Origin of the sequence: Paenibacillus sp. FSL R5-0341 (assembly GCF_037975235.1) — a bacterium.
Lineage (GTDB): Bacteria > Bacillota > Bacilli > Paenibacillales > Paenibacillaceae > Paenibacillus > Paenibacillus amylolyticus_A.
On sequence record NZ_CP150241.1, the window covers coordinates 3,919,066 to 4,380,438 of the forward strand.

417 protein-coding genes, 1 pseudogene, 1 riboswitch and 2 other annotated features (2 of these 421 cut by a window edge) are annotated in these 461,373 nt (G+C 46.1%); of the genes and pseudogenes, 66 read left to right on the forward strand and 352 right to left on the reverse strand.

Annotated features, from left to right (window positions below; genetic code table 11):
- Positions 1 to 101, reverse strand: the 5' end (the start) of a protein-coding gene (locus tag MKX75_RS17520; protein ID WP_339166213.1) for a glucoamylase family protein. It extends 1,183 nt beyond the left edge of the window; the window shows 101 of its 1,284 coding nt (coding positions 1-101); it begins with the start codon at positions 99 to 101; the stop codon falls past the left edge of the window.
- Positions 102 to 117: 16 nt separating this feature from the next.
- Positions 118 to 861 carry an ankyrin repeat domain-containing protein gene (locus tag MKX75_RS17525; RefSeq protein ID WP_339166214.1) on the reverse strand — a complete coding sequence of 248 codons (744 nt, stop codon included), beginning with the start codon at positions 859 to 861 and terminating at the stop codon, positions 118 to 120.
- Positions 862 to 1,254: 393 nt separating this feature from the next.
- Here MKX75_RS17525 and MKX75_RS17530 point away from each other — a divergent pair, with 393 nt between their 5' ends.
- On the forward strand, positions 1,255 to 2,235 hold the full coding sequence (locus tag MKX75_RS17530) for a serine hydrolase (protein WP_339166215.1): 981 nt from the start codon (positions 1,255 to 1,257) through the stop codon (positions 2,233 to 2,235).
- 85 nt (positions 2,236 to 2,320) lie between these two features.
- On the opposite strand, the gene MKX75_RS17535 is transcribed toward MKX75_RS17530, so the two are convergent.
- Positions 2,321 to 3,343 carry a serine hydrolase gene (locus MKX75_RS17535; RefSeq protein WP_339166216.1) on the reverse strand — a complete coding sequence of 341 codons (1,023 nt, stop codon included), beginning with the start codon at positions 3,341 to 3,343 and terminating at the stop codon, positions 2,321 to 2,323.
- Positions 3,344 to 3,486: 143 nt separating this feature from the next.
- On the reverse strand, positions 3,487 to 4,080 hold the full coding sequence (locus MKX75_RS17540; protein ID WP_339166217.1) for a TetR/AcrR family transcriptional regulator: 594 nt from the start codon (positions 4,078 to 4,080) through the stop codon (positions 3,487 to 3,489).
- A 184-nt stretch (positions 4,081 to 4,264) separates the two neighbouring features.
- On the opposite strand from MKX75_RS17540, the gene MKX75_RS17545 reads away from it, so the two are divergent.
- Complete coding sequence (locus MKX75_RS17545; RefSeq protein WP_339166218.1) at positions 4,265 to 5,203, forward strand: alpha/beta hydrolase; 939 nt, start codon at positions 4,265 to 4,267, stop codon at positions 5,201 to 5,203.
- 142 nt (positions 5,204 to 5,345) lie between these two features.
- Here the strand turns inward: MKX75_RS17545 and MKX75_RS17550 are convergent, their stop codons facing one another.
- Positions 5,346 to 6,074: a DUF1361 domain-containing protein gene (locus tag MKX75_RS17550; protein ID WP_339166220.1), complete on the reverse strand. Its 729-nt coding sequence runs from the start codon at positions 6,072 to 6,074 to the stop codon at positions 5,346 to 5,348.
- A gap of 29 nt (positions 6,075 to 6,103) precedes the next feature.
- On the reverse strand, positions 6,104 to 6,640 hold the full coding sequence (locus MKX75_RS17555; protein ID WP_339166221.1) for a hypothetical protein: 537 nt from the start codon (positions 6,638 to 6,640) through the stop codon (positions 6,104 to 6,106).
- A 423-nt stretch (positions 6,641 to 7,063) separates the two neighbouring features.
- Between MKX75_RS17555 and MKX75_RS17560 the strand changes: the two genes are divergently transcribed.
- Positions 7,064 to 7,645: a spore coat protein gene (locus MKX75_RS17560; RefSeq protein WP_254847870.1), complete on the forward strand. Its 582-nt coding sequence runs from the start codon at positions 7,064 to 7,066 to the stop codon at positions 7,643 to 7,645.
- Between the two features lie 242 nt (positions 7,646 to 7,887).
- On the forward strand, positions 7,888 to 8,841 hold the full coding sequence (locus MKX75_RS17565) for a hypothetical protein (protein WP_339166222.1): 954 nt from the start codon (positions 7,888 to 7,890) through the stop codon (positions 8,839 to 8,841).
- Between the two features lie 99 nt (positions 8,842 to 8,940).
- Here MKX75_RS17565 and MKX75_RS17570 read toward each other — a convergent pair whose 3' ends face one another.
- On the reverse strand, positions 8,941 to 9,876 hold the full coding sequence (locus MKX75_RS17570; protein WP_339166224.1) for a sigma-70 family RNA polymerase sigma factor: 936 nt from the start codon (positions 9,874 to 9,876) through the stop codon (positions 8,941 to 8,943).
- A gap of 34 nt (positions 9,877 to 9,910) precedes the next feature.
- Entirely contained in the window at positions 9,911 to 10,357 is a 447-nt protein-coding gene (locus MKX75_RS17575; protein ID WP_076331481.1) for a carboxymuconolactone decarboxylase family protein, read from the reverse strand.
- Between the two features lie 285 nt (positions 10,358 to 10,642).
- On the opposite strand from MKX75_RS17575, the gene MKX75_RS17580 reads away from it, so the two are divergent.
- Entirely contained in the window at positions 10,643 to 11,689 is a 1,047-nt protein-coding gene (locus MKX75_RS17580; RefSeq protein ID WP_339166226.1) for an aromatic ring-hydroxylating dioxygenase subunit alpha, read from the forward strand.
- Positions 11,690 to 12,064: 375 nt separating this feature from the next.
- Here MKX75_RS17580 and MKX75_RS17585 read toward each other — a convergent pair.
- Positions 12,065 to 12,580: pseudogene (locus MKX75_RS17585) on the reverse strand (cupin domain-containing protein); the annotation flags it as partial.
- A 167-nt stretch (positions 12,581 to 12,747) separates the two neighbouring features.
- The gene (locus MKX75_RS17590; protein WP_339166227.1) at positions 12,748 to 13,797 is read right to left on the reverse strand and encodes a leucine-rich repeat domain-containing protein; all 1,050 of its coding nucleotides are present in this window, start codon (positions 13,795 to 13,797) and stop codon (positions 12,748 to 12,750) included.
- Positions 13,798 to 13,905: 108 nt separating this feature from the next.
- Here MKX75_RS17590 and MKX75_RS17595 point away from each other — a divergent pair, with 108 nt between their 5' ends.
- Entirely contained in the window at positions 13,906 to 14,232 is a 327-nt protein-coding gene (locus MKX75_RS17595) for a hypothetical protein (RefSeq protein WP_175623704.1), read from the forward strand.
- Between the two features lie 91 nt (positions 14,233 to 14,323).
- Here the strand turns inward: MKX75_RS17595 and MKX75_RS17600 are convergent, their stop codons facing one another.
- The 7 genes from MKX75_RS17600 to MKX75_RS17630 are packed head-to-tail and all read right to left on the reverse strand — an operon-like array spanning position 14,324 to position 19,369.
- Positions 14,324 to 14,899 carry an SMI1/KNR4 family protein gene (locus MKX75_RS17600; protein ID WP_339166229.1) on the reverse strand — a complete coding sequence of 192 codons (576 nt, stop codon included), beginning with the start codon at positions 14,897 to 14,899 and terminating at the stop codon, positions 14,324 to 14,326.
- A 50-nt stretch (positions 14,900 to 14,949) separates the two neighbouring features.
- Complete coding sequence (locus MKX75_RS17605; RefSeq protein ID WP_339166230.1) at positions 14,950 to 15,372, reverse strand: hypothetical protein; 423 nt, start codon at positions 15,370 to 15,372, stop codon at positions 14,950 to 14,952.
- Between the two features lie 34 nt (positions 15,373 to 15,406).
- Entirely contained in the window at positions 15,407 to 16,708 is a 1,302-nt protein-coding gene (locus tag MKX75_RS17610; RefSeq protein ID WP_339166231.1) for a hypothetical protein, read from the reverse strand.
- Between the two features lie 21 nt (positions 16,709 to 16,729).
- Positions 16,730 to 17,464 carry an SMI1/KNR4 family protein gene (locus MKX75_RS17615; protein ID WP_339166232.1) on the reverse strand — a complete coding sequence of 245 codons (735 nt, stop codon included), beginning with the start codon at positions 17,462 to 17,464 and terminating at the stop codon, positions 16,730 to 16,732.
- 46 nt (positions 17,465 to 17,510) lie between these two features.
- A complete protein-coding gene (locus MKX75_RS17620; protein ID WP_076331474.1) occupies positions 17,511 to 18,068 on the reverse strand; it encodes a hypothetical protein in 558 nt (185 codons plus the stop codon).
- The gene (locus MKX75_RS17625; protein ID WP_076331473.1) at positions 18,065 to 18,721 is read right to left on the reverse strand and encodes a hypothetical protein; all 657 of its coding nucleotides are present in this window, start codon (positions 18,719 to 18,721) and stop codon (positions 18,065 to 18,067) included. The genes MKX75_RS17620 and MKX75_RS17625 overlap by 4 nt, the downstream gene beginning before the upstream one ends.
- A 39-nt stretch (positions 18,722 to 18,760) precedes the next feature.
- Positions 18,761 to 19,369, reverse strand: coding sequence for a hypothetical protein (locus tag MKX75_RS17630; protein WP_076331472.1), 609 nt, complete (start codon positions 19,367 to 19,369; stop codon positions 18,761 to 18,763).
- A gap of 291 nt (positions 19,370 to 19,660) precedes the next feature.
- Here MKX75_RS17630 and MKX75_RS17635 point away from each other — a divergent pair, with 291 nt between their 5' ends.
- The 3 genes from MKX75_RS17635 (at position 19,661) to MKX75_RS17645 (ending at position 22,000) form a co-directional block, all read left to right on the forward strand.
- Positions 19,661 to 20,641, forward strand: coding sequence for a multicopper oxidase domain-containing protein (locus tag MKX75_RS17635; protein ID WP_339166234.1), 981 nt, complete (start codon positions 19,661 to 19,663; stop codon positions 20,639 to 20,641).
- Positions 20,642 to 20,697: 56 nt separating this feature from the next.
- Complete coding sequence (locus tag MKX75_RS17640) at positions 20,698 to 21,384, forward strand: Crp/Fnr family transcriptional regulator (protein ID WP_339166235.1); 687 nt, start codon at positions 20,698 to 20,700, stop codon at positions 21,382 to 21,384.
- 190 nt (positions 21,385 to 21,574) lie between these two features.
- Positions 21,575 to 22,000 (forward strand): YlbF family regulator, encoded by a 426-nt coding sequence (locus MKX75_RS17645; protein WP_062835088.1) that lies wholly within the window; start codon positions 21,575 to 21,577, stop codon positions 21,998 to 22,000.
- A gap of 134 nt (positions 22,001 to 22,134) precedes the next feature.
- On the opposite strand, the gene MKX75_RS17650 is transcribed toward MKX75_RS17645, so the two are convergent.
- Both MKX75_RS17650 and MKX75_RS17655 read right to left on the reverse strand, forming a co-directional pair.
- A complete protein-coding gene (locus MKX75_RS17650; RefSeq protein ID WP_339166237.1) occupies positions 22,135 to 22,857 on the reverse strand; it encodes a ZIP family metal transporter in 723 nt (240 codons plus the stop codon).
- 137 nt (positions 22,858 to 22,994) lie between these two features.
- Positions 22,995 to 23,723, reverse strand: coding sequence for a YwiC-like family protein (locus MKX75_RS17655; protein WP_339166238.1), 729 nt, complete (start codon positions 23,721 to 23,723; stop codon positions 22,995 to 22,997).
- Positions 23,724 to 23,794: 71 nt separating this feature from the next.
- Between MKX75_RS17655 and MKX75_RS17660 the strand changes: the two genes are divergently transcribed.
- Positions 23,795 to 24,496, forward strand: coding sequence for a Crp/Fnr family transcriptional regulator (locus MKX75_RS17660; protein ID WP_339166240.1), 702 nt, complete (start codon positions 23,795 to 23,797; stop codon positions 24,494 to 24,496).
- Positions 24,497 to 24,621: 125 nt separating this feature from the next.
- Here MKX75_RS17660 and MKX75_RS17665 read toward each other — a convergent pair whose 3' ends face one another.
- Genes MKX75_RS17665 through moaA form a run of 6 tightly spaced genes read right to left on the reverse strand, consistent with a single transcriptional unit; the run spans position 24,622 to position 33,803 of the window.
- Positions 24,622 to 26,133, reverse strand: a complete 1,512-nt coding sequence (locus MKX75_RS17665; RefSeq protein ID WP_339166241.1) for an MFS transporter — start codon at positions 26,131 to 26,133, stop codon at positions 24,622 to 24,624.
- The gene (gene narI, locus MKX75_RS17670; RefSeq protein ID WP_076331466.1) at positions 26,134 to 26,859 is read right to left on the reverse strand and encodes a respiratory nitrate reductase subunit gamma; all 726 of its coding nucleotides are present in this window, start codon (positions 26,857 to 26,859) and stop codon (positions 26,134 to 26,136) included.
- On the reverse strand, positions 26,856 to 27,548 hold the full coding sequence (gene narJ / locus MKX75_RS17675; RefSeq protein WP_339166243.1) for a nitrate reductase molybdenum cofactor assembly chaperone: 693 nt from the start codon (positions 27,546 to 27,548) through the stop codon (positions 26,856 to 26,858). Before narJ ends, narI begins: the two co-directional genes overlap by 4 nt.
- Entirely contained in the window at positions 27,533 to 29,002 is a 1,470-nt protein-coding gene (gene narH / locus MKX75_RS17680) for a nitrate reductase subunit beta (RefSeq protein WP_339166245.1), read from the reverse strand. Before narH ends, narJ begins: the two co-directional genes overlap by 16 nt.
- Positions 28,992 to 32,744 carry a nitrate reductase subunit alpha gene (locus MKX75_RS17685; protein ID WP_339166247.1) on the reverse strand — a complete coding sequence of 1,251 codons (3,753 nt, stop codon included), beginning with the start codon at positions 32,742 to 32,744 and terminating at the stop codon, positions 28,992 to 28,994. Before MKX75_RS17685 ends, narH begins: the two co-directional genes overlap by 11 nt.
- Before the next feature lie 57 nt (positions 32,745 to 32,801).
- Positions 32,802 to 33,803, reverse strand: coding sequence for a GTP 3',8-cyclase MoaA (gene moaA / locus MKX75_RS17690; protein ID WP_076331462.1), 1,002 nt, complete (start codon positions 33,801 to 33,803; stop codon positions 32,802 to 32,804).
- A gap of 319 nt (positions 33,804 to 34,122) precedes the next feature.
- On the opposite strand from moaA, the gene MKX75_RS17695 reads away from it, so the two are divergent.
- From MKX75_RS17695 to MKX75_RS17715, 5 genes are read left to right on the forward strand one after another with little or no spacing between them, the layout of a single operon-like run.
- The gene (locus MKX75_RS17695; RefSeq protein WP_036613358.1) at positions 34,123 to 34,356 is read left to right on the forward strand and encodes a DUF2249 domain-containing protein; all 234 of its coding nucleotides are present in this window, start codon (positions 34,123 to 34,125) and stop codon (positions 34,354 to 34,356) included.
- Positions 34,357 to 34,373: 17 nt separating this feature from the next.
- Positions 34,374 to 34,748 carry a hypothetical protein gene (locus MKX75_RS17700; protein ID WP_076331461.1) on the forward strand — a complete coding sequence of 125 codons (375 nt, stop codon included), beginning with the start codon at positions 34,374 to 34,376 and terminating at the stop codon, positions 34,746 to 34,748.
- A complete protein-coding gene (locus MKX75_RS17705; protein WP_076331460.1) occupies positions 34,735 to 35,340 on the forward strand; it encodes a DUF2249 domain-containing protein in 606 nt (201 codons plus the stop codon). Before MKX75_RS17700 ends, MKX75_RS17705 begins: the two co-directional genes overlap by 14 nt.
- 13 nt (positions 35,341 to 35,353) lie before the next feature.
- Positions 35,354 to 36,586 (forward strand): hypothetical protein, encoded by a 1,233-nt coding sequence (locus MKX75_RS17710; RefSeq protein ID WP_339166249.1) that lies wholly within the window; start codon positions 35,354 to 35,356, stop codon positions 36,584 to 36,586.
- A gap of 31 nt (positions 36,587 to 36,617) precedes the next feature.
- Positions 36,618 to 36,917 carry a metal-sulfur cluster assembly factor gene (locus tag MKX75_RS17715; protein ID WP_036613395.1) on the forward strand — a complete coding sequence of 100 codons (300 nt, stop codon included), beginning with the start codon at positions 36,618 to 36,620 and terminating at the stop codon, positions 36,915 to 36,917.
- A 265-nt stretch (positions 36,918 to 37,182) separates the two neighbouring features.
- On the opposite strand, the gene MKX75_RS17720 is transcribed toward MKX75_RS17715, so the two are convergent.
- From MKX75_RS17720 to MKX75_RS17760, 9 genes are all read right to left on the reverse strand, one after another.
- Positions 37,183 to 37,527: a cupin domain-containing protein gene (locus MKX75_RS17720; RefSeq protein WP_339166251.1), complete on the reverse strand. Its 345-nt coding sequence runs from the start codon at positions 37,525 to 37,527 to the stop codon at positions 37,183 to 37,185.
- Between the two features lie 141 nt (positions 37,528 to 37,668).
- Positions 37,669 to 39,630 (reverse strand): ABC transporter permease, encoded by a 1,962-nt coding sequence (locus MKX75_RS17725; protein WP_076331457.1) that lies wholly within the window; start codon positions 39,628 to 39,630, stop codon positions 37,669 to 37,671.
- Positions 39,605 to 40,375 carry an ABC transporter ATP-binding protein gene (locus MKX75_RS17730; RefSeq protein ID WP_339166253.1) on the reverse strand — a complete coding sequence of 257 codons (771 nt, stop codon included), beginning with the start codon at positions 40,373 to 40,375 and terminating at the stop codon, positions 39,605 to 39,607. The genes MKX75_RS17725 and MKX75_RS17730 overlap by 26 nt, the downstream gene beginning before the upstream one ends.
- Positions 40,376 to 40,565: 190 nt before the next feature.
- Positions 40,566 to 41,564, reverse strand: coding sequence for a sensor histidine kinase (locus MKX75_RS17735; protein ID WP_339166254.1), 999 nt, complete (start codon positions 41,562 to 41,564; stop codon positions 40,566 to 40,568).
- The gene (locus MKX75_RS17740; protein ID WP_339166255.1) at positions 41,561 to 42,274 is read right to left on the reverse strand and encodes a response regulator transcription factor; all 714 of its coding nucleotides are present in this window, start codon (positions 42,272 to 42,274) and stop codon (positions 41,561 to 41,563) included. The genes MKX75_RS17735 and MKX75_RS17740 overlap by 4 nt, the downstream gene beginning before the upstream one ends.
- Positions 42,275 to 42,357: 83 nt before the next feature.
- Entirely contained in the window at positions 42,358 to 43,332 is a 975-nt protein-coding gene (locus MKX75_RS17745; RefSeq protein WP_339170508.1) for a sugar kinase, read from the reverse strand.
- Positions 43,333 to 43,403: 71 nt separating this feature from the next.
- Entirely contained in the window at positions 43,404 to 44,447 is a 1,044-nt protein-coding gene (locus tag MKX75_RS17750; RefSeq protein ID WP_062835104.1) for an SPFH domain-containing protein, read from the reverse strand.
- 457 nt (positions 44,448 to 44,904) lie between these two features.
- Positions 44,905 to 49,251, reverse strand: coding sequence for a glycosyl hydrolase 53 family protein (locus MKX75_RS17755; RefSeq protein WP_339166257.1), 4,347 nt, complete (start codon positions 49,249 to 49,251; stop codon positions 44,905 to 44,907).
- A gap of 258 nt (positions 49,252 to 49,509) precedes the next feature.
- Positions 49,510 to 50,226 carry a YceI family protein gene (locus MKX75_RS17760; RefSeq protein WP_076331452.1) on the reverse strand — a complete coding sequence of 239 codons (717 nt, stop codon included), beginning with the start codon at positions 50,224 to 50,226 and terminating at the stop codon, positions 49,510 to 49,512.
- Between the two features lie 192 nt (positions 50,227 to 50,418).
- Here MKX75_RS17760 and MKX75_RS17765 point away from each other — a divergent pair, with 192 nt between their 5' ends.
- Positions 50,419 to 51,105, forward strand: coding sequence for a response regulator transcription factor (locus tag MKX75_RS17765; protein ID WP_076331451.1), 687 nt, complete (start codon positions 50,419 to 50,421; stop codon positions 51,103 to 51,105).
- The gene (locus MKX75_RS17770; protein ID WP_076331450.1) at positions 51,090 to 52,556 is read left to right on the forward strand and encodes a HAMP domain-containing sensor histidine kinase; all 1,467 of its coding nucleotides are present in this window, start codon (positions 51,090 to 51,092) and stop codon (positions 52,554 to 52,556) included. The genes MKX75_RS17765 and MKX75_RS17770 overlap by 16 nt, the downstream gene beginning before the upstream one ends.
- 93 nt (positions 52,557 to 52,649) lie before the next feature.
- Here MKX75_RS17770 and MKX75_RS17775 read toward each other — a convergent pair whose 3' ends face one another.
- Positions 52,650 to 53,462 (reverse strand): ATP-binding protein, encoded by an 813-nt coding sequence (locus MKX75_RS17775; RefSeq protein WP_076331449.1) that lies wholly within the window; start codon positions 53,460 to 53,462, stop codon positions 52,650 to 52,652.
- 307 nt (positions 53,463 to 53,769) lie between these two features.
- On the opposite strand from MKX75_RS17775, the gene MKX75_RS17780 reads away from it, so the two are divergent.
- Complete coding sequence (locus MKX75_RS17780; protein WP_076331448.1) at positions 53,770 to 53,925, forward strand: DUF1540 domain-containing protein; 156 nt, start codon at positions 53,770 to 53,772, stop codon at positions 53,923 to 53,925.
- A gap of 202 nt (positions 53,926 to 54,127) precedes the next feature.
- Positions 54,128 to 55,585 (forward strand): 4-hydroxyphenylacetate 3-hydroxylase N-terminal domain-containing protein, encoded by a 1,458-nt coding sequence (locus tag MKX75_RS17785; protein WP_339166259.1) that lies wholly within the window; start codon positions 54,128 to 54,130, stop codon positions 55,583 to 55,585.
- A 20-nt stretch (positions 55,586 to 55,605) separates the two neighbouring features.
- Here the strand turns inward: MKX75_RS17785 and MKX75_RS17790 are convergent, their stop codons facing one another.
- The 3 genes from MKX75_RS17790 to MKX75_RS17800 are packed head-to-tail and all read right to left on the reverse strand — an operon-like array spanning position 55,606 to position 57,488.
- Positions 55,606 to 56,172, reverse strand: coding sequence for a nitroreductase family protein (locus MKX75_RS17790; RefSeq protein WP_339166260.1), 567 nt, complete (start codon positions 56,170 to 56,172; stop codon positions 55,606 to 55,608).
- A gap of 51 nt (positions 56,173 to 56,223) precedes the next feature.
- Entirely contained in the window at positions 56,224 to 57,030 is an 807-nt protein-coding gene (locus MKX75_RS17795; protein ID WP_339166262.1) for a hypothetical protein, read from the reverse strand.
- A gap of 5 nt (positions 57,031 to 57,035) precedes the next feature.
- Positions 57,036 to 57,488, reverse strand: coding sequence for a flavodoxin (locus MKX75_RS17800; RefSeq protein ID WP_062835113.1), 453 nt, complete (start codon positions 57,486 to 57,488; stop codon positions 57,036 to 57,038).
- 293 nt (positions 57,489 to 57,781) lie between these two features.
- On the opposite strand from MKX75_RS17800, the gene MKX75_RS17805 reads away from it, so the two are divergent.
- The 3 genes from MKX75_RS17805 (at position 57,782) to MKX75_RS17815 (ending at position 60,022) form a co-directional block, all read left to right on the forward strand.
- On the forward strand, positions 57,782 to 58,645 hold the full coding sequence (locus MKX75_RS17805) for a class I SAM-dependent methyltransferase (RefSeq protein WP_062835114.1): 864 nt from the start codon (positions 57,782 to 57,784) through the stop codon (positions 58,643 to 58,645).
- A 2-nt stretch (positions 58,646 to 58,647) separates the two neighbouring features.
- On the forward strand, positions 58,648 to 59,379 hold the full coding sequence (locus MKX75_RS17810) for an RNA pseudouridine synthase (RefSeq protein ID WP_076331444.1): 732 nt from the start codon (positions 58,648 to 58,650) through the stop codon (positions 59,377 to 59,379).
- Positions 59,380 to 59,677: 298 nt separating this feature from the next.
- A complete protein-coding gene (locus tag MKX75_RS17815; protein WP_339166263.1) occupies positions 59,678 to 60,022 on the forward strand; it encodes an MGMT family protein in 345 nt (114 codons plus the stop codon).
- 106 nt (positions 60,023 to 60,128) lie between these two features.
- On the opposite strand, the gene MKX75_RS17820 is transcribed toward MKX75_RS17815, so the two are convergent.
- The 23 genes from MKX75_RS17820 to MKX75_RS17930 all read right to left on the reverse strand — a co-directional run bounded on the left by MKX75_RS17820 (position 60,129) and on the right by MKX75_RS17930 (position 93,432).
- Positions 60,129 to 61,640, reverse strand: a complete 1,512-nt coding sequence (locus MKX75_RS17820) for a DHA2 family efflux MFS transporter permease subunit (protein WP_339166264.1) — start codon at positions 61,638 to 61,640, stop codon at positions 60,129 to 60,131.
- On the reverse strand, positions 61,637 to 62,083 hold the full coding sequence (locus tag MKX75_RS17825; protein WP_062835118.1) for a MarR family transcriptional regulator: 447 nt from the start codon (positions 62,081 to 62,083) through the stop codon (positions 61,637 to 61,639). Before MKX75_RS17825 ends, MKX75_RS17820 begins: the two co-directional genes overlap by 4 nt.
- Positions 62,084 to 62,362: 279 nt before the next feature.
- On the reverse strand, positions 62,363 to 62,803 hold the full coding sequence (locus MKX75_RS17830) for a MarR family winged helix-turn-helix transcriptional regulator (RefSeq protein WP_062835119.1): 441 nt from the start codon (positions 62,801 to 62,803) through the stop codon (positions 62,363 to 62,365).
- 227 nt (positions 62,804 to 63,030) lie between these two features.
- The gene (gene gyrA / locus MKX75_RS17835) at positions 63,031 to 65,493 is read right to left on the reverse strand and encodes a DNA gyrase subunit A (RefSeq protein ID WP_339166266.1); all 2,463 of its coding nucleotides are present in this window, start codon (positions 65,491 to 65,493) and stop codon (positions 63,031 to 63,033) included.
- Between the two features lie 12 nt (positions 65,494 to 65,505).
- On the reverse strand, positions 65,506 to 67,485 hold the full coding sequence (parE, locus tag MKX75_RS17840; RefSeq protein WP_062835121.1) for a DNA topoisomerase IV subunit B: 1,980 nt from the start codon (positions 67,483 to 67,485) through the stop codon (positions 65,506 to 65,508).
- Between the two features lie 76 nt (positions 67,486 to 67,561).
- Positions 67,562 to 68,551: an ABC transporter permease gene (locus MKX75_RS17845; RefSeq protein WP_145148733.1), complete on the reverse strand. Its 990-nt coding sequence runs from the start codon at positions 68,549 to 68,551 to the stop codon at positions 67,562 to 67,564.
- On the reverse strand, positions 68,544 to 69,509 hold the full coding sequence (locus MKX75_RS17850) for an ABC transporter ATP-binding protein (RefSeq protein ID WP_076331440.1): 966 nt from the start codon (positions 69,507 to 69,509) through the stop codon (positions 68,544 to 68,546). The genes MKX75_RS17845 and MKX75_RS17850 overlap by 8 nt, the downstream gene beginning before the upstream one ends.
- A complete protein-coding gene (locus MKX75_RS17855) occupies positions 69,510 to 70,397 on the reverse strand; it encodes a GDSL-type esterase/lipase family protein (protein WP_339166268.1) in 888 nt (295 codons plus the stop codon).
- 276 nt (positions 70,398 to 70,673) lie between these two features.
- The gene (locus MKX75_RS17860) at positions 70,674 to 71,459 is read right to left on the reverse strand and encodes a CAP domain-containing protein (RefSeq protein ID WP_339166269.1); all 786 of its coding nucleotides are present in this window, start codon (positions 71,457 to 71,459) and stop codon (positions 70,674 to 70,676) included.
- Positions 71,460 to 71,772: 313 nt separating this feature from the next.
- Complete coding sequence (locus MKX75_RS17865) at positions 71,773 to 72,231, reverse strand: GNAT family N-acetyltransferase (protein WP_062835126.1); 459 nt, start codon at positions 72,229 to 72,231, stop codon at positions 71,773 to 71,775.
- Positions 72,221 to 73,408: a formate-dependent phosphoribosylglycinamide formyltransferase gene (purT, locus tag MKX75_RS17870; RefSeq protein ID WP_076331437.1), complete on the reverse strand. Its 1,188-nt coding sequence runs from the start codon at positions 73,406 to 73,408 to the stop codon at positions 72,221 to 72,223. The genes MKX75_RS17865 and purT overlap by 11 nt, the downstream gene beginning before the upstream one ends.
- A gap of 252 nt (positions 73,409 to 73,660) precedes the next feature.
- A complete protein-coding gene (locus MKX75_RS17875; protein WP_339166271.1) occupies positions 73,661 to 74,683 on the reverse strand; it encodes an NAD(P)/FAD-dependent oxidoreductase in 1,023 nt (340 codons plus the stop codon).
- Positions 74,684 to 74,744: 61 nt separating this feature from the next.
- On the reverse strand, positions 74,745 to 75,734 hold the full coding sequence (locus MKX75_RS17880; protein ID WP_339166272.1) for an ABC transporter substrate-binding protein: 990 nt from the start codon (positions 75,732 to 75,734) through the stop codon (positions 74,745 to 74,747).
- A 131-nt stretch (positions 75,735 to 75,865) separates the two neighbouring features.
- Positions 75,866 to 77,506 carry an AraC family transcriptional regulator gene (locus MKX75_RS17885; RefSeq protein ID WP_339166273.1) on the reverse strand — a complete coding sequence of 547 codons (1,641 nt, stop codon included), beginning with the start codon at positions 77,504 to 77,506 and terminating at the stop codon, positions 75,866 to 75,868.
- A 210-nt stretch (positions 77,507 to 77,716) separates the two neighbouring features.
- Positions 77,717 to 79,567 carry an ABC transporter ATP-binding protein gene (locus MKX75_RS17890; protein WP_076331433.1) on the reverse strand — a complete coding sequence of 617 codons (1,851 nt, stop codon included), beginning with the start codon at positions 79,565 to 79,567 and terminating at the stop codon, positions 77,717 to 77,719.
- Entirely contained in the window at positions 79,564 to 81,336 is a 1,773-nt protein-coding gene (locus tag MKX75_RS17895; protein ID WP_076331432.1) for an ABC transporter ATP-binding protein, read from the reverse strand. Before MKX75_RS17895 ends, MKX75_RS17890 begins: the two co-directional genes overlap by 4 nt.
- Positions 81,337 to 81,660: 324 nt before the next feature.
- The gene (locus tag MKX75_RS17900) at positions 81,661 to 85,347 is read right to left on the reverse strand and encodes a dynamin family protein (RefSeq protein ID WP_339166274.1); all 3,687 of its coding nucleotides are present in this window, start codon (positions 85,345 to 85,347) and stop codon (positions 81,661 to 81,663) included.
- 310 nt (positions 85,348 to 85,657) lie between these two features.
- A complete protein-coding gene (locus MKX75_RS17905; RefSeq protein WP_017687779.1) occupies positions 85,658 to 85,930 on the reverse strand; it encodes a hypothetical protein in 273 nt (90 codons plus the stop codon).
- Between the two features lie 23 nt (positions 85,931 to 85,953).
- The gene (gene nth, locus MKX75_RS17910) at positions 85,954 to 86,649 is read right to left on the reverse strand and encodes an endonuclease III (protein WP_062835134.1); all 696 of its coding nucleotides are present in this window, start codon (positions 86,647 to 86,649) and stop codon (positions 85,954 to 85,956) included.
- A 163-nt stretch (positions 86,650 to 86,812) separates the two neighbouring features.
- On the reverse strand, positions 86,813 to 89,551 hold the full coding sequence (locus tag MKX75_RS17915) for an S-layer homology domain-containing protein (protein ID WP_339166276.1): 2,739 nt from the start codon (positions 89,549 to 89,551) through the stop codon (positions 86,813 to 86,815).
- A gap of 93 nt (positions 89,552 to 89,644) precedes the next feature.
- A complete protein-coding gene (locus tag MKX75_RS17920) occupies positions 89,645 to 90,322 on the reverse strand; it encodes a GerMN domain-containing protein (protein WP_339166278.1) in 678 nt (225 codons plus the stop codon).
- A gap of 35 nt (positions 90,323 to 90,357) precedes the next feature.
- Positions 90,358 to 91,767, reverse strand: a complete 1,410-nt coding sequence (locus MKX75_RS17925; RefSeq protein ID WP_062835137.1) for an N-acetylmuramoyl-L-alanine amidase family protein — start codon at positions 91,765 to 91,767, stop codon at positions 90,358 to 90,360.
- 258 nt (positions 91,768 to 92,025) lie between these two features.
- Positions 92,026 to 93,432 carry an N-acetylmuramoyl-L-alanine amidase family protein gene (locus tag MKX75_RS17930; RefSeq protein WP_339166279.1) on the reverse strand — a complete coding sequence of 469 codons (1,407 nt, stop codon included), beginning with the start codon at positions 93,430 to 93,432 and terminating at the stop codon, positions 92,026 to 92,028.
- A 349-nt stretch (positions 93,433 to 93,781) separates the two neighbouring features.
- Here MKX75_RS17930 and MKX75_RS17935 point away from each other — a divergent pair, with 349 nt between their 5' ends.
- Complete coding sequence (locus tag MKX75_RS17935; RefSeq protein ID WP_339166280.1) at positions 93,782 to 94,351, forward strand: hypothetical protein; 570 nt, start codon at positions 93,782 to 93,784, stop codon at positions 94,349 to 94,351.
- Between the two features lie 115 nt (positions 94,352 to 94,466).
- On the opposite strand, the gene leuD is transcribed toward MKX75_RS17935, so the two are convergent.
- The 5 genes from leuD to MKX75_RS17960 form a co-directional block, all read right to left on the reverse strand.
- Positions 94,467 to 95,069, reverse strand: a complete 603-nt coding sequence (leuD, locus tag MKX75_RS17940) for a 3-isopropylmalate dehydratase small subunit (RefSeq protein WP_062835139.1) — start codon at positions 95,067 to 95,069, stop codon at positions 94,467 to 94,469.
- Between the two features lie 31 nt (positions 95,070 to 95,100).
- Positions 95,101 to 96,522: a 3-isopropylmalate dehydratase large subunit gene (gene leuC / locus MKX75_RS17945; RefSeq protein WP_062835140.1), complete on the reverse strand. Its 1,422-nt coding sequence runs from the start codon at positions 96,520 to 96,522 to the stop codon at positions 95,101 to 95,103.
- Positions 96,523 to 96,862: 340 nt separating this feature from the next.
- Positions 96,863 to 98,320: a glycoside hydrolase family 1 protein gene (locus tag MKX75_RS17950; protein ID WP_339166281.1), complete on the reverse strand. Its 1,458-nt coding sequence runs from the start codon at positions 98,318 to 98,320 to the stop codon at positions 96,863 to 96,865.
- 45 nt (positions 98,321 to 98,365) lie between these two features.
- Positions 98,366 to 99,205, reverse strand: a complete 840-nt coding sequence (locus MKX75_RS17955) for a PRD domain-containing protein (RefSeq protein WP_339166282.1) — start codon at positions 99,203 to 99,205, stop codon at positions 98,366 to 98,368.
- A gap of 37 nt (positions 99,206 to 99,242) precedes the next feature.
- The gene (locus MKX75_RS17960) at positions 99,243 to 101,156 is read right to left on the reverse strand and encodes a beta-glucoside-specific PTS transporter subunit IIABC (RefSeq protein ID WP_339166283.1); all 1,914 of its coding nucleotides are present in this window, start codon (positions 101,154 to 101,156) and stop codon (positions 99,243 to 99,245) included.
- A 366-nt stretch (positions 101,157 to 101,522) separates the two neighbouring features.
- Here MKX75_RS17960 and MKX75_RS17965 point away from each other — a divergent pair, with 366 nt between their 5' ends.
- Positions 101,523 to 102,443 (forward strand): LysR family transcriptional regulator, encoded by a 921-nt coding sequence (locus tag MKX75_RS17965; protein ID WP_145148766.1) that lies wholly within the window; start codon positions 101,523 to 101,525, stop codon positions 102,441 to 102,443.
- A gap of 234 nt (positions 102,444 to 102,677) precedes the next feature.
- Here the strand turns inward: MKX75_RS17965 and MKX75_RS17970 are convergent, their stop codons facing one another.
- From MKX75_RS17970 to MKX75_RS17985, 4 genes are all read right to left on the reverse strand, one after another.
- Positions 102,678 to 102,863 carry a hypothetical protein gene (locus MKX75_RS17970; RefSeq protein ID WP_017687767.1) on the reverse strand — a complete coding sequence of 62 codons (186 nt, stop codon included), beginning with the start codon at positions 102,861 to 102,863 and terminating at the stop codon, positions 102,678 to 102,680.
- 91 nt (positions 102,864 to 102,954) lie between these two features.
- On the reverse strand, positions 102,955 to 103,776 hold the full coding sequence (locus MKX75_RS17975; protein ID WP_339166286.1) for a carbon-nitrogen family hydrolase: 822 nt from the start codon (positions 103,774 to 103,776) through the stop codon (positions 102,955 to 102,957).
- A 73-nt stretch (positions 103,777 to 103,849) separates the two neighbouring features.
- A complete protein-coding gene (locus MKX75_RS17980) occupies positions 103,850 to 105,472 on the reverse strand; it encodes an AraC family transcriptional regulator (protein ID WP_339166288.1) in 1,623 nt (540 codons plus the stop codon).
- Between the two features lie 201 nt (positions 105,473 to 105,673).
- Complete coding sequence (locus MKX75_RS17985; protein WP_062835146.1) at positions 105,674 to 106,669, reverse strand: ABC transporter substrate-binding protein; 996 nt, start codon at positions 106,667 to 106,669, stop codon at positions 105,674 to 105,676.
- Positions 106,670 to 106,929: 260 nt separating this feature from the next.
- On the opposite strand from MKX75_RS17985, the gene MKX75_RS17990 reads away from it, so the two are divergent.
- The 7 genes from MKX75_RS17990 to MKX75_RS18020 all read left to right on the forward strand — a co-directional run bounded on the left by MKX75_RS17990 (position 106,930) and on the right by MKX75_RS18020 (position 114,583).
- On the forward strand, positions 106,930 to 108,138 hold the full coding sequence (locus tag MKX75_RS17990; RefSeq protein WP_339166289.1) for a pyridoxal phosphate-dependent aminotransferase: 1,209 nt from the start codon (positions 106,930 to 106,932) through the stop codon (positions 108,136 to 108,138).
- Positions 108,139 to 108,202: 64 nt separating this feature from the next.
- Positions 108,203 to 108,417, forward strand: a binding site (T-box leader).
- An 82-nt stretch (positions 108,418 to 108,499) separates the two neighbouring features.
- A complete protein-coding gene (gene proB, locus MKX75_RS17995) occupies positions 108,500 to 109,603 on the forward strand; it encodes a glutamate 5-kinase (RefSeq protein ID WP_074095610.1) in 1,104 nt (367 codons plus the stop codon).
- Between the two features lie 285 nt (positions 109,604 to 109,888).
- Entirely contained in the window at positions 109,889 to 111,136 is a 1,248-nt protein-coding gene (locus MKX75_RS18000) for a glutamate-5-semialdehyde dehydrogenase (protein WP_339166290.1), read from the forward strand.
- A 36-nt stretch (positions 111,137 to 111,172) separates the two neighbouring features.
- The gene (gene proC, locus MKX75_RS18005; RefSeq protein WP_339166291.1) at positions 111,173 to 112,033 is read left to right on the forward strand and encodes a pyrroline-5-carboxylate reductase; all 861 of its coding nucleotides are present in this window, start codon (positions 111,173 to 111,175) and stop codon (positions 112,031 to 112,033) included.
- Positions 112,030 to 113,253, forward strand: coding sequence for a 2,3-diketo-5-methylthiopentyl-1-phosphate enolase (locus MKX75_RS18010; RefSeq protein WP_186333644.1), 1,224 nt, complete (start codon positions 112,030 to 112,032; stop codon positions 113,251 to 113,253). Before proC ends, MKX75_RS18010 begins: the two co-directional genes overlap by 4 nt.
- Positions 113,250 to 113,927 (forward strand): 2-hydroxy-3-keto-5-methylthiopentenyl-1-phosphate phosphatase, encoded by a 678-nt coding sequence (locus MKX75_RS18015; protein ID WP_062835151.1) that lies wholly within the window; start codon positions 113,250 to 113,252, stop codon positions 113,925 to 113,927. The genes MKX75_RS18010 and MKX75_RS18015 overlap by 4 nt, the downstream gene beginning before the upstream one ends.
- A gap of 2 nt (positions 113,928 to 113,929) precedes the next feature.
- The gene (locus tag MKX75_RS18020) at positions 113,930 to 114,583 is read left to right on the forward strand and encodes a methylthioribulose 1-phosphate dehydratase (protein ID WP_339166292.1); all 654 of its coding nucleotides are present in this window, start codon (positions 113,930 to 113,932) and stop codon (positions 114,581 to 114,583) included.
- 90 nt (positions 114,584 to 114,673) lie between these two features.
- Here the strand turns inward: MKX75_RS18020 and MKX75_RS18025 are convergent, their stop codons facing one another.
- From MKX75_RS18025 to MKX75_RS18155, 27 genes are all read right to left on the reverse strand, one after another.
- Positions 114,674 to 115,558 (reverse strand): IS3 family transposase, encoded by an 885-nt coding sequence (locus MKX75_RS18025; RefSeq protein ID WP_339166293.1) that lies wholly within the window; start codon positions 115,556 to 115,558, stop codon positions 114,674 to 114,676.
- Positions 115,507 to 115,824, reverse strand: coding sequence for a transposase (locus tag MKX75_RS18030; protein WP_339166294.1), 318 nt, complete (start codon positions 115,822 to 115,824; stop codon positions 115,507 to 115,509). The genes MKX75_RS18025 and MKX75_RS18030 overlap by 52 nt, the downstream gene beginning before the upstream one ends.
- Positions 115,825 to 116,061: 237 nt before the next feature.
- Positions 116,062 to 117,366, reverse strand: coding sequence for a multi-tm2 domain protein (locus MKX75_RS18035; RefSeq protein ID WP_339166295.1), 1,305 nt, complete (start codon positions 117,364 to 117,366; stop codon positions 116,062 to 116,064).
- A gap of 28 nt (positions 117,367 to 117,394) precedes the next feature.
- Positions 117,395 to 117,847: a hypothetical protein gene (locus MKX75_RS18040; RefSeq protein WP_339166296.1), complete on the reverse strand. Its 453-nt coding sequence runs from the start codon at positions 117,845 to 117,847 to the stop codon at positions 117,395 to 117,397.
- On the reverse strand, positions 117,840 to 118,466 hold the full coding sequence (locus MKX75_RS18045; protein ID WP_339166297.1) for an RNA polymerase sigma factor: 627 nt from the start codon (positions 118,464 to 118,466) through the stop codon (positions 117,840 to 117,842). The genes MKX75_RS18040 and MKX75_RS18045 overlap by 8 nt, the downstream gene beginning before the upstream one ends.
- Before the next feature lie 120 nt (positions 118,467 to 118,586).
- Positions 118,587 to 119,291, reverse strand: coding sequence for a DnaD domain-containing protein (locus tag MKX75_RS18050; RefSeq protein ID WP_339166298.1), 705 nt, complete (start codon positions 119,289 to 119,291; stop codon positions 118,587 to 118,589).
- Positions 119,292 to 119,311: 20 nt separating this feature from the next.
- Positions 119,312 to 120,607 (reverse strand): asparagine--tRNA ligase, encoded by a 1,296-nt coding sequence (gene asnS, locus MKX75_RS18055; protein WP_062835156.1) that lies wholly within the window; start codon positions 120,605 to 120,607, stop codon positions 119,312 to 119,314.
- Between the two features lie 100 nt (positions 120,608 to 120,707).
- Entirely contained in the window at positions 120,708 to 121,913 is a 1,206-nt protein-coding gene (locus MKX75_RS18060) for an acetate kinase (protein WP_062835157.1), read from the reverse strand.
- On the reverse strand, positions 121,910 to 122,782 hold the full coding sequence (locus tag MKX75_RS18065) for a 3-hydroxyacyl-CoA dehydrogenase NAD-binding domain-containing protein (protein ID WP_062835158.1): 873 nt from the start codon (positions 122,780 to 122,782) through the stop codon (positions 121,910 to 121,912). Before MKX75_RS18065 ends, MKX75_RS18060 begins: the two co-directional genes overlap by 4 nt.
- Positions 122,783 to 122,915: 133 nt before the next feature.
- Positions 122,916 to 124,418: an AAA family ATPase gene (locus MKX75_RS18070; RefSeq protein WP_264927401.1), complete on the reverse strand. Its 1,503-nt coding sequence runs from the start codon at positions 124,416 to 124,418 to the stop codon at positions 122,916 to 122,918.
- Positions 124,411 to 124,938 (reverse strand): hypothetical protein, encoded by a 528-nt coding sequence (locus tag MKX75_RS18075; protein WP_339166301.1) that lies wholly within the window; start codon positions 124,936 to 124,938, stop codon positions 124,411 to 124,413. The genes MKX75_RS18070 and MKX75_RS18075 overlap by 8 nt, the downstream gene beginning before the upstream one ends.
- Positions 124,939 to 125,239: 301 nt before the next feature.
- The gene (locus MKX75_RS18080; RefSeq protein WP_339166302.1) at positions 125,240 to 125,770 is read right to left on the reverse strand and encodes a DUF5590 domain-containing protein; all 531 of its coding nucleotides are present in this window, start codon (positions 125,768 to 125,770) and stop codon (positions 125,240 to 125,242) included.
- A 39-nt stretch (positions 125,771 to 125,809) separates the two neighbouring features.
- Positions 125,810 to 127,117 carry an amidohydrolase gene (locus MKX75_RS18085; RefSeq protein WP_339166303.1) on the reverse strand — a complete coding sequence of 436 codons (1,308 nt, stop codon included), beginning with the start codon at positions 127,115 to 127,117 and terminating at the stop codon, positions 125,810 to 125,812.
- Positions 127,104 to 127,757, reverse strand: a complete 654-nt coding sequence (locus tag MKX75_RS18090; protein ID WP_062835163.1) for a redox-sensing transcriptional repressor Rex — start codon at positions 127,755 to 127,757, stop codon at positions 127,104 to 127,106. The genes MKX75_RS18085 and MKX75_RS18090 overlap by 14 nt, the downstream gene beginning before the upstream one ends.
- A 218-nt stretch (positions 127,758 to 127,975) precedes the next feature.
- A complete protein-coding gene (gene dinG / locus MKX75_RS18095) occupies positions 127,976 to 130,837 on the reverse strand; it encodes an ATP-dependent DNA helicase DinG (RefSeq protein ID WP_076331408.1) in 2,862 nt (953 codons plus the stop codon).
- 141 nt (positions 130,838 to 130,978) lie between these two features.
- The gene (locus MKX75_RS18100; protein ID WP_339166304.1) at positions 130,979 to 131,602 is read right to left on the reverse strand and encodes a tetratricopeptide repeat protein; all 624 of its coding nucleotides are present in this window, start codon (positions 131,600 to 131,602) and stop codon (positions 130,979 to 130,981) included.
- Between the two features lie 117 nt (positions 131,603 to 131,719).
- Positions 131,720 to 132,103 (reverse strand): aspartate 1-decarboxylase, encoded by a 384-nt coding sequence (panD, locus tag MKX75_RS18105; protein WP_017687742.1) that lies wholly within the window; start codon positions 132,101 to 132,103, stop codon positions 131,720 to 131,722.
- Positions 132,096 to 132,992, reverse strand: coding sequence for a pantoate--beta-alanine ligase (gene panC / locus MKX75_RS18110; RefSeq protein WP_076331406.1), 897 nt, complete (start codon positions 132,990 to 132,992; stop codon positions 132,096 to 132,098). Before panC ends, panD begins: the two co-directional genes overlap by 8 nt.
- Positions 132,989 to 133,867: a 3-methyl-2-oxobutanoate hydroxymethyltransferase gene (gene panB / locus MKX75_RS18115; RefSeq protein ID WP_062835166.1), complete on the reverse strand. Its 879-nt coding sequence runs from the start codon at positions 133,865 to 133,867 to the stop codon at positions 132,989 to 132,991. Before panB ends, panC begins: the two co-directional genes overlap by 4 nt.
- Before the next feature lie 345 nt (positions 133,868 to 134,212).
- On the reverse strand, positions 134,213 to 135,190 hold the full coding sequence (locus tag MKX75_RS18120) for a biotin--[acetyl-CoA-carboxylase] ligase (protein WP_076331405.1): 978 nt from the start codon (positions 135,188 to 135,190) through the stop codon (positions 134,213 to 134,215).
- Positions 135,177 to 136,475 (reverse strand): CCA tRNA nucleotidyltransferase, encoded by a 1,299-nt coding sequence (locus tag MKX75_RS18125; protein WP_339166305.1) that lies wholly within the window; start codon positions 136,473 to 136,475, stop codon positions 135,177 to 135,179. Before MKX75_RS18125 ends, MKX75_RS18120 begins: the two co-directional genes overlap by 14 nt.
- 63 nt (positions 136,476 to 136,538) lie before the next feature.
- Positions 136,539 to 137,699, reverse strand: coding sequence for an N-acetyl-alpha-D-glucosaminyl L-malate synthase BshA (bshA, locus tag MKX75_RS18130; protein WP_062836099.1), 1,161 nt, complete (start codon positions 137,697 to 137,699; stop codon positions 136,539 to 136,541).
- Positions 137,700 to 137,799: 100 nt separating this feature from the next.
- Complete coding sequence (gene bshB1, locus MKX75_RS18135; protein WP_062835168.1) at positions 137,800 to 138,498, reverse strand: bacillithiol biosynthesis deacetylase BshB1; 699 nt, start codon at positions 138,496 to 138,498, stop codon at positions 137,800 to 137,802.
- The gene (mgsA, locus tag MKX75_RS18140) at positions 138,495 to 138,935 is read right to left on the reverse strand and encodes a methylglyoxal synthase (protein ID WP_017687735.1); all 441 of its coding nucleotides are present in this window, start codon (positions 138,933 to 138,935) and stop codon (positions 138,495 to 138,497) included. The genes bshB1 and mgsA overlap by 4 nt, the downstream gene beginning before the upstream one ends.
- An 11-nt stretch (positions 138,936 to 138,946) precedes the next feature.
- Complete coding sequence (gene dapB, locus MKX75_RS18145) at positions 138,947 to 139,750, reverse strand: 4-hydroxy-tetrahydrodipicolinate reductase (protein WP_339166306.1); 804 nt, start codon at positions 139,748 to 139,750, stop codon at positions 138,947 to 138,949.
- 82 nt (positions 139,751 to 139,832) lie between these two features.
- Positions 139,833 to 140,357 (reverse strand): tetratricopeptide repeat protein, encoded by a 525-nt coding sequence (locus tag MKX75_RS18150; protein WP_339166308.1) that lies wholly within the window; start codon positions 140,355 to 140,357, stop codon positions 139,833 to 139,835.
- 50 nt (positions 140,358 to 140,407) lie between these two features.
- A complete protein-coding gene (locus MKX75_RS18155; RefSeq protein ID WP_017687732.1) occupies positions 140,408 to 140,737 on the reverse strand; it encodes a nucleotide pyrophosphohydrolase in 330 nt (109 codons plus the stop codon).
- A 172-nt stretch (positions 140,738 to 140,909) separates the two neighbouring features.
- Here MKX75_RS18155 and MKX75_RS18160 point away from each other — a divergent pair, with 172 nt between their 5' ends.
- Complete coding sequence (locus tag MKX75_RS18160; RefSeq protein ID WP_062835170.1) at positions 140,910 to 141,779, forward strand: YitT family protein; 870 nt, start codon at positions 140,910 to 140,912, stop codon at positions 141,777 to 141,779.
- A 110-nt stretch (positions 141,780 to 141,889) separates the two neighbouring features.
- Here MKX75_RS18160 and MKX75_RS18165 read toward each other — a convergent pair whose 3' ends face one another.
- The 32 genes from MKX75_RS18165 to mtrB form a co-directional block, all read right to left on the reverse strand.
- Positions 141,890 to 142,759: a sporulation protein YpjB gene (locus tag MKX75_RS18165; RefSeq protein ID WP_339166310.1), complete on the reverse strand. Its 870-nt coding sequence runs from the start codon at positions 142,757 to 142,759 to the stop codon at positions 141,890 to 141,892.
- Positions 142,760 to 142,825: 66 nt separating this feature from the next.
- Positions 142,826 to 143,452, reverse strand: coding sequence for a DUF1405 domain-containing protein (locus MKX75_RS18170; RefSeq protein WP_339166312.1), 627 nt, complete (start codon positions 143,450 to 143,452; stop codon positions 142,826 to 142,828).
- 110 nt (positions 143,453 to 143,562) lie between these two features.
- Positions 143,563 to 144,447, reverse strand: a complete 885-nt coding sequence (locus MKX75_RS18175; RefSeq protein ID WP_062835173.1) for a menaquinol-cytochrome c reductase cytochrome b/c subunit — start codon at positions 144,445 to 144,447, stop codon at positions 143,563 to 143,565.
- Positions 144,448 to 144,468: 21 nt separating this feature from the next.
- Entirely contained in the window at positions 144,469 to 145,140 is a 672-nt protein-coding gene (locus MKX75_RS18180) for a cytochrome b6 (RefSeq protein ID WP_017687726.1), read from the reverse strand.
- Positions 145,141 to 145,155: 15 nt separating this feature from the next.
- On the reverse strand, positions 145,156 to 145,698 hold the full coding sequence (locus MKX75_RS18185) for a ubiquinol-cytochrome c reductase iron-sulfur subunit (RefSeq protein ID WP_062835174.1): 543 nt from the start codon (positions 145,696 to 145,698) through the stop codon (positions 145,156 to 145,158).
- Positions 145,699 to 145,891: 193 nt separating this feature from the next.
- On the reverse strand, positions 145,892 to 146,314 hold the full coding sequence (locus MKX75_RS18190) for a DUF2487 family protein (protein WP_076331401.1): 423 nt from the start codon (positions 146,312 to 146,314) through the stop codon (positions 145,892 to 145,894).
- 152 nt (positions 146,315 to 146,466) lie between these two features.
- Positions 146,467 to 146,646 carry an IDEAL domain-containing protein gene (locus tag MKX75_RS18195; RefSeq protein ID WP_017687723.1) on the reverse strand — a complete coding sequence of 60 codons (180 nt, stop codon included), beginning with the start codon at positions 146,644 to 146,646 and terminating at the stop codon, positions 146,467 to 146,469.
- Positions 146,647 to 146,669: 23 nt separating this feature from the next.
- On the reverse strand, positions 146,670 to 147,176 hold the full coding sequence (locus MKX75_RS18200; protein WP_339166315.1) for a gamma carbonic anhydrase family protein: 507 nt from the start codon (positions 147,174 to 147,176) through the stop codon (positions 146,670 to 146,672).
- Between the two features lie 44 nt (positions 147,177 to 147,220).
- Entirely contained in the window at positions 147,221 to 148,339 is a 1,119-nt protein-coding gene (locus tag MKX75_RS18205) for a hypothetical protein (RefSeq protein WP_076331399.1), read from the reverse strand.
- Positions 148,340 to 148,617: 278 nt separating this feature from the next.
- Positions 148,618 to 149,217, reverse strand: a complete 600-nt coding sequence (locus tag MKX75_RS18210; RefSeq protein ID WP_339170512.1) for a histidine phosphatase family protein — start codon at positions 149,215 to 149,217, stop codon at positions 148,618 to 148,620.
- A gap of 43 nt (positions 149,218 to 149,260) precedes the next feature.
- The gene (locus MKX75_RS18215; protein WP_062835179.1) at positions 149,261 to 149,899 is read right to left on the reverse strand and encodes a zf-HC2 domain-containing protein; all 639 of its coding nucleotides are present in this window, start codon (positions 149,897 to 149,899) and stop codon (positions 149,261 to 149,263) included.
- Complete coding sequence (locus MKX75_RS18220; protein WP_062835180.1) at positions 149,896 to 150,489, reverse strand: sigma-70 family RNA polymerase sigma factor; 594 nt, start codon at positions 150,487 to 150,489, stop codon at positions 149,896 to 149,898. The genes MKX75_RS18215 and MKX75_RS18220 overlap by 4 nt, the downstream gene beginning before the upstream one ends.
- Before the next feature lie 710 nt (positions 150,490 to 151,199).
- Entirely contained in the window at positions 151,200 to 152,294 is a 1,095-nt protein-coding gene (locus MKX75_RS18225) for a prephenate dehydrogenase (RefSeq protein ID WP_339166317.1), read from the reverse strand.
- Positions 152,295 to 152,320: 26 nt separating this feature from the next.
- Positions 152,321 to 153,421 (reverse strand): histidinol-phosphate transaminase, encoded by a 1,101-nt coding sequence (gene hisC, locus MKX75_RS18230; protein WP_145148808.1) that lies wholly within the window; start codon positions 153,419 to 153,421, stop codon positions 152,321 to 152,323.
- An 86-nt stretch (positions 153,422 to 153,507) separates the two neighbouring features.
- Positions 153,508 to 154,314, reverse strand: coding sequence for a tryptophan synthase subunit alpha (trpA, locus tag MKX75_RS18235; protein ID WP_264927469.1), 807 nt, complete (start codon positions 154,312 to 154,314; stop codon positions 153,508 to 153,510).
- On the reverse strand, positions 154,311 to 155,510 hold the full coding sequence (gene trpB, locus MKX75_RS18240; protein WP_017687714.1) for a tryptophan synthase subunit beta: 1,200 nt from the start codon (positions 155,508 to 155,510) through the stop codon (positions 154,311 to 154,313). Before trpB ends, trpA begins: the two co-directional genes overlap by 4 nt.
- The gene (locus tag MKX75_RS18245; RefSeq protein ID WP_339166319.1) at positions 155,507 to 156,208 is read right to left on the reverse strand and encodes a phosphoribosylanthranilate isomerase; all 702 of its coding nucleotides are present in this window, start codon (positions 156,206 to 156,208) and stop codon (positions 155,507 to 155,509) included. The genes trpB and MKX75_RS18245 overlap by 4 nt, the downstream gene beginning before the upstream one ends.
- 35 nt (positions 156,209 to 156,243) lie before the next feature.
- Positions 156,244 to 157,032 carry an indole-3-glycerol phosphate synthase TrpC gene (gene trpC / locus MKX75_RS18250; RefSeq protein WP_339166321.1) on the reverse strand — a complete coding sequence of 263 codons (789 nt, stop codon included), beginning with the start codon at positions 157,030 to 157,032 and terminating at the stop codon, positions 156,244 to 156,246.
- Positions 157,022 to 158,062, reverse strand: a complete 1,041-nt coding sequence (gene trpD, locus MKX75_RS18255) for an anthranilate phosphoribosyltransferase (RefSeq protein ID WP_139331884.1) — start codon at positions 158,060 to 158,062, stop codon at positions 157,022 to 157,024. Before trpD ends, trpC begins: the two co-directional genes overlap by 11 nt.
- A gap of 68 nt (positions 158,063 to 158,130) precedes the next feature.
- Entirely contained in the window at positions 158,131 to 159,699 is a 1,569-nt protein-coding gene (gene trpE, locus MKX75_RS18260) for an anthranilate synthase component I (RefSeq protein ID WP_339166322.1), read from the reverse strand.
- A 503-nt stretch (positions 159,700 to 160,202) separates the two neighbouring features.
- The gene (gene aroH / locus MKX75_RS18265) at positions 160,203 to 160,580 is read right to left on the reverse strand and encodes a chorismate mutase (protein WP_047843558.1); all 378 of its coding nucleotides are present in this window, start codon (positions 160,578 to 160,580) and stop codon (positions 160,203 to 160,205) included.
- A 5-nt stretch (positions 160,581 to 160,585) separates the two neighbouring features.
- The gene (gene aroB / locus MKX75_RS18270; RefSeq protein WP_076331392.1) at positions 160,586 to 161,680 is read right to left on the reverse strand and encodes a 3-dehydroquinate synthase; all 1,095 of its coding nucleotides are present in this window, start codon (positions 161,678 to 161,680) and stop codon (positions 160,586 to 160,588) included.
- A 1-nt stretch (position 161,681) separates the two neighbouring features.
- The gene (aroC, locus tag MKX75_RS18275; RefSeq protein ID WP_076331391.1) at positions 161,682 to 162,851 is read right to left on the reverse strand and encodes a chorismate synthase; all 1,170 of its coding nucleotides are present in this window, start codon (positions 162,849 to 162,851) and stop codon (positions 161,682 to 161,684) included.
- A 178-nt stretch (positions 162,852 to 163,029) separates the two neighbouring features.
- Positions 163,030 to 163,824 (reverse strand): protein-glutamate O-methyltransferase CheR, encoded by a 795-nt coding sequence (locus MKX75_RS18280; RefSeq protein WP_062835189.1) that lies wholly within the window; start codon positions 163,822 to 163,824, stop codon positions 163,030 to 163,032.
- A gap of 25 nt (positions 163,825 to 163,849) precedes the next feature.
- Positions 163,850 to 164,293 (reverse strand): nucleoside-diphosphate kinase, encoded by a 444-nt coding sequence (ndk, locus tag MKX75_RS18285; protein WP_017687704.1) that lies wholly within the window; start codon positions 164,291 to 164,293, stop codon positions 163,850 to 163,852.
- Positions 164,294 to 164,486: 193 nt separating this feature from the next.
- Positions 164,487 to 165,461 carry a polyprenyl synthetase family protein gene (locus tag MKX75_RS18290; RefSeq protein ID WP_339166325.1) on the reverse strand — a complete coding sequence of 325 codons (975 nt, stop codon included), beginning with the start codon at positions 165,459 to 165,461 and terminating at the stop codon, positions 164,487 to 164,489.
- A 290-nt stretch (positions 165,462 to 165,751) separates the two neighbouring features.
- The gene (locus MKX75_RS18295) at positions 165,752 to 166,372 is read right to left on the reverse strand and encodes a flavin prenyltransferase UbiX (RefSeq protein ID WP_076331389.1); all 621 of its coding nucleotides are present in this window, start codon (positions 166,370 to 166,372) and stop codon (positions 165,752 to 165,754) included.
- Positions 166,373 to 167,239, reverse strand: a complete 867-nt coding sequence (locus tag MKX75_RS18300; RefSeq protein ID WP_062835193.1) for a UbiA-like polyprenyltransferase — start codon at positions 167,237 to 167,239, stop codon at positions 166,373 to 166,375.
- Positions 167,232 to 167,960 (reverse strand): demethylmenaquinone methyltransferase, encoded by a 729-nt coding sequence (locus MKX75_RS18305; protein WP_076331388.1) that lies wholly within the window; start codon positions 167,958 to 167,960, stop codon positions 167,232 to 167,234. Before MKX75_RS18305 ends, MKX75_RS18300 begins: the two co-directional genes overlap by 8 nt.
- Positions 167,961 to 167,975: 15 nt before the next feature.
- Entirely contained in the window at positions 167,976 to 168,839 is an 864-nt protein-coding gene (locus tag MKX75_RS18310) for a heptaprenyl diphosphate synthase component 1 (protein WP_062835195.1), read from the reverse strand.
- 101 nt (positions 168,840 to 168,940) lie between these two features.
- Entirely contained in the window at positions 168,941 to 169,492 is a 552-nt protein-coding gene (locus tag MKX75_RS18315; RefSeq protein WP_145148822.1) for a hypothetical protein, read from the reverse strand.
- Between the two features lie 121 nt (positions 169,493 to 169,613).
- On the reverse strand, positions 169,614 to 169,835 hold the full coding sequence (mtrB, locus tag MKX75_RS18320) for a trp RNA-binding attenuation protein MtrB (protein ID WP_017687697.1): 222 nt from the start codon (positions 169,833 to 169,835) through the stop codon (positions 169,614 to 169,616).
- Positions 169,836 to 169,982: 147 nt separating this feature from the next.
- On the opposite strand from mtrB, the gene MKX75_RS18325 reads away from it, so the two are divergent.
- Positions 169,983 to 170,144: a hypothetical protein gene (locus tag MKX75_RS18325; protein WP_167350886.1), complete on the forward strand. Its 162-nt coding sequence runs from the start codon at positions 169,983 to 169,985 to the stop codon at positions 170,142 to 170,144.
- A gap of 66 nt (positions 170,145 to 170,210) precedes the next feature.
- On the opposite strand, the gene MKX75_RS18330 is transcribed toward MKX75_RS18325, so the two are convergent.
- The 23 genes from MKX75_RS18330 to MKX75_RS18440 form a co-directional block, all read right to left on the reverse strand.
- Complete coding sequence (locus MKX75_RS18330) at positions 170,211 to 170,483, reverse strand: HU family DNA-binding protein (protein ID WP_024630670.1); 273 nt, start codon at positions 170,481 to 170,483, stop codon at positions 170,211 to 170,213.
- A 217-nt stretch (positions 170,484 to 170,700) separates the two neighbouring features.
- A complete protein-coding gene (locus MKX75_RS18335) occupies positions 170,701 to 171,687 on the reverse strand; it encodes an ABC transporter permease (protein ID WP_062835197.1) in 987 nt (328 codons plus the stop codon).
- Positions 171,684 to 173,201, reverse strand: a complete 1,518-nt coding sequence (locus tag MKX75_RS18340; RefSeq protein WP_076331386.1) for a sugar ABC transporter ATP-binding protein — start codon at positions 173,199 to 173,201, stop codon at positions 171,684 to 171,686. The genes MKX75_RS18335 and MKX75_RS18340 overlap by 4 nt, the downstream gene beginning before the upstream one ends.
- Before the next feature lie 113 nt (positions 173,202 to 173,314).
- Positions 173,315 to 174,412 (reverse strand): sugar ABC transporter substrate-binding protein, encoded by a 1,098-nt coding sequence (locus tag MKX75_RS18345; protein ID WP_076331385.1) that lies wholly within the window; start codon positions 174,410 to 174,412, stop codon positions 173,315 to 173,317.
- Between the two features lie 219 nt (positions 174,413 to 174,631).
- Positions 174,632 to 176,110, reverse strand: coding sequence for a stage IV sporulation protein A (gene spoIVA, locus MKX75_RS18350; RefSeq protein WP_076331384.1), 1,479 nt, complete (start codon positions 176,108 to 176,110; stop codon positions 174,632 to 174,634).
- Between the two features lie 456 nt (positions 176,111 to 176,566).
- The gene (locus tag MKX75_RS18355) at positions 176,567 to 177,346 is read right to left on the reverse strand and encodes a hypothetical protein (protein WP_339166328.1); all 780 of its coding nucleotides are present in this window, start codon (positions 177,344 to 177,346) and stop codon (positions 176,567 to 176,569) included.
- Positions 177,347 to 177,392: 46 nt separating this feature from the next.
- Positions 177,393 to 177,743: a 2Fe-2S iron-sulfur cluster-binding protein gene (locus tag MKX75_RS18360; protein ID WP_339166329.1), complete on the reverse strand. Its 351-nt coding sequence runs from the start codon at positions 177,741 to 177,743 to the stop codon at positions 177,393 to 177,395.
- A 17-nt stretch (positions 177,744 to 177,760) separates the two neighbouring features.
- Positions 177,761 to 178,378 carry a hypothetical protein gene (locus tag MKX75_RS18365; RefSeq protein ID WP_339166330.1) on the reverse strand — a complete coding sequence of 206 codons (618 nt, stop codon included), beginning with the start codon at positions 178,376 to 178,378 and terminating at the stop codon, positions 177,761 to 177,763.
- An 83-nt stretch (positions 178,379 to 178,461) separates the two neighbouring features.
- A complete protein-coding gene (locus tag MKX75_RS18370; protein WP_339166331.1) occupies positions 178,462 to 178,641 on the reverse strand; it encodes a DUF2768 family protein in 180 nt (59 codons plus the stop codon).
- Between the two features lie 173 nt (positions 178,642 to 178,814).
- Complete coding sequence (locus tag MKX75_RS18375) at positions 178,815 to 179,090, reverse strand: stage VI sporulation protein F (protein ID WP_017687687.1); 276 nt, start codon at positions 179,088 to 179,090, stop codon at positions 178,815 to 178,817.
- Positions 179,091 to 179,193: 103 nt separating this feature from the next.
- Positions 179,194 to 180,234, reverse strand: coding sequence for an NAD(P)H-dependent glycerol-3-phosphate dehydrogenase (locus MKX75_RS18380; protein ID WP_339166332.1), 1,041 nt, complete (start codon positions 180,232 to 180,234; stop codon positions 179,194 to 179,196).
- The gene (gene plsY / locus MKX75_RS18385) at positions 180,227 to 180,850 is read right to left on the reverse strand and encodes a glycerol-3-phosphate 1-O-acyltransferase PlsY (RefSeq protein ID WP_062835203.1); all 624 of its coding nucleotides are present in this window, start codon (positions 180,848 to 180,850) and stop codon (positions 180,227 to 180,229) included. Before plsY ends, MKX75_RS18380 begins: the two co-directional genes overlap by 8 nt.
- Before the next feature lie 11 nt (positions 180,851 to 180,861).
- Positions 180,862 to 182,184: a ribosome biogenesis GTPase Der gene (gene der / locus MKX75_RS18390; RefSeq protein ID WP_062835204.1), complete on the reverse strand. Its 1,323-nt coding sequence runs from the start codon at positions 182,182 to 182,184 to the stop codon at positions 180,862 to 180,864.
- Between the two features lie 185 nt (positions 182,185 to 182,369).
- A complete protein-coding gene (gene rpsA, locus MKX75_RS18395) occupies positions 182,370 to 183,584 on the reverse strand; it encodes a 30S ribosomal protein S1 (protein ID WP_062835205.1) in 1,215 nt (404 codons plus the stop codon).
- A 141-nt stretch (positions 183,585 to 183,725) separates the two neighbouring features.
- Entirely contained in the window at positions 183,726 to 184,313 is a 588-nt protein-coding gene (locus MKX75_RS18400) for a lysophospholipid acyltransferase family protein (protein ID WP_062835206.1), read from the reverse strand.
- Positions 184,310 to 185,014, reverse strand: a complete 705-nt coding sequence (cmk, locus tag MKX75_RS18405; protein ID WP_062835207.1) for a (d)CMP kinase — start codon at positions 185,012 to 185,014, stop codon at positions 184,310 to 184,312. The genes MKX75_RS18400 and cmk overlap by 4 nt, the downstream gene beginning before the upstream one ends.
- Before the next feature lie 103 nt (positions 185,015 to 185,117).
- Positions 185,118 to 185,342 carry a hypothetical protein gene (locus tag MKX75_RS18410; RefSeq protein WP_339166334.1) on the reverse strand — a complete coding sequence of 75 codons (225 nt, stop codon included), beginning with the start codon at positions 185,340 to 185,342 and terminating at the stop codon, positions 185,118 to 185,120.
- 63 nt (positions 185,343 to 185,405) lie between these two features.
- Entirely contained in the window at positions 185,406 to 186,059 is a 654-nt protein-coding gene (locus tag MKX75_RS18415; protein WP_062835209.1) for a flagellar brake domain-containing protein, read from the reverse strand.
- Between the two features lie 149 nt (positions 186,060 to 186,208).
- Entirely contained in the window at positions 186,209 to 187,555 is a 1,347-nt protein-coding gene (gene ypeB, locus MKX75_RS18420) for a germination protein YpeB (RefSeq protein ID WP_062835210.1), read from the reverse strand.
- Between the two features lie 121 nt (positions 187,556 to 187,676).
- Positions 187,677 to 187,847, reverse strand: coding sequence for a hypothetical protein (locus tag MKX75_RS18425; RefSeq protein WP_167350887.1), 171 nt, complete (start codon positions 187,845 to 187,847; stop codon positions 187,677 to 187,679).
- A gap of 113 nt (positions 187,848 to 187,960) precedes the next feature.
- Complete coding sequence (prsW, locus tag MKX75_RS18430; RefSeq protein ID WP_062835211.1) at positions 187,961 to 188,656, reverse strand: glutamic-type intramembrane protease PrsW; 696 nt, start codon at positions 188,654 to 188,656, stop codon at positions 187,961 to 187,963.
- Positions 188,657 to 188,699: 43 nt separating this feature from the next.
- The gene (locus MKX75_RS18435; protein WP_062835212.1) at positions 188,700 to 189,314 is read right to left on the reverse strand and encodes a genetic competence negative regulator; all 615 of its coding nucleotides are present in this window, start codon (positions 189,312 to 189,314) and stop codon (positions 188,700 to 188,702) included.
- Positions 189,315 to 189,501: 187 nt separating this feature from the next.
- Positions 189,502 to 189,855 carry a hypothetical protein gene (locus MKX75_RS18440; protein WP_339166335.1) on the reverse strand — a complete coding sequence of 118 codons (354 nt, stop codon included), beginning with the start codon at positions 189,853 to 189,855 and terminating at the stop codon, positions 189,502 to 189,504.
- A 94-nt stretch (positions 189,856 to 189,949) separates the two neighbouring features.
- On the opposite strand from MKX75_RS18440, the gene MKX75_RS18445 reads away from it, so the two are divergent.
- Entirely contained in the window at positions 189,950 to 190,846 is an 897-nt protein-coding gene (locus tag MKX75_RS18445) for a polysaccharide deacetylase family protein (protein ID WP_339166337.1), read from the forward strand.
- 45 nt (positions 190,847 to 190,891) lie between these two features.
- On the opposite strand, the gene MKX75_RS18450 is transcribed toward MKX75_RS18445, so the two are convergent.
- Genes MKX75_RS18450 through MKX75_RS18460 form a run of 3 tightly spaced genes read right to left on the reverse strand, consistent with a single transcriptional unit; the run spans position 190,892 to position 192,761 of the window.
- Positions 190,892 to 191,689 (reverse strand): metallophosphoesterase, encoded by a 798-nt coding sequence (locus tag MKX75_RS18450; protein ID WP_339170515.1) that lies wholly within the window; start codon positions 191,687 to 191,689, stop codon positions 190,892 to 190,894.
- A 29-nt stretch (positions 191,690 to 191,718) separates the two neighbouring features.
- Complete coding sequence (locus MKX75_RS18455; RefSeq protein WP_339166339.1) at positions 191,719 to 192,171, reverse strand: hypothetical protein; 453 nt, start codon at positions 192,169 to 192,171, stop codon at positions 191,719 to 191,721.
- Positions 192,168 to 192,761, reverse strand: a complete 594-nt coding sequence (locus MKX75_RS18460) for a type II CAAX endopeptidase family protein (RefSeq protein ID WP_062835217.1) — start codon at positions 192,759 to 192,761, stop codon at positions 192,168 to 192,170. Before MKX75_RS18460 ends, MKX75_RS18455 begins: the two co-directional genes overlap by 4 nt.
- Positions 192,762 to 193,096: 335 nt before the next feature.
- Positions 193,097 to 193,327, forward strand: a binding site (T-box leader).
- Positions 193,328 to 193,526: 199 nt separating this feature from the next.
- On the opposite strand from MKX75_RS18460, the gene serA reads away from it, so the two are divergent.
- Positions 193,527 to 195,122 (forward strand): phosphoglycerate dehydrogenase, encoded by a 1,596-nt coding sequence (gene serA / locus MKX75_RS18465; RefSeq protein WP_062835218.1) that lies wholly within the window; start codon positions 193,527 to 193,529, stop codon positions 195,120 to 195,122.
- Between the two features lie 64 nt (positions 195,123 to 195,186).
- On the opposite strand, the gene MKX75_RS18470 is transcribed toward serA, so the two are convergent.
- From MKX75_RS18470 to MKX75_RS18690, 45 genes are all read right to left on the reverse strand, one after another.
- Positions 195,187 to 200,838 (reverse strand): collagen-like repeat preface domain-containing protein, encoded by a 5,652-nt coding sequence (locus MKX75_RS18470; RefSeq protein WP_339166340.1) that lies wholly within the window; start codon positions 200,836 to 200,838, stop codon positions 195,187 to 195,189.
- A 197-nt stretch (positions 200,839 to 201,035) separates the two neighbouring features.
- Entirely contained in the window at positions 201,036 to 202,433 is a 1,398-nt protein-coding gene (locus MKX75_RS18475; protein WP_254847852.1) for an ATP-binding protein, read from the reverse strand.
- Between the two features lie 55 nt (positions 202,434 to 202,488).
- Positions 202,489 to 203,205: a response regulator transcription factor gene (locus MKX75_RS18480; RefSeq protein WP_017687664.1), complete on the reverse strand. Its 717-nt coding sequence runs from the start codon at positions 203,203 to 203,205 to the stop codon at positions 202,489 to 202,491.
- A 137-nt stretch (positions 203,206 to 203,342) separates the two neighbouring features.
- Positions 203,343 to 204,605, reverse strand: coding sequence for a cytochrome c biogenesis protein CcsA (ccsA, locus tag MKX75_RS18485; protein WP_062835220.1), 1,263 nt, complete (start codon positions 204,603 to 204,605; stop codon positions 203,343 to 203,345).
- The gene (locus tag MKX75_RS18490; RefSeq protein WP_076331373.1) at positions 204,602 to 206,275 is read right to left on the reverse strand and encodes a cytochrome c biogenesis protein ResB; all 1,674 of its coding nucleotides are present in this window, start codon (positions 206,273 to 206,275) and stop codon (positions 204,602 to 204,604) included. Before MKX75_RS18490 ends, ccsA begins: the two co-directional genes overlap by 4 nt.
- Before the next feature lie 14 nt (positions 206,276 to 206,289).
- Positions 206,290 to 206,817 carry a redoxin family protein gene (locus tag MKX75_RS18495; protein ID WP_017687661.1) on the reverse strand — a complete coding sequence of 176 codons (528 nt, stop codon included), beginning with the start codon at positions 206,815 to 206,817 and terminating at the stop codon, positions 206,290 to 206,292.
- Positions 206,818 to 207,073: 256 nt separating this feature from the next.
- Positions 207,074 to 207,823 (reverse strand): pseudouridine synthase, encoded by a 750-nt coding sequence (locus MKX75_RS18500; protein WP_062835222.1) that lies wholly within the window; start codon positions 207,821 to 207,823, stop codon positions 207,074 to 207,076.
- A 198-nt stretch (positions 207,824 to 208,021) separates the two neighbouring features.
- Positions 208,022 to 208,840, reverse strand: coding sequence for a serine protease (locus MKX75_RS18505; RefSeq protein ID WP_339166342.1), 819 nt, complete (start codon positions 208,838 to 208,840; stop codon positions 208,022 to 208,024).
- 63 nt (positions 208,841 to 208,903) lie between these two features.
- A complete protein-coding gene (locus MKX75_RS18510; RefSeq protein WP_062835224.1) occupies positions 208,904 to 209,437 on the reverse strand; it encodes a spore maturation protein in 534 nt (177 codons plus the stop codon).
- Between the two features lie 6 nt (positions 209,438 to 209,443).
- On the reverse strand, positions 209,444 to 210,070 hold the full coding sequence (locus tag MKX75_RS18515) for a nucleoside recognition domain-containing protein (protein WP_062835225.1): 627 nt from the start codon (positions 210,068 to 210,070) through the stop codon (positions 209,444 to 209,446).
- 31 nt (positions 210,071 to 210,101) lie between these two features.
- On the reverse strand, positions 210,102 to 211,289 hold the full coding sequence (locus MKX75_RS18520; protein WP_339166344.1) for a D-alanyl-D-alanine carboxypeptidase family protein: 1,188 nt from the start codon (positions 211,287 to 211,289) through the stop codon (positions 210,102 to 210,104).
- 161 nt (positions 211,290 to 211,450) lie between these two features.
- Positions 211,451 to 212,254: a sigma-70 family RNA polymerase sigma factor gene (locus MKX75_RS18525; RefSeq protein ID WP_076331369.1), complete on the reverse strand. Its 804-nt coding sequence runs from the start codon at positions 212,252 to 212,254 to the stop codon at positions 211,451 to 211,453.
- 66 nt (positions 212,255 to 212,320) lie between these two features.
- On the reverse strand, positions 212,321 to 213,037 hold the full coding sequence (locus tag MKX75_RS18530; protein ID WP_339166346.1) for a transglycosylase SLT domain-containing protein: 717 nt from the start codon (positions 213,035 to 213,037) through the stop codon (positions 212,321 to 212,323).
- A gap of 63 nt (positions 213,038 to 213,100) precedes the next feature.
- Positions 213,101 to 213,316: a hypothetical protein gene (locus MKX75_RS18535; protein WP_076331367.1), complete on the reverse strand. Its 216-nt coding sequence runs from the start codon at positions 213,314 to 213,316 to the stop codon at positions 213,101 to 213,103.
- Positions 213,313 to 213,687: a hypothetical protein gene (locus MKX75_RS18540; RefSeq protein ID WP_139331870.1), complete on the reverse strand. Its 375-nt coding sequence runs from the start codon at positions 213,685 to 213,687 to the stop codon at positions 213,313 to 213,315. The genes MKX75_RS18535 and MKX75_RS18540 overlap by 4 nt, the downstream gene beginning before the upstream one ends.
- 79 nt (positions 213,688 to 213,766) lie before the next feature.
- Positions 213,767 to 214,156 (reverse strand): hypothetical protein, encoded by a 390-nt coding sequence (locus MKX75_RS18545; RefSeq protein ID WP_339166347.1) that lies wholly within the window; start codon positions 214,154 to 214,156, stop codon positions 213,767 to 213,769.
- 137 nt (positions 214,157 to 214,293) lie between these two features.
- Positions 214,294 to 214,860, reverse strand: coding sequence for a sigma-70 family RNA polymerase sigma factor (locus MKX75_RS18550; protein WP_083679489.1), 567 nt, complete (start codon positions 214,858 to 214,860; stop codon positions 214,294 to 214,296).
- Positions 214,861 to 215,457: 597 nt separating this feature from the next.
- Positions 215,458 to 215,874 (reverse strand): Na-translocating system protein MpsC family protein, encoded by a 417-nt coding sequence (locus MKX75_RS18555; protein ID WP_076331364.1) that lies wholly within the window; start codon positions 215,872 to 215,874, stop codon positions 215,458 to 215,460.
- A 239-nt stretch (positions 215,875 to 216,113) separates the two neighbouring features.
- Positions 216,114 to 216,311: a hypothetical protein gene (locus tag MKX75_RS18560; RefSeq protein ID WP_076331363.1), complete on the reverse strand. Its 198-nt coding sequence runs from the start codon at positions 216,309 to 216,311 to the stop codon at positions 216,114 to 216,116.
- A complete protein-coding gene (locus MKX75_RS18565) occupies positions 216,280 to 216,603 on the reverse strand; it encodes a hypothetical protein (RefSeq protein WP_076331362.1) in 324 nt (107 codons plus the stop codon). The genes MKX75_RS18560 and MKX75_RS18565 overlap by 32 nt, the downstream gene beginning before the upstream one ends.
- Before the next feature lie 172 nt (positions 216,604 to 216,775).
- A complete protein-coding gene (locus MKX75_RS18570) occupies positions 216,776 to 217,693 on the reverse strand; it encodes a hypothetical protein (RefSeq protein ID WP_339166349.1) in 918 nt (305 codons plus the stop codon).
- A 15-nt stretch (positions 217,694 to 217,708) separates the two neighbouring features.
- Complete coding sequence (locus MKX75_RS18575) at positions 217,709 to 218,104, reverse strand: hypothetical protein (protein WP_036672279.1); 396 nt, start codon at positions 218,102 to 218,104, stop codon at positions 217,709 to 217,711.
- Positions 218,101 to 218,661: a hypothetical protein gene (locus MKX75_RS18580; RefSeq protein WP_339166350.1), complete on the reverse strand. Its 561-nt coding sequence runs from the start codon at positions 218,659 to 218,661 to the stop codon at positions 218,101 to 218,103. The genes MKX75_RS18575 and MKX75_RS18580 overlap by 4 nt, the downstream gene beginning before the upstream one ends.
- A gap of 13 nt (positions 218,662 to 218,674) precedes the next feature.
- On the reverse strand, positions 218,675 to 219,466 hold the full coding sequence (locus MKX75_RS18585; protein WP_076331358.1) for a hypothetical protein: 792 nt from the start codon (positions 219,464 to 219,466) through the stop codon (positions 218,675 to 218,677).
- A 16-nt stretch (positions 219,467 to 219,482) separates the two neighbouring features.
- A complete protein-coding gene (locus MKX75_RS18590) occupies positions 219,483 to 220,436 on the reverse strand; it encodes a hypothetical protein (RefSeq protein WP_339166351.1) in 954 nt (317 codons plus the stop codon).
- A gap of 3 nt (positions 220,437 to 220,439) precedes the next feature.
- Complete coding sequence (locus tag MKX75_RS18595) at positions 220,440 to 221,504, reverse strand: hypothetical protein (RefSeq protein ID WP_339166352.1); 1,065 nt, start codon at positions 221,502 to 221,504, stop codon at positions 220,440 to 220,442.
- 13 nt (positions 221,505 to 221,517) lie between these two features.
- Positions 221,518 to 221,868, reverse strand: coding sequence for a hypothetical protein (locus tag MKX75_RS18600; RefSeq protein WP_339166353.1), 351 nt, complete (start codon positions 221,866 to 221,868; stop codon positions 221,518 to 221,520).
- A gap of 1 nt (position 221,869) precedes the next feature.
- A complete protein-coding gene (locus MKX75_RS18605; protein WP_339166354.1) occupies positions 221,870 to 223,636 on the reverse strand; it encodes a hypothetical protein in 1,767 nt (588 codons plus the stop codon).
- A gap of 59 nt (positions 223,637 to 223,695) precedes the next feature.
- The gene (locus MKX75_RS18610; protein WP_339166355.1) at positions 223,696 to 224,829 is read right to left on the reverse strand and encodes a hypothetical protein; all 1,134 of its coding nucleotides are present in this window, start codon (positions 224,827 to 224,829) and stop codon (positions 223,696 to 223,698) included.
- Between the two features lie 16 nt (positions 224,830 to 224,845).
- On the reverse strand, positions 224,846 to 229,492 hold the full coding sequence (locus MKX75_RS18615; RefSeq protein WP_339166356.1) for a hypothetical protein: 4,647 nt from the start codon (positions 229,490 to 229,492) through the stop codon (positions 224,846 to 224,848).
- Between the two features lie 45 nt (positions 229,493 to 229,537).
- Positions 229,538 to 235,240: a hypothetical protein gene (locus MKX75_RS18620; protein ID WP_339166357.1), complete on the reverse strand. Its 5,703-nt coding sequence runs from the start codon at positions 235,238 to 235,240 to the stop codon at positions 229,538 to 229,540.
- A 101-nt stretch (positions 235,241 to 235,341) separates the two neighbouring features.
- Entirely contained in the window at positions 235,342 to 236,478 is a 1,137-nt protein-coding gene (locus MKX75_RS18625) for a hypothetical protein (protein WP_036607790.1), read from the reverse strand.
- Positions 236,479 to 236,491: 13 nt separating this feature from the next.
- Positions 236,492 to 238,447 (reverse strand): hypothetical protein, encoded by a 1,956-nt coding sequence (locus MKX75_RS18630; protein WP_339166358.1) that lies wholly within the window; start codon positions 238,445 to 238,447, stop codon positions 236,492 to 236,494.
- An 11-nt stretch (positions 238,448 to 238,458) separates the two neighbouring features.
- Positions 238,459 to 238,869 (reverse strand): hypothetical protein, encoded by a 411-nt coding sequence (locus tag MKX75_RS18635; protein WP_076331348.1) that lies wholly within the window; start codon positions 238,867 to 238,869, stop codon positions 238,459 to 238,461.
- A gap of 18 nt (positions 238,870 to 238,887) precedes the next feature.
- The gene (locus MKX75_RS18640) at positions 238,888 to 239,304 is read right to left on the reverse strand and encodes a hypothetical protein (protein WP_076251164.1); all 417 of its coding nucleotides are present in this window, start codon (positions 239,302 to 239,304) and stop codon (positions 238,888 to 238,890) included.
- Positions 239,304 to 242,444: a M23 family metallopeptidase gene (locus MKX75_RS18645; RefSeq protein WP_339166359.1), complete on the reverse strand. Its 3,141-nt coding sequence runs from the start codon at positions 242,442 to 242,444 to the stop codon at positions 239,304 to 239,306. Before MKX75_RS18645 ends, MKX75_RS18640 begins: the two co-directional genes overlap by 1 nt.
- A 15-nt stretch (positions 242,445 to 242,459) precedes the next feature.
- On the reverse strand, positions 242,460 to 243,872 hold the full coding sequence (locus MKX75_RS18650) for a hypothetical protein (protein WP_339166360.1): 1,413 nt from the start codon (positions 243,870 to 243,872) through the stop codon (positions 242,460 to 242,462).
- Between the two features lie 40 nt (positions 243,873 to 243,912).
- Positions 243,913 to 244,563, reverse strand: a complete 651-nt coding sequence (locus MKX75_RS18655) for an S-layer homology domain-containing protein (RefSeq protein ID WP_076331344.1) — start codon at positions 244,561 to 244,563, stop codon at positions 243,913 to 243,915.
- 14 nt (positions 244,564 to 244,577) lie between these two features.
- Entirely contained in the window at positions 244,578 to 248,411 is a 3,834-nt protein-coding gene (locus tag MKX75_RS18660) for a hypothetical protein (RefSeq protein ID WP_339166361.1), read from the reverse strand.
- A gap of 67 nt (positions 248,412 to 248,478) precedes the next feature.
- Positions 248,479 to 248,811, reverse strand: a complete 333-nt coding sequence (locus tag MKX75_RS18665; protein ID WP_211175732.1) for a hypothetical protein — start codon at positions 248,809 to 248,811, stop codon at positions 248,479 to 248,481.
- A 20-nt stretch (positions 248,812 to 248,831) separates the two neighbouring features.
- Positions 248,832 to 249,311 (reverse strand): hypothetical protein, encoded by a 480-nt coding sequence (locus MKX75_RS18670; RefSeq protein ID WP_076331342.1) that lies wholly within the window; start codon positions 249,309 to 249,311, stop codon positions 248,832 to 248,834.
- Positions 249,312 to 249,439: 128 nt separating this feature from the next.
- Positions 249,440 to 250,261 (reverse strand): hypothetical protein, encoded by an 822-nt coding sequence (locus MKX75_RS18675; RefSeq protein WP_076331341.1) that lies wholly within the window; start codon positions 250,259 to 250,261, stop codon positions 249,440 to 249,442.
- A gap of 252 nt (positions 250,262 to 250,513) precedes the next feature.
- On the reverse strand, positions 250,514 to 251,152 hold the full coding sequence (locus MKX75_RS18680) for a hypothetical protein (RefSeq protein WP_339166363.1): 639 nt from the start codon (positions 251,150 to 251,152) through the stop codon (positions 250,514 to 250,516).
- Complete coding sequence (locus tag MKX75_RS18685) at positions 251,136 to 252,167, reverse strand: glycosyltransferase (RefSeq protein ID WP_339166364.1); 1,032 nt, start codon at positions 252,165 to 252,167, stop codon at positions 251,136 to 251,138. Before MKX75_RS18685 ends, MKX75_RS18680 begins: the two co-directional genes overlap by 17 nt.
- 37 nt (positions 252,168 to 252,204) lie before the next feature.
- Positions 252,205 to 252,837, reverse strand: a complete 633-nt coding sequence (locus tag MKX75_RS18690; RefSeq protein ID WP_339166366.1) for a hypothetical protein — start codon at positions 252,835 to 252,837, stop codon at positions 252,205 to 252,207.
- Between the two features lie 217 nt (positions 252,838 to 253,054).
- Here MKX75_RS18690 and MKX75_RS18695 point away from each other — a divergent pair, with 217 nt between their 5' ends.
- The 3 genes from MKX75_RS18695 to MKX75_RS18705 all read left to right on the forward strand — a co-directional run bounded on the left by MKX75_RS18695 (position 253,055) and on the right by MKX75_RS18705 (position 254,651).
- Positions 253,055 to 253,795, forward strand: a complete 741-nt coding sequence (locus MKX75_RS18695) for a GT-D fold domain-containing glycosyltransferase (RefSeq protein WP_339166367.1) — start codon at positions 253,055 to 253,057, stop codon at positions 253,793 to 253,795.
- Between the two features lie 183 nt (positions 253,796 to 253,978).
- The gene (locus MKX75_RS18700; RefSeq protein WP_339166368.1) at positions 253,979 to 254,248 is read left to right on the forward strand and encodes a hypothetical protein; all 270 of its coding nucleotides are present in this window, start codon (positions 253,979 to 253,981) and stop codon (positions 254,246 to 254,248) included.
- A gap of 175 nt (positions 254,249 to 254,423) precedes the next feature.
- Positions 254,424 to 254,651: a hypothetical protein gene (locus MKX75_RS18705; RefSeq protein WP_339166369.1), complete on the forward strand. Its 228-nt coding sequence runs from the start codon at positions 254,424 to 254,426 to the stop codon at positions 254,649 to 254,651.
- A gap of 390 nt (positions 254,652 to 255,041) precedes the next feature.
- Here MKX75_RS18705 and MKX75_RS18710 read toward each other — a convergent pair whose 3' ends face one another.
- The 17 genes from MKX75_RS18710 to MKX75_RS18790 form a co-directional block, all read right to left on the reverse strand.
- A complete protein-coding gene (locus MKX75_RS18710) occupies positions 255,042 to 255,815 on the reverse strand; it encodes an N-acetylmuramoyl-L-alanine amidase (protein WP_339166370.1) in 774 nt (257 codons plus the stop codon).
- Positions 255,815 to 256,237: a phage holin family protein gene (locus MKX75_RS18715; RefSeq protein WP_339166371.1), complete on the reverse strand. Its 423-nt coding sequence runs from the start codon at positions 256,235 to 256,237 to the stop codon at positions 255,815 to 255,817. Before MKX75_RS18715 ends, MKX75_RS18710 begins: the two co-directional genes overlap by 1 nt.
- Before the next feature lie 161 nt (positions 256,238 to 256,398).
- Complete coding sequence (gene ytfJ, locus MKX75_RS18720; RefSeq protein ID WP_339166372.1) at positions 256,399 to 256,881, reverse strand: GerW family sporulation protein; 483 nt, start codon at positions 256,879 to 256,881, stop codon at positions 256,399 to 256,401.
- Between the two features lie 145 nt (positions 256,882 to 257,026).
- Positions 257,027 to 257,758, reverse strand: coding sequence for a DUF2953 domain-containing protein (locus MKX75_RS18725; protein ID WP_339166373.1), 732 nt, complete (start codon positions 257,756 to 257,758; stop codon positions 257,027 to 257,029).
- A gap of 187 nt (positions 257,759 to 257,945) precedes the next feature.
- Complete coding sequence (gene scpB / locus MKX75_RS18730) at positions 257,946 to 258,602, reverse strand: SMC-Scp complex subunit ScpB (RefSeq protein WP_339166374.1); 657 nt, start codon at positions 258,600 to 258,602, stop codon at positions 257,946 to 257,948.
- Positions 258,571 to 259,371: a segregation/condensation protein A gene (locus MKX75_RS18735; RefSeq protein ID WP_017687652.1), complete on the reverse strand. Its 801-nt coding sequence runs from the start codon at positions 259,369 to 259,371 to the stop codon at positions 258,571 to 258,573. Before MKX75_RS18735 ends, scpB begins: the two co-directional genes overlap by 32 nt.
- Before the next feature lie 104 nt (positions 259,372 to 259,475).
- Positions 259,476 to 259,943, reverse strand: a complete 468-nt coding sequence (gene ribE, locus MKX75_RS18740; RefSeq protein WP_017687651.1) for a 6,7-dimethyl-8-ribityllumazine synthase — start codon at positions 259,941 to 259,943, stop codon at positions 259,476 to 259,478.
- Between the two features lie 102 nt (positions 259,944 to 260,045).
- Complete coding sequence (locus MKX75_RS18745; RefSeq protein WP_339166377.1) at positions 260,046 to 261,278, reverse strand: bifunctional 3,4-dihydroxy-2-butanone-4-phosphate synthase/GTP cyclohydrolase II; 1,233 nt, start codon at positions 261,276 to 261,278, stop codon at positions 260,046 to 260,048.
- Between the two features lie 32 nt (positions 261,279 to 261,310).
- The gene (gene ribE / locus MKX75_RS18750) at positions 261,311 to 261,979 is read right to left on the reverse strand and encodes a riboflavin synthase (protein ID WP_339166378.1); all 669 of its coding nucleotides are present in this window, start codon (positions 261,977 to 261,979) and stop codon (positions 261,311 to 261,313) included.
- 61 nt (positions 261,980 to 262,040) lie between these two features.
- Complete coding sequence (gene ribD / locus MKX75_RS18755) at positions 262,041 to 263,144, reverse strand: bifunctional diaminohydroxyphosphoribosylaminopyrimidine deaminase/5-amino-6-(5-phosphoribosylamino)uracil reductase RibD (protein WP_176872572.1); 1,104 nt, start codon at positions 263,142 to 263,144, stop codon at positions 262,041 to 262,043.
- Positions 263,145 to 263,473: 329 nt separating this feature from the next.
- A riboswitch (FMN riboswitch) is annotated at positions 263,474 to 263,640 on the reverse strand.
- A gap of 173 nt (positions 263,641 to 263,813) precedes the next feature.
- The gene (locus MKX75_RS18760; RefSeq protein WP_339170518.1) at positions 263,814 to 265,121 is read right to left on the reverse strand and encodes a hypothetical protein; all 1,308 of its coding nucleotides are present in this window, start codon (positions 265,119 to 265,121) and stop codon (positions 263,814 to 263,816) included.
- Positions 265,122 to 265,239: 118 nt separating this feature from the next.
- Entirely contained in the window at positions 265,240 to 265,671 is a 432-nt protein-coding gene (locus MKX75_RS18765) for a peptidylprolyl isomerase (protein ID WP_017687646.1), read from the reverse strand.
- A 252-nt stretch (positions 265,672 to 265,923) separates the two neighbouring features.
- A complete protein-coding gene (lysA, locus tag MKX75_RS18770) occupies positions 265,924 to 267,255 on the reverse strand; it encodes a diaminopimelate decarboxylase (RefSeq protein ID WP_339166379.1) in 1,332 nt (443 codons plus the stop codon).
- 103 nt (positions 267,256 to 267,358) lie between these two features.
- The gene (locus tag MKX75_RS18775) at positions 267,359 to 269,026 is read right to left on the reverse strand and encodes a spore germination protein (protein ID WP_339166381.1); all 1,668 of its coding nucleotides are present in this window, start codon (positions 269,024 to 269,026) and stop codon (positions 267,359 to 267,361) included.
- Positions 269,027 to 269,050: 24 nt separating this feature from the next.
- Complete coding sequence (locus MKX75_RS18780) at positions 269,051 to 269,479, reverse strand: stage V sporulation protein AB (RefSeq protein ID WP_211083510.1); 429 nt, start codon at positions 269,477 to 269,479, stop codon at positions 269,051 to 269,053.
- Complete coding sequence (locus MKX75_RS18785) at positions 269,460 to 270,116, reverse strand: stage V sporulation protein AA (protein ID WP_076331326.1); 657 nt, start codon at positions 270,114 to 270,116, stop codon at positions 269,460 to 269,462. The genes MKX75_RS18780 and MKX75_RS18785 overlap by 20 nt, the downstream gene beginning before the upstream one ends.
- A gap of 867 nt (positions 270,117 to 270,983) precedes the next feature.
- A complete protein-coding gene (locus MKX75_RS18790; protein WP_339166384.1) occupies positions 270,984 to 271,892 on the reverse strand; it encodes an AraC family transcriptional regulator in 909 nt (302 codons plus the stop codon).
- 108 nt (positions 271,893 to 272,000) lie between these two features.
- On the opposite strand from MKX75_RS18790, the gene MKX75_RS18795 reads away from it, so the two are divergent.
- The gene (locus tag MKX75_RS18795; protein WP_339166385.1) at positions 272,001 to 272,930 is read left to right on the forward strand and encodes an EamA family transporter; all 930 of its coding nucleotides are present in this window, start codon (positions 272,001 to 272,003) and stop codon (positions 272,928 to 272,930) included.
- Positions 272,931 to 273,015: 85 nt separating this feature from the next.
- On the opposite strand, the gene sigF is transcribed toward MKX75_RS18795, so the two are convergent.
- From sigF to MKX75_RS18850, 11 genes are all read right to left on the reverse strand, one after another.
- Positions 273,016 to 273,771: an RNA polymerase sporulation sigma factor SigF gene (gene sigF, locus MKX75_RS18800; protein WP_036607856.1), complete on the reverse strand. Its 756-nt coding sequence runs from the start codon at positions 273,769 to 273,771 to the stop codon at positions 273,016 to 273,018.
- 14 nt (positions 273,772 to 273,785) lie between these two features.
- The gene (gene spoIIAB, locus MKX75_RS18805; RefSeq protein ID WP_036672324.1) at positions 273,786 to 274,241 is read right to left on the reverse strand and encodes an anti-sigma F factor; all 456 of its coding nucleotides are present in this window, start codon (positions 274,239 to 274,241) and stop codon (positions 273,786 to 273,788) included.
- Positions 274,238 to 274,591: an anti-sigma F factor antagonist gene (gene spoIIAA, locus MKX75_RS18810; RefSeq protein ID WP_017687636.1), complete on the reverse strand. Its 354-nt coding sequence runs from the start codon at positions 274,589 to 274,591 to the stop codon at positions 274,238 to 274,240. The genes spoIIAB and spoIIAA overlap by 4 nt, the downstream gene beginning before the upstream one ends.
- A gap of 143 nt (positions 274,592 to 274,734) precedes the next feature.
- Positions 274,735 to 275,910 (reverse strand): D-alanyl-D-alanine carboxypeptidase family protein, encoded by a 1,176-nt coding sequence (locus MKX75_RS18815; protein ID WP_339166386.1) that lies wholly within the window; start codon positions 275,908 to 275,910, stop codon positions 274,735 to 274,737.
- A gap of 250 nt (positions 275,911 to 276,160) precedes the next feature.
- Positions 276,161 to 276,985: a purine-nucleoside phosphorylase gene (locus MKX75_RS18820; protein ID WP_339166388.1), complete on the reverse strand. Its 825-nt coding sequence runs from the start codon at positions 276,983 to 276,985 to the stop codon at positions 276,161 to 276,163.
- Between the two features lie 129 nt (positions 276,986 to 277,114).
- Entirely contained in the window at positions 277,115 to 278,005 is an 891-nt protein-coding gene (locus tag MKX75_RS18825; RefSeq protein ID WP_339166389.1) for a tyrosine recombinase, read from the reverse strand.
- Positions 278,006 to 278,080: 75 nt separating this feature from the next.
- A complete protein-coding gene (locus tag MKX75_RS18830; RefSeq protein WP_017687632.1) occupies positions 278,081 to 278,323 on the reverse strand; it encodes a DUF4227 family protein in 243 nt (80 codons plus the stop codon).
- Between the two features lie 158 nt (positions 278,324 to 278,481).
- Positions 278,482 to 278,949, reverse strand: a complete 468-nt coding sequence (locus MKX75_RS18835) for a Fur family transcriptional regulator (RefSeq protein ID WP_062835240.1) — start codon at positions 278,947 to 278,949, stop codon at positions 278,482 to 278,484.
- 107 nt (positions 278,950 to 279,056) lie between these two features.
- Positions 279,057 to 279,686: a stage II sporulation protein M gene (gene spoIIM / locus MKX75_RS18840; RefSeq protein ID WP_017687629.1), complete on the reverse strand. Its 630-nt coding sequence runs from the start codon at positions 279,684 to 279,686 to the stop codon at positions 279,057 to 279,059.
- Positions 279,687 to 279,905: 219 nt separating this feature from the next.
- Complete coding sequence (locus tag MKX75_RS18845; protein WP_339166391.1) at positions 279,906 to 281,126, reverse strand: endonuclease Q family protein; 1,221 nt, start codon at positions 281,124 to 281,126, stop codon at positions 279,906 to 279,908.
- Between the two features lie 2 nt (positions 281,127 to 281,128).
- Positions 281,129 to 281,722 (reverse strand): NUDIX hydrolase, encoded by a 594-nt coding sequence (locus tag MKX75_RS18850; RefSeq protein WP_339166392.1) that lies wholly within the window; start codon positions 281,720 to 281,722, stop codon positions 281,129 to 281,131.
- 122 nt (positions 281,723 to 281,844) lie between these two features.
- On the opposite strand from MKX75_RS18850, the gene MKX75_RS18855 reads away from it, so the two are divergent.
- The gene (locus tag MKX75_RS18855; protein WP_100527202.1) at positions 281,845 to 281,979 is read left to right on the forward strand and encodes a Z-ring formation inhibitor MciZ; all 135 of its coding nucleotides are present in this window, start codon (positions 281,845 to 281,847) and stop codon (positions 281,977 to 281,979) included.
- 151 nt (positions 281,980 to 282,130) lie between these two features.
- Here MKX75_RS18855 and MKX75_RS18860 read toward each other — a convergent pair whose 3' ends face one another.
- The gene (locus MKX75_RS18860) at positions 282,131 to 283,264 is read right to left on the reverse strand and encodes a M20/M25/M40 family metallo-hydrolase (protein WP_339166393.1); all 1,134 of its coding nucleotides are present in this window, start codon (positions 283,262 to 283,264) and stop codon (positions 282,131 to 282,133) included.
- 82 nt (positions 283,265 to 283,346) lie between these two features.
- On the opposite strand from MKX75_RS18860, the gene prli42 reads away from it, so the two are divergent.
- Positions 283,347 to 283,448, forward strand: coding sequence for a stressosome-associated protein Prli42 (prli42, locus tag MKX75_RS18865; protein ID WP_017687624.1), 102 nt, complete (start codon positions 283,347 to 283,349; stop codon positions 283,446 to 283,448).
- A 26-nt stretch (positions 283,449 to 283,474) separates the two neighbouring features.
- Here the strand turns inward: prli42 and lipB are convergent, their stop codons facing one another.
- The 5 genes from lipB to lpdA all read right to left on the reverse strand — a co-directional run bounded on the left by lipB (position 283,475) and on the right by lpdA (position 289,368).
- Entirely contained in the window at positions 283,475 to 284,182 is a 708-nt protein-coding gene (gene lipB, locus MKX75_RS18870) for a lipoyl(octanoyl) transferase LipB (RefSeq protein WP_074095681.1), read from the reverse strand.
- A gap of 111 nt (positions 284,183 to 284,293) precedes the next feature.
- On the reverse strand, positions 284,294 to 285,739 hold the full coding sequence (locus MKX75_RS18875; protein WP_339166394.1) for a dihydrolipoamide acetyltransferase family protein: 1,446 nt from the start codon (positions 285,737 to 285,739) through the stop codon (positions 284,294 to 284,296).
- Between the two features lie 47 nt (positions 285,740 to 285,786).
- Positions 285,787 to 286,773 (reverse strand): alpha-ketoacid dehydrogenase subunit beta, encoded by a 987-nt coding sequence (locus tag MKX75_RS18880; RefSeq protein ID WP_062835245.1) that lies wholly within the window; start codon positions 286,771 to 286,773, stop codon positions 285,787 to 285,789.
- 2 nt (positions 286,774 to 286,775) lie between these two features.
- Complete coding sequence (locus MKX75_RS18885; RefSeq protein ID WP_339166397.1) at positions 286,776 to 287,804, reverse strand: thiamine pyrophosphate-dependent dehydrogenase E1 component subunit alpha; 1,029 nt, start codon at positions 287,802 to 287,804, stop codon at positions 286,776 to 286,778.
- Between the two features lie 139 nt (positions 287,805 to 287,943).
- On the reverse strand, positions 287,944 to 289,368 hold the full coding sequence (gene lpdA, locus MKX75_RS18890; RefSeq protein WP_339166399.1) for a dihydrolipoyl dehydrogenase: 1,425 nt from the start codon (positions 289,366 to 289,368) through the stop codon (positions 287,944 to 287,946).
- Between the two features lie 233 nt (positions 289,369 to 289,601).
- Here lpdA and MKX75_RS18895 point away from each other — a divergent pair, with 233 nt between their 5' ends.
- A complete protein-coding gene (locus MKX75_RS18895) occupies positions 289,602 to 289,919 on the forward strand; it encodes a DUF2627 domain-containing protein (protein ID WP_062835248.1) in 318 nt (105 codons plus the stop codon).
- Positions 289,920 to 289,984: 65 nt separating this feature from the next.
- Positions 289,985 to 290,332, forward strand: a complete 348-nt coding sequence (locus tag MKX75_RS18900) for a potassium channel family protein (protein ID WP_062835249.1) — start codon at positions 289,985 to 289,987, stop codon at positions 290,330 to 290,332.
- An 8-nt stretch (positions 290,333 to 290,340) separates the two neighbouring features.
- Here the strand turns inward: MKX75_RS18900 and MKX75_RS18905 are convergent, their stop codons facing one another.
- Positions 290,341 to 290,553 (reverse strand): hypothetical protein, encoded by a 213-nt coding sequence (locus MKX75_RS18905; RefSeq protein ID WP_339166402.1) that lies wholly within the window; start codon positions 290,551 to 290,553, stop codon positions 290,341 to 290,343.
- A gap of 176 nt (positions 290,554 to 290,729) precedes the next feature.
- On the opposite strand from MKX75_RS18905, the gene MKX75_RS18910 reads away from it, so the two are divergent.
- Positions 290,730 to 291,329, forward strand: coding sequence for a thymidine kinase (locus tag MKX75_RS18910; RefSeq protein WP_062835251.1), 600 nt, complete (start codon positions 290,730 to 290,732; stop codon positions 291,327 to 291,329).
- A gap of 127 nt (positions 291,330 to 291,456) precedes the next feature.
- Here the strand turns inward: MKX75_RS18910 and MKX75_RS18915 are convergent, their stop codons facing one another.
- The 5 genes from MKX75_RS18915 to MKX75_RS18935 form a co-directional block, all read right to left on the reverse strand.
- The gene (locus tag MKX75_RS18915) at positions 291,457 to 291,933 is read right to left on the reverse strand and encodes a hypothetical protein (protein WP_017687614.1); all 477 of its coding nucleotides are present in this window, start codon (positions 291,931 to 291,933) and stop codon (positions 291,457 to 291,459) included.
- A gap of 534 nt (positions 291,934 to 292,467) precedes the next feature.
- Positions 292,468 to 293,118, reverse strand: a complete 651-nt coding sequence (locus MKX75_RS18920; protein ID WP_062835252.1) for a hypothetical protein — start codon at positions 293,116 to 293,118, stop codon at positions 292,468 to 292,470.
- Positions 293,119 to 293,321: 203 nt separating this feature from the next.
- Positions 293,322 to 294,359 (reverse strand): NAD(P)/FAD-dependent oxidoreductase, encoded by a 1,038-nt coding sequence (locus MKX75_RS18925; protein ID WP_062835253.1) that lies wholly within the window; start codon positions 294,357 to 294,359, stop codon positions 293,322 to 293,324.
- A 159-nt stretch (positions 294,360 to 294,518) separates the two neighbouring features.
- A complete protein-coding gene (locus MKX75_RS18930) occupies positions 294,519 to 296,492 on the reverse strand; it encodes an AraC family transcriptional regulator (RefSeq protein WP_076333248.1) in 1,974 nt (657 codons plus the stop codon).
- A gap of 188 nt (positions 296,493 to 296,680) precedes the next feature.
- Positions 296,681 to 297,172, reverse strand: coding sequence for an ABC transporter substrate-binding protein (locus MKX75_RS18935; RefSeq protein ID WP_254847950.1), 492 nt, complete (start codon positions 297,170 to 297,172; stop codon positions 296,681 to 296,683).
- A 294-nt stretch (positions 297,173 to 297,466) separates the two neighbouring features.
- Here MKX75_RS18935 and MKX75_RS18940 point away from each other — a divergent pair, with 294 nt between their 5' ends.
- A complete protein-coding gene (locus MKX75_RS18940; protein ID WP_076333250.1) occupies positions 297,467 to 298,279 on the forward strand; it encodes a FlxA-like family protein in 813 nt (270 codons plus the stop codon).
- A 290-nt stretch (positions 298,280 to 298,569) separates the two neighbouring features.
- Here the strand turns inward: MKX75_RS18940 and MKX75_RS18945 are convergent, their stop codons facing one another.
- The 26 genes from MKX75_RS18945 to spoIIIAA form a co-directional block, all read right to left on the reverse strand.
- Entirely contained in the window at positions 298,570 to 299,526 is a 957-nt protein-coding gene (locus tag MKX75_RS18945) for a GGDEF domain-containing protein (protein WP_339166404.1), read from the reverse strand.
- A gap of 379 nt (positions 299,527 to 299,905) precedes the next feature.
- Positions 299,906 to 300,712, reverse strand: a complete 807-nt coding sequence (spo0A, locus tag MKX75_RS18950; RefSeq protein ID WP_062835258.1) for a sporulation transcription factor Spo0A — start codon at positions 300,710 to 300,712, stop codon at positions 299,906 to 299,908.
- A 195-nt stretch (positions 300,713 to 300,907) separates the two neighbouring features.
- Positions 300,908 to 302,236: a SpoIVB peptidase gene (spoIVB, locus tag MKX75_RS18955; protein ID WP_076333251.1), complete on the reverse strand. Its 1,329-nt coding sequence runs from the start codon at positions 302,234 to 302,236 to the stop codon at positions 300,908 to 300,910.
- A gap of 120 nt (positions 302,237 to 302,356) precedes the next feature.
- Entirely contained in the window at positions 302,357 to 304,075 is a 1,719-nt protein-coding gene (gene recN / locus MKX75_RS18960; RefSeq protein WP_062835260.1) for a DNA repair protein RecN, read from the reverse strand.
- Between the two features lie 55 nt (positions 304,076 to 304,130).
- The gene (gene argR / locus MKX75_RS18965; RefSeq protein ID WP_062835261.1) at positions 304,131 to 304,580 is read right to left on the reverse strand and encodes a transcriptional regulator ArgR; all 450 of its coding nucleotides are present in this window, start codon (positions 304,578 to 304,580) and stop codon (positions 304,131 to 304,133) included.
- A gap of 84 nt (positions 304,581 to 304,664) precedes the next feature.
- Entirely contained in the window at positions 304,665 to 305,150 is a 486-nt protein-coding gene (locus MKX75_RS18970) for a hypothetical protein (protein WP_062835262.1), read from the reverse strand.
- Between the two features lie 84 nt (positions 305,151 to 305,234).
- Entirely contained in the window at positions 305,235 to 306,080 is an 846-nt protein-coding gene (locus tag MKX75_RS18975) for a TlyA family RNA methyltransferase (protein WP_062835263.1), read from the reverse strand.
- A gap of 22 nt (positions 306,081 to 306,102) precedes the next feature.
- On the reverse strand, positions 306,103 to 308,010 hold the full coding sequence (gene dxs, locus MKX75_RS18980) for a 1-deoxy-D-xylulose-5-phosphate synthase (protein ID WP_076333252.1): 1,908 nt from the start codon (positions 308,008 to 308,010) through the stop codon (positions 306,103 to 306,105).
- A 281-nt stretch (positions 308,011 to 308,291) separates the two neighbouring features.
- On the reverse strand, positions 308,292 to 309,215 hold the full coding sequence (locus tag MKX75_RS18985) for a polyprenyl synthetase family protein (RefSeq protein ID WP_082762803.1): 924 nt from the start codon (positions 309,213 to 309,215) through the stop codon (positions 308,292 to 308,294).
- On the reverse strand, positions 309,190 to 309,447 hold the full coding sequence (gene xseB, locus MKX75_RS18990) for an exodeoxyribonuclease VII small subunit (protein ID WP_017687599.1): 258 nt from the start codon (positions 309,445 to 309,447) through the stop codon (positions 309,190 to 309,192). Before xseB ends, MKX75_RS18985 begins: the two co-directional genes overlap by 26 nt.
- Positions 309,437 to 310,801 carry an exodeoxyribonuclease VII large subunit gene (xseA, locus tag MKX75_RS18995; protein ID WP_076333253.1) on the reverse strand — a complete coding sequence of 455 codons (1,365 nt, stop codon included), beginning with the start codon at positions 310,799 to 310,801 and terminating at the stop codon, positions 309,437 to 309,439. The genes xseB and xseA overlap by 11 nt, the downstream gene beginning before the upstream one ends.
- Before the next feature lie 10 nt (positions 310,802 to 310,811).
- Positions 310,812 to 311,669 carry a bifunctional methylenetetrahydrofolate dehydrogenase/methenyltetrahydrofolate cyclohydrolase FolD gene (gene folD / locus MKX75_RS19000; RefSeq protein WP_076333254.1) on the reverse strand — a complete coding sequence of 286 codons (858 nt, stop codon included), beginning with the start codon at positions 311,667 to 311,669 and terminating at the stop codon, positions 310,812 to 310,814.
- A 117-nt stretch (positions 311,670 to 311,786) separates the two neighbouring features.
- On the reverse strand, positions 311,787 to 312,239 hold the full coding sequence (nusB, locus tag MKX75_RS19005) for a transcription antitermination factor NusB (RefSeq protein ID WP_076333255.1): 453 nt from the start codon (positions 312,237 to 312,239) through the stop codon (positions 311,787 to 311,789).
- A 221-nt stretch (positions 312,240 to 312,460) separates the two neighbouring features.
- On the reverse strand, positions 312,461 to 312,694 hold the full coding sequence (locus MKX75_RS19010; RefSeq protein WP_017687595.1) for a DUF2273 domain-containing protein: 234 nt from the start codon (positions 312,692 to 312,694) through the stop codon (positions 312,461 to 312,463).
- Between the two features lie 14 nt (positions 312,695 to 312,708).
- Entirely contained in the window at positions 312,709 to 313,248 is a 540-nt protein-coding gene (gene amaP, locus MKX75_RS19015) for an alkaline shock response membrane anchor protein AmaP (protein WP_017687594.1), read from the reverse strand.
- A 145-nt stretch (positions 313,249 to 313,393) separates the two neighbouring features.
- Positions 313,394 to 313,804: an Asp23/Gls24 family envelope stress response protein gene (locus MKX75_RS19020; RefSeq protein ID WP_017687593.1), complete on the reverse strand. Its 411-nt coding sequence runs from the start codon at positions 313,802 to 313,804 to the stop codon at positions 313,394 to 313,396.
- A 217-nt stretch (positions 313,805 to 314,021) separates the two neighbouring features.
- A complete protein-coding gene (gene accC, locus MKX75_RS19025) occupies positions 314,022 to 315,365 on the reverse strand; it encodes an acetyl-CoA carboxylase biotin carboxylase subunit (protein WP_062835268.1) in 1,344 nt (447 codons plus the stop codon).
- A gap of 55 nt (positions 315,366 to 315,420) precedes the next feature.
- Positions 315,421 to 315,885, reverse strand: a complete 465-nt coding sequence (gene accB, locus MKX75_RS19030; RefSeq protein ID WP_036614903.1) for an acetyl-CoA carboxylase biotin carboxyl carrier protein — start codon at positions 315,883 to 315,885, stop codon at positions 315,421 to 315,423.
- A 139-nt stretch (positions 315,886 to 316,024) separates the two neighbouring features.
- Positions 316,025 to 316,855 carry a SpoIIIAH-like family protein gene (locus tag MKX75_RS19035; RefSeq protein WP_076333257.1) on the reverse strand — a complete coding sequence of 277 codons (831 nt, stop codon included), beginning with the start codon at positions 316,853 to 316,855 and terminating at the stop codon, positions 316,025 to 316,027.
- 66 nt (positions 316,856 to 316,921) lie between these two features.
- Complete coding sequence (spoIIIAG, locus tag MKX75_RS19040) at positions 316,922 to 317,560, reverse strand: stage III sporulation protein AG (protein WP_062835270.1); 639 nt, start codon at positions 317,558 to 317,560, stop codon at positions 316,922 to 316,924.
- A gap of 15 nt (positions 317,561 to 317,575) precedes the next feature.
- Entirely contained in the window at positions 317,576 to 318,406 is an 831-nt protein-coding gene (gene spoIIIAF, locus MKX75_RS19045) for a stage III sporulation protein AF (RefSeq protein WP_339166407.1), read from the reverse strand.
- A gap of 32 nt (positions 318,407 to 318,438) precedes the next feature.
- Positions 318,439 to 319,629, reverse strand: coding sequence for a stage III sporulation protein AE (spoIIIAE, locus tag MKX75_RS19050; protein WP_339166408.1), 1,191 nt, complete (start codon positions 319,627 to 319,629; stop codon positions 318,439 to 318,441).
- A gap of 20 nt (positions 319,630 to 319,649) precedes the next feature.
- Positions 319,650 to 320,039, reverse strand: coding sequence for a stage III sporulation protein AD (gene spoIIIAD / locus MKX75_RS19055; protein ID WP_017687586.1), 390 nt, complete (start codon positions 320,037 to 320,039; stop codon positions 319,650 to 319,652).
- Between the two features lie 31 nt (positions 320,040 to 320,070).
- Positions 320,071 to 320,274 (reverse strand): stage III sporulation protein AC, encoded by a 204-nt coding sequence (spoIIIAC, locus tag MKX75_RS19060; protein WP_017687585.1) that lies wholly within the window; start codon positions 320,272 to 320,274, stop codon positions 320,071 to 320,073.
- A 29-nt stretch (positions 320,275 to 320,303) separates the two neighbouring features.
- Complete coding sequence (gene spoIIIAB, locus MKX75_RS19065) at positions 320,304 to 320,822, reverse strand: stage III sporulation protein SpoIIIAB (RefSeq protein ID WP_062835273.1); 519 nt, start codon at positions 320,820 to 320,822, stop codon at positions 320,304 to 320,306.
- Positions 320,815 to 321,819: a stage III sporulation protein AA gene (gene spoIIIAA, locus MKX75_RS19070; RefSeq protein ID WP_076333260.1), complete on the reverse strand. Its 1,005-nt coding sequence runs from the start codon at positions 321,817 to 321,819 to the stop codon at positions 320,815 to 320,817. The genes spoIIIAB and spoIIIAA overlap by 8 nt, the downstream gene beginning before the upstream one ends.
- 262 nt (positions 321,820 to 322,081) lie before the next feature.
- Between spoIIIAA and MKX75_RS19075 the strand changes: the two genes are divergently transcribed.
- Positions 322,082 to 322,831: a 2-phosphosulfolactate phosphatase gene (locus MKX75_RS19075; protein ID WP_076333261.1), complete on the forward strand. Its 750-nt coding sequence runs from the start codon at positions 322,082 to 322,084 to the stop codon at positions 322,829 to 322,831.
- 86 nt (positions 322,832 to 322,917) lie between these two features.
- Here the strand turns inward: MKX75_RS19075 and MKX75_RS19080 are convergent, their stop codons facing one another.
- The 5 genes from MKX75_RS19080 to MKX75_RS19100 form a co-directional block, all read right to left on the reverse strand.
- Positions 322,918 to 324,171, reverse strand: a complete 1,254-nt coding sequence (locus tag MKX75_RS19080) for an aspartate kinase (protein WP_145148911.1) — start codon at positions 324,169 to 324,171, stop codon at positions 322,918 to 322,920.
- A gap of 189 nt (positions 324,172 to 324,360) precedes the next feature.
- Positions 324,361 to 324,918, reverse strand: coding sequence for an elongation factor P (efp, locus tag MKX75_RS19085; protein WP_339166411.1), 558 nt, complete (start codon positions 324,916 to 324,918; stop codon positions 324,361 to 324,363).
- Positions 324,919 to 325,231: 313 nt separating this feature from the next.
- Complete coding sequence (locus MKX75_RS19090) at positions 325,232 to 326,305, reverse strand: Xaa-Pro peptidase family protein (protein WP_062835277.1); 1,074 nt, start codon at positions 326,303 to 326,305, stop codon at positions 325,232 to 325,234.
- Positions 326,306 to 326,344: 39 nt separating this feature from the next.
- Entirely contained in the window at positions 326,345 to 326,788 is a 444-nt protein-coding gene (gene aroQ / locus MKX75_RS19095) for a type II 3-dehydroquinate dehydratase (protein ID WP_339166413.1), read from the reverse strand.
- Positions 326,789 to 326,864: 76 nt separating this feature from the next.
- Positions 326,865 to 327,443 (reverse strand): YqhR family membrane protein, encoded by a 579-nt coding sequence (locus MKX75_RS19100; RefSeq protein WP_062835279.1) that lies wholly within the window; start codon positions 327,441 to 327,443, stop codon positions 326,865 to 326,867.
- A gap of 213 nt (positions 327,444 to 327,656) precedes the next feature.
- Between MKX75_RS19100 and MKX75_RS19105 the strand changes: the two genes are divergently transcribed.
- On the forward strand, positions 327,657 to 328,649 hold the full coding sequence (locus tag MKX75_RS19105) for a DUF1385 domain-containing protein (RefSeq protein WP_062835280.1): 993 nt from the start codon (positions 327,657 to 327,659) through the stop codon (positions 328,647 to 328,649).
- Between the two features lie 5 nt (positions 328,650 to 328,654).
- Positions 328,655 to 328,987, forward strand: coding sequence for a hypothetical protein (locus tag MKX75_RS19110; RefSeq protein ID WP_062835281.1), 333 nt, complete (start codon positions 328,655 to 328,657; stop codon positions 328,985 to 328,987).
- Between the two features lie 61 nt (positions 328,988 to 329,048).
- On the opposite strand, the gene MKX75_RS19115 is transcribed toward MKX75_RS19110, so the two are convergent.
- The 3 genes from MKX75_RS19115 to mntR all read right to left on the reverse strand — a co-directional run bounded on the left by MKX75_RS19115 (position 329,049) and on the right by mntR (position 332,387).
- Entirely contained in the window at positions 329,049 to 330,050 is a 1,002-nt protein-coding gene (locus tag MKX75_RS19115) for a patatin-like phospholipase family protein (protein ID WP_076333263.1), read from the reverse strand.
- An 89-nt stretch (positions 330,051 to 330,139) separates the two neighbouring features.
- Positions 330,140 to 331,750: a family 10 glycosylhydrolase gene (locus MKX75_RS19120; protein ID WP_339166415.1), complete on the reverse strand. Its 1,611-nt coding sequence runs from the start codon at positions 331,748 to 331,750 to the stop codon at positions 330,140 to 330,142.
- Positions 331,751 to 331,958: 208 nt separating this feature from the next.
- Complete coding sequence (mntR, locus tag MKX75_RS19125) at positions 331,959 to 332,387, reverse strand: transcriptional regulator MntR (RefSeq protein WP_062835284.1); 429 nt, start codon at positions 332,385 to 332,387, stop codon at positions 331,959 to 331,961.
- Positions 332,388 to 332,579: 192 nt separating this feature from the next.
- On the opposite strand from mntR, the gene splB reads away from it, so the two are divergent.
- Positions 332,580 to 333,650: a spore photoproduct lyase gene (gene splB / locus MKX75_RS19130; protein ID WP_339166417.1), complete on the forward strand. Its 1,071-nt coding sequence runs from the start codon at positions 332,580 to 332,582 to the stop codon at positions 333,648 to 333,650.
- Between the two features lie 148 nt (positions 333,651 to 333,798).
- On the opposite strand, the gene MKX75_RS19135 is transcribed toward splB, so the two are convergent.
- From MKX75_RS19135 to adhE, 17 genes are all read right to left on the reverse strand, one after another.
- Entirely contained in the window at positions 333,799 to 334,512 is a 714-nt protein-coding gene (locus MKX75_RS19135) for a cytochrome c biogenesis protein CcdA (protein WP_253438843.1), read from the reverse strand.
- A gap of 49 nt (positions 334,513 to 334,561) precedes the next feature.
- Positions 334,562 to 335,365 (reverse strand): metal ABC transporter permease, encoded by an 804-nt coding sequence (locus MKX75_RS19140; RefSeq protein WP_062835287.1) that lies wholly within the window; start codon positions 335,363 to 335,365, stop codon positions 334,562 to 334,564.
- 52 nt (positions 335,366 to 335,417) lie between these two features.
- On the reverse strand, positions 335,418 to 336,194 hold the full coding sequence (locus tag MKX75_RS19145; RefSeq protein WP_235599442.1) for a metal ABC transporter ATP-binding protein: 777 nt from the start codon (positions 336,192 to 336,194) through the stop codon (positions 335,418 to 335,420).
- 81 nt (positions 336,195 to 336,275) lie between these two features.
- Positions 336,276 to 337,265, reverse strand: a complete 990-nt coding sequence (locus MKX75_RS19150; protein ID WP_339170521.1) for a zinc ABC transporter substrate-binding protein — start codon at positions 337,263 to 337,265, stop codon at positions 336,276 to 336,278.
- A gap of 344 nt (positions 337,266 to 337,609) precedes the next feature.
- The gene (gene metG / locus MKX75_RS19155; protein ID WP_339166420.1) at positions 337,610 to 339,670 is read right to left on the reverse strand and encodes a methionine--tRNA ligase; all 2,061 of its coding nucleotides are present in this window, start codon (positions 339,668 to 339,670) and stop codon (positions 337,610 to 337,612) included.
- Between the two features lie 418 nt (positions 339,671 to 340,088).
- The gene (gene yidD, locus MKX75_RS19160; RefSeq protein WP_062835289.1) at positions 340,089 to 340,340 is read right to left on the reverse strand and encodes a membrane protein insertion efficiency factor YidD; all 252 of its coding nucleotides are present in this window, start codon (positions 340,338 to 340,340) and stop codon (positions 340,089 to 340,091) included.
- Positions 340,341 to 340,342: 2 nt separating this feature from the next.
- Complete coding sequence (locus MKX75_RS19165; RefSeq protein ID WP_062835290.1) at positions 340,343 to 340,807, reverse strand: Fur family transcriptional regulator; 465 nt, start codon at positions 340,805 to 340,807, stop codon at positions 340,343 to 340,345.
- Positions 340,808 to 341,145: 338 nt separating this feature from the next.
- Entirely contained in the window at positions 341,146 to 343,398 is a 2,253-nt protein-coding gene (locus tag MKX75_RS19170) for a stalk domain-containing protein (RefSeq protein ID WP_339166422.1), read from the reverse strand.
- Between the two features lie 276 nt (positions 343,399 to 343,674).
- The gene (gene nagZ / locus MKX75_RS19175; RefSeq protein ID WP_339166424.1) at positions 343,675 to 345,294 is read right to left on the reverse strand and encodes a beta-N-acetylhexosaminidase; all 1,620 of its coding nucleotides are present in this window, start codon (positions 345,292 to 345,294) and stop codon (positions 343,675 to 343,677) included.
- Positions 345,295 to 345,321: 27 nt separating this feature from the next.
- The gene (locus tag MKX75_RS19180; RefSeq protein WP_339166425.1) at positions 345,322 to 346,953 is read right to left on the reverse strand and encodes a response regulator; all 1,632 of its coding nucleotides are present in this window, start codon (positions 346,951 to 346,953) and stop codon (positions 345,322 to 345,324) included.
- Positions 346,950 to 348,785: a sensor histidine kinase gene (locus MKX75_RS19185; RefSeq protein WP_339166427.1), complete on the reverse strand. Its 1,836-nt coding sequence runs from the start codon at positions 348,783 to 348,785 to the stop codon at positions 346,950 to 346,952. Before MKX75_RS19185 ends, MKX75_RS19180 begins: the two co-directional genes overlap by 4 nt.
- A 32-nt stretch (positions 348,786 to 348,817) precedes the next feature.
- Complete coding sequence (locus tag MKX75_RS19190; RefSeq protein ID WP_062835295.1) at positions 348,818 to 349,648, reverse strand: carbohydrate ABC transporter permease; 831 nt, start codon at positions 349,646 to 349,648, stop codon at positions 348,818 to 348,820.
- A complete protein-coding gene (locus tag MKX75_RS19195) occupies positions 349,648 to 350,532 on the reverse strand; it encodes a sugar ABC transporter permease (protein WP_339166429.1) in 885 nt (294 codons plus the stop codon). The genes MKX75_RS19190 and MKX75_RS19195 overlap by 1 nt, the downstream gene beginning before the upstream one ends.
- A 51-nt stretch (positions 350,533 to 350,583) precedes the next feature.
- A complete protein-coding gene (locus MKX75_RS19200; RefSeq protein ID WP_076333272.1) occupies positions 350,584 to 351,951 on the reverse strand; it encodes an extracellular solute-binding protein in 1,368 nt (455 codons plus the stop codon).
- A gap of 414 nt (positions 351,952 to 352,365) precedes the next feature.
- On the reverse strand, positions 352,366 to 353,118 hold the full coding sequence (gene pflA / locus MKX75_RS19205) for a pyruvate formate-lyase-activating protein (protein WP_076333273.1): 753 nt from the start codon (positions 353,116 to 353,118) through the stop codon (positions 352,366 to 352,368).
- A gap of 89 nt (positions 353,119 to 353,207) precedes the next feature.
- Positions 353,208 to 355,466 carry a formate C-acetyltransferase gene (pflB, locus tag MKX75_RS19210; RefSeq protein ID WP_339166431.1) on the reverse strand — a complete coding sequence of 753 codons (2,259 nt, stop codon included), beginning with the start codon at positions 355,464 to 355,466 and terminating at the stop codon, positions 353,208 to 353,210.
- Between the two features lie 944 nt (positions 355,467 to 356,410).
- Positions 356,411 to 359,023, reverse strand: coding sequence for a bifunctional acetaldehyde-CoA/alcohol dehydrogenase (gene adhE / locus MKX75_RS19215; RefSeq protein WP_076333275.1), 2,613 nt, complete (start codon positions 359,021 to 359,023; stop codon positions 356,411 to 356,413).
- 432 nt (positions 359,024 to 359,455) lie between these two features.
- Between adhE and MKX75_RS19220 the strand changes: the two genes are divergently transcribed.
- Positions 359,456 to 360,172 (forward strand): Crp/Fnr family transcriptional regulator, encoded by a 717-nt coding sequence (locus MKX75_RS19220; RefSeq protein WP_145322690.1) that lies wholly within the window; start codon positions 359,456 to 359,458, stop codon positions 360,170 to 360,172.
- 94 nt (positions 360,173 to 360,266) lie between these two features.
- Here the strand turns inward: MKX75_RS19220 and MKX75_RS19225 are convergent, their stop codons facing one another.
- The 6 genes from MKX75_RS19225 to MKX75_RS19250 all read right to left on the reverse strand — a co-directional run bounded on the left by MKX75_RS19225 (position 360,267) and on the right by MKX75_RS19250 (position 365,777).
- On the reverse strand, positions 360,267 to 360,980 hold the full coding sequence (locus tag MKX75_RS19225) for a hypothetical protein (protein ID WP_139331953.1): 714 nt from the start codon (positions 360,978 to 360,980) through the stop codon (positions 360,267 to 360,269).
- A 196-nt stretch (positions 360,981 to 361,176) separates the two neighbouring features.
- A complete protein-coding gene (locus MKX75_RS19230) occupies positions 361,177 to 361,908 on the reverse strand; it encodes a hypothetical protein (RefSeq protein WP_076333277.1) in 732 nt (243 codons plus the stop codon).
- Positions 361,909 to 362,101: 193 nt separating this feature from the next.
- Positions 362,102 to 362,398, reverse strand: coding sequence for a helix-turn-helix domain-containing protein (locus MKX75_RS19235; RefSeq protein ID WP_076333333.1), 297 nt, complete (start codon positions 362,396 to 362,398; stop codon positions 362,102 to 362,104).
- Positions 362,399 to 362,740: 342 nt separating this feature from the next.
- Positions 362,741 to 363,469, reverse strand: a complete 729-nt coding sequence (locus tag MKX75_RS19240) for a trehalose utilization protein ThuA (protein WP_017687549.1) — start codon at positions 363,467 to 363,469, stop codon at positions 362,741 to 362,743.
- Positions 363,470 to 363,493: 24 nt separating this feature from the next.
- The gene (locus MKX75_RS19245) at positions 363,494 to 364,462 is read right to left on the reverse strand and encodes a sugar phosphate isomerase/epimerase (RefSeq protein ID WP_062835305.1); all 969 of its coding nucleotides are present in this window, start codon (positions 364,460 to 364,462) and stop codon (positions 363,494 to 363,496) included.
- Positions 364,463 to 364,664: 202 nt separating this feature from the next.
- Entirely contained in the window at positions 364,665 to 365,777 is a 1,113-nt protein-coding gene (locus MKX75_RS19250; protein WP_339166433.1) for a Gfo/Idh/MocA family oxidoreductase, read from the reverse strand.
- A 190-nt stretch (positions 365,778 to 365,967) separates the two neighbouring features.
- Here MKX75_RS19250 and MKX75_RS19255 point away from each other — a divergent pair, with 190 nt between their 5' ends.
- A complete protein-coding gene (locus tag MKX75_RS19255) occupies positions 365,968 to 366,786 on the forward strand; it encodes an AraC family transcriptional regulator (protein ID WP_062835307.1) in 819 nt (272 codons plus the stop codon).
- Positions 366,787 to 366,811: 25 nt separating this feature from the next.
- Here the strand turns inward: MKX75_RS19255 and MKX75_RS19260 are convergent, their stop codons facing one another.
- Positions 366,812 to 367,126, reverse strand: coding sequence for a hypothetical protein (locus MKX75_RS19260; protein WP_062835308.1), 315 nt, complete (start codon positions 367,124 to 367,126; stop codon positions 366,812 to 366,814).
- Positions 367,127 to 367,158: 32 nt separating this feature from the next.
- Positions 367,159 to 368,097 carry a Gfo/Idh/MocA family oxidoreductase gene (locus MKX75_RS19265; protein ID WP_339166435.1) on the reverse strand — a complete coding sequence of 313 codons (939 nt, stop codon included), beginning with the start codon at positions 368,095 to 368,097 and terminating at the stop codon, positions 367,159 to 367,161.
- Positions 368,098 to 368,218: 121 nt separating this feature from the next.
- On the opposite strand from MKX75_RS19265, the gene MKX75_RS19270 reads away from it, so the two are divergent.
- Both MKX75_RS19270 and msrA read left to right on the forward strand, forming a co-directional pair.
- Positions 368,219 to 368,908 (forward strand): VTT domain-containing protein, encoded by a 690-nt coding sequence (locus MKX75_RS19270; protein ID WP_133385438.1) that lies wholly within the window; start codon positions 368,219 to 368,221, stop codon positions 368,906 to 368,908.
- A 180-nt stretch (positions 368,909 to 369,088) separates the two neighbouring features.
- Positions 369,089 to 370,051: a peptide-methionine (S)-S-oxide reductase MsrA gene (msrA, locus tag MKX75_RS19275; protein ID WP_091028748.1), complete on the forward strand. Its 963-nt coding sequence runs from the start codon at positions 369,089 to 369,091 to the stop codon at positions 370,049 to 370,051.
- A 110-nt stretch (positions 370,052 to 370,161) separates the two neighbouring features.
- On the opposite strand, the gene MKX75_RS19280 is transcribed toward msrA, so the two are convergent.
- The 3 genes from MKX75_RS19280 to MKX75_RS19290 all read right to left on the reverse strand — a co-directional run bounded on the left by MKX75_RS19280 (position 370,162) and on the right by MKX75_RS19290 (position 373,015).
- Positions 370,162 to 371,391 carry an MFS transporter gene (locus MKX75_RS19280; protein ID WP_339166436.1) on the reverse strand — a complete coding sequence of 410 codons (1,230 nt, stop codon included), beginning with the start codon at positions 371,389 to 371,391 and terminating at the stop codon, positions 370,162 to 370,164.
- A gap of 81 nt (positions 371,392 to 371,472) precedes the next feature.
- A complete protein-coding gene (locus MKX75_RS19285) occupies positions 371,473 to 372,081 on the reverse strand; it encodes a TetR family transcriptional regulator C-terminal domain-containing protein (RefSeq protein WP_339166437.1) in 609 nt (202 codons plus the stop codon).
- A gap of 133 nt (positions 372,082 to 372,214) precedes the next feature.
- Positions 372,215 to 373,015 (reverse strand): lipid II flippase Amj family protein, encoded by an 801-nt coding sequence (locus MKX75_RS19290; protein ID WP_264927808.1) that lies wholly within the window; start codon positions 373,013 to 373,015, stop codon positions 372,215 to 372,217.
- 390 nt (positions 373,016 to 373,405) lie between these two features.
- Between MKX75_RS19290 and MKX75_RS19295 the strand changes: the two genes are divergently transcribed.
- Positions 373,406 to 373,876 (forward strand): DUF2188 domain-containing protein, encoded by a 471-nt coding sequence (locus MKX75_RS19295; protein ID WP_339166438.1) that lies wholly within the window; start codon positions 373,406 to 373,408, stop codon positions 373,874 to 373,876.
- A gap of 116 nt (positions 373,877 to 373,992) precedes the next feature.
- Here the strand turns inward: MKX75_RS19295 and MKX75_RS19300 are convergent, their stop codons facing one another.
- Complete coding sequence (locus MKX75_RS19300; protein WP_062835314.1) at positions 373,993 to 374,727, reverse strand: YitT family protein; 735 nt, start codon at positions 374,725 to 374,727, stop codon at positions 373,993 to 373,995.
- 949 nt (positions 374,728 to 375,676) lie between these two features.
- Between MKX75_RS19300 and MKX75_RS19305 the strand changes: the two genes are divergently transcribed.
- From MKX75_RS19305 to cysK, 4 genes are all read left to right on the forward strand, one after another.
- Positions 375,677 to 376,714: a nucleotide-binding protein gene (locus tag MKX75_RS19305; RefSeq protein WP_339166439.1), complete on the forward strand. Its 1,038-nt coding sequence runs from the start codon at positions 375,677 to 375,679 to the stop codon at positions 376,712 to 376,714.
- A complete protein-coding gene (locus MKX75_RS19310) occupies positions 376,711 to 376,944 on the forward strand; it encodes a hypothetical protein (RefSeq protein WP_017687536.1) in 234 nt (77 codons plus the stop codon). Before MKX75_RS19305 ends, MKX75_RS19310 begins: the two co-directional genes overlap by 4 nt.
- Positions 376,945 to 377,413: 469 nt before the next feature.
- Positions 377,414 to 377,797: a hypothetical protein gene (locus MKX75_RS19315; RefSeq protein ID WP_062835316.1), complete on the forward strand. Its 384-nt coding sequence runs from the start codon at positions 377,414 to 377,416 to the stop codon at positions 377,795 to 377,797.
- 213 nt (positions 377,798 to 378,010) lie between these two features.
- Positions 378,011 to 378,952, forward strand: coding sequence for a cysteine synthase A (gene cysK, locus MKX75_RS19320; protein ID WP_339166440.1), 942 nt, complete (start codon positions 378,011 to 378,013; stop codon positions 378,950 to 378,952).
- Between the two features lie 507 nt (positions 378,953 to 379,459).
- Here the strand turns inward: cysK and MKX75_RS19325 are convergent.
- On the reverse strand, positions 379,460 to 381,424 hold the full coding sequence (locus MKX75_RS19325; protein ID WP_235599443.1) for an ATP-dependent DNA helicase: 1,965 nt from the start codon (positions 381,422 to 381,424) through the stop codon (positions 379,460 to 379,462).
- Positions 381,425 to 382,157: 733 nt separating this feature from the next.
- Between MKX75_RS19325 and MKX75_RS19330 the strand changes: the two genes are divergently transcribed.
- On the forward strand, positions 382,158 to 383,519 hold the full coding sequence (locus MKX75_RS19330) for a right-handed parallel beta-helix repeat-containing protein (protein WP_339166444.1): 1,362 nt from the start codon (positions 382,158 to 382,160) through the stop codon (positions 383,517 to 383,519).
- Between the two features lie 171 nt (positions 383,520 to 383,690).
- Here MKX75_RS19330 and MKX75_RS19335 read toward each other — a convergent pair whose 3' ends face one another.
- The 4 genes from MKX75_RS19335 to MKX75_RS19350 form a co-directional block, all read right to left on the reverse strand.
- Entirely contained in the window at positions 383,691 to 383,972 is a 282-nt protein-coding gene (locus tag MKX75_RS19335) for a DUF6809 family protein (RefSeq protein WP_339166445.1), read from the reverse strand.
- A gap of 233 nt (positions 383,973 to 384,205) precedes the next feature.
- Positions 384,206 to 384,958 (reverse strand): peroxide stress protein YaaA, encoded by a 753-nt coding sequence (gene yaaA / locus MKX75_RS19340; protein WP_339166447.1) that lies wholly within the window; start codon positions 384,956 to 384,958, stop codon positions 384,206 to 384,208.
- A gap of 214 nt (positions 384,959 to 385,172) precedes the next feature.
- Positions 385,173 to 386,051: an SPFH domain-containing protein gene (locus MKX75_RS19345; RefSeq protein WP_339166449.1), complete on the reverse strand. Its 879-nt coding sequence runs from the start codon at positions 386,049 to 386,051 to the stop codon at positions 385,173 to 385,175.
- A 782-nt stretch (positions 386,052 to 386,833) separates the two neighbouring features.
- On the reverse strand, positions 386,834 to 387,196 hold the full coding sequence (locus MKX75_RS19350) for a hypothetical protein (RefSeq protein WP_076333298.1): 363 nt from the start codon (positions 387,194 to 387,196) through the stop codon (positions 386,834 to 386,836).
- A 94-nt stretch (positions 387,197 to 387,290) separates the two neighbouring features.
- Here MKX75_RS19350 and MKX75_RS19355 point away from each other — a divergent pair, with 94 nt between their 5' ends.
- Complete coding sequence (locus tag MKX75_RS19355; protein WP_076333299.1) at positions 387,291 to 388,013, forward strand: hypothetical protein; 723 nt, start codon at positions 387,291 to 387,293, stop codon at positions 388,011 to 388,013.
- 277 nt (positions 388,014 to 388,290) lie between these two features.
- Here MKX75_RS19355 and MKX75_RS19360 read toward each other — a convergent pair whose 3' ends face one another.
- From MKX75_RS19360 to MKX75_RS19385, 6 genes are all read right to left on the reverse strand, one after another.
- Entirely contained in the window at positions 388,291 to 389,334 is a 1,044-nt protein-coding gene (locus MKX75_RS19360) for a cell wall hydrolase (protein ID WP_339166451.1), read from the reverse strand.
- A 278-nt stretch (positions 389,335 to 389,612) separates the two neighbouring features.
- Positions 389,613 to 390,830, reverse strand: coding sequence for an MFS transporter (locus MKX75_RS19365; RefSeq protein WP_036614537.1), 1,218 nt, complete (start codon positions 390,828 to 390,830; stop codon positions 389,613 to 389,615).
- Positions 390,831 to 390,943: 113 nt separating this feature from the next.
- The gene (locus MKX75_RS19370; RefSeq protein WP_036674932.1) at positions 390,944 to 391,759 is read right to left on the reverse strand and encodes a carbohydrate ABC transporter permease; all 816 of its coding nucleotides are present in this window, start codon (positions 391,757 to 391,759) and stop codon (positions 390,944 to 390,946) included.
- A gap of 49 nt (positions 391,760 to 391,808) precedes the next feature.
- Entirely contained in the window at positions 391,809 to 392,681 is an 873-nt protein-coding gene (locus tag MKX75_RS19375) for a sugar ABC transporter permease (protein ID WP_127545502.1), read from the reverse strand.
- 3 nt (positions 392,682 to 392,684) lie between these two features.
- Complete coding sequence (locus MKX75_RS19380; protein ID WP_339166452.1) at positions 392,685 to 393,959, reverse strand: extracellular solute-binding protein; 1,275 nt, start codon at positions 393,957 to 393,959, stop codon at positions 392,685 to 392,687.
- Positions 393,960 to 394,187: 228 nt separating this feature from the next.
- Entirely contained in the window at positions 394,188 to 395,372 is a 1,185-nt protein-coding gene (locus MKX75_RS19385; RefSeq protein WP_339170523.1) for an LLM class flavin-dependent oxidoreductase, read from the reverse strand.
- A 512-nt stretch (positions 395,373 to 395,884) separates the two neighbouring features.
- On the opposite strand from MKX75_RS19385, the gene MKX75_RS19390 reads away from it, so the two are divergent.
- Positions 395,885 to 396,757, forward strand: a complete 873-nt coding sequence (locus MKX75_RS19390) for an AraC family transcriptional regulator (protein WP_339166453.1) — start codon at positions 395,885 to 395,887, stop codon at positions 396,755 to 396,757.
- Between the two features lie 254 nt (positions 396,758 to 397,011).
- Here MKX75_RS19390 and MKX75_RS19395 read toward each other — a convergent pair whose 3' ends face one another.
- The 6 genes from MKX75_RS19395 to MKX75_RS19420 all read right to left on the reverse strand — a co-directional run bounded on the left by MKX75_RS19395 (position 397,012) and on the right by MKX75_RS19420 (position 405,430).
- Entirely contained in the window at positions 397,012 to 397,935 is a 924-nt protein-coding gene (locus MKX75_RS19395) for a hypothetical protein (RefSeq protein ID WP_339166454.1), read from the reverse strand.
- Between the two features lie 8 nt (positions 397,936 to 397,943).
- Positions 397,944 to 399,311, reverse strand: coding sequence for a nucleotide sugar dehydrogenase (locus MKX75_RS19400; RefSeq protein ID WP_091028694.1), 1,368 nt, complete (start codon positions 399,309 to 399,311; stop codon positions 397,944 to 397,946).
- Between the two features lie 155 nt (positions 399,312 to 399,466).
- Positions 399,467 to 400,270 carry a response regulator gene (locus MKX75_RS19405; protein WP_036674925.1) on the reverse strand — a complete coding sequence of 268 codons (804 nt, stop codon included), beginning with the start codon at positions 400,268 to 400,270 and terminating at the stop codon, positions 399,467 to 399,469.
- 276 nt (positions 400,271 to 400,546) lie between these two features.
- Complete coding sequence (locus MKX75_RS19410; protein WP_175623795.1) at positions 400,547 to 401,947, reverse strand: glycosyltransferase; 1,401 nt, start codon at positions 401,945 to 401,947, stop codon at positions 400,547 to 400,549.
- A gap of 22 nt (positions 401,948 to 401,969) precedes the next feature.
- Positions 401,970 to 403,178 carry a HEAT repeat domain-containing protein gene (locus tag MKX75_RS19415; protein WP_062835339.1) on the reverse strand — a complete coding sequence of 403 codons (1,209 nt, stop codon included), beginning with the start codon at positions 403,176 to 403,178 and terminating at the stop codon, positions 401,970 to 401,972.
- A gap of 26 nt (positions 403,179 to 403,204) precedes the next feature.
- Entirely contained in the window at positions 403,205 to 405,430 is a 2,226-nt protein-coding gene (locus MKX75_RS19420; protein ID WP_339166455.1) for a hypothetical protein, read from the reverse strand.
- 856 nt (positions 405,431 to 406,286) lie between these two features.
- Between MKX75_RS19420 and MKX75_RS19425 the strand changes: the two genes are divergently transcribed.
- Together MKX75_RS19425 and MKX75_RS19430 are read left to right on the forward strand one after the other, a co-directional pair.
- Entirely contained in the window at positions 406,287 to 407,531 is a 1,245-nt protein-coding gene (locus MKX75_RS19425; RefSeq protein WP_062835341.1) for a DNA polymerase IV, read from the forward strand.
- Positions 407,528 to 407,869, forward strand: a complete 342-nt coding sequence (locus MKX75_RS19430; RefSeq protein WP_339166456.1) for a YolD-like family protein — start codon at positions 407,528 to 407,530, stop codon at positions 407,867 to 407,869. Before MKX75_RS19425 ends, MKX75_RS19430 begins: the two co-directional genes overlap by 4 nt.
- Before the next feature lie 229 nt (positions 407,870 to 408,098).
- Here the strand turns inward: MKX75_RS19430 and glsA are convergent, their stop codons facing one another.
- The 13 genes from glsA to MKX75_RS19495 form a co-directional block, all read right to left on the reverse strand.
- Positions 408,099 to 409,040 carry a glutaminase A gene (gene glsA, locus MKX75_RS19435; RefSeq protein WP_339166458.1) on the reverse strand — a complete coding sequence of 314 codons (942 nt, stop codon included), beginning with the start codon at positions 409,038 to 409,040 and terminating at the stop codon, positions 408,099 to 408,101.
- 133 nt (positions 409,041 to 409,173) lie between these two features.
- Positions 409,174 to 409,656 (reverse strand): GNAT family N-acetyltransferase, encoded by a 483-nt coding sequence (locus tag MKX75_RS19440; RefSeq protein ID WP_062835345.1) that lies wholly within the window; start codon positions 409,654 to 409,656, stop codon positions 409,174 to 409,176.
- 277 nt (positions 409,657 to 409,933) lie between these two features.
- Positions 409,934 to 419,257, reverse strand: coding sequence for a hypothetical protein (locus MKX75_RS19445; protein WP_339166460.1), 9,324 nt, complete (start codon positions 419,255 to 419,257; stop codon positions 409,934 to 409,936).
- Between the two features lie 25 nt (positions 419,258 to 419,282).
- Entirely contained in the window at positions 419,283 to 420,113 is an 831-nt protein-coding gene (locus MKX75_RS19450; RefSeq protein ID WP_339166461.1) for a DUF1629 domain-containing protein, read from the reverse strand.
- Positions 420,114 to 420,130: 17 nt separating this feature from the next.
- Positions 420,131 to 425,539, reverse strand: coding sequence for a DVUA0089 family protein (locus MKX75_RS19455; protein ID WP_339166462.1), 5,409 nt, complete (start codon positions 425,537 to 425,539; stop codon positions 420,131 to 420,133).
- Positions 425,540 to 425,781: 242 nt separating this feature from the next.
- Positions 425,782 to 427,017 (reverse strand): OFA family MFS transporter, encoded by a 1,236-nt coding sequence (locus MKX75_RS19460; protein WP_339170524.1) that lies wholly within the window; start codon positions 427,015 to 427,017, stop codon positions 425,782 to 425,784.
- 180 nt (positions 427,018 to 427,197) lie between these two features.
- Positions 427,198 to 427,998 (reverse strand): LytTR family DNA-binding domain-containing protein, encoded by an 801-nt coding sequence (locus MKX75_RS19465; protein WP_076333307.1) that lies wholly within the window; start codon positions 427,996 to 427,998, stop codon positions 427,198 to 427,200.
- 10 nt (positions 427,999 to 428,008) lie between these two features.
- The gene (locus MKX75_RS19470) at positions 428,009 to 429,661 is read right to left on the reverse strand and encodes a sensor histidine kinase (RefSeq protein ID WP_145151332.1); all 1,653 of its coding nucleotides are present in this window, start codon (positions 429,659 to 429,661) and stop codon (positions 428,009 to 428,011) included.
- A 1,002-nt stretch (positions 429,662 to 430,663) separates the two neighbouring features.
- Positions 430,664 to 430,951 carry a stage VI sporulation protein F gene (locus tag MKX75_RS19475; RefSeq protein ID WP_062835347.1) on the reverse strand — a complete coding sequence of 96 codons (288 nt, stop codon included), beginning with the start codon at positions 430,949 to 430,951 and terminating at the stop codon, positions 430,664 to 430,666.
- A gap of 114 nt (positions 430,952 to 431,065) precedes the next feature.
- A complete protein-coding gene (gene recG / locus MKX75_RS19480) occupies positions 431,066 to 433,111 on the reverse strand; it encodes an ATP-dependent DNA helicase RecG (RefSeq protein WP_062835348.1) in 2,046 nt (681 codons plus the stop codon).
- A gap of 10 nt (positions 433,112 to 433,121) precedes the next feature.
- Positions 433,122 to 433,985, reverse strand: coding sequence for a DegV family protein (locus tag MKX75_RS19485; RefSeq protein WP_076333309.1), 864 nt, complete (start codon positions 433,983 to 433,985; stop codon positions 433,122 to 433,124).
- Positions 433,986 to 434,200: 215 nt separating this feature from the next.
- A complete protein-coding gene (locus MKX75_RS19490) occupies positions 434,201 to 436,012 on the reverse strand; it encodes a DAK2 domain-containing protein (protein WP_339166464.1) in 1,812 nt (603 codons plus the stop codon).
- 62 nt (positions 436,013 to 436,074) lie between these two features.
- Positions 436,075 to 436,248, reverse strand: a complete 174-nt coding sequence (locus MKX75_RS19495; protein WP_175623796.1) for a hypothetical protein — start codon at positions 436,246 to 436,248, stop codon at positions 436,075 to 436,077.
- A 400-nt stretch (positions 436,249 to 436,648) separates the two neighbouring features.
- On the opposite strand from MKX75_RS19495, the gene rpmB reads away from it, so the two are divergent.
- Positions 436,649 to 436,837 (forward strand): 50S ribosomal protein L28, encoded by a 189-nt coding sequence (gene rpmB, locus MKX75_RS19500; protein ID WP_017687459.1) that lies wholly within the window; start codon positions 436,649 to 436,651, stop codon positions 436,835 to 436,837.
- Positions 436,838 to 437,031: 194 nt separating this feature from the next.
- Here rpmB and spoVM read toward each other — a convergent pair whose 3' ends face one another.
- The 19 genes from spoVM to MKX75_RS19595 form a co-directional block, all read right to left on the reverse strand.
- Positions 437,032 to 437,112: a stage V sporulation protein SpoVM gene (spoVM, locus tag MKX75_RS19505; protein ID WP_019424875.1), complete on the reverse strand. Its 81-nt coding sequence runs from the start codon at positions 437,110 to 437,112 to the stop codon at positions 437,032 to 437,034.
- A gap of 167 nt (positions 437,113 to 437,279) precedes the next feature.
- Complete coding sequence (locus MKX75_RS19510; protein ID WP_076333311.1) at positions 437,280 to 437,531, reverse strand: hypothetical protein; 252 nt, start codon at positions 437,529 to 437,531, stop codon at positions 437,280 to 437,282.
- 3 nt (positions 437,532 to 437,534) lie between these two features.
- Entirely contained in the window at positions 437,535 to 438,194 is a 660-nt protein-coding gene (gene rpe / locus MKX75_RS19515; protein ID WP_017687456.1) for a ribulose-phosphate 3-epimerase, read from the reverse strand.
- A gap of 1 nt (position 438,195) precedes the next feature.
- Positions 438,196 to 439,104 (reverse strand): ribosome small subunit-dependent GTPase A, encoded by a 909-nt coding sequence (gene rsgA, locus MKX75_RS19520; protein ID WP_062835353.1) that lies wholly within the window; start codon positions 439,102 to 439,104, stop codon positions 438,196 to 438,198.
- 61 nt (positions 439,105 to 439,165) lie between these two features.
- Positions 439,166 to 441,376: a Stk1 family PASTA domain-containing Ser/Thr kinase gene (pknB, locus tag MKX75_RS19525; RefSeq protein WP_339166466.1), complete on the reverse strand. Its 2,211-nt coding sequence runs from the start codon at positions 441,374 to 441,376 to the stop codon at positions 439,166 to 439,168.
- Positions 441,373 to 442,149, reverse strand: a complete 777-nt coding sequence (locus MKX75_RS19530; protein ID WP_076333313.1) for a Stp1/IreP family PP2C-type Ser/Thr phosphatase — start codon at positions 442,147 to 442,149, stop codon at positions 441,373 to 441,375. Before MKX75_RS19530 ends, pknB begins: the two co-directional genes overlap by 4 nt.
- Before the next feature lie 7 nt (positions 442,150 to 442,156).
- Positions 442,157 to 443,197 carry a 23S rRNA (adenine(2503)-C(2))-methyltransferase RlmN gene (rlmN, locus tag MKX75_RS19535; RefSeq protein ID WP_062836114.1) on the reverse strand — a complete coding sequence of 347 codons (1,041 nt, stop codon included), beginning with the start codon at positions 443,195 to 443,197 and terminating at the stop codon, positions 442,157 to 442,159.
- A 257-nt stretch (positions 443,198 to 443,454) separates the two neighbouring features.
- The gene (gene rsmB, locus MKX75_RS19540; protein ID WP_339166469.1) at positions 443,455 to 444,969 is read right to left on the reverse strand and encodes a 16S rRNA (cytosine(967)-C(5))-methyltransferase RsmB; all 1,515 of its coding nucleotides are present in this window, start codon (positions 444,967 to 444,969) and stop codon (positions 443,455 to 443,457) included.
- Positions 444,966 to 445,919 carry a methionyl-tRNA formyltransferase gene (gene fmt, locus MKX75_RS19545; RefSeq protein WP_339166470.1) on the reverse strand — a complete coding sequence of 318 codons (954 nt, stop codon included), beginning with the start codon at positions 445,917 to 445,919 and terminating at the stop codon, positions 444,966 to 444,968. The genes rsmB and fmt overlap by 4 nt, the downstream gene beginning before the upstream one ends.
- Positions 445,920 to 445,931: 12 nt before the next feature.
- A complete protein-coding gene (gene def, locus MKX75_RS19550; protein WP_062835357.1) occupies positions 445,932 to 446,420 on the reverse strand; it encodes a peptide deformylase in 489 nt (162 codons plus the stop codon).
- A gap of 118 nt (positions 446,421 to 446,538) precedes the next feature.
- Positions 446,539 to 449,088 carry a primosomal protein N' gene (gene priA / locus MKX75_RS19555; RefSeq protein ID WP_339166472.1) on the reverse strand — a complete coding sequence of 850 codons (2,550 nt, stop codon included), beginning with the start codon at positions 449,086 to 449,088 and terminating at the stop codon, positions 446,539 to 446,541.
- Positions 449,089 to 449,091: 3 nt separating this feature from the next.
- Positions 449,092 to 450,327, reverse strand: coding sequence for a bifunctional phosphopantothenoylcysteine decarboxylase/phosphopantothenate--cysteine ligase CoaBC (gene coaBC, locus MKX75_RS19560; protein WP_339166473.1), 1,236 nt, complete (start codon positions 450,325 to 450,327; stop codon positions 449,092 to 449,094).
- 138 nt (positions 450,328 to 450,465) lie between these two features.
- Complete coding sequence (rpoZ, locus tag MKX75_RS19565) at positions 450,466 to 450,678, reverse strand: DNA-directed RNA polymerase subunit omega (protein ID WP_036614619.1); 213 nt, start codon at positions 450,676 to 450,678, stop codon at positions 450,466 to 450,468.
- A gap of 157 nt (positions 450,679 to 450,835) precedes the next feature.
- On the reverse strand, positions 450,836 to 451,408 hold the full coding sequence (gene gmk, locus MKX75_RS19570) for a guanylate kinase (RefSeq protein ID WP_017687445.1): 573 nt from the start codon (positions 451,406 to 451,408) through the stop codon (positions 450,836 to 450,838).
- A 13-nt stretch (positions 451,409 to 451,421) separates the two neighbouring features.
- Positions 451,422 to 451,682 carry a DUF370 domain-containing protein gene (locus MKX75_RS19575; protein ID WP_006209218.1) on the reverse strand — a complete coding sequence of 87 codons (261 nt, stop codon included), beginning with the start codon at positions 451,680 to 451,682 and terminating at the stop codon, positions 451,422 to 451,424.
- Positions 451,683 to 451,733: 51 nt separating this feature from the next.
- Complete coding sequence (locus tag MKX75_RS19580; RefSeq protein ID WP_076333317.1) at positions 451,734 to 452,633, reverse strand: YicC/YloC family endoribonuclease; 900 nt, start codon at positions 452,631 to 452,633, stop codon at positions 451,734 to 451,736.
- A 19-nt stretch (positions 452,634 to 452,652) separates the two neighbouring features.
- A complete protein-coding gene (locus MKX75_RS19585; protein ID WP_076333318.1) occupies positions 452,653 to 454,542 on the reverse strand; it encodes a bifunctional homocysteine S-methyltransferase/methylenetetrahydrofolate reductase in 1,890 nt (629 codons plus the stop codon).
- Between the two features lie 213 nt (positions 454,543 to 454,755).
- On the reverse strand, positions 454,756 to 455,589 hold the full coding sequence (gene dapF / locus MKX75_RS19590) for a diaminopimelate epimerase (RefSeq protein WP_339170528.1): 834 nt from the start codon (positions 455,587 to 455,589) through the stop codon (positions 454,756 to 454,758).
- 184 nt (positions 455,590 to 455,773) lie between these two features.
- Positions 455,774 to 458,632, reverse strand: a complete 2,859-nt coding sequence (locus MKX75_RS19595; protein ID WP_339166475.1) for a calcium-translocating P-type ATPase, SERCA-type — start codon at positions 458,630 to 458,632, stop codon at positions 455,774 to 455,776.
- Positions 458,633 to 458,992: 360 nt separating this feature from the next.
- Here MKX75_RS19595 and MKX75_RS19600 point away from each other — a divergent pair, with 360 nt between their 5' ends.
- On the forward strand, positions 458,993 to 460,765 hold the full coding sequence (locus MKX75_RS19600; protein WP_339166476.1) for an NFACT RNA binding domain-containing protein: 1,773 nt from the start codon (positions 458,993 to 458,995) through the stop codon (positions 460,763 to 460,765).
- 286 nt (positions 460,766 to 461,051) lie between these two features.
- Positions 461,052 to 461,373: the 5' portion of a GNAT family N-acetyltransferase gene (locus tag MKX75_RS19605; RefSeq protein ID WP_339166477.1), read on the forward strand. Its footprint extends 125 nt past the window's final position; only the first 322 of its 447 coding nucleotides appear in the window; the start codon lies at positions 461,052 to 461,054; its stop codon lies beyond the right edge, outside the window.

A 461,373-nucleotide genomic window follows, 5' to 3' on the forward strand; every position in this document is an offset into this window, starting at 1 on the left:
TGATCCGTATAATCCTCAAAAAACGTATAGGTCTTATATGCAATCGCTTTCAATTCTGCTCGAAATCCAGTTAAATTGCTTGAGTCACCTGCTGAAGCCATAGGAGTTAAAGCTAGATTAGCTAACAGACAAAATTAGATCATGAAATTCTTGAGGTTCAAGCCCCTTTAGGTATTCGGCCATTTCTTCATTTTTCTGACTCACTGCAATCGTATACGCCCGCTCTCCATCCTTCTCCTGAATAGTCACATCTGCTCCTTGGTCTACCAGATATCGAACCATCTTCATGTTATGAAGTCGTGCAGCTACCGTGAGAGGCGTGGCCTTGTACGGATATACCATATCCGGTTCATTGTAATTGACGTCTACCCCTTCATCCAGCAAATACTTAATAGTCTTCATATCGTGATCAGCTACCGCTTTGCGTAACGTTTTGCCCCCATATTTTCGAATATCCAACCCGAGTTCATTCAGCACTCTTATATTCTTTTTGTTACCATAGTAGGCTTCATCATATGCACTAGATTTGACCCGATTAAGTCCATTTAACTTGGCACCTTGCTGGTACAGGTATCGCACCGTTTCTTCTCCACAATATCTAACCGCCTTCAGGATCGCCGGATTATTTTTGACATTCAGATTAACTCCATGCTTTACCAACAACTTAACCACTTCCGGTTGATTACAGATTAAGGCAAGGTCGAGTGGCGTTAAGGCTATGTATTTACTGAGCGTAATCTCTTCTTCGAGATCCATGCCCTGTTTAATGAATTGTTCTACAGCAACGGTATCTCCCTCATATATTGCCCTGGCATGATCAGGAAGCGTTTCAAACGATCCTTGATTTCCGATTTTGAACAAGAAAGATCCCCCCTATCCCTTTTAATACACCTCTTCTATATAACCACAACTTGTGAAAAATCAAAATATTAGCTTGAGTATCCACTCTCGATCATAATCAACATCCCAATTTTGAAACTGCTCGCGAAAGCCTCTTTTAAATGTATAGAGTGAACTTGATCCATCATGTTTGGTACTCTTCTCATGACAATTATATAAGATTGACAGACAATACTGGGGATTTATGCGATATTCGCATGGGTTTCTTATCGCTTACATCGAAAATTACATCTTACATGCTTGGTGTAACATAATAATGTAGCGCTTGTTGAGCCCTACCTCGGGAGTATGCTACGATATGGACACCTATTTCCACAAAATCCTATAACAAATCAACCGTACAGAAAGGACACTATGAATCCTTCATCACTGTCATCCAAGTTACAACAGATCATTCCACTGCTGGATCTGCGAAGCTGCCTCGTCGGCGTACGCGGTGAGATTATGTACGAACACTACCGCAACCACGAGGCTGCGACCGATATTGCAAAAATCAATTCATGTACCAAGAGTGTGTTGTCCGCACTCATCTGTATAGCGATGGATAAAGGTTTGTTGCCAGAGGCATCAACCCCAATCTCTACCTTTTTCCCAAAATTGACATCCGATCCTGACCCGCGCAAACCAGCGATCACACTGGAACAACTGCTCACCATGACAGCCGGATTCAACTGGGATGAATTCGGCGGGCAAAATTCATTTCCTCGCATGACCCGCACCGATCATTGGGTGGATTTTGCGTTGGAACAACGGTTAAGTCATGAACCGGGTACATATATGGAGTACAACTCAGGAGTCTCGCAGATCCTATCCGCCATCCTGATGCAAAATGCAGGTATGAACGTAGCCGAGTTCGCAGAACGTTTTCTTTTTGACCCGCTGGGAATTAAGGATTATGAATGGGAAAGCGACCCTCAGGGTGTACATACCGGCGGATTCGGTCTTAAGATGTTACCCGTAGATCTGCTAAAATTCGGTCAGCTCTTTCTACAACAAGGGATGTGGAAAGGGCAGTCTCTCATTTCAAGTGATCTCGTATCCCGTTCGACGCAGCCTTTCATTACAGTCACTCCACCGAATCACGGTAGTTATGCTTGGCATTGGTGGGTGGATGTCTATCCCAACGAAAGGTCACACTCCGAAGATATTGATGCTGAAAACGACAGACCCAATCTCCATTATTACTACGCACGAGGGTTTGGTGGTCAGTATGTATACATTGTCCCAGAGCTGGAACTTGTTACGGTGTTAACCAATGACAAACGAAAGAAAGAGAAACCTCCGTTGGACGTTTTCCCTCGGTTAATCGCCCCTGAGCTATGGAAAATGTTATAAACGCAGGCTGTCCTTCTATCCTGTTCGACCAATGAACCCCCAACCTTATGTAGGCATAACCAGCCCATAGGCTGGGGTTTATTCGTCATGCCAAAGCTTCTTCGATGGCAATCGTTATTGGATACGGACCAGACTCTTGATTAGAGATCACAACCAGTTGCAGATCATAGTCCGGATAAATGGAAGACATGAACGACACCCCTGGATCAAACCCCATGACATGAAATTTAAAAATCTCTTCCTCCTTGCGGTCAATCCAGACCCCCTGCCCATAGTACTCTTCTTCCTCTTGATGAGCATGTGGAGTTAATAACTGCTGTGTCGTCTCTTCTTTCAACAATTGCTGACCCAGCAAAGCCTCCCAGAATCGAATCATATCCGGTGCCGTAACATAGGCTCCACCATCTGATCCACCTTTGACAGGAATAGAGAACATATTAGTATTCCAAGAGCCGTCTTCATGATCGATATAGCCTAAAGCTGTGTTGCGCGGAAGCTGATCTGTTACGAAATAACCGGAGTCCTTCATGCCACAACTTTTGAAAATGTGCTCTTCCACATAATCTGTAAACGACCTTTCTGAATGCTGTTCTACGATAAGCCCCAGCACAATGAAACCCGCATTGTTGTAGTGAAAACGTTCACCCGGAGCAGACTTCATTGGCATATCCTGAAACATGGGCAGAAAGTCACTTAATCGCCTCATCGCGTAAACGGGTCTCTCTTTCCACAATGCTGAAAAGTCTTCCATCACATCTTCATCAAAATAATCTGGAATGCCCGACGTGTGTGTTAACAACTGCTGGATGGTAATTCCTTCGTCCCATAGTGGAAACTCCACATCCAACACATCGTTCAGCTTGGAATCAGCAGATAACTTGCCCGCTTCTATGAGTTGACATATACTCACTGCCGTGAAGATTTTACATCCTGATGCAATTCCGAAGCGTGTATCCACCTGATTGGCAAGCTCTTCACTGCGATTCGCATAACCACGTTTCATATTCAAAAGGGTTTTCCCGGCCTGCTGGAGTAATACAACACCCGAAAAATTCACACGTTCCATGGCTTCTTCTACTTTTGTTGTCAGCTCTAATACATTCAACATTTTAATATTCACCTACTTGTCTATGTATTCTTAATACTCTCATTTTTAATTCTTCGTCATATCCTGCATACCTGCCATATTTTCATAAAAAGAAGGATTACTCCCTTATAAAAGGAAATAACCCTTCTTCATACAACGTAAGATTAAGTTTGACAAAGCATGCTAAAGTGCTGTTCAATCACTTGTTCCACTCGTTTTACCGTAAGTCTATCTGGCTGCATTAACATATGTATTGCGAGCCCATCCACCAGAGCATATAACTTCTCTATCTCCATCTCGGCATCCAGTTCAGGATGTGTCATCCCCCGCTTGTGCAACTCCTGTATTACCCATTGAACCGATCGATACATCCCTTGATGCATCTGATCACTTAACTTTTTTAATTCGGGGTACACCAATAATTTGGCTGTAAACGAAAACCAGACCTCCATTTCCATCATTCTGTCTTCGTCCAACGGTAGAAATTGCAAGAGCAGATTTTTCATATCCAGCAGTACAGATCCACTCATCTGTAATGCCTCCACCCTTTTCTGTACCCGTTCTGCAAAAAGATTCATGCAAAAGGTGAACAATTCGGCCTGTGTGGCAAAATAATGACGCATGGAACCTACAGATAGTCCCGCTTCCTTTGCTATATTCCGAACGGTAGCATGCTCAAGTCCATGCTCTTGAATGACCCGGATGGCTGCATCAGCAACGATTTTCCTTTGAGATTCATGATCTACGATTTTTGGCATGACAACATTATACAACAAACCTCTCTTTTTGTAATACACTGTGCTATAATCTTTTTAATACATCGTACTAAAATATAAAAACAGCTGTAGGAGAGGAATTCATAAGATCATGCATACAACTACCCCAGCCTCAACACGCAAGAATTTCAGAGTTTTCACCTTCATAGTAAGGTTATTCTGCACAATGCTACTACTGATAGGTGCCGCATTCCTTTATGAGTGGTTTGCTTCCTCGCAGGCCAAAAAGGACTTTCCACCTCCAGGTACGTTAGTTCAAGTCGGCGGTTACCAACTACACATTCATAAACAAGGCAATGGTTCACCGACCATACTTATGGAGGCTGGAAGTGGTGAAACCAGTTTGTCGTGGAGAGACATTCCTGTGGAACTAGCCCAACATGCAACGGTGGTCACGTATGATCGCGCAGGATATGCCTGGAGTGAATCTGCACCTACAGAACGTACAGGTGCAAATATCGTCAAAGATTTACATGCTGCTCTGGAGAAGGAGAACATACGCGGCCCTTACGTTATGGTAGGTCATTCTCTTGGGGGTATGTATGCTAGACTCTTTGCACAGACCTATTCAAATGAGGTTCAGAGCCTTGTCCTCATTGATGCGCGACCTGAGGATGATGAACGGAACACAAAGGCTTTGTTGGAACAGGCTCAGTTTCAGGGAAACCCGCCTGCCTCCTTTTTATCTTTACTGAAGGTATCTGGCGCTTTCAGATTATTTCCAGACTTTATGCTTGATGGTCTGGTTGCCAAGCAAGATCGGGATACTTTTGTTAATGTGATTGCTACCCCTTCCTATTTTTATGCCAAAGAAGAAGAAGCCCTCCACGCCCATTCAACAGAAGATGCCATTCGTGGCCAAAGTCTTGGATCAATCCCTGTACGTATCATTGCACGCGGACGTCCTCAAGACTATGCTAGTGCAGGGATTCCGGTTGACATTGGGCAGAAGCTCGAATCGATATGGCAATCGGGGCAACGGAACATGTTGAATATATCGAAGGATAGTCAGCTAATTGTGGCCACCCGCAGTGGGCATATGATTATTCACGATGAACCTGAACTGCTTGTGAAAACAATCCTTGAGTTAATCTCTGATAAGTAGAGGTATTTTTATTCAGAACATCCTCCGCTGGATCCAATGTTAAAGGGCTGTTCCAATAGCCATGGGTATGACTTGGAACAGCCCTTTAAGTAATATACATTAAGATTAGATCTAATGAGTTCGGCCTTAAGAAAAACATTTGTTAGCGTAACGCTTGCAGGTCTGATTCGGGACTTCCTGCACTCTTCTTCGTTTCACGGGGAGCCCTCGTATTGATCAGATAATACAATGTGGCATAGATTGTAGTAATAAACGTGCCAAAAAACAGGCAAAACGCCAGAGACGGACGGCTTACACTTTCGTGCATCAGTTCAATCAGCGTCTCGCGATTCGTCAGTGCATCCCAGCTATTCAGTCGATATACACGTCCAAGCAATACCCCGTAACTTCCCAAAGCACTGCCAACCAGTACAAAGATCCAGGATGCCCAGCGTCCAATTCGGTGATAGATCACTTCCTGAAGCTGATACATCGACAGGAATCCAAGCAGAAGTCCAGTCCAGACAAACATTAATAGAACACTTAAATCGTACCAATACGTGTAGTCCACCCCGTTCCCACCATAATACCGGGAACTTCTCGCTGTCAGATGAACCAGATCCGTAACAATATAAGAAGAGTTCGGGAAAAATAACAACCATAACAGACCACTTGCAACTGCAAGCCATGCGGCACCTTTCCATTTCACATCACTTAGAAGATAGGCTGCATAAGAGAACACAAAAGGAATCCAGCCCAAAAACAGATTCCAGATCAGGAAGCGGAAGTAACGCTGATCCAGCCAGTCTGCAGCTACATAGTACAAGCCGAGCGTTACTATAGTGACCACACTAAGGAAAATAAATATGCGAATATAATTCAGTTTTCTCAATGATTCTGACCTCACTTGATAAAATTCAATTAATTTCGAAAATATCGGATGATTTCTTCCTTATTTTTTTCCACACGCAAATTCAATCCACGTTTATCCTTTAATCCATACTGCTGTAATTCATGGCCTGGATCAAGAACCAACGGTTTAGTCGCCACATCAACCAGCAAGTCCATCGTCAATTGATAGGTTTCCCGTAACTTGTCCATCGGCAGAGAGGATTCATATCGTTTAATCAGCTCAATCAGTCGTTCAGCATACGCAAGACGAACCATACTGTCCGCACTCTTCAATTGTCTCGAAGCAAATGCTGTAATTGCCGTAATAATACTGGGTTCTGTCCGATGTTTGGCAATCAACGCAAGTTCGTCCAACGCATCCCAATTCATAATAGACAGCTCGGAACTTAATTGTTGAATCCGCTCCCCTATCCATTGTTCCTCTAACTCTTGGGGTACGTCCCATCGCTTATAGTCCGAATACACGCCTTCTCGATGCATCTGTATAGCGCTCCCGTAATGTTTGACGAACAAATCCTTTGCTACACCCCAATCAGTCTCTTCCATCTTTAACCACCACCATGCCTATACCTATTTGTGCATATACTCCTAACCATATTACATAATTTTACTACTCTCCAAGCATACTATAGAAGTTGAACTATACATTTGCACGGGAACGCAGAGGACAGAAACAAACTGCAGAAGCGAAGCGTTCGCTAAAAGCTTTCTACAAGAAAGCTACTTCGGAAGCATAAGCTTATCACCGGATTTTCACCTTTGTAAAATGGAATTAAAAATCTGGGGATAACAGCTATCGGAAGGTTGTTCTGTCATCGGAGTGGCAAGTGTAAATATTCTTTCGTTCAACTTATATAGAATCATACCATTTACCAAAGGAGAATCAAATTTACAATGAATCCAAATTCCATGAACCCTCAGAATGTAGTACAACCCACATTGAACACCAATCCAAATGTCACCCCTAACATGAATCATGGCGGCCATGAGATGTTCGACGTACACGAGATTCTGTCCTCCACCATCAACGTGCTGGATCAATACATGATCTTTCGTACATTTGTACAGAGCCAGGAACTGATTGGCATTCTGGACCGGCAATACAACTTCATATTATCCCAGTACAATCTGACAGCAGAGTGTTTTGCATCCGGACAGAAGCCTCATCAAGAAACGGCAACTTATATGATTCCCAACATCGTACCACCGGTATATGGTCTTAAGCCCTCGGCACCAAAGAAACCGAACCAGAGCTTGGCTGATGTAAAGGATGCCGGGATTAGCGGTCATATGCTGGGACTGATCAAGTCACATGCGAGTCTGCTCGGCATGTCCTGTAGCGAGATCACCAATGGAACGGTTCGTCGGGTTATCACTTCGCAGATCCAGCATTTTATCGAGATGGCCTATGAAATTTTCATGTTCCAGAATAAAAACGCCTATTATCAAGTACCTCAACTCACTCCAAGTGATACACAACAGATGCTTCAGGCATACATTCCAGCAACCGGAGCACCTCAGATGCCTATTAGCAATAAACCACTTCATTAATTAGAAAATAAAGTGCGATTCCCCAAAACAGTCTCTTCAACCCACTAGGGTTATAAGGGGCTGTTTATTTGATTATTTGCAATCATTTTCCTACTGATGACACTTGTTTCGGTTACCAGAAACTGGTTTAATCAAAGACAAACCCGTACATAGTCAGCGTATGGATCATACCTATAAAATACGGTGAAATGCGGTTACGAGGATCAAAATGGCTTTTTCTTCATTAATGGGGAGGTATACAAATGAGATGGAAGCAACCTGTTAAACTTGGTTTACTGGCCATCGCTCTTGGCTGTACTGCCATTGGCTCAACACTGACGACCTCAACAACACTGGCTGCACCTGTCCCCGCCTCCAAAGCGGTGTATCATCAATTCCAAACTTATCGAACAGAAGCAGTGAAGTCCACAGAAAGTCTGGTTAAAGCACGTAAATACCTGATGAATCATATCGATAAAGTCGGCCCCTGGCAGGCCACACTCATGACGCTGCAACTGGAGAACATGCAGAATGTGAAGTTGGCTGCTGTGGATTACCAAATGTATACGGAACAATTTCAGCAGGCCATATCTCAAGCCCATGAAGAACTTGGTTACGAACAAAAGGTTACATATAGTCGTCTGCTGAAAGAAATTAAAGATCCGGCAGCGAAGAAGCTTCTGCAGGAAGCATCTGATCTCGGGTTCAAACTGGAAACCAGTGAAGGCTTGTATTACCCCATCATCAATTATGAGATCTACCAAAAGTTCAAGCCCTTCGTCCAGGCAGACATTGCTGCCTACATTAGTATAATGGCTACCGAGTCCAACCAAATGACAACTTCAGATGGTGGCATTATCATCCCTTGGAACGAATTAATCCAGCGTACATTGGAGAAAGAAGCCTTTTTGAACAACTTCCCGAATTCCAATCGCACATCAGCAGTGAAACAAGGGTTATTTGTGGATTATCTGTTTTACGGAAGTGACAACACGCCTGCTTATGATTGGTACACGGATGAAGAAATCCGCACCATGGACCCCGAAGTGAAAAAGGCTTACGAGAAAGCTTTGGCTAAGCGGGAGCCCAATAAGGAGAGTATTCTTCTGGATACCATGGAAAAGATTTTACTGGTTCTCAATCAGAACAATGATGAGCTTACACCTGAAATCAGAGCAATCATCGAAACTGTTCAACAACAATTTGCCCGTGAATAATTGGATGCTCAATAGCAAAATGTGAATACCAAAAAAGCGGCAGTCCTCGTGACAGAGGTTGCCGCTTTTAAATTTACTTAGCAATTCCTTACGTTTGGATCAAAGAGTTGAAGTGTCTATTGATGTAAGTTTGTTCGGATTAACGACGAGATAAACGCCCTCAATCCGCTCTCTAGAAGCGTCCAACTCCAAACAGAGTACCTCGGACAATTGCCCATCTTTCATTAACGCGAGTTGAAGCTCGCCATTGATCCACATGGGTACCCACTCTCTTTCACGCAATCGCGTAAGGACTCGTCGTGAAGTCAGGAGGGCAAGCACGCCTTTATGAATGTTCATCGTTCTCATAACCGTGTGCACAATGCCACCGCCATCTGCTGTAAATACAGGCTGATCCGCCAGTAACTCGAGCATGGCAGAGACATCATAACGAAGGAAAGCCGTTGTAAAACGGCTCAGCAAGTCGCCTTTGGCTATCATATCCGCATCACTCTGCTCGATCGGCGGAAGTCTTTCAGGCAAGTTCCGTCTGGCGCGGCTAAAGATTTGACGGCAGTTGCTCTCCGATTTGCCCAGCCAATCCGCTATTTCGGAATAATCATATCGGAACGCTTCACGAAGTACAAAAACAGCGCGTTCCATGGGCGTTAGACGCTCCAACATGACCAGATAGGCGTAGGAGATCAGCTCTTTTTTCTCCATCGTTTCCTCTGGCATGTTCGCCTCTTCACTGTCACCCATCGGCTCTGGCAACCACTCACCAACATAACTTTCCCGCTGATTACGGGCGGAATTTAGCAGATTCAAGCTTCGGTTCACAACCAATCTGGCGATGTAGGACTTGGGATTACGAATATCCTGAACAGACGTGCTCTGAATCCCCGCAAAACAATCCTGCACAATATCTTCAGCTTCTACCACACTGCCCAGCATGCGGTAAGCTATTGAAAATGCATATTTTTTATAAAGAATATACAGATCACCAACATCCAGAGAAGACACTTCTGGCTCATTGGCGTGGAGATTGGAATTCATGAGAATGGCCTCCTCTGGCATGGTGCATGTAGTTTTAGTTAAAGCAGCCCGGATACATCCCTGTTGTAATCGCAATCCGGTTCCAGTTGTTAATCGTGTTAATGGCCAGGATCAGATCCACCAGTTCGGATTCACTGAAATGTTCACGAACCTTATCGTACAACGTAAGGGGTACACCGTGTTCCGAGATTCGAGTCACCGCTTCAGCCAGCTCCAGCATAACACGTTCTTGATCCGTGAAGAAAGGCACTTCACGCCACACACTTAGCAAAAGAATATGATCCGCGTAATCTCCCAGTTTCATCAGATCTTTGGCATGCATATCGAGACAAAAGGCACAGCCATTGATCTGGGACACACGGATTTTCAACAACTCGTATAACACTTTATCCTCAAATTGCCCGGATATATATTGCTCCATCGCCATCATCGCTTTAAATGCACCTGGACTCACTTCTCTGTAGTTCGTTCTTAAATTCATTTCTCATTCGCCTCCGTCATTTGGTCTACATACTGAAGACAAACGACCGCAGGGATCTGTGACATTCTTTGCGAAAATTTTTCAGTATTAACATCTGACGTAAGAAAAATCCGGGTTTTTCCGTATCCATGTACGGTTTTAACTGAGCTGTTTGTGATTTTAACCAAAAGTAGGTTGGATATATTGATATATCGACCAAAAAAGGTGTAACATACGGCTAATCAAGTTAACTTTTCTAACATTAAAAAGAAAATCGTTTATTCATATCAGCAAGGAGTGTTTCATATGATAACTTCCAACGCAAACCGTAATGTGACATCCGAATTACCTAGAGGCTGTACGTTCACCGCTGAAGACTGGCATGTATTATCCCAATATTGGTACCCGGTAGCCCAAGCAACTGAAGTAACCGACAAACCACTGGCTGCTCAATTGCTCGATGTGAAGCTGGTTCTTTATCGAAGTAATGATCAGGTTGTGGTAGCTAAGGATCTTTGTTTTCACCGCGGGGCTCCACTTAGCAAAGGTTGGGTAGAAAATGGCGAGATTGTCTGTCCTTATCACGGTTTCCGTTACAATTGTGAAGGAAAATGTACCGCAGTACCTGCGCACCCAAGCTCCAAAATCTCACCTAAGCTCAAACTCATTGTGTGCCCGGCAGTCGAACGTTATGGCTTAATATGGACTTCACTGGCGGGAACGGAAGAACAGATTCCATCCTTCCCTGGATGGGATGATCCGGATTATATCAATATTTTAATACCCAACTTTGATATTGCTGGTTCCTCTGGACGACAAATGGAGGGATTTCTGGATGTATCCCATTTTGCCTATGTGCATACCGAAACGTTTGGTGACCGAAACAACACAGAAGTCCCTCAATACAAAGTGAAACGCGAGGGGAATGAGTTGCTAGCTGAGTATTGGAGTACGGTGAGCAACTACGGCAAAGGGCAAGATCTCGTTGCACCTGAAGGTTTCCAATGGTTGCGCGAGTTTCGGGTGTTCCCACCCTTTGCGGCTTCTCTGACGGTACATTTCCCTGGAGACGACAAGCTAAATATTCTGAATTGTGCTTCGCCGATCTCTGCACGTTATACACGTCTATTCTGTCCAATCACACGAAACTTTGACAAAGATGCTCCGATTGAAGATACGATCAAGTTCAACTTGCAGGTATTCGAAGAAGATCGCGAGATGGTTGAGTCACAAAAACCGGAGGATCTGCCCCTTGATCTGCATGCCGAGGCCCATATTCCTGCTGACCGTACTTCAATTGCCTATCGTCAATTATTAACGGAGATTGGTTTGGGACGAAACTACACATCGTAAATGAATAAAAAAGAAGCGTTCCACTTGCGGCCGCTTCTTTTTCTATACCTAATTCAACTGAAATACCTAGCGTGTATTAGAAAGACCTTGCCACTAGACCTTCATTCGTCATTTTTCCTCTTGATTAATCGTATTCACAGGAAGCTCTCTATAATACGGGCAACCCGGTTCGTGGATAATACGCGGATCAACCCAAGTGCCCCAGTACGGAAGACGGTTCACGTAAGGTTGCATGTTTGGTTGATTATTTGCCTGTGTGTTGGGCTGTGTGTTGGGCTGCATGTTTGGTTGTACATTGGGTTGTACATTAGGCATTACGTAAGGCTGATGATTAACATCCGGAGCACTATTAGAGGCAGGAGCAGTTGAAGGCTGGCAATCTGCCGGTGGGCCAATAATCACTGTTTTTTGAATGGGAGCCAGCGCTTCTTGAACTTTTTTCTCGTCCAGACAGTACGTATAAGCCAGAAGTTTTGCAGGTGTAAGACGTAATGTGTCTGAGCCAAATATCGCTTCAGGAACAGGAGCATCGAAGATCGCGAGTAAGTGCGTATGATCCACAGTAGCCACTTCATAGTGCCACCAGCCTTGAGGAACGTTGGCCACCTGCCCCGGAGTAATCGGGAAATGAAGCAGCTCGTTTGTGAACGGATTAATGAGGGAAACAACTGCCGAACCGCTGATGCAGTATACCAACTCGGTAGCATTCTGATGCGTATGTGGTTCAACCACATTGCCAGTGTTGAGGAAAATATCCAGTAAAGAAGTATTGCCTAGTGTGTTTAACTGGTTAATGGAAAGCGAGTTAATATAGTTGCTCTCATCTTTCTTAAATAACGGGTTATTGCTCAAATCGTAAGTAAATTCGGTGGTTGGTAAAGTGTAATCCATGGTTGAGGTTGCCAAAATAAAACGCCTGCCCTTCGCTCTCGGTTTAGGTCATAACCTATATGCCCAGCTTATGCCCAGTGCCCAGATGCGTGAGCCCATTTCCACTATGTTTGCGGCGCATGACAAATATCCCTGACTCGGACATCCCGAGCAGGGCTCATTTGATATTAAGATTCTTCCTCGCTCAAGATGTGCTCCAAACTAATTCCCAATGGAGTACTGTTCAGATTCACACCCAGAAGCCAATTCATTCGCTTCACCATATCCGGCGTTTCCTCGATTAAACCATTAGTTACACTCAAATAACGCAGCTTCTTCAGTTGCTCCAGTTCAGGCGGAAGTTCACGAATGCCCGAGTATCCTATATCCAGAGTCACCAGTTCGCTCAATTCACCAATCTCGGCAGGAATATGCTTCAGACCAAGGTCCGACTTTTCCTTCGGCTTCCACCCGGTTGGAACATGATATGAACTGCCGCAATAAATTCTCAGCTCTCGAAGTTGTTCCAATTTCCCAATGTCTTGGTGAATACCTTCCAAATCGGCCGTCATGATCTCCAATTCTTCCAATGTTGTCAGTTCAAAAAGAGCTGGAGGAAGCGTATAAACATCCTGCTCAAAAATCGTCAAACGTTTCAAGTGCTTCAATTCCCGAATCCGTTCAGGAATCTCTTTCAAGTAATGTGAACTAATATTCAGCACATCGGTCTGATGTCTAATCGCATCGTCCAGTAAGCAATGAATGTCCTGATGCCGATCTAATCTAAAAAATAACCCAGTGATTCGCTCCATTAGCTCAATTGCTTCTTCTTGTGTAATATGCATCCCATACATATTCTCATGAGAAACAGTATAGAAATAGTCACTCCCGTCCTCTTCCAGAAAACAAAGATCATCCGGCAATGACGGATAACACCAGTCATGAAAGCGATTGGCTTCCTCCTTAAGGACCTGCCCTGATTCCGGCGTGCAACGGTATATGTAGTAGATCCCTTCTGAGTACATAGCACCACTTTGCATCATCATTTCTTCCATCGTACTGTTTTCAATCAGATACGGCTCGAGTCTCTGTAACACTTTTGCAACTCTTTCAGGTGTAGCTTCTTCAGCATACTTCCTGTCAACTAGCATAAAACGATCTGTCTTTTCGATCAATTCGTCAATCAACAGTTCATAGGCAGTTCCTCTTGGATCGGTGTGAAAAGCTACGGCTACCATAGGTTCCCCCTCATTACTCTGTATTCATTAATCTTCAATCTGCTGTATCACCTGAAACCACTGTGGCATAGGCTGATATCATCAATCCAGTCATTGGAGGCTTGTTACATGGCATACGGCCCTGGTTCAGTGTCATCCCCGCAACCTGCGGGTTATCCTTACCCTTATTATCCACCACCCCCACCGTACCCTTACCCTTATCCCTATCCATACCCACCCATTGTTCCTTTTCCACTGCCATTTCCGATCGGTGGTCCTTGGTGGCATGGTGGCTATCCAGGAGGCGGTTATCCCGGTGGGCACCATGGTCCTTTCCCTGGAGGTGGCTATCCCGGCGGACCTCACGGCGGTGGACCTGGCGGTCCGGGTGGTCCCGGTGGACACGGAGGACCTCCAGGTGGAGGATTTCACGGACATCGTTTCTTCCAGTGGTAATCATTAGACTCATTCAAAGTACTTGTTCAGATAAAGAAGTTGCTTCGGCAGCTTCTTTATTATTGAAGGAATTGTCTAATCGTGCAGGATTTTAATATGTAATCTCATCCATCATCTTCAGATTACGGTTCGACATGCTGAGCATATCTGTGAAGGTAGGTGTTAGGTAATAAACAAAGTCCGGATCGTGTACGTACATGATAATCTGACCATACTTGCCTTCCGCCGTTGGATCGAAATCGAGCATCAGATACAGTGAACCTCCCGCGATTGTTGCAAAAGGGATCCATGATTTATGAAACAGGTATGGTTTGATCTCCGGGTCCAGCTGGCTGATCTCTTCGGCAGAATAATACTCTTCGAGCTTCTCATCCACTTCACAGAAGTATTGTTTGGTCTCTCGAATCTCTTCCAATGACATCAGATAAAATGGCGTACATCGACCGTTCTCGGCATCACTCGGGTACAGCACATGCAACCCGTAGCCACTGCCGTCTTTGCCTTGGTAAAAGGTACGAAAATCGCCAGGCAGCCGGACGCCATACTCTTTTTCAAATACATCGAGACTTTCCTGGGATGCACCTTCCCGTTGTTGATATTCTTCGAACAATTGCCGAATCTCTTGATCCTGTATTCTCTCATCTAACAAGCGACTCAGCTCGTCCATTAGCACGTTTATTGATAGATTCGGCTCCAATCTCACTCCACCTGCCTATCTCAGTTCTTCTCTTCTTGTAGATATTGATGATATTCCCAAAACGCTTCTTCCTCTCCGCCGCCTTCAATCAGAATCATGACTGCATAAGATAACAAATTAAGCCATTGTTCCATCAACGCCACCTGTTCGTCCGAGATGAGGTTGTTGCTGCGAAGCATACCATCAGGTTCAATAGCCCAGGCGCGTGCCATATGAGTAATTCCCCATAGACATGCCATAACTTCCCGATCCAGTGAAGGCCGTGCAAGTTCGGATGCCAGAACACGAAGTATCCCCATCAACTCATGAAAATTCTCCTCAATCAATTGTCCACGGAAGGGCCGCAGACTGCCAATAAAACCGTTCTCCATCTTGGGATGACTCAGATCATCATAGGAAAAAGCATGACATTTTAATAACGCTAGAGCCTCTTCACGTTCCATTCCTTCACCCCCCTATACAGGTTATCCTGCTGCCTCACCAGCGCAGAGGCTCTTCTCCACGCCACAACACATATCGCTCCAGCTCACGAAGAGTGCCTGTACCGATCCCGTACTCGTCCATTTCTTTGGAACGAAGGTTGAACATGTGCAACATGCCGCCATAGGTACCTACTGCTAGCTTGGACTGCTCAGGGGATACAGCGAGAGAATAGATCGTACTGCCTACAAAATGACGCCATTCTTCCTCACCCTCGCCATTCACACAATACAGATAACCATATGCATCCCCAAGCACCATTCCCGCCTCTATTTCCACCGCTGCATACACTCGTGATTTCTCATCCATGATCGGCCAATCTTCCTTCGTTTCGTTACCTGCGATTGATTCCAGCGGAACCTGTATCGTTACCCCGTTGTAGAAATGACATGCGTTAAACCAGACGGTCTGGTTATCACTGGTGAATGCTGCATAATGAGGATAGCTCGATTCCGGATATAGGGAGTATGTCTTGCTCAAATGACGGTCCATCACCATATGATTGCTCCCTTGGCTGCCATAGGCAATCCATCGACCATCCCGTGATACAGCTGCATGTCCCATATCTATCTGTGTATCCTCTAGCTCATATTCTTCGATCTCTGCCAGATCGGGATGAAGCAAGGTCACCTCAGCTTGCGTTACCAGATATATCCCGTATCGTGAAAGTATAAGTAGTGCTCTGCCTTCGTCCATAGGTATAAGTCCTTCAAGTGTCCGTTCGGGATGCTCACAGTCCGCAAGTGATTCAATCCGAGGTAAGGAAGACTGTATCCGGGATTGAATATCCTCCCAACGATATGTCGCTATCTCCTGTCCTTCCAGCTTGCGATCAGGCTGACGGATAACACGAATACCTTCCGGTCCTGCAAGCGCATAGTCCAATCCATCTGATGAGCAACCTGCAAAAGTATACGAAGAAATCAACTGCCATCCGTGCTGATCCATCGTATATATCTGACCATTCTCCGTGAAGATACCCGTATTACATACACACGTCTCTTCGTTCAGATACCCTACAACTTTGACCGCCTGCATGGAAGCCTGAAACGCCTCGCTCAATGGCCACGTCGATGCTGGCAGCTCACGTCGGAGCATCTCCAAGTCACCTTGGAGATTGGCCTGTCTCACCATATGTAAAACCTTAGTACTCATACCACTTCTGGAGTCTCCCTCCAGCTCGGATTCATCTGGTTGCTCTCCCTGCATGCCTCTCCGTACAAATGCATTGACATCCCTTGCATAACGCTTGCCCTCATTGCGCCATTGTTCCGCGATGTCTTCCTTTAACCAACTCATATGTTGTCCTCCACTCTGCCCCTATTCATATGTCGTACAATGATGTGCTTGCAAAAACAGACTGATTTCGTTATCCATCGCCTCCTCCGCACCATTCTTTTCTTCATAGAACAGGGCAACTTCTCTCCCAGTTGCATAGTTAAATCGTAAATATCCTCCCATCGATGCCATAAACAGCTTGCACATGTACTCATTCTCCAACACAGCGTCCCACTTAAATTCCGTCTTGCACGTATCCGCGAGTTCCTTCATGGAGCTTCCCTGTTCCGTCCCCGTAAAGTGATAAAACGTATGCTTCCGTAGCTCATTCCACGGTTCGTAGTATAATGGTGTTATCGGTTTATCCTGATGGTAATATCCGCAATAGATCCGATCCAGCGTTACACCAAATTCAGTCTCCGTGCATGTCCATAAGGTGATATTTTCATCATGACGTGGTAGCCACAATAGCCCCTCAACTTCTGGATGAACAGCAAGGAAATCTCCATCCACAGAACTGCCAATCGTGATGCACTGCTCAAGTTGATGCTGACTTATGGGCGAATCGTCCGTATGTATCCAAAAATCATATTCAACAAAAGGCTTCAGCACTTCCGGGTCTGGTCTTTGCACATTCATCCAGCCCGTGTATGTACCCTCTCCGTATTGTTCAATCCAGGCACGATATGACGAAGGTAGCGAGATGGCGTGCTGTTGTTCAAAGTGATCCAGTTCCTCTGCTGGAACTGGCTTAAGTCCACGGGATACCATATACATTTGTCGACATCTCCCATCTCTCAGTTTAGTTCATTCGTATTCAGATCTACGCCAATTCTTCCTGTACAATGTCAGTCCATACCCCTTTGCGATTCAGAATGCGAATGGCAAAGGCATCATATCCATCACGTTTGACCTGATCAAAATGCATACGTTCTCCCGTGATCAGTTCATACGTACCACGCTCATCTACTTCTTCGCCAAACTCATCATCCCAAGGCACATTATAGTAGGCCGTCAACTCTACCTCAAAGATATCCTCTCCTTCAACATCCAGATAAGGACGAAGGGGTCTGTCATGTAGTGCTTCTTTCGAATAGGTCTCACATAACATGGCATCATATCCATGCTTGGCAGCATCAATAAGTAGATAACGCTCGCCCGTGACGGTATGCTCTGCATATACAAGAAGCGGTGTCGAATCATGCCAAGTAATCAGATCATCTTCCGTCAAGTCACCATAATAAAAAATATGGAACTTATCATGTCCATCACTCGTTTGAAGTTTGCCTTTCCACTCCACTTCATCGGACGTTATGTCCTCTTCCTTCCTAGTTAATCCTTCCAGATAAGCAGGTCCTTGTTGTACACCATACTCATTCATCGTCTCGCCTCCGATTTATTCATTCGAATGGTAACCACTTTGTGTTCCTCATCCACCGTCAGTTTCACATCGATGTTTAGCTTGTCGCGAAATAACGCCGTAATATTGATATAAGGATCGCGCACGGCTTCACCGCCACCACCATTCGTAGAACGGCTCATCCCTTGATGAATAATGGATTCTACCAGCTGTTTATCTCCCTTGCCGGTGTTATTGTAGGTGTAAATCACCTGCCCCTCCTGATCATACAGATTCAAAACCGTTGTGAAATCATTGGCGTTCTCATACTGTCTCTCGGTCTGCACATAGTTGTGATCTGTGCGTTGATAATTTACTGTACCAGCTAGATAAGGATTGTCCCCGCCGGGCTTCACATCATACTCCTGATAGGCCAGATTAAACAGGTATTGGATATGATTCATATCAATCCGGAAATAAAACTGACGGTTATCTTCCTCTTTGTCCATCGCTGCAAAACTGTTAATCAGCGGCCAGGCTTCATAGGACTTCCCATTAACATCAACGGCGAGAGCATAGTCAGATAATACGGTCTCTTTTTGAAATACACCAAATGTCTGTAAAATAAAATAAGCCGGAATCATCAACATACCCAGAATGATTGCAAAAATAGTAAGTTTTACGCGTAGTTTCATATCTTCTCTCCTTGCAGCTTTAACTCTTCAATTCCATTCTCATCCAGTCTTGTGCTGAAGCTTTGACAGTGTACGCACAACTACATCCCTGTTCTTCGCATCCTTGATATAAGCCGGAATACTATGTGAAGCCGTTCGTATAGGCATATTTGCATGTTTTACACGCAGATCTGCGGAAACATAAGCAATGAGATAATTCAGGTGCTCCCGATTCACAGCCCACAAGATTTTTCCTCTGATATCATCCAGGAAGTATAATTCCAGGCCGAATACAGGATCTTTTCCTGCACGAATCTCGGAAAAACACCTTTGGTATGTCGGCTTGGCATGTAATTCAACCTGATTAACAGAACCACAATGCGGACATTCCACATGCGTAGATCGATGAGACGTCTTCTTCTCGTCTGTGACTTCCACGTTAAACCAGCGTTCACATACAGCACAATTCCCCTTGGCATTATATTGATATACTGGTTCTTCAAAAGCTTGAGCGTAACATTCGAAACACTTCCATCCCATTTGACCATTCCGTTGTTCAATCGAAGCGTGCCCACCGCATTTGGGACATTTCACATCAATCCGCTCTCCCCGTCGAAGCACCGAATAGAAACTGTACTTATACGCACCTTCATCTTCAAAACGTTTCATACCCCATCCGCCCCTCTCCTGAAACTACGACACATACAGCATGAAAATACGCAACATTTACCAATTCATCTCTCTAAAATTATATGAAACTCCGTTCCTCAGCACAAGAATTGCAGGTAGATTGTTGAAAATGTCTCTAATACGACATACCCAAGTGTGTGCCTCATCACACCCGTCTCCTCCTCAATAACGTAATCTATAACTAAATAACTACTGAAATGAAAGATTACCTACTTTTCAGATTGTGAAAAACATCACTTGAGTAAAGGTTGTGTCCCTATGTTTTCCTTAATGAATGTATATAAATGGTCACTTGTATTCGCCATATTTTCAGCAACTCTCTCTCACTGTAGTACAACTGATACGGTTAAACCAGTTCACCACAATGAAGTATCCCCCTCCTCTGCAGTCAGTCAACCTCCGGTGGACCCGATCATTCGTAGAGAAGGGACTACGGTATATATTGAAATGACGGCTCAGGTTACGAATATTGAAATTTCCGAAGGCGTAATCTACAACGCTTGGACATTTAATGGTACCGTCCCCGGACCGGTACTTCGTGTGACGGAGGGAGATACCTTAGTGTTCACGTTAAAAAATAAAGATTCCAGTTTGCCTCACTCCATGGATTTTCATGCTGTACATGCTGCTCCCAGCAGCAAATTTATTGATGTTATGCCAGGCGAGGAAGGCACGTTCACCTATCCCACCTCCTCACCCGGTGTATTCATGTATCACTGCGGAACCAAACCGGTTCTTGCCCATATCGCTAACGGTATGTACGGCATGATTATTGTTGAACCCAAAGCAGGATACCCTTCCGACCACTTGGTTGATCGTGAGTATACCCTTGTTCAGAGTGAATGGTATAAAGAGCATGATTACGAAACTTTTTTGAACGGGGAACCGGATTATGTCGTATTTAACGGCAATGATTATGGATTAGTAAAACATCCCCTGACAGCCAAAGTAGGAGATACGGTTCGGATTTATGTCAGTAATGCCGGGCCCAATGAAGTCTCATCCTTCCACGTTGTGGGTACCCTTATGGACCGTGTGTATATCGACGGGAATCCACGCAACATCCAGTATGGAATACAGACGGTTATGCTTCCCGCAAGTGGTGGAGCTGTTGTAGAGTTCACCGTGACCGAAGAAGGCGATTATGCGATTGTAACCCATCAGTTCAACCATGTAGCCAAAGGCGCTGCCGCTGTTCTGCGTGTGACCAAGGATGGTACGGATCATGGTGGACCCGCCATGTCTCACTGAGACATGACAATAGGTAATGGATATACCCATCCTGAATAATTCGAGGTGATTGAACAATGATCTGTGCGCACGAAGCGAAGGAAGCCTGTTTCTCCAAAGTATCTCTGTTCCAGCATCTTGATCCATCCGAAGCTGCATTGCTGACCTCCCTTTTGCATACCCGCAAATATAACAAAGGCGAAGTTGTCGTCCAGGAGGGAGAACGCTCAGATACGCTTTACGTGGTTCATCAGGGGTGTGTGAAGTTATCCAAATACAATGAAAATGGCAAGGAACATATTATCCGGTTTCTGTTTCCCGGAGATTTCTTCGGACAAGATTCCCTGTTACACCAAAAACCACATGCCACGAACGCCGAAGTTCTGGAGCCTTCGGCCATCTGCTCGATCAGCAAGCATGACTTTGACCAGTTACTTGAACATGATCCGAAGCTTGCTTATCATTTCCTGCTTGCCATTTCCAATCTGCTCCGTGAAACAGATGAATGGAACAGCTCGCTCAGTGCGATGACAACGGAACAGAAGATTGCCAAGTTGCTTTTGTATTTTCATACCCGAAATCATGCAAAGCATGAGATCCGCTTGCCTGTTTTCAAAAAAGATATGGCTCTGCTACTCGGGATTACACCCGAAACCCTTAGTCGCAAACTCGCCATAATGCAAACTCAGGGACTGCTTCAGGTTACAGGGAACTGTATCCTTATTCTTCAACTGGAACAGTTAAGGGAAATGGTTCCGTCCTGACCTAAAGATTATTTGCACTAACAACACGAGGGCAGAATGACCTTCCCCTCACTGTTAACGTGTGAATGATTAGTTCAGCTTATATAGCTTTGGGACAAGAATTATATTTCACATTGGATGTGAGTATCGTCACAGTGCAGCCTAGCGTTACAGTATACAGTTAAGAAAAGATCTTCAGGAGGTTTATGCGATGAATACGGTTGTTAAATTGGACAAACAGATCATTATGCACAAAATGCAAGAGCTCTGTTCACTGCTGCTACAGGATGAAGGCTACAAAGAAATGCGAGACATGATTGATCAATTTGCTGCAGATGAGCAAGCTACGACTCAGTATGAGAAATTTATGGAGAAGCATCAGGCACTGGAAGAAAAAGAACGGCAGAATATTGAATTGCTTGCATCTGAAATTCAGGTGTATGAAGAGGAAGAACGCGCACTCTATGATCATCCCCTCATTCGCCGGTTCATCTATGCACAACGCGAGTTCAGCCAGCTACATCAGCAGATCAGCCACTATTTCACGAAATCCGTGGAATTGAACCGCCTGCCCGAATCCAATGAACTAGGTAAGGAAGCTTGCGGGTGCGGAGGCAGCTGTTCCGGTAGCCATTAATATCATCCTGCGTTTAAATAATAAAAAAGAGTATCCGATCAGAAAACACGCTGTTCGGATACTCTTTTTATATAAATTCAACTAATATTTACACAAAAACGGAGAGGACATTGATCGGAAGCTTATTCTGTCATCTACAGATCCAACAACAGCGATACGAGCAATCCCATGGATGCAATCAAACCCACAATTGGCCCACCCTCTTCAAAGGCTTCCGGCATCATGGTCGAGCAGATCATCGCAATAATCCCGCCACCTGCAAATGCACCAATGGCTGCACCCATCTCCTCTGGAAGCTGCTCAAGAAACAGATATCCACCCAACGCGGCAAGCGCGGAGATCAATAGTACACTCAGCCACATTAATATGATTTTGCCACGACTGTACTTGCCCTGTAGTCCAACCGTACTGGACAGACCTTCAGGAATGTTGCTGACAAAGATCGATACTAACAGCACCACACTGACACCGTTGCCAGCCAGCAAGCTGGCGCCAAGCATGATGGATTCCGGGATAGCATCCATTACCGTGCCTGCAAAGATCCCAAGGCCGCTTTGATTCGAGTCTCCTGACCTTCCCGAGCGTTTACGCCCTGCCCCTCCCTTTGCAGAAACGAGCAGGTCAAACAGCGTATACACGACGGCACCCGCCGTAAATCCGATGGCTGTAGGTATTATCCCTCCATCATTCAGCGCATCTCCGAGAAGTTCAAAGGTCGCTGCACCGATTAATGTCCCTGTCCCAAAAGCCATAATCCAGCCAATGACTCGTTTGGGAATCTTCAGAAACAAGGCTGCAAGTGCGCCTATGACAACCGCTGAGGCAGAGATGCCGCCCCACATGAATGCAGTCCACATCCGGGCCGACCCCTCTCAAGTTCAATTATGTTCTATCATTCCATTAACCTTGGCTGAGCAATCAAAACAATCCTGTGACGTTGTGATCTATATCACGTGTTATGTTCAAAATTCAAGCTATGATGAAATGATGCGGATTACAACAGAATAGACCAGAGCAGGAACTGCACGGCTCCAATGATTTCAATAATCCCGACCTTCATAGGGCGCAGTGTTCTGCCTGAATATATGAAGGTGCGTACGGCGGAATAGACATATGCCAAAGACATCCAAGGATATCCGATCACTATCGGTATGAGAATTAGAAGAATATGTACCAGACGAGTTAGCATCAGCCAACGCTTATTCGTTCGCTCTCGAAAGACCGATTTCACAAAGAACGTACTTCCTGTAAAATGTAAGAAAGAAAACAAAACTACGATTGCCATTCTATAGTCCCAGTGCCCACTTCCAATGAGATAAGCAGCCGCTCCCCCTAGAGAGAACATCAGCATGGCACACAGATCATTGGTAAGCGAGCGTTCTACTTTGTGTCTTACATGCCAGATGTTCACGAGCAACAGTCCGCCCAGAACTGGGCCAAAGAATAGTAGTGAGGTCTGACCAAGAACGGGTGGGATTAGACAGATTAGAGCCACTGTACCGTAGATTGCAGCCCACTTGTATAAGCGATGTCGATTGGCATTTCTTTTTAAAGACTGCAGTAACGGATACGCGGTTAGATATAGTCCAAGCCAGGCTACAAATAAGGGCAGATGTAACCACTGCGGCCCACTTGCAATCATACCTACCAGAAAAGGTACACTAACCATGGCCCAGCCGCCATGTTCATGAGGGATAACGATTGTATGCGTATTGGTTTTCACTTCACAGTTAACCTCCTAGAATTGAGTGATATCGTAATTCTGAAATATGAACACAGAGAGGAAAGATTCTCATGAGCAGGGTAAACAAAGATACAGCAGCGGAGTTTCTACAACAGTTCCCCATCTTCCAGGACCTTAGCCCCGAGGAATTAAAGCAGGTCGAAGATATCGCCATTTCCAGAAGCATTCACAAGAAAACGGTTATTTTCAGCGAAGGTAGCGAAAAAGAAGCTGTTTTTTTCATTCGTACCGGCATTGTAAAAGCCTATAAAACGGATGAGAATGGACATGAACAGATTGTCTCTTTCCTCAAAACAGGGGATATGTTCCCGCACACCGGCTTTTTTAACGCACACCCCTACCCGGCTACCGCTGAAGCGATTACCCCTACCGAATTACTGGCCATTCCTGTCAGAATATTCGAACGATTAATGCTCAGCACACCATCGATTGCGATCAAAATTATGCGTGTACTCGGAGACAAAATACGTGAACTACAGGACAAATTACAGGTGCTCTCTGGTCAGGATGTGCGCAATCGTGTGCTCTCCTTCCTTCTCATGCTCGCAGAGCAGCACGGGCAGACACATGGAGATCAAATTGTCATCAACCTGCCCATGACACATCAGGAGTTCGCCAATTCCATCGGAACTACAAGGGAAACAGCGAACCGGCTTCTAAACCAGCTTACGAAAGAGCATTTGCTCGAAGTGGATCGCAGCCGGATTATCATTCTTGATTTACAAGCATTGAAGCAACAGAGGGATGCTTAACCACCCAGCTCCACTGCTGGTTTCCCCCACGCCCCTTACACCAATCTCTGTGTGCAAAAAGAGACCTTAACGCCTGCAATCGATGTTAAGGTCTCTTGCTGTATGCACAATTACCGATACATGTATCAGGCTATTGTGAGCTCTGGCCTGCCCATATCACTGAACATGCCCGCATAATATTTGACTTCGCCGGCTTCATTACGGATCGCTGTAATACTCAGCCATTCCTGATAGACTTCTCCGTTTTTCTTCCGATTCCAGATCTCGCCCTGCCAATATCCTTTCTCACGTAATTCCAACCATAATTGGTCATAGAAACGTTTATCCTGCTTGCCGGATTTCAACAGACTTGGCTTCTGTCCAACCGCCTCTTCAGCGCTATAACCAGTGACTGCAGTAAAGGCCGGATTCACGGAAGTAATAACACTGTTCGTATCCGTGATCAGAATCGCTTCAATTGTATTCTCCAGAATGCTGGCAGATAACTGAAGCTTCTCTTGGTAGAACATCCAGATCACAAGTACCAGGCTAACCAGCGCAATCTGTGACAACGCCATGAAACCAATGGCATAATGCCCCGTCATGCTATACAACAAAGTCAACATCAACGGAGGGAAGAATCCGCCCAGACCACCCATAGCCGAGATCATTCCATTCGCTACGCCTGGTTGTTTAACGAAATACATTGGCACTAATTTGAAAATAGTCCCGTTACCTGTCCCTGCGCATAAGGCCACAGTCAGGCACCCAATGGTGTAGATATAGAATGACGGTGCGAAGGATAATACAATCGCTGCAATCGTTAATCCGCCGAAGACAAACATTAATATTTTGAACGGATTAAATCGATCTCCAAGCCAGCCTCCAACAGGTCGCATGATGGTAGCAACGAGAATGAACCCCGCTGTACGAATACCTGCATCGACTTTGTCCATCTGGAAGTGACTGACTAAGAAGTTTGGCAAATATACCGTAAACGCCACGAACGAGCCAAATGTCAGAAAATAAAACAAGCAGAGCAACCATAGTTTATTGTTGCGTGATATGGCCTTCAGTTGCTGCATAAGCGGAACATTAACACGTGTTTCCTTTTTGTCCCCCAGAACAAAATTCAGCGCTGCCATTCCTAGTAGCAGAATACTGTAGAGCAGAACTGTCGTAGACCATCCCATACGATCAGCAATCAGCGGGGCTCCGAATGCAGACAGTGCTGTACCCAGGTTACCAATTCCGTAGATCCCGTTAACAAAGCCATGTCGCTCTTTCGGATAATATTTGGGCAGTGAAGTTACACCGACGGAGAAGACAGCTCCCCCAATACCGAGGAACAGTCCACCAATCACCAGATCACTGAACGATGTTGCACGGCTAATCCACCATACAGGAGCCAGCAACAATACAAAGCTAATCATAAAAATATTGCGTGCTCCATATCGATTCGTCCAATAACCAATCGGAATCCGGGCAATCGATCCGATCAATACGGGAATTGCTGTCGCGCATGCAAGCTGAGAAGACGTAAGCGCAATATCCTCTTTAATAAATGGCATCAGAGATGATAGGATAACCCATACCATGAAACCAAGAACCAGACTTGCGGTTTGCAAGGGCAGTTGAACTTTTCCTTTATGTTGCATTTACATCGCCCTTTCCTTTTTTTGTTCCTGATTCGGATACACAGCTCCATCTCTTCTGCGATACAACACATAACTGCGTTTCAGATAACCCAGTGGCATACTTAGCATGTGAACCAGACGAGTAAATGGAAACACGCAGTACAGTACAAAGGTAAGCAGAATGTGTACTTTGAAGTTCAGCGGTACCGTCTGCATCAGAACTGGATCAGGCTGGAATACGATCAGACCGCGCAACCAAGGATTAATTGTTGTTCGATAGTCAAACCCCGTGTGATTCACCGCATTGGCCGATGTCGCCAGTATTCCAGTGACAATGACAATGATTAACATGGCAAGGGCCAGCCAGTCCCCGATACTGCTTGTGGCCCGTACTCTCCGAGCAACATAACGGCGAACCAACAAAATGACTGCACCTGCAAATGCAATGATCCCCGCAGGCAGTCCTCCTGCAACAGCCATCAAGTGATACCCTTCATCACTCAGGCCGATCCAGCGATAGAACTCCACTGGAACAAGCAGACCGGCAATATGTCCACAGATTACGGCGAATATTCCGATATGAAAGAGTAAGCTACCCCATTTCAACATGCGTTTCTCCAACATCTCACTGGACTTGGACGTCCAACTGAAGGGATTCGTCACATATCTCCAGATCGTCGCCGTAATACAGAAAACAATGACCATATAGGGAAGAGCGCCCCATAACAACAGTTCCAGTGTACTCACCGATTCCCCCTCCTCATCTGAGCCGCGATCTGCATGAGATCTTCTGGTTGTTGGTTAACTGCTTCTTCTTGTTTGGGTACATCAGGAGCCGGGGGCTCTGGAATGACCTGTAACATGAGACTGAGCAATGGTCCATATGGGCTGTTCTGTCCCGTAATGCTTTCGGTCATCGTGACCAGAGCCTTATGGCAACTGGAGAGCACCCCCAAGGCATCTTCCTCGGGAGCCTCAGCTACAAATTCAAGCACCATAGGCAGATAATCCGGCAACTCACTTACTTCCATATAAAATCCTGCAGCTTCATATCTACGCTTCAATTCAATTAAAGCAGGGCCCCGATCCCGCTCATCGCCATGAAGAGCATACGTGAGATAGAGGTTACACTTTTTATCAAAATCGAATGTACGAACATAGGCATCCTGCCACTCAATCGAGCTTACAGCCTGTGCTTCATCTACAAATGTCAACAGGATCTGGTTGATCGTCTCATCCGAAATGGACTGTATAGCTTCCTTCACTCCCTGCAGCCCTTCTCTCCACGCTGTATCGGGATATTGCAACAGATAGGAGATCAGTTTACAGACCATTCTTCTCGTATTCGTATCGTAAACCAGAGCCTGACTTGTACTTTCATTGGGTTCGATCGTCATCGTTGTCCTTGTCTCCTCTCCCATCAGAATACTCCGCAAGAACCTGGACCCCCTGCAAAATCAAGTCCGCAGCTGCCCTGTTCGCTGAAGAGGTCTTCCACTTCCTCACGGTGAGCTGGCGGGATGACAAAACGGTCATTGTATTTCGCAATAGCGAGCAGTCGGTACATGTCCTCCACTTCCTGAGCATCCATGCCTACTCTATCCAGTAATTCCGATTCACTGGTCTTACCCGTCTGCTGGTTACGCATGTGAATGCGCATAACTGCCATTTTCCGCAGTACTTCACGGATTCGATCCGTATCTCCTGCCGTAAGCAGATTGGCCAAATATTCCACGGGAATACGCATGTTATCAATCGCCGGGAAAATATCATTGGCCTCCAGCGAACTTCCCTGTCCCTCTACCCGATTGGTAATCGGGCTAAGCGGTGGAATGTACCATACCATTGGCATGGTGCGGTATTCTGGGTGAAGCGGGAGCGCAATTTTCCAGTCGATGACCATTTTATAAATTGGGGACTGCTGCGCTGCAATAATCCAATCCTCTGGAATTCCGGCCTCGCGCGCTTCGCGAATCACCTCAGGGTCATTCGGATCAAGGAAAATATCCATCTGGGATTCATAGAGATCCTGGTCATTTTCAACCGAAGCAGCGGCTTCAACACGGTCTGCATCATACAGCATCAGGCCGATATAACGGATACGTCCCACACAAGTTTCGGAACATATCGTTGGCAGGCCCGCTTCAATCCGCGGGAAACAAAGGGTACATTTCTCCGCTTTGTTCGTCTGCCAGTTGAAATAGACTTTTTTGTATGGGCAGCTCGATACACAGAATCTCCATGCGCGGCATGCATTTTGGTCAACCAGGACAATCCCGTCTTCTTCCCGTTTGTACATTGCTCCGGAAGGACAGGAGGATACACAGGCCGGGTTAAGGCAGTGTTCACAGATCCGTGGCAGGTACATCATAAATACCTGTTCAAAATCCATTTTGATTGAGTCCTCGACACCCTTCATATTGGGATCTTCCATCCCCGTTACATGGGCACCTGCCAGATCGTCTTCCCAGTTCGGACCCCACTCCAGATTCATATATTCACCAGTAATCTGGGATTTCGGTCTTGCTACAGGCTGATGTTTTTTCTCCGGACTGTTCGTCAGTTTCTCATACTCGTATGTCCATGGCTCGTAATAATCATCAATGGTAGGCTGATCCGGATTATGGAAAATGTTAAGCAAGCGTCTTGTCCGTGTGCCGGACTTCAATTCCAGTTTGCCATTCTTCATCTCCCAGCCACCGCGATAACGCTCCTGGTCCTCCCATTGTTTTGGATAACCGACCCCTGGCTTGGTCTCTACATTGTTCCAGTACATATATTCTGCACCTGGACGATTGGTCCAGGTGTTTTTGCACGTTACGCTGCATGTATGGCACCCGATACATTTGTCCAGATTCATGACCATACTGACTTGTGCTTTAATCTTCAAGCCAATCCACCTCCTGCAGTTTTCTTATGATGACGTTGAGGTCACGCTGGTTGCCTGTCGGGCCATAGTAGTTGAAGCCATAACTTAACTGGGCATAACCACCGATCATATGTGTTGGCTTCACATGAATACGTGTCGGACTGTTATGCGTACCCCCACGTGTCTGTGATATTTTGGTACCCGGAACGTTAATGTGACGGTCCTGGGCATGATACATGAATGCCATACCGCGAGGAATACGATGTGTCACTACGGCTCTGGCAACGACTACCCCGTTACGGTTGAAGCATTCGATCCAGTCGTTGTCGACCAGTCCGGCTTCTTCTGCATCTTCGTAGTTCATCCAGATTGTCGGGCCACCTCGGAACAACGTCAGCATCGGCAGCGCATCATAGTACATACTGTGAATCGACCACTTGTTATGCGGTGTCAGGTAATTCAGGACAATTTCCTTGCCACCTTCAATCGGACGTTTGCTTTTCGGATGGAACGGCGTATGCTTCAACACAGGTTTAAATGTCGCTAATGTTTCTCCGAATTCGCGTAGCATCGCATGATCAATGTAGAACTGCTGTCTGCCCGTCAATGTACGCCATGGAATCAGGCGCTCCACATTGGTGGTGAATGGCGAATATCGGCGTCCGCCTTTTTCCGATCCGCTGAATGCAGGTGAAGTAATGACCGTTTTCGGTTTGGAAGTGATCTCGTCAAATGTAAAACATTCCTCAGACCGTTCCTCAGCCAAATCTTTCAGATGCAATGCCGTTTTCTGTTCCAGCGCTTCCCACGCACGTACGGCCATCTTGCCGTTCGTTGTACTGGACAAGGTCAGAATGGCCTCCGCAACATTGCGGTCGGTGCTCAAATCCGGACATCCTTGTCCAACGCCATCTTTACGGTTCACGCCCAGAATACCCTTGAGTTTTTCATACTCTTCACTGGCAGACCAGGATATGCCTTTGGTACCGATTGGTTTATCCTTCACCACAGGTCCTAGACTGATCATTTTGTTATATACGGCAGCATAATCACGTTCCACGACCTGAATATGCGGCATTGTTTTCCCCGGGATCGCTTCACATTCTCCCGCGCTCCAGTCTTTGATCTCTCCGTACGGTTGAGCAAGCTCATCCGGTGAATCATGCAAGAGCGGAGTAGCAATGATCTCCTTCTGCGGCCCATCGAATTGCTGTGCAGCCATCTCGGAGAATACACGTGCGATTTCCTTGAAGGTATCCCAGTCGGAACGGGATTCCCATTGCGTGGCTACCGCCGGGTTGAATGGATGAACGAACGGGTGCATATCCGTACTGCTCAGATCGCTTTTCTCATACCAGGTCGCTGCTGGCAGCACAATATCGGAATACATCGCTGTACCTGCCATACGGAAATCCATGTTAATCATCAGGTCAAGCTTACCTTCCGGTGCTTCATCCACCCACTCTACATGCTCTGGGCGCAGGCCATGATCGTCATCATTAAGCAATCCGTTCGTTGCACCGAGCAGATGTTTCAGGAAATACTCATGCCCTTTGCCGGAACTTGAGATCAGATTCGCTCTCCAGACAAATAGTACACGCGGGAAGTTCGCCGGATCATCCGGTTGCTCGATCGAGAACTTCAGATTTTTGTTCTGTAGCTCGGAAGCAACATAAGCGCCAATCTCTTCCTTCGTCGTTGCTCCGGCCTGTAGCGCATCCTGATGCAGATCAATCGAGTTACGATTGAATTGTGGATAGGATGGAAGCCAGCCCATACGCGCAGCCATCACATTATAATCAGCCACATGCTGGAACCGCGGTTCACCTTCAAGCGCTGAGGTCAACTCTCCGACTTGGGTCTCCTCGTATCTCCATTGATCTGTTGCAAAGTAGAAGAAGGAGGTTCCGTTTTGCAGACGTGCAGGTCCGGTCCAGTCACGAGCAAAGGCAATCGTCTGCCAGCCTTCAGCCGGACGCAATTTTTCTTGACCGACATAATGGGCCCAGCCTCCACCATTCACACCCTGACAACCTGTCATCAGAATTAAGTTAATAATGGCGCGATAGATGACGTCGGAGTTGTACCAGTGATTAATACCAGCTCCCATGATGATCATGGAACGACCTTGGGTATCGATCGCATTCTGTGCGAACTCACGTGCAATCTGTACGACAGTCTCTTGGTCCACACCAGTGATTTTCTCTTGCCACTCTGGAGTGAATGGTTTTACCTGTGGTGCATGCAAGATGTCATCTCCATGGTTAACACGTACACTCAACTGTTCCACACCAGTGACTACTTCTGCTGAATCCGCAGAACGCGTCATTTCACGTTCAATTCCGTATTTGGCAAGTACCAGATCGTATACGGCTGTTACTGTAATCCATTTGTCTCCTAACCATATCTGACGTACAGGAATCTGCCGCTCCATGACATGTTTTCCCTCATCATCAAAGTACGGCAGTTGAATCGTTACAAGATCATGATGGACGCCAAGCATGGATAGTCTTGGATCAATCGGCTCACCGTTCTCTACCTGTTCCATTTTGAGATTCCATGTGCCTTCTTCACCCCAACGGAAACCCAAACTTCCTTTTGGCATCGCATAGGTTCCACTGTTTTCATCGTAAACGAGCGTTTTCCAAGCCATGTTATTACCTGTAATGCCCAGATCTTCCCCAACGAGAAATCTGCCTGCTGTGTGTACGCCGTCCTTTTCTTCCACAATCAGCAGATTTGGAAAGTCCGTATACTGTTTGGCATATTGCATGAAATAGTCCGTAGGTTTTTCAATATAAAACTCTTTTAGAATGACATGGCCCATCGCCATCGCCAGAGCGCCGTCCGTTCCTTGTTTTACCGACATCCATGTATCTGCGAATTTCACGTACTCCGCATAATCCGGGCTGATGGACACCACTTTCGTTCCCCGATAACGTGCTTCAGCCAGGAAGTGGGCATCCGGTGTCCGCGTCATTGGCAGATTGGAACCCCATACCAGAATGTATCCCGAATTGTACCAGTCACTGCTCTCCGGCACATCCGTTTGATCGCCCCAGATCTGAGGTGAAGCCGGGGGGAGATCGGCATACCAGTCGTAAAAACTAAGCAATGGTGATCCCATCAGAGATAAAAAGCGTGATCCTGCTGCATAACTGACCATCGACATGGCAGGTATCGGAGAGAAACCAATAATCCGGTCCGGCCCGTATTCTTTGATCGTATGAATCAGCGAAGCGGCGATAATCTGTGTCACTTCACCCCATGACGCGCGAATTAATCCACCTTTACCACGGACCGATTTGTATCTTTTCACTTTGGCTGGATCATCCGCAATGCTGGACCATGCTTGAACCGGGTCACCATGCGTCTGAAGCGCATCACGCCACATGTCCAGCAATGCACCACGTACGTAAGGATGTTTGACACGCAGCGGGCTGTACAGATACCATGAAAAGCTTGCTCCGCGCGGACATCCACGGGGTTCAAATTCCGGCATATCCGGTCCCGTTGAAGGATAGTCAGTAGCCTGCGTTTCCCAAGTGACAATGCCGTCTTTCACATAGATCTGCCAGCTGCATGATCCCGTACAATTGACTCCGTGTGTGGAACGCACCACTTTGTCATGCTGCCAACGGCGGCGGTAGACATCTTCCCAATCCCGGTTGACCGGGGACATTTCACTCCAGCCCTCCGCACTTTTTTCACGTTTAGCAAAATACTTGAGTTTGCCCATCCAGGGCATGCTTTTGTTACTCATTGTTGTCCTCCCACATATATGACCTGTTGATGTAAGTCGAATCCTGAACTGCTGTTGCTAACCTCCGATTTGCGACATATGTCGCAGCGTTGGCGTGCCGTCGATCTGTTGCCCGTTTAAGGCTTTTAACATGTCATGTGTTTCGGGTTTGGCTCCGAGCGCCTTGTAGAATAAATCCTGCACTGCCTTGTCATCACCTACGAGTGGACGAACATTGAACTCATCCGACCAGTAGAGACAAGGTTTGATATTACCGTCTGCCGTCAGCCTAAGCCGATTGCAATTCCCGCAGAAATGGCTGCTCACCGGGTGAATCAGACCAAAGGTTCCGGCAGCTCCCACAATGCGATAACTGTCTGCAGGACCATTCCCATAAATTTCTCCACAGCTTTCGTAATCCCATCGTGCTCCACATGTTTCCAGCACATGTTCGAGAGGCATATACCCTGATCTCCAACCATCTCCACTTTCACCAATAGGCATGTACTCAATAAAACGAATATGAAGGGGTTCATCCCGGGTCATCCGCAGAAAATCTTCCACCTCATCGTCGTTCACGCCTTTCATCAGCACCACGTTCAGCTTGATCGGATGAAATCCGACCTTTTGGCTGGCCTTAATGCCTTCCAGCACACGCTGTACCTTGCCGCCACGAGTAATGGTTGCGAATCGTTCTGGCTTCAAAGAATCCAGGCTTATGTTCACCCTGGTTAGTCCCGCAGCCTTCAGCAGATCCGCATAAGCTGCTAAATAGATGCCATTGGTTGTTAATGCGATGTCCTCAATTCCCGGAATAGCGGATAACATTGCGATCAGTTGATCCAGCCCCTTGCGAACAAGAGGCTCCCCTCCGGTCAAACGCAATTTCCGAATGCCCAGTGGAGCAAGCGCCTTAACGATGGACGTGATTTCTTCATAGGACAGGATGCGTTCTGTCGGTTCAAACTGCATTCCTTCCTCAGGCATGCAATACACACAGCGGAGATTACAACGATCCGTAACCGAAATTCTCAAATAATCATGTACTCTTCCAAACGGGTCCATTAATTTTGATTCCATACACGTACCTCCCTTCTCTAGGGTGCTGTCTTAACATCGGCTGAAGGAGGGAACTTTCTTCCTCTCATCGCTTGTCATCTTGACGCTAAATATAAGGATCTCTCGCTCTGCGAACTGTGCAAAATATCACAAGAAGTGAAACATAGCGCACAGTTGCACATTTATATATGCTCCGCAACGCCTTTCCAAACAGGATTCTAGTCTAAATAAGGCAAAATTATGGCAAAAGAAAATGTGTGAGCAGGCTCACACATCTCCCTCTTCACGTTTTCTATAATCAAATTGCAACACACACTATCCCTATTTGGAGGAATGACTCATGAACACATACGCAGCAACCATTAATGCCACGGAGTATCCACCGCATTTGAAACATAAAGTTATTTTCGAAACGTTTGATCAGTTGCAACCACAGGAATCCATGCTGCTCATTAACGATCACGATCCAAAGCCACTTCGATTCCAGTTCCAGTCCACACATCCCGATGGCTTCAACTGGGAGTATATTGAGCAGGGCCCTACAACCTTCCAAGTCAAAATCAGTAAATTATAGATTGGAGTTGAACCGCTATGGCGCACGTTGAAATCATTGACGATACTGCACTTCGCATCACGCTGCGGCTGGAAGACGCCACAACCATGGTTCAATTGGCACAGTGTGAGCAAGCGGAATATGCGCAAGAGATTATCACCATTTACGAAAAAATGTCTGTATTCGAATATACTCATTTCTGTTTTTATGCCTACGACAGTGCAAGACTTTTTGAGCGTGTGCTCGGCATGGACCCCAAAGCCTATCTGTCCTTCTCCCTCGATGCGCCGGAGTCATTCTTCTATGCGCTGTACGGTGGAATGGCCGCCCTCTATGAATCAGCGCTACAGTTGGTACAGCAGGCGGATGCTGCCAGTGCAGGATCGGATGTGAACGCACATGTCTCCATCTGATGTCCATATTGTTGAATTGGATGTGCGTCCTCATCTGAGTAAAAAGCTCGAGCCATTCCAACTGATCATGGACACGGTCAAAGGCCTTCAGCATGAAGATGTCTTTGTACTCCATGCTCCATTCAAACCCACGCCTCTGCTTGGTATTCTCAAGATGAAAGGATACTCAAGCACATCGGAACGAAAGGGTTCGGATCACTGGGTTACCACGTTTGTGCACAAAAAAAACAAAACCGGTGCAAAAGCCTTATCTGCAATGGTTTTATCTGGATCGGAAGCTGATTCTGAGCCCGGTTCAGACGTAGAATCAGCTTCATGCAAAGGACATCCGGAGGAACAAGCTGTTGCGATTGAAAACCTTGAACTTCTACAGGCGCCCACCGTTATACTGGACAATCGCGGATTGGAACCGCCACAACCCATGATGCGAACACTTGCCGCACTGGAGCGTTGCAAACCTGGGGAAGTCGTGCTGATCCACAATGACCGTGTGCCTGTCTTCTTGATAGAAGAGTTAAATAATCTCGGTTGCCCCTACACGGTTGAAGATCAAGCCGATGGTACGGCCAAAGTGAGAATTGAAAAAGGGTAAGGAGGCGAAAGCCATGTCCAGGTTGCCGTTTCTTTTTATCATCACGGGCATCTTTGGATTTGTAATGTATCACGCATTCTCCCTGCTCTCGCTGACAGGCTGGCTTGGTGATGAACTCAGAGGACCCGAAGGCTGGTTTCATGCCCATCTGTTTGTGCTCGGGTGGGCAACCATGCTAGCTATGGGTGCCATTTATCAGTTGATACATGTTATTTTGCAATCCAATATCTACAGTCTGATTCTCGGTTATTGTCATTATTTCTTATTCAGTATTGGAATCGCGGGCATGTTATACGGTTTCATTCGTGCAGATGTCATCTGGATTGCCGGTTCTGCTACACTCGCGCTCTCGGGCATTCTATTGTTCGGATGGAATATGGGCGCTACCCTTCTCCGTGCCTCACAGTGGAATCCGGTGACGATCAGTGCAGCTTGTTCCTGTCTTTATCTGGTTCTTACCGGGCTGTCCGGTATGCTGATGGGTCTGAATTTTGCCTTTGGTGATTGGAACGGTCTGCATGAACGCTTATTCGGCGCACATATCTGGATGGGAACACTCGGCTGGTTTGGCATGTTAATTACCGGCTTCAGTTACAAAATGCTGCCCATGTTCTACCTGTCCCACGATTATTCCATTCGACTGCAAAAAGTGGTCTTGGTTCTGTGGAATGCAGCTGTAGTTACAGGTGTTTTCGCATTTCTGACAGGTATTAAGGGAGGTTTGCTCTGGCTCGCGCTCTTACTTCTAACCGCCGCCCTTCTCTTCTATGTGTATCACTTGGAGCAAATTCAGGAGAAACGGCACAAAAGTAACCCAGGTCCGGGCATCCGCTGGTCTGTGTATGTAAGCCGTGCGTTTGCTGTATATGCTGTTGCCCTACTGATCTATTCTTCGCAAGGGACTGAACTGCTGCTCCATCCACGTGTTGTTCTGCTGTCTGGATGGGTATATCTCGGGGGCTGGCTGTCTCTCACCATACTTGGCTATGCCTCCAAAATTGTGCCTTTTCTATGGTGGACCCACAAATATGGCAAGCAGGCCGGCAGACCCGGAACACCGCTGATGGCAGGTATGTTGAGTGAACGTCATGTCAATTGGGGTATGCTCGCCATGGTCGCTGGAAGCCTTCTGCTTGTCAGTGGAATTCTGATTAATCTGGCTGAGGTCATGATGGTTGGAGGAACGATACTGTCTCTTGTCTCCATCGTTTATATAACAAATATTGCTTTGGTATTCAGACGTTAATATTAATAAGATAGACTGGAGAGTGAACACGATGGAACAAACCACGCATTTGCTGGAATGTCTGAAGGAAGTGTATGACCCTGAATTAGGTGTTAATATCGTTGACCTGGGTCTCGTATATGAAGTAAGGGAAGAACCTGAACGGGTACATGTACGGATGACGCTGACTACACCAGGTTGTCCGTTGCATGATACAATTGTCGGTGCGGTGAAATGGGTTTTGCAGGAAAATACAAATAAGACCGATATTGATGTTCAAGTCGTGTGGGAGCCACAATGGTCTCCACAGCTGATGTCGAATGAAGCCAAGGAAATGCTGGGATACTTCTAGGCAGAATGACTACAGACCGAATGAATGAACAAATTGCTGGTGGAATACGACGAAGCGTACTTCAGATCTGATGTTCTCAGACTCAGGTATGCTTTTTGTTTTGCGATAGGAACATACATTTGATATGCACCCGGAGATGCTAGAAGGACGAATGTTGTAGAAGAGTATTCTTGAATAAAAAATAAATAAGGAAACCCCAGAATAGAGTTTCCCTTATATTAGTGCCGATCAGTGAATCATTCTATCGATTCCTTGATATTAGATGTTAGATGTCCTTAGCATAGGATGCTGCTGACACTTTGTTTAACACCACGAACAAACGAACCTCCTGATCTCCTGTATTATGGAATGCGAACTCTGCTTCACCGCCGCAATGGATCACATCCTCTTGTTTCACCACTTGTTCATTTCCATCCAGAATAAGTGTACCTGTGCCTTCGACTACCAGTAAAATAACGTCTGTGCCCGGATGTTTATGAACAGGAAGCTGCTGACCTGGCAGAAAATGAAGTACAAAGGTCACTCCGCCACCCTGTTGGAATAAAACCCTTTTCGTAAAACGGTCCTCACTGAATGCTTTGACTTCTTGCAATGACGTAATACACATCATAATCGTCCTCCTCGATAATATAATCTGTGAATGCATTCATCTTAACGCAAGAAAGCCCGCGTTTCCTTGATCTGAATCAAGAAAATGCGGGCAAGGAACAGATCATGATCGGTGCCCTATAATCATACGTTTCCTGGATGACTAAACCATCATTTTGCGCAGAGAAGATATATATCTGGAACGGATAACGAAGAAATAAAATGTCTGTGCAAGGAGAAACGCCCCAAATACAGTCAACACCGGAACCGTATAATTGGTGATACCGAATTCAGTCAGGAATGGCTTCACCACTACCAACGTTTCAATGATAGCTACCCCAATTGGTAAGAAGAACAGAATGGCAATCTGAACAGTGGATGATCGTTTCATCTCGTCGAAACTAAGACCCATTTTCGAAAGAGAATGCACCATTTTCCCATCTGCTTCAAGATCGGTATGCAGTCTGAAATACAGAAAGCTTGCGGAAGAGATGGAGAAGATTAATCCGATAAATATGCCAAGAAAGGTGAAGAGTGCTGTCCCCTGTCTATATCTCTCAAAATCTCCATATCGAGTGGTCAGAAACCCGGAGTAATTCTCATCCGAAGAAACATTATCGCTTCGAATGGTATCTGCGGACGACAGGAGCTGATCGCTAACCATGGCTTCCGAGGAGTGCCTGTCCGGTACAGCATGACCCCAGGCAGGAATCTGATACAGAACCTTGCCAGATAACCTGTTTCCTTGGATCTGTTGTGTGATCTCTTCAAACTTCTCATCCGGGAGGACAACCACAGCAGTTGAATAGATCAAGGTTGCAAACCGTGTCTCAACATCCGTAGCTGTAACTGTTGCTTGCATTGAGCCAGCTTCCAGATTCAGGGTCAAGGTGTCTCCTTCCGCATAATTGCGAAACCTGTTGCGATCAATCTGATCCTGATCCTTCTCATTACGCGAATCTACGAATAATGCTGAGCCTGAATCCAATTGGAATGTCTTTTTTCCTAGGATTGTATTGAATCGGTTGTAATGACTGAGCGGCATGACCGAGACAGCACTCTGATCCGCATCAGACCAGAAGTACTCAAGATACACTTGCTGATAATCCAAGCCTGCAGCTTCAAGTCTCGAATCAATAGTGCTCATATCCATTTGATCCGAAGGAGTGTACACATTGTATTTGACTGGAAAATCGTTATTGGTAAACTGCTCCCGGTTCTCCTGATCCAGTGACAAAATTACAACTGCACTCATTGAAGCAATCGCAATCACTACGGTCACCATGAAGAGCATGCGAGCATTATCCTTCATTTTGTAGCTCATCTCTGAGATCCACAACAGACGTGTACCATGCCATACCGTTTTACGATTACGCTTCAATAAACGGATGATGAGCACGGAAAGTTGTGAATAGAAAAAATACGTCCCGGCTATCCCTGTTACTGCTGCAAGCATGATTGTTCCGCCATTTAACCCGCTGCGGAGTACCACAAAACCGACTGTAAGTAATGCAAAACCCAAAAGTGAGAAGAACCATGAAGCTTTGGGCTCTTTTTTAGGTTTGTTGGTTCCCGTTAGAAGTTCTAACGTCCGTTTATTTCCGATAAAAACCAATGTAAAAAGTGAAATGCAGAAAAATAATAACAGAAAGGCCCCGATCGTAATCAGAATCGCTTTAATTGGAAAATAAAAAGGCAAATCATCCATCCCGATAAAACGAGTGGTTAACATCAGGAACAACTTGGACAACAACATGCCTCCGCCTATACCGGCAATAATGGACAAGCAGCCGATCAACATGTTTTCCAAAATGACCAATCTACGAATCTGTGCGGGCTCTGCACCGAGTATGGTCAGAATGCCAAACTCCTTGTTCCGTGATTTGAGAAAAGCACTGATGGAATACATAACAAAGAAAAATGCAAACACATACACGATAATCGAAGCCACCTGCATCCCCGTAGCAGTTGTGTCACCCATCGGCAACTCTTTCACATACGGATGATAGATGAACACCGCATAGGCGAAGAAAATCATGACCATAAACACACTACTTAGAAAAAAAGCAATATACGCTCGCCCATTTCGACGAATATTGTTAAACGCGAACTGAGGAAAGCTCATGTGAATTCCCTCCCCAGAAAGATAAGGTGTCGATAATCCGCTGGAAGAACGTCTGTCGATTATCTCCGCGGTGCACTTCGGCTGCCAGTTTTCCATCCTTGATGAACACGATTCGGTTGCAATAACTTGCAGCAAGGGGATCGTGTGTAACCAGCATAATGGTCGTTTTCTCCTGCTGGTTCATCTGTTCAAGCGACTCCATGACCGCCTGAGATGACGTAGAATCCAGGGCGCCGGTGGGTTCATCCGCCAATACAATCGAAGGCATATTAATCATGGATCTCGCAATGGCTGTCCGCTGTCGCTGTCCGCCCGAAATTTCGTAGACTCGTTTATCCAGAATGTGATCTATCCCGAGCTTGGTTGTAATGCGTTGTAGTCTACTCTCCATCTCCTTCAGTTTGACCTTGTCCAGTGTCAGTGGAAGTACAATATTCTCAGCAACCGTCAGCGTGTCCAACAGATTGAAATCCTGTAAGACAAATCCGAGTTCCCGACGCCGGAACATAGCAAGTTCTTTCTTTCTCATATCAAACGGGTTCATGCCATTAATCAGCACCTTGCCCGAGCTGGGTTCATCAATGGTCGAGACCATGTTTAACAACGTGGTTTTGCCGCTGCCCGACGGACCCATAATACCCACAAACTCACCTTGCTTGATTGTCAGATGAATATCACTAAGGGCTTGGGTTTGCACTTTGCCCTGATACACTTTATTGAGTGCCGATACCTGTAACATTTCCATGCGTAATTCCCTCCTGATCCATCATTCTGTATACGTTTATTTCTATTCTTATCCTAACTGACCTTCTGTAACGGTGCTATCGAATTACCTTAAACTTCTCTTACAACGCGTTTAAGGTTCTGTTCCCCTGCCTTCTCTATCACAGATCTGTGCATTAAAAAAAGCACCTCACCCATGGGCAAAGCGCTCTTTACTTCGGATATTTCGTATGAACCCAGCTGAATCTGACCAACGTTCCCTCATTCGGCTCCGAAAACAACTCCACACGGTTATCCAGGCGGGCACTGATCTCACGAACCAGATATAACCCCATCCCTGTGGATTCGTGGTATTGCCTGCCCCGTTCGCCTGTAAAATAGGGATTGAACACGCGATGAATATCCTCGGACGAGATGCCGATTCCCTCATCCTGAATGTCCAGGATTGTACGCTCTTCCTGTTTATAGCCTGTAATGATCACTTTTTTGCCTGATTTGCTATCGGAATAGTTCACGGCATTGGTCAAAATCTGGGTAAACATGAACCGCAGCCACTTGGAATCACTGTAGATCTGAAGGTCGCCCTCCATCCGGATATCCGGTGTAATGCCTCTGCGAATAAATAAACGTCGGTTCTCGGCTATACCGCTCCGAAGTACTTCTTGCAAAGACAACAGCTCCACTCGAAAATCCCCTTCGAACTGTTCAAGCCGTGATGAATGCAAGACCATTTCAAGTCCTTTGCGCAGCTTATCCAGCTCATCCTGAATACTGCCAGCCGTCTCATCGTCCACATCCTCCAAGGTCAGTTGAATGATGGACAACGGTGTCTTCATCTGATGAACCCAGCGATTCATGAATACCACCTGCTGTTCCTTGCTAGTACGTAATTGACCCATCTCATTCTGTCGATTACGCTCCAATTCATGTAACAATTCCTGGATGGCTTCCGCCACGACCGAATTTCCAAGTGTTTGGAAAGGCTCGTTTACCCGTTTACGTGGTTGTTGAAGTAGACGATAATACGCTCGCAACTGCAAGTAACGAATGACCAGATAGACCATCAGCACCACGGTACTAATCAGCATGCCATAGAGGACAATTTTCATCGGACGGCCCTCACCAGAAAGCCAATACACACACGGAACCAGCAGCATCTGCAGCACATAAAATCCGACTAACATCTGGTGGTCTTTCAGAAAAAGTCTCATATCCCTTTCCCCTGTGCGGAAGAACCCAGATCTAACACGCGATAACCCGCTCCGCGAACCGTCTCCAAAATCTCTTCTGCACCCAGCTCCTTCAACTTCCGACGAACACGTGTAATATATACATTCAACGTATTGTCATCAATAAAATGCTGATCTTCCCACATCTGTTCAAGCAATTTTTCCCGACTCACAACCCGCCCTGCCTTCGCCATTAGTGCTTCCACCAACATGGCTTCCTTTTGTGTTAGCTCTGTAGAACGTTCATCATATTCCAGTACAAATCGCTCAGGATAGAGGATCATGGGGCCGTTCTTCACCTTCACTTCCTGCTGCACAGCAGCGTAAGAACCATAGGCTCTGCGCAGCTGACTGCGGACTTTGGCAAGAACGACTTCATATTGAAAAGGTTTCGTAATATAATCATCCGCTCCATGTTCCAACGCCATAATCTGATCCATACCACTGTCACGAGCCGATATGAATAAAATAGGACATATGGAATGTGTGCGTATCTGTCTGCACCAATAATAGCCATCATATTGAGGCAAGTTCACATCCATCAGCACAAGATCCGGTTCCATCTTCACGAATTCATCCAGTACATGACGAAAATCTTCTGTGACCTGTACCTGAAATCCATTTCGGGTCAGATAAGCGGCCAGCAATCCTGCAAGCTTCGCATCATCTTCAACCAATAATATCGACTGCATCGTTAACCCTCTTTCCGTTTCCTGACGTCAGTGTATCACATCTAGTTACCCATTCTAGTCGGAAACGGCTTGGAAATAAAGGGTCAGACCACGAGGCGTCCTCTCTTCTCTGCCAAACCAATGATAGCTTCAACCCCTGAGTTAAACTCAAGAAAGTCCTGCTCAACTCCATCACTGAAAATGACACCATCCTCTGGCATCTGGGATACAATGTGCAATGGCTGCTTCGAATGAATCTGTCCAAACACCAGATTGGCTGCTGTCGTCCGGCTCGGGAACGGTTCACGTACTGAAAAATATAAGTAAGGCGCATCCCAGTTAAAATGATTCAGCTCCTGCCTGCTTCCATGAATGGATGCAGATGCTGTAGCAACCTCAGCTTCGGAATTCATGTTCTGCCATGCCGCCGATCCTACAATTCCGGTAGCTCCCGCCAGCACACTTTTGAACCAGCCAGTCGATCCCATGCCTGTGGAGACAATGATACCACTGGAAGATTGTTGTTCTGCGGATGAACCCAGACGCACTTCATAACGAGCCGACACATGCGTCTTTCGACCAATGAACAGATCGTTCACACCATATAGATACTGCCCATCATTGAGTTCTACTTTGGCGAGAGTGACTTCTTTCAAGGTTCGTTGCTTTCGAATGACATCAGGGAGAATGAAGCTGAGATCCTCCACGGTAAAAGGTAATAATACCCCGTCCCACCGCATCGGGTCCGGATTCACACCGATGAGCGGCTGCTCAGTTACATACTTGAGGGTATTAGCTACAAGCCCATCCTGTCCCACCACAACCACGATATCCTGCTCTCCAAAGATAAAATTGGGCACATGTTCCCGATCAATGGTCTGTACACGACCCAATTGTCCCAGTTGCTGCTGAGCCTGCTGTACGGATTGACGATAACGACGGTCTTCCTCCATATAATCACTAAAGTCTGCGCCCAGACGTTCAATATAGAACTGGGCTTGCTGTACCGTGTTATATCGAACCACCAGCTCTTCCAGTCTGGTCCGGCGCTTCACCAGTATCAGCTTGTGTTCGCTCATCCGGTCATCCGCTCCAGGCTGCTGACGTGCTGATTTCCCTGCCTGCTCTGTTTGCTCTCTTCTTCCTAATCTCATCTCGCTCGTCCTCCCTGATCTCTGCCCGGCGCAGGAGACATTAATCCCTGCAACAGATCCGGCGAGATATTAAGCTGTCCGATCTTGCCTGCATTTTCAGCCAGTTCCTGGAACGCGAGTGCGATCAGCTTATCGGAATTCATGCCCATGTTCGCCATCGCTTGCAGTACATTCGGCTGTACATTTTGCAATGAATTCATCACGGCAGCAATCTCATACGCTTTGGCATCCGCTTCAGCATTGTGATTGGCAATGGTTAACTCAATGAGCTGCTGCTTACGTTCCTCCATCGCTGTATTGAACTGTAGCTGTTCCTGTTCCATCTCATTTTGTTTCTGTTTCACCGAGCGTTCTGCCTGTAATTGGGTCTCACGAATTTGCTGTTTCTTCGTCTCCACGGCAATTTCCGTATTCAGTTCGTTCTCTTTCACTCGTCTTTCCTGTTCAATCGATGCATTCCGACGCACATACAGCGCTTCATCTGCCTGACGCAAAATCTCTTCCCGTGCTTGTGCTTCCAATGCACGCATCGTCTCTTTATTAGGCAAAATGGCCAGGATGGACAGACTCATCAGCTCAACGCCCAGTTTCTCCAACTCTTCACTTTGCACAACTTCGCGTTTCATGCTGCTTGCCAGCCGTTCACTGGATTGAATAGCCTCCTTCAGCGGCATTTGCTCCAGATGTTTCTTGGTTAACACTTTGGCTGTGGTGATTACCCGTTGATCCAGCTTACCTGGATCGTCGGAGATATACCGATTCTTGCGCAAATTGTACGTGTAATTCAGACTCTGCGTTATTTTCAAATAATCTACAATGCGATAGCTTAGCTGCCCTTGCACAGTAACGGTCTGATAGTCAGCCGTAATCTCTTCGAACATGAACGGTACATCTACCGAGGATACGGGTAGAACGACTACCGATGTGGTTGGCTCATAATAATAGAAGGATAATCCCACACCTTGACGCTGTACCTCACCATTTTTCACCTTCATTACATATTCACTGGGTTGAAACTTCGCAAATCGAAATCCAAACATGGTTCATTCCTCATTTCTTAATATTGTCGTTTTGATATTATCGAAATGATATCAAACAAAATCGATATTGTCAATACGACATTAACAAAATGTTTAGATGCCTATTTAAAGAAAACGGGTCCGTTCTATATAAGTTGAACTAAAGATTATTTACACTGACACTCCGATGACAGAATAACCTTCTAATCGCTGTTATCCCCAGATTTTTTCGATTCCCTTTTCTAAAGGGAAAATCTGGGGATAAAGGCGAACGCTTCGCTTTTTCAGTTTTTTCTGTCCTCTCCGTTATCGTGTAAATCAATAGTTAAACTTATATAATCTCTTTTCACAAAAAAATAAAGAGACCGAATCCTATGATCCGATCTCTTTAGATACTTCGTTATTTTCTATTCATGAGTGTTGATAATGCCATCAAGCATCACCCTTCATAATCAAAAGCGGGCTTTTTGAACTACCTCTAATACAGTTGTTCCATCAGTCTGGCGACTGCAACAGCACCCTGTGCACGGTTCGCTGTTTCTTTCGGAGCAAACGTGCCATCAGGCATGCCGTGTAGCAGTCCAAGTTGTTGCATCGAAGTTACAGCTTCTTTCGCATATCCGGCGATCTCGGCGTTGTCTACAAACACCGTATTTCCTTGTGCAGCATTGTTCGCATCCTGATCACGTTGTAAAACCTGCAGCGCTCGATTCAGCATAACAGCCATATCTTCTCGTGAAATACGTTCATTGGCTCCAAAGCTTCCATCTGCTCGGCCTTGAATAATGTTCATTTCAATTCCGAGTCGTACTGAATCGGCATACCACTGCCCTTCCTTCACATCTGTTGGGAATGCGATAGATGGATCGAGCTGACGTGTATCACCAATACCTTTAATAATCATTTGCAAAAATTGTGCTCTGGTCAGTTCACCTTGTGGGGCAAAACGAGTTGCGCTCATCCCCGTAATAATTCCCTTACCGTAGAGGTTCTGCACCTCTTGGATCGCCCAATTGTGATTTTGCAGATCATGTAATGGTACTTCAACTTCTGCAATGACATAACTGCCGGATTCCAGAGGTTTGAATGCCATTCTCTTCGTCTTGTCATCGTACTTGGAATACGTAACAGGTCTCATCTCCCCACTTGGAGATACAGAATGCACGACCATAACTACATCATTCTTCTTAGACTGCTCTACATTGGATAGAGCAACTTCAACCTTTCTGTTTGTCCATTGCAAAGGCTTATTATTCATTAACAAATTCACATCGACAATCGCATGATTGCCGATTGCTGCTTTTTGCAATGTAGTCAGCGTATCTGTCGATCCTTTTGCCACTACGATGTCGAACGTTCCAGCATTCTCCGCAATAGTTAGCGGGAGTGAATTTAGAGGAACACGAACGGTAGTCGGTCCTACGACTACATCCAAAGATTGCACTTCCTCGGAACGAACCCATGCTGCTAGTTGACTTACAGCCAATTGGAATGTGACTGTCTTGGCTGTGTCAGGCACATCCGCAATCAATTTCAACGTCTTATTTCCTGCATCCATGGATTGCAGTGCCTGGGTAAATTGGGATGCATCTGGACGAATCAAATACTGCTCATCCCCGGATGTCGTTCCTTTTACCGTTATTGAACCCTTCTCTGGTACAGCACCCGGCTCAACCGGTGGGGTTACAGTCGGATTCCCCGTCGAAGGAGCTGTCCCCGGGTTGGAAGGTTGTGTTGGTTGGCCAGGGCCAGGTGTTACATCTTGACGTACAAGCTTATTCATAGCATCTTGTAACGCACGCTCGGCCTTGCTTACATCTTGCGTTGAAGATTCAACATCCAGAATGAATGCCTTCGCTTCAGAAAGTGCCTTACTAAATACATTCCAGCTTGATGTGGTGTATTCGGTTTGTTTTAATTTCTCAGCGGCATCTACAGTAGCTTGCAGTGTAGTTTTGTCTGCCGGGAACGTACCATATGCTTCAAATTCCATGAATCCTACCCAGGTGGGACCTGCTTTAATCGTTACCCGAATGTAGCGTCCCTCCGTGCCTTCTGGAAGAACATGGCTAGGTGCGGTCGATACAACAACATCACTTGTGGTGTCCACTACTTTCACAAAATTCTTGTTATCGTTGGACACTTCAATCGTATATTTGATACCGCCACTCCACATCGACATCTCGATCTTGCGCAGGTTTGCGACTTGCCCCAAATCCACTTGCCACCAGCTGTCAATACTCTTATCGGTCCCCCATGAAGTGTTTGGATTGTTGTCAATTGCACCTTCAGGAGAGTTGGCTTGATTGCCTCCTGTCCCTGCACTGCTTGAAGCCGTTGCCGTTTTGCCCGTTGTTAAAGCCTCCAGAGAGACCAGACTAGTAAAGGCTTGTTTCAACGTATTCAGTGCTGAATTCACCTCAGACTGAACAACAGCATTATTATCTCGGACCTGAATCGCTGCCTGCAAAGACTGTTCCAATACAGACCAGCTCCGGCGTGTATAGGAAGATTTAGTCTGCTGCTGCATTTGTTGAATGTACTGGTGCAGTTGTGTTTTATCCACATTGGATAGACCTTGAATGGCATCATGCAAACGTTTAAGCGCTGTATTCGCATCCGTCTGTGTTGCTCTTGGATCATTCAAGACCTGCTCAGCGCCTTCCAGCGCTTTGGTCAATATTGCCCAAGTGGCCTCAGACCAGTCAGTCTGCTGATACGTACGCGCTTCCGCTATTTTAGCTCTGAGCTCGTCAAGCTGCGGGGGGATAACCTGCATCTGCTGCATCACACGTTCCAATGCTGTTGTCGCTGCATCTGTATCTGCTTGAGTTACCCCACCCGCCGTGTATGCCTGTTGGTATACTTCATTCGCTGCCGAGATTGCCGGAGCCAGAGTCACCCAGCTTTCCGGAGTAAAATCAGTCTCTACCAATGATTTGGCTCGTGTAAGTGCCGCGTCCAGTTGCTGGCGGTCTGCGGGCAGAAGCTCCAGTCCGCGCTTGTACACATCAAGGGACCATAACGCTCTGCCTTCATACGAATGCCCGCCGTTGGCCGGAAATTCGTCGTAATCAAACATCGCTTGGTTCTCCCAAGCATTCCCTTCAGATGCAATCCAGCCTACACCGGCCGGAATCCAAGCTGGCTCCCAGTAGAAGAAACCTGCGCCATGATTATTCGGCACGTTCGCAATCATGTCCATAATGCCGGCGATGGCATCATATTGACCTTGAATCGTTGCGGGGAAGTCTGCTCCTCCTACATGAAGCGCTTCGTCCGATCCGATGATGTTTCCATGAGCATCCCCGTTTTTGTAGGAAAACGGATAGGATGTTTCAGCGATAATGACATCTTTTTTGAACTTGTCAGATACTTTATTCATGGTCTTCTGCACATCGGCAAATGTTCCATGCCAGAACGGATAATAGGAAAGTCCGATGATATCATACTTCAGTTCGCGTTTCTCCAGCTCACTGAAATACCAGTCGAACGTATCCGCCTTGCCGCCTTCTGCGAGATGAATCATGATTTGAACCTGATCTCCACCTTCGACTGCACGTACAGCATCAATTCCGCTTTTCAGCAATGCAACATTTTGCTCGAAATCCACGTCGCTGCTCAAGCCGTTCAGAACACCACTGTTGATCTCATTACCGATCTGCACCATATCAGGCATAGCGCCCTTTGCTTTCATTTCTCCCACAACTTCAACCGTATAGTTGTATACGGCCTGCTTCAGCTCTTCGGGAGAAAGATCTTCCCAAGCTTTGGGACGAAGCTGCTGGCCCGGGTGCGCCCACTCATCCGAGTAGTGGAAATCCAGCAGGATCTTCATACCTTTTTGCTTCACCCGCTCGGCCAAACGAATGACATCTTCTTTATCGTTGTAGCCCCCTGATTTTTGTGGATCATTCCACAGACGAAGACGCACATAATTGACACCGCGATCCTTGAGAATATCAAGCAAATCACGCTCTGTACCGTTGCTGTCCACGTATTTTCCACCTTTGTCCTCAATGGCAGTCAACGTGGAAATATCGACACCTCTAACATAGTCTGCACGATATCCCTCAACAAATACCTTGGCTTCAGGCCGAGGCTCTGAAGGCGCACCATATACTGCACCTGTTACGGTAAAGCTGCCCGCATGTGCGTACTCTGAAGGGTCAATACTGTCCCATTCCACTGGAACCATTCCTGATTTTCCATTCTGGTACCATGCTTTCACCTGATTAGGCAGAACTGGCGCACTTCTTGTCACCGTTTTCACTTCGATTGAATCATATTTGGTAATGTTGGCTAGTTCAGTGCCTTCTGCTTCTCCCCACACTTTGAATTCCAATATTTCCGGCCAGACTCCCTCACCCTTATAAAAAGATATGTTCAATCTGATGTATCGCACATCATTCTGCTGAAACGTCAGATCAGCGATCTGTTTGGAATCGGCATTTTCACTTTGATTAACAACGTTGGTCCATGCCTGCTGGTCAGCAGATGTTTCTATCATATATTTCACAACCGTGTTTTCTCTCCACGTTATTTCCGTTCCCGACAGATTGTAGTCTTCACCCAGATCAATCATGACCCACTGTGGTTGTTCCGTCGTCACTCCCGCCGTAGCAGTCCAATGCGTGTCACTTTTACCATCAACCAAGTGCTCCTTTTTACTCTCCCACTCCAAATATTCTGTGCTAACCGTAACCACCTTGTTAAGTGCCACGTTCACTTTCGCATCTTCTGCAGCAGCTGGACGAATCATCAACCCCAGATCACAGAATAGCATCAGTAATACCAGACACCCGCTTATGTACCTTTTGTTCACTCTTGATCTCCCCCTTTTTGTGTTTGATTGTGCATGGATCAATGAATGTGTTGAATCTTCCTCATTGTAAGCGCTTAATAGCTATAGGCGACACGGCATTATCCAAAGGAAACAGCAGTTATTTTAACAATATGATCCTGTAAAAGTTACATTTGAGCTATATCCATCACACTATTTTGCAAGAGAAAGCAAAAAAATCTGTCCTTCCACCCTAAGGCAGAACAGAACAGATTTTTAGGTATATGATCATTGTTACACTTATTTGGAAAGTTTCAATTCAAGTTGTACTTGGATATCATTTTCAGTCGAGAGCACCACGGAGTGCGGATTTTCCATTCCGAAATCTTCGAACGTTACCATGGATGTTGCCGACAACAACACTTCGTTATTCTCATAAGCGGCTTTTGCATCAAAAGTCACTTCTTTTTCGATACCTTTAACCGTAATGGTACCATTCATTTTGATATCAACCGTTTGACCGACAGGCCATTCTGCAGGTACACCTTCAAATGAAGTCGCTGTAAATGTTGCTTGTGGATACGTAGCAATATCGAAGAAATCGGCTTGCTTCACGTGACCGTCTCGTTGTCCATTTCCGGAATCAATCCCGTCCATCTCGATCTGTCCTTCTGCTTTCATCTGAGCAGCATCGTCTACATTAATTGTCCAATTGCCTGTTACCTGCTCGTCCACAAAGTTAACGGTCTCCTGTGAAGTGGTTACGGAGAAGTATACTTTGGACCCTTCACTGATGCTCCAGTCTCCATTCAACTGCTCTGCTGTCGCTGTTTCATTAGCAACAACCGCTCCTGTGCTATCTACTGCTGTTGTGGAAGTCGCTGTGCTTGCAGGCAGTACCTGCTCGATCTCAACGTTGTTCCCCAAGTAACTATTAGTGAGATAGTAACCACCGCCACCGATTACGGCAACCGCCGCCACACCTGTAATAAGCCATGCTTTCGCTTTCTTGTTCATCTGTATGTTTCCTCCAGTATATTATTGTTTAGGTTGCTTGTTGATATGGATATTACCAGTCGAATGTGTCAGGAAGAAGTCAAGAAAAGACAAGTCCCTCATTTTTTTGTAATCCGTAATACAGGATTGGCTTTATGCTCTTGCTCATGTAAAATCAGTACAAGCTTATGAAATGAAAGGAGACCGCTTTTCTTGAAATCCATACTCATCGTCGAGGATGAGCAAGCTATTGCACGCGTACTGGCTGCTTATCTGAGAAAAGCAGAATTTGAAGTTCATCATGCAGCAGATGGACCGACTGCACTTACCCTTTTTGATTCCATAACGCCTTCCCTTGTATTACTCGATGTAATGCTGCCAGGAATGGACGGTTGGGATCTGCTGCGGATTATTCGTGAAAAAAGTGCTTGTCCCGTGATCATGCTAACCGCACTGGATGACATTTCAGACCGTCTCAACGGCTTGAATGCCGGTGCTGACGATTATATGAGCAAACCTTTTGTACCAGAAGAAGTCGTCGCCAGAGTTAATGCTGTGCTGCGCCGTAATCCACATTGGACCTCAGGTGGTGAAGAGAAGCGTTCCTTTGGTAATCTCGTCATTGATCTTGCTGCCAAGCAGGTGCTGTTGAACGGTGCAGAGGTTGCACTCACACCTCGTGACCTGTCGTTACTGCTATTTCTGTCCGATTATCCCAATCGTACATTTACCAGGGATCATCTTATTGAACAGGTATGGGGAATGGATTATGACGGCAGTGACCGTGCTGTGGATCTATCGATTAAACGACTACGTCAAGCACTCTCCCACTGGTTGCCCGAAACAGGAGAAATTCGGACGTTGCGAGGAATGGGGTATCAATTTTGGATCGCCAACTGAAACAGAAGAAACCCAAACGATCGATATCCATTCTGTCACACTGGACACTGCGATATTTTCTCATTTTATGTATCGGTTTCACCATTATTGTCGCAGGGGCGCTCTACTGGATTCGAACAACCTCTATTGAGAAAAGCCTCAAAACCGCAGAACTGCTTGGACTGGAGATTGCAGATCGAGTGACCAGTGAAAATAATGTGCTTCGGGTCCCACCCGATCTGGACAGAATGGTAACCAAGCGAGAGAAACTATTCAATACAGATCATTATTTTTGTGTCATGATCTTGGACAACAATAATCAATTGATTTTTTCCCAGCCTAAAATGGAGCAAAAAGATGTGCATTATCGACTGTCAGATGACTATCGTGAACCTCGCAATAACAAATATGCAGGGGTAACGGTCAACATATCCGAAGGTGATCAAACCATGGGTACAGTGTGGGTCATGCAGTCGAAACAATCCATTACATTTGGTCCAGAGACCATATGGCTCGTTGCTCTAATCCTCGGAGGACTCATCCTCTGCGGATGGTTTACGATCTATCTCCTGTCCAGTAAGTTATCCAGACCTATTCGTCAGGTTGCCTATGCCGCTGAGCAGATTCGAGGTGGTAATTATGATGTAAGTCTTGATTTGAATACACGAGAGCGTGAGATCAACGAACTTGTAAACTCATTCCGCGATATGGCCACTCGTTTGCAACAACTCGAAGAATGGCGAACAATTTCGCTGGCAGGGGTAAGCCATGAACTCAAGACACCGGTAACTTCCATCAAGGGGCTCGTTATGGCAGTACGTGACGATGTCGTGAGTCCACAGGAAGGAAAAGAATTTTTGGATATCGCTTTGAAGGAATCCGAACGTATGGAGCGAATGGTCGCAGATCTGCTTGACTATAACGCAATGGCTGCAGGAAGTGTTGCTGTTCGCAAGGAACGAACGGATCTGAAGCTATTGGTCGGTGAGATCATCTATCAGTGGAAGATTGCGTACGAGGATAAAATGCCAGAGGTTCAGCTGCACTCCCCTCCAGTTACGTTCTTTACGATGGGAGATGCTCTCCGCATTCAGCAGATCATTGTCAATTTGCTTAATAATGCACTTCATGCCACAGCTCCTGAACAAAAGGCTGTCTTCGATATTTATCTACGCGCAGAAGAACAGATGCTGTACGTTGACGTCAAGGACAACGGCACAGGCATCCCGGCAGAAGATCAACCCAAAATCTTCGAACGGTTCTATCGTGGAGAACTCAAGAAACGCCGTAACCGTGGTCTGGGTCTAGGATTAACTTATAGTCGCTTACTCGCTCAGGAACAGGGCGGTGAACTGACGCTTGTCTCCAGCAGTCCGGAAGGCAGCATGTTCAGATTAAGCCTGCCACGCTGGACTGCAACGCAAGAAGCTATCACTACAGAAAAGGCTTACGGAGCAGCCGTTAAAGTATAACGCACCACGCTAACATGCCAATTAGCCCAGGACTCCATTCAGGAGACTGGGCTAATTCATCGTTGCTCCTTTCTTTATCCAAAAAGAAAGCACTCAACACTCTAATACACGTGGCCTGTATTCCTCGTAAGCATCCGAGACCAATTGCTTATGAAGTGCACTGCTGGCAATGATCGCTTTCCGCTTTGCTTTCAGAACAATCTGCTCTACATCTGCATAACTGCACCCTGCCAAGCGTTCACATATGTAATCTTCCAGCTGGCTTTCCTGTTCAAATGCCCCCACCAACTTGCTGATATACAATCTACGACTTGAATCATCAGGCATACCATAGGTCATCTTGGTATCAAAACGCCGCCATATGGCGTGATCCAGTTGGGTTTCCAGATTCGTCGCAGCCACCAGAATACTGTCCCCATCGAATTCGTCCAGACACTGCAACAACGTATTGACGACACGAGCCATCTCTTTCACTTCATCATTGCTCTCACGTGTACGGCCTATGGCATCAAATTCATCCAGAAATAACACACAGGGATTCATTCGTGCATATTCGAATAACTTCCGTACGTTACTCCCTGTCTCCCCAAGGTGGCTATGAATGATTGCATCTAATCTCACGAGTACCAATGGTAAATTAAGGCGCTCAGCCAGATGCGATGCCGTTAATGTTTTTCCCGTGCCCGGAGGCCCAAACATGACCATTTTGTTGGGGATCGATACATCATGCTCTCTGAACTTCTCTTTCATGCCCAGAATGGTGATGAATTCATTAATGATCCGTTCATTTTCAGCGGAAAATACAATATGCTGGGCTTTGCGCCTACACTCTTTCGGCGTGTAAAAAGCCGCCATATCGATCCCTTTAGCGCGGGGAATCCGATTCATATGATTTATTTTGCTCATGTATACACATGCTCCTTCATTTACGGTTTTAATTTTAATCGTAATTATTACTATTAAATAATAACACATTGCTGCCTTTTTGCAAAGATAACCACAGCACGTCCACTATCTCGCCACAGAAAGAGGCATTTGGTTGCAAGCATTAAGAAAATTTGCTATTCTAAGTATGCATCGTTGTGTATAACGCAAAAAAGCCCTCTAAATTTCATGAGAGCAACAAAATTTTCCAGATTCGCAAGCGGCAACTTGCTATATCCGGATTCTTTGTACCAACGAATGTAATCCAATCAAAGTGAGGTTAACAATCATGGCAAAAGACGTATTGTGTGAAGTTAATTCCTGTCGTCACTGGGCTCAAGAAAACAAATGTAACGCTTCTTCGATCTACATCGTGAGCCACACTTCCAAAGATGAAGTTCGTCAGTCTGCTGAAACAGACTGCAAAACTTTCGAAGTGAAATAAGAAATTGCATATGATCCACTTAAAGGAGCCCTTACCGGTTCCTTTTTTCTTTGTCTATTGTAACAAGAATGATAATTATTATCAAGCCCTAATCTGCAAAAATCCTGCTCACCTCTTAAATGCACATTGGACAGATTACCTACGTACACTACGTAAGAAGTTAGTCTGCCTATGAACGATTAGAACCAAGAGGTGAAAAACAATGCCTGTTAAAAGTGGCACACAGTATCTGGAACGAATTAATGCCCAGTCCGTCCCCTGCTGGTACAAAGGTAAGCTTGTTACTGGAAAACGCTCGGAACATGTTGCATTCTCCGGTTTGATGGAGACTCAGAAGTACATGTATGATCTGCAATCTGATCCTCAATTTGCGGAAACGATGACGTATGCCTCCCCTGCAGATGGCAAACCTGTGGGCATATCCTTCCTGCCTCCAACCAGTGCCGACGACCTCCGTAAACGCCGGGAGGGGATGAATATCTGGGCGAATGTGCATCATGGTTTTCTTGGTCGCTCACCGGATTACATGAATACAGCCATTATGGCCTTTTACACAGGTGCGGATCTCCTGAACGAATTATCTCCCCAATATGCAGAAAATCTCAAGAATTATTATGCGTACTGCCGTGACCATGATATCACATTATCCCATGCTTTCATTCAGCCACATGCCAGCAAAATATCGGGTCAAATGGATGCTACTGAGGATGCTATTGCCGCAAAGGTCGTAGATCGCACCGAGGAGGGCCTCATAATTAGCGGTGCATTCATGATGGCAACACAGGCTGCAACTTCGGATGAGATTTTTGTCTACCCTTCACCTTCTCCTGCTCCATTTGATGATGAGAATCCATTCGCATTTTCCTTTGCTGTCCCGAATGATCTGCCAGGAATCAGTCTGGTTTGCAGGGATACCTATGCAGCCGAGTCTCACGCCAACTATCCCCTGAGTTCCAGATATGAAGAAATGGACAATATCGTCATCCTTGATCGAGTACTTGTTCCGCATGAACGAATATTTTTTGCAGGAAGTGAGGAGATGTCCTCCCGTCTCTTCAGTGGCAGTCATTTTCATATTCACGCTGGTCATCAGGTGTTATGTCGTTATATTGCAAAGACGGAATTTGTTCTCGGTACACTCCAGCTTCTCACGGATACCCTGGATCTGAATACGGAAGCACATGTTATAGAAAAAACAGCACGTGTACTCGCGGGTCTTGAATCGTTAAAAGCGTTAGCCTTGGCCGCGGAAGCAGGTGCCATCCCCGATGGACGGGGATTTGTATTACCTGCACCCAAACCATTGATGGCAGCCAATCTCCTTTTTCCGAAACTCTATCCTGAGATGATTGAAATATTGCAACTCTTGGGATCAAGCGGGGTGATTATGGTGCCTCAAGAAGAAGAGTTTCAATCCAATATCGCTCCTTCACTCAATATATATCTTAAAGGAAACGATATGGCTTCTCACGAACGCAACGCGCTGTTCCGCCTGATCTGGGAACTTGGGGCGGGATCATTCGGGGGTAGACAGACTCAGTTCGAACGGTTCTTTTTTGGCAATACCATTACGGTATCGAGTCGATTGTTCTCGGCCTGCAACAAAGATCAGACGAATCGTCAACTCGTGCGTAATTTTCTAGCCAACACCAGCAAATAAGAGAACTAACGGATCATTTTTTATACCAAATGGTCATAGACCGTCATCAGTTCAGAGGCTGGTCTGCTTGCATCCATATCCCGCATTGCAGGCTGGTCTCCGTAACCGATATGAAATACACCGAGCACCTTCTCTTCACTAGTCAAGCCCATCAGATTCATAAAGACAGGATGTTGTTGATAATCATTGATTTTCCAGACGGCGTTCAAACCCTGTTCCGCAGCCAGAATACTAAAACGTTTGCTCCAGGCTTTAGCGGGTAGAAGATCATCCTCACGGGCATTGGTAGGCGCCACGACAACCAGATGGGCAGGGATCGCTTCCGTGTATTGATATGTAGCCCAGTCGCCGTAGCGATCGGCCAGATGGGGTGGATAGCTCTGTCTGACCGCTTCCAGATAAAGCTGACGTCCTTCGCCTGCGAACAACATAAACCGCCAGGGTTCTGAACTCATTACATATAATGAAGGATCTGCTTCATCAAGCAGCTTTCGTATAACCGACTGTGGTACGGGCAACGGACTGAATTCGCAAGTTCCTATGCGTCTCTTGCCGCTGCTTATATCCTGACTTAGACCGGTAGACATGGCAATATCCCCTCCTCTATCTGCATGATATTAGGTTATCCTTCAACCACTTCACATCAACCATGTTTTCTTCGGTTCGGCAGCTTCTGTTCTCCAGCGATCTACCTCTTCGTGTATCCGTGCTTTATCACGGGTTGTAAACCGCTCTGACTCCACCACTTCTGCTTGCGGCATACTATCACGGATCAAGCGAATATAATCCATGGAACGGACCAGCGATTGGCGTCCAGGGATGTATCTGATTTTGCGTCCTTCCAGCAAACAATAAACTTCGATCATAGCCGGTAATTTACCAAAGGCTTCCCAGCAGAAAGCACTGACCATATGCTGAAATGCCTCAACCACATTCGGATCATGGACAACCATATATTTCTGAACAAGCAGCGAATCCCAGCCTTCTGGTTGCCAGGCCGCCTGAAATATCATCGATAAATGCATGGATAATGAAGGCAACTCCGTTCTCCACTGTTCAAAAAGAATGGCTGGATGCTTCAGATCATCGTTCATTGCAATGGCGAGCGACAATTCATCCGTAATCTTGTTCTTTACATCCCAGTAATGGAGGACAGATTCGAAACCAGTTGTCTTCTTGGGCCACCACTTCTCAAGTAAATACTGTATAGGTATCTCTTTGCGAACATCGGGGTCGAGACTGTAAAAGGCATTGACTGCATGGCTGACCGCATACTGTACACGGTGCCTCCATTGCAGAGGAGAACGTTGCTCAGACACCGGTTCAGGGCGGATGAATCGGTGTGGGCTGCGCAGCATCTCTTCCAATCTGTAATCTTCAAGCAGACGTCCAGGAAGATCATTCCTTCCGACCGGCATCGCTGCCTGAACATTATGTCTTAACATGATCTTTAGGACACCTGTAATCCGGCAGCAGCGAAGCGTTTGCCAAAGTCACGGCATGTATCCTTCTCCTGCTCAAGCGGACTGTATTCAATCTTTAACATCTCTGGAGATACCTCCGCCCCACGCTCTTGCAGCTTGGCAGCCGCGAGATCAACTGCACCGCAGAACTGCTCATACGAGGTGTCACCACTACCGAACACCGCAGCTCTCTTTCCACTCAGATCAAGCTCATCCAGCTCCTCATAGAAATCCAGGAATTCATCTGGCAACTCCCCGTCTCCCCACGTGTAGACGCCGATCATGAATCCGTCATAGTCCAATACATCAGCTGCATTACAATCCGTTACGGATTTCAGGTCTGCCTCGTGACCTCCCTGCGTAATACCTTCCACAATCAGTTCTGCAATTTCTTCTGTATTTCCCGTCATACTCGCATAAGCCACTAACAATTTAGCCATCTATTTTTCCCTCACTTTAGTTTGATCATGTTATATTCTCTCTATGAAGAAAGAATGAATTTTGAATTAACAAAATCATATGTGATAATGATTATCATTGTCAAATTAAATTTTTGGTTATCTTTGTTTTTCAGTATATGGTGCACATTGAATTTCAACACAGCTAAAAATACTTCCCCCTTTCAGGTCAGATTCGTTTGCTTCCTTCAATCGCCCGTTCCCCAACTGGCGTCCAAGCCCTTTTTTGTTGTACAATAGTATCCAAATGACTTTTGAAGGATGGATATATTATTATGTACGTAGCTAAGAATTGGAAGGACTATGAAGTAATCGATACAGGAGGCGGCGAGAAACTGGAGCGTTGGGGAGATGTCATTTTACGCAGACCCGATCCTCAGATCATCTGGCCCCTTGAGCAAGAGACTAATGAATGGCGTCAGGCGCATGGTCACTACCATCGTAGCTCCTCCGGTGGCGGTAACTGGGATATGAAAAAGCCCATTCCCGAACGTTGGACGATCGGATATGAAAACCTGAAATTCCATATTAAACCGACCAGCTTCAAACATACCGGCCTGTTCCCTGAACAAGCGGCTAACTGGAGCTGGATGATGGATAAAATCTCCAATGCAGGTCGCCCAATTTCGGTGCTGAACCTGTTTGCATATACAGGAGGAGCTACTGTGGCCGCTGCTTATGCAGGCGCTTCTGTCGTTCATGTGGATGCAGCTAAAGGCATGGTTCAATGGGCCAAGGAAAATGTTCAATTATCCGGACTGGCTGATCGCCCTGTTCGTTTTATTACAGATGATGTATTCAAATTCGTACAACGGGAACAACGGCGCGGGAATCGTTATGACGCTATAATTATGGACCCTCCTTCTTATGGCCGTGGTCCGAATGGAGAGACATGGAAGCTGGAAGAGAACCTTTATCCTTTCCTGAAGTCATGCATGACGATCTTGTCGGATAATCCATTATTCATGCTGGTTAACTCCTACACTACGGGCATCTCCTCCACGGTTCTGCGCAACATGCTGACCATGACGATGTCTTCCCAGTACGGTGGTCAAATTACTGCAGGTGAAATTGGTCTGCCGATCACACGCAGTGGTCTTGATCTGCCTTGTGGTATTCTGGGCCGTTGGGAGTCCTAATCATGTCAGAACATCGGCATGATCACGATGCGATTCCGATTTTGTTTGAAGACAACCATTTATTAGGTATTACGAAGCCTGTCAATGTACCTACTCAGGAAGATGCATCAGGCGATCAAGATTTGCTAACATTGCTGAAGCAGGATCTGAAAGAGCGATATAACAAACCCGGCAATGTCTATCTCGGGTTAGTGCACCGACTTGACCGTCCTGTTGGAGGGGCAATGATCTTCGCCAAAACATCCAAAGCAGCTTCGAGATTGTCCGAGACTGTAAGGGGACGTCATTTCCGTAAAATATATGCGGCTGTTGTTCATGGCAAGTTGCCTGCACAGCAGGGAACGTTAAAGCACACGCTGCTGAAAGATGCACGCACGAATACCGTTACGGTTGTGCCTAAGGGTACAGCTGGCGGTAAGGATGCCGTTCTGGATTACAGAGTTATTGGGGAGACAGACCGATATAGCCTCGTTCATATCGAACTGCACACTGGCAGATCTCATCAAATTAGGGTGCAAATGAAAGAAATCGGCTGTCCCCTCTTCGGAGATCAGAAATACGGTGCAAGCGTGAATAAACCGGGGCAACAGATTGCTCTATGGTCTGTGATTGCAGCTTTTCCCCATCCGGTTACCAAGGAAGAAGTTATTTTGCAGTCCTTGCCTGCAAGAGAATTTCCTTGGGCAGAATGGCCAGCTGCTGTGTACCAAAAAGCTTTTGGACAACCTTTATAAATACGTGTTCAAAAAGACTGGTTTTCAGTACCGAGAAGATGGAATGAAGCTAGAAATGGAGTAGCGGAGCGTAGATAGAGCTACGTGAGCAACGGACATTTCGGCTGAATGCCATATTCGATGCTGATGATGCCACCAGGCATCATTCGTAATCAAAAGTGGTGTTTTTGAACAACCTATATAAGTGCATAGGATCAGGTTTATATCTGTCCATACAACGTGTCGTTCAGATCCTGTATCTGAACGACACGTTTTTTAATATTTTCAGCTACCTAAGCTATAGAGAGGAGACATTTTGATGACCCCGTTTACCAAACAAGTCATTGCAATCATCGCCGCGATTCCTGAAGGTAAAGTGATGACTTACGGTCAGATTGCAGCCCACGCTGGAAGTCCAAGAGCCGCGAGACAAGTCGTACGTATTCTGCACTCGATGAGCCGCAAGGAACGTCTGCCCTGGCACCGTGTCGTCAACGCAAAAGGCGAAATCTCCATACCGGACGAACACTCGCGCATGATGCAGGAATCAGAACTGATTAGCGAGGGTGTAGAGTTTCAACTGAACGGAACCATCAACCTCAAACAGTTCGGACATGAGCCCGATCCTGTATTTCTTCTCGATCCATCGGTTCAGCCCGAATAAGACGACTCTTCACATATTGCGCTCAGACAAAAAAAGAGAACTCAGGCAGTTAGGGGGTACCCCTTTCAACTGCTAGAGTTCTCTTTTGTAATTTATCTTATATTCGTTATGCTGTCGCGGTCACTTTTTCCTGTTCTACAGCACCAGGTTCAGTCGCCGGTTTCGTTTTACGGATAAAGAATGCCATGATCAAAGCAACCACGGTCATTCCTGTAGCCACGATGAATGCATAGTTTACACCGTAAATCGTTGCATCTGCCGTAGCAGCTAACATCGCTGTCTTATCATTCGGATTAACCTGACCCGCAGCCACTGCATCCGCCAGATGCGTTTTGAGCTTGCTGCTCATGATGGTCACGAGAATGGCTGTACCGATCGCACCAGCAACAGTACGCAATGTGTTGGACATCGCTGTACCGTGCGCGTTCAGACGCTGAGGCAGTTGATTCAGACCTGCTGTCTGGATCGGCATCATCAGCATGGACATACCGAACATACGAGCCGTGTAGATAAACATCATGTAGCCATAAGTAGTATCGATTGCCAAGCGACTCAGTCCAAAAGTTGTAATTGCCGTAATGGCAAGACCTGCAACCGAAAGCCAGCGTGCGCCCACTTTATCAAATATGCGACCTGTAATTGGGGACATAATCCCCATCAATATCGCACCCGGCATCATCAGAAGTCCTGATTCAATCGGTGAGAAATTACGAATATTTTGCAGGAAAATAGGAAGCAGAATCATACCTGCAAACATCGCCATTGTCACGAGCATATTGATAATCGTCGTTAATGTATACATGTTGTACTTGAAAATACGGAACTCAAGAAGCGGATGATCTGTTGTCAGTTGACGAATTACGAACAGAATCAGGGATATCGCACCTACGACAAGGCATCCAATGACAATTGCACTGCCCCATCCATCGGTACCCGCATCACTGAATCCGTAAAGCAAACTACCAAAACCAAGTGTGGATAAAATAACGCCTGGATAATCCAGTTTAGGTCTGGATTGACGTGTTACGTTTTTGACAAAAGCAATACCGATTGCCGTTGCAATAATAGAGAATGGCAAGATGATGTAAAACAACAATCTCCAGGAATAATGCTCAACCACATAACCTGAAAGTGTAGGCCCAATCGCAGGAGCCAGAATCATCGCAATCCCCATGGTTCCCATCGCCTGACCACGTTTCTCAATCGGGAAGATGGTCAAGAATACAACGGTCATCAGAGGCATCAGGATACCTGCACCAGCAGCTTGAATAACACGACCTACCATCAGAATGGTGAAGGTTGGACTAAGACCACAGACTAACGTACCTATGGTAAAGAGAGTCATGGCTGTAATGAAAATTTGACGCGTTGAGAATTTCGCAATCAGATATGCCGTAACCGGAATCAGTACACCGTTAACAAGCATATAACCCGTAGTCAGCCATTGGGCTTTGTTTGCATTGATCGCGAGGTCTTCCATGATTTTAGGAAGCGCTACGTTCATCAGGGTTTGGTTCAGGAATGCCACAAAGGCACCAATTAACAATGCCGCTACAATGGGGCCTTTCTTGATGTTGTCCATCGCAGAGGATGGAGCTGCAGCAGTAGTCGTACTCATATGTTGTTCATCTCTCTTCCTTGTAACTTTTCAATCATTTGACTATGAATTCTAAGTAGGTGCTCAAGGTCTTCCTTCGAAATATCCAGAATGGGTGACACTCTTTCCATCCACAGATGGTGCGTTTCCTGTTGAGCCTGCTCCCCTTTGTCCGTGATCTGAAGTTTAACGGATCGGCGGTCAGCATCTGAACGTGTCCGAACGATATACTCACCCTTGACCAGCCGCTCCACAACAGCGCTCATGGAACTGCTGCCCATATGGCATAGCTCAGCCACTTCGTTGATGCCGATGGAAGGACGCTCCCTCAGGATGGATAACACCATAAACTGGATCGAAGTCAGCTCGATCTCCTTGTTTTCATTCCAAAATGCTCGAAAAAGCATTTGATTCACTTGGCGGAACGAATTGATAATATAGAATACTTCATACGTATCAGTCATTGTTTCACCCTTTTACTTTTGGAATATAATATTTCGTACACGAAATATCAGGGGAACAATTACTTATTATAACAAAAATATTTACATAGTCAACTCTTTACATATGATTTCAACAAAATAATATTAGGACATACTAAATGACATATATTCATGCCTTTAATCAACTAACTTGGACACAGTCTGTATCATATGTATTTTTCAAATAAAATAACCACAGGACTCCTGCATGAAACGAGCAGGCACACCTGTGGTTGTTCGTTCAGAAAAATCAACATGGTATCATACCGAAGTCGATAATGCAGGCTCTTTGGTCTTGGGCGTTGTCATTTTGCCTAACAGATATACCAGCAGCTGTTGATTGTGCATCGAAATGTTACTGAGAACGGAATTCATGAATTCATTGCGGATGGTGATGCCACGCTCTGTCTCCATTCTCCCTTTGTCAGATAGAGATACCCATACAATGCGTCGATCCTGATTATCCCGATTCCTGCGAATCAGATCGTTCTTCTCCATACGATCGAGCAGCATGGTTACGGCAGCGGGCGTCGTTGCCAGAAAAGGAATCAGATCTGAAGGTTTCATCTTCTGATGATCCTCAAGCACCTCCAGAACAGCCAGCTGAGCCTCCGTCAATGAGGGTGCCAGCTCTTGATCCATGTGCAATTTATAATCTTTGGTTAGTCTGGACCAGCACTTGGCAAAATCGGAATTATACATCTTACATCGCTCCTCTCTGCAACCGGTTATCACTTCACCTGCTTAAGTTTTCGCGCTCCAAAGCCGCATTCCTGCTGCCTTTTTTCAATTTCCTAGCGATCGACCGTAATCGACGAAGGTTGTTAAACTTCGCATAAATGCCCCCTTCTAATCCGCCTTTGAACAACAAAAAAAGACTCTTCGCATGACAGGATTAGCTGCTCTGCGAAAAGTCTCGTTTTTTATTTTTATGAAGATGATGCTGGTTGATTCTCATTAAAGTCCCTTAGAAGTTCAACGATCTCGTCCTGTTTGTCCACATGAACGAGCAGCTTGCCAATATGTTTGCGCTCGGTGATCGGAACACCTTCCGATGATATCGGAGCCACTTGGCCTTCCTTGGTCATAACGGTAATATTACGTTGCTCTTTACAATAAAACGCCCCAACAATGCGGCTACCATTCGGTTTCACGCGTTTGCCTTCCTTGAACTCGAATGTAGCAAGCCCCTTGCCTCCACGGCTCTGTATAGCGTAATCCAGAAGTAATGATCGTTTACCATATCCCAGCTCGGATAACACGGCAACTTCACCTTCATCTCCATCTACCCATAGAGCCGATACAACTTCATCTGTATCTCTTAACTGAATACCACGAACACCACCTGATACACGTCCCATTGGATTGACTTCATCCTCTCGGAAACGAATTGCCATGGCTTCTTTCGTGATCAGCATAATATCTTGACCACCTGTACTTAGATGTACAGATAACACCTCATCGTCCTTGCCCACTTTACAAGCCGCAACTGCACCGGAACGCTTGGTAACGTAATCCTTTAGCTCCGTTCGTTTCACCTGCCCTCTTCGCGTGACGAAGACGAGACTGTGATTCGGCTCCTCAAAGGATTTCACAGCAAGCACACTCGCAATACGGTCATCTTTCGCAAGTGGAATCACGTTCACAATTGCTGTGCCCGGGTCTTTCCACTTGAATTCAGGTACCTGGTGAACAGGTAACAGGAAATACTGACCTTTCCTCGTAAAGACAAGCAAGTTCTCAAGCGTATTAACTTCGAGAACCTGAGCGATATAATCGCCGTCTTTCACACCACTTCCGCTCCGTTCACCACCAGAACGTGTAAAGGACTGCATGCCTGTACGTTTCACGTATCCCTCTTTGGATAACGTAACAAATACATCTTCCGCATTCACAAGTACTTCGAGATTAACCTTGAGTTCTTCTACTTCACCCTGAATCGCAGAACGACGGTCTATACCATATTTCTCACGAATCTCCATCAATTCTTTGCGGATGACTCCGATGAGCTTGCGGTCACTATCCAGAATGGAACGTAATTGCGCAATCTTTTTCATCAGTTCACCGAGTTCCTTCTCCAGAGAATTAATCTCCAGATTCGTCAAACGGTACAATTGCAAAGTAAGGATGGAATCCGCTTGGCGTTCCGTGAATCCAAACATCCACATCAGGTTGTTTTGAGCATCCTGACGGTTCTTCGACGCTTTGATCGCTGCAATGACCTCGTCGAGGATGTTAAGAGCCTTTACCAAGCCCTCTAACACATGTGCACGGTCTTCCGCTTTCTCCAGCTCAAACCGGGTACGGAATGTTACAACTTCCCGCTGATGGGCAATGTAAGCCTCCAGGATTGATTTCAATCCCAATTGCTGAGGTGCTTTATTCACAATCGCAACCATATTGAAGTTATAAGTGACCTGCAGGTCGGTTTTCTTCAGCAAATAAGCCAAAATACCTTGTGCGTCCGCTTCTTTTTTCAGCTCAACCACGATTCGCAGACCTTCACGTCCACTCTCATCACGCACTTCGGCAATACCTTCAACCTTCTTCTCAAGTCGGATGTTCTCCATCGCTGTAACCAGACGGGATTTCACGACCTGATAAGGAATCTCGGTAATGACGATTTGCTGTTTGCCACCGCGCATGTTTTCAATCTCGGTTTTGGAACGGATATAGATCCGTCCTTTACCTGTGCGATAAGCATCCAGAATACCGTCGCCGCCCATAATCAATCCGCCTGTAGGAAAGTCAGGACCCTTCATGAACATCATGATCTCGTCCAGCTCAATGGACGGTTTCTCCATCACAGCGATGGAAGCATCAATGACTTCACGCAAATTGTGCGTAGGAATCTCCGTTGCAAATCCCGAGGAAATTCCGCTGACGCCATTAACCAGCAAGTTCGGATAACGGGATGGCAATACAACCGGTTCTTTGGCCGTATTATCAAAATTATCCTTAAACAGAACGGTCCGTTTCTCGATATCGCGAAGCATCTCCATCGCGATGGGCGACAAACGGGCCTCCGTATACCGCATCGCCGCTGCCGGGTCATCATCCTGTGATCCCCAGTTACCATGACCGTCCACGAGCATATGGCCCATTTTCCATGGCTGTGCCATCCGCACCATACCCTCATAGATCGAGGAGTCACCATGAGGATGATAATTACCCATTACGTCCCCAACGGTTTTGGCAGACTTGCGGTAAGTCTTGTCAGGCGTATTACCTGAATCGTACATGGCGTACAGAATACGCCGTTGTACAGGCTTCAACCCATCCCGTACGTCGGGAATGGCTCGATCCTGAATAATATATTTGGAGTAGCGACCGAAACGGTCCCCTACGACCTCTTCGAGAAAGGCCGGCATAAATTGTTCTGATGGACTCATTCCAAGCACCTTCTATTCTTCGTACTCTGTAAAGTCGACGTTCTCTACAATCCAGCGTTTACGCGGATCAACCTTATCACCCATGAGCGTAGATACACGACGTTCTGCTTTGGCTGCATCAACAATCTGTACCTTCAGCATTGCACGAGTTTCCGGATTCATCGTTGTCTCCCATAGTTGATCCGGATTCATCTCACCAAGCCCTTTATAACGTTGAAGCTCAACATTATTACCGAATTCCTTCATATAATTCGCCAGTTCTTCATCCGTCCATGCATATCGAACGCTCGCAAGCTTACCAGACTTACGAGTAAGTTTGTACAGTGGCGGCTGAGCGATATATACTTTGCCTGCATCAATTAATGGCTTCATATAACGATAAAAGAAGGTTAACAACAGCACCTGAATATGCGCACCGTCCGTATCAGCATCGGTCATAATGATAATTTTGGAATAATTGCTGTCTTCAACTGCAAATTCGGTTCCAATGCCCGCCCCGATCGCCGCTGTAATCGCACGGTATTCTTCATTTTTGAGAATATCGGCCAGCTTTGATTTTTCCGGATTGAGCGGTTTTCCCTTGAGGGGCAAAATAGCCTGAATCTTCGAGTCGCGTCCCTGTTTGGCAGAACCTCCTGCGGAATCACCTTCGACAATAAATAACTCATTTCGGGTAAAATCCTTCGATTGCGCCGGCGTCAGCTTGCCGTTCAGGTTGGAACTTTCGCTCCGTTTCTTGCCTGTACGCATATCATCACGTGCTTTGCGGGCTGCTTCTCTTGCTCTGGAGGCTTGAACCGCTTTACGAATTAACGTCTGCGCTACCTGCGGGTTTTCTTCCAGGAACCTTTGAATATTCTCGGACACGACCGAATCTACTGCACTTCGAGCGGAAGCGCTACCGAGCTGATCCTTCGTCTGCCCTACGAACTCAACCTCAGACATTTTGACACTGATGACGGCCATCATACCTTCACGCAAATCATTGCCTTCGAGGTTTTTATCTTTTTCCTTGATCATGCTGGTACGCCGCGCGTAGTCATTCATTACACGGGTATACGCAGCCCTGAATCCGGTCTCATGAGTACCGCCACCCCTAGTAGGGATCGAGTTGACGAACGAAGCCAGCGTTTCGGTATAACCTGCGTTATACTGGATTGCCACTTCGACTTCAATGTCGTCCTTCTCCGCATAGAAGTGAATGACGTCATGTAGCACGTCTTTATTTTCGTTAAGAAAAGCAACAAACTGGCTTGCTCCGCCTTCATACATGTATTCATCCTGATTGCCCGAACGTTCGTCCTTGAGCACAATTCTAAGACCCGAATTCAGAAAAGCAATCTCCTGAAGACGTTCTGCCAGTGTATCATAATTGAATTGAATGCCGTTCTGGAACACCCGAATATCCGGTTTGAATGTAACTTTTGTACCTGTCCGATTGGTATTGCCCAACACTTCGAGACCGGACACCGGTTCTCCGACATGTTCGATCCCTTTTTTGTCCTGCCAATACTCGAATCGCTGACGATGAATCTTGCCATCACGGAAAATCTCGACTTCAAGCCATTCGGACAATGCGTTTGTAACTGACGCACCTACACCGTGCAAACCGCCGGATTTTTTGTATCCTGATCCACCGAACTTTCCGCCTGCGTGCAAAATCGTAAACACGACCTGGGGAGTAGGAATCCCTGTTTTATGTATACCTGTCGGAATTCCCCTTCCGTTATCCTGAACCGTAATAGAACCGTCCTTATGCAGCGTGATATCGATTTTGGAGCAGAATTTGGCGAGATGTTCGTCGACAGCGTTGTCCACTATTTCCCATACCAAATGATGTAGACCTGAAGTGCTGGTGCTGCCGATGTACATCCCCGGCCGTTTCCGTACCGCTACCAACCCTTCAAGTACTTGAATGTCGTCCGCGTCGTAGCCTGAAGACCCCTGTCCTCCGCCTGTCGAACCTGCCGACATATCGATTTGCTCGACCATTCATGCTCCCCCTTCTTAACTTGCAACTAAAAAAATGCCTAAAATGCAAACAGATGTTTTCTTATCCTTGTCCATTTTAATTCAAGATATCCCGTTTCGTAAAGACAAGGAATGACACAATGAGTGAAGCAACGCCCCAAACACTAAGCACAATAAGGGAAAAACCTAAATTCATACCCTCGATTGGCGGTAATCCACCAGACAAATAATCAGGAAGTTCGAGGTTAACCATGAACAGATACTTCGCTGTCTGCCAGGATGCAGCCATGCTGGTCAAGATTGTTCCAGCAATCAAAGCGGCCATCATGATAACGATACTTGCAGCAGTACTGCGCACAAGCACAGATACCATAAATGCAAGCATAGCCACAATTACACTCACAAACCAGATCAGTCCTGCCTGCATAAGCATATACAGCCACTGGTCTACAGCATGCACTGCCGACATATCGACATCGGTTCCCACAACCTTGAATCCTGTGAAGATCGGCATGTTGAAGCCTTTATAGCCAAAGACAGCACCCGATATGACATAACATATAATGTAAGCTGATACCACTATGATGGAAACAAACATAATCAGCGTAATTAATTTGCTCAGAAGCACTTTCCAGCGTCTAACCGGGCGCGTTAAAAGCATTTTAATCGTACCTGTCGTACGTTCACCTGAAACAAGATCCGAAGCAATAGCCATGATTAACAGTGGAATGAACAATCCAACTGCATTGTTCATGAACTCCCGCGTAAAGGTAACACCACCCGGTTCTTTGGGATTGATATCATTTTCGAGATAGTACTGCATCTGCTGGATATACACTGTTCTATATTTCTTATATTCTTCAGGTACCCGATCACTACCGAGCGAGTTTTGATTGTCTGTGATGGCCTGTTGCAGTTCAAGCCGCCAATCGCCGCCAAACTTGTCCCGATTATTCTCCGCAGATTTCATCTGGGCATACGTAAACATCGGTACAAGGATCGCAAGTACAATAAATATAATATAAAGCCGTTTTTTCTTCACCATCTTAATCGTTTCATTGCGAATCAGCGGCATGATATTATTCAATGGATTCACCTTCTGTCATTTTTAAGAATAGTTGTTCGAGCGTAGGCTGAATACGCTGTACCCCTTCAACCTGTACACCAGCTTGAACCATCTGTTGCACCATATCAGGAATTCGATCTTCATGCATCTCGGCAACCACAGCGTTGGGACCAAGGCCTGCAACAATGGTATCATCCATCACATCCGCTGGTCGACCTACCAGAGCAATGCCCGCATCCTGCAACATCTTTTTGCCTTGGTCCAGTGGTGAAACGTGCCATATAGCCAACTTGGAATGATCTTCAATCAGCTCACTAACGCCTCCAACGGCAAGCACACGTCCAGCACTGATAATGGCTACTCTGTCACAGAGCAGCTGGATCTCACTTAGCAAGTGACTGCTGACAAATACAGCCATACCTTCACTGGCAAGTTGTTTAATAAAGACACGTAGTTCCTTAATGCCTTTTGGATCAAGGCCGTTCGTCGGTTCATCCAGAATGAGCAGACGCGGACGGCCAAGCAACGCTTGCGCAATACCGAGCCGTTGGCGCATACCCAGTGAATATGTTCTGACCTTGTCGTGAATCCGCTGATCCAAACGTACAATATCCACGACTTCCTGAATCCGCTCGTTATCCACACCTGGTTGCATGCGGGCAAAATGCTCCAGGTTCTCCCAGCCGGTCAGATACGTATATACCTCCGGATTCTCAACAATGGAGCCTACATACTTCAAAGCACGTTCAGGGTCCCGATTCACATCATAACCACAAACTTTAATTTTTCCTTCTGTTGGTTTGATCAGATCCACCAGCATCCGTATCGTAGTTGTTTTTCCGGCACCGTTGGGACCGAGAAATCCGAAGATTTCACCAGGTTTTACGTCAAATGTAACGTCTTTAATGATCCACTTGCGTCCGATCCGCTTTTTCAGATTCTGTACCGATAGGACGGAATCATACTGTTGCTCTGCCATTTAATTTCCGCTCCCTTCTGCCGGTGTATCCGCCTGGAATTCCTGTGCAATCCGAACTGCAATTTGCTCATAACCTTGTCCATTGGGATGGAAATGATCTGAAGAGAGATAATCCCCCAGATGATTTTCAAATAAATCGAATGTAGGGACCAGTGTCATCTTGTCCTCATTGTTCAAAATAGCCAGTGCAGCATCGTTCCATGCAGCAACAACTGCATTACCCGGTTTCTCCAGTTCCTTCACATCACCAAACGGATTGTACAACCCTATGTACGCAATCTGTGCATCGGGATTGATTTCTTTTACTTTCTTCAATATCTCTTGAAGGCGTTTCGACGTTTCCGGCAAAGCTGCTGCCAATTGCTCTGCTGTTGGCGGATCTTCCCCCTGTAGAACTTGCCCTCCTTGGAACAGATCATTCGCGCCGATTGAAAGCAAAATAAAATTAGATTGCTGTAGTACGTAACGCACACCTTGCTCATCCAGTTTTGTCAATAAAGCGTCTGTTCTCAAACCATTAACACCCAGATTATTAAGAACCTGAACGTCATAACCTTTATCTTTGAGCAGATTCCCTGCACGTCTCACAAAACCGAGTCCTTCATCATCCCCTGTACCTCTTGCAAGAGAATCGCCGATGACGGCCATCCGAATCTTGCCATCTTCCACGACAGCGGTTTGCCCCTCGTTATTCTTAGGTGGTGCAGTTGTCTCCTGACCTGTAGTTAACGCAGAATCTCCCTCGGGAAAAATCACGTCTTTTATGGCGTATCCAAATCCAAATAACAACAACAAGGTTGCCAAGATGGATACTGTACTGACAGTTCTCCAGATCCATGGTGCTGAATCAAGGCTTTTTTTCTTTTTCATCATCACATCTCCGCTCATGTACACCAATCCGGGTGCTTTATAATTTATAATGACTTTACATTAAGGCGTGTCTGAAAATCCGCTTCCTTCGGAGTTTTCACACACGCCCTGATGATGCTATTCCTAAATAACATAAATGTTCTGTCGTTAATTTGCAAATTTTGGCGCCACATTCGAAGAATTCATTTTTCATATGTAATTTTAAGGAAAAAAGGTTATACCATACACAGATTTCAACTGTGCTGGCATAACCTTTTTGCAAAACAAATCTACATTTACTTCATTATAAATTAATTATTTACCGATAAACTCTTGAGCCCAATATCCATTGTAGTAACCTACGCCGATATGCGTAAAGTTTTTGCTCAAAATATTGGCACGGTGGCCTTCACTATTCATCCAGGCAGTAACGACTTCCTGTGGTGTTTTTTGTCCTTTGGCAATGTTCTCACCTGCATAGCTGTAAGTTACTCCGAATTGTTTCATCATATCAAACGGAGAACCATACGTTGGTGACTGGTGATCAAAATAGTTATTGTTGCTCATATCTTTTACTTTGGCTACAGCTACTTTGTCCAGAAGGGCATCCGAAGTCAGAGCGCTCAGACCTGATTTAGCACGCTCAGCGTTCACAAGCTTTACAACTTGAGTTGCAAAGTCAGATTGTGTGCTTTCGCCACCGCTATTACTTGTATTGTTACCTGTATTACCCGTGTTCGAAGGATCTTTAGCCGGTGTAGTTGCCGGTTTTTCTTCTTGAGTTGGTTGTGCAGGTTTTGTCGGTTGCTCAGGCTTAGTTGTTGGCTCAGCAGGTTTGGTTGTTGGCTCAGCAGGTTTAGTGGTTTGATCAGGCTGCGTAGCAGGCTTCTCTACAATTTGTCCTTCGGATACAGTGTATCCGTTTTGTTTGAGCCATTGCTCAATGTATGCTTTCAGGCTGTCTGTACTCGTAATCTTGTACGTTGCGGTAGTCTTATATGTTGAATCTGCAGCAGACGCGGAGGCAGGGAGCATAACCCCTACGGCCAGTACGGCTGTCAGACTGCTCGTCACGACGGTTTTCATCCATTTCTTTTTCAAATTCATTCATCTCCTTAAGATTAGTTATTACAACTTTGTAATTAATACTCTAGCAGTATATCAATTCATAAGAAGATTGTGAACCCATAAATTATGGAAAAGTAACTTTTTTGTCATTTTTAGAGTGTTTCAAACACGCCCTGATGGCTTATCCTGTATGCCTCTATCCCTATCTACAAAAGCATAAAAAAAGACATTCAGACTAAAAATGCTAGTCGAATGCCGCTTCACCATCTATTTATCACTCACGACACCAGAAGGTGTAGATCAGGATATAATGAGAATTTTCATGCTATAAAAGAACCTTTTTATACTATAGAAGAACTTTACTGAACCGATAGCCTCTCTTCTGAAAACCAATGTGCTCATAAAAAGAGTACGTTGTTGAAGTCACTTCACGGTTTGCACCCGTGACAAACAGTTGTTTACCACCTTGCTGTCTGCCCCAATCTTCAGCACGAGCCATCAGACGACGGCCAATTCCACCACCACGATGTTCCTGACCTACGATTAGAGAAGTAATTTGTGCGGCAGGTTCTGGATAGGCATGATTTTGCACACATTGCAAGCCAATCACACCAATAATTTGTTCATCCACTTCGGCAACAAGCATGCACGCATTTGGATTGGTTTCCAAACATTCAATGCGTTCTTTCATGACATTGGCTGTTGTCGGATAGCTGACCTCTCGCATCAATCCCGTTACCGCTTCAGCATCTCGCAGTTCACACTCTCGGATCATCAGTACAGGGGCCTCAACATTATTGGACATGATTTACCTCCACTTTCAGCATATTAGCGGCTTGCACCGCTGTTTTACGAGCTTCTTCCACATCTTGGCCAGCACTTAGGGCTACAGCCATTCGGCGTCCTACTTTGGTCTCAGGTTTGCCAAATACACGAATCTGAGTACGAGGAAGAGCCAGTGCTTCTTCAATCCCGCCTACAGTAAAGTCAGATGTTTCATCATTAGCCTTCAGCGTTGCTGAAGCTCCCGGTGTCAACAGATGTACACCTGTGACCGGAAAACCAAGAATTGCACGTACATGCAGCGCAAACTCGGAACTGTCTTGCGTCACCATTGTAACCATGCCTGTGTCATGCGGACGAGGAGATACCTCGCTAAACACAACACCATCCGGAGTCAGGAATAATTCCACTCCAAACAGTCCATAACCGCCAAGTTCATCCGTAACGGATTTGGCAATATGACAAGCCTGCTCCCATTGTTCAGGAGTCATTGCATGAGGTTGCCAGGATTCGACATAATCCCCATCCTTCTGAATATGGCCAATCGGAGGACAGAATACGGTGCCTGATACAGACCTAACGGTAAGTAATGTAATCTCACTGTCAAATTGCACAAAGCTCTCCACGATAACACGAACGGATTTGCCACGAGCCCCCGAAAGAGCAATATTCCAGCAATCCTCCACGTCGCCCGGTGTTCGGCATACACTCTGCCCTTTGCCGGAAGAACTCATCAATGGTTTAATGACACAAGGTGTGCCAAGCTCACGTACGGCTTCCTGAAGTTGTTTCAGGTTGTCCGCAAAAAGGTAGTCAGCTGTCGGAAGTTTCAATTGTTCGGCTGCAAGACGACGGATGCCTTCGCGATCCATCGTTAAACGTGCAGCTCGGGCAGTAGGCACTACACAAAATCCCTCTTCCTCAAGCTCCAGTAAAGCTTCTGTTGCAATAGCTTCAATCTCAGGTACGATGTAATGAGGTTTTTCTTTACGGATCAATTGTTTCAAAGCTTCAGCATCCAGCATGTCGATGCAGTAAGACCGGTGCGCGACCTGCATCGCAGGTGCGTTCTCATAACGATCAACAGCGATCGTCTCTACTCCCAGTCGTTGGGCCTCAATAACGACCTCTTTTCCCAATTCTCCACTGCCTAGTAGCAGCATTTTTTTGGCTTGAGCCGTAAAAGGAGCACCCCACATGTTCTTTCCAATCCTCCCAAAGAGAAATCTTCTATATCTGTCTCTCTATTTTCGGGGTTTTGGTTAAAGATTGCAAGAGTGCTCCCTATTTTTCTTGTGAATTTTACAAGATTTTTTGTGTTTTTTCGATCAAATTTTACAATTACCGCTCACAGATTCGATACTCCTTCCATTCCTCCCAAAATTAAGGAAATGTTAAAAGAGCAGACTTTAATACGCAAGCGAATCGAAATACGCAAACAAATCCCAAGTTTACAGACTTGGGATTTGTCGATTTTTTTCTCTGAAGATTTCATTATGGGAAGAAACATAAGCCATTTTGGGTGCGTCTGGCGTCATATATTGTTTGGCACTATTGACTGCCACGATCGCATCATTGATGGCTCCTGCAATGAGTCTAACTTTGCTCTCGTGGGTCGCACAGTCCCCTGCTGCAAAAACACCCGGAAGACTCGTCTGTGCATGGTGGCTCATTAGAACCATTCCATCGTTCATTTCTAAGCCACAACTGGCAAGATCACTTAGATTGCTTTTATATCCGTGACTAATGACGACTTCATCCACTTGCAACACTACATTGTCCTGACTTTCCATATGCGTAATCACAACCTGCTGAATTCGCTTACCATGATTATGAAGCTGCGTGATGCTGTATGGTTTTCTCACATCTGTTATGTTATTCATCTCACTGACATTCCGTTCCATTGCACGAAACTCATTATTCCGGTGGATTACGACTACACTGCGAGCAAGTTGAGCAAGTTCAATGGCCCAATCTACTGCACTGTTGCCTCCTCCTGAAATGAGCACACGCTTTCCTGCAAAATGTTCTGGATTTTGCACGGTGTAATGAAGATTTTCATACTCACATTCAATTGGCTCCTGCAGCTCCAATTTCTGAATTTCTGCAATACCGCGACCTACAGCAACAATGATCGTACGTGTATAATGGATCTCGCCTTCAGCAGTGTACATACTCCATATTCCGTTATCCAGTCGAGTGAACCTTTCCACCTTGCAATTCAATACAACCGTTGGATTAAACGTATTCGCTTGCTGAACAAGCCATTCGATCAACTTCGAACATTTCATAGGCGGCAGGCCACCTACATCCCAAATTGTTTTTTCTGAATAGGTATGTAGAAAACCACCAAGTCGGTCTTTACCATCAATGATTTTGACTTTCATATCACGCATCCCTGCATAAAAAGCTGCATACATGCCGGCAGGGCCGCCTCCAATGATGGTTACATCATAGATATCTTCTTCATTCATTGTAAACACCCCCTGTGAATTGAGTTATGAATAAGAGATTCATCTAACAGATGCAGATGCTTTATTTATTTTTTTCTTCAAAAGAACTCACAATATCGTCAATAACATATTCATCGGCAAGCGGAGACATTCCCAGATTGAACCATTCTTTGCCACCCACCATGTGAACATGGTCCTGTTTAACAGCTTTCAGATTTTTCCATAACGATGTCGATAACATATCTTCAAATTTCTTTTTAATTTCCGGATTAGTCTCATCATCCAACTGAACAATCAGATGATCTGCATCGTATTCAGGTAATACTTCCAAGGATACGGACATGGCAGTTTGATCTTTCGGGAAATTAGGAAGTGGTTTCATACCCAATCGTTTGTGGACAAAGTTTCCTCGGTCGAGATTCTCCCCATGAAGTACGATTTCTTTTTCCATCACTCTAATGTAGAGAACCGTCTCCTCACCAATCAGATTGTGCAATTTGTCAGTAGCTACCTTCTCCTTTGCTACCAAATCCTGAATTACCTTTTCTGCCTGTTCTTCTTTGTCCAAAATTTTGGCCATATCCCGCAGTTCATCGCGCCAATCATCACGCTGTGGCAAAAGTACGGTAGGCGCAATCAGAGTAAGTTGATCATAGTCCTTTTTAGACCACCAGTCAGGAGCGATAATTAAATCCGGCTCTGCCTCCATCAGGGCTTCAAAGTTAGGCGTTCTTCCTATTCCCATTTTCATCGTGTTTGCAAATGGCTCTTGCAAGTAAGAAGGAAAATCCTCATGGTAGTTCTGTACGGCAATGGGTACGATGCCAAGTGAAAATAAAAACTCTGGATATACAACGGACAAACCAACTATTTTTTGTGGATTGGCCGGAATTTCAACTTCTCCCATTTCCGTGTTCACTTTCTTCACCTGACTTGCTTCTGTTGTTGAAGCATTGGCGGTACCCGCTTCTTGTCCCTCGCTCGGGGATGCTTCTTTGCCTGCTGCCCCACAAGCCGCAATAACGAGCATCAACATCATTGTGCATATTACGGTTAACCATCTGAATCTCATTCTGTTTGTACCCCCTATAGGTCATTAATATATGACAATGTCTAATTAATAATAATTATCATTATCACTAAGATATAGGAGTAGTATAATAAAATATGATCTGGCATGATATTGACTATTCAGACTTTTTGCTATGGACGATCTTGCCATAGCTTTAATATTTCATCCAACATAAGCTCATGGGTAAATGCAGTGTAGTCCAGCAGGACGCTCGACAACAGGATATCCATTCTGCCACTCTGTACCGCCATTAACTTTAGCCACTCTTCCGACTTCCGCACATCCACCCATGTCTGCCTGGATGTCTCGTCATCACCCACAATCAATAATATTCTTTCAACGTTGAGAACACACAGCTCTTTCATGGTCACTGTGCCCCGTTCCCAATAAGTCTCAATTCCTTCGGGACCCTCCATTTGCATATCCACGTAGAAAACGGAAGCAATGCTCCTTGGACCTAACATCTGCAATTCTTCGCCATATACTTTCAGGACAACCAGACTGTCTTTTCGTATGAAATCCGCAAGCTGGTTCTTAATGATCATTACCTTCTCTTCATATCTTTGAAGCCATACCTCTGCAATATCCGACCTGTCCAAAAAGCTTGCAACATATCTCAAATGTTCTCTCCAATCGCCTTTTCCCCACGGGAGGTCACACACAGGAGCAATGGAATGAAGCTTACTTTGTAAAGTCTCAGACTCCGTGCCAGCAGTAATAATATAATCAGGTTTAACTAATCGAAGCTGTTCCAGCCAGATGGTCTCCCCCTCTGCGAGTGGCATAACTTTGTCCGTTTCATATTTACGTCGGTAATAGTATGTCCATGGATGACTTGCCGGCGCGGCACATGGAATGATCTGCAATGCAAGCAGTATGCCAATGCTCACAGAATGAACCGCAGCAATTTTTTGCTTGCTATTACGTATAAACGCTGCCGGTGGAATGCCGGAGATTTGCTTGAATTTACGCCGGAAATACGTCTCATCCTGATAACCCACGTATGATGCCACATCCTTGAGTCGATAACTGTGATCATTTCTCATTAAGATCTGGGCTTGTTTGATTCGATAAAAGGTTAAATAGTCCACTGGACTACAGCCATATCTTTTCTTGAACAAACGCATGAAATGACGCGGGCTCATTCGTGCAACAATTGCTAATTCCTCGATGGTTAATCTCTTCGCATAATTCTGCTCCATATAGGCTTTAACATGTTCAATCGGTGAAGTGAGATCCGTCTTTTCTGCATAGGCTCCGTCGTAAAACATGGTATACAACAGTTCCTGAAAACGAATCTGACCATAGTACCGTTGCAAGCCATCCTTCTTCAATGTATGGTGGTAAATCATCTGACAGATCACGCCAACTGCAACGGGTGAAGATGAGGTGACCTCGCCATTCACTTCATTACGCAAAAGTTGTTTCATTATATCCAGGGCTGTTTCACCCTCCTGCTCCATTGCGTACATGACATCAAAGTTCATGTGATACACGCCTCGTTCATCCAACGAATGCACATTCGCTTCAACCAGCTGCCCTGGGAAGCCTACGTACAGTCCACCCGTCTTTAATTCGATGAAACTCCCATCGATCTTTAACCACCCTTTTCCACTGGCTACAAATAATAACATGTATGTTTCAATGAAGTGTTTCCTCAGAGCCCACTCTGTCGTAGGACCACTCGTATAATTTACATTAATGAGCCTAAAGTTCATATGATCCAGGTGATCAAAATGCTCTGATTTTATTTCGTTGTTGTGCATCTGCATTGATCTTCCTCCAGCCATGAACGATTGTATTGATTTCTTTCTCCAAAAATATAACATACCACACTAACGAATAAAAAAAACACTCCAGCTATCCTCTAACCTGTCTTCAATGAATAAGATGCACTTATTATTGAAGGATCAGGCTATGGAACGCCAGAGTGTTATAAGTTCATATGTGTTCAGACGCTGCACGAGCGTCCAAGGAGTTCATTACAAAAATCGGTATTGAGCTTCTATTAATCCATTATAAACGCCTTGTTTTTGAATCAGCTGCTCATGGTTGCCTTCTTCTTTAATTTCACCATGATCCAGGACAATAATGTTATCTGCATTCCGGATAGTTGAGAGACGGTGAGCGACCATAAAGGACGTTCTTCCCTGCAACAGTACCTTCAACGCTTCCTGAATTTTCAGCTCTGTTTCGGTGTCGATGCTGGCTGTAGCTTCATCCAGAATCAATATACGCGGATTAGCAAGGAGCGCACGGGCAAAGGATAACAATTGCCGTTGTCCCATGGATAATACGTTCCCACGTTCCTCTACTTCGGTATCATATCCGCCAGGCAGCTTCATGATGAACTCATGTGCATTGACTGCTTTGGCTGCATCCTCCACCTCTTCATTCGTTGCATCCAGTCGTCCAAATCGAATATTGTCACGAATCGTACCCGAGAAGATAAAGGTATCCTGTAAAACAATGCTGATCTGGCTGCGTAAACTCTCTACCGTTACATCCCGCACATCCTGTCCGTCAATGGTGAGACGTCCGCCAGATATATCATAGAAACGACTGATCAGATTGATGATCGTACTTTTACCTGAGCCCGTATGACCAACAAGTGCAATCGATTGTCCCGCAGCCGCTGAGAAGCTGATTCCTTTCAGCGCCTGTCTGCCCTTCTCGTATTCGAACACCACATTTTCGAATGCGATATCTCCTTTAATAGAAGGAAGTGGCTTGGCACCCGGTTTATCTGCGATACTTGGCTTTTCATCCATGAATTCGAAGATACGCTCCGATGACGCCATGGCAACAAGTAGCTGATTGTACATCTGTCCCAGACGGTTGATTGGGTCCCAGAAGTTGCCGACATAGTTGGCAAAAGCGACAAGTAATCCCACAGTCAACTGGTCATGTTGAATCAGATAGGCACCAAACCAGAAGAGAATTAATGTACCAAATCCACCGGTAATCTCAATCAGTGGTCCGAAGCCCTGGTTCATCGCTGATGCTTTATCCCAAGACTTTTTACTGGACAGGTTCATGTTGTCAAAGTATTTCATGTTCTCTTTTTCCTGTGTATAAGCCTGAGTCACTCGAATCCCCTGAATGGATTCATTCAAGTGGGAGTTAATCCGGGAGTTCTTCATGCGCACATCCTGCCAAGCACGGCGGATCAGCACCCGCAGTTTGGTCGAGATGATAAACATGATCGGCACCGTAATGATTACGGCAAGCCCCAGTTTCCAGTTAATCAACAGCAAGATCACAATGATCCCGAGCAGCTGTACGCAGTCGATCATGACGTTAACTGCACCGTTCGTAAACAGATCCTGAAGGGAGTTAATATCATTCGTAACCCGTACCAGTACGGAACCTGCCGGTCTTTTGTCAAAAAAGTTAAAGGACAGCTTCTGGATATGCTTGAACAGATCCGAGCGTAGATCATAAATAACGCGCTGCCCGATAATGTTGGTCAGTTTGATCCGGTACGTATTGGCAGCCCATTGAATGAGATACAACACGAATATGGAGCCTGCAATAAGATAAAGCATAGTCATACTCGGCAACCCATTTGCCGGTGCGATGGCCCGGTCAATCGCCAGACTGATCAAAAATGGTACGGACAATTTCGTAATGGTACCCAAGATCATCATTAGAATAACGAGTGGTAACAGTTGTTTCGCATAAGGTTTCATGTATGCAAACAAACGTCCGAACTCTTTCCAGTTAAACGGCTTTTCAATAATCTCATCGTCCTGATACACAAATCGTTCATTCAGTTTCTTCTCAGAGGCCACTTTTGCCTCGCGCCTGTCTGCTATCGTTTCGGCACTCATGAATTCACCTGCTCCCCAGCCTCCCGCTTACCACGGGCAATATAATCTGCATATTGAATTTTATAAACATCCTGGTACGGTCCAGGTACTTCAATGAGTTCGGTATGTTTACCGCGTTGTACCACGCGACCTTCATCGAGTACCAGAATCTCATCTGCATGTCTTAGTGAAGATATCCGGTGTGCAATAATAAATGTCGTTCTGCCGCGCATGACTTCCTGGAAACCGGACTGAATCTCATGTTCCGTCTCCATATCCACGGCGCTGGTTGCATCATCAAGTACCAGAATTTTCGGATTTTTCAGCAAAGCCCTTGCGATCGCAATCCGCTGTTTCTGTCCTCCGGATAATCCCATGCCGCGTTCACCAACCACCGTGTCATATCCGTCCGGGAACTCCATAATGAAGTCATGAGCCTTGGCGAGCTTGGCTGCACGGATAATCTCATCCGTGGTGACGTTCTTAAGTCCGTAGGAAATATTATTGCGAATGCTGGATGAGAACAGGAATGTTTCCTGGAAAACAGAAGCGATCTGACTCCGCAAACTCCGGATGCCTATGTCTTTGATGTTTTTGCCATCCAGCTTGATCGTACCCGAGTTGACGTTATATGCACGCATCAGAAGCTGAATGATGGTTGATTTACCTGAACCTGTTCCCCCGAGGAAACCGATTACAGAACCAGGTGCAGCATCAAAGTTAATATCGGTTACCGCTGGCATTTTGTTGCCGTAGGCAAAGGTAACGGATTCAAACGTTACATGGCCGTTTACTTGGTCTGCCTCCACAATGACCGGATCTTGCGTTTCTTCCACATCCACTGGCGTATTGAGCAGTTCGAGCACCCGTTCACCTGAAGCTTTGGATTGCGTATAGTTGTTGATATGGAACCCAAGGTTCCACATTGGACCGATTATGTACCAGATCAAACTGAAAAAGGCAACGAGTTCACCGAGTGTCAGCGTCTTCTGTATAACCATTCTTCCACCGATCACCAGCAACAGCACGATGCTCACCGAAGCAAGAATCTCCATGATCGGAAAATAGCGACTCCACAAGGTTGCGGCATGAATCTGATTTGTCTTGTAACGCTCATTACGTGTGGAGAATTTCTCCACTTCATATGGCTCACGTGCAAAGGATTTTACAGTACGTACGCCAGTAATATTCTCCTGTACCGCCGTCGTCAGTGAACTGAGCGCCAGCCGCATCTCCTGAAACGCAGGGTGAATTTTGGATTCGAATCTCAGCGCAACGAAGGCAAGTAATGGGATGCATATGAGTGTGAACAGTGTAAGCTGCCAACTCATGGTCATCATCATGATTGCGCCGAATACGACCATCAAAACCATGTTGAGAATCTGGGCGAAACCAAATCCGATAAAGTTACGGATGGCTTCCAAATCTCCCGTGAGGCGGGACATCAGATCACCTGTCTTGGCCGTATCATAATAACGGAAGGATAAAAATTGAAGCTTTTCGTAACATGCGTTACGAAGTCTGTACGCCAGGAAGTTACCCAAGCGCCCTCCAAAAAAGCCATGTAAAAACTGCATTCCCGCTTTCAAAATAACTACACCTAACACAGTCAAGGCAATTATGGGAACGTCTTCAAAAGTGCGCGGAACAATAATATCATCAATCAGTATCCTCAGCATATACGGATACACCAACCCAAGTGCAGTCGCTAAGGCGAGGAACAAGATTGATACAAATAAATACGTTCGCTTTTCCCAAAAAAAGGTTTGCAGTTGCCTAAGAACATCCATGTTTCTCCTCCTCTTATGTCGTTCAAAAATACTATGAACATTTATGAAGTTTATCACCGTACCCCATTCGCGGCAAAGCGAATAACAGACCATATTCTGCCTGCTTTCAGCTTATTGACGCATTAGCGAAGGTAGATACCCACCTTTCAATCAAATGTTTGAATATTCTCTTTATTTCAGGTTGTTCGTACCAAAAAAAGGCTCCCTGTATGCCTTTTCGGCAGGAGCCTTTTTGGGTTGGTTTACGCAACATTTTCAATCTGTTGCTGTATCATTCATTTTGTTTTACAAAGACTTCCAGAGAATGCGCGTCATGCCGCGAATTTAACTACGTTCAATCTGTTCCAGTTGTACAGACAAGCTCGACCATTGCTCAGCAGGAATTCCACTCTCCAGTGTATCTTGAATTCCGCTCACCGCCTCGTCCAGACGTTCTTCCAACTGACGGGATTGGTGTTGCAAGGATTGACGAAGCTGGTTGTCATAAAATTGAATCAGCTTGTCTTGCGCAGTAGGAAGAACTTCAATGATCATCTGTTTGAGGACAGGATCAAGTGCCTCTTGAAGCCGTTGACGTCCATCCCCTTCGAAGAACTGTTTCGGATTGCGGAAATAATTCAAATAGCTTTTCCATCCGGACGGTTCTTCCAAGCGAACCTCTTCAAGCACAGGTGTACTCCAGCGTTCGTTCAATGGCAGAGATACATCCACGCCTCCAGATAACTGTCTCACCTCATCTATACAATCCGTAACTTGCTTCATCAGCCAAGTCTGACCTGCCTGTTCAAGTCTGAGGGTGGTAGCGAGCAGTTCTTGCTCCAGCTCAATGGCAATCATACGTAACAGTTCACGTCCACAGGCTGCAAAAGCCGTCTTCAGATTGCCCCGATCCTCCCGAAGTACGGATGGATGGAATGCTTCTGCCATAAATAGACCAAGACGATAGGCAAGTCGCTGCCGCACATGGAACAGCAATTCTGCTGTTTCCTGTGACAATTCTTCCTTCATAGATCGCTCTGCAAGTCGCTGTATGCGCTGGCGTGACTGTCCCTGAATGGTCTCCAGTTCATCCCGCCGCTGCTGCAATGCTTCCTCACCCTGAGCTGCATCCTCGGCACGCTTCTTCAGCCGCTGAATGACACGTGCCATCTCTTCGGAAGCGCCACCGACGGCAAGATCGGCTAATTCTCTGCCTGCAAATTGGTTGAACTCTTCCTCAAACCGGACAAATCCGGATTGCTCCAGCAGCTTCGAATCTCCGGCCATCTTGCCTTCCATCGCCAGTATACTGGATACCGGGAAGAGTCGTGGTGCCCGAATTCCATTACTGCGCAGTTGGGTGCTCACATGATCGAGAACCTGCTCCAGTTCTTCCTCGGAGGAAGACAAATCACTGGCATTCACGACAAAGAACATCTGATCCATGGCAGAACTATCTTTGACACGTCCCAACTGGTTCAGGAACTGGCGATCTCCTTGGGAGAACGCATGGTTGTAATACGTTACGAAAATGAGTGCATCCGCATTCTTCATATAATTGAAGGTTACACCCGTATGACGAGCATTCACAGAGTCTGCTCCTGGTGTGTCCACCAACACAATGCCTTGTTCAGTTACATCACAGCTGTAATACAGATCGATACTGTCCACAAAACAGGACTTCTTCTCGTTCGCGACAAAGTTACGATAACCGTCCAGATCTACCAGCACATCCTGACCCAGCTGGTCCGCTGTCTCTTCCCAACCGGATGCTGCCGCTTGTAAAAAGCTGTAGTGCGGGCGCCCCGCCGGATGCACATCCTGTGGCGAGAGAGATTTAACTCGCTTCTGCCACTCCGCTCCAGGCTCGCCCAGTCCGAGCAATCGGAAGGAATAGCCGAGATCTTCCTGGAAGGCGTCCCGGGTCTTCATGCGGACCCGGGCTGTACCATGCTCCGCGCCCCCGGCAGGAGCCATGATCCGGTTAATCGCCGCTGTCGTTGGATGCGGCGAGACGGGTAGTACGGCTTCGCCCAGCAACGCATTGGCGAAGGAGGATTTGCCGGCGCTGAATGCTCCGAACAGCGCCAGTGTGAACGTGCCGCCCGCAAGCGAAGCCGCGCGTGCACGCAGATCCCGTACCGCCGACCCCATGGCGGGGTACGGCTCCACCAGCGCAGCAGCGGCTTCAAGCCGTGCCGCTGCTGCGTCCAGGCGTCGGCGGCGTTCAGCACCAGCCGCCGCCGTTGGCCCTGGCACCGCCGCTGCGACTGCGCGCTGCGCTGGCGGTGCCTCTGGCGTCTGTGGCCGCGCAGCCACAGACGTTGACGTGCCCGCATGCGAACCGGGTGCTTCGCCCGGTTCAGGCACCGCGGGCACGTGCGGGCCCTTCACCTCCGGCAATATCCCGGAGGGGAGGGGGCCCGCATGGGGCAGCAGGCTGCGCAGCCCTGCTGCCTCTGCGGCGGCGCTGCGCTGGAGCGCCGTGTAGCGCGCCGCCGCCGCGGATTGCGCCAGCAGCGCTGCGCGGCTGGCGTCCAGCGCCTGGAGCGCGGCTTCGCCTCGCGCTGCCAGCGCCTCCAGCATGCGGTCGGCCAGCATCATGGCCGACCTGCGATAGCGGGCCTCAATCTCGCCCCGCAGATCTTTGCTGAACTGGATCACATACTCGGGAGACACCTCTGCACTGGCACTGCGTTTCATCTCCAATAGTGCTTCATCTACAGCAGGCAGTTCCGTATTGAGCGCCTGCTCCCACTCCGCCCCCCATAGCTGATGGGATTCACCCAACTGCCTGAGCATTGTGCGAATATGTACCTCCACTTGTCCGGAAGCCTGATCCTGTAACAGTCTGACTAACTCAGAAGCACGGCGTTGTTTCTCCTGCTCGGTTTTGCCACCTGAGAACAATAAACCCACCCGGAAGCCCGGTTTGCGGCTCTCCAAATAGGCAGCAGCAGACGTACGAATATCCGCAGGTGTAAGATTTGCATTGGCCAGAAGAGGTTCCAACTCTGCCCGGAATTTCTCGCGCACTCGCGCAGGCCCCGTACGAATGTCTGCTGCTTGTTGATCGAGAAGCTCTAGCTCTCGTTCCAAGCGTTCAATTCCTTCCTTGCCACCAATCTCATCCAGGAGGGAATTCTCTTCGTCTTCACGTTTCTCCGCTTGTCTTGTCAGATGTTGCTCCGTTACATGACTGGCCGAACTTGCCAAACTGTGCGTGATTAATGCTTCCTTCTCTTGCATCATGTGTCTAATGAGTTCCGGAATCACATCCCACTGGTTATAGCGATGCTCCTTGTCACGAAGGGAAGTAAACAACAGTCCGTCATATCTGACTTCCCAGGCCGCAAATATAGCTTCCACACCTTCGGTATATTGGTCAAAAGAAAGCTCCCGCTCCCGATGCTTGTCGATCTGGTTCACGATCAGAAACAACGGTTTGCCCCAATCCGACAGACTCTTGGCAAATGAAAGGTTTGTCTCGGACTGAACATGATTATAGTCCATGACATAGAACACCACATCCGCCAGATGCAGTGCAGAATGGGTCGCGAGACTGTGCCCGCGATCTGTTGAGTCCACACCTGGTGTATCCAGCAGAACAGCATCATCTTTCAGCAGCGGTATATCATCCCATACCTCAATCGAGCTGTACGCTCCGCCATTTTTGCAATACGCCTCCAATTCCTCTGGAGAGACTTCAAGTGTTCCTGCACTATTGTCAGCGCTTACGTTTGCAGATGTATAAATAAGCGCTCTCGGCTTACCATTACGTATAGACACCACATTCGCACTTGTTGGCACAGGGCTTGAAGGCAACACCCGCTTACCGCATAAACTGTTGATGAGACTCGATTTGCCTGCAGAGAAGTGACCACAGAACGCAATCGTCAGATGTTTCATTTCCGCCTTGCTGATTAAATCCGTTAAAGCCTGTACAGCCGTATGGTCCCCTGTCTGCTCCATCGCTTCACGCAGCGGAAGCAGAGGTTTAGCCATTTCTTTTGGGTAATCTGTTCTGGACATGACTGGCCTTCCCCCTGGCTCCTCTAATTTGACATCCGTTTCGACGTCTATCTCTTTTACAACATTTATTTTAACATTATCAAGTTTGAATTTGAACGGTTGGAATTGAATATACAGAAATGAACGTATAAATTCGATAATCTAAAAAAAATAAAACCGACCAAGTCGGTTTTATCTGTAATACGTTCTATATTCAGCATACAGCAAAATGCTTACGCCAAGTGTCTGTTGCATGAATATCGATGCGATCACCTTAAGCACAATGATTCTCATGACATTAATGCAACAGAACGAATTGTTTAATCAATTCTTAAGAAACTGCATTCTCCATGGAAGGCAGCAAAATTTCAAATACTTGTCCATGTTGCAGAATTGTGATGTCTCTGCCTTTGTCTCTCATAACAACAACTTCTGGTTTAACGGACATACGCTCCAGATAATGTTCAGGCACGTCGCCAGAATGGCTCACTGTGATGCCTTCTACTTCTTTTTCTTCATTTTCAGCCATTTCCTGTTCAACGATTTGTTCAAAAATATCGGAGAAGGCCTCAAAATTGTCAGTGTACACGGAAATGCATTTCATGATTATTCATCCTTTTCTGCTCATTAATTTATTTTGCGTTTTCGGGTGGTGACACGTTCCTTATCTTTCCTGATTTGGGACGTTTTCATACGTTTTTTCCCTTCCCTGCATATGTCCAGCAATGGACAGACATGACAAGCAGGGTTCTGTGCCTTACAATGGTAGCGTCCAAAAAATATAAACCGGTGGTGAGTTAAAGTCCACTCATCCCGGGGTACGCGCTTCATTAGTTTCTTTTCGACTTCAAGTACGGAGTCATCCCAACCCGCAAGCGCCAGCCGCTTGGATACTCGTTCAACATGAGTATCTACTGCAATTGCTGGTACTCCAAACGCATTGGAAACAACTACATTCGCGGTTTTCCGACCAACACCTGGTAGCGTCACAAGCTGATCATGTTCCTGCGGTACATCACCGCCATACTGCTCTATTAAAATTCGGCACATGTTCTGAATATGCTTGGCCTTGTTCCGATACAAGCCAATCCGCCGAATATCCTGTTCCAGCTCTTCGAGAGGAACCGCCAGATAATCTGCTGGGCTTCTGTATTTCTGGAACAAATCTGCGGTTACCTTGTTCACCGTTTCATCGGTGCACTGGGCAGACAAAAGGACAGCTACCGTCAATTCAAATGCATTGCTGTGATTTAATTCGCAATGTGCATCAGGAAACATTGCTTCCATAGTTTCGAGTATATGTCTAACCGTCGCTGCATTCATGAAGAGCTACCTCCCACAAAATGACTCCATGCTGAGGAGCCTTACTTCGAAGCTTCATCCAAGTACTTTGCGGGGACCTCAAAAAGCTTGCAAAAAAAACGTCTTGATGCGGGAAAGATCCCGTATCAAGACGGTCATTCTTTTGATCCTCGAAAAGAAACGATTACTGTTTTTGAATCTCCAGAATAACATTGTTCAGGAGATACAATACAATATTATCATTATCTCTGAGAGATTGCACGCTTAAAGTATTGTCACCCTGGTGAACAAATACACTTGATCCGAGTGCAAAACGATAATTTGTGTCAGCTGTCGTTTCCCGTTTAACCAGAATCTGGTTGCCCACGCCATCATAAGACCAGAATTGTTTGCTCATGACAGTCAGCACTCTGAAGCGTGTGGAATTATCCGTATCTTTTGTCATTTCGACACGATCTCCAACCGTAAGACTCGTCAGTGAAGTTAATGTAGAGCCAGATTTAACGACTTTAACCGAACCGCTAACAGGCACCGTTTCAGTCTGACCGTTAAACTGCTTGAGCGTTACGGAGGAAGCATCCACTGCTGTAACTTCAGCCAGCGTACGCTTCACGACTTGAACTGCTTTTGGCGTAGCTCCTTCAAACGTTACATTAATCAGGTTGCCTGCTGTCAATTGTGAAGGCGTGATCGTCTGACCACTCTCTCCAGTCAGTACCGCTTGATCCACGTAGAACTGACTTGTCAACAGATCCGATTTCACTCGAATACGACCATTCGCTTCCAGGGCAACCACTTCAAATTGAGCCACAGTGTTCAATGCAACCTTCTGCACCACATCCTGATTTGCTCCAAGCGTTACGGTAACGTTGTCACCAATCTTCAAATCTCCCAGACTTGCGCCGGATTTGTTATAGATTTCAACCGTAGGAGCGGTAGTGTAAGGCACTGTGATTGTCTGATTACCAGACAACAAACTGATTTTTTTGCCAGAAGTATCCATGTTGCTGATCGTACCTTCGTACTTGTAAATCACCTTAACGGACAACGCACGTGTTCCCACATAAGTCAGATCCAATTTGCGACCATCATTTAAAAGCGACTCCAGACCAGCGAGTGTAGGTTTGGTCGTATTGTAATCCAGTTTGGTTTTCTCATCCAATGTAAATACAAACGGCTTCTTGTTGTTGTCCAGTACAGTAAGTACCTTTGTTTTACTGTTGTAAGATACAACCGTTACCCCGTTCTTAGGTTCCATTTGACGTCCAATGACCTGAATACGCGTTACCTGATCGTCAGAGTTTAATGTCAGCTCCACCTGATCCCCGTTCGTTGCATCCGTGATCAGATCATTCAACGTTGCATCCTGAATGCCATTGATAATGACTTCCGGCTTTTCAGTCAGCAGTTTCGCTTCAAGGGAACCCCCTTCACGTTTGAACGTTAACGTGGACTGGTTGCCACCGATCTCAACCAATGTTCCGCGTACAGATTGCTCCACACCTTGAGACAATGCGATGGTTTGCAGAACACTATCCTTTACGGTGTATTTCACGGCACTGCCGGCTTTGAGATCAGCCACTGACAAAATACGGTTTTGATATGTGATAATCAGATTGTCATTGTATGCAAACTGTTCTGTAGCACCCGCTGCATTAACAAGCTTGATCGTTTTGCCAGAAGTAGACACTTCAGCAATGACACCATTGTCACTCTTATTCACAATGCCGGATTTCACACGAATAACGACTGTTTTTTTGTCAGCCGAGAACGTTTCCCGCTGTACTTCGATGATGCTATCTGCTGTAATATCGGACAGTTTGATTGCATTACCATTCTGATCGATGAATGCAGTTGCCTCATCATAACTGTACGTTTCGTAATTTTCGCCTACAAAGATACCAATTTTATTTCCTGACAAGGAACGCGCAAAAGTCCCCTCAACGCTTTCCACCTGCGGTGTAGCATCAACGACTTCCACATAGGAAGCCACACCTGTAGAACCTACAACCTGAACTTTTGTATACAGCTTCACATCAGTGGATGAAGCACGAGTTTCACTGTCTTTCGTAAAGTAAGGCGTACTGCTGTTCACTGTGAAGTTAACGGCTTTGCCGTCCACAACCAGCGTGATCTGCCCATCTTTCAATCCAGTCACATAACCCGTGGATGTGTTGGGATACGCTGTATCCGTCAACGATTCGCCACGACTGAAGAAGGTAGCGAGTTGAGCACGGGTTACGGAACCGGTTGGATTGAATTTGTTGCCTTCTACACCTTTGGCCAGATCCAGGCTAACAGCCAGATTGACATAACCTTTACCACTTTCGGAGATATCTGCATTATCAGCAAATCCGGTAGATTGATTGTTTTGAGCCTTGGCTTCAGCATCCTTGTCCAATGAACGGATTAACAATTTCGTAATCCATTCCCGTGAAGCCGGTTTTTGACCCCAGGATGTCTTGGATACATCCACCGTTGATTCTTCCGTCTTATCAATCAGTCCCAGTTGAAGTGCCAGCGCGACATATGGCTTGAAATAATTTCCCACTTCCATGTTTGTCGGTAATGCCGCAGCCGTGTCGGTCTTCAACTGGCCCTCTTGATTCATAAAACGGATTGCCATCGTTACAGCTTCTTGCTGTGTTACCGCGTCTCCTGGACGGAACAGGCCGTTATTACCGAGAAGAATGCCTTGGTATGCCAGTTTGTACACATGTTTCTCAGCCCAGTATCCGACCTTGATGTCACTGAACAAACCAGTTGGTGCAGCCGTATTCGTTATTGCAGCAGTCTGACCCTGCCCCGTTTCTGTTGATTCTGCTGCCATGGCAGCTCCGCCGGCGCTAAGGGCCATCATGCCTGCAAGCACGGCTGATACTACTTTTTTAGAGTGTGATGGATGGTTATATTTAAAAGTCACCTATGATTCCCCTCTCTCATGTAAAACGACCTATATTCCGTGTAAAACGACCTATATTCCGTGGCTTCACGGTACGACAGCCTGCTGTACAGCCTATTCGGATCTTGTCATTGGATGTTCAAGATCCACATGGCCCATCAGACTCTCGGACTGTTGACCGTCCACCAGTAAGTCAAGTGATTTAACTTCATCAAACTGGAAGAATGTTTGTTTCAAAGCATCCAGCGCATAGGACTCTCCACCTGCACCAAGACGTGCCGTATCTGGCAAATGAATATCCAGCGTAAGAGCTCCATCCTTGAACTGAACAGATTTCAATTCAATTTCTTTCGCCCACAGTGGAACTAGTTTAGCGTCTTTGCTCTGTTGCAGTGATTCAAAGGCAGCCTTGTATTTGGCATCATCCGATGCATATGAAATCTCTGCCGTAGCTTTGTGCAACTCCAGTTCTTCTTCATCCGTATAGAATACAGTGATTGTTTTCTTTTGATTACTTTCAGAAGTTGCTGGCGTCTCCGTAGACGTTTCGCTTGGCGGAGTAGTTGTAGTCGTTCCCTCCGAGCTGCCTTCTGTGGATTCTGTAGGTGTTGTGTTCTCTTCAGGTTCAGCGGTTACCGGTTCGGTAATTGTTTCGCCTTCAACCTCGGTCACATTGGTCTCGCTTCCTGCGCCTTGCGTCTGATTCGGAGCAGCTGTTGGCTTGCTTCCACATCCAGCAGCAACTGCCATAACCGTTACCAGCAAAGCTGCAATCCATATTTTCTTGTTCATTCTAACTCCGCCTCCTCAACATAAGGGCTTGTCCCTTATTTAATTCCCAGATACTCCTTGATTCCTGCAACAATACCTTTGGCAACGCTGTTCTGGAAACTCTCTGTGAACAGGGCTGCTTCATCACTCTTGTTGCTAAGGAATCCACCTTCCAGCAGAACTGCTGGCATTGTCGTTTCACGGGTTACATGGAGACTTGCCGTTTTCACTCCACGATCTTTCAGTCCGGAAGACTGCAAAAGATACTTGTGCATCACTGTAGCAAGTGCTTTGCTGTTGGAGCGTGTATAGAATGTCTCTACACCGTTCGCAGCAGCAGGGCCACTATTAGCATGTATGGAGATGAAGATATCCGCTTTTATGTCTTGTGCAATCTTCACACGTTCTTTTAATGCCAAGAATGTATCATCGCTGCGCGTTAACACAACGTCAATTTTGGATTCTTTTTTCAACAAGGCTTCCACTTTCAGTGCCATTGCCAGATTGAAGTCTTTTTCACGTTTGCCTGTTACACCGATTGCCCCAGGATCCTGATCTCCATGACCTGCATCAATAACGACAACCTTTTTGCCATTATCACCAACTGGAGGAGCAGGTGTACCACTTTGATTATTGAGGTCAACCATGATCAGTCCGGAATCATTTTGCACACTGTACCCTTTTGAACTGGACAGATCGATCACAAAACGAAGTGTAGATGGACTGTTGCTGTATAACGAGTAACGAATCTTAGACACGTCCGGATAGCCGCTAACGACGAGTTGTCCATTCTGGTTGCTGTCTAGAGCCTGTCCTTCACTGAACGAATCAGCAAATGCGGTATTCGGCAAGTCTATTACGATTCGATCCGGTCCTGTCATCGTGAAGACGTTCGGCTTCGTACTTCCGCTTGTTGCAATCATGAAGCGGTTGTCGCTGAAGCTGATGCCGTTCACCAGTACAAGACCGTCTTGATCCGATCCTCCGCCTTCATTGCCAGAGTTCGGAGGTGTGGTTGTCCCGTTTCCGGAACCTGAATTCTGGGTAACTAATGTTACCGTCTTCGTGGTATTGTTCCAACCCACCTTAAGACCCATTTCCTCACCTATAAATCGGAGAGGCACGAGTGTAGTACCATTTTTCACGAGTGGCGGGGCATCCAGGTTTACGTTACTGCCGTTCACCGTTGCCGTCTTCTGTCCAACAATCATCTGCATGGCAGTGTTGTCTTTGCTAATAGTCACCGTTTGCGTTTGCTGCTTCCACTCCACGCTATACCCAAGATTCTCAGACACAACCCGGATCGGAACCATCACCTTGCTGTTGATAATTTCCGCCTTCGTATCCGATGGCTGTACGATTTCTTTTCCGTCTAGGATAATTTTCGTGTCTGTTGCTGCATGACTATAGCCCGGGAAAACGAGCCCAAAGACAAATAACAGTACCAAAAAACCGAACTTCTTCATCCTTCACCCCTACCATTCTCATATTTTTTTGCCGCATGTTGTCATTTTCCAACTCCGACTGACCGCTTGGGCATTACCAGACACCTATTAGACGCCCCTCGCTCTCAAAAGTTGCGAATATATTCCAACATAACAGAAAAAAAACGTTGTCAGATCAAGCTTTTTTTACATTTTAATGTCTGTTTTTTTCCTTATTTATCAAATATACATCTCTAAACAACGTACTACCCTAACCTTCATATTTGCGCACAATCTACTTTACAGTCCCAAAAATTCAACAATTCCTTCTACAATCGCCTGTGCACATTTGTCCTGGTATTCTTCGGTGAGCATAACTGCTTCATCCGTTGGGTTGCTTAAAAAACCAAGTTCAAGTAACACAGCAGGCATCGTTGTTTCCCGGGTCACATGCAGACTCGCCGTTTTAACGCCACGATCCTTGAGTCCTGTTACCGGCAAGACATATTTGTGAAGAGTGTCAGCCAAAGTCTTGCTTTCTTTGCGGCTATAAAGCGTTTCAATGCCGTTTGGTACGGGTGTGGTGAATTTGTTTCCATGAATGGACACAAAAACATCTGCCTTGTTCAATTCAGCAATATCTACGCGCTGTTTAAGCGAAAGCTCTGTATCATCCTGGCGTGTAATGACCATCTGAATATCTTGGTATTGTTGAAGGATGGCCTGTACCTTCAGCCCTACAGCCAGATTGAAATCTTTCTCATAAGCTCCTGACAAACTCACTGCCCCAGATTGGCGACCACCATGTCCCGGATCAATGACCACAATCGTTTTGCCATCATTCGTAGGTACTGCCGGTTGGCTTGTAGGTTCTCCACTCGTGGCTGTCAGGTCAACGAGCAAGACATTGTTATCTCCAACAGACCATTTGGCTGTGGCCGACTGACTTAGATCCAGAACGACACGAACGGTGGAAGGCGTCTTGCTGAACAGGGCATACCGAACTTTGGAAACGAGGGGTGAGTCCGTAACGAGAATTTGTCCACTGCCATCCGCGTTAGAGGCTTGTCCCTGAATGAATTCCTGAGAGAATGTCGATGCAGGCAGATCAATAATAATGCGGTCTGGCCCACCAAGACTGGATACTTTGGGGCTAATATTGCCGTTTGTCGCTACAATCAGGCGATCTCCGCTGAAGCTGATGCCTTGAAGTTCTGTCAGACCGTCCGGGACAGGCGTCTCGACGGGGTCACTGTCACCTTCCGTTCCAACGACGGGAGGAATACTAAATAGGCTTACTGTCTTGGTTCCATTGTCCCAGCCCACACGCAGACCCATGCCTTCCCCTACAAAGCGTAAAGGAACAAGTGTTGTTCCCTGTTTGATTAGTGGGGGCGAATCCAGGTTTACCACGGTTCCATTCACTGTAGCCGCATCCTTGCCAGCCGTCATTTGAATCATGCTGTTTCCTTTTTGAACCTGGACTGACTTAGTTGCCTTCTCCCACTTCACCTCATAACCCAGGTTCTCGGATACAATTCGAATCGGAACCATGACCGTCTTTCCGATATTTTCTGCAGGTGCTCCCGTCCGCTGATTAATGGTTACACCGTCGAGCACAATCGAGGGCGTGGTGTCTGCATGGGCCATGACTGGAAATAAACATAGGAACAGAAGAAAAACGACTGCTGCCGACCATTTTTTCATACCTCATCCACCATTCTTTTTGTCTTTTGAACATCCGACCTGATTCTCTGCAGCGTAACATCAATGACGCTATGTAACCTTCCATAATCTACTAATCAGTTTATCAGATATTTCCCCTTCATCCGGTTACAACGTTGTCATATTCAGTCGGAAATAAGATGAAAAAAGAAGATCACATTCAAGCAAAAGATCACTTCTCACCATGAATGTATATCGATATCGTTTCAAGGATGTCATATATTGACGATATTCCCTCTATTAATGTAACTTTAAAGTATACATATATTGGCACAGGAATCTGCAAAAAAGAGATATATTAGATAAAAAAATACGGCTAGGAGGGAAATGAATGCTCACCCTATATAGGAAAGAAACAGATGGCAAGATACTTTATGCGGAATACTGGATTGAAGAAGGACAGGTTGTGGAACATCTCGGTACAGTTGGAACGTATGGCAAAACAACCAGAACAGACTGGCCTGGTTCGTATCGTGATGAGGCTGAATACAAAAGTGATTTTCTAACGCGCTTCATAGATCAGGGTTATGAGGAAGCGTCCAATCAGTACGGTTACGTATTGCTTATCCAATATCCCATGAAGAGTATGTCAGGAAGTAAACGTGATCTGTGGCTCAAGGATAAGGCTAGTGAGGCACTGATCAGTGAGTTGGGCTGGAAAGGGCTGGGCGTTGTCGATGGGCACGATATGGGCAAGACAGCAAATCCAGTCACGGCGTTCGCATTGAACATATACTGCTATGTTGTGGATGAAAAACTCGGAATTCAAGCCATTAAGCATGTGCTTAAAGAAATGCGACTGGACTACACACGGATCAAAATTGCATCCAGAGAACTGGAGAATGACGGGGAGTACCTGTTGAAGTATTCGGCCAAGAAGGATCAGGAGTTCTACGTATAGATGACTCATTAATATAAAATTAGCTTCTGAAATGACAAAAAGCTTCTGCTTCACCCGTAGGAACAAGATTCCTTTGGGGAGGCAGAAGCTTTTTACTTGTCTGACACTTTAACGATTAACCGAACAGTTTTGCCGCGTGGCGCTGTTCATACGCAGCGATCTCATCATCATGTTGAAGTGTGAGACCGATATCGTCCAGTCCTTGCAACAGGAATTGACGACGATGCTCATCCAGATCAAAATCGATATGCAGTCCGTATGCATCAGTAATCGTTTTGTTTTCCAGATTCACATTCATCTCATAGCCTTCATGTGTAGCTGTACGTTGGAACAAGTCTTCAACTTGCTCTTCTGACAGCTTGATTGGCAAGATTCCGTTCTTAAAGCAGTTATTATAGAAGATATCCGCATAAGACGGAGCGATAACACAACGGAATCCATAGTCCATAATCGCCCATGGCGCATGCTCACGGGAAGACCCACAGCCAAAGTTGGCACGAGAGATCAGGATGGATGCCCCTTCATAACGAGGTTTGTTCATTTCGAAGGAAGCATTGTTGTTGCCCTCTTCATCAAAACGCCATTCATAGAACAAAAATTGTCCAAATCCGGTACGCTCAATCCGTTTAAGAAACTGTTTCGGAATGATTGCATCTGTATCTACATTGACCCGGTCTACCGGTGCAACGATGCCTTGTAATGTTTTGAATTCTTCCATATTAAACGTTCTCCCTTCTGTCTGTTATTGATTAGATCGCTGCTTCCGTTTTGAAATTCCAGTCCCGTACGTCCACAAAGTGGCCCTTAACCGCTGCTGCGGCTGCCATTGCCGGAGATACCAGATGCGTACGTCCTCCGCGTCCTTGACGTCCTTCAAAGTTACGGTTGGAAGTCGAAGCACAACGTTGTCCTGGCTTCAATACATCCGGGTTCATCGCCAGACACATGCTGCATCCCGCATCACGCCATTCAAATCCGGCTTCCGTAAAGATTTTATCCAAACCTTCTTGTTCAGCCTGGATTTTAACACGTCCTGAACCTGGTACAACAATTGCTGTAACCTGACTGGATACCGTGTGACCTTTAGCCACTTTTGCTGCTGCACGCAGATCTTCGATCCGACCATTGGTGCAAGAACCAATAAATACATAATCAATTGGAATCTCGGCGATTGGTGTTCCCGGTTCAAGTCCCATATATTCAAGCGCTTTTTCAGCCGCTTTACGTTCGTTTTCTGTAGGCAATTCAGCCGGAACAGGAACTTTCGAAGAAATGTCGGTTCCCATGCCAGGACTTGTTCCCCAAGTTACTTGTGGAATCAATGTTTCCACATCAATTTCAACCACATGGTCGAACTCCGCACCTTCATCTGTTACAAGCTGTTTCCAACCTGCTACAGCTTCATCGAACTTGGCATCCGCTGGTACATATTCACGTCCACGCAGATATTCGAATGTTGTTTCGTCCGGCGCGATCAATCCTGCTCTTGCTCCACCTTCGATGGACATGTTGCAGACCGTCATACGCTCTTCCATGCTCAACTCACGGATGGATTCGCCTGTGTACTCAATAACATAACCTGTTGCAAAGTCTGTACCGTATTTGGCGATGACTGCGAGGATCATATCCTTCGCGGTTACACCCGGGTTACGTTTGCCGACGAAACGAACTTCCATCGTTTTAGCTTTTGCTTGTTGCAAACATTGAGTTGCCATAACGTGCTCAACTTCACTTGTTCCGATTCCGAATGCCAGTGCGCCAAACGCACCGTGTGTGGACGTATGACTGTCACCACATACAATCGTTTTGCCCGGGTGAGTCAGACCCAGTTCAGGTCCCATAACGTGCACAACGCCTTGGTCAATCGTGTCCAGATCATACAATTTCACGCCGAAATCACGGCAGTTTTGCGAAAGTGTATCAATTTGTTGTTTGGAGATTGGATCTGTAATGTTGAAACGGTCTTTCGTTGGAACGTTGTGATCCATTGTTGCAAATGTCAGCTCAGGGCGACGAACTTTACGTCCACTCAGACGAAGTCCTTCAAATGCCTGCGGAGAAGTTACTTCATGCACCAGATGCAGATCGATATACAGAATGCTTGGTTTTCCTTCTTCTTGATGAATTACGTGATTTTCCCAAATTTTCTCAAACATCGTTTTTTTACTCATCATTTTCACCTCATCATAAGTTCGGTCCTTGGAAGAGCCTCGTGTTTTCCTCTAAAAAGTGAAGCTCTTGAATGACATAAATATATCACCCTGTCCTTCATTGTTCCAAGATATAATATCTATAGATGTAATAGGTTTAACCTATAATGAGGGAAAGACAAATAAACCACTGCTCATAGCAGAGGTTTCAATTGATAACAATTATCATTATCATATAAGTCTTATACTACGTTCCCGCCTCTTTGCTGTCAATGCTTTTTATCTAGAACACGAAAAAAACAGCCCTGAATCCAGAGCTGCTTTCCTGCTTTCTTATGACAGTGCTTGTCCTACTAGTGTATTACAAGCCGTTATTCGCAATCACATCTTTGTACCAATAGAAACTCTTCTTGCGTTTTCTCTCCAGTGTTCCATTGCCGTCATTATCCTGATCTACATAAATAAAGCCATATCGTTTCTCCATCTCTGAAGAAGAATAACTGATCAGATCAATCACTCCCCAACTTGTATAGCCCATCAGTTCAACACCGTCCAGAATCGCTTCATGCATCTGTTCAATGTGAGAACGGAAATAATCAATACGATACTCATCCTGAATGCTTCCATCAGCTTCAATCGTGTCTACCGCTCCAATCCCATTTTCAACGATAAACAAGGGCACCTCATAACGGCTATACAGTTCATTCAGTGAGATGCGCAGACCTACCGGGTCAATCTGCCAGCCCCAATCATTTGTTTGGAGGTACGGATTCTTCACTCCCCCAGTTGTATTTCCACTCACTTGTTCCAAACGGTCTCCATCCACACTGGATACCAGAGACATATAATAACTGAATGAGATAAAGTCCACAGTGTGTACTTTCAGAATCTCTTCATCCCCCTCTAGCATATCGAGGTTAATTCCTTTTTCAGCAAAAAATCTCTTCGTAAAGTATGGATACGCTCCCCGCACCTGTACATCCGTAAACATAAGATTAAACTGATTATCCCGGGAAGCAACGAGTACGTCTTCGGGATTACATGTATGAGCGTATGTTGTCAGTTTGGTAAGCATACATCCGATCTGGGAACCGGGAATGATCTCATGACAGTATTTCACGGCGAGCGCACTTGCTACAAATTGATGGTGTAACCCCTGATATACGGCCTGCTCCACATTCTCAAAACGCTCCGGAACAATACCACCACTCGTAAACGGATGACGAACAATGCTGTCAATTTCATTAAATGTAATCCAATACTTCACTTTATCCTTATAACGGGTGAACACGGTTTTGCAAAAGTGAACAAAATATTCGACGACTTTCCGATCCGTCCATCCACCATGGTGATTCACCAGATACATCGGCATCTCATAATGCGACAACGTAATCAATGGTTCAATCCCTTGTTTCAGCATGCCATCAATAACGCGGTCATAGAACTGCAAACCGGCTTCATTCGGCTCTGTTTCGTTGCCATTTGGGAAAATTCGAGTCCACGCAATAGATAGACGCAACGTTTTGAGACCCATCTCCCCAAACAGGGCCAGATCCTCCTCGTAGCGGTGGTAGAAATCAATGCCTCTGCGTTTCGGATATTCTCTATCCGAGGTAGACTCCATCGCAGTAGTGATCTGTTCTTCATTAATGGCATTATGCTTCTTATACTCACTCTTGGCTACACCTTTTCGATAGATAGCAATGTCAGCTGTTGATAGACCTTTGCCGTCCACATTCCAGGCTCCTTCCGCTTGATTGGCAGCTATTGCCCCTCCCCATAGAAAATCTTCTGGAAACGTTCTTGTTGTATTAGTCATTGTGTATTCCTCCTTGGATTATCTCTTTGACTCTTTCATTCTTGCTTAATTACGACTCATGACTCGATTAATATGAATAATCAGATACATCATTTCCTCATTGGAGATCGTATGTTCAAACCGGGCTTCAATATATTCCTTGATTAGAAGTACGCAGGCTTCTTCCTTCGGGTATTTATTCGCAATCTGCTCAAAGAGCTCATGATCCTGCGTGTTTAATGTTTTATGCTCAAAAAGCCGTTGAATGAAGAACTGCAAATGGGTCAAAAAGCGTGAATAGTTGATGCTGTGTGTGTCCAGCTCCACTTGATAGTGAATTTTGATAATATTGAGTACATCCTTGACTGTATTGGTCATCATCATGACCTGATTCATATTGTCATCATTCTGCTGCGCATTAACGAGATGAAAGGCGATATTCGCCGCTTCCTCTTCAGGCAGAGAGAGACCAAGCTGTTTTTGAATGAGAGACAGGCCATGCAACCCGATACTGAACTCCTGCGGATAGAACTTTTTCACTTCCCACAGCATTCGGTTCTGGATCGTCATATTGTCCTTGAATCGCTTCATGGCCATATACAAGTGATCCGTTAATGCGACATAGAGATGATCACTCAGATGGCGGGACAATGTGTGTTTGGCATAGGAGATGATTTCGTCAGCCAGAATCAGATATTCTTTTGGCGTTTCCTTCATCAAGGCAGTGAGATCTGAAGAGATCGTTTCATTTTCAAGGACATAGATCTTCTCGATCTCATCCTCACTCACGACATCTCCCGGTTTGCTCCTGTAGCCGATGCCCTTTCCCATCACAATAATTTCCTTGTCATCCTCACCACGTCTGGCGAGAACAATGCTCGAATTCAGTATTTTTACGACTTCCATATCAGGCTGCCTGCCTTTCATTCATATTTCAGCGGGTTTATAACACCGTAATTAATGGTTTTCCCGGTCCTGTCATCGCCGCAGATTCATTACCCAATACCTCCAGATAATCTGAGGAATTCGTCACAATGACAGGAGTTGTGGTGTCGTAACCTGCGGCTTGTATAGCTTCAAGATCAAATTCGATCAGGAGCTGACCATGGGAGATCTGTTCTCCCTCGTTCACTTTTACATCAAAATGCTGGCCTTTCAGTTTCACCGTATCCAATCCGATATGAATCAGAAGTTCAACCCCTTCTACCGATCTCAAACCGATGGAATGTTTGGTTCGGAACACCGTCTCAACGGTACCATCAAATGGGGCAAACACCTTGCCAACACTTGGTTGAATGGCCATACCTTGTCCCATGGCTTCTTGTGAGAAGGCCTCGTCCTTCACCTCTCTTAATGGCAGAACTTTACCTTCCAATGGAGCAAAAACCACTTTTTTGGATTTCACGCCGGAATTTGAAGTTTGCGACTGAGAATCCATGCGAACTGGAAGAGCCGGATCTGATGAGGGCTTACCAGCGCTAGCAGGCTCTGGGCCGGCCGCTGTATCCTGAAATCCGATCAGAAATACCCCTAAAAAGGCAATAACGGAAGAAATCGCAACCGTGATCAGCGCATATAAAATATTATTGGGATCATCGCTGACAAAGATCGGCAATGTGGCAAGACCAGGACCAACAGCTGTGTATGCCTTCAGATTGACAATGCCCGCAAACATTCCCGCTGCTCCAGCCCCGATGATACAAGCCCAAAATGTCTTCTTCAGTCGTAGATGCACGCCGTAGATTGCTGGTTCAGTAATCCCGAACATACCGGAAATTCCGGCAGAAAGAGCGATCTGTTTCATTTTTGGGTCTTTCGATTTGAAAGCTACTGCCAGTGCGCCTCCTCCTTGTGCCATGTTGGCAGCAAGCATTGAGACGAGGAACAGCGTCTCATAACCGGGTGAAGCAATTGCTCCAAAGATCACAGGATAAAACACTTTGTGCATCCCAAACATCACGATAAATGGCATTAACATCGACATAATAACGACCGTTACCCAGCCCACTTTATCCTGTATCCAGAAGACACCCTCTGACATTCCCGTACCGATATATGTGCCCAATGGACCAAGTGCAATCAGCGAAACCGGGGCAACAATCAGGATCACAATGAGCGGCTTCAAAAATATTTTTACAGGTCCGGGTGATACTTTGTCAGCGAAGCGTTCGATATACGACATCAGCCAAACTGTCAAAATAATCGGGATGACGGAAGTTGCATAAGCAACATTCGGTACGTTCATACCAAGGAAATACACCGGTTCCTCTCCACCCAGAAGACCAATCATGTTCGGATGAAGCAAGACGCCTCCCAGTAATACAGCTATATATGGATTAGCCTTGAACTTGTTTGCACTTGAGAAGGCAAGCAGCATGGGCAAGAAATAAAAGCCTGCATCCGCGATCGCGTTCAAAAATACGTAAGCCTGATCTTCCTTAGCCATAATCCCGAAAACGGTAGCCAGCAACAGCAGAGCTTTGAGCATCCCAGAAGCTGCGATAGCCGGAATAATCGGCTGGAAGATGCCTGCGACGATATTGGCAAAGGCATTAAACAGACCCTTGGGGCTGTAATCCCGCTGAGGCTTAACCTCATCACCTGAAGTGTCCATGCTTACTAACGGAGCCAGTTCGTTATATACATAACTCACATCATTACCAATGATGACCTGATACTGCCCGCCACTATCCACGGCTCCTATGACTCCATCCAACCGTTTGATCTCTTCTGTATTGGCAAGCTTTGAATTTTTAAGTGTAAAACGTAATCTCGTTGAACAATGAATTACTTGATTGATGTTATTATTTCCACCTACATGCTCCAAAATTTCCTGAGCCAGCTTTTTGGAATTCATAACGACACCTCCGCCATTTCTTCTTGATGGGAACAAAAAAAGACCTAAAAAGGGTAGGAAAAAGAAACTCTTCCCACCCAATCTAGGTCTTGCCTGCCGAACAGTAACACGCCATCGTTGGATGAATGTTATTCAATTATATAAACGAAAAAGAATATGAACATTTGAAATGTATTCGTACTAAAGCTTGAAGCTGTCACATATGAAAACGTTGATTTTGTTTTACCCGGGTAAGTAGTTCTCTTAAGCGTTTTCAAAATCAGTATAGCAACTCTTCTGATACAGTGCAAGCGGTTAAGCGAAATTAATGATTTCTTCATCTGTAGTGATATAATGGTGGCATAACGAAAGGAATGACCAATGACGATGGAATTCAGACAACTTCAATATACGCTGCAAATTGCGGCCGAACGCAATTTCTCACGAGCAGCAGAGAAGCTGCATATTGCCCAACCTTCATTAAGCCAGCAATTATCCAAATTGGAAAAGGAATTGGGTGTCCTACTATTTCAGCGTAATACCAGTACCGTGGAGTTAACCCATGCCGGTGTTACGTTTGTCGAGCAAGCCCAGAAGATCGTAGATGCCGTGGAGTTGTTGCGCCAGGAAATGTCAGACATCTCCCAGCTTCGCAAAGGTAAAGTTGTTGTGGGCAGCATGCCGATCACGGGCTCACACTTGCTCCCGCATGTGCTTCCAGCGTTCCAACAAGCTTACCCCGAGATTGAAGTCACTTTATTGGAAGACTCCGGGCTTACGCTTGAGAAATTGACTGCAAGCGGCAAAGCAGATCTTAGTCTGTTATCGCTTCCTTTGCAAGAGCCAAGTCTCTCCTACGTTGCCATTGGAGAAGAACGGATTGATCTGGCAGTTCCCCCGAATCATCCTTTGGCACTCAGGGCAGATCCGGAACATCCGCTTCCTGTGCGAATTGAAGAGCTTCGTGATGAACCCTTTGTTGTATTGAAAAAAGGACAGGGTTTCCGCAAACTTACATTTGACCTCTGTGAGCAGGCCGGTTTTGATCCCCAAGTTGTGTTCGAAAGCACCAATATTGAAACCGTTCAGTCGCTGGTCGCCACGGGTATGGGTATCACCCTGGTTCCACGCTTTATCGCCCGTGCCCCGCGCAGTGAATTCGTGCCTGTGTACGTTCCGCTTGCTGAGCCGACACCCAGCAGAACGCTTGTTGTGGCTTATCGTCAAGGCAGAGTACTGTCGAAGGCAGCCGAAGCATTCATCCATACGTTTCAACAAACCGTGGCCGAACTTTCTCAAGGAGACTAATGAATTGCGCCTATTGATATGGAGACATATGATACTGAACCAAAACAAAGGCTTGACCCTTATGGGCCAAGCCTTTGTCATATACTCGTTTCCCGCATCCGCAAGATAGAGTTCTTACATTGCAATCACAGTATCTGGTTACAGTACAATGTTGCTTGTTAAGTCGTTTAGCTTCAATGCTAATTTATAATGTTAACGTAGAAACGTACATAAGAAAACTTCATGTTTGGCGGTTTATTTACGCAAATTACGATCGCTTGTCAGCCTGTTTTGCTGATTCATGACACGGCCTTCGTCCTGAACAGTTGAATCAGGGGGTGATAGCCCTCCTGCTCCATTCTCTAAGAATGCCCTTAAGTGATCTTCCCTTGTGTTATCCTGTTCCAGTCTCCTGAGCGTATCTTTCACATGGTTGTCCATTGATTGATCATCCTCCTTGGTGACGGGATAGTTATCATTACCCGCCTCCTGGAAGAATAAACACTTTACTCAAGAATTTTATTCCACTTATTTATTTTTCGCCAAAATAAACGCCAGGTCGACGGTCTTCAAACACGGGAATACGACCACGGACCTCATCTACCAGAGATGGACGTATGATTCCGGTCACGATCTCTTCCCCTTCGCCACCTTCAGCCACAATCTCACCCCAAGGATCAATGATGAGGGAATGTCCGAAAAATTCGGTCTCTCCCCCTTTACCTACACGGTTACAGGCGATCACATACATCTGATTCTCAATCGCTCGTGCCGTAAGCAACGTACGCCAGTGGTGCAGACGAGGGTTCGGCCATTCGGCCGGTACAATCAATGCCTTGGCACCGTTCAAAGCAAGTGTGCGGGCCAGTTCCGGAAACCGGATATCATAACAGATCGAAGCACCCGCTGTAAGACCGTTCTGCAATTCAAAAATTTCTGGTTCCGCACCAGGCTGCAGATATTTCTCCTCGTCCATCAGACGGAACAAATGTAATTTATCGTATCGTGTTACCTGTTTTCCTTCACGATTATAAGCGTACATTGTATTGTATATTTGACCATCCCGTTTCTCGGCGATTGAACCGCCAACGATGGAAATTTGATGTTTTTGGGCAAAAGCAGACAGCCACTCCCGAGATTTCTGGCCTTCCGGGTCAGCGAGTTCATGAATTTGCGTCAAAGCGTAGCCCGTATTCCACATCTCAGGTAACACAGCCAGCCCCAGATCCGGGTATTGTTCTACCGCACGCTCAAGTAACGTCTGCATATGTTTATGATTGGCCTCAGGGTCTCCGAGTTGAATATCGCCCTGAATCAGGGCTACACGCATTTCTCCCTGTTGTTTTTCTGTCATGACAAGCACTCCTCTGAACCGTAATACCTGCTATCATAGCTTGATCCTCCTGAGGACTGCAAGCCTGTTTTCGTTATGAACTTCCACATAACAACTCAGGCAGCAGAGTCAACAATCGATCACTCGTGAGCGCGTCACCGACATTCCAGATCGACTCCTCTACAGGGTACACCCGTCCATTCTGCACAGCCGAAAGGTTCTTCCAGCTGGGACTTTTCATCAGCATCTCGGTAGCCTCCCGGGCTACAATGTCCTCAGGCAGCATGACAAATACATGATCTCCCGCATACTGACGTACCGCTTCAGCCGAAATTTCCTTATAGGCTCTGCCTGCCGTAAGTGCTTCCTTCACTTTGTTAACTGGCCTGAAGCCCAGCGGATGATATAACAATGGCGCCAGACCGATATTGCCCATAACAAATAAGCGTGCACCCCGATGGTATGTAAATACAGATGCCGTTTCCCCTGCTTCAATCGCTGTATGGATCTTCGCCCACATCTGCTCAGTACGCTCCCCATAGGAGGTTAGCCATTGTTCAGCCTGAGATTGTCTGCCAAACCAATTGCCCAAACTGCGCATTCGCTCGTCCAACATGGCATGTGAGTTATAAGCGAGTGTTGGTGCAATACGGGAAAGTTGTTCATATTGCTGTTCGTTGTTGCTATCAAAGATAATCAAATCCGGCTTCATGATAACAGCGGCTTCCACATTAACCGGAGCAACCGCGTCATAGGTCTGATCTCCCAATATCTGAATGCCCAGCATCAGCAGATCTCCAGCTGAATCTCCGTAAAACATAATTCGCTCCGGGTTTACTGGAATATTCACATCATGACCCAACCAATCTTGCACCAACGTCTGCTGCTGAATGGATCTGTCATATTGACGAGGAGACAATCCGGTCATTTGGCGAAAACGCCTGCTGAAATAATACTCATCCTTAAACCCAACGCGGCTCGCTATATCCCGAAGCGGTTCATCCGATTTGCGAAGCCATTCCTTGGCATGTTTGATACGTACATGATTCACATAATCAAGCGGCTTGTGACCCGTGAGTTGTCTGAACAGGGTGGTATACTGTGCAGGTCTGATCTCCGCGAGACGTGCCAGTTTCTGTACAGTGATTTCTTCAGCATAATGGTCGTCTACATACTGAATCGTACTGTGTAGTCTGGCTTCCATACTCTGTTCCGTCTTCGGAGAGGTGTACCGGGTAATGATCATCTCCATCCATCTTTGGAACTGTGCATTCAGATGACCATATTCGGCATCCGTTTTATAATTCCGAATGACATACATTTGCTCCAGCAGCACATTTAACGGAGCATAGGGATAACCATTCAATTGGTTTCTGTGTTCAAATACAGTGCGTGTAAAGAGCTCCGGATCACCCGTCAATATATGAATGACATCAAACGCCACCACGATATATTTCAATTCCGAGTCATTACGATGTTCAAACTGGTACCCTTCTCCCGGAGAAAGCGGATAAACACATCCCGTAGTAAACGGAAACTGTTCATGTCCAATATATAAACGTCCATCCCCTTCTTCACAGATCAGGAAGGCATGTTTCTCGCAAGCAACTTCCAGCATCACCTGTTCAGGTGCTTCAATTCGTCGTACCAGATGATCCAGCCGAAACATGAATGCTGAAAAGAACAACGCTCCCTCATCGGCATCCAAAGCCTGCATGTCGGTTCACCTCGTTTTTCTAAAATGAGAATAATTATCAATCATTCTGTATGATCTGATTATAAGCGAGCCATTGTTAATAATCCAGATTGAGTTTAATCAGCAAAAAGAGCGTTCAACGAAATGTTGAAGGCTCCTTTTACTTTTTTATAACTGCATTACTCAAAGGTGTTAATACTGCCTTATTAGCTCGTCATAAAATTATTGGATCATCTGTTTCGGAAGCTCTTGTAGCAGCCACTCCCTGGAGAGCGCATCACTTGAAGCTTTTACGATATCAAAACGATATACTTTTCCTTCTTTCACCGCAGGCAGGTTCTTCCAGATTGAACTATCCAGTAATTCCTTGGTGGATTGCTTGGCATCGTCGGTTACAGGATCCAGAATAAATATCCGATCACCGGCAAATTCTGATAATTTTTCAGTTGAAATCTCTACAAATCCCATGTCTTCATCCAATACTTTCTGGATTTCCGCGGTTGGCTTCAGCCCGTCTTTTCCATATAACAACTGTGGCAATCCTGCACCCGCCATAACAAACAGACGATTCCCGGGATACATGGTGAATACCGAAGCCGTCTCCCCTTCTTTCAATCCGTTCTCATGAAGTTGCGTCCACATCTCTTCTGTCGCTTTTTGATGAGCCGTGATCCAGTCCTCTGCCTCTTGCTTCTTGTTCAACAAGTCGCCAAGGATGCGCATGCGATCTTCTATTGACCCGAACGAATCAAATGTAACCGTTGGAGCAACTTTCGAGATCTGATCGTATTGTGCCTCATCACTGTTCGAGAAAATGATCAGATCGGGATTTAAGGCTAGCGCCTTTTCCACACTGATCGGAAATCCTACATCCTCTGCCTGAGCAACCTGATCATCGTATACGGTTCCATCCTGACGAAGTATGCCTACAGGAACAACACCAAGCGCAAGCAGATCCCCGGTAACTTCTCCATGATAGATGACACGTTTTGGTGTTACAGGGACCTCTACTTCATGGCCTGTCCAATCTTTGAATACTCGGGTCTCGCCCTCGTTCGTCTCTTCCGTTGAGGGTTGGGTCTCCGTGGTTTCTGTGGCTGCTTTGGAATCATCTGCTCCAGCAGTAGGTGTTGTAGCCTGATTTCCACAAGCCAGCAGCAGAATGGATAACCACGTAACCGTAAATAATACTGCCGTATTTCGTATGCCCTTTTTCATTTCTATTTCTCCCCCTATATCATGTACGTTGTGCAAGAAATTAATGATATTGATTATCATTATCGGATATTATCATAAATCAGGGTCTCTCTCAGCTCAATGGACAAAACTAAATGAGCACTTTCAGTTTTGTACAATACACCGCTCTTTGCTCCTATGTACTGTATATTCAAGTGCATTTCCCTCTATACAGCTCGGGATTGGCGTGATAAATTAATGAGAACTATTTGCCATTTTTAATAACCGGAGTGATGAATATAATGACCCATTCAGACCATATAACTGCTCGTTCAGCCTTTACGATACCGACTTCTGATGTGATGACACAGCTGCCAACGCAATTTTTTGCTACCCTTGTTCAAAATGTAAATCGTGAAATTGCAAGTGGACATGACGTGATTAACCTAGGTCAGGGGAACCCGGATACACCTACACCACCTCATATTGTGAAAACACTGCAAGATTCGGCTGAAAATCCCCTCTACCACAAATATTCACCCTTTAGAGGGTACTCTTTCCTGAAGGAAGCTGTAGCCAAACGTTATAAGGAAGATTACAACGTTGATCTGGACCCCGAGACTGAAGTAGCCATTCTGTTCGGGGGCAAAACAGGTCTGGTTCAGTTACCACAGGTCCTGCTTAACCCCGGCGACACCGTTCTCGTTCCCGATCCTGGCTACCCGGATTACTGGTCTGGTGTTGCACTCGCCAAAGCAAACATGTCATTTATGCCTTTGCTTGAGTCCAATGCATTCCTGCCGGATTACGAAGCTGTTACAGCCGAAGATCGGGAGAAAGCCAAGCTGATGTTCCTGAACTATCCCAACAATCCAACGTCGGCAACGGCTCCCCTTTCGTTCTACGAAGATACGGTTGAATTTGCCATTCAAAATCAAATTGTCGTTGCCAGCGACTTTGCTTACGGTGCGATTGGATTTGACGGACATCGTCCCGTGAGTTTCCTACAAGCCCCTGGTGCCAAAGAAGTGGGCATCGAGTTCTATACGTTATCCAAAACATACAATATGGCTGGATGGCGTGTTGGATTCGCGCTTGGTAATGCAGAAATTGTCTCTAAAATCAATCTGCTTCAGGATCATATCTATGTCAGTCTCTTCGGTGGGATTCAGGCTGCGGCAACGGAAGCACTCACTGGCTCTCAGGAATGTGTTACTTCGCTGGTTTCACGTTACGAATCCCGTCGCAATGCGTTTTATGACGCTCTTTCCTCTATTGGCTGGCAAGCTTCGAAACCCGCAGGTTCATTCTTCAGCTGGTTGCCTGTGCCTGCAGGTTATACCTCCGCTTCATTTGCAGACTTGTTACTGCGAGAAGCCAAGGTGGCCGTAGCACCAGGTATTGGTTTTGGTTCGCATGGTGAAAGCTATGTGCGCGCAGGACTGCTAAGTGATGAAAACCGATTACGCGAAGCTGTGGAGCGGATTGGCAAGCTGAATTTATTCAAGTAATTTACAGGACCATAACCCCTTTGCATATGCCAAGTTTCCATGGTATGTTATAAGAAATATTGAACGAAACGTGATGACGGGACCAGTAAGAGAATATCAGTCGCGCCCAGAGAGTAAATTCCACCCTGCTGAAAGAATTTACCGCGACTCTTCTCTGAAACCTACCCCTGAGCGGCCTGTTACGTACAGGACAGTGCCTTCTGTTACAGGGCATGAAGCCGGATGATCTAATCATCAATAAAGGTGGTACCGCGGAAGTAACGAACTTTCGTCCTTTTTAACTAAAGGGCGGGAGTTTTTTTTGTACCCGCTAAAGCCTGCTCCAGAAGCACTTATTAATCATGTTTAAGGAAGTGAAACCATGACTTCACGTATTGTAGTTAAGATTGGAAGCAGCTCGCTTACAACGGAAGAAGGCGGTCTGGATCGCAGTTCGATCACTTTCTTTGCCGGAGAAATTGCAGCATTGGCTGATCAGGGTCATGAAGTACTTCTGGTCACCTCTGGAGCGGTAGCGGCCGGATTCCGGGAGATCGGTTACCCTCAGCGACCTAAACAGTTGCATGAGAAACAAGCTGCAGCGGCCGTTGGGCAGGCATTATTGATGCAGGCATATCAACAGGCTTTTGCAGCGCACCGCGTTACTACGGCGCAAATTCTGTTAACTCGTACAGACTTTCACAGTCGTAAACGTATGGGCAATGCAGGCATGACCGTGGAGGAACTGCTCAAACAGCGAGTGATTCCGATTTTCAATGAGAATGATACAGTATCGGTGGATGAATTGAAGTTTGGTGATAACGATCTGTTGTCCGCATTGGTTGCAAACCTGGTGAAGGCACAGCATCTGATCATTCTTACCGATACCAACGGCTTGTACACCGCAGATCCTCGTAAAGATCCGTCTGCCGTACGTTACGACCGGATCCCCGAAATCACGGCTGAGATCTACGCGTTTGCCGGTGGTTCAGGATCATCAGTTGGCACAGGTGGAATGCGTTCCAAAGTTGATGCAGCCAAGGTTGCTACACGTGGAGGCGTGCCCGTATTTGTAGGAAGTGTGAAAGAACCTGGAGATATGCAGCAGGCGGTTGATGGCACGGGTAAAGGAACTTACTTTGAGACTCGACTGGCCTCATTATCCCGTAAAAAGCAGTGGCTCGGCTTCATGTCTACTCCGCTGGGTACCGTCGTTGTGGATGATGGTGCTGAAGAGGCCCTTGTCCATGGGGGGCACAGTCTTCTGCCTGTAGGGGTTAAGCGGGTACTTGGAACTTTCCATGCAGGAGACGTCGTAGAGGTCATTGGCATGGATGAAACCTTGCTCGGTCGCGGTATTGTCAATTATGATGATGACCAGCTTCGACTCATTGCCGGACTTCCCAGTGGCGAAGTGATGAAACAACTCGCTAGCATCCACAGACTTGAGGTTATTCATAGAGACGAGTGGATTACGTTAAAATAAACATGAACCTATATTAAGTTTAACTAATCATTTACACGTAACGGAGAGGACAGAAAAAACCTGAAAAAGCGGAGCGTTCGCCTAAAAGCTTTCTGAAAGAAAGCTACATCGGAAGCATACGCTTATCCTCGGATTTTCCCTTTAGAAAAGGGAATCGAAAAAATCTGGGGATAACAGCGATTGGAAGGTTATTCTGTCATCGTAGTGTCTGTGTGAATAATCTTTAGTCCTACATGTGGTTAAAAATTTAACTTTCTATATTTGTATATATGAGGAGGAATTAAGATGAGTGAAGTGAGAGAAAAAGCCAGCAAAGCTCAAGCCACGGTTCCACAGCTGAACCGATTGAATACAGAACAGAAAAATACGGCCCTGCGTGTCATGGCAGATGCTTTGATTACGGAGACGGATTCCATCATTACAGCAAATGCCGAAGATCTGGTACGAGGCAGAGAACAAGGCACGCCGGAATCCATGCTGGATCGACTCGCCCTTAATAAAGAGCGCATTGCTGGCATCGCTGAAGGATTACGTCAGATTGCAGAATTGCCTGATCCAGTCGGTGAAGTGCTGGAGACATTCACCCGTCCTAACGGATTGCATGTTGAAAAATTAAGAGTGCCGATTGGCCTGATTGGCATCATCTATGAAGCTCGTCCTAATGTAACTGTAGACGCAGCCGGATTATGTCTCAAAACAGGTAATGCAGTGCTTCTGCGCGGCGGCTCCTCTGCCCTGTCCTCCAATCGTAAAATTGTGGAGGTGCTGCATCAGGCACTGGCAACGACAAACATGCCAGCTGATGCGCTGCAACTGGTTGAGGATGCAGATCGTGCTTCCGTCGATGAAATGCTCAAGTTGAACGGCCTGCTGGACGTCATCATTCCACGCGGCGGGGCCTCACTCATTCGTAATGTGGTTGCCAATGCAACCGTACCTGTTATTGAAACCGGGGCAGGCATCTGTCATACCTATGTGGATGAATCAGCTGATCCGGTCATGGCAGCCGAAATCGCCATCAATGCGAAGGCACAACGTCCATCCGTATGTAACTCCATGGAAACGTTGCTGCTGCATGCCGCATATGCGGAAGAGCATCTGCCTGCTCTTGCCGAGCAATTCCGTGAGGCCAATGTGGTCTTGAAAGGTTGCGACACGGTGCGCCGTCTTGTTCCTTCTGCCCTTGAGGCAACCGAGGAAGACTATGCGACCGAGTACAACGACTATATTTTAAATATCCGGGTGGTCGAGAACCTGGACGAAGCGATGCAGCACATCGCACATTACGGAACCAAACATTCCGAGTGTATCGTAACGCGGGATACAGCCCATGCAGAGCGCTTTATGCATGATGTAGATGCAGCAGCCGTCTATCACAATGCGTCCACGCGTTTCACCGACGGATTCGAATTTGGCTATGGAGCCGAAATCGGAATCAGTACGCAGAAACTGCATGCACGTGGACCGATGGGACTGCCAGCACTGACGTCAACCAAATATCGGATTACAGGCAATGGACAGATTCGTCAATAATATCCCAGCACCAGTTATATAGGAGGAACGATAAATATGAGTCAAGAGCAACAGACGTTACTACAACAGAAGATTACTTTCCACGGAGCAGGCGCGATGGCTGAAGCCATCGTACGCGGACTGATCTCCCGCCTAGTCGTTCGTCCTCAGGATATTACGATGCTGAACCGCAGCAACCAGAAACGTCAGGAGGAGCTCAGCACCCGTTATGCTGTACATACCGGAACTGCCTCACAATCTCTGGATCATCTTGCCTCCACTCCGGTCATTGTACTCTGTATGAAACCCAAAGATGCTGCCGCAGCGCTGCGCGAACTGGGTCCGCTGTTATCACCTGATCAACTGATCGTGTCTGTCATTGCCGGATTATCGATCCGCACGATGCAGTCCTTGCTCGGTCGTAAACAGCCGATTGCCAGAACCATGCCGAATACATCCAGTACCATTGGACTCGGCGCGACCGGGCTTGCCTTCTCTTCGGAGATTACGGATGAGCAACGCAGTACGGTGATGACCATGTTTGAAGCGGTTGGTATCGTGACCATCGTGCCTGAAGATAAACTCGAAGTGCTCACAGGGATTTCCGGAAGCGGCCCTGCTTATGTATACTATTTAATGGAGGCCATGATTGCCGCAGGTATTCGTGGTGGTTTATCCAGCCAGCAATCTCGTGATCTCACTGTTCAGACGGTGCTGGGCGCGTCACGTATGGTACAACAAACCGGTTTGGAACCGATGAAGCTTCGTAGTGATGTGACATCCCCTGGAGGGGCAACGCAGGCAGCACTGAAGACGCTGGACGAAGGAGATTTCTTTGAAAATGTAATCGCAGCCGTCAACCGCTGTGCAGAGCGCTCACGGGAGATGGGAGCTGCTTTGGAAGGGGATTTAAAATGAATAACATGTGCACAGCCACATATCGTCTGCATGATGATCATGCAGACTTTCGCAAGAAGGCTCAGTCTATCGCGATCGGCATGACCGTGGGTAGCTGGACGGAGTTGCCACAAGCCCAGCGTGAAGCGATGCAGAAACATCTGGGTGAAGTCATCAGCGTAGAAGTGCATGAAGCTGATGGCATGGGTGCGGGTGAGCGTTACGCCGATATTACCATCGGATATCCTGATGTTAACTTCAGCCGTGATATCCCTGCCCTGCTCGTGACGGTCTTTGGCAAAATCTCAATGGATGGCCGGATCAAATTAACAAAGCTTGGTTTCTCGGATGGCTTCCTCAGTGCATTCCCGGGACCCAAGTTTGGACTGAATGGTGTTCGTGATCTGCTTGGTGTACATGACCGTCCACTGTTAATGAGTATCTTCAAATCGGTTATTGGACTGGATGCAGATGAACTGCGTGAACAATTTATTCGTCAGGCTCTTGGTGGCGTTGATCTGATCAAGGACGATGAAATTCTGTTCGAGAACAAATTGACACCCATCGAAAAAAGAGTCGAGGTCTGCATGAAAGCTGCCGAACAGGCACGCCAGGAGACGGGTAAGAAGCTACTGTATGCAACCAATCTCACAGGACCTACATCCCGTCTGAAAGAGCAAGCTGAACGTGCCATTGGTGCAGGAGCCAATGCTTTGTTGTTTAACGTGTTGTCTTACGGATATGATGTGTTGCATGAACTCAGCAGTGATCCTGATATCAATGTGCCAATTATGGCTCACCCTGCGCTTGCAGGAGCACTGTATCCTTCACCACATTACGGCATGTCGGCTTCAGTTGTACTTGGCCAGTTGATGCGACTTGCGGGTGCCGATCTGGTGCTCTTCCCTTCTCCTTATGGTTCGGTAACAATGCCCAAGGAAGAAAATATGGCGATCACGGAGCAATTACTGACAGCTGATCTGCCTGTACGAACCAGTATGCCAGTGCCTTCCGCCGGCATCCATCCAGGCCTTGTACCGCTTATTTTGCGCGACTTTGGCACAGATGTCATCGTTAATGCTGGTGGCGGTATTCATGGACATCCTATGGGCACTGAGGCAGGCGGACGTGCATTCCTGCAAGCGATTGAGGCAGCTCAACGTTCCATTCCACTAGCGCAATATGCAACCGAGCATCCGGAGCTGAAAAGCGCACTGGATCTGTGGGGTGGCGAACGATGAGAAGTGATAAAAAAACAGTCATTTTCTGTGACTTTGATGGTACGATTACGCTCTCGGACAATATTGTCGCAATCATGAAACATTTCAAGCCTGAGGGCATTGAAGCGATTATGAAAGATACGATTGAGCAAAAAATCTCGCTGCGTGAAGGTGTTGGAGCCATGTTTGCTCTGTTGCCTGCATCGCAGAAAGATGAAATTGTGGAATTTGTGCTTGGACAAGCGGGCATCCGTGAAGGATTCAGCGAGTTTCTTGAGTACGTTCGAAGTGAAGGTATCGAATTCAATGTGACCAGCGGTGGCATGGACTTCTTTATTGAGCCGTTACTCGCACCATTCCATATCCCGCAGGATCATGTCTACTGCAACGGAGCTGACTTCTCGGGTGAAACCATTAAGATTGAATGGCCGAATCCCTGCCAGCCTCCTTGTGAGAATGGCTGCGGCATGTGCAAAACAACAGTGATTCGTACCTTCCCGGAAGAACAATATAATCGCATCCTTATTGGAGACAGTTTGACGGATTTTGAAGGTGCCAAAATTGCCGATCTCGTCTATTCCCGCTCCATTTTGACGGATAAGTGTATTGAACTTGGTGTGGACCATGTGCCATTCGCTACCTTTTACGATATCATCGAAGATATGAAACAGAAGCAAACACAAGGAGTGCTGTAACGATGGGCTTTGAAAAGATTACATTGGAACACAAACGTCAGGTCCTTGAAGAACTGGCTGATATTAAAGCATTATTCGCCAGCCGTAACTGGTTCCCTGGAACAAGTGGCAACCTGTCAATGCGTGTAGGAGATTTTGATCCGGAGCAGTTTTATTTTGCGGTTACCGCCTCAGGCAAAGACAAATCCCTTCGCACACCGGAAGACTTCCTTTTTGTAGACAAGCATGGCAAAGCAATTGAAACAACAACGTTGAAACCAAGTGCTGAAACGTTGATTCACTGCGAAATCTATCGTTTGACGGGTTGCGGTGCTGTATTCCACGTGCATACCGTGTTTAACAACCTGATCAGTGAATTCTTTGGAGCAGATGGGCACGTACCGATTCAAGGAATTGAATTGATCAAGGCTTTCAACATCTGGGAAGAAAATGCGGAGATTCGTGTCCCTGTCCTGCCTAACTTTGCAGACATTCCATCTATCGCTGAATTGGTGCCAGGTGTAATTGATGCCAACGTACCAGGGATCTTGCTTCGTAACCATGGCATATATGCATGGGGCAAGGATGCTTTTGAAGCGAAACGTCACCTGGAAGCCTTCGAATTCCTGTTCGAAGTGATGTACCGTCAACTTCTGCTGAAGGGTGCTACGAAATAGCAATCATTTATTCGAAATCAAAGCTGGATAACAAAAAACACGCCAGAGGCTGTGGTCAAGACCCCATTTAGTAGACATTATAAAAAGACCCTAGGCTGCAAACTGGCGTCGGTACTCTACCGGCGTCAGTTTTTTCAGTTTCCGTTGTGGCCGTTTTCGGTTGTAAAAACGGATATATTTTTCGATTTTGCTTTGTGCTTCGCTAAGCGTTCGGATATGATAAGGATAGAGTCCTTCCGTTTTGAGATGCGAGAAGAAACTCTCCATCGAGGCATTGTCATAACAATTTCCTCGGCGAGACATGCTGATTCGGGCGCCAACCTTTGGCAGCATGTCGTGGTACGCATGAGACGTGTACTGGAATCCCTGGTCGCTGTGAACGACCAGTCCAGTCACGTCTTTTTGCTTCGCAAACGCCTTGCTGAATGTGCGAAGCACCAGTTCATTGTCGTTGCGTTCGCCTATTTCGTAAGCCACAATTTCGTTATTAAACAGATCCTTTATGGCTGAAAGATATATCCAGCGCTCTCCCACACGATATTGGGTAATATCCGTTACCCATTTATGATTCGGTTTTTCTGCACTGAAATCTCGCTTCAAGAGGTTCTCTGCTACACGCTGCGCAGGTGTATACGAGCTGCTGGAGCGTCGTTTACGACGGATTCGAGATTGAATACCGAGCATTTGCATCAGGCGGAGCACCTTTTTGTGGTTCATCCAAATCCCCTGATCTTGCCAAAGGAACAACTGGAGTTGCCTATAACCATATTTGCCTTCATATCGTTGATACGTTTGAAGCACCTGTTTCTTCGCTTTTGCGTCGCGATCGAATCGTTTGCGTTTTACATAGGCATAAAATCCACTCCGTGACACGCCAAACACATCACAAAGTTTCTGGATATCACCGTATCCCGCTACTTTTTCTATGATCTGAAATCTTTCTTGTTTGCTTCCTTCCTCCAGATTACCAAGCACTTTTTTAGCAACTCATTCTCCCGTTTCAGTTTTTGTACATAGCGGTCTTGATCCAAGTATTCTTTACGTCGACCTCGCTGATCCATCAGTCCAAATTCACCTTGTTCCCGATATTTTCGTATCCAGCGCTTCATACGTCCTGGATCATGAATCCCCAGATGTTCATTAATCTTTCGATAAGTCCACCCCTCAACCGTATGTAGACGAATAGCCTCATTTTTTATCTTCTCCGAATACGTTTTAAACTTTTGTCCCTTAATCGCCATAAAAAATACACCCCCTAGAATTTCATCGGCTGAACCCAGGGGTTTTTCCAATGTCTATTCTAAGGGGTGCACTTCACTGAACCCAGGGGTTTTTCCAATGTCTATTCTAAGGGGTGCACTTCACTGATATACATAGCCCTTGGCGTGTTTTTTTGTTATAAGATAACAGCGATTGAAAGGTTGCTCTGTCATCGAAGTGTCAGTGTAAATAATCTTTAATTCAATTTGGATCGTAAATTACAGTCGATCATCCCGATCCTTGAATAAAAAGAGACTGTCTGCTCCCTCATCATTTTGATGAGCAGCACTTTGGATACCCGTCCCCCGTTGCTTGCCAAACAGCAGTTTCAAGCCGCCAAAAATGAGCAGCAAGGATACAATGACGGTATTCAAATAGGAACGTATCTCATACGTCATAAATGCATTAGGGAAGAGCTCATTCAGCTGTGGAATGACAAGACGGATTGTCAGGTAATATAGACCCAGCGCGGCAATTCCAAATCCAATCAGACGCTGATGGCGGGCCCAGTCTTTGAAGATCGGTTGATCAACCAATGGCTCGCGTCCATAGCGACTGGAGCACTGTAGTCCGTCAAAGAAGCTATAGAACCAGATTAACGGAATCATGAACAGGAACACCGATAAATGAAGCAGGTCCAGAATGTAGATACTGCCGAGAAACAGGAACATGAGTTGCATGCCTCTTTTTTGCAGTCCCAGATACAGATGACCCGCACCTGGGAAGGCTGATAACAGGGTTGCCAGCACTTTGCTTCGCCGTCCAGAAGTTCTGCCCATCTCCAGCTCCTCGAACAACGTACGATCCTGCAATACCTCACCGGCCTGCCTGCGATGCACATGCTGAACCGCATCAAACATACAGTACACCCAAATGACAGGCAGAATGAGCAAGAACATCAGAAATACGGATTCATTTGTAATAGAAGCTACAAAAACCATCATGGCAAATGAACCGAAGAACGCGATTAGGAATGATAAACCGCGATGCAACAGTCCGAGATGAAGATGTCCCAGACCTGGAACAAAGGAAAGCAAAATCGTAAAAAACCGTTCGCTTTCACTACCTTTTCGATACATGGGTTGACTATAAGGACCCGAAGGCACGCCATATTCATCACCTCGATGCTGATGATGCATCTCATCTTCATTCATATGCTCCAAGGGATCTCCCTGACCAGCGAATGGTCCTTGTTGATAGGCTGCTCCTTGATGTTGAGCTCCGTAATGTGCCCCATAACCTTGGTATCGAGCATCACGTGGAGATGGTGCTCGGAGCAGAAGTATACTGATATCCAGCATACTGACTCCCCAGAAGAACATGGCACATAGTGCACCAAAAATCATCAAGTCCTGTTGGCCAAACGCCCACGCCAGCATGAATGAGCCAACAGCTGTTCCGAAGAAAAGCAATGGATAGATTACAGACCTTGCGGCTCGACCCCAATACATAAAACCAAGACCGGGTATCAGGTTTAATAGAAATGCGAGTAATTTATTACGATCTGAGTGCACAGTCGTCATCCTTTCTTTTCAGGCAATGCGAAACCATTTATGGTTTAGGCTTGAAGTTATCCAGCCATGAAGTGGCTGCCTCCGTCCATTTCTCCGTAAAAGACCCTCTGTGGTCGCCATCCTGGAACTTGTGATAAGGTGCTACCTTGTCAAAAAGTCCTGACGAGAGGAAGATCAATGTCAAACAGGCTGCGACCGCGTAATGGAACACTTTATGATCAAGCCAGCGCCGGTTTCGTCCAGCACGGGATTTGCGATGTACCTTGGGTATTTGAATGCCCTCAATCCGATGCATGACTGAATCCGCAAACCCTTTCGGGTCATGTAATGGAGGCAGCTCCCCTTGGATACCGAGCGCTTCCAGATAGCTGTCCATCGCATCCGAGTCTTCCATCAGAAGCTGTTCCATTCGATTCGCTTGAGATTCATTCATATGACCTTCAATATAATCGGTCCATTGTGCAGCGGTATACTTCTCCTGTTTACTCACGCCATTCATCCTCCTTCCAATGATTCCGAATCCACTGCCGGGCACGATACAAGCGAGATTCCACGGTCTTCACAGCCACCTGTGCATCACTGGCAATCTGCTCATAATTTTTTTCACCTAAATAATACGCAGTAATAATATCACGGTGCTGAGCAGGCAACTGATTAATTCGTTCGCGAAGTTTATCCTGACGTTCTTCACGAACGAGACGGGCAAGAACGTCTTCATCCCGTCCGGGCATATTTATTATTTTTTCTTCTCCACCCAGATCCTCAGCACTTCGTCTGCCCAGCTTGCGTTTGGCATCAATCGCTTTGTGAAAGGCAATTCGGGTTAACCACGTTTTGAAACCTTCGGAACGGTAGTCGGGGAGAGACTTATACATCTGTATGAACGCCTCCTGAGCTGCATCCTGTGCTTCCTGATCGTTCCTGAGTACGGAATAGGCCACATGGTATACATGCTGGCTATACTTATCAATCAGAGTACGCATCTGGGATGTATCTCCTTGACGGATTTGTTCGATTACGCGCGCTTCATCAATAACTCTCCCCTCCTCTCCAATACAATAGACGACAGCTTGTGTGGCAACCCCTGCGTGATCCATCAAATTTTTCAAAACAAAGTGAATTCATTGCCTGAAAGGTTGGTGCCGCTGATAACTCATCAACTTATACTCCCAAAAAAAACAGGCACAGAATGACTTCTGGCCTGTTTCTTGTTCTTGCCTACGCTTGAATCAACGTCCACCATTACGAAACCGCTGCGTGTACGCCTTCGCGTCTTGAACGGTCTTGACACGATTGCGACTCCACTCAAGCAGAATTCGATCGATATACCGGAAATGTACTTTGCCTGCAAAAACCGCTTCCTTCAGAGCCATGAGAATCAGTTCCTCTTGATAACGATCCTGATCCAACCAGCTGGATATCGTCTCACACTCCATTGGAGATAGTGGACGGCCGAATTCTTTTTCAAAGATGGAGAACATATTTCGTTCTTCCTCTTCTTTTTGAACACTGTTCGAATCTTGACGTGCTGTACTGCTGCTCAGCTGCTCCGCACGGTATGCGGCTACTTCTTCGGCAGTGCACGCTGCAAGCTTGGCATATAATCCATGTAAATCATATCGCTCGTACTGGATGTCACGTTCCTCGTCACGATGCTCGTCAATCGCAATATATCCATCCCTCATCAGACGTTGCAACATTCTGGCAATGCCTTCAGGTGCAAGTCCCATGCGTCCCGCAAGCTCTTCAAGCGTGGGAAACTCATTGAACTCTGCTTGACGAAACCCTAGCAGTTGAATCAGAAGAAGCACTTCTGCATCTGATAGGCCAAGCTGGTGATAATAACGTAACAAGGCATACGGCAGGTGAGCTGCACCCGAAGTCATGCCATAAGCTGCTCCATCCAACCACGCTTTGGATGTGGTGTCTTCCATAGACGCTCCTCGGTTAAGCATTAAGGGTACAGACGATAGAGCATACGTGGGAATGCGATTGTTTCACGTACATGATCCAATCCACAGATCCATGCTACCGTCCGCTCCAATCCCAGACCGAAACCGGAGTGAGGAACCGATCCGTATTTACGTAGATCCAGATACCATTGGTAAGCTTCATCCGAAAGGTTGTGCTCCTCAAAGCGTTGTTGCATCAATTCCGGATCATCGATACGCTGCGAACCACCAATAATCTCTCCATAGCCTTCTGGTGCAATCATATCCGCACAGAGAACAACTTCAGGACGATTCGGATCTGGTTTCATGTAGAAAGCCTTGATTCCAGCAGGGTAATGCGTGATAAAGACGGGTGTATTGTACTTCTCAGCAATCGCTGTTTCGTGCGGTGCACCAAAGTCTTCTCCCCAAGGAATATCGAAGCCTTGTCCATGCAGGAATTCAATCGCTTCATCATACGTAATACGCGGGAATGGAGCTACGATGCCTTCGAGTTTGGATACGTCACGACCGATAGATTCCAGTTCAGCACGGCAGTTTTTCAACACGGATTGAACGACATGAGCAATAAATTTCTCTTGTACGCGCAGACTTTCCTCGTGATCTACAAATGCCATTTCCGGCTCAATCATCCAGAACTCAATCAAGTGACGACGTGTTTTGGACTTCTCTGCGCGGAATGTTGGACCGAAGGAATATACTTTACCCAGCGCCATGGCTGCGGCTTCCATATACAATTGACCACTTTGTGTCAGATAAGCATCTTCATCAAAGTATTTGATGTGGAACAGGTTCGTTGTTCCTTCCGCAGACGATGGTGTCAAAATCGGAGGGTCCACTTGCGTGAATCCGTTACCATCAAAGAACTGCTGAACAGCCCGAATAATTTCTGCACGAATCACCATAACAGCACGTTGCTTCGTAGAACGGAGCCACAGATGACGATGGTCCATCAAGAAATCAACACCATGTTCTTTAGGCGTGATTGGATAGTTTTCAGTCAGGTGAATGATCTCCACCCCAGTAACAGTCATCTCGTAACCGGACGCACTGCGAGGTTCTTCACGAATAATACCTGTAACATACAAAGAGCTTTCTTGTGTCAGGCTCTTGGCATTGTTCCAGATCTCTTCACTAACTTCACTTTTCACAACTACCCCTTGAATATATCCGGTTCCATCACGCAGCTGCAAAAACTGAATTTTACCGCTGGAACGTTTGTTGTTAATCCAGGCACCGATTGTTACGGTTTCGCCCACATGCTCGTTCACATTACGAATTACACAATTCGTATTCATGCCATATCTCCCCTTGGTTCCTGAATTTGAAAATGCAGCGGGCAGGCTTATGCCTGTCCTCTGCACTTCCTTGTCATTCTATATTTACTTTACAGTTAGATTACTGAGAATTCAATACGATTCGGTGTGTATCGCGTGCAATAACCAATTCTTCGTTTGTTGGCACAACGAGAACTTCCACTTTGGAATTCGCTGTTGTGATCCGGCGTGGTTCGCCAGAACGAATGGCATTCAGCGCTTCATCCAGTTCAACACCCAGATAAGTGAGCTGCTCACATACTTTTTGGCGAAGAACAACGGAGTTCTCACCTACACCAGCCGTAAATACAATCACGTCTACACCATTCATTGCAGCTGCATATGAACCGATGTATTTACGCAAACGGTATTCGTACATTTCAAAAGCAAGCGTGGAGTTGGCATCGCCATTCTCCATACCTTCCGTAATCTCACGCATGTCACTGCTGATTCCGGAGATTGCAAGCAATCCACTGTGTTTGTTCAACATGGAGTTCACTTCGCTTACGCTCAGTTCTTCCTTGTTCATTACATAAGGTACGATAGCTGGGTCAAGGTCACCAGAACGTGTTCCCATCATCAGGCCTTCAAGCGGAGTCATACCCATCGAAGTATCCACAGATACGCCACCTTTAACTGCTGTTACACTACCGCCGTTACCCACGTGACAAGTGATGATTTTCAGATCTTCCACTGGACGATCCAGATACTCGGCAGCTGCCTTGCTTACGTAATCATGGGAAGTACCATGCGCGCCGTAGCGACGTACTTTATATTTTTTGTAAAGTACACGAGGAATAGCATACAGATATGCTTTTTCCGGCATCGTTTGATGGAACGCCGTATCGAAGACCATAACCTGTGGAACTCCAGGCATATTGGCTTCAGCCGCACGAATCCCCATCATTGCTGCCGGGTTGTGGAGTGGAGCCAAGTCGAACAAACGACGAATTTCAGCTTTGGCAGCATCATCTACCAATGCAGATTCTTTAAATGCTTCACCACCGTGAACAACACGGTGTCCAACAGCTTGAATTTCACTTACGGAATCCAACACACCGTTTTCTTTGTCAGTCAAAATATCGATGACTTTACGGATTGCTGTTGTATGTTCCAGAATTTCGCTAACTTCTGTAACATCCTCACGGCCTGTCGGTTTGTGCGTCAGAATGGAGGAATCCATTCCGATCCGCTCTACCAGACCTTTAGCCAGTACAGATTCGTCAGTCATATTATACAGTTGATATTTGAGCGAGGAACTCCCCGCATTAATTACGAGTACTTTCACAGTCGGTCACCATCCTTGTCGTACTTGAAGAATCCTTCGCCTGTTTTAACACCCAGGTGTCCTGCACGCACCATTTTCTTCAGGACTGTAGAAGGACGATATTTCAATTCTCCGAATTCACGGAACATTCTTTCGAGTGCAGCTTCAACAGAATCCAATCCGAAACGGTCAGCCATTTCGAGTGGTCCATGTTGGAAGTTGTATCCGATACGCATTGCATCATCGATATCTTCAGCAGATGCAACACCTTCTTGCAATACATGCAATGCTTCGTTAATCAGCAGGCAGATCAGACGGGAAGTTACGAATCCAGGGGATTCATAGATCATGACTCCTTTTTTGTCCGCTACTTCTTCTACGAAACGTCTGGTCTCTTCGAATGTGGTATCCGAAGTTTTTAGTCCACGAATAATCTCTACAAGATCAACCCGGGATACCGGGTGAATAAAGTGCATACCAATAACACGCTCTGGGTATTTGGTCGAGCTTGCAAGCTCGGTCAAACTCAGCGTGGATGTGTTACTTGCCAGAATGACATTACTTGGGCAAACTTGGTCCAGTTGGCTGAATACTGCTTTTTTCGCATCCAGATCCTCTGAAATCGTCTCAATGACCATGTCGCAAGTTCCAAGTTCAGCCAAATGAGCTACCTTGGTAATACGGGAAAGAATCAATTTCTTCTCCGCTTTTGTAATCGCCCATTTCTCCAGTTGTTTATCCAGGTTCGTTTCGATCATGTCATATGCATGATCCAGCTTTTGTGTTGTATGCTCCACGAGAAGCACATCAAGTCCTTTGGCTGCGAGCATCTGGGAAATACCTTGTCCCATCGTACCGCCACCGACAACTCCTATTTTTTTGAAAAACATGGTTCTGCTCCATCCTTTCGGTTCTCTATTTCTCTATTGTACCCTGTTCGCCGAAAATTACAAATTTCGACCCAACATATAATAATATCTTAGCACGAGTGAAATGTAAAAAAAAATAACCAGCATAAATAAATTATGCTGGTAAAAGGGCACTGTCACGAAATTGACAACGAAATTGCTCGCCAGACAATACTTCCTCACGAATGAGGATATCGAGGGAATTGTCGAAAATTGTCCGTTGTTCTTCAAGCAACCTTTTCGTCTGCTCCATAAGTTCTTGCAAAATCAATTTATTCTCCCGCATGAGCTCCTCAGTTGTGACCATATCCATGTTCACAATACCAAGTGAAGTCAATCCGGAAGCCATCATCGTCTGCACCACATTGGTCGCCTGATCAAAGTCATTGCGTGACCCAGTTGACCGTCCACCGTAGTACATTTCCTCTGCAGCCGCTCCTCCGAGTGCAATCATGATCTGCTCCTCCAGAAAGCGCTTCGTATAGAGGAACTGTTCCTGCTGCGGGTTATGACGTACATATCCCAGTGCCTGCCCACGCGGACTGAGTGCCACCTGGCTTACACTGCCTGGACGAACGAGTTCAGCCATAATGGCATGTCCCAACTCATGGATGGCAACTCTTTTCTTCTCTTCCACACTGGATTCACGGTCTGTCTTCTCACCCATCATGACTTTATCAATAGCCAGGGACAAGTGCCGCTGTTCAATGTTTAACAACCCGTCCCGCATGGCGTATATTGCCGCTTCGTTCATAACACTCTCGAGCTGTGCTCCCGAGAAACCATACGATTCTTCAGCTGTCTTCTCAAGGCTGACCCCTTCCAACAGAGGTTTATTGACTGCATGCAGCTCCAGTATGTGTTTTCTGCCTTTCTTATCTGGCAAGTCCACCTGAATATGACGGTCAAAACGTCCTGGACGTGTCAGAGCGCTATCCAGCATTTCTTTGCGGTTCGTTGCAGCGATAACCAAGATTCTTGGCGTATCGGAAGAATAGATTCCGTCCATTTCCGTCAAGAGCTGATTCAACGTCTGATCATACTCGCGCTGTTGACCGCCTTCACGTTTACCCCCGATGACATCGATCTCATCGATAAATATAATGGCGTTTTCCTTATTTTCCTTGGTGGCACGGGTTCTCGCGTCCTTGAACAAATCCCGAATTCTGCTGGCACCCACACCAACATACATTTCCACGAACTCACTACCTGATGCTGCTACGAAAACAGAATCCGTGTAATGGGCAGCAGCCTTGGCCATCAACGTTTTCCCTGTCCCTGGAGGGCCAGTCAGCAAGATGCCTTTTAAAGGACGAATCCCGAACTTGCGGATTTCTTCATGTTTGATGAGAAAGTCAAGTGCTTCACGCAATTCCTGCTTGGCACTATCCTGTCCTCCAATTTCTTCAAATGTAAGTTTTGAAGGTCCTTTTTTCTTGCGTTTACGTTCTTGTGCAGCACCTACGGTAATCCCTCCGCGCATTTGCATCATGAAGAGTAACGCTCCGACAAGCACCGCTGCAATCAGAATCGGAACAATATTAACACCAGTAAAAGCAAGGAAAATAATCAACACGGGAAAAAATCCGATGGCAACTTCTTTTGTCCACTTAGGCATTAGGCCACACTCCTATCTGACCGGGCACACGCGGCAGAATAATAAATTTGCTGGCATCTCCGTCTCTGAGACTGACATAGACATTGTTGTCATCCATCGCTGTATTTACCTTTATTCCATTTGTCGCCATCTTCGACAACGTTGGTGTAATCTCGGTGTATTGCTTGTTCTCCATGGCCTGAGCTACGGTAAACATCGCATCCCCCCACCAACTCTCCAGTGCTTCACTGGAATGATCCACAACATCCAACTTTAGTGAACGTGTTCCAATCAAGTTCTGTCCTTCTTTGTGAATATATTGTACCAGTCTGCCTAAATCAACATCGGGTTGCAGATCCAGTTTCAATTGTACGTCATTACGGTTAATAGTTAATTGAACGTCATTAACTCCATCGTACTGGGTAACCATCTTTTCAATCGGGTTCTGCACGGCCACCTGACGATACACAAACCAACCTCCAAACAACACAACGGCTGAAATGACGGCAGTTAAAGCAATAGGCAATACTTTTAGCTTCAAATGAATTACCCCTCCCAGATTTTAGCCTAACCTACTGGCTTATTTGTATAATACGAATATGTGCACATTGACTCCTGCGAAAATTTCGACAGGACTATTTGTTTTGAATGTATCTTTGAGTACATATCTGAGTATATCACATCGTATATACAATTTCGAAGGCGAAAATATGAATAAATTATTAATTTTAACTATTTAAATCAAAAAGGTTTACAGGCAACACAAAGAACCGGTTCAGTCGGATATCCGTCTGCCGGTTCTTTCATTTTTTAAATTCTCTAGCGAAGCTACTCTATTTGTTCTAGCTGTTCGGGAGTGTGTAGACCAAGTCCACCTGTTCTCCATTGCTAAAACGATAAAACCGATAATGGTTGTGCGTACCGTCTTTATAATACACTTGCCACACATATATTCCATTCACAACGCCGGGCATGATTCGCTTAATCTCACCTGCAGGAACTTCGGAACTAAAGCGATTGCGTATCTGCGCTTCGGACATGCCATTCTGCAGCAGCTCACTGTGTACAGCGTTTGCACCCGTAGCCGGTTGATTGTTTGCATCAAATTTAACCCAGACCATAACATCCTGGTTATCCTTATTTTTGCCGATCAGGGTCCAGTAGATGTTGTCAGTGCCTTCTTTGTCTCCCCAGATGTATTTACGCAATTCATCATAGGATGTAATGCCCAGTTGCTTCTGTGCTGCCTGTATAGCGAGCTCTTCTTCCTTGCGTTGGTCCTGCGTGACATAGACGTAATAACGCTGAAGTCCAAACAGAATCAGAACCAGTGCAAGCAGCGAAATCCATATCCACTTCTTTTTTTTCTTCAAAAGCCGAACTTCCTTTCCCTATGATGTTCTGCCTTGCAATTAACGAGCAAGCAGACCATCAAATGCCAATTGAGACTCACGCAAAATACGCTCTTCATCCAGTGTCAGACATTCGCCATGTTTGACCACTTGTTTGCCATCCACCCATACGTGCTCTACATCTTTGGCAGAAGCCGAGTAGATGGTATGTGACATCAGGTCTGTATGTGGGTAGAAGTGTGCCTGTTCAATGTCCAAAGCGATAAAATCAGCCTTCATGCCGACCTGAAGCGCTCCCGTATTGTTTAAGAAGATAGATTTGGCACCATATGACGTTCCGAGTAGTAATGCTTCACCCGCTGGCACTGCCGTCGGGTCACCAGATACACCTTTGTGGATCAATGCAGCCAGTCTCATTTCCTCGAACATATCCAGGTTGTTGTTACTTGCTGGTCCGTCAGTTCCGAGTGACACGGTAACTCCTGCTTTCAGCAACGCAGGTACACGCGCAACACCGGAAGCGAGTTTCAGGTTACTTCCCGGGTTATGGGATACAGCCACATCATGTCGAGCCAGAATCTCAATCTCTTCGTCATTCAGATGCACCGCATGTGCAACCAGGGATGGACGGGAGAAAAAGCCCAGTTTCTCCAGATGTGCTACAGGACGCAGTCCATAATCAGCCACGTTCTGCTCGACTTCACGAAGCGTTTCCGACATATGTGTATGAAGAGGAAGGTTTAGGTCGTTCGCGACCTGTACAAGCTTCTCTATGTAGTCAGGAGGGCATGTATATGGTGCATGTGGCGAGATTACGGTTGTAATGCGACCATCTGCCTGTCCATTCCACTCACGTGCAAACGCTGCCGACTCCTCCAGCTTCCGCAGTTGCTCTTCTTCCGAGCACAGCCCAATTACACCACGTGCCAGTGCTGCTCTAACGCCGGATTGCTCCACAACTTTGGCAACTTGATCCATGTGATCGTACATGTCCAGGAAAGCTGTAGTTCCGCCTTTCAACATTTCAAGCACCGATAGCGAAGTTCCCCAATATACGTCTTCTGAAGTCATTTTCGCTTCCATCGGCCACATTTTTTCCTGCAACCATACTTGCAACGCAAGATCGTCTCCGTGCCCTCTGAGCAACGACATCGCTGCATGACCATGCGTATTGATCAGACCCGGCAGGAAGAACAGTCCTTTTCCATCCACTTTGGTACAATTTTTGTCTTCATCCGGCAATGTCTCACCAATATGCACAATCTTGTCATTCTCAACAACCATGTATCCGTGGACCACGTTCCATGTTGTGCCGCCTTCATTAACCGCAAATTTGCCGTTGTGAATTACCCATCTATTTGTTGTCATCTTCCTCGTCGTCCTTTCCAGTCTCCAAGTAATAGGCCAAACTAAGCAGATCCGTTGTAAAGTCAGCATGGTGAATGCGGATATGCGGCGGTGTTTTTAGAATTGTTGGTGCAAAATTAAGGATCGCTTCAATTCCCGATTCAATAAGCTGATCGGCTACATTTTGAGCTTCCGTATCTGGAACTGTAATAATACCGATGCGGATGTTATCCGTTTTAACCGCTTCCGTCAATTCATTCATTGGTTTTACCGTCAAACTGTTGATTTGACTACCAATCTTAGGTCCATATGCATCAAATACAGCAACAATCTTCATGTTGTCTTTCAGATATGCGTTGTAGTTGGACAAGGCCTGTCCGAGGTTACCCGCACCTACCAGAGCTACATTAATTTGCTGATCGATTTTGAGGATGTGACGAATTTTCTCAATCAAGTAGGAAACATCATAGCCGATCCCTTTTCGACCAAAATCACCGAAGTAAGCCAGGTCTTTACGAATTTGGGCCGGATTCAGATCCAGCCTCTGTCCAAGCTCTTGAGAAGACACCGTAGCCACCTCACGCTGATGCAACTCGCTCAAATAGCGCAAGTATACAGGCAGACGTCGTACCACCGCTTCCGAAATTTTATCTGATTTCATTCTTGCTCCCCCTTACCAAGCCCACGATAAAATAATAGATGAAAAGATGAGCATTCTGTATAAATTCAAAGATAGAAGTGACTTTTTATACAGAATGCTCCTTGTAATTTAGGTTATAAGTTCTTACGTGCAACTGCTTTATTCGCAAACGGAAAGATCTCATAAAGTTTAACGCCAAACTGCAGCGTCATGCAATGATATAACGAACAAAACAACCATTATTCTTGTTCTTTAGCAGGTTTTTCCAACCATTCGGTAATTCGTGGAACCATTTGCTCTGTGAGCATGTGCTCCATTTTTGGACCAGGTAATGAATATAAAAAGAATTTACCATAGTACGCTTCAATTACGCGTGTATCATAGACAATCACAATTCCTCTGTCCTTCCCGGTACGCACCAATCGGCCAAATCCCTGCTTGAACCGAATGACCGCTTGCGGCACGGACAGTTTCATAAAAGGATTTTTCTTTTGCTCCTGGAGCAGCTCACTCTTGGCTTCCACCAGCGGATGATTCGGTGGCTGGAACGGCAATCTTACAATAGCGAGACAGGTTAGCGCATCACCCGGGATATCTACACCCTCCCAGAAGCTGCTTGTGCCCAGAAGTACCGTAGCTTTGGCATCCTGGAACCTGCGAGTCAGCTTGGAGCGGCTTCCACTGTCCACGCCTTGCCCCAGCAACGAGATGTCGTTACCAGACAACGCCTCCTTGAGCGGATCATAGACCTGTCGCAACATCTTGTATGAAGTAAACAGAACCATCATGCGTCCACGGGTGGCAATTGCTGTCTCTGCGAGGGACTGCACCAGCATATTAACAAAGTGCGCATCACCCACACTGCCCTTCACACTCGGGAAATCACGCGGAATCACCAAAAGTGCCTGATCACGATAGTTGAAAGGTGATGGCAGCATCGACGTTAATAGCCGATTATTATCGGCGGCTTCCTGCAAGCCAAGCTGCTCAATCATGAACTGGAATGACTTATCGACAGAGAGCGTAGCCGATGTAAGCACAACGCTTTTCTTTTTGTCAAAAAACAAATCCTTAAGTTGTGCACTGACATCTACAGGTACAGCATACAGCTGAAGCGATTTGCTGCGGAACTGGCCGCTGGCTTCCATCCAGTACACCGTTTTGGCATCATCCATACGCATGAAGAACCGTAGATTCTCCTTCAACGTAGTCAGATCTTTCAGCAATCCTGTGATGTCCGTGATCAGGCTATCCGATTGATAATCATCCTGATCTTCCTTCACCTCAAGCAGCAATTTGTCCCCTTTGCGAACCAAATCACCCAGTGTCACATAGATCTGGTTCTCCAGATCCTGCAACTCTTGCCATTTCGCAGGTTTCTGAGATGCCTTCAGACGCAGGGAAAATTGACCTGTCTCTCCCGGTGAAGCATCACTTCGTTCAGGCAACAGCCCGAACAGAGCATCGCTCATACGATCCCATAACTCTTTGACCTCAAGAGCGAGCGGAAACATCTGATCCACCATGGAGCCCCATTGCACCGAATTTTCATGTCCGGATAACTGCGAACGAAGCATAGGCAGCTGACCATTACGACTGTCTTTAAACAGACGGGTCAGTGTATGAACCAACGTGAAATATTTCATATGCATTCCAAGATGTTTACCAGCTACATCCTCCAGATGATGGGCCTCATCGATCACAAGACTCTCATAAGCTGGCAGCAGCTGATGTGCTGCTTTGACATCCGTAAATAATTTGGAGTGATTGGTGATTACAATATCTGACAACCCGGCCTCATGTTTGGCACGATGATAGAAACATTTGCGGAACCATGGACAGGATCTTCCCAGACATGACTCGGATTCGCTTTGTACGGTCTCCCAGAAGTCCCCACCGCGTCCGCTAAGGTTAAGTTCCTCATCATCTCCGGTTTCGGTCTGCGTAAGCCAGACGATCATCTGGGCAGCTGTGAAATAATCCTCTTTCGGTGTGGCGAATTCACGTTTATTGATTTTGTGTTCAAATTTGCGCAGGCACAGGTAATGTCCACGTCCTTTGAATACAGCAGCCTTAAACGGAAACGGAACCACTTGGGTCAGCATCGGAATGTCCCGCTCTCTCAATTGTTCCTGCAGGTTGATCGTATGCGTGCTGACCATGACTTTCTGTTCTTGCTTCACACTTTCGTAAATAGCAGGCAACAGATACCCCAGAGATTTACCGGTACCCGTTCCAGCTTCGATCAAGAGGTGTTTCTCTTCGTCCAAAGCTTGCCTTACACTGCTGAACATCTGAGTCTGCGCTTCGCGCTCTTCATAATGATCCAGCGTATCCTTCAGGTTCTCCCGAACCTGGTCCATAAACTGTTCGAAGCTTACACCATCAAGGGGGTTACCCTCACGTTCATCACGTGGTGCACCAATATCCGTCCAATCACTCACATTAAGAGCAAGCTGACGATAATAGGTATGTCCGTCCAGGTCCTGGATCGGCTCTGCTTCCTTCTCACTGCGCATTCCGTCCAAGAACCAACCCAAGTCACTGTCTTCTGGTGCGAACAGGTCACTGAGCCGCTGAATCGTTATGAGCGGTAATTCCTTTAACTCATCCAGACATTTGAGCAGCACATAGGCTGTCGCCAGTGCATCACTGTCAGCCTGATGAGGGCGATCATGCTGAAAACCAAATTCTGAAGACACATAACCAAGTTGATAAGAACCAAGTGATGGGAACGTAATCTTCAGAAAATCAATCGTGTCCAGAATACGGCCTGTGAACGGCAAATAACCGCAACGGTCCAGAGCATTCTGTAAAAAGTGAAAATCAAAAGCAACGTTGTGTCCAACAAGAACCACATCGTTAAGCAGCGGAACCATCTCCATCATCATCTCTTCGAGTGATGGAGCATCCGCCACATCGGCATCGGTAATACCCGTTAATCCCGAAATAAACGGGGGAATCGGTACACCAGGGTTCACATAAGAACTATATATTTGAGTTATGCTGAAGTCATGATCTATGATGGCAAGTCCGGCCTGTATAATCTCACCGTCGGACTGCGTGCCGGTTGTTTCGAAATCCAATACGGCATATTTCATTGCAATGTACGGTCCCTTCCATTCCAGTCTATGTTACAGCATAGCAAAAAAAAGGGGATTTGAAAATTAACTGACAAAAAAGCGGTGTTCCCACCGCTATGCCAAAGGAGGGAACACCGTTTTTTGTCGCCGAATTCCCGCTTAATGAAGGGTTGTCAGCTGATTCGCATATTGCAATTTTCCCCTGTTCAACCTGCAAGCTTCCATGTTGTACAGTGGTTCGGTCAATGTCGGGTCATACTGAAGGGCCTGTGCAAAGAGTGAACATGCAGCTTCCGGATTCGCAAGTTTGGCTTGAATACAGCCCAGAGCGTTACATACAAGCCCTTTTAAGCGAGGCGAACCCTTAAGGTACATGATCTGCTGCAAATGTGTCCCGGCTTCCGCCATTTGTTCCAGATTCAGATACGCGAGCGCCAGGTAAAAACGAGTTAATGCACTCTCCGGATGGTCGGTCACAACCTGGGAGAACTGCATAATCGCCTGCCGATACATCTGTAATTTGAAATAGCCCTGACCCCGACTGAAATATTCCAGATGGAGTTCAGGCAAAGCGGTAACAGCTTCCTGTTCTGGTTCAAGGGAAGCAGGCTTATCCATCTCCCGCTCCCTCACCTGGCTCATCTTTTCTTCAAACATCAGCCATTCATCCAGCATTCCGTCACTCATCCGCTTAAGCAAGTTCCACTTTTGCAGCAATTCCTGTTTGTTCAGGCCTTCAGCGGAAGGATAGCTCTTGATAATTTCATCTAACATGTCGTTCATTTCTGCGAAAACATGCTGGAACATCGATGCATCCCCACCCTTGAAAAAATGGATTAGTGCAGTGACCTGTACTCATTTTTTGCTTCAAGGGCCGATTTCATTCTCCTTACCAGTCGATTACATAATCGTGGCGTGCACTTCCTGCTTCATCGTTTGTACAGGTTTATTCTGTCCATCTACAAATACAACCGTTGGTTTGTGAGTATTTGCCTCTTCTTGAGACATCATGGCGTAAGAAATGATAATGACGTTATCTCCAGGCTGTACCAGACGTGCAGCTGCGCCGTTAAGACAGATGACCCCGCTTCCGCGCGGTCCTGGAATCACATAAGTTTCCAGACGTGCACCGTTGTTGTTGTTCACGATTTGCACTTTCTCGTTTTCCATCAAGTCGGATGTTTCCATCAAGTCTTCATCTATGGTAATGCTACCCACATAGTTCAAGTTGGCTTCCGTTACCGTAGCCCGGTGAATTTTGGATTTCATCAGTGTTCTAAACATGGGACAGTACCTCCGATTTTTGCAACCTAATATTGTCAATCAATCTTGTTTTTCCGAATTTCACCGCAAGTGCGATGAGCAGATCGTCACGTCCTTGAACTTCTTCCTGATCTGAGAGCGGCTCAAGGCTAGGAAAAGCCTGAATCTCGGCATAGTCAATAATGGCAAGCGGTGAGCTTGTAATATGCTCGCGCAAGATGCGACGGATATCTGCGGCTGTAGTAACTAGACCTGTATCTGCAGCTTCCTGAGCTGCGCGCAGTGCCTTTGACAGAACCAACGCCTGTGTACGCTGTTCTGCGCTAAGATAGACATTACGTGAACTGAGGGCAAGACCATCCTCTTCCCGAACAATCGGACAAGGCACAATTTCTACAGGCATATTCAAATCATTCACCATCTGTTGAATGACCGCAACCTGCTGAGCGTCTTTCATCCCGAAAAATGCACGCTGTGGTTGTACGATGTTGAAAAGCTTGGATACTACAGTCGTTACGCCGTCAAAATGTCCCGGGCGGGAAGCGCCACATAAGCGCTCCGTCAGTTGTGAGACAGATACTGTCGTTTGCGTTGCCTGTGGATACATCTCTTCAACAGAGGGAATAAATACAATATCTACCCCTTGTGAGCGTGCTGTCTCCACATCCCTGGCTTCATCCCGCGGATAGCTGTCAAAATCTTCATTGGGTCCAAATTGAATCGGATTAACGAATATGCTTAATACCACGATATCGCTCTGTTGTTGGGCTGCTTGCATCAAGCTTGCATGACCTTCATGAAGATAACCCATTGTCGGTACCAGACCTACAACGGATGCATTGGACCGAATCGCTTGACGCATCAAGCTTAGCTCCTGTCTTAACTCTGCGATTGTCCGTAATACTTTCATGAGTTACTTCCCACCTTTTCCTTACGTTGTCCATACAGTTGATCCAGAACGCCAGCATCCGTAGCATTAAACACGTGCTCTTGGGCCGGGAAAGAACGATCTTTAACTTCCTTCACGTAGGCTTCAATACTGGTTCTGATTAATGCACCCACATCTCCATAGGTTTTGACAAAACGTTTAGGCGTATACGGAGAAGCATACTGAACCACATCGTGGAACACCAGCACCTGACCATCACAGCCTCGTCCTGCTCCAATCCCGATGGTAGGGATGGAGAGTTCCTCCGAGATTGCCCGAGCGACTTCTTCCGTAACCAGTTCAAGCACTATGCCGAACGCGCCTGCAGCTTCCAAAGCTTTGGCTTCGTCCATCAGACGTTTCGCATCTGCTGCATCCTTGCCCTGAATACGGTAACCACCAATCTGATTAACAGATTGAGGTGTCAGTCCGATATGTCCAAGAACAGGCACGCCTGCTTGCACGACTGCTCTAACGGTGTCCGCTATTTCGACTCCGCCTTCCATTTTAACCGCATGGGCATGCCCCTCTTGCATCAGTCGACGTACACCCTTAAGTGTCTCATCCACGCTGCCATGATACGTCATAAAAGGCATGTCAGCCACAATAAATGTCTTTTCAGCCCCACGTACTACGGAACGTGTGTGGTACACCATGTCGTCGATGGTCACAGGAAGAGTTGAGTTATAACCGAGCACGACATTGCCAAGTGAATCACCAACCAGGATCAGATCGATACCTGCTTCCTCCGCAAGGAGAGCTGTTGGATAATCGTAAGCCGTAATCATACTGAGCGGCACGCCATCCTGCTTGTATTTTTTCATTTTCACAATATTCATCGCTTGTTTGTTCGCCATTTTCTGTCATGGCTCCTTTCTTCTTTTCAAATAAAACGCAACAAAAAAACCTTTTAGTTTTCCACTAAAAAGTCCCGAAAAGTCAAAAAAGAGTCACTTGCGATCGTCCCTTCTGTCTCGGTCCTCTTCGGCTCAGAGCAGAATCCAACAACTCACTTAAACGTATTTCATTCTTGCACTGCGGTCTGCTTATACGAAACAAATCAAAGCAGAACAAAGGCTACTGTTACGGGAGTGCAATTCGGTCTGCATTAGCCGATATCGCCTCACGAACACAGTATACCAAAGTTCTGCTCAAACTTCACGTCTTATGTTCATTTTACCAGTGAAAATTCGACAAATTGTTTACGATTTCCAGGAAATCTCACCAGAGATGACTAGTGTATGTTCTCCATCGTGCTTTTCCACGATAAGTGCTCCGGAAGGGTCAAGACCGATTGCCTTGCCTTCAATGACACCATGAGGATTCGTCACTGTAATCTCTCGATTCATCGATACGGACAAGGCCTCCCAAAGGGCTGAGATGACGCCGAATCCTTCTTTTTGATACAAAAAATACAACTGTTCCAGCTCGGTTAAAATGGCAGCCGTGAGCTTGGTACGATCAACGGGTTGCCCCGTCTCCATCTTGAGCGAGGTTGCGATTGTAGTGAGATCTTCGGGATAATCCTCGGGGTCAAAGTTCACGTCCACACCTATACCCGCAATGCAGAATCTAACTTCATGATCTTCTACTGTGGATTCAAGCAATATGCCACACACCTTGCGTCCATCGATTAACAGATCATTGGGCCATTTGATGCCTGCATCAGCTCCTGTACAAGCTCGAACGGCTCGACATACAGCCACCCCAGTTAATAAGGTTAGCTGCGGCGTATGCTGAAGTGGTACATCAGGACGCAAAAGGACACTCATCCAGATTCCTTTACCAGGGGGAGAGAACCACTTTCGACCGAAACGTCCTCTTCCTCCGGTTTGTTCTTCCGCAATGACCACGGCGCCTTCGTCCTGCCCCTGCTCAGCTAACTTCAGAACATCCCCTTGGGTAGACAAGGTCGAGGTCAACAGAACAGCCTTACGGCCAAATACGGTTGTGTCCAACGCCAATTGAAGGGCTGTAGCGTCAATGCTGTCCGGCTTCGTTACAAGACGATACCCTTTGCGAGAGACGGCTTCAAACTCATAACCCATGTCACGCAACTTGTTCACATGTTTCCACACAGCGGTTCGACTAATGGACAGATTACGGCTGATCTCTTCACCCGATACGAATTGTCCTTCTGCATTCAATAACATATGTAACAGATCCTCATGCTTGGTCATCTGCAACCACCCGCTTCACTTCTGCACTTAGCGCTTCATGCTGATTTGCTATCGTTCCAATCGCCGCTTCTCTTAACAAATGTTTCATGAGTTGCCCCAACCATGGTCCGCCTTTACGCTGCACCATTATCAACACTTGTTCCCCTGTGATATTCAGTTCTTTCAAGTCATGCACAGGGATCGATTGACTCCATTCGACAGCAAGGTCTTGAACCAAAACGACCTGTAATTCTGCATGGTCAGAATGATTCCGCCATCCTGCTGGCAACAGCGATTGTATCCGCAGCCAATCATCCGCAGCCTGAACGCCACAAGCCAGAACAGTAACGATCCAATCTGAACGCAGGCTTAGCGTATCTTTCTGCTCCTGAACGGAAGTATGAATCAACTGCTCCACCTGAAGCACCCCTGTTATGCGGGAACGATGTTCATTGGAGAATGTCCACTGACGTAATAGAACGTCTGCTTCATCCTTGCTAAACCCGCCAGCGATCAGGAGGAGTGACCAACGAAGCAATACATGCTCGTCTGACAATTGTTCCAGATTGGTTAACAACGTCTTGTTGAATCGGCCCGAGCTAACCGGGGCTTTGACGTGCGCAAGCGCGTTACTTCTGTATAACAGCTCCAACCCTCTTAAGGGATGCGGTCCCGACATCATTTTTACCATCTCGGTCCGTACTCGTTCCATCGCTATATGTTGAAGCAGGTCTCTCTGTCTTACAAGACCCTTCCACGTATTATGAGCGATTTTGAAATCAAATACCGAAGCAAAGCGAACACAACGAAGCATCCGCAGTGCATCTTCACCAAATCGTTCCACCGCAGAGCCCACACATCTGACGCGCTCTTCCTTAATATCTGTCTGTCCACCGAACGGATCAACAATTGTCCCAGTGACGTCCATGGCAAGAGCGTTCATCGTGAAGTCACGCCGCTGTAAGTCTTCCTTAATATTCTGGACAAATTGAACTGCAGCAGGTCTGCGGTTATCTTGATATTCGGATTCTGTTCGGAACGTGGTCACTTCAAAGTAATAGCCGCCTGAACGCACGGTAACCGTCCCGTGTTGCAGACCTGTAGGAATGCAATCGTTGAACAGTTCCATGACTTGCTGAGGAGAAGCGGATGTCGTAATATCCATATCGTCTACAACTCGTCCGAGCAATTCGTCACGCACACAACCGCCTACCCAATATGCCTTGTAGCCATGTTCGTTTAAGGTTGTGAGTACATTCTCACTTTGAATTGCCATTTCACGATCTACCTGTGTCCATTGAACCACCACATATCACCTCTTCTCTTGCCTGTTGTGGTACGCACAGTATGATTTCGCCTAGCAAAACGGTTAACCGCAAACCGGATTCAGATTCGGAACTTCTCTACCTAGCACCCGATAATAAATTTGTTCATATTCATGCCGAATGGCATCATTGCAAAAATCATGATGCGCGCGCTGGAGACACGCTTCCCTGAACTCCGCAGCCAAACGATCGTCCGTCAACAAACGGATCGTGTTCTCGGCCATGGATTGTGTATCCCCGATTGCGGATAAGAAACCTGTCTTACCATGCAAGACCAATTCCGGAATTCCTCCCGCTTGTGAACCGATCGTGGGTACGCCGCAGGCCATTGCTTCGAGCGCTACTAGACCGAAACTTTCCTTCTCCGATGGAAGCATCAACACGTCAGCCATGGAGATCACTTGAGCAATGTCATCCTGTTTGCCAAGGAAATGAACCTTATCATTCAAGCCGAGATCATTAATTTTCCATTGTATCTTCGGCAAATCAGGTCCTTCACCAACAAATAGCAGCTTCGCTGGCACCTGCTCCTGTACCTGACGGAAGACCTCTACTACATCCTGAGTTCTCTTCACCGGTCGGAAGTTGGAAATGTGCATTAATATTTTTTCGTCAGGCGCAGCGAAGTCTCTTCGCAGACTGGCAGCATCCCGCGGATAATATATTCGTTTATCAATAAAATTATAGGTTAGATCGATTGGACGCTGAATATCTAGCAGTTCAACCGTTTCTCGAATCAAATCTTGGGATACGGCAGTGACCGCGTCACTTTCATTGATGGCAAGACGGATTAAATCTTTCAAAGACTCATCCTGAGCTAGAACCGTAATATCCGTTCCATGTAACGTGGTGACCACTTTCAGGCCGTCCCCTACCATCTGTTTCGCGAGAAAGGCACATACTGCGTGCGGCACGGCATAGTGAACATGCAGCAGATCCAGCTGCTGTGACTTAGCCACCTGGGCCATCTTCGTTGCCAGTGACAGGTCATACGGTGGGTAACGGAAAACATAATAATCATTTACTTCAACTTCGTGATAAAAAATATTTTTCTGGAACGTACCCAGTCTGAACGGGATACTGTTGGCAATAAAATGAACCTGATGCCCCTGTTCGGCAAGCAATTTGCCCAACTCCGTTGCGACAACGCCAGACCCTCCGAGGGACGGATAACAGGTGATGCCGATTTTTAGCTTTTGATCCATCCGGTGGACGCTCCTTTGATCTCCCGCTTCATGCAGGTTGATGTAATGCAACGGAATAATGAAACGATTCGTCTCATTAACACGTAAAATGTGAAATCGTTTATTGGGCAGCTGCACCAAATTGATGAACAACGTACGGTGTAATTGTAGCAAAACCTTCTGCAAACGGGATGAGACTGCGTTGTCCGAGCAAGGAATCACGGGCTCTTACACGTTCAATATACCCTTGATTCAATGGAGTCGAGACTACGCCCTCCCCGAGCTCGAATTGGGAACGATAACAGCGTAATGAAGTTTCCTTTTGCTCATAGTGTTCCGAAATATCCACAATCAAATCCGTAGGTCCAATGTCATTAATAAAGTAAAAATAAAGTTCCTTCACTTGCACGGCAGGCATGTCCGGCATGTAGTTCCGAAGCTTGGCATTAAATACAGCTTCCTGCACAAGCTTACTGCAATTGACATGATCCGGATGACGATCTTCCCAATAGGGTGCAAACACCATCCGAGGAGCATGACGCCGTATTTCAGCCGTTACCGCCTGTACATGTTCAGGAGTAAGGTACAACCCGCGATCAGGAAGATCCAGATTCGTTCGACACGAAAGACCGAGGACGCGGGAGGCTTGCTCCGCTTCCTCGGTTCTGCGCTCTACTGTTCCGTTGGAAGACATCTCAGCACGAGTCAGATCACACACGCCTACTTTTAAGCCGGCTGCGGTATGTTTGGCAATTGTTCCAGCCATACCAATCTCGGCATCGTCCGCATGTGCTCCAAAGATGAGAATATCCAGACTCATTCGGAATCACCCGAATTCAGTCCAGCCTCCGGCTTGTATTTATGTACCAGCTCTCTCCAGGCAAAATCGCCACGATCCAGAGCCTTAACCAGAATCTCAGCGGTTGCGATATTGGTGGCAAGTGGAATTCCTTGCACATCACAAAGACGTAGCAGCGCATTAATATCCGGCTCGTGAGGTTGTGCCATCAGTGGATCGCGCAGAAAAATAATCAGATCCATTTCATTTTGCGCAACCAAAGCTCCAATCTGTTGATCTCCGCCCAATGGGCCTGATTCGAATCGATGAATCTTCAGAGACGTTCCTTCCATAATACGAAGGCCTGTTGTTCCTGTAGAATACAATTGATGGTCCGTAAATACAGGCTCATATGCCGTCACAAAGTTAACCATCTCTTCTTTTTTGCGATCATGGGCGATAAATGCTATTTTCAACATGACAATCTCCTTTAGTCGATAAAGTGATCAAATCCGTAGATGAGTCCTGTATATTCCATAACTTTTTGTACACCAATTTTAACACCAGGCATATAACCTGCACGTTCGTAGGAGTCATGCCGAATTTTGAGCGACTGTCCATAGTCTCCGAAAACAACTTCCTGCTGCGCGAATACACCAGGCAACCGTACACTGTGAATTCGGAATCCGTTGTAATAACCGCCGCGTGATCCTTCAATCGTTTCTTCCTCATTTGGATTACCCTGACGAAGTTCCTCCCGATTGGCAGCAATCAGTTCGGCTGTTTTGATCGCTGTTCCTGAAGGAGCGTCCAGCTTCTGATCTCCGTGATATTCGATGATCTCCACATTTGGCATATGCTTGGCAGCCTGTGCTGCGAATCGCATCATCAAAATGGCACCGATCGAGAAGTTAGGGGCAATAAGCCCACCGATTCCTTTGTCCTTGCACTGCTTGTCCAACTGTTCGATCTGCTCCGGCGTGAAGCCGGTAACACCCATGACAGGTCTGACTCCATGACGGATCGCGATCTCAGTATGTGCAAACGCAAATTGTGGCACTGTAAAATCGACCATAACCTGCGGTTTTGTTTCGGCAAAAGCCATTTCAATATCATCAGTCACCAGTACTCCACACTCTGGCAAACCAACAAGTGTTCCAGCATCCGTGCCCGCTCCGGAGCGGTTAACTGCAGCTGCTAGCTCCAGTTCCGGGTCCTGAAGTACCAATTTCACGACTTCACGGCCCATTCGACCAGCCGCTCCGATCACGGCAACTCTAATTATTTCACTCATCTTGACTGCATCTCCTCGCTATGTTAGATCGTATCGTCGAATCCATTTCAACTTAACTTGGTTATCGTTGTGAAATGAATTCTTACTGTATGGATTTCATACGTTGCTTGATTTCCTGTAACATCTGATGCAGTTGCCCGTTCTGCGGGTCCAACAAAATGGCTTCACGTAACGATTTTATTGCACAATCAAATTCATTCAAGTCACTGTAAGCGAGTGCAAGCATGACATGAGCTTCTACGGAAAGAGGATCCAGTCTGACCGCTTCTTTCAAGAGCGTTGACGCTTCCACATAACGCTCCTGTGTTGCAATACCCGCCTGCTCCAACAGCAACTTGGCTCTGGAAGTCAGGTGTTTCGCTTCCAATGTCTGCAGGTGCATAATATATTCTTCTGTTCCTGCCGACAATTCAACCGCCTTACGCGCATATTCAAGCGCCGGCACCAGATGTTTGCTACGGGCATGCGTAATGGAACAGCGATAATATAATTCCGCATGTTGCGGATGAGCATGAATGGCTGCTTCGAACCAACGAATGGCCTGCTCAAAATCATTTTGCAATATACAGCGATAAGCCTGCTGCATATATTCTTCCGGTTTCATCATCAAGCTGACCCTCCCCGATCGGGTGATGGTACAGCATATGTAATCTACGCCTAATCGGTGTTTTTGGGAGTCCACCGATTGGCATCGCGGGTGTTAAATTTATGCATGACTTTATCGTGCGCCTCAGCCAGATCAATACCCAGCGAGTTTGCAAAACAAATCGTGATAAATAAAATATCTCCAAGCTCAAGCTCAATGGAATTGGCGGCTTCGGAAGACTTCTTCGGCTTTTCACCGAACTCGTGATTCACTTCCCTGGCAAGCTCCCCAACCTCTTCAGACATCCGGGCCAACATGGCCAGAGGACTGAAATACCCCTCCTTGAACTGGGAGATATACTGATCAACCTCACGCTGCATTTCTGCGATGCTTTTCTCCATGAGAACGGATTCTCCTTTTGAAATGATGTCGTATTTGCTCCTAATAATATCAGTTATTTAGATTCACTTCCACCATCATCAGCGACAAATCATTTTTAAAGAATCAATAAACAGGTATACTAGATGGGAATGATTGCTTCTTCATTCTAATTTATCTACAGTGAGGGATCTTATGAGCACTGCCAAAACCTGGGTTCAAGTCAAACTGGTTCTGCCCATCCTTCTGGGTACAGCCTTATATGCCTTTGGGCTTCTCTATTTCATTATCCCCAATCAGCTTATGGAAGGTGGCCTCACAGGGGTTACGGTGCTGATCAATTACGCATTCGGCATCTCACCTTCACTTACGACCCTGATTCTTAACGTTCCTCTTTTTCTGATCGGGCTCAAAATTTTGGGCGGCAGACAGATGATCTATACGGGTATCGGAATTGGGGCATTGACCATTTTCCTATGGTTATTCGAAAAGTTGATTCATCTGGGCTGGATTGAACCACTACATACTGAAAATGACCTCCTGCTCGCAGCCCTGTATGCAGGTGTTACGCTTGGAGCCGGTCTTGGCATCGTATTCCGTTGGGGCGGTACAACGGGCGGGTCAGACATCATTGCTCGCATTCTTAACCGCAAGTATGGATGGAGTATGGGACGGGTATTGCTGGGCATTGACTTCGTCATTATCGGGCTCTCTCTCATCTACATCCCCAAAGAAAAAATTCTGTATACGCTCGTAGCTGTATTTATCGCTTCCAAAGTTATCGACTTTATTCAAGAAGGTGCATATTCTGCCCGGGCATTTATGATCATCAGTGACCACGCACCTGAGATTGCCGATCAGATCACACGGGACATGGATCGTGGTGTCACCCTCATTCCGGCCATTGGCGCGTACTCCAAACAAGCCAAGCACATGGCCTACTGTGTTATTTCCAGGCAAGAGTTCAGGCGATTGCAGACGATTGTACGTTCCATTGATCCCAGAGCTTTTGTCATCATCAGCGATGTTCATGATGTACATGGAGAAGGTTTCAAAGAAAGTTGATGTAACTATACAGAAACTGCAAAAAACCTCTTTTCACATGAAGAGCCGTTAGCGTGGCTGTTTATGTGGAAAGAGGTTTTTTAATATACGACGATTAGGTCAATCAGCGATTAGCGCCGAAAAGGAAAAATCCCTTGCTGCTGGGCACGATACTTACGGTATCCGGCGTAACTTAGCGTCGCCACAATGACCGAACTGATGAGTAAACCAGCTGCCCTGCGATCCGGACCCTGTACAAATGGTGCAAACGCACTCTCATCCTTCTCCCGACCAAATAACTGGTTCACCAGTTCCTCACCATGGCCCACCATGCTTTTTAACTGAGCCAGGTCTGGCTGCTTTGCATTGGTAAGCCCCTTGGTATGAGATAACCAGGCGTCCATCTGAGCAATTTCATACGGTTCACGGCGAATCATTGCCGCAGGACGAATCGTTTCATAGTGCTCCTCCAGAACGGCGTAGCGATTTGCGAGTATTGTCGCAGTTTGACCCTGATTTGTAGCATCGGACAAAGCGTCCAGATCGTTTTTCACGATTTTATAATATTGAAGCCATAAAGGCTTGGTTGGATTCGCGAGACTATCTGCTGCAAGTCTGAGTTTGGCAGAGGACTGCTGAAGAGAAGCATCGTCATTTTTCACCTTCACAACCGCTTGTTTCACTTCAACTATGGTTTCAGACAATGCGTGAATGCCCTCAACTGTCGTTTGTCCCTCAAAGGAGATATGCTCCAGACTTTTACTGATGCGCAGAATGCTTCCTCGTACTTCTTCAATATTATTCTCGAGCGCCTGGCGATACAATACGGCTGCTTCTTCATTCAGTTGTGCAATTGAATTGCTTGTGGACACTTGCTGATCTGAATTCGAATTCAATCCTTCACTTTGCGCGGATACACGATATGCTAAGTTCGTCCAAAGCAGCAGAGCCATGAACGATACCACCAATAATCCAGTTTTGAACCTGAACGTTCTCTTCATGGACATCCCTCCCACCATCAATGTATGGCGGGGCACAGTTCCTTAGAACAAGCTCAAGATCGGATATCAGGTTCGTTTCGCTTGTCTGAGCGCAAGCCATGCACACAGAATACTAACTAGCGTCAGTCCGAATGTGAAATTACGCACACCATCTACATGATCGTAGAGGGAGGCAGGTAACCAAGGGTAAATATCATATGTATAATCCATCGTATCGTTCAACAGCGTCCAGAGACCTGCCACGACAAGAGCAGCCCAGCGGAATCCGAAAAACCGTACATAAATAAGAGCTTCAATCGCCATCGCACTATGCGAAGCAATCAACATCCAATCTTGCCAGTGCTGTGTGCCACCCTGCATCCAGCCAGCGAAAATAATCGATACGGCCCACACGCCATATTTCACAGACGTGACCACGGCAAGCGCCTGAATTACATGTCCAATCCGTTTAATGATGATAGACCGAGGTGGGTACAAGATCCATAACAATGCTAAGGTGAAAAACAAACTCGCTGTTGGACTATCCGGCACAAACACGACCTGCCACACCGGCTGCTCTGCCAACGTCATTTTCATTTGCTCACCGTACCAGATGTATCCGTATACCGTTCCTACTGCATTACACCAAAACAAAAGCCACAAAAAATAACGATTGGTCAGAAATTCCCTACTCCAGAAAAACGATAAAGCCACGTTCCCTGCCCCTTCCTTTGTCACATGTTGTACACGATAACGTGCTGCCCCAAAAACACTCCAAAAAACCTGACCGCATAAACGATCAGGTTTCATTGGTTATTTCGATTTTACTGTTCTGCTTTCTGTTTCGCAAGCCATTCGGTCAGATGATTAATTTCTTCATCCGTGACGCCTTGAGCAATGGCATTATTGTACTGAGGTTGCATTGCGTTGTAACCTTCTTTGATAATAGTCAGAATCTCTTCCTGGCTATGTTTGTCACCTACACCTCGAAGTGAAGGTCCACTTGCGCCCTTCATATCAGCCGCATGGCAGCCAATACAGCCGGCCTTCTTGTACGTTTCCATTGCAGGATCATCCTGATCCACGATGGCGACTTCCTGTTTCTGTCCAGGTGCATTGGAAACTGGTGGTAGCCCCTGTTCATGCCTCTCCAGCGCTTCTTCCTCACGCTGAATGTGTTCAGGTTTCTGACCTGTTGCTTCCAACTCATGTTCGTAGTGCGTCCACGCTACATTCGTCAGGTAAAATACAGCAATGACCGACAAAATCATCAACGATGAAGCAATGGGACGTTTATAAAAACGTCGCTCCTTGCCTGTGTCCAGGAACGGTGCAAGCAGTAAAGCTCCGAAAGCGACTCCACTGACTCCCAGTACCCCGAGCAGGACGTAATCGCCTGATGCGTATGGATACTTCAAATACTGATACAGAAAAAGGAAGTACCAGTCCGGCATGGGAATAACGGATGCGCTTGGATTGGCCGGATATCCCAAAGGTGCAGGTTCTGAGATCGTGAGAACCAAAATCCCCACCAATACAACGACACCAACCATCCATTCTTTCAGCAGGAAGTTGGGAATAAAAGCTTCTGATTTGCCGGGATACGCCGTGTAATCAGGAGGGGTTATAAATCCCGCCCCTTTACGTACGCGTGAATCACCGACAAAGATAACCTTTTCCTCATCATCCTTCTTATGTCCGTGAGCCATTGCGATTCCTCCCTTCTCAGTTTATAGTGGTCCCGAAATGCCCTGTCTGCGGATCATGATAAAGTGTCCGACCAGAAGCACCAGAAGCACCGCGGGGAGGAAGAATACGTGCAGGGCAAAGAATCGGGTTAATGTCTGTGCACCGACAATCGTACCGCCTTGCAGGAATTCTTTAATGATTGGTCCCAGCCAAGGAACCGTATTGGCAATCTCCAGTGTTACTTTTGTTGCAAAATAGGCTTTGTTGTCCCATGGTAGCAAGTACCCTGTCAGCCCCAGGCCCAGCATGACGAAAAAGATCAGCATGCCGACAACCCAGTTCATTTCGCGCGGTGCTTTGTAAGAGCCTGTAAAGAACACACGCATCGTATGTAAGAACATCATTACGATAACCAGACTGGCTCCCCAGTGGTGCATGCCGCGAACAATTTGGCCGAAGGCTACTTTGGTTTGCAGGTACTCCACACTTGCGTAGGCATTGATAATATCAGGTACGTAATACATGGTCAGGAACATGCCTGACAGAATCTGAATAACAGTAATAAAGAACGTCAATCCACCAAAGCAGTACACGAATGCGGAAAAGTGATGAGCCGGATTTACATGCTCTGGAACTTCATGATCCGCAACGTCCCGCCAGATTGGCGTGATGTCAAGACGCTCGTCAATCCAGTCATAGACATTTTTAAACATCTGCGTTCACGCCTCCTAATTCACTCGGGTGTTCGGAACAATGTCGCCCAGATATACCCAACCCTGCTCTTCCTTGACTACGTACTCATCCAGCGGTTTGGGGGCTACGGCAAGATTCTTCCCTTCCTTGTCATAGTGCGCGCCATGGCAGGGGCAATGATACTCGTCAGGATAACTTTTGTCACTATTCCAGCCTACTGTACATCCTAGATGTTTACAGATAGGTGAGAGCGCATAAATTTTACCCTGCTCGTCTTTGCGAATCCACGCCACTAACGATGCATTACTCAGATACCAACCATCCTGTTGTTGAAGTTCAAAGGTGAATTCTTGAGGCTCATTCGTAATTTTGCTGATTTCAGCTACTTTGACAGAGGTGCCTTCTCCCTTATGCTGCAAAATCGGGTCCACCGCAAAACGGACCATGGGAAGGATTGCACCGGCGGCCATGTAGGCTGTAGCTCCACCAAGCGTGTACGTCAAAAACTGCCTGCGTGACATCTCCATGCGGCTTGGCAATTTCAATGAAGCTTCGTGCTGGTCATGCTCACTGCTCATACTGTCTCCAACCCCCTTTTTCAGCCAACTCTCTCAAACGTTTTCATTTTCAGAAATTCCACGACTTACTAGAACATACATAATCATATAGTAGCCCTAGAACACCGTCAAGAATTTGTCACACATTTTTAAGGTTCATTTGTAAGCGTTATTAAAAAAGTGTTGTAAAATTGTCACATTTGTCGCACGAAACTCATTTTTTCCACAACTCTCGTATTTTCTCCCCGACAAATCTCGCAATTCCCTCTTCACCAACCTCACGCGTTAACGCTGACCGACTCAAAACCAAATCAGCAGATGAAATTTCCACACCATCAATTTGACCATCCGATGACATAATAACCACATATTTGAATCCTGAGGATTTAAGCTGTGCGGACAAGGAATTTAATGTCATTGACATTTCCGAATTAGCATAATGAAAGGCTGGATACGTCATAATTCTCCCTTTGAAAGGAATCTCGACCATATCCAGAAAATCTCTCAGCCGCTCCAGTGCTTCGGTAGCTTCAACTGGCGACTGCTCACCGCTAAGAGCCGTGTATGGAATAAGGCATGTATCCAGATAGAGTTGCAGTTCAGCCCAGCTGTCTTGAGTCATCTCACTGAATTTCAATTCCCTATATCCCCTTTCTATCCATTTTATTCCCATATTATATATGAGCATATCTTATAAATCCAGACATTCATTTTGGAAATACACATATCAAAAAAGGAAACACGCATCTGCGCATTCCCTTTTATATCAGAAAAGATGTATGGTGCCCATCAGTTTATGGTCCTCAGTTCATCCGTCAGACTCCGGAAAGCTACTTCGTCTCCGGTAGCTAACGCTTTATCGATTTCCAAATAGAGCTTCTCGCTGCGCTGTTTGCGAAGCGCTTCGTCCCACACCATCTCAGCTGCCAGCCCCAACATGACTTCATACGTAACTTTCATTTTATCCAATAGGATGCACCTCCAAAACGGATTTAAGAGCTCCTATATTCTTTTCCTTTGGTAACATAACCCAGTGAAGTTCTCGACATCCGCTCGAGATCGGCATCAGTCAGCTCACGTATCACTTTGGCAGGTGTCCCCAAGGCCAGAGTATAGGGCGGAATTTTACTATTCTCAGTAACAACTGAACCGGCCCCAATCAGCGTATATTCGCCTATGTCGGCTCCATTCAACAGAATGGCTCCCATGCCGATTAATGAGCCTGTTCCAATACGACAACCATGAATGATCGCTGAATGTCCTACCGAAACATCGTCTCCCAAAATCAAAGGTTGATCTGTGTTAACATGTCCAACAGCATTATCTTGAATATTACAGCGGTTTCCAATGATTATGGGAGCCAAATCGGCTCGCAGGACTGCATTGAACCAGACGGAAGATTCTTCCCCAATTCTCAAATCACCGATCAGTTTTGCACCTTCAGCCATATATACTGAAGGGTGTAACTGAGGTTGTAGACCTTTGTATGGAATTATCATCGATATCACTCCTTAATTTGGGAGTGATTTTAGCAACTTGTCCTTCACTTGTCAAACATAATAGGTGTAACGTCTCCTGAGATGGAGCGACAGGATGCAGCAAGTCGTGTGCCCCAGGCTGTCATTTGTACAGTCCGGCCTTCCTCGTGTTCGCCAATGCGAACCATGCCAAGATGCAACATCATTTTAACAATTCTATTATCATAGATGGCCTCAGCCGTATCATAATAGAACGGCTGAATGAATGGACCGATCTGACGAAACAGCGATTCGGCGGTTGACCATTCCGAGGCACATTCGCCTGTCCAATACACAATAGAGGACAGATTGGGAATAGCACCTTTATACAATCTTAACCAAAACCTAAATAGCTGTATCATTTCGGCTGTTTTCTCAGCCCCCAGCTTGTCTTCTCCAGCTGGTGATAACCTTAGCGTACCTTGCTCCTCGCGAACCAGCCGATGGTGAAATGCATAGTCGTAGAGAAGAGCGAAGCGATCCGGGTAATCCTTGAATGAACGACCATATCCGAATCTCCAACCGGCTTTGCCCACCAATTCCTCACTGATGTGTAGATGCTCCATAATCTGCTGTTGAGAGCGACGGTACATCATGCCTTCAGCGTTAAGGGCAATTTCATGCTGCTGGACAAACTGCAGGAACAACTTAAGATCATCCGCTAAGAGATGATACTCATCCCGATACATGGGCGGTTCCGTCGTTTTGGTAATCCCTGCTCGCAAATGTGTGGATAACACATCCCTGAACCTTAATTTCAGATCCTGAGGTACCTGATACAGATATCTGGTCTGCTGCGTCGTCCCATTGAACAACCATCCGCTCTTATTGAAGCGAACGATGAGGTCACGTGGACTGGCGCCAGCCTCACTCTCCTTTTTGTCCATCGATTGACGGGCTATGGCAACGAGTTCTTCCATACCATAGTACTGGCGAGGATCAAACAACAAGTTGTTCAAGAAGCGCTGATCTGCTTGATTCAGTTGACGTACCTGCTGCTCAAAAAAGGGTCTGCTGCCCAATGTAGTGAGAATACTCTGGATGAGTTCATGTTTGGAGTTGGGCTTGCATTCACATTGGTAATAGTCTGCTATTCGATTAAGCTGGCCAATATCGGCAAAAGTAAGCATATCCGCTAGATTCATGGGTCCATCGCCTCGCCCGTTAACTACTTCGACCGCTGATTCGAAGCCTGAAATAGTTTGGTTTTGTAAACATCGTTGACGGAATTCCCACAATCTAAACCTCTTTTTGGAAATCTTTTATGTTTGAATCCATTTCATAATATCTTTAGTGAATTATGAAATTAATTCGTTAATCATACTATGCCTCAAGTTGGTCAATCAGAAGAAAAATGAGAGGTTTGAAATCATATAAAGTCTTTCTTTCTCCATAAAACGCAAAAAAAACAACCCAAGTTGGATTACTCAGGTTGTTTCGCTGTGTCCAAAGACAGATGTCGTGTGCAATTATATAACAGCGGACTCCAGTCATCACGTTCCTTTTCCAGAATCGTCAGTGACAGGTTTCCAATCCGTTCCGTATACCGATCTTCAAACAAGGCTGTTAACAAGTTGGCCAGAAAAGCTCCATGGGTGACAATGAGTACATTCTGGTCCGGATAGGTAGACCATAGATCTTCCAAAAACGCCAGTGCACGAATCTGGATATCCGCTATCTGCTCCTGTCCCAAGTCCAATGTCTCCCATGATTTGCCCCAGCGGGCAACCCGTTCATCTGAAGTCAGACCTTCAATCTGACCAAAAGCCCTTTCTTTCAACCGTGCGTCCGGCTCCAGCAAAGGTACATTCAACAGATTGGAGATGATCTCCCCTGTTTCCTGTGCCCGCGATAATCCACTTGTGATGATATAGTCCCATTGGTATTCTTCCGTCAGCAGACGTCTTCCCAGGCGTCCTGCCTGTTCACGACCTTCTCCATTGAGCGGAATATCCGTCTGACCCTGTATACGGCCCGCCGCATTCCAGTCTGTAAGACCGTGACGAATAAGCCCGATTCGCACTTTCATCCCTCATCTCTCCACACGGCGAACGAAAGGTTATTACCTATGCACGCGCACCTTGTTGTTTACGTTTATTCGTTGTTCGATGCATACGTCCAAGAGAAAATAAAGCCATCCCTATTGCTAGTAAAGACAGGGCCATCCAATATTGAGGATAAGCAGGTCCCATGCTCACAACAAAAGGTTCAATGATGCTTCCTCTGTCCGCTCCAGTCATGTTGTACTGATACAATCCAGAAGACGATGGTCCGCTTCCGGCAACCCCTGTCTCCAGAATACCCGTAGCAACAACCTTGGTTTGCTCAGCTTCTGATACGTCTGGCTTAAACATGGCCATGTACAGAAAGCTGCATAAAAAAATAGCCAGGAACGCGGCAATCCACAAAGACATATGTTTGCGGATCGCAGCAGAGAAACGATTAACCTTTGCCTCTTCCGGCAATAGCCATGGAGACTCCGCATAGATCCGGTCCATAACGTTACGGTTGACTCTCTCTGCCTGTTGTTCTGTCACTGGAACCGGGATGCTGTGCAGCAAGATCTGGGCTTCTTCCCAGACCTCAAACTGCTCGGAGCACTCTTCACAACCAGCGAGATGAGCATGAAATGCAATCCGCTGAGGATGAGCTTCCGGCAAGTCCCAGACCAGTGCAAACAGTTCCTGGGCTTCATTGCAATTCATCGGTTCTTCATCCCTTCATATGGCTCGTACACCGGTTCGAAGAAATAAGGTTCCAATTGAGTTTTTACGCTTGATCTTGCTCTGAATAATAACGATTTCACAGAACTGACGCTCTGCCCAAGAATATTTGCAATCTCTTGGTAGTCTAGTTGATCATACTCACGGAGTATAATCGCAGAACGCTGCTTCTCCGGCAAATTGTTAATCGCATCCCTAACCAGCATCACCCGCTCGCTGCGCAGAACAGCATACTCCGGTGCATTCTCCGAAGGAGCAACAGGAACGATCCCGCTCTCTTCAAGTGGGACATTTCCGCTGCGCTGTTTGCGAAGCTCACTCAGTACCGTATTTCTCGCAATGGTATATAACCAGGTTGAGAATGAGGCATCTACCTCACGGAAAGAGTGCAGACTGCGGAACGCCTTATAGAAAGTCTCAGAACAGAGATCTTCCGCAAGCAGCTCCATATTGGAACTTTTCAACATATGATATACGAAAGCCAGTATTTTACGCTGATAACGACTCATCAGCTCGGAATATAACTCCAGGTTACCTTCCTTGATCTCTCGAATCAACTGGGAATCCGTCATTTGAGTGCGACCCCTCCTCGCCCATCCATGTGCTTCTCCCCGTTCGACTCTATCCATGTATTACCGAACAGGCACAAAAAAGTTGCGGTTCTCACCGCATATTAACAGCGTTCAGCGCCATAACTGGCCTTCCCGCCAAATTCCCCTATGTAATGGCAATTTCCCCAACGTTTCTACATTAACAGTATTTATTGTACAACGGTCTGCATCATCCTGGCAAATCCATTGCTATCCACAGAAACCCGACCTGTCATTCATATGCGGTCATTTTCACGTTCATGACTTCTTTTTGGACCTTTTTGACAAGCCTTTTGTATATAGACGAGCGAAGTTTTAAAAAGGTTACAAAAATGTGATATTTTTTTGATCCGAGGCATCTTCACAAAAGGATGTATTATCCTGAATTTCCGAAAGATATAATTAACTCAAACAATTTTACTTAAAGTGTTGACAAAATGAAAACGTATACATATAATAAGGGTACAGTATGGTTTCTCTCCACTCCTATCCAATAACTGTATTGCTCCACGTGAGCAATGGCCGCTTATGTAAGCGGTCTTTTTTTTGTCTTCTAAAAGATGTTGCCTGTTATTTGTATGTTAATATTTACATACTCTATATACATTACCCTCTTTAATCTGTGACGAAAATCAACTGAACAACTCCAATATAACCTCACAAAAAAGAGGGCTTTCGCCCCCTTTCTCATCTTATATCCACACCTGATAACCTAAGGAATCCAATAACGTCTTGGCTCGTTCCATATCTTCTTCCTGACGGAAGGACAGACGCATAATGCCTGGCACATCCACCCGGTTCTCGATAATCTCCAAGTTGCTCAAGTTGATGTCATTGGCCCCAAGCTCAGTTGCGATCTTACCAATCATACCAGGTGCATCCTGGACATCGGTATAGAGGTCAAATAACGGCGAAATCATGCCTTTGCGTCGTTCTGGCAATACACTGCGGAACTCGCGGGCCTGACGGAATGCTTCCTCAATGCCTTCACCATTCTTATGCTCCAGCATATCCGTGAAAGCCGTCATTTGTCTGTTCCAGTCTTTAAGCAAACCCAGCAGTACATCCCGGTTGCTAAGCAAGATATCTCTCCATACAATGGCGTCACTGGATGCAATCCGGGTGATATCTCGGAAACCGCCTGCAGCCAGCATTTTATACAACGGATTCGACTCATTATACTCACGCACCTGGTTTACCAACGCAACAGCAATAACATGTGGCAGATGACTAATCGCCCCCACAATGTCATCGTGCAGCAAAGGCTCCACACGTACGATCTGTGCCCGCGTATACGCAAGCAGCTCAGACAACCTGCTGTACGCTTCCTCAGGCACATATTCTGATGGGGTCAAGACGTAGTATGCATTCTCAAACAACACGGCTGAGGCCGCGTCTACGCCTGCACGCTCCGATCCTGCCATAGGATGACCACCAATGAAATAAGCGTCGGTCAACCGCACATGCTCAGCACAAGCCGCAATGGAAGCCTTCGTGCTTCCTACGTCAGTGATAATACATCCTTTTTTCAATGGCAGCTTGGAGAGCTGCTCAAAGTAGGATTCAAGTAAACCTACGGGAACGCACAAAAAAATAAAGTCGGCATCCTCTACCGCTTCTTCCAGAGAGAGCGTAGCATCATCCACTACACCGCTCGCTATGTACTTGTCCTTCAGTTCATCCAAGTGGGCGTAGCCCATCACGGTTACACCTGGCTTGCCTTTGAAGCAGAGCGCAAGTGAACCGCCGATGAGTCCTACACCGATCATTGCAATTTTTAGTTTCATGGGTCCTCACTCTTTCATCGCCAGAATTAAGGGCGTGCTACCGCCTTCTCAGCCAGCGTGTTCTCCAGTGCCGTGACAAATGCACGGTTCTGTTCTGATGTTCCGACGGACACACGAATGTATGTTGGGTATACGTGGAATCCCGGGCGAACGATAATGCCTTGTTTGAGCAAGGATTGGAACGCCGTTGCCGAAGGCATGTTCAGATCAACCATAATAAAGTTACCCTGTGAAGGGAAATACGACAATCCCAACCGTGTAAATTCATTTTGCAGGAAATCCCGATCCGTTGCATTCCGCTTCGAGCACTCTTGAACAAACTCCTGATCGAGCAGTGCTGCCGTTGCTGCGACCTGTCCAAAACGCGAAGTGTTAAATGGCTCACGTACACGGTTAATCAAATCAATAATTTCGGGACGAGCAATACCATACCCAATCCGGAGCGAAGCCAAACCGTAAATTTTGGAGAATGTCCGTAGAATGACCAGGTTCGGATACCGTTCGATCAATGGTACACTTTGCGGATATGCTTCATCGGTTACGAACTCATAATACGCTTCGTCCAGTATGACCATCACATGAGCAGGCACGCGGTCCATAAAGGCTGTAAGTTCCTGCTCGGAGATAATCGTACCTGTCGGATTATTTGGATTACACACCCATACTGCTTTGGTTTTGTCGCTGATTTGTGCGAGCATGGCGCTCAGATCATGAGTCCCATCCTTCAGAGGTACTTCAATGGTAACGGCACCCTCAATATCTGCATTGCTTTTGTATACAGAGAATGTCTGATCAGCCATGATGGTCTCGTCACCCGGCAAGAAGAAAGCTCTCGTAATCAAAGCAATAATCTCATCGGAACCACAACCAAATATCAGATTGTTCCGTTCCACGCCAAGATGGCTAGCAAGAACTCCTGTCAGCTCAACTGAGCTACCATCCGGGTATATGCTTATATTCGTCATTTCTCTCGTAATGGCTTCCAGAGCGGCAGGAGAACTGCCGTACGGATTTTCGTTGGAGGCCAGCTTGATGACTTGATCAAGCCCCAGTTCACGTTTCACTTCTTCAATCGGTTTGCCCGGCTGGTACACAGGCAGATTGACAATCTGGGATTTCGGTTTCAACCCAACCGCCTCCTGTTTTTAAAATATTGTTGGACACGGATCAGCATGTACCTCACGTATCCAAAGGATGTACTTTCAGGACATCCCTATCCCTTTAATTGTGCCACAAAGTTGCGAATTTGCAACAGTCCCGCTGCACGCGTATCCGGATTTTCAAGCAGAGGAATCGCGTCTTCCACTTGACGAACGATGGCACTACCGACAACAACACCATCGCAGATGCGGGAGAAATGTGCAACCTGCTCATGGCTGGAGATACCGAAACCTACCGCTACAGGGAGGTCTGTCAGACTTTTCACCGTCTCAATGAAGCTTTCTACGCCGTCAAAGAAAGAAGCTCTCTCTCCGGTTACACCAAGGGAAGATACACAATAGATAAAGCCGCTCGCTCCCGTCACAATCCGCTCAATCCGTGCATTAGACGTTGGTGCAACAAGCGGCACCAGATGCACACCGGCACGATTTGCACGTTGTCGCATCTCTTCCGCTTCCTCAATCGGCAGGTCCGGAATGATCATGCCACTAATATCGTGTTTGACCAATTCTTCGAAGAACACATCCAGTCCTGTCTGCAACACCGGATTATAATAGGTGAACAGTACAAATGGCAGTTTCACACCTGCCTTACGAGCTTTTGCTGCAGTTTCCATCACAGTACGAATGGTAATCTGGCTTTTCAGCGCACGTTCGGAAGCACGCTGAATGACTGGGCCATCTGCAAGCGGATCGGAATAGGGAACACCCAGTTCCAAAATGTCCGCTCCCGCCTGTTCAAGCTCCTTGATGATATCGATCGTTGTATCCACATCCGGGTCTCCCACGGTTAAGAATGGAATAAGTGCCGTGCGATTCTGTTCCTTCAATTGCTGGAAGGTCTGGTCCATCAGATTCATCCCAAGTCGCCTCCCGTGTATTTCATGATGGATTCAACATCCTTGTCTCCACGTCCCGACAGACAGATGACCACAATATCGTCCGCTGTGAGTTCAGGCGCCAGTTTAACAACTTGGGCGACCGCATGTGCGGACTCCAGAGCAGGAATGATTCCTTCTGTCCGGCATAGCAATTGCAGGGCATCCAGTGCCTCCTGATCTGTAATCGGTACATATTTTGCCCGTTCAATATCCTTGAGATAGGAATGCTCCGGACCAACACCCGGATAATCAAGTCCGGCCGAAATAGAGTGAGCTGGCTGAACCTGTCCATACTCATCCTGTAACAGATAACTCATAGATCCCTGGAATACACCATGCGTGCCTTTGGTCATCGTCGCAGCGTGATACTCGGTTTCGACCCCTTTGCCTGCGGCCTCAACACCAACAAGCTTCACATCTTGGTCACCGATAAATGGATAGAACATCCCGATCGCATTACTTCCTCCACCAACAGCGGCTACAATCACATCCGGCAGACGTCCTTCGATCTCCTGAATCTGACGACGGGTTTCATCACCAATCACACGTTGGAAATTCCGCACCATCATCGGATATGGATGAGGACCAACCACGGATCCGAGCACATAAAACGTATCCTCCACATTGCTGACCCAGTAGCGAAGTGCTTCATTACCAGCATCCTTCAGTGTCCGTGTTCCGGACGTCACTGGAATCACTTCTGCTCCGAGCAGCTTCATCCGAAATACGTTTAACTGCTGACGCTCTGTATCTTCTTCACCCATAAATACTTTACATTCCAGTCCGAGCAATGCGGCTACTGTCGCCGTTGCAACGCCATGTTGGCCTGCACCCGTTTCGGCAATGACTTTCTTTTTGCCCATCCGTTTCGCAAGTAAACCTTGTCCAATGGCGTTATTAATTTTGTGCGCACCTGTATGATTCAGATCTTCACGTTTCAGATAAATTTTCGGTCCGCCCAATCGGCGTGATAATTGCTCTGCATGATACAATGGCGTTTCACGTCCAGAATACTCGCTCAGCAGATAGTTCAGTTCCTTGTTAAATTCCTCGTCTTCAGAGAAATGGCTATATGCCTCCTCCAGCTCTATGAGTGCGTTCATTAGTGTCTCAGGTACAAAGCGGCCTCCGAAGTGACCGAAACGCCCGTGTTGATCCGGCAATTGATGTGTCATGCCTGCTTCACCCTTTCTACGAATGCTGTAATTTTGGCCATATCCTTCACACCTTCAGTCTCCACGCCGCTGGATACATCGACGCCGAAAGGTGCATATGTCTGTATCAGTTGTTGTACATTGTCCGGCTGCAAACCTCCTGCAACAAACAGAGAGATTCCATGACTGTTCGCCCAATCGGCATAGGCAGGAATACGCTCCCAGGCAAACGTTTTGCCGGAGCCCCCTCCATATAGAGGATCATAGGTATCAAGCAATATCGCATCCACGAATTTATCGTAGGCATCAAGAGACCTTATGGCTGCATCATCAGCTTCCGGACCCGTTTCATCTTTGGGAAAAGAAAAAGCCTTGAATACTTCGGCATTCCACCGCTGCTTCACCTGCTGACAAAATTCCGCAGTCTCCTGTCCATGCAGTTGAATAACATCGAGGTGAGCAATCTCCATAATGTGTTCCAGCTCTTCGAGCGTAGGATTCACAAATACACCCGCAAGCTTAGGCCGTTCATAGGCCGACCATTCGAATAGTACTGTTCTTAATGCAGCAGCCTGCTCGGGTTCGATTCGGCGGCGTGATTTGGCAAAAACAACACCAATGTAATCCACAGGCAAGTTTATCATCGATTTTAGCACTTCAACGTCCTGAAGTCCACATATTTTTACGGCCGCTGGCAGCGGGTTTCTCAGTTCTGACATACTGTCGCCTGTGCCATCGTGTATGGAAGTATTCATCATTTGGGTCCCATCAGATCATATACAGCCGCCTCGACATCATCCTTGCGCATGAGATGCTCACCTACGAGAATACCATGAACACCGGCCTGAATCAGAGGTACTGTTGATTCTGGTCCGTCAATACCACTTTCGCTAATCAATGTGACGCCACTTGGAATCAATTCCATCAAATCCAGTGTCGTGTTCAGACTGGTTTCGAATGTTTTCAAATTACGATTATTGATACCCACAAGGGTTGCCTGCGGAATTTTCAATACCTGCTCCAGCTCTGTCCGATCGTGGACTTCAATCAAGGCGTCCAGCCCCAAACTTTTGGCGAATTCCAGATATTGACGAATTTGTTCTGGAGTCAGAATGCTGGCAATGAGTAGTACCGCGTCCGCACCCAGCAATCTTGCCTCGGCGATCTGTCGTTCATCTATAATAAAATCCTTACGCAATAGCGGAATGTTCACAGACTGATGAATGGCCTGCAAGTACTCGTTGCTCCCTTGAAAATACGACACATCCGTTAACACGGAGATGCAGTCTGCACCCGCTCGTTCATAAGCAGCAGCAATCTCTACCGGATGAAAATCCGGACGGATCAATCCTTTGGACGGCGAAGCCTTCTTCACTTCAGCAATAAGGCCGAGTTTGCGATTTCGTCCGCTCGATAATGCTTTTTCAAACCCACGGGTTGCGGGTAATTGTTCGATTTTTTGGATAGCCTCATCCATGCGAAATGTTTGTGCCAGAACTTCAACTTCTTTATGTTTGGTTGCAACGATTCGATCAAGATACATGACTGTACGCCTCCGTTGTATGAATTAACTGTTCAAGCTTCCCGGCAGCTTTGCCCGAATCTACCGCTTCTGCGGCAAGTGTCACCCCTTCAGCAATGCTATCTGCAAGACCGGACACATAGATGCACGCTCCGGCATTCAATAGAACGACATCACGGTAGGCACTCTGCTCACCCTGGAAGATCCTCTTAATAATTTCGGCATTCTGTGCCGCATCTCCTCCAAGTACCGCTTCGAGCGGATGCAGAGACAAGCCCATATCACGTGGATCAATATCATAGGTGTGCACTTGACCATTGCGAAGTTCAGATACCTGAGTTGGCGCCGAGATACTGATTTCATCCAGACCATCATGGCTGGCCACGACCAACGCTCTTTTGAGACCCAGACGATTCAGTACTTCAGCAATCATTGGCGTCCGGGAACGATCATACAGGCCAAGCAATTGGCGATCTGCTCCTGCAGGGTTGGTTAAAGGTCCGAGCATGTTGAAAATGGTACGAACACCCAGCTCCTTTCTTGGTCCTGCCGCATGTCGCATGGAAGGGTGATATACCTGGGCAAAACAGAAACAGATTCCGATATCATCCAGACATTGTCTGGCCTGCTCACCGTTCAGATGGATATTTACACCGAGTGCCTCTAGTACATCTGCACTACCCGCTTTGCCTGAAGCTGAACGGTTGCCATGTTTGGCGACCCGAACTGAGACGGCCGAAGCAATGATCGCGGATGCTGTGGAAATGTTGAATTTGTGAATACCCGATCCACCTGTTCCACACGTGTCCAGCAAGCCGCTGCCATCCGTGAGGATTCGTCCGCCCTGACCACGCATGGCTTCAGCAAAACCGGTGATCTCATCCACCGTTTCCCCCTTCATCCGCAGCGCCATCAGCAAACCTCCGATTTGAGCCGGCGTTGCCTCACCTCTCATGATCGAGTACATCAAATCTCGTGCTTCGGCTTGCTCCAGATGACCGCCCTCCAAAATCTTCGCCAGGCCATTTTTCATGCCTTCCTCACGAGTAATCTCAGCAATAGGGGTTACAAGGTTCTCATTCATTATTGGGTTTATGTTCATCTCCGGTCTCTCCTCTCTCAGTTCTTAGCGGCTGCTGGTGTGACAAAGTAGTCTGCATTTGCCAGTCTCAACGTGTTGTCCTTGTCTTTGGCAGGAAACATGGCTTCTGCTGTTCGAATCGCCTTGAGCAATGCTTTGGCTTTATTAACCGTTTCCTCATATTCATTCTCAGGCACAGAATCCCATACGATTCCCGCTCCGGCCTGTACATATGCTTTTCCTTTTTTGAAAATAATCGTACGAATCGTAATACAGGAGTCCATGTTACCCGAGAAACCGAGGTATCCGATTGCTCCTGCATAGGCACCACGTGCCTCTTTCTCCAGTTCCGCGATGATCTCCATTGCACGTAATTTCGGTGCACCGGATACGGTACCTGCTGGCAAGCATGAAAGGAAAGCATCAAAGAAATCCTTGTCTTCTCTTAACTCACCCGTAACGTTGGACACCATATGCATAACGTGAGAGTAACGTTCAATCTCCATGAACATGTCACACTTCACACTGCCGAAGCTGGATACCCGGCCCAGATCATTACGCCCAAGATCAACCAGCATCAGATGCTCCGCACGTTCCTTCTCATCCTGGAGCAGATCCGCAGCGAATGCACGATCTTCCGCTTCTGTCGCCCCTCTTGGACGTGTGCCTGCAATCGGTCGAGTCTCCACACGATTGCCGTCCACCTTGACCAGCGCTTCTGGCGAAGTGCCAACGATAATCTCATCATCCATTTTGAGGTAGTACATGTAAGGAGATGGATTCAGCGTCCGAAGCACACGATACACGTGAAGTGGAGAAACCTCTGTATCAATGTGGAAACGCTGGGATAGTACCACTTGAAAAATATCACCTGCGCGAATGTATTCTTTGGCTTGCTCCACATTACCGATAAACTGCTCCTTCGTGAGATTGGAGCGGATATCCCCCAGTTCCACGTCTCCCGGAATGGAGCGCGGATTCAGGTTCTCCCCTGGTCCTTGCTGCTGCAACCGTTCTGCGGCCTGCTCCAGCTTCTCCGAAGTCACTGCATATGCTTGCCGTATCTCATCATCTGTTGCACCGTCCTTGACGTGTACATTACCGACCAGCAGCATTTGCTGCTTCACATGGTCAAACACGATAATCTGGTCACAGAACATAAAGCGAATGTCATCCATATTCAGGTCATCCAGCGCGTGAGCTGGAAGCTTCTCATAATACGACAGCAGATCGTATCCGAAGAACCCAATTGCCCCACCTGTGAATGGCGGCAGTTCATCATCTTTCGGGCTGCGGTACTTACGCAGCAATGCTTTCAGTTCTTCAATCGGTTTGCCTGGTAATTCACGGGTCTTCCCTGCTTCTTCTACAACAATCCGGCCTTTCTTCGCCGAAATCATCAGGAACGGATCTGTACCGATGAACGAGTATCTCGCCCATTGGATACCACCCTCTACACTTTCCAGCAGGAATGCACGGTCGTTGTCAGCATAACGGCGGAATATTCGAATTGGGGTCTCCATGTCTGCAAGAATCCGTTTGACTACCGGAATCAGATTATACTCATTCGACATTTTCAGTACTTGATTAACGTTTGGCGTTATCATCAGATCACGTCCTTTCAGATTTAGGTAGAAGAAGCAATTCAATATACGAAAAAAACCTCTACCATCAGGTAGAGGTTTGGTTATAAGCTGTATTTAACAGGGTGATGCTTCATAAATAACAAGTCCCTATACTGCGCTGTCGGATTATTCACAGGTTGCTGAACTGATGCATCTCACATCATGCAATCGGGAAAAATAAATCAGTTATAACACTTCAACTACTCATTCCAGTATTTCATAAAATACGGGAACGTGCGTTATTCGTGTTATATCCAAATATATCAAAACAAAACGTGTCCCAAGACACATTTGCTTCCCTGCTCCTGTTACCTATTCCGTAGCACGACGTACCGTGAATCAGTTGACCGGTTTCTGTTGCCCCGGTTACCACCCACTGGACTCTGCTATATACTCCACTAGCTCAGCTGCTCTCAGCTCAATCTCTACTCTACTCAACTGGTTCTCACTATACATCATTATGATCGGTTTGACAACCCACTTACTTAAGAGCCAGAAGGTGCTGCCAAATCCGGACGTAATGCCTGTGCACCGTTCAGATACACATGGTTGATTTCATTCTGAGCTTTGTTCGTATTCACATGCACCATGAAACGAATACACTGTGCCAAGGCACCTTTAACAGGAACCTCCAGTGCACACATTAGTGGTACCAGTTCCCAGCCATCCAGTTGGCGAATAGCTTTTGCCGGGAAAGCAGCATCCAGATCCCCGGTTAATGTAATCCACACACTGCAGATATCTTCCGGTTGGATCTCATTGCGATCTACGATCTCCTGCAACAATACAGCCGTTTCCTTCAAAATCTGTTCTTCGTTGTTCTGCGTGACTGTTGTAGCCCCGCGAATTCCCCGTGTGACCATTGCTGTTATTCTCCCTTCCTGAGCATTTCAATGACGTCCCGAACTGCCGACACAGGTACGTCCTTCACAATTCTTGCAGCCCCAATCCGATCAGGAATGATGAACACCATATGACCTTCACGGAACTTTTTGTCATGCATCATCGCTTCCATTAATGCATCCGTGTCGAGATGTGCAGGCATCGTTGTTGGAAGGCGAAGTGAACGCAACATGCGGACCGTATCTTCATAGAGCCCTGTTGGCGCACCAAGCTTCTCACCAAGCAATGCTGATCCAGCCATACCTATGGAGATCGCTTCTCCGTGCAGGAACTCTCCGTAGCCGGCAATCGCTTCAATGGCATGACCAATCGTATGTCCCAAGTTCAACAACGCACGTTCTCCATTTTCACGTTCGTCTCTGGATACAATCTCTGCCTTAATACCACATCCACGCTCCAAACCGTATCCCAGTGCTTCCGGATTAAGCGCAAGCAACTCTTCCGCATGCTCCTCACACCAATGTGCAAAAGCCTCATCACGGATCAGTCCGTGCTTCAGCATCTCTGACAAACCTGCCGAAACATCTCGTGGCGGCAAGGATTGAAGTGTATCCACATCATAGAGTACAAGTTCGGGCTGGTGGAATGCACCGATCATATTTTTGGCCAGCGGATGGTTGACAGCTACCTTGCCGCCCACACTGCTGTCATGCGCCAAAATCGTTGTAGGTACTTGAACAAACTTGATTCCACGCATATATGTAGCGGCAACAAAGCCAGCCAGATCACCTACGACACCCCCACCCAGGGCCAAAATCGCAGAACTCCGATCCAGTTTGCCTTCGATCGCAACAGTCATCATATCGTGATATACCGAAAGGGATTTCGATGTTTCACCAGAGGGGACAACCGCCGATACGACTGTATAACCAGCCGTACGCAGCGTTTGCTCCAAACCTGACAAGTATTTGGGAGCCACATTTTCGTCTGTTATGATGAGTAACGGGCTCTTCTTGGTCAAGCCATATTGCTCAAAATATTGAGGGGCTTGCGCCAAGAGGCCGCTACCAATCAGAATCGGATATGATCGTTCCTCCAACTGTACCGTCAGCTGACGCATATTAGTAATTCTCCAGTTGAGCGTTATAGCTGGCAACGTTCGCACGGATCTCTTCCATGGAATCCCCGCCGAATTTCTCCAGGAATGCTTTAGCAATTTCCCATGCTACGACATGCTCCATAACCACACTTGCTGCGGGTACAGCACAAGCGTCTGAGCGCTCAACCTGAGCCGTAAATGCTTCTTTCGTATCAATATCAACACTTTGCAGTGGCTTATACAACGTTGGGATCGGCTTCATCACACCACGTACTACCACTGGCATCCCGTTCGTCATACCACCTTCGAATCCACCCAGACGGTTGGTTGCCCGGTGGTAGCCGCGCTCATCCGTATGCATGATTTCATCATGTACCTGTGATCCACGAATGACTCCGGCTTCGAATCCGATACCAATTTCTACACCTTTGAATGCATTAATGGACATTACGCCTTGTGCGATTCTTGCGTCCAGCTTGCGATCGTATTGAACATAACTTCCCAAACCAACAGGTACGCCTTCAACGATACATTCCACTATTCCTCCGATGGAATCGCCTTCCTGTTTGATCTGGTCAATGTAGGCTTCCATCTTCTTCTCTGTATCAGCATCTGTGACACGTACTGAGGAAGCTTCTGTCACTGCAATCAGTTCATCAATCGGAAGGTCCTGATAAGGAGCTTCAATCTCTCCAATCCGAAGTACACGTCCCGCTACCTTGATTCCGAATTCAGCCAGGAACTGACGTGCAATGGCACCACATGCCACACGTACCGTTGTCTCACGCGCACTGGAGCGCTCCAGTACGTTACGCAAGTCTTTGAGATTATACTTGAGTCCACCGTTCAGATCGGCGTGTCCGGGACGCGGACGATGAACGCGACGTTTCTCTTCGTCACTGCCTTCAATTGGCTCAATATTCATAATGTTCTGCCAATGTTTCCAGTCGTTATTTTGAACAACCAGCGCTACTGGAGCACCTGTTGTATATCCGTGACGGATACCACCAACGAAATTGGCCTGATCCTTCTCGATCTGCATCCGGCGTCCACGACCATATCCCTTTTGGCGGCGGTGAAGCTGGAAATTCAGTTCTTCAAAGTCAATCGTTAAATTACTTGGCAATCCTTCAATAATAGCGGTCAATTGGGGTCCGTGCGTCTCCCCTGCGGTTAAATAGCGTAAACTCATAATACGTTCCCCCTTTAAACTGTTAAACTTCACATTGCTAAAATCCCATAATTTCTTTGCTTATTATAGTATAGCTGACCCGCTTTGACAAGAAAGCTGGCTCTTTCTTGTATTAGATATACAAATAACCGCCTGAACACATGTACATGTGCCTCAGACGGCTCAACAACCAATATGATTATTTCTTCCGATAGAAGAATGTCTCTGCTGTCTCCAGACCATATTGTCCCGGGGAGAAGATCTGCTCTGTACTGCCCACAAACAAAATACCGCCTGGACGCAAACTTGCTGCAAATTTGTGATACAACAGGTTTTTGGCTTCCTCGGTAAAATAGATCATGACATTCCGACACACAATCAGATCGTATCCATCGTCAAAACGGTCCACGAGCAAATTTTGTTTCATGAACTTGATCGAATTTTTGAGTTGCTCATCAATACGGTATACCAAGCCATCCTGCTTGAAGTAACGGTTCGCCGTTTCCTTTGGCACATCCTTAAGTGAGCGTTCCATATAACGCCCTTCCTTGGCTTTGGCCAATGCACCTTCATCCAGATCACTTGCCGTAATGGAGCTATCCTTCAAAATTCCCATCGTGTCCAGAATCATGGCGAGTGTATAAGGTTCTTCACCTGTTGAACAGGCTGCACTCCAGACTTTGACACGTCGCTTGGAGCCCAGCAGCTCAGGCAGAATCTCGTCCCGCAGTACTTCCCAACGATTGGGATTACGCCAGAATTCCGACACGTTAATCGTCATACGATCAAGAAACTCGTAGAACAAGGATTTATCTTTCTGCATAGCATCAAAAAAGTTAGAAAATGTATGAAACCCGTTTTTGTTGCGAAGTGTGGTCAGCCTTCTTTTCATCTGGCCTTCCTTGTATTGAGCAAGATCAATGCCTGTGCTCTCTTTGATTTTACGAATGAATCCGGTGTAATCCGGGTCTAGTAGTTGTTCTTGCTCCAGCATCGTGTATCACCCTTTTGGCTAATAATTACAACCAGGCTGCGATGCTCTTGTCGTATACCACCAGTTCATCTGAAGCAAAGAAATTTGCTGCTTCACGGGAAGCACTTTCCGGTGAATCTGCCCCATGAATCAGATTATGTGGTGTGTGGCTGGCGAAGTCTCCGCGAATGGTCCCCGGAGCAGCTTCCTTCACATTGGTTTTCCCGATGACGATGCGCGCAAGCGCCACAATATCGTCCCCTTCCCACACCATGGCAAATACAGGCCCAGATGTGATAAAACGAACCAAATCATCGAAAAACGGTTTGCCCTCATGTTCAGCATAATGGCGCTTTGCCTGATCCTCAGACATCTGCACCAGTTTGCCTGCCACCAACTTAAATCCTTTGTCTTCCAGACGGCTAATAATTCGACCGATCAATCCACGCTGCACACCATCCGGCTTCACCATCAAAAATGTACGATCCATCAGCTCACTCCTCACTCACGGTTCAAAGTTAATCACTATGTAAACGCAATCCCTCTGATTGTAACATACATGTCCAAATCCTCCCAATGAGGAATTTCACATGTCTGTTCATCTTCGCGTATGAGTACCTGTGTCAGACCCGATCAACTATGCGCTGTCCATTCCAACATGTGAGTCGAAGGTTATACAAAATTTAATGTGTGCGTTTAACCACAAAATGAGCGATGTCACGCAGGTTTTTGGTCGTCTTGATGTTAGGTAGCTGATCGAGAGCATCGAGCGCTTTCTTCATATATCGGTCAGCAAGGGCTTCTGCTTTAGCAATTCCTTGACTTTGGCGAATCATTCCAATTGCATCCGATGCACTTGCCCGTCCTTCTTCATCTTGGACACGGGCAATCTCCTTCAACAGAGGTTCACGCAGATCGGACTCTTGCAGTGCATACAGCACAGGAAGAGTGATATTTCCCTGCTTCATGTCACTGCCAGGTGGCTTACCGAGTTGTTTCTCGGTACCTACCAGATCAAGTACATCATCTTGAATCTGGAAAGCCATCCCCACATTGTATCCGTACGTATACAGCAAGGAAGATACATGCTCAGGCGCACGTGTGGCCAAAGCCCCTAACTGACAGCTAACCGCAATCAGAAGTGCTGTTTTGCGACGAATCCGCAGCAGATAGTTTCGGACGCTTTGTCCCGTATTGAAAAAGTCTCGAATTTGCTCCATTTCACCGATGGACATCTGTACCATGGCTTTGGCAAGGATACGATGAATAGCTGGATCGGATAATCCCGCAGTCATTTCAAGTGCCTTACCGTAGATATAGTCTCCAGTGTACATGGCAATCCGATTATCCCATTTGGACTTCACCGTAGGTTTGCCTCGGCGTGTCTCCGCATTATCAATAACATCATCATGAACGAGAGATGCGGAATGAATGAGTTCGAGCGGAACCGCAACCAACTTCAGTCGTTCAATATCATATGTACCAAATTTCCCGCCAAGTAATACAAAAACGGGCCGCAACCGTTTTCCTCCTGCTTTGAGCAAATGAAGCGACGTTTCACTCAGCAGTTTTTGTTCTCCTCGAACACTGAGGTACAACTCTTTCTCAATGTAATCCATGTCCTTTTTTAACAACCCGAAAATATCCAATAGTTTCATTCGTTCACCCGTATCAGCGTATTGTCAGTCCATAAATCCATGCTTACCTTCCCCTCCAGCAAGTCGGGCCTGCAGGCATTACGAAAAAACCCGGCTTACCGTTCTTGCTTGTGTTTTTCTATAAACTCTGCGACTTGTTCTGAAACAAAATACAGAAGTTGCCGGAGCATGGGTCAAGACTGTGGTTCATGAAGACTCACCATCAGCACTCACCAATACCCCGGGATTCGGGGGACAAATAAACCGAGCAACACTTTGGCAAAAAAACAGCCTTGTATCGGACTCAGTCGTTATCCCCGTTCATCCGGTTCTCCCCATCTTGTAAACAGTTGATGTGGGATGCGCAAGCTATCCAGCACTTTCCCCACCAAAAACATAATCAACTCATCCATAGTCTGAGGTTTGTAATAAAAAGCAGGCATAGCCGGTATCATTCGTACACCAAGACGGGAGAGCTTCAGCATGTTCTCCAGATGGATTGCATGAAGAGGCGTCTCACGTGGTACGAGGATCAATGTTCTTCCCTCTTTCATCATAACATCGGCTGCGCGGGACATCAGATTATCCGACGATCCCTGCGCGATGGAGGAAAGAGTTCCCATAGAACATGGCATGATAATCATGCCATCGGCCAGATAAGAACCACTTGCAATGGAGGCCCCTATATCACTCACAGGATGATAGATCAGAGAACCAGCACGGTTGCCGAATTTTTCTTCCAACACCCCGTCCCGATTCGTCACATCCCAGTCCATTTCTTCTTTCAGTACACGCCACCCTGCATTGGATATGACCAGATGAACGTTATATTCCAAATCAAGCAGCGTTTCAATTAATCGGATGCCATATATACTGCCACTCGCTCCGGTAATTCCGACAACCAGTCGTTTATTGTCCGGCTGCTGTACCATTTATTTCACCGCCAGATCAATCAAAGTGAACGTAAATACGATTAAACTAAGCAAACTGTTCATGGTAAAGAATGCCGTTTGAACACGACTCATATCATTAGGCGATACAATATAGTGTTGATAGAACAGAATACCGTACGTAACCAGCATACCTGCGCCATACCACCAGCTCAGATCTGTCATCAACAATAACGCAAGAAAACCAATTGCAGTAATCACATGGAAGAACTTGGCGATCTGCAATGATTTAACCAGGCCAAAACGGGAAGGTATCGAATGAAGGCCTTCACCTTGGTCAAACTCCAGATCCTGACATGCATAGATAATATCAAAACCTGCTGTCCAGAACACAATCGTAACGTACAGGACAATCGCTGTCCAATCCATCGTCCCGGTTACAGCTACCCAGCCACCAAGCGGCGCCAAACCAATTGTCATTCCGAGAACGACGTGGCATAACCATGTGAAACGTTTGGTGTACGAATACAGTACCAGCATAAACACAGCGATAGGTAACAGCTGCATGGATAATACATTAAGATTGGATGAGGCCCAGAATAACAAAATAAATGAGATAATGACGAATATAACAACTTCCCCATTTTTCAACAGTCCTGCAGGGATCGCTCTCATCGCGGTACGCGGATTTTTGCCATCAATCGCTTGGTCAATAATTCGGTTCAAACCGAAAGCCGCACTACGTGCGCCGACCATCGCAAGCAATACCCACATGATCTGCATCCAGCTTGGGAAGGTATCATTCACTACCATGGAGCCGAGGATGGCCCCCATAAATGCAAAAGGTAAAGCGAAAAGCGTGTGTTCAATCTTGATCATTTCTAAAAAGATGCGAATTTTCCTAAACATGCTGATTCTCCTTGGTTCCAATATGCAGTGCCGCGATACCTCCGGTCAGAGGGTAGGCCTGCACTTGTTGCAATCCAGTTTCTGCAAAAATGTCTGCCAGTTCCTTCCTTCCCGGAAAAATGGCCAAAGAATCCGGCAGCCATTTATACTGCTCAAAACTTTTAGCGAACACTTTGGCAAGATTCGGTAAAACCTTCTCAAAATAAAAATAATAAATGCCCTTGAACGGTTGCCATGTTGGCTTGGACAATTCCAGGCACACAACCATACCGCCCGGTTTTACTACACGTTTCATCTCAGACAACACCTGTCTGAGATCAGGTACATTACGCAGCCCGAACCCGATCGTCACATAATCGAATGAATTGTCTTCAAAAGGAAGTGACATGGCATTTCCCTGTGTCAGGGTAATCTGCTTCTGACGCTGTACGGCATTGATCTTCGTTTGGCCAACTTCGAGCATGTTGCTGCTGAAATCAAGCCCATGCATGTGCCCCGTTTCACTTGCCTCTGCCATGGCGAGCGTCCAGTCACATGTGCCACAGCACAAATCAAGACCGGTGTCGCCTTTGGACATATTCATCTTTTTCATGGTGAATTTGCGCCAAGACTTATGCCTGCGGAAACTTAGAATATCATTCATGACATCATATTTTCCGGCTATACTCTGAAAAACCGAATGGACATATTCTTCTTTCGGTTTGCTCTCTCCGCTCCCCATTCGTCTGTCTCCCCCTCAATCTTCCCTTACTGCCGCATGTGAAGGCTGCAAATATGTTAAGTACGGCTCAAGAATTGCATGTATCTCATGCAAGCCCATCCGCCCTTCCTCGTCTTGCAACAACAGTTGAATGCGGTGTGTACATTCGCGAAGCTTGTCCAGCAGAACCTCGCCAACCCTATGCTTCAGCACCATAGCGTTCCATACACGTGCATCTGGTTCAGACTGACGCAGCACACTGCGCTCATCGTCATTACCGTACTCGTATATGTGCCAGTATGCATAGCTGTGAAGAAATTGTTGTTCGTCATTCATCCGCTTCAGTTCTTCCACGATCGTTTCGCAGGAGCTGAATTCGGTCAACAGGCTGTTCCATAAGGACTCTTCCTTATCTTGAATCATGCCTGTAAATGAAAGAAACAGCTGCATCCTCAGCTGTACCGTTTCACGCAAGTATTCATCAGCCGAAACGAGAAGCTTCTTCATCCGTTCATACAGCGTCATCTTGCGTGCGTTCACTTCGGATACAGCAGCACTGAGTTTGCCAATCATTTCAATTTTGCCTGCATGGGCAAGCAATTGATAGAAACGGCTACTTAAATAATCTCCGGCGAGCACATTCAACTGGCGTGAACGCATCTCCTGCTCTCTTCGCTCACCGGAAATGGTATCGATTCGATCATGCGTATCCATGGCCAACTGAACGAGCGAAGTTGCAAGAGCATATAGCTCTTGATGCACCTTTTCGTCTGTGCGGCCCACAAAAACCTGCAACAGACGTGCCCGGCTATCCGGAAATGATGGGATTTCCGTATGTTGTCGAATCATGTCGTAATCCGTATATTTCTTTGCTAGTTGGGGTACGCGATATGAATTCATTCTCAGCCTCCGAGCCTTAACATTGTTAAACCATTTCTGCACTACAATCTTATATATTATAGCATATGTTGATCGGGCACGCACTGAATCCTGCTATTCTATTACCCTTGACTTGTCATTTCGAATTGCTTCTTCCAGAGTTCGGTCTCCATCAAATGAAACCAGTCCTTCAATTCATCCGAAAAGGCCGCACTTTTCCAGTTCCGTAATGTTTCAATCGCATACAGGGGCCATTCTCCACGCCGAATATCAGCAGCAAGCAACAGATGTCGTTTATGCATCCATTCATCTTCTGCCATCACACGTAGCAGCACCTGATCCACGTTGTCCAGACTCCGAAAGCCCAAATCCGCCACAGCTGCCATATTCTCATAGATTTCGGTGTAACTCGTAGCCGTGCCTTTAACCTTGAGATCCAGTCTCAAAATAGACTGTTTCCATTCCACTCTTGCAATGGGTGTAGATAGTTGCAGGGAGCTTAGCACGTCAACCAGGTTGTCATCCGTTAGCTGGACTGGATGATGTGTTGCAGAGACAGGTTGTACGTTTTCCCCGCCCAATGTACGCATATGTAAGGTTTGTATCGCAACAAGCAGAAAGACCGCCGCAACCGTTGCCAGGATTGAAGCAGTAACAATCATCCGCGGTTTCATATACGCCTCCCTGCCTTTACCTGTTAGTGTAGTCTGTCCGGTAAAGGCTCATACCTCATTGTACAATGAAAAAAAGCAGGCTATGCCTGCAATCTTCATTTGAGCGTATTCAACCTGTCCATTACTCCGATTCAATCTGACCATGCTTGGTAATCAGCGTGGCTTTGCCCCGGATTTTAATAGCTGAAGTATGGGTGGTAAATTGAGCAAACATCACTTCACCCTTGTCCAATTTCTCGGTGTGGTGAAAACGTGTATCCTGACCTCGGGTTAATCCGATCACCTGGACACCATTTTCCTCTGCCTTAATTACAATATAATCATTGCCGGTTGGATGATCCATCACGCATGTCCCCTTCTTTCGTTCGATAGCGTTAATGATGATTAAGATTGTTTCATTTGTCAACCAGCGCCTTATACGAATGAACCGCAAGAATCGGCTATCGTCGGGTCATACTACAGTTGTACAGCCACAGAAAGGAGAATCTGCATGAGATACACCCCTGCTGCACTTACAGACGAGCATATTCATCAGTTAAAAGAAATTGAACAGCATCTGTCTGCAGCTGCTGGCGAAGAACTGATTCTCGTTGCTTATGCCGGACAACCGGATGATCCTGAACACTCGGATAACCAGAAGAATCATCGTTAAAGGGCAAAAGAAAAGGCCGTGAACAAGTCACGGTCTTTTTGTCGACATATGGAATATGTAGAAATCTTATTTAATTCCGTCTTTGAGCGCTTTACCTGGTTTGAATGCAGGAATTTTGCTCGCAGGAATTTCGATTTCTTCACCTGTTTGCGGGTTGCGTCCTTTACGTGCAGAGCGCTCGCGAACTTCGAAGTTCCCAAAACCAACCAATTGTACTTTGTCTCCGCTTTGAAGAGCCTCAGAGATTGCTTCGAATACGGCATCAACCGCTTTCGTTACATCTTTCTTGGACAATTCAGTCGCTTCGGATACGTGTGTAATCAAGTCTGATTTGTTCATTTGTTTTTCACCTCCTGTATCAATGTCCTGAATGTTATACTGTGTTTCCGTTTTATAGCGAAATATACGTTCATACGCAAAAAATCTACGTACATCTTGAGCGATGAACACAAATCTCCGCCTGCGGTCAACAGTCATTTTCGGCAGAATGTCGCCTGAAACCACGGGGATTTCAGACGCCGAACAAATTTCATACTAATACAGACAGCCCACAATTTCAAGTCCGGTTGCGGTTTAAGACGTAAAATGTAACTGCCAGAGCGAGCACGAGAACCCCACCTTTTACAATATCATGCGTGAAATACTGTACGTTCATCATTGTCAAACCGTTCACGAGTACACCAATTAGAACCGAACCGATGAAGGTTCCGATGACATTAGGTTTACCCGCGCCAAACACAGAGAAACCGACAAATACAGCGGCTACAGATTCCATTAACAACGGTGATCCCGCATCGATTTGACCAGAACCTACTTTGGAAGCATAGATGATACCCCCGATTGCTGCAAACACTCCAGCGGCTACATAGGCGAGTGTACGCACCTTTTTCACCTTGATTCCGGACAGACGTGCGGCTTCTTCATTACCGCCCGTAATGTACATCTGGCGCCCGTATTTCGTATACGTCAAAAAGATATGCACACCTATTACTGCAATAAGTAGCAGAATAACTGATATCGGCATACCCAGCCATTTACCCTGCCCTATAAGCAGGAATGTCGGGTCCATCTCTCCCGCAGCTTTGCTTCCATCAGGGAACTGCATATGATTGTAAATGGTATATCCCTGCGCATACGTTTTGTGAATGCCGCCGATGATGTACATCGTGGCAAGCGTTGCCAGCAGATCCGGAATACGCAATTTTACGATCAGTAAAGCATTCAGTAAACCAATAACAGCCCCGATAATCAGTGGCACGATAATGACAATCGCTAGTGGCTGCTGATACCAAATCATTAACGAAGCAGTAACAACGGTGGTCAATGAGACCGTCGCTCCCACTGAGAGATCGAATCCATCAACAATGAGAGATAACGTAACACCAATCGCTACAAAGGTAACGATAGAGATCGAGCCCAAAATATCGGTCAAGTTACTGTACGTAAAGAAATAAGGCAATTTAATGCCGAAAAATGCGATAACACCTATGATGACAATAATCGCCCCGTAACGGAACGCAAAATCCAGTGATTTATCCTTCATGATTGCACCTCTTGTCCACCGCTTGCATAGTATAGCAGCTGTTCTTGATTAGTCTCGCCCCGTTTGAACTCTTTAACGATAACACCTTCGCACATAACAGCGATTCGGTCGCCGATTCCCATGCCTTCATCCAGTTCACACGTGAAATAGATTACGCCCTTACCCGCCAAGGCGAGTTCATTGATGATGCGGAAAATGTCACTTTTCGCCCCAATGTCTACTCCCTTGGTTGGCTCATCAAATATAAATACATCCGCATCCGCATTAAGCCATTTGCCAATGGCCACCTTCTGCTGATTACCACCACTTAGATATTTCACTTCCTGTTTCACGGACGATGTCTTGATTCCGAGCTGTTTCACCAATGATTCCGCATTCTGACGCTCCCGCTTGCGGCTTACGAAACCTAATGTACTGAGGCGACTAAGCAAAGGCAGGCTTAAATTCCGTTCGACGTTCTCCTGGATCAGAATTCCCTGTTTGCGTCGTTCCTCCGGTACAGAAACGATCCCCAGAGCCGCCGCATCCGCAGGCTGAGACAGGCGAAGGTTACGGTTGTTAAGCCGGACCTCGCCTTCCTCCAGTCGATCTGCGCCAATGAGCAAACGAGAGCTTTCTGTTTTCCCAGCCCCTACCAGACCCACGACAGCGAGGACTTCACCTCGGCGTACTGAGAGATCAACACCTTTGACCTTCACTCCACGACGTAGCCCATGCGCCTCCAAAAGCAGCTCTCCCACAGGTGCTTCCGTCTTCGGGAACTCTTCTTCAAACGGCTTGCCCAACATCTGTGTGACCAGGTCGTTAATAGTCAGTCCTTTCGCTTCACCGGTAAATACATGTTGCCCATCTCTCATGACCGTAACGCGATCACAGTGACCCGTCACTTCAGCAAGGCGGTGGGTAATGAAAATACAAGCTACACCCCGCTCCTTCAGCAGATGAACAATGCGGAAAAATGCATCCGTTTCTTCCTGACTGAGCGGTGCAGTAGGTTCGTCAAAAATGATGACCTTGGCATCCTGAATCAAAATCCGTGCCAGCAATATCATCTGTTTCTCTGCAAGTGTCAGATCGGCTACTTTTTGGTGAACCAATATGTCTGCTCCTAATTGCTTCAGTGCTTCAACCGCACGCTGTTGCAGCTTCCGCGGACTCTTCCACCAGCCTCCAGCAGATGAAGCCAACTGATCCAGCATAATGTTCTCCGCGGCCGTCAGCTGTGGCACCAGTGCCGCATCCACTTCCTGATACACACAGTGAATCCCACTTGCCTTCGCGTCTCCCGGGGAACTCAAGTGAAGCGCTTGTCCACTCAACTGAATCGTACCCTGATCCAATGGATAGGCACCGGACAGAATTTTCATTAATGTGCTCTTACCGGCACCATTGGCACCCAGCAGCGCATGAATCTCCCCGCCTTTTACAGAGAAATCCACATCCTTCAATGCAGGAATGCCTGAAAACTGCTTGTGGATATGTTCCATTTGAAGCAGAGTTGGTGCAGTGCTCATGATGTTAACCTCCAATCGTTCCCTTCCGGGAGTATCCCTTTTCTCATCCATTCTCACGTGTCTTTATTATGGTTGGAAAAAGCGCGCCTTGCGGCGCGCTTCCCTTACGCTGCTTATTTAGCAGTAATACCGTATTCGCTCATCCAATCCTTGATTCCTTGTGTACTGCCTCCCCAACCTTCCACGAACTCCGACAGCTCTGAAGTGGAGATTTGTTTATCTGGCAAAGCTTCACGTTGAACATAGACCGGGTTAAGCACTACTGCATCTTCCGTTTCGTCCCCGTTCAGTTTCTGATAAGCATAACGAACTTGTACACGTCCGATGTCTGTAGGATCAACCGCAGCGGAAGCAACCCAAGGGTTTTTCGGGTCCTGAATCATTTGCAGATCCTCATCACTCATATCAATACCATACACTTTGATCTCGTCACGTCCGGCTTGTTGAATGGCACGTGCTGCACCTTTGGCGAACTCATCCCATGCAGCCCATACAGCTGTAATTTCACCTTTTGGATATTGCTTGAGAATAGCCTCCATTTTGGCTTGAGTATCCAGCGCCGGGTTCTGTGCAGAACCAAATGTCGCTATTTCCTTGATGTCCGGATTTGCTTTCAGGAATTCACCATATGCGATCTGACGGCGTTCCATAGGGGCGAAACCAGCTACCCACACTTTAACGATGTTACCTTGTCCATTAATATCTTTTTTCATTTGCTCCAGCGTGAGCTCAGCCATCTTCTGGTCATCCTGCGACAGGACTGTTGCTCCCGGAACACTAATGGCTGCGTCGAACACAACCACCGGAATGTTCTGTTCTACTGCCTTCTTCACACCCGGCTCCAGCAGGGAATCCCCGTGATCCGTCAGAATGGCATCGAATTTCTGATTAATTGCGCTATCGAGCAAGGATACCATCTTCGCTTTATCATTATCGGCAACAAATGTAGTCAGTTCTCCACCGAATTTTTCGATTTCTTCTTTTACACCCTGTACATATTGCTGCGAGAAAGTACCTGTATTAAACTCCATAATAAGTGCAATCCGCTTGCCGCTTAGAGGGCCTGTAACTGCTTCCGTTTTTGGTGTATCATCTGATGCACCCGAAGCCGGAGTTGCTGCCGGTTCTTTTTTGATTCCGCAAGCGGACAGCGCCAATGTAAATACTAATAGCACACTCAACCATACCCATTTTGTCTCTTTTCTTTTCATCTCTGTTTCCCCCTGTTCCACTCTCTGTGATCTCGATCACAATAGTTGAATATTAATATAACGGCTAATTCCTAGTATGTAAATGGGTTTTAGTAATTTAAAGCTAAAACTCACTAAGTTTTTTCAAAAGTTACATTCTTCCTATCCATTTCATCCAAAATCAAGAAATCAAACTAAAAAAGACCGCGAGGGGATGCCCCCTTACGGTCTTTTGATGTCTTACAGAATGATAGCGATCAAGCCACCCGAACCTTCGTTAATGATTCTTCCCAGCGTCTCTTGCAACTTGTATCTTGCATTATCCGGCATCATGGCAATCTTGCCCTGAATACCTTCTCTCACGATGGAGTGCAACGAACGACCGAACATGTCTGAATCCCATACCTTGATCGGATCGTTCTCGAAATCCTGCATCAGGTATCTCACCAGTTCCTCACTTTGTTTCTCCGTGCCAATGATTGGAGCGAACTCCGATTCCACATCAACCCGGATCATGTGAATGGACGGTGCCGTTGCTTTCAAGCGTACGCCAAATTTGGTGCCCTGACGAATAAGCTCAGGTTCATCCAGAGCCATCTCGGCAAGAGATGGAGCAGCGATGCCGTATCCGGTCGTTTTGACCATCTCCAGCGCTTCTGCGAAGCGGTCATATTCTCTCTTCGCATGCGAGAACTCCTGCATTAATTGCAACAGATGATCCTTGCCACGAATTTCAATTCCGACCACTTCCACGAGAATCTGATCATACAATTCATCTGGCGCATACAGGTCAATTTCGGCTACACCCTGCCCCATATTCATGCCACTCAGGCCTGCGCGATCAATGAATTCATATTCCATGAACTGAGCAACAACTCGATCCACGTCGCGAAGTCTGCGAATATCCTTAACGGTATCCCGTACGGAATTTTCATAGTTGCTGCGCAGCCAGTGAGTCTCGTTCAGTACCATAACCCAGCTCGGCAAGTTTACATTCACTTCATGCACAGGGAACTCATAGAGCACTTCACGAAGTACACCTGTCACATCATCTTCCGTCATGGTCGCTGCACTGAGTGTCATCACCGGAATGTCGTATTTGGCAGCAAGCTCATTACGCAATTGCAGGGCTTCTTCACTGCGAGGACGAGTCGAGTTGATGACCAGGACAAACGGTTTACCCACTTCTTTCAGTTCCGCAATAACTCGTTCTTCGGATTCCACATAGGAACTGCGGGCAATTTCGGCGATCGTGCCGTCTGTTGTAACCACAACACCCAGTGTAGAATGCTCCTGAATGACTTTGCGAGTACCAATCTCGGCAGCTTCCTGGAACGGAATCGGCTCCTCGAACCAAGGCGTGGAGATCATGCGTGGACCATTCTCATCCTCGTATCCCTTGGCTCCTTCCACCGCGTAACCTACACAATCCACAAGGCGAACATTGACATCGAGTCCTTCTGCCACCTTGATTTGGACTGCGTTATTCGGTACGAATTTCGGTTCTGTGGTCATGATGGTCTTACCTGCTGCACTCTGTGGAAGTTCATCCACCGCCCGACCACGATCTGCCTCGTTTGTGATGTTTGGTAATACAATGGTTTCCATGAATCGTTTGATAAATGTTGATTTTCCCGTCCGGACTGCGCCGACAACCCCGAGATAAATATCCCCTCCGGTCCGCTCAGCTATGTCCTTAAAAATGTCCACTTTCTCCAATGAAATCCCCTCCCTAAATTACTCCGAAGGAAAAATGCTAAAGAGCATCCGCTTCGTTTTTTCAATCAGAAGACTGAAATCCCTGCAACGGTAGAGCCGCCTTTGTGAGTGCCCGGAAGTCGTCCGCCGCCGAACGTTGCATTCTGATGAAACCGGCGAGAGCGGCGTTAACTCGTACATGCAATTGGACTAGTATCATCTTATGTATCCGTATGCGGCAATATGACGCGTATTTTTGTTTTTTTATCTTATGGTGATGACATTAGGAGAATCCCCCGATCTCGGACTGCGCGTCTTTATTTCAATCTACTTTATGTGATCCATGAAGCTTTTATGACTGTTACTGCTCATCATTTTAGAATAAAAAAAAGAGATATCCCTTGTTTGGAATATCTCTTTTTAAACCATTGGAGCCATGGTGGTCATACAGATAGATCATTTAAATTGCAATCATGCTTATTTTATTGGCAGTGCAACAGGGGCATTATTTTTCCAAGCGTAAGGAACCGATTTAACGGGTACGAAGTAGGAGTGTTCCAACAGAAGATCGCGAACATCATCATTCTCCGCCGGAGGCACGTCAGACTTTTCCACCGCCTGCATAATGTCAAAAGCATAATCCACATATACCTTGCCTTCGTCATCCATCATAAAAGGTATCGCCTGACCCGAATATACACTATTCAGCGTAATGGAAGGAATACCTGCCTGAGCAGCCTGCTCCATATCCACAGCATATAACCCCGGATAAAGTTCTTCCCCGCTTGGCAGCTTATTGTTATGTACGGACTTATATTGATTAACCATTCGTTGCACATCGTTTACTTTCTGTACGGTCAGAAGATCCATCACTTTAACGGTCGGATTCACTTCTTCGTCCTGAATAAGGAAGTAAGCGCTCCCACCACTTTCAAAAGCAGTCCCCGGTATTTCATCCAGATACCCCAGTTGCTTCAACTTGGGCAGATCCACTCTGAACTTTTCATATTTTGGCGTAATCATATCTGCATTGATGATTGGCAAAATCCCCTCATCTTGCTGGAATGTCTCTACCGCACTCTGGATACGACTCACACTTTCCCGATAGGCGATCTTGGGGTCCGAATTGCTCTGGGATGGATACATACAACCACTTGCTGTAAAAGCAAACAACAGGAATAACAGCAGACCGCCCATCTGATGCATATGACGCTGCCGTCCGCTCCCTTCAACACAATTTGGCTTGTTCCTAATCATCCGTATCCTCCTTGAATAACTCATTAGAGAATCAATTTCATAACGCTCAGAACCAGTCGTCTTCCTGTTGCTGACGTTCCAATTGTTTCCGAATGGCTGCCTTCAGCGGGTCCTCAGGAACATGAACCGATAGAGATCCACACACCTTTGCCTGACAGGACAGTCGTGTACCTGCTTCCAACAGTGAACCCAGCTTACGCTTTTCTGCATCAGTTGGTGGATACAGTTCCGCCTGATGTTCTTCGTCCACGTTCACTTTGCACATCAGGCAAGCCGCTTTACCATCACAACGGGTCGTAATCTTGACTCCGGCACGTCGTGCTGCATGCAGAAGTGTTGCACCTGGTTTGAGCGCTATCGATTTGTTCATAGGTAAAAAAGTAACTTTATAGTCCATTATTTTCCTCCCTCAACCTACTGGGGCCATGCAAAGCCAACGAGCTCTTCCACTTCGGCTCTGAAGCGGCTTGTCCATACATTCTGCTGACTTAACAGTGTCATTATAGGTTGATGTGCATCTGGTTGCTCACGCATCTGTTTAGCAATGGGTACATACCGATCTTCACGACCTCGCAGCAGATTAAACAACAACTCATGCGCAAGCGGCATCAGTCGCAGGGTATACGAACCCACTTGTGCTACTGGTGCATGCAGAGCAAGAACATGTTCAATCTCGATACGGTACCAACTTTTGCGAGCCCAAATTTCGAAACCACCAACCAGTTCCAGCGCACATGCACCAACCTGATAGTGGCTAAGTAGAGAAGCATAAGGTCCTGTCTTATCCACTGTAGGCTCGTCAAGCATTTCCCCCGGAGCGAATCGGTGAAGTTCTTTAGCAGCAGCAACATCCGCATAGATATCAATATCTCTGGGAGCCTGTTGCAACTCCACCCCCTGAAGCAGCAACCCACAGCTTCCTCCAAGCAACCAAGTCTGAGGCTGCGTGTTCCAGGCTTTGGCCGTTTCCAGCAAAGCCGCGTGTAATTCCGGATAACGCTCTGTCCGACCCTCCGTATCATGCGGCCCCATAGGCTCACACTCCCCTCATCCGTGTTCATTGTGTCAGTTCTTATGATGTGCTTATGCGGATGTTATCCTTCAGGCATAGGAAGTCAGGTCAGAGATGCGATTCCACCGAAAAAACCAATCAGCATAATCAAAAATGCAATCAAAGAAAGAATCCCCCGTATAATGCCTTTTGTTTTGGCACGAGCAAACGTAATCAAGAATACAGATAGTCCCATAATGAGGATGGCGACCAATGACAGCCACATCTTGTCCATTGCGCTCATAATCCAGCAGTCTCCCCTTCAGTCCGATATTCATCACTGACACTGTGACAATTGCAACCATTATAACACGAAATTCAGCTTAACTTTCCAAAAAAAAGACAAAAAAGCAAGCCGGCAGAAGCCGACTCGTCTTTTTGTCTTACTGGATCACCTGCACAAGCAGGCGTGATCTATTATTTTTTCATCATCATTTTCATTAACGATTCCATACTGCTCGGATTCAATCCGCTTTTCTTGACCGCACTCACAATATCCTTAACCGTATCCTCAGATACCGGAACTTTCGCCATGGCGGATACTTGTTTGATCAATTGGCGCAACTGAGCTTCATTCTGAATCGTCGTTGGTTTCACCGTGCTTGCCAATTTCTTGACGGCACCTTCTGTTATCGTTTTACCCGTTTTCTTGTTGATTGCATTCAGCGCATCTTTGGAAATGTTGTTACCCATTCGTCTCCCCTCCTCCGGCAATACTCATGTGTATAGTATGAGTCCGCGGCAGAAAAGGTGAATAAGCTTCTTATTTCACAAGGTGCGTTTAGGATGAGTACAATCAGGAATGCCATTGCTCCCAGGTTTCAAGCTTCATGACTTCCATTTCAGTTTTCGGGTCACGTCCCATCAAGGCTTCAACCGCATCTCGCGGCTGTCTCTCTTGGAATAAAACGTGATACAACTGATCCGCAATCGGCATTTGCACACCGTATTTTTGCGAGATGAAATAGGCAGCTTGCGTGGTTCGAATGCCCTCCACCACCATGCCCATGGACTTCAGGACATCATCCAGCTTCTGTCCTTGGCCTAGCATGGAGCCTGCTCTCCAGTTCCGGCTGTGCTGACTTGTAGCCGTTACAACCAAATCTCCGATTCCGGCAAGTCCCGAAAACGTTAACGGATTTGCGCCCATCTCTACACCAATACGTGTGATCTCTGCCAAACCGCGAGTTAACAACGCTGCTTTGGCATTATCACCGAATTGAAGACCATCGGACATGCCTGCACCAAGAGCAATAATGTTTTTGAATGCGCCTGCCAGTTCAACACCAAGCATGTCCCGATTCGTGTACACACGGAAATAGGCATTCATAAACAAAGCCTGGGCCGCCTCGGCAGATGCCTTATCCAGTGAGGCCACAACAACTGTCGTTGGGCAGCGCTTCACCACTTCTTCCGCATGGCTTGGGCCAGAAAGCACAACAACACGTCCTTCTTCACATTCCAGCTCTTCTGAAATGACTGTGGACATGCGTTTCAGGCTTTCTGTCTCAAAACCTTTGGTTGCATGAACGATTAACATCTCAGGCTTATAATAAGCCTTAAACTGATTCGTAACTGCACGCATGGCTGAAGAAGGTGCAACAATTAACACAGCTATAGCACCTTCCACTGCAGCTTCCATATCATTGGTTGCCTGAATCCGAGGAGAAAGCTCCGCATCCGGAAGATAGCGAGTATTGGTGTGCTTGCTATTGATTTCCGTAGCCTGATCTTCACCACGTGTCCACATCATCACGTCCAAGTTATTGGCGGCGAGTACACTGGCCAGAGCCGTTCCCCAGCTCCCAGCGACCAGAACAGCAACTTTTTTAGACAACTCGTTTACCCCCTCCAGGGTTTTTCGATCCCAATTTATTTTCCTGTCCTTTGGCGAGCTTCGCAATATTGGTACGATGTCTCCAGAACGCAAACAGACAAATAATCAGACTCCCCCAGAAGATATTCATTGAATATCCGGGTAATACCAAAATAAAGATGGGTGTAAATGCTACAAAAATTAGAGACCCCAATGAAACATATCGTGTCAATACAATAGACAGAATGGCGATCACCCCAGCACATAACGCAGGCAGGAAAGCAAGGCTTACCAGAACACCAATGGCAGTCGCAATTCCTTTTCCTCCACGAAAATGGAAGTAAAGCGGCCAGTTATGTCCTGCAATGGCTGCTATACCACTGAGTGCAGGAATCCAGGCAGAACCGTCGCCCAACCAGATTCCAATCCATACAGCTGCAACACCCTTAAGTACATCAAGCAGCAGAACAGCAATTGCCGGTCCTTTACCCAAAATACGCAACGTATTGGTAGCTCCTGCGTTTCCGCTTCCGTGCTGACGAATATCGATCCCCCGTATCGCTTTTGCAAGGAGGACACTAAAGCTGATTGAACCGAGCAGATAACTCAGTACAATCGCTGCGATTTGTAGAATCACACACTTCTCCCCTAACTTTCGTCGGACTTCTTCCGAGTAAATATTCGAATTGGTGTTCCTTCGAAATCAAACGCTGCACGGATTTTATTCTCCAGATAGCGCTCATATGAGAAGTGCATCAATTCAGGATCGTTCACAAAAACAACCATGGTCGGCGGCTTAACAGCAACCTGAGTCACATAGTTAATTCTCATTCTCCGTCCTTTATCCGTTGGCGGAGGGTTAATAGCCACTGCATCCGATACCACATCGTTAAGTAGATGCGTTTGTACACGTAACGAGTGTTGCTCCGCTACATGTTTTACAACTGGCAACAGTTTTTGTAAGCGTTGTTTTGTGAGGGCTGACAAAAATACGACCGGAGCATAAGTCATAAACAGGAAGTGATCCCGAATTTTTTTCTCAAACTCTTTCATCGTCTTGTCATGCTTCTCTACCACGTCCCATTTGTTTACGACAAACAAAGACGCTTTACCAGCTTCGAATGCATAACCTGCAATATGCTTGTCCTGTTCAATAATGCCTTCTTCACCATTAATGACAATCAGCACAACATCAGCACGCTCAATCGCACGCATGGCACGCATTACACTGTATTTCTCCGTTGTTTCATATACTTTACCACGCTTACGCATACCTGCTGTATCAATCAGCACGTAACGTTGGCCGTCTTTTTCAAAAGGTGTATCAATCGCATCCCGAGTCGTTCCAGCCACGTCACTGACAATGACACGCTCTTCACCCAGAATCGCGTTAACCAGTGAAGATTTACCCACGTTCGGTCGTCCGATCAGAGCTACACGAATGACATCCTCATCGTAAGTCTCTTCCTCAAGTTCAGGCAATTTTTCCACAATCGCATCAAGCAAATCACCTACACCTGTACCGTGACTTCCGGATACGCCGATGGGATCACCGAAGCCGAATCCATAAAACTCATAAATGAGTTCACTTCGTCCGATATTATCCACTTTGTTAACGGCTACAACAATAGGCTTGCCTGAGCGGTACAACATCTCTGCGACTTCTTCATCCGATTGCGTAATACCTGCTTTTGCATCACACATGAATACAATAACATCCGCTTCTTCAATAGCGAGCTCAGCTTGCATCCGGATTGATTTTAAGATGACATCCTCACCATCAATTTCGATACCACCTGTATCAATAATACTGAATGGTTTACCGTTCCATTCGCCGATTCCGTAGATCCGGTCACGGGTAATGCCCGGCTTGTCTTCCACAATGGCCAGTCTGTCGCCGATGATCCGATTGAAAATGGTGGATTTACCCACGTTCGGTCGTCCGACAATTGCCACAACGGGTCTTGCCATACATTCCACTCCTCCTGTCCATACTTACGATACTCATCATAGCAAAAAAGATATGTCTTGGCTAACGTTTCATGCCAAAATACTCGCAATAAAAACAATCGGCGAACCCGCCTGGGGCTCGCCGATCTTGCTTTTATTATTCAGCAAAATATGCAGTATATAACTAAGAACCATGCATTGTTAACTTATTTGAATTTGCTGAGTTTGTCACCAAACAGTTCGCCGAGCGTAGTGCTCATACCTTGATTGTTCAAGGAAACGTTTGGATTGTTGATTTCTTCACGTGGAGCATTGTTTCTTGCAGGTCTTTCTGACTTTTGTGGTTGAGCTGGAGCTTCTTCTGTTTCTTTGATGCTCAAGCTTACACGTTGCTCAGAAGGGTTCATGTCCAAGATTTTAACTTGAACTTCCTGTCCTTCTTTCAGCACTTCATGAGGAGTGCCGATGTGTTTGTGGGAGATTTGCGAGATATGCACAAGTCCCTCAACTCCAGGAGCGATTTCAACAAATGCACCGAAGTCTACCAGACGTTTTACAACACCTGTTACGATATCGCTGGAATTGAATTTTTCGCTTGCTGTTTCCCAAGGACCTGGTTGAACAGCTTTCATGCTCAGGCTGATTTTGCCTTTTTCAGGGTCAACTTTCAGCACTTTCACACTAACTTTATCACCTTCAGACAGTACGTCGGATGGTTTCTCAACGTGTGTCCAAGCCAACTCGGATACGTGAACCAAACCGTCAACTCCGCCCACATCAACAAATGCGCCGAATTGAGTCAAACGTTGTACTGTACCTTCGATGACTTGACCTTCTTGCAAACCAGCCATAACAGTAGCTTTGTTTGCTTCGAATTCTTGCTCCAGTACGTCTTTTTGGGAAAGGATCACTTTGTTGTTCTCACGGTCGATCTCTTTCACTTTAACACGCAGTGTGCGTCCTTTGTAGTCGCTGAAGTCTTCAACGAAATGGCGTTCAACCATGGAAGCCGGGATAAATCCACGTACGCCCACGTCTGCTACCAGACCGCCTTTAACAACGTCACCTACAACAACTTCGAATACGTCTTGGTCTTCAAAATGCTTTTGCAATTGATCCCATGCGTTTTCGCTGTCGATTGCACGTTTGGACAGAACGAGTTTTTCTTTCTCGTCGTCGATGCTAAGAACTTTAGCTTCAACTTCTTGTCCAACTTCTACTGCATCAGACGCGCTGTCAACATGCAATGAAGACAGTTCACGAATTGGAATGACACCGTCATATTTATATCCAATGCTCACATAGGCTTGGTTATCTTCCAATTTGACGATGGTTCCTTTTACGGTATCTCCTTTTTTCAAGGAAACGAATTGATCCAACTCATCTTGGGTTGCTTCTTGATTTTTCATTTCTTCCGACATGTCAAATACCCTCCTCAATTCAAAAACCCCATTATATTCAAACCTGCCTGTAGCAGAGTTCAAAACACTTTCATCACTGAGCACTACCACTTAGTCTCCCTCAAAAATATGGAAACATGCACTCAGCTACTGACGAAGCCATTACTTGCTTGGCACGCCCGTTTGCACCATTTCGTTAATCTTGGACATAATCTTCTCAGTCGCTTTCTCCAGAGCTTCTCCGGATGGGTCTTCCTTGAACTCGTCCAAACTTACCGGTGCTCCGTATACAACTTTCATCTTACGAAAAACCTTGTAGTTACCGATAATAGCAGTAGGAATAACAGTAGCGCCACTGCGGAGAGCAAAACTCGCTGCCCCTTTTTTGCCGATACCTCCATCATTGTGACGGCTTCCCGAGGGGAAAATTCCGAGCACTTCACCATCACGCAAAATATTGAGTGAGGTCTTGATGGATTCCTTGCTGACACCTCCACGTTTAACGGGGAAAGCGCCCACGGCTTTAATAATTCGGCCGAGTACCGGAATTTCAAACAACTCGCTTTTGGCCATGAAGCGCACCTGACGGCGAATTTTGATACCAACAGTTGGAGGATCGAAGTTACTAATATGATTGGAACATAAAAGTACGCCGCCTTCTTTCGGAATATTCTCCCGTCCAACGGCCTCCAAGCGGAAAAGAATGGTGTAAATGATCCGCAGTAATGTGCTGCAAAATGTGTAAATCATAGACCGATCTCTCCTCTGACCATTGTGCAATAAGATACGATTTTGTCAACCACTTCATGGATGTTCATCTTAGTTGTATCAAGAACGATAGCATCCTCAGCACAACGAAGCGGGGAAATTTCCCGACTCTCATCCAATTTGTCGCGGGTGGCAATGTCTCGCTCCAGTTGTTGCAACGTCAGTCCTTCAGAGGGGTCCAGTTCTTTGAAGCGGCGAAGCGCACGCTCTTCCACACTGGCAGTCATGAAGATTTTCACTTCCGCATCGGGCAGTACTGTCGTTCCGATATCGCGTCCATCCATGACGACGCCCTTGCGCAAAGCCATTTGCCGCTGAGTATCCACTAATTGCGTACGCAGCCCCTCGATTTGCGCATATCGGGACACGATTCCCGTCACTTCACGGGAGCGGATTTCCGAGGTTACTTCTTCCCCATTACAGAACACTTTCTGTCCGTCGGGATCCGGTTGTAAATCAATGACCAGCTTTTGGGCTTCCTGAAGTACCTGTGTCACATCTTCCGGTGTAATACCTTTCCGAAGCATATGCAAGGTTACCGCACGGTACATTGCGCCTGTGTCGACGTAGACATACGCGAGCGCCTCTGCAACCAATCGGGCCACCGTGCTTTTCCCGGCACCGGCAGGTCCGTCAATTGCAACGTTCATTTTCCCGTTCTCTGATGTGTTCTGGCTTGCCAACGGGGCATTCCTCCTCAAACGATAAACCTCAATAAAAAAACAGGCATTGCCTGCATCGTGAAAATTATACCACACTCTACACATGGATGCAAAAACAGACAAATCAACGACGTTTGTGATCAATCATCGTTTGCACTTGAATTGGCGTTCCTTCCAGACGATCGATAGTGGTCATATTCTTTTTGAATCCAGGTATTAACAACAGCAATTGATACACCACAAGCAGGATTAGAAGGGATGTGATCAGAATCATAACCCTCCTTTCCATTCGCCTGGAGAAAACATAGTAGAGTCGTTCATATCTGCGGGTTGCATGACGATGATTCATGACATATCCTCCGTTTTTTCCATTACGGTACCCGCAGTTTACTCTTTTTATGCCACAACATTCCTATTTCGTACGGTAGTCCAATTGACGTTCAAAACAGAACTTGATGATCTTCTGGCGTTCCGAATCTGAAATCTGTACAAATTTTAGCATGCACAGCAATCTGCCGGTTTCAAGTGTTTTGATCCGCACGACTTCGGCTTCAAAATTGACATGTTCAATTGTTGAATTACGATATGGAACAAGCAACCAGCATTTCAGCTTTTGACCTTCAGCGATTGAAAATCCTGCTTCGCCATAGATAGACAATCCACCGCCACCGATATCTTCAGTCAATCCGACGGCACGGGTCAGATCTTCACTCTGGATGGCCATTTCAAGGTTTGCGTGAACACGAAGAAAGCTGCGACGTTGTATTTTGGATATATCGCTTGGAAGCGGCTTTCGGATACGGACAAGACGGACCACATCCTCTTCAAATCCGGTGACATAAGTATTAAAATAATGCCGGACTCCATCCTCCGTAATATATGAAATGGACAATTCCTCACCAAAAAAGAGCCTTTTCAGACGGCTGCTTCCTTGTTGCATCGGGACCTCAATCAGAAAACTACTGTCATCCATATCTGCAATGCGTGATTTGTACTCTTTGTTTTCCTCTTTTTCATCTGCCGAAGCGATCTGGATGTATAAAATTTCATTTATTTTAGGAAACAATTGGTTCACCGCCACTTTATGTATTTATCTTCGTATGTACAAGGACTATTATACCATGACCTTTCTCACATTGAACAAGAAAAAAAACAGACCACATCGTGGTCTGCCGTCGTTGTTTGTGCCATTGAACATTCAGAGATCTCCAGCTGTTATGAGGTTGCGTTGACCGGTTTGATCTCCTCAACTGCTTCTTCGATACCTGTATTCGCATTAATGTATATCCGGTAACGAGAACCGTTTATTTTCCCTCCGAATTCATAACACAGCACCTCTTTGCTGTAATCATTTTCAATGAGGGATTTGCGAACATAATTTTCTTCAAACTCCGAATTAAGCTTTTGCCGCGCCTGTTGCTCCGTTAGAGTTGCTTTTGGAACTTTGCGCTTGTCATTATGTTCGTAGACAAAATCACTTGCCTGGAAGCCGGTTACTTCGCCTGTATCCAATCCAACGCGGACTGACATTTTTTCAGGATAAATCAAAGTGTCCCCTTGCTTATGCACATAAGTAAGGTTACCCAGATTACCGTATTCATCGTAGTTTACAGCCTTCATATCCTTATAGCCTTTATTCGTTAGAAATTGATCTGCTTTAGCCATGGCATCCTGACGTGATACCTTTTTGGTTCCAATCGGACGTGTATCACTGTAAGAGATCAGCATTCCGCCATTACGAGTGAAATCCATCATCAGTTTGCCATTCTTGGCATGATCAATCGTGGCCGTGTAGGACTCCCAGTCTGTTCCTTTGCCGTTCTCCTGCACTTGGATTTTGCTACTATCCGCATCAGAGAATTTCGCAGCCTTGCTCTGAATCTGATCTTTGGTCACCGGCAAGCCGTCCAATTTCTTAACTGAACGTTTTGCATAAATATTAGATACGGAAGGACCCCAATCAAGCTCCGGGTACTCCTGTACCTTTTTGTTAACGCTACGGAATCCATCGACGATTGTGTTGTCCATCGTTTGCTCTTGCGTTGCCATGGCGGTCTCCGCATCCATCCAGCGTAAACGGTCCGTGAGGACTTTCTGCTGTACATCCTGCAGATTCTTGGTAATCTCGGATGAATTCTGATACAGCTTTTTCAGGTTGCCCATTTCCTTCTCGCTTAGCGGTTCGTTCGTCAAGTCACGCATCGACGCTCGATAAGCAAAGTTGGAAATACGGGAGAGAAACTCCTCTGTCTCGTTAAATGGCAGCATGGTCAGTGGCAGTTGGTTGATCTCATTCTGCGCTTCACTGGTGAGTCGCCATACATTCATCAAACCTTTGCGATGCATCCCCTGTGATGTGGAGTGAACCGCCAAGGTGTTACCAATCTCCGAATGTAATTTGTCCATATGAAAAGATAAATCGTGAAAGGCACGCTGATATTGATTTTCTGCCTTGATCAGTATTGCATTCTTCTCCTGATTCTCCTGATAGCCCCATACGAGCGCACCGACCAGCAGGACCGCAAATATCGGAAACATAACTGAACTTAATCGTTTATACATCGGTAGAGTCTCCTTTCTTCTAAACCACTACCTCTATTGTGGATCGAAGAAAGATCTCTTATGCATGCGATTTCCAGTCCTTACACAAGCAGGCTACTAAAGTACCCTTTGGATCCTTCATTCAATTCAACTGAACCCCGGTTGCCATGCCTTCCTCTTCGATTTCGAATTGGTCCCTGTTATCACAGAGGCACTGCTTGAATCCTGTCTCAATCCGGCCACGTTCTTTCTTGCCTCGTAATGTAAATCGTTCACCGCATTGCTTACATCTGATTTTAATTTTGATTCTCATCACAACGATCCCCGTTTCTGTTGGTCATTTCCCGGGAGTTTTATCGCAAAATAAAAACACACCAGGGCCGCAGGCGCAATATGCGCTTTATGTCCACCAGTGTGTCCGTATTTTTATAATTTAACCTCTTCCTCCCGCTTCACAAAACGAAAAGGAGAACGGTTATTAGCGCGTGTGATTTTACCCATTGCCCCATACCACAGGCCCGCCATTAGTGGCGCTATAAACCACAACCAATGATTTACCATGGTGTTCATGATGACATCGTACAATGCATGCCAGAAAAAAGGTAATACGAGAGAAAGAACCAGGTACCACCGCTTTTTCTTGCCACCGATAAACTTGGCTTTACCCATGTAATAACCCATGATTACCGCAAACATAGCGTGCCCTGAAACAGGGAGCAGTGCCCGGAGGAACATGGCTGAGACGGATGCATTCCCCGCAAAGGCATACAACACATTCTCTACTGTGGCAAATCCAAGTGAAACAGCAACTGCATATAAGATACCATCATACGGCTCATCAAATTCGGTGTGATTATAGATGATATGATAAAGCACGAACCATTTGACGAATTCTTCCACACCACCTGAGATCAGAATGGCCTCAAGATAAGGATTATCCCCGAGCCACATCATCATGCCACGCTGAATAATCATCACAGGCAGTACCATCAGAATCCCCATGAGGAAAACCCGCAACACCATATGAAGTGGCTCATAATCATAACGGTCTTTCAGGTAAAAGTATGTTAACAAGGCGAGACCCGGGGCAACTGCTGCCGCTAAGACCGAAAACAAAAGCACCGAAATTCCCTCCTCTGACTAAAGACGCGATTACAACTAGAGATTAATCCTGGCGTTTGAAGTGGGTGCAGATAACATCAATCGCTTGTTCAGAAATAATAACCTTACCATACTCTTCCATAACTGCTGGAGTAACTGAAGAGCCTTCACCAAATTCAGCAAGCAAGGCGATCAATGCCGCATGTTTGGTGGAATCCACCTCATCTGGTTCCAAATGCAAGAACCACTTGTCTTTATAAGAATAAAGTCTCCCAGCATCCGTAACATGCTGACGCAACATATGCGCAGCTTCAATGAGCACTTCAAAGTCCTTGAACGCATAAACGATGGAATCGCTTTGCTCGAGTGTAACTTCCATTTCATATACTTCTTCAGGAAGATCATCTTCATGACCTGAACCATATTGTTGCGGATCATATTTTCCACGTGTGACAATGACAACCATCCCTTGAGCGGGAAGTGCGAATACTTCGACAGCAAGTGGACCAGTGGCATCAAATCCAAGTTCGGAATAGGCCTGATCCATCATTTCAGTGAACAGTTCATGAACCTTAGGTATTTCCTGCCACATATCTTCTTTTTGTATTCCGCGCTCGCTCAGATCGTCAAAGGTCAGGAAAATCCGTATCTTATCGTGACTTAGTCGTTCTATTTTCATACAGGATCTCCCCTTTATAAGCAAGTCTTATAACAGATTATGAAGCACAAAACAGTATGTGCTGAAAATAAATCTATGTAGTTATGTTATCATTTTATACCTCTAAATGCACGAAGTAAAATCGACAAAAAAAGAATCATTCCACAGCAAATCAATACTGTGGATGATTCTAATTGGAGGTTTTGGTTTATAAACCCGGTACTGTTGTGTTTGTTTGAGTTAAAATTTGCTCAACTTCATGCTTCACATCCGGATTAGTGCGAATAAAATCCTTGAGCATGCTCATATTCGCTTCTTTTTCCTGCGGAGTGATTGTGCTTACGCTTTTTGCTGCTGGGTTTTTGTGTGATTCGCCATGTTGATTTTGCTTGCTGGTGAACCCATCCATACCCGGGAAAGTCATCTCCATCATCTTATGTTTTGCCTGATCCATCATGTTTCGTGATGAACCCGAAGACAACATGGACAATTTGCCTTTGGACAGCCACGAACTGGCTGCAACGCCAATTACAATGCCCCAAAAAAAGGATGACGCCTTCATTACACCAACCTCCTTTAAGTGTTAAAATCACATGTAGTGTTTGCGGGAGCGAGCGATCTCATTCCGTATAAATACAGGAAAGCGAGTTGAAATCATGTTCAGACATACCGCCGCATTGATTATAGCTGCAAGTTTGCTGTTATCCGCCTGTGGGGCAGCGGAAGAAAAAACATCAGAAAATTCCGCTCCAGCGAGTGAACCCACTACCACAATTCAAGAAGAGCAAAGTGATTCTAACCCAAGTGAATCAGGAGAACCCGGAACCGGTGTGACCGAACCTTCAACGAGCGAATCAACTGCGACAGAAGAAGAACCTGACCCTTCGGAGCAGGTTTCTGCGGAAGAGAAAGTGGAACAAACGTATCATATGAATGAAAATTATTATATTAAACCGAATGATGAAACGAGCCCAAGCAAAGTGGTCTTGTTAACTTTTGATGATGGCCCCAAAGAAGAAAAAATGATTGCTTCACTAATCGACACTTTAGATAAACATAACGCTAAAGCGATATTTTTCGTCAATGGATATCGGGTGAAAAGTCACCCGGAATTGCTCAAACTCATCCATGAACGGGGTCAGATTGTAGGCAATCATGCCTGGGATCATGAGGATCTCAAAAAAATGTCTAACGCTGAGGCGTCAAAACAGGTTACAGATGTCCAGAAAATAGTGAAGGACACCATCGGGGAGGAACCGCAATTCTTCCGCCCCCCTTTTGGATCGGGTAATGATGCGCTGAAGGCGACTGTGAAGAAAAATGGCATGTTATATATGACCTGGTCTAATGGTTCGCTTGATTGGGATAAAAGCACCAAAAACAAACCGGAAAAAGTCATTCAAAATGTACTGGACCAGTTAAATCCCGGAAGCAATATTTTGATGCACGAGTTGCCATGGACAGTTGAAGCATTGGATGAGTTGCTGACCAAGCTCGAAAAGAAAGGCTATTCCTTTGTCAATCCGCGTGCTATTGAATTGGAAGCTCGTTAAATTGTAATTCTGCGCATCAAAATGAAACAGCCTTGATCCAGTGGATCAAGGCTGTTTTTCTGTGAGTGCTTTTTCCGCGGGCACTCTTAACGTGATGATATGCATCTCCGCAGGACAACCTAGTCGGAGAGGAAGATGATTGGTACCATATCCTCTGCTAACCAGCATTTTGCCTTCTTGATGAACGTCCTCCGGACTGCGCTTCAGGGAGTACCACCCATTCGATATGGGACGATACGCTTTGCTCAGGAAGACAGGTCCGAAAAAAGGTAATACCAATTGTCCACCATGTGTATGGCCGCTCAAGATAAGATCTGCATTTTGCTCCAAGCGAAGGGCCTGTAAAGGATCATGAACGATGGCTAATTTGCAAAAACGGTCGCCGACTTGCTCTAGTAATACATCTCCCTGTTTGGAACGATAGTCTATACCGATCAGGCTCACTCTGTCGTTGCCTTTACGCAGATATACGACGTTATCCTGCAGGAGCTGAACGCCCGATTCCCGAAGGATTCGAGCAAGTTGAGCGGTACCAGCTCTCTTATCATGGTTACCATACACAGTAAAAGAAGGAGCAATGTTCGATAAGAGTTTCATATTATGTCTAACCAGAGACCAGGAGATTCCTTTTTCTGCAACGTCCCCACCGATCAGAACCCAGTCCACCTTGTTTTTAAAGTGTTCCATATCCTTCTGCTTCAGCTTGCGCTTATGAGTGTCGGAAACATACAAAATCATGACCCCGTCAAAGGAAGGTGGCAGATGAGGAACTTCAACCTCTTCTTCAATCATTTGATGAACATGGGCTTCACGCCACATATGAAAGAGTAACAAAACTCCCATCAAAATGACTAATCCTGCTAGTAAAAGCATTACCACGGCAATGGGAGGAACGTATTCAGAGCGGGTGCCCCTTCTATCCCCCACCAAACCAGACTAATTGTTAACATGACAAAAATAAAAATGAGTGAATTAACAAACCTCTTGCTCAATTTTAACCGACGTGAAGGATGTAATTCTGTCCTTGTAGGAAGAGAACCCGCTTCGGGGATCGATTCTTCCGTTGATTTTGATGTTTTTTTGGAGCGTGATGGTGCTCTCTGTGGTAGTACTGGACTTTCCAGCTTTTCTGTATAGGGCTTGCGCTGTGATCTAGGTATGGAAACGGAAGTTATTGGTGTGATTGTTCCAACTTCAGCAGCGGCTGCCGTTTCTGCAACCAGGCTTACTTGAGATGCCACCTGACGCTCGGATGTCTCTTTTTTATCCGATTGACGATGGCGCTGACTGCCATATGTCTTCATTCTGCTTAATGGCTGATTCATGATCCCCTCCGAAAACGTATCGCTAATCCGGACACCAAATCAATAATAAAGTGACATAATATAGGCGCCCATAATGTGCCGGATTGCATGTAAATCCAACCCAATCCATAACTTGAGACAAACACCCATCCTGTTGGAATCCAGTGCCGCAAATAACGAATGTGGATAACTGCAAATAAAATACTTGTCCAGTAAGGACCGATGGCATGTTGAATGGCTCCACGGAATAATAATTCCTCACATACAGCTACAATGGCTGCTATACATACAATGTGCCAGATTGGACGCCCACGGAACAACATCTCGTTAATTCCACCGTCATCCATGCTTTCCTGAGGTATAACATACGACAGTACCAAGTCCATAACAAGCATTACGCCAGCAAGACCAAGACCCCACCATATAAATTGGTAATTGTCGGGCCATGCGAGTACATCTAACAAGTTTCGTTTCTGCAATAAAATCCATACAACCCCGATTATCAGTGTCAGACCTTGTGTAAAGTATAGATTGATTAAAAGCAAACGCTCGGTAAGCTGCTGTGGCTCAGCCTTCTGAATCTTGAACTTGGGAAACTTGAATTTTTTCATCGGATGCGTCTGTCCTCTTGAGTTAAATTTGATGGATAACAATTACGTTGTCCAATCGGATAGTATACTAAATGATAGCCAAAAAACCAAATAGGTTCAAGGCCTGCCCGAAGTCCCGGTTTTGAGTCAATGCCATTACTTCATTAAAGCAATAAAATCCGGTTCACCAAACAGCATATATTCCATCTCGTTAAGGTATGTACAGTAACTGTTACATGGCTTATAGTGACTTTGACTATGTCTGAATCGAAAGACATCTGCAATCCAATTTAAAACATTTAAGCCTATTGACATGCTCATGTCAGCCATGATACATTATGAAAAAATTAGTCACGTTAAACACGATGATGGAAAAAAGATGTTGCTTCGTCTTCCAGAGAGCCGATGGTAGGTGTGAATCGGTGGCAGGCAAATGGTCTTGAGCGCTCCTGAGTTATTGCATTGAAATTGGAGTAGGTGCAATCGGTTTAGACCCGTTATCCTCTTCGGTCTTCATTGACCGCTAAGACTGTCGTTGCGAAACGGCGGTGAATTAGGGTGGTACCACGACAACTCTCGTCCCTTATTGCGCAAGCAGTATGTGGATTGAGAGTTTTTTGATTTATTTTAATGGATATCTGTGGGATCACTCTATTTGCTTCACCTTCCCCCTCTGCTGCGACACCGCGTTGTTGGGCGGAAGAATCAACCTGGTTTTAAGGAATACCTCTTCGCTGAGGTCAGACCTTGACGATATAGATACACATACCTAAGGAGGAAGAAACCATGTACAAAGTGTTAGTGTCGGACCCAATCAGTGATCTGGGGATCCAGCAACTGGTGGATGCAAATGATGTTGTTGTTGAGAAGAAAACCGGTCTTAGTGAAGATGAACTTGTTGCCATTATTGGTGATTATGATGCCCTTTTGGTTCGCAGCCAGACTCGTGTTACAGATCGTATTATGACGGCTGGTACCAACCTTAAGGTGATCGGACGTGCAGGTGTTGGTGTAGATAACATTGATCTGGAAGCTGCTACACAGCGTGGTATCATCGTTATTAACGCACCTGACGGCAATACCATCACAACCTGTGAGCACACGTTTGCCATGATGATGGCACTGGCGCGTCACATTCCTCAGGCATACGCCAAAACCATTCAAGGTACGTGGGATCGTAAAACCTTCCTGGGTGTGGAATTAAGAAATAAAACGCTGGGTGTACTGGGCATGGGACGGATCGGTAGTGAAGTTGCCAAGCGCGCCAAAGCATTCGGAATGGATATTCTTGCTTACGACCCGTTCCTCACGGAGGAGCGTGCCGAGAAGCTGCAAGTGAAGCTGGCTAGTGTGGATGATATCATTCGCAATGCGGACTTCATGACCGTTCACACGCCATTAACACCGGAAACACGGCACATGATTTCCCGTCCACAATTCGAAGTTATGAAAAAAGGCATGCGGATCATCAACTGTGCCCGTGGTGGTGTAGTTGACGAGATGGCACTTGTGGAAGCCATTGACGAAGGCATTGTTGCCGGAGCAGCATTTGATGTATTTGAAAGTGAACCACCTGCTCAGGACCACCCATTCCTGAATCACCCTAGCATTATCGTTACACCTCACCTTGGTGCATCCACTGTCGAGGCACAAGAAAACGTAGCGATCGACGTATCCGAACAAGTTCTTCACATTCTGCGCAATGAACCATTCAAGAACGCAGTTAACATGCCTGCTGTTGCACCAACTGTAATGAACAAATTGCAGCCTTATTTCAAACTGGGTGAAACACTGGGTAGTTTTGCAGCACAGATTACACAAAATGCAGTGCAGGAGATTCGGATCGACTATGCTGGTGACCTTTCTGAAGTAGATACTTCTCCTCTCACACGTTACATTGTGAAGGGTATTCTCGCCAGACATTTGGGTGGGGAAGCCAACATCGTCAACTCCATGCATCTGGCCAAAATCCGTGATCTGAATGTGGTTGTAAGCCAAACCTCTGCAACCAAAGGATTCACTAACCTGATTACCGTAACATTAGTTACAACTCAGGATGCTGAGGAACGCCGTGTAGCGGGTACATTGCTTGCAGGTTATGGAGAGCGTATCGTTCGTCTGGACAAATTCCCGGTAGATATCGCTCCGGAAAGTCATCAAATCTTGATTTCCCATAACGATAAACCAGGTATTATCGGACGTGTAGGAACTCTGCTTGGACAAAATGAGGTCAACATCGCATCCATGCAAGTGGGTCGGAAAATCATTGGTGGTGCTGCCATCATGATCCTGACCGTGGATAAAGCCGTTCCCAAAGATGTTCTTGTTCAGCTCGCTGCCCTTCCAGAAATTAATACAGCCGTTGAAATCGTGTTGGAATAGTTGCTTATCATTCAGTAAAATTCAAAAGAGACGAACCCCAAAGGGTCCGTCTCTTTTTTCGTAGTTAGCTCAAGCGGATAATGTTGAGTGTCGCACCTGGCGGTGATAGAACAGCTGTGGCCACTAGGCCGAACAATTGAAGCTGAATGGTCGAACCCGCTGTGGCAGTGATAATAAAGTCGGTTGCCAATTGGCTTAAAGAGAGCACTGGTGAGATTACACTAGCCGGTACTACAGCTCCATTAAGCAATATCCGTGATTGAACGGCGATTGCTGCTGTCAGATTAACTTTGTAACTGATATAGTATCTGCCTGCTGTAGCAAGAGTGAAGGTATCATTCCCTCCATTTACCGTAATACCTGTTCCAATATTCTGGTTTGCAGGAAGAGCAACGACTGTTCCCCCCAAAATAACAAGGATGGTACCATTCGTATTCTCAGCGTACGAAGAAGCTGCTGTGACCGACGTTCCTGTCACACCCGTTGCACCGGTACTTCCCGTTATGCCCACACCGGTTGCTCCTGTTATACCTGTGGCTCCTGTTCCTCCAGTCGCGCCAGTTGCTCCCGTGCTTCCGGTTACACCGACTCCGGTTGCCCCTGTTATACCTGTAGCTCCTGTTCCTCCAGTCGCGCCAGTTGCTCCCGTACTTCCGGTTACGCCGACTCCGGTTGCCCCTGTTATACCTGTGGCTCCCGTTCCTCCAGTCGCGCCAGTTGCTCCCGTACTTCCGGTTACGCCGACTCCGGTTGCCCCTGTTATACCTGTAGTTCCTGTTCCTCCAGTCCCACCAGTTGCTCCCGTACTTCCGGTTACGCCGACTCCGGTGGCTCCTGTTATACCTGTGGTTCCTGTTAAGCCTGCAATACCAGTTGCTCCTGTTTCACCAGTTACACCTGTTGCACCCGTGCTTCCGGTTACGCCGACTCCCGTGGCTCCTGTAATACCAGTCGCCCCTGTCAATCCGGTGGCGCCAATAGTCCCTGTTCCTCCAGTTGCTCCTGTTGTTCCCGTACTACCTGTTACACTTACTCCTGTGGCTCCTGTAATACCATTCGCCCCAGTCAATCCGGTGACGCCAGTCGCTCCTGTTCCTCCAGTTGCTCCTGTTGTTCCCGTACTACCTGTTACACTTACTCCTGTGGCTCCTGTAATACCAGTCGCCCCAGCCAATCCGGTGACGCCTGTTACTCCGGTTTCACCTGTTGCTCCTGTTGATCCCGTGACGCCTGTTACACTTACTCCTGTGGCTCCCGTTACCCCAGTCGCCCCAGTTAATCCGGTGACGCCAGTCGTTCCTGTTCCTCCAGTTGCTCCTGTTGTTCCCGTACTACCTGTTACGCTAACTCCGGTGGCTCCCGTTACCCCAGTCGCCCCTGTCAATCCCGTGACGCCAGTTGCTCCGGGTTCACCAGTACTGCCTGTTGCCCCAGCTCCGGTTGCACCCGTAACACCTGTTGCTCCTGCACCTGCGATCAACGTGTAATCCGGTGATGTTCCCGGCGTTCCCGTTGGTGATGCCACATTCGCAATATACGTACTACCGTTGAACGTCACGACTTGACCCGCTGGATACGTCGGAGCTACCGCTGGATCAAACGGTACAACTCCTGTTAAACCCGCACCAGTTACACCCGTTGCCCCTGTTACGCCAGGTGTTCCTGTCGCCCCCGTACTTCCCGTTACTCCAACTCCGGTTGCGCCCGTAACACCCGTCGCTCCTGCTCCTGCGATCAACGTATAGTCCGGTGACGTGCCCGGCGTTCCCGTTGGCGATGCCACATTGGCAATATACGTACTTCCGTTGAACGTTACGACCTGACCCGCTGGATACGTCGGAGCTACCGCTGGATCAAACGGTACAACTCCTGTTAAACCCGCACCAGTTACACCCGTTGCCCCTGTTACGCCAGGTGTTCCTGTCGCCCCCGTACTTCCCGTTACTCCAACTCCGGTTGCGCCCGTAACACCCGTCGCTCCTGCTCCTGCGATCAACGTATAGTCCGGTGACGTGCCCGGCGTTCCCGTTGGCGATGCCACATTGGCAATATACGTACTTCCGTTGAACGTTACGACCTGACCCGCTGGATACGTCGGGGCTACCGCTGGATCGAATGGTACAACTCCCGTGAGTCCTGCACCCGTTACGCCCGTGGCTCCAGTATTACCTGTCACCCCGACACCGGTTGCCCCTGTTGCTCCTACACCCGCTATTAATGTGTAGTCTGGTGAGGTACCTGGTGTTCCCGTCGGCGATGCCACATTCGCAATATACGTACTGCCATTAAACGTCACGACTTGACCCGCTGGATACGTTGGAGCTACGGCTGGATCAAACGGTACAACTCCAGCTAATCCTACGCCCGTTGCTCCAGTTACGCCGGATGCACCTGTAACTCCTGTACTTCCCGTTACTCCGATTCCTGTTGCACCCGTAACACCTGTGGCTCCTGCTCCTGCGATCAACGTATAGTCGGGTGACGTGCCCGGCGTTCCCGTTGGTGATGCCACATTCGCAATATACGTACTACCGTTGAACGTCACGACTTGACCCGCTGGATATGTCGGGGCTACGGCTGGATCGAATGGTACAATGCCACTTAAACCTACGCCTGTGGCTCCCGTTGCACCTGATACCCCTGTGGCTCCTGTAGATCCTGCACCTGCAAGCAACGTGTAGTCCGGCGAGGTGCCCGGCGTTCCCGTTGGCGATGCCACATTCGCAATATACGTACTTCCGTTGAACGTTACGACCTGACCCACTGGATACGTTGGAGCTACTGCCGGGTCAAACGGCACAACTCCATTTAAGCCGATGCCTGTGGCTCCTGTAACTCCCGTTGCTCCTGCTCCAGCTATCAACGTGTAATCCGGTGACGTGCCCGGCGTTCCCGTTGGTGATGCCACATTCGCAATATACGTACTTCCATTGAACGTTACGACTTGACCCGCCGGATACGTCGGGGCTACGGCTGGATCGAATGGTACAACTCCCGTGAGTCCTGCACCCGTTACGCCCGTGGCTCCAGTATTACCTGTCACCCCGACACCGGTTGCCCCAGTTGCTCCTACACCCGCTATTAATGTGTAGTCTGGTGAGGTGCCTGGTGTTCCCGTCGGCGATGCCACATTCGCAATATACGTACTTCCATTGAACGTTACGACTTGACCCGCCGGATACGTCGGTGCTACCGCTGGATCAAACGGTACAACTCCTGTTAAACCCGCACCAGTTACGCCCGTTGCCCCTGTTACGCCAGGTGTGCCTGTCGCCCCCGTACTTCCCGTTACTCCAACTCCGGTTGCTCCCGTGGCTCCTGCTCCAGCTATCAACGTGTAATCCGGCGAAGTTCCCGGCGTTCCCGTAGGTGATGCCACATTCGCAATATACGTACTGCCGTTGAACGTTACGACTTGACCCGCCGGATACGTTGGTGCCACGGCTGGATCGAATGGCACTATGCCAGTTAGACCTACGCCTGTCGCTCCCGTTGAACCTGACGCCCCTGTGGCTCCTGTAGGTCCTGCACCTGCAAGCAACGTATAGTCCGGCGAGGTGCCCGGCGTTCCCGTTGGCGATGCCACATTCGCAATATACGTGCTTCCGTTGAACGTTACGACCTGACCCGCTGGATACGTTGGAGCTACTGCCGGGTCAAACGGCACAACACCATTTAAGCCGATGCCTGTGGCTCCTGTAACTCCCGTTGCTCCCGCTCCGGCAAGCAACGTGTAATCCGGTGATGTGCCTGGTGTACCTGCTGGCGATGCTACATTCGCAATATACGTACTTCCATTGAACGTTACGACCTGACCCGCTGGATACGTTGGTGCCACGGCTGGATCAAATGTCACAATACCTGTCAAACCTGCACCAGTTGCTCCAGTGCTTCCCGTAACCCCTACTCCGGTTGGCCCAGTGACACCCGTGGCTCCTGCACCAGCAAGTAATGTATAATCCGGTGATGTACCCGGCGTTCCCGTTGGTGATGCTACATTGGTTATATATGTGCTTCCATTAAACGTTACAACCTGACCCGCTGGATACGTTGGAGCTACGGCAGGATCGAATGGCACTATGCCTGTCAATCCTGCACCAGTTGCTCCCGTTACACCCGATGCCCCTGTGGCTCCTGTAGGTCCTGCACCCGCAAGCAATGTGTAGTCTGGCGAGGTGCCAGGTGTTCCTGTAGGTGAAGCCACATTGGTTATATACGTACTACCGTTAAATGTCACAACCTGCCCCGCTGGATACGTTGGAGCTACTGCGGGGTCAAACGGAACTGCACCGTTTAGGCCTATGCCTGTAGCTCCAGTCGCACCTGTAACACCCGATCCTGCCAGTAAAGTATAGTCTGTTGAACTGCTTGGCGTACCTGTTGGCGATGCCACATTCGCAATGTAGGTACTGCCACCAAAAGTGACGATCTGACCCGCCGGATAGGTTGGTGCTAAAGCCGGATCGAACGGCACTATACCAGTTAATCCTACACCTGTGGCTCCTGTTGCCCCGGTCGTTCCTACACCCGTGGCTCCCGCAGCCGCAAGTAGTGTGTAGTCCGGTGAGCTTCCTGGAACTCCTACAGGACTTGCAACATTCGTAATATACGTACTACCATTAAAGGTAACGACCTGACCGGCTGGATATGTTGGGGACTGAGCTGGATCAAAAGAAGTTAATCCAGTTAATCCTACACCCGTTGCACCTGTGGCCCCCGCAGCCGCAATTAATGTGTAATCCGATGAAGCACCCGGTGTTCCTAATGGACCAGCTACACTTGTAATGTAAGTACTACCGTTATACGTAATTACCTGACCTGCAGGATACCCCGGCGCAAGCGCTGGATCAAATGCTAAGGCTCCAGTCAAACCAGCTCCGGTTGCCCCTGTTGCTCCAGTCGTTCCACCCGACAACAAAAGAGTATAGTCTGGGGAACTTCCGGGTGTACCTAAGGGACCGTTTACATTGGCAACATAAAGACTGCCCTCGTAGCTAACGACCTGCCCCTGAGCATAGGTCGGTCCAAGTGCAGGATCATATTCAGTAATATTGTTCAAACCCACACCAGGTGCTCCTGCCGGACCCTGCGCTCCCTGTGGGCCAACTGGCCCCACTGGTCCTACGGGTCCAATTCCTCCTGCTGGTCCCGCAGGCCCTTTCACCCCAGGGACGCCCGGTACGCCCGGGACTCCTGGTACACCTGGAACTCCTGGAACCCCGGGTGGGCCGGCGGGTCCAGTAATGCCCCCGGTTCCGAAAGTCGTCGTTGCCCGACTTAAGGACACAGATATCGAACGGATTAATCCCACAAGTTTATCTTTTTCTGCAGGCGGAACTTCCAGAAGTAACGTCACACTCAACAAGTCATCCAGTAAGTTTTGCAAGTTACCAGCCAGATTAATTAGAGGAACTGGGACAACCTCTGAGCCTGCAATGGTTAATTCCAATACGGCTTGCAATTCCGCCTTTACTCCGGCACGAAATCCGGAATCATTTACAAAAGTAAGCAACTGGCGCAGTCCATTCTGCAATGCCAGTACATTGGCTGAAGTCGATTGACTGATCGCAGCGGGAATAGTTACAGCTAGAGAATGAAGAATGGATTCGAACTGCTCCAGTTCACTTGATGTTATGGGGATAAATGGAGAGCCTGCTCTGAAAGATCTGCCTTCCAGAAACGCTTTAATATTGACCCTTTTTCGTTCATCGGACATGCTTAACTCAATCCTCCTCTAACTTGCTTGTTTTTCAAGCTTATGTAACATAGAGAGGAAAATTATCTTGGACACTCTTTTTAAGCAAAATAAAAACGATGATTCATGTTCCACGTTGAACAAGATTAAACGGTACTCTTCAACAAAAAAACACCCTCCATAAGAGGGTGTTCTCGCACTTTTTGTATGAAATCAGGCTATTTCGATGAATCCAGAGGAAATTGTAAAATAAACTCCGTACCTTCGCCAAGTACGCTATTCACATTAATGATGCCTTGATGGGCATCTACAATATTTTTCACAATGGCTAAACCGAGTCCTGTGCCTACACTTTCACCCCGAACGCGTGCTTTGTCTGCTTTGTAAAAGCGTTCGAAAATAAAAGGTAAGTCAGACGAAGGGATACCTACACCCTGATCCTTCACAGATACTCTTGCGAACGGAGCGCGAAGATGCGTGACCAGCTCAGCAGAGATCATTACATTTTTGCCAGTAGGCGTATGTCTGAACGCATTGTCCAGCAAATTCGTAAACACCTGCTCCAGTCGATCCTCATCTGCCTGTTGAAGTTCAATGGTTGGCTGTTTGCATTCAAACTGCAGTTGAATTCCCTGTTCTTTCGAGCGCACCGAGAACTTCCGATATACTCTATCCAGCAGTTCTCCGAGGTCAACTTCCTTCATAACCATGTCCGTGTGTCCAGCTTCCATCCGGGCAAGATCAAGCAGGTCTTTAACCAGTCTGCCCATACGCAGGGACTCATCATGAATCACCTGAATGAGTTCTTCACTCTCCTCAGGTGAGGTTGCCATGCCGTCCAGCAGCGCTTCACTGTAGCCCTGCATCATGGATAACGGGGTTCGTATCTCATGAGATACGTTAGCCACGAAGTCACGCCGCATCTTCTCCAGCCGTACTTCTTCTGTTACGTCTCTTAAGACAGCCACAGCGCCTCTGACAACACTGTCAGCATACAACGGTGCCATCTGAACAGACCACACACCCTGCTGTACATGAACATTGGAGCTTTGATCCCCGCCTTGCTCCATCACCATTCTGAATAAAGGAAGGAGGGGCTCAGGCACATCACGTGAAGACTTTCCAGAATGCTCGGCATCTTGTCCTTCGTCCATCTGTGCCCAATCCAGATCATACCAAGCCTGCATGACCTTCTCTCCTGGCGGATTCGTCAGGATAACTTTACCTTCACCATCAAAAGTAACTACCGCATCGGTCATGCTTCGAAGCACACTCGCCAGATGTTCTTTCTCATGGTTAAGGTTCCGAATGTTATCTTCCAGTTGGGCAGCCATATGATTAAATGTGTTGGCAAGTTCACCAATCTCATCACTTGTTACCAGGGAGAGGCGAGTTCCATAATTCCCTTTGCGAATCGAATTGGCTGCCTGAATCAATTGCTGCATGGGCTGTGTAATTTTGGTGAAAAGAAACAATGCAAAAAACGTCGTTAAACTGAATCCGATAATACAGATATAGGTAAAGAGCCGTTTAATATCTCTCGATTCGGATTCTGCAAAGTTCGTATCAATGTAGGGCAACAAAAAAAGACCCAGCGCTATAAGTACACAACCCACAAGGCAGATAATAGTGATCCATAACTTCCCGACCAGCGATCTCCAGAAATTAAAACTATTTCGGTACTTCCAGTTTATAACCCACACCCCACACCGTCGTAATCATGGCCGCCGATTCAGGCGATACCTTGTTGAGTTTCTCGCGAAGACGCTTCACGTGCGTATCCACGGTACGAAGATCGCCAAAGAATTCGTAATTCCATACATCTTTGAGCAGTTCTTCTCTGGAGAAAACTTTGTCTGGAGATGTTGCCAGATAGTGCAGCAATTCATATTCTTTTGGTGTAAGACTGATCTCTTCACCGCCAGCGGTTACCCTGTGGGCATCATGCTCAATAACCAGATGCGGGAACACAATGTTGTTACTCGAATTACTCTCCTTGGAGAGATATGCCGTTGCAGAAGATCGACGCAAAATCGCTTTTACGCGATAAATCACTTCACGCGGGCTGAATGGTTTTACTACATAGTCATCAGCGCCAACTTCGAAGCCCTGAACCCGGTTAATCTCTTCACCTTTTGCAGTAAGCATCAAAACCGGCGTTGATTTCACCTGACGAAGACGGGTACACACTTCAACGCCATCCATACCCGGCAACATCACGTCAAGCAAAATTAGTCCGTAGTCACCTGCTGTTGCTTTACGCAGTGCAGTTTCTCCATCCTCGGCTTCATCAATTTCATAACCTTCTTTTTCAAGATACATTTTCAAAAGCCTGCGGATTCTCTCTTCGTCATCCACGACCAGTATTCGATTCTCATGTTCAGCCATGCCTCTCCAGCCCCTTTGCAATAACTCCTCATCACTTCTATTATGTTCGATCTGGCGAACAATATTTGAATACCCTTCAATAAAAAGGTACATTTGTGTTTCCCGCTTCTAAACCAACCTTTGCAATACGAGTTGTCCTAGTCCGCTCCAGCGTAAGAATGTAATCCGGCAATGATCAGATTCACTCCAACCAGCGTAAACATAACGACCAGGAAGCCAAGAACTGCAAGCCATGCAGACTTTTGACCTTGCCAACCTCTGGATAAACGCAAATGCAGATACACACTATAATATAGCCATGTGATTAATGCCCACACCTCTTTGGGGTCCCAGCCCCAAAAGCGACTCCAGGCAATCTGAGCCCAGATCATGGCAAAGATTAATGCTCCCAGCGTAAATATCGGAAAACCAATGGCAATCGCGCGATAACTAATCTCATCCAGATCATCGGCATCGATTCCATCCATCATCGGCTGTAACGCTTGTCCAAGTGGTCTGCGCACAAGAAGTCGTACAATTCCATACAGGATCAGACCTACAATAAGTGACCAAACCACCGTATTCAGCTTGCGCCCGGCATTTACCCCGTTCATCCAGGAAGGCGTCTCAAGTAAAGGTTTTTTCATGCCAAGAAACGGTGTCATGCTCTCCACTTCGCTATTATATGGTGCAAAAATCGGAGGCATGCGATAAATCACTTTCTCTATTGTACTATTTTCCTGTACCTCTGTGTCAATGCTGACCGTTTTCTGTACAAAAACCGTCTCGTAACCAGCGGCACGAAAGGCAAATACCGTTCCGATAAATCCGATGACTACGACAATGGTAATCAGCGTGAATTCAACCCATCCCCGTTGGCGTCTTGAAGACTTGTCTTTCCCACTGAAATCAACGGTACGAAGCAAATACATGAATCCTGCAGCAAAACCTACGGCGAAGAACGCTTCACCAAGCGCGGCCAACGTCACGTGAATTTTCAGCCAGATGGACTGAAGTGCCGGGATTAATGGTTGTACCTCCTGAGGAAATACAGCGGCATACGCCATAATAATGATGGTAAGTGGTAAGGCAAACAAACCAAGTAATGACTTGCGGTATATGGCATAAACAACAATAAATGCAACCATGATCATCATGGAGAGAAAAGACATGAACTCGTACATGTTACTAACAGGGATATGACCTGCCCCAGCCCATCGGGTTACAAAAAATACGATATGCGCCGCCAAAGCGACAGTCGAAGCGATAAAAGCTCTTTTACCCCAGCGATTCATATGGTCCAAAGGATCACGATTACTCCATTTTTTGCCCATTACCGCGACAGCATATAACAAGAATGCAGCACAATAGAGAAAGAAAGCTACGATAAATGCGTCGCTGCTGAAATCCAATAAACTCATGCTTGGTTCCCCCCGTTATCCAACGACTTCTCTTCCACTTCCAGATTCATCTGTTTCAACACTGCTGCAACTTCACGCCTGAAGCCAAACCAGTTTTTGTTGGTATGTCCACCCAAGGTAAGCTGTTTATCATCAAAACGAATCCAGATGCGGCGATGATGCCAATAAAAACCCATGATCAGACCCAACATAACAATACCGGCTCCTACCCATACAAAAGGCATTGCCTTATCCACTCGTATGTTGAGATAACTTACGGACTGAATAATATCGACCTTGTCCATGCTGTCTACTTCAAGTTGTAAAGGAATCTCAGCTCCAATTAGCTGTTGGTTAATCGCATCCTGTTGAAACCTTTGTTTATCAATCTGCTTCGCAAAATAAAGATATTGTATCCCCTCTTCAGGCAGATCCGGTCCTTTGATGAGAAAGAGAAAAGCAGGTGCATTAGGTGAAGGCGATTTTGATTTGGGCTGACCATTCTCATCCAACCCAAAATCCATAAACTTCTCTTTCACCGTCAGATGATAATGTCCTGCTTCAAAAGTTCTTTGGGTATCTACCATATCGATTTTAATTGCACCGTATACTTCACCCGTCTTGGTATTGACCAGATCAGGTGTTACGGACCGAATGGTGGGTGTCAGATCATAATCAAACTGATAGGCTTTCAGACCGTTATAATTCAATGGATGATTCACCCGTACATCATGCCTCGCTACCTCAGCTAACTGAGGTTTCTTCGAGAGATCTGAACAATCCGCTGTACATTCATACAAAACAACTTTCGTTTCAAACAGTTTTGGAACGGTCTTATTCAGGTTACGGAATTGCTCTGGTACTTCTTCCTCGCTGTAGAATTCAACATTAAACTGTTCATTTTGCAGATACATCGACGTATTCGGGATCTTTTTGATCTCACCTTCAGGAAAAGCGACATGCTCGTCCAGATTCAGACCAGGAAGTCCTCGTGCGAGCACCGCCAGCAAAAATATAATGAGTCCGATATGAATAACATATGGGCCCCATCGACTGAATCGCTGTTTCTCGGCGAGTAATGCATCACCCTGCGTGTGCACACGGTACCCTTTCTTTTTCAGCGGCGTAACCGCTTTCTTAATCCAGTCTTCTGGTGCCTCTTCAATGGAACCTTGGTACACCAGACGCTGTCTTGTCAAAAATTGCGTATGTTTGCGTATTCTCTGTTTATTCAGTGCTTTATAGAGCGGTAAGACGCGATCCAGACTGCATATCACCAATGATGCACCAATCAGCACCAGCAGTAGAATAAACCACCAGGATTCGTATGTATGGGATAGACCCAACAGATAATAAATGTGACCCAGCTGACCGTATGTTTCTTTGTAATACACGGAAGGATCAATATTCAAGAATGTACTTTCTTGCGGATAGATCGTGCCAAGCATAGAGCCTACAAGCGTAAAGACAATCATATAGACGGCAATTTTGACGGATGAAAAAAAGTTCCATATGCGGTCAATGATATTGGGATTACTCCGCTGTGAACGGCGCGCCATGCCATCATAGCGCATTTCCAGCACTTCATCCGATTTAGCTTCAGCCTCCAGCAGCGGTTTCCCACATGCTTCACATAATACAGTGCCTACCGGATTCTGGTGTCCGCACTCACATTTGGTATTTTGGAACACGAATAGACCTCCTGTCAGGGCTGCTTCGCCAGTTGCGAAATTTGAGCGTCAAGTGTGTCCAAATCAAGTTGCCCGATATGAATGGTAGAGATTTTGCCCGTGTCGGATACAAAGAATGTCGTTGGCATCGGAGAGATTCCGAAATCACGAACCGAGTTTTTCTCCCGGTCCAGCATGATTGGAAACGTAACTCCAACTTGCCTTACAAAATTATCCACCGTCATCTGGTCTTCCCCAACATTAATCCCGACAAATTGTACTCCTTGGTCCTTCCATTTGTCAGCTTGCGCCTGAAGTGCAGGCATTTCTTTAACACACGGTTCACACCACGTGCCCCAGAAATTGATCACCATCGCTTTTCCTTTGTACTCATCAGACGTATGAACTTGACCATCCAGGCCCAGCAGTTCAAAAGAAGGAGACTTGTCCCCTTCCTTTGGTTTGCCATTCGAGCCGGATACCGATGTGGTAATCGCATATCCGCCCAACACCAGGATCAATAACAAAATGACGATTTGCACCGTTCTTCTTGATTTCCCCATGTGCTGCTCCCCTTTTAAGTCAGCATTTTGCATAAATTGATTTTAAACGCTCCCGGGTACAAGAATTAGACGAATAACACCATTTCGATCTAATTCTTGCTGATTGAAAGTCTCTCCGGGGATTTATGCAAAAAGCTTGAGTGACTGTAGCATTCGCATCTCGTTGATCTCAGACAACTGTGAACATCCTATGAACAATTATAGCGAACTTCGTCACAAAACTGCGGCGCTTTTATGAAAATTATGTGTCCTCACATTACCTTTTTTTCATTTTTTTGGCTGGTTCTGATTGTGCGAGTGTAATCAGGTTGTTGACTTCCTCTTTGGTCAGATTGCGTGTCAAACCACGTTTCAGGTTTTGTAGCAAAATACCACCAAACGAAATCCGTTTCAGTCGGGTTACCGGATGGTTGATCGCCTCGAACATACGTCTAACCTGACGGTTACGCCCTTCATAGATCGTAATGGAGATCACCGACTCATTGGCCGCTGTATCCACATCTTTGTACTCTACCTCTGCAGGAGCAGTCATGCCGTCATCCAGCATAATGCCTGTCTTTAATTTCTCCAGAGCAGTACCATGCGGTACACCTTTGACCGTTGCATGATACGTTTTGGGTACGTGATGCTTCGGATGTGTCAACAAGTGTGCAAACTCACCATCATTCGTCAGGATCAATAAGCCCTCCGTGTCATAATCCAGACGACCCACAGGGTATACACGTTCCTTGACACCTTTCAAGTAGTCGGATACAATTTTCCGACCTTCCGGGTCAGATGCACTTGTGATAACGCCTTTAGGCTTATTCAACATCAAGTACACTTTTTTCTCACTGCGGATTGGTTTTCCATTAACCGTAATCATATCCTCTTCGGGGTTCGCTTTCGTACCCAGTTCGGTTACGACCTCCCCGTTAACTTCTACTTTGCCGGACAGGATCAGTTCCTCGCTCTTGCGGCGGGATGCAATGCCTGCCTGTGCGATAATTTTTTGTAATCTTTCCATGTTTGTCATGTCACCTCACACTAATGATACCCATCACGCAGGGAAATCACAAGGATTATCCAAGGATTTTGTAAACTGGCGTCACAAATATCCATTTTAGCCTACCTTCCTTCTTCAGAAGGATGCAAAAAAAAGGCTTACCCTTACACTACCTGTTGAACACAGATGGCATAAAGATAAGCCTTTTTCTCAAATCATTCAATTGGAAACTTTACCGGCAACCGCAACCTGCTTTTTGGCAGGCGTGGTGCTATCTTTAATGAAAGACTGCAATGTTTTGGAAGTAATATAATAGGTTCGTCCACCATACACAAACGTCATCATGCCGATTACCCGGTTATTCTGATCCAGAACAGGGCCACCTGAATTACCTTGTGCCATGGATTTCACAATACTGCCGATTCCCTTCTTGCCTGGAACATCCGAAGCCTGGGAACTGAACACCCGGCTTTTTGCTATCGTATTGTAGGTTGAAGGGAAATCTTCATCCAGAATGACCAGATCACCAGCAGGATTTTTGGGGAATCCAATGGTGTAGACGACCTGGTTATCCCTTGCGTTCGTGAACGTAACCGGTTTGGCGTCTATCTCCTTGTCCAACTTCAGCAATGCCATATCTGTCACCGGATCTGTTTTAATGATCTTTGCCTTTACAGGCTGACCCAACGAACCCGGACTTGCAACAGTCAGTGTGCCTTCATCACCATCAGACAGTTCAGCATAACTCTGAACGACATGGTAATTCGTGAGCACTTCATCCTTGGAGATCAGTATTGAGGTACCAACATCATAATATACCATATCGGGTTCATTCTGCTTGACCAAACGTACATTCACGACTGGAAAAGAATCCGCTGTGACCGCCATTTGTGCACGCAGCTGTTTGTCGAAGTATCCTGTAAAATGTATCGTCTGAACGGCTTGAGCCGCCGCCAGCCCCGTTGACCCTGCGAGCATTGCAATGGCAAGCACGCCTGTCATTCCGACACGGAGCATTCGTTTCCAACTCTTCTGCATGTCTCACTCTCCTCCGCTATTATTCTAGCATATCTAATATATCGGAAGGAAAGGAGATATCTTTTAACCAAAAACGAGCAAACAAATGGCGAGCGCAGCAATAAAACCAACGACATCGGAAAACAACCCTACTTTGAGCGCATACCGACCGTTCCGTATGCCTACAGCTCCAAAATAGACGGTCAGCACGTATAACGTGGTATCTGTACTTCCCTGAATGGTAGATGCCATGCGTCCAATCATGGAATCAGGGCCATGGGTTTTGATCAGATCGGTTGTAAACGCAAGGGAGCCTGTCCCGGTCAACGGACGCAGAATCCCGAGTGGCAAGACTTCCCCCGGTACACCCATCCAGGATACAAGAGGAGCTAACAGGCTAATCACAAAATCCAGTGCACCCGAGGCACGAAAGACGCTGATTGCGACCATCATGCCCACGAGATGCGGGATTATGCTAATTGCAGTAGAGAATCCATCTTTGGCCCCATCAACAAAGGATTCGTATACCGGGACCTTTTTGGTAAACGCATATAATGGAACAAACGCGATAATAACCGGGATGGCCCAGACAGAGATCCAGTTGATGAAGGTTAACAAGGGTGCTCATCCTTTCATGCCGGGATTGCCACTTTTCTGTATGCGCGGCGGTTTATGTAATGCCCTGTTTCGATACCAGCGATCGGCGATTATGGCAGCAAGTGTAGCGATAATGGTAGCCATTAGTGTTGTTCCTACAATCTCTGTAGCATTTGCGGAATGATAGTTTAACCGGATCGCAATCAGCGTTGTTGGAATAATGGTAATGCTCGCCGTATTCAGAGCCAGTAAGGTGCACATGGCAGGAGAAGCCGTTTGTTTGTCCGGATTAAGCTCTTGCAGTTGTTGCATGGCTTTGATTCCCATCGGAGTAGCCGCATTTCCTAACCCTAGCAGATTGGCACTCATATTGGAGAGAATATAACCCATCGCCGGATGATTTTTGGGCACATCGGGGAATAGAAAACCAACAACCGGACCCAGCAGCTTAGCGATCCGGGCTAGGAGACCGGCATCTTCAGCCATTTTCATCATGCCCATCCAGAACACAAGCACACTGATCAGTCCAAAACAGACCGTGACTCCCGTTGCCGCTCCATCGAAAGCGGCTTGCGTGACCACTTCGATATTGCCGTTGATGGCCGCAAAAGCAAATCCGATTAAGATCATGAGTAGCCAAATTAGATTGATCATGGGTTACATCCTCCCTTCAAAGGTGATTTAGTTAAGGAGATAACAGGTGACTTAACACGGCACGCCATGCAGCTGCCCAGGAAGAGACATTGCCGATTCCACCCATTGTAGCCTCTTCTGTCTTCGGCTCAGGAGGAATAAAACTACCTTTGCGATATACCGGAATCGAGCCCACCAGTTTGCCGTCTAACTGCATATCAATGCGACCCGCCAACCCGAACGAAGGATCTGTTGATGGTCCCTTGCCTTCCGTTTCTGACTGTGTTCGATTCTGGTGCAGAATCAACTTCTTGGTCAATGAGCTTTGCTCACTCTTAGCCAGTGGGTACCAAAATCCCCGGCCTGTAACGACATCAGTATTTTGCACAGGCTGTTCTTGTTTGGCCACCTCTACCAACGGAAAGTATTCAAACCCGAAATCAAGCATCCGAGCATGATCGTTCCAATCGTTTCCATCGTTCAGCGTTACCGCAGCGAGCTGCTGTCCATTACGTGTAGCAGAGCTGACCAAACATCTGAATGCTTTTTTCGTATAGCCGGTTTTCACGCCATCCGCACCTTCATACATCCGCAGCATTTTATTTTTGTTGTGCCAGGAGTATTCCCAGCTTTCATTGGGATTCGGTGCGGATTTGTCTTCCGTAGCTACGATGCGTTTAAACACCGGATTGTGCAACGCGTAGGCAGTTAATCTCGCCAAATCATTGGCTGTTGAGTAATGACCTTCTGCATCAAGTCCGTGAGGGTTCATAAAGTGGGAATGGGTCAGACCAATTTGCTCGGCTTTTTTGTTCATTAATAGTACAAACCCTTCTTCCGACCCCCCCACATGTTCTGCGATCGCAGAGGCCGCGTCATTGCCTGAACGGAGCATTAGCCCGTACAACATGTTCTCGAGTGTCATCTCTTCACCTAACTTGAGATAGAGAGAAGATCCTTCTTTGGCGAAAGCCGAGGGAGACACTTTCACTTTCTCATCCAGCTTGCTGTGTTCGATCGCTACGATCGCTGTCATGATTTTGGTCAGGCTGGCGATGCGCAGTTCCTTATCCCCATCTTTGCTGTATAAGATCCGGCCTGATGTGACATCAATGAGAGCAGCGCTTTGAGCATGCGTAGATGGACCTTGAATCGTTGCCTGGGCTTGAGTAACCCCTAATGAAGACAGCAAGAAGACAGGGATAAGCATGCATGCAATGATTTTCGTTATTTTTCGCATCAATTCATTCCTCCGGGTCACTTGGAATCTTGTACTATCTTATGTCCGGACAACTTGGAGTATGTCCCATAGGGCAAAAACAACAAAAAATCCCTCTCGCTGGGATGCGGGAGGGGTTATGTATGAGGCACTATGTAAGTGATGAAGAGCTAGGTTAACGATTACGCCTGATCCGGTTTATCCAGCATTTTAGCCACTTTTCTCATAATTCTGGAGACTCTCATCTGGCTGATGTCTTCCATATCTGCGGTCTGGGTTTGGTTAAAACCGTCTACACGATGCTTCAACACAGTTACTTCTTTCTCACTAAGTTTGCGCTTGACCGAATCAATAACCGCATCAACGTATAACTTGTCCAGAACACCTTCTTCAATGTTCTCCCCACTATAGATGGTATCCAGCAACGTAACTGACTGGGTTTGTTGATCATCAGCACCTACTGGTTCATCCAGGTATTTCACACCTTTACCTACTTGAAGTGCTTTATTGATCTTCTCTTCTTCCTCATCAAGCAACAATGCGATTTCATGTGCTGGTGGGAGATAGCCCATATCGTGCTCAAGTCGATTGATTCGGTTAATTAATTCCGTAGCTGTGCGAGTTGGACGAATAATGCTTGCACTATCTCTCAGAAAACATCTAATTTCTCTGACAATGGCAGTGACAGCAAACGAACTGAATTTTACGCCACGGCCCGTATCAAATGCCTTAACCGCTTTGATGAACCCCAGACGGCCCAGTTGAAGAATATCATCCTTCTCCACACAATGATTCTTAATAATCATTTCAGGTTTTCCAATATACTTATGAACGGAATGCCATATCAGGTTCTCATTGACCAGAATACAGTCCCCGAGGAAATGCTCATCGAGCTTACAACGTTCAATATTTTCTACCTCATCCATAGTGTAATACTTCTTATTTGCTTGCAAATTCGTGCTAATATGTTCTGGAAATTTTCCCATTTGGATCTCCCTATGTAAAATTGATAAACGATCTTATAGTATTCAAATTCTATTGTTAAATGATGTTTATTGACCTTTTTTGATCACTTGAAGCATCTTGTTATGATGTTCCTTCACTTGATTGTAGTACCAGGGGCGAGCTTTTCCCTTAGCCACATTGCCTTCCCCCTGATTGTACGCAATGGTTGCTGTACGAAGATTCCCATCATATTTGTCCATAAGATACTCCATGTACGTAATGCTTGTTCTGATATTCGTTTTGGGCTGATATAAATCAATTTTGCTCACACCGAACGCTCTGGCTGTACTTGGAAGAATCTGAAGCAACCCAATCGCTCCATGAGATGATACACTATCCTCTAACATTCGGCTCTCCTGCCACATCATAGCCAGAATCCATACAGAATCGATATCCGTATCCTTCGTATATTGGACTGCCCACTTCACATACTTCAGTAGCTTTGCTCGGCTCACTGTTTTCTCATGGTGGAGTTCTATATACTGCTCAAGCATATCCGTCATTTGTATGAGCGCAGGTGCAACGGATTGATCTTTATCTTTTTTCTCTGGCTTTTCTTGCTTCTCTTGTTTTTCTTGTTTTTCTTGCTTCATTGGTTTTACTGGCTTTACCTGCTCTGCTTCCGTTGCTTGTTTTAATCTCTTGAAGATAACTATTTTTTCGTCGACGCGTTTGTAATTTCCTGATGCCGATAGACTCCCATATTGCGAAGCTAATATCACAACAGCAATAACAATACCTACTACTCTTTCTAAAGTGAGCAACAGATTCGCCCACCTCCTTAATGAAAGCCTCTATATAATAGAAGAAATAATCTCACACCTAAGTCAGGATTGATCTTGTTCACTTGGCTGATATACAATGATTGCTGCAAATTCCAACGTGTTACTGGATGGATCAACGGTGGAGCTAAACTCCAGTCCGGTAACGAACGTGTGTGGTTTGGATAACATCCATGCGTTGATTAATTCTTCCACACCTGCAGCGCTAGCGGACACAAACGTTTTTACAGCTAAATCCGAGGCGTAGTTTAACACTTTCATTGCTCTTCACCCGATGAGTCTTGTTCCTCTTCCTTTTTCTCTTCAATGAGTTGATTAAACTCCTCTTCGGTCAGTTCATGAATCTCCAGTTCGTAAGCACTTGTCAGAATGTACCCCATACCATCCGTTAAATGAACGTTATAAAATGTTTGTAGTTCTTCATGGAAGGCACCCTCTTCGTAGTTGAATCCAATAACGGCTTTTTCGTAACCAGCTACACAACCAGCAAACCATACGTTCGCTTTCGTTGTTGCGCCGGTTGGCGTCTGGATTTCATGCATATTGGTCGGCGCGTGGATATACTTTCCAATCATACTGGCTACGATTTCTTCCGTTAATTTATCTTCTTTTGCTTTGATCATATGTGTCATTGAATTATTCCTCCATTGAATTAAAGTCTGGTTAACATTCATGCCCTTACATTCTCTATACGTGGTATCAGATCGGCAGTTAAACTGAAGGCGCAGATGAAGTATTGGTTCCGTTGCTGCTTATGACCAAATAGTTCGTCCGCATATGGTGAACAGCCATGTCCAGATCAGCCACTCGTTTGGAGATAAATTCTTCAATCACAGGCTCCAGCTGCGTAAAACCTACACCCAAGATCGGTTTTTTATGAATATAAGCATGATGAATGATCACAATATCAGTAGAAGTCAAATGATTCATATCCAGATTAACCAAGACAGCATCGGCTTGTAGGACTACTTTCTCAATAATCAAGCCATACTCCCTGTTGCTCAAATCAGAAGCTGTCGAAGCATCATGACTTGCCCAAGCGATATCCGAAAATTCCTCCAGACGTTCCATCGCAAACCCCAAAACCACCACACTAAGCATCTTGTTCCGCCTTTCTTACTCTGTACTAATTTCTCTATACGACATAAAAAAGCACCCAGTTAAGGGTGCTCTCTCTGTTCTATGTAGGTTACTGAATCTATCTTCATCAAACTTAGGCTATTAATTGCCATTTATGACTACAATGCTTCGTATTTCTCACGAATCGCTTTCCATAACTGGGATATACGTGCCTTGGATACACCTAGCATGCCTGCAATCTCTACAAATTCATATCCCGAAGTCCGAAGTTTAAAGATTTGCTTCTCTCGTTCATTCAACTTCATATTCTCCATAATATCTGTTACAAACTCAAAATTCTCATAAGCAAAACCAGCATGACCAAGCGCTAATGCGATATCTGAGCCTTCTGATTCATCGCCACCACCCTGATCTGTGCACATAATCTGTACAGCGTTAACCACACTGAGATTTTTCTCAGACATGCATTTGCGGTACATGTCCTTGATTTTATTTTCGATAAGATGATCAACAAACGTCGACATTTTCGCTTTTTCTGCATCATACTTGTCCAGAGAGTTAACCAGTTTGATCATTATCTCCTGGGTCACATCTTCTTTTTCCATCCCGGCAAACGTTTTACCTCTAAGCTTGTGACGACACTTCTCCTGAGCTTTGTTCAGGAACATGTCTATATCCCCAATTTCAAATAAATCATCAAAACCCATAGCAGTTGTAGCAGACATTATACATTTCCCCCATTAACGATTTAATTATCTGTAGTTCGCATACTTTCTTCACAATCTAGTTGCTATCCAGCATGGTCTTACTCTACATTCTCCCTATTGCTCCCAAATCTCGCATTCCATATGTAGTCTTGTCACACATAATTGAAGCTAATAAGCCTAATTACATACAAACGATCAGGAAACCGCTCCTTTGATCCGCCTCCTCATTCCCATTCGATTACATTCAGAATAACAAATACGAACTAATGTTCGCAACATTTATTTGTTTCGTTCGCTTATATGCCTTTTAATGACTATATACGAAGTATACGTTGAAAGGTAAAGAAGCATTTTATACAAACAAAAAGACCAACACAGAGCGCACCACTGGAAAATACCAAAATGGTGGAATGTGTCGGTCTTGGTCTGACATCTATTTCGTCCCAATTACCGAAGATATGGCCTTCAAGTTCTTTAACAAGGTTATAGGCTTCGTCAAGATTATTAATCTATTCAATCGCCATAAGGGTAGTATAAGGAAATATGTAGGATATTGTCAACAACAAAATTAGTTCCTAAGAACCTGTCCAGTATTTAAACGGAAATTATTAGGTCTTAAGGCATGTTTATCTCATCATTTTTCAGCAGCACTTCAACATCCTTGTTCATCTTGAAGACTGTAATCTGTTCCGCAAAATCATGGCCAAAAAACGTTGTTTCGATGTCTTCAATCTTCAGACCCATGTTGATATAGGAGAAAACGGGATTGAAATCTTCCCTCATCATTAGTGCAAGCTTTACCTTGTATTCGGCGAAAATTTGACTTGAGTGCGATTGCATATGTTCCAGCATGAATGCTTCAGGCTTGGTGAATTTTGCTGTAAACTTTAAGATGATAAAATGATTCATGATGGAGACTCTGGTATCTACCGGCCCGCGTTCAGTAAAATCTTTTCTTATTCTGGATGCCAGCTTTGCGAGCTCTCTTTCCAAGTCTTTTATCTCAATGTCCCATCCCTCCTTGCCAATCATCCTGACCCCTTCTACTGCCCTTGAACATATGAATTCAACCTAGTTTAATCAAAACTGCTTATACAAGACAAGTTTCAATGGATGCATTAAATCAAGTCACTATCAACTTTTCATGAAAAAGGAATAGACCCCAGAACTAGGCTTGGGGTCTATCACTTTATTAACTATATTTTATAATTATTCAAATAAATTAGAATTTGATGCTGAAAAACTAACATTAGTTGACGTAAAAGCTCTATTTAATTTATCGTTTCATCGGATATCTCTATTTTGAGCAAGCTAAACGCAACCAGGTTCAAAACGACATGGGCACCATAGTCCCGTTCGATCAAATCGAACGCTTCTTCCGTGGCTCCAACCAGATCTTCCTTATCCGAGGTCATCTCGGTAGTGATGATCTCCTCATTATTCAGTGCGAAGGTCAGCCTGTACAGCATCTGTATTCGCCTCCTTAGAGGTCAATTCAATATTTCGCACATCGGCAAGATCAAGGATATGAACCACATCGTCTGTATCTTCCAACGTGATCGATTTCCCCTCGTTCTTGTGTTTGGTGAAAAGTCGGCGATATTCTTGCTTAACCTCATCCGCAGTTAACGGAATTTCGCGTACGACCTTATCCGAATCTTTCTCTTTCTGTTGCAATCTAGGATTATCTTCCATCCAGTTTACCGTCTTTTTCTTCCCACTTCCCTTGAAATAGAAATGAGCAGTAAGTTCAATATTCATCGTACAACACCTCCCGGAATAATTACGTTCTCATACTACTTTCTCTATACGCCTTGATCATCAGATCGTTAATGCTAATCTTCATATGTCGATGCGGGATTCACAAACTATTTCGTTGTTAAAAGAAAAATGGGCTGTCCCTAGCCATTATGACTTATGGAACAGCCCCTCCCTATTCATATTTCTTAACCGCTATGCGATTGTCGAATGAGTCATATATATATTGGAATTTAGTTTGAACAGGTGTTGTTCCCATCCTGGTAATGGACTTGGCCACCACTCTTCCCCCATCATCATACTGATAAATGACATCTACCAACGTAGGAAGCTGCACGAAGTCCAGACCGTCATGTCGAAATATCTCACCAATCGAAATGACCAAGAAGGAATCATCCTGTGCGTAACCTTCTGGAGAAGCTGGTAGGGTCAGTACAGGTTCTCTAACCAGCTGCTCGGTGTAGTTGTCTGTAACGACTTGTCGAATAACTCTTCCCTGATTGTCAAAAGCAAAATATGTAACCACATCTGTATAATCTACCAAATCGCTGATCGATTCCCACGGATCAATGACATTAAGGCGTTTACGTTCATCCCATGTCATGCTCACATGGGTTTCTCCATCACTGATCATATCGGCACTGTGTGTATCAGGATGTGTGTAATGATTGGCCTCAAACTCGATTTCGGACAACTTTTCACGTTCGTTCAGAGTCATGATAACGTTATGACTTCCATCTGTTAACATATCAGCACTGTGTGTATCCGGATGGCTATAGATCACCGTTTTGGTACCATTTAGATTAATCGTTCCATTCTCAGGATGGTTCGAAACTCGATCACCACCCACCTTTACATATTTCCCACCGCTGTATGTATAAGTCGTTGATTCATTTTGATTGCTTGAGTCTTGGCGTATCAGATATAATCTTCCTGCTTCTCCTACAGTTGGAAGTTCTGTTTTTAGTCTGACCGAGACCACGTTTCCTACTGACACTGCGTCCAGTCTACCATCAAGTGAGGCATAAGAATCTCTGGCTTGTTTAACTTCACGTTCTACTTTGGCAGCTTTGCTGAATGAAACAATATCCATGTGATGGTCCTCCTCTCACCTTGTAGTCAAACCAACGACCTCAATATCGAAGTTGGCCACATCTGTACCCAGATTTTTTAACGACAAGTGAAGTGTTGAAGTCCCATCTACGTCCTCATATGGCAAATCGATCATATCGTAAATCCCTTCCATAAAATTTCCCGTTGAGTATTGGGCATTGTTGAAATAGAGAACCTCTGGATGTGGACCCGCACTGTTTAGAACATGAACTTCCACATTCGTCTCTCTGGACGGAATGACCCTAATCGTTTTGATCATGAATCGAGGATGTTCCATGGGAATATCAATCATTGCCTTCGCCCCACCCCCAACATACTCTACTCTTTGGGCAAACGATACCGGCAATAGCACTTTTCTCATCTCCTCCATCAGTTTCCATGTCCTGTTCAAGAGTCTTCCCTCCTTCTAGGAATATACGTATCCGGATACCGTCGTGGACGAAGATGATTGCCAGATGTGTTTCCACTTCCGCTGTAAGACCAATCCTCCCACGTTTTCCCCACTAACTCGGCTTGCTGGACAGGAATTTTGACCTTAATGCACCAATCAAGCCCCGCAAAATTTTGTTTTGTTTTTAGGCCTCTTATGGTGTCTCGAATTAAACCTACTCCACTGGATTGAGTCAAAAATTTATGCTTCAGTATCATATTTTTTTCGTCAGGAACTCCCACCCTGGTTCTTGGCCCATAAATATATTTATCCGTAACGTATCCAATCAATTGATCATTATGGTTGTCCAACATCCTCCATGTACCCCAACGGTAGATGTCAATTAATTCAGCCGTAGTGGATAACGTTCCTAATGAATAGACTATTTCCTTACCTTCAATGGTTAACGGAACAGCATCAAAATCGTATCCAATGCCATGGAGAACTGCCGCCTTACTCTGGGTATAGAGAGAACCGCTCTCGGCCGTCCCTACAACTTTCCCTTGATGTATAGCCATGTCCAACACCACCTTAATTCATCAGGACAGCAACCGTAGCTCCTGATAAGAAGCTCTGTCCACCAATCGACAGCGAGTATACCTTATATGTTTTAGTGCCCACTTTGATCTCATCTCCATGGGAAACTCCGGCAGAAGGTACCGCATAGATATCAATAAGCTCTCCCCTAGGACCTTCCACACCATTACACATAATAACCGGAGCAAGATGATAAAGAGACCCCCACCCTGGATTAACAGGAAGCATGGCAGAGTATGCATCGTAAATGTTATTCACCATCTGTTTATCTTTATCACGCAACGTCCGGATACCGTTATCCCCGTTGTAGCTGAGGCCAACACTCAAACTTGAGGAATCTGTCTCTGTGGCATACCTGTTCAGAATTCCGAAGTAACCCAGATTGGATATACCGGTAACCGAGTTCACATCCCCCTGCAAATAAATAATAATACGGTTTGGTTGTACTGAAACTTGATAATCGATTAATAGATTCGTATCAACGGCACTCGTATGACATAGGAAGTCCTTTTTCACTTCGACTCTGCCCAAAGGAATACTACCATCTGTTGCCAGCACATCTTCAGCCACACTCACGGTCAATGTGTTCCCCGAAGTTCCTTTCGTGTTTCCAACCTCAAGTCTGAAGAATAGTTTATCTGAACCTGTTGTTCCCACTGATTTGAGCACGATCACACTCGCTGTCTCGTAAAAAACAGACCAGGGAGATCCCGCAATCGTTTTAAAGCCTTGAACAATATTCGCGAATAATTCATTCATCTTAACTTTGCCTGTGAAATTAGCCATTCCTCATAAACACCTCCTATATTTGGAAAAGTAACGCTCTTTGTCCACCACCAAGCAGTCTGGCACCATGGAAGAACTTCGGTCTTGAATACACAGGAGCCTGGTTCGAATTGTAGTAATAACGTCCATAGTCTGTATTCGGATAATCCTGATCTATGACATGAAACACGTAATACTTGCCATCATTGCCAAGATCGAGGATCGATCCGTCCGGGTGCTGCGCACTGTTTTTAAATACAATGGAACGCATACCCTTGAATTCCCCCCTAGCTCCTTCAGATGGATGATAGACTATGAAAGGCGTAACATAGTATCTGGAACCTACACCTGGAGAAGGAATAGACTCTGTCCCAAAATTGTACAGCGCGTACTCCGTTCCATTCCGTGAAGTCATAACGACACCTCTCGGTGTATCATATTGATCTGATATGTTGTTATCCGAAGCGGATAAAGGCATATGTGGGAAAACACCATAAAATTTATTGGTAATCGCCGGGTCTTCTTGCTCTAATGGCTGGCATTTACCTAGGAATATTCGTACCGGGTAAGCTCTTTCCGGATAGTTCAGACTCTCTCCATGGATAAACAGGATATCCTCATTCGTAATAACAGACCACTTATAGTTTACATTGTTCTGTACGTTATGACACAAAAATGGCGTTTCCGTCATGAATTTATCTGTGTCCACGGGCGGATTTACGAACAGGTCTGGTGATGCCACATTGCTCCCCAGGTTCTTCAGTCCCCAGCGAATATTGACTCCCCTCGCGTGTGCAATCACACACATGGTAAACCGCATAGATGAATTTTTTTTATTGGTAAGCAGTGCATTTCCCCAGTTAGCGTAAGTTGTTTCGGCCGTATGTATGGTATCCCAGTAAGGATCGAGTGCATCCTTCAAGGTATTAACAAGTGTTGAAGTAAATAAGATTAGCGTGCTGGTAAACTCGTGTCTGCGAATCATGGTCATGCACTATACCTCCTTCTCGATCTCGAATAGCAGCACTCGTTGTCCGCCGCCGAGAAGTAACGCTGAATCGAAGAAGTAGGGTTGACCCTCAATATATTTCCCCCCAGTGGTGAACCACCCCTGAAAAGTTGAAGGATGGGCTTGAGAATTGGTATGAAATACGTAATATCTCTCATCTCCGAGGTCTAAAATGGACCCATCTGGATATTGGCTAGCGTCTTTTAATACAGCAGTTCTTATTCCATAGAATTCCCCTCTAGCGCCCTCTGTATCATGCCAAACATAAAAAGGAGAGATAAAGAATCTACCACCTACTCCAGGTGAAGGTACCTGACTACTAGTTGCTAAATTATACAAGGCATTAGGAGTTCCATTACGAGAGCTCCTAATATACCCCCCACCTGCCCGATACTTCAGTTCATCTGCTGAGTCATTTAGCCCCATTGGAAAATGACTAAAAACACCAACAAAATCATTTGAGATTAAAGGGTCCTCCTCCTCGAAAGGCTTCAGTCTTCCTAAGTAAAGTCGAACAGGATACGCAACCCCAGTATTGTTCTGAGGTTCACCATATAAAAAGATATATTGTTCACTAGTGAACAAGGTCCATTTAAAATAGACATTTGTATGAGAGCTTGTTGTATTGCTGCTTGCAATGTATGAATCCCCTGTATGTAATGGAATTTCACTTAGATGACCAACTTGAGTATATAAATCAGGAATGACTGTATCACCGTTATTACGTAAGCCTGCTCGTAATACATAATTTTTGTAATATACACGATCAGACCATGCATTCGTTTGTGCAAGATTAGTGCAAATTGTGAAAAACATACTAGGATCTTTTGTATTTTTCGCTGTAATAGTCCCATTGTTTGCTGACGTGTAATTGGAATTATTCCAAGCTCTGGGTGTAGCATAAGTATTATTGCTACTAAATGTCCATTCCCAGTGGATATCTCCATATAAATCCTGTGTCACCGTATCATATAATGTTTGAATGAAATTTGTACAATACGAGTAAAACTCATACCGACGAAGGGCACCTAACAAAATATTTTCAGCCAACTACATCACCTCCTTAGGCACCAAATCGGATTTTCATTTCGTGAAAGATGTTTTCTTTAAATACGATTAACAGAATTGATTTCACCATGTCGCTTCTCTCTGTTATGAGATTCTCTTGATAAGACTGCTCTTTGTCTCCAGCTCCATCCTCTGTCTCCACACCACTAGCAGCCTCATGAATTTCAGGTAGCCCTTTAAGTGAAGGCAGAAACTTATGAGCCACATTATCAAACAGGATATTGCTTTCAAATGCAAAGATCAGGATTTCAATTTCCTCTGTACTGAATGGCTCCGAGTGATTGCCAACTAATTTATCCATAATGGTATGTAGTGCAAACTTCACATCCTGCACGGTCCTCGTCACGTCAAATCACAACCTTTCTAATTTTTACTTGTTTGATGTTACCGCTAGCATCGTATTCAAATGCCTTCTGAACTCCCTGGCCGTCATAGATTAAGGTCTCAGTCTTAACGGTACCATCTGCATTGTAAGTAAACGATGTTTTCTTCAATAGCTGTGGAGTCAAATCTACTGAGAACACTTCTTCTGACTCAATGTCACCATTAGAGAAGTAATTATATATGACATCCAGCTCAAGTGTACTTCCTTCAAGAAAGACAAGTCTCCTCCGGATGTCCGTGTCATCGAAGGTAGCACCTCCTTGAAGCACATAATACTCTGCACCATTGTTGATTTCGCGCAGTACTCTACCCGTAATGTCACGCTGATACTCAATGGACTTAATCTGCCCATTACTCTCTGTAACCTCCTGTCGTTCCAGATTTCCATCCGGGCTATAGAAGTGCTCAATGATACGGTTAATTCCTCCATCAATCTTCTCGGTATGTACTTTCCCATCTGGATAATAGGTATATTCGGTTACCGAAGTGGTGTTAATAATAGACCCTCGACCAATGACTGTTACTCTGGCTTCCTTAGGCACATCAAAAGTAAACCGTATAAGCGTATCATTATATTCAATGTAATCGTCTCCTGCATCCATGCGTATTCCATCCAGAAATACCTCTGCGGAATTCGAACCAATCACATATCTGGGCACTTGAAAATCTCTAGTCGTTGACAACCTGCTGTTAGGTGCAGAAGTGAAATGAAATACGGATTGATGCTCCATAGTGCCTCGACTCTCAGCGAGTTCAAGGCGGCTCTGCATGTTGTCCAGTCTGTCCTTGAGAGCATCATAGACGACTCCGTTTTTATCTTCTCTTGAAGCTAAAACTTCTTTAGCAGTTGCTTCTAATTGGACTTCCACCGCTTTGATTGCCGTATGATGTGTAGCAATTGTTGTGGTTTGCTCACCAACGTTTTTTTCCAGATCATCTACACGAATTCCCAATGCAGACATGTCATTTTCAACAGAACCCTTTGTTAAGAAATACCTGAAATCCAAAGCCGTGAGTGAAGTTGTTGGAGATACCCCAACATCGAGCCCACCAATGATCATGGCATCCTTGGGCTCTTTTTGATCTGAGCTATAAGTGTATTCCCCATTTTCATGAAGAAAAATATAATATGTCGTATTGGCTTCAATGTCTGAAATGCTGAATGTCTGAGAAAACTGATCCACAATTACCTTGTTGATACTGGCTCGTCCTGCATTAATTGTAACTTGAACACTGTTATTTGTATCAAGGTACGTAGGGTTGGTAACACTGAGATCCTGAATGGGTTGCTTCGCTACAACTTCAATCGCTTTCTCCAACGTGTCAAATCGATGATCTATGGATGCCTCTGCTCCACGTGCTTCTTTCATTTCCTTCTCAGCCAGGCTCAATCTCTTCTCGTGGTCATCCTGACTTTTGGAAAGAGTGTTGACATCTGCTATTGTCGTCAGAATATCCTGCTGAACATCATCCAATCGTGAGCTGTTTGAAGTAACCTTAGTCTCGACATCGCCTAGTCTCTGCTCATGATCTTTTACTGAATCTCGGCTTTCGTGTGCAGATTCTTCTACGAGTGTGATTCGGTCGCCTAGACTGAGCGCAGACCCTCTGGCTTCTTCCAACTCTGCAAGATAGGAATCAATCTCATCATGCGTACGAACCCCAATATCACTCAATTCCTTATGACTCTTGGCGGATGATCGATGAGACTGGTTAATTCTTACTGACATTTGACCACCTCCATTCATACCTTACATGATCTATACGTAATTACTCCAATACGATTAAGTCATATGTATGTCGAATACATCTTTAGCGAAAATTTGACCTGGGAGGCATACCTGTCTTGAGATTCTTCCCTTTCCATTCGCAGCCAGAATGGATAGGACGCTCCTGGCAAAATGGTAAACGCGGTGATTGAGTAGCTGAAAGATCCAGGAACGCCTTCAACATCAGGCGCAATCTGCACTTTATCCGTTCCGCTTGTGAGCGCAAAAGTTACATTTTTAAAGTCTCCTGATATCATGGGGTTCTTGGCAAACATTCGAACTTCTTGTGTAGCAGAACCACCTGCCGTTAAATAGCCTAGAAACCGATCCGTGTTGGGATAAAGAAGCACATCGAAATCTTCTCCTGTTTCAGGATTTGACTCTTTGTAATATAAATCTGGTGTAACCTCAAAATACATTAGGTCTCCCTTGTATACCTTTATAGAATCCATGGCCTGAAACCGATTTCCATCAGGAAGCCTAATCCCGAAATTGCCCTCAAACGGATATGGATATGGATCCATGTTAAAATGTACAACCGTTTCTTCAGATCGGCATACCCGGGACTCAAGTACAACACCACTCTGATCGATTAGATCAACCACAGTTCCTTTGGTTAGATTGTCTACGGCAATAGATGTTCCTTTGTTAATTCGAATATACTGAACATGCATGGGGTGCTCCCCTTCACCCTTCAGATAGAGACCAATTTTAGGAGCTCCCCCCAGTTCTACAGAACCAATGATGTTCCAAATCAAGCCATCATCTGACCAATACGCCGTATAATAGTTGTAATCTCGAATCAAACGAATCCAAGGGTAGGTCTTTAACAAAGGCGTTGGCAAAGACACATCCAGAAACTCTTCAATCTCCATGTAATTATGTTCGTCTACAAAAACAATAATCCCACCGTAGCATCCCTCTGTATCGGGATTGTAACTGTTCTTCACATCCATAACGAATTGCTTCATATCTGTCAGAGATTTATAGAACATATAAAGCGGATCTTGACCATGTTTGAGCACCAGGCTGCCACTACCCGCTTCATAGCGAGTAGCATCGTTAGGGAGTACTTCCCATTTGGAATCCAGGTTGGAGCTTACGAACGCATCCTCATAAATCCTGCCTGACTCTTTCAATCTAGCAACACCCATATAGAACCTCCTTTCTTTACGTGAATAACCAGATGCGTTTGCCGATTACACACATCTTAGGCCTTGCTTTCCAAACTTCCAGCAAGCATTTAATAAGTGCTTCAACACACTTGTCCCCCCCACCGCCTTCGCAGTAAGGAATGACATAGACGTCATCACATATCCAGTTGGTCAGTTCCATCCAGTCCAGATTAGCGTATTCGTAGCTACGCGTACCCACTTCCTGAAGGGAGGTGAACACCCATTTGAATTCATGTTTGCCTTTGGGCACTGGATGTGAAAAAGTATAGTATCCACCCTCTTGGGTGAATGTTTTGATCAGCTCATCGTCAATGAAGAAATCCAGTTGACAATCAAACGGCTCAGGCACCCATACCCATCGTTCGTAGGCTTTGAAGTCGTGTACCCGGAAGGTGGTCAGATATCGTTTTCCTGTCCATTCGCTGATCTGCCCCTTCTGATCTGTTGTAATCTCCACTTTATACTTGCTATATGGCTTGGGAGCCAGATCATTCAGTTCGAAGCCACGATACCCGTCCCCGTAATACTTTTCATCCCATAACACTTTTCCGTCCTCGCGGGTAATTTTCACGCGCATATTGCTGTTATCGCAGCCACCCATCCAGATCGGTTTGTTATTCCAAACTTCAAAGTGAGTCACTTCTGCCCAGGATGGTTCAACTTTAATAATATCATCAATATTCAGTTTTCCTCCCCAGATCATTGCCCCGTCTCCAGGGCATCCCTGCTCGAATCGAACACGAACCTCGTAGTTTTTCTTCTGATTTGAAGTGTTTTCGACTTCAATTGAAATGATTTGATCATTTTCACTTGTCACTTCTTTTATTGGAAGTAGTAATTGGCCGTCCTCAAAAGTTTCAATGACAATCTTTGTGCCAGAACACGCTCTGCTGTTATTCTGGTATAGACGAATAACATCTAGCCAAGCATGACTCCCACCATCTGGTGTTGTAATATCTGGTGGATTCGATGGCTCCTCGCCTGGGTGAGGAGAATTGCCTTCACGGAACATGTTTCCACTTGCATCAATACAGTAGTTAGGCCATCTCTCGGAAAAATTACCTTCACTTAATGTAAATCCACCTGCATCAAGACCTGTCGCGTTGGTTGAGGTTTTATCTTTTATAAGTGTGTAAACCACTTTATATTTGTGCCCGGGTATTAATGAGTAAGGGCTGTTAATGTGATCGCTAACTTTTTGACCATTTTTGACGGATATTTTAATCGGATTAAATTTGTTTTTTTCGTCTGTTAAATCAAACCACTGAACATTCACATAAGTTGTTCGATCCACTAAGACTGGATTTAGCAGTTTATTTTGATTCACACCATCGGGATCGTCAGTACGAACCACAAGGTCTTTGATGGCTGCGTAATAGTAATTACCTTCTTTTCCTCTTTCACGCCCATTATAAGTATCAGTAAGACCTATAATTAATGTATATTTTCCAGGTTTCTCAACTGTAATTGGAATAGAAAACTTTTCTGCTTTTTTCCATTTTGCTTCATCAATACTTTTGCTATTATATCCTTTTTGATCTCCATAATTATCGTTACAATCAAGAATTGTTACCGCTGGACTTGCTTTGTCTTTAGGATAATAAGCAACCCTAAGTCGCCCAGCTTGAATTGAATCTTGCAACAGGTAACACAAATATTTAAATTTAATATCAAATGATTCAACACAATAGAATTCAAAAGTTATCTTCTTGGTATCTGGACCAAATAAACTATATTCAGGACTTTGAGGATTGTTTCCAGAAACATCCAACGAGTAATAGTCCACTGTACCATTTGATTTGTTAATAGTCTCAGCACGATCATATTGAGCACTCTTATTATTTAGTTCTCTTTTCGCAAATACTCTTCTCTTGGTAACCGGATAGACTGTCAACAATTCAGAGTAATTGAAATTTCCAATCTTAGGGGCAGTAAACGTACGAACGATTGTCGAATTTTGCTTAGTAACACCCAATGCGTACGCTTGACCAGAGGATGAGTAAACTTCTCCTCTATTAATTGCATCAAACTTAGCAGCACGTGGCGAATGCCCTCCATATGATTTTTGTGCGTACTGGATGTTATTCGTTTTTGAATCTCCTGTATAACACTTCACTCCATAGGGATCTTTCTTTGCTCCACCTTGCTGGTCAGTTCCCGTACCTGTTCCAGTGGAAGTTTCCGAACCGTTTTCAGAACTACCTTCTCCGTTACCTGGTGTGTATTTTTTACCATCACGGTATCTCCATCGGAATTGATGATTCCCCGAGGGTAGAGGATACATGCAATTGGTCCCTTCTCTGTCATTCGACTGACTTCCTGTCCATACAGAGATACCATCAATTTGTAATTCCAATTTTTCTCCTGGATCAAATTGCCCTCCATATTGCCAACAGATGTAACCGGAATTGACTAAATGAGCTTCAAAATCACATATAAAATCCTGATCATGGCCCTGTGCCCACATGACCCCATCGCCGTTAACAATTTTTTTCCACACCCAATTCCCAGAGAATCTCAATGCTTCATGGTACTTGCCTTCCTCATTAAACAACTCTTCAAAAACGTTAAAATCTCTTGTACTCCCCTTTTCGGGATCGTATGACGAGTCCATCGCTGGATAGATACGCATATGCTCTTGAATGCTAAACTTAGCTCCAGGATTTAACTCTGCATTATATCTAATCGTGTCGCCATTTTTTTCAGTTCTAGCACCTGCATCTGTTACGTCCCACCCACGTGTCACATCAACGTACGAACCTAAATCAGTTACAGTTCGATATGTATTGCCAGTATTATTCCCGTACGTGAATAATTTTTCTATGTTATCCATGAAAGGCTGCTCAGTGTAATAATCTCGAATATAGAATTGGATAATATTTAAACCTTCCTCTAGCGGAATTCGTATCTGATCCCCCTGGCTATGCATCGTTGAATAGTATTCAAGCATGCCATTTACAGTCACCTCGAACGATTCCGTAGCTCGTAATTGATGAGAATAACTAAACAAAAACCAACCCTCATCTTGCAAGTTCACTTCAGTTTGAGCAATCATATCCCCTTCTGTAGGTTCATCCAGTCTTAATACATTCCCTGATCTTATCCATGGGGGGCCGCCCGACATTTGCCACTGATAATTCCCAATCCCCTGACTATGAAGCGACGCCTCCCAATGATCAATATCATAGGTTGGACATATAACTTCAACTACACCTCTTAAATCTACAGTCGTCTCAGGACCTGCTATAATTTCGTATTCAATCTTGGCTTGATTAGCTGTTGTTTCGGAATATTCCTCATTAAGATTCCACTCTACACCGTGTAAAGATTGAGCATGGCTACCATGCCTGCTTTCTCCATGCTGAATTCTGGATTCAAAAATGTCATCAAAAAACAATTCATAATCTTTAGTTGGATATGATTCTTTATCTACTCCCATGAAGTAAGCAAAAGAAACGGTACCGTCACATTCATTATCCAAATTCATTTTCATCGTCTTACTTCGCTCTTCATCTGTAATGAACTGAGCTTGAAAATGGGCTTGTGCAATGCTTTTCGAAGACTTTACATACCAATCACTATCACTTCCCTCACCATCCAGATCAATATCCAAAGGCACAGGCGGCTTACGTGTATCCACAATCTCAACGACTTCAACATCCTTGATATAGATACCATTGTTCTGCCATACTTCGGGTCTCATTTTACGGATCAGCCAGTCGAACTTGTACATCTGTCCTGGCTGCAACGTAAATGCAGCTTCCTGCCATCCACTATTTTCGCTCCATTCACCTCCGACTTGCTGCCCATTAATATAGAACAGCATACCATTACCGCGCTTGGCGCTAGCCAGGTACTTGAACCTGATCTGTCCATACCGCTTCACACGCCAGTTAAATGTAATTTTGGATGAGTTGCCAATCTCCAGAAGCCCTAAATCCAATTTTAAGATCATCTCGGAACCAGATTGTTCATTTCGGCCTACGGAGTGAACAGCTACCCATTCCTGATCCTCCGTCGATGATACATATCTGAAGAAATCAGGGAATTTATTCGAGAACGGGACGTCCTTTTTCATTGAAAAGAGCGGGATCTCATATACGGTTGCATCAAAATGATTAAAGTAATTCCCGCTAAAATGATGGTAGTAGGGTGCCGGACAGACGGGCAATGACACACCATGATGACTACCGCCAGGCTTCTGGGCGTTTTCAAGAATTTTGTGAATACAATCTTTCACCATTTGCAGTACTCGCTGATATTGTGTTTTATCTGGAGGCTGCTGCTGTTCTACCCACCATTCAATCCTGCGATACATATTCCACAGTGCTTCACGGCATCGTACACTCGCATACCACGACTTATCTTTCAGATATTGCTCAATGATTTGATCAATACTGTTTTCCAGTGCATCCAATTGAACCGTCTGCCATCGTCCTATCTGACCGTAACCTGGATCACCCAGAATAGGATTATTTTCTTCGCCATGCCGGTCCGTTTCACTCCTCGGTGCATTGGGACTCTGCGGTAAATACGCAGGGTTATTGGGGTTGCCGTAACTTTCGTCCGCAATCTTCGCTCTCATATTGGCGAACAATACACCTTTCTGTGATTTGGAGAACAAACCAAATGTATGACCCATACCAATCACCTCCCAATCTCTCTATACGACAAAAAGAGCACCGAGTTAATCGGTGCCCGTCAGATCATATTGCAATTTCGAATCTGTGTAGATCTGGAGCTTATTTTTCATTACTGATACGGACAATGTATACCATTTATCCTTCTCCCACTTAAAGGGTTGCATCGGAGAACCCACTGCAGTTGGATTGCCAGCAACGATTTTATATAGCTGCATCGGCGTTCTCATATCCAGACTGTTATCGCTGTCTCCTCCGTGAACCATAAACATCCAATAATTATGTTCATCGAAGTATTTGAAAATAATTCCTGTGCCATCCCCATCCGTACTTGTATCTACCTTGAAATCAATGGAGAACTTATACGTCTCAGCCAGGAAATTATTGCGGTACCATCCGCTGATGTCCTTCGTATCTTCCTTGGAATAAAACTTTCCAAGCAGTTGATCCCTGTCCCAATCGCCTTGACCGAATTTAGTCCAGTCGTCTGATTGGGATAATTCCAGCGCATCCATATCCTTGGAGTAAGGATAGTACACATTAAACGGATCATTCGGATCATAGTCCTCCGGCACACCCAAACCACCTTCCCAATCTTCAGGATCCATCCCTCGATCGAGCAGATCTTCCGAGTAATCGAATATGAGACCCTGTGCCATGGTATCCATCATTGGAATGTAAGCATCAGCGGTTTCACGTTCAGCCACCGGATGATCAGTCAGTATGAAGCTCTCACGCGGTTCCATCTTGGCTTCGTGATACATTTCCATAAGATGAGCTGTTCTCTCGGGAAGGAACGCGTGCAATTGCTCCAAATACTCTGCTCTTTTCTCAGGTCTTTCAGCGAAAATAAAACCTGTGATGACTTGAGAACAGCGTTCTTCAAATGAAGCCATGAGAGAATCAGGATCTTCAATTTCAGACAACCTGGCGTTCGCTATACCAGTCGGCAACTCTCTTGCTATGCTGGATCCACGTTCCTCAGTTATCCCTTTAAAATTATCTTTACTAAGATAACCCGGGTCTATTAACTTACTGCCAAAGCTCTCGCCGTCATTATCAACGTAACTTGTGTATGGTAGACTATTTCCGTAACTTAACTCGTCACCTGAGAATGCAAACCTCTGGAGTGTGGTCCCGTATATCCCATCGAAATGCTCACCGGCTCGCTCACCCCCAACGCCACTTTCCATTTCATGTGAATGACCATATCGATCTATTTTCTCCGCTGCGAATTGCTCCGAATCGAGAGTCGTGCTTCTTAACAAGTTCATTCCAGAATCCAATTGATGGTTATACCCGTCATAAGAACTTCTGGAGCTCATGAACGAATTATCTTCAATATGAACATCTCTCGTTTTAAGGTAAGCATATTCGCTTTGGATCAGGTTTATCTGTTTATATTGGAAGCCAACCAGTTCCGTGTCCAAAATGGATTCATTAAATTCTTTATTTCCGTAGAACATATCCTGATCCAACGATCCATTTCGCAGCTTCAATACATCATTGATCGTATCATGGGTATGCGCCCATCTTTCAACTTTTACCCCAAAAAGGTTGTCATGCAAGAATGCTGATCTATCCTCTTTATTTAACTCAAGCGTTTGGATCAAATCAGCTTCTTTACCGTTTTTAAACGCATGAATTTGCTCATCAATAGTGAAATCTTTGGCATTTTTCAGAGCATACATGTTCTCTTCCAAATATCCATATTGCGGTTTGTCAGCGAGAAGATTCTCTTCCATATTACCGTACTGGGGTTTATCCGCTGAAAGAGCAATCTCTGTTTTTCCATATTTCAAGTTTGTTCCACCAACAATCTCAACTGGAACATCACCGTACTTCAGATTCGTTCCGCCAACAATCTCTACAGGTATATCTCCATAACTGAGCCCCGTCCCACCCACGGATTCCACTGGAACATCAGCATATTTCAGGTTTGTACCGCCTAGTGGTAACGTGAGATCAAGGTAACCATTTTGCGGTTTATCCGCTATCAGTTGTTCTTCAAGATTAGCAAGCTTTTCAATCGTGCTATCCGTTGTCTCATGAAGGTAAGCGTCTCTCATACCTTTACCACCATACCAACCCTCACCATGCAATTCACTCAAGCGTAACTTGACAACTTCACTCTCCAACTCATGGACTGATGCTTCTTTCACGATTCTTGTAGAATGGTTATCTTCAAGCATAAGAGATAATCTATTCATGTTATCCGAGATGATTTCAACGTTCAATTGTCCTTTGCGCATGATTGAATGAGCCGTCAGCATATCGTCAAGATTCGCAGATTTCATTACAGTAGTCGCTAGAGATATCTCATCTTGCACCGATCCATATCGATCTACCCTAATCGCTTCAGAAGTAATATTTACCAACGTGGATTCCCATGCTTGCCGCGTACCTGCATTAAACTCAATATTCATTGCACTATCTCTTGCCCACGATGAACCAAGCGTATATCCAATCTCAGCTACTCCATCTCGATATTGCGAGCTGCTTATGGAATAATCCTCGCTGAACAGCGCAGATCTCCATTCCAAAGTCGCCAGTGAGTAATCTATATCAATAGCTGCCTGACGTGGTTCAATCATGCCAATAGAATAGCTCTCATTCAAATACAACTGTCTGATCTTGGCTGTTCCTATGGAGTACTCATTACTAATCAATCCTCCTCTTGTTGGATTTGTACCCATAGGTTGTTGTTCAATCCAATATCCCTCACGAGTCTTTGACGTTCCAATAGCATATTCGCTGTTCAAAAGCATCTGGCGCAAGTTCGTGCCACCCATGGTGTATTCATCATCAATTATTCCATATCGATACCGGGAAACCCCGCCCATATTAAATTCGGTATGAATCATACTCTCACGGTTCATGTTGGAACTCACGATATGATGGTCGAGAGCCATTCCGTCCCGTTTGTATTTTGCGCCTATCCCGTACTCATCAAAGGTTTGTCCTCTACGTTCAACTTGACTTCCTTCATACGCTGGGTCATCCGGGAATAATCCCCCTCCAGGATTCAGGTAACCTAATGAATCTTCAAACTCAATAATAGCCGGTCTTGCATTAAAATCTGCGCCGTAAATGACTTCCGTAATTTCGCCATGCTGGTCTTCCTTTATTTTCACTCCCTCGAAAACGTCTGTCTCTAGAGTAGAATTACGTCTGTTTAGTTCAGCCGATCGAGACTCTTCTTCAAGTACTGTTGTGCGCAAATCTTTGGATGCTTCTGCGAGTTCCGTCCCTACATCACCAAACTGAGATTCCTTCGCAGCTTCGAAATTAAAAGAGATGATGCCTGGTCTGGTTCCTTCTTTTTCAGCTGTTAAGATCCCACAATCAACTAACGCATCTACCCGCTCTCTAACCCCGTCCAAAAAAGGTTCATCAAAATAAACCGAAGCGTCGGCATTATTTACAGCTTCCATCATCATTTCCAGAATGACTGCCGGGCTGTTCTCCAAGATCTCCCCAACAATAAATTCCTCATCCAGATACCCAGGGTATGCTTTATTCCCCAACCATCCTCCACCAACCAATTTGTCCAAAAGCTCATCCCGAATCATGGTTGGTCGACTACGATCTCGGATGGATTGCAGGATCGTTTCCAGATGTAGCTTTTTACGATCTCTATGTAACACAAGTGGTTTCTCTGTCAGATGCATATGCTTCTGTTCGTCGTTATTTCCATACGAATTTAGCTTTTCGAGCATGGTAGAACGTAATAATTCTTTATCAGCCAAATGGTCCTCAGACTCAGGTAACCACAAATCATGAGCCAAGGCTCTTTCTGCCGTTGTTGAACCAACCGTATAGCTTTCAAAGAGTGTTTCTCTTTCTGCGCCTTCCTCGCTGTTCGGGATGAACAAATTCCTTTTTTCTGTTTTTGCAGTATGGAACTTGTCCTCAATATAGCTATCGAATTTGCTTTCCCTTTCACCAAGTGATTGCTTGTTGAGTATTTCAAGAGCCTCTGCAGTCACTCGTTTGCCTAACCTACTTTCCCTCTCTACATACCCAGAAACCTTACTGATCCTTCTGCTCTCCTGCAAATCTCTGAAAACAAAACCGTGCTCCATACTTTCACGATAAGCCTGTTCTGCATGACGGTCTAACTCACTATGAACCACATAAATCCGTTGTGCCTTAGGACGCTCGTGCTCAATATACATTTTCTCCAAATAAACTCTTTGCCCCGTAGTCAGATCACCCATGACGTTCATATCTTCCGTTTGATCCCGAACAGCCCAAGGAAATTGCCTTTCCACATCCGTAATAGTCCCTATTTCTCTGGATGCCAAAATGATACCAGATGCTGTAGTTGCCGGATGTTTGTCTATCATTCTGTGAGCTTGGAGCGGATGCCAAAGGGTATCACTCGAACGAAAGACTAACGCATTTCGATGTTGGTCACGGCTGCTTTGACTAAGATCGTCATGAAAGTATAGTTGCTTGTCGACTTCTCGCGTACTTCTCATTTCAGTATGTAGAACAGTCGGGTACTGACGATCCTTCAGTTTGGCAAGTACATTCTCATGAGTTGTCAATTCATTCTCAATAACCCGCGTAGCCTGATTCAGTTGTGAAAGAAACATATTCTCTTCGATGTCTCTGATTGCTTGAACAATTTTGCCTGTAGTCGTTCCAGCAAACGTAGTTGCTCGGATAGCTGTTCCCAGTGTCTGTATGAGTGTCAATTGTGAAGTGTTATACACTCTATGAGCTAACGGCAACGTGCGATCAAGGTGCATATACTTTATTTCCTGAAATCGACGAATATAAGCAGTCGACATATCCGAGAGAACGGACAATTGCTGATGATCATCTACCCTTTTCCCAATCATGGCAACTTGTTTAGCAAATGTGTCTTTATGATCATCACGTAAACCTAGCAGGTCCTGATATACAATTTCCACATCTTGTTTGCTTACTTTCCGGGACTGAAGGCTTCTCTCAAGTTCTGTACTCCTGAAGTGGTCTTGAATGGCTTCTAACAAAAATTCGTTCTGTGTGGATCGTCCAATGATCTTCTCCACTTTCTCGAAAACCTCTGCCACATCCATATCCGGTTTATCGTTTCGAACAGAGTGTATCAATTGTTTAATCACCAGTTCAGAGCTGTTATCTTGCTCTGCACTATCTGCATAGTCCGCAATCATCCCAAATTCACTAATCCTGAAACTGATCTTTCCAGGCTCCAGCTTATCCAAGTTCTTTACAAAGTTACGAGTCAGACCCAAATTACGGATAATCTTCAGCTCTTTATCGTTATCTACGCGCCAGCCCTCTGACATATCTTCATGAATGAAAGAATCCTTTAATCCTCCAGGCCTGTGGCCTTCATCGTGATGATCCATCTCCAAAGCTTTAATTAAAGCAGACCGCTCCATTTCAAACGAAAATTCCATGACATCGCCTTGCTTGGTAGCTGAGCTCGATCCTTCCATGGAACTGTGTAAAAGTCCTTCTTTATCCTGTTCAGCATCACTTAGAACAATAAATCGTTCTTCTCCTTCCAGATCCTTGCGAATCGCTTCCACAAGTTGATGATTAAATCCATGAGAGATCGATCTTGCCATGTAAAAATCAAGCATCAGGACACTTGGATAACGGCTGTAAGGCATGTATATAAATCGATAATCCTCAGGCCTGCTTCCTGTAGTTCCGACTGTAAACAGGTAACCGTACTGAGTTGTCGTGTAATCTATAACGGTGAAATCAAACTTATTGACTACTTGACTCACGTCACTGCCCCCTTCCAACTAAAAAAAGGGAACCCCTGAGTGGAGTCTCAGAAAGTTCCCTCTCACTGAATCTATACGACTCAGCTTTGATTCAGTTTAATTTACGCCGTATAACGGACTTCCTTCAGAATAGCCACACCCATGCGCTGGTTGGCAGACAGATTCATGAAATTCTGCGCTGTATCGGTATCGAAGTAACGATATACTTCTTGGTCCCAAGACTTGCCTTCCACATCAATAATCAACTCATCCAGGTGAAGGATATTATGCTTCGTAACCGCAATGCAGTTATCGAATTGACCACGGTAGCCCTCGTAAGGATGAACCACGTAGATCGGAGACAAGTGATATTTGGATGTCCATTTGGACGCCTGGAAGCCTTGAGGCTCCAGTTCCAACCCCGTATCTCCCAATTCAGGATCTTGATAAGCTTTACCTTTCGGTGGAGCTTGCGTGATAAAGGAAGGATAGTGCTGCTGGAATTCAATACCTGATTTGGTTTTCAACATCTGAAGTGTGTTGTTACCTGCAGAGGTATATTGACCGTAGTAGTACGTTCCTGTTGTAGCAATCTGAGAGATATCCGGTTCTTCGATTACTGCTCCGGCTGTCAACATTACGTTTCCGTCTACATCATTCAGGTTGTATTTGAACGGTTTCAATGCACCTGCATACAGGAAGGATTTTTTGTAATCAAGGAAGTTTACAGCTGGGTCCGCAACGAGAACCATCGCCAAACGATTGTTCATGACATTTACATACATGTATACAGGTTTTTCTTTATTCCGATCCGTTGGTGTATAGTTTTCCAATGCCCATTGGTAGAGTACGGGATGTCCTGTAAGCTTGAATGTAGGGCGAGTGGTAACTGGTAGTGTAGTTGGTTCGCTGCCTTCCAATCCTTCAAGCAACTGAACAGTCAACGTACTATGCTCCTCATAGGCTGGAACTGGTGCAACGACGCGTGGTACCAGAGCATGATTAATGAAACTTACATAGAAATGTTTAGTAATAGGAGTTGCTTGTGTTCCAATGGTCATGATCCCGCGAAGAATAAGTTCCTGAATTCGGTCACTACTGTCCTTTTCTTCGTAAAATACTTCCCATAGATTTTGTTCCTGAGACTCGCCTGCAGTGGATTCAAATGGGAAACTCTTAAACCCTGTAACTTCCTCCTTCAGTTTTGTCAACACGTCCTGTGAAGTGGTGATTGTTTCTACATATTTAAAATTTGCCATTATGTAATCCTCCTTATTTTATCTCTTTCAAGAATGCAATCGTAATTACATCTGGTGATGGGGAATGCTTGAATAGATTCAACGGACTCTTGATACTGAAAAACTTGTAAACCTCAGTCCACGTACCCAATGCAGGTTTGGAAGGATCTTTCAGAATTTCTGTGTCTACGATCAATTCATCGCGATTGACCAAATTATGGTCGTATATCGCAACTACACCGTCCATATAACCTCGGTATCCTTCTGCCTGATGCACAAGGTAGATTGGGCTCGCGTGATACTTTCCTGTCCAGAGGGATTTCTGGAAGCCATCCGCATCTACGATCAATTTCGAAAGACCTGGGGGAAGTTTACCCACAGAAGGATAGTTAGGAAGATGCGAAATAAATGCCGGGTAATACCGCTGGAACAAGACATTACTGCGTGTCTTCAACATGGACATGGAGTCCATACCATTTGAAGTGTACTCACCGTATTTGGCATAGATATCCGGATTAAGATCCGTGAGAATATCATTTTTCGTATAACCTGTCATATCTGTTCGCAGATCACCCATACCTACGGTGACACCGAAGTTTCCTCCATGGTCGTAATCATTGAACGGAACGATCTTGCCTATGTATCCAAAACTGCGGTAATAACTATGAATATTTGGTGAAGGATCGCCTTCCAGTACAAGAACAACTCGATCATTGTTTACCGATAAAGTGTAAGCAACCAGGTAATCCGGTCTGCGTTTTTTATTAGGCAGCCATGACGTTGTAGAATGTCTGCCGTGGAAAAACCGAGCTGCCGGGCTTACGATCTCTTTCTTGCCGTCATAGTCCAGCTTCCACTTCGTGGATGGTGGAATGAAAGGTTTAATGGCTGATGAATCATTCCATGTCAGATACATATAATGTGCCTTCAATTGGTCAATGACTGTAGGTGCCTTCCCAATCGTTATGGTTGCAGGATCACAGATCCCATCATACGTTTCGCGCTGGCTTCCTTGAGCAACTTTCCCCTCGAAACCTTCTCCATAGTAGATGTTAATATAATTCCAGTCATGGGCTGGCTGCTCAAACATGACATAATAATCACGAACCTGAATCCCTGAGGGAACTGTAGGCGTTGCTTTCACTACGGTCTGAGCAGTTACATTGTTCAATACATCAGCTGTATAAAATAGTTCATCAAACTTGTATAGTTGCTTTACAGGCTCGTAAAAACTGTCAACAATGTTTGCCCAGTTCCAGTAAGGACTATATGGGTAGTCATTCACTTTTCTGGATAAATTGTATTGATATTTCCCTTTAGGTGCTAGTTTAAGTGCATATGCCCAGTCGGTAGGCATCTCTGTCACAATCTCAAATTCATTCCATTCATTCGATAGTTTTGTTGTGCCATCCAGTTTTCCTATCACTTGTCGTACCAGATATGCTCTGTACCCATCCGGAACTGAATTATCAACAACAACGGTTACCAAACAACCAGGAATATCAACATACTTTGTTTCATTAGTCTGAGCATCCTGATAACTAAACTGCACGACCTGAATCTTACGCCCTGTCTTATAGTTACCGAAAGTGGTCCCAACATTAGATTGAGAAGGTCCTGTCTTGCCTTCCAGCACCTCATCAAAGTAAGTTTGGCTTACTTCCCATAGACACCCACTTTTATCCAGCGCAGAATTTCCAGTATGACTTTTTGCCTCAGTCCAATCCGGAATTTTGTAAACTTCGTACTGATTTCCGTCAGAATGGGCGTACATCCCAATAATACCCTTGTTATAGCTTTTGCTGTAGGTTACCCACTCAGCTCCATCAGATTGATAGACTTTCTCCCAGCGATTGGCGTCAATCCCGCCCTCTACTCTGGGAATATCAGCACCTACGATTTCATCGGCGAGCGTGTTGATCAATTTTTGTGCTTCCGACTCTCCGTCAATATAAGCGGCAAAGTTCGTCTGCGGTTTTTGCAGTGCCATCGTCACCCTCCTTATCTCAAAAATTTGATGTTGTACCAGACCGACTTGGCTTCAGCCACCGCGTTGAAGAAGTCAAACGTGATAGTCGTTCCAGCCGGAATCGGGTAGACAATCCCGAAACTGTTCCCCATAGAAACCGACTCGGGAAGTTCCTTCGCATAAATGGTGCGGCACACCTTTTCAGTCCCGATTGTCAGTTCCCAGTAATCGCCGACACAGTAGTGGCTCGCAGCAAACGCAATGCTCAAGAACTCTGTGTCATACGCCAAGGTGAACGTATCCGACTTAGTGGTCTTGGCCGCCGGAATGTCCAACATCTGTCCCCGAATGAACGGGATCGTCTTTTTACTGAAGTGTGGGTACGGCAGCTCGCGCACTTTGTCGATGACGCCACCCGCGATGTAAGATACATTAAATGCCATGGAACCACCTCCTACATGTTATATACGACTTACGCTCGTTCCAGTTAAGCGTCCTTCGTCATCATAATTTAGACCAATATTGTAAGTGAACATTGACTCTCCAGCTGGATCATATGTACGGGCCGTCACCTGCGTTAGCCTGTAATACTTGTAATAATCATAATCCGGGTGGGAATAGCCCACCCCTGAAGGAAAGTCTTCCTCCTCCTCTGAGCCAAACTTCATCCAGATCGAGACCTTCCATGCTGATTCATACAAGAGGTCTGCCCCTGTCACTCTGTCCGGGTCCTGCATATGCTCCCGATATAATGTAACGGAAGGCTCACCTTCAAGAGGAGAAACATTTGAATTGGAGATACTGCTATATTTTCGAAGCTCCCGGTGGATTAGATCCAGCACGGGAAATACAATATTTTCATTCACAATGCCGGCCATTACACCATCACTCCCTTTCTTGCCCACATCATATCAATGACCTGTAACATGCCACGGTCGACCGAATAACTGGTTTTAATACTTTTAATCGTATATACAGCTCGTGTGGTGGTCGTTTTATCCGTCACAATGACGTTGTCGAGCAGATCAAGCGCAGGATTCGCAGGAATGGATACCTGTAGCGTACGGCACATACGTTTCATATCAAAAAAAGCTCGCTCTGCCACCTGTCTCTTGGCTTCAACCGTCTTCGCCCAAGGAACGGCCAGCACCATGGTTCGGATTTCTCCTTTGAGTTCGAGCAAAATCTCCTTGTCCACGAAACTGCTCTGACTATCATTCGAGTCAATAACAACAATGTGGCTTCTTCCTCTGGACCAATCCGTGGATTTGGTAATGGAGATCAGATTGTCATTCTCGGAAAATTCTGCTACGACCGGTTTGTCATAATTTAAGCGCTCCAATCGGTATGTACCATAACGGTCACAGTAGCTTCGATACGGAATCTCCGAGATCACCTCCTGAACGGCTTCAGTAACTTTGGCAGACCATTGCTCAAACGTCTTGCCATACTCCTCAATAAATGGATTAAGCCATCCGTTCGGTGTCAGCACTGTACTTGCGTCCTTAACTTCAAACTCACCTTCCTGACCCGGTACGGGGACAATGACCCTGCCCGTCTTCTGATTCACCTCAATCAGATAGGTCTCGTCAATCACGTAGTCAGGATAAGAGCGATCCTCACTGGTTGCCCTCCAACCCACCATACCTGCATGTTTAACCAGATCTAGTACAACGGTTGATTTGACCCAAGCCGGCTTTTCAAATTCTACAGGCTGAGCGGGTGTTGGTGTAACTGCCGGAGTGGAGGTTGCTGTAATGGTCCAGCTTGCCGGATCTGCGAGCATCTCCTGATAATAGGTCCATACCTTGTCCACCCAATTCTCTCGATCTTGACTCCAGGTCATGGGAGCAATGTCTCCACCATTATGGAAATAAAGTACATCCGCCTTGGAACTCACTTTTTTCCCTCTGGAAGCCAGCGCCTTGGACATCCGTTCTGCTCCGCGCTTCATTTGCTCCTGAATTCCCTTGTAAAGTGGATTGCAATCACTTTTACTAGGACAGCCATATCCAAGAATAAAGCTGCCGTTCTCATCTTTGCCCTTCCCTTGTGTTCCGAGAACGGTCTCGTGCCTGCATATCGCAAGCAAAAACTTATGATCAGGTACACCATACGCTGCAGCTTGAGCCTGCGCAGCCTGAATAATGGAGGATGTCCGGTCCGTGCCAACTGCTGCAGGCGGTACCGGATCTGGCACATTATCAATCTCATCTACTTCTGGATAGGCTTTTTTCTCGGAAATGACTTTCTCGATAATACGCTTGTACATATCTCGGGCCGTAATCTCCAGCGTGGAGCCTTCGCCATTGATATCCACTTTGTCAATCAGTCCGGTAAATACCCGCATCATGTGCTGACCATATCCCATATATATGCGTATCGGTGTATTTTCACTCAGAACTCCGATATGGAATCCGTTTGCGAAATAAGACCATGGAGACGTCACACCACCAAGCTCAGGAAAATGAGCAGGATTATAATCAGGAGAGAAGAATCCTCTCGGATTGGAGATGGTCAGCCGTGCTTCCCTGGCTTCAGAATCAAACTGATCATCGATTTCGGCACTAATAATATTGGGAAGAACCTGCGTGTCCATATAAACAAAAGACCCGACCTGAATAACATCCGTCTCTGTCCTTTTATTATTAATAAAATCTCCGTAGCTGTTCGTTTGATAATATCCTTTAGACGGATCCAGCCCTTCTTCACTCTTTTGATTCTTCAACGGAGCAGGCAACAACTCTTGTATGCGAATATAATCAATGGCGAATTTTTTATACTTCTTACTTGAAGCAGGAACAGACCCGGTTGGGACAGTGGAGTTTTGTTTGCCCCCATACGTCACCTTAATCTTGATACTCTTGGCTTTTGCAGGGATCACAATATTATTCAATTCCGTCAGTTTGGTCAGATCATAGGCCCCGTTAAACTTATTGACATAGGCATACGTTTTACCATCGATCACCACGGCGAAAGAATCCCCTTCCACTTCACTAAAATTAGTCCCCATTCCAATACTAAGCAGCCCTTGCGTGGGCATACTCAGTTTCGTAACGTTAATCTCAAATTCAGCTACGGCGGCTTTGCCTTCAAAGGTGTATAGCAACTTGCCTCCTGAATCAAACATAGTCCAGCCCGATTCAATCTTGGCATAATCCGTAAATTTCACTCCGGGTGTATAAACGTCTTTCTCATGCCAGTTGCGTTTGTCGAATTTCTCATTCAGTTTAATCTCTCCGGGATATCCCTCGACCTGAACCGGCTTTACATCAGTGAATGTTGTTTTCGCATTTCCGTGCAACTTGCGCTGGCCCTTGAAATACAATTCAGGATTAACTGCCTTACCGCCTTCTCCAGTTCTCGTTGTTGGATTGACTCCTTCCCAGATCTCGAAATGTAGATGTCTTCCCTTGCCCGCCGCACGTTCAGCCGCGGACACCTTATGCCCACCGGTATATACGCCACCCGTATTGCCTAGTGTTCCAATGACAGCCCCTTGGGCTACTTCATCATCCACCGAACAGAGAATTTCTTTTAGATGAAAATACTTGGTGATTACACCGTTGGCATGTCTTATATTTACGGCATTACCAGCACCTTCTGTTTTATTCTGGGATATTCGGACTACCTTTCCTGACCAAGCAGCCAGAATTGGCGTTCCAATGTCATCCCACAAATCAATACCTTTATGAATCCTTGTACCTTTATCACGAGGAGCTCCAAAATTATCCGTAACTTTAATCGTGTAAAATGTTTTACCCTTGACTGGAAAACAAATTTCCTGGGTATTCGCTTGAGTCGAACCGTTATATATGCCATCACTCGATTCATCCACCCAAACGGATTCTGTACTGATGATGGGTATCTGCTCGTCTACGATATGCCTGAACTCTTCCGTCCGTCCCGGGATAAAGGCCAACCGATCTACTTCGACCCGGATATTGGGAAGCGCTCCTTCCCCCAGCTTCAGACGCTGGGACAGCACGTTCATAACCTCATCCGAAATTGGAATCATATTGTAATCTCCCCCTTACTTGAATCGCTCGATGGTCCATTTCATGAATCGGTCCAGGAAAGCTACGGCTTCAGCCCGGGTCATAGCGGAATTTCCAAGGAACCATAGCTCTGCCTGCTCTGTGCCATTTGTAGGTCTCCCCATATCTGTTACTATCGCTGCACCATCCAGCTTGTTATTGATCGGAATGCCAGCAATTAGAGGATCATTATTGGCAAACGTTTCATCTTCCATCTCCGAGACGGCTATTTTCCAGAAAGCATCCTTGGACTGTTCTACCCGCTCACCTTTGGTTTGATAATAAATGGCTGAAGCTTTGCCGACATCTGCGAACCTTTCGCTCACATCTTTGAGATAATAGAATGTCACTTCGTCGCCTTCTGAGAAAGGTTGATTAAAAACAACCGTGTGGTTGTCAATTTCCGAATAAGCCGGTGTTTCTGGGACGTTATCTTTTTTTTCGTCTTTATATTTCACTGTAATTTTAAGTTTCTTTTTACCTGCCGGATAATTGCCATTAAGTCTAAACACCCGTTGACCCTGAAATGCCGTAATAGGCTGATTAATCTCCGTCGTTGGTGCTTCCATGTCCGTAAATCTGGCATAGAACACTTTGCGCAACTTGTTAATCAGATGAAATGCTTCTCCCCGCTGTATAATGGCATTAGGAAAAAAACAATTGTTGTATGCCGGTTTGAGTGTTGTCGCTTTGATATCTTCACTCTTGAATTTGTTATTCTTCGTCCAATAATTGAACTTGCAAGTGACACCGTTCAGATTAAAAGGAAGAAACACCGATCCCCCCGGGCTGACACAATATACATCCGTTCGGTAACCAATAGCCTTTGTTGCAATTTTGGTTACCGCCTCTGCATCTCCCATGGTGTCTGCCCATACCTCGGAAGGAATACTGAGTCTGCGAAGCGGTTGGCCTGCTGCATACAAATATTCCTGATGATTACGACTGAATGGATCGTAGAAATAGGTCGTCGCTGCGCTAAGTACAGCTCTGGGCAGATCTCCAGTCCAGGACACGGGTGGCCTTTTCCAAGCACTGTCCAGCAATGGTTCACCATAACTACAGAAGGACACCACCTGTCCTGCTTTTACACCCGTATACAACTCCACATCGGTTAATCCCTTACTATTGGTTTCAGCCGTTTGGTAGATCGTTTGAACACCATCAATAAACACATACAGTGGATTGTCATCTGTTGGTTTAATCAGCACAGGCAGACTAAATGAGGTTTGCCCCGCTTGTCCCTTGATTTCTTCATATACAAAAGGCTTGCCTTCCTCAAACTTGTTATAGTTGATTCCGGCAACAAAGACTTCACCATCTTCCAAAACCATATTCGTGGCTTCCATAACATCGTTGTAGAACCAGTCCCCTTCGTTTACATCAACCCATTTTCGTATGATAAACACCTCCTATCTTTAGAATAGACAGAAAAGAGAGTAGGTCACCCTACTCTCGAATTGTTCGTTCCAGCAGACGCTTGGTGCGCATAAGGAAAGTAACAAACTCTGCTCTGGTTATAAAGTTTTCCGGTCTGAAGTATAGAATTGGGGTGCCATCCAATTGTGTTACAACCGTCAGTCCCAAATCAGCCAAGCGTTCAATGGAATCTCTTGCCCAGTGGTCCTTGCCTTCTGTCGTCTGTAAATCCTGAAACTGTATTGCACTCTTACGGTCATATCCATCTTTTTTGATCAGGGTCATGGTCAATTCAACCTTGTACCCCTTCTGATCCTTATCCATCGTATCCTGATGGTAGAAAATAGGGTCGACTTTGATGGACTCTACAACACCAACATAGATATTACCCTTCTCATCATAAAATTTGTGTGTCCAGCCTACGTACATCGCGTAGTCGTGATAGGATTGCTTATCTTTAAACAGGATGTTAATGATGGCCTTGTACGAAGACACGCCCATCTGATGAAAATGTGAGGGAGCATTAATCATTTTAATTTCCCTTACTTGCGGATTGGGCGAAGGTGAAGAGTACGGATCAATAATTCTTCCCTTCACTGGCTCGAACTTCATGCCTGTATCTACATACAGCTTTCTTTTATACCGGTCATTAACTAAGCCAAACGGATTTTGCTGAGTCATATCAAATTTCCTCCTTATCTACCATATTTAGGGATATGATTAGTTCCCATTCCCGCACCAACATTGCTGGCCATTCGGTTTGCAATACCAGGACTGTTCTGCCGTAGTGTCTTGTCCAACGTAGATGTCAGTCTCTCCACATCTTTTGTGCTGCCTGTCATATTGTCGATGTTCACGTGAACCGTGACATCACCCGAGCCAACCATCACACTTTTATGTGTATTGTTTGTCGTCATGTAGTCAAAGTAATCCATGACCTTAAGACCTGCTGGAATGTTGAATGAAGATATCGGTTTATCCATTTTTTTCCTAATTTCATACAAATTTTTGGACTGTTCTACACTCAATGACTGGATTTGTTTAAAAATCTGCATATATTCATCCGTGCCCGGTTTAAACAATCCACTATTTAGCAAATTATTCCAATCTTGCTTGATCGAACTTATTTGTGAGTTCATTTCAGATGCACGGGATTTGTTCAATGCAATTAATTCAGGTGCATCTTCCTTACCCCCATTAGCCGCCAGGAGATCATACATTCGTTTATCATAATCCAACTGCGTCAACTCAAACTGATCATTCATCTTGCGTCTAAGCTCATCAATTTGGCTGTTTTTGACACCATTCAGTTCAAGCTCTGATTGTGCCTTCTGCTGTTTCTTCTCATTGATCTCTAGGCCCAGTTCATCTTTATCCTTACCTTCAGCCATCTTGTCGTACGTCTTCTGTAAACTTGCAATAGCCTTATCGAAGAACTTGATATTCTCTTGCAAATATTTCTCCATTAGCGCGCGCATCTGACCAGAATCTTCGCGAACACCACTAATCAACAGACGGGATCGAGTGACTTGGTAATTGGTTTCGTTATCACTTGTCGATTTGTTAAGCTGCCGATTAATCTTGGCGATCATTTCATCAATGCCATTACTCTGTGGCTGAGGCGTATAACCGTTGGCAATGGTGCCTATTCCGCCCGCAGCAGGTATGTACTGCATTTGAGGTTGAATGTATTGTATCTGCGGTTGTTGTTGTGTTTTATCCCCAGGCGGCTTTCCAGACTCTTTATCCATTTGAATCTGGGCTTCTTTTTTCTCCTGCTTGTAGTTGTATTCCTTGCCCAGTTTCTTCTCAACTGCATCTCCGCCGTCTTCACTCCATACCGCCTTAAATCCCTTCCAGTAATCCCCGAACTTGTTATTGGTAGCATTGTTTCCAAATATTGAACTCATTGTGCCGGACACAGCGGCATCCATCCCCAGGTTTAACCCTTTCCACACTTTCCCTACAAAAGATGACTGCTCCATATCCTTGAAATCTTTGGCCAACTCTTCTTTATTGGTAGCACGAATACTCTGCTTCTCCGCTTCTGACTTACCCATATTGTTCAATGGATCGACAAGACCAGAGATGACATCCATAGCGGTCATCGCTAAACCAAGTGCTGGTACAGCTTTTAAAGGCCTCAATAATCTCCCGCCGGATTTGACTAGTTTCGAAAATTTTCCGGGTGTTTTAATCCCACGGGCAGCTTGTTCCGCATTGATGTCACGCTGAGTAATCGAATTACCTTGTCTATCTCGAAGAATATTTCCATCTTTATTACGCATTGGGGCATTGCTGTCAAAAAATGCTTTGCGATTGCCTGTGTCTTTCATATCCTTAAACCTGGAAAGAAGGCCCCTTTTGGGTGTATTTTTATTCCCTTTCTTCGAGTCGCCCCCCGGATTGAATTCATCCATTATCGCGTCTTTCATGACATCTTTGATCAGGTCTTCATGACGAGCTACAAAGGTTTTGTTTTTGGATTCTTTCTTGTCATCCTTAACAGAAGATTCCACGCCTCCTGCTCCTGGAACAACTAGAAATCCTCCTGGACCACCCATCATACTCGCGAGCTGAACCTGTTCGAGTTCCTTCAGTTTGGATATGTATGCTGTAGCATCGATCATGCCCTTTCTAAAAGAGGCATTTAACTCATTGACTTCGGTTCTCAATGTGGAGAGAACGTCATTCAATAGAGTTGACTGTTTACGCAGCTTCTGAATCTCGGATTCGTAGCGCTGAACATCGGTTGAACCGTATTGAAACTCAGCGTTTAGAAAATATAACTTATTTCGTAGTTCAACCGCATCGAGATCCATGTCATCCATCGCCATCATCAAAACTCTAGCTTGGTGTTCAAGTTGCATCATTGCTCTACTCGTGTCATCTAGTTCTTGGCCTAGAAACTCAAGACTTCGCTTCGTCTTCGCGATCTGAATATCGAGAGAGTGCATTTCTTCTCGCAACAAAAGAAGTTCTCGACTATACGTTTTGACTCGCTTCTCAGCTTCGTCACGTTCTTCTGCATGAATGGAAGAAGCCGCTGTATCCCCATCTTGTATAGCCTGATTGTACATTTTATGTTGATGATCTCGGTTAGTCCGAGCCTGAAGTACATCATCTTGCTTGGAGGCGACCCTACTTTGAATTTCTGTTCTGCGATGATGCAGAGTCTGCAGACGACTCTGCTGTCTGCCCATTTCCTGTGCTACACCAGCACGTTGCACATCCGTGACTCCAAGTCGCTCGGGAACATCGCTTCCCGTATTTCCAACTTTCCCTGGCTCTGATTTTGTAGTAGCATACTGTTTCTGATCGCCTTCATTCATCACTTCACCGAACTTATCCCACGCAACCTGAACACCGACTTCATCCATAATTCGGTTAAGCAGTTCCATGTGATCAACAATGCCACCCGTACGATCTCCAATTAACCGCATGACTGCGTTAAGATAATCACCCAGCTCGGCAAATTCCTCTTTCAACCCTTGCATCGCCTCATGCGTTGCAATCTGAAATGCGATTTCGATCTCTCGTTGCCGGAATTGAAGATTGTCTCTACTACCGGTGCGCTGATGGATCGACGCGTCTGCATCCACAGTCTTCAATTGTTCAGCAAGAAGATCGAACATGACTCGATTCGATGCAAAAGCCTTCTGCGAAACCATATCTCCATTTGCCTGAACCGACATAGCTGCCTTACTAATCCAGTTGGCTAATGCATCCTCTTGTGCAAGCGTTCCATCAGGGTTATCAGCCATCGGAATGGTCTGACGCATCATATCCATCAAATCCTGAATGCTAACATCCAACATCGTTGAAGCTCTGATCATCATGTCTGTGACTTGGGACAGCTCAAAGCCACTGCTTCCGCTTGCCGAAGTAACAGCTTCCAGATCTGTTGCCGTCTGTTCTACATCCATATTGCCCACTGAATGCAGCCTGGCTACTTCTTTAGCAAACGCGACAGCTTCAGATGCATGATCATAATTACGAGAACCAATGCGATAAGCAAGACCTACATCTTCCTGATCCATACCATGTTGCAGTGCAATTCGTTGCAGGTTTTTGATTGTTCCCGTTTGTGTGTATTGTCTACTATCATCCGATGTTCCAGACGATCTAAGTTCGAAATTCTGGTTGGCCCGGGTCATCTGTTGATCCAACTGTTGCGACGAGTCAAGGGATTTCTTGAGTAGTGTTGATGAATACCCCTTGGTTTCACCTGCTGAAATATATTTCATCGTATTCATAACGGAGTCTATCAACTCCTGTGATCCAGCTACCGACACATTCTTCATCTCACTGAAAGCTTCACGATAAAAGTGCTCCAAATCATTAGTCAGCGTTTCAATCATTTGCGACTGCATATCACTTCTGATTGTCTCCACACGTCTAACCAACGTGCTAACACCTGACGGGGATCTACCTTTCAGCGCTGCGTTTTGTCCAGTTAATTGATCCATATCCGTTAATATTTCTTGTGTTAAGGAATGTTTATCTCCTTGTCCTTCTGTTTCAGTCAAAAGAATCACCGCCTTTATGCATAAATCCCGCTCTACCTGCATTTAGGCAAAACGGGATGTCTCTCTCTTATCCTCCGAGCGCTTGTGCAAGCATACCGATATCATCTTCTGATATCTCCGTGTAATCCTCATCATTGAAGGTTCTTTTACGTCTGACGGTGCCATCCTCTTCGACTTCCTCGCCTCCACCGCCACCGAACATGCGGAAAGGTGCTGTCATAAGTTCAATCTCAAATTGAATATATTTCTCGGCTGACTTGCACAGCTCCGCAACCTGAGGGAGTGTGTACTCCCAAATCTCCCACTTGTTCAGCCCACAGTGTTTATGGAGGGTGAAGAAGATTTCTCCCCAGTGAACGGGTTCCTGTGTTTCCGTATCACGGATTTCGGTTCCCTCCAAAGACTCCCCCTCGGTGCGTTCTACTTTTTTAAACCATTGAGCCCTATGAGCATATCAATGACTTTGCGAGCTGTGTTCAGATCAAGGTACTCATCCAGATATTCTCGATTGATGATATACTCACCATGCTCATCTTTGGTCACGATATGTGGATAGTTTTTGAATGCCATTGCCAATACATCAAATAAATCCTGCTGCCGCTTCTCGTCCAGTTCATCATTCTCAGTCGGAATGAAGTTAAGAATAATGGCATCGATATTCACCGTTTTCAGCAACTTCATCAGACGGCGGGCATCCTTCAGGTTACAGGGCGGAATACGATATTTCCGTCGATCCCGCAGCGTAATAATCTCATCATCTTCAAAGAATGCACGTTCAGCAGCCTCCACTTCCTCCGGAGTCACCCGTTTGTTTTCCGGATCATCTTTGATTCGTTTGGCCGCTTCCTCATTCAGCTTTTCCGCAAGCTCACGCTCGGCTTTTTCTTGTTCTGTTTCCATGAATTTAAAAACCTCCCCAGGACATTCTCCCCCATATAATAAAAAACCTGGCAAGGCAAGGCTCTGTGAAGGGGAGGACACAGATGCCGTTTGATACCTTGCCAGGAGCAATCAACCTTATTTAGTTATTAGATCTTACTTGGTGCACTGAAGCGTTTGATACTGCCGATTTTTCCGTCAGCACGTTCAGGATCAAGAATCTGCAAGGAGATTGCAGATGCAGAAGCGGCAGCGCGCTGGGCATTGATGCTGAATGTTCCTTTTGCACGGCACATGTACAGCTCGGTTTCAACACCTGCATACGAACCATCTTTTTGCTGGAACGTACCGTGATGAATGACAGAGATCGGGAATGGTACTTCGTCAACCAACAGATCAACCATGTCTACAATTTCTTCACGTTTGTAATTCAGTACAACCTCTTTATCGATATGCGCAGCATTCAGGATGACTACACCATTCGCTTCGTCGTAGAAGAACGCATTTGGTTCCACAGCCGTTCCTTTGGAAGTGAGTTGTTTCAGCAACGTGTTGGAATCTTTGAGACGAACCGTGATGCCACCGTTCTTTTCATAGATTTTGCTTGCATGCTTCGGTTTGGCTTCAGCAAAGCCAGAATTGGATACGCCTGCAGCTACTGTAGACTGCTCATTCAGCACCCATACATAAGACTTCACTTGCTCTTGTACCGTTGAACCCATCATCAGCTGGATCGCATCCAGATCGAATTTGGCATCTGTTGCCGATACTTCAATCGATTTGGACTTCACCAGTACATCAATGGCGAACAGACCGTCACCACCAAAGATATCCTCAAGCTCCACGTTAAGGTCAATTTTCAGATCTTGCAGGGTACCCAGAGTAACTACCTCAATTGCGCCCATCGGATCTTTTGGAAGGCGTTTAGCCATGAACGTACCTACACCTTTGATAATCATTTTTTTAGCCATTGAACAGTCCACTCCTTAGTATAGTATGTAATTTTAGCTACGGAGACTTGCTTAAGTCTGGACCAGGTTAAAGGACTTCATGATCGGGAGATCCTTCTTTAACCCGTCTGGCTATTCGCCGTCTCTGCTTTTTATAGTGTAGAACGCTATCTTCAATCCCTAACGATAATGTAAACGAAATATATTGAAGCACGATTAGCCCCGTCATCTTTGGAAATGGAACAACCGCCTATAAGGTCAAAGAAAAGACCCCTACATCAGAGGGGCCGTTCTGTTTGGCAAAGCATCTATAATTTGCGCTACCTGTTCTGCACGTTCTTTAATCTCAAATTCATCGGCAGTAACCAGATGAACATGTGAGCAGTATTTGCCATGCTCATAGATTCTCTCGGGTGTAATGAACACAACATCTGCAACAGCTTCCATCTTGTGTTTGTGCTTCTCGTACTGATCCGGATCGGTCAACGAATCAAATACGACCAGATCAGGATATGCTGTCTCGACAGAACTTGCCAGCCGGCTATCGTTCACCCAATAGATCACGCGATCACCTCGAAACAGCGTACGGACATTCTGGCCCACACGGGCTACAACAAAGTTTGCAAGCTCCGGATATGGATACTCCAAGGCATCTACTTGATAGAACTCATCACTGGAGTTGATATATATTACATTGTAGCCTACTTCCGCGAGTGCTTTTAACAGTCGTTGTGGTCGACGCCCGAATCGTTCACTATGGAAATCGATCGCAGGCAGATATACAATCGTTGTATCCGTGTTTGGGGTGTAGGTCGTAACATTGAACTCCGTCGCGTCAATCTCTATTTCTTCAAGCTCAATCGTCGGTGTAGTCGATTGGCTACCAAACATTCGTTTAAATATCTTTCTCATTTCTCATACCTCCTATGACCTGATTAATCATCTTCACGGCATCCATTGCCCTGCCATCCCAGCTATTAGACATAGCCACCCTTACTCTTGCCGCAATTTTGGAAGCACTATTCTCACGAATCGCTTTCTCCAACATCAATCCACAATTATGCTGATTCATAAAATAAGTTACATCGCTGTACTTATGAACAATTTCCTCCATACGCGTGGTCAACACAGGTTTGCCCGCAGACAAATATTCATAATACTTGATTGGATCGCAGCCCCGGATCATCTCTGTCAGCTTGAATGGCACGATACAGACATCGAATTGAGCAATGTAGGCGGGGAGTACTTTATAATCTTTATGCGGAAGACAAGTCACATTGGGATGCACAATATTTTTTTGATAGAGGGCATTGTTTCCAATCAAAACAACACGATAACCTTGATCTGCGATAGCGGTAATCAGAGAATAATCCACCCATGATGCCATTGCCCCGTGGAAACCCACAATCTTTTGCCCATCATGAACATCGGGGAAGTCCGCCGGTTTGGGCAGAATTGCCCGCGCTTTCTCAAAATGTTGGTAATCTGCCCCGTTAGGGCACATAAAGATTGGTTTGCCGTCATGTTTATGCGCCTCGTACATCACCTTGGCGGTCGTCGCAATAAGATCTGCACGGTCAAAACATTTCGGGATGCAGGATTTCCACACAGCAAACTCATCAGCCGAATTATCCAGATAATCAAATACGGTAAAATCAAACTTCCGTCCATCCGAATAATTATACTGGCCTGGATTGGAGAACCAGAGCACCTTTTTTCCTTTGACCAGGTGATCGTAGTTCACACCTTTTTGCACAAGGTACAGATCCTCATTTAACTTTTCAATCGGACGGCTCTGCTTTCTGTACGTTTCTTCATTGATAAAGATAGCCCGTATACCTGGAATTTTGGAGAAAGCGGTCATCAATTGCTGAGGACGTTGGAACAAGAGGTTCCAGTCAAGTGCGGGCGGGTAAACAATGGTCATTTCTATACTTTCAAAAACCGGATTTTCTCGTTGTTTTCTACGAAGCAGCCAATTGAGCAATCAACTCCACCCCTTCCGCATAGGCATGAACGGGACGCAACCGAGTATCTACAAACAGTTCAAACCCCAATCTTCTAGCTTGCTCACAAAATGGTGCATCTTCACCTGTTGGATGCGAACCATATCGCACGCCTGCTTCGATCACTTCACGCTTAATCAAATATACGGCACCTGTCAGATCTACCGGGAACAAGCCCGCTTTGAATTCAGGTATATGTTTTCCGTCAATCATGGCATTATGAGCCTTCAACTTTGGATGATTTCGTATAAGCATGGAGCATACATCCTTGTCATTATCTACTAATTGCTGCAGGCTATGCTCAGGAATGATGATATCCGTATCAATTGAGAACAGATAATCACTGTCCGATTTCAGAAACTCATCCAGAAGCATATTTCTCAACAACGCCAGATTGTGATAGGAATATTGTCCACGCATATGACCATATGTTCTCCCCAGATTGTGAGTCAGATAAGGAATCTGATAATCATCAAGGATGTGCTCCGTCTGATCTTCACTATCATTCAAGATGTACATATATTGCTTCTGCACTGTTTGTTGCTCAAGTGATTGCAGGTGCCGTTCCATAATCCAAGCTCGGTTTCGCACAGGACTACCTATAAATACGTTTTTCACAGTCCATCCCCTCTCCTTTTTTACCTAGTCTAGACTGTTCCTTAATAACCTTCGCACGTTGAACAAAAAAGGGATAATTCCTCAAAAGAAGAGAGAGAACGAAGCATTTTTCCTATTCTAGTACAGAAGGAGTTGATGAATATGTATACCGAAGAAACTATTATTCACACATGGGAAGAAGGTGACATGCATGCTCGGGAGTGTCGAGTTAATCCGTAACTGGTTTCAAATGGCCTCTGATGGAGAAGCCCATGCTTCTGTTCGATTTGGGGATGCTTCCAACACTATTCTGGCTCACGATACCGTTCTGACCATGGATTTCATCAAGTCTCATTACGGCTGGTTGAACGATCCTACCTATTGCGGGATAACCTTACCCAATGCGAGTGCAAGAGAAATTATTGTACACTGCCTGCGAAAAGCGGATTACGTCGGACACCTGATCCAGACAGATTACTGGTATTTCAAGCCGTTATTCGATATGTGCCTTGCCTATTACAAGGTTAAACCGAAGCAGACCTTCTATGCTTTTGAGAATAATTACATCGCCAGATTCAGGTTATTCTATGAAACATTCAAGAATATGCCTATTCTGATCTGCGGAGCCAAGGCCGAGCAATATCGAGAAGTGCTGGAGCGGAGATACGGGTGGACAAGTATCGTCGGAACGGTAGACTGCCCCTCCTGGTCTCATGTGAGCATGGCATCGAAACAAATGGAACATATCTACCAACAGACACCGTGGAAGCTCGCTCTGATATGCGCAGGTGCACCCGGCAAAGTACTGGCTATTAAGGCGAAAGAACTGCACACCGTAGGTGTGGATTTTGGTTCTGGAGCAGATGTTGCCATTCAAGCCGACACTGAAAATCTGAACGCATGGGATTACAACGGATTTCCCGACTATTGGGAAGGCAGACCCAAAAAATGACCCTCTTCGGGTCTTTTTTACTGGATAAAACTATGATTCTAATCGAATTTTATCCCCTTAGTGGCTGTTGATAATTTAAACTATCTGCCTTATTATTGTTAAGATAACTCCTAATCTAACCTGGTTTAAACTTGCATGAAGAGGAGCTCTGCTAAGATATTCAAACCGTTGGAGGGAAATGTAATGGCGCACTCGCAGTCAAAGACCGAAATAGTAGCAACTCATTTAAGAACAAGATTTATGGAAGGTAACGTAGAGGGACATGAGATCGTTGTTGCCTTGATCAGTATGGTCAAAGCCGGGAAGATTAATCTAGATGAGGTTGCCCCCATCCTGTCTACAGTCTTTTTTGAACAACGGCAAGGTATTCTATTGGCACTCGAAAAAGCTAGCACCCTAATTGATGATGAATTAATTGATTCCATTATCCACGAAGTAAACGAAAAGGCCTAATCTTACATACAAGGGGAGAGCTTATCATCAGATTTTAATTTACATCAACCAATTATTCTCTCCACACTTTTAGATTGAATAGATCCATCACTGAGAAATTGGACTTTCTCGTTATTTTCCGTCCGCCTCCGCTTATTCTAGTAGTATTACGAAGGAGGGGACACCAATCGAGACAGTGAATAAAGCCATTTTATTTTTAGCAGTTATTGAGACCATGCTTGAAGCGCTCCATCATACTGAAGTAGATCAGACAGAACTTGTGGATTCGCTTGTCATGTTAGGCTTTGATCCTATTGAGATGTTGTACGAGACAAATACGATTAGATCTTTCCAAAAGTTATGCAGGGCTTTCGCAGAACTCCATCTTACAGATGAGGCCCTGGACACGTTCTCAAAAGAGTAATTTCATAAGCAGAACCCCATATGTCAATGACGTGGGGTTCTGCTTTTTTATGTTTAATTTTTCAACCAGTTTTGCCACTTCAGCTTAACCTTCTCCATCCTGCCTCGTATAGGTCATCTAGGGAACATGGCAATCTCCATCGCCCCTATTGACTCTGACTTAATAAACGAAAGGATGGTTGTATGAGCCCAGCCAAACCAACACATGTGATCGAAACGAATCAACCCGCTGTTATTGGAGTCGTCGATGATTCCTCAATTCAAACCCAATATGAATTTGAGTATCCTGATCATATCGTGATTATACAACATTTTTATTTTTTGAAAGATCCAGCTCACTTTAACTCCTGGTTAACAAACAGGCAGGTATAGCCCTTTTTCAAGATGCACTTTAGGTCAGGCTTTTTTTACGTCTGCGCTCATCAATTAAAACCTTCAGCAACAATAACTCTCCATAAGTCAACTTCTTCTTACGTACCTTCTCTACCCATGCCCAATCTTCAATTACTTTGTCGTTGTAGGCATCTCCAATATACTGATCAAGTTCATTCCAGGCCCATTGTGCGTAATCCAGAACAGTATTCATTTCATCATCCTCCGTGACTGCTATTTCTTGCAGCGGGTTTAATTTTGTATGTACTGCTTGCTTAAATCTTTCATATTCATTTGGTTGTTTAATCCATGGGAGTGGGCATTCCTTCCATCCTACCACTTCTTTATGTGTGAAGAAGACGGGTGGGAAGCCCCGTTCCCTGATTAGGTATACCGCGAGGTCTACAACGTTATTAAATGTATCTTCATGGATACTGCCATCCTTTTCAATGCACATCTCAATGCCCACTGTACTATTGTTTGGATATGTCCCAAGCTTGGCTAGAGCTTCCTTCGTGTATGTTGCACTCCCACAGTGATAAGCTAATTCATCATCCGGGAGACTGTTATATATCGAAGTTCGATCTACCGAGAAATGTGCACTTGCATAACGACCTTGTACTGCTTTATTGGAATCTTGCTGTGCCAGACTTGCAAAGTACTTGCTAATGTTCTTGGCCGGCGCCCCAGGAGAAGCCGTATAATGCATCACAATTCCACGTTTTGCTTTTAATTTTAATCCGGCTCGACTGTATTTATTAACAGGTATGTAATCCTTGGTGATCTGTATCATTACATCTTCTCCTTGTCTTCAACTTGATCTTCATTGCCTCGAAGCTTAAAGAGTGCTGAAGTGATAAACTTCGGTACAGGAAGGCCCAGTTTCCCCAGGTTCTCCAATATACTGATTCCTTCCGTACCGATAATGAACATTAACATCGCATCTCTCATAAAATCATTGGAATTGCCTGCAACCATATCCAGTTGATGTGCAATAATGACAAAAACAAATGTCAATGACTTACGAGCAAGCCCCCACCATCCAACCCTGCTGGATAACTCCTTCCTATACCATGCAGACAGCACCCCTGTAATGTAATCCAGCCCCACAAAAATGGTCACTGCAATAAACAGGTGATCAATTCCCCCTACCAAATACACGACTGCCGATAGCAGCCAACCAAACAAAACCATAAAAACAGTGTCTCTGTGCATTAACGTTCCCCCTTCAATAACCTATTTCATGTATAGGTTAGGCGGATCATAGACATAAGTCTCATGCAATTCGAAACCACCGAAAAAGCATTCACCATTCGCTGAACAAACAGCAAAAAATCCCTCTCGCTGGGATGCGGGAGGGATCATGACGAAATGATTCAGCTATACGTTGATGGATCTGGTGTAACGGGTACACCTGTAGTATTCGTTGGTGTTGTATTCCGTTGGAACATGCCTTGAATTCGGTCCAAAACATAAGGGGTGGAGTCAATGAGTTTCTCAAATAGATGTGTTGAATTATCGAGCGGCACGATGTGAACGCCCTGTTTGCCTACGACCAGGAACGCGATAGGACGTATGGATACACCACCACCACTACCGCCACCAAACGGAGAAGCCACTTTGGCTGAACTGGCATGTTCAGTGGAGGAACCCGTAGTTCCACTTTTGCCACTACTTTCTCCATTAACGTGAAAATCACTACCACCGGCAGCAAATCCGAATCCTACCTTACTGATTGGCAGAATCACGGTACCATCTGGTGTTTCGACTGCATCGCCAACAATTGTATTGACATCCACCATGGCCTTGATATTTTCCATAGCGGTTTCCATTAAGCCTTGAATTGGATGATCTGACATTTAAATTCCCTCCAGTTTCAATGTAAGCTAGGTTTGATCTAACCATATCATCCCCAAACTTGAAGGGACTTATGTAAATAAGCATTTTAAGTACACTCACCGAACTCACAACTTCTTTTCAAAACAAAGTAGCTGTGATGGACAGTTATAGTGTGGTCCCACTAAGCTTATTCTTTTGCTTCTCTTTATGTCTGCGGCGCTGTTCCTGAAGAAGTTTGAACCACATCCGCCATCCGCCTTCAACTTGGAGCACACGGGTAAGTAGCGTAACGCAAGCAACTAAAAGGGCTGTAATTCGAATCTTTACTCTACAATCGAGCTCTGTTTTGAACTCCATCTCGTCTGACCATACCGGCATAACCTGAAGCACGGGTGTATCATCGAAACGGATTTGATAGGTGAGAAAACCAATGATAATGGATTTGATGCTCCACACCCAGCCCGTCAGCACCGCTGTATATGCTGCATCACCAACACCAATGTGGGTAGACCAAGACAATTGAGTCATATGTACACGTGTGAGTGTTTGCTTGAGCCACAGCTTGAGCGCATCGGTCGCCCTTAGCATAACTTTTAAATCTTTGGTCCATTTCTTGACCTTACGTTTGTTAACCCGTTCACTTCCCTGGGCTTCCCCTCTGGAATGATTCATGGATTGTTCGGTCTTGACCAGGAAACCTTCCTTCATATTGCGAAAAACAATACTCGGGATTTCATAGTTAATCCGTACAATTCCATAAAGAAGACGAACATTAATATTGGCATAATCATCACTTTTATGTTTACTGAATGTAAAATGTACATGAACATTTGAGATGAGGACTGCGGCAATCAGCAATGCGAACAACAAACCGATTCCTCCAAGCCAAATCCACACAGGCCTTACCTCCAAGCCCTCAATTCTTTTCTCGTCTAGTATGGCACTCTGGATAGGAAAAAATTCACGTCTGACCTAAAAATCCCATTTCATATTTGTTTGGAAACGGTCCTGTTCACCGTCTATCTAAATCAACGCACAAAAAAACCGACCCCACTTTGGGTGTCGGTTAATATGAACTTGCAAATTAAAGTGAAGAATCCGTATTATCGTCTTCGTTGTCAAATTGACTTAGATCATCTGTTGGATCAGAACTTTCCGGTTCGAGTTGTTGCAGATCCAGTTTGTTGAATAACAGTTGTGTCTCTTCCTCCAGGTTCTCCGAATCCTCGAACAAGCCAGGTTCCGGAAGGTCTTTAATTGAAGCCAGTCCGAAATAATCGAGGAATGACTTGGTCGTTCCATACAGAATTGGTCGTCCGATCGCTTCGGCTCGTCCCACTTCAATAATCAGATCCTTATTCACAAGTGTATGAATGGCCCGCTCTGATTTTACACCGCGAATTTCTTCAATCTCAACCCTTGTGATCGGCTGACGGTATGCCACGATAGCCAGCGTCTCCAGAGCCGCCTGGGATAAGGAAGTTCGTGCTGGAGAGTACGCCAATTTCTCAAAATACACAGCATGCTCAGGCAAGGTACCCAACTGAACTACGCCGGCTATCTTGAGAATCTGTACACCCCGTCCCTGCTGAGAAAATTCATGAATCATCTCCTCAATCGCGTCCGTTACAAGCTCCACTCGCTGGTCGACGATCTCGGCAATTTGTTTGATACTCAGACCTTCTTCTCCGGACAAAAACAGCAGGCCTTCAATAATCGATTTCAATTTCGGAAAATCCATGATTCTTTGTTTCCCCTCTCCACTCCATAACGATATCCTCAAACATCCGCTCCTGATAACAGACAATCTGCTTCATCTTCATCAGTTCCAGCACCGCCAAGAAAGTCACGACAATCTCATGGCGATAGATATGCTCATCCATCAACTTCGAGAATAAAAGTCTGCCTCCCGGCCCCATGCTTTCCAAAGCGCCGATGACATCCCGTATCCGGTCCTTAACCGATATTTCATCCCGTTTGATCCGGGTTACAGTTGTACGCTTCTCAGCCTTGCGTAGCGCCTTCTGAAATGCAGCAATCAGGTCAGAGGTGTGTAATCCCTCAACCGGGTTAGAAGGGGCTTCTACAGGCATATAGGGGCGCAAGTCCTCGGGCTCTTTGGAAAAAATAAGGCTGCGTTCCCACTCCCGTTCATGAAGATGACGCGCAATTCCCTTGTACTTGCGATATTCTATCAGACGCGCAATCAGCTCTGCACGTGGATCATAATCTTCTTCTTCCATATAATCATAATCCTCGAAATCCTCAATTACCGGTGGTTTGGGCAGTAAAAGTTTGCTCTTGATCGACAGCAGCGTTGCTGCCATGACCAGAAATTCACTCGTAATATCCAGTTCCAGTTCCTGCATCGAATGCAGATACGCCATGTATTGATCGGTAATATCGCTGATGGGAATATCCTGGATATGAATTTCAGCCTTATCAATCAGATGAAGCAGCAGATCCAAAGGCCCTTCAAAAGTCTCCAGTTTGTATGTAACTACCGTCACTAGACGAATCCTCCCGCCAGAAAAATACAAAACCCTGCTAAGCCGTCCGAATCCGGTTTCCCGTTTTCGTCTGCGCAAAGCAGGGCACTACTATTAAATAAGCACTATTTTAGCTGTTTCGTCAAGTTTGCCATCTCAATTGCCGCCGTAGCTGCATCCCAACCTTTGTTACCCGCTTTGGTTCCGGCACGTTCAATCGCTTGTTCAATATTTTCTGTCGTAACCAATCCAAAGATTGTAGGCACGCCAGTTTTCAGATTAATTGCTGCTACCCCTTTAGCCATCTCGTTGCACACATAATCGTAATGCGTAGTGGATCCACGAATGACAGTTCCCAAGGTAATCACCGCATCATACTTGCCGCTCTCCGCCATTTTCTGCGCAATCAAAGGGATTTCGAACGCACCTGGAACCCAGGCTACATCCACTTCATCATCCTGCACGCCGTGACGTTTGAATGCATCAAGCGCTGCGCTAAGCAATTTACTGGTGATAAATTCGTTGAAACGTCCAACAACAACTCCATACCTGGATCCTTCTGATACTAAATGTCCTTCAAAAAATTGTGGCATTCAAGTCATCTCCCTAACGGTATAATGTAATGTAAGTAACGGAAATCCCTAAGTAATCACTTCCATAAATTACATGGTAAACATTGTTCATCTAAAACGCATTTACTCTTCATTCTGCTCAATATCATCAAACTTGAGCATATGCCCCAGCTTGGCTTGCTTCGTATGAAGATACACTGTATTGTCCTCGTTCTCTTCCATCTGGATCGCAACACGCTCTACAACTTCAAGTCCATATCCTTCAAGGCCTTTAATTTTACGAGGATTGTTAGTAAGCAGTCTGATCTGACGAACCCCAAGGTCTTTCAAAATTTGGGCGCCAATCCCGTAATCACGCAAGTCGGCAGCAAAGCCCAGCTTCAGGTTTGCATCCACAGTATCCAGACCTTCCTCTTGCAGCTTGTAGGCTTTGAGTTTGTTGATTAGCCCAATGCCCCGACCTTCCTGTCTCATATAGAGCAGAACGCCATTGCCTTCCTCGTTAATCTGTTTAAGTGCCGCATTAAACTGAGGACCACAGTCACAACGATGGGAATGGAATACATCGCCAGTCAAACATTCAGAGTGCACACGCACAAGTACGGGTTTGGAACCATCTATTTCGCCTTTAACCAGCGCCACATGCTCCTTGTTGTCCACAGCATTTGTATAGGCCACCGCTTGAAACTCGCCAAAGTCCGTTGGCATACGTACAGCCACTTCACGTTGAACCAGCTGCTCTTTTTCGTTACGGTAACGAATCATGTCCTGAATACTGATCAGCTTCAGATCATGTTTGCGGGCAATCTCCTGCAGATCCGGAAGTCTGGCCATTGTGCCATCTTCCTTAATCACTTCACAGATCACGCCTGCGGGATATGAACCACACATAATGGCCAAATCTACCGCCGCTTCTGTATGCCCGGCACGACGAAGTACACCGCCGTCTTTTGCAATCAACGGGAACATGTGACCAGGCTTACGGAAGTCCCCTGCTTTCGCTTCAGGATCGATCAGACCTTTTACAGTAATGGAACGTTCATGTGCCGAGATACCTGTTGTCGTATCTTTGTGATCCACAGAGACGGTGAAAGCTGTTCCGTGAAAATCCGTATTTTGTTGAACCATGGGTTTCAGGTTAAGTTCGTCCGCACGTTGTTGTGTAATCGGAACACAGACCAGACCTCTACCTTCAGTAATCATGAAATTAATGACTTCAGGTGTCGCCTTTTCGGCCAAAGCAATAAAATCGCCTTCATTCTCCCGATCTTCATCATCCACAACAATGACGGGTTTACCACGCATGAGATCGTATATGGCTTCTTCTATCGTGTCCAGAATGGATTGTTCTGACATGGGTCCACCTCCAGTTTATTTCTGTTCTCTATTTATGCAAATCCGTGATTGGCGAGAAAATCCTCACTGATACTGCGCGGCTTGCCAGCACCCGTCTCTTCATGCCCTCTCCCATACTGCAGCAGATGATCCACATATTTCCCCAAAATGTCGCATTCGATATTGATGGTATCCCCTGTCTTTTTCACATTTAGTACAGTCTCACCAATCGTATGCGGGATTATGGAAACCGTGAATGCGGTATCCGATGTATGGACAACGGTCAAGCTAATGCCATCCAGTGTAACCGATCCTTTGGGAATCAGATATTTGAACAACTGGTGATCATCAGGTTTGATCTCAAACACAATCGCATTCTGATCACGTGTTATACTGCCAATCACTCCGGTACCATCGACATGGCCCTGAACGATATGTCCGCCAAAACGCCCGCCGGATTGCATGGCCCGCTCCAGATTAACTTTACTGCCAGATTGCAGCTGACTGAGATTGGTATGGCGATAGGTTTCAGGCATTACATCGGCGGTAAAACCTCCACCTTCGAGCGTTGTCGCAGTTAAGCACACGCCGTTCACTGCTACACTATCACCAATTTTCAGATCGTCCATGATGGCGGAAGCTCCGATATTCAGGACCATCGCTTCGCCTTTCCGACCAATACGCCGGATCTGACCGACTTCTTCCACCAAACCGGTAAACATGCTGCCGCCTCCCTTCTTTAATTTATAAAGAGTCTAACTTGTTTCTTTAAAATTCATTTATTTATTCAGGCCACACCGGAATACCGCCAATGCTGATATTATCTCCAACTTTTTCGATCTCCAACTGATTCAATTGAATCGCCTGATTCATACGTTCCACACCTTCGAAGCGGAAGCTTCCAGGTGTATCATAACCGCCTACAATCTTCGGTGCGATAAACATGAGCAGTCGATCGACCAACCGTGCCTCCAGCATGGCTCCATTCAGAGTGCCCCCACCTTCAAGCAAAATCGAACCAATCTCACGCTCACCCAACTTGCTAAGTCCGCTTAACAGATCCACACGTGGTCCAGGACCACAGCGTATAATCTCAACACCGTAAGCTTCCAAACGTTCAGCAGCTTCAGGACTGGCTTCGTCTGTGGTGAGAACCCATGTTGGAGCAAGACCATCCTTAACCATTTTGGCACCTACGGGAAGACGCAACTTGGAATCCACCACAATGCGCACCGGACTAATGCCTTCCACTTGTAAACGGGTTGTAAGTTCCGGATTATCGGCAATCACTGTGTCGACGCCAACCATAATTCCCTGGTGACGATGACGAAGGGCATGCACAATCTCACGAGCGGGCTCGTTGGAGATCCACTTGCTGTCTCCGCTGCGAGTAGCAATTTTGCCATCCAAAGTAGTAGCCGTTTTCAGTGTCACAAAAGGTAGACCCGTTGTTATAAATTTAATGAATTTTTCATTCATGCGTCTTCCACGCTCACGCAGTACGCCAACTTCAACTTCAATGCCTTGTTGACGAAGCATGCTGATGCCCCTGCCGGATACTTGCGGATTTGGATCTTCACAACATACCACAACACGTTTCACCTTTTCATGAATCAGGCGTTCACTACAAGGTGGCGTCTTGCCATAATGACTACAAGGCTCAAGTGTAACGTATACCGTACTTCCTTCTGCATCACTGCCTGCCATGTTCAGTGCATGCACTTCCGCATGACCGGTTCCACGTTTCAGATGGCTTCCCAGGCCTACTATACGTCCCTCTTTCACAACTACACACCCAACGACCGGATTAATTCCTGTCTGCCCCTGTGCTCGTTCCGCCATATCAAGTGCCAGTGCCATATAAAATTCATCATTGATCATTTCCAAATCCGTTCACCCCGCGGTTTAAAGTCTTAGTCTTAATTATGAAAAAATCCCCGTCGAACAATCAGTTCGATGGGGATGATGAGAGACAAATGTCAACAACAGGAGTGAAATGGATACAGCACGCCAACACTTTGCCCAAAACTTCATTTCGGGCAAGTGAAAATAGACACATACCTTAATGAACATCAATTACAGGTAAAGAGCTTCTATAGTGTGGCATATGTATGGAACTGTCCGGCGTACCCGGATCTTCCCTGCACAGTGCAAAACATCACAAATAGTGACTGTGCAGCAATACTCCTGCTGAATGCAAACCTGTTAGGTCTGCACCTCTCCTTCTCCCATCCAGACTATACTGTCGGTTCTGGAATTACACCAGATCAGCCATCTGCCACAGGCAGACAGGTCACGGACTTTGCATCAAGTGCTGGACTTGTGTCCTTACACTTCCTGCATCACCGCCGGTAGGGAATTGCACCCTGCCCTGAAGGATTGCTTTCGTTATTAATTGGATGTTAGCACTTTAATGCCAAAAAATCAATTGTTTTTTGTTCCTTTTTGTCACATACTAACTTTTAATAAGCTAAGAAACAACAAAAAACCGCTTCCTCCAAGGAGGTACGGTTTTTGCTTGGAGGCATTTCACATCCAACCATCCATCGCATCATTCTACATATCAGGAAAACACCAGCTCGCCATATGCTTTAATTCTTTGGCATTATGAAATGGAATGCGATCAGGTTCTTGCAGGGACGAAGTGGGAAGCGGAAACTCTCTTGCCACTCTTCTGACCCAACTTGTCGAATCAATAGCAATAGCAGAGCATTTCCAGCGACCATTCGCTCTCGGTCGAAACGTCCCATGTAAATCTGCTTTTGCCGGCATCTCTGGAAAGACACCATCCAGATACTCTACGATGACACGCTTGTCTCTGACTTCATGACAGTATACCGTCACCCACACACCTTCCCGAACACGAACAGCATACACATCTCCAGACTGTACCTCCCCGGTACCTGCATCAGGAGATGCCTTTGGCACTTTCCCGCGGACACTTCTCTTTTTCTCCAATGCACCTAAGATTGTGTCCTTTACTGCTGGACTCTCTTCAGGCTTATCCGCAAGAGATATATTACTCAGATCAAAATCATGGAATATCTTGTTCAGGTTGCTCTCATTGATTCCGACAGATGAGTCCCACCACGCCAGAGGCGCCTGCACTTCAACCCGCACATTTGGACGCTCGTCACGCTGTATGTAAGTCGTAAATTGGGTTATCATTCCGGGATGTTCCGGCGTATCCAGTATGCCAATCAGAGCTAACGTCTCAAGCAAGTCACGGTAGGCATATTCTTTTTGGGTAGGCAAAAGACGTTCCTTCTTGAGCGCTAGCGCTGCCTTGCTGTAGCGTGTTTTGGGAGGTAATTTGCGCAACACCGTTAACACCGCACGAAATGTCCAGCGGTCGTAATCATTTGGTATTGGAAGCTCCTGCGCTGTAGACAGCTCTCGAAGTGCCAGTACTTGTCCAAAGGGATCTCCGTCCAACGGGGTTCCATTAGTCATGCGCCAATACCATTGCAGCGTCGTGTCGGTTGCTTGGTCTACGCTTAATCCACAGATTTTACAAGTGCTTGAAGATGGATACGGCGTGTGTTCATGCTCTGGCATACTGCTTGCAATAAGCTTGCCCGTAAGAAGCGAGCGCCAGATCATGGACGCTGACCACAAAGAAGAGACAAAGGCCTGCGCTGCATCCTCTATCGTCCATTGATTCGCAAGTTCTTTCAGCTCAGTGATCGTTTCATCATGTTGCGGACGTACAAATCGATTCGGTTCATGCACCGCTGCCTCAAGAGCTTCTCGATCCTGTGCGGAAACACTATCTGGAACGACATGTCGCGATGCCTGCTGGTCTTCGTCCCACAACGTGCGCTCACTATAAATTTGTTTTAACAAGCTTAGCTGGGTAACCATATCCAAGGTTCATTCATCCTTTCCAATCATTGATTTCGAATATGTTGCATGTTAAAAATAAAAAAAGTGCTTCTATAAAAGAAGCACTTCATGTTTGGATCCAGTTAAGGTGAAGGTATTAAGCTTCTACAACTTCAACAGTTTCCATTTTGTCTTTACCTTCTAAAGCGTCCACGAACTCCATACCTTTAGTTACTTTACCAAATACAGTATGTTGTCCATCCAAATGTGGTTGCGGTTGGTAGCAGATGTAGAACTGGCTTCCACCTGTGTTACGGCCAGCATGTGCCATAGCAAGTGTTCCGCGCTCATGTTTGTTCGGGTTGATTTCACAGTTGATTGTGTAACCTGGGCCACCTGCACCGGAACCGTTAGGGCATCCGCCTTGAGCTACAAAGCCCGGAATAACGCGGTGGAATGTAAGACCATTGTAGAAACCGGAGTTAGCCAGTTTCTCAAAGTTTGCTACTGTGTTTGGAGCTTCTTGATCAAACAAATCAATCAGAACTTCTCCGCCGTTTGCCAATTTAATTTTCGCTTGTTTCGCCATATGTAAATGACTCCTTTCGTATTGACCATCGTTAATGGTGCCAGAACGCATGACCCTGGGCCAAGCATTACAGCACTTTTCTTAGTGTACACCGAAAATGTCTGGATCGCAAAAAAAACGGCAACTTTTTTCATAATTTAGTCCGAACACACAAAAAGCAGACGAAAAAGGAAGGTCCCTTTTCATCTGCTTAAACTGTGAAATCCATATATCTTGAATCATGCAGAAACGCATTATCTTTGACGAATTAGCTTAGCGAGTTACTGGCTGTTTGCCAATGCGCGCTGGTACCAGGTCATTCTGGATGATATCTTGATACGTCTCACGGCGTACTACGACATCTCCTTGACCGTCTTTGACAAACACAACAGCCGGACGACGAATCCGGTTGTAGTTACTTGCCATGGAGTAGTTATACGCGCCTGTGCAAGCTACAGCGAGCAGATCACCACTTTCCACTTTTGGCAAGTCCAGATCCCAGATCAGCATATCGCCACTCTCGCAGCATTTACCGGCAACAGAGACTGTTTCCTGAGCAGCCTCATTCGCACGGTTGGCAAGCACAGCTTCATACTTGGATTCATACAAAGCAGGACGTGGGTTATCGGTCATACCACCATCAACGGCAACATATTTACGCACACCTGGAATGTCTTTGCTTGTTCCAACGGTATACAGCGTTGTTCCCGCTTCACCCACGATGCTACGGCCTGGTTCAACCCAGATTTCAGGTACGGCATAGCCGATTTGAGCAAAATGATTTTTAACTGCATCTGTAATAGCCTTCACGTATTGCGCAACTTCAAGCGGCGTATCTCCGTCGATATAACGGATTCCGAATCCACCACCAAGGTTAACCACTTTGAAAGCAACATTAAGACGCTCATATACGCTTGCTGCAAATTCAGCAACACGTTGAACAGCCATCTGGAAACCTTCAACTTCGAAGATCTGGGAGCCGATGTGGGAATGCACACCGAGCAATACCAGGTTAGACTGTTTGGAAGCCAGTTCAATCGCTTCAAATGCTGTACCATTGCCGATATCGAATCCAAATTTGGAATCCGTCTGACCAGTGGAGATATATTCATGCGTATGTGCCTCAACCCCAGGCGTCACACGAAGCAAAATGTTTACTTTACGATTTTTGTCCTCTGCTACAGCCTGCAACAGATGCAATTCATTGAAGTTATCAACAACAAAGCATCCGATCTCTGCATCAAGAGCCATTTCGATCTCTTCCAGCGTTTTGTTGTTACCGTGGAAATGAATGCGCTCAGCCGGGAATCCTGCTTGCAGTGCAGTAAACAGTTCACCGTCAGATACAACATCCAGGGAAAGTCCTTCTTCTGCTGCAAGGGCACACATCGCCATTACACAGAATGCTTTACTTGCGTAAGCAACCTGGAAGCCCAGTCCGGAAGCACGGAATGCTTCCATGTACTCTCTGCAACGCTCGCGAACCAATTGCTCGTCCACAACGTACAGGGGAGTTCCAAATTGTTCTTTCAGATCCGTTGCATCGACTCCGCCAATCTCCAGATGTCCTTGCGCATTTATTTTACTTGTACCATGTAAATACATAATCTGCATTCCTCACTTTTTATATACTGGAACAATTGCTATTCCAATGATTTTACACCAGTATATCAAATTAGGCAGCGAGATGAATGGATTTTTCGGAAGATCATTTGTGTTTTTTACTTTTTCGCAGTTCTCCGTCCGGATCATCGGACATTTTGGTGTTGTCACGTGTCTTATTAAATGATGGACGTTTTTTATTTTCCAGCAACGGAAGCCGGAATAAAAAGTTGCCCAAGGCCTTTGCATTAAACGGTATAAAAGGCCAGAGATATGAAGAATTGTACGACCGGTGAACGGTAAGCGCCAATATGAGCAATGTACAGCCCACGACCAATCCCGGAACCTTGAATATCGCTACGGCAATGAGCAGAACTAACCTGACCAGCCTGTTGGCGAGACCCAGCTCGTAACTTGGCGTGGCAAACATGCCGATGGCTGCGATGGCCATATAGAGTACAACTTCATTGACAAAATATCCCGTTTTCACCGCGATATCCCCCACTAGAATGGCCGCGATCAAGCCCATGGCCGATGCCAGAGGTGTAGGCGTATGAACTGCTGCCATTCGTAATAAATCGACGCCAAGTTCGATTAGGAGAAACTGTAGAATTAACGGCAGCTTTACATTTTCCTGCGGACCTATGAAGTCGAGTCCCATCGGTTTGATCGAAGGATCAATAACCATGAGCAGCCATAACGGTAGCAAAAACAACGAGATAAGAATCCCTGCAAAACGCACCCATCGTAAATACGTTCCCATCAAGGCTGTCTGTCTGTTCTCCTCCGCATGCTCGCACAGATCGAAGAAGGTCGTAGGCAGAATCATCACACTGGGGGAAGTGTCTACAAAAATGACGACTCGTCCTTCCAGCAAATGAGAAGCTGTAACATCTGGTCGTTCTGAATAACGAACGAGTGGGAACGGATTCCATCCCTTATTGATAATCGCTTCCTCCAACTGCTTGTCGGCGGCGGGAATACCATCGATATCCACTCGCTGAATTTTTTCCCGGACTGAATCCACCTGCACTTTATCCACAATATCATCAATGTACACCACGCAGACGTCCGTTTGTGTTCTCCGCCCCACCTGCATGATTTCAAACTTCAGTCCAGGGTCGCGTATTCTGCGACGTACTAATGTTACGTTGGTTAGGAGCGTCTCGGTAAAGCCATCTCTGGAACCCCGAACTACCCTTTCTAATGAAGGTTCTTCCGGTGAACGAACCGGGTAACTTCGTGTATCCATAATTAGGACCGAGCGATCCCCTTCAACGAACATTGCGCTCATACCGGTAAGAACCTTGTTGATGACAGCACTCATCTTGTCAACTTTTTCTACCTGAATATGGGGAATATAACATTCAAAATAGGATTTGAGTGCGTGTCCGGACACGTCATCCGGAGTGAGATATGTCAGTCTTTTTAACACTTCAAGCAAAATCTCATCCTTCGCAAAACCGGTAATCATCAGCAATCCAACGTGTTTGCCACCCAGAACCATTTCCCTCATATTAACGTCGAAGGATTCACCAAGTCCCAGCACCTGTTGTAGCGTATATCTATTTTCACTCATGCGTGGGGAGATATCATCGTTTTCCTGCCAATATTGCACCGATTCCTCAATGCTGTCGGACATCTCATTTTGTTTTTTCTTATTGTACGCCTTCTCCTCTTCTTCCTTCTGAATCTCATAAGCAGACTTGTGTAACATCTCTTCCGTTATACCTTCACTATTTTCCTGGCCTGTGTGCTCTGTTCGTTCATCCATCTTCCATCCTCCTATGGCCACGAGTTACCGCTGATATATAAAAAAATCAAACAGGGAACCTGTCATTTTGCCCAAAATCATAGCAAGCAGTAATCCAAACAAATAAGGTTTCATGCCTAATCGTTTGGCTAGCACGGGCAGTACATTAAGTACCTCGGTGAGTGCTGCGGCGAGCAGACCGATGAACACACCACAGAACAATCCAACGATCGGGCTGAGCAGCAGCACCCCATGCATTTTCCAGTGCCAGAAATCCGCCACAGTCCCTAGCAGTGAACCACCTATTAGCGCCCCTTCGTACCAGTGAGTCTTGTCATACGATTGCGTAAGTTGAGCCAACCTGGGAATCATATCGAGCACCAGAATGAGTGCAATTACGCCGCTTCCTACGGCAATCCCCCCTGCAACACCCAATACAATGCTGATTGCTCCATTAAGAACGCTCATCCGCATTCATCTCCCTGCGTTCCTGCTCGTGCATCCGTTCGCTTTCTTCAATCACCACATATTTATCTACATTTTGCTGGTATAGGAACATCTCCACTTCCAGCGGAGTAGGCTCCTCATTCCATTTCTTCTTGAACAAATGGTTGAAAAATACCGCCATACCGAATCCAATGCCGATAGAATACGCCACTTGGAACAGATAAGGATGTTCGTCCCGATGCCCAGTGAGCATCTCCACAATTCGAATCTGTACTTCCTGCATGTTCACATCGGCATGAAAATTCATGATCGTTAAGGCCGACCCGAAGAACAGCAGCAGCCAAACCAATATAAACAGCGACTTGGAAGGTTGACCATTTCCCGCAATGACTTCAACAAGCGTATGGCCTGATCCAATCAGTTCCACGCTTACCTCAGGCAAGATATGCCGAATTCGGGGAATAATCTGCAATATATCAATGAGGATCAGATTGCCATCCTCTGGTCCAGGGTGCAGCAGTTCAAGCTCCAGCAGCCTGTCCTCCTGGTCTTCGGAAGAGGTCAGCACATGTGCAATGTCTCCAAGCTTGACTGCTCTGCCCCTCTGGATGCGAATTCGGCTGCGCAGACGAACGTAGACCATTGGAGTGGGTGTCTGGGACATCCATAGCACTCCTTTACTGCGTAATTTAGGTTAGTATTTGAAGAATGTGCAAATTTATTACAAACGGGTTGGAAAAAGATCGGGAGGTGGGTGGGGGCGCTGCGGGATGGATCGGTCATTGGTCGCTGTTATCCCCGGATTTCTTGAACTCTCCTTTTCAGGGAGGAAATCCGGGGATAAAGGCGAACGCTTCGCTCCTTTTGACCGATTCCATCCCTCCGCTACCCATCGCCCTCCCGTTTCCAAACATTTGAAATATATGCTGGGGGAGGGGGCAGGGAGGGAATTGAAAGATGAGCTTTTTGGGGTTATTTTGCTCAAAATTCTATGACGTTGGAGTTTGTCTTCTGCATGCGTCTTAGAATACAACTCTGTAGAAATTTGGTGACAAAGGCGCGCGCTTCACTTCTTCAGGTCTAATCTGCCGCCTGCGTTGCTTATGTATCCTTAGATGAGCCCTCACGCTTCGCTCCTTTTGACCGATTCCATCCCTCCGCTACCCATCGTCCTCCCGTTTCCAAACGTTTGAAAGAAATATGCTGGGGAGAGGCAGGAAGGGAATTGAAAGATGAGCTTTTTGGGGTTATTTTGCTCAAAATTCAATGACTCTTGAAGTTGTCTTCTGGAGCCGTCTTAGAATATAACTGTGTAGAAAATTGGAGACAATGGTGCACGCTTCGCTTCTTCAGGTCTAATCTGCAGCCTGCGTTGCTTGTGTATCCTTAGTTGAACCATCACGTTTCGCTCCTTTTGACCGACTTGAGGCGCAACCGAGCCCGGAGCATTTTGTTACATATCAAAAAAGTCGCCGTATGGGCGACTCTTGGGATTGGTAGATAGGCTCACGAATCAATCATGAATAATAACTCAGTAATTCTGTTCTTTTTCTCTTTTGTTCAATTCCCTTCTAAATCGTAGAGGGGTTGCATTCATTGTTTTACGGAATTGGTTGATGTAATAACTCGTGCTGTTAAAACCGACCTCATAGGCGATTTCAGTAATGCTGAGCTTGGAAATTTGCAATAGTTCAATGCTTCTTTGAATGCGGTACTCGATCACATATTGCATGGGTGTAGTTTTCAGAATTTGCTTGAAATAACGGCATGTCTCCGATCGACTTAACTGTCCGGCCTTTGCAATATCTTCCAGCTTAATTGGATCGGCATAGTTGAGATTAATCCATTGCAACATGTCTTTCATTCGGTTGTTTCTGCTCATCTCTGATGGATCATGTTCCAGGGAATATCCGTTCATAATCAGCAGTTTCCACATATTCAGCACCGAAGAAGCAACATTCACTTCGTAAAAAGGAACTTGTTGCACTAGCTCCTTTCTAATCCGTGCAATAGCATTCAGGATCTGTTCTCCCCAAGCGTTAGCTCTTTCGATATACAGAAAAGGCAAATTAGTTGCTGTTACATATGGATGTACGTACTTTATATACAAATCCGAAGGCATGATAACATGTGGGGACAAATTCAGGCATAAATAAATGCAGTTCTCGCTCACACCATGATCTTCGGCCATATGCATTATTCCACTGTTGATAAAAATCCCGTCACCTTTGGACAAAATCATCTTTTGATCGTTGATATGGAACAACGCCGTGCCCTGAAGAACGGCAACGAACTGCAATTCATCATGCCAGTGGAGAGGAATATGTCCGTGAACATTCTGAACAATGGTTGTCTCATAACAGGCTATAGATAATGTATCGGTACGGTGTTGCGTCATTTCTTTCAAATGTTGATCAATGATAAATTCGATTTTCCGCATGGCCCTCATCTCAATATAGTTATATTTTTAAGTGTAATATTGATATTAATGTACCGCATTTCTCCTTAATATAACACTATTCTTATATTTAAGGTGAGGCGAACAAGAATGACAACTTCTGCAAAATCCAAAATTTCAGGCATCGTACTCGTTCTGACGGGAGCCATCTGCTGGGGCATTGGGGGGACGGTATCTCAAAAACTGTTTCAACTGGATGGAATTGAGGTCAATTGGTATGTCACTGTACGATTGTTGATTGCTGGGTTACTATTACTGGTTATTCAATCGTTTACAAAAGGACGATTTCAGATTTTTGATGTGTGGAGAAATAAAAAAACGGCTGGACAGCTAATCATTTTCGGATTGGTGGGCATGCTTGCCGTCCAGTATACGTACATGGCATCCATTAAACACGGCAATTCAGCGGTAGCTACACTCCTGCAATACCTGTCCCCTGTCATGATCATGATTTACATCGCACTCCGTAAGCAGTCTGTCCTTACACGCAATGACCTTGCATGCGCCGTTCTGGCTCTCGGTGGGTGTTTTCTCCTACTGACGAACGGCTCACTCACGCAGTTATCTGTCTCCTGGCTCGCAGTGATGTGGGGCATATTATCCGGGGTTTCAGCTGCGTTTTATACGCTGTATGCCGTGCAACTGATTAAAAAGTTCGATTCACTTGTTGTGGTCGGCTGGGCTATGATCATCGCTGGTTTGGGAATGAGTTTTATTCACCCGCCCTGGAAAATGAATTTTGCTAGCATCACGCTCGAAACCTACGGTTATTTGATATTTACAATCCTTTTTGGAACCATGATTGCTTTTTGGTTTTATATTGCGAGTCTCAAAAGTCTTACACCCAAGGAAACTAGCCTGCTCGGGAGCGCAGAGCCCCTAGCTGCTGTCGGAACAACCGTTATATGGCTCCATGAACCTTTTGGCTTCTATCAATGGATTGGTATGGCATGTATTCTTGGCATGATGCTGGTCATGCAGTCCAATCGTTCGGGATCTCCCCGTACTAACAACAAATAACCTCCCTCGCCGTAATGCGCGATAGAAGGTTGTTAGTTGTCGTATATTGGTGTATAAACGCCAATACTGTTGTTGCAATCCCGAATCACTGCGCGATCTGGTCGCGAATGGATTGCAGTATTTTTTTCTCCAGACGTGATACCTGCACCTGAGATATACCCAGCCTGCTCGCAACCTCGGACTGCGTCTGATCCCGGTAATACCGCAGATAGACGATTAACCGCTCCCGTTCGCTGAGACCACCGATGGCTTCGTTTAACGCCAGTTTGTCAAACCAACGTTCCTGAGACTCGTCGGCAATCTGGTCCATTAACGTAATGGGATCTCCGTCATTCTCGAATACCGTCTCATGGATGGAGGTCGGTGGTTTGTTCGCTTCCTGGGCAAATACGACTTCCTCCGGGGTCACCCCCAGCTCTGCCGCTACTTCCTTGATCGTTGGCAGACGATCCAGATGTTTGGACAGTTCGTCCCTTTTTTTGCGGACTTTATTCGCCATCTCTTTCAGTGAACGACTGACCTTCAGGGTACCGTCATCCCGCAGGAATCGCTGGATTTCTCCGATGATCATCGGCACCGCGTAGGTCGAGAACTTCACGTCATAACTGAGATCGAATTTGTCCACTGACTTGAGCAGGCCGATACAACCAATCTGGAACAGATCTTCCGGGTCATATCCCCTGTTCATAAAACGCTGTACGACGGACCAGACGAGTCTGATGTTGCAGTTCACCAGCGTATCCCGTGAGACATGGTCACCCGACTGACTGAGCGCAATCAGCCGTTTGACCTCGGCATCGTCCAAATAGGTCTGTGAAGATGGTTTCACTTCAGCATCCATAAGAACACCAACCCCTAATTATACAATGCTTTCTTGGATTCAATCCTTTTCTTCATCTTGATGGAGGTGCCTCTGCCGGGCTCACTGCTGACTTCGAATTCATCCATGAAGTTTTCCATAATGGTGAAGCCCATGCCCGACCGCTCAAGTTCGGGTTTGGACGTATATAGCGGCTGTTTGGCCAGTTCAAGATCTTCGATTCCTTCACCGCGGTCTTCCACAATAATGGTAATCATGTCTTCCCGAATCTCGGCCTGGATGGACACAACACCTTCGGAGTTATTGTTGTATCCGTGGATGATGCTGTTGGTTACGGCTTCGGAAATGACCGTCTTCAGGTCACTGAGCTCGTCCATCGTTGGATCAAGCTGGGAGATAAACGCAGCAACGGTTACCCGTGCAAACGACTCATTCTCTGACTTGGCCGCGAATTGCAGATTCATGAAATTTGTCCCTGTTCCTTCATTCATGAGACGACCTCCAGACCTGAGAGAGCAGTTCCCTCATTTTCGTATATCGGCATAATCTTGAACAAACCCGACATTTCCAGCAAACGGTACACTGGCGAATTGACGTCACAGACCACCATCTTGCCGCCTTTATTCTTAATGAGCTTGTATCTTCCCAAAATGACACCCAGACCCGAACTGTCCATAAATTGCAGATCTTTCAGGCTGAGTACGAGATGCTCGCTTTGTCTCCGCTGAATGGCTTCATCCATCTGCATCCGTACCATGTCAGCTGTATGGTGATCCAGCTCCCCGGATAATCGTACAATCAGAATCCCGCGATGGTGTTCCATTTCCACATGCAAGTTCACGTTTGCTCACTCTCCTCCCTGTCTTGAACAAGGATTTCTACGCTTCCGAAGGCTTTTCCTGCCCCCCGACAAAACTAGAAGAAAACCCCTATTTAACTACAAAATATGTTCGAAGAATGCGTGCATCTCGCAGAAATCGCCGTTTAGTCAAACAGGTTGGACGTCGTCCGCTTGAATAGCTTCCACCAGCCAGCCTTATTCACATCCTGCGGAGCCTGAATGTCGAACTCCTTAATCACTTCGTTGCCCTGGTAGACCACGAGTTTACCTATACTTTGCCCGGCTTTGATGGGAGCTTTCAATTCTTTGGCAACCAGCAATTCATGCCGGATGTCGTTGGATTTGGCTCCTTTGCGCATCAGCACACTATAATTTTGCGTGGCATTTAGAGGCAATTCGGCAACTTCACCTTTTTCGATCTTCAGACTGCCCAGCAGATCCCCTGCCTTGTAGAGCGCCTTCATCGTATATTGGCTAAACGCATAGTCAAACATCGAAGATACCTCACTGTTCCGTGTTTTGGTATTTGGTTCACCAAGTACCACGGAAACGACACGCAATCCATCTTTGGACGCCGTTGCAGACAAGCAGAATTTCGCTTCGGAAGTGTAACCTGTTTTCAAACCGTCTGCCCCTTGATAAAAACGAACCAGCTTGTTGGTGTTAACCAGCCAGAATGGCTTTTCCGTATCTTTGCGAAGGTAATCCTGATATGCACCGGTGTACTTCGTAATCCCGGAATGTTTCAACAGTTCACGGCTCATGACGGCAATATCATGGGCGGAAGAATAATGATTATCGACCGGCAGACCGTTACAGTTGGCAAAATGAGTATCCTTCATGCCAAGCTCCTTCGCACGCTCATTCATCAGCTGTACAAAGGCTTCTTCCGAGCCAGCGATCTTCTCAGCCATAGCTACCGAGGCATCATTGCCCGAAGCCATCGCGATCCCTTTTAACATATCATCAACTGTCATTTCTTCCCCAGGCTCCAGGAAGATCTGCGAACCGCCCATCGAAGCTGCATATTCGCTCGCTCTTACTTTGTCCGTCAGCTTCAGCTTGCCTGAGTCGATCGCTTCGATCGTAAGCAGCATGGTCATAATTTTTGTAATGCTCGCCGGAGGCAGCTGATCATGACTGTTTTTCTCATAAATGACCGTTCCCGTGTCTGCATCCATTAAGATCGCAGAGCGCGCCGACGGGGCCAGATCAGTTCCTTCCGCTGCCTTCGGTGTTTCTTCAGCTAATGCCGTTGATGCCAAAAGGGACAGCAGGATACAAAGGGTCATGAACGATGCCATTATTCTTTTCTTCACAAGTTTACCTCCTCAAATGACTTGCTTACTGCATGTTCCATGCATGTACTGCTAATCATTGTCGGCCCGTTTCCAGTAAATTATTCCATGTAAAGCATGATTTCCCGAACTTTTATTGAAAATGTGGTCAAAGCTAAAAAATGCACTGCACTCAACGAATGAGTAACCGTACGTTTAACACAACAAAAAAAAAGGTTACCTCCCGATGATTTCTCATACGGAAAGGTAACCTTCTCTACTCATATCTAGCTTACATTTGCGGAATAACAGCCAATACCAGCGCTAGGAAAGACTCACGAACACGTTCCGTCGTTTCCATTACCTCATCATGTGACAGCGGCTGGTCCAAAATTCCGGCAGCCATGTTGCTGATACAGGAAATACCGAGCACTTCCAGACCTGCATGGCGTGCCACGATCACTTCAGATACAGTGGACATGCCCACTGCGTCTGCGCCCAATGTACGCAGCATTTTGATCTCTGCCGGTGTCTCGTAGTTCGGACCAAGCATACCTGCATATACCCCTTCACGTACGTTAAAACCTTGTGATGCAGCCGTATCCTTCGCCAGCGCGCGCAAACGACGGCTGTAGGCTTCCGACAGATCCGGGAAACGTACGCCCAGTGCAGCGTCATTTGGTCCGATCAGTGGATTTTTGCCTGTAAGATTCAAGTGATCCGAGATCAACATCAAGTCTCCAGCTTCATACGACGTATTCACGCCACCTGCAGCATTCGTTACAAGCAGGCTACTTACACCCAGTTCCTTCATAACACGTACCGGGAAGGCTGTCAGTTCCGGACCATATCCTTCATACATGTGGAAGCGGCCTTTCATCATCACCACTGGACGACCTTTGATGGTTCCGACCAATAGTTCACCTTCATGTCCTTCTACTGTGGACACTGGAAAATACGGAATATCCTGATAAGCGATACTTACGCCATCTTCAATCAGTTCTGCCAGTACGCCAAGACCCGAACCCAAAATCAAACCGACTTCTGGCTTGATGGAGCTTTTGCTTTGAATATAAGATGCTGCTTCCGAAATCATTTGTTGGTTTAGTGCTGTCATGCGATGTATGTTCCTCCTTGAGTTGAAACGATCCGTCTTATGTATAACGGCGTTTAGATGTATTCAATTTATTTTATCCTAAATCGTCCCAATGTTCCGCATTTATTTGTGAATGCCCTGCGTCAAAATCTATCTTGCCCTCGGATGATGGGTTTCATAGATTTCTTTCATGGTTTTGCGACCATGATTGCCATATTGTTGTCCAGGCTGCTCCACATGACCCAACATGTCTTGAACCGCACGTGTATCCGCCCCATTGGCAATCAGGTGTGCCGCAAACGAATGACGCAGCGTATGCGGCGTAATTTCTTCCGAAATCCCTGCATCCACCGCCGCTTTTTTGAGCAGCTTCCAGAAGCCTTGCCGGGTTAAACGTCTGCCAGACACATTCACGAACAGTGCGTGCTCGTCCGAATCGGTTTTGAGCAACTGATTGCGGAATTCCTCCACATACACACTTGCCCAATGTGCAGCTGGTGCACCGATGGGCAGAATGCGTTCCTTGCCTGCCCCACCGCATCGTATAAAGCGCATGCCAGGCTGTACATCCCGAATGTCGAGCGCAATCAGTTCAGAGACCCGAATACCTGTAGCATACAATAGCTCAAGCATCGCTCGATCTCTCACACCCTGCGGCAAACGAATATCAGGCGCTGTCAGCAGTTGTTCGATCTCAGGGATGGTTAACACCTGTGGAGGCGTCTTATCCGCCTTGGGAGCTTCCACATCGAACGTAGGGTCCTGTATAATATCACCCCGGCGCATCAAAAAATGAAAGTAGGAGCGCAGAGATACGATGCTGCGGGCAATCGTTGCATTGGCACGTCCTGCCTGTTTGAGTTGACCTGCAAACAGGACGACATGCGTACGTCTGACCTGATCGGCTTCGCGTATGCCATATTCCTTATCTGCAAATTCAATGAACTTGTCCACGTCTCGGAGATACGATTCAAGTGTGCTGCTAGACATCCCTTTATCATCTTCCAAGTATAAGGCATAGGCGTGTATCGTCTGTTTCATGTACAACGCTCCTCAACTGACAGATCTGCCGCTCCGGCAGACTGCTCCCGTATTTGCATCCCTGGCTGTTCGAAGCTACTCCCCGTACCAATAGAACAGACGGAGACGCTCCGCCATCGTAGGACGTCCTTCTCCATTACCTGGCCAATCCGTTTCCTGAAATACTTTGATCGCATTTCCAGTCGGCATCTGATACTGATCCACAGGTGAGATCCAACCATTGAACAGGTCCAGAACATGATAGAACAGATAAACTAATGCAGCAAAAAATATAATAAATCGAATAAAACGGAGCCCTCTCCGCACTGATATAATCATGGGCGTGTCCCCCTCCTGATTCGAATCCGGTATTGTCCTTGAATCAGGGTATGTCCATAAACTCAGGTTTATGCCATTCGGGGTAAACTCCAGATCACTCCGGTGCCAAAAAAGCTCTCCCGTCAAAACCGCCGGTGAGAGCTTGAAGATATGCTATGTTATTCTTCATCTTTGGGTTTCTGTTCATTTTTAGCTTTGCAACGATAACAAATTCCATGAAAGTCCAGTCGGTGATCTACTACCGAAAAGTTAAATTCCTGCTCCAAACGCTCTTCAAGCGGTCCAAGCCAGTCTTCACGTATTTCATCCATACTTCCGCATTGAACACAGATTAAGTGATGATGGTGATGCTTGGATGTATCTCCGCGCAGATCATAACGCGCTACACCGTCGCCGAAGTTGATTTTCTCTACAACATGCAGCTCACTCAGCAGTTCGAGGGTACGGTACACGGTTGCCAGACCGATTTCGGGAGCCTTTTCTTTAACGAGCATGAATACGTCTTCTGCGCTCAGATGATCTTCTTCATTCTCAAGAAGTACTCTTACGGTGGCTTCCCGCTGGGGCGTTAATTTATATCCTTGGGACTGTAGTTGCTGCTTAATTTTATCGATCCGTGCTTCCATTTTCTCCCTCCCCCTAGGAAATCACTGCACACTGCAACTTAACCCACTCTTTTCATTATAGGGGGAGTGCGTAATTAAAGTCAACATTTTACACTATACGATGCACGTTAGGCTGGTAGTAGCATTGGTGTGACCCAGCGCATCATCGCAGGTGTAACCCATGTTTCAAAAGACGCCACGCCGAGCAGCAGTGCAGCCATGACCAAAGTTAATACTATATATGAAGCAAACGGCCTTTGTCGACCCGGTGTTCGCTGCATCAAAACACGATTACGAATGATGTATAACGAGAACGTCATGGCCGCCACACTGCAGATCAGCAGAATCGGAATGACGAACAAATTATGCGGTGCCACGGACACCAGTGCAAACAGCAGACCTTTCCAGGAATACTGCCCAACAAGGTACCCCACTGTGAATCCAATGAGCACACCTTTCAGAAAATCCAGAACCAGTATACCGGGCAATCCGACGACGGATAAACCCAAAATAAAGATCAGACCTACCCATTTCAGATGAAGCATGGCAATGTCCCAATATGCTCCCGTCTCAGTCACTTGTGCGCTGTGCTGCACGGTCATGAAGAAATTGCCGAGATAACCCTCCAGATCCTGACGTTGCTCAAGAGACAGTGCATTGACCATGAGTGCGCCAAAAATGACGCCGACCAGAAACAAGACAGCCACGAATACATATAACGAAGTCTGACCTTTAAATGTAAAGTAAGAAGAGCGCATACAAGTACGAGTCCCCTTTCCGGTATCATGCTGCAAGGATTCTCAAATCCATCCTCATAGTCATTCTTATGAACCGAAACGCACCTGTATGACTTCTTGTCCAGATTGGCTCTACGTGAAGTGAAGCTATATGAGTGGAACCTTGGAGTATTACGGGTCACTACGATGACAGAACAACCTTTCGATCGCTGTTATGTGTAAATGTTTAGTTCAATTTATCTAATCTGAAGATTTCACCTGAACAGCAACTTTACCGTACGTGCCGCCACCTCCGGAGGACAGCTCCAGTTGTCCGTTCCGTGCGGCCACGATTAGGCCTGCCAGCACAGGTCCTACAACCGCAGCAAGTTCTCCCTCACGGGTGCGATGAAGTACGTTCATTTCCGTACCAAAATGGTCCAGTAGCTGGCGCAGTTTGGCTTTGCCAAGTCCCGGAATGAACTCCAGTGGCACCTGATAATGATAGGCTGGTCTGTTTGCAGACACCTGAGGATTCTCCCGATCAGAGATTGCCAGAATGCGGTCCAGCACCCCCTGAACCAGCTTCAGACTACCACAGTGCGGACAACGCTCTGCTGACATCGCTTGCTCATCCATAATGCTGCCACATGCTGCACAGTAAGTACGGTGGTACTTGCCCAGCCTTGGATTCAGTCCATAATTGGCAGCAATTTTCCTGCCGGCTTCTCCTTGAAGTGCCATACTTAATTCATCAAAAGAAGGTGCCGAAACGTGCAGTTCGTTATACTCCCGTCCAATCTTACCGAGAGAGTGGGCATCCGAATTGGTCAGGAACGGAACATGATCCAATTCCTGAATATAACTCGCCATCGATGAATCAGAGCTTAAGCCCAGCTCCACAGCATCCACAAGACGGGTATCCAGTACATCGCCCATACGGGGCGCCGTACTGCCATAGATGCCTTTATGCGGTGTAAATACATGTGCAGGCACAATAAGTCCACCACGGGCCTTAATCTCGGCCTGCATCTCAAGAGCGGGCACGTATACCCGCTGTGAACTGAGGTTTACATTTTTCATATAACGTTTCATCCAGTCCGTGAAGGACTTCATCGTTTTCAGATCACGGAAGTACGCCAGCATATGAAATTCACGCATTCCAGGCTCTCTGAGCTCAATCTCTGTACCCAGCAAAATGGTGGTGTCCTGGTAGGCAATGCCGCCTCCCTCAATCTCGGACATCGTACCACTCTCCAGCAACTGCTCAATATCCATCTGTACAGTTGGAGAATGACAATCAATAACACCAAGCAAATGAATTCCTTTGCGATCCGATGCTTCCCGAGCAATATTCTCAAATGTCAGATCCCGACTGCCACTGATTTTAACGGCCTCGCCGCGAGACGTACGTCCGATGTGAATATGCAGGTCTGTATAGCAGGGTTCCCACAAGGTGGACGTTGCCAATTGATCTTGCATTCTTAGAACCGTCCTGTCGTTCTGTAAAGGTCCCACGCATACACGGCCATCATCGTTTTGGCATCGCTAATCCGGTTCTCGTCCATGAGCGCATAGGCTTCCTCCAGAGTTATTTCGGCAACTTCAAGGAATTCATCTTCGTCCAGCGCCATGTCTCCTGCTTCAAGCTCTTCTGCAATGTAGAGATGAATAATTTCATCTGCGAACCCTGGTGAAGTATAGAACGAACGTAAATGACGTAGCGACTTGGCCACATATCCTGTCTCTTCTCGCAGTTCACGTGCTGCTGCAACCTCCGGTTCTTCACCCGGATCCAGTTTACCCGCAGGAATCTCCACTTCGGTGCGTCCCATTGCCTGACGATACTGATCCACAACAAGCATGCGATCTCCATTCAGAGCAAGTACAGCTACAGCGCCAGGGTGCCGAATAATCTCACGTGTAGCCGTCTGACCGTTCGGTAGCTTAACCGTATCGACCTGAAGTGAGATCACTTTGCCCTCGAAGATTGGCTTGGTGGATACGGTCACTTCATCCAGCTTTGAATTGGCAGGTTGCGCCGCGTGGATGGATTGGGCAGATTGGTTTGGTTTCATTCGTTCTTCAACTCCATATCGTTGGATTATATATTCGGTTAATGTATAAATCTCTGATTTTGGGCATATGGTGAGCGTATAGAACTCTCACAGCAAATATAAACGAATCAGGGGGACTTTTGATGAACAGTTATATGACGCCTCAATCCTTACACGTGGTAGGACAAGCCCGGCAAGTACAGCTCATACTCAAACAATGGTTGCGCGAGTGGGGCCCGGATGCCAAGTTAATCGATCTGCTCGCTGGACGTAAATAAACATATTGAAACATGATTTTGCTTCCTTTTGACCCTAAATTAACGAGTCTTCTCCCTTGAAATATAACATGAATTCGCAAAAAGTCCGAATCCGATACAGACCGGGTTCGGACTTTTGTCTAACAACATGTGAGGTAACATGCGCTCTATATTATTTCTTGTCAGCTGCCGTTTCCTGAATAATAGCTACGACTACCTGAGACAACTTCACAATGTCTTCGGCACGAATGCGTTCTTTGGTCGTATGAATATCCTCATACCCTACCGCCAAGTTCACTGTTGGAATGTCGAATCCGTTAAAGATATTGGCATCACTGCCACCACCGGAAGCAAACGTACTGGTCTCCAGCCCAATACTGCGTATGGCACGCTGTGCAAGCTGTACAACTTCGTGTTCATCATGGAAGCCAAATGCAGGGTAGAGGATCTCACTTCTGAATTCAGCCGTTGCACCGTATTTGCGACATGTCGTTTCCAGCGCGTCACGCATCTGTGCAACCTGCAATTCAACTTTCTCCTGCACAATACTGCGGGCTTCCGCTTCAAGCTGTACAAAGTCACATACCACGTTGAGTGGTGATCCACCCTGGAATTTGCCGATATTCGCTGTAGTCTCATCATCAATTCTGCCCAGTGTCATCGCCGCAATCGCTTTGGCTGCTACCTGAATGGCGCTGATCCCGTCTTCCGGGTTCACGCCCGCATGTGCGGACTTACCATAGATGCTCATTTGAATTTCAGCTCTGGCTGGTGCAGCTACACAGATCGTGCCTACAGCTCCATTAGAGTCAAGCGCATAACCGAACTCGGCATCGATATCCTTCGGATTCATCGCACGTGCGCCCACCAGGCCAGACTCTTCGCCGACTGTAATAACCAATTGAATTTTGCCATGCGGAATGTTATTTTCCTGAATCACACGAATCGCTTCGAACAATGCCGCAATCCCTGCTTTATCATCTGCTCCCAGGATCGTTGTTCCATCACTGCGAATCCAGCCATCTTCACCCAGTTCAGGCTTGATTCCCTGTCCCGGCGTTACGGTGTCCATATGACATGTGAAAAAGATCGGTGCAACTCCATCTGTTCCTTCGGCTTCCCAGGTAATAACGAGGTTTCCGGCGCCATGTCCGGTTTGCTCCATCGTGTCGTCCTCATAGACATGAAGACCAAGCTCTGTAAACTGTTCTTTTAACACCTTCGAGATGTTCTGTTCATTTTTCGTTTCACTATCAATCTGCACCAGTTCCATAAACTGATCGATAACACGTTGTTGTTTAATCATAGGACTTTCCTCCCTCTCGTGGATACGGTACAATACAATTACTATGGCTTGTTTACTTTATGTTGAAAGGAGTTCTCTCATCATGCAAAAAAAGAAATGGTTCAAAATCATCATCTATCTCATGCTGATCGCCATGATCGGGTCCACCCTTTTCATCGCTCTCGAACCGTTGCTGTTCGGATAGCAACATAAAGCCTTTCGACGAACTGTTTACAGACGTTGAAGGGCTTCTTTTTCCGTGACCCAATTAATCTCATATGGAAAAATACGATTAAAGTACGGAACAATCTCCTGCGCTACCTGCTCCACCGCATAGGACTTGCCTGTTATATCCTCCAGTGAGGTAACGCCATACTGCTCAATCCCACAAGGAACAATCCCCTGAAAACCTGCATGTTGAATGCCTGAGCTGATGTTAAAAGCAAAGCCGTGACTGGTCACAAAACCGCGGCGGTGTTTGCAGCGATTAAACTTGATGCCAATTGCAGCAATCTTCATATCGCCAATCCACACACCCGTGTAACCCTCTTTGCGTCCGGCTTCGATGCCTTGGTCTGCGAGATAATCCATAAGTACCTGCTCAAGTTTCCGTAAATAGCCGTGCAGATCCAGGTCTTCATCCCGACCAAGAATCAATAACGGGTAACCTACCAACTGGCCCGGGCCATGATAAGTAATATCACCGCCGCGGTCAATTTGAAACAAAGAAATCCCTTGCTCACGCAACTCTTCCGGACTGAGAAGCAGATGCTCCGGATGATTTTGTGAGCCGATCGTATACGTAGGCGGGTGTTGTAAAAGCAGCATCTGCTCCGCTCCCTCGCCCTCGTCCAATCGCTGCACAATCGCTTTCTGGCGGTTCCAAGCCTCTTCATAATCAAGCATTGGTATGTATGCAACATCCAGCGGCTTGCTCATGATTCCCCACACCCTTCTGCTTCAGGTTCAGTGTACAATTGAGCACCTGTCCGTAGACAGCAGGAAAAGTGCACGGCCTGCGGCACATACACTTCCCCGACAACTATTTACTTAATACACCTTGCTCTCCATGGTATATCCTTCAAGGTTTTCTTTGACACGTTGCAAGAAACGTCCGCTGATTACGCCATCCAGGATTCGGTGATCTAGCGACAGACACAGGTTAGCCATCGAACGAACGGCGATCATATCATTAATCACCACTGGCTTTTTGACAATCGACTCAAATGTAAGAATCGCTGCCTGTGGATAGTTAATGATTGGCTGGGACAGGATCGATCCGAATGACCCCGTGTTGTTCACCGTAAACGTACCACCTTGCATATGGTCCAGCTTCAACGTTCCTTCACGTGTTTTGCGAGCTAGTTCATCCACTTCACGGGCCAGACCTGCAATATTTCGCTGATCGGCATGTTTGATAACCGGTGTAAGTACGGAATCTTCGGTTCCTACTGCCATGGACAGGTTAATGTCCCGTTTGACGATAATTTTGTCCACTGCCCATACCGAGTTCATGATCGGGTAGTCTTTAATCGCGTTAACGACTCCCTTCATCATGAAGGACAGATACGTCAGATTGATGCCTTCCTTACGCTTGAACTCATCCTTGAGTTTATTGCGCAGCATCACGAGATTCGTTACGTCCACTTCGATCATTGTCCACGCATGCGGGATTTCCGATACGCTTTGACGCATATTCCGGGCAATGGCATTACGCACAGGGGTAACATCGATGAAATACTCCGATCTTCCCTGGCCGCCACCTTCCACTTCGATCTGTGGAATTTTCGGACTTTCGGTTAGATGAATGCCTGAATGTCTCACAGGAACACCTGCATCGGACGCTGAGATTGCTTCTCCGGCGGTTAAACCCATTTCTCCATTTCCACGATTCACTCCGCTGAATGGAGATGTAGACGGCACACCAGAAGGCGCATGCTGTACTGCTGCAGATGATGCTTGTGCAGACGATCCAGCCGCGTTACCTCCCTGTGCAACAAATGCCAGCACATCTTTGCGGGTAATACGACCACCCGCTCCAGTGCCCTGGATGCTTTGCAAGTTCAAGCCATGCTCTGCTGCCAAGGATTGCACTGCCGGGGAATACCGATTACGCATCGGCTGGTTGGGATCATGTCCTGCTGTATTTGAGGCAACAACAGGAGGATGGCTCACATGATGCTGCACTTGCTCCTGTTGTTGCGATACTTTTGTTACCTGCTCGGCCGCTTCTTCGTCGGAAGCAGCGACTTGCATGCGGCAGATTGCTTCACCAACAGCAATCGTTGTGCCCTCTTCCACCAAAAGGTCACCCATAATTCCATCCACGGTGGATGGAATCTCGGCATTGACTTTATCGGTGATTACTTCACAGATCGGCTCGTACTGTTCCACACGGTCGCCCGGTTTTTTCAACCATTTGCCTATGGTAGCCGAGACCAGCGATTCCGCCAATTGCGGCATAATGACCTCGATCCATTTCATACGTTCAGCCATTTGATTATCACTCCAAACTTTACTTTTAAACGATCCATATAACGAAATTAAAACTCGGCAAGTGTACGCATTGCTGCTTTGGCTTTGTCCTTGCTCAGCATGTAGAATTTCTCCAATGTTGGGCTAATTGGCATGGCCGGCACGTCAGGTCCGCAGAGACGCTGAATTGGTGCATCCAGTTCAAACAGACATTCCTCACTAATAATCGCAGCAACTTCGGCACCTACACCACCCGTTTTGTTATCTTCGTGTACAATCAGCACTTTGCCTGTCAGACGAGCGGAAGCAATAATCGCTTCACGGTCCAACGGTTGCAATGTGCGCAGATCCAGCACGTGTGCTGTAATGCCTTCTTCACGTTCCAGCTCCTCAGCAGCCTGCATTACAAAATGCAGTGGCTGGCTGTAGCCGATCACCGTAATATCCGCACCTTCACGAAGTACGTTGGCTTTACCAATCGGAACGATGTAATCATCTTCTGGCACATCTTCCTTAATGAGCTTGTAACATTTTTTATTTTCAAAAAAGAGTACCGGGTCCGGATCGCGAATGGCCGCCTTGAGCAGCCCTTTAGCATCGTATGCCGAGTAAGGAGCAATAATTTTTAGCCCCGGTGTACCAAAGAAGATCGATTCCGGACATTGGGAGTGATACAACCCACCGAAGATGCCACCACCAATTGGGGCGCGGATAACGATCGGGCAACTCCAGTCATTGTTGGAGCGATAGCGGATTTTCGCCGCTTCACTAATGATCTGGTTCGTTGCCGGCAGCATGAAGTCCGAATATTGCATTTCGGCAATCGGCTTCATGCCATACATCGCTGCACCAATAGCTACACCTGCGATAGCGGATTCGGACAAAGGTGTATCCATGACACGCATTTCGCCAAACTGATCCTGCAACCCTTTGGTCGTGGTGAACACGCCACCTTTGACCCCTACGTCTTCACCAAGGATAAAGACATTCTCATCTCGCTCCATCTCTTCTTTCATCGCGAGACGGATTGCATCAATATATTCCATCACTGCCATACTTACCGTCCCCCTTCTTCGCTGTCCGCATAAACGTGCGTCAGAGTGTCCTCAGGTTTCGGATATGGCGCGTTGTCTGCATATTCAGTCGCTTCTTTCATTTCCAACGCAAGCTGGGAAGCCAGATCCGCATCCCGGGCTTCGTCCCAGATGCCGCAATCAATCAGATAGTTCTTCATGCGAAGCACGCCGTCCTTCTTCCAGTTCTCTTCAACTTCTTCCTTGGTCCGGTAAGCCAGATCATTGTCAGAAGTGGAGTGAGGAGATAGACGATACATCATCGCTTCAATCAGTGTAGGTCCTTCGCCTGCTATGGCACGTTGACGTGCTTCCTTCACAGCAGCGTATACTTCAAGTGCATCGTTACCATCTACCCGCAGTCCGGGGAAACCGTAACCGAGCGCACGATCCGATATTTTACCACTAAGCTGCTTGTGAATCGGTACCGAAATCGCATACTGGTTGTTCTCACACATAATAATGACAGGCAACTTGTGTACACCTGCAAAGTTGGCTCCCTCGTGGAAGTCGCCCTGGTTGCTTGATCCTTCACCAAATGTAACAAAAGAAACAAATTCTTGCTTCTTCATTTTGGCAGCCAATGCAAATCCGACAGCGTGCGGAACCTGTGTTGTAACCGGGCTGGAACCCGTCACAATCCGCAGCTTTTTGTGACCGAAGTGACCCGGCATTTGCCGACCGCCACTATTCGGATCTTCCGCTTTTGCAAAAGCAGACAGCATCAACTCACGCGGAGTCATGCCTACCGCCAATACAAATCCATAATCGCGGTAATAAGGTAAATAATAATCGTGATCCCGATCCAGACCAAAAGCAGCGCCTACTTGCGCAGCTTCCTGTCCTACACCGGATACGTGAAAGTTAATTTTGCCAGCCCGTTGCAAGAGCAAGCAACGCTCGTCAAACTTGCGTGCGAGCAGCATGTATTTGTACATATCCAATACTTCACCATCGCTAAGTCCCAGCTGTTGATGCCGGTGGACCGCGTCTGCAGTACCTTGTGAACTCATATGAGGTACCTCCTTTTAATCAGAGCCTGCGCAAACCTTACTACCCGATCTTATAACCTGGTACTAAGACTTGGCTTAACCTTATTATAATCCCTTTTACCCAAAAAAGGAAAGGACCTTTCTCATAAGCCTGTTTGGCTTACATTCCAATGGCCTTTCCATCGACCGCGAGCATGGCTTCACCCATGATTTCCGACAGAGAAGGGTGTGGATGAATGGTTTGTCCGACTTCCCAAGGTGTGGCATCCAGCATCTGAGCCAGAGAAGCCTCTGCGATCAATTCCGTCACATGGGTGCCAATCATATGTACCCCCAATATATCATTCGTCTTGGCATCTGCGATCACCTTCACGAATCCATCCCGACTTCCGTGAATGAGCGATTTGCCAATGGCCGAAAATGGGAACTTGCCTGTTTTGAGTTCATACCCACGTTCTTTGGCTTCACGCTCGGTGAATCCGATGCTAGCTGCTTCCGGACGTGTGTACACACAGCGCGGAATACGATGGGATTCCACAGCATGTACCGTTTCCCCCGCCAGATGATTGACAGCGAGAATGCCTTCATGACTTGCGGCATGTGCAAGCTGTAGACCGCCGATGCAGTCTCCAATGGCGTAGATGTGACCTTCACCGGTTTGTAACTGTTGGTTCACAGCGATGAAGCCACGTTCCAGTTTGATATCTGTATTTTCCAGTCCGATATTTTCGACATTGGCTTGACGTCCAACCGATACGAGCATTTTCTCCGCTCTCAGCGTTTCCTGCTTATCGTCACCAAGCTGCACATCAATCTGGATGCCCTCTTGATCCGTGCTATATGTTTCTGTTAGAACCTTGGCACCCGTTAGGAAACGAACACCCCGTTTGCCAAGCAATCGCTGCATTTCTCTGGCAACATCTTCATCCTCGGCAGGCAACACATGAGCTGCTGCTTCAACCACAGTGATATCAACGCCAAAGTCATTCAGCATGGATGCCCACTCCAGTCCAATCACACCCCCACCAACAATGATGAGTGATGCAGGAAGCTCATCCATACGCAGTGCTTCGTCACTGCTCATAATAAACTTACCGTCCGGTTCCAGGCCCGGTAGGACGCGTGGACGTGAACCGGTAGCAATGATGAGATTGGTTGGTACAACCGTATCCATCTCGCCATCTTCGAACTCTACAGCAACCGCTCCGCTCTGCGGGGAGAAGATGGATGGTCCAATAACGCGACCGTTCGCGTGTACGACCTGAATTTTATTTTTTTTCATCAAATATTGAACGCCCTGATGAAGCTGCTCCACAATCGCATCCTTGCGCGCCTGCACTTTGGGAAATACAAGGGTGGCTCCAGCTGTCTCGATACCATACGTTTCGCTCTCCTGAATCTCGGCGTACACTTCCGCGCTTTTCAGCAAAGCCTTACTCGGAATACAGCCACGATGCAGACAGGTTCCCCCAAGCTTGTCCTTCTCAATAATAACGACCTGTTTCCCCAGCTGTGCAGCCCGGATCGCGGCTACATATCCACCGGTCCCTCCTCCAAGTATTGCAACATCACATGTAATTGGCATCTCTCATGCTCTCCTCTATGAATCAAATTTCAATATCATTTATTAAAATAATGATGGCTTGAATCATGGTTTGGCTTATACCCTCTATATGCCATTGTACTCTCCTTGAGCGGTCAACTCAAAATTTGAAGCGATCATACATGGACAGCCTATGCATTCCAAGCTATGATGGAATAAGGTATGATCTGTAAGCGTAACCTTTATTTAATGTCGACTTTGGCAGAAAGGGTATAATGCTCATGAATACAAGATTAGTCTTTGCGCGATTTCTGGCGATTGTTGTTCTGGTCATTCCCGGTTTAATGGCAATGAAGGGTTTTCTGATGATGAAAGATGCCCTGTTCCTATATTATGCCGAGCACGGGAACGAACTGATCTCACCAGGTTTCCAGTGGCTTTCCTTTGCCGGTGGACTTGTCCTTTTTGCGGCAGGTATGAGTTTCCTGGGAGGCTGGATCCTGTTCCGTGACCGCAAGCGTAATTATGTAGGTCCCCGTTTCCGGTCCAAAAGTGTACCCGAAAAAGCAGAGACGCCCGGAAGGACTCCATGAGTCCGGGCTTTTTGTGTGTCTATACAACACGTACCGACAACTTTACATAGACAGGATGGATCATCATGGTTTCATTTCTAATCACGTTACAAAGACTGCTCAAGGGCATTTTCCATGCGTTTAAAGACCCCAAGTTTCTGGCTCTGTTCGCGTTAACGGCAGCAACACTGCTGTCAGGCACTTTGTTTTACACTCGTGTTGAAGGTCTGCACTGGATTGATGCGTTATACTTCTGTGCGGTTACTTTGACTACGGTGGGACATCCTGATTTTGTGCCATCCACCGGATTCAGCAAAGCCTTTACCGTGATCTACATGTTTGCAGGCATTGGCCTCACCTTTGCCATGATTGCCAGAATTACAGCAGGTATTCTATTCCCTCGCAAATTAAAGACAGAAGAGGACCCGGAGTAATCTCCGGGTCATTCGTATAAGGCATCCCGCAGTTTGGTAGACATACGTGATTCTTTGGAAGAAGACTTCAAGATCGTTCTGCGCAACGTCAGGTTACTTGCCTGCAGTCGCTCCGCTTCTGCGAACAGTTCTGCAAATAAGGCCTGCGCCGCTTCATCTAGAGATCCCTGTTCTTTCAGGCTTTCATATTGCGCTTGAAATGATGTTAATGCTTCACTCATCGTAAACACCTCTTTTCCATAACTCCTATTAACAGCTGCCGGAACCAATAGCTTAACAATCCATATAGTAACACAAAGCTGCACAGATTAGTTCTGGCTCTTTCCAAAGATTTTGTGGTACTCTGTAATGGTCGCTTTTTTTGTTGAATCCCGTATGTGAGAGGAGTAGCAGCACCGTGCAAACAGGACGTATTACCGTAATTACTGGACCCATGTTCAGTGAAAAATCCGGTGAACTCATTCGCCGTTGTCAGAAATTAATACAATTTGGCCGTAAAAAGGTTGTGGCCTACAAACCAGCCGAGGATGATCGGTTTGCCCAGGACGAGATCGTAAGCCGAATTGGTTATCGACTCCCTGCCCATTCCATTCCCCGGCAATTAACCCCGGAATCCGTAGAAATGATCCTGAACCAAACCATAGATGCTGATGTTGTTGCATTTGATGAAGTACAATTTTTCAGCAGTGCCATTATGGAACTCGTCTCGGAGCTAGCGTACTGTGGCAAACATGTCATTGTGGATGGTCTTAATATGGATTACCGTGGTAAGGAATTCGGATATGTCGGCGGTTTGCTCGCCATGGCAGATGACATTGAGAAACTCTCGGCTTTCTGTGCCGTATGCGGTAGCCCGGATGCTGCCTTTACGCAACGTATCGTCAATGGGGAACCTGTTACCTTGGGTCCGGTTGTCATGATTGGCGATTCAGAAGCTTACGAGCCACGCTGTCGTTGCTGCTTCATTCCTCCTCACAAAGTTGAATGCTCATCATAATTTTTAAGATTTCTAAGAGATCTCTGAGATCCTCCAAAAAGCCCTTTTGGGCTTTTTTTGTTTGTGGCAGCGAACCATTGCACAAAAAAGCACCGCTTTGCAGCGATGCTTACAGAATCACTTCCCGCTAGTCCCGGGAAACAAAATATTTGTTGGTCATGTAGTAAGCGTCACCACGTGACGTTTCCACCATTCCTTTTTTTGCATCCAAAAATACAATCTCTTTACACTTCGTGCAGTACCATTTCGTGCGCTTATATGGAGATTCCGTCACGTAAGCCGTGCCGCATTTACAATCAATCTTCATTAATAACTCGGTTGATTTATAAGCACTGGACAAGCGTTCCAGGTTATCCTGCTGCTGCGTAGGCATAATGGTCTGCTGATAATCCGATAAATGATTCTGAACCTTAAAGTCTGCTACCAATCCTGCATTCAATCCAAAAAACTCCTTGCCGATTTCGGTCACGAAGCGCTTCTCATTTCTGTAGCAATCCAGCCACTCAATAATCTGCTTATTAGACAGTGGAACCGTACCCTTGATACCGCTGTTTAAGGTGTAGGTCATGATGTATAAAGTATCGTCTTGTCTACCTGAGTACATTAGAATCCTCCTTCGAATACATTTGCTAATGTACTACAAAAACGCGCATAAATCAAAGAATTGTTATTTCCTGAGCGCATCTCTTCTTATTAAATGGGGAACATTCCTCGTTCATCCGCCAAAGTCTTACAGGAACTGCATACACCTGAAACATTTCCCTGTGGAGCTGCATAATGCACGACCGATTTAACCTTTTTCTTACATATGGAACAGTAGTGCCTCCTTTCCTTTTTTGGGGTGTAGTCCGATAGCTTCACTACGTTTTTGTTCAGTCGGAATCGGCGTAAGAAGCCCGGCCATTTCATCTCGCTTCACTCTTTCTTGTTCGCCTACTTTTGTAGTCGTTTTTTTGCTCTGGGCTAAAAATCATCGCGCCTTTTTTTATGTATACGATTCCAAGTTGTGCATGCCTATCTCATAATCTATTCGACGTTTTGAGCGTTTTTCCTGTTTTTAATCTCTACACATATAAAAAAAACCGACATAACCTGCTTTCTTACTTTCGGAAGAACAGCATTTTAGTCGGTTCCAACCTTATTTATAAAAAGTTCCCAGAACGTCCAGCTCTGGTGAGCGCTCAATTCGAAAAGGATAAATATATCCCTGATTCATTCGGGTAAATTTGCGGCTCCACAGGTCCAGTCCGGATGTGAACTGATAGGCCTGGTATATAAACTTGGAGCAGTAATTGCGCTCAATACTGCGCAGATTGGTCTGTAAACGGTAAAATTTGACCTGTTTGTAATGATCCTGTACCCACCCGGCTGCCTTCATGCCTGCCTCATTCAGTCTGGAACGGAATACAATGAAGCGATCTCCTTCATAGAAACGTGTAAGGTACCAATCCAATGAGTCCGCAAATACAGGCCCATAAGGGTGCACATGATACACTTTCCCATCGAGTCCGATAATGCCCATATGCCCGGCGTAATAGGTGGATTCCGAGCTTGGTGTGTACACGATATCCCCTGGCTCCAGCTTCATCTCCCCCAAAGCGTTGATGGGTAAATCCTGATGTAACCGTTTGGCTGCTGAACGTTCACGCCGCCCTTCAACAAACAAGCGATGAAGTGCACCGGCAAGTGCGAGATACATTTCGGACCATTTGATCTTTTTCTTATCAGGTCGTTTGAACCACCGCTGGATGAAGGTGAAACCTCGTTGTGGTTGTGAACCCTTCTTCATACGCTGCACTCCACTCTCATCTATTTTTATATATAGTTGTCATTCTACAGTTTCTCAGGCTTATTATAGACATTTGGTAGTGTATATTCAATTCGATAGCCGTTGTGTCTGATGAAATTATGCCTTCTTATTACCCATTTTATGCAAAAAAGATGACTTTGGAATGAACCCAAAGTCATCTTAATCGTATCCAAACGCAGACTTTATTCTTCTACAACACCAAGAGCTTTATTTTTCTCCTTAAAGCGGCTGTTATGGGAAGAAACATAAGCCACTTTCTCCGCTTCAGGGTCCATGTATAACTTCGCACTGTTTACCGCGAGGGCTGCATCCGTGAAAGTACCCGCAATCAGGTACAGTTTGCTACCATAATCTACAAAATCGCCTGCGGCGAAAACGCCAGGAATATTCGTTTGCAATCTCTCTGTCGTAGTAACATGCCATTCTCCAAGATCAAGTCCCCAATCCCGGATTGGACCAAAATCACTCTTCATGCCATGGTTTACAATGACAGCATCCACTTCAAGCAGTTCAGTTTCGCCTGTGTCCACGTGTGAAATGGTCACTTGCTCAATCACATCACCACTCAAACTATGCAGTGTCTCTACCGCATAAGGTGTCCGGACATCTACAGAGGATTCTCTCATACGCAGTACATTACGCTCCAGCCCGCCAAAGCGGTCACGACGATGCACAACGGTAACTTGCTCTGCCAGTGCTTCCAGTTCATTTGCCCAGTCTACAGCAGAGTCGCCACCACCTGAGATCAGGACGCGTTTACCACGGAATGGCTCCAGTTCCTGCACCGTATAGTGCAGATTGCTAACCTCATAACGGTCTGCACCCTCAAGCTCCAACTTGGCCATTTTATATATACCGTACCCGATTGCCAAAATGACAGTACGTGTCCAGTGTTGTTCACCTGTTGCTGAAGTTAAAAGAATCGTGCCATCAGGTTGACGTTCGAATCCTTCGATCTGTTGTTCAAATACAAGCGTTGGCTCGAAAGTTCGTGCCTGTTCTTCCAATTGTTTGATCAGATCTTCACATAGAATTGGCGTCACACCTCCAACATCCCAGATCATTTTCTCCGGATAAAAGAGCATGCGACCGCCCAATCTGTCACGTGCCTCAATCAACTTGGTCTTCATATCCCGCATGCCGCTATAAAAGGCAGAGTACATGCCCGCTGGGCCACCGCCGATAATGGTTACATCATAAAGTTCCAACTGCTGATTCATATTAAAAATACCTCCGTTAATTCGATCCAGAACATCGAGTATTTGATATCGATTCTCATTATCACTTAAATCCTAGTTTAATGGTAATCTTATCAAATTACAATGGCTAAAAAACAAACATTTCTTGTACAAAACTTCTATCAACAAGTTCGCTCTTGACTATTGTGCTCTTGGAGCCACCAACAGCTTTTCCACGACAAAATCAAGTTGTTTATTGATTGAATAAATATCCGAATAATAGAAGAAATCGAAATCAATCTCAATCAGACGACCTTCTTTGATCGCAGGGATGCTGCTCCATATTGGATTATCCGTCAAGTTATCTGCTCCTTCATACACCGAGCGAAATACATAATCCCCGATATATTCAGGAAGTACTTCCATGGAGATGTTGGAGCCGGCCGCGTCCGAAACCACATCAATTTTTTTCTGTACAACTTCAGGTGCTTTCATCCCCAAGTACTCATATACCGCCTGAGATCCCCGGCCAAATTGCTTGCTCTCTACAATGACCATACCTTTCAAGCCGCCCTCCACTATGGAGATTGTTTTGTCAAGTATGCCTGCATCTGCAAGAGTCTTCTTACTCTCTTCAACTTTGGTGTTGAGATTAGTGATTAACGTCTCCGCTTCCTGCTCTTTGCCAAAAATGCTCGCTATACTATGGAGTCTTTCTTCTGTAGACAATTTCTCATACGGAATATATACCGTAGGTGCAATATCTTTTAATAACGTATACGTCTCTTCTGAAGGAACAATGATCAGATCCGGATCAAGATCAATGACAGCTTCAGGATTCGGTTCGAACCAGGTACCCAGTGCATTTACACCTTCTAGCTCACTCTTGTATGCAGCCCCGTCATATACATCTGAGGTAGCGATTGGCTTAACTCCAAGTGCGACGACATCCCCCTGGAGATACAAGACAACAACCCGTTTGGGATTGGCTGGAACAACCACATCACCCTTAACCGTTGAGACTGTGCGTGTTTCATTGTCTTTGTTCGTCTGGCTTCCGGTGTCTGATGACACTGCCGTACTGCTGTTATTGGAACTGGCACCTGTTCCTTCGCCAGCTGCTGGTGTTTGTGCTGTACCTGAAGAACAGGCTGCAAGGAGCATCGTTATGCTTAATAATGCAACCATGATCATACTGGAACTTGTTTTTCTTCTTTTCATTGATGTAGACCCTCCGTCTATATATTGATAATGATTCTCATAATCAATATATCCCGACTTCCACCTCCGGCCAATGGACGATTCAGAGATTTGCAATGGACGATCCTCTCTTCGCGCCTCTTCTCTCATCTTTCGTTGGTATAGAATCGGAGAGATTCCCACATGTTTTTTGAAGATACGACTAAAATAATACACATCCGAATAACCCACTTCTGCTGCAATTTCACTCAGCGTTGCATCCGATCGCAAAAGGAGATTTCGAGCCTTGGCGATTCGGGTCTGAATTAAATAATCAATCGGACTGTAACCTGTCTGTCGTTTGAATTGCATGGATAAATGCCGGGAGCTATAGTTGAATTGTTCAGCCAAGAAATCAAGGGTGACCTGTTCTCTATAATGGTTCTGTATGTAACGGAGCGTTTGTTTCACCGGATCAGCAAGCTCTGTTTTGATCTCCTGCTCTGCCAGCTGAACCATCATTTCATGAATGAATTGATAAAATAAACTTTTCGTATGAAGCAGATCCAAACTGCCGGACTGTGCCCATGCACCTTCAAGCTCATCAAGGTACCGTAACAACCCAAGAGGACTACTTGGCGTAAAACCATATTGCAAAGAGAACGGTGCAACCTCAGGCTGTGCCAATAACCACTTTTTGCGATAGCTAGGAAAGGCCAGGAATGCTCTGTAATAGAGCAGAATATATTCAAAATCTTCGTGGGTTTGGATATCCAGTGAAGATCCTTTTGCCCCATGAAGCATGTGAAATCGCTCTGCCTTATATGTTTGTCCATCCAACTGAAGCACAGCCGATCCACGTATCGTATATATAAAACCATTTGCCGGAAGTATATAGGAACTCAGTTGTTCCCCTGCCTCCATAACGATCCGGCGTATATCCAGAACCTTAACAGCGGCAAGATTCCAGTATTTCATCTGTTCGTCTAATTGCATCGAATACTCTCCAATCCCAGTCTCACCCGGTACAAAGACCTTACAAGGTCATCATTCTGCCACACATCCTTTTACATATGAATAGCAGAGGTTCACTAATATCTCTTTATTATAAATGATAATAATTTTCATTATCAACTGTAATTTAGACTGGAACTGGATTTCATCTTATCAAGCACACACTATGCTTATTTTTGTTCAGAGATCTTCGTAAACCACGCGGCCAATTCCTCGGTCTGATCCAATGTTGCAATCGGGTCAAAGTACCAGGAACGATCCGGGCTCCAGATAAACACTCGATCATTCTTAACCGCATCCAGTGAGCTCCAGACCGGTTTGGATTTCAACTCTTCCAGGGTCAGATTATCTGCTGTTAGAATGATGTAGTCTCCGGCAAATTCAGGAATCGCTTCCGATGAAACTTCAACCAGTTGATCCTTCATTAAGATCTCTTTTATTAACCTTCCAAGATCGTTTCTCCCTCCACTAGGCAGGTTCGCTTTGTACATCAAGTAATATAAGCGTAATCCGGCTTCGCCGGCTTGAATTACCAACTTACTCCCTTTTCCCCCATGAAGAACATAAAAGCGGCTCACTTCATACGTTTGGTTGTCTATCATCACTCCGGCCTCACCTTGAAAGGTGAGGACAAAAGTACTTGTCGGAAATTTGTATTTCATCTCGTATGCCTCGAGTTCCATGTATCGGATATCTGTTATACTCACCGCAGCATAGCTCCAGAGTATATAATAATCATTCCACATTTTGCTAACCCATCTCCGTCTACATAGATTGTGTCTAAACTTCTATCTACTCACTTATTGATAACCATTATCAATTTTTAGGATGAAGTACGCAATACAAGCGACTTAAATGAATCCTTTTAGATGAAATAAAAGCTATTCAAATCCTTCTCTTAACATCCGATATATGTAAATAGAACCATGATAAAGCGTAGAAGGAGAACAGAGGATATGAATTCAATCTCATCTGCAACCAAAAGCAGTTTTACTCCCGGGAATCAAGTCTCCAATCGGGATAAAGAAATCCAGGGACTTATGCAGCAGAAGATTCGACTTAATGAAGAAATGCAAGGGGTAAAATCCAATGACGAGTTGGATACCAAAACTAAAGCTCAGCGAATTAAATCCTTAACAAGCTCCATATCCCAGATTGACAGTCAGATTGCGCAAATTAAATCTGAGGAATTGCAGGAAAAGAACAAATTAAGACAGCCTGAAAAGGCTCAACAGCAACAACCCAAACCAAGTGACGAGACTCAAGCCCCTTCACTGGATCATCTCATTAAACATAGTCAGACTTATGATCAATTGGGTAAGCTGGTCGGTTTGCGGGATCGCATGCAGGGCTCCATTCAGACCACCGAAGGAGAAACCCGCTTCGACCGACTTGTTCTGGAAATCAATCCTCCCGGAAATGAACTCGATCTCGGCAAATCAATGATGCTGGAAAATGCAGAGCGCACCGTCTTTCAGGCAAAGCGAGAGGTCGTCCAGGACATTAATGCGCAGTTGAACAAGGTCAACCAGAAGATTGGAGAACTAGTGGAAGAGATCCATCAGCCCGCACCTAAAGAAAAGGTACTACCTCCTAACTCTGCAGCCTCTGGGAAAGAAGATCAGGAAGTAAATGAGGTAAAGAAAACGGGAAGTAAGGAGAAGCCATCCGATGGTGGAACCACAGATCAGGAATCCGGAAACGGCCCGCAAACTCCGGCTTCTGCATCTCCTGCTGCTTCATATCCATCCGTCGATATTCGAGTCTGAGTACGCTCTGATCAAACATGCTTATATGTATACATATTGGGGTTGAAGTGTTTTCTTTTCAAAACACTGCCTTCGCCCCGCACGCATCAAATGATAGAAAACCGCTAGGACAGGTGACTTACTCCTGATACGTAGCGGTTTTTCTGCATTTTAACGTATGGGTTCATGCGAAGCCTAGGCTTCCGAAGAAGCTTTCATACAAAAGGCTTTTAGATTCACTTCTTCAGGTTCTTTCTGTCCTCTTCGTTCTCACATAAATGTTTATTTCAATTTATATTGGATATTTCTTATTAGCATGGATTACTGACGGTATCATTGGCACAGATGATGCTGCCAGCAATCGCTTTACAACCTTTTTTGATGCGTGTGGCCTCATCGATAATTTGATCGATGTTTTCATAATTTTGCTTGCTGTTGGTTACAACCGCGATGGAAACAGACACGAGAGGAATGGGCCGATTCAGCCCGGAGCGTCCCTCCCCCAGAACATATTGATGAAGCCAATCACGTTCGTTGTAGAACGTCTTCTTCATCTCCTCAAAGCCTGAAATGACTTCCTCACTTATATGCTTGTAATCATGGTGATTCAGAATCGCAATAAAATCATCACCACCGATATGTCCAAGAAAAGCTTCAGGGAAAACAAAAAGCTTGCGAAGCAAGTTAGCTGTCGCCTGAATAAGCTGATCTCCCATTTTGAAACCGTAGCTATCATTGTAGGATTTAAACTGATCAAGATCGACGTACAGTACGCTAAAATGGTCCAACTGAAGAGCCTGAGACAGCCTTTCATCTATAATATGGTTCCCGGGAAGGCCCGTTAGCGGGTTCATAAAAATCGCCATTTCGGCACGTACATCAGCAACAGCAAGCAGCAAACGACGAATACTCACAGCTCCAAAGAAACTGTCCCCCGATGTGACCAGCACAAGGTCATATATTTCCCCTTCATCTCGATCCATGGCGAGAACACTGACAGCTGTAATCTGTTCCGAATAATCCACCACCAGTGCCTGCGTATTCATCACCAGTTCTACAGGACGTCCCATATACAGATTATATCCATACTGTGTGCCAATCTGCTGAAAGAATCGGGGTCGCATCATTAACGACACACCCTTCTCCCCCATAACAGCTATACCTTCGAGATGAGGATTGGACTTGAAAAGATGATAAACGATATCGCATTTTGTATCAGATCGCACTACAGGAATTGGTTCAGCAATCTCGCCTATTTGCGTAAACATACTATTCTACTCCTCTGTTCGTAGCATCTAATCCGTACTTCCAAATTATATGTAGGTCTTTGTCAATGGTCACATCGTACCACTTTCTACTAGAAAAAGCGTTAACTGAAGGTAAAAGTTTATAAATTATTTCCTTTATCTGAATTTTTCTATAGGGAGCTTACTTTAATGCTTGATCTCAAAATTCAGAAACAATCATGCAAAAATACCGTCAATTATTGGATATTTTAAATCCAATAATTGACGGTATTCGTTGACATATATGATAGAAGTTTAGAGGCATGAAATGAAGGAATTCAAATATTGACCGCCAAAATTCATTTGGTTAGAATCTAATCTGAATCCAAAATTTCTTGCCCAATCACTACTCCTGACCCTTTCAGCTTACCTTATGCTCAATTCTCAGCTTGTCAGCAACCATCGCGATGAACTCAGAGTTCGTCGGCTTCGACTTGCTGATGTTAATTGTATAACCAAACAAGTGGCTGATGCTGTCGATGTTACCGCGAGTCCAAGCCACTTCAATCGCATGACGGATCGCTCGTTCGACGCGGGATGGCGTGGTTTTGAATTTTTCGGCAATCGCCGGATACAGTGTTTTGGTGATGGCTCCCAAAATTTCGATATTGTTATACACCATCGTAATCGCTTCGCGCAAATACTGATATCCCTTAATATGCGCAGGAACACCGATTTCATGTATGATGGACGTAATACTGGCATCCAGATTTTTGTGTTTGCCCATTGGTACGACATTGGATTTCATGAACATGGATGAACCGCTGCTTGTGGACATCGCCGTCTGGGTTCCCACGAGTTGACGCACACGATTCGCGAGCACTTCCATGTCAAACGGCTTAAGAATGTAATAGGAAGCTCCGAGTTGCACGGCACGCTGTGTGATATTCTCTTGTCCGAATGCCGTAAGCATAATGACTTTAGGCTGTGGAGACAGGTTCAGGTTGCGCAAGCGCTCAAGCACACCCAGTCCATCCAGATGAGGCATGATAATATCCAGAATCAATACATCCGGCACATCCCGAGTTTGCTCCAGCAATTGCAGTACTTCTTCTCCATTGTATGCAATACCGGTTACTTCCATATCTTCCTGCTCAGATATATATTCGGCAAGCAAATTCGTAAATTCACGATTATCATCGGCCAGCAATACCTCAATTTTTTGCAAAACGGTATCCTCCTTTAAATTAAACATCGTTTCGTACATTTCCTTACAGGTTAAATTTTCGACACAGCAAGTTAAATTCCTCCTGTCGAAAATTATTTTTCTTTATTTTTTTTTCTTGATCCTATATAATAAATAATTTATTTCATTATCCGATATATTATGTTTCCTTTCGACAAAAAAGAACCTCAGGGCTGTTTATCCAGCCTTGAGGTTCTTATCGTTTTCCTTTTTCATCATAACGCCAGCATCTTGTAACATCCATTCAATGAAGCAACCGTAACCCGATTTCGGATCATTGACAAATACGTGAGTAACTGCACCAATCAATTTACCGTTTTGCACAATAGGGCTACCGCTCATGCCTTGAACAATGCCTCCGGTCTTATCCAGCAATTTCGGGTCCGTAATTCGAAGTACCAGACCTTTCGTCGCTGGCTCGGATTGATCTGCTACATGAACAATGTCAATGGAGAAGCGTTCAACTTGTTGACCGTCAACCACGGTAAGTATTTCGGCCGGACCTTCTTTCACTTCATGAGAGAAAGCGACGGGAATGCCTTTCGAATACAGACTGTGCTCAGGATTTCCGGACATTTTACCAAAGATGCCAAAAGCCGTATTACGTTCAATATTGCCCAAAATTTTGCTTTCCTTAAGGAAATGAGCACGTTTTTCACCCGGATCACCGGTCTCACTCTTCGAAATTGACGTTACATTGGACTGAACAATCTGACCACTACCCACAACAATAGATGTCTGTGTGTTCATATCTGTAATGACATGGCCCAGTGCGCCATATACGCCCTGATCGGGAGCATAGAAGGTAAGTGTACCAACACCGGCTGCAGAATCACGAATGTACAAGCCCAGCCTCCACGCTTGATCCTCAGAGTCGTATGCCGGAGTCAATCGTGTCTTAACCGTTTCCTTACCACGCTTTAATACAACATCGATGCCTTTTTTACTTTTGCCTGCAAGTTCAACGGCCTCGGAGACGCCTGACACGCCATCCAGACGTTTACCATCCATATGCGTGATGAGATCCCCAAGCTTGATGCCCGCTGTTTCTCCGGGCGATACACGCTCATCCTGACCGGAACGGACCAGATGATGTCCGACCACCAGAATGCCCGCCGATTTAACCTTGACGCCAATGGTTTGACCCCCGGGTACAACACGCAAATCCGGAATCACATTCACATGCACTGTTTTGACCGGAATTTTACCCCACAACTTTAACGTTAATTTGGCATGTCCCGTTTGTTGGGGGTGAAGATGCAAAGGTTGTTGCCTGGTAACATGCATCGCAGCCTGATCATCCAAACCAACGATATCAGGACGATCTACAACGGCGCTTGAAGCAGCGGGTACAGCGAGCCTAACATCAGCTTGCCTGCCAGCAAACACCTGCAATTCATCGGGCAGTGAAGCATAACTTTGCACAGGCTGAACAGCCTGGCTAATCACACAAAGAAAGAAGGCAAATAAAAGACCTAGCAATTTCTTCCTGAGGGGGGAATTCAATGGCTGTCACACTCCCTTTGCTTCTTTCGCTTGACGAAAGGTGGTCGCCAATTGCGTACCTATAAGATAACCTCGCCCCCAGGCTTTTATTACTGTCAAACATTACGCCAGCCGTTCGTTTCACCCTTTTTTGGCTTCCGCCAAATTCAGCATTTCCTGTGCGTGATGCAGCGTTTTTTCTGTAATTTCCACGCCGCCGAGCATACGTGCCAATTCCTTCACTCTGCCTTCGTCTGACAGCGATTCCACCTGTGTCATCGTCCGTCCATCGTAGACATGTTTCTCGATGAGGTACTGATGATCTGCCATACAAGCCACTTGTGGCAAGTGAGTTATTGAGAAAACCTGACAAGTCGAAGACAAGCGGAACAGTTTTTCCGCAATGGATTGTGCTGCTCTACCGCTAACGCCTGTATCGACTTCATCAAAAATCAACACAGGTATCCGGTCATGTCGTGCGAAGATACTCTTCATCGCCAGCATCATTCTCGACAACTCACCACCCGAAGCAATCTTGCCCAATGGTCGCAGTGGCTCACCAGGGTTCGGTGAGATCAGGAATTCTGCGTTGTCCGCACCTTGACGATTCAGACGAATACGGCGTCCATTCCATTCAATGCCCTTTGGATCTTCAAATGGAGTGATCTGAACACGCAGTGTAGTTCTCTCCATCTGCAGATCCTTGAGCTCACTCTCCACCTGAGCAGCCAGCTCCTCGGCACATTGTTTGCGAACCTTGCTGAGTTCTTCAGCAGACTCCATCACAAGGTTAAGCATTTTGTCACGTTCAGCTCGCAATTTCTCAAGCCGTTCGTCCTTGTTCTCCAGCTGGTCGGTTTCATGGCTAATCTGATCATAATAACTCAGAATGAGTTCAACACTGTCCCCGTATTTCCGTCTGAGGCCAGAAATCAGGTTCAGCCTTTGCTCCACTTCTTCCAGCCTTGCCGGATTAAATTCGATCTTCTCCCGGTAATCCCTTAACTGGAATGTCGCATCTTCCAATTGATAAAATGCCGATTGCAACTGCTCTACAATCGGTTGCAGACCTTTGCTATCGTAGCCAGATATGTCTTCAATTCTAGAAAGAGCAATGCTCACAGCTTCAAGCCCGCGTTGACCACTGAGCAGGTCATATGCACCAGCAACACTGTCCATCATTTTCTCACTATGGGATAGTTTGACCCGTTCTTCCCCGAGTAATTCATCCTCACCTCGTGTAAGGCTTGCGGCTGCGATTTCTTCAAGTTGAAAGCGATACATGTCTAAGAGCTGATATGCACGCTGACTGGACTCCTGAAGCGCACGCAGTTCTTTTTCCGCCGTGATAAACTTGCTGTAGCGCTCCTGATACTTCGCTTTGATCGGTCCGATGACTTCCGAGCCATAGGTGTCTAGAAGCCCCAGATGGCTCTCAGCGCGCAGCAAACTTTGATGTTCATGTTGCCCATGGATATTAATCAGCTTCTCGCCAACTTCTCTCAGCATCGTCAGATTGACCAATTGCCCGTTAATGCGGGAAGTACTTTTTCCCTGTGTATTCAGCTCACGCCGAATGACCAAATGCTCTTCCGGCTCACAATGGATACCCAGCTTCTCTAACGTCTGCCATACCGGATGACTCTGCTCCATCTCGAACAGGGCTTCCATCTCTGCCTTCTCACATCCATACCGGATCAGATCCGCTGAACTGCGCCCACCGGCAATTAAGCCAAGTGCATCTATAATAATCGACTTCCCCGCACCCGTTTCCCCTGAAAGTACATGGAACCCCGGATGGAATACGACGTCAACTTCTTCCACCACAGCCAGATTGCGAATCGATAAAGTAACTAACATCTGCAAAAACACCTCCGGATGACTAACTCAGAAATTATGTTTTTGAACCATTGCTTTAAGCAATATAACCCATGATGCGTTCAATAACAGTCACGCTGTTATCTTCAGTCCGGCAGATAATGAGGATGGTGTCATCTCCACAGATCGTTCCCATGACTTCATTCCACTCAATATTATCAAGCAAAGCTGCAATGGAGTTGGCTGTTCCCGGCAAACATTTCATCACAACCAGATTGTTCGTGTGATCTATGTGCAGGAAATTGTCCACGAGTGCACGCTTCAACTTTTGAATCGGATTATATCGTTGATCTGTCGGCAAAGAGTACTTATACCGTCCATCATCCATAGGAATCTTGATTAACAGAAGCTCTTTGATATCCCGGGATACCGTCGCCTGAGTCACCTGAAAACCTGATTGGCGCAATGCTTCAACCAGATCATCCTGGGTCTCAATTTCATTTTGACTAATGATTTCTCGAATCTTGATGTGCCTTTGTCCTTTCATACATGCCTCCAGTTAAATGTATTGCAATAAAGCAGCAAGTGTAGTTCGCCGCAGACTTGGCCCTGCAATGTTCATTCTTTTATATTAGTCCAGATCATCCCCATCATACACATCTTCCTGATAGTCCATGAGCCTGATTAACTTAATATCGGAATCCTCGACGTCAACATACAGCAGCCCTTCACAGCCCGGATATAATAACAGATAATTGAGGAAGCGATCCCTTAACGCCGGTCCGGTCATTTCAAGTGGTTGTCTGCGACGAGACGTCTTCACCAGATATCTGAGATCCTCACGTTCTGCAACATAGTCAATGAATAATCTGCTGTAATAAACGGATTCATTGGCCTCAAAAGCCAGAGGGACTTTCATTTTGCCACCGATGACTTCGTAACCCTGGGCTTCAAGCAAATCCAATGCCGGGGAATCCTGAATTTTCACGTTCAGTTGCATTCCAGACAAGCTTACCGGCATCGGCCGGTTCACCCAATTACGCAAGCCGAAGAACAGCCACAAGATCAAACAGACAGCAAGTACACCTATAACGATTGTGTCATATTGTCCATCCATTATCGCTCACCTCGAAGATATATTCGAGATCCAGTAACGATTTCCCTTTACACCAATCATCTTCCCAGCGAAAAGAAACCCATCTTATGATGAGTTTCCCGTAAATGTATGAGCTGCTTCCTTCGCAACTTGCTCCGCAAGTGCATCAAGTGAAGCTGGATCGTTCTCTGGTTGTGTTGCATCTGGTGCTTCCAGACGCCAATGTGCGAGAAATTCTATATTACCTTCTCCACCGGTAATGGGTGAAAAAGTTAAACTCTGCAAATGCAAACCAAGTTGACTCGCAAAATGAAGCATCGTCTGCAATACATCCTTGTGTACCTTCGTATCACGTACCACACCGGACTTGCCTACTTTTTCACGCCCTGCTTCAAATTGAGGTTTAATCAATGCTACGATATCTGCAGGTTGATTCAAAAGGGCCAGAAGTGGCGGCAATATGATTCGCAATGAAATGAACGACACATCAATGCTCGCAAAATTCGGCACAGGTCCCGTCAGATCTTCGGGAGTCACATAGCGAAAATTGGTTCGTTCCATCACGGTAACCCGCTCATCATTACGCAAAGACCAGTCGAGCTGATTATAGCCCACATCAATAGCGTATACATGAGACGCACCATGCTGTAGTGCACAATCCGTAAAACCACCGGTGGATGAACCGATGTCGAGCATGACAAGTCCATTCATATCAAGGCCGAAATGACGGATCGCTTTTTCGAGCTTCAATCCGCCTCTGCCGACATAAGGATGTACCGAGCCTTTAACTTTCAGCTCGGCTTCCCTTGGAATCTTCATGCCCGCCTTTTCGATCGGCTCATTATTGGCGTACACCAGTCCAGCCATGATTGCAGCCTTTGCCTTCTCACGACTTTCATAATAGCCCTGCTCAACCAGCAGAACATCAATTCGTTCTTTCGGGAGTGACATCTCTTTCTCCTATCAAGTAAATTTACGAAGGAAAACGTGTTTTGGGCAGGCCGTAAGATGATTGAACAGCCATGTTGCGCAGTTCAGCACATACATTCTCAACGGTAAGACCTACTTCCTCACGTTGTTCCTTAATACTGCCATGCTCGATGAAGCGATCCGGAATCCCCATCAGCTGTACATGTACATCATGCAATCCCTGTTCTGCATAGAACTCCAGTACCGCACTGCCCATGCTACCCGCTTGGGAAGTTTCTTCAAGTACAATCAATTTGGTGCCTCGAACAGCCAAATCACGCAGCATTTGCTCATCCAGAGGTTTGAGGAAGCGAGCGTTAATTACGCCTGCTGTAATACCTTCCCGTTTCACCAACTCCGCTGCTTCTTCTGCAAGTTGCACCATCGAGCCTGAAGCGATGACAGCATATCCTTCGGATGGACGGAGTTGCTCCCATGTTCCAATTGGTATTGGTACAAGCACATCATCCAGAGGTACCCCCACCACATTGTTTCGTGGATATCGGTATGCAATTGGACCTTCATTATAATCAAGCGCCGTTTTCATCATATGACGCAATTCGTTTTCGTCTTTTGGCATCATCAGAACGATATTTGGAATATGGCGCATAAATGCCACATCGTATACCCCTTGATGTGTCTCGCCATCCGGACCAACAAACCCGGCACGGTCAATGGCAAACATCACGTTGGCGTTATGACGGCAAATATCATGTACAATCTGATCATAAGCACGTTGCATAAACGTAGAATACACGGCAAAGACCGGCTTCAGGCCTTCCATAGCCAGTGCAGCACACATGGTCGCCGCATGCTGTTCTGCGATACCAACGTCAATCATGCGATCCGGAAATTCCTTACTGAACGGAATAAGACCTGATCCTGTAGGCATTGCTGGCGTTACAGCTACGATCCGCTTATCCTGCTTCGCAAGATCAATCAGAGTCTGACCGAACACTTCAGTGTACATCGGTTTCCCCACTGCCTTCAGCACTTGACCGGATTCAATTTTGTACGGAGAAATCCCGTGCCACTTGTGCGAATCGGCTTCTGCTGGTTGATAACCTTTGCCTTTGGTTGTAAGCACATGAACGAGCACTGGTCCATCCACGTTATCCGCCTGTTTGAAGGTTTCGATCAATTTGGGAATATCATGCCCATCAATCGGTCCCAAATACGTAAAGCCCAGTTCTTCAAAAAGAACACCTGGTACCATCATATATTTGACACTGTCTTTGATCCAGCTTGCCGATTTGGCCAAACGGTCCCCAATGGCAGGGATTTTTTTAAGCATTCCCTCGACATCATCTTTCGCTTTCAGATAATGACGATCCGAACGAATTTTGCTCAAATATTTATGCATGGCCCCAACGTTTGGAGCAATGGACATTTCATTATCATTCAGAATAACCATCAGTTTTCTCTGCTCATGACCAATGTGATTGAGGGCTTCAAATGCCATACCACCTGTAAGCGCTCCATCACCAATCATCGCGATGACTTGATTGTCCTCACCCTTCAGATCACGTGCAAGGGCCATCCCCATCGCAGCGGACAATGATGTACTGCTGTGTCCAGCTTCCCATACATCATGTTCACTTTCGTTGCGTTTGACAAACCCGCACAGGCCGTTATGTTGACGCAATGTATCAAAGCGATCCATACGCCCTGTCAGGACTTTATGCACATAAGCCTGATGCCCTACATCGAATATCATTTTGTCTGCTGGACTGTTATAGCAGTAATGCAGGGCTACCGTGAGCTCAACCACTCCTAAGTTGGGTGCGAGATGCCCCCCTGTAACGGACAGCTTCTCAATCAGAAACTGCCGGATCTCTGCCGACAAAAGCGCAAGATCATCCTGAGACATCGACTTTAGATCACTGGGTTGTTTAATTTGTGGAAGCAGCACGAGAATCTCCCCGCTTTCCTAGATTGTTTGATTGTTGTTGTAAATCCATATATACATTATGAATCAAATGACATTAAATCATTATAACATAAAAGAACAAGAATCATAATTTACTGCACTATACTCCCGATAACGAGCATTTTCGCCAGCAAGTTATATAGAATCCTTCTCCATATGTATTCCCGCATCCACTCGGGACAGACTTTTTCCATCCACTCAGAAAAAGGACATTACATTCATTACACGATTATACAGGTTTTGAAACAGCACACCATCAGAATCTAATGGTCTCGACTCATCAGATAATCCGCAATTTCCAGCAATCTGGATGCATCAGGTAACTCGGCTCTTTCAAGTGCATCTTTTGCAGATTGAGTAAGGGATTTCACCTCAGCTACAGAAGCCTCCATGCCAATAAAATAAGGATATGTTACCTTCTGCTGATTCACATCGCTCTGTGTTTTCTTACCCATCTTTTGCTCGTCGCCCGTCAGGTCGAGAATATCATCCTGAATCTGGAACGCCAGCCCCAGATCACGACCAAACACACGCAAGGCTTCCAATTGTCCTTCCGTTGCTCCACCAATTCGTGCTCCAGCAATGAGAGAGAAAACAATCAGATCACCCGTTTTGTGCAAATGGATATATTGAAGCTGTGAAAGATCGGTCATGCCTTGCTCACCTTCCATATCCGCGACTTGGCCACCGACCATGCCTCTTGCTCCAGCAAGTTCGGACATGTCCTCTACGATGGACAGCAACGCATCTGCCGTCACACCGCTGCGACGACCCGCTTGAACAATGCTATAAAAAGCATGAGTTAGCAACGCATCGCCCGCCAATATGGCGGTTGCTTCACCATATACCTTATGATTCGTTAATTTTCCCCTGCGGTAATCATCATTATCCATCGCAGGCAGGTCGTCGTGGATCAGTGAATAGGTATGAACCATCTCCACGGCGCAGGCTACCGGCATTGCAGCTGTACGCTGTGCACCGAAGGCTTCCGCCGCAGCAACGACCAGAAGAGGACGAAGGCGTTTGCCTCCGGCCATAAGTGAGTACTGCATCGCATCCGTCAGCGATTGGGGTACATCCCAGTGATCGGGAAGAGTGTGTTTCAACTCTTCTGTCACCTCAGCTGTGACCTCCTCAAGGTATGCTTGAAACGAAGGACGATTACTCATGGACTTCACCGCTCTCATCGTCAGCAGTTCCGAAGGGCTTCTTGCGAAGCTCTCCATCTTCTTCTACGATCATCTCGATCTTGCGTTCCACTTGTTCCAGTTTCAGACCGCAAAGTTGCGAAAGTTTCATCCCGCGCTGAAACAGATCGATGGCCTGTTCCAACGGAACATCACCATGCTCAAGCTGACCTACGATGTCTTCCAATGCCGCCATTGCCTCTTCAAAATTCAATTCCGGTTCATTCGCCATGGGTATTGTCGTCCTCCTTCATTCCCCAAACCTGACAGTCCAGCTGTCCGTCTGTTAATTTAATCTTAATTGAATCTCCAGGCTGTACATCCTTCGTCGACTTGATCAATCGCTGTTCTTGCTCGTCATAGACCAGGCTGTATCCTCGAGACATGACTTTAAGCGGGCTAAGTGCATCCAGATGCCGCACAGATGATTTCCACTGTTGCTGCTTTGATCTGGTTATGGATCTGATCGCAAGTTCCAGTTGTCTGCGTGCTGCCGCATTCTCACGACGTGCTGCATTGACCTGATCACGAGGATTGAATCGTTGCAGTGCCGCCCGAAGACGCTCTTGCTTCTCTCCCGTCCATTTCATGCGCGTATCCACGGTTCTTAATAACCGTTGATGCATCATATCCAGTCGTTCCGTGTGCTGCATCAAGGTACGTCTTGGATGAACAAGCACAGGCGAACGCTGCAATCTCGCGAGCCGTTCACGATTATGCACAGCACGCTGACGCAGGCTGTGTTGTAACTGACGCTGACGTTGTGAGATCTGATCGAGCAACTCAGCTCGATTAGGTACAGCGAGCTCCGCAGCAGCCGTAGGTGTCGCCGCACGTAAATCAGCCGCAAAATCAGCAATGGTAAAGTCCGTTTCATGTCCAACCGCAGAGATAACAGGTATATCTGAAGCGACGATCGCTCTTGCCACAATCTCCTCATTGAAGGCCCACAATTCCTCTAGCGAACCGCCTCCGCGTCCAACGATGAGTACATCAGCTTCTCCCATCCGGTTCAAGTTGCCAATTGCCTTAACAATGGAAGGTGCGGCACCTTTTCCCTGAACCAGAACAGGATATAAAACAACTTTGGCAGAAGGATATCTGCGCTGGAGTGTTATCATGATGTCCCGTACCGCTGCACCCGTGGGTGAAGTTACAACACCGATCGTCTGTGGATAACGTGGGATCTGTCTTTTTCGCGAAGGTGAAAATAACCCTTCATCCTCGAGCTTTTTCTTGAGCTGTTCGTAAGCCAGATACAGACTCCCAATCCCGTCCGGTTGCATATGGGTAGCATAGAATTGATACTGCCCATCCCGTTCATACACCGAGACATTACCACGAGCAATAACCCTTGCACCCTCCTTCGGTACAAAGGGTAATCGCTGGTTATGGGACGCAAACATAATCGACTTAATCCGGCTGTCCTTGTCCTTCAATGTAAAATACATATGGCCGCTGGAGTGATGTGTGAAATTCGAAATCTCCCCGCGTAGCCAAACGTCCGACAGGACCTGATCCGATTCCAGTTTCATTCGAATATATCGGTTCAGGTCTTTGATGGAGTAGATTTTTTGATCTGCCACAGACAAAACCCTAGGCCAATCCGTGAGCGCGCTTGGCAGCGATCAATGTATTTTGCATCAGCATTGTGATTGTCATCGGACCAACACCACCTGGAACCGGTGTAATTGGACCAGAAACTTCTTTCACACTCTCGAAATCAACGTCTCCTGCCAGTTTGCCATTCTCCAAACGGTTCATGCCGACATCGATAACAACAGCACCCGGTTTCACAAAATCAGCATCCACAAAATTAGCACGGCCGATGGCTACAACTAGAATGTCCGCCTGGCGTGTAATTTCTTTCATGTTGGCTGTACGGGAATGACACATGGTTACCGTCGCATTCTCACGTTGCAGCAACAGCGATACCGGTTTGCCCACAATATTGCTTCTTCCGATGACTACCGCATGTTTACCGGACATTTCCAGTCCAGTACGCTTGATCAGTTCGATTACACCAGCCGGGGTACATGGAAGCAGACTATCGTCTCCAATGACAAGATTACCTACATTCACTGGGTGGAATCCGTCTACATCTTTATCCACGGCAATCGCATCAATAACCGCTTTCTCTTCGATATGCTTCGGTAGTGGAAGTTGAACCAAAATTCCGTTAATGGATTCTTGATTGTTCAGCTTGTCTACCAGCGAGAGCAGATCTTCTTGGGACGTGTTTGCATCTAAGCGATGCACTTCGGAGTAGAATCCGAGGTCATGACATGCTTTTTCTTTATTACGCACATATACTTGGGATGCCGGATCTTCGCCGACGAGCACAACAGCCAGACCAGGTACTACCCCCTGTTCGCTAAGCTGTTTTACTTCTGTTGTCATGCTTGCGCGGATCTCTTGGGATACTTCTTTACCGTTAATAATAGATGCTGTCATTGTACTCTCTCTCCCTTATGTGAATATAAATTTAGAGGTTGTTCAAAAAAACCGCTTTTGATTACGAAGGGTACTGAAAACCGGTCCTTTTGAACACGCACTATAGTTAATAATAACTTAAGATAATTTTGCTTTAATAGCGTCAACTTCCTGAATCATGCGTCCAAGTACGCCATTGACGAACTTGCCAGATTCATCTGTGCCAAAATATTTGGACAGTTCAATCGCTTCATTGACGGATACCTTTGCCGGAATGTCATCACGGAACACCATTTCATACGTAGACAGTCTTAGAATCTGGCGATCCACACGTGACAGACGGCTGATCTGCCAACCTTTCAAATAATCCACCAGCAGCCCGTCAATCGCTTCTTTATTGTTCCAGGCTCCTTGTACAATCTCAGTAACATAGGTACGCATTACATCTGCATCGCGGATAACCACTTCGGTTTCATTATCTTCAGCGGCTTCATTGATCAGCATGTTCACAGCTTCTGCTGCGCCTACCTCATTCATTTCCATCTGATACAGACTTTGTACTGCAATTTCCCTTGCCAAACGTCTTTTCATGTCCTGCCTCCTGCAGCGCTCCGTCTGGAGCGTCATCATGCTTATTTTAAAATCATGCAACCATCACATCATATCCTGTATCGGATAGATCAATGGCTTTCACGGTATTGTTATTGTTATCCCTTTTCACAAAAAAACCTGCAATACGTTTCCTCCAAAAAACGGGCAACCTAAACTACAGCTCTATTTTCGGAAGAAACATATTGCAGGGTTCAGGCAGGTCACTTAAACGGACGCCAGCGATCGCCGAGCCATTGTCCCCACTCCCTCCAGGGAATGGACGAACCCAGCTTCGAATCGCTTCGTCTGCCTAACGTATAACCGATGAACACCAAGAGTGCAAAGAACAACATATCCCAAAAACCGATCCATACATAAAGAAATCCAAAAAAGATGCCGCCGATAATTCCGGTAATTCGGCCTCTGTGACTATCCCAAATCTCTTTCCACAGCATCAGTGAAACTCACCTCATTCCACTCGACTCTTGTAGTTAGGCGACTGGGTTACATTAGCGATATACACCGTGACAAAAGATACCGGAATACCCGTAATCTCTTGTACATGATCATGTATCGCCTTTTGCAGATCAGAAGTCAGCGCAGGAATAGGTGTCTCTCCATCCACTACCGCACGGATCATAATCTCCAGTCCTGACTCAACCACACGTATGCGTGCCTTGACATCACGTACTCCCCGGAAACGGGAAGTCGCCTTCAAACAGAGATTCTCAATCGTCTCCATCGAAATCTGTACATCACCAAACTCAGTACGTTGATCCACAGACGGCAACGATGCACGCTCACGCCGAACCGAGATGTAGAAAAATCGCAAACTCAGGATAAACAAAATCGCTGCTGCAATAACCGACGCAACAATAACGTTTTGTTCCTGCTGGTAATTCAATTCGTAAGGCAGCACACCGCTGATCAGAAGAATGACGGCTGCCGATATTGCTCCAACGCTTATGCTGTATATAAACAACAGAAGCCGATCCAGTATTTTAGCCACGAACTGCACAGCCTCCCTTGCTCACTAACATTACTTACCTGTTCACTAGCAAAAAATCAGATCCTCATCTAGCTTTCGCTATCATGAAGACCTGTCCAAGACGGGATAACCCCCGGCAGTTGATGCCGGGGGAATCTGTCTTCTTTTATTTTACGCGCTGACTGTTCAGGTCGATCTCTTCCACTTTCTCGGTGCTCTTGAACTGAACGTCATGAATGTGCACATTCACTTCATTCACATTCAAGCCTGTCATGTTCTCGATGGAACGTTTCACGTTCTGTTGAATCTCCGTAGCCACCTGTGGCAGACGGTATCCGTACTCGATAATTACGGAAACATCAACTGCAGCTTCACGTTGGCCTACTTCAACTTTAACGCCTTTGGAAAGGTTTTTGCGACCAAGCAATTCAGCAAATCCGCCAGCGAATCCGCCACTCATGCCTGCAACACCTTTCACTTCAAGGGTCGCCAATCCAGCAATCACTTCAATAACTTCAGGTGCGATCTGGATTTCACCGATATCCGTTCGTTCAAATTCAGTCGGTAGTGTACTCATAACTGTTCAACACACCTTTCGCGAGATAAGTTTGCGGCCATCCGTCAGGGCGCTGGACTCAGGTCAATCAACCCTCAGAACCCTTCCGGTCCGGCTTTACCGGAACTCCTGCAAACATCCGCGAGGTGCGGGCTTATCCTTTGCAGGAGACATGCGCTCTTATTATTCATACTATATCATTTGGGCTACATTATGACAAACAAGCCCAATATACCTTTTAAATCTCGTTTTCCTCAAGGAATTTGATATCAAAGTCACCACGAATGAACGTTGGGTGCTCCAGCAATTTTTGATGGAAAGGGATTGTTGTGGATATGCCTTCAATGGCAAATTCCCCAAGCGCACGTTTCATCTTGGCAATCGCTTCTTCACGATTCGCCCCCCACACAATCAACTTCGCGATCATGGAGTCGTAGAAAGGTGAAATGGTATAACCGGGATAAGCAGCACTATCTACACGTACGCCCGGTCCTCCCGGTGCAAGGTAGAATCCGATTTTGCCTGGTGATGGCATGAAGTTACGGTCCGGATCTTCTGCATTGATGCGACATTCAATGGCCCAGCCATTGATAACCACGTCTTCCTGACGGAATGAAAGTGGATTGCCTTCAGCTACCGAGATCATCTCACGAATCAGATCCACGCCAGTAACCATCTCGGTTACCGGATGCTCTACCTGAATACGCGTATTCATCTCCATGAAATAGAATTCGCCATTCGGGCTGAGCAGGAACTCCAATGTACCCGCTCCCGAGTAATCCACAGCAAGGGCTGCCCGTACCGCAGCTTCCCCCATCAGTGTGCGCACATCTTCGGAGAGGATCGGACAAGGAGCTTCTTCTACCAATTTCTGGCGACGACGCTGAACCGAGCAATCACGCTCTCCTAAGTGTGCTGCATTTCCGTGTTTATCAGCAATGATCTGAATTTCCACGTGTTTCATACCTGTCAGGAATTTCTCCAGATATACACCTGCATTGCCAAATGCCTTTTGTGCTTCCTGCTGAGCAGCAGTAATCTGCTTAATCAGCGTTTCTTCATCTTCGGCGATACGAATTCCCTTACCTCCACCACCAGCAGTCGCTTTGATAATGATAGGATATCCGATGTCTCTAGCAATCATGATGGCTTCATCCATATTTTCAACGAGGCCGTCTGATCCAGGAATAACAGGTACTCCTGCATCTTTCATCGTTTGTTTGGCAACAGCCTTGTCCCCCATTTTGGTAATGGCTTCAGGTGAAGGCCCGATGAATGTGATGTTGCAGGAACCACAGATTTCTGCAAAATCAGCATTCTCCGCCAAAAAACCGTATCCAGGGTGGATTGCATCACATTCCGTCAGTGTAGCTACACTCATCAGGTTGGTGAAGTTGAGGTAACTGTCCTTGGACAGTGTCGGTCCGATACAGTAAGCCTCATCTGCAAGACGAACATGGAGAGAATCCTTATCTGCTTCCGAATAGACGGCTACCGTTGAGATGCCGATTTCGCGGCAGGCACGAATAATACGTACCGCAATCTCTCCACGGTTCGCAATCAGTATTTTTTGAAATTTCATTTCGTTTTGTCCTCCTTCGAAGCTCATGCGGTTAGCTGTTAACCAGCTATAACGGTTATTCCGGTTTCACCAGAAAAAGGGGCTGTCCATATTCGACCAGCTGTCCGTTCTCAACCAGCACTTCAACGATTTCTCCCTTGATGTCAGCATCAAGCTCGTTCATCAGCTTCATAGCTTCGATGATACATACCGTTGTTTTCTCAACAACTTTATCACCAGCGCTCACAAAAGGACCCGCTTCCGGCGAGGAAGCTCTGTAAAAAGTACCTACCATCGGAGATACAATTTTATGTAAATGACTTGTAGTATCGACCTGCGGTGCAGCTTCACTTACCACTGCTGCCGGCTGTACTTGCGGAGCAGCAATCATTTGCGGTTGCACAGCAGCTGCTTGAACATACTCCGTTTTGCCCGGTTTGCGGATCGATAACCGTGATCCTTCATTTTCAATTTCCAACTCTTGAACGGAACTTTCATCTACCAGTTTGATCAGTTCTTTGATCTCACTCAATTTAAACATTTCCATTATTCACTCCTTCGGCATCATGCCAGTCTCACTAGGACGGTCATATGGCTTTATGTATTATATCATAATCGTTAAAAATGGAAAGAGCCCGAGAGTACAACCAGCTCCCGGGACTGCATTTCCATGATTTGGATTACTGTTCTGTAACGTATTGAACACTGATTTTGTTCTGGGAAACTGCCAATTCTTTCATGACCAGATCCACAATAGATACCGCCTGTTTTACATCCAGTTTGTCACTGAGGACCACAACTTTATACTTGTCGGCATCTTCTTGAACGATCGCATTAGCGAACTGTTGAGAGAGCGTCTCCTCAATGCCAGTGATTTTAGCTTCTTTTTCTTCCAGTGTACGGAGTTGCTCCGTTGCTTTGGCATTTTCCTCTGGCGTTTTGCTCAGATCACCTGCGACGGTCATCAGTTCCTCATACTTGCGATTGTTGCTTTCCTCACGTTGCCACTGGTAGTTCTGGAATTGGCTGCTCGCGGATGCTGTCGTATTCTGCTCTTCCATTTCCTTGAGGACTTCCTCATCCGTTTTCGTTGCAGTGCCTTCTGTCTGACCTTCCGTCTCTGGTGTGGTTGCTGCACCTTTGTCGGTTTCCTTGTCAGCTTCTTTGCCTGCTTCACCCTTATTCTCGCCTGATTCGACAGCAGGTGTTTTCTCTGTATTTCCAGTTTCTTTACCTTCCGTAGCCGCCGGTTCTTCCACAGCGCCAGGCGCACTTGGATCACTTTCAACTTCGCCGCTATTCACCACTTCATTCACAACCAAACCTTCTGTTGGATCAAGAATGCCTGCTGTCTCCTTTGCTTCCCCTTGCTTGATTCCATCAACTTGCTGACTGTCAGCCACTGGTGCATTGACTGGACCGGAATCCTCAGTGAACAGATAATACGCGGACAAAATGACCATCAGACTCAGCATGGAAACGAGCCATACCGTTTGACGTTTGTTATTCATTAGAACTTCCTCCTCAAATTGGCTTCAATCTTATGAGAATTGAATCTTGTGATTCATCACACCCGATTAGTCTTGTTTGCGCGGTACAACCGAGATCCGGTATGCTGCTACATTCAGTCCTTTTTCCACAGCATCGGTTATCAGGTCCTTCACAACCTTGTTCTCTGCACCCCTCGCAACCACAAGCACCCCACGGATCTGCGGTTTGAGCTTTTTGGTCACTATGGGTGTCTGATCCCCTGATATTTCGTACGTGATAATCTCGCCATCGCGGGTATACTGCGTCATATGTCGCTTGCCCCCGTTAGCATCGGTTTCTTCGGTAAGTTGCTGAGAATCCTTCACATTCCGCTGAACGACCAGTTCCTCTGTGGAATCCACGGTAACCATTACATCCACCGTTCCCACACCAACAATGTTTTCCAGCACAGATTTGATTTTGTCCTCGAATGCAATTTCGATTGCCTGAAAAGGGTTCTGATCCATCGGAGCACTCTGTATGGATGCCATGGATGTTGCCGGGTCCGGTGGTTCACGACCGATATTTTCGGAATCAATTTTTTTGACATTGACGAAGGAATTGAACAGCATGATTCCCACTCCGATCAAACCGAGGATAATCAGCCAACGGAAGGTTTGGCTCCGCCTTGCCCCGCCTTCCCCGCCACCCATCCAGGTTTCCATCTTTTTGAACCATTGTTTCATCGGACACCCTCCTTCTCAGAGCACTTCAGCACTTTTCGGTTCTTTCACTTGAACTTTGTTCGCATCAACATCCCACTTTTCAGTCAACAAAGTAATAATCTGCACCGCATGATCGGACCTTGTGGATGTCTCACCTTGCTGCTTCGTCTCATCCGCCTGATCTCGTATAACAGGCTCGGAAGGCACTTCATTTCCATCATGTTGACTTTTACTCACATCAACCTGTACATCAGGCACTTCAATCTGACCAATCTGGATGGGCTGCTGTGTTAGCTGCGATTCATCCTTCTCTGATTCTGTGTCTGTTCCGAATATGGGCTGTGTATTTGCAGCAATTTCTTGCTGCCTTGACTTCACTCCTTCTCCTGCATCCTCTCCTGCCATTTCGACCACCACACGCTGGATCACAGGTAGTTCGACTGACGAGGCAGCTTCCATTTCCGTTTCATACTTACTCATCGCCAGTTGTACCTCTACGGACCGAACCTTTGCTCCTGTTGTTTCTTCAATCTGGCCTTTCATGACATTAGCCAGTTCTTTCGCTGTCCATTGCAGGGATTGTTCCTGTTCGCCCGCTTGCAGCCGCTTGCCCTGAGCCAGAATCTGTTCGAGCGTTGCATTCCCATCCGATGGAGCGTCCATTGCCGTCATTGCGCGTTTCAGCTCGCCAACCGGATCACTTCTGAGGAGCTTTGTTATCGGTGATAAAAGGGTCAGCAGGATGAGAAGGCTCAGCACAAGCTTGACATAACGTTCCATGGATCGATTGGGCAACAGCATATCCACGAAAGTCGCCAGCAGAACGATCATGATCAATTCCTGGAGCCAGTTGCTCAGCCACCCCATCCTTTTCCAACCCCTTTCTTGCCAACATACATTCAGCGCATCATGACAGTTAGATTCCCCGCAGTCAGCAGGATGGTGATTGCCAAGAAAAACATCAGCCCAACGGCTGCCAGCGCCGCAAATACGTAGATCATGCTCTTGCCAATGGCTTGCAGGCATCCTACAATCGGGGTGTCTCCTAGCGGTTGCATGATGGCACCAGTGACGTTATATATCAAGGCAAGAGCCAGAATCTTGAGTGCCGGAAAGGCGCATAGAAACAGAATGATGATCACTCCGGTGAGTCCGATTGCATTTTTAACAAGTAAAGAAGCTGTAATTACCGTGTCCGTCGCATCTGCAAATGTCCTGCCCACGACAGGCACAAAGTTACCTGCAATGTATTTGGCGGCTTTCAAGCTGACCCCATCTGCTACAGAGCCCGATGCTCCCTGAACCGAGATTACACCCAGAAACATCGTAAGCAGGATACCCAGTAGCGCTACGCTAATATTGCGCAGGAGGTCTGCCAGCTGTGTCAGCTTGTACTTGTCAGACAATGAACTGACGAGATGCAGAACAGCCGAGAAGAAGAGTAGCGGAAATACCAGCATGTGAATCAATGTACTCACCAGATGGATCATGAAAATAATGAGCGGATGGGTCACGGAGACGGTGATGACGTTACCCATGGACGCGAGCAGTGTGAATAACAACGGTACCATTGCCATCATAAAGTTGATCATGCCGGTTATGGCATCCTTGGCGTATCCAATCGCCACACTGAAGCTGTTAATCGCAATGATGATGATGACCATGTAACAGATGGAGTAGGCGATTTTGCTAATATTATTTTTCTCAAATGCAGTCTGAAGGGTCTCCAGGATCATGCTGAGTACGCTTAACATCACAATCGTGACCAGAAGCTTGCCATTATATAAAATTTCATGCAGCATGAAGGTTCCTATGGCTACAAACACCGATTTCAGGCTGAATCCTTCATTGCCGGGGATTAACATATCCATGAAGGAAGGGGTTTTCCCATCCGGGAAGAAACCACCGTATTGTTGCATCAGTTGATCCCAGTATTTCTCCACCTGATCCTTGGGAAGCTGATCGGCCTGCTGCTCCATCCACTCGCCAGAAGGCGAGCTTGCAGTAACCTGTCCCAGGATACCGAACAGAAAACAGAGCATCAGCACAACCGTAAGGCGCCATCGCGGCTTATGATGCATTGATTTCATATGAAGTCCGCACGCCCTTTCTACACCGGCATCAGCTTCATGACGGTTTCGATAATAATGCTGATGATCGGTATAGCAAGTACGAGGATTAACACCTTACCAGCCAGTTCGATCTTGGACGCAATGCTCTCCTGGCCTGCATCCCTGACGATCTGTGCGCCAAATTCAGCAATGTATGCTATGCCAATAATTTTCAGCACCGTTTTCAGATAGATACTCTCCATGCCTGAATTCTCAGCCAACCGCTTCAACACTTCGATGACTGCACCGATCTTGCCAATCAACAACATGAAGATCACAATGCCAGTCGCAGCAGCAATCAGAAAAGCAAACATCGGCTTCTGTTCTTTAATGACCAGAATGAGCACTGTTGCGATGAGCGCCAAACCTACAACTTGGATAATTTCCACAGGTCACCACCATCCGGCTTCATGACCGTTTTCATTGAAAAAGAAATATCGATTTGATCTCTTGTAGCAGGCTGTCCAGCATACGGACCACCATGAACAATACAACGACAAATCCGATTACGGTCACCCAGTGAGCCATATCTTCCTTTCCCATTTGTTTCAGTACCGTGTGAATCATGGCAATAATGATTCCGATACCCGCAATTTGAAAGATTGCGTTCACTTCTAAATTCATGACCTTGGCACCTCACTATCCCGGCTATTTCAGAAGATCAGAATGACGATTAACGCTCCGACAAGCATCCCGAGGCTTCGGCTCATTCGTTCATATTTCAGTTGATCGGCCTGGGCACGGGATTCCTCATGCATTAGTTGTTGAATGGCTAACGATATATGTTTGGTCTGATCCTGACGGTCACTTGTGCCAAGGCTGAAGCTTAATTGCAGCATGACTTCCCGCTCGTCAGCCTTCATGGCCGATCTCCCCCACGCCAGATCCACACCTGACTGCAGACTTTCCCGGGCAGTGAGTCCATGAGGAGGTTCCATCTGTGTGGCTGCATGAAGGAACAGCGTCTTTACAGGTTCTTTGGTCTGGGCTCCCATCTTGCCCATGGCATCGGGAAGGGGAGTGAGCCCATAGTTAATCTCCGTCATTAATCGCTGGAGGGCTGCAATGAGTTCTCGCAACTGTCTCGGTCTTAATGCATATTGTCTGGCCTTGTAAAAACCGGCGAGAGTGCTGGCTAACAGAATAATCACCGCACCTAGCATGTTAACCAAAGGCTTCACCTCCTGCCCCGGTCTGCTGCAACACACGCATTTTGCCATCAGCCAGCCGAAAGGTCATGCCCCGGCTCGTCCGTTGCAGCTGGACATAACGTTGAAACATCTGCTCCGCAATTAAGGTTCTGAGCGCGGGCCTGGCCGACAACTCTGATAGGTCACGGCCATGAGCAGTCGCGATCACAGAGACACCTGCATGCAGGGCTTCCATCACCGCCTCAGCATCCTCCGGACGACCGATCTCGTCCACAATGAGGACATCGGGCGACATGGAGCGAAGCATCATCATCATGCCCTCAGCCTTCGGACAACCGTCCATGACATCTGTTCGTGGGCCTACGTCGAATCCAGGTACTCCTTTGTAGCTCCCGGCGATTTCGGACCTTTCATCCACAATGCCCACTTTCAGACGCGGACGTATTCCCTGAACCAGTTCACTGCCCCCTGTAAGCTTCGTACCACTGCTAATTTGTCTCGCCAGATCTCGCAGTAACGTCGTTTTTCCTTGTTGAGGCGGTGAAAGGATCAATGTATGGAAGACCTGTCCGCTCTTCATGTCGAGAAGATAAGGAAGGATACGATCAGCCACTCCATGTACCTCACGCGCTACCCGAACATTAAATCCGTTGATGTCGCGCAGATATTCGACACGCCCACCACTTAGTACCGTTCGGCCAGCAAGTCCAATTCGATGTCCCCCGGGTATGGTGATGAACCCTTTGCGCAGTTCCTCTTCCAATGTATAAAGTGAATGGTTACTGATCAGATCCAGCAACCTGTGAGTCACCTCTTTCTGAGGAACATACGCTTCTTCCGGTTTCCCTGTCGGGCTACCTTGAGATGTCAGGAAGTGGTATGTGTTGCCTGCATTAATCTCCAGGGGTCTGCCTTCACGAATACGTACTTCCTCCACTTGTTCCAACAGAGCGGGTGGCATTCTTCCGAGAATAGTTCGGATCGGTTCCGGAAAAAGTTCCTTCCAGTTCACCTTCATGAGTAGGCTCCTCCAACCTTGAGATCATATGGTTCACGCTTCTGGCGCTTGTTCATATCTCAAGTTTATGCCTGTACATTTAATTTATGACGCTGAAATCTATCATTTCTTCAGAATACGGTTGAGAGTTAAAACCATAGATGCACCTCCTGTTCTAGGCACCCGTCTAGATGTGCATGCATATAGTAATTGCAGATAGGTAAGTTCCATTCAGCTTCAAAAAGAACTACCGATCCCCAGATACAGAAAGGAGTTGTGGGGAGTGCGAGTTGATGTGGTAGGCAATGTGAATGAAGTACGTACCATTGATATTGCAGGGCGAAGTGCGGTTGTTATTGATGTATTGTGTACGACCAGCACGATTGTTACGGCCCTGGCGCATGATGCTGCGGCTGTAATTGCCGTAGAGACGGTTCCGCAAGCCAAGCAGATGGAAGTGAAAGATTGTATTCGAGGCGGAGAGCGTTTTGACAAAAAAATTAGCGGATTCGAGGTGGGTAACTCCCCCTATGAATATATGACTGAGGACATTGCAGATAAAACGATCATCCTGACCACAACCGATGGAACCCGAGCCTTGATCAAAGCTTCCAGGGCGAAACATGTACTAGCTGGATCATTTCTCAATGTCAGGGCTGTCGCAGCAATTCTGTGCGAACTTCAACGAGATGTATTGCTGTTATGTGCGGGGAATCAGGATGAATTTGCACTGGAGGACGCCTTGTGTGCTGGATGTATCATCGACGAACTGCACCGTCAATCCTGTTCTCCCATCCAACTAAATGATCTAGGCATAGTACTTTATCAGGCGGTATCCCAATGTCAGGAAAGCATCCCGGAGCTGGTGCAGGGGTCTGTTAGCGGGCGTAGACTTGAAAAGTTAGGCAGGGTTCATGACATTTCATATTGCTCTCAATTAAATCTGCTGGATTGTGTTCCCGAGATGGGGGAAGGGAACCGCATGCAACCTTATAGAGGCATACGCGGGGGGAAGATATTCAAGTTGCTGTGAGAATGACTATGAGAAAAACAAAAAAGGTGCACTGCTGCCCGTTGGCAACAGTACACCTTTGCTATGTTTGCATATGCAGAAAATTGTTATCTGCGATCTTGAGGTCCACCAATAACGGCTTGCTCAGCAGTGTCGAGATCATATGCTGTATGCAATGCCTTAATAACGTCATGCAGCTTATCTCCGTCAATGACACAAGATACTTTGATCTCGGAAGTGCTCACCATCTTGATGCTCACGCCCTCAGCGGAAATGACTTTGAACATCTTGGCAGCTACACCCGGGTGACTAACCATGCCTGCGCCAACAATGGAGATTTTAACGAGGTTCTCTTCAGATGTGACTTCACGGTAAGGCAAGCGGCTGTGAAGGCCTTCAATGACACGCAATGCGTTCTCACGATCAGACAGCGCAACAGAGAACGAGAAATCCGCTTTGCCATCCATCACTCCGCTCTGAACGATGATGTCCACATCTAGCTGATTGGATGCAAGCGCACCAAATACTTCAGCCAGAACTCCTGGTACATCCGGCACACCCAAAATACTGATGCGAGCCACGTTTTTGTCATAGGCAATCCCACTAACCACTACGCCTTGTTCCATTGCTGCTTCCTCCTTCACAACCGTTCCTTCATTATGGTTAAAGCTGGATCTTACAATTAAAGGTACACCGGAATGCTTCGCGTACTCTACTGCACGCGGATGCAGCACCGCTGCTCCCAAATTAGCGAGTTCCAGCATTTCGTCATACGATATTTCCTTCAGTTTACGCGCAACCTTAACGATCCGCGGGTCTGTAGAATAGATTCCATCTACATCCGTATAGATCTCACACGCATCAGCCTTAATGGCTGCGGCCAGCGCTACAGCTGTTGTATCCGAACCACCACGCCCCAGCGTTGTGATCTCGCCGTCTTCCGTCATGCCCTGGAAGCCTGCAACAATAACAATGTTGCCTTCAGCAAGCGCTGCATTCACACGGTCGGGATGAATATCATGAATACGTGCTTTTCCGTGAACCGGCTCTGTGCGGAATCCCGCTTGCCAGCCCGTAAACGATACTGCCTTCCGTCCAAGCGCTTGAATAGCCATCGATAACAAGGAGATCGAAATCTGTTCTCCTGTCGTTAAGAGCATATCCATCTCACGAGCAGGCAGATCACTATTCAGTTGTTTTGCCTGATCAATCAAATCATCAGTTGTATCCCCCATGGCCGAAACCACGACTACACACCGATGTCCTTCATCAGCTTTTTCTACAACACGTCCGGCTACACGCTTCATGCGTTCAGTATCTCCGACCGAGCTGCCCCCAAATTTCATGACGTACAATGACAACGCAAATCCACTCCCTACCTTGTGCAGTATGCATATTGATGTCCATCGTCATTATTCTCTACGAGAAATGACTTTAACCCAGTATATTACGAAAGCGACTGATAGGCTAATCTTTTTTCGAAAAAACCCTCTGCCAAAGGAATGGCAAAGGGCTGTTAATAACCTTTTGTAGCTTACAGGTTGTGAAAGTTACGCACGGGAAGAGTATTTACCTTCACGTGTATCAATCAGGAGAACGTCACCTTCGTTAATGAACAAAGGAACCTGTACGTTCAAGCCTGTTTCCACTTTTGCATTTTTGGTAGCACCTTGTGCAGTGTTACCTTTAACGCTTGGCTCAGTCTCGACAACTTTCAACTCAACGCTTGTTGGCAAGTCAATTCCGAGAATTTCACCTTGGTAGCTCACGATCTTAACGACCATGTTTTCTTTCAGGAAGTTCAATTCCCATTCCAGTTGATCACTAGTCAATGTGAACTGGTCATAAGTTTCGTTATCCATGAACGTGTGCTCTGTACCACTTGCATACAGGTAGGATACGCCACGGTTTTCGATGATCGCACGACCAATCGTTTCACCAGCACGGAATGTTTTTTCAACGGTGTTACCATTACGCAGGTTTTTCAATTTGGAACGTACGAAGGCAGCGCCTTTACCTGGTTTAACGTGTTGGAAATCAAGCACGGTATAGATATCGTTATCTACTTGCACGGTCAAGCCTGTTTTAAAATCGTTTACTGAAATCACAAAAAATCCCTCCTGATATGGTTGAAAAGTAGGTGATATAAGACGATGGGTTAATGTAAAGGTGGATTTAACTGAATCCATGGCTACGTGCGGCGAGACCGTTCCGGTTACGGATCGTTCCTTAGATCACTGTTGTCTCCCCATTTTCATGATTAGAATTACATAAGGTTGAAAATGGGGAGACAAAGGCGAACGCTATCGCTTCTTCAGAATCGATTCCGTCTCCTCCACTAGTTCGCTGGTTGTCCATTACGATTCAGAAAATAACCCATCTATAAATTAATAATCGCCCTATATCCCTGGTGGCTATAATTTAGCCGATTACGGTGAACTTCTTGTCCGACTTCGTGAGAATATGAATACCCGTCTCGGTAATCACTACGTCATCCTCGATACGCACGCCGCCAAGCCCGTCAATATATATACCCGGTTCAACGGTAACAACCATACCCGGTTTCAATACATCGTCGCTAAGCTTGGACAAGCGAGGAGCTTCGTGAACTTCCATACCCAGACCGTGGCCTGTGCTGTGTCCGAATTGATCTCCATATCCGTGACCTGCAATGATATCACGAGCCAGTGCATCTGCTTCCCGTCCGGTCATGCCCGGTTTCAGGTTCTCCAGCGTATGTAACTGAGCTTCCAGTACAATGTCATAAATTTTGCGCAGTTCAGGTACAGGTGTGCCTGTTGCAATGGTACGTGTCAGATCTGAACAGTATCCGTCCAAAAGTGCACCGAAGTCAAATGTAATTAACTCATTTTGTCCGATGACCTTGCTGCTCGCTACACCGTGAGGCATAGCGGAACGTTCACCCGATGCTACAATCGTGTCGAACGAAGAGGACGTTGCTCCATGTTTGCGCATGAAAAACTCCATCTCCAGATCCACTTCACGCTCCGTCATGCCTGGTTTTGCAAACTGCAAAACGTGGCTGAACGTGGCATCCGCCAGATCTGCTGCTCTCTGCATGACCGCAATCTCTTCTTGATCCTTGAACATGCGAAGTTGTTCCACAATTCCGGATACAGCTTTCAGTTCAATAGACTGAAGTGCTTCAGCATAAGCAGCGTGCGTTCCGAATGTAACACTATCCTGCTCAAAGCCAACTTCTTTAATATTTGCCGATGCCAGCAATTCGCGCACCGTATCCATCGGCTTAGCTCCATGCTCCACAACGGTAAATCCTTTGGCTTGCTGAGGCGCTTGTGACATATAACGGAAATCAGTCAGCAAATATGCATCCTGTTCCGTAATCAGCACATATCCCGCCGAGCCTGTAAAGCCCGTCATATAGCGACGGTTAATCGGGTTTGTAATCAGCATTGCTGCGAGTTCACGCTCACGCATGGCTTCACGCAACTTATTTACTCGTTTGTTTTCCATCGGTAACCCTTCTTTCTCTCACATTCCCGGGTTCCCGGCTCAGGTTTGTTTGTCCAGATGACGCACAAGAGCCAGCAATCCCAGTTCATAGCTTACTTCGCCAAATCCGGCAATCTGCCCGATTGTTTCCGCTGCAATCACTGAATGATGTCTGAACGCTTCGCGTGCATGAATGTTGGATAGATGTACTTCCACCGTAGGGACTTTTACAGCATTGATTGCATCACGTATAGCATAGCTATAATGGGTAAATGCTCCGGCATTCAGTATAATTCCTTCTGCCTCACCCATTGCTGCATGAATGCGGTCAATGATGTCCCCTTCATGGTTTGATTGATAAAAAGCGATGGAGACGCCAAGTTCATCAGCCTGTCTGCGAATTTTGTCCTCAATATCCTTCAGACTAAGCGTTCCATAGATGCCCGGTTCACGTACACCAAGCATGTTCAGGTTCGGACCATTGATCACAATAATTCGTTTCATCGCTGCTCCACCCTCTCTGCAAATAACCATCTGCTATTTTAACACAGGCATTGCCGGATTGAGAAGCTTTTTTGCGCTATGCCCCCGCTTGCTCCGGCTCGCGTTTGCGTTCATCCGTATACTCCATGGCTACCGTGTAACCAATGAACAGCCCCCATAACAAAAAGAAACAGAGTTCCGTGATGATCGAATCCCACGTTAAATCGTTCAAAGGCTTCATCATCCCCAGTTTTGGTCCTACCAGTATAAAGAGAATCAGCCACCAGACGATTCCATACACCATGCCGGGTATAGGTCCTTTCAGTTTTCGAATCGTGAACGTGTAAAGCAAGGAAGCCAAGATGGAAAAGACGATAAAAAACAGCCAGCCTGTCAAATGCCCAGCTGCGGTATATATATATTCATGTTTGAAAAAAGGCTCGGCCAGAAATCCCACCGGCACAATTGTAAAATGCAACAGATAGAATAGCCAGTGTAGCCCACCCCAGATAAAACCGGCAAAGAAGCCAAGCTCTAACGCAAAGGAAAATGGCTTGGTGTAGTAGTGTGCTTGACCTTGCCTTTGGGTAGCGCGCCTGCCCTTGTCTTTTTGCTGCCGTTCTTTCGGACGTTGACCTTCATCTTGTGATGTATCTTCATGCTTGCGTTCTGTCATCGATATTCTCCTTCATCCAGTTAATAAAGCCGCATTATGCCCCGAATTTTTGGTCTGATTCTACGAGGTAGTATGTTCAAAACATGACAATCTTAACAACACTCTTCAAGGTTTGACTCACAAACTAGAAATTGCTCTTAAAATTCGATACAATAGGGTTATTAAACTGCCTTTGATCGCGAAGGCCTAGAACAGAATAGGAAGGTGAATAATTTGCCTCAACAATCCAAGCCTGTCAGCTATGGGGGGCAAGCTGTCATTGAAGGCGTAATGTTCGGTGGGAAACATGTCAACGTTACAGCTGTTCGTAGAAAAGACGGCGAAATTACGTATCTGGAAGTTCCCAAGCAAGACAAGTCCTGGGTCACGAAATTGCGGCGGATTCCTTTATTACGCGGAATTGTCAGCATTATAGATTCAAGTGTCAAAGGTAGCAGACATCTCAATTATTCTGCTGACGCCTATGCTGATGATGAACTGGAACCGGAAGAAAAAGCCAAGCAAAAAGAGAAAGAAGGTTCGGGCTGGAGCCTTAGCATGATCATTGGTGTAACTGCAGTAGCTATCCTTTCATTCCTTTTTGGTAAAGTTGTGCTGACACTGCTTCCTGTTGTTATCGAGAATTTTCTATTTAAAAATGCATTCGACAATCAGTTTTTGCATAATTTACTGGAAGGCGGCATTAAGCTGATCCTGTTACTCGCCTATCTCTGGTTAATCTCACAGACGCCTATGATCAAACGTCTCTTCCAGTATCATGGAGCGGAACACAAGGTGATCAGCGCTCATGAAGCCGGCGAAGAATTGACACCAGAGAACGTGCAAAAGTACAGCCGACTGCACTACCGTTGCGGAAGCAGTTTCATTATGTTGACTGTCATTATTGGGGTGTTTCTCTACTCCCTCTTCACGTACGATAACCTCTGGGAACGGATGGGCCAGCGTTTGCTGTTGTTGCCTGTTGTACTGGGCATTTCTTTTGAACTGTTAAAGCTTACGAACTCCGTACGTGATATTCCTGTACTGCGTTATCTCGGATACCCGGGATTGTGGCTGCAATTGCTGACAACAAAAGAACCGACCAATGAACAGGTTGAAGTATCGATTGCTTCGTTCAATCGTATGCGTGAGTTGGATGCCAAGCTCGCCAATGTCTCTGCCACATCAGAAGTACCTGTTGCAACACTCGATCCTGTGAAAGGGTGAATGATATGAACAAGCAGGCAATCTTATTTTGGACGTTCATCGCACTAGCTGCTGTTGGAGTCTTGACTTGGTTGGGGAGCGCAAGTCCATCCAGGATCATTATTCCACTGGTCGTGTTCGGAGCTGTATTCCTGCTGTATAAGTATCCGCCTCGTCGCTGGGCACAAAAAGCCAAATCACCGAAGATTAAGCCATCGGCACGTACCATGGCGAAAGTCAATGCACAGTCCGGTGCCAGAAAGAGCAGCGGCTCTTCAAAGAAACGCAAGGATTATCCTTTCCAAGTGATTCAGGGACAAAAAGGTAAAAGCGATGAAGATATACCGAAATTTCACTAAAACCTATGGAACATACAAAAAAGCAATTCTCTCAACAAGCGGAGAATTGCTTTTTTCACGTTTATACAGGGATCAGAGGCGGGACTTCCGCCTGTTTCTTGCGCAGTTCTTTTCTTTGTTTGTCCAACTGATCACCATACATTTTCGTATTCCACCCATTAAAAAATTCAGTTCCCGCAGTAGCACCAGAACGATATAAAGCCGTACTGTCCTGTAACGATAAATGAAACTGCGTCGGTTTAATCCCAAGCGTTGGTATCTTCACTGTCCGAAACCGGTTAATCTGTTCGATATAGCGCTCATCATGTGCTGTGAGCATCGTCTCCACAAGGGCCTGAAGCATGCTTAGCGGTCCTTTAATCCGGGCAGGTTCCACTTCCGTCTTACCCACCATTTTGAATCCGACAACCGGAATAACGTCTCCCCCTCGTTCTGTACGATCCCCATCAAAGAGCCACAGCGGAAAATTGCTAAGCAATCCACCATCCACGACATATACGAACTGATCTTGAAAAGGTAGACCTTTGGAGAATACCGGCGATTTGCGTATCACGACCGGATCGAAAAAATACGGAATACTGCAACTCATACGTACCGCTTTCGCAACATCCAGCTTGGCAGGATCGATTCCGAAACGCCGAATATCGTCCGGCAGCACCAGAATGGTGCCATTGGATATATCTGATGCGGTAATAAGCAGCTTGCCTTGGGGCAAGTCAGCAAAGGTGCGAATACCTTTCTGCTCCAGCATCTTGCGAATCCAAGATTCAAGCGCTTCTCCCGAATACAGTCCTTTCTTCAAGAACAGCCTAGCTGCGGGTCCGATCCATCGGGTATTAAATATGGGGGAACGACGCAGCAATGAAGCAAACGGCGTATTCTCAATAATGACTTTCATCTCTTCGGCCCGGTAACCCGCCGCCAGCAGTGCAGCTACTATGGAACCAGATGATGTGCCTGCTACGCGATTAAACTGAATGCCGCAGTCTTGAGCACCCTGCACAGCACCCGCAAGCGAGATTCCCTTGACGCCTCCACCTTCAAACACCGCGTTAATTAACACAACAAAACCCCCGTTCTCCAGGCAGCCACGTTTCTACTGCCACTCTATGAGAACAAGGGTTTGTCTTATAACTGTATGGTTAAAATGTTCTAAAGACCATAGTAAGCTTTCAATTTGGCAATCAGTCCGAGAGGATTCTTCGTCAGGTACTGTGAACTAAAGTAAATATCCCCTTTAACTGAAGCATACTTCTTGTTGTAGTTCAGCTGATCGATGATCTCCTGTGATGTCTGCCAGCCAATTTCCGGCGTACCTAACTTATAAGGAGAGTGGCCAATATACAATTTCACATTCGTGTTAGCCACTTCATTCGCCCACCAATCCACGACTTTGTCGTATCGGGCTACGCTTAGTGTCATACTCCAATACACCTGCGGAGCGACATAGTCAATCCACTCTTGGTTAATCCATGTCCGCACATCGGCATTCATGCTGTCATATGCGGTTACTCCTGCTTTGGTATCAGAGCCGGTCAGATCAACAGATTTGTTACGCCATACACCAAATGGACTAATTCCATATTCAACGTTAGCTTTCGCTCTGTGAATGCTCTGCCCGAGCTGCTTGACGAATTGATTAATATTGTCACGACGCCATTCAGCACGGTCTTTGGTATTTAATGTGTTATAGGTTTTGAAGGCCGCATCATCATTAAAGGTCACATTGGATGGATAGAAATAATCATCCAGATGTACACCATCAATATCATACTGATTGACCACTTCCATGATCGTATCGATAATATGCTGTCTGGCTTCCGGGATACCCGGGTTAATGTACATTTTGCCGGATGCATTCACAATCCAGTCGGGATGAAGCTTGGAGATGTGGTTTGCAGCCAAGTTCGATGTACTCGCTGAGTTCGTTGCTCTAAACGGATTAAACCAAGCGTGGAATTCCAGACCACGTTTGTGTGCCTCCTCAACCATGAACGCTAGAGGATCATAGCCGGGATCTTTACCCTGTGTTCCTGTCAATACGCTGTTCCAAGGTACCAGACCTGAAGGATAGATGGCATCCCCGTTCGCTCTCACTTGGACAAATACGGCGTTAATTCCCATACCTTGCAGTGTATCGAGCTGTTTCGTGTATTCCTGCTTTTGCTTCTCTATATTTCCCTTAGCGCTGGATGAAGGCCAGTCTCCATTCACCGTGGAGATCCAGGCTCCCCGCATCTCTTCAGAAGCTGGTACAGTACCCGTGCCTCCAGGCTCTGCTGGGGTTGCGGGAGTTGGTTCAGGAGTTGGCACTGATTCATCTCCTGTGTACAGATCAATGGTCTGGGCGGCCTGATTCCAGTTCACTCGAATGCCAAGGTTCTCACTCACGAATCGAATGGGTACCATGACCCGACCTTGCTTTAATTCTACCGATGCATCCAGACCTACTACAGCGTTATCCACGGTTGCCTGTTGGCGTCCACTCGTCATTGAGATAACTGAATCGGATTTCTGGATAGTCACGGTACGTGTAGCCTGAGACCACAGAACCGATGCACCCAGTCCTTCGCTAATCACACGCAGAGGTACCATCGTTACATTTACTTTGGGCAAGATGTATGGAGATACATCCGATTCCAAACGGTTGCCGTCTAGAAAAATAGCGATTTCCTTCTGCCCGGCTGCTTGTGCCGTCATGCCTGCTGTCTGTAATCCAAGTACAAAAATAAGCAGCAGCATCAATCCTTTACGAAACTTCATTAGTGCAGTCCTCCAAAATCATTATAAATTTGCGGTAAATTCTACTAGTTTAATAGACGCTCCTAACGTTTGTTTAGTTGCGATAATCACCAAATTATGGTGTGATTGCACACAAAAAAATGCTTCCTGCCATTGAAACGGCAAGAAGCATCCTTTGATCTCAGGATACGATTCATTGTATATCACCATGTTTAAACCAATGCTGACTTTAAGACTCCGTATTACTCATGACGTCCTGAAGATTTTTGAGGTCACGCAACCGACTCTCGTCCTGACGGAAGTATTCAACCAAAGACTCAATACATGTAATGGAGTCCCAACTCAGGTGATGTTCAATGCCTTCAACATCATTGTATATGTTCTCTTCCTGAACCCCAATCGTCGTCAAAAACTGTTCAAGCAGATGATGGCGTTCCATCAAACGTTTGCCCATCTTTTTGCCTTTTGGCGTAAGCACCAGTCCACGGTACTTCTCATAGATAAGGTACTCGTCTTTGTCCAGCTTTTGGATCATCTTCGTCACCGATGAAGGATGTACTTCCAGTCCTTCAGCTATATCAGACACACGAGCATAGCCCTTTTCATCAATTAATTTGTATATACGCTCCAAATAATCTTCCATACTGGGCGTTGGCATCTGCTTCCCTCTCTTCTCTCTGACCGGCCCCTATTCGTGCCTGGTCCCTATCTTATAATGATACATGTTATCAATACGCATTGGCAAGTCCTGCACAATTCGGAGCGTACTGTTACGCAAGTAATTGGCAGGCGTGACTTCTCCCCAAACGAGGCAAACTAAGCAAAGTTTCGCATCGAAAGGAGTGATTTCGTGAGTACAAGTGTAGCCTCACCGCCAGTTCGTAAAGCAAAAGGTACTAAACCCTTTATTCCCGATTTGGTGTACTTTGAACCCGGTGCGCTGGAATATGATAAAGGTAAACGAATTATGGAATGGGTCACATCCAAAAACATACCTTATCAGATGACCACATCCCATAACCGGATCACGAACCTGCCGGGTGAAACCGAACAAGAGAAGTATCGGATGGCGAAGCGTACTTTGGTCGTTGGTGTGCGCAAAACCCTCAAGTTCGACCAGTCGAAACCTTCAGCGGAATATGCCATTCCCATATCTACAGGCTGTATGGGGCACTGTCATTATTGTTATCTTCAAACCACACTTGGCGCTAAACCTTATGTCCGTGTGTACGTCAATACGGAAGAGATCATTCAGGCTGCGAAAGGATACATCGAAGAACGTGCGCCTGAACTCACACGATTTGAAGCCGCCTGTACGTCCGATCCCGTAGGACTTGAGCATATCACGGAGAATTTAAGTGACTTGATCCGTTTTATGGCGGAGGAAGAATATGGACGCTTGCGCTTCGTAACCAAGTATCATCATGTTGATCCATTGTTAAACATTAAGCATAATGGCCACACTCGTATCCGCTTTAGCGTCAATTCCGATTATGTCATCAAAAACTTTGAACCGGCTACTTCCAGATTTGAAGAGCGTATTGAAGCTGCTGGCAAAATTGCACATGCTGGTTATCCTCTGGGATTCATTATCGCTCCCATTATGTGGTATGAAGGCTGGGAAGAAGGATACTCGGAGCTTTTGCAGAAGCTCGCAGATACGCTGCCAGAGGAAGCAACCAAGGATCTTACGTTTGAGATGATTCAGCACCGTTTTACCAAAACGGCTAAAGCGACTATTGAGAAGCGATATCCCAAAACCAAGCTGGAGATGGATATCGAGAAACGTAAGATGAAATGGGGACGCTGGGGTCAGTACAAATATGTGTATAAAGATGACCAGCAAGATGCGCTGCGAGAGTTCATTACGGAACGTATCTTTGAACATTTCCCACTAGCCAATATTGATTACTTCACCTAAACGAAAAAAAGGCTCGTCCAAATCCATATGCTGCGATATGCATTCCTAACAAACGATTAAAAAGCAGGTTACATGACCCAGAGTGACTCTGGTTAACATGTAGCCTGCTTTAACATACATAATGAAAATTCAAATTCAGTTCATACGTTTAAATAATCATCCAGTCTGGTGTAATCTGCTGCAACCAGATGGTAATCTTCGTCATCTGATCTGTAAAAAGCAATATACCAAGGAACAGCATTAATGCTCCCCCGATTTTCATCATGACATTGGAATACCGTAAGATCCAACGTGTCGAACCGATGAAAAACGCCAAAATGAAGAACGGTATCGCAAACCCTGCCGTATAGCCTGTAATCAGCGCCAGCCAGGTTGTGGGCTCACTCGCAGCCATCGCAATGATCGCTGTTAGAATGGGACCAATACAGGGCGACCAGCCTGCCGAGAAACCGATACCAAATATAAATGAGCCCAGATATCCAGCAGGTTTCCATTTCATATCCAGCTTGCGTTCCTTCATCAGAAATTGAGGTTTGAATACACCAAGCAAAAACAATCCCATAAGCATAATCAGAATTGCAGACAATTGCCTGATCAGCTCACGGTTATCATTGAAAAACTGACCAAACAATCCTGCACCCAGGCCAAGCGAATAAAATACAGCCGAGAAGCCCAAAATAAACGCCAGCGTGTGCGTCATCGTCTTAAAACGGACTTCTCTCTGATTGCGGTCATCCTTCAACTGTTGCACCGTCATACCTGTAATGTAGGAGAGGTATGATGGATACAGCGGAAGACAACATGGTGATATAAATGAGACCAAACCTGCTACAAAAGCCATCCATACATTAACATCAGGCATGAAGCGGATGTCTCCCTTCCCCGGGCTCACGTGCTTGCTCGTTCAGTCGTCAGGCTCGGAACCCTTTTTTTCCAATCATCGTCAGAATCAGCATCATGATCAGCAATAATACGATTGTAGCTCCAGGTGCGAGGTTCCAGATACCAGCCACGACCAGTCCAAGGACTACGGCAATTTCGCCGATCACCACGGACAGAATAATAGCAGATTTGAAACTTCGGGCCATCAACAGGCTCACCGCTACCGGAATGGTCAATAGCGCTGACACCAGAAGCGCACCGACAATCTTGATCGCCGTGCTAATGACGAGTGCTGTCATCACCGTGATTAACATGTTCAGAATTCTCACAGGCAACCCTGTAACCGCTGCCGCATCTTCCTCAAAGCTAAGCAGGAAAAATTCCTTATGTAACAACGCCACAACGATGACCACGATCAGCGTAACCACACCTACCAGCTTCAGATCCGTAGCGTCTAATGTATATATACTGCCGAACAAGTAACTCATGACATCTGCATTATATCCTTTGCCCAGCGTGAAGAACAATGAAGCCAACGCCACGCCTCCGGACATGATAATGGCAATCGATAATTCAGCGTAAGTCTTGTACGCTTTGCGCAGCTTCTCAATCGCAAATGATGCAAGTACGGCAAATATCAAACCTACGGCAATGGGATACACTTCAATCAGGAATCCAAGTGCAACGCCGGCAATGGTCACATGAGACAAGGTGTCTCCAATCATGGATAAACGCCGTAATACCAGAAACAGTCCGATTAGCGGAGCGGTGATGCCAATTAGTAATCCACCCGCTAGGGCACGCTGAAAAAAATCACTCATTAATATTTCCAAAACAAACACGACTCCTTCGGCCTTACTCTAATCTAATGGGCCATAAACACGGCTAGCGTACCTGTGCAGTGGTATGTTGCAGGTTGGTTTCAGCACAATCTTGCACCTCATGCGAATGACGTACATGGAAATTAATTTTGCCATTCGTTACCGCAGCCTCAGAACCCAGATAACTCTCCATCCGATCCATATCATGAGACACCATCAGAAAAGTCATGCGGTGATGTTCATGCATATGCGTAATCAGTTCAAAGAAACTAGCCTGTGATTCAGCATCAATACCTACGGTTGGTTCATCCAGAATCAACAGATCCGGGTGATTAATAAGCGCTCGCGCCAAAAATACACGCTGCTGCTGCCCGCCGGACAACTGACCAATACGTTTGTTCGCCAGATCCTCGATCCGCATGACTTGCAGAGCATCCGTACACTGCTGCTGACATTTGCGAGACATACGACGGAACATGTTTTTGTTATTGTACAAGCCGGACATGACCACTTCACGAACGGTCGCAGGGAACAACGGGTTAAATGCATTCTTTTGAGGCACATACCCAATTCTGTCCCAGTCTTTGAACCTGCGGATCGACTGTCCGAATAGTTTAATATCTCCCTGCGCAGGAGGCAATAATCCTACCAACATGCGCAGCAATGTCGTTTTACCTGCCCCGTTGGATCCGATAATCCCGACAAAGTCCCGTTCCTGGGCCATAAAATCGAGATTATCAATCACCCGCTGGTCCCCATAGGAAAATGATAGTTTCTCGATCTCTATAATTGGATCATGACATAGTGGCATGATTTGCTGCATGGCAAAGCCGCCCTTCATTATATATAAGAATCCCATAGCGTCCTAAGAGCCTTCACCGCGAACGGTAAAGACTCTTAGTTCTGAATCCTTCATTCTATCTTATTTTAATGCGATCAGCAGATTTTGCAAATTTTTCTCCATCAGGGTGAAATAATCATCCCCGTTTGTTGCCTGCTCTTTGGTCAATCCCTCAACCGGATTAAGGACCATCGTTTCAACGCCTGCCTCGCTTGCCAGTGTTTTCGCCAATTTGTCAGATACCAGCTCTTCGAAGAAAATGTACTTAATGCCTTCATCTTTAACGAGTTTCGCAAGCTTCACGATATCCTGTCCTGTCGGTTCAGCATCCGGGGAAAGTCCCATAATGGCATGCTGGCTTAATCCATAATCACGTGCAAGATAGCCGAACGCTTGGTGCGAAACAACAATTTCCTTGTTCGGTACTGTAGCCAGTTCATCCGTAAAACGCTGATCCAGCGTCTCAAGCTTCGTACGGAGCTCTTCGTAACGTTGTTCGTAACCTGCTTTGTGATCAGGATCTACCTCAACGAGACTATTTTTGATGTTTTCAGCCATGATCATGGCCGATTTCGGACTAACCCACGTATGTGGATCCGTATGATGGTCAGCGACATCTTCACTGGTAGCCTCATCTGCGTGTTCATCTGCATGCTCGTCTTCATGCTCTTCGCCGTGACCATGCCCATCATCACCCTCAGCGGTTAACAGCTTAACACCTTCGCTGACGGCAACCGACTTCACCTGTGTATCACTGTTCAGCGACTTCAGGAAATTCGGTACCCATCCTTCCAGTCCAGCTCCATTATAGAAGAACAGCTGTGCCTTGGACGTATTAACAATATCCTGACTCTTCGGAGTCCAGTCATGTGGCTCTACTCCCGTTGGCAGCAGGTTAATGACATTGGCATCTTCGCCACCGATTGCAGTCGTAAAAGCATATACAGGATAAAATGTCGTCACAACATTTACTTTGCCTTCAACCATCTTGGCACTATTGGAACTATCCTGCCCACACGCAGACAATACCAGCAAACTGAGAATCAGCAAACCCGTCCACAGCAACTTCATGTTGCCTCTTTTGCTCGTCTTGCCTGTCAGGTTAGCCTGAACTTGATGTTGCTCTTTATAAAATGTCATTATCATTCACTCCGCATCTCTTAATCGTAAACATTACTGAAAGAATTATAGGTAACCTGAACCTACTTGTCAAGCTATCTTGTCCTATTCATTCTTTCCTGAAGTACGGAGTTCATAACAGTATATGCTTGTTCTCTTCCCGCCAGATGTGAATTCTTCCAACAAAAAAAGGGGCCCGAATTACATCGGGCCACCTTGTGTCATAATTATGACAGTATTTGAATCAATTTCTTAACTCATAGTAAAAATATTATGAAATTGATTCATTTATATTCTTATTTCACTTGTGCGCCATTAGGCATGCTGTCTGGTACAGTAGCCAGTGTAAGCTGGTCGCCATGCGATGCTGCAAGTATCATACCCTGAGACAGTTCACCACGAAGTTTCACTGGTTTAAGGTTAGTCACACAGATAACTTTGCGTCCAACCATCTCTTCTGGGGAATAGAACTTCGCGATTCCCGATACGACCTGGCGCTGCTCATAACCCAGATCGAGCTGCAATTTCAGCAATTTATCCGCTTTTTTGACAGGTTCGCAGGCAATGACTTGTGCGACACGCAGTTCAACTTTGGCAAAATCGTCAATCCCGATCTCTTCGGTACCCTCAGGTGCGGTTACCGGTTCAACAGCTGCCGAAGCTCCAGCATCTGCTTGACTTGTTTCAGGCTGTGCCGCTTTTTGGCCGCCAGTCATTGCTTCGGAGATATAAGCAATTTCCTGTTCGGAATCCAGACGCGGGAAGATTGGATCACCTTTTTGCAAGGCATTCCCAGCGGGAACCAGACCCCATTGCTTGGCTGAATCCCAAGCTGTAAGTTCGCCTTCCTGAATGCCGAGCTGTGCCCAAATTTTGTGAGGAGCACGTGTCAGGAACGGTTGCAGCAAGATGGAAGAAATCCGCAAGCTTTCGATCAGGTGAGACATAACGGATGCCAATTCGTCGCGTTTCGCTTCATCACGAGCCAGCGCCCACGGTTGCGTCTCATCAATATATTTATTCGTGCGGCTGACAAACTGGCTGATCGCCGTCAGTGCTACGGAAAACTGCAGGTTTTCCATCGCCTGCTCCACTTTTTCTACCGTGGCATGACCTGCTTCCTCGAGTGAAGCATCAAATTCAGTACCATTCGAAGCAAACGCCGGGGCTTTGCCTTCAAAATATTTGTCTACCATCGCAACGGTACGGTTCAGCAGGTTACCCAGATCGTTCGCGAGGTCGGAGTTAACACGTTCTACGAAGCTCTCTGGTGTAAATGTACCATCGGAACCAAACGGCACTTCACGCAGCAGGTAATAACGCAATGCATCGAGACCGTAGCGGTCAATCAGAGTCACCGGATCAACCACATTGCCTTTGGATTTGGACATTTTTCCATCCTTCATCAACAACCAGCCATGTGCAAAGACTTTCTTCGGCAAAGGTAGATCCAACGCCATTAACATAATTGGCCAGTAAATCGTATGGAAACGAACAATTTCTTTACCTACCAGATGAACGTCTGCAGGCCAGAATTTGTTGTACAGGGATGAATCGGATGAACCGTAGCCCAAAGCTGTAATATAGTTGGACAACGCATCAATCCACACGTAGACCACGTGTTTTGGATCGCCTTTAACTTTGACGCCCCATTCAAATGTAGTCCGCGATACAGCCAAGTCCTCAAGACCTGGCTTGATGAAGTTGTTGATCATCTCGTTCTTACGGGATTCCGGCTGAATAAAGCCCGGGTTCTCTTCATAATATTTCAACAAACGATCTGCATATTTGCTCATACGGAAGAAGTAAGATTCTTCTTTGACCAATTCAACCGGGTGTCCGCTATCCGGGCTCTTGGCCGAGATAATCTCACCCTTCTCATTCTTCTCTACATCCACCAGTTGAGTCTCTGTGTAATACGTCTCATCCGGAATGCTGTACCAGCCTTCGTACTCACCTTTGTAGATATCTCCTTGTTTCAGCAAACGATCAAAGATATCCTGAACAATGGTTTTGTGACGCTCTTCGGTTGTACGGATAAAGTCGTCATTGGAAATATCCAACTTGTTCCACAGTTCCTTGATCCCCACAACGATATCGTCGATAAAAGCTTGCGGTGTCTGTCCTTTCTCTTGTGCCTTGCGCTCAATCTTCTGGCCATGTTCGTCGGTTCCTGTCAGATAATGAGCATCATAACCGCGTAGACGCTTGTATCGAACCATCGCATCTCCCGCCACCGTTGTATACGCATGCCCAATATGCAATTTGTCACTCGGATAATAAATCGGGGTTGTCAGATAAAATGTTTTTTGGTCAGCCATGAATGACTTCTCCTCCTTCAAATGTTCCTGCTTCATGTGATCCCTTCGTCCAAAACAACTAAAAAAGAACACAAAAAACTCCCGCCCCTATGGGACGAGAGTTGCTCTCACGTGTTACCACCCAAATTCCCCATGTTTTTCGCAAAACACAGGCTCTGTCGGTCCTTCGACCGCCCATTAACGCTGGATCACGCCTCAGCCTTACGACAGCAGCTCTGAAATCACTGTCTGCACGCTCGAAAGAGGTTCCTCCGGGACCATATTCCATCCTCCTCCCAGACCGGTTCTCAGCTCATCCGGCTCTCTGCACTAGGGGTGTGTCTGTACTTATCCCTTCACTGGAAAATCATATAGGAAAAATATACTGAAATGCGGGCCCCTTTGTCAAGTGGACAGCATCCTCAAGTTCAATCCTGGCCTGCTTCCAGGCCACCCGAATACTTCAGGCTCATCGTTACTCTGATACCAGAGTAGACTTCTCCGTCTTCGGTGGCACTAGATCTACACCGCCTGGATGAAACGGGTGACATTTGGCAATGCGTTTCGCTGTTAGCAACGAGCCTTTGAGCGCACCGTGCACTTCAATCGCCTCCATGGCATAAGCCGAACAGCTTGGATAGAACCGGCATGTTGGCGGCGTCAATGGAGAGATATAGTTGCGGTAGACCCGAATGGGTGCCTGAGCTATTCTACGCGATAACTTCATGGTCAGTGCTTCCCGTGAGCGTGTTGATGTCCAGACGCCGTTTTGGCCGGCGCATGCTCAGCACAGTCCTTGCAATATCCAAATACCTCGAACTTGTGATCCACAACCTGAAATTGCTCAGGCGCATCCGCAAGCTGCATCGGGCAAAAAACAATAGGATATGTCTTCTGACATTTCAGACAGATCATATGATGGTGATGATGATCTTCACTACAGTGTGCTCTGAATTTAACGCCATCTTCAAAGATGACCTGTTCCAGTACACCCAGTTCCTGCATCACACGCAAATTCCGATATACCGTGTCAAAACTCAGTCCGCTATAAGTCTTACCCATATATTCATAGACGTCCTTGGGTGTAAGATACCCGGGCGACTCGGCAAATAACCGGGCCAAAGTTTTCCGCTGATCGGTAATGCGGAGCCCCTGTGAGGACATGGTCGAAATAATCTGTTCTGTCGACAGCATGATCTAAAGCACCTCCTGTCATACGAGCATTTTGCATCATTCATAGAGCGACAGTTTATTCGGCAAAAGCAAAAACTTTTGCTTTCTTGTATACCTCTAATAATGCATCAAATTACGATTAGAGTCAACGAAGCTACCGCGTTCTCCCATTTCAACAAGATATAAAAAGAACTCCACACATGCCGTGTCATTATGTTTAGCCTAAAGCTAATGACATGGCATGGACACGGAGTCCTTTCTTGACGGTTCAGATGATTAATCGTTCGGGCGACTTTTGGGGTGAACGGGTATATATGATATAAGCTTTCACTCCAAACCGTCCGTGCATGTTCATGATATTACTTTTCAGCCGGAAGCGGCGTGAACAGCAGGTTGACAGGGAGGTTACTTCCTGGTGCCGCCGAGAAGAGAATGGTTACACTCTCGCCGTACGAACCTGTGCGATACATCACGCTTTGCTCATTAGGTGCAGTTACAGATTTACCTGTGGAAATCTGAACGACCTGTCCGTTCACGAGAGCCACACCTGAGTATCTGCCTCCACGAGGGTTGAATGAGATCAACGTGCGTGGAGCCACATTATTTAATGTGATTTTGTACAATACACCGAAGTTACCTGCGTTGGATGCTTCCGTGTACGCCATAGGATCCGTTCCTACAAGGTTTGGATCACTTGCATTATCTCCAAGTGGAAGACGTGCAGGCTTCGAACCTACTTCTTGATCGTACGTAATAATCCGTGTTGCATTTGGATACGTTCCACGGTTGTGAACCCCATCACGATCCAGAACCGGCAGGCTCGACAACACTTCCATCGGGTCCTTGTTTTCTTCGATCATGATAATGTTGTAATCCAGTTCGTAGTCACTGAATACATCTGAATACAAGGAGATGACTTGTCCCTGTTTCATTCGAAGTACACTCAGATCATTGAGAATCAGCTTGCTTTCTCCTGGCTGGATGTACACTTTCTTTTGACCCGTCCCATTCTGCATGGATTGGAACCAACGGTCAATCGACAACTTTCCAGCTACCGTTGCAAAAGGTGACGGTCCTGCAAAGCCCATGTTTTGCTGTTCAATGGACGCCGTGTAAGCATTGTTGTTTGTCGCTACAACGTACATTTTCACGTTTTTGCCCGTATTGTTCACATGGTGAATCATGAAGCGTGTCTGTCCGAAGGAAGATTCCTTGTACACGATGCCTTCCGTATTCACAGTTTCCGGGCTGTTACTGCGGATCAGCAGACTTGGTTCGTCATAATACGTGAAAAGAACTTTCTCCAATGCCGGTACTCCGCCACCGTCGAAGGTAAATTTCTCACCCACAGGTGTGAACAATTGGTTGAAGTCGGACAAACTGTATAGCGTTTCGCCCGTAATATTGATCATCTTGGTATAGCTATCGCTAGCACCATGTTTATCGGTAACTGTAATCGTTACGGTCTTCGGTCCTGGAACAAAGAATGCAAGGGCATTGTTATCCCATTCTGTTTTTACAATCGCATTTTCATCATCTGTGCTTTGATCAATATAGGTGATTTTCTCACCCATTTTGTATTCTTCCTTATCTGTCGTAAACATCGCAACTGGTGGCAGATTCGGTCTTTCAACCTTAATCGTAACCGAGTATGGATCACTCCATTGACCACTCGAATCCTGGACCGCATAGGTTACCGTATATATACCTGGTTGGTCGAATGAATCCTGACGGCCAGTCCAACGCTCATCAACAATGCTGAGTCCTTTTGGTGAACTGGATCTGGTTGTGTAGGTTACCTGCTCCCCAGCAAAAACTTCTTTTTGTACCGAGAAGCTGGCTACTGGTTTGGTACTCAGATTCAATACAACCGTTTTCGCAGGCTGGTTTACTTTATAAGTGATGTTCAGGGCCTGCGTAATCGACGTCAGCGGCACCATGAACGTATTCTTTTGTTGATAAGCCGCGCCCTTCATCGTTCTGGACACACCATTAACGGTATAGATCTTGCTGTTTGTTTTGAAACGCAGCTCATCTTCACCACTAATAATGATCGTTTCTTTGGTCGTGTTATCGTATTTAACATCATAGCCGACCCGATCTACCAAAGCACGGATGGCTACATAGGATACACCGTTTTTAACAGCCATTGGCTGTCCGGCAAGATATGTTTTTCCATCTTGCATCATTTTATTGCTGTTCATATATAGCGTGAGGTCTCCACCCCCGCCTCCAGCGACAGATGAACTCCCTGTAGACGGTTGCTCCACTTCAACTGGTGCAGGTGCTGGTGTTTCCTCAGCTGTACCTTCTTCGTCCGTCGGTTCCGTTACCGGATCAACCGGAGTACCGTCTGTTCCTGTAGGAACATTGGTTTCGGGGTCCACTTCTTCAGTTGTTTCATTATTTGATGTTGGAGTGTCTGTTCCGGATTTCACTTCGGATTCCGCGATGGTTTGTTCTTTCTTCACAACCTCCACGGATTTAACTTTGGCTGTATTCACTGGTGTAGTATCGCTCTGATCAGCTGATTGTGCATTCGCAGGAATCACTGCAAACGCCTGAAAAACAGCAAAAGCGGTAAGTATGGACAATTTTTTCTTGAAATTCATTCTTTGTCTTTGGCTCCTTCTGCTCCCATTTTATAAATATCCCCCTCAAAAAGTCATATTATTAGACGCTTGGGACCGGGAAAAGTTGCTAAAAAATTAAGAGGAGAATTGTAAACTTTTAATAGAAGGAAAATACTATGAAAATAGTTATCTATCAATAATCTGTATTAGCATTAGATCCCAAATAAACCCAATCAAACTTTTCAACAAAAAATTCTCTCCAGAAGATGGCCAAGTAGCACCATATCCTAGAGAGAATTGAATGATTCAATATGTCTAACGTAAACGAACAGGCAAACTTCCTGTAGGCTCCAACTCACCGGTTAACACGAGAGATAGTGCCCGGACAACTGTAGGCGTATTTTCATAGGTACACACATAACTTCCCGGGAGTGAAATCTCCAGTAGATCATATGGATTACGGAGAGCAATTACAATCAGAGATTGATTTTCACTCAGCTTTTCAACCAGATACCGTTGCCCTTTCGGAAGGTGACCTGAGGATGTGTAAGTACATACAATGACCTGCTCAGCCTCCGACACATCCTTTAATATCCGGTCTGCTTCATCATAAGATGGCTGAGTCGTTATTTTACGCTCCCGAACTCTGCCTCGCAGCTGCGATAGCGCCACGCCAAGGGAATCAGTATGGGACCATGGTTCATCCACCTCTGTCCGTTGCACAACTTCAGGCCAGATGACATACACGTCCTTCTCTGGGTTCAACGGCAGCAGCCCTTCATTATGAACTACGGTAATACTGTTTGAAGCAATGTTGAACAATGTAGATTCAATGGACTCCGTGGAATCAACGGGTTCAATATTTACTGCTTCGGCAGTTTCATTCGTTTCCGGCGAAACAAGACCCGTTTTCCGGTACCCGCAGCGCGTTGCCTTCCATGTAATAATACGTTCCAGTGCCTTGTTAATGATATCTTCCGAAATTCGCCCTGTTCGGACTGCTTCAATGATTGCTTCCACAGCAGCAACCTGATCTTGCAGGGTATGACTCACCAGAATCAGATCTGCTCCTGCCTCCACAGCACGAATGGCAGCTTCAGCTACCCCATACGGTTTGGATATCGCATGCATTTCAAGACAGTCTGTAATAATAATGCCCTCAAAGCCCATTTCTTCACGTAACAGACAGGTTAACACTTTACGCGATAATGTTGCCGGAATAGGCTCCGGTTCAATCGCTGGAAAAATAACATGAGCTGTCATAATGGCATCGACTCCGGCCTCGATAGCCCGGCGGAACGGTAGTAATTCGATCTGTTCCAACCTGTTTCGATCATGAGGTACAATGACCATACCTAGATGAGAATCTACCGCAGTATCCCCATGTCCAGGAAAATGTTTGGCTGTTGCAGCTATGCCTTGTGATTGATATCCCGTTATGGCCGCGGCTCCATGAGCGGCTACACGCTCGGCATTTTCGCCATATGACCGTACACCAATCACCGGGTTTAGCGCATTGTTATTCACGTCCACCAAGGGCGCAAGGTTCATATCAATACCGATGCTTTTCAACTCACGACCCAGAATTCGGGCACATTCAAGGGTATAATCCGGATTGCCTGTCGCACCAAGCGCCATGTTACCCGGAACTTGAGTTACTCCCTCTTTGTCGATCCTTGCGACCATACCACCTTCCTGATCCACCGAGATCATGAGTGGTAAATCTCCCGCCTCACCAGCAATACCTTGCAGTTCTTCGGACAGTCGCGTCAATTGATCTACACTTTGCACATTACGCCGGAAATAAATGACACCCCCAACGTGGTGGTCACGGATTAAGCGAGTAATCTGCTCATCTGCATGCTGTCCGTGAAAACCACACATCAACAGTTGCCCTACCTTTTGCTCCAATGTCAAATTATTCAATGCTTTCATGCAACTTCCCTCCGTTTCTCTTGAAGACTAGGAACCCAGCCGTTGGCTCTGCCTGTACTCCGATGGTTTCATATGAAAGTGTTTATGAAACACTTTGGAGAAATAACGACGCTCCTTGAATCCTGTTGCTTCTCCAATCGCTGTAATGCTCCATTCGGTTGTACTTAATAACAATGCGGCATTCTCCATACGTCTCTGAGTCATATATTCCACAAAGGTAATCCCCATATGGGTTTTGAATAGCTGACAAAAGTAACCCGGGCTGATTCCAAGCCAATCTGAGACTTCATCTATACCCAAGTCCTGTTGCAGTCTGGCATCCATATACTCACATGCAGATCGGATCAGTTCCGCTATCGAAGGACGCGGTTGAGTTTGTTTACCTTGACAGGCATGAATAATGACCTCTGCAAGTTCAATCAGTTCTCTCATGGATACAGCCTCTTGCAGCGCATTCCAGAAATTCACTTCGTCCTGTTTAGCCATGACATTTACTTCGCGCAGTTCCCGAAGCATGTGTACAAGCATATAGCGAAAGTGGGTTTCATCTATCTTGTCTATGGATTGCTCGGCATTCCCCATTCGCTGTTTAAGCGCATTCATTACATCCTGTAGTCCTTGCTTATTCCATTGCCGAATGCACCGTGTGATAAGCTCCAGATCGTCTCTTGTTATCCAAGTGCCGACCTTTTTTGAAACCTCATGATCATACGATAATGAAGATACCGCACATTCCGGCTTCAATACCTTGTATTCACGCTCCGAATGTGTCATTAGAACCCTCTGACAATGCTGGTACCGTTCAAGGATTTGCTGTTCCAGTTTTACGGGTATATGATCCTGAACTACCCTTGCTTTTACGCTTGAATCCAAGGACAACATCGCATTCAATTCAAATAATATTTGATGTGCCAACGCCTCTGACTGAAGTTTCCACTCGCCCGATGCGTCCAGCAAGAGGCACCACTCTCCTTTGCGGGTAGAAAGAACCTGGCAGCCATTAGAGATTCTGCCCGTAACTTCCCTCAGCATGGAACTTATCGTCTCATGCCATCTAACATGCTGGACCTCAGACCAGCCGATGGAATGGCGGAAATAACCGACTACATCCACCAGCAGCAATGTATAGCCAATAGTAGGAGGCATGAATGGAGGCACAGAGACAGGATCAGAAATCTTCAACGGAGCTTCTCCTCGCAACAGGTCAATCAACTGTTTGTGTCTGATCCAACTTGCCATCTCCAAGCTGCGATAGCGTTCTGACTCATTTTCCAGACGTCTCTTCTGGATCTGCCTGGCCAGTTCACGCAATTTATGTTCCAGATCCAGATAATCAATTGGCTTGCATATGTATTCATGTACGTTATATTGGATAGCAGTTCGAGCGTACTCAAACTGTTGGTATCCCGTCAGTAAAATTATTTCACACGTTTCACCCTGCTCTCGCAGCAGTCGAATAAGTTCCAAGCCATCCATGGACGGCATCCGAATATCGCATAAGATAATGTCTGGATGACTTTCTGTCACTTTACCCAGCGCTTCTAAGCCACTTCTCGCTGTACCCGTTATTTCAATCCCCATCTCTTCCCAGGGCAAAATATAACTTAAATTCTCCAAAATCGGCAGCTCATCGTCAACCAGCAACGCAGTCAGATTCATCCGGCTTCCTCCTGCTCATATAATGGAATAATGCATTGAATAACTGTGCCATAACCTGGTGCTGAACATATAAATATGCCATATCCAGCTCCGTATTGAATACGAATTCGATCTGCCACACTTCGTAATCCTAATCCCCGGCGTTCCGTTATGGACGATAATGATTCCGCCCCTTGCGCAAGCATATCTTCTGGCGGATCTGCTGCCATATACTCAAATCGTGCAAGCATTTCCTGGGGAATACCGATCCCATTATCCTCAACACTTAACACCAGATGATCCCGTTCTGCATATGCGCTTATCCGCAGCACACCTGGATATGTGATCCCCTCAAACCCATGTTGTATGCTATTTTCCACCAGTGGCTGAAGTGTAAGCTTAAGCACAATTGAGGTATATAGATGCGGTGGAATATCAATCTCATACGTAAATAAATCACTGAACCGGTACTGTTGAATCTCCAGATAACTCTGCAAATGCCTCACTTCCTCACCCAGTGGAATTTCCTCCTGATCCTGAATGCTGATACGAAGCATATTGCCAAGCCTGGTCACCATCTCGCTTACTTTGCGCCCCTCACCACGCAGCGCTAATCCATTAATGGATTCTAAGGTGTTGAACAGAAAATGGGGTTTGATCTGGGCTTGCAGTACACGTAATTCCGCTTGAGCCTTCTGCTCTTGCTCTGCCCGAACACGACGGAATAATCCGCCAATACGATCCATTAGTTCATTGAAACCTTGAGCAAGCAGCTGCATCTCGTCAAAGCCTTTTCCTTCCACCCTCGCATTAAAATCACCATCATCCACGCGGCGCATAAACCTGACAAGTACAGCAATGTTACCCGTAATACGATTCATGAAAAAAAGATTGAAGATCATGGCTGCGAGCAGGCATGACAGAATAATAATGACAGACCAACCTGCGAAGGCATTCGTTTCGGCAGATAAGGCTTCCCATGAAGTAACACTGACAAGACTCCAGTTATAGTTCTTCAGATGATATTGTGAGAGGATGCTCTCCGTGCCGTCAAAGACCGTTCTGACACTGCTAAAACCTGGGCCATAACCGCCTGATTTCGAACCCAGATTTTCCATATTCGCACCATTGTAACGTCCCGAGGGATCGTAAACGATCAGTCCTTCCTCATTCACTAACAGGAAAGACGTGTCCTGTGCGGGATCACTGATTTGCAGATGGCGGAAGATCCGGTCAATCTCCCCCTTTTTGATCTGAACAACGAGTACACCGATATTTTGAAAATAACTGAGTTCCTTGACCAGCCTGATCTGGGTGAAGACGGGTTCTACACCGGTTAATTCAGGATATTCCAGAGGGGCGAGCCATTTTGGGACGCCATTGAGTTGCAGAATTTCATTGAATAAGGGATGCACTTTGAATTGCTGGAAAGGAAGGGCTTGAAAGTTTTCTTTGGTGAAAATGGAGACAATCTGGTTATTCTCGGACGAACGCAAATCATATAAAAAAGCGTAACTGATGAACGGATAATTATATAGAAGGGAACGGAAATTGCGCTGGCTGGCATTCAGGGATAACTGATTACCGGTTCCCAGATCCTGCTTGGTCGGATCTTTGGCGTTCAATGCCATTTGAAAAACCGAGGTGGCTATCCCGTTGTCGGTCACATTGTTAATCTGCTGAAATACATTCTCGATATTGTAGCTAATGGCCTGAAGCGCATATTCGGCCTGTTGATTGTATTTTTTCTCAATCGTATGTGATGTGACCAGAAACATGCCAATGCCCAGTGCACACATCGGTACAATGATCAGCAGCATAAATGCCAAGGCCAGCTTCATTCGCAAGTTCATATCCCGTTCTCCCTATTCACTGGTTCATGGTATTAACCTTTGACACCACCTGCAGTAACTCCTTCAATAATTTTCTCCTGCAGTATGGCGTAGATCACAAGTACGGGTACAACGCTGTACACAATGCCTGCCGACATCTGAGCATAGTTCATCTGATATTGATCCCGAAACTGGACCATACCCACAGGCAGTGTACGCAATTTATCGGTGGATAAGAAATAGTTGGCGAGTAAAAATTCGTTCCAGTTGCCGAGGAAATTGACGATAAAAACCGTAACGATGGCTGGAACCGTAAGAGGTATTACTATTTTAGCAAAGATACCCGGGGCCCTCAAGCCATCCATAACAGCGGCTTCCTCAATTTCTCCAGGCAGAGAGCGCATAAAAGCAGCCAGTATGATAATTGTAAAGGGGATCGCATTTGCCACATAGGGCACGATCAATGCCAGATGCGTATCCAATATGCCCATTTTTCGAACAAGCAGATAGATTGGCAGCATAAGTGCATTATTGGGAATAAGCATGCCCGCCAGAATCAGACTGTACAGAAACAGACTCCATCTCGGGTGTCTCATTCGGGTTACGGCAAAAGCAAACATGGCACCAAGCGCAATCGTGCACGCCGACGACAGAACCGAAATGTAGAGGCTGTTCCAGAAATACGTGCCAATCTTCGCATTCACCCAGGCCTCCACGTAATTGTTAAACTCCCATGTTGTGGGTAGACCGAATGGATTCAGGGCGATTTCATTGTTATCCTGCTTGAAGGAAGAGAAGATTACAAATAAAAAGGGAAACAAAATCGCGATTAAATACAACATTAACAACACATGAGGTATACTGCTTTTTAAGCTTTTCGCCATTAATATTCCACCCTCTCTCCCCGCCTCGCCACCAGCAGTTGATACACCGCAGTGAGCACAAGCGTCAGAGCAAAGATCAGCACTGCAATGGTATTACCATAGCCATATTTGAAGTTGGTAATTGCATATTTGATCATGTATGTCGCCAAAACCTCGGTAGACCCAGCGGGCCCACCTTTGGTCATGACAATTACGATGTCGGCTGCTTTCATTGCACCCGCAATGGACAACATGATAACTACGGAAATGATCGGCCGAATCAGCGGCAACGTAATTCGCATTGCACGTTGTACCGCCGTTGCCCCATCAATTGCAGCCGCTTCATCCAAATCACGGGGAATCGCCAGAATAGCCGCCAGCACCATGACAATGTAAAATCCGGTCCACTGCCATGCGTTGGTCACCAAAATGGACAACATGGCGAATCGGTTATCCGATAACCAGTAGATTGGATCAATGCCCAGCACATGAAGCATTTTGTTTAATAGCCCGATATTGGGTTCATAGATAAATCCCCATAAGATACCGATAACAGCTGTCGACATGATGGATGGTAAAAAAACAGCTGTTTTATACAGACCTTTCAGCCTTTTCACATTGGCAATCAGAAGCGAAAACAGGACGATCAGGGGTACCTGAATGAGTACTGAAAATCCAATAAAAAAGCCGTTATTCCGTGTGGATATCCAAAACCGTTCATCGGTCAGTGCCTTCACATAATTGGATAAGCCCACAAAACGTGGCTCAGCCGATACCCCATTCCAACTCGTCAGACTGTAATACAGGGAGCTGCCAATAGGATATAGAAAGAACATCACAAACAGAATCAATGCCGGCATTATAAACAGCGTATAGATTAACGGGCTACGGAGTGAAGTATTCATGGTCAGCCTCCTTCAGTCACTTCAACGATCGCAGTTTCAACTTGGATTGGTCTACTCCACTGAAGCGTTTGCTTCTTCTTGTACCTTTTGCAGCTCTTCTGCCATTTTCTCTGGGGTGGTCTGCCCACCAATCAACTTCTGGATTTGCAGATTGCTGATCTCTGTCGTCACATCAGCCTGAACGAGTGCATCAAATGCCGGGAACGACGTCTTGGACGCATTAAGCACAGCCACAATTTCTTTCATCAGATCATCGGTAATACTGTCGGTCAGCACTTTCTCGTCCAGCTTCATCGCAGGCAACACACCGTCTTCCACAAGACCACGGACCTGCATATCTTCATTGTAGAAATTTTTGATAAAAGCTTTCACTGCTTCCAGCTTCTGCGGGTCATCCGCCACTGCTGCCGAGAATCCGTATCCATTGTTCACATCCCGCATCAAAGACGTCTGATCGCCTGCGCCGTTCTCTACCGGAGGCATATTGAAAAATCCAACCTTGCCAATGAGCGATTCACCGCTCTGACCTTCTTTGAATACAGATGATTTCCATGTTCCGTCATACATCAACACCGCTTCTCCGCTCGTAAATTGAGTGGTGTATTCGGCATACTCGAAGCCCAGCTCGCCTTTTTTGAAGTAACCCTTATCGACCCATTCCTTATGCTTGGCAAAACCTTGCACAACACCGGGGTCGGTCCACTTCGCTTCACCTGTTGCAAACTTTGCAGTAATCTCCGGCCCGGCATATCGGGACCACAGGTGGTTGGTTAACATGAGCGGAACCCAGCCTGCTTTGGATGCGGAAGCAAGCGGCACTTTGCCATCGGCCTTGATCTCGGCCAGTATGTTGTCCAGTTCAGCCATGGTGGTTGGAGCTTTCCATCCTTTTTGTTCAAAGTACTCTTTATTATAGAAAAAACCTTCGCCCGAACCGCCAATCGGCAGTCCATATACTTTGCCTTCATACGTAAACGGCTCAAGCGACGTAAACTGGTCCTGAATGCCAAGCTCTTGCAAAATTGGAGTCAGATCAAGCAGCATGCCTTCCTTGGCATAGACTTTGGAATCCGGGCTGCCGAACAGTTCGAAGATATCCGGGGGATTGCCTGCCGCCATCTCTCCGCGAAGCTTCTCCTTGCGATTCACATCCGATTCGACGCCATCCAGTGTAAAGGTCAGATTGGGTATCTCACCCTCAACTTTGTCCACAACATCCTGCAGAATGGCCAGTCTTTTCTGTTTGTCGGCTCCCACCTGTGTGTGGCGCAGAAGCATCTCAATCGGTTCCTTACTTTTCTCCTCCGTAGGTGTATTACCCGCACCTTGCTGTGGCTCGTTACTTGAGCTTGCACATCCCGCCAAAGTCCATGAAGTGATAAGCAATAATGAAAGCAGCAATGTCATTCCTTTTTTCATCTGGTTGACCCTCCTCAAGATATTGAGCATTTGGCTTTACACTCTGATTATAAAAAGCCGGAGCTTACATCGTAAGGATGACAATTCATCAATGGAGGGATAAAATCCTTCACTGGACAAATAATCTTGCATTTACAATGGATAACAGCAAAAAAAAAAACAGCCCCTGCGAAGTATGTTCGCAAGGACTGCTTGGTTGGTATATACGTTGAACTCAAGAATATTTACACTTGCCACTCCGATGACAGAACAACCTTCCGATCGCTGTTATCCCCTGATTTTTTTAATCCACTTTTACAAAGGTGAAAATCTGGGGATAAAGGCGAACGCTTCGCTTCTCCAGCTTATTTCTGTCCTCTTCGTTCTCGTGTAAAAAGTTAGTTAAAATTATATAGATCCTGTATATAACTGTAGTTACTTACCGGAACAAGCCATGCCAGCTGTTTCCTGGCGACCTTGTTCGATCAGGCGATACGCCCGCTCCACTTCTTCTTCACTTGGCGAAGGAACACCATCCAGTGGATATACTTTACCGAGCGCTTCCCATTTGTAAATCCCCATCTGATGGTATGGAAGAATTTCGAACTTCTCAACGCCATTTAATGTACCTATAAACCGTCCGAGATTAAGCAGATCCTCTTCCTCGTTATGAATACCAGGCACATACACGTGGCGTATCCACATTTTCCGGCCTTGCTCCGATAGCCACTTGGCCGTTTTCAACGTTCTCTCGTTGGATTTGCCTGTCAGCTTGATATGTTTCTCGTCATCAATATGCTTGAGGTCCAGCAGAACCAGGTCTGTGTGGTCCAACAGGTCGTGAATCCGATCCGGTTCGTTAAATCCGTTGCTGTCCAGTGTCGTATGCAATCCCCAACGTCGCTTCACTTCCTTGAAGATTTCGGCTACAAAATGAGCCTGTAACGTTGGTTCTCCGCCAGATATCGTGAGCCCGCCTCCGGAGCTACGGTAGTAAGATAGATACGGCTCAATTTCAGCCAATATCTCCTCGAGCGTCATTTCTTTTCCACCATCTAGTGCCCATGTATCAGGGTTGTGGCAATATTGACACTTGAGTAGACATCCTTGCATAAAAAGCACGAAGCGGATGCCTGGGCCGTCAACCGTCCCGAAAGTTTCGAGTGAATGAATATGTCCTTTAACCATGCTGCCTCTTCCTTTCTGTATCCGCATCCGCTGTGCGTTTAATATGATTTGGAATGCCTTGCTCTAGCGGTCTTCTACTTGTAAATTACTTACATTGAGCCATGGAACGTACGGTTGATGACATCCAACTGTTGTTCACGAGTCAATTTAATGAAGTTAACCGCATATCCGGATACCCGTACAGTCAGTTGCGGATAGTTTTCCGGGTGATCCATCGCATCAATCAATTGTTGACGATCAAATACGTTAACGTTCAGGTGATGAGCATTTTGACCGAAGTAACCATCCATCATGGCAGTCAGGTTGGATTTACGTGTAGTCTCCTCTTTACCCAATGCTTTTGGCACGATGGAGAAGGTATTGGAAATACCGTCAAGACTGTGTTCATAAGGCAATTTGGCTACAGAGCCAAGGGATGCCAGTGCACCTTTTTTATCACGACCATGCATTGGGTTCGCACCTGGAGCAAATGGTTCACCTGCTTTACGACCATCCGGTGTAGTTCCTGTTTTCTTACCGTATACCACGTTGGATGTGATCGTCAGCACGGATTGCGTTGGCACTGCGTTACGGTAAGCTTTGTGCTTGCGAATCATACCCATGAAGTTCTCAACCAGTTCAACAGCAATGCTGTCTACGCTGTCTTCATTGTTACCGTAACAAGGGAAGTCTCCTTCGATTTCGAAGTCAACAGCGATGCCTTGTTCGTTACGGATTGGTTTTACTTTGGCATATTTGATCGCACTCAGTGAGTCGGCTGTAACCGACAGACCAGCGATACCGCAAGCCATCGTACGTACAATGTCACGGTCATGCAATGCCATTTCGATACGCTCATAACTGTATTTATCGTGCATGTAGTGAATGACGTTGAGGGTGTTCATATACAGCTTCGCGAGCCACTCCATCATTGGTTTGAAGCGTTTCATAACCTCATTGTAATCCAGCACGTCGCTAGTAATGGCAGGATACTCAGGTCCAACTTGTGCTCCGGATTTCTCGTCACGACCACCGTTGATCGCATACAAGAGAGCTTTCGCCAGGTTGGCACGAGCGCCGAAGAATTGCATTTGTTTCCCGATCTTCATCGCCGATACACAGCAAGCAATACCGTAATCGTCACCGTAGATCGGACGCATCAGATCATCATTCTCATACTGGATTGAGCTGGTTTCAATGGATACTTTGCTGCAATAATCTTTGAAAGCTTCTGGAAGTTTCGTGGACCAAAGTACAGTCAGGTTCGGCTCTGGTGCAGGACCCAAGTTGTGCAGTGTATGCAGGAAACGGAAGCTGTTTTTGGTTACGCGTGTTTCACCATTTACAGACATACCACCGATGGACTCTGTTACCCATGTTGGATCTCCACTGAAGAGTTCGTTGTAATCTGGTGTACGCAGGAATTTGACAATCCGCAGTTTCATTACAAAATGATCAACGAGCTCCTGTGCCTGTTCTTCAGACAGAATGCCTTCTTGCAGGTCACGTTCAATGTAGATGTCCAGGAAGGAAGATACACGTCCTAGTGACATCGCAGCACCGTTCTGTTCTTTGATCGCAGCGAGATAACCGAAGTACAACCATTGGAACGCTTCTTTCGCTGTAGTCGCTGGCAAGGAAATATCGAACCCGTGCATATCGCCCAATTGTTTCAGCTCTTGCAATGCACGAATCTGCTCAGACAATTCTTCCCGCAGACGAATGACATCTTCATCAATGACATCAACTTCGAGTGCATTCAATTCACCTTTTTTGTTACGAATCAGGAAGTCTACCCCGTACAAAGCTACACGACGATAGTCACCGATGATCCGACCACGGCCGTAAGCATCTGGCAGACCTGTAATAATCCCTGCTTTACGCGCTGCACGCATGTCGGAAGTATAAGCATCGAATACACCCTGGTTATGTGTTTTGCGAATGTTCGTAAATATATCAATGACGCCTTGAGGCAATTCGAAGCCGTATGCTTCACATGCATCAATCATCATCCGGATTCCGCCTGTTGGTTGAATGGAACGTTTGAACGGAGCATCGGTCTGAACACCGACAATCTGCTCTTTGGTTTGATCCAGATAACCTGGTTGGTGAGAAACAATAGTCGCTGGTGTGTTTACATCAACGTCAAGGACACCGCCGTTATCCCGTTCTTTTTTGGTCAGATCAGATACGATTTCCCACAATTCTTTGGTATTCTGGGTTGCACCTGCGAGGAACGCTTCATCGCCGTAATACGGAGACAAGTTGTGTGCCAGAAAATCATTCACATCTACGGATTTGGTCCATGTTCCTTTGGTAAAGTTTCTCCAGCCTGTTTGTTGTTTGACATCTTTTTCAATCACCGACATCGTAATCCCTCCACTAATTTGGATTTCTGGACACATAACATATTGCTTCATTCGTAGCATTGTGTGCCCAGAGCCGCGATTAATGTGAATTGTTTCACATAAAACCGGAACATGTTCTCTCTACTTGGGAACCGGAACCGCGGGATGAATGTTTTTCTTACATTTTCAGTATACGACTTGGCACTTTCATCATCTGTGATTTTTATCACAAAGTCAGTGAACTAACTCACTCCACCTGCGCTGTGTCCCATTGAACCCTGTAAATTCACACTTAGCCACTGCGCGGGCAGAACAACTTCCGATCGCTGTTATCCCCGGATTTTTTCAATTTTATTTTCCAAAGGGGAAAATTCGGGGATAAAGGCGCACGCTCCGCTTCTTCAGTTTTTTCTGCCCACTCCGTTATTGTGTGAACATCTGGCTCAAACAGCCACATCACGGATTACGTGTAACCTCTCTAGAACCCTTTTGCTCCTCTATGCTCGGAGCAAATCAAATCTTAGAATAAATCCTGAAAAACAGGTGCTTCGCTCTTCTGTTTTTCTGCCCACTCCGTTGTTGTGTGAACATCTGGCTCAAACTGCCACATTACGGATTACGTGTAACCTCTCTAGAACCCTTTTGCTCCTCTATGCTCGGAGCAAACTAAATCTTAGAATAAATCCTGAAAAACAGATGCTCGCTCTTCTGTTTTTCTGCCCTCTTCTTTATTGTCGAACATCTGGTTCAAACAGCCAGAGCACGGATTTCGTGTAACCTCTTTAAGAACCTTTTGCTCCTCTATGCTCGGAGCAAATCAAATCTTAGAATAAATCCTGAAAAACAGGTGCTTCACTCTTCTGTTTTTCTGCCCTTTTCTTTATTGTGTGAAAGACGGCAATCGGGGCTCCCCTCTCGGGGAACCCTGATCTCTTTTGCCGTAAGGCACGCTTCGTTCTGATTCGTTATTCAAACTTTCCGTAGAAAGCGTTGCGGTATACATCAGCCAGTTCAGTTACCAACGGCAACTTCGGATTGGCGGTTGTACATTGGTCTTCGAAGGCACGGTCTGCCAGATAATCGACATGTGCTTCGAAGTCTTTTGCATCAAATCCGATTTCCTGGAACGATTCTTCAATGCCCAATGTTTTGTTCAGGTTACGGATGGCATTGATAAGACTGGTTACGCCTTCTTCTGTCGTGCGAGCAGGCAATCCCAAGATACGGGCGATTTCGGCATATCGCTCATCCGCTACAAAGTGCGAATATTTCGGGAACGATGCAAATTTGGTCGGTTTTTTCGCGTTGTATCGAATGACGTGTGGCATCAGGATTGCATTGGTGCGTCCGTGTGCGGTGTGGTACTGACCGCCCCATTTGTGCGCCAAGCTGTGGTTAATGCCCAGGAATGCGTTGGCAAATGCCATACCGGCAATTGTGGAAGCATTATGCATTTTCTCACGTGCCAGTTTGTCGCCTTGCAGTGCCGATTGCTCCAGGTATTGGAACACCAGTTGAATGGCTTTGATCGCAAGTCCATCTGTGTAATCATTTGCCATAACAGACACATATGCTTCAATCGCATGCGTCAGTACGTCCATACCTGTATCCGCAACCGCCGTTTTAGGCAGGGAGTATACGAATTCCGGATCGACAATCGCTACGTCTGGTGTCAGCTCATAGTCGGCCAATGGATATTTGGTGTTACCTTGATTTTTATCCGTGATAACCGCGAACGATGTCACTTCAGAACCTGTACCCGATGTTGTTGGGATCGCTACAAATTTCGCTTTTACACCGAGACGTGGATATTTGTAGATCCGTTTACGGATATCCATGAATTTCTGTTTCAGATCGTTGAAGTCCGTGTCCGGATATTCATAGAACAACCACATCGCTTTGGCAGCATCCATCGGTGATCCACCGCCAAGTGCGATAATGCAGTCCGGTTGGAAGCGACGCATCATTTCCGTTCCGCGATCTACCGTTGTTGTGGATGGATCTGGCTCTACATCGGAGAATACTTCGATCGCTACCGGCATTTGCCGTTGACGAAGATAATGTTCTACCTTTTCCACATATCCAAGTTTCACCATCATCGCATCCGTAATAATCGCAACACGTGTGATGTCAGGCATTTTGGCAAGATACTGTGTTGCACCTTTTTCGAAGTAGACTTTGTTCGGCACTTTGAACCACTGCATATTCACGGTACGGCGAGCCACCCTTTTCACGTTGATTAAGTTCACAGCGGTTACGTTGGAAGAAGTCGAGTTACGTCCGTATGATCCGCATCCCAATGTCAGTGACGGCATATTCGTGTTGTAGATATCCCCGATGGCACCGTGTGTGGATGGTGAGTTCACAATAATCCGTCCAGTTTGCAGACGATCTGCGAATTTGCCGATCACTTCTTCATTTGTGGAGTGAATAACCGAGGAGTGACCCATGCCGCCAAAAGCAACCACTTCTGCCGCACGCTCAATGCCCTCTGCTGCCGTTTTGACTTTGTAACAAGCCAGTACCGGGCTTAATTTCTCAGCCGACAATGGGAATTTCGTACCTACCCCTTCAATCTCGGCCACGAGAATTTTGGTGCCTGCTGGAACCTCAATGCCGCACAACTTCGCAATGCTCACCGCAGATTGACCAACAATCGCCGGGTTCACCGCACATTTCTCGGCATTAATCGCACCTGCTGTCAATTTTGCTGCTTCATCTTTGTTAACAAAGTAACAGCCGTTCGCAATCATTTTTTTCTTCACTTGATCAAAGATCGGTTCTTCAATGATTACTGCTTGCTCAGAAGCACAGATCATGCCGTTATCGAAGGATTTCGACAGGATCAAATCCGTCACTGCCTGATTGATATCCGCGCTTTTCTCGATAAAACAAGGTACGTTACCCGGTCCTACGCCCAGTGCAGGTTTACCACAGCTATACGCTGCACGTACCATGCCTGATCCGCCTGTTGCCAGAATGAGAGCCACATCATTGTGATTCATCAGTTCGTTTGTACGATCCATGGAAGGATCATCAATCCACTGAATACAATCCGCTGGCGCACCATGTTTCACAGCTGCTTCCAGCAGGATTTTAGCAGCTTCCCGGCTACAATTCTGTGCAGATGGGTGGAAACCAAAGATGATTGGGTTACGTGTCTTGATGGAAATCAGTGCTTTAAACATCGTCGTTGATGTCGGATTGGTTACTGGTGTAATACCCATAATAATACCGACCGGCTCCGCAATTTTCTGGAAGCTTTCGTACTCGTTATCTTCAATTACGCCTACGGTTTTGTCATACTTGATGCTGTGGTATACATATTCTGTTGCAAATATATTTTTGGTAATTTTATCCTCATACACTCCGCGACCTGTTTCTTCTACAGCCATCTTGGCAAGCATCATGTGTTTATCCAGACCCGCAAGCGCCATGGCTTGCACAATCCGGTCAATCTGCTTCTGGTCCATCTTCATGAATGCGGCGTGTGCTTTATTCGCTTTGTCGATTAATGTTTGAATATACTGACCTGCTGTCGGTTCTTTTGCTGGGGCGACTTCGTTCTTTACAGCCATCTCCCTCATCCTCCTAAAGGTTCGTATTAGTTTGTCTCTCTCGTTTACATTCACATCGTAACATAGCTAAAAACGTAATCATGTGATTTTTTTCACAAAGTATAACAAATTTAAATTTACTTTTGTAATGTCCGCTAACAAGTTGATTTCCACTTCCTATATTAAGTGTAGTGCTATCGAACACATCCTTCCCCACTAAAAGTGAATTTAATCACAATGTTTGAAATTTCGCCATTTTTGATGCCTTCCCATGCCCCCCAAAAGGTAAGTTTAGGTATATACTGAACTTAAAAATTGAACCACCGCAATTTGTACCGTCCTTCCTCCCGGCCGAGATGACCCTGATCAGGACGGCAACGGTTTGCGGCGAACCTCGGAGGCTACTGCAAGCTACAGAAGGTCGTCCGATGGACATAAAGGGGAGATAGATTTATGAGAGAACTAACGACTGTATTGGAAAAACGCGGCAATACCAACTGTTTCTCGGAAGCGAATTTCAACCATCTGCTGGTTACAATGAAAGATAGAACCTATCCTGAAGGTACCCATCTGTACTGGGAAGGAGACGTCTCTGACAAACTTTATTATATGAAACGGGGTCGTGCCCAGATCACCAAATCAACGGATGAAGGTAAGGAACTGATCATGTACATGTATCAATCCGGTGACATGATTGGCCAGGCTGATCCCTTCTTCGGCTCTAAACACAGCTTTTCAGCGGAAGTACTGGAAGACAGTGAAATTGGTGTACTGGAACACAAAGACCTGGAAATGCTGATATGCCAGCATTGTGACTTTGCGATCGACTTTATGAAATGGATGGGCATCCACCACCGGCTGACACAGACCAAGTTCCGGGACCTCATGTTATATGGCAAACCGGGTGCGCTCTGTTCTACCCTCATTCGGTTGTCGAATTCGTATGGTGAGCCTCATGGAGAGCATGTCATTATTCACAAAAAAATTACCCACACGGATCTGTCTAATATGATTGGAGCCACCCGTGAAAGTGTAAACCGCATGTTAAGCGATCTTCGTAAGAAAGATGCGATTGAATATGACAATGGCATGATCGTCATCAAAGATCTGAAGATGCTGCAAGGCATCTGTCACTGTGAACTTTGTCCGAATGAGATCTGTCGTATTTGAAGTACGATTGTGCTAATAAGGTGTTGCTTGCAAAACAATTTCATCAATGAAAAAAGCCCAGTTCTCTAAAAAGAGATTGGGCTTCTTTGTATGCTTACGATGCATTGGTCAATTCAAGCTTTACCGCATCACGTGGATTTAATTTCATATCCAAACCGTTTTCCATTAATTCCTTGTCATTCACCATAATGACCCACCGCTGATTCATGCGGGGTGTCACATTCTCGACCGAAACGACGAATTTGTTGTTCTCCGACATTCTCACAATCCCGCTGGACTTCAAAACATCGCGAACTGTACATTCCTGAACATAGACTCCAGCATATTGACGATTAAGAGTTGGCATAATGTTTCCACCGCTCACCTTGAGTAACGTTGTCTGATATGCAACGCCATCCCCCCCACTGTCAGCGGCTTTCACGTAAATGATCACTTCATCTTTGGCATGAAGCTCCATGTCCCAATCTTCCTGTTCAATATCCTTGCCATTCAACTTCACAGCCCAGCTCAGCGAAGAATCGAGAGAAACTTCACCCACGGATTGAATCCGTTTGCCATCCGCCGTAAAATCAACGAGTCCGCTATTGAGTAATGCTTTTTTGAGTGTCAAACCCTCACTAAAATCTCGCTTAATGGACTTCGTTGCATCAGGCAAGAATGTACTGCCATCTACAGCCACTGTAATCGTATTCGCTGTTTCCGTCTCTTTGACAATTGGCTGCTCTGAAGGCTGCGTCTCACTACATCCAGCCAAGATCGCCAGAATGAGCAAACATACACCTATGTAACCGGGGATTTTCTTCTTCATGTAGGTAACACCACCCTGCGTAAAATCATTCACCCTGTTGTCCATAACCTCTATTATGGCACAACACTCAACAAAAAAAAGTGTCAAACCCGTTACTTTTATCGCGCGCGCCCTCCAGAGAGGACTGGTACAACAAAGAGAGCCTGCACACAGGCTCTCCAATCTGAATCCGTTTTCTGTTCTAGTGTTTGCTTTGTTATTGGACACATGCCTGCATGTATGTCCGTCCTCCATCTCCATCTTTCAGATATGGATTGAGCCCGAAGAACTGTTCCTCCGATACATATACGCCTGTCAGCAATCGGCCTTCAAGCAATCCACCGTCCACCTTTACGCAGCATGAAGGTGCGTCTACATACTCCTGGTATAACGGAATCTGACCATATTGTTGATGTACCTTGAATACCTTCCCTTGCTCATGCAAGGGGCGTTCCGAGAAATAGGTAGGCACAATATAACGGGCAATGACATCCAGTTCCTGCACGCTATAGAAGGGTTCATCGCCAAGCCATGGTGCAAACATCCGAATCTTCTCATATTGAGACCAGACAACCGCCTGAATCAGCATTTCTGCCTGAACCAACCGACCTTCTCCCACATCCAGCACCAATCGCTTTCCATGGATGGTTTCCTCCATCTGAGACATCGCCGAATTAGGTTGACTCAGTTCACATCCGATACACTTCCAGCCTCTGGACGTTTGAATCCATTTTTGCAGCACCGCCGGAGCCAATCTCGGACCATCGCTGTTCACAGAATGCGTATTCACTTCGGTAAAATCATCTTTAACCGAACGCGAATATGCTGTGCGCTTAAACAACTCCGCAGCTTTTTTGTAGATTAGATGGACCTGAATGGATGCGCTCTCAAGTTCTGCAATATCTTTCTTGCCGTAGCGTACTTCACGGGATAAGCTTTCTTCTCTCATGACAAGTGGGCCTCCTTCGCTCCGGCCGTCTGCGGCCATTTTCTATAGATTATACTACAACTCATGACAACATGTGCACAGCCCCAGAGAAAAACGCCGATCCACGTTATACTTAAGACAAAAACCCCTGATTTCCACAGAAATCAGGAGTCTATGTCATTCATGCAACGAAGTGGGTGATGTTGCTTATACGCTAGTCAACCCACTTCTCAGCCCAGTCTTGAATTTGATTCATGACAGGCTGGAGCGCTCTACCTTTATCCGTCAGTTCATATTCAATACGAACCGGCGTCTCGGGATAGACGTGACGAACCAGAATACCTTCACTCTCCAGGTCCTTCATCCGTTCGGACAACATCTTGTCACTCATGGACGGAATTAGATTGGAGATATCCTTGAATCGCTTTGAACCACTCATCAACGTTTGAATAATTAAACCATTCCAGCGCTTGCCCAAAAAAGAAAACGCCGTCTCAAAACGCGGACACATCCGCAAGTCTTGACCTTCCACATTAATCACCTCTTTAGAGATCACTCAACTTACATTTTGTTAGTATATTTCATAATAACATATTTAAGCTTCAAAGAAAACGTCTGCAACTAAAAAGTTTAAATTTTAGAAGCATAACATGCAAAATGGATCATACATCCCAGTATACATTACACGGTGCGTCGTAACCATGGGAAATATCGTATAACTTCCCCATAGTACTATCTTACCCAAAAAGAACCCAACTGCCACAGTCATTATTGACTTGGAGAAGGGTTCCTTCGTATACATTATCCGTATAAGTTCACCAAAAAATATTTACACTACCACTACGACGGATAACTAGACCAGCACGCCGCCAAACGGTCTAACAGGTTCACTCTTGCCAAATTCCGGCTTAAAGCTGCGGGCAGGATATGCCCATTTCACAGCATTGCTGATCACTCTTAATATTTCCGGTTTGTAATAGGTCGGATACGTCTCATGACCTGGTCGAAAATAGAAAATTTTACCTTCACCACGCCGGAACGTGCATCCGCTCCGGAATACTTCCCCACCCTGGAAGTTGCTTACAAACACCAGTTCATCGGGTACTGGAATATCGAAGAACTCCCCGTACATCTCTTCTTTTTCCAATACAATCTTGCCCTCGATGCCATCCGCAATTGGATGGGATGGATTAACACACCATACAATTTCCTGCTCGTCAGCTACACGCCATTTCAGATCGCAGCTGGTTCCCATCAGTGCTTTGAATGGTTTGGAGAAGTGACCTGAATGGAGCACAATCATTCCCATGCCGTTCAGCACTCGCTGCGCAACCTTTTGTGAGATCTCATCGCTTACGCGATCGTGTGCCATATGTCCCCACCATATGAGCACATCCGTGGAATTCAGCACTTCATCACTTAATCCGTGTTCAGGCTGATCCAGTGTAGCCGTCCGAATAGCAAAGCCTTCGCCGCCAAGTCCGTCAGCCAGCGCTCGATGCAGACCATCCGGGTAGACTTCCCTTACTTCATCGTGAATTTTCTCATGGACAAATTCATTCCAAATGGTGACGTTGATCATATTCAATTTCCCCCTAATGTAGCTCTAAACCCACCACATATCGCCCAGCGGCTCTTCAATCAATACTTGCTGGAGATTTTGCACGGCTTTAGAGAATCCTTCTTCAACCGACATCAGACCGTCTTCGTGCTCAATACTTACTACATAATCATATCCGACCAGACGCAAGGCACTCATAATATCTGCCCAAGTCTTGTTATCATGTCCATAACCAACCGAGCGGAACTGCCAAGCCCGATCCAGCATATTGGTATAATCCTGCATATCCGTTACACCGTGTTTGTTCACGTTGATTGGATCAATCGTTGTATCTTTGGCATGGAAGTGATGGATCGCTCCTTCACGTCCCAAGATGTGAATCGCCTGCACAGGATCAATGCCTTGCCACCACATGTGACTTGGGTCCAGATTGGCTCCGATCACTTCACCTGCTGCTTCACGCAGTCTCAGCAACGTTGCTGGTGTGTGAACCGAGAATCCACCGTGCAGCTCCAGTCCAACTTTTACGTTACGATCTGCTGCGAATTTACCCCACTCTGTCCAGTAAGGGATAACTTTGTTCTCCCATTGCCACTTTAGGATCTCCTGGAAGTCATTCGGCCATGGTGCAACAGGCCAGTTCGGATATTTAGCATCCTCATGGTCTCCCGGGCAACCGGAGAATGTATTCACTACAGGTACTTCCAGCTTCTCAGCCAGTTCTACCGTTTTAACAAAATCATCGTGAAATCCTTTGGCAATATCCTTTTGTGGATGCAACGGGTTACCGTGACAGCTAAGTGCGCTGATCGTCAAACCGCGTGATTCCACTGCGTTTTTGAAGTTTTTCAGTGCTGTAGGATTGCTTAACAATTCATCCGGCTTACAGTGTGCATTACCTGGATGTCCGCCTGTTCCGATCTCTACTGCTTTTAATCCCTTGGATGCTACATAATCAAGAGCATCCTCCAATTTACGTCCTCCGAATAGTACCAAAAATACGCCGAGTTTCAAGTGCGATTCCTCCCTGGATTAGATATCGTATGATTGCTGAATTCATGAATATTGAACTGTAGACAATTACCGTTCAGATCACGTGCCTGTTTGATTAGTGTGGAAAATCGAGAGTGTTTCTATCCTGAAATTGAACGTAAGAATACTGGTTATTTTCCATCACTCGTAAGAGCATCAAGCTTCGAACACTTGGTACTCTGAGCTAGTGCGATTCCACGGTTTCAATCTCAGTTTGAACTGCGCGAGTTACTGCTAAAGAGTCATAGCTGCTCTCCAGATGTATATGCTTGCCTTCAAGTGAAGAACGCTGGAATGAATGCATGGCTTCCAGTACATGATAAGCAAGCTTGCCACTGGCTTTGTGTTCTCTTCCGGCACGAATGGATTCGACCATTTCCGTTACGCCGATGCCTCGTTCGTTTTGTCCACTTTCAAAGACTGGTTTGACCGTCTCCCAAGTGTCTTGGCCATATCTGCGAACCTTTACTTCCCCGTTAAAATAATTGGGGTCTGGTACACTAAGCGTACCTTCTGTACCATAGATTTCAATACGTGGCAGATCCGAAGCTCCCCGAATATCGAAACTGGTGATCATGGTTGCAATGGCACCTTCTGCAAAATCAATCGTTCCTGCCAAGTGGGTAGGCGTTTCTACTTGCAGCACTGTACCCTCCTTCGGTCCGGAGCCAATCTTGCGATCCGCAATCTGTACGCCTGCCGAGGCGCTGATTCTGCGTATCGGTCCGAGCAACGTAATCAGAGCGGTCAGGTAGTAAGGTCCCATATCAAACATAGGTCCACCACCTGCGACATAAAAGAACTCCGGATTAGGATGCCAAGCTTCTGGTCCTCCACCCATAAAGAATGAAGTGGCTGCGATCGGCTTACCGATCAGCCCATCCTCAATGGCTTTGCGAGCCGTTTGAATGCCTGAACCAAGGAAGGTATCCGGTGCAGAACCCACATACAATCCCTTCTCCTCAGCCAGCTCAACAACCTTGCGACCATCCTCAAGCGAAATTGCCAGTGGCTTCTCGGCATACACATGTTTACCTGCTTCGAGTGCAGCCAGATCGGTCATGGCATGACTGCCAGGAACCGTAAGGTTCAAGACGAGTTCAATTTCGTTATTTTGCAGCAACTCATCTACATTGTAAACGTTTGCGATATTAAATTCATCTGCCCGTTCCTGAGCGCGTTCACGAATCAAATCTGCAACAGCCACGACTTCAATGACCGGGTTGTTTTTGAGATTTTCCAAGTAAATGGCACTGATGTTACCGCACCCGATGATGCCTGCTTTCATTTTCTCCACTGTGACGTTCATCTCCTTACGCATGGTGAAAATCCGCGTTTGAATGGTTGATATACATATGTTTTGTTGGATGTTTCCTGTTCCTTAAATCTAATACTATGGTATTCCGTTTCAGCTTCAATTAAAATGAATAATATGATTGAAACATGAACTATCTGGTCATAATTTTCAAATTGCAAGGAGTATGCCCATGCCGACAGATCATTCCTGCCAAGTTCTTACAGCAGGCTTTTCATTTCATCGTAAACCCTACGCTATGGTGCAGCCTGAAGGGGTGAAGAATTACCTGTTAAGACTGCAAACAGACGGACGCTGCCGTGCACGTATTGATGGGGACATGTCCCTGGTGGACGCGGGCGATCTGCTTCTTTTTGATCCTGATGAGCCCTATGAGCTGAGAATAGACAATGAAATCAATCCGATGGGAGAACGACTAGTGGAGAGTGGCGACTATCACATCTTCTTCAATGGTTCCTGGGTGGATGAGTGGTGGAAGCGTCACAAACGACCAACCCGAATCAAAGTCGAGCTGACGGAAAGTCTGTTAGTACTGTTTCGACAGCTCGTGCTGGAGCAGCGCCGTATCTCCAATCCTTATCCGGAAATTTCAAGTTATTATATGCGGATTTTATGTCTCGAAGTGGATCGTCTGCTCTCAGAGCATCCGACGATAACCAATACCAATTATGTGGCTTATGAGATTAAGAACTACATTGAAGAAAACGCTTCCTCTTTGTTCAAGCTGGATGATGTGGCAACACATATTGGTATCAGTGTCTCACGGGGGGTTCATCTCTTCAAAGAAGCGTTTGGCAAAAGCATAATGCAATACACGCTTGACGTACGGCTGAATATGGCCAGGGAACGAATTATTTTCAGTCCAATGACCCTGGAGCAAGTGTCTGAGTCTTCCGGCTTCAATAACTATACCTATTTCCATCGGGTATTCCGTTCCCGGTTCGGCATGTCCCCGAAGGAATTCCGCGTCATTCACCGGGAACAGATGTAATCATACCAGTATACGTAAGTTGAACTTATTTGCGCGCGGCTATGGCCTCGGATACAACCATCGCCAGATCTTCATTGCCAAACATGGACAACACGCCAAGTACCGTATCATCCGGGATCTCACCGGCTTCCTCCTTGGATACAATCAGCTTCTGCACCTGCTGCAAACGCTCGTTGCTCTGCTGATTCGGGTAGGCTTGCCGGTACATCTCTTCCGGGTCCAATCCATGATTGACACACCACTGGGCAAATACGAGGATCATCATCTCTTCTTCCTGTTTATAGGTTTCAATGACAGCTTCCTCGATCTGTTTATTACGTTCCTTTTCATATTCATCCATGACGTATATTCCTCCGTATCTGTATTCTGCAACTATTTGCGGATTAATTGTTCAGCCAGTTCATGGCTGTCCATGACATGACTTGCACTAATCAGGCAATCATCAGGCGAGTCCAGACAAGCCAGGAAATGATCGACGGCTCCGCTAAAACCTCTGCGCGCTAACACAGTGTCCCAGCTCCCAAAAGTTTCTTTGGTTTCCAGACTCCCCTGTTCCATGTAGCTGATCGAGTCCATGTTCACGACTTCAACAGAGCGTCCACCACCATGCAATTCGATCTTCTCCAGATCTGCCCCAGCTTCACGTACCATATCGAATCGACCATAGGCTGTTCTGCCCAGCTTGGCCGTTCCGGTCGCATGCAGCAGTCTGTCCAAATCATTCTTCCGAATCCATTGATGAAGCAGCTCCACGTTATGATCCGAGTACCACATCATTAGATCCAGCATATGGATGAGATCATCATAGATGGTTTCTGCCGCAGGACGATCCTGAATGCCTGTACGATGTTTTGTCACTGTCAGGGATTCTAAACCTTTTCCACCCTGCATCCATTCTTTCGCTTTTTGGTACATTGGTGCGAATCTGCGATTGAAGCCCACTGCCAGTAACAGACCTTGTGCCTCGGCAAAAGCCGTCATTTCTTCCGACTCCCGAAGCGTATAGGATAACGGCTTGTCTACGTATACGGCCAATCCCTGTTCCAAACATTGCATGACAATGTCAAAGTGCGCTTCCGTTGCTGTATGTACAAACACGGCATCCAGATCCCAGGACAACAGTTCTTTCAGATCCGTTGTTCCCCGTTCTAATCGATACGCCTCCTGAACGGCTTTGACCGGCTCTGGAGATCGGTTCATAATGCCTACAATCTCCACGTTCGGATGAGCTGTTAACAGCGGCAAATATACTTTACGTGCAATATCGCCGAGGCCGATAATTGCAACTCGTTTACGTTGGGTTGTTTCCATGATGATCATTCCACCTTCAGTTCGGTTCTATATTTCCACGTCCTATAGTGTAACCCTTCGGACAGCAACTTGCCAGTGATTGCAGCAGACTTCGCACGAATTGTTCAGACAATGGGCGAACGTGGTAAACTTAGGAGGAACAGCAGTACAGATCGGGACACGACTAGACCTGCCTGATCTGAAAGGAGCGTTTGGGATTTTGCGAAAATGGTTATGGCTTCTGTTATATGTTTTACTTGCAGGAGTAACGTTTATTTACAGATATGAACTGCTGGCCTGGACCGATCTCCATCAGTCCATCCCGCTATTACTCGCCATGGCAACATTGTTTGCTCTTGTGCCTGTAATTCCTTATAAGTTTGTTATTATCGCCTTTGGTTACAGTTACGGTACTACCACGGCAGCCTGGATATGCTGGCTTGGCACCACACTTGCAGCCATGCTCGTTTATGGCGGAGCAAGAACCATCTTCAGACATCAGGCGAGATCGTACCTCGAACGCATTCGGGGTCTGAACCGTTTTACCACATGGATGGAGGCACATCCGTTCATGGGTGTCATGTCGATGCGACTGTTGCCGATCGTGCCTCAGATGGCCGTTAATATTTACGCAGGTATAACGTACACGCCATTCTGGGTCTTCATGGTTGCCACGGCCATTGGGAAAATGCCAGCGATTTTTGTATTTGCCTATGCAGGTGCACAAGCTGAAACCTCCATCTGGCTGAGCCTGGCCATCCTTGCCGGATATCTGGTGTTCATGGCCATTGTTTTGCTCTTATTTCGCTTTCGGTCACGCAACAAAGCCTGAATTCAGAATTCGTAAACCGTTCAGATTCAGCTTGTTTTCATTCCGGCTTGGTTGGCTTGCCAATTCAGGATATAATAGAAGAGCAAGCCTAGTGCTTGTGTAACAAGTTTAATAAAACCGTAGATTGCTGGAGCTCGAACACGAGCGCTAAATCTTCATCAGAAATGGAGTGACTATAGCATGGAACAACATTCAAGTGAGTTAGCAACTTTTGCAGGCGGATGCTTCTGGTGTATGGTATCCCCCTTTGAAGAACTGCCCGGTATTCATAAGATCGTATCGGGTTATACAGGAGGACATACCGAGAATCCAACATATGAAGAGGTCTGCTCGGAGACAACAGGACATGTAGAGGCTGTACAAATTACGTTTGACCCTGCCATCTTCCCTTATAAGAAACTGGTTGAACTGTTCTGGCAGCAGATTGATCCTACGGATACAGGCGGGCAATTCCATGACCGTGGATCTTCCTATCAGACGGCCATCTTCTATCACAGCGAAGAGCAGCGCCAGATTGCGGAAGCTTCCAAAGCGGAGCTGGGACAAAGCGGACGCTTTGACAAACCAATCTTCACTCCGATTTTGCCAGCCAAACCGTTCTATGAAGCGGAAGAACATCACCAAAATTATCACCGGAAGAACCCTGCCCATTACAAACGCTACAGCAAAGGTTCTGGACGCGTAGACTTCATCGAACGCAACTGGTCCGGTAACGTGGATAAAGACGGGCTGAAAGAGCGTCTGACGCCGCTTCAATATGAAGTTACGCAGAACAGCGCGACCGAGCCTGCATTCCATAACGAATTCTGGGATCACCACGGTGATGGTATCTATGTGGACATCGTATCTGGCGAGCCATTGTTCAGTTCTACCGACAAATACGACTCCGGCTGTGGCTGGCCGAGCTTCACACGTCCATTGCGTGACCACAACGTGAAGGAAAAAACCGATCTAAGCCACTTCATGATTCGTACCGAAGTGAGAAGTCGTGAAGGTGATTCCCATCTGGGTCACCTGTTCAACGATGGTCCTGCCGAAGCAGGTGGAATGCGTTATTGCATCAACTCTGCGGCACTTCGTTTTGTACCCAAAGAAGACTTGCAAAAAGAAGGATATGGTGAGTACGCCGTCCTTTTCCAATAAGTTTTAATACAAATACAAAAAGAGCAGTGGGATGATCCCGCTGCTTTTTTGTCGTACATTCTTGTTTTTAATAGACGAACTATTGTTGCACGAGAATGCATCGATTAGGTTTAGCTCGAAGCGATTTCCGAATTTAATTGGCTGGCAGGAGCCGTCTGATCATTACGAAATTGAATTCGCATCCCTGGAACGATACCCAGGATCATTACAGTAACCGAAATGGCATAGACGATAAAAATGGATGTGCTGTTCATCAGTACACCTGCCATGGAAGATCCAAGAAGCATAGTTCCGATGAATAAGGGTGTGATGGTACCATTCACTCTCCCAATCAAGTGCTCATCTATCCGAGTGACCAAATATGTGGAGATGATGACGTTGATAAATGCCAAACTGATTGAGCTTAAGAAGCTAATCAAAAGGGTCAGCCAGAACCAACTGGATAAGACTTCACCCATCGTAGTTACAGCCAGACACAGCACACCTACGATCAGAGTTAAAGTCTGATTCAACTTGCCACTTATAGCAGCCGCAATACCTCCTCCAATCAATAAACCTAATCCGGATGCCCCAGACAGGAACTGTAACGACGTTGCTTCAAGTCCTAGACGTTCGGTGATCAGAAATATGCCAAGTGGGCTGATGAGACCCGCAGAAAGCCCTATACAACTGAATACCAAACTAAGCATTCTTAAGGAGCGGGATTGAGCAACATATTGCCAGCCCTCTTTGATATCCGCAAACAATGAGGTGCTTGTTTCCCGCTGCGTGGCGTCTTTAGGCAGAAATGTGAGTAGAAGCGCAGAGGTGAGGAATAGAATGAGTAATGCGTACATGGATGCCTGAATGCCCATTGCAGTATATATAAACGTTCCTACGATTGGTCCGAGAATTAAAAACAACGATTGACCACTCTGTGTAATAGCAATTGCAGATTGCAAATGTTCTCCCTTTACATTTCGCCTCACAATCTTTAGAGAGGATGGTTGAGAAAACTGGCTAACGATAGAGGATACAAACGTGGCTACGTATAGAATCTGCCAATACCCAGAAGATAAAACGCCAATAATCATGACAATGGACAACGCACTCAGAATATCCCCCAGTATCATCGTACGTTTGGGATTCCAGCGATCAGCAAGTGCACCGCCAATGATAGAGAAAACAAAAATCGGGGCATATTCAAGTACGGTAATTAGCGAAACAGCTATTGGACTTCCCTGAGTTCGATCCATCACATAATAGAGGATCGCCATATTCCGGATCCATATCGCCAGATTTTGCAGCAGATCAGACCCTGTCACGATTAAAAAAGCTTTGTTCCTGAACAATGTGTTCATTCTCCATCTCCTCTTTTTAAACCGACTGTCCGGTTTATTAATATTTTTAAAAAAAACTGACGTTTCATCAGCTTTTCATGGTTAATGTTGTTGAATGCCTGCCAGCAGACTGGCCATGCCTTTGTGGTAAATACGACGAATATCCGCCAGGTCCTTTTCGTAATAGAGCGTAGTCAATCCGCTAAACAGACCGTAGATAATGTGCATTACATCCTGTGGGTCATCCTGTTTTAACTCCCCATCTTCCATCCCTTTAGCAATAATGGACTCATATGTCGCATATGGAATTCGAATCAGGGAAAGCATCTCATCAAGCATCTCCTGGCTGACGACCTGACCCGAAACAAACTCGTTAATCGCGTGATTCAGCGGGTTCGCCAGATCATCCACATAATGATCAGCAAGTCCGTACAGTTTATCTACAGCTGTCTCATACCCGGATTCTTTGTCCAGCCAGGCATCCATCCAGTCTTCATTATTAAGCTTGATTAAATACATAAATAGCTCTTCTTTGCTTTTGAAATGATAATAAATACTGCCTTTACTCCGATTGTTAATCGTACATATGTCTTCCATGGAAGTTGCACTATATCCCTTTTGGGCAAACAGTTCCTTGGTATTACGAGCAATGTCTTTCTTAATCTGGGCAACATCTTTTCTTCGTTTAACTTCGATTGGAAAAACCTCCATAAATTAAACCGACTATTCGGTCTAATAGTATCACAGCTAAAATCCTCCGTCAATTCAATGTACACAGGCACCCTCTAATTTACTTTAGAAGATATACAAGAGAGTACCTGATTACATTTCAGGAAAGAGGTCGTCACATCATACTTACAATCCAACCAATCCAATACGCAAATGGAATTAATAACAACTGTGCCAACAGTGTGCCGAACAAACGGGATACGAGCATGCAGCCATAGATCTGATTCATGCGATCCAAACGGATCTCGCCACGTAATGATTTGTCACTGAGCAGGGAAATCCGGGGATCAATCAGGATGGTCAGCAAAATGGTTGCTATTCCGTTAATCAGCCCTGTTGATTGGGATGCAGCTACAGCCTGTCCTGGGTAAAGATACGCTGCGTACAAGCTTGATAGGACACCCGTGGTATAGATTGCGGTTACAGCTACATTCAGCATCATTAACCGTCTTGGCATCCCATGTTGTACCAATCGTTTGGCCATCTTCCAGGATGGCGGGGTGATGTAATACGTTGCATTTCTAATCTTGCTTCGCTTCAGCATACCGCGAACCATTGCAGGGATGGAGCCAGCTGCTTCAAAATGCACAACCATTCTCGACGAGAGCTTAACCATCGTTGGGAAACATAATATGGCTAATGCCGTTCCTATCGTTGCCGCACCCATTAACCAATGTAGCTGTGCTGCAAAGTGTGGATTGGCTCCACGTGTGGCGGTATCCACCAGATTACCTACCATTGGACCTTGGGCCATATTCGAGGTTCGCGAAACCAACAGCAAAATACCTGCCAATGAAATGGCCAGCGCAATTCTGCGGGTGCGTAATCCACCGAGGCGGAGCGCGTATGACAAGCTATCTGCGGCATGAATCAGCATGGTGAACACCATAGGGATTGCCAGACTAAGACTAAACATATGTATGTACTCCTTTATCTTCCTTTTGTTGAACTTATTTCTTACATGGACAGCATTATACTCCTCTGGCTTGCAAAAGTATAGGAACGAGATCCTTCTATTTAAGTTGAAATAAAGAATATTTACACTTGACACTCCGATGACAGAACAACCTTCCGATCGCTGTTATCCCCAGATTTTTTGATTCCTTTTAGAATGGGGTAAATCCGGGGATAAAGGCGAACACTTCGCTTCTTCAGGTTTTTTCTGTCCTCTCCGTTTCGTGTAAATGTTTATTTCAATTAAAATAGATCATCGGTAAATGCACTTACGACCTCGGATGTTCATCGTTTATCCCTCCCCTCACAGGGTAATATACAACTAATCCATTATTGTACAGGAGGGGTTCATATGCCTTGGAACAAACAGGATTATCCGGTATCCATGAAGAACTTGGAACCACGTGTCAGACATAAAGCAATTGAAATTGCTAATGCTCTGCTCGATGACGGGTATGAGGAAGGACGCTCGATTGCCATAGCGACAGCTAAGGCGGAAGAATGGGATGAAAACCATCCCGTGCCGGAACGTTCAAAATCGGACTCCACATCTTCTTCTGAAAATGCTAACCGTAATAAGTCATCCTCCACGGAGCGTCGTCATTCTGAGCCCGTATCTTCGTCCAAAAGTCATGACAACATCCATGTCGTGCCTACCGACGCTGGCTGGGCGATCAAGGAAGAAGGAAAGTCTACTTACCTGTCGACATTCGATACTAAGGCAGAGGCTGTAGATAAGGCTAAAGAACTTAGCAGCCAACAGAATATTCGCGCGATTATCCATAATCAGGATGGTCAGATTGCTTCTTCGATCAAGTCTTGAAACATGAGCGAAAACAACAAAATCCCTTTTGCTGCTGAAGAGCAGTCAAAAGGGATTTTATATGAACGTTAACCATCTAAACCCGATACAGGTTATGGTTGTTCTGAAACGTATGGTTAATGGGATACCCCTCTAGCCACCGTAGTTCGCTGTGAAACAGCAGCAGCGTTAACTGCCTTGGCTGCAGCCGATGGCATCGGCAATTTCACAGCTGAAGTCGTAACCACGGTTCCGCGAGCCGGAACACTAACGACGTACGTAATGACTTTGCTGGCGATCCATACGGCCAGAATCGTATATAAAGTTTCTTTTACCGGAAGAAAGAAAAGCGACAATCCCAATACAAAAGCATCACTGACAAAGAAAACTGTTCCCAGCTTCCATCCCTTCCAGCGGCTAACCAGCACAGCGAGAATATCGTCTCCGCCTGTCGCTCCACCGAATCGAAGCACGATCCCCGCGCCTACCCCTGTCAATACACCGGATAGAACTGCCGGAATCCACAGATTTCCGTTAAACGACATCACCAGTGTGGAGTATCGTTCAAAGCCGTCATAGAATAGGGAAAATGCACCGACGCCAAGCAATGCCTGAATCATGAATTTCCAGCCTTTAAGGAACCAAGCCAGAATCATGACCGGAATGTCCAGTAACAACATACCGATGGCAGGTGATAAGCCTGTTGCGTATTTTCCGAGCAGGGCCAGACCGACAAATCCGCCCTCCGATAAATGATTCTGAAAGTTAATGTGATAGTAAGCAAAAGCTAAAATAAATGTACCGAGTAGCATAATGGCGAATTTGATCGCCTCTGTTTTAACGTGTTGTAAGGTTAACGATGTTCTCTTCATTCAGGTTCCCTCGCAGTTTGTAGGTTGGTTTTTTAGACCGACCGTACCCTGCAAAAGGTAAGCCTGGAAGAAATCATCGTGTACGTCCTTCGAATATTCATTCCAATCCCCTCTTTCGCAGAGTCAGCCGTTTTTTTGAAACCGGTTGGTGTACTCTACAAGGGGCGCTATGTGTATGAGAGATCGTAACGTTTCCAGATCGTCCTTGGGGAGATTGTCCTTCGGGAACTCATGGTATCCTGATCCTTTCTGTTCTGTTGTGGTTAGCTGTGCTTAGTTAAACTGAAAAATAACTACAATGCATAAGCTTGAACATTTAATTGTACACTTACCACTTCAACTGCAATACCCTCTTCTGATCGCTGCCATCCCCGGATTTCTGGAATTCCATTTTCCCTCTGGGGAAAATCCGGCGATAGCTTATGCTTCCGAAGCTTTCTTTCAGAAAGCTTTCAGGCGAACACTTCGCTTCTAAAGATGGGTTCTGCACTCTTCGTTCCTGTGTAAATTGTAAATCCAACTTACAGCAGTTGCAAGTTCATTCAGTTTAATCACCAAAGCTAACTTGCTTGTTCTTCTATTATATAACACCAACGTGACCGGGTCTAAACAGCAGACCCCTCAAAAACAGGCATAAAGAAGCCTCTGGACTGCTCCAGCAGTCATACGGCAACACCAGGATAAGCAATGCTTGCTAATGGTGCAACCTGCTCCTTTATTCTATGACCAAAGCTTCCAAAAATAACTGTCATTCACCCAACTGTGACAAATCGGGGCCTTTTTTTATTTTCTTGCGCTTTTTAAAGGAATCATTTTCCCTTCGCACATACACTATAGCAAACGTAATCGGCTTTATTCTTTGTCCAGCTCAGACGTTTCCAGACTTACTCTGCTTTTTATGGTATAATATAACAATTGAATCCCACTACCGTTTAAGCGAGGCGGATTGATGAAAACGTTAAAGCCAAGAGTCTTTATTGGCTGCTCGCTGGAAGCGAAGCCGATTGCAGCCGCAGTACACGAAAACTTACGTTTTTCAGCCGAAGTTACCCCTTGGTACTCCGGAGTTTTTAATCCAAGCAGCTATACGATGGACGACCTGGAAACAGAAGTTCGTACGACAGACTTCGCCATTTTTATTTTTCATCCGGATGATATATCTAAAATTCGCGGGAAGTACTACGCGTCGGTCCGGGATAATACAATGCTTGAAATGGGTCTGTTTATGGGCCGTCTGGGACGAAAGCGTATTTTTTTCATTCTTCCTGAAGATATTACGGACATCAAGGACACGACCAAGGTCGAAGGATTGCGTATGCCTACAGATCTGCTGGGATTAAATCCACTCGTGTATGAAATCCGTTCTGACGGAAAGTGGGCACCAGCCGTGTCCGTGGCATGTTCCAAAATCGCAGACAGTATTGAGGAACAGGGACGCTGGAGTGATCCAGAATTGGAGAACATCATCGAGAAGCATAAACGTACTGAAGGAGAAGCAAGGTTACAACTGCTCAAGTTGCTGCGGTTCTTTAGGGAATTGCTGCGTACCCGCAAAGCAGATGCCAAGATGCTGGAGCGAATGAGCGATGCCCTGCGTACCGCCTTTGTCTCTCATCCTCCATTCGCCGTACGTGGCACAGCCATATACCGTACAGATGACAGTCGTTATATTGAGCAATTATGTGGTAATGTTGGAGAACCGGGAAGAAAGTATGACTTGTCCGCTAACGACGACAAACCACCGGATGATCCCAAGCGTATCCTGGTGATTGATTCTTACCGGGAGAACAAGATCAAGATCAATCTCTATGATGATTACCTTGAGAAAGAGTATCTGCTATGCTATCCTGTAGCCAAGAGGTATGTAATCACCGTTCACATTATTGGACATATTGAAGCGGATGAGGCGGTATTTCAGCAGATTGACCTGCAGAATCGTCAACTGTTCAACGCCATCAACGATTTGTTAGGAGGCGAACCGGAATGAAACCGGAAACGAAAAAAATAAGCAAGCGCTGGGGCAGCGAAAAAAAGGTACGCCTCAGTTCTGCGCCCGAATCATCACGACCGGTTCCGGAACCCAAGGAAGAAGATCGTTTCCACAAGCCGGCCGTACCGCTAACGACCATTGGGCCCTCCCTGAAGGGCAAGGAAAGACCTTATAAGGTCATCCTTGAAAAAGAGGCGTTCTACGAAAAGCCTCAATATCTTGCTTAATTTCTGAACACATCATCAAGCCTGCCGCTGAATCGGCAGTATTCCATAGGCCCCGCCGCCCAAGGCAGGGGCTTTTTTGTTGCTCATTTTCGCTAAAATACAACTGCTTCTACTCGTTGACTCGTCGTCATCGTGTTGCGGGAAGTCATCCTGATTCGTTATTGTAATTCATAGCTCTATTTCATTGCTTTTAATTAATTCTGTAGCAGACTGGATTGTTGCATAAGACTCATTTGCTTTATGGCCTTAGGTTTCCTGCAAAACCCATAAATTATACCTAATTTTGGAGTGGGCTTGTCCTTAAATCCCTAGCTTCATTCACTATCTGTACCTTTAGGAAAATGCGGTAATGTGTGCTTCCAATATTTCTCGGTTGTATTGTGTATCTCCATTACATATATTGATTATAATATAGGAACACATGTTCTGTAAATATAAAATTCCAATTAAAGGTTAAGGAAGTGAACATATGACATCCTCAACTTCCGCCCCATCCCCTGCGGATGAAGACCATCGTCTGATTAAAGGTCTGGTTGTGCGCACGCTTTTGCTCGATGTACTTGAACGAGATATTCGCACACTGGATACGCTGCTACTGAAGATGCCTGAAGTCTACATTCTGTCGCTGACCCGCATTCAGAACAATGTGCTCAAGGAGATGCTGGGTCTTCGCAAACAGATGAGAACTCGCGGTGTCAAAGTACTGGAAGAGAAACGGGAAGCCGAGGGTATCGAAACACTGTATATGTGCAGGGGTTATTGGCAACGGTTCTATATGCTGTGGACATTTGCACGCAATGAGGTCAAAAAAGAGCTGAGTCGCCATCTGCAGATGGATCTGACGCAAACGTGATGAACATGATTTAGCTTGCGTCTTGATCCTGCCGCGAAAAACCGTTCATACTTTCTCCATACAAAAGGGTTGAACGGGTTGACCATGGCATGCTGTGTTCATTAAGATGGAGAAGACATACCCAACCATTCCAATCCGGGAAAAGGATATGTTCTCAATGTCTTATCAATCAAGGAGCTGTACTTTATGGAACCCCATTCGAATTCTTTATCGATGTCACAAAATAATACAAAGCAACATCCTCTTGTAGCAGCAGATGTAACCGAACTGATCGGCCAGACACCTGCAGTTAAACTGAACCGACTCACAGGCAGCGACTCCGCTGACGTATACGTGAAACTGGAATACTTCAACCCGAGTGGCAGCGTCAAAGACCGTGCCGCCTATAACCTGATCGTTCAGGCTGAACGTGCGGGACACTTGCTCCCTGGTGCTACCATTATCGAACCAACCAGCGGCAATACGGGCATAGGTCTTGCGATGAATGCCGCCGCCAAAGGATATAAAGCCATTCTGATTATGCCGGACAACATGTCTAAGGAACGCATCAACATTCTGAAAGCCTATGGCGCAGATGTGGTGCTCACGCCTGCTGCGGAGCGGATGCCTGGTGCGATTCGCAAAGCGAAAGAACTTCATGCAGACATTCCGGGCAGCTTCATTCCCCAGCAATTCGAGAATCAGGCGAACCCGGACATTCACCGGATTACGACAGCTCCCGAGATTATGCAGCAGATGGAAGGCAGGCTGGACGCCTTCATCGCTACGGCGGGAACTGGCGGAACCATTACCGGGACGGGAGAAGAACTGCGCAAGCAGTTACCCGATATCCGTATCTATGCGGTGGAGCCCAAAGGGTCTCCGGTGTTGTCCGGTGGCGAGCCTGGACCACACAAGCTCGTCGGTACAAGTCCGGGGTTCATTCCGGACATCCTGAATACCGACGTGTGGGATGCCATCATCCAGGTGTCCGATGAGGACGCACTGGATACGATGCGGCAGCTTGCTGCCCGGGAAGGGCTGTTGCTCGGCCCTTCCTCTGGCGCTTCGGTGTGGGCCTCTCTTCGCATCGCGAAGGAACTGGGACCGGGACACCGGGTGCTCTGCATTGCGCCGGATACCGGGGAACGGTATCTGAGCATGGGTATTTTTTAACACAGCTAGAATCTATACACATCAAAAAGGGGCTTCCATGTCCCATAAGTCATACGGATGACAGATGCCCTTCTTTAATAGCGCTCATTTCATTTAGTGTTCATTTAGCGTTCATTGGTTCTAATGAACCTGGCATACGCTATTATCACCTATTTGCGCAGGTCTGACGTGTAACGAATCACAGCGACGTTATTTCTCCAAATTCGGTCGATTTACAGGCTTAAAAGCTATTTTCGACGGGATAGCGTTACTGAGATTCGTTAGAATTCACATCGCTTAATTATCACTTTAATAAGGTGCGCTAGGTTCGTTAGAATGTTGAAACGATTGGTAACGAGAAGCGAGGGAAAATCCCTCGAAAAAAAGGGAAAAGAAGTACATTCAAGGAACCATTAAAATAAAAAAAAGCCCTTGCTCACTTACGGATGGTGAATCCGCAGAGAACAAGAACTTATTTTGGCAAGAAACCTTATCTACAACAAAGCAAGAACATGTAACGTAAGCTGGTTAGTGTGTCAGGGTTGTCCATTCCACACCTTCAGGAAGCAGGGCCGCAATGCGGTCTTTGGCTTCCTTTTTGGTATACAGCGATTCATCGAGAATGACCGCGGAACCGGAATCCGTGCTTGTCCGAATCAGACGTCCGAGACCTTGCTTCACACGCAAGAGCATATACGGAAGATCAATCTCTTCGTATGGTGCTGCCGACGCACTGCGTTTTGCATTGAAGACAGGGTCCTGTGGTGGATATGGAAGCGACCAGATCATAACATTGGATAATGATGGACCTGGAACGTCCAGTCCTTCCCACAGATTAACGGAGCATAGCACACTCTCCTCATCCTGCTGGAACGCCGCGATCAGATCACTGATCTCCCGGTCACCCTCATACATAAAGCGCAATCCTTCTGCTTCAGGTACATGAACGATGTCCTGCTTGAACGCACGCAATTCCTCCATTGTACGGAATAGAATCAGTGCACGTCCTCCACTCTCCTGGAGCATGGACACGGCGTCTTGCAAGCGATTTTCGTTCTCCGGGTGACCTGGAACAGCTTCATCTGTAATTTTCATCTGCATTTTGTCCGCATAATCATATGGGGAAGCAACCGAGAACGATACAAAGTCTTCAATTCCCAGGCTGTCCGCCACATAACGGAATGAACTATCCACAGATAATGTTGCCGAAGAGAACACGATTGGAATACCTGTATTGAACACACGTTCGTTCAGAATTTCCTTCACCGTACGCGGCATAATCGATAATGTCGTCTCGTCTTCGCTTTCTTCCGCCCAACAGATGTACCCATCTTCCTTACGGAACAAAGCAAGTGCGGTCTGAATCATGTCCAGATGTTCTTCCACGACACGCATCTGATAACCATCCAGCGAGAACAATCCGCTCTCAAATACCAGTTCCTCACCGATCGCATCCAGCACACTCGTCAGACGTTCAATCTCACGCAGCAGCGGCGGCTCTACCCGAACTTCCTTCCGTTCCGATCCCGGAATCGCCACCGTATACGTATCCAGCAATGCAAACAGTCGCTCACTGCTCTCAATCGCTTCATCCACACGCTCCGCGAGGGATTCACGAATCTCGCCTTCCAATAGACGGGTTACGAGTTCCTCGAAGATGCGGTGTTTCAGTTTGTAGCTTAATGCGTTCAGGGCTGCTTCTTCCAGCAAATGTCCTTCATCAAATACAACCGAGCTGTGATCAGGCAGCAGTGGTAATTGTCCCTCACGTTTGCGCGCATCATAGGTCCACACATGCTCCATGTAGTAATCATGGGAACAGATGATGATGTCTTTGGAACGACGGTAATGGTCACGCGACAGCGTCAGGCCGCAGCGTTGTCTTTTTGGACAAACAAAACAATCCTGGAACGGGTCCCAGTTGATTTTGTTCCACTGGCGATCGTTCAGATGCGGATATTGTTTGCGGTCACCATACGGATGGAAAGCCTGAAGTGTACCCGGCGTGTTCACAAAATCGGGAAGGCTCTCATGCACTTCTTCAATAACAGGCGCATCCTCATCCGCAAATCGCACCGCACTTAATTTGTTCAGACAGACGTATTGGTCCGGTGACTTGCCCAGACGTGCGTCCACTTCCAAGTCCAAATGTGCAGCCAGCTTCGCAATATCTCCGCCGGGCTTCACGAGCTGTTCAATCAAGGACTCATCGGCACAAGCAATCACTGCCGGTTTGCCCGTATAACGTGCATAACAGACCGCGTAGAGCAGATAGACTAACGTCTTGCCTGTTCCTACACCGGCCTCCGCCATAATGGTCTTTTTATCTCCATAGGCCCGTTCGAGCTGGTACGCCATAAAAATCTGTTCATCCCGTACCTCGAAGCCGGACTCTGGCAAAATATCGTAAAAAACATCGGCAACCCATTCTCCCAGACGGGATACAAAAGGTTCAGCCGGATCATATGCAAAAGGATAACGTTGTGTAGACAATCCTAGGTCAGCCTCCATTCTTAGACGCGGTCCTCTTTCATTTTCCGTTCAAAAAAGGCCGCAGGGCAAAAGTTAATTATCTCACGTCATGAGGTAGGTGACAAGCTTTTTTTACTGCGCTATATCCCTAGAACCTGCATGAAGGCAAAAATATATCAAATCTATCATTAGGTAAGAAGGCGAACCATGTATCACCATTCTGCACAACCTGAGCATTCCCCAGACGCGGCACCGCAGAAGCGTAAGAACGGAACGGATTGGCAAGACTCACCCCATCACAGACAAGCAATGAACGAGGTATCTAAAAAGTGGTGGAGTACGATTTACTACGTTTCCTAAACAGCCTTGGCTAGGAAGTGGCTTGATGCATCTGCTACCGTAGCTTTTCATGTATACATGGACACTTTGCTCCATTTATATATCAGCGTCTCCCTTTCCATTGGATTATTGCGAAGTTTATTTCGGTGGATCAAGGGTATGTCTCATGCCTTTTTGTTGGAAAAGAAGGCCTCTCTACGTTCAATTCGGAGGATTGGTCGTTAAATAAGGGCTATCAACTGATGACAAGATTATGCGCCACCTGTGGATCAGACTGCGTTTGAAGGTGCAATGCCTGATGTACCGGCCCTGAAGCTCATGTGATTAAATGATTATTGATGAGAACGCTTACAACATTTACCATGAACCTGTGCCACACGAATTCTATATCCCATTTGACCAAGGAGGTCTTGTAATGAAATTATTCCCATCCACATCTACTCATGCATCTGTACGATCCGAACGTTCACTGAAATCGAAAATGGCCCAGATCTGTCTGAGCGCCGCGTTCCCTCTATTATTGATTGGTGGTGGGTCGGTTGGAGCTGAGGAACTGATTGAGAGCAGCCTGCAAAATCCCTCTGAATCAGTGGCGACTTCGAATATCACACTTGCTGCCGGTGATCTGTATGTATCTCCTGGCGGCTCTGCCAGCAATCCTGGAACCATCAACAGTCCAACGTCACTGGCTAACGCCTTGACCCAGATCGCACCGGGTAAAACAATCTATCTACGCGGCGGAACCTACAGTTTCTCCCAGACCATTACCATTGAACGAGGCAACAGCGGCACATCCGGACAACGTAAAAACCTGGTGGCCTATGGATCGGAAAAACCGGTCTTTGATTTCTCAGCACAATCCTTCGCTTCTACCAATCGTGGACTGCAAATGTTTGGAGACTACTGGCTCATCAAAGGACTTGAGGTGAAGGGTGCAGGCGATAACGGCATCTTCATCGGGGGCAGCTACAACCGCCTGGAGCAGATCGAAGCTCATCACAACCGGGATACGGGTATTCAAATGGGACGTTATGCTTCTACAGCCGCCAAGAGTGAATGGCCTGCATATAATGAAGTGATTCGTTCCTACTCTCACAACAACTATGACCCGGATGACGGCGAGGATGCCGACGGTTTTGCAGCCAAACTGACCGTAGGCCCGGGCAATGTCTTCGACGGTTGTATTGCGGCCTATAACGTGGACGATGGCTGGGATCTCTATAGCAAAACGGATACAGGCGCCATCGGCGCGGTTACTATCCGCAACAGCATCGCCTATGCGAATGGTGCAACATCAGACGGCACCTCTACCTCCAACAGTGATGGTAACGGCTTCAAGCTCGGCGGCGAGAAAATCGCCGTGAATCACATCGTTGAGAACAGCATTGCTTTTAATAATAAAAAGCACGGCTTCACCTACAACAGCAATCCCGGTTCAATACAGATGAAAAATAACACCTCTTGGAACAATGGGCAAAGCAACTTTGCCTTTGATCTAGGTACCCACAACTTCACCAATAACCTGTCCTTCCAAGGCGGAGCCAGTGATAAAACGAGCGGAACCGACGTCAGCAGCACCAACGTCTGGTGGAAGAACAAAAAAAGCGAGAACGCCAAAGGCCTGCTCGCCAGTGCAGCCGACTTTGTCTCCCTAGTGCCTTCGGTAACGCGTAGCGCGGATGGCACGCCTGTGCTAGGTAATTTCCTGAAGCTTGCGGGTGGCAGTGATCTGGTTGGGTCAGGTACGCCATCGGGTACGAATATTGGGGCGCGGTAGGTGATGTGTAGTTTGGAGTTTGAGTAAGACATGTGTGTTAAGTGCACATATGGAGTGAAAGAACCGAATTAAACATGAATTCCCCTTCCCATGCCAGCCGGATTGCTGGAGTTGGAGAAGAGGTTTTTAAGTTGATGTGCATATCCAGCTGACTTATGGATTGATGGATACTCAGGATTTGCCTAAAACCTCAATGATGAGTTTACCGCCTGTACGAAAACCTTGCTCAAACGCTGCTTCCACATACATAGATGTGGATTGTCCGATCAGGTCTACCAGTTGTTCCAAAGCATCATATTCGCTCTCGTTAAGCTGTGTTTGGTAGCCTTGCATAAGGTCCGATATCTGGCGATTGATCTCCTGATATTCGGCATGCTCAGGGTGAATCGATTCGTCCAACCGCAGGTTCCCGTGAAACAAATCCTCGATCAGGTTTGACATGTTATCCTTCATGGTAAGGTCACCTCAGGAAGATTGTACATCAAGGGATGAGATGAAATGCGGATTTAGCGGGAAATCCGCTAGTATTGTTTTTTCGTGTTTAGTGAGATTGAGTCGAAGTTAATATTAAATCATACTCAAACAAAAACGTTAACCTATCTTTTCCCTGAGGCTATTTCCAGTAAAAGTCCGACTTAGCCTACAGAAAAACCATCTTATAACTCTCAATCATGGTCAAAATATCCCTATTTCTCCTCTGAATATATAAATACATAATTACTCTCATCCGACTTCTCTTCTAAAAAAACAAAACCTAACCGATCAAAGCTTCTAATATCCTTCACATCTGTAATCTTACGTTCTGCCATATACCGTACCATCTCACCTCTAGCCATTTTGGCCCGAGTTGCCTTTTCAACAAGCTTCCCATCAACCATTTGTCCAAATACACAAGTGATAAAGCGGGTCTCCTCGCTCAGAAAAGGAGTGATGTTTTTTCTATACTCTTTGGAAGCTAGATTCAGAATGCAGTTGCTTTCTGATTGAAGCTGATCTGCGAGTTTGCTGCCCCAGAATTGATAGAGCGTTTTGAAGCCTGGACCTTGCAGCTTGCCCTGCATCTCCAACCGATAAGGGGTAACCCCATCCAAAGGCCGCAACATGCCATAAAAACCGGATAATATACGTAAATGTTGCTGAAGATACGCTAATTCCTCATTTTGAAAAACACCCGGAGCCATATATTGATACTGAATGCCCTCATAGGCATAGATGGCTGGTGTCAGATTTGCTTTTATATTCATATTCTGAATCCGCTCCACGTTCTGTTGGGCGATTGCATCGTTACACTTCCACATCGCTTTGAGTTCGTCATAGGATAACTTTTGAAGCAGACTCAATAGCTGTTCTGACTCGTTTATAAACTGCGGCATCTGCGCGATAGCCATAAGATCGGTATCAATCTTCATCTTTTTAGCTGGTGATATGATAATTCTCATCGTGCTGATCCATCCTTAATCTACCGTTGTTTTTGTCGTTATCCATTGTACAGGATTGGACAGGCGAATCCAATGCCAAGGCTTAACTAAATCCCTCATGGTACCTTTGAAAAGACTCAAAATGAACAAGTCAGCCCACGATTGGACCGGCTTGTTCATTAGAATTCAACACATTAAATTGGTGAGAAAGAAAGGCGTGCAACTCAAACCGCTATTAGGGAGATACGCTCCCCGCGCCGCTATTTTGCTCTGTTTTTGTAGTCGGCAATTGAATCATTGGCGTATTTGACCCACTTACATATGGAAGTGCTCCATCCCATTTCTTGATGGTTTCATATTCAACGAGTTGACTCGATAATGATTGTTGAAGCTCTTTATTTGCTTTAGCTTGACCTTCTGCTTCGATCAATAGTTTGTCTGCATTACCTTGCGCTTCCACGCGCTTGCGCTCTGCTTCTTTTTTGGCGATCTCAAGTTCAGTCGTTTTACGTTCCAGTTCTTGAGAAGCTTCAACACGCTTATCGATTGCTTCCTGAGTCTTGGCGTCAGGTTGAGGAACACCTACAGTAACGTTGGATACAATAAAGCCTAACTCTTTAACGTCATCAGAAAAACGTTGTTGCACGTCTACTCCTGCTTCGGATGACTTTTCACCATAAACATCAATGACTGTAAACTTGGAAATACCTTTACGGGCTGCGTCACGGAAACGTGTTTTGAGATATGTATCCTCAATTTCTTGAATGCTAATTGGCCCAAATGTATTGAAGATAGAAGATACTTTACTTGGTTCTACTTGGTAGTTGTATGCAAAATCGATTGTGATGTTTTTCCCGTCAGAAGTAGCAATCTGAATATCTCTGTATTCCACCGTTTGAATTCGGATCGGATATTTCGTCACTTTATCAAACGCTCCAACGAGTTTCCACCCTTGACTCAGTGTACTATCTTTTACGCCTCCATTTGGTGAATAGACAACCCCAACATATCCGTTAGGAATTCGAGTGACAAAGAAGGTCACCAGTAGCACTCCCACAATAATAACCAATGCCACCGTGATTGCTCCTACCCTAAACGTCTTTGAATTTTTCATCAACATTCTCCTCTTGTTTGAATTTATTGTATTTCTTCAGAATTCTACTACCTATTTTATTGAATAGCGGGATCATTAATGCCCATAGAATAAATGCTAGGATAAAGATTAAAATGACTCCCCCAATAAATGGCATATTCGTCCTCCCCTCTACGGATGTAACCGAGTACAAATTTATAAATAGCAACTAATTATATCCTCCTTTATATATACTTTGTAAATTCGTATTCGGTTTCAAGGATATCCATCTACTTTGTGAAAGCTCAAAATTCTACATTGAAGAGATACAAATATTGAACCTCCTCAAAGATCTTAGTTATTGCTGTTGACTGAGGAATTATTGTTACTTCTGTATTAATTCTATACTCTGCATATAATGCACTATTTGTTCGGACACATAATGCTTTTGAGTTCATCATAGGTAACTTTTTAAGCAGGCACATTAGCCTTCTGAACTCTTTATGGATTGCGGGATCTATACAACAGCCATATGATCATAGGACTCTAAGAGAACAGGCCAGCTCGCATTGAGCTGGCCTAGATAAAATAACAGTTCGAATTAAATCATAAAAATATCAATCAATTTATAAAAGCTGGATCAGACAATTACTGCACTAATTTCTCAGCTATACCTACAGATATATTACTGCATGCATCCAATTCCCTAAAATACATTAAAAACATACACTTTAACAATTTATCGTGTAAAACTATGAGTCTCTCATTCAGTCCTTCTTAGACAAATTAAGAATAATTTCTGTAATAATCATAAAATTTCAAAATCATTTCTTAGTAACAATCACTTTTTCTGTATTCCCATCCCATTCAATCTGAACAATAAATTCCTCCTCATCCAAAAATGGAGATAATCCTTCAGCTTTCCCTCTAATTACTGTATTAAAAGGAACCTCTCCTTTGGCATGAATATTTTCACTCATAAATTTATAATTAACTTTTTCAATTGAGGCAGCATTATCTCCTAAGTACTTAATTTCGTAATCATAACTTGCTGTAGAATTATTACTTTGTACTGTCGATGAAACACTCCAATTTTCACTCTTCCCTGTGTAAGAAGACACATTATTTGAGCAAGCCGATAAAGTTAACAGTACAAGAAGAAACAAGATACACATTATTTTTCTCACAATAAATTCCCCTTTATAGTTGAAATTTGGTAAATACTAGTTTATCATATAATAGATTCAAAAAAAATACTTCTTAGGAAAATGGAGGAATATTATGAATTTAAAGAAAATTATCACCCCACTTATCGCAGTCGCTCTCATCTTTTCAAGTGGAAATTCTGTTATGGCAGCACAGGAGAACCCAGACTATGACACAAGCAAATACACTATTGTAAAAAAATATGATGACACTAATTTAGACACTTTCGGCATCCAATCAGTTAACGAAACTCTTCCTAAAGTCGATTTAGAAGTTTCCGATGATTCAGAAAATTTCAACTATAAACTTTTAGAGAACACCACTCGTCCTTTGTACGATCTTCAAAACAAAGAAACAGGCGAAATTGTCACTCAATATGCTACAGATGTATCACTTCAAGCAACAAATGGTCAACTTTCTAGCAACAATACATTCAGAGAATTTAACATGAAAGTATATGGAACTGTATATTATATCTTCACAGGGAAGAATGGTAATTACGTCACTATAGATAAAGTATCTTTTAGATGGGAAAACAATGGTCGTACACCAGGTACTAAGGATCATAGTATTTCAGTGCAACAGTTTGGAGCTTCAGAAAATATTGCAAAAGTTAATCAGAATAAATCAGTAGACTTTAAATTGGTGAGCCATGGCACAGTACTTGTAAGAGAATGGAACTGGACACCAGTGTTTGCAAGCTACGACGGATCATCAGTAGCTGTAGATTTTAAGGCTGTTGCAGTTGATGCCATTGGTGGAACAACTCCAATTAACTGGGTTTTAAGAGTATACTAAACTGCTAAATAAGTATAGACCTCTTTTGAAAAGAGGTCTTTTTTACTACTTATAAAGAATGAAGAAATTCTCATTATTATTTCAACTAATTTCTTTTCATCAAAAACCGCAATAATTCCTTAACAACATTCAACAACCAGCATGCTCTATATTTTTTTCCAATCTTATGATGCAATTCAACTTAAAATACACTCATGTTATCATTTTTTTACTTAATTAATCATCAAAATCATAGATATAGATTTGAAATCGCTTATTATGATTTTACTTTAATACATCATCTCGTAAAATCATGCTGCCCAATGGTTAGTAGCGTCGGCCTGCTCTTACTCCATACTGAAGTGGCAATCTTCGGATTGTAATAATACAGCGCTCCATTCGTCGGATCAACGCCATTTAATGCTTTGCGTGCTGCCTTATAAGAGGTTGCCGTTGGCTTTGTATTGAACTGCCCATCGTCTATAGCCGTGAACTGCCCTTTCTGGAAGATGACCTTCGAGATCGATGACGGGAATAAATCCGAATGCACACGATTCATGACAACCGCTCCTACAGCGACCTGCCCTTCAAAAGATTCGCCGCGCGCTTCACCATGGATCAGCTTCGCCAACTGACGTAGTGTTTCTCCTTCGGCTTTGGCCTTTTTGTTCAGTCTGTTCAGCGTCGCGGGACCTGCAACGCCGTCTGCACTCAGTCCCTGCGCCTGCTGGAACTTGCGTACAGCGCCTTTGGTAATCGTACCGTAATATCCGGTCAATCCGGCGTCAAAGTATCCCAGGTCGCTCAATTGTTCCTGCAATTGCAGCACATGTTCACTGCGAACACCCTGTTCCAGCTTCTGTGCTCCCGCAGAAGGCGCTGCCACGGTCAATCCCAGTGTCAATGCGCAGGCACCGAGAAGCATGCTGACCCGTCCTGCTCTTTTACCAGCGGCTTTCCCCTTTCCATGCGTGACTTTCCGACTGACCGTGATAGGCACCATCGTGTCATCAATCGTCCGCACATCAGATCCTTCATTCGTACTACCAGCTTTAATCCGTGCATCCTCGCTCTCTGTGTACTCCATATTTTTCGTAATCGTCATGTTATTCATCATATTGGTGACCTCCGTCTCTTTCATGGGTTTACTTTCATCCACAACATACACATCATACAGTCCGTTCATCTCACTCAGTTCATTACTGTTCTTATGGCGGTACGTTACATGTATGTCGTTATTCTTATGTGCACGCACCATGTCAATCACAGCATGGTTTCCATCTATGCTATTCACGCGAGTCTTTTCATTCATTTGTGCCATCTGGTTATACTTTTTCATCATGCCATTAACCTCCACTTTTCTGAATCCAGATCCCGTATCTTCCTCCTGAATCCTCACGGCTCTACATCCCGAGTGTCATTATAGGATATAGAAAAAATGAAGTCTATCGGACCGATGACGCAGTGGAAAACCGACGCTGAACATAGCAAAAAGAGGCATGAGCCCATGGTCACACCATGGTCATGCCCCTTCTTGTATCAACCTTATACCGCTTGTCCAACCCGTTATTTCCGTAGGCAGGCAGACCCGTACAAAAGTTGCGTTGTATTTATTGACAATTACTCAGCAAGTTCCTGACCCTTCGTTTCCCGGCCCCAGAACAGTACAGCCGCTGCGCCAATGAGGATCGTCACGAAGAAAATCGTGAAAATCAGGCTGATTGCCACTTCGCGCTGAACCAGCATACCGACCATTAATGGAGCCAGTACACCACCGATCCGACCAACCGATGTGGCAAGTCCAACACCTGTCGAACGAACGGAAGTTGGATACAATTCCGGGCTGTAGGCGTACAGACCACCCCAAGCTCCCAGATTGAAGAAGGAAAGACAGATTCCCGCGGTCAGGATTGTGGCTTCTGTTGTAGCCAATCCGAACGCAATCGCACTGAATGCAGTCAAGGTAAGGTACACAACCAGTACGAATTTTCGACCGTAACGTTCAATGAAGTACGCCGCGGTGAAGTAACCTGGCAACTGTGCGATCGTCATGATCAGAACGTATTGAAAGCTTTTAACCAACGTAAATCCTTTTGCCATCACAACCGAAGGCAGCCACAGGAACATTCCATAATAAGAGAAAATGACGGTAAACCACAAAATCCAGAGCATCAACGTTGTACGGCGATGTGGTGCTGACCAGACGGTAGCCACTTTCTCGCGGAACGTGATTTTATGAAGCTTGGTATGATTCTTGTATCGTGGCGGGTCCTGAATAGCACGACGCAGATACAATGCGTAGAACGCCGGAAGTGCACCAATGGCAAAGGCAATTCTCCATCCGTACTCCGGGATAACAAAGTTCGCAATGAGTGCTGATACAATCCAGCCCCCTGCCCAGAAACTTTCCAATAATACAACGGCACGTCCACGTTCCGCTGTAGGCATCGACTCCGATACCAGTGTAGATGCCACGGGCAACTCGCCGCCAAGTCCGATACCTGCAACCAGACGCAGTGCACACAATACGGCGAATCCGGTCGCAAGTGCTGATAGACCGCTTGCAATCGTAAAGATTAGCAAGGTCCACATCAGAATGGCCTTCCGTCCAAAACGGTCCGCAAGTGCACCTGCAAGCAAAGCACCGAGCGCCATACCGATCGAGTTAATACTCGTAAGCACGCCGACTTGTCCGGGACTGAGACTCCATTCCTTGGCCAGTGCAGCCACGATAAAGGAGATCATACCGACTTCCATCGCATCAAACAGCCAGCTCATGCCGGCACTGAACAGCAGCTTGCGCTGCTTGGGATTCCGCAATACTTCCAGTTTGCTCATCACTTATAGCTCCCTTGATCTCTATGTAGTCATTCTGACACTAAATCATTATTATGCAGAATGCTCCAGAAATCAATGCAAAATAAGCTTTTCCTTCCGATTTCTGCGATACCTCACCCCTTGAGTGAACCCGCTGTCAGACCTGCAACAAAGTATCGCTGGAGCAGAAGGAACAACGCGATCATCGGAATGGCCGTTACCAGCACACCCGTAAGCATCATCGGATAGTTCGTCACGTATTCCCCCCGGAACTGCATAAGCGCGAGCGGTAACGTGAGCTTGGACTTACTGCTGAGCATCAGCATCGGAATAAGCAAATCATTCCAGACCATGACGAGCAGGAACGTAGCTGTTGCCGCCAGTGAAGGTGCAGCGAGTGGCAGTGCAATCCTCGTATAGAGTCTCCACTCGCTGGCCCCATCCATACTGCCCGCTTCCAGAATCTCCGAATTGAGCATACGCATGAAGCCTGTCAGCATGAACACAGAGACAGGCATCAGCATCGCAGCGGATACGACAATCAGGCCCGTTAGACTGTCCGACCACCCAAGTGTACGCGTAAGGGAATAGATCGGCAGCATACTCACCTGGGAAGGAACGATCAACCCTGCTACGAACAGAGCAAATACAATTTTGCCTACACTGCCGCCCCAGCGGACAATGGCGTAAGCAATCATGCTGCTCAGCAATAACTCAATGGCAACTGTACCAAGGGTCACGACCAGACTGTTCCCAAAATATTGCCACATCGGCTGATTGCGGAACATGCCAGTAATGTTATCCCACGTAAACGGGTCCGGCCAGCTGAACGGACTGGTGAAGAAGTTGCTGCTTGTTTTGAACGAGGATACAAATACAAAGTACAGCGGCACCAGGATCAGCAGCGCGTACACCAATAGGATCAGGCGATTAAACCATTTTAAAAACATGTGAACTCCCTTCTGCCTCGATTGCAGGATGAATGCTCCAGCATCAACCTTAATAGCTTACCCGGTCGGCACGCAGTGCCTTGAACTGCAACAGCGTCAAGAGCGCGAGCAACACCAGGAAGATCATGGAACCGGCAGAAGCCAGACCAAATGAATAGCTGCCAAAGGCGGTATGATAGATATATGTTGTCAAAATTTCAGTTGCGTAGTTCGGGCCTCCGTCCGTCATTGTGAAAATGAGGTCAAATGCCTTGAACGACTGAATGGTCGTATAGGCCACAACAATCGTTGCCGAAGGTGCCAGCAGCGGCCAAGTCACGGTACGGAATACCTGCCATTTGCTGCCGCCGTCCATACGAGCCGCTTCATACAGTTCTGCCGGAATGCCTTGCAGACCTGCGATGAATACAATCATCATCTGGCCGGCATGGGCCCATACCTGTACCGCAGCGATGGAATAGATGGCGATCTTCGGATCACCAATCCAGTTACGAGCGATGCCGCTCATCCCGGCTTCATTCAGTCCATAGTTGATCAAACCAATCGATGGATCATACATAAATGCCCAGATCAGTCCGACCGATACGGAGGACAGAATCGCAGGCAGGAAATATAATGCCCGAAGCACAATGCGTGTCTTGGTATTGCGTACCAGGAGCAGGGCCAGGACAAGCGAAATAAAGGTTTGTGCAATAACAACCGTTAACATGAACTCCACGTTATTGCCAAAGGCTTTGCGGAATACGATGCTGCTGAGACTGTCCTTGTAATTATCCAGCCCTACAAATGCATACGACGGGGATACCCCGTCCCAATCCGTAAAGGAGTAGAACAGCCCCGTCAATGTAGGAAATACGAACAATCCAACGTACAGCAGCAACCCGGGGATCAGAAACAGGGATAGCTGAAGACGGTTTTTCATCGTTTATTTCCCGATATGCTGATCAATGATCGCTTGTGCCTGCTGTGCTGCTTCTTCTGGAGAAGTGCCGCTCAGTACAGCCTGAATGGAGTTGGTTACTGCTTTTTGGTTATCTCCGTTCAGAATGGTGAACCGTGGCTGGAACACGGTCTTTTTGGTTGCCCATTCTCCGGCTACCTGAAGCTCAGGCGTATCGTACTTCACATCATTCACCGTTACATTCTGTCCCGTCTGGTTGGCATACTCGCTCGCTACTTCCGGGTTGCTCAGGAACTCGAGAAACTTCTTCGCTTCTTCCGGATGTTTCGATTTGCTGTTCACCGCGAGCATGAATGTGGTCGTATGCACTCCTTCATACTTCGCTTGATCTGCGCTTACTGTAATCGGTGCAAGCAGTTTTTGCTCCAGATTAGGATTCTGCTGCTTGTTCTGAGCCAATTGATATGATCCACTTGCGAGCATCGCTGCTTTCTCTTGAATAAACAGTGCGCCAGCCGCAGGGTCCTTCGTACCCAGTGCATCTTGCTGGAAGTAACCTTTATCGTTAAGTTCCTTGATTTGAGTCAACGTTTTCACCCAGAACTCATCCGTTAGTTTGGCTTCGCCAGCTTCCACTTTGGTAAAAATGTCGTCACTCGGTGCATTGTTCATCACCATCGTATTCATGAATTGCCCTGGGCCAATGTCCGCTCCGGCAAAGGCAATCGGAATGATGCCATTGTCTTTCAGCTTCTGGCAAAGTGCCAGGAAACCTTCCCAATCGGTCGGTGGCGTCAGGCCGTATTGTTCAAACAGTTTCACATTATAGATAGGATCGTTATATACGAGTTGATACGGGATCGCATATTGCTTGCCATCATGCTGTCCTGATTCAATCAGCTTCGAATTGTAGGCCGACAGGAACGATGATCCGCTCAGGTCCGTGAACAAGCCTGCTTTGGTGAAAGCTTCGAACTGTGCACCCGGGAAAGATGCAAATACATCTCCTACCGAACCGTCACTGATTTTGGATTGTACGGTGGACTGGTATTGATCAGAGGGCAGTGTCTGCATCTCCACGTTAATGTTCGGGTTTTCTTTTTCAAATGCGTCAATGGTCTTGTTGAGTGCCTCTACATCTTCTCCACGCCAGTGCATGAAGCTGATCGTAACCTTGCCTGAACCCGAGGAGCCGTTCTCTCCAGATGACGCGTTATCCCCGCCGCCGCAAGCCGACAGCAGGATAGACATCACCAGCATACTGACGAGCGGCAGGATCAATTTTTTATTTTTTTTCATGAAAGACGACCTCCTGAGGATGATTAATGTAAGTTGCACGAAAGTTTTTACACGGGGCACTCCGAGTGCAGTACCATCTTCCGATCGCTGTTATCCCCGGATTTTTTGAATCATTTTTTTAATGGTTAAAATTCGGGGATAAAGGCGAGCGCTCCGCTTCTTCAGATCGGTTCTGCCCTCTCCGTTAAAGTGTAAAAAAAGGGGCACTTACTTAGAGTTGGTAGTAACTTAGTTAGTAGTAACGGAATGCTGCTTCTGTCTTGTTTTCCATTTCTCGCGAATGATAGGCATCACGGTCCGTCCGAAGATTTCGGCCTCTTCCAGATGCGGGTAACCGGATAGAATGAAAGTTGTAACACCCAGATCTCCATACTCCATCAGACGTTCTGCGACCTGTTCTGCTGTACCTACAATAAGGATCGCACCGCCGGAACGCACAACGGACAAGCCTGTCCACAGGTTGGGACCTACGACAAACTGCTGCTTCTCGGACAGTTCACGTAACTCGTTTTGTCTGCGTTGGTTGGTTGCATCCGTTTCGGCAAAAGCGGCTTTGGCTTTCTCAATCGCTTCTGGTGGTACTTTGCTGATAATCTCCCAAGCTGCTGCCCATGCTTCTTCCTCGGTATCCCGAATGAGTACCTGAGCACGCATGCCATAACGGAGCTGACGATCTTGTCCGGTTTCCTCTTTCACCTGCTGACGGATGACCTCAATCTCTTCGATCTGCTCCTGAATCCAGTCATGAGGCTCGCCCCACATGAGGAACGTATCCGCATGTTCAACAGCGACCTTCTTGGCAATCGGTGAACTTCCTCCCAGATAGAATGGTGGATGCGGATTTTGCACCGTCTCCGGCATACCTACCGGTCCCTTGAAGTTGTAATACTGGCCGTTGAATTCAGGATTGGGATCGCTGGGAGCATCTGCACCAGATTTTGAACCACTTCCGGCAAACTCCGTCAGATTCAGTCCCGTCGATTGGGTCCATGAACGCTTCATGACTTCCATATACTCGCTCGCCCTCACATACCGTTCATCATGCGCATGTGCCAGTGGATCGCCGAGTTCCTCCAGATCACGAACAGAACTGCCTGTCACCACATTGATCATGGCACGACCACCAGATAGCTGATCTAATGCCGCTCCCATGCGTGCAGCGAGTACAGGTGTAACCAATCCCGGGCGAATGGCGACAAGGGGACGCAATGTCTTCGTGTGACTCATCACAGCCGAGCCAACTACCCATGCGTCCAGACAGGCTCCCCCTGTCGGAATCAGTACAAATTCGAATCCTGCCTTCTCCGCCGTCTGTGCCACATCGACCAGATACTCCAGACTCGGTTCCCGCTCCGGGGCAACCCCTACATACTTACCATCCCCTGCTGTAGGCAAAAACCATCCAAACTTCATTTCTTCCTGTTCGCTCACAAAAGTCAATCCCTTCTATGAATAAATAAAGTCTCATGTTAAAAATAAGATCACTGTTCTGCCACTCCGCCGTTCCGGTTACGAATCGTTCTTACGATCACTGTTATCTCCAGATTTTTTGATTCCCTTTTCAAAGGGAAAATCCGGAGATAAAGGTGAACACTACGTTTCTTCAGAATCGATTTCGTCCCCTCCACTACGTTTGCACTCGTTTAAAACTTATTTTTAAAGTGTGCCTAATTTCTAATTCCTTTTCAAAGTACGCATCCAAATGCCGATTAATTAACTTGGTTTAATAGGTATGGACATCATATCAATTGATTTGTCTGTGATCAATGTCATTTCGCGGCAATTTTATTTTGTCATTTTGTGGTCTTTTCTCAGATTTAGGTCTTCCTGATCTTGAATATGTATAAAACCCACCTGTATAATAGGTTATAAGTGAAAATTTTAAAATGTACAAACGATACTTATACAATAAAGAGGTGTTCCTGATGACCGAGAGCATGAAGGAGGACCACCATGAGTTTTTGGATATTATTTTCTTCACTCCATCTGAATTCGAGAAAGCTGGTGGCGCCTGGCCGATTCGCATTGGCCGCAACATAGCCAAGACCAACTATCATATTGGCCCTCGTACCACACCTTATCATTATTTGCTATTTGTGCTGGAGGGGGAAGGTACATTCATACAGAACGGACAGCGTCATGCCCTTCGAGCCAGGGATGCGTTCTGTCTATTTCCGCATGTTACCCATGAGTACTGGACGGACCCGGAAGACACGTTGCAGAAAATATTTATTGCCTTTGACGGTACACATGCAGCCGAACTGCTATCCCGAATTGGACTTACACCCGACTCACCGTATCGTTCAGGTGTACTGACGCCGGAGACTGCAAGCGCCATGCGCTCGTTCATGGAGGATGTTCGCAAACCGCAGGACGGAGCGAGCGATCTGGGACGACTCACCCGGTTTCTAAGTCTTTTTGACCGGATTGCTCGTTCCCCCGCAACCAAAGGATTGCAACCGGATTCAGCCACACCTTGGCTTCAGAAAGGCAAGGAATACATGGATATTCATTTTGCAGGCGGTATCTCCGTGGAAGGTGTGTCTGCTCATGCGGGTGTGGATCGAACCCATTTTACCAAACAGTTCCGCAAAGCCTATGGTCTATCTCCTGTGCAATATATCCAGCAATTGAAAATGACCCAGGCCAAACGTCTGCTCGTGCAGACGCCGCTAAGCTTAACCGAAGTGGCTCATTCCGTAGGTTACCCGGACTTGTTCTCTTTCTCCAAAGCGTTCAAAAAGCAAGTCGGGCTGCCGCCCAATCGCTATCGTACAGCGGAGAGTACGAAAGAATAAGGGAGCGACCTTTCGCTCCCCAGCCTATACTCCATGCCTCATGCACCACGCCTAGTACGGTTGTGTAAAATGTCGCCTCTACCAAATAAAAATGGACTTCTGAGTTTCATATCCTGCACATCATACCTTGCAAAATCCATTACTGAATCCACCAACAAAAAAGGCAAGCCCCTTAACCCGGGACTTGCCTTCTTTCTATACTATAGTCTTGACGCACGTACTTGAAACCATGAACTTTTTACGTTGACGTAACGCTATTCCTTCTCCTCATCCTTACGTGCAAGCGGAATGCCATTCTCCTTCGCATACCATGCTTCATAATGATGCACAGCCACACCTGCAAAAGAAGAATGAGAGGAACCTAGATCAAACACCTTCGCCATCTCTTCATTCATGTTGCTAACCGGTTTACGGAAAAAGGTCAGGTGATCCCCCTCGTGTGTATCCGCGAGTTCCGCTCCGATCCAGACTTTCTTGCCGAGATCATCCGCTTCGTCCAGTTCTTCCTTGGACAGATCATACATCTGCTGCCCACTGTCCCGATAAGCCATAATGGCCACCGCATCGAAGTGGGAGATCACCCAGCGACTGAATGTACCATCACTTTCAGCAGACTGACGGGCATCAAGCCAGAACGGAATGGCAGCGCTCATGTAGAGTCCGGCATCCTCGCCGGCTTTTGTCCAGGCCTTCATGTTGTTCTGCCACTCTGCAATGACGCTACTTTCCTCGTTCTCCCAGCGCTTCAGCTGATATGGCTCCACATCCAGTTGAATGCCCTGGAAGCGTTCATTCTTGGCGGAAGCTGCATTGTATGCTCGTACTCGCTCGATAAAAGCAAGTCCTTCATCCCGCTTTTCCTCATAGGCCCAATCTGCATGACCGTTAAGTCCATGCACTTCAATCTCAGCCTGCCCTGCAGCCGCAATGAATTTGCGGTATGTTGCGTCAGGCACCTCATCCTGGATTTGCAGGAAGATGGTATCCACGCCCTGTTCTTTGGAAAAAGCAATAATCTCAGGCGTCTGCTCCGCAATAATGGACGCGTCCCACAGCCAGGTCGCTTTGTGTTCCTCCGTCGTGAACCATTTGAACATCCAGGACAGAAGCAGCAGGCACAATACCACAGCCAGAATGGCCCATTTCGCCATACCCACCAGCTTGCCCCGTTGCCTCATATATTTCCTCAGACGAGCAACGCTTCACTTGGTTCAAGCACAGGATGCTGTACCGAGTGACCAATCTTGTAGATGTGCGGATGTGTGTACGAACGGAATGCATTACGAGTATCCAGAATCGGCACACCCATCTCGGCAATATCAAAGTAAGGCAAATCGCTGTGGTTGGTGATCAGCACGATGCAATCGTACTTCTTGAACTGTTCCAGATTGAACACTTCGCTGTGTACGGTCTCGCCATGCTTGTCCTGGAAGGAATCTGCATGTGGATCGTAGTAGCTTACGTTAGCTCCACTTTCCTTGAACAGTTCATATACTTCCAGTCCTGGTGATTCACGCAGGTCGGCAATATTCGGTTTGTACGACATACCGAGGAGCAGAATATTGGATTTACGTACGGATTTAGCGTATTCGTTCAGAATCGTTGACGTTTTGTTCAACACATAATATGGCATGTTGTCATTAGTGGATTGCGCCAGCTCAATAAATTTGCTATAGAAACGGAAACCTTTGGCCTTCCATGACAGGTACATCGGATCAAGTGGAATGCAGTGTCCACCGATGCCTGGGCCTGGATAGAATGGCATGAAACCAAATGGTTTCGTCGCCGCCGCGTCAATAACTTCCCAGATATCGATGCCCATGCGATCGCACATCATCGCCATTTCATTTACAAAGGCAATGTTCACGCTGCGGAATGTGTTCTCCAGCAGTTTGGACATCTCAGCCACTTTTGGTGAAGATACCGGTACTACGGTTTCTACGTATTTGCTATACAGTGCTGTTCCGAGCTTCAAGCAAGCTTCGGTCGTACCCCCGATGACTTTCGGCGTATTAAATGTTGTGAAACGTCCGTTCGACGGGTCTACACGTTCAGGCGAGAAGCAGAGGAAATAGTCTTTACCTGCTTCTTGTCCGATCTTGTCCAGCTGCTGCTGGATCAGTTCTTCGGTTGTACCTGGATAAGTAGTGCTCTCCAGCGTAATCAGCATACCTGGTTTCATATGCAGTTTGATCTGATCCACAACCGTCTCGATGTAAGACGTATCCGGGTCCTGATTCTCACTAAGCGGTGTTGGTACGCAGATACTAAGTGCGTCGATCACGCGTAACATACTGTAATCCGTTGTTGGCTGGAAACGACCGCTTTGCATTACTTTTTTCAACTCATCGGACGAAATATCGTGAATATAGGAATCTCCTTGATAGATACTTTCTACTTTGGACGCATCCAGATCAATTCCGATTACCGTGAAACCTTGATTGACCATTTCCACAGCAAGTGGAAGTCCTACGTAACCGAGCCCGACAACGCCGAGTACAGCTTCTTTATTTTCAATCGCATTCAGTAATGTGTGGAATTGTTGATTCTCCATGATATTCCCTCCGGGTAGTGTATTTTGATGGTGCTTAAAATCCATGTAAATAGATGGTTGTCTGTGCTCTAAATGTTGCTCTAATCTATCTGATTCATAGTGTCAAAAAAGCTCTTACTTTGCACTTCACACAATCAGTTGTTCCAAGCTGTCTTCTAGTGCAGGCAACGTCTGATTCGGGCATCCAGCTCTACAGGCGAGAACGGTTTGGTCATGTAATCATCCACGCCGCTGCGGAAACATTGACTGATCGTCTGTTCGACACGTTGCTCGGTCAACACGACAATTTTGGGTGGCTGCTCCATCTCCAGATTCTGAATATGATGGATGAACGGCAGACCGTCGATGCCATACAGATTCAGCTCCGTGAGCACCAAGTCCGGTGTAACTTTCTCGATCAACTCCAGTGCAGCCAATCCATCCACGGCTTCATAGGTCTCGTAGCCCTGCATTTTCAGTCGCAGCTGCAGGAATTCGCGTACCGTCGGATCGTTGTCCACAATCAAAATACGTTCCGGCTCGTCCGCCGTATTGTCCAGCGTGTAAATATGAATCTCCGACGAATCTACGAGCTTCGAGGATTCAGCCATATGCTGAATAGTTGCCTTCGAAGGGCGCTCCCCTTCCGGGAAACTGGCCAGTGTAATCTGTGGATCGGCACCGGGTACAGTCTCTTGCAACTCATGTTTGATCCGAAGTCCTTCATAATGAACTTCATCCAGTGACAAACCTGGCAGCAGGACGGCAATCGCCTGGGTAGCCCCATCCTTCCACACCTGGAAGGCAGACTCACTCGTTTGCTCCAGATGTGTCCTGACCTGCTGCTCAGGTTGAGAGTTTCCTGCACAATGGATGAACATTAAGCCGCATGTTTCGGCACCCGTTTCCTTCAATCCCTGTTCTACACTTCGGTACACATTAACGGCAGCCTCACGCTGCAATGTCGCCGTATTTGGCATGTTCTTTTCCACCCTTCTCCTCGATTATCTATATAAGTCCAAAAAATATTATTTACACTGACACTCCGATGACAGAACAGCCTTTCGATCACTGTTATCCCCAGATTTTTTGATTCCTTTATACAAGGGGAAATCCGGGGATAAAGGTATGCTTTCGATGCAGCTTTCTTTCAGAAAGCTTTTAGGTGCACGCTTCGCTTCTTCAGGCTTTTTCTGCCCTCTCCGTTATCGTGTAAATGTCTAGTTGGACATATAATTGCTTTGATTATTCTTTACTTAAGCAGCTTCGCTTGTTTTCTTCTCATCCTCGGACCAGCTTTGGCGTGTCATGGTACCCCATGAGTTGTTGTTTTGCATGAACTGCACATGTCCCTGCAATCTCCACAGTACGCCCAGCTGGTGGTAGCCGACGAATTTCAGCGCAGAGTAGACCAGCATTTTCACCAGATCGGAGAGCTTGTTGTAACGTTTGAAAGCAATCTCTTCCAGGACAAGTGCGCCTACACTCAGCAGATAACCACTCACGAAGTTCAATAGTCCGAACAGAACCAGAATCGGCCATTGCGTCATATCCAGAAGCACATATCCGGCGAGAGCCAGAAGTCCGGTAATCCGGAAGTACGGGTTCAGCGCTTCAAAAATAACGTTGTATGGCATGGTCACCATACCCATAACCTTATATTTCGGATTGAACAGCATGCCGCGATTCTCCAGCATGTTCTTCAGGTTCCCACGGCCCCAGCGCTTGCGCTGACTGGACAAGATCCGGTAGGAATCCGGTGCCTGCGTCCAGCATACGGCCTCAGGACAGAAGGCAACACGGTACTTCAATTTGTTTTCCAACATGTACCGGTGAAGCTTGATGATGATGTTCATGTCTTCCCCAGGATAACCATCCCGGTATCCACCCACGGCGATAACAGCGTCCTTACGGAACATGCCGAAGGCACCAGAGACAATGATCAGACCGTTCATGTGACTCCAGCCAATCCGTCCGCCCAGAAAGGCTTTGAGATATTCAATGGACTGGAACATGGGCCAGATTTTGCGTGGCAGCGACACATCTTGCACTGCCCCGTTTTCAATTTTGCAGCCATTGGCGATCCTTACATCTCCACCGATGGCTACTGTCTCTTCCGGATTCTCCATATACATGCGTGCCATGCGGATCAGGGCATCCTTCTCCAGCAACGAATCGGCATCGATGGAAGAGATCAACGGATAATGGGACAGGTTGATCCCGGCATTGAGGGAATCGGCCTTCCCGCCGTTTTCCTTGTCAATAACATACAGATCCGGGAACTCCGGATTGTGGTAAATCCCGCGAATTTTCTGACAGGCGATCTTGCCCCGAATTTTCGTATTGGGTACCGGCTTCAGGCGATATTCTTCCAACAAGATCTTCAGCGTGGCATCGCTGGAGCCATCATTGACGACAATGACTTCATATGTTGGATAATTCAGCGTCATCAGGCAGTTCACATTTTCAATAATCGTCAGTTCCTCGTTGTACGCCGGTACCAGCAGAGATACCGAAGGCACCAGTTCCGAGCCTGACAATGTATTGTATTTGGAATAGTGCGACCGCCGGAAGATCGTCCAGATGTTACGGAACGATAAGGCCAGAATGGAAAAATAGAGCGTATTTACAAAAACAACATAGTAGATTGCGACCATGCCGTAGATTAATAATAGATCCCTAAGCAGTGTAATCCCCTCCTACCGTAGCGACACCTGTGCGTTTCTTGCTCGTTCTGTTCTCTCGGACAGGGCCAAAATAGCGATCGTACAGCAGTCTTTTTTTGTTATGTGCAATCATCTGCTCTACAGCTCTGTCATCGGTTCTCGTGTGCTGCATGGTACTCTCAATCTGCTGCATCGCAATCTCGCGCTCAGCACCTGTACCTTGCACCGCAGCCTGGCATAGTGCTTCGAATCCCGGTTCACCAAGCTTGCTCAGGCTCTCCGCACTGTTGTAGCGAACTCTCCAGTCTTCATCCCGTAGCGCTTTGCGCAGCAATGGAATGCTGCCAGAAGCATGTTTCGAACCGAGCGCTTGTACCACTTCGGCGCGAACTTCCGGGTCGGTATCCTGGATCAGCTTCAGAATCGTCTCATCCCGGAGTGCCGGACTTGCGCTAAGATACAGCTTCACTGCTTCGGCACGTACATCCTGATGTTCTGCGCCTACCAGTCTATCGAGTGCAGGCATCACTTCAGGTACAGCCTGTCCCCACATGGCAACCAGTCCGACTTTGACAAAATCAGGATTCCGGTCTTCCAGCAATTCGATTAGAATTCTGCTCGTATCCAGACTCGTTTCGAGCAGAATATCTGCTGCCAGATGGTGAATGGACTTGCCTTTCGTTAACAGCAACGCCAGCATGTCTTTCAGTTCACCTTGCCTGGTCGTACATCTGGAGATAGAACGACCGATCATAATGGCCATCGGGCCTGGCTTCTCATCCTTCAGCAATTCCATCAAGCCTGGAACAGCTTCGGGACAACGCATGCCACCCAAGCGATAAGCCGCATCAATCTGGCGACCGTAACGCAGACGGCCCAGTTCCTTCAGATCATGCTCTACGAATCCTGCTTCACGGCACAGTGTAATTAATTTGTCACGATATTCACCCTTGAACTGGTCGATCCATTCAATCAGTCTATCCTGAATGACTCTGCGTTCCAGCGGAGCCAGCTTGCCTGGTGGCAGTCTGAGCGGACTATTCTCGGTCAAGGCAGTTTGCAGATAGGTGAAGTAGTCACGCTGTTTCAATTCATAAAACGCCGTCTTGCGTCGTTTGCCGTTGTGGGACATTTTCATGGCAAACAATACGATGACGCCTACAACCACGAGTGCGATACAGATGTACAAAAACAGATAGGCCAAAGCCAAACTTGGAAACATGTGAAAAGGTCCTCCTTTATACTCATTTATTCGATCTGAAAACTAGGAATTTTTTCGTAGCTCTTCTTCATTTTGTCGTAGCTTAGCTTCAGCCGTTCACTATACTGCACCTGCTCCCAAGGCTGCCAGCTATATACCGGCAAAGTCTTCAGGTCCAGGGTCGTCTGTTCCCCCCCAGGCCAAGATACTTTCTTCGTGGCGCGATCCGTTAACCATGGAATCAGGGTAACGCCTTCCACAGCAACTGTGGAGAACTCACGTCCATTCTGGAGCGGTCCATAGTCGATCGCTTGCAGCGAACTCGGATCACCGAACCCGAGCAGCATCCAGGGAATTCGCATCTCTACCTGATTGCCGTTATACTGCCAAGCCGTTAATGAATCCGTATCGGGTTGGCCGGGAGCCGTCGTTCCCCGCTTCAATGTTCCGACCTTTTCATTCATGAACGGTTGAGCAGATCGGGTATCCGGCGGTGTCATCCTTAGGCTGACTGCCAGATTCCATGGGTTGAACGGATCTGTGGAATCCAACTGCTGATCTGGCAGCATATCGTATCCTTCCTTGCCGTACAGACGCTGATTAAAGTCATAATCCTTGGCGATCTCCACCTGAGATTCTTCATCCTGCCCCAGTGTAATCACCGTCTCAAGGCCATCACTGAGCGTCCGCCCCGGGAGTAACTTATCAGGCTGACTGCCTCCAGCAAGTGTATTTGTGCCAATTCGCAGCACTGTCTTAACCGGGTCAAACGGTTGATCCAAGGTCAGCCCAATATACAGATAGGCTTCATCATGAGTCATCTTCATCTCCTGAATGCCGTCCACTTGGCCCTGCCAGGTCGTGACCTCTTCATCCTTCAGATCATCCCAGTCATCCAGTGTTCCATCGATGGTTAACTGTTCCTGTTTACCGGGGTCCATGGCAAGCAGACCAAACATCTTCTCGTTTGTCAGCACGTTGAGCCAATATGCCCGGCGGTCAGCCGGAATTTCCAGTGGCATCGTGTTCCATGTTTTTTTGAACCACTCATCCTGCCACATGAATACAATCGCTCCCGAGTATCCTTCATCATAGATATCCTGCGTCAGGGACGCGTCAATATCTCCCTGCTCTACTTCGTTATGTCCACCCTGATTCCGGCCCCCCATACCCAGATGGGAAATGCCAAGAGAAGAGGGTACGCCATACTCTGTAATCATTACAGGCATATCGGAAAACTCGGCTTTGAGCTTGCGCAGATAACTTTTGTATGTGTTGTACTCACCGTTCTCATCCTTGATCGTTTGGAGCGTTTTATCGATATGGAACAGATCCGGGTAATACGGGTACACATGGTAGGCTGCAAAATATCCACCATCCCACGCCTCCGGCTGAATATGACGGGCATCTACACTCACGAGATCCTCTTCATACAGCGGCTCGCCGGGATGATCCAGCACATCGGTGGTTACCCAGTTGGTGAAGGTCATCGGATGCTCCCACCCATACTTCTTCTCCAGGACCGCCGTATGATCCAGTAGCTCTGCGAGCCAGTTCTCGAACGGTGATGCTTCTGGACTAGCCGAGAAATGAACTCCCTTGTACTGCGGTACGTCCGCATGTTTCGCGTTTGTATTGTCTACCATCGCCGGGTCCCACTCCGTACCCACATGCCAGGCCATCAGGTATTTTCCTGCATTCGTCTTGTATTTGCCGCTGGACTCTCCCTGCTTGGCAGGAATGTCCGCATCGCCATAGACAGCTGATACGGCCTTCTCAATCTCCTGCTTGAACGTCTGCTCAATATGCGCCGCATAGGCATCCTGCTTCTCAATCAGCTCTTCTTCAGGTGACCATATGCCCTGTATAAAATATAACGGTTGCTCGCGGCCGCGGTTATATTCGACCAATGCGGAGTAAAAAATCGGTTCGTGAATCGTATATACCCGAATTACATTGGCTCCCAGATCCTCGATCTGCTGGAACCACCGCAAGTAATCCTCTTTGGTCAGCGGGAATTCTCCCGGGTAATGCCCCGGTGAAGTTGCGCCCAGGTTGACACCTTTGACGAACATCTCCCTCCATGTTCCATCTGGCCCGTATTCCATGAACCGGTCTCCATCGGTCTTGAATTTCATCTCCGTGCCGTTCTCCGCTGTGTACGTAACGAGCTTGGGTTGCATATAGTGCCATCCGGCAAATATTCCACCGGTCATCACCACTGCTCCTGTCAACACCGTTAATAGCCAGCGTCTTCGTCTTTGTCTGCTCATGTCTTTAAATTGCTCACCTCTCTAATATGCATCCTGCTTCAACATCGAATGGTCCAACATGAAGTTTACGAATCTTTCCGCTTCGGATGTCCGCTTGGTAGAGATGTCAGCGGTGTAGTTCTCACTATAGCGCTAAGACTCTGCATTTGTAACTAGGCTGATGGAAGCAAACATGAAATGGAACATTCTGCCCATAATTCGTAAAAAGAGCCATCAACTAGCACCGGGACACCTCTCGGATATGTCTGATTCCCGAACACTAATATTTGCTGGAATCGCATAGTTTGGATACCCTGCTGATCTTGCAATTCTGGAACCTTTATTGTTATGTGCAACGCGGGTACAGGCAACGTTTGCCGTTTGAACACATACCCCATTAAACGCGAGTCATATTTTAAAGTTGCGGCCTATTTTACAGTATTAACCATAAAGATTACAAAATTGATACTATAGTCCGATAACGCATCAGCGATATTCCGCGTCACATCAAGGTTTTCTGAAAAATGCAGAAAATCAAAAAAGGACGTCAGTCCCCCTCTATAGGACTGTGCCCATTTATAAACCTTTTACAAAAAGCTAAATGAACTCCCGGTCATCACCCAGAGGTCACAGATCTCTCACATTAAATGTAAAAAAGCACATCTTATTTCCTAATTTCTGCCTCTTATAGAGCTAACCGATAATTGTGTCCAATTTGCAAAATAATTCCGGTTGCCGCATTTCGAATTGTCGGATATGCTTATAAAACAAGAACACTTGTTCCATACTGTAAATAAACTGTTAAATATCGATGTTCAAATGAACATAATCGACGCTAACAGATGAGCACAGCATCACGGATAAGGAGAGAAGTCTTATGCCCCGCCAAGACAGACGTGTCATCATGCTGGCCGACTGCCAGTCATTCTATGCCAGTGTGGAGAAGTCTGCACATCCCGAATACAAGGACCGCCCCCTCGTTGTCGCGGGAGATCCGGCGCGCCGTTCGGGTATTATTCTTGCGGCCTGTCCACTCGCCAAGTCCTATGGAATTACGACAGCAGAACGACTGGGCGAAGCACTCGCAAAATGCCCGGATGTTGTTGTCGTTCGCCCCCGGATGGCCGAATACATTCGGGTGTCCCTTCATATTACGCGCATCCTTCAGTCTTACACCGATCTGGTGGAACCCTATAGTATTGACGAACAGTTTCTCGATGTCACCGGAAGCCTGGATCTGTTCGGCAGTCCGGAGACGATTGCGCGCAGCATTCAATCCAGAGTGATGGATGAGACGGGTGTGTACATTCGAATCGGTATCAGTGATACCAAGGTCGTCAGTAAGATGGCTTGTGACCTGTATGCCAAAAAAGTCCCTGGTGGCATCTGCACGTTGCCTCGCAAAGATCTGCCGTCCACCATCTGGGAGAAGCCTGTGCGAGACATGTTCATGGTTGGTTCCCGTATGGCGCAGCATCTCTACAAGATGGGCGTCCATACGATTGGTGATCTGGCTCAGACCCCTCTATCCCGGCTGAGAGAACGTTGGGGTGTGAATGGAGAGGTACTGTGGCGTATCGCCCGCGGTATCGATGATTCCCCGGTCAAACCCGGGACATATGCTCATCAGCAGCAGGGTATCGGACATCAGATGACGCTGCCCCGGGACTATGACTCCTGGGAAGATATCAAAGTGGTACTGCTCGAACTGGCGGAACTCGTCAGTCGACGTTCCCGGGACAAATCACTCATGGGCCATGTGGTCTCGGTTGGATGTCGCGGACAGGATTATGATCGGCCAACCGGTTTCTCCCGCCAAATGAAGGTGAATGAACCCACCAACATTACGGATGAAGTATACGATGCGGCGGCAGCTCTGTTCCTGCGCCATTGGGACGGATTACCCATCCGCCGCATCAGCGTGTCATTGACCGGACTTGTACCTGATTCCGAAGTGCAGCTGTCCTGGTTCGATGACCGCGAACGCAAAAGAGAACTGGAACGTGCCACGGATGACATTAAGCGCAGGTACGGAGATACTGCCATTATGCGGGCATCCTCTCTCTGCTCGTCAGCCCAGGCCCAGGAACGTTCTCATAAAATTGGAGGTCATTATAAATGAGTAAAAAATTGCAGCAAAACGGGATCTTTGAATCCTCACGCATGATGCTCCCCGAACACCGGGAAGCCTACATTCTTCATCAGGAACAACTCGCTCCTCGCACCCGCCCATCTCTGGATGCCCAGGCCGCGGAAGAAATGTCCCGTCTGCTCAGCAACTCGATGATGCTTGGAGACATGGTCACCATTGCCGTGTTTCACGAACATGACGATATCCGTTACACTGGTCAAGTGCTTCGGCTGGACCGTCCTGCCCGTACCCTTAGACTACTGATGGAAGATGGGTCCCGGGATATTCAGATGAACCTCATTACAGATGTGGCCCTAGCCAATGACTGAATTAATAACTGAAGGTGTATATACCCACCTCGATGTTGTGGATGTTCCATGATAGATGCAGCATGGTCGTTACCATGCAGGACTGCCTTCCTACACATCCTGATGAATACCAAAAGCAGCCGACGAAACATATCCAGACCATTCACTTCGTTCAAAAGAAGCAAAATATCGGATACGTGATTCATCGGCTACATATGAGGGTAGGGATTCTTTTTAAAAGGAAAACTTTTTAGAAAAAGCTCCAGTCAAATTCCTTGGACAGACGCTCGAGCAGATGCACGCCGGCAATACTGTTGCCTTTGCGATTCAGAGCCGGGCCAACAAGACCAATGCCGAATTGTCCCGGTACGAGGGTCAAGATGCCTCCGGATACACCACTCTTGGCGGGCAAACCGACCTCGATGGCAAATTCGCCTGACGCATTGTACATACCACAGGTCGTCATGAAGGTTTTGGCAATCTGTACATAACGACGAGGAATGAGCTCGTTGCCCGTAATCGGATCTGTTCCATCATAAGCCAGAACGAGTGACATTCGCGCCAGATCAGCACAGGTAACTTCAATGGAGCAATGACGGAAATACACGGCGAGTACATCCTCCACGTCATCCTTGATTACACCGTTATGCTTCAGAAAATAACCAAGTGAACGGTTCAGATGACCGCTCTCCGATTCGGACTCGAATACCTCTTCGTTATAGCCCAGCTGATCATTATTCGCCAGCTTGCGGAAAAACTCCAGAATGCGGCGTGATTTCTCTTCCTTGCAGTCACCTCCGATCAGGGAGGACACTGTAATCGCACCCGCATTAATCAAGGGATTAAACGGAATTCCGGGTTCGACCAATTCAAGCTTGATCATCGAATCGTAATCGTCACCTGTAGGTTCTTTTCCTACATTAAAGAAGACCGCTTCTTCTCCATGATCCATCAGGGCCAGAATAAGGGTAAATACTTTGGAGATACTTTGCATCGTAAATGGAACACCGCAATCCCCTGCCGACACATGGTTCCCTTCGGCGTCCATGATATGTATACCAAGCTCATCCTGAGAGGCTTTGACAAGCTCCGGGATATAAGAAGCCACTTTACCCTGCCCGGTGTGCAGACGACTGGTTTCCAGCCACTCCGGCAGTAATGCATTCAGACGTTCCATGGTTGAATTGCTCATATGTCATCTCCTCCACATCTCTATATGTGCATCTTGCATGAAATGTAGATGGGTGAACTCCCATGATGATAATGAGCTCCATCCGTCTCATGCAAGATGCCCTATATATCTGATTACCCTTAGAACAGTTCTTTTACCGCTTCATTTGAAGATTTAACTCCAGGATCTCACCAGGAAGACCCTCGTAATCGCCTGTCCAGGTGGATACAAAGTTCTGTCTGGTTAAGATCTGGCGGGAAGCAGCATTAGACGGATCGATAACTGCATAGAGCGATCCAATCCCTGCGGCTTGTGCCTGGATAATCAACCGTGACGCTATGGATGTGCCTTGGCCTTGGCCCCAATGTTCAGGCAGGATCATGTAACCTATCTCAGCCCTGGTCGGGTCCTCCTGATCCGGAATCAATTTGGCATACGCTACACCGGCACCATCTTCACTAAATACCCGGTAATGTCCACAAGTGGAACGCTCATTAAAATCCAGCATGGATTCGAATTGTGTTCTTGCCTCTTGCTCTGGAATTGCACGTTCTGTAATTTGTTTCATTACTTCCATATTGGAAACCAATGCATAATAATCATCAAAATCAGGTTGTGTGTATTTAATGAACTTCATGATATGCCTCCTCTGGGGTACATAACTTGGTCTTAGTCTTTCTAGATTCACCTAGAGTATAACAGAAGCGAATGATGGAATGCACACAAGGCACCACGCTCGCTGGCAACCGGATAGTCCGATAGGCCAACAAGTTAGCAATCTGACAACTGTAGATACCAAAAAGCGGCCTCGTCTGGAGACCGCTCTGTTTACTTATATTATTTTAGAAGATCACTACATTCAGTTCATCTGAAATAAAAAAACTAACCTTATGATTGCAGCCTATAACTATGAATTATCTTATGGGTAAAATCACCTGTACAGGTACTCCTTTTTGAGTGTTGGTTCCATCTCCTAACAGGCCTCCCTGTCCCCAGCTCCATAACTCCCCACTTTGCAGAAGTACCGTACTGGTATTGGTCCCTCCTGCAACCTGGACTCCTTGACTTAAGTTTCCTACTTGCACCGCTTTGTTGACAGAAGAGCTGGCTGGAATCACGACTTGTCCATATATGTTATAGCCCCAGCCCCATACTCGTCCTGTCTCATCCACCGCCAAGCTGTGTGTTCCTCCCGCGCCAATACTCCGGATATTCTCCAGTCCTATCACTTTCACAGGGAAATTCGATCCAGAGGTTGTTCCATTTCCCAACTGACCACTTCCGTTACTTCCCCAAGACCACACCGTTCCATCTCGCTTTAGAGCCAGCGTGTGACCCGATGAGCTACTATCTGCAAGAGTCACCACGTCTTCTATAGAGGCAACTTTATAGGGGGAGCTGCTTTCAATACTCCACACCGTCCCATTACTCAATAACGCATGTTTACCTGTGACACTCACCACACCTGTTAATTTCATGGGTTGTGGAGTCGCACCCAGATTGCCACCCCAACCCCACAATGTGCCGTCTGCTTTGACGGCATAGCTTCGATTCTGCAAGGCTCCTACGGCAATCACTTCGCTGAGTTTAGGAACAGCTTTGGCTACACTTTGTTGCACGACCGTTCCATCGCCCAATTGACTCTGAGCATTATTTCCCCATGACCACACGGTTCCGTCTGACTTCAGTGCCAAAACATGGCCACTTCCCGCCGAAACTTCAACGATGGATGTCAAACCAGACGCTTGTACTGCAACCGTTTTGGACGTTTTCGTCCCATCTCCCAGCTGACCATAGGCATTGTTCCCCCATGACCATACACTTCCATCCTCTCGGATGGTGAGTGTAAAATCGCCACCGGATGACAGTTTTTTCCGTGTCTCAGGTTGGCCATTCGGATCTACCTGTAACCAACCTGCTTTCGACCAGTCTGACCACAACTGCTGATCCTTCACGCGTACTCGAACTTGTACCTTTTGGTTGACCGGCAATGCTTCACTCACCGTCCAGCTTCCACTAGCTAATGACGTATTCTGCTCTATTTCTCCTGAATCGAGAAGCACTGTTCCCTTCTCATCTAGAATCTGGATTTGAGCATGACTAAATACTGTTTGTATCACATCAGTTTGTATCCAGCCCAGTGTTGGTTTAGTTACGCGAGATAAAGAAGGTGTTTCACTCGCACCAGCAGGGAACGTCATCGTCACCTCCGGTGCAGTGTTCCACAATACAGGAACAGGTACTCCTTTTTGAGTGTTGGTTCCATCTCCTAACAGGCCTCCCTGTCCCCAGCTCCATAACTCCCCACTTTGCAGAAGTACCGTACTGGTATTGGTCCCTCCTGCAACCTGGACTCCTTGACTTAAGTTTCCTACTTGCACCGCTTTGTTGACAGAAGAGCTGGCTGGAATCACGACTTGTCCATATATGTTATAGCCCCAGCCCCATACTTGTCCTGTCTCATCCACCGCCAAGCTGTGTGTTCCTCCCGCGCCAATACTCCGGATATTCTCCAGTCCTATCACTTTCACAGGGAAATTCGATCCAGAGGTTGTTCCATTTCCCAACTGACCACTTCCGTTACTTCCCCAAGACCACACCGTTCCATCTCGCTTTAGAGCCAGCGTGTGACCCGATGAGCTACTATCTGCAAGAGTCACCACGTCTTCTATAGAGGCAACTTTATAGGGGGAGCTGCTTTCAATACTCCACACCGTCCCATTACTCAATAACGCATGTTTACCTGTGACACTCACCACACCTGTTAATTTCATGGGTTGTGGAGTCGCACCCAGATTGCCACCCCAACCCCACAATGTGCCGTCTGCTTTGACGGCATAGCTTCGATTCTGCAAGGCTCCTACGGCAATCACTTCGCTGAGTTTAGGAACAGCTTTGGCTACACTTTGTTGCACGACCGTTCCATCGCCCAATTGACTCTGAGCATTATTTCCCCATGACCACACGGTTCCGTCTGACTTCAGTGCCAAAACATGGCCACTTCCCGCCGAAACTTCAACGATGGATGTCAAACCAGACGCTTGTACTGCAACCGTTTTGGACGTTTTCGTCCCATCTCCCAGCTGACCATAGGCATTGTTCCCCCATGACCATACACTTCCATCCTCTCGGATGGTGAGTGTAAAATCGCCACCGGATGACAGTTTTTTCCGTGTCTCAGGTTGGCCATTCGGATCTACCTGTAACCAACCTGCTTTCGACCAGTCTGACCACAACTGCTGATCCTTCACGCGTACTCGAACTTGTACCTTTTGGTTGACCGGCAATGCTTCACTCACCGTCCAGCTTCCACTAGCTAATGACGTATTCTGCTCTATTTCTCCTGAATCGAGAAGCACTGTTCCCTTCTCATCTAGAATCTGGATTTGAGCATGACTAAATACTGTTTGTATCACATCAGTTTGTATCCAGCCCAGTGTTGGTTTAGTTACGCGAGATAAAGAAGGTGTTTCACTCGCACCAGCAGGGAACGTCATCGTCACCTCCGGTGCAGTGTTCCACAATACAGGAACAGGTACTCCTTTTTGAGTGTTGGTTCCATCTCCTAACAGGCCTCCCTGTCCCCAGCTCCATAACTCCCCACTTTGCAGAAGTACCGTACTGGTATTGGTCCCTCCTGCAACCTGGACTCCTTGACTTAGGTTTCCTACTTGCACCGCTTTGTTGACAGAAGAGCTGGCTGGAATCACGACTTGTCCATATATGTTATAGCCCCAGCCCCATACTCGTCCTGTCTCATCCACCGCCAAGCTGTGTGTTCCTCCCGCGCCAATACTCCGGATATTCTCCAGTCCTATCACTTTCACAGGGAAATTCGATCCAGAGGTTGTTCCATTTCCCAACTGACCACTTCCGTTACTTCCCCAAGACCACACCGTTCCATCTCGCTTTAGAGCCAGCGTGTGACCCGATGAGCTACTATCTGCAAGAGTCACCACGTCTTCTATAGAGGCAACTTTATAGGGGGAGCTGCTTTCAATACTCCACACCGTCCCATTACTCAATAACGCATGTTTACCTGTGACACTCACCACACCTGTTAATTTCATGGGTTGTGGAGTCGCACCCAGATTGCCACCCCAACCCCACAATGTGCCGTCTGCTTTGACGGCATAGCTTCGATTCTGCAAGGCTCCTACGGCAATCACTTCGCTGAGTTTAGGAACAGCTTTGGCTACACTTTGTTGCACGACCGTTCCATCGCCCAATTGACTCTGAGCATTATTTCCCCATGACCACACGGTTCCGTCTGACTTCAGTGCCAAAACATGGCCACTTCCCGCCGAAACTTCAACGATGGATGTCAAACCAGACGCTTGTACTGCAACCGTTTTGGACGTTTTCGTCCCATCTCCCAGCTGACCATAGGCATTGTTCCCCCATGACCATACACTTCCATCCTCTCGGATGGTGAGTGTAAAATCGCCACCGGATGACAGTTTTTTCCGTGTCTCAGGTTGGCCATTCGGATCTACCTGTAACCAACCTGCTTTCGACCAGTCTGACCACAACTGCTGATCCTTCACGCGTACTCGAACTTGTACCTTTTGGTTGACCGGCAATGCTTCACTCACCGTCCAGCTTCCACTAGCTAATGACGTATTCTGCTCTATTTCTCCTGAATCGAGAAGCACTGTTCCCTTCTCATCTAGAATCTGGATTTGAGCATGACTAAATACTGTTTGTATCACATCAGTTTGTATCCAGCCCAGTGTTGGTTTAGTTACGCGAGATAAAGAAGGTGTTTCACTCGCACCAGCAGGGAACGTCATCGTCACCTCCGGTGCAGTGTTCCACAATACAGGAACAGGTACTCCTTTTTGAGTGTTGGTTCCATCTCCTAACAGGCCTCCCTGTCCCCAGCTCCATAACTCCCCACTTTGCAGAAGTACCGTACTGGTATTGGTCCCTCCTGCAACCTGGACTCCTTGACTTAGGTTTCCTACTTGCACCGCTTTGTTGACAGAAGAGCTGGCTGGAATCACGACTTGTCCATATATGTTATAGCCCCAGCCCCATACTTGTCCTGTCTCATCCACCGCCAAGCTGTGTGTTCCTCCCGCGCCAATACTCCGGATATTCTCCAGTCCTATCACTTTCACAGGGAAATTCGATCCAGAGGTTGTTCCATTTCCCAACTGACCACTTCCGTTACTTCCCCAAGACCACACCGTTCCATCTCGCTTTAGAGCCAGCGTGTGACCCGATGAGCTACTATCTGCAAGAGTCACCACGTCTTCTATAGAGGCAACTTTATAGGGGGAGCTGCTTTCAATACTCCACACCGTCCCATTACTCAATAACGCATGTTTACCTGTGACACTCACCACACCTGTTAATTTCATGGGTTGTGGAGTCGCACCCAGATTGCCACCCCAACCCCACAATGTGCCGTCTGCTTTGACGGCATAGCTTCGATTCTGCAAGGCTCCTACGGCAATCACTTCGCTGAGTTTAGGAACAGCTTTGGCTACACTTTGTTGCACGACCGTTCCATCGCCCAATTGACTCTGAGCATTATTTCCCCATGACCACACGGTTCCGTCTGACTTCAGTGCCAAAACATGGCCACTTCCCGCCGAAACTTCAACGATGGATGTCAAACCAGACGCTTGTACTGCAACCGTTTTGGACGTTTTCGTCCCATCTCCCAGCTGACCATAGGCATTGTTCCCCCATGACCATACACTTCCATCCTCTCGGATGGTGAGTGTAAAATCGCCACCGGATGACAGTTTTTTCCGTGTCTCAGGTTGGCCATTCGGATCTACCTGTAACCAACCTGCTTTCGACCAGTCTGACCACAACTGCTGATCCTTCACGCGTACTCGAACTTGTACCTTTTGGTTGACCGGCAATGCTTCACTCACCGTCCAGCTTCCACTAGCTAATGACGTATTCTGCTCTATTTCTCCTGAATCGAGAAGCACTGTTCCCTTCTCATCTAGAATCTGGATTTGAGCGGAAACAAATTTAGTTTTATTTCCTCCCTTCTGTTCCCACTTAATTAAAGGTTTTCGAGCTTGAATAGAGACTATTTCATTATTTGCTTCAATTGGATAAACCAGCTTTACTGTGGGCTTCATATCTTCTATTTCTATCCATTTATCCTCCGACCACTCACCCCACATGTATCCATTATGTTCTCTAATTTGTATCTTCCAACGACCATTTGGTAAAAACTCACTAAAAACAAGTTCTCTCACTTGTTTATTTTGTACTTTGCTAATCTCTCCAGAGTCATAGTAAATTTCATTATTCTGATTAAGAATTCGCAGTTGCTGTTTTGAATCCTCACTATAAATCCAATTCTGATCAACCCATTCTATTGTCCAATCATACGTTGAAAGTTTAGTCGGTTGATCTTCACTTCCTACAGGTTTGAGAATCTTAGTAACGGGTTTTTCTACTGTTTTCACTTTTGTTGGAACATTACTCATATCGGCAGTACCAATTCCAAGTTGACCTTTGGAGTTATCGCCCCATGACCAAATGCTTCCATCCTCTGATAGAGCAAGAGAATGTTTATCTCCACCACTTACATCAATGATATTAGATAATTGTTTGATCAATTGTGGCGTACTGGTTTCTGCCCCAATTTTCCCATTCCCAAGTTGACCATTCATGTTGAGTCCCCAAGTCCAGACATTTCCCGAATAGTCAATAGCCAAGAAGTGATTAGCACCACTTCCCACTTTTTTTATGTTATCTATATTTGGAACTTTATAAAAATTACCTCCTTGGTTCCCAGTCCATACAATTCCATTTCTATCAAGTGCAATAACTTTTTGCCCATAGGTTGAGATATCAATTATATTTTCTAAATAAGGTATTTTAAATGGTTTATCACTAGTTAACTGCCAAACCTCGCCATTAGCTTTAACAGCAAGTGCACCTTCAATTAGTCTAGTTCCATAAAATCCTTTTATCTCCTGAGGATTCCTATAATTGTCATTTCCCCATCTCCATACCGTTCCATCTTCCTTAAGAGCGTACCTATCATGATAAATGCTCACGTCGATTACATTAGATAGTTTTACTTCTTTTACCACACGTTCCAAATTATTTGTGACTAATTCTAATACCGTTTTGTCATCTTTAAGAGCTACTAAATTGTAACGATTCCTTGCTAATTTAGTGACTGAGGGAAGGTTATTTATTTGTGAAGAAACGTAGTTCTTCTTACCATAAATATCTCCAAACAGGGAAAACGTATTCTCTCCCCACCCAGACATATTTCCTTCTCCATCAATACTAAAACTATGGTCCTCTGAAGCTACCAAGCGATAAACATTAGAATGTTCGATAACTTCTTCTTTAGTCTTCACAATAACCGGGCTACTCATAGCAGATACGTTGCCACTTATATCAACTGCTCGAACAGTGAAAGAATATTCTGTGCTTGGTTCAAGATTATTTATAGTAACAAAGGTATCTGAAGTGCTCATGAGAAAACTTTCATTCTGGTATATTTCATAATTATAAAGTTCATTATCGTCAATTGATTCAGACCAACTCAAATCCACTTCTACACTTTTTGAAAAAGCCTTTAAATTTTGAGGTGTAGTTGGTGGTGTTGTATCAGCTTCATCACCAAATTTAACCTCTTTTGGAACAAGTACATTGGGAACAAATTTATTCTTTCTTCCCCACATCCATATAGATCCGTCCTGTTTTACTGCTGACACAAATATTGGAGAAACTTGTACCGAGTCAGTATCTTCCATATTTAATACTTTTTTCGGAGTATTAATTATCTTTTCAGGTAATCCAACCCCTAATCTTCCTTCTCCCTCTGGATCATTAAGCCCCCATGCCCATAACTGCCTGTCTCTGGTTAAAGCCATTAATGGTGCTTGTGTCCCTACTGTCTTATCCTCAGTAGATATAATTCTTTTCACGCTTTGAATATTTACCTTTGTTGGAACATAAACATAATTTTCTGTAGATCCAACACCTGCATTTCCAATCGAATTAACTCCCCATGAATATAGAGAACCATCCTTAGTAAGAGCAAATACAGTATGTCCCCCTGTTTCGATATGTTTAACTGGCACTCCTACAGGTATGAGCTCTGGAGAATAAACTACTTGCCTTCGATCTTCCTTACCTAAACCTAACTGAGATACCATATTATTTCCCCACCCGTACAAAAGACCAGTATCTTTAAGAACAAAGTTTGCGTTCGCAGCTATAGTTATTTTTTGGGCTTTGCCTACAGAATAAATAACTTGAGGCGTATTTATTTGTTGAGACTTTCCAGTATAACCCATGCCAAAAAGTTCATCCTGACCATACCCCCAGACCAATACGCTTCCATCTTTTGTTAAAGCAAGAGCATGCGTTGCACCAAACTCAATTGTAGTAACATTTGATAATTCCTTAATAACCTCAGGTTGATTAATTGATGAGACTTTCCCATTACCAAAAGGAATTTTGCTATTTCTCGAATCTCTTTCTATATCTCCCCATCCCCAAACAGTATCATCTGTTTTGAATGCATAGATCATTCTATTATGAATTTTAATATTTCTTGAATTAGCAAATCCATTTATTTTTATTGGCTTTCTACTATTTATAGGGTCTCCTCCCCAACCCCACACTGTTCCGCTCTTTTCAATAGCAAGTACAAAATCTATTCCCTGATGAACAGATTTAATATTTTTCAAGTTGCTGACCTGTATTGCTTTGGATCTATTCGAATTACTTCCATCTCCTAGCTGTCCCTTATAATTGTCTCCCCATGTCCATACAGAGCTGTCACTTTTTAAATTGACATGAAAGGATTCATTACTAGAGAAGGAAGGTCTTATTGGAGTTGTAACTTTAATTAATTCGCTAAACTTAGATGCATTATCTGCATGATCGCGGGCAATAATTTTGAAGTTATATACAGAATAAGGATTCAAATCCTCATAAATCCATGTTGTCTCTTTAGTAGTAAACAGTAATTCATCTTGGTCATTATAGATATCGTAAGTTGCTATTTCTATATTATCCTTAGCTCCTGACCAACTCAATTGTAGTTCGTCATGCTTTAAGTCAGATATTACAATTTTGTCTGGTGCGGTTGGAGGCGTTATGTCGTAACGTATAGTACGTTGAGACACAGCACTTATATTCCCCGCCGAATCAATTGCACGAGCATATAGCTGGGTAATCCCTTCATCAGGTACTACAAATGGATCTATGTATTCTTCCCAACTACCATCTACTCCAATTTTAATTTCTAACCATGGTCTTTGCATGCCATAGTTGTTGGTATCAATGGATACAAGAACCTCTTCATTGCTCCATTCTTCATAGGCATTCAGTAAAGGTGCTGGGGGAGATGTTCTATTTATTCGAACAGTATCCTGATTTGTATCACTCACATTTCCCGCAAAATCAATTGACCGGGCGTACACTATCTCACCCTCAGATGAAATCTTAAAGGGGCTTGTGTAATCAATCCAATTTTTTGTTACATCAGTACGATACTGAGACTTACTTGTCCCACTTTCGGCATCCTCTCCATCAACAATTGTTACTGTAACATCTCCGTTCGTCCATCCCGATGGATCCATATTGATACTTGGGATCTCTGGCCCCTTAGTATCAATATCTAATTTTAGTTTTTTGATTTTCTCAGTATTACCTGCACGGTCAATAGAACGAAAATATATAAGAGATTGAGATCCATTCACCTCCACAGGAACACTATAATTAGTCCAACTTTCTCCTTGATTCAGGCTATATTCGCTGTATTCTACCCCCGATTGGGTATCTTTTGCAACTAACTCAATTCGAACTGCAGTCGTATAATAACCTTGTCCTCCTTTTGTGCCTTGAATTATAGGGGTTGTTATAGGAGAATATGTATCTTTCTTGACACTGATTTTTGCTTGTTGTATAGGTTCCTTATTTCCATTATTATCGACTGATCTATATCTAATGACATAACCTTTATTCGCTGATAAAGTGAACGGACCAGTATAGTGTAGCCAACCGTTATCATCATCATCTAAGGTATATTCTGTCGACTGTATACCATTCCCCGTTGCAACTAGTACAACCTTCACAGGACCATAGTATATACCATTCAATCCACGGTTACCTGTAAACTCAATTAGAGTAGTCGGGGGGCCGAAGCCCGCCGATACTTTCTGTGTATTGTAAGGAAAAACGTTTATTATAAGGCTAAGTAAAACTAAAATATTTAAAATTTTTCTTATCAACTTAATAACCCTCCAGAGTAATATTTTATTTATCTGATTTTTCTATGATGTGCCATGATTTTCCCAATAATGTAGGTGGAATATAGGTTGGCTGTACCCAAAAATATTCGCCACTAGGCTCCAACTGTCCCATTATAAAAACACCTTTCTTACTGAGCTGAAGTTTCCATTTCCCATTAGCTACAGCTTCACCAGCTTCGATCAGTTTCACTGCTTCATTCCAGTTAAACCTTCTGCCTGGAAGGGAATCAACAAGGTCAATTAATGCTTTGTGTTTTTGCTCTAATTCGTGCTTCATTTCATCACTAAACTCGGAGTCCCAGAGTTCAATAAATTCAAACCCTTTGAGATTGGATGATAAGATCAAATTTCTGAAATCATCCGTAACTACTGGAAATGACCCAGGTCTTTGAGTAACTTTAAAGATAGGATGTTGACTGTAATCTATTTCTGGTTTGAAAACATATTCATTAATGTGCATAAGTCTACCTTCAAAAGTAGAATAATCTGATTTTTCAAGATCGAGAGCATCAATTACATTAATAACATTCACAAGATATAAATCAGTATCATTATTTTGGACAGGTAAAAATTCTACAAGTCCATCTATTAAAGGCTCAATAATCTTTTTAGTTTTCTGCCCAAAACAAGGAGTCAAACCATCAAAATGGACTATATCTTTGGTTCTTCCTTTTCTTCGAGTTAGCAGCAACCCTGATTCCCATCGATGTTTCATAGATTCACCTGTAAAATCAACATCTGTAGTCTTGAGAGTTGTCTTTTCTAAATTTTGATCTTTGGAATAGGACGTGACACCCATAGAGCTATTATCTGCAGTAACTTTCCAAATTTTCATAAAATTCCACCTCTTCTTTAATTTATCTTCCCTAAAACGAGTTCTTCTGACATTAGGTCTTTCCTTACTTCGTTCAGAGCATGTAATATATCTCTTTCAGAGTTTAAATCTTTGACTCTGTCCCAAACGTAGTTAAAATATTGCTCGGCATGTCTGCCCTTGTGTGAAGCCCATGTGACATATGTGTCTTTATCTACTAATATCTGAGCTGTTTTACTTCCGTTAGGTATCTGACTTCCAGTGGGTAACCAAACCCCATTAGCAGCAGAATTTAAATCTATCCCATATTTTTTCATCTTATCTCTTAAAAAACCAGCAGACTCATACGTCTCCGAAACTGGGACAAGGTGATGTGCTGCCCAGCCCTTTGCTTCAGGTTTACCCACTCCAGCGAGTTCTAACTGTTCTCCCAATATTACACTATCCTGCTTATTTTTTGTTTTACCAGGCTTCATTTTAGATGGGAGATTTTTGTAATTTTCTATAGTCAAAGAACAAGTATGATTATGGGTCCATATGCCAATCTCTGTAACATAGAATGTATGATACTCATCAACAGTGAAGTTATAAACTATTACCTTCTCATTAGATACTTCAATTCCTCTTATAGGAAGATACTCGTTCTCACTAGTTTCAAGTAAATCACCTACAATTAGTTCGCTGGTATATTTCCAACCTTGCCCTTCAACAAAGAATGGATGATTGCCAGTTACTTTAATTTGTTGATCTTCAACAAACAAAGTATATATTTGTTCAACTTCTTTTTGGAATAATTGGGTCACAGGTTTGTAGTCGATACTACCTGTTTCTTCGTTTTTGGACAGTACCGAATCTCCAACCTGAATATCTTCAATCTGCTTAAAACCATTATCAGTCTTAATGGGCGTCCCAGATGCAAAACAGTAACACCCACCTACTGTCCTTTTAAACTCTGCTAATCCTGCTATACGTTTTTTCCCCTTATTAAAGGTGCCTACTACTGGAACCATATTAATACCAGCTGTTAAAGCATCCAGATAGTTACCTTGAACCAAGTATATTAATCCATTACCAAACTCAGATATAGGAGCTAAAATGGGTATCATAGAGGTTTTATCTAATGAACGATGAATATAATCAAGTGGGTCTTCATTGGGTTGTAGCAACAAGCTATTTTCAGCATATTCCCAGAATCTTTCTAAACCATTAAGACCATACATAGTCTTAGACCAGTTATCATAGCCCGTTATTGGATTTACATCATCACCAGTAAATATATATCTTACATAGTGGTTATAGCATGCTTCACACTTGTCCTTGTTATCACTCGTAACTTCCACTCTCTTACTTCCATCAAAGAATTCTTCTGGTGGAGCAGGTATCCAATTGACTCTATTGAGGGGATTATTAGCAACTACAATTACGTAAACTTGTGCCAAATCTTTCCTACCTTTAGGATAGATTTGTGCCTGATAAAATCCGTTTTTCGCCCAATAACTAGTAGAATAGTTAGTTGAATAACTACTGGCATATAATTGACGATTTTCAGTTACATTCCCTTCCCACTTAAAAGTTACTGTGCTCCCTTTAGTTTTACTCCCCAAATTTTTTTTGAAAATAGTTGCAGAACGATTCACAGCAGGGAATATTTCCAATTGCAAATCACTTGTATTTATTCTATTTTTATATTTCATTTCTACATACTCTGTTTCATAATCAAACGGAGAAGGATCAAAAGAAAAGCTAGTAGGACCTACACTAGTCGACGCAGCAATTAGACCCGAATTCAAGGGTTCTTTACCGTAAATAATTTCATTTATCCATAGAGAAATTTGATAGTCTCCTACATCAGTAGTGGCATTAATTAAGTCCCTTCCTATCTTCAAGTAGTACTCTCCAGGCTTGATAAATGTGACATTGTCACCATTAGCACTAAATAACCCATAAAGATTTGATCTTGAGTCTTCAATAGAACCTGAACCTTTTGATAGATTAATAAAAATCTGTTCAGGTGTATCAAGCTTTATTCTGAAATAATCTATATCATATAGAGAGTTTGTTCTTAGGGTTGTACCATTCGGTTCAAATTCTCTGATTTCCCCCCATTCAAGCAACATAGCTGTTTCCTTCGTACTGTGAAATGCATCTTCTATCACTAGTCTTGAACGTACTGCTAATGAATCATAGCCACTTAGGACAATAAAGTAGGTGACTCCAGCCTGAAGAGTGATTTCGATCTTTGAAAAAGAACCACCGTATGGTTTAGAACCTTTTACATCATCATTAGAGGCAACAAGATTTCTTCGAGACTCATCACTGTATATTTGTAGAACCGTATCTTGATTCTCTCTTTTACCTTGATATCCTGAGGTGAAGAAGCGATATCTCCCGCTTTGATTAGGTTTAAATTGAAAAAAGTCTGATTGATCCGATGTAAGAGAAGATTCAATTGTTTCGCGAAGTTCAAGAGTCTTATAGGTGACTGGAGTTCTACTAACTAGTAAACGAGCATACAACTCTGTCTCTCCTACTCCATTCACACGTATATAATAAGGAACACCTTTTTCAAGTTGAATTGATACGAGTGAAAACTCAGAATCACCTTTGTCATCGTTATAAGCTATTCTTCTTGAAAATTCTGTATCAGAAAACAGTTCTATTTCAGTATCATTCTTGTTAGTAGTATAAGTTCCACCAAAGTAATTGGTAGTAACATTGTATGTCCCAGTCTCTCTAGGAACAAACAAATATATGTTGCTGTCCTTCACTTTTTCATTTATATCCACGGGTACATCTTGTTGTATATATGGAAGATCGGATTTAACAACTTCTGCTGTCAATCTTGTATTTATATTGTCATTTCCATAACCCTTAACCTTCACATAATAACTTTTCCCGCCGATAAAACTGCGGTTAATCTCTGAAAATGAAGTATCTTTAAAGTCATCATTTTCTGCTAGAAGATTCTTCAATTCCTTATCAGAATAAATTTCAAGGATAGTATCTTCATCCTGTTCTAAGATACTTGTGAATATTTTATAGACACCAGTAGTAGCCGGTTTAAACAAGAATAATGCTTGCTTTGATCTGATTTCAGCTGGATTATATACTATTAACTCTGTAATTTTGGTAGTAGAAGTTATTGTGGAGAACTCACTCTCAGAAGAAGGATATACAGCTGAAACTCCTATAGTATACGTAGTGAGTGGTTCTAAATTTTCAAAAATATAACTGCTATCCTCTGTACTTTTAATGTTTAGACCGTTAATCTGAACTTTATAACCTTGAGCCAGTTCTATATCATCCCAAGATAATTTAATACTATTTGATGATGGTGTGGCCACTAAACCAGTAGGGTTAGAATTAACGGGAGAATCGATACTAGCTAAAATGAGTGTGTAGGCTTCTCTACTATAGTCATTATCAAGCCCAAAAATTTTAAAATAATATTTTTGACCTTTTACAATACTTAATTTAAATTGAGTTGTGACTCTATCAGAATTAAAAATTATCTCGTCCAATTCGTTGTATACAACAATTTTGAATTTTTTACCATTAGGTACTATAAAGCTTACATCCGCATTTCCCGTAACATTAGAGTCAAGTCTATAAAAATCAATATCAGTAGGTGAGGAAATGTAAGAAACATAGCTATCACCCAAGTTAATAATTTTTGATGTCTCTTTGGTATCATTATCTTCATATGTATCTAAGATATCCTGCTCAGCTAATACTGATATGGTAAATTTATCATCATCAATACCCGATGGACGTGCGGGATATTGATAATGAATGATATATTCTCCAGGCAAAGTAGCCTTTGATGTCTGCCATGTGAATGATATTTTCTGATGCAGCACAGGATTGTTTATCGTTTGCGTCGCTAATATATTGGAAGGATTTGATTTCGGATAAACAATAATATTAATTTTATTGTGATTATTGTTCCCATTCTGATCTCCTTCCAACCTTAAAGAAACAGTTGCACTATCACCTGCCACAACACTCTGATTTTTTCCAACATAGTCATAAGAAGCTTTAGCAATTTCTCCCTCTTTAACAGGTTCATATATTATATGATTATCATCGTCTGACTGATCTGTTAATGGAGAAATGCTACCCGATATTATTCCCAGAGACTTAGCAATATTGACAAGCCCGACTCCATATTCGTCTTGATTTCCTAATGAAGTAGCAGTACCCAACAATTGTTCTTTGACTTGGCTGGCATCCCATTTAGGGTTCATGGACCATATTAACGAAACTGCCCCTGTGACATATGCAGCAGCAGAAGAAGTCCCAGAAAGCACACCATAGCCCCCATCTTTCCCGGTACTCAGAACATCTTCACCTGGTGCAACTATATCTAACTCAATACCCATACTGGAGAAAGAAGTTCTTAAATGTGCAGGATTTACAGCACCTACAGCGATAACTTCTGGATATCTAGCAGGATACATTACTGTATCTTCACCGTAGCCTGCATTTCCCGCTGATCCAATAATCAGTATGTTTTTTTCACTCGCAGTTTGGATCGCATCATGAAGAATTTCACTATACTCTTCACTCACAAAACTCATATTTATTACATTAATATCATTCTTGATCGCCCACTCAATACCCTGAATTACAGAACTTGTGAAACCCTCACCATCCTGATCTAATACTCTAACAGCGTATATTTCGGAATTTGGATTAATCCCACGTACTCCAAAAGAATTATCCAAGGCTGCTATAGTTCCTGCCATATGTGTTCCATGGCCGTCTTCATCTATGTAACTTTCATTATTCTCTAAAAAGGAAACACCGCCAGCTATACTCAAATCAGGATGATTGGTTATCCCCGTATCAAATATTGCTATCTTTATTTTCTTCCTATTTTGATCCGATTGAGGACTAATTAAATGCGCTCCTACAGCATAGTTGCCCCAAGGTATTGATTGTCTGCCTTCCGCTACTGCATAATCCTTAATAGAATAATTACCAGCAGTTTCTATACTCTTGTCAATTTCAATAGATTGAATTTTTTCTGTGTTAAGTAACTGGTTTACTTCAAAATCTGAAAGTTCCATTACAACTGTCTGTAGTGAATCCATTTGACTTTCTACATCGTAGTTTCTTAGTGTCTGAGTCATCATAAAATTATTTTGTTTACTCGGTTGTCTCAACTTAACCAAATACCTCTTTTTAAGTGTCTGTGAACTTTCATTACTATTCACATCTTGTATTACTTCGTCTGGTTCCTGAAAGGCTTGATCAGAATTTAATACCTTTTCTTCCGTCTTATCTTCAATCTTTTGAAGATCACCAGATGTAGTGTCTCTTTCTCCGATTTGAGTTTCTATTTGTTGCTCTTGTAAAGTATCCTCTTCTGCTTGTACATAACCTAAATTTAAATCTGTAACGAGTAACACCATAATTAAAAAAACTATTACTACCTTCTTCATAACTTTCCTCCTGGAGTATGTATATATTCTATTCTTAATCCATTACATTTATCGGTAATAAGAGAAATAAAATGTATACCTATTATGAAATTTTCAAGTAGTAATAATGTTTAAATTGTTTCAAAAAAAATAAAAAGACGATTCCGAATTGAAAATCGGAATCGTCTCAATATAACCGGTTATATTTTAGAAAAAGTAATTTGTTTTCTTTATCTTTATAATAATAGATATACAATTCAAAATTAGCTTGCCCGTGATGAAGGGTTAAGGTTCATCTGTTTTTCACGTTGACGTGCACGACGACCTTGACCTGGAGGAGTGATGATCAGTGCGAGCAACAGCGAGACAGCGCAGAGTACAGCAATTACGATAAAGGTTAAATGGAATCCGCCCAGCAGAGCGCTGATGAATGATCCGGCCAAAGCACCAAATCCAAATCCCTGATAGATCACACCATAGTTTTTGCTCTGATTTTTCAGTCCGAAGTAATCAGCCACAATCGCCGGGAATACCGTAATGTTCCCACCGAAGCAGAATGCAACGGCCGCCACACAGGCGAAGAAGATCCCGAAGGTCAGTGGAACCAGACTGAGTGTCATGACAGCTACGGCTGTAACCAGCAACGCACCAGCGATAACCTTCATTCGTCCTACTTTATCCGACAGCGCACCGAGAATAATACGTCCTGCCGTGTTAAAGATCGCAACCATGGCCACTGCGTTGGCAGCTGTAGCCACATCTAGTCCTGCAAGCTGTACACCGATATCTTTGACAATACCGATCAGATACAAGCCACTCATACACGCTGTGAAGAAAATAATGAACAACATATACGCTTCTTTCGTACGCAGCATCTCTTTTACCGTATAGTCATGACGTGCAACAACTTGTTTGGTTCCTTCCTTGCTTGCCGGAGCCTGTTCACGAACAACAGCTTCACGGATCAGGAATGATCCCGCAACGACCAGAACCAGAACGATAATGCCCCAGTACATAAATGCCTGAGCAGGACCAACGGCACCAATCAATGCCGAGTTCACATATTTGAACAATAAACTACCGGTACCGAAGGCGCCGACTGAGATCCCCGAGATCAGACCTTTACGCTCCGGGAACCACTTGATCAGATTAGATAGCGACGTAATATACGCCGTACCATCTGCAAAACCAACAACAAATCCAGCCAAGATATACAACAGTGTTAACGAAGTGACTTGGGAACTCAAAATAAGACCCAGCCCGAGCACAACCCCGGCTACACGGATCAGGCGCTGAAGACCCCAACGCTCCTGCAATCTTCCTGCAAACAATGTGGCAAATGCTAAAGCAAAACTGGTAATAGAAAAAGTTATCGCGACCGAGCTGACATCCCATCCGAAACGATCAGACAACGGTTGATTAAATAAACTCCAAGTATAGATGGTTCCAAGACCCATTTGTACAATGATGGTCCCCAAAACAATAAGCCAGCGGTTCATTTTTGTAGGTGCAAATGTTGATTCAGGTGTTGATGAAGCTGATGAAATTGCTGCTTTCATCGTGATCTCCCCTTTGCCGATGTCATATACATGAATGCGTTCACAAGCTAATCATACATGAGAGGGGATTCATTACACCGTTTTGAGCATGAGTTGCATCAGATGCGGAATGAAATGCTTCTAGATGCGCATGAGTTGCCTGAATTCTTTGACCTTACCACGACTCACAGGTACTTCAGCTTCCAAATCGCGCAGACGGAGCAGATACGTATTGTTGAACCAAGGTACAATTTCACGGATTTGAGACAGATTTACGACATACGAACGGTGGCAGCGAAAGAACGTGTCCTGAGGCAGACGGCTGTGAAAATCCGATATGCTCACTGGCATGGTGAACTCCCCATTTTTGGTATATACCTTCGTCACTTTCTCCTGCGCTTCCGCATAGTAGATATCTGCCGTATCCGTAACAATAATATTGTCATTCCGCAGCAAATTAATTCTTCTGTCCGTATGTGAATTCGTATCTCGTTCTCGTAACAGTTCCCCCTGCACAGAAGGTCCGTCCACCAGAGGGGCTGGCCCATCATCAACACGTTGCTCCACTGGCGTATGATCGCGCTTGAATGCCAGTTCCAGCTTATGGAGCATCGCAGCGATTCTCTTCTCGTCATAAGGCTTGAGAATATAATCAAACGCCTCCAACTCAAAGGCTTCTGCTGCATGTTCCTTGTACGCCGTAGTAAAAACAATATAGGGTTTCGTTGCAAACTTCCCGATATGATGGGCCAGCATCATGCCGTCCAGCGAAGGAATATTGATATCGAGAAAAATGACATCAACTTCTTGTTCCTGCAAAAATTTCAGCACATCCAGCCCGTCTTCAAGGCGATCCACCACCTCAATCTGACTATGTTCCTGGATCAGGTAATTCAATTCTTCGCTTGCCAGAATCTCGTCTTCCACAATAAGAGCTCTCATTGATCCATCATCACCTTGTTACGACATCTCCTTTGGGCACATCAAATAAAATATCGGTTCCTTGTTCCAACCTTGTAATGGTTACACCTTGTCCGTAGATAAGTTTGACCCGGCGATGCACGTTGTATAGCCCAATCTGGTTACCAGGCATACGGTCGTGGTAGACGCGCTCAATAATATCTGCACTGATGCCTGCTCCTGTATCACTGACACTGATTCGTACAAACTCCGGATAATCCTGTACCCGAATTCGAACAGTCCCGGGTCCTTTCACCTTGAGAATGCCATGAATAATGGCATTTTCGACGAGTGGCTGGATGACAAGACTCGGAATATGTACGGCCACCTCATCAATGTCATAGATCACGTTAAGTCGACTGCCGAAGCGAGCTTTCTCAATCTCTACATAATTGCGGACCTGCTCCAGCTCCTTATGAATATCGATCAACTCATCCGACAGCTCCAGATTGTAGCGCATGTACCCGGATAAATTCACAATCAGCTCCCGTGCACGATCCGGTTTGGTTCGGATGGACGAAGCAATCGCATTCAGCGCATTAAATAGAAAATGAGGATGAATGGTTGTCTGTAATGCGCGGAGCTCTGCTTTGTTGGCAGCGGCCTTGATCTCCTCTACCCTCGATACCTCCATCTGGGTCGAGATGATCTGCGACAGACCTACCGCCATCGTTTGTAATGGATACGTAATTTTGTACGCTTTGCGATAATAGATTTTCAGCGCACCTGTAATGTCTCCTCGTTCTTTGAGTGGAATGATTAAGAGTGAGTGGATATCCGGTGTTTTTTCATCAATGACATCATTACTGATCGTAATCTCCCCGCTGGATATCGTCTTCTTCGTCATCTCACTTATAATTTCATTACCAATATGATATCGTTCCTCACCAAACCCTACATAAGCCAGCACATTCCGGGTATCCGTAATTGCAACCGCATCGGCCTGAATATCCTCCTGGATAATCCGGCAGATTTTGCGCAGAGAATCCTCATCAATCGAACGAAAATACGGCAAGGTTTTGTTTGCAATCTCCAGTGCCAGCTTCGCCTGACGAGCCGCAATCATTTCCTTTTCCCCTTCGACACTCTGCACCAAGAGCACAATCAGCCCAATGTTGACTTCACCCAGAATCATAGGCAGCGCAATCTGTGAAACAATATCAGCACCCAGTGGATCGGGATAGGAAAATAGCAGGATTAGTAACATCGTGAGCGCTTCACAGATCATTCCGGCACCAATACCGATGATCCATCGCTTCGGCTTGGGCGTATACTTATGTATATATCCAGAGACCAGACCTGCAAGGATACTCGTGATTAGACACGGTATAGCTGTGACTCCATCCATATCGATTAAATACCGATGCACACCGGAAACAATCCCCGTAATAATACCCACAGGCGCTCCGAACAAAATACCACCCGATAACACGGCGATGATCCGCACATTCACCAGTGAACCTTCGACATTAATGCCCGTATACGTCCCGAAGATGGCAAAAGCACAGAATAACAAGGTAACCGCAATATACTCCTGCCACCTTAATTTCCCCTTTTGCAGAATCTGCCTAAACCTCGGCACCCTCGACAGAAAGAATAAAAATATAATCAACAGCGCCGCCCGTTCAAATAAACCCAGCAGCATCGTAAACATCTCCAATCGTACTTCCTCCACATCTGTCTGATATAAATGCATACCGACACAGCCACGTCTTTTTGACGTAATATCCAGGACATCAATCGCTACTGCTCGTATGCTCGTATGCTCGTATGCTCGTATGCTCGTATGCTCGTATGCTCGTATGCTCGTATGCTCGTATGCAACAGTTTACCGCTCCCCCCAAAGGAAAGCAAAGTCCATCCTGTGAAAATGCATCAACAAGACTGCACCAAGCACACAATAGTTTCTCATCCCTTAACTTCTATAAAAATGTCCGATTCCAGAAAAACCTATGTTATAATCAGTTGTCATGTTATTCCAATTATTCAGTGAAAATTAATACAGAAAGGTGTTCATGCATGCTTGCCATTCTACTTCTAGGCTCACTCTTACTTTTTAGTCTAATATGGCTTACCCTATATACTGTCTCCAGACGATCCAAGGATCCTGATCGGTCCACATGGCTTGTCCTGCAAATTATTTTATTTATTTCAATCCTGACTTTAATTGTACAGGACTACATCCTCAAAGAAATTCCATACAACAGCATTATAATTGTAGTTCTAATCATAACTTTAATATTCATCAGCTCTTTCCAGGATAGAAGCAAGAGTACCAAAAGATAAAATACATATAAACACTCAATGTAAAGCTCCACTAACCCCTCTATAGCATGCCTTCACCACAAAAAAGGGGTGTTCCATCATGTCATACATGACTAATGGAACACCCCTTCTTACATTACCACACAATCATTCGATGTAATTTGGTTTTTTATAAAATGAACTCCAGCTACACAGTAACGGAGAGTGCAGAACCAATCTGAAGAAGCGAAGCGTGCGCCTTTATCCCCGGATTTTACCCTTTAGAAAAGGGAATCCAAAAAAATCCGGGGATAACAGTGATCGGAAGATGGTACTGCACTCGGAGTGGTCACGTGTAACACCCTGTAGTTCATTTTACCCCACCCAACATGACATCGAATCCCTACCTAAACATCCCCCACAGCTTAATCAGATGAAACGTATTGTTCGGATCAATCTTCTGTGCGAGCACAAAAGCAACAAACTGCTCCTCCTGCGCCGTAGAGAAATTCTCATTCATAATAACTGCCGAAGACTTGACCAATCTTCTAACCTTGGCCTTATCTTGCAGATCAGACTTGGTCACGCCATCAATCAACTTTTTGATACGCTCTTTGACAGCGGGATTTTTCATCTTTAGTTTGATCCGCTCCACCAGCTGCGGACTGATTCCATATTGTTGGTAACCCAAAACGTACAGCACCTCCCAAAGAATAAGCTCACTTCTTATTCATATGTCGGGAGGGCTTGTACACTTGTCTTTTTTTACAAAGGTAATACGAAAAACCCGCCGCCATGGGCAGCTTTAATCAATCAGATCACCTTTAAATACTTGCTGTTGCTGTAGAAAATCACGCAGAGGTGTATAGTCCACAGACGTCCAGAAATCCGCTTCTGCAATCAACTGGGATACATCATCTCTGGCCTGTTCCAACACAGCAAAATCTGCAACCATGTCGGCAAGACGGAACTCGGGCAATCCGCTCTGTTTGGTACCAAAGAAATCACCTGGACCCCGGAGGTCCAGATCCCGACGCGATACCTCGAATCCATCCTCGGTTTCCGTCATGACCTTCATGCGCTCCTGTCCAACCTCCGTCTTGGGATCAGCAATGAGTACACAATAGGATGCATGGGCACCACGACCAACCCGACCACGCAGCTGATGCAGCTGGGACAGACCGAAACGATCTGCATCCATAATGACCATTAACGTGGCATTCGGCACATCGACCCCAACCTCCACAACGGTGGTGGAGACGAGCAGCTGAATATCATTGCTATAGAAGTCGCGCATCATCTCTTCTTTCTCCGCAGCCGTCATCCGTCCATGCAGCAGACCTACACGATATTTCGGAAAGTTCTGCTGCATCTGCACATGCAGATCAATCGCGTTCTGCACATCCAGCTTCTCCGACTCTTCAATAAGTGGACAGATCAGATAGGCCTGACGGCCCTGATCCACTTCTCTGGAGATAAAACCGAGCACCCGCTCCATCATATCGTGCTTGACCCAATACGTGGAGATTGGAATCCGTCCTTTCGGTCGTTCTGAGATCGTGGATACCTCAATATCCCCAAAAGCCGTAATCGCAAGTGTCCGCGGAATTGGCGTAGCCGTCATCGTCAGCACATCCGGATTATATCCTTTGCGTCTCAAAACGCTGCGCTGATTCACACCGAAGCGATGCTGCTCGTCCGTCACCACAAGACCCAGATCACGGAAGAAAACATCTTCCTGAATCAGGGCGTGTGTACCCACCACGATATCAATCATGCCCATTTGCAACGAGGCGATCAGATCTTTACGTTTACGTCCATTTACACTGCCCGTTAAGAGCCCTACGGTTACCCCAAACGGTTCAAATAGCTTTTGCAGTGAACGCATATGCTGCTCCGCCAGAATCTCCGTAGGCACCATCAGAGCCCCTTGGAAACCGGATCGAACAGTTGTGTATAGCGCAATGGCCGCAATAACCGTTTTACCCGATCCTACATCACCCTGCAATAACCGGTTCATTGCATAGGGCGAACGCATATCGTGCAAAATTTCAAGCTCCACCTTTTTCTGAGCATCTGTCAGTTCAAAAGGTAAACTGCGTACAAACTCACGAATCGTCGTATTATCCGTAGTATGTACCACGCCATCCATGCGATTTCGATTCAACGCACGATACGCCTGCATTTTCAACTGGAATAGAAACAGCTCTTCATACACCATCCGCTGTCTTGCCTGCTGACCTTCCCGGTTGTCCTGCGGACGATGAATTCCTGCAATCGCCTGCTTTCGTGGCATCAAACTATATTTTTTCATCAATGATTGGGGCAGAATCTCGGGGATCATATCTCCGAATTGAACTAACCCCTGATTGATCGTTTTGCGCATCCATTGTTGCGTCAGCTTGCCGGTTACCGAGTATACAGGTTGCAATGTGCCTGAACGCCCATCCCCTTTATCGGGGAACTCCGAGTCAGTGACCGTCATCTGCATACGTTTTTGTTCCCATTTGCCTGTAATTACAATCTCCCGATTGGGTGTAAGTTGCTCTTTGAGAAAATGGCGATTAAACCAGGTTGCGGTAATCATCCACTCTTCCGTCATGATCTTACAGGTGAGACGGGACTTTTTGCCGTATCGTTGTAATACAGGAATACCCATTACCTGTCCCTGGACCGTGATCTTGTCCCCGTCCTTCACTTCACTAAGCGAACGCAGACGATAATCCTCATAACGGAACGGATAATATTCAAGCAGGTCTTTAACAGTAGAGATGCCAAAGGCGTGAAGCTCTCCCTCTTTGAGAGCACTCACGCCGTTAATTTGCTTAACTGATATTTCTTCCAATTTCATGTCTAATCCCTCATTCCGGAACAGGCCACATAAAGATCGCAATGACACCAGGTCCAACATGACTGCCTATTACGGCTCCAATATTGGTATAGATCACTTCATTCAGTGTAAAATGTCCACGCAGCTGCTCTGCACAAGCGATTGCTGATCCCGGGTCAGCGGTATGACCTACCGCCAGGTTAACCCGTTTGCCTGCGAGATCCTTCTGGAACAGTTCAATAATGCGTGCCATTGCTTTTTTATGACCTCTGACTTTCTCAACTGCGTAGATCACGCCTTCTTCATCAATAGACAGGATCGGCTTAATGTTAAGCAACGTTCCCAAGATGGCTGAAGCTTTGCCAATCCGACCGCCCTTTTGCAGATACTCAAGGGTATCCACGAGAAAGAACAATTTACGAGATTGTTGCATCCCTTCAATAGCGGCAGCGATTTCGGTTGCTGACTTGCCCTGTTCGGCAAGTTCAGCAGCCTGTACTACCATCAGACCGTATCCATACGATGCTGACTTCGAATCCAGCACGGTGATGTCACCCTCACGCTCCAGCAAAGACTTGCCGAGCATAGCCGATTGATAGGTACCACTCATGCCGGATGACAGGTGGATCGATACAATCGGACGTTCCGGGTTCTCATCAAGCAGTGCCTGATATACATTCATGAAATCGGTTGGAGATGGCTGTGAAGTTGTAGGCAACACAGAACTCTTCTTCAATTTTTCATAGAACTGTTCCGAAGTCAGATCAACGCCGTCTGCATAGGTTTCTTCCCCGAACAGAACACGCAGCGGAACAATGTGAATCCCGTATTTGCGAATGAGTTCTTCGGGAATATCTGCCGTACTGTCCGTTACAATTGCAACCTTGTGGCTCATGACTCTCCTCCTCTTCGCTAGAGTGCTATTAATACATGTTCAAAAAGTCAACGATTCAGCACCGAGAAGGTTGCGAGAACCTGAAGGAGGAGGAGCGGAGTGTAGGCAAACCTACATGAGCACCGGACTCCGAAGGTGAACGCAAGATTCGATGTCGAGTTTGCTTCATGAGCTACTTCGTGATCAATTGGTACTTTTTGAACAATCCCTTTATTTTAGGACTCTACGGAGAACAGATAATAATACACCGGCTGTCCTCCAAGATGTACCTCTACCTCAGCATCAGGATACTGTTCTTCAAGCCATGCAGCGAGGGCAGCGGTAACCTCAGGGTCAGCTTCTTCCCCTTCAAGGATCGTCACCACTTCATCACCACTCTCCATCATCTGCTTGAGCAGACCTTCACATGCTTGAAGCATGGTTTCATCCGTCGCTACAATTTTGGAGTTATGAATACCGATGTAGTGCCCCGCTTTGATATCCAGTTCATCATATTGCGTATCGCGAACCGCATGAGTCACTTGACCGGACTGTACCCGGCTAATCGCCTCGAGCATCTGGTCACGGTTCGTTTCCGCAGATTCATCTTCCTGGAAAGCAAAAGCAGCAGCCATTCCCTGTGGAATGGTCTTGCTTGGAATGACCGTAATCCGACGTTCGTCTTCAAGCAATTCACGAGCCTGCTCGGCAGCCAGTACAATGTTAGAATTGTTCGGGAGTATAAATACCTGCTCCGCAGCAATGGAACGAACGGCTTTTACAAAATCCTCCGTACTTGGATTCATCGTCTGTCCACCAGATAGAACGACATCGACGCCCAGACTTTGGAAAATCTCTGCAATACCGTCACCGGAGGATACCGCAATAAAACCGTACGGTGCCATCTCATCCGCAGGAAGCACAGCCTCTTCCAGGCTACGCGCTGCCTCAGGTGGAATCTCTGCAAACAATTCAGGTGAAGGAGCGATGTCCATGCCTGCTGTCAGCAGATCCCGATGCTGTTCACGCATATTCAGAATATGAATCTGTGTGATTTCACCATATTGAAGTGCCAGGTTTAATACATCGCCTGGTGTCTTGGAATGGACATGAACTTTGATCACTTCATCATCGGCAATGATAATGATCGAATCCCCATTTACTGACAACGCTTTCCGGAATGCCTCGTCATCGAATGCCACTCCTGCGTTCTCTCCAAGCTCACGATTAATGAAAAATTCCATGTCATACAGGAATTCAATATCTTCCGTTTCCAATCTCGCCTGAGCGGACAATGGCATCTCTGGTGCAATCACCTGCTGCTGTGCAGGCTTCTTGACAACCACTTCTGCCGGTGCAGACGGTTTCAAAGCAGATGCTGCCACGGATGGAGTTACTTCTTTCTTCAAAGAAGTACGATTCACTCCGTCACTTTGAAGCAATACTTCCATAAAGCCTTCGTAGATATATACAAGCCCCTGACCACCTGAATCCACAACACCAACCTGTTTCAGTACAGGCAGTAATTCCGGAGTCATTGCCAGTGCTTCTTTTGCTTTTAACAAAACTTCATTCATTAATTCAGTAATATCATTCGTCCGTCTTGCGTAGTAATTGGCATGTTTGGCCGCTTCCTTGGCTACGGTAAGAATGGTCCCTTCAACGGGCTTTACGACAGCTTTGTAAGCTGCGTCAACACCGTTCTGCAGGGCTGCTGCAAATTGGAGCGTATTCAGTTCCTCATAGGGAGCAGCTGAACGACTAAATCCACGGAACAATTGCGATAGAATAACTCCCGAATTTCCCCGTGCGCCCATAAGCAAGCCTTTCGATAAAATACCGGCAGCTTCGCCGATGGAGGCAGAACTTTTTCTTTTAATCTCTGCAACTCCTGCACTCATTGTCAAATTCATGTTCGTTCCCGTGTCACCATCTGGCACAGGGAAAACATTCAGGGAATTGACGTGCTCTGCATGCTGTCCAAGTTGTTCCGCTCCGGCAAGTACCATTGCGGTGAAATCTGTTCCATTTAAAGAACGTATACTCAAGTGAGAATTCCCCTTCCTAGCTTGATACACGAACACCTTGCACCAAGATGTGTCTGGTCTGTTCATGCGCTAACGCGGACTGCGTTATTCTTCGTCCATACCTTGTCCGGCACAGGCATACAATACATAATGTCAGCCGGATTAACGGTCTGGGCGGCCGGGCTACCAATATCCTGCACTCTCTGCACCCCTAACTTCGGGGCATACGGATATGCACCGGTATCAAGAGCCGGCATGAATGCCGCATGGAGACTGGTGCCAATGATGGAATGCCGCAGCTCACAGCGTTGCCAAAAAGCAGACCACCGACCTCTAAGTACGGTTTATTCTCCGACTTCCTCGCGGCAACAGCCTGTTCACCACTGTATTATGGACTATTCAACATTGTACTATATTAGACAGGAGAAATAAATAAAGTTTTTGGATCAGTTGACGAAGCTTTTTTGATTATGATATTATATTCAAGTATTGTTTTATGCAGGTTAAGTAATGGAAATGATCCGGTCATGCCGGCTTAAACAACACCATTAGCTACTGAAACCTGATCTTCTTGGTCAGGAAGAACAATTTAGTCCTTATGGAATGACTTATCGTTTCTGAAGGCAACTGGTTATTTTAGGATAGGAGGTGTAATCTATGTCTCGCAAATGTTATGTGACAGGTAAGAAACCGGGCACCGGTAACCACGTATCCCACGCTAACAACCGTAACCGTCGTACTTGGGGCGTAAACGTTCAGAAGGTCCGCATTCTCGTTGACGGTAAACCAAAACGTGTATACGTAAGCACCCGTGCACTGAAAGCCGGTAAAGTGACTCGCGTATAATCACGCAAAGCTACTATAAATCGGGTAAGCAAAAAGCACCTTGTTCCTTGCAGGTGCTTTTTTGGTATTCAAAAAAGGGATTCTTGAATACGCTCATGAACATGTGAATGGCCGCCGCATGACACTTCGCAGGTACGAATTCCAGATAAGCCTGAGCCAAAACGGCGGTATTCCCTGTTACCTTATCAATCTGATCAGTTCTTTTGAAACGTATTAAGAATCGCCTTTACAAACCCTCCCAAAAACTTCGGCAGTTTGAATGTGTAAAATTTCATAATTCACCCTCCCCATCATGCTCATGCGTCCGCCGTATCCTATGCTTCAGGCCTTCTTTACCTCTAACACGACAAAAAAGGCTACATGAGAAACCTGCTCATGTAACCATATTTATGCGGAACCTTCGATCCCTATTCCACAATGACAAGCCCGAAGATCAGGTCATTTACGTTTGGGGAGGAATGTATTGATAGACAGCGATCATGAAAACACTCAGTAAATAATACAGTATGCTGAATATGACAAAAGTAACCCGATGTCCCGTACGATCAAATTTGCGGAAATACATAATAACAACGCCCACCCCGATCAATGACGTAATGGCATTATACGGGGATTGAATAACCGCAAACAAAGCAAGCACAAGTCCCGTCGCGAGACTCGCAGCCATCGTCCACAGCGTCTCCTTGAGGGTCATAGATCAGCCTCCGTAGCTACGACGGATTTCAGTTATCGCGGCAGCACGATCTTCACGACCAAATACGGCACTTCCGGCAACCAGTACATCCGCTCCAGCTTCCACCACAAGCGGGGCTGTATCGGCAGCAATTCCGCCATCCACTTCGATATGTACATCATGGCGTCCCTTTTCGTTCAACCAGGTACGAATCTGCTTGATTTTGTTCATGGTACCCGAGATAAATGCCTGTCCGCCAAAGCCAGGATTTACCGTCATAACAAGAACCATATCTACATCATCCAGAACTTCGAGAATGGCTGACGCTGGCGTTCCCGGATTAAGGGCAACCCCTGCCTTCACTCCTTGCTCCTTGATCAGATGAATAACCCGGTGCAGATGCACACAAGCCTCAGCATGAACAGTAATTACCGCTGCTCCCGCTTTGGCAAATTCCTCAACATAACGCTCAGGATTCTCAATCATCAAGTGCACATCAAGCGGCAAGCTTGTATGTGGAGCGATCGCCTTCACAATCGCAGGTCCAAGCGTAATATTAGGGACGAAATGACCGTCCATAACGTCAACATGAATCCAGTCTCCTCCTGCAGCTTGGGCTTCTGCAACTTCAGCACCAAGTCGGGCAAAATCAGCTGATAATATCGATGGGGCAATTTTAATCATGTTAATACCTCCGCTTCTTATCTTTCATTTCGGTCAGGAACAGCACATAGTGCTGATATCGGCTTTCGGAGATCAGACCTTCCTCCTTGGCCGCAAGCACACGGCAGCCTGGTTCATGTGTATGGGTACAACCTCGGAATTTGCACTGATCTGCAAACTGGGCAAATTCCCGGAAACAAGTGGAGAGTTCCTCCACACCGATCTCCAGAAAGTCCAGTTGGCTGAATCCTGGCGTATCCGCAACGAATCCACCATTATCCAAAGGAATAAGCTCCACGTGCCTGGTGGTGTGTTTCCCTCGTCCTAGACGCATGCTGATCGCACTCGTCTCCAGCGTCAGGCCTGGCATCAATGCATTTAACATGGACGACTTTCCTACACCGGATTGACCAGAGAATACGCTAATCTTACCAGCGAGACGGTCCCTGAGCAGTTCACTGCCTTCGCCGGTACGTGAACTTGTGGAAATCACTTCGTAACCAACCTGTTCATACAATGCTTTCACTTCAGCAACAGTGTCTTTGGCTGGATCAGCCAAATCCTGCTTGGTCAGCACAATCAGAGCATCCAGTCCAGCTTGCTCGATGTGAACGAGGAACTTGTCCAACAGATTCAGGTTCATATCCGGTTCTTTCACTGAGAATAACAGAACAGCCAAACTTACGTTGGCCACCGGAGGACGGATGAGTTCTGTCTCACGCTTCCGGATTTCATCTACCGTTCCTTCTCCGTTTTCAGTCAACATGTAGCTGACACGGTCACCTACAAGCGGTGACGTTCCTCGTTTTCTGAAGATACCTCTGGCTCGACATTGAACGGCGGAACCTTCAACCGAAGGAACCCCGTTGTCTTCCACTGGCATGACATAATAGTAACCGCTTAGCGCTTTAACGATGATACCTTCTGGCATAGCTCCGTCGCCCTCCTTTAGATGGTGGTACATTTACTCCAGACGCCAGCATAAGCCGCCCTTATGGACGGCTTGATGCGTTGATGACTTCCTTTTTCTTCTCTTTTTCCTTGCCGTGCCCTTTACCATTATTCATGGCTGAAGTGTCTTCATCTCCGCTGTCACCCTCACCATCTGCCGGTGTGGACTCAGGCTCACCTTCCTGATTGGGATCAACACTGCCCTCATCTACGTTGCCTTCACCTGGGTCAGGCTCATTTTCTGGCGGCGTCTGCGTGCTTTGTTCCGGGTCAATGGAAGGTACGTTTACTGTTCCGTTTTTGGCTTCACTGTAGGAGACAAGATACGTATCCAGGAACTGTCCATCACGATATACGGACACAGCCCCATTTTCATTTGGAGCGAGCACAAGCGGAATGGTCAAGGTCTGGGTTGAGTTCACAGTGCGAGTTCCCCATTCCTGATTTTTGCCGCGTGCGTCTTCATATGTGATACGGATTTTACTGTTTTTGCCCTCTTCTTTGGGTGATACATTGATATTAAAAGGATATTGCAGCGCTTCAGGCGGATACCCTGTACTGATAAAGATGGTAATTTTATCACCAGGACTCACCTCTGTGCCCGCTTCCACAGGCCATTGCTGAGTCACCTTGCCCTGGTCCACCGTATAACTTGATTCTTCCTGCACCTGAGCAAGCACAAGTCCAGCAGATTTCAGTTTTTCTTCGGCTTCACTGCGGGTAAGATTTTTCAGATCAGGCATTTTGACCGTTTCGGTACCTTTACTTACGGTTAACTCAATCTGAACGATCTCAGGATCGAATTCCTCATTGACACCAGGTGTCTGGGAAATAACAGTACCTGAAGCCACATCATTGGAGAACTCATCTTTCCGCTGAATCTGATCTTCCTTAATGCCAAGCGCAGTTAATTTCTTAACAGCCTCATCGTAAGTCTCTTGTTTGACATCAATCATCTTCACCAGTTCTTTTTCTGCACCAACACTGATCTGGACCTCGGAGCCTTCTTTGACGACATCGCCTTCTTTTCTGCTCTGGTCAAAGACTATGCCGGGTTCGACATCTTCCTTATACAAACGGATGACCTCATCACTGACGACAAGCCCTTTCTCCTCAAGCATTTCCCGAGCCTTTTCTTCCGTCTGGGTGATCACGTTAGGTACGGTAACTTCAGGCACAACTAGCATACCCTTGACATACCATACAACGCCCACCATGGCGATTAGAATAAGAACAGTTAATGAAATGAGTAATGTTGGCTTCTTCCAGTTCTTAACTTTCGCCTTACCCTTGCCAGTTGCTTCATCAGACTCCATCACAGGCACTGCACCCGTCGATGTAACTCCGCGTGGCTCAGGTTTGATGGCTGGCATAACGCGAGTCTGGTCTATATCATCCTCATCCGGAAAATCAATCTTCGTTTCATTGCGTCTCTCCGGCATCAGGCAAGTTTCCAGATCGGTTTGCATTTCTTTGGCCGACTGATAACGTTCCTGCGGATTTTTACGCATCGATTTCAGAATGACATTTTCCACACTTTGCGGAATCAATGGATTGAATTTACGTGGTTCATCGAATTCTTCCTGCAAATGCTTCAATGCCACACTGATTGGACTTTCTCCCAGAAACGGAAGTTGCCCAGTCAGCATTTGGTAGAGTACGATCCCAAGAGAATATAAGTCCGATTTTTCGCCAGTAACGATGCCTTTGGCATGCTCTGGTGAGAAGTAATGTACAGAACCGACTACAGAACCCGTCTGCGTAATCGTTGTAGATGTAACGGCACGCGCGATCCCGAAATCCGTTACCTTCACGCGGCCATTCCGTCCAATTAATATATTATGGGGTTTGATATCCCGATGAATGATTTGATTATGATGTGCATGATCAAGAGCATCTGCAATCTGGGAAGCAATTCGCACCGATTCATCCACCTGCAGAGGCGCACGTTCTTTTATAATTTCATTCAGGTTTTTGCCTTCCACATACTCCATCACAATATAATGAACATCATCTTCCTGCCCCACGTCATATATACTGACTACATTCGGGTGAGACAGTGATGCGGCCGATTGTGCTTCCCTGCGGAAACGGCGAATAAACTCTTCATCATGCACAAACTGTTGTCTAAGGACTTTGATCGCTACATTCCGGTTCAGCAGAAGATCCTGGGCTTTGTACACGAGAGCCATGCCGCCACCGCCGACACGCTCAATCACTTCATAGCGTCCGCCTAGCTGATGCCCAATCATGACTCACACCCCGTTTCCGTATCCACGGAACCTTCCTTCTGCAACTCGAACAAGGCAACCGTGATGTTGTCGTCTCCCCCAGCAAGTAAAGCCAACTGAAGTAATCGGTCTGCACGATCTTCCAATGCCAGTTCCAGATTGCCGGCAACCTGAATAATCTGCTCATTGCTGACGAGGTTACTGAGACCATCACTGCACAGAAGAAGAACTTCGCCTTCTTCCAGCTTGACGGTATCCAGGTCTACCTTCACCTCGGCATCTGTTCCAAGCGCACGAGTTAGCACGTTGCGACGGGGATGATGTGACACATCCTCTTTGCTGATCTGGCCATTTTTGAACAATTCATTCACCAGTGTATGGTCCTCGGTCAACTGGATTACAGCTTTATTCGCAATTTTGTAGGCTCTGCTATCACCGATGTGGCCAATAACACCTTCCGTATCGTTCAATAATGCCGCAACCACCGTTGTACCCATGTTGTGATACTTGTCATCTGTAGATGCCGTGCGGAAGATAACTTCGTTGGCATGCAAAATAGCATCGCTGAGGGCTGCAGACAGAGACGCATGTGACAGACCTGGTTCCAGCGTTCCCAGATCGTTCACCAACGTCTCCACTGCCAAGCGGCTTGCCGTATCCCCTGCAAGATGTCCACCCATGCCATCGGCAACAATACCCAGAATATATCCTGTATCGAGATTACGAATCCAGGCTGAATCTTCATTCACCGAACGCACTCGTCCGATATGGCTCACATGAACTGTTTTGATCAAAACGTTCTCACCTCAACTCCATATGCTTTGCACGAAGCTGACCGCAAGCGGCAGCAATATCATGTCCCTGTTCACGACGAATGGTTACATTAACACCCTGTTCCGAGAGAATCTTCTGAAAATTGAAAATGTCACTTCTCGATGTTCTTACGTACTTGCGTTCAGGTACATGGTTAACCGGAATCAGATTCACGTGACACAACATGTTTTTAAGCACACTTGCCAATTCTGCTGCATGCTCTGGCTGATCGTTTACCCCACCAATAAGTGCATACTCAAACGTAATTCTTCGACCTGTTTTAGCCAGATAATAACGAAGGGACTCCATCACATCTTCAAAAGGAAAACGACGGTTAACCGGCATCAATTTCGAGCGCAGTGCATCATTTGGTGCATGGATCGAAATAGCAAGGTTAATCTGTGTGTCTTCATCTGCAAACTTGTAGATGTTCGGAACGATTCCGCTCGTTGATACCGTGATGTGGCGCTGACCAATGTTCAGTCCTTTTTCATGGATCATAATGCGCAGGAAAGTCATCGTTGCTTCATAGTTCTCAAAAGGTTCACCCGAACCCATGATCACGATGCTGCTGACACGCTCGCCGCGTTCGTCGAGAATTTTCTGAGCCTGAACAACCTGAGCAACAATCTCCCCAGCCGTAAGATTACGCTTGAGACCACCCAATGTGGATGCACAGAACGTACAACCAATCCGACATCCAACCTGTGTGGTTACACAGATGCTGTTCCCGTAGTTATGCTTCATGATTACTGTCTCAATAGCATGATCGTCATGAAGACCAAAGAGGAATTTAACCGTTCCATCCTTGGATTCAAATTTAGTAATTTCCTTAAGCGTTACAAATTCAAATTGCTCTGTCAGCTTTTCACGCAATGGCTTGGACAGATTCGTCATTTCACTGAAATCATTCACGCGTTTTACATAAATCCAGTCAAAGATTTGACCACCGCGAAACGCCGGTTCCCCATTCTCCACAGCCCATTGCTGCAGTTCTTCCAGGGAATAATCATATATAAAAGGTTTCATTTTGTTGTCAACACCTATTCCTTCTTTTCTTTTCGTTTGGCTTCCTTCTTTTCGTTCCATTCGTCCTATTCTATCACAAAGACCACGTTACATCCATGTATACCCTTGATATCTGTACTTCATGCATTATAACACCTCAATGCGACCATCGCACCCTGTCATCACTTTTCTCTGACAATTATATCGAAGGCCCATCACAAAGAAATCCGCCGAAGTTCCCCTCGGCGGTCATCCTTCCGTGCTCTATTAAACTGTTATTATACTGTTTTTGTCAACCGTGCGATGAAAAATCCGTCGCTGTGAGCGTACTGTGGCAAAATCTGAATACCACCGTTCACAACCTTCAAGTTCATTGTCTCGGATTCGGACCAAACCAATGCTTCTGCTGGACGATATTCCGGATGTCGGTTCAAGAAGTCTGCAACCATAACCTCATTCTCAGCAGGCTCAATGGTACACGTACTATACACCAGAATACCCCCTGGTTTTAACAACGGCGCAACCCGATTAAGCAGTTCACGCTGTAAGCCTGCGATATCTTCGATATCTTCTACGGATTTAGTCCATTTTACATCTGGCTTGCGGCGAATAACACCCAGACCGGAACATGGTGCATCCAGCAAAATGCGATCAAACGACGCTTCCGGGTACCGCTCGTTCAGATCAAGGGCATCTCCCGTTACAGCATCGATGCAACTCAGACCAAGACGCTCCGCCTGATCCAGGATCAGCTGGCGCTTGTGAGCATGTACATCGTTAGCGACAATACGACCACGATCGTGCATTTTCTCCGCCATATGAGCTGTTTTACCACCTGGAGCTGCGCAGCAATCCAATATAAGTTGGTCTTCTTCCGGCGCAACCGCTTCAGCTACGAGCATGGAACTTTCGTCCTGTACAGAGAACAAGCCATCCCGATACCAGGACGTTAGTGCCATATTTCCGCCACTGCGTACAAGAATTCCATCGGAACTCAGCTGAGAAGCTTCAACGACTGCACCTGTGCTGGTCATCTCATGCATCAGCTTCTCCCGTGTGGTCATTGTAGTGTTGACCCGAACACTCACCGCTGGCGGCTCGTTATTCGCACGACAGATGGCTTCAGCCGTCTCCTCACCGTACTGGGCAATCCAGCGCTCAACCATCCATAACGGGTGAGAATGCTCCAGTGAAATACGCTCGGCAGCTGGCAGATGCTCAGGAATACGAAGTTCATCCCGATTACGAATCATATTGCGCAGCACACCATTCACCATGCCCGAGATTCCCTGATGGCCCAGTTTCTTCGCCAGATTAACCGCTTCGCTCACCACCGCATGTTCTGGAATACGATCCAGGTATATCATCTGATATACGCTGATCCGAAGCAGGCTACGAACCCAAGGTTGCAGTTTGGATACTCCCTTGGCAACGTAACGTTCCAAGAAATAATCAAGTGTATTCAATCTGGCGATTGTTCCGTACACCAATTCAGTAGCTAGTCCAGCATCCGCAGGGCTTAAATCCGCCTCTCTCAGACGACGGTTCAACTCCAGATTACTGTATGCTCCATCTTGCTCAACAGCACTCAGAACCTTGACTGCCAATGCACGAGCAGACGTTTTGGGTTTCTGGGAGCGAGATGCACCACCTGAGGCAGAATGGGGTGTAGACACATTTCCATGACCACCCGATTTTCCCGAATTCGGACGGCGGTTTCTTTCGCGCCCGGATGCATTTCCTGTGACTTTATGACCTTGTCCTGACGAACGTCCTGATGTATTACCACTCATCGCAACACCGTTCCAGGTTTCAGTGTACCGCCACGAGCAAAGTCAGCAGCTTGCATCACCTTTTTACCCGCAGGTTGCACCTCAGTCAACCAGAGAGATCCATTGCCTGTACATACTTCAATACCTGCCTTATTCAACTGCAGCACCGTTCCCGGCTCTGCTTGTCCAGCATCCGAAGAAGAGGTTATGTTCGAATGATCCGGATTAGCGGCTGCCCAGACTTTGAAGACCTGATCATCCCACATCGTAAATGCACCCGAGAACGGCACAAGACCACGAATCTGATTGAACAATTCGCGTGATGTACGACTCCAGTCCATCTTCTCGTCTTCCCGAGTCAGATTACGCGCATACGAAGCCTCGGCATCATCCTGAGGGACCGCCGTTGTTTCGCCAGCAATCAATCGTGGCATTTCAGCCAGTAGCAATCTGGAGCCAGCCTCACTTAGTTTGTCAAACATCGTTCCTGATGTATCTTCATCTGTAATCGGCAGTTGCACATACGAGATCATATCTCCCGTATCCAGGCCTTCAGCCATATACATTAATGTGACTCCTGTCACGGATTCCCCGTTAATAATGGAACGTTGGATCGGGGCTCCTCCCCGATATTTCGGCAAAAGAGAGCCATGCACGTTCACACAACCGCGAACAGGCATATCCAGCACGGCTTTGGGCAGAATCTGCCCAAATGCCGCGGTAACGATCAGGTCCGGCTTCCATTCAGCCAAGCGGGCTACGGCTTCCGGATCACGCAATTTAACAGGTTGAAACACCGGCAGACCGTAGCGTTCTGCTGCGGCCTTAACCGGTGTTGGCGTAAGTACTTTTTTGCGCCCCTGTGGTTTATCAGGTTGAGTCACCACACCCACCACATTGTATCCCTCTGCAATCAGCATATCGAGAGAAGGAACTGCAAATCCAGGTGTTCCCATAAAAACAATATTCAAATCGATCACTCCTTAATTACGACGCGGTCCCGTTTGATCGGCTGCAATTTCGTACACTTTCTCGGCGATATCCGTGAAGAGTACGCCATCCAGATGATCAATTTCATGCTGGAATGCACGGGACAGCAGGCCACTACCCGTAATAATCAACTCGTTGCCTTCACGATCCAAACCCTTGACAGTAACGGTCTCAAAACGACGAACGTCACCATTAATTCCAGGGATACTCAGACAACCTTCCGGTCCGAATTGCTCTCCCTCACTTGCGATAATCTCAGGGTTAATCATCTTGATCAGTCCTTGCTCATCACCGGCGTCAATAACGATCAGACGTTTCAAAATGCCGACCTGTGGCGCAGCAAGACCTACACCTTCCGCATCGTACATGGTATCAGCCATGTCATCCAGCAATTTTTGTACATTCGGTGTAATTTTCGGTACTTCTTTGGCTCTCTTGTGGAGCACCTCATCTGGTTCTTGAACGATAATGCGAATCGACATGTTGTAAGCACCTTCCTAATCCTCATCATAATTTCAGGACGATATTCTTTATTTTTGGTGTATTCATTTTTAATCTATGTTTATACCGCTTGTATACATCCGCATTGCTGCAAAATGCTTACATTAACATTTGCGGGTCTACATCCAGACTAATGAGTAGTTTTTGCGCCTGAACATCATCGTCCATGCGCCGGGCTGTTGCCAGTGCGAGTCCGATGGCGTCTACATCCCCCCGCCATTTTATCATACATTGGAATCTGTATCTATTCTTGATCCGTGGAATCGGGGAAGCTACTGGTCCCAGTACATCAAAAGCATCATTACTGAAACGATCAAGACTGCCAAGCCATCCGGCTGCATTAGCCTTTTCCTTCAATATTCGCGTGTAGTTCTCGGCAAGACGAATCAATACCGGAAGCTGTTCATGCGAAAAGGTCACCAGAATCAGGCGACAGTAAGGTGGATATTGCAGATTGCGACGGTGTAGCAACTCCTCGCGTACAAACGACACATAGTCATGCTGACTCGCATGCCCAATAGAGTAGTGTTCCGGCGTATAGGACTGAACAAACACTTCACCAGGCAATTGGTGACGACCGGCTCGGCCAGCCACCTGTGTTAGCAACTGAAACGTTTTTTCGGCAGCACGAAAATCAGGTAAATTCAGTGCTGAATCCGCTGTTATGACGCCAACCAGGGTTACATCCGGGAAATCAAGTCCCTTCGCAACCATCTGGGTGCCTAGCAACACGTCTGCTTTTTTCTCACGAAACTGTTTCAGCAGCTTCTCGTGAGCCCCTTTTTCCGTTGTCGTATCCACATCCATCCGAATGACCCGAATGCCCGGAAAGAGCTTCGCAAGCTCTTCCTCGACCCGCTGTGTACCTGTACCAAAGTATCGAATATGCTCACTTCCACAATCTGGACACACTTCAGGAGCCGCTTCCGCATACCCGCAGTAATGACAACGGAGATTATTCGAGCGCTGATGATACGTCAATGAAATATCACATTCGGGACAACCTGCTACATATCCACAACTTCGGCACATGACAAAGGTCGAATATCCACGGCGATTCAGCAGAAGCACCGTCTGTTCGCCACGTTCCAAGCGCTCCTCCAGCCCTTTATGCAAAGCTCTACTGAACATGGAACGGTTGCCATCCTTCAACTCTTCGCGCATGTCAACGATTCGCACTTCAGGCAGCTTGTTACCCAATGCCCGTGTCGGCATCTCCAGCAAGAGTGGTGCAAAATCATCGTTACTCTGCGAGCGTGCTGCATAATAACTTTCCAGCGAAGGTGTCGCTGAACCCAGAACCACCACGGCCTGATGCTGCTGTGCTCTTTTTACCGCTACATCCCGGGCATGATATTTCGGAGTTTCCTCCTGTTTGTAGGAAGTCTCGTGCTCCTCATCCATAATGATCAGCCCAAGCCGACTGAACGGAGCAAATACGGCTGAACGCGCACCAATCGCAACCTTCACCTGGCCCTCACGAATCTTGCGCCATTCATCATAACGTTCACCGCCTGACAGACGACTGTGCATGACCGCAACCTGATCACCGAAGCGACCTTTGAAACGTTCTACCATCTGCGGGGTCAGTGCAATCTCGGGCACCAATACGATGGCCTGGCGATCCTGCTCGATGCATCGTTGAATAGTCTGGAGATAGACTTCTGTTTTACCGCTGCCTGTGACACCATGCAGCAAAAATACCCCATGGCGTTGTTCCTGCAATCGGCCATTGATACTGTCATAGACATGTTTTTGCTCATCGGTCAGAACCAGAGGTTCAGTCGCTTTGAACCTCCTGCCCTGATAAGGGTCACGAAAGACCTCAACATCCTCGGTTACGATCAGTCCCTTTTCCTCAAGACCTTTGATTGTTGCGGCCGATACCTGCAGTGTAGACAATACTTCTTTCATCGGCATAGGCAGCAGCTCTTTCATTTCTAGCAAAAAAGCAAGAATCTCCTTCTGCCGCTGTGCTTTCGCCGGGAATGAAGCAAGTGCTTCCTGAGCAGCAGCAATATCTACAGCCAGATCAACGGACTTCATCGTTTTCTTATTCAGCTTGTCCTTGATGGCCTGACTCTCCAGCAGCACACCACCAAGCAATAGTTTCTTAATTAGCGCAGCATGATTGGGATATTTCCGACTGAGTTGTTGCAAGGGTACCTGACCCCGACTTTTGACAAAACGGATGATATCCTGCTGCACCTTCTCGGTCGTAGACTCTTCTCCCCAAACAAATAACACCTCATCATCCGGTTGTGCACCCGCCATCTGTCCATCAAGTGCATCTCCCAGCGAGATGTATCGTTCCGCTTTCCCCTTCAATGCCGTCGGCACCATAACCTGCAATGACAAAATCCGGTTACTGGCATAACGTCCACTCATCCATTCGGCCAGTTCAACCAAATCCTTTGATAATGGGGGAACAATGTCCAGCAACTCCTGGATCTGCTTCAGCCTGAATGTTTCCTCCCCGGTACGCGGAACAAGATCAATCACGAATCCCTGCACCGTCCGATGACCAAAAGGCACACCCACCCGGCTGCCAATCTCGATCCATTCCCTCATAGATTCAGGTACCAGGTAATCAAACGGCCGGTCTGTTTCCTTCACAGGAACATCGACAATGACCTTGGCAATCTCCATATCCTAATTCCTCCCGGCAATGCGCTCCGCCGCAATCCGGAGCAACCGATGAGCCACATCGTCCTTGGCTATCACTGGAAGCTCCTCCACCAAACCCTCCCGGTCATAGATATGTACCGCGTTGGTGTCTGTTCCAAATCCTGCACCCGTGCGGGTTACATCATTGGCTACGATCAGATCACAGTTTTTCCGTTCCAATTTCTCACGTGCATACATCTCAACCGACTGAGTCTCCGCAGCAAAACCAATCAAAAACTGATGGGTTTTCTGTTTGCCCAGCGTTTCAAGAATATCTATATTTTTAATAAGTTCGAGCGACAGCGTGTCGCCTTTCTTCTTGATCTTCTCGGTATAAACTTCCTTGGGACGATAATCAGCAACCGCCGCCGCCTTAACCACGATATCAGCATCGTCCCATTCCCGTGTTACCGCTTCATACATATCCTGTGCAGACTGTACAGGGATCAACTCAACGTTCTCCGGTGGCTTGGCTTGGGTACTGCCCATAACCAATTTCACATCTGCCCCCAGATCACGCGCAGCTGCGGCTATGGCAAATCCCATTTTGCCAGACGAATCGTTTGTAATATATCGTACGGGGTCAATGCGCTCAATCGTACCTCCAGCCGTAACGACAACCTTCTTGCCTTGTAACAATGAAGCTTGTCCCTGCTGGGTACGTTCTGCAGACTCTCTCTGTTCAAAGAAACGTTTTACCACATCCACAATGCTTTCCGGTTCTTCCAGACGCCCCTTGCCCACATATCCACACGCAAGCAGACCTTCACCCGGCTCAATCATCATGGCGCCCCGTTCAACAAGCAGGTTCATATTATGCTTTACAGCTGGATGATCATACATATGTACATTCATCGCTGGAGCAATCATGACAGGGGCTGTCGTGGCAAGCAGAGTTGTTGAGAGCATATCATCTGCCATGCCATGCGCCATCTTGGCAATTACATTGGCTGTAGCCGGAGCAACCAGAACAAGATCAGCCAGATCAGCGAGATGAATATGAGATACGACTGCTGGCTCACGTTCATCAAATGTATCGGTATATACGGTATTTCGGGTCAACGTTTGCAGCGTCAATTCGGTAATAAACTGTGTAGCAGAAGCTGTCATAATCACATGAACATCCGCTCCCTTTTGCACCAGTCTGCTGCATAATGTTGCCGCCTTGTAAGCGGCTATGCCGCCTGTCACACCAAGCACGATTTTTTTACCGTTCAACATGGTTATTTCCCCCGATATTTATACGACGTCTAAGTAAGATTCCGTTAAAATAGGCTTATTCGTAAAAAAATAACAACCTCGCGGTTGTCAATTAATCCGGCTTACGCCGTATGCAGTTGAAGAGCAGCCGCAGGCGGCTTACTCTTCTTCTTCGTCCTGTCCTTTGATGACAACGAGCAGGTCTCCATAGATTTCTTCCAGTGCAACGCCAACTTGTTTATGGGATCTCGCACCTCTTAAATCCGTTTTTTCACCTTCACGTAGCTGTCTAGCCCGGCGGGAAGCAGCAACAACAAGGGAATACTTGCTGTCGACTTTGTTCATCATTTCATCAATAGAAGGATACAGCATATTAACAAACACCTCTTCGCATTAGTATAATCACAAGTTGCCGCCTGACAGAACTGATGTGGCATGTCTTCATACCCGGGCATTCCGAGAAGGAGTGCTTCAGTATATGATATGACAACTGCCCCACTTATATCGTATTCCGCAGCGGCAAAAGGGATTATTTATTGATCTTACAATGTTCGGCGATTATGATGCTTTCTATTCTCTTGCACGCCAAATCAATTTCATCATTAACAACAGCGTAATCATACTGCTCCAGCAGACTGATCTCATCGACCGCCACAGACATCCGGTGATCAATGGTCGCTTGACTTTCGGTACCACGACCCTGAATGCGATCTTTCAGCTCGTCCAATGAAGGAGGAAGCAGGAAAACAAAGATGCCTTCCGGGAATTTCTCTTTCACTTTTAACGCGCCTTGAACCTCAATCTCCAGAATGATGTCGCGGCCTTCGTTAATCGTTTTCTCTACAAAATCACGCGGTGTTCCGTAATAATTACCGACATACTCCGCATGTTCCAACAATTGATCTTCAGCAATCATGTTCTGGAACTCTTCATGACTTCTGAAGAAATAGTTCACACCATGTTCTTCACCAAGACGAGGCTGACGGGTTGTCGCCGATACGGAATAGATCAATTCCGGCACCCGTTTGCGCAAAGCGCTGCATACAGTACCCTTCCCGACCCCAGATGGGCCGGACAACACTACCAGTAATCCCTTAGACATATTACACTCCATTTTATTCGTCGTTATCATCATCTTTCGAAGAAAGACGATGGGCGACCGTCTCCGGCTGAACTGCAGACAGTATGACATGATCGCTATCCGTAATAATTACGGCACGAGTACGTCTTCCGTACGTTGCATCAATCAGCATGTGACGATCTCTTGCCTCTTGTATAATTCTCTTGATCGGCGCCGATTCCGGACTCACGATGGATATAATCCGGTTCGCCGATACGATGTTACCGAATCCAATGTTAATGAGTTTGATTGCCATAATCAGGTTCTTCCCCCTATACATGCGACTCTTTTGCCGAAATGTGGCCGTTCATTCGATATTCGCCGCTTGCTCACGAATCTTCTCCAGCTCCGCCTTCATCTCGACAACACGGTTCACCAGAGCCAAGTGGTTGGCTTTTGATCCAATCGTATTGACTTCCCGATTCATCTCTTGAATTAGAAAGTCTAACTTACGACCTACCGGTTCATCACTCTTCAGCAGTTCCCTGCTCTGTCCAAAGTGACTGAGTAGACGCGTAAGCTCCTCTTCTATATTAGAACGATCGGCAAACATTGCAATTTCCATACCCAATTTATGCTCATCAAAAGGGAAAGAGCCTTCTTCCTGCATTTCCGTAAGTCTCTGCCTTAACTTGTTGCGGTAATCACTCACCACAGTCGGTGCAAGAGCAAGCATCTCGGTATGCAGTGACTCCAGACGAATAATCCGCCGTTCCAGATCACTGGCCAGATGAAGACCCTCGCGTGCGCGCATCTGCTCCAGACTGGACAGAGCCTCTCTCAATCCTTCCTGCAAAACTCGCTCCCATTCGTCCTTCTGCTCTTCGGGAATGGAACTTGTCCCATCCGAATGAACCATGACGTCCGGCAGCCCAAGCATATCCACAATACTTGGTTTGCCCTGCATTCCAAAGTGAGTCTCCAGTTGCTCTGCAGCCTGCAGATAGGCCCTGACCGTCTGTTCATTCAGAACAGCGGGAAGAGCCTGGTCTTCCTCTTTTTCTTTCATTACATAAACATCAATCCGCCCACGTTTCAAACGGCTCTGTACGATCTTCCTCAAACCGTCTTCATAATACGTCCACTCTCTTGGCAGACGCATCATCACTTCGCAATAACGATGATTAACAGATTTGATCTCTAATTGTACCTTATAGCCGCCAAAATGAAAGGCGGATTGACCGTATCCGGTCATACTGAATGACATCGGCATCACATCCGTTTTACTATTGTAATTGATTATTAGGGTTGAAACAAGTAGGACATTGATGCTCCGACTTCTCCCATACATATTGAGTCAGTTCGGCCGTCATGCCGTAGAACATAAACGGTGTCATGAGATAGATGCCTTTGAAATGCGCTGTGGCTACGTCCAGCAGTTCCTTGGCAATTTTTACCCCCATCGCACGACCCTCTTCACCTTCCAGACCTGCCATCCGGGAACGCACTTCATCCGAAAGCTGGATTCCGGGAACCTCGTTGTGCAGATACTCTGCATTCCGTCCACTTGCCAGTGGCATTACACCTATAAAAATAGGCACATCCAGGTGTTTGGTCGCTTCATGCATTGCTACAATTAATTGAGGGTCATAGACAGGCTGTGTCATGATGTAATCTGCGCCAGAGGCAATTTTCTTCTCCAGACGCTGTACAGCTTTATCCAGATGTTTCACATTGGGATTAAACGCCGCTCCGATCACAAAGCCAGCTTTCTGCTTCAGCGGTTTACCCGAGAAGGCCACCCCATCGTTCAACTGCTTGATCATGCGTATGATTTCAAAAGAAGTCAGATCGTATACCGAGCTTGAACCCGGCAGATCGCCAAATCTTGCAGGATCACCTGTAACAGCAAGTACATGATTAATGCCCAGAGCATCAAAACCCATCATGTGGGACTGCGTTCCAATCAGGTTCCGGTCACGGCAGGCAATATGCACCAGTGGACGAAGGCCCGTGCGATCTTGAACGAGGTGCCCCAGCGCCATGTTGCTCATCCGTGTAACCGCTAATGAATTATCCGCTAGTGTCAGGGCATCTGCTCCTGCTGCTTTCAGAGTCTCGGCGCCTTTCATGAACTTGGCAATGTCCAAATCTCGCGGCGGGTCAAGTTCAACAATGACGGTGTGACGCTGCTTGACCAGATCAACGATCGTAGGCTGTCCACCACGTCCGGAACGTTCATCCACATTTTCATGCAGAACGATACGCGCTTTGGTTTCTGACGGATCAGGCTCCAAAATAGGCAAAGGTACATAGTCAGCGAGCGCCTCTTTCATTGCAGTAATATGATCCGGTGTCGTACCACAGCAACCGCCGATAATACGAGCGCCCAGATCAGCAAATTGCACTGCCGTCTGACCAAAGTACTCCGGAGTCGCACCATAACGGAACTGACCATCAACATAATCTGCTGCACCCGCATTTGGATAAACAGACATCGGAATACCGATACGTCCGGAGACGGTTTCCATGGCTCGCATAATCCCGTTTGGACCTGAGCGGCAGTTAAAACCGATCACGTCCGCGCCCTGCTCCCGCATGATCCGGAATGCTTCAGGCATCGTATATCCATCCAGCGTGTGCCCTACATCCTCTACCGCGAACTGTCCAATCACAGGCAGATCGCTCAGCTTGCGCGCTTGCAAAAGGGCAATATCCATTTCCTCGATATCATAGAAGGTTTCAAGCAGAATGCCATCCACACCTTCATCAAGCAGAGCAAATATCTGTTGTTGGTAGAAGCGTTTCAGTTCACTTGTAGACACGTTTGTCCGCTTGCCACCTCGAATGGAACCAACGGCACCAAGCACATAACCAGTGTCGCCAGCTACCTCTTTGGCAATGCGTACGCCGGCACGGTTCACGTCCTCCACCTTTGACTCCAGGCCGAACTTGGACAACTTGTCATAATTGGCAGAGTACGTATTCGTTTCAAATATCTCAGTACCTGCGTCCCGATAACGGCGATGTACATCCGCCACCACTTCAGGTGAAATCAAGTTCAACTCTTCGTATGAAATCCCTACCGGGAAACCCATTTGGTACAGAAATGTTCCCATGGCCCCATCTCCAACGAGAACCCGTTCCTGCATAGCTTTGCGCAAATCCGCCTTCATCCCATTTCCCCCCGCCTAGCTGTGATCATTTACATACTAATGTAACACAAAAAACGCTAAAAAACGAAGAAAAACACAGGTTTTTACTGAGTATCCAGCTCATATGGACTTTCTTGCCATACAGCCCCCAATATGTCTCTGTACAGGAGACACGACCTGTCCTTTTGACAAAAAAAGAGGCCCGCAGGCCTCTTTGGTTAAATTCCCCACTTTTTATGAAGTGATTCCCTTAAAAACAACTTCAGCAGGTCCGGTCATGTACACATGATTGTCAGCTTCATTCCACTCAATGTGGAGATCCCCACCCTTGAGGCTGATGATGGCTGTACGATCTGTATGTCCATTCAGGACAGAGGATACCAGTGTTGCACAAGCTCCGGTTCCGCAGGCAAGTGTCGGACCAGCTCCACGTTCCCATACACGCATGTCCACATATCCACGGTCACGAACTGTGGCGAATTCCACATTGATTTTTTTCGGGAACATCGGATGTACTTCAAGAAGTGGGCCCCAAGTTGTGAGATCAAAATTCACAGCATCATCAACGTAGATGACCGCATGTGGATTACCCATGGATACGGCAGTGAATTTGAACGCATGTCCATTCGCTTCAATGTTGTGATCAACCACAGGATTCGCATCTACCGTTGTAGGCACTTGAAGGCCGTTCAGAATCGGCTCACCCATATCGACACGAACCGTTTCCACTTTGCCATCACGAATGTTAAGACTGACAGGTTGTACGCCTGCACCAATCGTTTCAATAGTAATCTGTTCCTGGCTGACATGACCATGATCGTATACGTATTTGGATACACAGCGAATGGCATTCCCACACTGCTCTGCTTCCGAACCGTCCGAATTCATGATGCGCATCTGAAAGTCCGCCTTCTCCGAAGGCAGTATATAAACCAGGCCATCCGCACCGATGCCGAAGAAACGATTGCACCATTTTACAGCCAATTCTGCTGCATCTGCCGGAAGCTCCTTTTCACCAAATACAACGATAAAATCGTTACCAAGTCCATGCATTTTCGTAAATTCCATAATCTTGCCCACTCCTTTTGGCAGTCTGCTGCCAAAGCTATATTCTTGCTCTTCTACAGGATCACCATAGAAATTCATATTCAACATTTGCACACAAAAAAGCTATCCTGCAAAACGTCAAAGCTGCCGCTTCGAATCATTTTGAGGATAGCATACCGAAATGGATCAGGAAAAGCTATTGATTTTATGCCGAAAACTTTGTACTTTTCGGTACGAAGCGGCCAGAACCGCCCATGCGACGGCGGTTACGACGACCACCCCAGACGCTGCCTGCGCCCATAAGGAACGTCGGGATACCTGCAGCAACGATACAGATCGCCCATTCACGCAATCCCAGAGGTACGGTTTTGAAGATCGGCTGCAACGGTTCAACGTACATCACAACGAGCATCAGTACAACCGATGAAATCACGGCAAGAACCAGATATTTGTTCTGTAGTGGGTTCCGGTGGAAGATGGACCGCGAACTACGGCAATCAAAGACATGAATAAGCTGTGCCAAAACGAGTGTAGCAAAAGCTACGGACTGTGCCTTGATCAGTTGCCCCGGATTATCCGGTGCAGCCTGAAGAGTAAGCCAGAACGCTCCGAGTGTACACAATCCAATCAATACCCCCCGGCTGACGATTTTCCAACCCAGTCTGCGGGCAAAAATATTTTCCTTGGCACCGCGGGGCTTGTGTTCCATCAGATCTTTTTCAGGCTGATCTACCCCCAGCGCCATGGCAGGCAATCCATCCGTCACCAGGTTAACCCACAGAATCTGAATCGGTACGAGTGGCAGGGGCAAGCCCATCATCATTGCAAAGAACATTGTTAGAATCTCCCCTACGTTCGATGCCAGCAAATAACGGATAAACTTGCGGATGTTCTCATAAATATTACGACCTTCTTCAATGGCAGCCACAATGGTTGAGAAGTTATCATCACTTAGAATGAGCGCCGAAGCTTCCTTCGTGACATCTGTACCTGTAATGCCCATCGCGATCCCGATGTCAGCTGCTTTAATCGCCGGAGCGTCGTTCACTCCATCCCCCGTCATGGCGACGACATGCCCCTTGCGCTGCAACGATTTTACGATGCGAAGCTTATGTTCAGGCGATACCCTTGAGAACACGTAGATGCCCTCTACCTGCTTATCCAGTTGCTCGTCTGTCATGCCTGCCAGCTGCTGACCACTTAGTGAGGCACCTCCACGTGGAAGAATCCCCAGCTGATGCGCAATGGCTTCTGCCGTTGTTCCATGATCACCTGTGATCATGACGGTACGAATGCCCGCTTTGCGGCATGTGGCGATCGCATCTCTTACTTCACGACGCGGCGGATCAATCATACCTGCAAGTCCGACGAAAACAAGCTGACTTTCGGCGGCGTGTTCGTCAGCCACTTTTTCCTCCGGTCGTACTTCACGATAGGCCATTCCGAGGACACGCAGTGCCGCTCCGGCCATACTCTCATTGGCTGCCATCACTTTCTGCCGCAGTGTTCCGGTGAAAGGTACGACCTTGCCTTCCCATAAAATATAACTGCAGTGTCCGATTAACACATCTGGCGCACCTTTGGTGTAGATCATTCGCCCTCCCTGGTGATTGACCAGGACTGACATGCGTTTCCGCTCGGAATCAAACGGGAACTCCTGCTGGCGGGCATACAACTCTTTGAGACCAGTAGGCGTAAGCCCCATTTTGGAGGCCAGTGTGACCAGTGCACCTTCCGTCGGATCACCCTTCAGCTCCCAGAATACATTCTCTCGCTGGGCCGCTTCTTCTTTGTAATCATCTTTTTTAGCTTTTTTCTTGCCATCCTTTTTGGTATCCTTGCCCTTTTTCTTGTTTCCTAATTCGTTTGCGACACTCTCAACAATACTGGCATTGTTGCAAAGTGCGCTAATCTGGAGCATTCTGCGCAGGGACTGGTCACTCTTTAATTCCACTGTTCGACCGTTCTCCAGCATCTGCCCTTCAGGTGCATAACCATCCCCAGTAACCTTGATGCTGCGTCCCTCCAGCCACACATCCGTTACCGTCATCTTGTTCTGGGTGAGCGTGCCTGTCTTATCCGAACAGATCACAGATGCACAGCCAAGGGTTTCGACAGAAGGCAGTTTGCGCACAATGGCTTTACGTTTGATCATCCGCTGCACGCCAAGTGCGAGTGCAATGGTTACAATGGCCGGCAGACCCTCCGGTATGGCTGCCACCGCGAGGCTGACCCCTGCCAGAAACATGCCAACGGCTGGTTGTCCGTGCAATATGCCTGCGACGACGACCATGACGGTTAATCCCAATGCGACAAAAATCAGAATTTTGCCCAGTTGTTCCAGTCTGTGCTGTAGCGGTGTTTCTTGCTCCTCCGTATTCTGGATCAGATCGGCAATTTTGCCCATCTCCGTCTCCATTCCCGTACGGATGACCACACCTTTGGCCGTACCACGAGTAACCATGGTACCCATAAAACCAATATTCTTCTGATCACCCAGCGGAACGTCCTCGTCGGCAATCGGAAGACAATGCTTGCTTACGGGAACCGATTCCCCGGTAAGTGCCGACTCCTCGACATCCAGACTGTTCGTTTGCAGCCAGCGTACATCAGCGGGTATGCGGTCGCCACTCTCCACCATAACGATATCTCCGGGTACGAGTTGTTTGGCGGCAAGATGTACTTCCTCGCCCGATCGAAGCACTTTGGCGAGAGGTGCGGACAACTGTTTCAATGCACGAAGAGATCGTTCTGCCCGGAATTCCTGTACAAACCCCAGAATCGCATTCAGTACGATAATCGCCACAATCGTTACTGCATCCAGATACTCACCTAACAATCCGGATACCAACGTTGCTCCCATCAATACCAGCACCATAAAATCTTTGAACTGATTCAAGAGCAATGTGATCGGAGAAATGCGTTTCCCCTCGCTCAGCTCATTCGAACCGACCACTTTTCTCTTCTCTGCTACAGCTTCGTCCGTCAATCCTTCCTGCGGGCTGACGCCAAGAGTGTTGCGAAGCTCTTCATCACTAAGTTGATGCCACTTGGTATGTTCCATGCTTCAAGGTTCCCTCCCAGTCTGTATTTCATCTGCAAAATAAGCTCACATGCTTCACCGGCGCGCTGGTCGACAGGCTGTACACTATGCCGGACAAACTACCTGCTCTATATGTATTCGGACAGGTCTGTGATTAGCACCCAAGAGGCGAATCCTTTCCCTGATGGACAGAATAAGCTAAAATAAAAGTCTGCGATGTTCTGCGCAGTACCGATTCCAGCGTTCAACAGGCAAGCAACGAAGAATCTGCAGCCGGTCCTGTTTTTTTACATAACCTGGTTGCTCATTTCAGTTATATAGATGAAGCATTTGGCATGATGATAAAATGCAGATGCTCGATAGAGAGAGGAAGTGGAAAAAATGGCATTGGACGGCATCGTAACACGAGCCATTGTTCATGAATTGCAAGGCTGCATTGGTGGACGTATCAGCAAGATCCATCAGCCGAATGGCCATGACGTAGTTCTCACACTGCGTGCTCAGCGCGGAAATAGTAAATTGCTTGTTTCGGCAAGCCCGACGTATCCTCGTGTGCATTATACGGAAAAGACATTTCTTAACCCTACTGAAGCACCCATGTTCTGCATGCTGCTCCGCAAGCACTGTGAAGGTGCAATCATTGAGGAGATCCGTCAGATTGGCATGGAGCGTATTATCCACATCAATGTGCGCCAGCGCGACGAACTGGGGGATGTTTCGGTTAAACGGATCATCATTGAATTGATGGGGCGTCACAGTAATATTATTTTGCTTGATCCTGTAACAGGAACAATTCTGGATGGTATTCATCATGTAACTCCGTCCATCAGCAGCTACCGAGTAATTATGCCCGGATTCTCGTATACTGCCCCACCCGAACAACATAAAAGTAATCCGCTCGAAGTGAGCCGTGCAGCATTCGAGGACAGCTATCATGCCGCTGAAGAAGAGGCATCACGCTGGCTTGTGAATGCCTTTAGCGGTCTTAGCCCGTTAATTGCGGGAGAGATTGCCGCCCGTGGGATTGCTGCTGAAGGTACAGCGAGTGCTCCGACTGTGATTGAGGGTGAAAGCCGGATCGAGGCTGGGACACTTTGGAACGCTTTTGAAGCCGTGATGGGACCTGTCAGAGATCATATCTACACGCCTGTAACCGGAATGAACGCTAAAGGCAAAATGATTTTCTCGGCCGTTCATCTTGAGAGCATTCAGGACTTGGAGAAAACCTATGACACGATGAGCAAGTGTATGGAAGATTACTACGGAGATAAGGCTGAACGAGACACTGTAAAACAGAGAGTAAGTGATCTGCTCCGTTTTCTGCAGAATGAGCGAAGCAAAAACATCAAAAAGCTGGACAACCTGAACAAGGACTTGCTGGAAGCAGACGATGCGGACAAGTTCAGACTATGGGGTGAGTTGCTGTTTGCCTCCCTGCATCAGGTCCACAAAGGGGACAAGAGCGTGGAGCTTGTGAACTTCTACGATGAAGACCAAGCCAACATCACCATTCAGCTTGACCCACTGCTCACACCGTCTGATAACGCACAACGTTATTTCAAGCGGTATAACAAATACAAGAACAGTCTGGCTGTCATTCATGAGCAACTTGGCAAAACCAAAGACGAGATTGACTATCTCGATAACCTGTTACAGCAGCTGTCCATTGCATCCATGAACGATATTGAGGAAATACGGGATGAGCTTGTGCAGCAAGGATACCTTCGAGACCGCAATAAAAAGGGTAAAAAGAAGAAGAAAAGTGACCGTCCAACCGTACACCAGTTCACCTCCTCTGAGGGAATCGATATTCTTGTGGGCAAAAACAACCTGCAGAACGAGTACGTGACTAACCGTCTCGCTTCTTCCAACGACACCTGGCTGCATACCAAAGACATTCCAGGCTCACATGTCGTTATTCGCAGTACGGACTTTGGGGAGGCAACATTGGAAGAAGCAGCGCAACTTGCTGCCTATTTCAGCCAAGCCAAGGAGTCCAGTAGCGTACCTGTGGATTACACGTTTATCCGTCATGTACGCAAACCCAGCGGTGCGAAGCCAGGTTTTGTCATCTATGATCATCAGAAGACCTTGTTTGTAACACCAAATGATGAATTAATCAAGAGTCTGCCATCCACGATTAAAAATGGATAAGGCTATATAAGTTGAACTAAAGATTATTTACACTGACACTACGATGACAGAACAACCTTCCAATCGCTGTTATCGTGTAAATGATTAGTTCAAATTATATAGATGTAACAGTAACAAAGACAAAATCCCCTGACCATTAAAGGTTCAGGGGATTTTTGTGGTTGCAATACATCATTTCAATGTTATGTGAAGCTAGGCTTATTTCTCTTGTATTGAATATTAATTCGTTTATATGTATAATAATTCAATTGTGATGAATAAAATTTATAGTTAAAGGAAGTGTATCATGACCATACATATCAGAGAAACGCAACCTGATGATCTGAAACCATTGACTGCATTAATGAATGACTATGTGGTGGGATTCTACAATAACCCCTGGCCTGGTGATCAATCCATCCAGCTTTTGATTAATAACCTGCTTAATCAGCAGATCGGGGCTCAATTCGTGGCAGAACAGGACGGGGAGCTTATCGGATTTTCCACCCTGTTCTTTACTTATAGCACGATGAAAGCAGAGCGTGTCGCCATCATGAATGATCTTTTTGTGACGGAAACATTCAGAGAAGGCGAAGCGGAAGCCCAATTATTTGCACACTGTCAGCAAT

Excerpts from the sequence above, each read along its gene's own strand:
- MKX75_RS17530 (WP_339166215.1), top strand. The coding sequence starts at position 1,255 with ATGAATCCTTCATCACTGTCATCCAAGTTACAACAGATCATTCCACTG.
- MKX75_RS17535 (WP_339166216.1), bottom strand. The coding sequence starts at position 3,343 with ATGTTGAATGTATTAGAGCTGACAACAAAAGTAGAAGAAGCCATGGAA.
- MKX75_RS17540 (WP_339166217.1), bottom strand. The coding sequence starts at position 4,080 with ATGCCAAAAATCGTAGATCATGAATCTCAAAGGAAAATCGTTGCTGAT.
- MKX75_RS17545 (WP_339166218.1), top strand. The coding sequence starts at position 4,265 with ATGCTACTACTGATAGGTGCCGCATTCCTTTATGAGTGGTTTGCTTCC.
- MKX75_RS17555 (WP_339166221.1), bottom strand. The coding sequence starts at position 6,640 with ATGGAAGAGACTGATTGGGGTGTAGCAAAGGATTTGTTCGTCAAACAT.
- MKX75_RS17560 (WP_254847870.1), top strand. The coding sequence starts at position 7,064 with ATGAATCATGGCGGCCATGAGATGTTCGACGTACACGAGATTCTGTCC.
- MKX75_RS17565 (WP_339166222.1), top strand. The coding sequence starts at position 7,888 with ATGAGATGGAAGCAACCTGTTAAACTTGGTTTACTGGCCATCGCTCTT.
- MKX75_RS17570 (WP_339166224.1), bottom strand. The coding sequence starts at position 9,876 with ATGAATTCCAATCTCCACGCCAATGAGCCAGAAGTGTCTTCTCTGGAT.
- MKX75_RS17575 (WP_076331481.1), bottom strand. The coding sequence starts at position 10,357 with ATGAATTTAAGAACGAACTACAGAGAAGTGAGTCCAGGTGCATTTAAA.
- MKX75_RS17580 (WP_339166226.1), top strand. The coding sequence starts at position 10,643 with ATGATAACTTCCAACGCAAACCGTAATGTGACATCCGAATTACCTAGA.
- MKX75_RS17590 (WP_339166227.1), bottom strand. The coding sequence starts at position 13,797 with ATGGTAGCCGTAGCTTTTCACACCGATCCAAGAGGAACTGCCTATGAA.
- MKX75_RS17595 (WP_175623704.1), top strand. The coding sequence starts at position 13,906 with ATGGCATACGGCCCTGGTTCAGTGTCATCCCCGCAACCTGCGGGTTAT.
- MKX75_RS17600 (WP_339166229.1), bottom strand. The coding sequence starts at position 14,899 with ATGGACGAGCTGAGTCGCTTGTTAGATGAGAGAATACAGGATCAAGAG.
- MKX75_RS17605 (WP_339166230.1), bottom strand. The coding sequence starts at position 15,372 with ATGGAACGTGAAGAGGCTCTAGCGTTATTAAAATGTCATGCTTTTTCC.
- MKX75_RS17610 (WP_339166231.1), bottom strand. The coding sequence starts at position 16,708 with ATGAGTTGGTTAAAGGAAGACATCGCGGAACAATGGCGCAATGAGGGC.
- MKX75_RS17615 (WP_339166232.1), bottom strand. The coding sequence starts at position 17,464 with ATGTATATGGTATCCCGTGGACTTAAGCCAGTTCCAGCAGAGGAACTG.
- MKX75_RS17620 (WP_076331474.1), bottom strand. The coding sequence starts at position 18,068 with ATGAATGAGTATGGTGTACAACAAGGACCTGCTTATCTGGAAGGATTA.
- MKX75_RS17625 (WP_076331473.1), bottom strand. The coding sequence starts at position 18,721 with ATGAAACTACGCGTAAAACTTACTATTTTTGCAATCATTCTGGGTATG.
- MKX75_RS17630 (WP_076331472.1), bottom strand. The coding sequence starts at position 19,369 with ATGAAACGTTTTGAAGATGAAGGTGCGTATAAGTACAGTTTCTATTCG.
- MKX75_RS17635 (WP_339166234.1), top strand. The coding sequence starts at position 19,661 with ATGAATGTATATAAATGGTCACTTGTATTCGCCATATTTTCAGCAACT.
- MKX75_RS17640 (WP_339166235.1), top strand. The coding sequence starts at position 20,698 with ATGATCTGTGCGCACGAAGCGAAGGAAGCCTGTTTCTCCAAAGTATCT.
- MKX75_RS17645 (WP_062835088.1), top strand. The coding sequence starts at position 21,575 with ATGAATACGGTTGTTAAATTGGACAAACAGATCATTATGCACAAAATG.
- MKX75_RS17650 (WP_339166237.1), bottom strand. The coding sequence starts at position 22,857 with ATGTGGACTGCATTCATGTGGGGCGGCATCTCTGCCTCAGCGGTTGTC.
- MKX75_RS17660 (WP_339166240.1), top strand. The coding sequence starts at position 23,795 with ATGAGCAGGGTAAACAAAGATACAGCAGCGGAGTTTCTACAACAGTTC.
- MKX75_RS17665 (WP_339166241.1), bottom strand. The coding sequence starts at position 26,133 with ATGCAACATAAAGGAAAAGTTCAACTGCCCTTGCAAACCGCAAGTCTG.
- MKX75_RS17685 (WP_339166247.1), bottom strand. The coding sequence starts at position 32,744 with ATGAGTAACAAAAGCATGCCCTGGATGGGCAAACTCAAGTATTTTGCT.
- moaA (WP_076331462.1), bottom strand. The coding sequence starts at position 33,803 with ATGGAATCAAAATTAATGGACCCGTTTGGAAGAGTACATGATTATTTG.
- MKX75_RS17695 (WP_036613358.1), top strand. The coding sequence starts at position 34,123 with ATGAACACATACGCAGCAACCATTAATGCCACGGAGTATCCACCGCAT.
- MKX75_RS17700 (WP_076331461.1), top strand. The coding sequence starts at position 34,374 with ATGGCGCACGTTGAAATCATTGACGATACTGCACTTCGCATCACGCTG.
- MKX75_RS17705 (WP_076331460.1), top strand. The coding sequence starts at position 34,735 with ATGTCTCCATCTGATGTCCATATTGTTGAATTGGATGTGCGTCCTCAT.
- MKX75_RS17710 (WP_339166249.1), top strand. The coding sequence starts at position 35,354 with ATGTCCAGGTTGCCGTTTCTTTTTATCATCACGGGCATCTTTGGATTT.
- MKX75_RS17715 (WP_036613395.1), top strand. The coding sequence starts at position 36,618 with ATGGAACAAACCACGCATTTGCTGGAATGTCTGAAGGAAGTGTATGAC.
- MKX75_RS17720 (WP_339166251.1), bottom strand. The coding sequence starts at position 37,527 with ATGATGTGTATTACGTCATTGCAAGAAGTCAAAGCATTCAGTGAGGAC.
- MKX75_RS17725 (WP_076331457.1), bottom strand. The coding sequence starts at position 39,630 with ATGAGCTTTCCTCAGTTCGCGTTTAACAATATTCGTCGAAATGGGCGA.
- MKX75_RS17730 (WP_339166253.1), bottom strand. The coding sequence starts at position 40,375 with ATGGAAATGTTACAGGTATCGGCACTCAATAAAGTGTATCAGGGCAAA.
- MKX75_RS17735 (WP_339166254.1), bottom strand. The coding sequence starts at position 41,564 with ATGAGACTTTTTCTGAAAGACCACCAGATGTTAGTCGGATTTTATGTG.
- MKX75_RS17740 (WP_339166255.1), bottom strand. The coding sequence starts at position 42,274 with ATGCAGTCGATATTATTGGTTGAAGATGATGCGAAGCTTGCAGGATTG.
- MKX75_RS17745 (WP_339170508.1), bottom strand. The coding sequence starts at position 43,332 with ATGAGCGAACACAAGCTGATACTGGTGAAGCGCCGGACCAGACTGGAA.
- MKX75_RS17750 (WP_062835104.1), bottom strand. The coding sequence starts at position 44,447 with ATGTTTGGATTTCGATTTGCGAAGTTTCAACCCAGTGAATATGTAATG.
- MKX75_RS17760 (WP_076331452.1), bottom strand. The coding sequence starts at position 50,226 with ATGAACAAGAAAGCGAAAGCATGGCTTATTACAGGTGTGGCGGCGGTT.
- MKX75_RS17775 (WP_076331449.1), bottom strand. The coding sequence starts at position 53,462 with ATGAGCAAAATAAATCATATGAATCGGATTCCCCGCGCTAAAGGGATC.
- MKX75_RS17780 (WP_076331448.1), top strand. The coding sequence starts at position 53,770 with ATGGCAAAAGACGTATTGTGTGAAGTTAATTCCTGTCGTCACTGGGCT.
- MKX75_RS17785 (WP_339166259.1), top strand. The coding sequence starts at position 54,128 with ATGCCTGTTAAAAGTGGCACACAGTATCTGGAACGAATTAATGCCCAG.
- MKX75_RS17790 (WP_339166260.1), bottom strand. The coding sequence starts at position 56,172 with ATGTCTACCGGTCTAAGTCAGGATATAAGCAGCGGCAAGAGACGCATA.
- MKX75_RS17795 (WP_339166262.1), bottom strand. The coding sequence starts at position 57,030 with ATGTTAAGACATAATGTTCAGGCAGCGATGCCGGTCGGAAGGAATGAT.
- MKX75_RS17800 (WP_062835113.1), bottom strand. The coding sequence starts at position 57,488 with ATGGCTAAATTGTTAGTGGCTTATGCGAGTATGACGGGAAATACAGAA.
- MKX75_RS17805 (WP_062835114.1), top strand. The coding sequence starts at position 57,782 with ATGTACGTAGCTAAGAATTGGAAGGACTATGAAGTAATCGATACAGGA.
- MKX75_RS17810 (WP_076331444.1), top strand. The coding sequence starts at position 58,648 with ATGTCAGAACATCGGCATGATCACGATGCGATTCCGATTTTGTTTGAA.
- MKX75_RS17815 (WP_339166263.1), top strand. The coding sequence starts at position 59,678 with ATGACCCCGTTTACCAAACAAGTCATTGCAATCATCGCCGCGATTCCT.
- MKX75_RS17820 (WP_339166264.1), bottom strand. The coding sequence starts at position 61,640 with ATGAGTACGACTACTGCTGCAGCTCCATCCTCTGCGATGGACAACATC.
- MKX75_RS17825 (WP_062835118.1), bottom strand. The coding sequence starts at position 62,083 with ATGACTGATACGTATGAAGTATTCTATATTATCAATTCGTTCCGCCAA.
- MKX75_RS17830 (WP_062835119.1), bottom strand. The coding sequence starts at position 62,803 with ATGTATAATTCCGATTTTGCCAAGTGCTGGTCCAGACTAACCAAAGAT.
- gyrA (WP_339166266.1), bottom strand. The coding sequence starts at position 65,493 with ATGAGTCCATCAGAACAATTTATGCCGGCCTTTCTCGAAGAGGTCGTA.
- parE (WP_062835121.1), bottom strand. The coding sequence starts at position 67,485 with ATGGTCGAGCAAATCGATATGTCGGCAGGTTCGACAGGCGGAGGACAG.
- MKX75_RS17850 (WP_076331440.1), bottom strand. The coding sequence starts at position 69,509 with ATGGCAGAGCAACAGTATGATTCCGTCCTATCGGTACAGAATCTGAAA.
- MKX75_RS17855 (WP_339166268.1), bottom strand. The coding sequence starts at position 70,397 with ATGAGCGGAGATGTGATGATGAAAAAGAAAAAAAGCCTTGATTCAGCA.
- MKX75_RS17865 (WP_062835126.1), bottom strand. The coding sequence starts at position 72,231 with ATGTCCAATAATGTTGAGGCCCCTGTACTGATGATCCGAGAGTGTGAA.
- purT (WP_076331437.1), bottom strand. The coding sequence starts at position 73,408 with ATGTGGGGTGCTCCTTTTACGGCTCAAGCCAAAAAAATGCTGCTACTA.
- MKX75_RS17875 (WP_339166271.1), bottom strand. The coding sequence starts at position 74,683 with ATGAATGAAGAAGATATCTATGATGTAACCATCATTGGAGGCGGCCCT.
- MKX75_RS17880 (WP_339166272.1), bottom strand. The coding sequence starts at position 75,734 with ATGAGATTCAGATGGTTAACCGTAATATGCACAATGATGTTGATGCTC.
- MKX75_RS17885 (WP_339166273.1), bottom strand. The coding sequence starts at position 77,506 with ATGCAGATGCACAACAACGAAATAAAATCAGAGCATTTTGATCACCTG.
- MKX75_RS17890 (WP_076331433.1), bottom strand. The coding sequence starts at position 79,567 with ATGAGTGCCGAAACGATAGCAGACAGGCGCGAGGCAAAAGTGGCCTCT.
- MKX75_RS17895 (WP_076331432.1), bottom strand. The coding sequence starts at position 81,336 with ATGGATGTTCTTAGGCAACTGCAAACCTTTTTTTGGGAAAAGCGAACG.
- MKX75_RS17900 (WP_339166274.1), bottom strand. The coding sequence starts at position 85,347 with ATGTCCAGAACAGATTACCCAAAAGAAATGGCTAAACCTCTGCTTCCG.
- MKX75_RS17905 (WP_017687779.1), bottom strand. The coding sequence starts at position 85,930 with ATGAAATGCATTTCCGTGTACACTGACAATTTTGAGGCCTTCTCCGAT.
- nth (WP_062835134.1), bottom strand. The coding sequence starts at position 86,649 with ATGAATGCAGCGACGGTTAGACATATACTCGAAACTATGGAAGCAATG.
- MKX75_RS17920 (WP_339166278.1), bottom strand. The coding sequence starts at position 90,322 with ATGAACAAGAAAATATGGATTGCAGCTTTGCTGGTAACGGTTATGGCA.
- MKX75_RS17925 (WP_062835137.1), bottom strand. The coding sequence starts at position 91,767 with ATGAAGAAGTTCGGTTTTTTGGTACTGTTATTTGTCTTTGGGCTCGTT.
- MKX75_RS17930 (WP_339166279.1), bottom strand. The coding sequence starts at position 93,432 with ATGAAAAAATGGTCGGCAGCAGTCGTTTTTCTTCTGTTCCTATGTTTA.
- MKX75_RS17935 (WP_339166280.1), top strand. The coding sequence starts at position 93,782 with ATGCTCACCCTATATAGGAAAGAAACAGATGGCAAGATACTTTATGCG.
- leuD (WP_062835139.1), bottom strand. The coding sequence starts at position 95,069 with ATGGAAGAATTCAAAACATTACAAGGCATCGTTGCACCGGTAGACCGG.
- leuC (WP_062835140.1), bottom strand. The coding sequence starts at position 96,522 with ATGAGTAAAAAAACGATGTTTGAGAAAATTTGGGAAAATCACGTAATT.
- MKX75_RS17950 (WP_339166281.1), bottom strand. The coding sequence starts at position 98,320 with ATGACTAATACAACAAGAACGTTTCCAGAAGATTTTCTATGGGGAGGG.
- MKX75_RS17955 (WP_339166282.1), bottom strand. The coding sequence starts at position 99,205 with ATGGAAGTCGTAAAAATACTGAATTCGAGCATTGTTCTCGCCAGACGT.
- MKX75_RS17960 (WP_339166283.1), bottom strand. The coding sequence starts at position 101,156 with ATGAATTCCAAAAAGCTGGCTCAGGAAATTTTGGAGCATGTAGGTGGA.
- MKX75_RS17965 (WP_145148766.1), top strand. The coding sequence starts at position 101,523 with ATGGAATTCAGACAACTTCAATATACGCTGCAAATTGCGGCCGAACGC.
- MKX75_RS17970 (WP_017687767.1), bottom strand. The coding sequence starts at position 102,863 with ATGGACAACCATGTGAAAGATACGCTCAGGAGACTGGAACAGGATAAC.
- MKX75_RS17975 (WP_339166286.1), bottom strand. The coding sequence starts at position 103,776 with ATGACAGAAAAACAACAGGGAGAAATGCGTGTAGCCCTGATTCAGGGC.
- MKX75_RS17980 (WP_339166288.1), bottom strand. The coding sequence starts at position 105,472 with ATGCAGGCTTTGGATGCCGATGAGGGAGCGTTGTTCTTTTCAGCATTC.
- MKX75_RS17985 (WP_062835146.1), bottom strand. The coding sequence starts at position 106,669 with ATGAAAAAGGGCATACGAAATACGGCAGTATTATTTACGGTTACGTGG.
- MKX75_RS17990 (WP_339166289.1), top strand. The coding sequence starts at position 106,930 with ATGACCCATTCAGACCATATAACTGCTCGTTCAGCCTTTACGATACCG.
- proB (WP_074095610.1), top strand. The coding sequence starts at position 108,500 with ATGACTTCACGTATTGTAGTTAAGATTGGAAGCAGCTCGCTTACAACG.
- MKX75_RS18000 (WP_339166290.1), top strand. The coding sequence starts at position 109,889 with ATGAGTGAAGTGAGAGAAAAAGCCAGCAAAGCTCAAGCCACGGTTCCA.
- proC (WP_339166291.1), top strand. The coding sequence starts at position 111,173 with ATGAGTCAAGAGCAACAGACGTTACTACAACAGAAGATTACTTTCCAC.
- MKX75_RS18010 (WP_186333644.1), top strand. The coding sequence starts at position 112,030 with ATGAATAACATGTGCACAGCCACATATCGTCTGCATGATGATCATGCA.
- MKX75_RS18015 (WP_062835151.1), top strand. The coding sequence starts at position 113,250 with ATGAGAAGTGATAAAAAAACAGTCATTTTCTGTGACTTTGATGGTACG.
- MKX75_RS18020 (WP_339166292.1), top strand. The coding sequence starts at position 113,930 with ATGGGCTTTGAAAAGATTACATTGGAACACAAACGTCAGGTCCTTGAA.
- MKX75_RS18030 (WP_339166294.1), bottom strand. The coding sequence starts at position 115,824 with ATGGCGATTAAGGGACAAAAGTTTAAAACGTATTCGGAGAAGATAAAA.
- MKX75_RS18035 (WP_339166295.1), bottom strand. The coding sequence starts at position 117,366 with ATGACGACTGTGCACTCAGATCGTAATAAATTACTCGCATTTCTATTA.
- MKX75_RS18050 (WP_339166298.1), bottom strand. The coding sequence starts at position 119,291 with ATGGAAGACACCACATCCAAAGCGTGGTTGGATGGAGCAGCTTATGGC.
- asnS (WP_062835156.1), bottom strand. The coding sequence starts at position 120,607 with ATGAATACGAATTGTGTAATTCGTAATGTGAACGAGCATGTGGGCGAA.
- MKX75_RS18065 (WP_062835158.1), bottom strand. The coding sequence starts at position 122,782 with ATGTTTTTCAAAAAAATAGGAGTTGTCGGTGGCGGTACGATGGGACAA.
- MKX75_RS18070 (WP_264927401.1), bottom strand. The coding sequence starts at position 124,418 with ATGCCTAAGTGGACAAAAGAAGTTGCCATCGGATTTTTTCCCGTGTTG.
- MKX75_RS18085 (WP_339166303.1), bottom strand. The coding sequence starts at position 127,117 with ATGACAACAAATAGATGGGTAATTCACAACGGCAAATTTGCGGTTAAT.
- MKX75_RS18090 (WP_062835163.1), bottom strand. The coding sequence starts at position 127,757 with ATGAAATCAGATAAAATTTCGGAAGCGGTGGTACGACGTCTGCCTGTA.
- dinG (WP_076331408.1), bottom strand. The coding sequence starts at position 130,837 with ATGAAATATGCCGTATTGGATTTCGAAACAACCGGCACGCAGTCCGAC.
- MKX75_RS18100 (WP_339166304.1), bottom strand. The coding sequence starts at position 131,602 with ATGAACGACATGTTAGATGAAATTATCAAGAGCTATCCTTCCGCTGAA.
- panD (WP_017687742.1), bottom strand. The coding sequence starts at position 132,103 with ATGTTTAGAACACTGATGAAATCCAAAATTCACCGGGCTACGGTAACG.
- panC (WP_076331406.1), bottom strand. The coding sequence starts at position 132,992 with ATGAAAGTATTACGGACAATCGCAGAGTTAAGACAGGAGCTAAGCTTG.
- panB (WP_062835166.1), bottom strand. The coding sequence starts at position 133,867 with ATGGCGAACAAACAAGCGATGAATATTGTGAAAATGAAAAAATACAAG.
- MKX75_RS18120 (WP_076331405.1), bottom strand. The coding sequence starts at position 135,190 with ATGACCAAGCATGAGGATCTGTTACATATGTTATTGAATGCAGAAGGA.
- bshA (WP_062836099.1), bottom strand. The coding sequence starts at position 137,699 with ATGGATCAAAAGCTAAAAATCGGCATCACCTGTTATCCGTCCCTCGGA.
- bshB1 (WP_062835168.1), bottom strand. The coding sequence starts at position 138,498 with ATGAGTCTGGATATTCTCATCTTTGGAGCACATGCGGACGATGCCGAG.
- mgsA (WP_017687735.1), bottom strand. The coding sequence starts at position 138,935 with ATGTTGAAAATAGCATTTATCGCCCATGATCGCAAAAAAGAAGAGATG.
- dapB (WP_339166306.1), bottom strand. The coding sequence starts at position 139,750 with ATGAGTGAAATAATTAGAGTTGCCGTGATCGGAGCGGCTGGTCGAATG.
- MKX75_RS18150 (WP_339166308.1), bottom strand. The coding sequence starts at position 140,357 with ATGATGAAACCGGAAGAATATATGCAGCAGGCTTATCGCTGTATATTG.
- MKX75_RS18155 (WP_017687732.1), bottom strand. The coding sequence starts at position 140,737 with ATGGAGAAAAGCATCGCAGAAATGCAGCGTGAGGTTGATCAGTATATC.
- MKX75_RS18160 (WP_062835170.1), top strand. The coding sequence starts at position 140,910 with ATGAGCACTGCCAAAACCTGGGTTCAAGTCAAACTGGTTCTGCCCATC.
- MKX75_RS18165 (WP_339166310.1), bottom strand. The coding sequence starts at position 142,759 with ATGAAGAGAACGTTCAGGTTCAAAACTGGATTATTGGTGGTATCGTTC.
- MKX75_RS18175 (WP_062835173.1), bottom strand. The coding sequence starts at position 144,447 with ATGGCTCACGGACATAAGAAGGATGATGAGGAAAAGGTTATCTTTGTC.
- MKX75_RS18180 (WP_017687726.1), bottom strand. The coding sequence starts at position 145,140 with ATGTTTAAAAATGTCTATGACTGGATTGACGAGCGTCTTGACATCACG.
- MKX75_RS18185 (WP_062835174.1), bottom strand. The coding sequence starts at position 145,698 with ATGAGCAGTGAGCATGACCAGCACGAAGCTTCATTGAAATTGCCAAGC.
- MKX75_RS18200 (WP_339166315.1), bottom strand. The coding sequence starts at position 147,176 with ATGATAATTCCATACAAAGGTCTACAACCTCAGTTACACCCTTCAGTA.
- MKX75_RS18205 (WP_076331399.1), bottom strand. The coding sequence starts at position 148,339 with ATGAATCTAGCGGATATGCTTACTTTTGCCGATATTGGCCAGCTTAAT.
- MKX75_RS18215 (WP_062835179.1), bottom strand. The coding sequence starts at position 149,899 with ATGAATTGCAATGAAGCCCAGGAACTGTTTGCACTGGTCTGGGACTTG.
- MKX75_RS18220 (WP_062835180.1), bottom strand. The coding sequence starts at position 150,489 with ATGACGGATTCCCAGTTGATTCGAGAGATCAAGGAAGGTAACCTGGAG.
- MKX75_RS18225 (WP_339166317.1), bottom strand. The coding sequence starts at position 152,294 with ATGAAACTAAAAATTGCAATGATCGGTGTAGGACTCATCGGCGGTTCA.
- trpA (WP_264927469.1), bottom strand. The coding sequence starts at position 154,314 with ATGAATCTGATGGACCAGACCTTCCAGCAATTGAAGGAACAGAATCGC.
- trpB (WP_017687714.1), bottom strand. The coding sequence starts at position 155,510 with ATGACACATCAATTGCCGGATCAACACGGGCGTTTCGGTCACTTCGGA.
- MKX75_RS18245 (WP_339166319.1), bottom strand. The coding sequence starts at position 156,208 with ATGTCAGAACTGAGAAACCCGCTGCCAGCGGCCGTAAAAATATGTGGA.
- trpC (WP_339166321.1), bottom strand. The coding sequence starts at position 157,032 with ATGTATCTTGATCGAATCGTTGCAACCAAACATAAAGAAGTTGAAGTT.
- trpE (WP_339166322.1), bottom strand. The coding sequence starts at position 159,699 with ATGATAACGCCAAACGTTAATCAAGTACTGAAAATGTCGAATGAGTAT.
- aroH (WP_047843558.1), bottom strand. The coding sequence starts at position 160,580 with ATGGTCACACGGGGAATTCGCGGGGCTACAACAGTCACGCAGAACAAC.
- aroB (WP_076331392.1), bottom strand. The coding sequence starts at position 161,680 with ATGCGTCAGCTGACGGTACAGTTGGAGGAACGATCATATCCGATTCTG.
- aroC (WP_076331391.1), bottom strand. The coding sequence starts at position 162,851 with ATGAGTTTACGCTATTTAACCGCAGGGGAGACGCACGGACCCCAATTG.
- MKX75_RS18280 (WP_062835189.1), bottom strand. The coding sequence starts at position 163,824 with ATGCTGGAGCAAGAACAACTACTAGACCCGGATTACACCGGATTCATT.
- ndk (WP_017687704.1), bottom strand. The coding sequence starts at position 164,293 with ATGGATCGTACATTTTTGATGGTGAAGCCGGATGGTGTGCAGCGTGGA.
- MKX75_RS18290 (WP_339166325.1), bottom strand. The coding sequence starts at position 165,461 with ATGAAACTATTGGATATTTTCGGGTTGTTAAAAAAGGACATGGATTAC.
- MKX75_RS18295 (WP_076331389.1), bottom strand. The coding sequence starts at position 166,372 with ATGGTACAGCAGCCGGACAATAAACGACTGGTTGTCGGAATTACCGGA.
- MKX75_RS18300 (WP_062835193.1), bottom strand. The coding sequence starts at position 167,239 with ATGTTTAGGAAAATTCGCATCTTTTTAGAAATGATCAAGATTGAACAC.
- MKX75_RS18305 (WP_076331388.1), bottom strand. The coding sequence starts at position 167,960 with ATGGGGAGCGGAGAGAGCAAACCGAAAGAAGAATATGTCCATTCGGTT.
- MKX75_RS18310 (WP_062835195.1), bottom strand. The coding sequence starts at position 168,839 with ATGAATTCATATCGCGTACCCCAACTAGCAAAGAAATATACGGATTAC.
- MKX75_RS18315 (WP_145148822.1), bottom strand. The coding sequence starts at position 169,492 with ATGAAACCGCGGATGATTGTTACTGCTTCAATCCTGGCAACGGTTGCG.
- mtrB (WP_017687697.1), bottom strand. The coding sequence starts at position 169,835 with ATGGATCATCCAACCGGCAATGATTATATTGTAATTAAGGCAGAGGAA.
- MKX75_RS18325 (WP_167350886.1), top strand. The coding sequence starts at position 169,983 with ATGAGATACACCCCTGCTGCACTTACAGACGAGCATATTCATCAGTTA.
- MKX75_RS18330 (WP_024630670.1), bottom strand. The coding sequence starts at position 170,483 with ATGAACAAATCAGACTTGATTACACACGTATCCGAAGCGACTGAATTG.
- MKX75_RS18335 (WP_062835197.1), bottom strand. The coding sequence starts at position 171,687 with ATGAAGGATAAATCACTGGATTTTGCGTTCCGTTACGGGGCGATTATT.
- MKX75_RS18340 (WP_076331386.1), bottom strand. The coding sequence starts at position 173,201 with ATGAGCACTGCACCAACTCTGCTTCAAATGGAACATATCCACAAGCAG.
- MKX75_RS18345 (WP_076331385.1), bottom strand. The coding sequence starts at position 174,412 with ATGAAAAGAAAAGAGACAAAATGGGTATGGTTGAGTGTGCTATTAGTA.
- MKX75_RS18355 (WP_339166328.1), bottom strand. The coding sequence starts at position 177,346 with ATGATTAGGAACAAGCCAAATTGTGTTGAAGGGAGCGGACGGCAGCGT.
- MKX75_RS18360 (WP_339166329.1), bottom strand. The coding sequence starts at position 177,743 with ATGGACTATAAAGTTACTTTTTTACCTATGAACAAATCGATAGCGCTC.
- MKX75_RS18365 (WP_339166330.1), bottom strand. The coding sequence starts at position 178,378 with ATGGGGCCGCATGATACGGAGGGTCGGACAGAGCGTTATCCGGAATTA.
- MKX75_RS18370 (WP_339166331.1), bottom strand. The coding sequence starts at position 178,641 with ATGAGCGCAATGGACAAGATGTGGCTGTCATTGGTCGCCATCCTCATT.
- MKX75_RS18375 (WP_017687687.1), bottom strand. The coding sequence starts at position 179,090 with ATGGGTAACAACATTTCCAAAGATGCGCTGAATGCAATCAACAAGAAA.
- der (WP_062835204.1), bottom strand. The coding sequence starts at position 182,184 with ATGGCAAGACCCGTTGTGGCAATTGTCGGACGACCGAACGTGGGTAAA.
- rpsA (WP_062835205.1), bottom strand. The coding sequence starts at position 183,584 with ATGTCGGAAGAAATGAAAAATCAAGAAGCAACCCAAGATGAGTTGGAT.
- MKX75_RS18400 (WP_062835206.1), bottom strand. The coding sequence starts at position 184,313 with ATGATTTACACATTTTGCAGCACATTACTGCGGATCATTTACACCATT.
- MKX75_RS18410 (WP_339166334.1), bottom strand. The coding sequence starts at position 185,342 with ATGAATCATCGTCATGCAACCCGCAGATATGAACGACTCTACTATGTT.
- ypeB (WP_062835210.1), bottom strand. The coding sequence starts at position 187,555 with ATGTATAAACGATTAAGTTCAGTTATGTTTCCGATATTTGCGGTCCTG.
- MKX75_RS18425 (WP_167350887.1), bottom strand. The coding sequence starts at position 187,847 with ATGAGAATCAAAATTAAAATCAGATGTAAGCAATGCGGTGAACGATTT.
- MKX75_RS18435 (WP_062835212.1), bottom strand. The coding sequence starts at position 189,314 with ATGAAAATAGAACGACTAAGTCACGATAAGATACGGATTTTCCTGACC.
- MKX75_RS18440 (WP_339166335.1), bottom strand. The coding sequence starts at position 189,855 with ATGAAGGCGTCATCCTTTTTTTGGGGCATTGTAATTGGCGTTGCAGCC.
- MKX75_RS18445 (WP_339166337.1), top strand. The coding sequence starts at position 189,950 with ATGTTCAGACATACCGCCGCATTGATTATAGCTGCAAGTTTGCTGTTA.
- MKX75_RS18450 (WP_339170515.1), bottom strand. The coding sequence starts at position 191,689 with ATGGGAGTTTTGTTACTCTTTCATATGTGGCGTGAAGCCCATGTTCAT.
- MKX75_RS18455 (WP_339166339.1), bottom strand. The coding sequence starts at position 192,171 with ATGAATCAGCCATTAAGCAGAATGAAGACATATGGCAGTCAGCGCCAT.
- MKX75_RS18460 (WP_062835217.1), bottom strand. The coding sequence starts at position 192,761 with ATGAAAAAATTCAAGTTTCCCAAGTTCAAGATTCAGAAGGCTGAGCCA.
- serA (WP_062835218.1), top strand. The coding sequence starts at position 193,527 with ATGTACAAAGTGTTAGTGTCGGACCCAATCAGTGATCTGGGGATCCAG.
- MKX75_RS18470 (WP_339166340.1), bottom strand. The coding sequence starts at position 200,838 with ATGTCCGATGAACGAAAAAGGGTCAATATTAAAGCGTTTCTGGAAGGC.
- MKX75_RS18480 (WP_017687664.1), bottom strand. The coding sequence starts at position 203,205 with ATGGCTGAACATGAGAATCGAATACTGGTCGTGGATGACGAAGAGAGA.
- ccsA (WP_062835220.1), bottom strand. The coding sequence starts at position 204,605 with ATGAGTTTATTGGATTTCAGCAGCGACGCATTTATCGTAGCTTTCTTT.
- MKX75_RS18495 (WP_017687661.1), bottom strand. The coding sequence starts at position 206,817 with ATGGGGAAATCAAGAAGAACGGTGCAAATCGTCATTTTGTTATTGATC.
- MKX75_RS18500 (WP_062835222.1), bottom strand. The coding sequence starts at position 207,823 with ATGGAAAGATTACAAAAAATTATCGCACAGGCAGGCATTGCATCCCGC.
- MKX75_RS18505 (WP_339166342.1), bottom strand. The coding sequence starts at position 208,840 with ATGCAGAAGAGTTGGAAACGAATGCTCCGTGTCGGAATGACAGGCGTG.
- MKX75_RS18515 (WP_062835225.1), bottom strand. The coding sequence starts at position 210,070 with ATGATCAATCTAATTTGGCTACTCATGATCTTAATCGGATTTGCTTTT.
- MKX75_RS18520 (WP_339166344.1), bottom strand. The coding sequence starts at position 211,289 with ATGCGAAAAATAACGAAAATCATTGCATGCATGCTTATCCCTGTCTTC.
- MKX75_RS18525 (WP_076331369.1), bottom strand. The coding sequence starts at position 212,254 with ATGGGAAAATTTCCAGAACATATTAGCACGAATTTGCAAGCAAATAAG.
- MKX75_RS18535 (WP_076331367.1), bottom strand. The coding sequence starts at position 213,316 with ATGAAAGTGTTAAACTACGCCTCGGATTTAGCTGTAAAAACGTTTGTG.
- MKX75_RS18540 (WP_139331870.1), bottom strand. The coding sequence starts at position 213,687 with ATGACACATATGATCAAAGCAAAAGAAGATAAATTAACGGAAGAAATC.
- MKX75_RS18545 (WP_339166347.1), bottom strand. The coding sequence starts at position 214,156 with ATGCTTAGTGTGGTGGTTTTGGGGTTTGCGATGGAACGTCTGGAGGAA.
- MKX75_RS18550 (WP_083679489.1), bottom strand. The coding sequence starts at position 214,860 with ATGTCTGCTACAACTGCTATGGGTTTTGATGATTTATTTGAAATTGGG.
- MKX75_RS18555 (WP_076331364.1), bottom strand. The coding sequence starts at position 215,874 with ATGATTGGCAAGGAGGGATGGGACATTGAGATAAAAGACTTGGAAAGA.
- MKX75_RS18560 (WP_076331363.1), bottom strand. The coding sequence starts at position 216,311 with ATGCTGTACAGGCTGACCTTCGCACTGAATAATGAGGAGATCATCACT.
- MKX75_RS18565 (WP_076331362.1), bottom strand. The coding sequence starts at position 216,603 with ATGAATATTGAACTTACTGCTCATTTCTATTTCAAGGGAAGTGGGAAG.
- MKX75_RS18570 (WP_339166349.1), bottom strand. The coding sequence starts at position 217,693 with ATGGATATTGTTTCATTCAGCAAAGCTGCCAAAGTAGAACGTGAAGTT.
- MKX75_RS18580 (WP_339166350.1), bottom strand. The coding sequence starts at position 218,661 with ATGGCTATACATCAAGGGAAAGTTGTAGGGACGGCCGAGAGCGGTTCT.
- MKX75_RS18585 (WP_076331358.1), bottom strand. The coding sequence starts at position 219,466 with ATGGCTAATTTCACAGGCAAAGTTAAGATGAATGAATTATTCGCGAAT.
- MKX75_RS18590 (WP_339166351.1), bottom strand. The coding sequence starts at position 220,436 with ATGACCATGATTCGCAGACACGAGTTTACCAGCACGCTAATCTTATTT.
- MKX75_RS18605 (WP_339166354.1), bottom strand. The coding sequence starts at position 223,636 with ATGTCAGTAAGAATTAACCAGTCTCATCGATCATCCGCCAAGAGTCAT.
- MKX75_RS18610 (WP_339166355.1), bottom strand. The coding sequence starts at position 224,829 with ATGGGTGTTGCTAGATTGAAAGAGTCAGGCAGGATTTATGAGGATGCG.
- MKX75_RS18615 (WP_339166356.1), bottom strand. The coding sequence starts at position 229,492 with ATGGGTCATACATTTGGTTTGTTCTCCAAATCACAGAAAGGTGTATTG.
- MKX75_RS18625 (WP_036607790.1), bottom strand. The coding sequence starts at position 236,478 with ATGGCAAATTTTAAATATGTAGAAACAATCACCACTTCACAGGACGTG.
- MKX75_RS18630 (WP_339166358.1), bottom strand. The coding sequence starts at position 238,447 with ATGGCACTGCAAAAACCGCAGACGAACTTTGCCGCTTATATTGACGGA.
- MKX75_RS18635 (WP_076331348.1), bottom strand. The coding sequence starts at position 238,869 with ATGGCATTTAATGTATCTTACATCGCGGGTGGCGTCATCGACAAAGTG.
- MKX75_RS18640 (WP_076251164.1), bottom strand. The coding sequence starts at position 239,304 with ATGGCCGGCATTGTGAATGAAAATATTGTATTTCCCGTGCTGGATCTA.
- MKX75_RS18645 (WP_339166359.1), bottom strand. The coding sequence starts at position 242,444 with ATGATTCCAATTTCGGATGAGGTTATGAACGTGCTGTCCCAGCGTCTG.
- MKX75_RS18655 (WP_076331344.1), bottom strand. The coding sequence starts at position 244,563 with ATGACTCAGCAAAATCCGTTTGGCTTAGTTAATGACCGGTATAAAAGA.
- MKX75_RS18670 (WP_076331342.1), bottom strand. The coding sequence starts at position 249,311 with ATGGAAACAGAACAAGAAAAAGCCGAGCGTGAGCTTGCGGAAAAGCTG.
- MKX75_RS18675 (WP_076331341.1), bottom strand. The coding sequence starts at position 250,261 with ATGGCTAAAAAAATGATTATCAAAGGTGTAGGTACGTTCATGGCTAAA.
- MKX75_RS18680 (WP_339166363.1), bottom strand. The coding sequence starts at position 251,152 with ATGAGAAAGATATTTAAACGAATGTTTGGTAGCCAATCGACTACACCG.
- MKX75_RS18685 (WP_339166364.1), bottom strand. The coding sequence starts at position 252,167 with ATGACCATTGTTTACCCGCCCGCACTTGACTGGAACCTCTTGTTCCAA.
- MKX75_RS18695 (WP_339166367.1), top strand. The coding sequence starts at position 253,055 with ATGCTCGGGAGTGTCGAGTTAATCCGTAACTGGTTTCAAATGGCCTCT.
- MKX75_RS18700 (WP_339166368.1), top strand. The coding sequence starts at position 253,979 with ATGGCGCACTCGCAGTCAAAGACCGAAATAGTAGCAACTCATTTAAGA.
- MKX75_RS18710 (WP_339166370.1), bottom strand. The coding sequence starts at position 255,815 with ATGATACAGATCACCAAGGATTACATACCTGTTAATAAATACAGTCGA.
- MKX75_RS18715 (WP_339166371.1), bottom strand. The coding sequence starts at position 256,237 with ATGCACAGAGACACTGTTTTTATGGTTTTGTTTGGTTGGCTGCTATCG.
- ytfJ (WP_339166372.1), bottom strand. The coding sequence starts at position 256,881 with ATGTCAGATCATCCAATTCAAGGCTTAATGGAAACCGCTATGGAAAAT.
- scpB (WP_339166374.1), bottom strand. The coding sequence starts at position 258,602 with ATGGATTTTCCGAAATTGAAATCGATTATTGAAGGCCTGCTGTTTTTG.
- ribE (WP_017687651.1), bottom strand. The coding sequence starts at position 259,943 with ATGCCACAATTTTTTGAAGGACATTTAGTATCAGAAGGATCCAGGTAT.
- MKX75_RS18745 (WP_339166377.1), bottom strand. The coding sequence starts at position 261,278 with ATGTCAGAACAATCCATTCTGGACACGATAGAAGAAGCCATATACGAT.
- ribE (WP_339166378.1), bottom strand. The coding sequence starts at position 261,979 with ATGTTTACCGGTTTGGTGGAAGAAGTCGGTCAGATCCGGCGTATTGGT.
- MKX75_RS18760 (WP_339170518.1), bottom strand. The coding sequence starts at position 265,121 with ATGGTTACCCAGCTAAGCTTGTTAAAACAAATTTATAGTGAGCGCACG.
- MKX75_RS18765 (WP_017687646.1), bottom strand. The coding sequence starts at position 265,671 with ATGGCGAAACAAGCGAAAATTAAATTGGCAAACGGCGGAGAAGTTCTG.
- lysA (WP_339166379.1), bottom strand. The coding sequence starts at position 267,255 with ATGTATTTACATGGTACAAGTAAAATAAATGCGCAAGGACATCTGGAG.
- MKX75_RS18775 (WP_339166381.1), bottom strand. The coding sequence starts at position 269,026 with ATGGATGAACGAACAGAGCACACAGGCCAGGAAAATAGTGAAGGTATA.
- MKX75_RS18780 (WP_211083510.1), bottom strand. The coding sequence starts at position 269,479 with ATGCGGATGAGCGTTCTTAATGGAGCAATCAGCATTGTATTGGGTGTT.
- MKX75_RS18785 (WP_076331326.1), bottom strand. The coding sequence starts at position 270,116 with ATGTCCCAGACACCCACTCCAATGGTCTACGTTCGTCTGCGCAGCCGA.
- MKX75_RS18790 (WP_339166384.1), bottom strand. The coding sequence starts at position 271,892 with ATGCGGAAAATCGAATTTATCATTGATCAACATTTGAAAGAAATGACG.
- MKX75_RS18795 (WP_339166385.1), top strand. The coding sequence starts at position 272,001 with ATGACAACTTCTGCAAAATCCAAAATTTCAGGCATCGTACTCGTTCTG.
- sigF (WP_036607856.1), bottom strand. The coding sequence starts at position 273,771 with ATGGATGCTGAAGTGAAACCATCTTCACAGACCTATTTGGACGATGCC.
- spoIIAB (WP_036672324.1), bottom strand. The coding sequence starts at position 274,241 with ATGAATGAAGGAACAGGGACAAATTTCATGAATCTGCAATTCGCGGCC.
- MKX75_RS18820 (WP_339166388.1), bottom strand. The coding sequence starts at position 276,985 with ATGACAGCACTAAACCAACAAATGATTTCGGAAGCAGCATCTTATATT.
- MKX75_RS18825 (WP_339166389.1), bottom strand. The coding sequence starts at position 278,005 with ATGAAACAGACGATACACGCCTATGCCTTATACTTGGAAGATGATAAA.
- MKX75_RS18830 (WP_017687632.1), bottom strand. The coding sequence starts at position 278,323 with ATGATTATATCAGTGCGGAGAGGGCTCCGTTTTATTCGATTTATTATA.
- MKX75_RS18835 (WP_062835240.1), bottom strand. The coding sequence starts at position 278,949 with ATGGAAGCACGGATCGATAAAATTAAGCAGCAACTACAGTCCCAAGGA.
- spoIIM (WP_017687629.1), bottom strand. The coding sequence starts at position 279,686 with ATGCGCTCTTCTTACTTTACATTTAAAGGTCAGACTTCGTTATATGTA.
- MKX75_RS18845 (WP_339166391.1), bottom strand. The coding sequence starts at position 281,126 with ATGCAAGATCAATTGGCAACGTCCACCTTGTGGGAACCCTGCTATACA.
- MKX75_RS18850 (WP_339166392.1), bottom strand. The coding sequence starts at position 281,722 with ATGAAACCAAACCAATCTGCCCAATCCATCCACGCGGCGCAACCTGCC.
- MKX75_RS18855 (WP_100527202.1), top strand. The coding sequence starts at position 281,845 with ATGAACAGTTATATGACGCCTCAATCCTTACACGTGGTAGGACAAGCC.
- MKX75_RS18860 (WP_339166393.1), bottom strand. The coding sequence starts at position 283,264 with ATGATTAAACAACAACGTGTTATCGATCAGTTTATGGAACTGGTGCAG.
- prli42 (WP_017687624.1), top strand. The coding sequence starts at position 283,347 with ATGCAAAAAAAGAAATGGTTCAAAATCATCATCTATCTCATGCTGATC.
- lipB (WP_074095681.1), bottom strand. The coding sequence starts at position 284,182 with ATGAGCAAGCCGCTGGATGTTGCATACATACCAATGCTTGATTATGAA.
- MKX75_RS18875 (WP_339166394.1), bottom strand. The coding sequence starts at position 285,739 with ATGGCTGAACGTATGAAATGGATCGAGGTCATTATGCCGCAATTGGCG.
- MKX75_RS18880 (WP_062835245.1), bottom strand. The coding sequence starts at position 286,773 with ATGGCAGTGATGGAATATATTGATGCAATCCGTCTCGCGATGAAAGAA.
- MKX75_RS18885 (WP_339166397.1), bottom strand. The coding sequence starts at position 287,804 with ATGAGTTCACAAGGTACTGCAGACGCGGTCCACCGGCATCAACAGCTG.
- lpdA (WP_339166399.1), bottom strand. The coding sequence starts at position 289,368 with ATGCCAATTACATGTGATGTTGCAATACTTGGAGGAGGGACCGGTGGA.
- MKX75_RS18895 (WP_062835248.1), top strand. The coding sequence starts at position 289,602 with ATGCTCATGAATACAAGATTAGTCTTTGCGCGATTTCTGGCGATTGTT.
- MKX75_RS18900 (WP_062835249.1), top strand. The coding sequence starts at position 289,985 with ATGGTTTCATTTCTAATCACGTTACAAAGACTGCTCAAGGGCATTTTC.
- MKX75_RS18905 (WP_339166402.1), bottom strand. The coding sequence starts at position 290,553 with ATGAGTGAAGCATTAACATCATTTCAAGCGCAATATGAAAGCCTGAAA.
- MKX75_RS18915 (WP_017687614.1), bottom strand. The coding sequence starts at position 291,933 with ATGTACTCAGGTAGACAAGACGATACTTTATACATCATGACCTACACC.
- MKX75_RS18920 (WP_062835252.1), bottom strand. The coding sequence starts at position 293,118 with ATGAAGAAGGGTTCACAACCACAACGAGGTTTCACCTTCATCCAGCGG.
- MKX75_RS18925 (WP_062835253.1), bottom strand. The coding sequence starts at position 294,359 with ATGAATCAGCAGTTGGAACTTTATGATGTAACCATTATCGGCGGTGGC.
- MKX75_RS18930 (WP_076333248.1), bottom strand. The coding sequence starts at position 296,492 with ATGCAATTAGACGAACAGATGAAATACTGGAATCTTGCCGCTGTTAAG.
- MKX75_RS18935 (WP_254847950.1), bottom strand. The coding sequence starts at position 297,172 with ATGAAATACAAATTTCCGACAAGTACTTTTGTCCTCACCTTTCAAGGT.
- MKX75_RS18940 (WP_076333250.1), top strand. The coding sequence starts at position 297,467 with ATGAATTCAATCTCATCTGCAACCAAAAGCAGTTTTACTCCCGGGAAT.
- MKX75_RS18945 (WP_339166404.1), bottom strand. The coding sequence starts at position 299,526 with ATGTTTACGCAAATAGGCGAGATTGCTGAACCAATTCCTGTAGTGCGA.
- recN (WP_062835260.1), bottom strand. The coding sequence starts at position 304,075 with ATGTTAGTTACTTTATCGATTCGCAATCTGGCTGTGGTGGAAGAAGTT.
- argR (WP_062835261.1), bottom strand. The coding sequence starts at position 304,580 with ATGAAAGGACAAAGGCACATCAAGATTCGAGAAATCATTAGTCAAAAT.
- MKX75_RS18970 (WP_062835262.1), bottom strand. The coding sequence starts at position 305,150 with ATGGATGGACAATATGACACAATCGTTATAGGTGTACTTGCTGTCTGT.
- MKX75_RS18975 (WP_062835263.1), bottom strand. The coding sequence starts at position 306,080 with ATGTCACTCCCGAAAGAACGAATTGATGTTCTGCTGGTTGAGCAGGGC.
- MKX75_RS18985 (WP_082762803.1), bottom strand. The coding sequence starts at position 309,215 with ATGAGAGCGGTGAAGTCCATGAGTAATCGTCCTTCGTTTCAAGCATAC.
- xseB (WP_017687599.1), bottom strand. The coding sequence starts at position 309,447 with ATGGCGAATGAACCGGAATTGAATTTTGAAGAGGCAATGGCGGCATTG.
- folD (WP_076333254.1), bottom strand. The coding sequence starts at position 311,669 with ATGACAGCATCTATTATTAACGGTAAAGAAGTATCCCAAGAGATCCGC.
- nusB (WP_076333255.1), bottom strand. The coding sequence starts at position 312,239 with ATGAAAAGACGTTTGGCAAGGGAAATTGCAGTACAAAGTCTGTATCAG.
- MKX75_RS19010 (WP_017687595.1), bottom strand. The coding sequence starts at position 312,694 with ATGCTGTGGAAAGAGATTTGGGATAGTCACAGAGGCCGAATTACCGGA.
- MKX75_RS19020 (WP_017687593.1), bottom strand. The coding sequence starts at position 313,804 with ATGAGTACACTACCGACTGAATTTGAACGAACGGATATCGGTGAAATC.
- accC (WP_062835268.1), bottom strand. The coding sequence starts at position 315,365 with ATGAAATTTCAAAAAATACTGATTGCGAACCGTGGAGAGATTGCGGTA.
- accB (WP_036614903.1), bottom strand. The coding sequence starts at position 315,885 with ATGTTTAAATTGAGTGAGATCAAAGAACTGATCAAACTGGTAGATGAA.
- MKX75_RS19035 (WP_076333257.1), bottom strand. The coding sequence starts at position 316,855 with ATGAATAACAAACGTCAAACGGTATGGCTCGTTTCCATGCTGAGTCTG.
- spoIIIAG (WP_062835270.1), bottom strand. The coding sequence starts at position 317,560 with ATGAAACAATGGTTCAAAAAGATGGAAACCTGGATGGGTGGCGGGGAA.
- spoIIIAF (WP_339166407.1), bottom strand. The coding sequence starts at position 318,406 with ATGGGGTGGCTGAGCAACTGGCTCCAGGAATTGATCATGATCGTTCTG.
- spoIIIAE (WP_339166408.1), bottom strand. The coding sequence starts at position 319,629 with ATGAAATCAATGCATCATAAGCCGCGATGGCGCCTTACGGTTGTGCTG.
- spoIIIAC (WP_017687585.1), bottom strand. The coding sequence starts at position 320,274 with ATGAATTTAGAAGTGAACGCAATCTTTCAAATTGCGGGTATCGGAATC.
- spoIIIAA (WP_076333260.1), bottom strand. The coding sequence starts at position 321,819 with ATGAAGGTGAACTGGAAGGAACTTTTTCCGGAACCGATCCGAACTATT.
- MKX75_RS19090 (WP_062835277.1), bottom strand. The coding sequence starts at position 326,305 with ATGGAAAACAAACGAGTAAATAAGTTGCGTGAAGCCATGCGTGAGCGT.
- aroQ (WP_339166413.1), bottom strand. The coding sequence starts at position 326,788 with ATGAAACGAATTATTGTGATCAATGGTCCGAACCTGAACATGCTTGGT.
- MKX75_RS19100 (WP_062835279.1), bottom strand. The coding sequence starts at position 327,443 with ATGACAGAACGCAAGCATGAAGATACATCACAAGATGAAGGTCAACGT.
- MKX75_RS19110 (WP_062835281.1), top strand. The coding sequence starts at position 328,655 with ATGAACAAGCAGGCAATCTTATTTTGGACGTTCATCGCACTAGCTGCT.
- MKX75_RS19120 (WP_339166415.1), bottom strand. The coding sequence starts at position 331,750 with ATGAAGTTTCGTAAAGGATTGATGCTGCTGCTTATTTTTGTACTTGGA.
- mntR (WP_062835284.1), bottom strand. The coding sequence starts at position 332,387 with ATGCCAACGCCCAGTATGGAAGATTATTTGGAGCGTATATACAAATTA.
- MKX75_RS19135 (WP_253438843.1), bottom strand. The coding sequence starts at position 334,512 with ATGCCTGATGTTAATGTATGGATGGCTTTTGTAGCAGGTTTGGTCTCA.
- MKX75_RS19145 (WP_235599442.1), bottom strand. The coding sequence starts at position 336,194 with ATGAAGGGCGGCTTTGCCATGCAGCAAATCATGCCACTATGTCATGAT.
- MKX75_RS19150 (WP_339170521.1), bottom strand. The coding sequence starts at position 337,265 with ATGAAGTTGCTGTGGACGGGTTTGCTGATTCTCAGTTTGCTGGTATTG.
- metG (WP_339166420.1), bottom strand. The coding sequence starts at position 339,670 with ATGAAGCAGGAACATTTGAAGGAGGAGAAGTCATTCATGGCTGACCAA.
- yidD (WP_062835289.1), bottom strand. The coding sequence starts at position 340,340 with ATGAAGTTATCGCGTAGAATAGCTCAGGCACCCATTCGGGTCTACCGC.
- MKX75_RS19165 (WP_062835290.1), bottom strand. The coding sequence starts at position 340,807 with ATGCTGTCGACAGAACAGATTATTTCGACCATGTCCTCACAGGGGCTC.
- MKX75_RS19170 (WP_339166422.1), bottom strand. The coding sequence starts at position 343,398 with ATGAATTTCAAGAAAAAATTGTCCATACTTACCGCTTTTGCTGTTTTT.
- nagZ (WP_339166424.1), bottom strand. The coding sequence starts at position 345,294 with ATGAAAGCATTGAATAATTTGACATTGGAGCAAAAGGTAGGGCAACTG.
- MKX75_RS19180 (WP_339166425.1), bottom strand. The coding sequence starts at position 346,953 with ATGAATCTGACTGCGTTGCTGGTTGACGATGAGCTGCCGATTTTGGAG.
- MKX75_RS19185 (WP_339166427.1), bottom strand. The coding sequence starts at position 348,785 with ATGAACTTGCGAATGAAGCTGGCCTTGGCATTTATGCTGCTGATCATT.
- MKX75_RS19190 (WP_062835295.1), bottom strand. The coding sequence starts at position 349,648 with ATGGCGAAAAGCTTAAAAAGCAGTATACCTCATGTGTTGTTAATGTTG.
- MKX75_RS19195 (WP_339166429.1), bottom strand. The coding sequence starts at position 350,532 with ATGAATACTTCACTCCGTAGCCCGTTAATCTATACGCTGTTTATAATG.
- MKX75_RS19200 (WP_076333272.1), bottom strand. The coding sequence starts at position 351,951 with ATGAAAAAAGGAATGACATTGCTGCTTTCATTATTGCTTATCACTTCA.
- pflA (WP_076333273.1), bottom strand. The coding sequence starts at position 353,118 with ATGGTTAAAGGACATATTCATTCACTCGAAACTTTCGGGACGGTTGAC.
- pflB (WP_339166431.1), bottom strand. The coding sequence starts at position 355,466 with ATGTCGGTGATTGAAAAAGATGTCAAACAACAAACAGGCTGGAGAAAC.
- adhE (WP_076333275.1), bottom strand. The coding sequence starts at position 359,023 with ATGGCTGTAAAGAACGAAGTCGCCCCAGCAAAAGAACCGACAGCAGGT.
- MKX75_RS19220 (WP_145322690.1), top strand. The coding sequence starts at position 359,456 with ATGAGAGAACTAACGACTGTATTGGAAAAACGCGGCAATACCAACTGT.
- MKX75_RS19225 (WP_139331953.1), bottom strand. The coding sequence starts at position 360,980 with ATGAAGAAGAAAATCCCCGGTTACATAGGTGTATGTTTGCTCATTCTG.
- MKX75_RS19230 (WP_076333277.1), bottom strand. The coding sequence starts at position 361,908 with ATGAGAGAAGAAAGCTTATCCCGTGAAGTACGCTACGGCAAGAAAGAT.
- MKX75_RS19235 (WP_076333333.1), bottom strand. The coding sequence starts at position 362,398 with ATGTGTCCGCGTTTTGAGACGGCGTTTTCTTTTTTGGGCAAGCGCTGG.
- MKX75_RS19240 (WP_017687549.1), bottom strand. The coding sequence starts at position 363,469 with ATGATCAACGTCACCATTTGGAATGAATTTGTCCATGAGAAAATTCAC.
- MKX75_RS19255 (WP_062835307.1), top strand. The coding sequence starts at position 365,968 with ATGCCGACAGATCATTCCTGCCAAGTTCTTACAGCAGGCTTTTCATTT.
- MKX75_RS19260 (WP_062835308.1), bottom strand. The coding sequence starts at position 367,126 with ATGGATGAATATGAAAAGGAACGTAATAAACAGATCGAGGAAGCTGTC.
- MKX75_RS19265 (WP_339166435.1), bottom strand. The coding sequence starts at position 368,097 with ATGGAAACAACCCAACGTAAACGAGTTGCAATTATCGGCCTCGGCGAT.
- msrA (WP_091028748.1), top strand. The coding sequence starts at position 369,089 with ATGGAACAACATTCAAGTGAGTTAGCAACTTTTGCAGGCGGATGCTTC.
- MKX75_RS19280 (WP_339166436.1), bottom strand. The coding sequence starts at position 371,391 with ATGAACACATTGTTCAGGAACAAAGCTTTTTTAATCGTGACAGGGTCT.
- MKX75_RS19285 (WP_339166437.1), bottom strand. The coding sequence starts at position 372,081 with ATGGAGGTTTTTCCAATCGAAGTTAAACGAAGAAAAGATGTTGCCCAG.
- MKX75_RS19290 (WP_264927808.1), bottom strand. The coding sequence starts at position 373,015 with ATGTTTAGTCTTAGTCTGGCAATCCCTATGGTGTTCACCATGCTGATT.
- MKX75_RS19295 (WP_339166438.1), top strand. The coding sequence starts at position 373,406 with ATGCCTTGGAACAAACAGGATTATCCGGTATCCATGAAGAACTTGGAA.
- MKX75_RS19300 (WP_062835314.1), bottom strand. The coding sequence starts at position 374,727 with ATGAAGAGAACATCGTTAACCTTACAACACGTTAAAACAGAGGCGATC.
- MKX75_RS19305 (WP_339166439.1), top strand. The coding sequence starts at position 375,677 with ATGAAAACGTTAAAGCCAAGAGTCTTTATTGGCTGCTCGCTGGAAGCG.
- MKX75_RS19310 (WP_017687536.1), top strand. The coding sequence starts at position 376,711 with ATGAAACCGGAAACGAAAAAAATAAGCAAGCGCTGGGGCAGCGAAAAA.
- MKX75_RS19315 (WP_062835316.1), top strand. The coding sequence starts at position 377,414 with ATGACATCCTCAACTTCCGCCCCATCCCCTGCGGATGAAGACCATCGT.
- cysK (WP_339166440.1), top strand. The coding sequence starts at position 378,011 with ATGTCACAAAATAATACAAAGCAACATCCTCTTGTAGCAGCAGATGTA.
- MKX75_RS19330 (WP_339166444.1), top strand. The coding sequence starts at position 382,158 with ATGAAATTATTCCCATCCACATCTACTCATGCATCTGTACGATCCGAA.
- MKX75_RS19335 (WP_339166445.1), bottom strand. The coding sequence starts at position 383,972 with ATGAAGGATAACATGTCAAACCTGATCGAGGATTTGTTTCACGGGAAC.
- yaaA (WP_339166447.1), bottom strand. The coding sequence starts at position 384,958 with ATGAGAATTATCATATCACCAGCTAAAAAGATGAAGATTGATACCGAT.
- MKX75_RS19345 (WP_339166449.1), bottom strand. The coding sequence starts at position 386,051 with ATGAAAAATTCAAAGACGTTTAGGGTAGGAGCAATCACGGTGGCATTG.
- MKX75_RS19355 (WP_076333299.1), top strand. The coding sequence starts at position 387,291 with ATGAATTTAAAGAAAATTATCACCCCACTTATCGCAGTCGCTCTCATC.
- MKX75_RS19360 (WP_339166451.1), bottom strand. The coding sequence starts at position 389,334 with ATGATGAAAAAGTATAACCAGATGGCACAAATGAATGAAAAGACTCGC.
- MKX75_RS19365 (WP_036614537.1), bottom strand. The coding sequence starts at position 390,830 with ATGAGCAAACTGGAAGTATTGCGGAATCCCAAGCAGCGCAAGCTGCTG.
- MKX75_RS19370 (WP_036674932.1), bottom strand. The coding sequence starts at position 391,759 with ATGTTTTTAAAATGGTTTAATCGCCTGATCCTATTGGTGTACGCGCTG.
- MKX75_RS19375 (WP_127545502.1), bottom strand. The coding sequence starts at position 392,681 with ATGAAAAACCGTCTTCAGCTATCCCTGTTTCTGATCCCCGGGTTGCTG.
- MKX75_RS19380 (WP_339166452.1), bottom strand. The coding sequence starts at position 393,959 with ATGAAAAAAAATAAAAAATTGATCCTGCCGCTCGTCAGTATGCTGGTG.
- MKX75_RS19385 (WP_339170523.1), bottom strand. The coding sequence starts at position 395,372 with ATGAAGTTTGGATGGTTTTTGCCTACAGCAGGGGATGGTAAGTATGTA.
- MKX75_RS19390 (WP_339166453.1), top strand. The coding sequence starts at position 395,885 with ATGACCGAGAGCATGAAGGAGGACCACCATGAGTTTTTGGATATTATT.
- MKX75_RS19395 (WP_339166454.1), bottom strand. The coding sequence starts at position 397,935 with ATGAGGCAACGGGGCAAGCTGGTGGGTATGGCGAAATGGGCCATTCTG.
- MKX75_RS19400 (WP_091028694.1), bottom strand. The coding sequence starts at position 399,311 with ATGGAGAATCAACAATTCCACACATTACTGAATGCGATTGAAAATAAA.
- MKX75_RS19405 (WP_036674925.1), bottom strand. The coding sequence starts at position 400,270 with ATGCCAAATACGGCGACATTGCAGCGTGAGGCTGCCGTTAATGTGTAC.
- MKX75_RS19410 (WP_175623795.1), bottom strand. The coding sequence starts at position 401,947 with ATGGTCGCAATCTACTATGTTGTTTTTGTAAATACGCTCTATTTTTCC.
- MKX75_RS19415 (WP_062835339.1), bottom strand. The coding sequence starts at position 403,178 with ATGTTTCCAAGTTTGGCTTTGGCCTATCTGTTTTTGTACATCTGTATC.
- MKX75_RS19420 (WP_339166455.1), bottom strand. The coding sequence starts at position 405,430 with ATGAGCAGACAAAGACGAAGACGCTGGCTATTAACGGTGTTGACAGGA.
- MKX75_RS19425 (WP_062835341.1), top strand. The coding sequence starts at position 406,287 with ATGCCCCGCCAAGACAGACGTGTCATCATGCTGGCCGACTGCCAGTCA.
- MKX75_RS19430 (WP_339166456.1), top strand. The coding sequence starts at position 407,528 with ATGAGTAAAAAATTGCAGCAAAACGGGATCTTTGAATCCTCACGCATG.
- glsA (WP_339166458.1), bottom strand. The coding sequence starts at position 409,040 with ATGAGCAATTCAACCATGGAACGTCTGAATGCATTACTGCCGGAGTGG.
- MKX75_RS19440 (WP_062835345.1), bottom strand. The coding sequence starts at position 409,656 with ATGAAGTTCATTAAATACACACAACCTGATTTTGATGATTATTATGCA.
- MKX75_RS19450 (WP_339166461.1), bottom strand. The coding sequence starts at position 420,113 with ATGAAAATTTGGAAAGTTACTGCAGATAATAGCTCTATGGGTGTCACG.
- MKX75_RS19455 (WP_339166462.1), bottom strand. The coding sequence starts at position 425,539 with ATGAAGAAGGTAGTAATAGTTTTTTTAATTATGGTGTTACTCGTTACA.
- MKX75_RS19460 (WP_339170524.1), bottom strand. The coding sequence starts at position 427,017 with ATGAACCGCTGGCTTATTGTTTTGGGGACCATCATTGTACAAATGGGT.
- MKX75_RS19465 (WP_076333307.1), bottom strand. The coding sequence starts at position 427,998 with ATGAGAGCTCTTATTGTGGAAGACGAGATTCTGGCAAGCGAAGAATTG.
- MKX75_RS19470 (WP_145151332.1), bottom strand. The coding sequence starts at position 429,661 with ATGCTGCTGGGTTTATTTGAACGGGCGGCGCTGTTGATTATATTTTTA.
- recG (WP_062835348.1), bottom strand. The coding sequence starts at position 433,111 with ATGAAATTGGAAGAAATATCAGTTAAGCAAATTAACGGCGTGAGTGCT.
- MKX75_RS19485 (WP_076333309.1), bottom strand. The coding sequence starts at position 433,985 with ATGAGCCACAAGGTTGCAATTGTAACGGACAGTACGGCAGATATTCCC.
- MKX75_RS19495 (WP_175623796.1), bottom strand. The coding sequence starts at position 436,248 with ATGCCGGCTCTTGATACCGGTGCATATCCGTATGCCCCGAAGTTAGGG.
- rpmB (WP_017687459.1), top strand. The coding sequence starts at position 436,649 with ATGTCTCGCAAATGTTATGTGACAGGTAAGAAACCGGGCACCGGTAAC.
- spoVM (WP_019424875.1), bottom strand. The coding sequence starts at position 437,112 with ATGAAATTTTACACATTCAAACTGCCGAAGTTTTTGGGAGGGTTTGTA.
- MKX75_RS19510 (WP_076333311.1), bottom strand. The coding sequence starts at position 437,531 with ATGACCCTCAAGGAGACGCTGTGGACGATGGCTGCGAGTCTCGCGACG.
- rpe (WP_017687456.1), bottom strand. The coding sequence starts at position 438,194 with ATGATTAAAATTGCCCCATCGATATTATCAGCTGATTTTGCCCGACTT.
- rsgA (WP_062835353.1), bottom strand. The coding sequence starts at position 439,104 with ATGCCAGAAGGTATCATCGTTAAAGCGCTAAGCGGTTACTATTATGTC.
- pknB (WP_339166466.1), bottom strand. The coding sequence starts at position 441,376 with ATGATTGGGCATCAGCTAGGCGGACGCTATGAAGTGATTGAGCGTGTC.
- rlmN (WP_062836114.1), bottom strand. The coding sequence starts at position 443,197 with ATGAAACCTTTTATATATGATTATTCCCTGGAAGAACTGCAGCAATGG.
- rsmB (WP_339166469.1), bottom strand. The coding sequence starts at position 444,969 with ATGAGTGGTAATACATCAGGACGTTCGTCAGGACAAGGTCATAAAGTC.
- def (WP_062835357.1), bottom strand. The coding sequence starts at position 446,420 with ATGTCGATTCGCATTATCGTTCAAGAACCAGATGAGGTGCTCCACAAG.
- priA (WP_339166472.1), bottom strand. The coding sequence starts at position 449,088 with ATGGAGATTGCCAAGGTCATTGTCGATGTTCCTGTGAAGGAAACAGAC.
- coaBC (WP_339166473.1), bottom strand. The coding sequence starts at position 450,327 with ATGTTGAACGGTAAAAAAATCGTGCTTGGTGTGACAGGCGGCATAGCC.
- rpoZ (WP_036614619.1), bottom strand. The coding sequence starts at position 450,678 with ATGCTGTATCCTTCTATTGATGAAATGATGAACAAAGTCGACAGCAAG.
- gmk (WP_017687445.1), bottom strand. The coding sequence starts at position 451,408 with ATGTCTAAGGGATTACTGGTAGTGTTGTCCGGCCCATCTGGGGTCGGG.
- MKX75_RS19575 (WP_006209218.1), bottom strand. The coding sequence starts at position 451,682 with ATGGCAATCAAACTCATTAACATTGGATTCGGTAACATCGTATCGGCG.
- MKX75_RS19580 (WP_076333317.1), bottom strand. The coding sequence starts at position 452,633 with ATGTCATTCAGTATGACCGGATACGGTCAATCCGCCTTTCATTTTGGC.
- MKX75_RS19585 (WP_076333318.1), bottom strand. The coding sequence starts at position 454,542 with ATGAAGGCGGATTTGCGCAAAGCTATGCAGGAACGGGTTCTCGTTGGA.
- dapF (WP_339170528.1), bottom strand. The coding sequence starts at position 455,589 with ATGGAATTTACGAAAATGCATGGACTTGGTAACGATTTTATCGTTGTA.
- MKX75_RS19595 (WP_339166475.1), bottom strand. The coding sequence starts at position 458,632 with ATGGAACATACCAAGTGGCATCAACTTAGTGATGAAGAGCTTCGCAAC.
- MKX75_RS19600 (WP_339166476.1), top strand. The coding sequence starts at position 458,993 with ATGGCATTGGACGGCATCGTAACACGAGCCATTGTTCATGAATTGCAA.